This window comes from Agromyces sp. NPDC057679, assembly GCF_042799635.1.
In the GTDB taxonomy this organism is placed as follows: domain Bacteria; phylum Actinomycetota; class Actinomycetes; order Actinomycetales; family Microbacteriaceae; genus Agromyces.
Map to the genome: position 1 here is coordinate 605803 of NZ_JBHVIK010000002.1, position 450056 is coordinate 1055858.

The 450056-nt window shown below is 70.5% G+C and carries 413 protein-coding genes, 4 tRNA genes, 1 riboswitch and 1 other annotated feature (1 of these 419 running past the window's edge); of the genes, 246 read left to right on the forward strand and 171 right to left on the reverse strand.

The features are described 5' to 3' along the window. From ACFVAJ_RS09740 to ACFVAJ_RS09750, 3 genes are all read left to right on the forward strand, one after another. Positions 1–1810: DEAD/DEAH box helicase (locus tag ACFVAJ_RS09740; protein ID WP_376943547.1), on the forward strand; the 1810-nt coding region annotated here is incomplete at its 5' end. Between the two features lie 233 nt (positions 1811–2043). Beyond that, positions 2044–2781 carry a hypothetical protein gene (locus tag ACFVAJ_RS09745; protein WP_376943549.1) on the forward strand — a complete coding sequence of 246 codons (738 nt, stop codon included), beginning with the start codon at positions 2044–2046 and terminating at the stop codon, positions 2779–2781. A gap of 223 nt (positions 2782–3004) precedes the next feature. Further along, the gene (locus ACFVAJ_RS09750) at positions 3005–4324 is read left to right on the forward strand and encodes an MFS transporter (RefSeq protein WP_376943551.1); all 1320 of its coding nucleotides are present in this window, start codon (positions 3005–3007) and stop codon (positions 4322–4324) included. Between the two features lie 123 nt (positions 4325–4447). On the opposite strand, the gene ACFVAJ_RS09755 is transcribed toward ACFVAJ_RS09750, so the two are convergent. From ACFVAJ_RS09755 to ACFVAJ_RS09765, 3 genes are all read right to left on the reverse strand, one after another. Beyond that, positions 4448–5248, reverse strand: a complete 801-nt coding sequence (locus ACFVAJ_RS09755) for an anti-sigma factor domain-containing protein (protein ID WP_376943553.1) — start codon at positions 5246–5248, stop codon at positions 4448–4450. After that, on the reverse strand, positions 5245–5835 hold the full coding sequence (sigK, locus tag ACFVAJ_RS09760; protein WP_376943556.1) for an ECF RNA polymerase sigma factor SigK: 591 nt from the start codon (positions 5833–5835) through the stop codon (positions 5245–5247). The genes ACFVAJ_RS09755 and sigK overlap by 4 nt, the downstream gene beginning before the upstream one ends. Before the next feature lie 65 nt (positions 5836–5900). Next, on the reverse strand, positions 5901–7649 hold the full coding sequence (locus ACFVAJ_RS09765) for a cytochrome c biogenesis protein CcdA (RefSeq protein WP_376943558.1): 1749 nt from the start codon (positions 7647–7649) through the stop codon (positions 5901–5903). Positions 7650–7791: 142 nt separating this feature from the next. Here ACFVAJ_RS09765 and ACFVAJ_RS09770 point away from each other — a divergent pair, with 142 nt between their 5' ends. The 7 genes from ACFVAJ_RS09770 (at position 7792) to paaZ (ending at position 14653) form a co-directional block, all read left to right on the forward strand. Then, positions 7792–8454 (forward strand): fasciclin domain-containing protein, encoded by a 663-nt coding sequence (locus ACFVAJ_RS09770; RefSeq protein WP_376943560.1) that lies wholly within the window; start codon positions 7792–7794, stop codon positions 8452–8454. A 117-nt stretch (positions 8455–8571) separates the two neighbouring features. Then, positions 8572–8985 (forward strand): DUF4383 domain-containing protein, encoded by a 414-nt coding sequence (locus ACFVAJ_RS09775; protein ID WP_376943562.1) that lies wholly within the window; start codon positions 8572–8574, stop codon positions 8983–8985. A gap of 8 nt (positions 8986–8993) precedes the next feature. Further along, complete coding sequence (locus ACFVAJ_RS09780; RefSeq protein ID WP_376943564.1) at positions 8994–9566, forward strand: hypothetical protein; 573 nt, start codon at positions 8994–8996, stop codon at positions 9564–9566. Between the two features lie 155 nt (positions 9567–9721). Then, positions 9722–10918 (forward strand): acetyl-CoA C-acyltransferase, encoded by a 1197-nt coding sequence (locus tag ACFVAJ_RS09785; RefSeq protein WP_376943566.1) that lies wholly within the window; start codon positions 9722–9724, stop codon positions 10916–10918. After that, a complete protein-coding gene (locus tag ACFVAJ_RS09790) occupies positions 10918–11667 on the forward strand; it encodes an enoyl-CoA hydratase/isomerase family protein (RefSeq protein WP_376943568.1) in 750 nt (249 codons plus the stop codon). The genes ACFVAJ_RS09785 and ACFVAJ_RS09790 overlap by 1 nt, the downstream gene beginning before the upstream one ends. Beyond that, positions 11664–12554: a 3-hydroxyacyl-CoA dehydrogenase family protein gene (locus ACFVAJ_RS09795; protein WP_376943570.1), complete on the forward strand. Its 891-nt coding sequence runs from the start codon at positions 11664–11666 to the stop codon at positions 12552–12554. The genes ACFVAJ_RS09790 and ACFVAJ_RS09795 overlap by 4 nt, the downstream gene beginning before the upstream one ends. Positions 12555–12571: 17 nt before the next feature. Then, positions 12572–14653 carry a phenylacetic acid degradation bifunctional protein PaaZ gene (paaZ, locus tag ACFVAJ_RS09800; protein WP_376943572.1) on the forward strand — a complete coding sequence of 694 codons (2082 nt, stop codon included), beginning with the start codon at positions 12572–12574 and terminating at the stop codon, positions 14651–14653. A gap of 33 nt (positions 14654–14686) precedes the next feature. On the opposite strand, the gene ACFVAJ_RS09805 is transcribed toward paaZ, so the two are convergent. Beyond that, positions 14687–15238, reverse strand: coding sequence for a hypothetical protein (locus ACFVAJ_RS09805; protein ID WP_376943574.1), 552 nt, complete (start codon positions 15236–15238; stop codon positions 14687–14689). An 88-nt stretch (positions 15239–15326) separates the two neighbouring features. Then, on the reverse strand, positions 15327–17453 hold the full coding sequence (locus ACFVAJ_RS09810; protein ID WP_376943576.1) for a DEAD/DEAH box helicase: 2127 nt from the start codon (positions 17451–17453) through the stop codon (positions 15327–15329). A gap of 329 nt (positions 17454–17782) precedes the next feature. On the opposite strand from ACFVAJ_RS09810, the gene ACFVAJ_RS09815 reads away from it, so the two are divergent. Together ACFVAJ_RS09815 and ACFVAJ_RS09820 are read left to right on the forward strand one after the other, a co-directional pair. Next, complete coding sequence (locus ACFVAJ_RS09815) at positions 17783–20911, forward strand: DUF5979 domain-containing protein (RefSeq protein ID WP_376943578.1); 3129 nt, start codon at positions 17783–17785, stop codon at positions 20909–20911. Between the two features lie 152 nt (positions 20912–21063). Next, positions 21064–21249 carry a hypothetical protein gene (locus ACFVAJ_RS09820; protein WP_376943580.1) on the forward strand — a complete coding sequence of 62 codons (186 nt, stop codon included), beginning with the start codon at positions 21064–21066 and terminating at the stop codon, positions 21247–21249. 9 nt (positions 21250–21258) lie between these two features. Here the strand turns inward: ACFVAJ_RS09820 and ACFVAJ_RS09825 are convergent, their stop codons facing one another. From ACFVAJ_RS09825 to paaI, 3 genes are all read right to left on the reverse strand, one after another. Continuing rightward, positions 21259–21888, reverse strand: a complete 630-nt coding sequence (locus tag ACFVAJ_RS09825) for a TetR/AcrR family transcriptional regulator (RefSeq protein WP_376943582.1) — start codon at positions 21886–21888, stop codon at positions 21259–21261. 67 nt (positions 21889–21955) lie between these two features. Beyond that, positions 21956–23215, reverse strand: a complete 1260-nt coding sequence (paaK, locus tag ACFVAJ_RS09830) for a phenylacetate--CoA ligase PaaK (protein ID WP_376944629.1) — start codon at positions 23213–23215, stop codon at positions 21956–21958. Positions 23216–23310: 95 nt separating this feature from the next. Continuing rightward, positions 23311–23721: a hydroxyphenylacetyl-CoA thioesterase PaaI gene (gene paaI / locus ACFVAJ_RS09835; protein WP_376943584.1), complete on the reverse strand. Its 411-nt coding sequence runs from the start codon at positions 23719–23721 to the stop codon at positions 23311–23313. Positions 23722–23866: 145 nt separating this feature from the next. Here paaI and paaA point away from each other — a divergent pair, with 145 nt between their 5' ends. The 6 genes from paaA (at position 23867) to ACFVAJ_RS09865 (ending at position 28634) form a co-directional block, all read left to right on the forward strand. After that, complete coding sequence (gene paaA, locus ACFVAJ_RS09840; protein WP_376943586.1) at positions 23867–24853, forward strand: 1,2-phenylacetyl-CoA epoxidase subunit PaaA; 987 nt, start codon at positions 23867–23869, stop codon at positions 24851–24853. Beyond that, positions 24853–25158, forward strand: a complete 306-nt coding sequence (gene paaB, locus ACFVAJ_RS09845; RefSeq protein WP_376944633.1) for a 1,2-phenylacetyl-CoA epoxidase subunit PaaB — start codon at positions 24853–24855, stop codon at positions 25156–25158. Before paaA ends, paaB begins: the two co-directional genes overlap by 1 nt. Beyond that, a complete protein-coding gene (gene paaC / locus ACFVAJ_RS09850; RefSeq protein WP_376943588.1) occupies positions 25155–26009 on the forward strand; it encodes a 1,2-phenylacetyl-CoA epoxidase subunit PaaC in 855 nt (284 codons plus the stop codon). Before paaB ends, paaC begins: the two co-directional genes overlap by 4 nt. Continuing rightward, positions 26006–26503 carry a 1,2-phenylacetyl-CoA epoxidase subunit PaaD gene (gene paaD, locus ACFVAJ_RS09855; protein ID WP_376943590.1) on the forward strand — a complete coding sequence of 166 codons (498 nt, stop codon included), beginning with the start codon at positions 26006–26008 and terminating at the stop codon, positions 26501–26503. The genes paaC and paaD overlap by 4 nt, the downstream gene beginning before the upstream one ends. After that, positions 26503–27708, forward strand: a complete 1206-nt coding sequence (gene paaE / locus ACFVAJ_RS09860; RefSeq protein ID WP_376943592.1) for a 1,2-phenylacetyl-CoA epoxidase subunit PaaE — start codon at positions 26503–26505, stop codon at positions 27706–27708. Before paaD ends, paaE begins: the two co-directional genes overlap by 1 nt. Before the next feature lie 140 nt (positions 27709–27848). After that, the gene (locus tag ACFVAJ_RS09865) at positions 27849–28634 is read left to right on the forward strand and encodes an enoyl-CoA hydratase/isomerase family protein (protein WP_376943594.1); all 786 of its coding nucleotides are present in this window, start codon (positions 27849–27851) and stop codon (positions 28632–28634) included. 97 nt (positions 28635–28731) lie between these two features. On the opposite strand, the gene mnhG is transcribed toward ACFVAJ_RS09865, so the two are convergent. From mnhG to ACFVAJ_RS09905, 8 genes are all read right to left on the reverse strand, one after another. After that, the gene (mnhG, locus tag ACFVAJ_RS09870) at positions 28732–29088 is read right to left on the reverse strand and encodes a monovalent cation/H(+) antiporter subunit G (RefSeq protein ID WP_376943596.1); all 357 of its coding nucleotides are present in this window, start codon (positions 29086–29088) and stop codon (positions 28732–28734) included. 108 nt (positions 29089–29196) lie between these two features. After that, on the reverse strand, positions 29197–29469 hold the full coding sequence (locus tag ACFVAJ_RS09875) for a monovalent cation/H+ antiporter complex subunit F (protein WP_026378455.1): 273 nt from the start codon (positions 29467–29469) through the stop codon (positions 29197–29199). Next, positions 29466–30104, reverse strand: a complete 639-nt coding sequence (locus tag ACFVAJ_RS09880) for a Na+/H+ antiporter subunit E (RefSeq protein WP_376943598.1) — start codon at positions 30102–30104, stop codon at positions 29466–29468. Before ACFVAJ_RS09880 ends, ACFVAJ_RS09875 begins: the two co-directional genes overlap by 4 nt. Then, positions 30101–31687: a Na+/H+ antiporter subunit D gene (locus ACFVAJ_RS09885; protein ID WP_376943600.1), complete on the reverse strand. Its 1587-nt coding sequence runs from the start codon at positions 31685–31687 to the stop codon at positions 30101–30103. The genes ACFVAJ_RS09880 and ACFVAJ_RS09885 overlap by 4 nt, the downstream gene beginning before the upstream one ends. Continuing rightward, entirely contained in the window at positions 31684–32199 is a 516-nt protein-coding gene (locus tag ACFVAJ_RS09890; RefSeq protein ID WP_376943602.1) for an NADH-quinone oxidoreductase subunit K, read from the reverse strand. Before ACFVAJ_RS09890 ends, ACFVAJ_RS09885 begins: the two co-directional genes overlap by 4 nt. Next, positions 32196–35159 carry a Na+/H+ antiporter subunit A gene (locus ACFVAJ_RS09895; RefSeq protein ID WP_376943604.1) on the reverse strand — a complete coding sequence of 988 codons (2964 nt, stop codon included), beginning with the start codon at positions 35157–35159 and terminating at the stop codon, positions 32196–32198. Before ACFVAJ_RS09895 ends, ACFVAJ_RS09890 begins: the two co-directional genes overlap by 4 nt. Before the next feature lie 111 nt (positions 35160–35270). Continuing rightward, on the reverse strand, positions 35271–35897 hold the full coding sequence (locus tag ACFVAJ_RS09900; RefSeq protein ID WP_376943606.1) for a response regulator: 627 nt from the start codon (positions 35895–35897) through the stop codon (positions 35271–35273). Further along, the gene (locus tag ACFVAJ_RS09905) at positions 35894–37132 is read right to left on the reverse strand and encodes a sensor histidine kinase (protein WP_376943608.1); all 1239 of its coding nucleotides are present in this window, start codon (positions 37130–37132) and stop codon (positions 35894–35896) included. Before ACFVAJ_RS09905 ends, ACFVAJ_RS09900 begins: the two co-directional genes overlap by 4 nt. Before the next feature lie 147 nt (positions 37133–37279). Between ACFVAJ_RS09905 and ACFVAJ_RS09910 the strand changes: the two genes are divergently transcribed. From ACFVAJ_RS09910 to ACFVAJ_RS09920, 3 genes are all read left to right on the forward strand, one after another. Then, complete coding sequence (locus tag ACFVAJ_RS09910) at positions 37280–38263, forward strand: SMP-30/gluconolactonase/LRE family protein (RefSeq protein WP_376943610.1); 984 nt, start codon at positions 37280–37282, stop codon at positions 38261–38263. Between the two features lie 149 nt (positions 38264–38412). After that, complete coding sequence (locus ACFVAJ_RS09915; RefSeq protein ID WP_376943612.1) at positions 38413–39021, forward strand: ankyrin repeat domain-containing protein; 609 nt, start codon at positions 38413–38415, stop codon at positions 39019–39021. Between the two features lie 59 nt (positions 39022–39080). Next, positions 39081–39950: a sulfurtransferase gene (locus ACFVAJ_RS09920; protein ID WP_376943614.1), complete on the forward strand. Its 870-nt coding sequence runs from the start codon at positions 39081–39083 to the stop codon at positions 39948–39950. Position 39951: 1 nt separating this feature from the next. Here the strand turns inward: ACFVAJ_RS09920 and ACFVAJ_RS09925 are convergent, their stop codons facing one another. Further along, the gene (locus ACFVAJ_RS09925; RefSeq protein ID WP_376943616.1) at positions 39952–40767 is read right to left on the reverse strand and encodes a class I SAM-dependent methyltransferase; all 816 of its coding nucleotides are present in this window, start codon (positions 40765–40767) and stop codon (positions 39952–39954) included. Positions 40768–40880: 113 nt separating this feature from the next. Between ACFVAJ_RS09925 and ACFVAJ_RS09930 the strand changes: the two genes are divergently transcribed. After that, positions 40881–41843: an FKBP-type peptidyl-prolyl cis-trans isomerase gene (locus tag ACFVAJ_RS09930; RefSeq protein ID WP_376943618.1), complete on the forward strand. Its 963-nt coding sequence runs from the start codon at positions 40881–40883 to the stop codon at positions 41841–41843. Between the two features lie 203 nt (positions 41844–42046). On the opposite strand, the gene ACFVAJ_RS09935 is transcribed toward ACFVAJ_RS09930, so the two are convergent. Both ACFVAJ_RS09935 and ACFVAJ_RS09940 read right to left on the reverse strand, forming a co-directional pair. Then, positions 42047–42895: an energy-coupling factor transporter transmembrane component T family protein gene (locus tag ACFVAJ_RS09935; RefSeq protein WP_376943620.1), complete on the reverse strand. Its 849-nt coding sequence runs from the start codon at positions 42893–42895 to the stop codon at positions 42047–42049. Further along, positions 42892–44667, reverse strand: coding sequence for an ABC transporter ATP-binding protein (locus ACFVAJ_RS09940; RefSeq protein ID WP_376943622.1), 1776 nt, complete (start codon positions 44665–44667; stop codon positions 42892–42894). The genes ACFVAJ_RS09935 and ACFVAJ_RS09940 overlap by 4 nt, the downstream gene beginning before the upstream one ends. 184 nt (positions 44668–44851) lie before the next feature. Between ACFVAJ_RS09940 and ACFVAJ_RS09945 the strand changes: the two genes are divergently transcribed. Beyond that, positions 44852–45268 (forward strand): transferase, encoded by a 417-nt coding sequence (locus tag ACFVAJ_RS09945; protein ID WP_376943624.1) that lies wholly within the window; start codon positions 44852–44854, stop codon positions 45266–45268. Between the two features lie 57 nt (positions 45269–45325). Here the strand turns inward: ACFVAJ_RS09945 and ACFVAJ_RS09950 are convergent, their stop codons facing one another. After that, complete coding sequence (locus ACFVAJ_RS09950) at positions 45326–46375, reverse strand: LLM class flavin-dependent oxidoreductase (RefSeq protein ID WP_376943626.1); 1050 nt, start codon at positions 46373–46375, stop codon at positions 45326–45328. A gap of 225 nt (positions 46376–46600) precedes the next feature. Between ACFVAJ_RS09950 and ACFVAJ_RS09955 the strand changes: the two genes are divergently transcribed. After that, positions 46601–48073 (forward strand): FAD-binding protein, encoded by a 1473-nt coding sequence (locus ACFVAJ_RS09955; RefSeq protein WP_376943628.1) that lies wholly within the window; start codon positions 46601–46603, stop codon positions 48071–48073. 121 nt (positions 48074–48194) lie between these two features. Next, on the forward strand, positions 48195–49394 hold the full coding sequence (locus ACFVAJ_RS09960) for a hypothetical protein (protein WP_376943630.1): 1200 nt from the start codon (positions 48195–48197) through the stop codon (positions 49392–49394). 79 nt (positions 49395–49473) lie between these two features. Here the strand turns inward: ACFVAJ_RS09960 and ACFVAJ_RS09965 are convergent, their stop codons facing one another. Continuing rightward, positions 49474–49818, reverse strand: a complete 345-nt coding sequence (locus tag ACFVAJ_RS09965; RefSeq protein WP_376943632.1) for a hypothetical protein — start codon at positions 49816–49818, stop codon at positions 49474–49476. Positions 49819–49969: 151 nt separating this feature from the next. Between ACFVAJ_RS09965 and ACFVAJ_RS09970 the strand changes: the two genes are divergently transcribed. Further along, on the forward strand, positions 49970–50974 hold the full coding sequence (locus ACFVAJ_RS09970; protein WP_376943634.1) for an LLM class F420-dependent oxidoreductase: 1005 nt from the start codon (positions 49970–49972) through the stop codon (positions 50972–50974). A gap of 46 nt (positions 50975–51020) precedes the next feature. On the opposite strand, the gene ACFVAJ_RS09975 is transcribed toward ACFVAJ_RS09970, so the two are convergent. The 5 genes from ACFVAJ_RS09975 to ACFVAJ_RS09995 all read right to left on the reverse strand — a co-directional run bounded on the left by ACFVAJ_RS09975 (position 51021) and on the right by ACFVAJ_RS09995 (position 55861). Beyond that, positions 51021–51560 (reverse strand): hypothetical protein, encoded by a 540-nt coding sequence (locus ACFVAJ_RS09975; RefSeq protein ID WP_376943636.1) that lies wholly within the window; start codon positions 51558–51560, stop codon positions 51021–51023. Between the two features lie 125 nt (positions 51561–51685). Next, a complete protein-coding gene (locus tag ACFVAJ_RS09980; RefSeq protein ID WP_376943638.1) occupies positions 51686–52108 on the reverse strand; it encodes a PIN domain-containing protein in 423 nt (140 codons plus the stop codon). Positions 52109–52133: 25 nt separating this feature from the next. Further along, on the reverse strand, positions 52134–52454 hold the full coding sequence (locus tag ACFVAJ_RS09985) for a hypothetical protein (RefSeq protein WP_376943640.1): 321 nt from the start codon (positions 52452–52454) through the stop codon (positions 52134–52136). A gap of 119 nt (positions 52455–52573) precedes the next feature. After that, positions 52574–55483 (reverse strand): AAA family ATPase, encoded by a 2910-nt coding sequence (locus ACFVAJ_RS09990; protein WP_376943642.1) that lies wholly within the window; start codon positions 55481–55483, stop codon positions 52574–52576. A gap of 105 nt (positions 55484–55588) precedes the next feature. Then, the gene (locus tag ACFVAJ_RS09995; RefSeq protein ID WP_376943644.1) at positions 55589–55861 is read right to left on the reverse strand and encodes a glutaredoxin family protein; all 273 of its coding nucleotides are present in this window, start codon (positions 55859–55861) and stop codon (positions 55589–55591) included. 127 nt (positions 55862–55988) lie between these two features. Here ACFVAJ_RS09995 and ACFVAJ_RS10000 point away from each other — a divergent pair, with 127 nt between their 5' ends. Further along, positions 55989–56447 (forward strand): PPOX class F420-dependent oxidoreductase, encoded by a 459-nt coding sequence (locus ACFVAJ_RS10000; RefSeq protein WP_376943646.1) that lies wholly within the window; start codon positions 55989–55991, stop codon positions 56445–56447. Positions 56448–56486: 39 nt separating this feature from the next. Here ACFVAJ_RS10000 and ACFVAJ_RS10005 read toward each other — a convergent pair whose 3' ends face one another. Continuing rightward, a complete protein-coding gene (locus ACFVAJ_RS10005) occupies positions 56487–60155 on the reverse strand; it encodes a TM0106 family RecB-like putative nuclease (protein ID WP_376943648.1) in 3669 nt (1222 codons plus the stop codon). 132 nt (positions 60156–60287) lie between these two features. On the opposite strand from ACFVAJ_RS10005, the gene ACFVAJ_RS10010 reads away from it, so the two are divergent. Then, positions 60288–60677 (forward strand): MmcQ/YjbR family DNA-binding protein, encoded by a 390-nt coding sequence (locus tag ACFVAJ_RS10010; RefSeq protein WP_376943650.1) that lies wholly within the window; start codon positions 60288–60290, stop codon positions 60675–60677. 25 nt (positions 60678–60702) lie between these two features. On the opposite strand, the gene ACFVAJ_RS10015 is transcribed toward ACFVAJ_RS10010, so the two are convergent. Next, positions 60703–61341 (reverse strand): TetR/AcrR family transcriptional regulator, encoded by a 639-nt coding sequence (locus ACFVAJ_RS10015; RefSeq protein ID WP_376943652.1) that lies wholly within the window; start codon positions 61339–61341, stop codon positions 60703–60705. Between the two features lie 105 nt (positions 61342–61446). On the opposite strand from ACFVAJ_RS10015, the gene ACFVAJ_RS10020 reads away from it, so the two are divergent. The 3 genes from ACFVAJ_RS10020 to ACFVAJ_RS10030 are packed head-to-tail and all read left to right on the forward strand — an operon-like array spanning position 61447 to position 65716. Beyond that, complete coding sequence (locus ACFVAJ_RS10020) at positions 61447–62955, forward strand: purine-cytosine permease family protein (RefSeq protein WP_376943654.1); 1509 nt, start codon at positions 61447–61449, stop codon at positions 62953–62955. Then, complete coding sequence (locus ACFVAJ_RS10025) at positions 62952–63986, forward strand: agmatine/peptidylarginine deiminase (RefSeq protein ID WP_376943656.1); 1035 nt, start codon at positions 62952–62954, stop codon at positions 63984–63986. Before ACFVAJ_RS10020 ends, ACFVAJ_RS10025 begins: the two co-directional genes overlap by 4 nt. After that, positions 63983–65716, forward strand: coding sequence for an amidase (locus tag ACFVAJ_RS10030; protein ID WP_376943658.1), 1734 nt, complete (start codon positions 63983–63985; stop codon positions 65714–65716). Before ACFVAJ_RS10025 ends, ACFVAJ_RS10030 begins: the two co-directional genes overlap by 4 nt. A 323-nt stretch (positions 65717–66039) precedes the next feature. Here ACFVAJ_RS10030 and ACFVAJ_RS10035 read toward each other — a convergent pair whose 3' ends face one another. The 3 genes from ACFVAJ_RS10035 to ACFVAJ_RS10045 are packed head-to-tail and all read right to left on the reverse strand — an operon-like array spanning position 66040 to position 69509. Further along, complete coding sequence (locus tag ACFVAJ_RS10035) at positions 66040–67704, reverse strand: molybdopterin-dependent oxidoreductase (RefSeq protein ID WP_376943660.1); 1665 nt, start codon at positions 67702–67704, stop codon at positions 66040–66042. 30 nt (positions 67705–67734) lie between these two features. Beyond that, a complete protein-coding gene (locus ACFVAJ_RS10040; RefSeq protein ID WP_376944635.1) occupies positions 67735–68424 on the reverse strand; it encodes an alpha/beta family hydrolase in 690 nt (229 codons plus the stop codon). Positions 68425–68432: 8 nt separating this feature from the next. After that, positions 68433–69509 carry a hypothetical protein gene (locus tag ACFVAJ_RS10045; protein WP_376943662.1) on the reverse strand — a complete coding sequence of 359 codons (1077 nt, stop codon included), beginning with the start codon at positions 69507–69509 and terminating at the stop codon, positions 68433–68435. A gap of 90 nt (positions 69510–69599) precedes the next feature. On the opposite strand from ACFVAJ_RS10045, the gene ACFVAJ_RS10050 reads away from it, so the two are divergent. Then, the gene (locus ACFVAJ_RS10050) at positions 69600–69818 is read left to right on the forward strand and encodes a hypothetical protein (protein ID WP_376943664.1); all 219 of its coding nucleotides are present in this window, start codon (positions 69600–69602) and stop codon (positions 69816–69818) included. A gap of 83 nt (positions 69819–69901) precedes the next feature. Here ACFVAJ_RS10050 and ACFVAJ_RS10055 read toward each other — a convergent pair whose 3' ends face one another. From ACFVAJ_RS10055 to ACFVAJ_RS10070, 4 genes are all read right to left on the reverse strand, one after another. Continuing rightward, positions 69902–72790, reverse strand: a complete 2889-nt coding sequence (locus ACFVAJ_RS10055) for an aminotransferase class III-fold pyridoxal phosphate-dependent enzyme (protein ID WP_376943666.1) — start codon at positions 72788–72790, stop codon at positions 69902–69904. Positions 72791–72859: 69 nt separating this feature from the next. Next, positions 72860–73144 carry a response regulator transcription factor gene (locus ACFVAJ_RS10060; protein ID WP_376943668.1) on the reverse strand — a complete coding sequence of 95 codons (285 nt, stop codon included), beginning with the start codon at positions 73142–73144 and terminating at the stop codon, positions 72860–72862. 150 nt (positions 73145–73294) lie between these two features. Next, positions 73295–74332, reverse strand: coding sequence for an aromatic acid exporter family protein (locus tag ACFVAJ_RS10065; protein WP_376943670.1), 1038 nt, complete (start codon positions 74330–74332; stop codon positions 73295–73297). A gap of 19 nt (positions 74333–74351) precedes the next feature. Beyond that, positions 74352–76220 carry a BCCT family transporter gene (locus tag ACFVAJ_RS10070; RefSeq protein ID WP_376943672.1) on the reverse strand — a complete coding sequence of 623 codons (1869 nt, stop codon included), beginning with the start codon at positions 76218–76220 and terminating at the stop codon, positions 74352–74354. A gap of 63 nt (positions 76221–76283) precedes the next feature. Here ACFVAJ_RS10070 and ACFVAJ_RS10075 point away from each other — a divergent pair, with 63 nt between their 5' ends. Continuing rightward, positions 76284–77198, forward strand: coding sequence for a 5'-3' exonuclease H3TH domain-containing protein (locus ACFVAJ_RS10075; protein WP_376944637.1), 915 nt, complete (start codon positions 76284–76286; stop codon positions 77196–77198). Between the two features lie 124 nt (positions 77199–77322). Here ACFVAJ_RS10075 and ACFVAJ_RS10080 read toward each other — a convergent pair whose 3' ends face one another. Further along, entirely contained in the window at positions 77323–77733 is a 411-nt protein-coding gene (locus ACFVAJ_RS10080; protein WP_376943674.1) for a hypothetical protein, read from the reverse strand. Positions 77734–77804: 71 nt separating this feature from the next. Here ACFVAJ_RS10080 and ACFVAJ_RS10085 point away from each other — a divergent pair, with 71 nt between their 5' ends. Further along, a complete protein-coding gene (locus ACFVAJ_RS10085) occupies positions 77805–78992 on the forward strand; it encodes a fumarylacetoacetate hydrolase family protein (protein ID WP_376943676.1) in 1188 nt (395 codons plus the stop codon). A gap of 16 nt (positions 78993–79008) precedes the next feature. Here ACFVAJ_RS10085 and ACFVAJ_RS10090 read toward each other — a convergent pair whose 3' ends face one another. Continuing rightward, the gene (locus tag ACFVAJ_RS10090) at positions 79009–80001 is read right to left on the reverse strand and encodes a hypothetical protein (protein ID WP_376943678.1); all 993 of its coding nucleotides are present in this window, start codon (positions 79999–80001) and stop codon (positions 79009–79011) included. 126 nt (positions 80002–80127) lie between these two features. Between ACFVAJ_RS10090 and ACFVAJ_RS10095 the strand changes: the two genes are divergently transcribed. Continuing rightward, positions 80128–81081 (forward strand): GlxA family transcriptional regulator, encoded by a 954-nt coding sequence (locus tag ACFVAJ_RS10095; RefSeq protein WP_376943680.1) that lies wholly within the window; start codon positions 80128–80130, stop codon positions 81079–81081. A 7-nt stretch (positions 81082–81088) separates the two neighbouring features. Here ACFVAJ_RS10095 and ACFVAJ_RS10100 read toward each other — a convergent pair whose 3' ends face one another. Further along, positions 81089–81634 carry a GNAT family N-acetyltransferase gene (locus ACFVAJ_RS10100; protein ID WP_376943682.1) on the reverse strand — a complete coding sequence of 182 codons (546 nt, stop codon included), beginning with the start codon at positions 81632–81634 and terminating at the stop codon, positions 81089–81091. Between the two features lie 131 nt (positions 81635–81765). On the opposite strand from ACFVAJ_RS10100, the gene gap reads away from it, so the two are divergent. Together gap and ACFVAJ_RS10110 are read left to right on the forward strand one after the other, a co-directional pair. Further along, positions 81766–82764, forward strand: a complete 999-nt coding sequence (gap, locus tag ACFVAJ_RS10105; protein WP_376943684.1) for a type I glyceraldehyde-3-phosphate dehydrogenase — start codon at positions 81766–81768, stop codon at positions 82762–82764. Between the two features lie 192 nt (positions 82765–82956). Beyond that, complete coding sequence (locus ACFVAJ_RS10110; protein ID WP_376943686.1) at positions 82957–83163, forward strand: hypothetical protein; 207 nt, start codon at positions 82957–82959, stop codon at positions 83161–83163. A gap of 4 nt (positions 83164–83167) precedes the next feature. Here ACFVAJ_RS10110 and ACFVAJ_RS10115 read toward each other — a convergent pair whose 3' ends face one another. From ACFVAJ_RS10115 to ACFVAJ_RS10125, 3 genes are all read right to left on the reverse strand, one after another. Continuing rightward, complete coding sequence (locus ACFVAJ_RS10115; protein ID WP_376943688.1) at positions 83168–84214, reverse strand: DUF389 domain-containing protein; 1047 nt, start codon at positions 84212–84214, stop codon at positions 83168–83170. Between the two features lie 146 nt (positions 84215–84360). Beyond that, positions 84361–85215, reverse strand: a complete 855-nt coding sequence (locus ACFVAJ_RS10120; RefSeq protein ID WP_376943690.1) for an SDR family oxidoreductase — start codon at positions 85213–85215, stop codon at positions 84361–84363. Between the two features lie 141 nt (positions 85216–85356). Further along, positions 85357–86436 carry a LacI family DNA-binding transcriptional regulator gene (locus tag ACFVAJ_RS10125; protein ID WP_376943692.1) on the reverse strand — a complete coding sequence of 360 codons (1080 nt, stop codon included), beginning with the start codon at positions 86434–86436 and terminating at the stop codon, positions 85357–85359. Positions 86437–86712: 276 nt separating this feature from the next. On the opposite strand from ACFVAJ_RS10125, the gene ACFVAJ_RS10130 reads away from it, so the two are divergent. The 7 genes from ACFVAJ_RS10130 to ACFVAJ_RS10160 all read left to right on the forward strand — a co-directional run bounded on the left by ACFVAJ_RS10130 (position 86713) and on the right by ACFVAJ_RS10160 (position 92875). After that, complete coding sequence (locus tag ACFVAJ_RS10130; RefSeq protein WP_376943694.1) at positions 86713–88014, forward strand: extracellular solute-binding protein; 1302 nt, start codon at positions 86713–86715, stop codon at positions 88012–88014. A 4-nt stretch (positions 88015–88018) separates the two neighbouring features. After that, on the forward strand, positions 88019–88939 hold the full coding sequence (locus tag ACFVAJ_RS10135; protein WP_376943696.1) for a carbohydrate ABC transporter permease: 921 nt from the start codon (positions 88019–88021) through the stop codon (positions 88937–88939). Further along, the gene (locus ACFVAJ_RS10140) at positions 88936–89841 is read left to right on the forward strand and encodes a carbohydrate ABC transporter permease (protein ID WP_376943698.1); all 906 of its coding nucleotides are present in this window, start codon (positions 88936–88938) and stop codon (positions 89839–89841) included. Before ACFVAJ_RS10135 ends, ACFVAJ_RS10140 begins: the two co-directional genes overlap by 4 nt. 66 nt (positions 89842–89907) lie before the next feature. Beyond that, positions 89908–90942 (forward strand): DUF2804 domain-containing protein, encoded by a 1035-nt coding sequence (locus tag ACFVAJ_RS10145; protein WP_376943700.1) that lies wholly within the window; start codon positions 89908–89910, stop codon positions 90940–90942. A gap of 185 nt (positions 90943–91127) precedes the next feature. Further along, on the forward strand, positions 91128–91496 hold the full coding sequence (locus ACFVAJ_RS10150; protein WP_376943702.1) for a hypothetical protein: 369 nt from the start codon (positions 91128–91130) through the stop codon (positions 91494–91496). A gap of 25 nt (positions 91497–91521) precedes the next feature. After that, positions 91522–91893 carry a winged helix-turn-helix transcriptional regulator gene (locus tag ACFVAJ_RS10155; protein WP_376943704.1) on the forward strand — a complete coding sequence of 124 codons (372 nt, stop codon included), beginning with the start codon at positions 91522–91524 and terminating at the stop codon, positions 91891–91893. A 469-nt stretch (positions 91894–92362) separates the two neighbouring features. Next, positions 92363–92875 carry a hypothetical protein gene (locus ACFVAJ_RS10160; protein ID WP_376943706.1) on the forward strand — a complete coding sequence of 171 codons (513 nt, stop codon included), beginning with the start codon at positions 92363–92365 and terminating at the stop codon, positions 92873–92875. A gap of 76 nt (positions 92876–92951) precedes the next feature. On the opposite strand, the gene ACFVAJ_RS10165 is transcribed toward ACFVAJ_RS10160, so the two are convergent. From ACFVAJ_RS10165 to thiM, 4 genes are all read right to left on the reverse strand, one after another. Next, positions 92952–94280: an MFS transporter gene (locus tag ACFVAJ_RS10165; RefSeq protein WP_376943708.1), complete on the reverse strand. Its 1329-nt coding sequence runs from the start codon at positions 94278–94280 to the stop codon at positions 92952–92954. Further along, entirely contained in the window at positions 94277–95863 is a 1587-nt protein-coding gene (locus ACFVAJ_RS10170; protein ID WP_376943710.1) for a bifunctional hydroxymethylpyrimidine kinase/phosphomethylpyrimidine kinase, read from the reverse strand. The genes ACFVAJ_RS10165 and ACFVAJ_RS10170 overlap by 4 nt, the downstream gene beginning before the upstream one ends. Continuing rightward, positions 95860–96537 carry a thiamine phosphate synthase gene (gene thiE, locus ACFVAJ_RS10175; protein WP_376943712.1) on the reverse strand — a complete coding sequence of 226 codons (678 nt, stop codon included), beginning with the start codon at positions 96535–96537 and terminating at the stop codon, positions 95860–95862. The genes ACFVAJ_RS10170 and thiE overlap by 4 nt, the downstream gene beginning before the upstream one ends. Further along, entirely contained in the window at positions 96534–97394 is an 861-nt protein-coding gene (thiM, locus tag ACFVAJ_RS10180; protein WP_376943714.1) for a hydroxyethylthiazole kinase, read from the reverse strand. Before thiM ends, thiE begins: the two co-directional genes overlap by 4 nt. Beyond that, positions 97385–97480: riboswitch (TPP riboswitch) on the reverse strand. It overlaps the preceding gene by 10 nt. Positions 97481–97590: 110 nt before the next feature. Here thiM and ACFVAJ_RS10185 point away from each other — a divergent pair. Continuing rightward, complete coding sequence (locus ACFVAJ_RS10185; protein WP_376943716.1) at positions 97591–98172, forward strand: dihydrofolate reductase family protein; 582 nt, start codon at positions 97591–97593, stop codon at positions 98170–98172. A gap of 307 nt (positions 98173–98479) precedes the next feature. After that, on the forward strand, positions 98480–100180 hold the full coding sequence (locus ACFVAJ_RS10190; protein WP_376943718.1) for an LVIVD repeat-containing protein: 1701 nt from the start codon (positions 98480–98482) through the stop codon (positions 100178–100180). 88 nt (positions 100181–100268) lie between these two features. Here the strand turns inward: ACFVAJ_RS10190 and ACFVAJ_RS10195 are convergent, their stop codons facing one another. Beyond that, entirely contained in the window at positions 100269–100934 is a 666-nt protein-coding gene (locus tag ACFVAJ_RS10195) for a DUF305 domain-containing protein (RefSeq protein WP_376943720.1), read from the reverse strand. Between the two features lie 90 nt (positions 100935–101024). Next, positions 101025–101501: a PaaI family thioesterase gene (locus tag ACFVAJ_RS10200; protein WP_376943722.1), complete on the reverse strand. Its 477-nt coding sequence runs from the start codon at positions 101499–101501 to the stop codon at positions 101025–101027. Positions 101502–101597: 96 nt separating this feature from the next. On the opposite strand from ACFVAJ_RS10200, the gene ACFVAJ_RS10205 reads away from it, so the two are divergent. Further along, positions 101598–102038: a VOC family protein gene (locus ACFVAJ_RS10205; protein WP_376943724.1), complete on the forward strand. Its 441-nt coding sequence runs from the start codon at positions 101598–101600 to the stop codon at positions 102036–102038. 150 nt (positions 102039–102188) lie between these two features. Beyond that, a complete protein-coding gene (locus ACFVAJ_RS10210) occupies positions 102189–104225 on the forward strand; it encodes a hypothetical protein (RefSeq protein ID WP_376943726.1) in 2037 nt (678 codons plus the stop codon). Positions 104226–104648: 423 nt separating this feature from the next. On the opposite strand, the gene ACFVAJ_RS10215 is transcribed toward ACFVAJ_RS10210, so the two are convergent. The 4 genes from ACFVAJ_RS10215 to ACFVAJ_RS10230 all read right to left on the reverse strand — a co-directional run bounded on the left by ACFVAJ_RS10215 (position 104649) and on the right by ACFVAJ_RS10230 (position 110238). After that, positions 104649–105125, reverse strand: a complete 477-nt coding sequence (locus ACFVAJ_RS10215) for a GNAT family N-acetyltransferase (RefSeq protein ID WP_376943728.1) — start codon at positions 105123–105125, stop codon at positions 104649–104651. 109 nt (positions 105126–105234) lie between these two features. Beyond that, entirely contained in the window at positions 105235–107709 is a 2475-nt protein-coding gene (locus ACFVAJ_RS10220) for a glycoside hydrolase family 5 protein (protein WP_376943730.1), read from the reverse strand. 217 nt (positions 107710–107926) lie between these two features. Beyond that, positions 107927–109321, reverse strand: coding sequence for an APC family permease (locus ACFVAJ_RS10225; RefSeq protein ID WP_376943732.1), 1395 nt, complete (start codon positions 109319–109321; stop codon positions 107927–107929). After that, positions 109321–110238 (reverse strand): carbon-nitrogen hydrolase family protein, encoded by a 918-nt coding sequence (locus ACFVAJ_RS10230; RefSeq protein ID WP_376943734.1) that lies wholly within the window; start codon positions 110236–110238, stop codon positions 109321–109323. The genes ACFVAJ_RS10225 and ACFVAJ_RS10230 overlap by 1 nt, the downstream gene beginning before the upstream one ends. Positions 110239–110268: 30 nt before the next feature. On the opposite strand from ACFVAJ_RS10230, the gene ACFVAJ_RS10235 reads away from it, so the two are divergent. After that, positions 110269–110892, forward strand: a complete 624-nt coding sequence (locus ACFVAJ_RS10235; protein ID WP_376943736.1) for a TetR/AcrR family transcriptional regulator — start codon at positions 110269–110271, stop codon at positions 110890–110892. Between the two features lie 318 nt (positions 110893–111210). Continuing rightward, positions 111211–112377: an RtcB family protein gene (locus ACFVAJ_RS10240; protein WP_376943738.1), complete on the forward strand. Its 1167-nt coding sequence runs from the start codon at positions 111211–111213 to the stop codon at positions 112375–112377. A 211-nt stretch (positions 112378–112588) separates the two neighbouring features. Here the strand turns inward: ACFVAJ_RS10240 and ACFVAJ_RS10245 are convergent, their stop codons facing one another. Continuing rightward, positions 112589–112921 carry a hypothetical protein gene (locus tag ACFVAJ_RS10245; RefSeq protein WP_376943740.1) on the reverse strand — a complete coding sequence of 111 codons (333 nt, stop codon included), beginning with the start codon at positions 112919–112921 and terminating at the stop codon, positions 112589–112591. 359 nt (positions 112922–113280) lie between these two features. Between ACFVAJ_RS10245 and ACFVAJ_RS10250 the strand changes: the two genes are divergently transcribed. From ACFVAJ_RS10250 to ACFVAJ_RS10265, 4 genes are all read left to right on the forward strand, one after another. Next, positions 113281–115119, forward strand: a complete 1839-nt coding sequence (locus ACFVAJ_RS10250) for a cell wall-binding repeat-containing protein (protein WP_376943742.1) — start codon at positions 113281–113283, stop codon at positions 115117–115119. A 95-nt stretch (positions 115120–115214) separates the two neighbouring features. After that, on the forward strand, positions 115215–116579 hold the full coding sequence (locus tag ACFVAJ_RS10255) for an MFS transporter (protein WP_376943744.1): 1365 nt from the start codon (positions 115215–115217) through the stop codon (positions 116577–116579). Between the two features lie 93 nt (positions 116580–116672). Next, positions 116673–117143, forward strand: a complete 471-nt coding sequence (locus tag ACFVAJ_RS10260) for a pyridoxamine 5'-phosphate oxidase family protein (RefSeq protein WP_376943746.1) — start codon at positions 116673–116675, stop codon at positions 117141–117143. A gap of 265 nt (positions 117144–117408) precedes the next feature. Beyond that, positions 117409–118761 (forward strand): hypothetical protein, encoded by a 1353-nt coding sequence (locus tag ACFVAJ_RS10265; protein ID WP_376943747.1) that lies wholly within the window; start codon positions 117409–117411, stop codon positions 118759–118761. Between the two features lie 55 nt (positions 118762–118816). Here the strand turns inward: ACFVAJ_RS10265 and ACFVAJ_RS10270 are convergent, their stop codons facing one another. After that, on the reverse strand, positions 118817–119143 hold the full coding sequence (locus ACFVAJ_RS10270) for a hypothetical protein (protein ID WP_376943749.1): 327 nt from the start codon (positions 119141–119143) through the stop codon (positions 118817–118819). A 144-nt stretch (positions 119144–119287) separates the two neighbouring features. On the opposite strand from ACFVAJ_RS10270, the gene ACFVAJ_RS10275 reads away from it, so the two are divergent. Continuing rightward, entirely contained in the window at positions 119288–120544 is a 1257-nt protein-coding gene (locus tag ACFVAJ_RS10275) for a hypothetical protein (RefSeq protein ID WP_376943751.1), read from the forward strand. A 6-nt stretch (positions 120545–120550) separates the two neighbouring features. Here the strand turns inward: ACFVAJ_RS10275 and ACFVAJ_RS10280 are convergent, their stop codons facing one another. Further along, positions 120551–121669: a DUF2510 domain-containing protein gene (locus tag ACFVAJ_RS10280; RefSeq protein WP_376943753.1), complete on the reverse strand. Its 1119-nt coding sequence runs from the start codon at positions 121667–121669 to the stop codon at positions 120551–120553. 79 nt (positions 121670–121748) lie between these two features. Further along, positions 121749–122561: a nuclease-related domain-containing protein gene (locus ACFVAJ_RS10285; protein WP_376943755.1), complete on the reverse strand. Its 813-nt coding sequence runs from the start codon at positions 122559–122561 to the stop codon at positions 121749–121751. A gap of 205 nt (positions 122562–122766) precedes the next feature. Here ACFVAJ_RS10285 and ACFVAJ_RS10290 point away from each other — a divergent pair, with 205 nt between their 5' ends. From ACFVAJ_RS10290 to ACFVAJ_RS10315, 6 genes are all read left to right on the forward strand, one after another. After that, entirely contained in the window at positions 122767–123690 is a 924-nt protein-coding gene (locus tag ACFVAJ_RS10290; RefSeq protein WP_376943757.1) for a DMT family transporter, read from the forward strand. A gap of 113 nt (positions 123691–123803) precedes the next feature. Continuing rightward, a complete protein-coding gene (locus ACFVAJ_RS10295; RefSeq protein ID WP_376943759.1) occupies positions 123804–124016 on the forward strand; it encodes a PLD nuclease N-terminal domain-containing protein in 213 nt (70 codons plus the stop codon). A 26-nt stretch (positions 124017–124042) separates the two neighbouring features. Continuing rightward, a complete protein-coding gene (locus tag ACFVAJ_RS10300; RefSeq protein ID WP_376943761.1) occupies positions 124043–124702 on the forward strand; it encodes a hypothetical protein in 660 nt (219 codons plus the stop codon). A gap of 41 nt (positions 124703–124743) precedes the next feature. Further along, positions 124744–125064: a nucleotide pyrophosphohydrolase gene (locus ACFVAJ_RS10305; RefSeq protein ID WP_376943763.1), complete on the forward strand. Its 321-nt coding sequence runs from the start codon at positions 124744–124746 to the stop codon at positions 125062–125064. Beyond that, the gene (locus tag ACFVAJ_RS10310) at positions 125051–126772 is read left to right on the forward strand and encodes a DNA/RNA helicase domain-containing protein (protein ID WP_376943765.1); all 1722 of its coding nucleotides are present in this window, start codon (positions 125051–125053) and stop codon (positions 126770–126772) included. Before ACFVAJ_RS10305 ends, ACFVAJ_RS10310 begins: the two co-directional genes overlap by 14 nt. Positions 126773–127145: 373 nt before the next feature. Continuing rightward, a complete protein-coding gene (locus tag ACFVAJ_RS10315) occupies positions 127146–128447 on the forward strand; it encodes an FAD-binding oxidoreductase (protein WP_376943767.1) in 1302 nt (433 codons plus the stop codon). Positions 128448–128615: 168 nt separating this feature from the next. On the opposite strand, the gene ACFVAJ_RS10320 is transcribed toward ACFVAJ_RS10315, so the two are convergent. Then, entirely contained in the window at positions 128616–129083 is a 468-nt protein-coding gene (locus ACFVAJ_RS10320; RefSeq protein ID WP_376943769.1) for a very short patch repair endonuclease, read from the reverse strand. 85 nt (positions 129084–129168) lie between these two features. Here ACFVAJ_RS10320 and ACFVAJ_RS10325 point away from each other — a divergent pair, with 85 nt between their 5' ends. The 4 genes from ACFVAJ_RS10325 to ACFVAJ_RS10340 all read left to right on the forward strand — a co-directional run bounded on the left by ACFVAJ_RS10325 (position 129169) and on the right by ACFVAJ_RS10340 (position 139996). Continuing rightward, on the forward strand, positions 129169–130614 hold the full coding sequence (locus tag ACFVAJ_RS10325) for a DNA cytosine methyltransferase (protein WP_376943771.1): 1446 nt from the start codon (positions 129169–129171) through the stop codon (positions 130612–130614). A 21-nt stretch (positions 130615–130635) separates the two neighbouring features. Further along, positions 130636–133089 carry a hypothetical protein gene (locus tag ACFVAJ_RS10330; protein WP_376943773.1) on the forward strand — a complete coding sequence of 818 codons (2454 nt, stop codon included), beginning with the start codon at positions 130636–130638 and terminating at the stop codon, positions 133087–133089. A gap of 83 nt (positions 133090–133172) precedes the next feature. Beyond that, positions 133173–134516, forward strand: a complete 1344-nt coding sequence (locus ACFVAJ_RS10335; RefSeq protein ID WP_376943775.1) for a hypothetical protein — start codon at positions 133173–133175, stop codon at positions 134514–134516. A gap of 86 nt (positions 134517–134602) precedes the next feature. Beyond that, entirely contained in the window at positions 134603–139996 is a 5394-nt protein-coding gene (locus ACFVAJ_RS10340) for a hypothetical protein (protein WP_376943777.1), read from the forward strand. A 102-nt stretch (positions 139997–140098) separates the two neighbouring features. Here the strand turns inward: ACFVAJ_RS10340 and ACFVAJ_RS10345 are convergent, their stop codons facing one another. Continuing rightward, positions 140099–140632 carry a hypothetical protein gene (locus ACFVAJ_RS10345; protein ID WP_376943779.1) on the reverse strand — a complete coding sequence of 178 codons (534 nt, stop codon included), beginning with the start codon at positions 140630–140632 and terminating at the stop codon, positions 140099–140101. A gap of 173 nt (positions 140633–140805) precedes the next feature. On the opposite strand from ACFVAJ_RS10345, the gene ACFVAJ_RS10350 reads away from it, so the two are divergent. Both ACFVAJ_RS10350 and ACFVAJ_RS10355 read left to right on the forward strand, forming a co-directional pair. Then, a complete protein-coding gene (locus tag ACFVAJ_RS10350; protein ID WP_376943781.1) occupies positions 140806–142065 on the forward strand; it encodes a sensor histidine kinase in 1260 nt (419 codons plus the stop codon). A 53-nt stretch (positions 142066–142118) separates the two neighbouring features. Next, the gene (locus tag ACFVAJ_RS10355; protein ID WP_376943783.1) at positions 142119–142709 is read left to right on the forward strand and encodes a DNA-binding response regulator; all 591 of its coding nucleotides are present in this window, start codon (positions 142119–142121) and stop codon (positions 142707–142709) included. Between the two features lie 22 nt (positions 142710–142731). Here ACFVAJ_RS10355 and ACFVAJ_RS10360 read toward each other — a convergent pair whose 3' ends face one another. Next, complete coding sequence (locus ACFVAJ_RS10360; RefSeq protein ID WP_376943785.1) at positions 142732–143493, reverse strand: DUF4328 domain-containing protein; 762 nt, start codon at positions 143491–143493, stop codon at positions 142732–142734. A gap of 265 nt (positions 143494–143758) precedes the next feature. Here ACFVAJ_RS10360 and ACFVAJ_RS10365 point away from each other — a divergent pair, with 265 nt between their 5' ends. Then, positions 143759–144244 (forward strand): peptidoglycan-binding protein, encoded by a 486-nt coding sequence (locus ACFVAJ_RS10365; RefSeq protein ID WP_376943787.1) that lies wholly within the window; start codon positions 143759–143761, stop codon positions 144242–144244. Between the two features lie 288 nt (positions 144245–144532). Here ACFVAJ_RS10365 and ACFVAJ_RS10370 read toward each other — a convergent pair whose 3' ends face one another. Beyond that, complete coding sequence (locus ACFVAJ_RS10370; protein ID WP_376943789.1) at positions 144533–145330, reverse strand: hypothetical protein; 798 nt, start codon at positions 145328–145330, stop codon at positions 144533–144535. A gap of 83 nt (positions 145331–145413) precedes the next feature. Beyond that, complete coding sequence (locus ACFVAJ_RS10375; RefSeq protein ID WP_376943790.1) at positions 145414–145683, reverse strand: DUF1876 domain-containing protein; 270 nt, start codon at positions 145681–145683, stop codon at positions 145414–145416. Between the two features lie 254 nt (positions 145684–145937). On the opposite strand from ACFVAJ_RS10375, the gene ACFVAJ_RS10380 reads away from it, so the two are divergent. The 3 genes from ACFVAJ_RS10380 to ACFVAJ_RS10390 all read left to right on the forward strand — a co-directional run bounded on the left by ACFVAJ_RS10380 (position 145938) and on the right by ACFVAJ_RS10390 (position 147539). Then, on the forward strand, positions 145938–146123 hold the full coding sequence (locus ACFVAJ_RS10380) for a hypothetical protein (RefSeq protein ID WP_376943792.1): 186 nt from the start codon (positions 145938–145940) through the stop codon (positions 146121–146123). Positions 146124–146274: 151 nt separating this feature from the next. Beyond that, complete coding sequence (locus ACFVAJ_RS10385) at positions 146275–147048, forward strand: hypothetical protein (protein WP_376943794.1); 774 nt, start codon at positions 146275–146277, stop codon at positions 147046–147048. Beyond that, positions 147045–147539 (forward strand): DUF5684 domain-containing protein, encoded by a 495-nt coding sequence (locus tag ACFVAJ_RS10390; RefSeq protein ID WP_376943795.1) that lies wholly within the window; start codon positions 147045–147047, stop codon positions 147537–147539. The genes ACFVAJ_RS10385 and ACFVAJ_RS10390 overlap by 4 nt, the downstream gene beginning before the upstream one ends. Before the next feature lie 21 nt (positions 147540–147560). On the opposite strand, the gene ACFVAJ_RS10395 is transcribed toward ACFVAJ_RS10390, so the two are convergent. Beyond that, on the reverse strand, positions 147561–147977 hold the full coding sequence (locus ACFVAJ_RS10395) for a nitroreductase/quinone reductase family protein (protein ID WP_376943796.1): 417 nt from the start codon (positions 147975–147977) through the stop codon (positions 147561–147563). A gap of 127 nt (positions 147978–148104) precedes the next feature. Here ACFVAJ_RS10395 and ACFVAJ_RS10400 point away from each other — a divergent pair, with 127 nt between their 5' ends. After that, positions 148105–148512 (forward strand): hypothetical protein, encoded by a 408-nt coding sequence (locus ACFVAJ_RS10400; protein ID WP_376943797.1) that lies wholly within the window; start codon positions 148105–148107, stop codon positions 148510–148512. Between the two features lie 325 nt (positions 148513–148837). Here ACFVAJ_RS10400 and glsA read toward each other — a convergent pair whose 3' ends face one another. Beyond that, positions 148838–150058: a glutaminase A gene (gene glsA, locus ACFVAJ_RS10405; RefSeq protein ID WP_376943798.1), complete on the reverse strand. Its 1221-nt coding sequence runs from the start codon at positions 150056–150058 to the stop codon at positions 148838–148840. A 179-nt stretch (positions 150059–150237) separates the two neighbouring features. Here glsA and ACFVAJ_RS10410 point away from each other — a divergent pair, with 179 nt between their 5' ends. The 3 genes from ACFVAJ_RS10410 to ACFVAJ_RS10420 all read left to right on the forward strand — a co-directional run bounded on the left by ACFVAJ_RS10410 (position 150238) and on the right by ACFVAJ_RS10420 (position 156525). Further along, positions 150238–151932 carry a S8 family peptidase gene (locus ACFVAJ_RS10410; RefSeq protein ID WP_376943799.1) on the forward strand — a complete coding sequence of 565 codons (1695 nt, stop codon included), beginning with the start codon at positions 150238–150240 and terminating at the stop codon, positions 151930–151932. Positions 151933–151984: 52 nt separating this feature from the next. Then, on the forward strand, positions 151985–152635 hold the full coding sequence (locus ACFVAJ_RS10415) for an NADPH-dependent F420 reductase (protein WP_376943801.1): 651 nt from the start codon (positions 151985–151987) through the stop codon (positions 152633–152635). A gap of 242 nt (positions 152636–152877) precedes the next feature. Then, a complete protein-coding gene (locus tag ACFVAJ_RS10420) occupies positions 152878–156525 on the forward strand; it encodes an alpha-L-fucosidase (RefSeq protein WP_376943803.1) in 3648 nt (1215 codons plus the stop codon). 62 nt (positions 156526–156587) lie between these two features. Here the strand turns inward: ACFVAJ_RS10420 and ACFVAJ_RS10425 are convergent, their stop codons facing one another. After that, the gene (locus tag ACFVAJ_RS10425; RefSeq protein ID WP_376943804.1) at positions 156588–157697 is read right to left on the reverse strand and encodes an epoxide hydrolase family protein; all 1110 of its coding nucleotides are present in this window, start codon (positions 157695–157697) and stop codon (positions 156588–156590) included. A 335-nt stretch (positions 157698–158032) separates the two neighbouring features. Between ACFVAJ_RS10425 and ACFVAJ_RS10430 the strand changes: the two genes are divergently transcribed. From ACFVAJ_RS10430 to ACFVAJ_RS10445, 4 genes are all read left to right on the forward strand, one after another. Beyond that, positions 158033–158251, forward strand: a complete 219-nt coding sequence (locus ACFVAJ_RS10430; protein WP_376943806.1) for a hypothetical protein — start codon at positions 158033–158035, stop codon at positions 158249–158251. A gap of 100 nt (positions 158252–158351) precedes the next feature. Continuing rightward, positions 158352–158717 (forward strand): hypothetical protein, encoded by a 366-nt coding sequence (locus ACFVAJ_RS10435; protein WP_376943808.1) that lies wholly within the window; start codon positions 158352–158354, stop codon positions 158715–158717. Positions 158718–158803: 86 nt separating this feature from the next. Next, positions 158804–160057, forward strand: a complete 1254-nt coding sequence (locus ACFVAJ_RS10440; protein ID WP_376943810.1) for an ROK family protein — start codon at positions 158804–158806, stop codon at positions 160055–160057. 424 nt (positions 160058–160481) lie between these two features. Next, entirely contained in the window at positions 160482–163637 is a 3156-nt protein-coding gene (locus tag ACFVAJ_RS10445; protein WP_376943812.1) for an alpha-mannosidase, read from the forward strand. A 283-nt stretch (positions 163638–163920) separates the two neighbouring features. Here ACFVAJ_RS10445 and ACFVAJ_RS10450 read toward each other — a convergent pair whose 3' ends face one another. Further along, entirely contained in the window at positions 163921–165021 is a 1101-nt protein-coding gene (locus ACFVAJ_RS10450) for a hypothetical protein (protein ID WP_376943814.1), read from the reverse strand. 77 nt (positions 165022–165098) lie between these two features. Beyond that, on the reverse strand, positions 165099–165413 hold the full coding sequence (locus tag ACFVAJ_RS10455) for a DUF1905 domain-containing protein (RefSeq protein ID WP_376943816.1): 315 nt from the start codon (positions 165411–165413) through the stop codon (positions 165099–165101). Positions 165414–165537: 124 nt separating this feature from the next. Between ACFVAJ_RS10455 and ACFVAJ_RS10460 the strand changes: the two genes are divergently transcribed. From ACFVAJ_RS10460 to ACFVAJ_RS10475, 4 genes are all read left to right on the forward strand, one after another. Next, the gene (locus ACFVAJ_RS10460) at positions 165538–166050 is read left to right on the forward strand and encodes a methylated-DNA--[protein]-cysteine S-methyltransferase (protein ID WP_376943818.1); all 513 of its coding nucleotides are present in this window, start codon (positions 165538–165540) and stop codon (positions 166048–166050) included. A 69-nt stretch (positions 166051–166119) separates the two neighbouring features. Continuing rightward, positions 166120–166494 carry a VOC family protein gene (locus ACFVAJ_RS10465; protein ID WP_376943820.1) on the forward strand — a complete coding sequence of 125 codons (375 nt, stop codon included), beginning with the start codon at positions 166120–166122 and terminating at the stop codon, positions 166492–166494. 97 nt (positions 166495–166591) lie between these two features. Beyond that, positions 166592–167065, forward strand: a complete 474-nt coding sequence (locus ACFVAJ_RS10470; RefSeq protein WP_376943822.1) for a MarR family winged helix-turn-helix transcriptional regulator — start codon at positions 166592–166594, stop codon at positions 167063–167065. Between the two features lie 69 nt (positions 167066–167134). Beyond that, positions 167135–167995 carry a 3-hydroxyacyl-CoA dehydrogenase gene (locus tag ACFVAJ_RS10475; RefSeq protein WP_376943824.1) on the forward strand — a complete coding sequence of 287 codons (861 nt, stop codon included), beginning with the start codon at positions 167135–167137 and terminating at the stop codon, positions 167993–167995. A gap of 134 nt (positions 167996–168129) precedes the next feature. Here ACFVAJ_RS10475 and ACFVAJ_RS10480 read toward each other — a convergent pair whose 3' ends face one another. The 3 genes from ACFVAJ_RS10480 to ACFVAJ_RS10490 form a co-directional block, all read right to left on the reverse strand. Beyond that, a complete protein-coding gene (locus ACFVAJ_RS10480) occupies positions 168130–171282 on the reverse strand; it encodes a M14 family zinc carboxypeptidase (RefSeq protein WP_376943826.1) in 3153 nt (1050 codons plus the stop codon). 179 nt (positions 171283–171461) lie between these two features. After that, positions 171462–172799: a nitrate/nitrite transporter gene (locus tag ACFVAJ_RS10485; protein WP_376943828.1), complete on the reverse strand. Its 1338-nt coding sequence runs from the start codon at positions 172797–172799 to the stop codon at positions 171462–171464. A 79-nt stretch (positions 172800–172878) separates the two neighbouring features. Then, a complete protein-coding gene (locus tag ACFVAJ_RS10490; protein ID WP_376943830.1) occupies positions 172879–173841 on the reverse strand; it encodes a transcriptional regulator TrmB in 963 nt (320 codons plus the stop codon). A gap of 181 nt (positions 173842–174022) precedes the next feature. On the opposite strand from ACFVAJ_RS10490, the gene ACFVAJ_RS10495 reads away from it, so the two are divergent. Continuing rightward, the gene (locus ACFVAJ_RS10495) at positions 174023–177919 is read left to right on the forward strand and encodes a S8 family serine peptidase (protein WP_376943832.1); all 3897 of its coding nucleotides are present in this window, start codon (positions 174023–174025) and stop codon (positions 177917–177919) included. A 99-nt stretch (positions 177920–178018) separates the two neighbouring features. Here ACFVAJ_RS10495 and ACFVAJ_RS10500 read toward each other — a convergent pair whose 3' ends face one another. Next, positions 178019–180154: an ABC transporter ATP-binding protein gene (locus tag ACFVAJ_RS10500; protein WP_376943834.1), complete on the reverse strand. Its 2136-nt coding sequence runs from the start codon at positions 180152–180154 to the stop codon at positions 178019–178021. Next, the gene (locus ACFVAJ_RS10505; protein WP_376943836.1) at positions 180151–181884 is read right to left on the reverse strand and encodes an ABC transporter ATP-binding protein; all 1734 of its coding nucleotides are present in this window, start codon (positions 181882–181884) and stop codon (positions 180151–180153) included. Before ACFVAJ_RS10505 ends, ACFVAJ_RS10500 begins: the two co-directional genes overlap by 4 nt. Before the next feature lie 396 nt (positions 181885–182280). Between ACFVAJ_RS10505 and ACFVAJ_RS10510 the strand changes: the two genes are divergently transcribed. The 3 genes from ACFVAJ_RS10510 to ACFVAJ_RS10520 all read left to right on the forward strand — a co-directional run bounded on the left by ACFVAJ_RS10510 (position 182281) and on the right by ACFVAJ_RS10520 (position 184057). Next, positions 182281–182847 carry a hypothetical protein gene (locus ACFVAJ_RS10510; protein WP_376943838.1) on the forward strand — a complete coding sequence of 189 codons (567 nt, stop codon included), beginning with the start codon at positions 182281–182283 and terminating at the stop codon, positions 182845–182847. Between the two features lie 221 nt (positions 182848–183068). Next, positions 183069–183692, forward strand: a complete 624-nt coding sequence (locus tag ACFVAJ_RS10515; RefSeq protein ID WP_376943840.1) for a PKD domain-containing protein — start codon at positions 183069–183071, stop codon at positions 183690–183692. Positions 183693–183754: 62 nt separating this feature from the next. Then, positions 183755–184057, forward strand: a complete 303-nt coding sequence (locus ACFVAJ_RS10520; protein ID WP_376943842.1) for a putative quinol monooxygenase — start codon at positions 183755–183757, stop codon at positions 184055–184057. Positions 184058–184100: 43 nt separating this feature from the next. On the opposite strand, the gene ACFVAJ_RS10525 is transcribed toward ACFVAJ_RS10520, so the two are convergent. Next, positions 184101–185051, reverse strand: coding sequence for an N-acetylglucosamine kinase (locus ACFVAJ_RS10525; protein ID WP_376943844.1), 951 nt, complete (start codon positions 185049–185051; stop codon positions 184101–184103). A gap of 152 nt (positions 185052–185203) precedes the next feature. Here ACFVAJ_RS10525 and ACFVAJ_RS10530 point away from each other — a divergent pair, with 152 nt between their 5' ends. The 7 genes from ACFVAJ_RS10530 to ACFVAJ_RS10560 all read left to right on the forward strand — a co-directional run bounded on the left by ACFVAJ_RS10530 (position 185204) and on the right by ACFVAJ_RS10560 (position 193035). Beyond that, a complete protein-coding gene (locus ACFVAJ_RS10530) occupies positions 185204–186496 on the forward strand; it encodes a sugar ABC transporter substrate-binding protein (protein ID WP_376943846.1) in 1293 nt (430 codons plus the stop codon). A gap of 4 nt (positions 186497–186500) precedes the next feature. Continuing rightward, entirely contained in the window at positions 186501–187469 is a 969-nt protein-coding gene (locus ACFVAJ_RS10535) for a carbohydrate ABC transporter permease (RefSeq protein WP_157422955.1), read from the forward strand. Positions 187470–187543: 74 nt separating this feature from the next. After that, a complete protein-coding gene (locus tag ACFVAJ_RS10540; RefSeq protein WP_376944638.1) occupies positions 187544–188389 on the forward strand; it encodes a carbohydrate ABC transporter permease in 846 nt (281 codons plus the stop codon). After that, positions 188386–189852 carry a glycoside hydrolase family 3 protein gene (locus ACFVAJ_RS10545; RefSeq protein ID WP_376943848.1) on the forward strand — a complete coding sequence of 489 codons (1467 nt, stop codon included), beginning with the start codon at positions 188386–188388 and terminating at the stop codon, positions 189850–189852. The genes ACFVAJ_RS10540 and ACFVAJ_RS10545 overlap by 4 nt, the downstream gene beginning before the upstream one ends. Further along, on the forward strand, positions 189849–191153 hold the full coding sequence (locus ACFVAJ_RS10550) for an anhydro-N-acetylmuramic acid kinase (RefSeq protein WP_376943850.1): 1305 nt from the start codon (positions 189849–189851) through the stop codon (positions 191151–191153). Before ACFVAJ_RS10545 ends, ACFVAJ_RS10550 begins: the two co-directional genes overlap by 4 nt. Continuing rightward, entirely contained in the window at positions 191150–192112 is a 963-nt protein-coding gene (gene murQ, locus ACFVAJ_RS10555) for an N-acetylmuramic acid 6-phosphate etherase (protein WP_376943852.1), read from the forward strand. The genes ACFVAJ_RS10550 and murQ overlap by 4 nt, the downstream gene beginning before the upstream one ends. A 38-nt stretch (positions 192113–192150) precedes the next feature. Further along, positions 192151–193035, forward strand: coding sequence for a MurR/RpiR family transcriptional regulator (locus ACFVAJ_RS10560; protein WP_376943854.1), 885 nt, complete (start codon positions 192151–192153; stop codon positions 193033–193035). An 88-nt stretch (positions 193036–193123) separates the two neighbouring features. Here ACFVAJ_RS10560 and ACFVAJ_RS10565 read toward each other — a convergent pair whose 3' ends face one another. The 3 genes from ACFVAJ_RS10565 to ACFVAJ_RS10575 all read right to left on the reverse strand — a co-directional run bounded on the left by ACFVAJ_RS10565 (position 193124) and on the right by ACFVAJ_RS10575 (position 195367). Continuing rightward, entirely contained in the window at positions 193124–194236 is a 1113-nt protein-coding gene (locus tag ACFVAJ_RS10565) for a YbdK family carboxylate-amine ligase (protein WP_376943856.1), read from the reverse strand. Positions 194237–194324: 88 nt separating this feature from the next. After that, positions 194325–194768, reverse strand: coding sequence for a DUF2510 domain-containing protein (locus tag ACFVAJ_RS10570; protein ID WP_376943858.1), 444 nt, complete (start codon positions 194766–194768; stop codon positions 194325–194327). A 50-nt stretch (positions 194769–194818) separates the two neighbouring features. Further along, complete coding sequence (locus ACFVAJ_RS10575) at positions 194819–195367, reverse strand: VanZ family protein (RefSeq protein ID WP_376943860.1); 549 nt, start codon at positions 195365–195367, stop codon at positions 194819–194821. A 340-nt stretch (positions 195368–195707) separates the two neighbouring features. On the opposite strand from ACFVAJ_RS10575, the gene ACFVAJ_RS10580 reads away from it, so the two are divergent. From ACFVAJ_RS10580 to ACFVAJ_RS10590, 3 genes are all read left to right on the forward strand, one after another. After that, positions 195708–195911 (forward strand): cold-shock protein, encoded by a 204-nt coding sequence (locus tag ACFVAJ_RS10580; protein WP_022888560.1) that lies wholly within the window; start codon positions 195708–195710, stop codon positions 195909–195911. A gap of 227 nt (positions 195912–196138) precedes the next feature. Continuing rightward, complete coding sequence (locus tag ACFVAJ_RS10585) at positions 196139–196345, forward strand: cold-shock protein (RefSeq protein WP_159602901.1); 207 nt, start codon at positions 196139–196141, stop codon at positions 196343–196345. Positions 196346–196520: 175 nt separating this feature from the next. Continuing rightward, the gene (locus ACFVAJ_RS10590) at positions 196521–196865 is read left to right on the forward strand and encodes a zf-TFIIB domain-containing protein (protein WP_376943862.1); all 345 of its coding nucleotides are present in this window, start codon (positions 196521–196523) and stop codon (positions 196863–196865) included. A gap of 75 nt (positions 196866–196940) precedes the next feature. On the opposite strand, the gene ACFVAJ_RS10595 is transcribed toward ACFVAJ_RS10590, so the two are convergent. Beyond that, positions 196941–197783 carry an aldo/keto reductase gene (locus ACFVAJ_RS10595; protein WP_376943864.1) on the reverse strand — a complete coding sequence of 281 codons (843 nt, stop codon included), beginning with the start codon at positions 197781–197783 and terminating at the stop codon, positions 196941–196943. Positions 197784–197839: 56 nt separating this feature from the next. Next, positions 197840–199051, reverse strand: a complete 1212-nt coding sequence (locus tag ACFVAJ_RS10600; protein WP_376943866.1) for an MFS transporter — start codon at positions 199049–199051, stop codon at positions 197840–197842. Between the two features lie 117 nt (positions 199052–199168). On the opposite strand from ACFVAJ_RS10600, the gene ACFVAJ_RS10605 reads away from it, so the two are divergent. Further along, positions 199169–199621, forward strand: coding sequence for a MarR family winged helix-turn-helix transcriptional regulator (locus tag ACFVAJ_RS10605; protein ID WP_376943868.1), 453 nt, complete (start codon positions 199169–199171; stop codon positions 199619–199621). 72 nt (positions 199622–199693) lie between these two features. On the opposite strand, the gene ACFVAJ_RS10610 is transcribed toward ACFVAJ_RS10605, so the two are convergent. Further along, complete coding sequence (locus ACFVAJ_RS10610; RefSeq protein WP_376943870.1) at positions 199694–200119, reverse strand: VOC family protein; 426 nt, start codon at positions 200117–200119, stop codon at positions 199694–199696. Between the two features lie 212 nt (positions 200120–200331). Here ACFVAJ_RS10610 and ACFVAJ_RS10615 point away from each other — a divergent pair, with 212 nt between their 5' ends. The 3 genes from ACFVAJ_RS10615 to ACFVAJ_RS10625 are packed head-to-tail and all read left to right on the forward strand — an operon-like array spanning position 200332 to position 201687. Further along, the gene (locus ACFVAJ_RS10615; RefSeq protein WP_376943872.1) at positions 200332–200760 is read left to right on the forward strand and encodes an ArsR/SmtB family transcription factor; all 429 of its coding nucleotides are present in this window, start codon (positions 200332–200334) and stop codon (positions 200758–200760) included. Then, positions 200757–201227, forward strand: coding sequence for an SRPBCC family protein (locus ACFVAJ_RS10620; RefSeq protein ID WP_376943874.1), 471 nt, complete (start codon positions 200757–200759; stop codon positions 201225–201227). Before ACFVAJ_RS10615 ends, ACFVAJ_RS10620 begins: the two co-directional genes overlap by 4 nt. Positions 201228–201246: 19 nt before the next feature. Further along, positions 201247–201687, forward strand: a complete 441-nt coding sequence (locus ACFVAJ_RS10625; RefSeq protein ID WP_376943876.1) for a VOC family protein — start codon at positions 201247–201249, stop codon at positions 201685–201687. A 40-nt stretch (positions 201688–201727) separates the two neighbouring features. Here the strand turns inward: ACFVAJ_RS10625 and ACFVAJ_RS10630 are convergent, their stop codons facing one another. From ACFVAJ_RS10630 to ACFVAJ_RS10640, 3 genes are all read right to left on the reverse strand, one after another. Next, positions 201728–202351: a GyrI-like domain-containing protein gene (locus tag ACFVAJ_RS10630; RefSeq protein ID WP_376943878.1), complete on the reverse strand. Its 624-nt coding sequence runs from the start codon at positions 202349–202351 to the stop codon at positions 201728–201730. 307 nt (positions 202352–202658) lie between these two features. Continuing rightward, complete coding sequence (locus ACFVAJ_RS10635) at positions 202659–203927, reverse strand: MFS transporter (protein ID WP_376943880.1); 1269 nt, start codon at positions 203925–203927, stop codon at positions 202659–202661. Between the two features lie 96 nt (positions 203928–204023). Continuing rightward, complete coding sequence (locus tag ACFVAJ_RS10640) at positions 204024–206489, reverse strand: phosphoketolase (protein WP_376943882.1); 2466 nt, start codon at positions 206487–206489, stop codon at positions 204024–204026. Positions 206490–206601: 112 nt separating this feature from the next. Between ACFVAJ_RS10640 and ACFVAJ_RS10645 the strand changes: the two genes are divergently transcribed. The 4 genes from ACFVAJ_RS10645 to ACFVAJ_RS10660 all read left to right on the forward strand — a co-directional run bounded on the left by ACFVAJ_RS10645 (position 206602) and on the right by ACFVAJ_RS10660 (position 211818). Then, a complete protein-coding gene (locus ACFVAJ_RS10645) occupies positions 206602–207522 on the forward strand; it encodes an AEC family transporter (RefSeq protein ID WP_376943884.1) in 921 nt (306 codons plus the stop codon). 45 nt (positions 207523–207567) lie between these two features. Further along, a complete protein-coding gene (locus ACFVAJ_RS10650; RefSeq protein WP_376943885.1) occupies positions 207568–208320 on the forward strand; it encodes a DUF1353 domain-containing protein in 753 nt (250 codons plus the stop codon). Positions 208321–208524: 204 nt separating this feature from the next. Continuing rightward, complete coding sequence (locus tag ACFVAJ_RS10655) at positions 208525–209217, forward strand: LGFP repeat-containing protein (RefSeq protein ID WP_376943887.1); 693 nt, start codon at positions 208525–208527, stop codon at positions 209215–209217. A gap of 54 nt (positions 209218–209271) precedes the next feature. Beyond that, complete coding sequence (locus ACFVAJ_RS10660; RefSeq protein WP_376943889.1) at positions 209272–211818, forward strand: DEAD/DEAH box helicase; 2547 nt, start codon at positions 209272–209274, stop codon at positions 211816–211818. Positions 211819–211842: 24 nt separating this feature from the next. Here the strand turns inward: ACFVAJ_RS10660 and ACFVAJ_RS10665 are convergent, their stop codons facing one another. Beyond that, positions 211843–212751: an EamA family transporter gene (locus ACFVAJ_RS10665; protein WP_376943891.1), complete on the reverse strand. Its 909-nt coding sequence runs from the start codon at positions 212749–212751 to the stop codon at positions 211843–211845. 247 nt (positions 212752–212998) lie between these two features. Between ACFVAJ_RS10665 and ACFVAJ_RS10670 the strand changes: the two genes are divergently transcribed. Then, complete coding sequence (locus tag ACFVAJ_RS10670; protein ID WP_376943893.1) at positions 212999–217270, forward strand: ExeM/NucH family extracellular endonuclease; 4272 nt, start codon at positions 212999–213001, stop codon at positions 217268–217270. A 61-nt stretch (positions 217271–217331) separates the two neighbouring features. Here ACFVAJ_RS10670 and ACFVAJ_RS10675 read toward each other — a convergent pair whose 3' ends face one another. The 6 genes from ACFVAJ_RS10675 to ACFVAJ_RS10700 are packed head-to-tail and all read right to left on the reverse strand — an operon-like array spanning position 217332 to position 223650. Further along, positions 217332–218231: an ABC transporter ATP-binding protein gene (locus ACFVAJ_RS10675; protein ID WP_376943895.1), complete on the reverse strand. Its 900-nt coding sequence runs from the start codon at positions 218229–218231 to the stop codon at positions 217332–217334. Next, positions 218228–219013 (reverse strand): ABC transporter ATP-binding protein, encoded by a 786-nt coding sequence (locus tag ACFVAJ_RS10680; protein WP_376943897.1) that lies wholly within the window; start codon positions 219011–219013, stop codon positions 218228–218230. The genes ACFVAJ_RS10675 and ACFVAJ_RS10680 overlap by 4 nt, the downstream gene beginning before the upstream one ends. Beyond that, complete coding sequence (locus ACFVAJ_RS10685; protein ID WP_376943899.1) at positions 219010–219867, reverse strand: ABC transporter permease; 858 nt, start codon at positions 219865–219867, stop codon at positions 219010–219012. Before ACFVAJ_RS10685 ends, ACFVAJ_RS10680 begins: the two co-directional genes overlap by 4 nt. Continuing rightward, positions 219864–220814, reverse strand: a complete 951-nt coding sequence (locus ACFVAJ_RS10690) for an ABC transporter permease (protein WP_376943901.1) — start codon at positions 220812–220814, stop codon at positions 219864–219866. The genes ACFVAJ_RS10685 and ACFVAJ_RS10690 overlap by 4 nt, the downstream gene beginning before the upstream one ends. Before the next feature lie 2 nt (positions 220815–220816). After that, positions 220817–222460: an ABC transporter substrate-binding protein gene (locus tag ACFVAJ_RS10695; protein ID WP_376943903.1), complete on the reverse strand. Its 1644-nt coding sequence runs from the start codon at positions 222458–222460 to the stop codon at positions 220817–220819. Then, positions 222457–223650 carry a C45 family autoproteolytic acyltransferase/hydolase gene (locus ACFVAJ_RS10700; protein WP_376943905.1) on the reverse strand — a complete coding sequence of 398 codons (1194 nt, stop codon included), beginning with the start codon at positions 223648–223650 and terminating at the stop codon, positions 222457–222459. The genes ACFVAJ_RS10695 and ACFVAJ_RS10700 overlap by 4 nt, the downstream gene beginning before the upstream one ends. A gap of 88 nt (positions 223651–223738) precedes the next feature. On the opposite strand from ACFVAJ_RS10700, the gene ACFVAJ_RS10705 reads away from it, so the two are divergent. The 7 genes from ACFVAJ_RS10705 (at position 223739) to ACFVAJ_RS10735 (ending at position 233319) form a co-directional block, all read left to right on the forward strand. Then, a complete protein-coding gene (locus ACFVAJ_RS10705; protein ID WP_376943907.1) occupies positions 223739–224641 on the forward strand; it encodes a MurR/RpiR family transcriptional regulator in 903 nt (300 codons plus the stop codon). Positions 224642–224732: 91 nt separating this feature from the next. Next, positions 224733–226784: a DNA helicase RecQ gene (recQ, locus tag ACFVAJ_RS10710; protein ID WP_376943909.1), complete on the forward strand. Its 2052-nt coding sequence runs from the start codon at positions 224733–224735 to the stop codon at positions 226782–226784. A gap of 143 nt (positions 226785–226927) precedes the next feature. Continuing rightward, positions 226928–228766 carry a glycoside hydrolase family 3 protein gene (locus ACFVAJ_RS10715; protein WP_376943911.1) on the forward strand — a complete coding sequence of 613 codons (1839 nt, stop codon included), beginning with the start codon at positions 226928–226930 and terminating at the stop codon, positions 228764–228766. 104 nt (positions 228767–228870) lie between these two features. Beyond that, entirely contained in the window at positions 228871–229266 is a 396-nt protein-coding gene (locus tag ACFVAJ_RS10720) for a hypothetical protein (protein ID WP_376943913.1), read from the forward strand. A 247-nt stretch (positions 229267–229513) separates the two neighbouring features. After that, the gene (locus tag ACFVAJ_RS10725; RefSeq protein WP_376943915.1) at positions 229514–231631 is read left to right on the forward strand and encodes an acyl-CoA dehydrogenase; all 2118 of its coding nucleotides are present in this window, start codon (positions 229514–229516) and stop codon (positions 231629–231631) included. Positions 231632–231746: 115 nt separating this feature from the next. Further along, complete coding sequence (locus ACFVAJ_RS10730; protein WP_376943917.1) at positions 231747–232490, forward strand: alpha/beta hydrolase; 744 nt, start codon at positions 231747–231749, stop codon at positions 232488–232490. 58 nt (positions 232491–232548) lie between these two features. Then, positions 232549–233319, forward strand: a complete 771-nt coding sequence (locus ACFVAJ_RS10735; RefSeq protein WP_376943919.1) for a TetR/AcrR family transcriptional regulator — start codon at positions 232549–232551, stop codon at positions 233317–233319. An 8-nt stretch (positions 233320–233327) separates the two neighbouring features. On the opposite strand, the gene ACFVAJ_RS10740 is transcribed toward ACFVAJ_RS10735, so the two are convergent. The 3 genes from ACFVAJ_RS10740 to ACFVAJ_RS10750 all read right to left on the reverse strand — a co-directional run bounded on the left by ACFVAJ_RS10740 (position 233328) and on the right by ACFVAJ_RS10750 (position 234967). Continuing rightward, entirely contained in the window at positions 233328–233501 is a 174-nt protein-coding gene (locus ACFVAJ_RS10740) for an HPP family protein (RefSeq protein WP_376943921.1), read from the reverse strand. A 38-nt stretch (positions 233502–233539) separates the two neighbouring features. Continuing rightward, entirely contained in the window at positions 233540–233881 is a 342-nt protein-coding gene (locus ACFVAJ_RS10745) for an SHOCT domain-containing protein (protein WP_376943923.1), read from the reverse strand. A 75-nt stretch (positions 233882–233956) separates the two neighbouring features. Next, on the reverse strand, positions 233957–234967 hold the full coding sequence (locus tag ACFVAJ_RS10750; protein WP_376943925.1) for a malate dehydrogenase: 1011 nt from the start codon (positions 234965–234967) through the stop codon (positions 233957–233959). A gap of 81 nt (positions 234968–235048) precedes the next feature. On the opposite strand from ACFVAJ_RS10750, the gene pip reads away from it, so the two are divergent. Then, positions 235049–236143 (forward strand): prolyl aminopeptidase, encoded by a 1095-nt coding sequence (gene pip / locus ACFVAJ_RS10755; RefSeq protein WP_376943927.1) that lies wholly within the window; start codon positions 235049–235051, stop codon positions 236141–236143. Between the two features lie 9 nt (positions 236144–236152). Then, on the forward strand, positions 236153–237034 hold the full coding sequence (locus ACFVAJ_RS10760) for a neutral zinc metallopeptidase (protein ID WP_376943929.1): 882 nt from the start codon (positions 236153–236155) through the stop codon (positions 237032–237034). Between the two features lie 315 nt (positions 237035–237349). Here ACFVAJ_RS10760 and ACFVAJ_RS10765 read toward each other — a convergent pair whose 3' ends face one another. Continuing rightward, entirely contained in the window at positions 237350–238048 is a 699-nt protein-coding gene (locus ACFVAJ_RS10765; protein WP_376943931.1) for an alpha/beta fold hydrolase, read from the reverse strand. Between the two features lie 134 nt (positions 238049–238182). Here ACFVAJ_RS10765 and ACFVAJ_RS10770 point away from each other — a divergent pair, with 134 nt between their 5' ends. Both ACFVAJ_RS10770 and ACFVAJ_RS10775 read left to right on the forward strand, forming a co-directional pair. Then, on the forward strand, positions 238183–239175 hold the full coding sequence (locus ACFVAJ_RS10770) for an NAD-dependent epimerase/dehydratase family protein (RefSeq protein ID WP_376943933.1): 993 nt from the start codon (positions 238183–238185) through the stop codon (positions 239173–239175). Continuing rightward, positions 239172–240296, forward strand: coding sequence for a DegT/DnrJ/EryC1/StrS family aminotransferase (locus ACFVAJ_RS10775; protein ID WP_376943935.1), 1125 nt, complete (start codon positions 239172–239174; stop codon positions 240294–240296). The genes ACFVAJ_RS10770 and ACFVAJ_RS10775 overlap by 4 nt, the downstream gene beginning before the upstream one ends. Before the next feature lie 45 nt (positions 240297–240341). Here the strand turns inward: ACFVAJ_RS10775 and ACFVAJ_RS10780 are convergent, their stop codons facing one another. Then, complete coding sequence (locus ACFVAJ_RS10780) at positions 240342–241511, reverse strand: DegT/DnrJ/EryC1/StrS family aminotransferase (RefSeq protein WP_376943937.1); 1170 nt, start codon at positions 241509–241511, stop codon at positions 240342–240344. Positions 241512–241620: 109 nt separating this feature from the next. Here ACFVAJ_RS10780 and ACFVAJ_RS10785 point away from each other — a divergent pair, with 109 nt between their 5' ends. From ACFVAJ_RS10785 to ACFVAJ_RS10835, 11 genes are all read left to right on the forward strand, one after another. Further along, on the forward strand, positions 241621–242121 hold the full coding sequence (locus ACFVAJ_RS10785; RefSeq protein WP_376943939.1) for a VanZ family protein: 501 nt from the start codon (positions 241621–241623) through the stop codon (positions 242119–242121). 91 nt (positions 242122–242212) lie between these two features. Continuing rightward, positions 242213–243052, forward strand: a complete 840-nt coding sequence (locus ACFVAJ_RS10790; protein ID WP_376943941.1) for a glucose-1-phosphate cytidylyltransferase — start codon at positions 242213–242215, stop codon at positions 243050–243052. Further along, positions 243049–244140: an NAD-dependent epimerase/dehydratase family protein gene (locus ACFVAJ_RS10795; protein ID WP_376943943.1), complete on the forward strand. Its 1092-nt coding sequence runs from the start codon at positions 243049–243051 to the stop codon at positions 244138–244140. Before ACFVAJ_RS10790 ends, ACFVAJ_RS10795 begins: the two co-directional genes overlap by 4 nt. Continuing rightward, positions 244137–245474, forward strand: coding sequence for a UDP-glucose dehydrogenase family protein (locus ACFVAJ_RS10800; protein WP_376943945.1), 1338 nt, complete (start codon positions 244137–244139; stop codon positions 245472–245474). The genes ACFVAJ_RS10795 and ACFVAJ_RS10800 overlap by 4 nt, the downstream gene beginning before the upstream one ends. Beyond that, positions 245471–246022 (forward strand): dTDP-4-dehydrorhamnose 3,5-epimerase family protein, encoded by a 552-nt coding sequence (locus ACFVAJ_RS10805; RefSeq protein WP_376943947.1) that lies wholly within the window; start codon positions 245471–245473, stop codon positions 246020–246022. Before ACFVAJ_RS10800 ends, ACFVAJ_RS10805 begins: the two co-directional genes overlap by 4 nt. Beyond that, entirely contained in the window at positions 246022–246966 is a 945-nt protein-coding gene (locus ACFVAJ_RS10810; RefSeq protein WP_376943949.1) for an NAD-dependent epimerase/dehydratase family protein, read from the forward strand. Before ACFVAJ_RS10805 ends, ACFVAJ_RS10810 begins: the two co-directional genes overlap by 1 nt. A gap of 92 nt (positions 246967–247058) precedes the next feature. Next, the gene (locus ACFVAJ_RS10815; RefSeq protein ID WP_376943951.1) at positions 247059–248111 is read left to right on the forward strand and encodes a Gfo/Idh/MocA family protein; all 1053 of its coding nucleotides are present in this window, start codon (positions 247059–247061) and stop codon (positions 248109–248111) included. Beyond that, positions 248108–248761, forward strand: a complete 654-nt coding sequence (locus ACFVAJ_RS10820) for a NeuD/PglB/VioB family sugar acetyltransferase (RefSeq protein ID WP_376943953.1) — start codon at positions 248108–248110, stop codon at positions 248759–248761. The genes ACFVAJ_RS10815 and ACFVAJ_RS10820 overlap by 4 nt, the downstream gene beginning before the upstream one ends. Continuing rightward, positions 248758–253305, forward strand: coding sequence for a DUF4082 domain-containing protein (locus ACFVAJ_RS10825; protein WP_376943955.1), 4548 nt, complete (start codon positions 248758–248760; stop codon positions 253303–253305). The genes ACFVAJ_RS10820 and ACFVAJ_RS10825 overlap by 4 nt, the downstream gene beginning before the upstream one ends. Beyond that, positions 253305–254540: a glycosyltransferase family 4 protein gene (locus ACFVAJ_RS10830; RefSeq protein ID WP_376943957.1), complete on the forward strand. Its 1236-nt coding sequence runs from the start codon at positions 253305–253307 to the stop codon at positions 254538–254540. Before ACFVAJ_RS10825 ends, ACFVAJ_RS10830 begins: the two co-directional genes overlap by 1 nt. After that, on the forward strand, positions 254537–256027 hold the full coding sequence (locus ACFVAJ_RS10835; RefSeq protein WP_376943959.1) for an oligosaccharide flippase family protein: 1491 nt from the start codon (positions 254537–254539) through the stop codon (positions 256025–256027). Before ACFVAJ_RS10830 ends, ACFVAJ_RS10835 begins: the two co-directional genes overlap by 4 nt. Here the strand turns inward: ACFVAJ_RS10835 and ACFVAJ_RS10840 are convergent. Both ACFVAJ_RS10840 and ACFVAJ_RS10845 read right to left on the reverse strand, forming a co-directional pair. Further along, positions 255939–257234 (reverse strand): O-antigen ligase family protein, encoded by a 1296-nt coding sequence (locus ACFVAJ_RS10840; protein WP_376943961.1) that lies wholly within the window; start codon positions 257232–257234, stop codon positions 255939–255941. The two genes, ACFVAJ_RS10835 and ACFVAJ_RS10840, sit on opposite strands and share 89 nt — an antisense overlap. 128 nt (positions 257235–257362) lie before the next feature. Continuing rightward, positions 257363–258460 (reverse strand): hypothetical protein, encoded by a 1098-nt coding sequence (locus tag ACFVAJ_RS10845; protein WP_376943963.1) that lies wholly within the window; start codon positions 258458–258460, stop codon positions 257363–257365. Positions 258461–258544: 84 nt separating this feature from the next. Between ACFVAJ_RS10845 and ACFVAJ_RS10850 the strand changes: the two genes are divergently transcribed. Then, positions 258545–259237 carry a hypothetical protein gene (locus ACFVAJ_RS10850; protein ID WP_376943965.1) on the forward strand — a complete coding sequence of 231 codons (693 nt, stop codon included), beginning with the start codon at positions 258545–258547 and terminating at the stop codon, positions 259235–259237. Here the strand turns inward: ACFVAJ_RS10850 and ACFVAJ_RS10855 are convergent. The 3 genes from ACFVAJ_RS10855 to ACFVAJ_RS10865 form a co-directional block, all read right to left on the reverse strand. Next, on the reverse strand, positions 259178–260368 hold the full coding sequence (locus tag ACFVAJ_RS10855) for a glycosyltransferase (RefSeq protein ID WP_376943967.1): 1191 nt from the start codon (positions 260366–260368) through the stop codon (positions 259178–259180). The two genes, ACFVAJ_RS10850 and ACFVAJ_RS10855, sit on opposite strands and share 60 nt — an antisense overlap. Further along, positions 260365–261219 carry a glycosyltransferase gene (locus ACFVAJ_RS10860; RefSeq protein ID WP_376943969.1) on the reverse strand — a complete coding sequence of 285 codons (855 nt, stop codon included), beginning with the start codon at positions 261217–261219 and terminating at the stop codon, positions 260365–260367. Before ACFVAJ_RS10860 ends, ACFVAJ_RS10855 begins: the two co-directional genes overlap by 4 nt. Positions 261220–261306: 87 nt before the next feature. After that, positions 261307–262509 carry a GNAT family N-acetyltransferase gene (locus ACFVAJ_RS10865; protein WP_376943971.1) on the reverse strand — a complete coding sequence of 401 codons (1203 nt, stop codon included), beginning with the start codon at positions 262507–262509 and terminating at the stop codon, positions 261307–261309. 80 nt (positions 262510–262589) lie between these two features. Here ACFVAJ_RS10865 and ACFVAJ_RS10870 point away from each other — a divergent pair, with 80 nt between their 5' ends. Continuing rightward, positions 262590–263600 carry a glycosyltransferase gene (locus ACFVAJ_RS10870; protein ID WP_376943973.1) on the forward strand — a complete coding sequence of 337 codons (1011 nt, stop codon included), beginning with the start codon at positions 262590–262592 and terminating at the stop codon, positions 263598–263600. On the opposite strand, the gene ACFVAJ_RS10875 is transcribed toward ACFVAJ_RS10870, so the two are convergent. From ACFVAJ_RS10875 to ACFVAJ_RS10920, 10 genes are all read right to left on the reverse strand, one after another. Next, entirely contained in the window at positions 263555–264916 is a 1362-nt protein-coding gene (locus ACFVAJ_RS10875; protein ID WP_376943975.1) for a DUF4082 domain-containing protein, read from the reverse strand. The two genes, ACFVAJ_RS10870 and ACFVAJ_RS10875, sit on opposite strands and share 46 nt — an antisense overlap. Positions 264917–265043: 127 nt before the next feature. Next, positions 265044–266354, reverse strand: a complete 1311-nt coding sequence (wecB, locus tag ACFVAJ_RS10880) for a non-hydrolyzing UDP-N-acetylglucosamine 2-epimerase (protein ID WP_376943977.1) — start codon at positions 266352–266354, stop codon at positions 265044–265046. Between the two features lie 14 nt (positions 266355–266368). Continuing rightward, positions 266369–267625, reverse strand: coding sequence for a UDP-N-acetyl-D-mannosamine dehydrogenase (gene wecC / locus ACFVAJ_RS10885; RefSeq protein WP_376943979.1), 1257 nt, complete (start codon positions 267623–267625; stop codon positions 266369–266371). Beyond that, a complete protein-coding gene (locus tag ACFVAJ_RS10890; RefSeq protein WP_376943981.1) occupies positions 267618–268445 on the reverse strand; it encodes a WecB/TagA/CpsF family glycosyltransferase in 828 nt (275 codons plus the stop codon). Before ACFVAJ_RS10890 ends, wecC begins: the two co-directional genes overlap by 8 nt. Continuing rightward, positions 268442–269599: a hypothetical protein gene (locus ACFVAJ_RS10895; RefSeq protein WP_376943983.1), complete on the reverse strand. Its 1158-nt coding sequence runs from the start codon at positions 269597–269599 to the stop codon at positions 268442–268444. Before ACFVAJ_RS10895 ends, ACFVAJ_RS10890 begins: the two co-directional genes overlap by 4 nt. Before the next feature lie 233 nt (positions 269600–269832). Next, on the reverse strand, positions 269833–270840 hold the full coding sequence (locus ACFVAJ_RS10900; RefSeq protein WP_376943985.1) for a TolB family protein: 1008 nt from the start codon (positions 270838–270840) through the stop codon (positions 269833–269835). After that, positions 270837–272087: an MFS transporter gene (locus tag ACFVAJ_RS10905; protein WP_376943987.1), complete on the reverse strand. Its 1251-nt coding sequence runs from the start codon at positions 272085–272087 to the stop codon at positions 270837–270839. Before ACFVAJ_RS10905 ends, ACFVAJ_RS10900 begins: the two co-directional genes overlap by 4 nt. 9 nt (positions 272088–272096) lie before the next feature. Beyond that, on the reverse strand, positions 272097–272756 hold the full coding sequence (locus tag ACFVAJ_RS10910) for a hypothetical protein (RefSeq protein ID WP_376943989.1): 660 nt from the start codon (positions 272754–272756) through the stop codon (positions 272097–272099). 21 nt (positions 272757–272777) lie between these two features. Beyond that, entirely contained in the window at positions 272778–274334 is a 1557-nt protein-coding gene (locus ACFVAJ_RS10915) for a sugar transferase (protein ID WP_376943991.1), read from the reverse strand. A gap of 342 nt (positions 274335–274676) precedes the next feature. After that, positions 274677–275702 carry an EamA family transporter gene (locus tag ACFVAJ_RS10920; RefSeq protein ID WP_376943993.1) on the reverse strand — a complete coding sequence of 342 codons (1026 nt, stop codon included), beginning with the start codon at positions 275700–275702 and terminating at the stop codon, positions 274677–274679. Positions 275703–275789: 87 nt separating this feature from the next. Between ACFVAJ_RS10920 and ACFVAJ_RS10925 the strand changes: the two genes are divergently transcribed. The 3 genes from ACFVAJ_RS10925 (at position 275790) to ACFVAJ_RS10935 (ending at position 277506) form a co-directional block, all read left to right on the forward strand. Next, positions 275790–276026, forward strand: coding sequence for a hypothetical protein (locus tag ACFVAJ_RS10925; protein WP_376943995.1), 237 nt, complete (start codon positions 275790–275792; stop codon positions 276024–276026). A 152-nt stretch (positions 276027–276178) separates the two neighbouring features. After that, positions 276179–277222, forward strand: a complete 1044-nt coding sequence (locus ACFVAJ_RS10930; RefSeq protein WP_376943997.1) for a zinc-dependent alcohol dehydrogenase family protein — start codon at positions 276179–276181, stop codon at positions 277220–277222. A 77-nt stretch (positions 277223–277299) separates the two neighbouring features. After that, on the forward strand, positions 277300–277506 hold the full coding sequence (locus tag ACFVAJ_RS10935; RefSeq protein ID WP_376943999.1) for a hypothetical protein: 207 nt from the start codon (positions 277300–277302) through the stop codon (positions 277504–277506). Between the two features lie 60 nt (positions 277507–277566). On the opposite strand, the gene ACFVAJ_RS10940 is transcribed toward ACFVAJ_RS10935, so the two are convergent. Then, positions 277567–279006: an MFS transporter gene (locus tag ACFVAJ_RS10940; RefSeq protein ID WP_376944001.1), complete on the reverse strand. Its 1440-nt coding sequence runs from the start codon at positions 279004–279006 to the stop codon at positions 277567–277569. Between the two features lie 143 nt (positions 279007–279149). Between ACFVAJ_RS10940 and ACFVAJ_RS10945 the strand changes: the two genes are divergently transcribed. Continuing rightward, positions 279150–280169, forward strand: a complete 1020-nt coding sequence (locus ACFVAJ_RS10945; protein ID WP_376944003.1) for a PHP domain-containing protein — start codon at positions 279150–279152, stop codon at positions 280167–280169. 71 nt (positions 280170–280240) lie between these two features. Further along, the gene (locus tag ACFVAJ_RS10950; protein ID WP_376944004.1) at positions 280241–281158 is read left to right on the forward strand and encodes a hypothetical protein; all 918 of its coding nucleotides are present in this window, start codon (positions 280241–280243) and stop codon (positions 281156–281158) included. 55 nt (positions 281159–281213) lie between these two features. Here the strand turns inward: ACFVAJ_RS10950 and ACFVAJ_RS10955 are convergent, their stop codons facing one another. Then, positions 281214–282842, reverse strand: a complete 1629-nt coding sequence (locus tag ACFVAJ_RS10955) for an FAD-dependent oxidoreductase (RefSeq protein ID WP_376944006.1) — start codon at positions 282840–282842, stop codon at positions 281214–281216. A 221-nt stretch (positions 282843–283063) separates the two neighbouring features. Between ACFVAJ_RS10955 and ACFVAJ_RS10960 the strand changes: the two genes are divergently transcribed. Beyond that, complete coding sequence (locus tag ACFVAJ_RS10960) at positions 283064–284989, forward strand: glycoside hydrolase family 5 protein (RefSeq protein WP_376944008.1); 1926 nt, start codon at positions 283064–283066, stop codon at positions 284987–284989. A 59-nt stretch (positions 284990–285048) separates the two neighbouring features. Here ACFVAJ_RS10960 and ACFVAJ_RS10965 read toward each other — a convergent pair whose 3' ends face one another. The 3 genes from ACFVAJ_RS10965 to ACFVAJ_RS10975 are packed head-to-tail and all read right to left on the reverse strand — an operon-like array spanning position 285049 to position 289948. Further along, positions 285049–286167 carry a metallophosphoesterase family protein gene (locus ACFVAJ_RS10965; protein ID WP_376944010.1) on the reverse strand — a complete coding sequence of 373 codons (1119 nt, stop codon included), beginning with the start codon at positions 286165–286167 and terminating at the stop codon, positions 285049–285051. After that, positions 286164–288245 (reverse strand): DUF5054 domain-containing protein, encoded by a 2082-nt coding sequence (locus ACFVAJ_RS10970; RefSeq protein WP_376944012.1) that lies wholly within the window; start codon positions 288243–288245, stop codon positions 286164–286166. Before ACFVAJ_RS10970 ends, ACFVAJ_RS10965 begins: the two co-directional genes overlap by 4 nt. Next, positions 288242–289948, reverse strand: a complete 1707-nt coding sequence (locus tag ACFVAJ_RS10975; protein WP_376944014.1) for an alpha-amylase family glycosyl hydrolase — start codon at positions 289946–289948, stop codon at positions 288242–288244. Before ACFVAJ_RS10975 ends, ACFVAJ_RS10970 begins: the two co-directional genes overlap by 4 nt. A gap of 141 nt (positions 289949–290089) precedes the next feature. Here ACFVAJ_RS10975 and ACFVAJ_RS10980 point away from each other — a divergent pair, with 141 nt between their 5' ends. From ACFVAJ_RS10980 to ACFVAJ_RS10995, 4 genes are all read left to right on the forward strand, one after another. Next, positions 290090–291067, forward strand: a complete 978-nt coding sequence (locus ACFVAJ_RS10980; RefSeq protein WP_376944016.1) for a carbohydrate ABC transporter permease — start codon at positions 290090–290092, stop codon at positions 291065–291067. Then, positions 291064–292011 carry a carbohydrate ABC transporter permease gene (locus ACFVAJ_RS10985; RefSeq protein WP_376944018.1) on the forward strand — a complete coding sequence of 316 codons (948 nt, stop codon included), beginning with the start codon at positions 291064–291066 and terminating at the stop codon, positions 292009–292011. The genes ACFVAJ_RS10980 and ACFVAJ_RS10985 overlap by 4 nt, the downstream gene beginning before the upstream one ends. Positions 292012–292103: 92 nt before the next feature. Then, positions 292104–293432, forward strand: coding sequence for an ABC transporter substrate-binding protein (locus ACFVAJ_RS10990; RefSeq protein WP_376944020.1), 1329 nt, complete (start codon positions 292104–292106; stop codon positions 293430–293432). A 79-nt stretch (positions 293433–293511) separates the two neighbouring features. Next, complete coding sequence (locus ACFVAJ_RS10995) at positions 293512–295299, forward strand: beta-galactosidase family protein (RefSeq protein WP_376944021.1); 1788 nt, start codon at positions 293512–293514, stop codon at positions 295297–295299. A 35-nt stretch (positions 295300–295334) separates the two neighbouring features. Here the strand turns inward: ACFVAJ_RS10995 and ACFVAJ_RS11000 are convergent, their stop codons facing one another. Continuing rightward, entirely contained in the window at positions 295335–296381 is a 1047-nt protein-coding gene (locus ACFVAJ_RS11000; RefSeq protein ID WP_376944023.1) for a LacI family DNA-binding transcriptional regulator, read from the reverse strand. 47 nt (positions 296382–296428) lie between these two features. On the opposite strand from ACFVAJ_RS11000, the gene ACFVAJ_RS11005 reads away from it, so the two are divergent. The 3 genes from ACFVAJ_RS11005 to ACFVAJ_RS11015 all read left to right on the forward strand — a co-directional run bounded on the left by ACFVAJ_RS11005 (position 296429) and on the right by ACFVAJ_RS11015 (position 300217). Continuing rightward, positions 296429–298633, forward strand: a complete 2205-nt coding sequence (locus ACFVAJ_RS11005) for an alpha-galactosidase (protein WP_376944025.1) — start codon at positions 296429–296431, stop codon at positions 298631–298633. Further along, on the forward strand, positions 298630–299478 hold the full coding sequence (locus tag ACFVAJ_RS11010; protein WP_376944027.1) for an EamA family transporter: 849 nt from the start codon (positions 298630–298632) through the stop codon (positions 299476–299478). The genes ACFVAJ_RS11005 and ACFVAJ_RS11010 overlap by 4 nt, the downstream gene beginning before the upstream one ends. A gap of 106 nt (positions 299479–299584) precedes the next feature. Continuing rightward, complete coding sequence (locus ACFVAJ_RS11015; protein WP_376944029.1) at positions 299585–300217, forward strand: glyoxalase; 633 nt, start codon at positions 299585–299587, stop codon at positions 300215–300217. A gap of 88 nt (positions 300218–300305) precedes the next feature. Here ACFVAJ_RS11015 and ACFVAJ_RS11020 read toward each other — a convergent pair whose 3' ends face one another. Next, positions 300306–300626 carry a DUF3467 domain-containing protein gene (locus ACFVAJ_RS11020; protein WP_376944031.1) on the reverse strand — a complete coding sequence of 107 codons (321 nt, stop codon included), beginning with the start codon at positions 300624–300626 and terminating at the stop codon, positions 300306–300308. Between the two features lie 234 nt (positions 300627–300860). Here ACFVAJ_RS11020 and cls (ACFVAJ_RS11025) point away from each other — a divergent pair, with 234 nt between their 5' ends. After that, on the forward strand, positions 300861–302333 hold the full coding sequence (cls, locus tag ACFVAJ_RS11025) for a cardiolipin synthase (protein ID WP_376944033.1): 1473 nt from the start codon (positions 300861–300863) through the stop codon (positions 302331–302333). A 46-nt stretch (positions 302334–302379) separates the two neighbouring features. On the opposite strand, the gene ACFVAJ_RS11030 is transcribed toward cls (ACFVAJ_RS11025), so the two are convergent. Genes ACFVAJ_RS11030 through ACFVAJ_RS11040 form a run of 3 tightly spaced genes read right to left on the reverse strand, consistent with a single transcriptional unit; the run spans position 302380 to position 304228 of the window. Beyond that, on the reverse strand, positions 302380–303120 hold the full coding sequence (locus ACFVAJ_RS11030; RefSeq protein ID WP_376944035.1) for a hypothetical protein: 741 nt from the start codon (positions 303118–303120) through the stop codon (positions 302380–302382). Next, entirely contained in the window at positions 303117–303878 is a 762-nt protein-coding gene (locus ACFVAJ_RS11035) for a hypothetical protein (protein WP_376944037.1), read from the reverse strand. Before ACFVAJ_RS11035 ends, ACFVAJ_RS11030 begins: the two co-directional genes overlap by 4 nt. Next, a complete protein-coding gene (locus tag ACFVAJ_RS11040; RefSeq protein WP_376944039.1) occupies positions 303875–304228 on the reverse strand; it encodes a PadR family transcriptional regulator in 354 nt (117 codons plus the stop codon). Before ACFVAJ_RS11040 ends, ACFVAJ_RS11035 begins: the two co-directional genes overlap by 4 nt. A gap of 149 nt (positions 304229–304377) precedes the next feature. On the opposite strand from ACFVAJ_RS11040, the gene ACFVAJ_RS11045 reads away from it, so the two are divergent. After that, entirely contained in the window at positions 304378–305532 is a 1155-nt protein-coding gene (locus ACFVAJ_RS11045; protein WP_376944041.1) for a DUF4232 domain-containing protein, read from the forward strand. Positions 305533–305700: 168 nt separating this feature from the next. Then, on the forward strand, positions 305701–308859 hold the full coding sequence (locus ACFVAJ_RS11050) for a hypothetical protein (RefSeq protein ID WP_376944043.1): 3159 nt from the start codon (positions 305701–305703) through the stop codon (positions 308857–308859). A 40-nt stretch (positions 308860–308899) separates the two neighbouring features. On the opposite strand, the gene ACFVAJ_RS11055 is transcribed toward ACFVAJ_RS11050, so the two are convergent. Further along, positions 308900–309439, reverse strand: a complete 540-nt coding sequence (locus ACFVAJ_RS11055) for a hypothetical protein (protein WP_376944045.1) — start codon at positions 309437–309439, stop codon at positions 308900–308902. A 427-nt stretch (positions 309440–309866) separates the two neighbouring features. Here ACFVAJ_RS11055 and ACFVAJ_RS11060 point away from each other — a divergent pair, with 427 nt between their 5' ends. Together ACFVAJ_RS11060 and ACFVAJ_RS11065 are read left to right on the forward strand one after the other, a co-directional pair. Then, positions 309867–310325, forward strand: a complete 459-nt coding sequence (locus tag ACFVAJ_RS11060) for a hypothetical protein (protein WP_376944047.1) — start codon at positions 309867–309869, stop codon at positions 310323–310325. Between the two features lie 26 nt (positions 310326–310351). Then, on the forward strand, positions 310352–310846 hold the full coding sequence (locus ACFVAJ_RS11065; RefSeq protein ID WP_376944049.1) for a barstar family protein: 495 nt from the start codon (positions 310352–310354) through the stop codon (positions 310844–310846). A gap of 302 nt (positions 310847–311148) precedes the next feature. Here ACFVAJ_RS11065 and ACFVAJ_RS11070 read toward each other — a convergent pair whose 3' ends face one another. The 3 genes from ACFVAJ_RS11070 to ACFVAJ_RS11080 all read right to left on the reverse strand — a co-directional run bounded on the left by ACFVAJ_RS11070 (position 311149) and on the right by ACFVAJ_RS11080 (position 312817). Further along, positions 311149–311628: a hypothetical protein gene (locus ACFVAJ_RS11070; RefSeq protein ID WP_376944051.1), complete on the reverse strand. Its 480-nt coding sequence runs from the start codon at positions 311626–311628 to the stop codon at positions 311149–311151. Between the two features lie 38 nt (positions 311629–311666). Further along, positions 311667–312305: a hypothetical protein gene (locus ACFVAJ_RS11075; RefSeq protein WP_376944053.1), complete on the reverse strand. Its 639-nt coding sequence runs from the start codon at positions 312303–312305 to the stop codon at positions 311667–311669. Positions 312306–312379: 74 nt separating this feature from the next. Next, a complete protein-coding gene (locus ACFVAJ_RS11080) occupies positions 312380–312817 on the reverse strand; it encodes a hypothetical protein (RefSeq protein ID WP_376944055.1) in 438 nt (145 codons plus the stop codon). A gap of 614 nt (positions 312818–313431) precedes the next feature. On the opposite strand from ACFVAJ_RS11080, the gene ACFVAJ_RS11085 reads away from it, so the two are divergent. From ACFVAJ_RS11085 to ACFVAJ_RS11095, 3 genes are all read left to right on the forward strand, one after another. Next, complete coding sequence (locus ACFVAJ_RS11085; RefSeq protein WP_376944057.1) at positions 313432–313845, forward strand: hypothetical protein; 414 nt, start codon at positions 313432–313434, stop codon at positions 313843–313845. A 913-nt stretch (positions 313846–314758) separates the two neighbouring features. Beyond that, positions 314759–315598: a hypothetical protein gene (locus ACFVAJ_RS11090; protein WP_376944059.1), complete on the forward strand. Its 840-nt coding sequence runs from the start codon at positions 314759–314761 to the stop codon at positions 315596–315598. Beyond that, positions 315595–316284 carry a DUF3800 domain-containing protein gene (locus ACFVAJ_RS11095; protein ID WP_376944061.1) on the forward strand — a complete coding sequence of 230 codons (690 nt, stop codon included), beginning with the start codon at positions 315595–315597 and terminating at the stop codon, positions 316282–316284. The genes ACFVAJ_RS11090 and ACFVAJ_RS11095 overlap by 4 nt, the downstream gene beginning before the upstream one ends. A gap of 202 nt (positions 316285–316486) precedes the next feature. On the opposite strand, the gene ACFVAJ_RS11100 is transcribed toward ACFVAJ_RS11095, so the two are convergent. Both ACFVAJ_RS11100 and mobF read right to left on the reverse strand, forming a co-directional pair. Further along, positions 316487–318070: a DUF262 domain-containing protein gene (locus tag ACFVAJ_RS11100; RefSeq protein ID WP_376944063.1), complete on the reverse strand. Its 1584-nt coding sequence runs from the start codon at positions 318068–318070 to the stop codon at positions 316487–316489. A gap of 211 nt (positions 318071–318281) precedes the next feature. Continuing rightward, a complete protein-coding gene (gene mobF / locus ACFVAJ_RS11105; protein WP_376944065.1) occupies positions 318282–320912 on the reverse strand; it encodes a MobF family relaxase in 2631 nt (876 codons plus the stop codon). Positions 320913–321132: 220 nt separating this feature from the next. Here mobF and ACFVAJ_RS11110 point away from each other — a divergent pair, with 220 nt between their 5' ends. From ACFVAJ_RS11110 to ACFVAJ_RS11120, 3 genes are read left to right on the forward strand one after another with little or no spacing between them, the layout of a single operon-like run. Further along, entirely contained in the window at positions 321133–322065 is a 933-nt protein-coding gene (locus ACFVAJ_RS11110; protein ID WP_376944066.1) for a hypothetical protein, read from the forward strand. After that, on the forward strand, positions 322058–322573 hold the full coding sequence (locus ACFVAJ_RS11115) for a hypothetical protein (protein WP_376944068.1): 516 nt from the start codon (positions 322058–322060) through the stop codon (positions 322571–322573). Before ACFVAJ_RS11110 ends, ACFVAJ_RS11115 begins: the two co-directional genes overlap by 8 nt. Beyond that, positions 322570–324603, forward strand: coding sequence for a hypothetical protein (locus tag ACFVAJ_RS11120; protein WP_376944070.1), 2034 nt, complete (start codon positions 322570–322572; stop codon positions 324601–324603). The genes ACFVAJ_RS11115 and ACFVAJ_RS11120 overlap by 4 nt, the downstream gene beginning before the upstream one ends. 223 nt (positions 324604–324826) lie before the next feature. Next, positions 324827–324942 (reverse strand) — a sequence feature (AL1L pseudoknot). Here the strand turns inward: ACFVAJ_RS11120 and ACFVAJ_RS11125 are convergent. The 3 genes from ACFVAJ_RS11125 to ACFVAJ_RS11135 form a co-directional block, all read right to left on the reverse strand. Beyond that, entirely contained in the window at positions 324900–325214 is a 315-nt protein-coding gene (locus tag ACFVAJ_RS11125; protein ID WP_376944072.1) for a transposase, read from the reverse strand. It overlaps the preceding feature by 43 nt. A gap of 123 nt (positions 325215–325337) precedes the next feature. Beyond that, positions 325338–325688: a hypothetical protein gene (locus ACFVAJ_RS11130; protein ID WP_376944074.1), complete on the reverse strand. Its 351-nt coding sequence runs from the start codon at positions 325686–325688 to the stop codon at positions 325338–325340. A gap of 245 nt (positions 325689–325933) precedes the next feature. Beyond that, complete coding sequence (locus tag ACFVAJ_RS11135) at positions 325934–326647, reverse strand: hypothetical protein (protein ID WP_376944076.1); 714 nt, start codon at positions 326645–326647, stop codon at positions 325934–325936. 137 nt (positions 326648–326784) lie between these two features. Here ACFVAJ_RS11135 and ACFVAJ_RS11140 point away from each other — a divergent pair, with 137 nt between their 5' ends. Together ACFVAJ_RS11140 and ACFVAJ_RS11145 are read left to right on the forward strand one after the other, a co-directional pair. Continuing rightward, positions 326785–326982: a hypothetical protein gene (locus tag ACFVAJ_RS11140; RefSeq protein WP_376944078.1), complete on the forward strand. Its 198-nt coding sequence runs from the start codon at positions 326785–326787 to the stop codon at positions 326980–326982. After that, on the forward strand, positions 326982–328232 hold the full coding sequence (locus tag ACFVAJ_RS11145; RefSeq protein ID WP_376944080.1) for a tyrosine-type recombinase/integrase: 1251 nt from the start codon (positions 326982–326984) through the stop codon (positions 328230–328232). Before ACFVAJ_RS11140 ends, ACFVAJ_RS11145 begins: the two co-directional genes overlap by 1 nt. A gap of 214 nt (positions 328233–328446) precedes the next feature. Here the strand turns inward: ACFVAJ_RS11145 and ACFVAJ_RS11150 are convergent, their stop codons facing one another. Together ACFVAJ_RS11150 and ACFVAJ_RS11155 are read right to left on the reverse strand one after the other, a co-directional pair. Beyond that, positions 328447–328662 (reverse strand): helix-turn-helix domain-containing protein, encoded by a 216-nt coding sequence (locus tag ACFVAJ_RS11150; RefSeq protein ID WP_376944082.1) that lies wholly within the window; start codon positions 328660–328662, stop codon positions 328447–328449. Positions 328663–328686: 24 nt separating this feature from the next. Continuing rightward, a complete protein-coding gene (locus ACFVAJ_RS11155; RefSeq protein WP_376944084.1) occupies positions 328687–328995 on the reverse strand; it encodes a helix-turn-helix domain-containing protein in 309 nt (102 codons plus the stop codon). A gap of 227 nt (positions 328996–329222) precedes the next feature. On the opposite strand from ACFVAJ_RS11155, the gene ACFVAJ_RS11160 reads away from it, so the two are divergent. Both ACFVAJ_RS11160 and ACFVAJ_RS11165 read left to right on the forward strand, forming a co-directional pair. Continuing rightward, positions 329223–329441 carry a helix-turn-helix domain-containing protein gene (locus ACFVAJ_RS11160; RefSeq protein ID WP_376944086.1) on the forward strand — a complete coding sequence of 73 codons (219 nt, stop codon included), beginning with the start codon at positions 329223–329225 and terminating at the stop codon, positions 329439–329441. Continuing rightward, entirely contained in the window at positions 329438–329614 is a 177-nt protein-coding gene (locus ACFVAJ_RS11165) for a hypothetical protein (RefSeq protein ID WP_376944088.1), read from the forward strand. Before ACFVAJ_RS11160 ends, ACFVAJ_RS11165 begins: the two co-directional genes overlap by 4 nt. 134 nt (positions 329615–329748) lie before the next feature. On the opposite strand, the gene ACFVAJ_RS11170 is transcribed toward ACFVAJ_RS11165, so the two are convergent. Then, positions 329749–330615, reverse strand: coding sequence for a M23 family metallopeptidase (locus ACFVAJ_RS11170; protein WP_376944090.1), 867 nt, complete (start codon positions 330613–330615; stop codon positions 329749–329751). 226 nt (positions 330616–330841) lie between these two features. Between ACFVAJ_RS11170 and ACFVAJ_RS11175 the strand changes: the two genes are divergently transcribed. Further along, entirely contained in the window at positions 330842–331117 is a 276-nt protein-coding gene (locus tag ACFVAJ_RS11175; protein ID WP_376944092.1) for a hypothetical protein, read from the forward strand. Continuing rightward, the gene (locus tag ACFVAJ_RS11180; RefSeq protein ID WP_376944094.1) at positions 331104–331394 is read left to right on the forward strand and encodes a hypothetical protein; all 291 of its coding nucleotides are present in this window, start codon (positions 331104–331106) and stop codon (positions 331392–331394) included. The genes ACFVAJ_RS11175 and ACFVAJ_RS11180 overlap by 14 nt, the downstream gene beginning before the upstream one ends. Positions 331395–331680: 286 nt before the next feature. Here the strand turns inward: ACFVAJ_RS11180 and ACFVAJ_RS11185 are convergent, their stop codons facing one another. Further along, entirely contained in the window at positions 331681–333417 is a 1737-nt protein-coding gene (locus ACFVAJ_RS11185) for an AAA family ATPase (protein ID WP_376944096.1), read from the reverse strand. A gap of 157 nt (positions 333418–333574) precedes the next feature. Here ACFVAJ_RS11185 and ACFVAJ_RS11190 point away from each other — a divergent pair, with 157 nt between their 5' ends. Together ACFVAJ_RS11190 and ACFVAJ_RS11195 are read left to right on the forward strand one after the other, a co-directional pair. Then, positions 333575–333946 (forward strand): hypothetical protein, encoded by a 372-nt coding sequence (locus tag ACFVAJ_RS11190; protein WP_376944098.1) that lies wholly within the window; start codon positions 333575–333577, stop codon positions 333944–333946. Between the two features lie 79 nt (positions 333947–334025). After that, positions 334026–334229: a hypothetical protein gene (locus tag ACFVAJ_RS11195; RefSeq protein ID WP_376944100.1), complete on the forward strand. Its 204-nt coding sequence runs from the start codon at positions 334026–334028 to the stop codon at positions 334227–334229. A gap of 177 nt (positions 334230–334406) precedes the next feature. Here the strand turns inward: ACFVAJ_RS11195 and ACFVAJ_RS11200 are convergent, their stop codons facing one another. From ACFVAJ_RS11200 to ACFVAJ_RS11255, 12 genes are all read right to left on the reverse strand, one after another. Next, positions 334407–334574 carry a hypothetical protein gene (locus tag ACFVAJ_RS11200; protein ID WP_376944102.1) on the reverse strand — a complete coding sequence of 56 codons (168 nt, stop codon included), beginning with the start codon at positions 334572–334574 and terminating at the stop codon, positions 334407–334409. A 95-nt stretch (positions 334575–334669) separates the two neighbouring features. Further along, entirely contained in the window at positions 334670–334996 is a 327-nt protein-coding gene (locus ACFVAJ_RS11205) for a hypothetical protein (protein ID WP_376944104.1), read from the reverse strand. Positions 334997–335192: 196 nt separating this feature from the next. Continuing rightward, positions 335193–335483, reverse strand: coding sequence for a hypothetical protein (locus ACFVAJ_RS11210; protein ID WP_376944106.1), 291 nt, complete (start codon positions 335481–335483; stop codon positions 335193–335195). Between the two features lie 52 nt (positions 335484–335535). Continuing rightward, entirely contained in the window at positions 335536–337332 is a 1797-nt protein-coding gene (locus tag ACFVAJ_RS11215) for a hypothetical protein (RefSeq protein WP_376944108.1), read from the reverse strand. A 420-nt stretch (positions 337333–337752) separates the two neighbouring features. Next, the gene (locus tag ACFVAJ_RS11220; RefSeq protein WP_376944110.1) at positions 337753–338382 is read right to left on the reverse strand and encodes a hypothetical protein; all 630 of its coding nucleotides are present in this window, start codon (positions 338380–338382) and stop codon (positions 337753–337755) included. Next, positions 338379–338615, reverse strand: coding sequence for a hypothetical protein (locus ACFVAJ_RS11225; RefSeq protein ID WP_376944112.1), 237 nt, complete (start codon positions 338613–338615; stop codon positions 338379–338381). The genes ACFVAJ_RS11220 and ACFVAJ_RS11225 overlap by 4 nt, the downstream gene beginning before the upstream one ends. Then, the gene (locus tag ACFVAJ_RS11230) at positions 338612–338902 is read right to left on the reverse strand and encodes a hypothetical protein (protein WP_376944114.1); all 291 of its coding nucleotides are present in this window, start codon (positions 338900–338902) and stop codon (positions 338612–338614) included. Before ACFVAJ_RS11230 ends, ACFVAJ_RS11225 begins: the two co-directional genes overlap by 4 nt. A 360-nt stretch (positions 338903–339262) precedes the next feature. Continuing rightward, positions 339263–340528: a DUF3631 domain-containing protein gene (locus tag ACFVAJ_RS11235; RefSeq protein ID WP_376944116.1), complete on the reverse strand. Its 1266-nt coding sequence runs from the start codon at positions 340526–340528 to the stop codon at positions 339263–339265. Next, positions 340525–340767 (reverse strand): hypothetical protein, encoded by a 243-nt coding sequence (locus ACFVAJ_RS11240; protein ID WP_376944118.1) that lies wholly within the window; start codon positions 340765–340767, stop codon positions 340525–340527. The genes ACFVAJ_RS11235 and ACFVAJ_RS11240 overlap by 4 nt, the downstream gene beginning before the upstream one ends. A gap of 22 nt (positions 340768–340789) precedes the next feature. Then, positions 340790–341026, reverse strand: a complete 237-nt coding sequence (locus tag ACFVAJ_RS11245; RefSeq protein WP_376944120.1) for a hypothetical protein — start codon at positions 341024–341026, stop codon at positions 340790–340792. Continuing rightward, positions 341019–341444, reverse strand: coding sequence for a hypothetical protein (locus ACFVAJ_RS11250; RefSeq protein WP_376944122.1), 426 nt, complete (start codon positions 341442–341444; stop codon positions 341019–341021). The genes ACFVAJ_RS11245 and ACFVAJ_RS11250 overlap by 8 nt, the downstream gene beginning before the upstream one ends. Positions 341445–341897: 453 nt before the next feature. Further along, positions 341898–342098, reverse strand: a complete 201-nt coding sequence (locus tag ACFVAJ_RS11255; protein ID WP_376944124.1) for a helix-turn-helix transcriptional regulator — start codon at positions 342096–342098, stop codon at positions 341898–341900. A 108-nt stretch (positions 342099–342206) separates the two neighbouring features. Between ACFVAJ_RS11255 and ACFVAJ_RS11260 the strand changes: the two genes are divergently transcribed. Both ACFVAJ_RS11260 and ACFVAJ_RS11265 read left to right on the forward strand, forming a co-directional pair. Next, positions 342207–342839 (forward strand): hypothetical protein, encoded by a 633-nt coding sequence (locus ACFVAJ_RS11260; protein ID WP_376944126.1) that lies wholly within the window; start codon positions 342207–342209, stop codon positions 342837–342839. Then, the gene (locus ACFVAJ_RS11265; RefSeq protein WP_376944128.1) at positions 342826–343917 is read left to right on the forward strand and encodes a tyrosine-type recombinase/integrase; all 1092 of its coding nucleotides are present in this window, start codon (positions 342826–342828) and stop codon (positions 343915–343917) included. Before ACFVAJ_RS11260 ends, ACFVAJ_RS11265 begins: the two co-directional genes overlap by 14 nt. 75 nt (positions 343918–343992) lie before the next feature. Here ACFVAJ_RS11265 and ACFVAJ_RS11270 read toward each other — a convergent pair. The 3 genes from ACFVAJ_RS11270 to ACFVAJ_RS11280 all read right to left on the reverse strand — a co-directional run bounded on the left by ACFVAJ_RS11270 (position 343993) and on the right by ACFVAJ_RS11280 (position 344322). Then, positions 343993–344065: transfer RNA gene (locus ACFVAJ_RS11270), tRNA-Phe, on the reverse strand. Positions 344066–344137: 72 nt separating this feature from the next. After that, positions 344138–344211, reverse strand: a tRNA-Asp gene (locus ACFVAJ_RS11275). Positions 344212–344249: 38 nt separating this feature from the next. Further along, positions 344250–344322, reverse strand: a tRNA-Glu gene (locus ACFVAJ_RS11280). Positions 344323–344569: 247 nt separating this feature from the next. On the opposite strand from ACFVAJ_RS11280, the gene ACFVAJ_RS11285 reads away from it, so the two are divergent. Together ACFVAJ_RS11285 and ACFVAJ_RS11290 are read left to right on the forward strand one after the other, a co-directional pair. Next, positions 344570–345886, forward strand: a complete 1317-nt coding sequence (locus ACFVAJ_RS11285) for a M23 family metallopeptidase (protein ID WP_376944130.1) — start codon at positions 344570–344572, stop codon at positions 345884–345886. Beyond that, complete coding sequence (locus ACFVAJ_RS11290; protein WP_376944132.1) at positions 345879–347198, forward strand: NlpC/P60 family protein; 1320 nt, start codon at positions 345879–345881, stop codon at positions 347196–347198. The genes ACFVAJ_RS11285 and ACFVAJ_RS11290 overlap by 8 nt, the downstream gene beginning before the upstream one ends. Positions 347199–347283: 85 nt before the next feature. Here the strand turns inward: ACFVAJ_RS11290 and ppa are convergent, their stop codons facing one another. Continuing rightward, positions 347284–347769: an inorganic diphosphatase gene (gene ppa, locus ACFVAJ_RS11295; protein ID WP_231429998.1), complete on the reverse strand. Its 486-nt coding sequence runs from the start codon at positions 347767–347769 to the stop codon at positions 347284–347286. Positions 347770–347836: 67 nt separating this feature from the next. Here ppa and tilS point away from each other — a divergent pair, with 67 nt between their 5' ends. The 16 genes from tilS to ACFVAJ_RS11375 all read left to right on the forward strand — a co-directional run bounded on the left by tilS (position 347837) and on the right by ACFVAJ_RS11375 (position 362755). Then, positions 347837–348874 (forward strand): tRNA lysidine(34) synthetase TilS, encoded by a 1038-nt coding sequence (gene tilS, locus ACFVAJ_RS11300; protein WP_376944134.1) that lies wholly within the window; start codon positions 347837–347839, stop codon positions 348872–348874. Between the two features lie 30 nt (positions 348875–348904). Next, the gene (hpt, locus tag ACFVAJ_RS11305; RefSeq protein ID WP_376944136.1) at positions 348905–349456 is read left to right on the forward strand and encodes a hypoxanthine phosphoribosyltransferase; all 552 of its coding nucleotides are present in this window, start codon (positions 348905–348907) and stop codon (positions 349454–349456) included. Between the two features lie 79 nt (positions 349457–349535). Further along, the gene (locus ACFVAJ_RS11310; RefSeq protein ID WP_376944138.1) at positions 349536–351239 is read left to right on the forward strand and encodes an MFS transporter; all 1704 of its coding nucleotides are present in this window, start codon (positions 349536–349538) and stop codon (positions 351237–351239) included. A gap of 31 nt (positions 351240–351270) precedes the next feature. Continuing rightward, positions 351271–351984 (forward strand): DUF2652 domain-containing protein, encoded by a 714-nt coding sequence (locus tag ACFVAJ_RS11315; RefSeq protein WP_376944140.1) that lies wholly within the window; start codon positions 351271–351273, stop codon positions 351982–351984. Positions 351985–352160: 176 nt separating this feature from the next. Further along, the gene (gene ftsH / locus ACFVAJ_RS11320) at positions 352161–354176 is read left to right on the forward strand and encodes an ATP-dependent zinc metalloprotease FtsH (protein WP_376944142.1); all 2016 of its coding nucleotides are present in this window, start codon (positions 352161–352163) and stop codon (positions 354174–354176) included. A 24-nt stretch (positions 354177–354200) separates the two neighbouring features. After that, positions 354201–354794, forward strand: coding sequence for a GTP cyclohydrolase I (folE, locus tag ACFVAJ_RS11325; protein WP_376944144.1), 594 nt, complete (start codon positions 354201–354203; stop codon positions 354792–354794). Continuing rightward, positions 354787–355605 carry a dihydropteroate synthase gene (folP, locus tag ACFVAJ_RS11330; protein ID WP_376944146.1) on the forward strand — a complete coding sequence of 273 codons (819 nt, stop codon included), beginning with the start codon at positions 354787–354789 and terminating at the stop codon, positions 355603–355605. The genes folE and folP overlap by 8 nt, the downstream gene beginning before the upstream one ends. Further along, positions 355598–355984, forward strand: coding sequence for a dihydroneopterin aldolase (gene folB, locus ACFVAJ_RS11335; RefSeq protein ID WP_376944148.1), 387 nt, complete (start codon positions 355598–355600; stop codon positions 355982–355984). Before folP ends, folB begins: the two co-directional genes overlap by 8 nt. Continuing rightward, positions 355981–356466: a 2-amino-4-hydroxy-6-hydroxymethyldihydropteridine diphosphokinase gene (folK, locus tag ACFVAJ_RS11340; RefSeq protein WP_376944150.1), complete on the forward strand. Its 486-nt coding sequence runs from the start codon at positions 355981–355983 to the stop codon at positions 356464–356466. The genes folB and folK overlap by 4 nt, the downstream gene beginning before the upstream one ends. Next, the gene (locus ACFVAJ_RS11345; protein WP_376944152.1) at positions 356463–356936 is read left to right on the forward strand and encodes a DUF3180 domain-containing protein; all 474 of its coding nucleotides are present in this window, start codon (positions 356463–356465) and stop codon (positions 356934–356936) included. The genes folK and ACFVAJ_RS11345 overlap by 4 nt, the downstream gene beginning before the upstream one ends. After that, positions 356929–357471, forward strand: coding sequence for a PH domain-containing protein (locus ACFVAJ_RS11350; protein ID WP_376944154.1), 543 nt, complete (start codon positions 356929–356931; stop codon positions 357469–357471). Before ACFVAJ_RS11345 ends, ACFVAJ_RS11350 begins: the two co-directional genes overlap by 8 nt. Then, positions 357468–359273, forward strand: a complete 1806-nt coding sequence (locus tag ACFVAJ_RS11355; RefSeq protein ID WP_376944156.1) for a PH domain-containing protein — start codon at positions 357468–357470, stop codon at positions 359271–359273. The genes ACFVAJ_RS11350 and ACFVAJ_RS11355 overlap by 4 nt, the downstream gene beginning before the upstream one ends. Further along, a complete protein-coding gene (locus ACFVAJ_RS11360; protein WP_376944158.1) occupies positions 359260–360021 on the forward strand; it encodes a Rossmann-like and DUF2520 domain-containing protein in 762 nt (253 codons plus the stop codon). Before ACFVAJ_RS11355 ends, ACFVAJ_RS11360 begins: the two co-directional genes overlap by 14 nt. Next, entirely contained in the window at positions 360018–360896 is an 879-nt protein-coding gene (panC, locus tag ACFVAJ_RS11365; protein ID WP_376944160.1) for a pantoate--beta-alanine ligase, read from the forward strand. Before ACFVAJ_RS11360 ends, panC begins: the two co-directional genes overlap by 4 nt. 170 nt (positions 360897–361066) lie before the next feature. Next, positions 361067–362584, forward strand: coding sequence for a lysine--tRNA ligase (gene lysS, locus ACFVAJ_RS11370; protein WP_376944162.1), 1518 nt, complete (start codon positions 361067–361069; stop codon positions 362582–362584). Between the two features lie 24 nt (positions 362585–362608). Then, a complete protein-coding gene (locus ACFVAJ_RS11375; RefSeq protein ID WP_376944164.1) occupies positions 362609–362755 on the forward strand; it encodes a hypothetical protein in 147 nt (48 codons plus the stop codon). Positions 362756–362816: 61 nt separating this feature from the next. Here ACFVAJ_RS11375 and ACFVAJ_RS11380 read toward each other — a convergent pair whose 3' ends face one another. Genes ACFVAJ_RS11380 through ACFVAJ_RS11400 form a run of 5 tightly spaced genes read right to left on the reverse strand, consistent with a single transcriptional unit; the run spans position 362817 to position 370042 of the window. Beyond that, a complete protein-coding gene (locus ACFVAJ_RS11380; protein WP_376944166.1) occupies positions 362817–363920 on the reverse strand; it encodes a peptidase C39 family protein in 1104 nt (367 codons plus the stop codon). Beyond that, the gene (locus tag ACFVAJ_RS11385) at positions 363917–365545 is read right to left on the reverse strand and encodes a dipeptide ABC transporter ATP-binding protein (RefSeq protein WP_376944168.1); all 1629 of its coding nucleotides are present in this window, start codon (positions 365543–365545) and stop codon (positions 363917–363919) included. Before ACFVAJ_RS11385 ends, ACFVAJ_RS11380 begins: the two co-directional genes overlap by 4 nt. Continuing rightward, a complete protein-coding gene (locus tag ACFVAJ_RS11390; protein ID WP_376944170.1) occupies positions 365542–366399 on the reverse strand; it encodes an ABC transporter permease in 858 nt (285 codons plus the stop codon). Before ACFVAJ_RS11390 ends, ACFVAJ_RS11385 begins: the two co-directional genes overlap by 4 nt. Beyond that, complete coding sequence (locus tag ACFVAJ_RS11395; RefSeq protein WP_376944172.1) at positions 366396–367388, reverse strand: ABC transporter permease; 993 nt, start codon at positions 367386–367388, stop codon at positions 366396–366398. Before ACFVAJ_RS11395 ends, ACFVAJ_RS11390 begins: the two co-directional genes overlap by 4 nt. Further along, positions 367385–370042 (reverse strand): ABC transporter substrate-binding protein, encoded by a 2658-nt coding sequence (locus ACFVAJ_RS11400; protein WP_376944174.1) that lies wholly within the window; start codon positions 370040–370042, stop codon positions 367385–367387. The genes ACFVAJ_RS11395 and ACFVAJ_RS11400 overlap by 4 nt, the downstream gene beginning before the upstream one ends. 93 nt (positions 370043–370135) lie before the next feature. Between ACFVAJ_RS11400 and ACFVAJ_RS11405 the strand changes: the two genes are divergently transcribed. The 3 genes from ACFVAJ_RS11405 to cls (ACFVAJ_RS11415) all read left to right on the forward strand — a co-directional run bounded on the left by ACFVAJ_RS11405 (position 370136) and on the right by cls (ACFVAJ_RS11415) (position 372555). After that, entirely contained in the window at positions 370136–370831 is a 696-nt protein-coding gene (locus ACFVAJ_RS11405; RefSeq protein WP_376944176.1) for a DUF1684 domain-containing protein, read from the forward strand. Between the two features lie 68 nt (positions 370832–370899). After that, positions 370900–371076: a hypothetical protein gene (locus ACFVAJ_RS11410; RefSeq protein WP_170296129.1), complete on the forward strand. Its 177-nt coding sequence runs from the start codon at positions 370900–370902 to the stop codon at positions 371074–371076. 6 nt (positions 371077–371082) lie between these two features. Then, positions 371083–372555 carry a cardiolipin synthase gene (gene cls, locus ACFVAJ_RS11415; RefSeq protein ID WP_376944178.1) on the forward strand — a complete coding sequence of 491 codons (1473 nt, stop codon included), beginning with the start codon at positions 371083–371085 and terminating at the stop codon, positions 372553–372555. 28 nt (positions 372556–372583) lie between these two features. On the opposite strand, the gene ACFVAJ_RS11420 is transcribed toward cls (ACFVAJ_RS11415), so the two are convergent. Beyond that, positions 372584–373633, reverse strand: coding sequence for a pirin family protein (locus tag ACFVAJ_RS11420; protein ID WP_376944180.1), 1050 nt, complete (start codon positions 373631–373633; stop codon positions 372584–372586). Positions 373634–373719: 86 nt separating this feature from the next. On the opposite strand from ACFVAJ_RS11420, the gene ACFVAJ_RS11425 reads away from it, so the two are divergent. After that, the gene (locus tag ACFVAJ_RS11425) at positions 373720–374169 is read left to right on the forward strand and encodes a hypothetical protein (protein WP_376944182.1); all 450 of its coding nucleotides are present in this window, start codon (positions 373720–373722) and stop codon (positions 374167–374169) included. Between the two features lie 101 nt (positions 374170–374270). On the opposite strand, the gene ACFVAJ_RS11430 is transcribed toward ACFVAJ_RS11425, so the two are convergent. Then, positions 374271–374504, reverse strand: coding sequence for a helix-turn-helix domain-containing protein (locus ACFVAJ_RS11430; protein ID WP_376944184.1), 234 nt, complete (start codon positions 374502–374504; stop codon positions 374271–374273). Then, the gene (locus ACFVAJ_RS11435; protein WP_376944186.1) at positions 374504–375049 is read right to left on the reverse strand and encodes a hypothetical protein; all 546 of its coding nucleotides are present in this window, start codon (positions 375047–375049) and stop codon (positions 374504–374506) included. Before ACFVAJ_RS11435 ends, ACFVAJ_RS11430 begins: the two co-directional genes overlap by 1 nt. A gap of 247 nt (positions 375050–375296) precedes the next feature. Between ACFVAJ_RS11435 and ACFVAJ_RS11440 the strand changes: the two genes are divergently transcribed. The 6 genes from ACFVAJ_RS11440 to ACFVAJ_RS11465 all read left to right on the forward strand — a co-directional run bounded on the left by ACFVAJ_RS11440 (position 375297) and on the right by ACFVAJ_RS11465 (position 380575). Continuing rightward, the gene (locus tag ACFVAJ_RS11440; protein ID WP_376944188.1) at positions 375297–377825 is read left to right on the forward strand and encodes an ATP-dependent Clp protease ATP-binding subunit; all 2529 of its coding nucleotides are present in this window, start codon (positions 375297–375299) and stop codon (positions 377823–377825) included. A gap of 100 nt (positions 377826–377925) precedes the next feature. Continuing rightward, on the forward strand, positions 377926–378444 hold the full coding sequence (locus ACFVAJ_RS11445; protein WP_376944190.1) for a hypothetical protein: 519 nt from the start codon (positions 377926–377928) through the stop codon (positions 378442–378444). Continuing rightward, positions 378396–378821: a MerR family transcriptional regulator gene (locus tag ACFVAJ_RS11450; RefSeq protein WP_376944192.1), complete on the forward strand. Its 426-nt coding sequence runs from the start codon at positions 378396–378398 to the stop codon at positions 378819–378821. The genes ACFVAJ_RS11445 and ACFVAJ_RS11450 overlap by 49 nt, the downstream gene beginning before the upstream one ends. A gap of 57 nt (positions 378822–378878) precedes the next feature. Then, positions 378879–379385, forward strand: a complete 507-nt coding sequence (locus ACFVAJ_RS11455) for an amino-acid N-acetyltransferase (RefSeq protein WP_376944194.1) — start codon at positions 378879–378881, stop codon at positions 379383–379385. 63 nt (positions 379386–379448) lie between these two features. Continuing rightward, positions 379449–380078, forward strand: coding sequence for a hypothetical protein (locus ACFVAJ_RS11460; protein WP_376944196.1), 630 nt, complete (start codon positions 379449–379451; stop codon positions 380076–380078). Between the two features lie 86 nt (positions 380079–380164). Then, on the forward strand, positions 380165–380575 hold the full coding sequence (locus ACFVAJ_RS11465; RefSeq protein ID WP_376944198.1) for a dehydrogenase: 411 nt from the start codon (positions 380165–380167) through the stop codon (positions 380573–380575). Between the two features lie 55 nt (positions 380576–380630). Here ACFVAJ_RS11465 and radA read toward each other — a convergent pair whose 3' ends face one another. Both radA and ACFVAJ_RS11475 read right to left on the reverse strand, forming a co-directional pair. Further along, a complete protein-coding gene (gene radA / locus ACFVAJ_RS11470; RefSeq protein WP_376944200.1) occupies positions 380631–381995 on the reverse strand; it encodes a DNA repair protein RadA in 1365 nt (454 codons plus the stop codon). A 9-nt stretch (positions 381996–382004) separates the two neighbouring features. Beyond that, on the reverse strand, positions 382005–382838 hold the full coding sequence (locus tag ACFVAJ_RS11475) for an SGNH/GDSL hydrolase family protein (protein WP_376944202.1): 834 nt from the start codon (positions 382836–382838) through the stop codon (positions 382005–382007). 238 nt (positions 382839–383076) lie between these two features. Between ACFVAJ_RS11475 and ACFVAJ_RS11480 the strand changes: the two genes are divergently transcribed. The 5 genes from ACFVAJ_RS11480 (at position 383077) to ACFVAJ_RS11500 (ending at position 385461) form a co-directional block, all read left to right on the forward strand. Next, positions 383077–383166, forward strand: a tRNA-Ser gene (locus ACFVAJ_RS11480). A 53-nt stretch (positions 383167–383219) separates the two neighbouring features. Then, positions 383220–383759, forward strand: a complete 540-nt coding sequence (locus ACFVAJ_RS11485; protein ID WP_376944203.1) for a GNAT family N-acetyltransferase — start codon at positions 383220–383222, stop codon at positions 383757–383759. A 78-nt stretch (positions 383760–383837) separates the two neighbouring features. Beyond that, the gene (locus tag ACFVAJ_RS11490; RefSeq protein ID WP_376944205.1) at positions 383838–384131 is read left to right on the forward strand and encodes a DUF6412 domain-containing protein; all 294 of its coding nucleotides are present in this window, start codon (positions 383838–383840) and stop codon (positions 384129–384131) included. Between the two features lie 136 nt (positions 384132–384267). Then, positions 384268–385083 (forward strand): YidC/Oxa1 family membrane protein insertase, encoded by an 816-nt coding sequence (locus tag ACFVAJ_RS11495; protein WP_376944207.1) that lies wholly within the window; start codon positions 384268–384270, stop codon positions 385081–385083. Between the two features lie 105 nt (positions 385084–385188). After that, positions 385189–385461: a GlsB/YeaQ/YmgE family stress response membrane protein gene (locus ACFVAJ_RS11500; protein WP_376944209.1), complete on the forward strand. Its 273-nt coding sequence runs from the start codon at positions 385189–385191 to the stop codon at positions 385459–385461. A gap of 57 nt (positions 385462–385518) precedes the next feature. On the opposite strand, the gene ACFVAJ_RS11505 is transcribed toward ACFVAJ_RS11500, so the two are convergent. Continuing rightward, the gene (locus tag ACFVAJ_RS11505) at positions 385519–386268 is read right to left on the reverse strand and encodes a glutamine amidotransferase (protein ID WP_376944211.1); all 750 of its coding nucleotides are present in this window, start codon (positions 386266–386268) and stop codon (positions 385519–385521) included. Beyond that, on the reverse strand, positions 386265–386996 hold the full coding sequence (locus ACFVAJ_RS11510) for a LysR family transcriptional regulator substrate-binding protein (RefSeq protein WP_376944213.1): 732 nt from the start codon (positions 386994–386996) through the stop codon (positions 386265–386267). The genes ACFVAJ_RS11505 and ACFVAJ_RS11510 overlap by 4 nt, the downstream gene beginning before the upstream one ends. 87 nt (positions 386997–387083) lie before the next feature. Here ACFVAJ_RS11510 and ACFVAJ_RS11515 point away from each other — a divergent pair, with 87 nt between their 5' ends. Then, positions 387084–387491 carry a DUF5997 family protein gene (locus ACFVAJ_RS11515; RefSeq protein ID WP_376944639.1) on the forward strand — a complete coding sequence of 136 codons (408 nt, stop codon included), beginning with the start codon at positions 387084–387086 and terminating at the stop codon, positions 387489–387491. 17 nt (positions 387492–387508) lie between these two features. On the opposite strand, the gene ACFVAJ_RS11520 is transcribed toward ACFVAJ_RS11515, so the two are convergent. Next, on the reverse strand, positions 387509–388159 hold the full coding sequence (locus tag ACFVAJ_RS11520) for an alpha/beta hydrolase (protein ID WP_376944215.1): 651 nt from the start codon (positions 388157–388159) through the stop codon (positions 387509–387511). A gap of 36 nt (positions 388160–388195) precedes the next feature. On the opposite strand from ACFVAJ_RS11520, the gene ACFVAJ_RS11525 reads away from it, so the two are divergent. Continuing rightward, on the forward strand, positions 388196–388777 hold the full coding sequence (locus tag ACFVAJ_RS11525; RefSeq protein ID WP_376944217.1) for an NUDIX hydrolase family protein: 582 nt from the start codon (positions 388196–388198) through the stop codon (positions 388775–388777). A 22-nt stretch (positions 388778–388799) separates the two neighbouring features. On the opposite strand, the gene ACFVAJ_RS11530 is transcribed toward ACFVAJ_RS11525, so the two are convergent. Next, positions 388800–389303 (reverse strand): GNAT family N-acetyltransferase, encoded by a 504-nt coding sequence (locus ACFVAJ_RS11530; protein WP_157423176.1) that lies wholly within the window; start codon positions 389301–389303, stop codon positions 388800–388802. 149 nt (positions 389304–389452) lie between these two features. Here ACFVAJ_RS11530 and ACFVAJ_RS11535 point away from each other — a divergent pair, with 149 nt between their 5' ends. Together ACFVAJ_RS11535 and ACFVAJ_RS11540 are read left to right on the forward strand one after the other, a co-directional pair. Continuing rightward, positions 389453–390088: an RNA polymerase sigma factor gene (locus ACFVAJ_RS11535; RefSeq protein ID WP_376944219.1), complete on the forward strand. Its 636-nt coding sequence runs from the start codon at positions 389453–389455 to the stop codon at positions 390086–390088. Then, the gene (locus ACFVAJ_RS11540; protein ID WP_376944221.1) at positions 390085–390582 is read left to right on the forward strand and encodes a hypothetical protein; all 498 of its coding nucleotides are present in this window, start codon (positions 390085–390087) and stop codon (positions 390580–390582) included. The genes ACFVAJ_RS11535 and ACFVAJ_RS11540 overlap by 4 nt, the downstream gene beginning before the upstream one ends. Before the next feature lie 12 nt (positions 390583–390594). Here the strand turns inward: ACFVAJ_RS11540 and ACFVAJ_RS11545 are convergent, their stop codons facing one another. From ACFVAJ_RS11545 to ACFVAJ_RS11560, 4 genes are all read right to left on the reverse strand, one after another. Continuing rightward, positions 390595–391194, reverse strand: coding sequence for a hypothetical protein (locus ACFVAJ_RS11545; protein WP_376944223.1), 600 nt, complete (start codon positions 391192–391194; stop codon positions 390595–390597). 406 nt (positions 391195–391600) lie between these two features. Continuing rightward, positions 391601–393160, reverse strand: a complete 1560-nt coding sequence (locus tag ACFVAJ_RS11550; RefSeq protein WP_376944225.1) for a DEAD/DEAH box helicase — start codon at positions 393158–393160, stop codon at positions 391601–391603. 222 nt (positions 393161–393382) lie between these two features. Next, positions 393383–394012 carry a DUF1684 domain-containing protein gene (locus ACFVAJ_RS11555; protein WP_376944227.1) on the reverse strand — a complete coding sequence of 210 codons (630 nt, stop codon included), beginning with the start codon at positions 394010–394012 and terminating at the stop codon, positions 393383–393385. Further along, positions 394009–394533: a hypothetical protein gene (locus ACFVAJ_RS11560; RefSeq protein WP_376944229.1), complete on the reverse strand. Its 525-nt coding sequence runs from the start codon at positions 394531–394533 to the stop codon at positions 394009–394011. The genes ACFVAJ_RS11555 and ACFVAJ_RS11560 overlap by 4 nt, the downstream gene beginning before the upstream one ends. Positions 394534–394623: 90 nt before the next feature. Between ACFVAJ_RS11560 and ACFVAJ_RS11565 the strand changes: the two genes are divergently transcribed. The 3 genes from ACFVAJ_RS11565 to ACFVAJ_RS11575 are packed head-to-tail and all read left to right on the forward strand — an operon-like array spanning position 394624 to position 399780. Then, positions 394624–395901: a hypothetical protein gene (locus ACFVAJ_RS11565; protein WP_376944231.1), complete on the forward strand. Its 1278-nt coding sequence runs from the start codon at positions 394624–394626 to the stop codon at positions 395899–395901. A gap of 9 nt (positions 395902–395910) precedes the next feature. Then, on the forward strand, positions 395911–396720 hold the full coding sequence (locus ACFVAJ_RS11570; protein ID WP_376944233.1) for a 2-phosphosulfolactate phosphatase: 810 nt from the start codon (positions 395911–395913) through the stop codon (positions 396718–396720). A gap of 9 nt (positions 396721–396729) precedes the next feature. Next, positions 396730–399780, forward strand: coding sequence for a hypothetical protein (locus ACFVAJ_RS11575; protein WP_376944235.1), 3051 nt, complete (start codon positions 396730–396732; stop codon positions 399778–399780). 48 nt (positions 399781–399828) lie between these two features. Here the strand turns inward: ACFVAJ_RS11575 and ACFVAJ_RS11580 are convergent, their stop codons facing one another. The 3 genes from ACFVAJ_RS11580 to ACFVAJ_RS11590 all read right to left on the reverse strand — a co-directional run bounded on the left by ACFVAJ_RS11580 (position 399829) and on the right by ACFVAJ_RS11590 (position 402445). Then, positions 399829–400590 (reverse strand): CGNR zinc finger domain-containing protein, encoded by a 762-nt coding sequence (locus ACFVAJ_RS11580; protein WP_376944237.1) that lies wholly within the window; start codon positions 400588–400590, stop codon positions 399829–399831. A 26-nt stretch (positions 400591–400616) separates the two neighbouring features. Next, positions 400617–401114 (reverse strand): SprT-like domain-containing protein, encoded by a 498-nt coding sequence (locus ACFVAJ_RS11585; protein ID WP_376944239.1) that lies wholly within the window; start codon positions 401112–401114, stop codon positions 400617–400619. A gap of 92 nt (positions 401115–401206) precedes the next feature. Beyond that, entirely contained in the window at positions 401207–402445 is a 1239-nt protein-coding gene (locus tag ACFVAJ_RS11590) for a PQQ-dependent sugar dehydrogenase (RefSeq protein WP_376944241.1), read from the reverse strand. Between the two features lie 47 nt (positions 402446–402492). Between ACFVAJ_RS11590 and ACFVAJ_RS11595 the strand changes: the two genes are divergently transcribed. The 4 genes from ACFVAJ_RS11595 to ACFVAJ_RS11610 all read left to right on the forward strand — a co-directional run bounded on the left by ACFVAJ_RS11595 (position 402493) and on the right by ACFVAJ_RS11610 (position 406493). Continuing rightward, a complete protein-coding gene (locus ACFVAJ_RS11595; RefSeq protein WP_376944243.1) occupies positions 402493–403254 on the forward strand; it encodes a LamB/YcsF family protein in 762 nt (253 codons plus the stop codon). Beyond that, complete coding sequence (locus ACFVAJ_RS11600) at positions 403251–403877, forward strand: allophanate hydrolase subunit 1 (RefSeq protein ID WP_376944245.1); 627 nt, start codon at positions 403251–403253, stop codon at positions 403875–403877. Before ACFVAJ_RS11595 ends, ACFVAJ_RS11600 begins: the two co-directional genes overlap by 4 nt. Further along, entirely contained in the window at positions 403874–404740 is an 867-nt protein-coding gene (locus tag ACFVAJ_RS11605; RefSeq protein WP_376944247.1) for a biotin-dependent carboxyltransferase family protein, read from the forward strand. The genes ACFVAJ_RS11600 and ACFVAJ_RS11605 overlap by 4 nt, the downstream gene beginning before the upstream one ends. A 76-nt stretch (positions 404741–404816) precedes the next feature. Continuing rightward, the gene (locus ACFVAJ_RS11610) at positions 404817–406493 is read left to right on the forward strand and encodes a glycoside hydrolase family 10 protein (RefSeq protein WP_376944249.1); all 1677 of its coding nucleotides are present in this window, start codon (positions 404817–404819) and stop codon (positions 406491–406493) included. Between the two features lie 31 nt (positions 406494–406524). On the opposite strand, the gene ACFVAJ_RS11615 is transcribed toward ACFVAJ_RS11610, so the two are convergent. Together ACFVAJ_RS11615 and ACFVAJ_RS11620 are read right to left on the reverse strand one after the other, a co-directional pair. Next, positions 406525–407397 (reverse strand): spermidine synthase, encoded by an 873-nt coding sequence (locus tag ACFVAJ_RS11615; RefSeq protein WP_376944251.1) that lies wholly within the window; start codon positions 407395–407397, stop codon positions 406525–406527. Between the two features lie 77 nt (positions 407398–407474). Further along, the gene (locus tag ACFVAJ_RS11620) at positions 407475–408242 is read right to left on the reverse strand and encodes a spermidine synthase (protein ID WP_376944253.1); all 768 of its coding nucleotides are present in this window, start codon (positions 408240–408242) and stop codon (positions 407475–407477) included. Between the two features lie 120 nt (positions 408243–408362). Here ACFVAJ_RS11620 and ACFVAJ_RS11625 point away from each other — a divergent pair, with 120 nt between their 5' ends. Next, complete coding sequence (locus ACFVAJ_RS11625; protein WP_376944255.1) at positions 408363–408719, forward strand: group 1 truncated hemoglobin; 357 nt, start codon at positions 408363–408365, stop codon at positions 408717–408719. Between the two features lie 29 nt (positions 408720–408748). On the opposite strand, the gene ACFVAJ_RS11630 is transcribed toward ACFVAJ_RS11625, so the two are convergent. Continuing rightward, the gene (locus tag ACFVAJ_RS11630) at positions 408749–411421 is read right to left on the reverse strand and encodes a LuxR C-terminal-related transcriptional regulator (RefSeq protein WP_376944257.1); all 2673 of its coding nucleotides are present in this window, start codon (positions 411419–411421) and stop codon (positions 408749–408751) included. Positions 411422–411677: 256 nt separating this feature from the next. Between ACFVAJ_RS11630 and ACFVAJ_RS11635 the strand changes: the two genes are divergently transcribed. The 21 genes from ACFVAJ_RS11635 to ACFVAJ_RS11735 all read left to right on the forward strand — a co-directional run bounded on the left by ACFVAJ_RS11635 (position 411678) and on the right by ACFVAJ_RS11735 (position 441744). After that, positions 411678–412055 carry a hypothetical protein gene (locus ACFVAJ_RS11635; protein ID WP_376944259.1) on the forward strand — a complete coding sequence of 126 codons (378 nt, stop codon included), beginning with the start codon at positions 411678–411680 and terminating at the stop codon, positions 412053–412055. 1 nt (position 412056) lies between these two features. Continuing rightward, positions 412057–412458 carry a hypothetical protein gene (locus ACFVAJ_RS11640; RefSeq protein WP_376944261.1) on the forward strand — a complete coding sequence of 134 codons (402 nt, stop codon included), beginning with the start codon at positions 412057–412059 and terminating at the stop codon, positions 412456–412458. A 55-nt stretch (positions 412459–412513) separates the two neighbouring features. Continuing rightward, on the forward strand, positions 412514–415078 hold the full coding sequence (locus tag ACFVAJ_RS11645; RefSeq protein WP_376944263.1) for an Ig-like domain-containing protein: 2565 nt from the start codon (positions 412514–412516) through the stop codon (positions 415076–415078). A gap of 300 nt (positions 415079–415378) precedes the next feature. Then, positions 415379–418870: a DNA-directed RNA polymerase subunit beta gene (gene rpoB / locus ACFVAJ_RS11650; RefSeq protein ID WP_376944265.1), complete on the forward strand. Its 3492-nt coding sequence runs from the start codon at positions 415379–415381 to the stop codon at positions 418868–418870. Positions 418871–418913: 43 nt separating this feature from the next. Continuing rightward, the gene (gene rpoC / locus ACFVAJ_RS11655; RefSeq protein WP_376944267.1) at positions 418914–422810 is read left to right on the forward strand and encodes a DNA-directed RNA polymerase subunit beta'; all 3897 of its coding nucleotides are present in this window, start codon (positions 418914–418916) and stop codon (positions 422808–422810) included. Positions 422811–422998: 188 nt separating this feature from the next. Then, a complete protein-coding gene (locus ACFVAJ_RS11660; RefSeq protein ID WP_376944269.1) occupies positions 422999–424096 on the forward strand; it encodes a hypothetical protein in 1098 nt (365 codons plus the stop codon). A gap of 163 nt (positions 424097–424259) precedes the next feature. Next, positions 424260–425543 carry an RDD family protein gene (locus ACFVAJ_RS11665; protein WP_376944271.1) on the forward strand — a complete coding sequence of 428 codons (1284 nt, stop codon included), beginning with the start codon at positions 424260–424262 and terminating at the stop codon, positions 425541–425543. 3 nt (positions 425544–425546) lie between these two features. After that, positions 425547–430037 (forward strand): FtsK/SpoIIIE domain-containing protein, encoded by a 4491-nt coding sequence (locus ACFVAJ_RS11670; protein ID WP_376944273.1) that lies wholly within the window; start codon positions 425547–425549, stop codon positions 430035–430037. 229 nt (positions 430038–430266) lie between these two features. Then, positions 430267–430557, forward strand: a complete 291-nt coding sequence (locus ACFVAJ_RS11675) for a WXG100 family type VII secretion target (RefSeq protein ID WP_246192102.1) — start codon at positions 430267–430269, stop codon at positions 430555–430557. Between the two features lie 91 nt (positions 430558–430648). Continuing rightward, entirely contained in the window at positions 430649–430924 is a 276-nt protein-coding gene (locus ACFVAJ_RS11680) for a hypothetical protein (protein ID WP_376944275.1), read from the forward strand. Next, positions 430924–432750 carry a hypothetical protein gene (locus ACFVAJ_RS11685; protein WP_376944278.1) on the forward strand — a complete coding sequence of 609 codons (1827 nt, stop codon included), beginning with the start codon at positions 430924–430926 and terminating at the stop codon, positions 432748–432750. The genes ACFVAJ_RS11680 and ACFVAJ_RS11685 overlap by 1 nt, the downstream gene beginning before the upstream one ends. Further along, on the forward strand, positions 432751–433212 hold the full coding sequence (locus ACFVAJ_RS11690) for a hypothetical protein (protein ID WP_376944281.1): 462 nt from the start codon (positions 432751–432753) through the stop codon (positions 433210–433212). Next, the gene (locus tag ACFVAJ_RS11695; protein WP_376944283.1) at positions 433209–433877 is read left to right on the forward strand and encodes a hypothetical protein; all 669 of its coding nucleotides are present in this window, start codon (positions 433209–433211) and stop codon (positions 433875–433877) included. Before ACFVAJ_RS11690 ends, ACFVAJ_RS11695 begins: the two co-directional genes overlap by 4 nt. A 34-nt stretch (positions 433878–433911) precedes the next feature. Then, the gene (locus ACFVAJ_RS11700; RefSeq protein ID WP_376944285.1) at positions 433912–434460 is read left to right on the forward strand and encodes a hypothetical protein; all 549 of its coding nucleotides are present in this window, start codon (positions 433912–433914) and stop codon (positions 434458–434460) included. Positions 434461–434495: 35 nt separating this feature from the next. Continuing rightward, on the forward strand, positions 434496–434999 hold the full coding sequence (locus tag ACFVAJ_RS11705) for a DUF6121 family protein (RefSeq protein WP_376944287.1): 504 nt from the start codon (positions 434496–434498) through the stop codon (positions 434997–434999). Between the two features lie 105 nt (positions 435000–435104). Further along, positions 435105–435752, forward strand: a complete 648-nt coding sequence (locus tag ACFVAJ_RS11710) for a spermidine/putrescine ABC transporter substrate-binding protein (RefSeq protein WP_376944289.1) — start codon at positions 435105–435107, stop codon at positions 435750–435752. Positions 435753–435975: 223 nt separating this feature from the next. After that, entirely contained in the window at positions 435976–436350 is a 375-nt protein-coding gene (rpsL, locus tag ACFVAJ_RS11715; RefSeq protein WP_022889720.1) for a 30S ribosomal protein S12, read from the forward strand. Then, a complete protein-coding gene (gene rpsG, locus ACFVAJ_RS11720; RefSeq protein WP_022889721.1) occupies positions 436350–436820 on the forward strand; it encodes a 30S ribosomal protein S7 in 471 nt (156 codons plus the stop codon). The genes rpsL and rpsG overlap by 1 nt, the downstream gene beginning before the upstream one ends. 84 nt (positions 436821–436904) lie before the next feature. Continuing rightward, positions 436905–439019: an elongation factor G gene (gene fusA, locus ACFVAJ_RS11725; protein WP_376944291.1), complete on the forward strand. Its 2115-nt coding sequence runs from the start codon at positions 436905–436907 to the stop codon at positions 439017–439019. A gap of 112 nt (positions 439020–439131) precedes the next feature. Next, positions 439132–440325, forward strand: coding sequence for an elongation factor Tu (gene tuf, locus ACFVAJ_RS11730; protein WP_376944293.1), 1194 nt, complete (start codon positions 439132–439134; stop codon positions 440323–440325). Between the two features lie 204 nt (positions 440326–440529). After that, positions 440530–441744: an acyltransferase family protein gene (locus ACFVAJ_RS11735; protein ID WP_376944296.1), complete on the forward strand. Its 1215-nt coding sequence runs from the start codon at positions 440530–440532 to the stop codon at positions 441742–441744. Positions 441745–441760: 16 nt separating this feature from the next. Here the strand turns inward: ACFVAJ_RS11735 and ACFVAJ_RS11740 are convergent, their stop codons facing one another. After that, positions 441761–442216: an OsmC family protein gene (locus tag ACFVAJ_RS11740; RefSeq protein WP_376944298.1), complete on the reverse strand. Its 456-nt coding sequence runs from the start codon at positions 442214–442216 to the stop codon at positions 441761–441763. Positions 442217–442702: 486 nt separating this feature from the next. Between ACFVAJ_RS11740 and rpsJ the strand changes: the two genes are divergently transcribed. From rpsJ to rplF, 16 genes are all read left to right on the forward strand, one after another. Beyond that, positions 442703–443011, forward strand: a complete 309-nt coding sequence (gene rpsJ / locus ACFVAJ_RS11745) for a 30S ribosomal protein S10 (RefSeq protein ID WP_017201594.1) — start codon at positions 442703–442705, stop codon at positions 443009–443011. 8 nt (positions 443012–443019) lie between these two features. Next, entirely contained in the window at positions 443020–443676 is a 657-nt protein-coding gene (rplC, locus tag ACFVAJ_RS11750; protein ID WP_376944300.1) for a 50S ribosomal protein L3, read from the forward strand. Positions 443677–443679: 3 nt separating this feature from the next. Next, positions 443680–444339, forward strand: coding sequence for a 50S ribosomal protein L4 (gene rplD / locus ACFVAJ_RS11755; RefSeq protein WP_376944302.1), 660 nt, complete (start codon positions 443680–443682; stop codon positions 444337–444339). Continuing rightward, complete coding sequence (rplW, locus tag ACFVAJ_RS11760) at positions 444336–444638, forward strand: 50S ribosomal protein L23 (protein ID WP_022889726.1); 303 nt, start codon at positions 444336–444338, stop codon at positions 444636–444638. The genes rplD and rplW overlap by 4 nt, the downstream gene beginning before the upstream one ends. Positions 444639–444654: 16 nt before the next feature. After that, complete coding sequence (rplB, locus tag ACFVAJ_RS11765; RefSeq protein WP_157423218.1) at positions 444655–445494, forward strand: 50S ribosomal protein L2; 840 nt, start codon at positions 444655–444657, stop codon at positions 445492–445494. 12 nt (positions 445495–445506) lie between these two features. Then, positions 445507–445788 carry a 30S ribosomal protein S19 gene (gene rpsS / locus ACFVAJ_RS11770; protein ID WP_022889728.1) on the forward strand — a complete coding sequence of 94 codons (282 nt, stop codon included), beginning with the start codon at positions 445507–445509 and terminating at the stop codon, positions 445786–445788. A 25-nt stretch (positions 445789–445813) separates the two neighbouring features. After that, a complete protein-coding gene (rplV, locus tag ACFVAJ_RS11775) occupies positions 445814–446179 on the forward strand; it encodes a 50S ribosomal protein L22 (protein WP_026378675.1) in 366 nt (121 codons plus the stop codon). Beyond that, the gene (gene rpsC / locus ACFVAJ_RS11780; protein WP_157423219.1) at positions 446179–446931 is read left to right on the forward strand and encodes a 30S ribosomal protein S3; all 753 of its coding nucleotides are present in this window, start codon (positions 446179–446181) and stop codon (positions 446929–446931) included. The genes rplV and rpsC overlap by 1 nt, the downstream gene beginning before the upstream one ends. Positions 446932–446933: 2 nt before the next feature. Beyond that, a complete protein-coding gene (gene rplP / locus ACFVAJ_RS11785) occupies positions 446934–447353 on the forward strand; it encodes a 50S ribosomal protein L16 (RefSeq protein WP_022889731.1) in 420 nt (139 codons plus the stop codon). Next, a complete protein-coding gene (gene rpmC, locus ACFVAJ_RS11790) occupies positions 447353–447679 on the forward strand; it encodes a 50S ribosomal protein L29 (protein WP_376944304.1) in 327 nt (108 codons plus the stop codon). The genes rplP and rpmC overlap by 1 nt, the downstream gene beginning before the upstream one ends. Positions 447680–447681: 2 nt before the next feature. Continuing rightward, entirely contained in the window at positions 447682–448002 is a 321-nt protein-coding gene (gene rpsQ, locus ACFVAJ_RS11795) for a 30S ribosomal protein S17 (RefSeq protein ID WP_376944306.1), read from the forward strand. Positions 448003–448034: 32 nt separating this feature from the next. Next, positions 448035–448403, forward strand: coding sequence for a 50S ribosomal protein L14 (gene rplN, locus ACFVAJ_RS11800; RefSeq protein ID WP_157423221.1), 369 nt, complete (start codon positions 448035–448037; stop codon positions 448401–448403). 4 nt (positions 448404–448407) lie between these two features. After that, positions 448408–448767 (forward strand): 50S ribosomal protein L24, encoded by a 360-nt coding sequence (rplX, locus tag ACFVAJ_RS11805; RefSeq protein ID WP_376944308.1) that lies wholly within the window; start codon positions 448408–448410, stop codon positions 448765–448767. Then, positions 448767–449351, forward strand: coding sequence for a 50S ribosomal protein L5 (gene rplE / locus ACFVAJ_RS11810; protein WP_376944310.1), 585 nt, complete (start codon positions 448767–448769; stop codon positions 449349–449351). The genes rplX and rplE overlap by 1 nt, the downstream gene beginning before the upstream one ends. A 157-nt stretch (positions 449352–449508) precedes the next feature. Next, positions 449509–449907, forward strand: a complete 399-nt coding sequence (rpsH, locus tag ACFVAJ_RS11815) for a 30S ribosomal protein S8 (protein ID WP_022889737.1) — start codon at positions 449509–449511, stop codon at positions 449905–449907. Positions 449908–449911: 4 nt separating this feature from the next. Then, on the forward strand, positions 449912–450056 hold the beginning of the coding sequence (gene rplF / locus ACFVAJ_RS11820; RefSeq protein WP_376944312.1) for a 50S ribosomal protein L6. Its footprint extends 392 nt past the window's final position; 145 of the gene's 537 nt are visible here — the first part of the coding sequence; the start codon lies at positions 449912–449914; its stop codon lies beyond the right edge, outside the window.

Here is a 450056-nt window from a genome sequence, read left to right on the forward strand (position 1 = left end):
GTACGACCGCCCGGCGCGTTCCTTCGACCGGAACGACCGCAACGACCGTCCGGCCCGTTCCTACGACCGTGACGACCGTGCGCCGCGTCGCTTCGACCGCGATGACCGTCCTGCGCGTTCGTTCGACCGCAACGACCGCCCGGCGCGTTCCTTCGACCGGAACGACCGCAACGACCGTCCGGCCCGTTCCTACGACCGTGACGACCGTGCGCCGCGTCGCTTCGACCGTGACGACCGTCCTGCGCGTTCGTTCGACCGCAACGACCGCCCGGCGCGCTCCTTCGACCGGAACGACCGCAACGACCGTCCGGCCCGTTCCTACGACCGTGACGACCGTGCGCCGCGTCGCTTCGACCGCGACGAGCGCCCCGCGCGTTCCTTCGACCGCAACGACCGCGGCCCCCGCCGCGAGTTCGACCGTCCCGGCTTCCAGGACTCGGGCCGTCGCCCGTCGAACTTCTACCCGGCTCGCGACGAGGCCCCCCGCTTCTCGGCGAACGACGACGTCGTGCTCGAGCGCCTCGAGGCCGAGGCCATCCAGGCCGGCGACGTCGACGGCGTGAGCTTCGCCGACCTCGGCCTCGGCGGCAACGTCGTCGCCGCCCTCGGCCAGCTCGGCGCCGTGTCGCCGTTCCCGATCCAGGCCGCGACGATCCCCGTCGTGCTCGAGGGTCGCGACGTGCTCGGCCGCGGCAAGACCGGCTCGGGCAAGACGATCGCGTTCGGCGCGCCCGCCGTCGAGCGCCTCATGCAGCTCTGGGCCGCCTCAGGCAAGGCCGGCGGCCGCCGCCAGATGGGCCGCAAGCCCCGCGCCCTCATCCTCGCGCCGACCCGCGAGCTCGCGCTGCAGATCGACCGCACGGTGCAGCCCATCGCGCAGAGCGTCGGCCTCTTCACCACGCAGATCTACGGCGGCGTGCCCCAGGGCCGTCAGGTCGGCGCGCTGCAGCGCGGCGTCGACATCGTGATCGGCACCCCCGGCCGCATCGAGGACCTCATCGAGCAGGGCCGTCTCGACCTCTCCGAGGTCGTCATCACGGTGCTCGACGAGGCCGACCACATGTGCGACCTCGGCTTCCTCGAGCCGGTGCAGCGCATCATCCGCCGCACCGCCGAGGGTGGCCAGAAGCTGCTCTTCTCGGCGACCCTCGACAAGGGCGTCGCGACGCTCGTCGACGAGTTCCTCGTCGAGCCGGCCGTGCACGAGGTCGCCGGCGAAGACCAGGCCTCCTCGACGATCGACCACCGCGTCTTCGTCATCGAGAACCGCGACAAGCGCGACATCGTCGCCGAGCTCGCGAACCGCGAAGGCAAGACGCTCGTCTTCAGCCGCACCCGCGCCTTCGCCGAGGACCTCACCGATCACCTCGAGGACCGCGGCATCCGCGCCGTCGCCCTGCACGGCGACCTCAACCAGTCGCGTCGTACCCGCAACCTGCAGCAGCTCACGAGCGGCCGGGTCGACGTGCTCGTCGCGACCGACGTCGCCGCACGAGGCATCCACGTCGACGACATCGACCTCGTCATCCAGGCCGACGCGCCCGACGAGTACAAGACGTACCTGCACCGCGCCGGCCGCACCGGCCGCGCCGGCAAGCAGGGTCGCGTCGTGACGCTCATCCCGCGCAACCGCCAGCGCCGCCTGAGCGAGCTGCTCGACCGCGCCGAGATCGACGTCGACTTCGTCGACGTGCGCCTCGGCGACGACCTGCACGGCGAGCTCGCCCGCGAAGCGGTCGTCGAGAACCTCGAGGTCGAGGTCGCCGAGGCCGCCGAGCTCGACGAGGTCGCGGAGGCGACCGCCGGCTGAGCCGCGACCGACTGAGGCGAGGGCCCGCATCCGATGGATGCGGGCCCTCGTCGTTCGCGGACGGGTGCTCACCTCATCGCGAGCTTCACCGGCTGAGAGCCGGCGGGTCCAGCGCGCACCGAGGCGCGCCGCATCCCCTCCGTCGCGCGGCGGGCCGCGTCGATACGATGAGCGCGACGCGCGGGGTCGTCGGGTCGGCGACCGGGTTCCGGCGTGAGACCTGGAGGTCGAGCATGAGTGATCCCGGCACCGCGCAGGCTCCGGAACCGGCGCCCGAGCCCGCACCCGCCCCGACCGCCGCCCCGCCGGCGACGGTCAGCCGCACCATGCTCATCTGGTTCGGCATCGGGATCGTCGTGCTCTCGTTCGTCGCGGCGTTCCTCGGGTCGGCGCTCGCCCGTTCGGCCGACAACGTGGATGCGGCCGCCACGCCGACCCCGACGGTCGACGAGGCCGCCTACGAGGAGGCCCTCGAGGAGATCCTCCCGGCGGGCTCGGCCGTGCGGGCGGGCAGCGGGGTTCCCGAGGCGGGCAAGGGGTACGACGGCGACGTCTACATCGACATCACCACCTCCGACGTCTATCTCTTCGAGGGCGGCGAATGGACGCAGGTCGGCAACATCCGCGAGTCCGCCGCCGAGAACCTCACGGGCGAACAGGGGGCGACGGGCGCGACCGGTGCGCAGGGCGACCAAGGCCAGCAGGGCGAGCAGGGTGAGCAGGGCGAGGCCGGGACGCCGGGCACCCAGGTGCTCCTCGGCGTCGGTGCACCCGCCGCTGACACGTGCACCGCGAACGGCGACGTCTACATCGACACCTCGACGGTGCAGTTCTACGAATGCGCCGCCGGCTCGTGGCGGCTCTTCGGCCCGCCGAGCGAGTCGACGCCCGCGCCGTCCGAGCCTCCTGCCGCGAGCGATGCGCCGACCGACGAGGTGCCGTCCGACACGGAGGAGCCCGCCGCGGGCTGACGGCGGCCGACGGCGGCCGACGACGGCGCCGATCGTCCAGGGGACGACGGCGTCGAGTACGCGCATTCCTGCCGGGCTCTCGACCGCCTTCCGCGCGAGCCGCAGGATGCGCTACGCTCTGAAATCCCTACCGAACAATCGGTCAGGAAATACGCGTCCCGCGCGACGAGTCCCGGTCGCGCGGCCGTATCCCCGTCCGCCCCCACAGAACAACGGAGTTCGCATGTCGACCGCTGTCACCGACCCCGCCCCGCCTCGCAGCATCACGGCCGAAGAACGCAAGGTGCTCGCCGGCACCCTCGTCGGCACCTCGATCGAGTGGTACGACTTCTTCATCTACGCGCAGGCCGCCGGCCTCGTACTCGCACCGCTCTTCCTCGCGCCCGTCGCCGAGTCGAACCCGGGCCTCGCCCAGGTGCTCTCGTTCGCGACCATCGGCATCTCGTTCCTCTTCCGCCCGCTCGGCGCCATCGTCGCCGGGCGCCTCGGCGACAAGCTCGGCCGCAAGAAGATGCTCGTCTTCACGCTCGTCATGATGGGCATCTCGACCGCGCTCATCGGCGTGCTGCCGACGTATGCGGCGATCGGCATCGCCGCGCCGATCCTGCTCATCCTGCTTCGCATCCTGCAGGGCTTCTCGGCCGGCGGCGAATGGGGCGGTGCGGCCCTCATGGCGGTCGAGCACGCGCCGAACGCGAAGCGCGGGTTCTTCGGGGCCTTCCCGCAGATCGGCGTGCCGGTCGGCATGATCCTCGCGACCTTCACGCTCTGGGTGCTCACGAGCTCGATGTCGCCCGAGGCGTTCATGGAGTGGGGCTGGCGCATCCCGTTCCTGCTCTCGATCGTGCTGATCGCCGTCGGCTACGTCATCCGCAAGGCCGTCGAGGAGAGCCCCGTCTTCGAGGAGCTGCTGCGCCGCCGCAAGGAGGCCTCGGCCCCGCTCGGCCAGCTCTTCCGCAAGAACACCAAGCAGGTCATCCTCACCGCGGTCATCTTCATCGCGAACAACGCGGCCGGCTACCTGCTCATCGCGTACTTCGCGACCTACGCGACGACGGCGCTCGGCATGGAGCGCCCGGCGGTGCTGCTCGCCACGACGCTCGCCTCGTTCGGCTGGCTCGGCTTCACCCTCTGGGGCGGTCGCATCTCCGACCGGCTCGGCCGCGTGCGCACGTTCCAGATCGGCTACGTGTTCCTCGCCCTCTGGGCGGTGCCGATGTGGTTCCTCATCGACACCGGCGAGATCCTCTGGTACTTCGTCGCGCTGTTCGTGATGACCTTCGGGCTGGGCCTCTCGTACGGCCCGCAGGCCGCGCTCTACGCCGAGATGTTCCCGGCCAACGTGCGCTATTCGGGCGTCTCGATCGGGTACGCGCTCGGCGCGATCCTCGGTGGCGCGTTCGCGCCGATGATCGCCGAGGCGCTCATGAACCAGTTCCACGCCTCGTGGACGATCGGCGTCTACATCGCGATCGCCGCCGTCATCTCGCTCATCGGCGTCTCGCTCGTGAAGGAGACGAAGGACGTCGACCTGCTCGACTGAGACGAGTGCCCGTTCGCGGATGCCTCGGAGCGACCTCGCTCCGGGGCATCCGTCGTTCTGCGGGCTCGCGAGAGACGGGGGCGACGACCCGCTCGCCGACCGCCCGGTGCCGGACCGCCCGGCTCAGGTCTCGATGACCGCGACCGGATCGGTGGTCGGCTGCTCCGAACCGCCGGCGGGTTCGACGGTGAGGCCGACCGCCACCCCCGGCGCGAACTCGCCCTCGAGCAGTCGCCAGGCCTCCTCGCCGTCGACGTCGAAGGTGCCCGCCGACACCGGGCCCGACTCGTCGATGTACCAGAGCTCGTAGGTGCGGTCGTCGCCGACGTCGGGCAGGCCCTCGGCGACGATCGCGCTGCGGCCCTGCTCGGCCGACGAGACGAGGGTCACCTGCCCGCCGCCGGCCACCTCGCTCGTCTGCTGCTCGGCATCGGGGGCCGCGGCGAGCGAGGCCATCTCGCGTTGGGCGCCCCAGCCGTTCGGCCCCGCCCAGTTCGCACCGATGACGACACCGGCGAGGAGCAGCAGGACCGCCGCGGCCGACGACAGCGCGACGGCGAGTCGCCGTCGGCGGCGACGTCGGACGGCGAGTTCATCGATCGGTGGCACGGGTTCGGCCGGCGCGATCGGAGCGTCGTCGTCCACGGCGGCGCCCGCCGCCTCGGCGGGCCGCTCCTGCGGGGCGTCGTCGAGCCGGGCGAACAGCCCGGCCTTCACGCTCGGCGGCGGCGCGACCGGCGGCAGCGACTCGCCGAGCGAGCTCGCGGCGACGCGGAACGCCTCGACCTCGCCTTGGAGCTCGGGCGAGCGGGCCAGGGCTTCCTCGAACCGGGCGCGTTCGTCGTCGTCGAGCGCGCCGAGGGCGTATGCGGGCGCCAGCTCGCGCAGCTCGTCCTCGGCTCGTCCGTCGTCGTCCGGGCTCATGTCGTCACCCCCAGCAATGCGCGCAATCGGATCATCCCATCCCGCAACCGGGTCTTCACCGTACCGAGCGGCAGGCCGAGGCGCTCGGCGATCTCCGACTGGGTGCATCCGCCGTAGTAGGCCAGGGCGAGGCACTCGCGCTGCGCGGCGCTGAGTTCGGCGAACGCGCCCGAGACGCGCTCGTGCTCGACGGCGATCTCGGCCGCTTCGGCGACCTCGTCGACCGGAACGTCGAGGTCGCGGAGGCCGGCCTTCAGGTCGCGATCGTGGGAGGCCTGGGCCGAGCGCACGCGGTCGACGGCGCGACGGTGGGCGAGGGTGAGGAGCCACGCCGCTGCGGCACCTCTCGCCGGGTCGAACCTGGCCGCGGTCTGCCATGCCTCGAGGAACACGTCCTGCGTCACCTCCTCGGCCTGAGCGGCGTCGATGAGCACGCGTCGGACGAGCCCGAACACGCGCGCGGCGGTCTCGTCGTAGAACCGGCCGAAGGCCTCGCGGTCGCCGGACGCGGTCGCGACGAGCAGCTCGTCGAGCGTCGCCGGGTGCGACGCTGGATGCTCCCCGGAGTCGGCCACGCGATCCAGCATGCCAGAACGGCGGTGTGCGAGCCCGTCCCGACGGGACGATGCGTCGTGGGATGCGATGGCATGGATCATCCGAACGTGAAGGAGAAGGCCTCGACCCCGGCGGGGATCTCGACGGTGAGCGAGCCGGTGCCCGAGGCATCCGATTCGTGCAGTGCATACGACCGCGGCACGCCCGTGACCTCGATCCGCTCCTCGCGATCTCCATCCCGGACCAGGACGGCACCCTCGCCGGCGAGCACCATCCGCACCTCGCGGGCGGTGTACTCCAGGCGTACGGATGCCTCGTCGGCACCGGAGGCGGGCGTGATCGACTGGGTGCCGAGCGCCCAGTCGCCCGCGAGGGCGAAGCTGTCGCGGGGCTGGTCCGCCGGCAGCGCGAAGCTCGTCGTCGCGCGGCGGTAGGCCTCGTCGCCCGCGAAGTTCACCTGCTTGGTCGTGCCGAGGTAGGTCTCGGGGGTGGTCGCCCCCGCCGCGGGGGTCTCGTCGGCGAGATCCGTCGGGGCCGGAAGTGCGACGTCGGGCTGCGCGTCGGCGAGGAGTTCGCGGATCAGCTGCTCGGTGCGCTCGTAGTGGCCCTCGCCGAACGCGACCTGCCGCACGGTGCCGTTCGCGTCGATCAGGTAGTGGGCGGGCCAGTAGCGGTTGCGGTAGTTCGTCCAGGTCGCGAGCGAGTTGTCGAGCGCGACCGGGTAGTCGATGCCGGACGCCTCGATGCCGGCGGCCACGTTCCGAGGCTCCTTCTCGAAGGCGTACTCGGGCGAATGGATGCCCACGACCGAGAGCCCGGCGTCGCGATAGGCCTCGTCCCACGCGACGACGTGGGGGATCGAGCGCTGGCAGTTGATGCAGGAGTAGGCCCAGAAGTCGATGAGCACGACGCGACCGCGAAGTGCCTCGAGGTCGACGGATGTCCCGTCGTCGGTGTTGAACCACTGCTGGATGCCCCGGATCGACGGTGCCGTGCCGCACGACTCGAGCTCGGCCGCACCGTTCGTGCACTTCGACAGCTCTCGGTTCTCGTCGGTGACGAGGCCGCCCAGGTCGAGCGCCTCGGTCACCTCCTCGGAGTCGGCGAGCTGCTGCTGCAGCTCGGCCGTGTAGTCGGGGACGAGTCGCTGCAGGAGCTGCGGAAGGTTGAAGGCGAGGCCGACTGCGAGGGCGATCATGACGACGCCGCCGGTGATGCGGATGCCCCGCTGGTGGCGGCGGAAGGTCGCGAGCCGCTCGGCCATGCCGCGCCCCGCGAGCGCGAAGAACAGGAGCGGCGCGGCGGCGCCGATGGCGAACGAGAGGGTCAGCACGACGGTCTCGACGCCGACGCGGCCGGTCGAACCGGCGACGGTGATCGCCGCGAGCACGGGCCCGGCGCACGGCACGTACACCGCGCCGAGCGCGAAGCCGAGGCCGAACCCGCCGCGGTCGGTGCCGACCGCCTTGCGCGGGATCCACGAGAACGGGCGCTCGAGCAGCTCCTCGAAGCGCGGCACGATGAGGCCGATGCCGATGAGGGCGAGCACGACGAGGCCGGCCCAGCGGAGCACGTCCTGCGGGAGGCCGAGCAGGCCGAGCAGCAGCGATCCGACGAGGGTGACGAGGCTGAAGCTCACCACGAGGCCGGCGATGACGAGGTAGGGGCGCCAGCGGCTCGGCGAGCGAGGCGCGTCGGCGGACGTGCCCTGCGCGCCGCCGGGCCCCCCGCCGCGTGCGCTCTGGGCGCCGCCGGAGAGGAGGATGACGGGCAGCACCGGCAGGATGCACGGCGAGATGCCGGTGATCAGGCCGCCGGCGAGTCCGATGAGGGCGAGAGCGAGCACGGGTACCTCGTTTCGTGGGTCGAACGTGATTCGGAGCCGTCGGTCGAAGCGATTGGCCGAAGAAGTTCCAATCCGCGTCGCCGCAGCCTCCGAATCCCTCCTGACGGCCCGCTCGGGGCCGCGCATTCGAAGGAGGAGATCCATGCGATCCATCCGCAGCACTCGAACAGCTCTCGCCGTGTTCTCGATCACGGCCGTCGCCGCACTCGGCCTCGCCGGCTGCAGCATGGGCGGCACCGCCGCCGAGTCCGAGGAGCCCGCCATGTCGGAGGAGGCGACGCCGAGCGAGGCGCCCATGGAGGCCGACCCGGCCGCCGACCTCGTCGGACCCGGTTGCGCCGGCTACGCCGAACAGGTGCCCGACGGCCCCGGCTCGGTGGTCGGCATGTCCCAGGACCCGGTCGCCGTCGCCGCCTCGAACAACCCGCTCCTGACGACCCTGGTCGCCGCGGTGTCAGGGCAGCTGAATCCGGAGGTCGACCTCGTCGACACGCTGAACGGCGACGAGTTCACCGTCTTCGCGCCCGTCGACGACGCCTTCGCGAAGATCGACCCCGCCACGATCGACTCGCTGAAGACCGACGCGGCGACGCTGACGTCGATCCTCACGTACCACGTCGTGCCCGGTCAGCTCTCGCCCGATGAGGTGGTCGGAACGCAGACCACCGTGCAGGGCGGGACGGTCGAGGTCACGGGCTCGGGCGACGAGCTCATGGTGAACGACGCGGCCGTGATCTGCGGCGGCGTGCACACCGCGAACGCGACCGTCTACCTCGTCGACTCGGTGCTGATGCCGGCGATGTGAGGTCCCCGGTCGCCGCTCGGCCGTCTGCCGCCCGACCCGACGGGTGGCGATCCGGTGCGGCGACCGGTTCCGGATCCCATCCGACGCGGCATCCGCCGCTAACTCCCAGGAGGAATCATGCGCAACTCACCGAACCGAATCGTCGCCGCCGTCTTCGGCGCGGTCTACCTGCTCGTCGGACTGCTCGGCTTCGCCGTCACCGGCGGGATGGACTTCATCTCGACCCAGGGCGGCCTGCTGCTGGGCGTCTTCGCGGTCAACCCGCTGCACAACGTGGCTCACCTGCTGATCGGCGGCGCTCTGCTCATCGCCGGACTCGTGAGCGCCCGCGCCGCGAAGACCGTCAACACCGTCGTCGGCGCGGCCTACCTGCTGCTCGGCATCGTCGGATTCTTCCTCGCGGGCACCGCGGCGAACATCCTCGCGCTGAACACGTCCGACCACTTCCTGCATCTCGCGAGCGCGCTGGTGCTGCTCGGCGTCGGGCTCGGCACCGAACGCGCGGGGGCGACCCGCGCCGTCACGGCGTAGGGGCCGGGATGTCGTCGCGGTCGCGGCTGCCCGGCCTGGTACGCGGCTGGCCCATGCTCGCCGCGCTCGGGGCCGGACTCGTGCTGACCGCGACGGCCGCGGGGGCCGTCGCGAGCGCGAGCGGCGCCGCCGGTGACGCAGGGGGAACCGGCATCGGCGGTGCCGCGGCGGGGGCCGTCCTGGCCGGGTGCGGTCTCGCCGCACTCGGCTGGGCCGTGCTCGCGCTGCGCGAGGGGCGCGCGACGGCGCCGCATGCGACCCTCGCCACGGCGATGGGGGTGCTCGCGGCCTCGGGCGCGCTGCTCGCCACGGGGTGGGCCGCTCCGCTCGGCGTCGCCGTGCTGCCGCTCCTCGCCGCAGATCTCTTCATCGTGGTGGTCGCGATCGGCGCCGCGAGCGAGGTGCGTCGGGCTCGTCGAGGTGCTCGCAGCAGCGCGCCCGAGCGGAGCACGCTCGTGGGCCTCGTCGTGGGCGCCGCCCTCGTCGCGGCGCTCGCGACGCCCGCACTCGCCGGCACCGCGGCGGGTGAGCTCGCGGTCCCGCACGGCGAGCTGCACGTTCCGGGGCACCGGCACCCGTGAGCATCCCGGCTCCGGCCGCCGAGTGGCGGACGGGGCATCCGTTTGCCATAATTACTACCTGAACGGTCGGTCAGGAATTCCGACCGTGCGGATGCCGCGAACCCCTGCCTACGCTGGGAGCAGCGTTCTCGAAGACAGTGCGGTCAGGAGTGAACATGGCAGAGGCCTTTCTCGTCGGCGGGGTGCGCACCCCGGTCGGCCGTTACGGCGGCGCGCTCGCGGGCGTGCGACCCGACGACCTCGCGGCGCTCGTCGTCGGCGAGGCCGTGCGACGCGCTGGACTCGACGTCGCCGGAGAACTCGGCGCGATCGACGAGGTCATCCTCGGCGCGGCGAACCAGGCCGGCGAGGACAACCGCAACGTCGCGCGCATGGCGGTGCTGCTCGCAGGGCTGCCCGACGAGGTGCCCGGCGTCACGGTGAACCGCCTCTGCGCCTCGGGCATGTCGGCCATCACCATGGCCGCGCAGGCGGTGCGCGCGGGTGACGCCGACCTCGTCCTCGCGGGCGGCGTCGAGTCGATGACCCGTGCGCCCTGGGTGCAGCAGAAGCCCGAGCGAGCCTTCGCCAAGCCCGGTGCGCAGTACGACACCTCGATCGGCTGGCGGTTCCCGAACCCGAAGCTCCTCGCCCGCGACAAGGCCACCTTCTCGATGCCCGAGACGGCCGAGGAGGTCGCCCGCGTCGACGGCATCACCCGCGAGGACGCCGACGCCTTCGCGCTGCGCTCCCAGCAGCGGGCCGTCGCAGCCATCGCGGCCGGACGATTCGAGGCCGAGATCGTCGGCGTGCCGACGCACCGCGGCGAGGTGCTCGTCGACGAGGGCCCGCGCCCCGAGACCACCCTCGAGGTGCTCGCGGGGCTCCGGCCCGTCGTCGCGGGCGGGTCGGTCGTCACCGCCGGCAACTCGAGCGCCCTGAACGACGGCGCGAGCGCGATCTTCGTCGCGAGCGCCGCGGCGGTCGAACGCTACGGGCTCACGCCCCGCGCGCGCATCGTCGTCGGCACCTCGGCCGGGCTCGCCCCCGAGATCATGGGCCTCGGGCCCGTTCCCGCGACCGAGAAGGCGCTCGAGCGGGCGGGGCTCGACCTCGACGAGATCGGCTCGGTCGAGCTCAATGAGGCGTTCGCGACGCAGTCGCTCGCCTCGATGCGGCGCCTCGGGCTCGACCCCGAGCGGGTGAACGCCGACGGCGGCGCGATCGCCCTGGGGCATCCGCTCGGCTCGTCGGGCTCGCGCCTCGTCGTGACGCTGCTCGGCCGCATGGAGCGCGAGGGCTCGCGCTACGGCCTCGCCACCATGTGCGTCGGCGTCGGCCAGGGCAGCGCCCTCATCGTGGAGCGCGTCTGATGGGGGCGGATGCCACGGGGCCGCTCCTCGTCGAACGGCACGACGACCGCGTCGTCGCCACGCTCAACCGACCCGACAAGCGCAACGCGATCGACCAGTCGACGATCGACGCCCTGCACGTGCTCTGCGCCGAGCTCGAGGCGATCCCGCGCACGCTCATCCTCACCGGCGCCGGGGGAGTGTTCGCCTCGGGCGCCGACATCGCCCAGCTGCGCGATCGCCGTGCCGACGACGCCCGCGCCGGCATCAACGCGAACGCCTTCGTGCGCATCGCGCTGCTGCCGATGCCCGTGATCGCCGCGCTCGACGGCTACGCGCTCGGGGGCGGCGCCGAACTCGCGTACGCCGCCGACCTCCGCATCGCGACGCCCTCATTGAAGATCGGCAACCCCGAGACCGGCCTCGGCATCATCGCCGCCGCTGGCGCGAGCTGGCGCCTCAAGGAGATCGTCGGCGACGCCCGGGCGATCGAGCTGCTGCTCACGGGGCGAACGATCGGCGCCGACGAGGCGCAGGAGATCGGGCTCGTGAGCGAGGTGCACCCCGCCGACGAACTGCTGCCCGCAGCGCACGCCATCGCGGACCGCATCGCCCGCAACGACCGGGCCGCGACGATGGCGACCAAGCGCGTGTTCCGCGCGCCGCGCGAGGCGCACCCCGCGGTCGACCTCGAGGAGCAGGCCGTGCTCTTCGAGAGCCCCGAGAAGATGCGCCGCATGACCGAGTTCCTCGAGAGGAAGCAGAAGTGAGCGACGTGCACGAACAGGGTTCCACGACCGCGGCCGGCGCGCCCGCCGCCGTCGGCGTGCTCGGCGGCGGCCGGATGGGCGCGGGGATCGCGCACGCGTTCCTGCTCGCAGGCTCGCGGGTCACGGTCGTCGAGCGCGACGCCGACGCCGCGGCGGCGGCCGCGCAGCGCGTGCTCGACTCGGTCGAGGCCTCGGTCGCGCGCGGCACCGCCGACGAGGATGCCGCGGCCTACGCCGCCCGCTTCGCCACGAGCACCGACGTCACCGACTTCGCGAGCTGCGGACTCGTCGTCGAGGCCGTGCCCGAGGACCTCGAGCTCAAGATCGACGCGCTCACCCGGGTCGAGCGCGTGCTCGCCCCCGAGGCGGCGCTCGCGTCGAACACCTCCTCGATCTCGATCGACCAGCTCGCGGCACTGCTCGACCGGCCGGCGCGCTTCGTCGGCATGCACTTCTTCAACCCGGTGCCGGCGTCGACCCTCGTCGAGATCGTGCGCGGCGAGGCATCCGACCCGGCGCTCGTCGACGAGGCGCGCGGCTGGGTGCGAGCGATCGGCAAGACGCCCATCGTCGTCGCGGATGCCCCGGGCTTCGCCTCGTCGCGCCTCGGCGTGATGCTCGGGCTCGAGGCCATCCGCATGCTCGAGGAGGGCGTCGCGTCCGCCGAGGACATCGACGCCGCGATGACCCTCGGCTACAAGCACCCCGTCGGTCCGCTGAAGCTGACCGACCTCGTCGGCCTCGACGTGCGGCTCGGCATCGCCGAGTACCTCGCGCAGACGCTCGGCGACCGATTCGAACCGCCCGCCCTGCTGCGACGCATGGTCGCCGAGGGCAAGCTCGGCCGCAAGAGCGGCGAGGGCTTCTACCAGTGGGATGCCTCGTGAGGCATGAAGGGAACACGATGACCGAGATCCTGCCGAGCTACGTCACCGGAGAGTGGTGGACGCCCGAGGCGTCCACTGCAGCCACTGCGACCGAGGTGCGCGACGCCTCGACCGGCGAGGTCGTCGCACGCGTCTCGACCGAGGGGCTCGACCTCGGCGCCGCGCTCGAGTACGCCCGCACCGTCGGCCAGGCCTCGCTCGGCGAGCTCACGTTCCACCAGCGCGCTGTGCTGCTCAAGCAGATGGCCCTCGCGCTGACCGAGCGCAAGCCCGAGCTGTACGCGCTGTCGAGCCGCACCGGCGCCACGAAGTCGGACTCGTGGGTCGACATCGACGGCGGCATCGGCGTGCTCTTCACCTTCTCGGGCAAGGGCCGTCGCGAGATGCCGAACGCGAAGGTCTACCTCGACGGTGCGGTCGAGAACCTCTCGAAGGACGGCTCATTCCTCGGCCGGCATATCTACACCCGCCTGCCCGGCGTCGCCGTGCAGATCAACGCCTTCAACTTCCCGGTGTGGGGCTCGCTCGAGAAGTTCGCACCTGCCTTCCTCGCCGGCATGCCCACGGTCGTGAAGCCCGCGACCCCGACCGGCTACCTCGCCGAGCACATGGTGCGCATCCTCGTCGAGTCGGGCCTGCTGCCCGAGGGCTCGCTGCAGCTCGTCTCCGGCAGCGTGCCGACGCTCTTCGACCACCTGCGGCTCGGCGACCTCGTCGCGTTCACGGGTTCGGCGTCGACGGCCGAGCGCCTGCGCGCCCACGACGCGGTGCAGACCGGCGGGGTGCGCTTCACGAGCGAGACCGACTCGATCAACGCGTCGATCCTCGGCACCGACGCCGTCGCCGGCACCCCCGAGTTCGACGCGTACGTCAAGCAGCTCGTCGTCGAGATGACGACGAAGGCGGGGCAGAAGTGCACGGCGATCCGCCGGGCGATCGTGCCCGAGGCCTCCGTCGACGCCGTCATCGACGCGGTGCGCGCCCGCATCGCCGAACGCGTCGTCGTCGGCGACCCGCGCGCCGAGGGCGTCACCATGGGCCCGCTCGCCTCGACCGCCCAGCGCGACGAGGTGCTGCGCCAGGTCGGCCGGCTCACCGCCGCGGGCGGCGAGCTCGTCATCGGGTCGACGGATGCCCCGGCGGTCGCCCTCGCCGACGGCTCGACCGGCACGGCGCCCGACGGCGCGTTCGTCGCGCCGATGCTGCTGCGCTTCGCCGATGCGCAGAGCGCCGCGCTGCACGAGGTCGAGGCCTTCGGCCCGGTGTCGTCGATCGTCGGCTACGGCTCGCTCGCCGAAGCCTCGGCGCTCGTCGCCCGCGGCGGCGGTTCGCTCGTCACGAGCGTCGCGACCTACGACCCCGCGGTCGCCGTGGAGCTGGCGTCGGGGATCGCCGCGTACAACGGCCGGGTGCTCTTCCTCGACCGCGACGACGCCCGCACCTCGACCGGTCACGGGTCGCCGCTGCCGAACCTCGTGCACGGCGGCCCCGGCCGAGCCGGCGGCGGCGAGGAGCTCGGCGGCATCCGTGCGGTGCTGCACCACATGCAGCGCACCGCCGTGCAGGGTTCGCCCGAGATGCTCACCGCGCTCACCGGCGTCTGGCACCGGGGCGCGTCGTCGCAGGCCGACGGCGTCCACCCCTTCCGCAAGTCGCTCGCCGAGCTGCGGCTCGGCGACCAGGTCGTGAGCGGCTCGCGCACGGTCACGCTCGAGGACATCGAGACCTTCGCGAACTTCACGGGCGACACCTTCTACGCCCACATGGACGAGGAGGCCGCGGCGGCCAACCCGTTCTTCCCGGGCCGGGTGGCGCACGGGTACCTGCTCGTCTCGTGGGCGGCGGGTCTCTTCGTCGACGCCGCGCCCGGGCCGGTGCTCGCGAACTACGGCCTCGAGAACCTGCGCTTCGTGACGCCGGTCTCGCCGGGCGATGCGATCCGCGTCGAGCTCACGGCCAAGCAGATCACGCCCCGCGAGACCGACGAGTACGGCGAGGTGCGGTGGGACGCGGTGCTTCGCAACCAGAACGACGAGCTCGTCGCGTCGTACGACGTGCTGACGCTGGTCGCGAAGGAGCAGGCGCCCACGGCGAGCTGACCCCGCCTGCCGGCGGTCGGCTCGCCGGCCCGGTCACATGCCGGGGTGCCCGCTGCAGTCGACGGTGGCTTCGTCGGTGGAGCCCTCGGCGTAGTAGTCGTCGGACGCGACCCGCTTGCTGCCGAAGGTCATCGTGCACGACAGCGAGTCCGAAGCGCTCGCCGTGAAGGTCCACGGCTCGCTGGCGGTCTGCGTGCCGCAGTCCGACTGCATCAGCACGACGACGGGGCCGACCGCCTGCGTCGTGCGGACGACGGGGTCGGCACCGGGGCGGAAGGCGGTGTACTCGATCTCGATCGGCGTGGTGTCGTCGTTGGTCGTGACGACGAGGGTGACGACGCCGAACTCGCTCGGATCGGCGGGGCAATCGCCGTCGACGGTCGGCACGACGGTGAGCCCCGGCGCGGCGAGCGTTCCGCCGTCGGAGGAGTCGGGCGTCGGCGTGGGCGTCGGGGAGGCGGTCACGGCGGGCGGCGTCGTCTCCGCGGTGACGGGACCGGCCGAGGTGCAGCCGGTCAGGAGCGCGGCGGCGGCGAGGAGCGACGAGACCGCGAGCAGGGTTCGGGTCGGACGGAGTTCGGGCACGTCGCCATCGTAGGGGCGCCCCGTCGTCGAAGGCGAGGGCGGATTCGGCCTGCGCGCAGCGGGCGGGCCCGAGCGCGGCCGCCCGGCCTCAGCCGCGCAGGGCGAGCGAGAACGGCAGCACCCCGGTGGCGCCGGCGAGGCGCAGTTCGCGGGCGGCGATCGTGAGAGTCCACCGGCTGTCGGCGAGGTCGTCGACGAGCAGGACCGGCCCGGCAGGTACCTCGAGTCCGGCGGCCGAGAACCGGCCCCAGACGCCGGCGAGCCGGAACGCGCTGTTGCCGCCGGGCTGCCCGCTCGGCCCGCCGTCGACGGGTTCGAGCGCGCCGAGGTAGGGGAGCCGGCCGATCTCGGCGAGGCCGCGGGCGAGCGAGTCGACGAGCAGGGGCTTCGACCGCGACGGCATCGCGACGACCGCGACCGGCCGCTCGCTCCAGCCCCAGTCGGCGAGCACCCGCACGCAGGCGGCGAGCAGCTGCGGCGACAGCGGCGCATCGGGAGCGCCCGCGGCGAAGACCTCGCGGAGGGCGCCGCCCCAGCCGAGGTCGGTGAGCCGGGCGAGGGCTCGCCCTTCGCCGGCCTGCTCGGCGGGGGAGATGCGGCCCTTCACGGGCACCCCGAGCCGGTCGGCGCCGGTGGGCCAGGCGCGCCGCGGCTCGATCGGAACACCGACCCGGTCGAGGGCCTTCGCCGCGGTCGCCGAGGCCTCGGCGCCGATCGTGGTCGGAAACCAGACGCCCGCGCAGTTGTCGCAGCGCCCGCAGGGCGCCGCCGTCGCGTCGTCGAGCGAGCGCTGCAGGAACTCCATGCGGCAGCCGTCGGTGGTCTCGTACTCGATCATGTGCTGCTGCTCGGCGAGGCGTTCGGCGGCGATGCGGCGATAGCGCTCCTCGTCGTAGACCCAGGGCTCGCCGGTCGCGACCCAGCCGCCCTGCACCCGCCGCACCGCTCCGTCGACGTCGAGCACCTTCAGCAGCAGCTCGAGCGGGGTGCGTCGGATGTCGACCATCGCCTCGAGCGCGGGCGTCGAGACCGGCGCGTCGGAGAGGGCTGCGATCACCCGTTCAGCCCGCTCGCGGTCGGGCATCGAGGCGGTCGCGAAGTAGTGCCAGATCTCGCGGTCCTCGACGCCGGGCAGCAGCAGCACGTCGGCCGACTCGGTCGCGCGGCCCGCGCGGCCCACCTGCTGGTAGTACGCGACCGGCGACGACGGCGCCCCGAGGTGCAGCACGAAGCCGAGGTCGGGCTTGTCGAAGCCCATGCCGAGGGCGCTCGTCGCGACGAGCGCCTTGACCTCGTTGCGCTTCAGCATGCCCTCGGACTCGGCCCGCTCGTCGGGGTCGGTCTGCCCGGTGTACGCGCGCACCTCGTGCCCGCGCTCGCGCAGCAGGCGTGCGGTGTCGTTCGCCGCCGCCACCGTCAGCGTGTAGATGATGCCCGAGCCCGGCAGCTCGTCGAGGTGCCCGACGAGCCACGCGAGCCGGCTCGCCGAGTCGGGCAGCCGCAGCACGCCGAGCCGCAGCGAGGTGCGCGCGAGGGGCCCGCGAATGGTGACGACGTCGCCGACGGCGCCGTCGGGCGAGCCGGATGCCTCGCCGCCGAGCTGTTCGGCGACGTCGGCCACCACGCGGCTGTTCGCCGTCGCGGTGGTGGCGAGCACGGGCACCTCGGCCGGCATCTGCGCGATGAGCTCGCGGAGGCGCCGGTAGTCGGGGCGGAAGTCGTGGCCCCAGTCGCTGATGCAGTGCGCCTCGTCGACGACGAGCATGCCGATGCGCCGTACGAGGGCGGGCAGCTGCTCGTCGCGGAACGCGGGGTTGTTGAGCCGCTCGGGCGAGACGAGCAGCACGTCGACCTCGTCGCGGTCGAGCCGGGCGAGCACCTCGCCCCATTCGTGCGGGTTGGTCGAGTTGATGGCCACGGCCCGCACCCCGGCCCGTTCGGCCGCGGCGATCTGGTCGCGCATGAGCGCGAGCAGCGGCGACACGAGCACCGTGGGCCCGCCGCCCCGGCGGCGCAGCAGCAGGGTCGCGACGAAGTACACGGCCGACTTGCCCCAGCCGGTGCGCTGCACGACGAGGGCACGGCGCCGGCCCTCGACGAGCGCCTCGATCGCCTCGAACTGCCCGTCGTGGAACTCGGCGTCGTCGCGCCCGACGAGCTCGCGCAGCGCCTCGAGTGCAGCGGTTCGGGTGTCGGTCTCGGCCGGCGACGTCATGCCCTCCAGCCTGCCCGATGCCGCCGACAGCGCGGGTGCCGATCCGGCCGGGCGGCACTGGCCGGCGCCTGCTCACAGGGGATTCTCAGGGGCATCCGTCGTGGAAGCGCGTCATGAAGCGGCCGCCCCGCCGTCTCCTCCATGACGGCGACGACCGCCGTCCGTCCTCACCCGAGGGGACCGTCTGCGGCCGCGCACCCGAAGCACGGCCGCCGCCGCACGCGCGCGCGTTCCGCGCGCGTGCCGTCCGTCGCGCCTTCCCGGGTCGCGGGATCGTCGCCCGTCGACGCATCCCGTTTCCGGACGCCCGTAACGGAAGGAATGGCCTGTTGACGACCGTCAAGAGTGGAACACCCCCGAACCGCCTCGGCCGCGCGCGGAGGGCGGTCGCGATGCTCGTCGCGATCCTGCTCGGCGTCGCGGCGAACGTGCTCGCCGTCGGCGTCGCCGCGAACGCGGCCGAGGGCTCGCCGATCTCGATCGACGACGTCGCCTTCGTGCACAGCGAGTTCGACGACGGCAGCAGCCAGGAGCTCACGGTGAAGTGGAGCGTGCCCGGTGACGCCGTGAACCCGGTGACCGTGACCGTCGATCTGCCCGAGGGGCTCCGCGGCCACGAGGACCGGTTCGCGATGCAGGGCCCCGACGGCGAGCCCGCCGGCGAGTGCCTCGTCACGGCGTCGAAGATCACCTGCACGGTCGACCCCGACTACGTCGAGGGCCACGAGCTCGAGATGAACGGCGAGTTCACCTTCCGCGTGCAGGTGTGGCTCGAGAACCTCGAGACCGAGGAGCACGTCTTCGAGTTCGGCGACGTCGGGGCGCCCGCCACGGTGCATCCCAACCCCTCGCGCTGCGTCGAGAACTGCGAGTTCGGCGGATGGGGCGCCTGGAAGAGCGGCAGCTACCACAACCTCTCCGACACGATCACCTGGTGGGTCACCCTGCCGACCCCGGCCGACGGCATCCCCGCGGGTCGCCACATCAGCGTCACCGACGCGATCGACGAGACCGCCTTCGAGATCGTCGGCGAGCCGCAGGTGTACGAGGCGCGTTCGCTCGCCGACGACTCGCTCGGCCGGCAGAACCCCGTCTTCCGGGGCAAGCCCGCCGGTGAGGTGACCGTCTCGGGCGACCGCCGGCGCGTCGACTTCACCTCCGTCGCCGGCCTCGGCGCGGCCGCCCCCGCGGGCGAGCAGGGCATCTCGGGCTCCGTCTACCAGGTCGTCTGGAACGTGCGCGTGCTCGACGAGGGCAAGGCGAAGACCTACACGAACACCGCGAGCTACGAGATCGAGGGCACCACGCCCGGCACCACGACCGGCACCACCACCCGCTACTCGGGCTCGGGCACCGTCGTCGGCCGCAACTTCGCCAAGTTCGAGCTGACCAAGGAGCTCGCGGGCGACACGACGCTGACGCCGCGGTTCACGGTGGACTACACGGCCACGCTCGACGGAGAGGTCACCGAGCAGGGCACCATCGAACTGCGCGCCGGCGAGTCGTTCACGAGCGACGAGCTCTTCAAGGGCACCACGATCACCCTCGACGAGATCATGCCCCTCGAGCCGGCGAACGTCACCTGGGCCGACCCCGTGTTCGTGCTCCCCGACGGCACCGAGTCCGAGCGGCTCGAGCTGACGTTCTCGTCGGCGAACGGCAACCTCGGCAAGGTCACCGAGATCCGCCTCCAGAACCGGGCGACCCTCGACACGGCGTCGCTCGGCGCCCGTAAGGCCGTCGTCAACGACGACGGCATGCGGATCCCCGAGGACACGACCTTCGCGCTGGGCTACCGCTGGGCCGCCGACCCCGCGAAGGGCATCCCGGCCGGCGGCGGCTGGGTGCAGCTGCCGCTCGACGGCGCGCGCGTCGAGATCCCGCGGCTCCCGATCGGCGCGGTCGTGGTCTTCGACGAACCGGCCCCCGCGGCGATCCCCGGGGCGAGCTGGCAGACGCCGGTGATCGAGCCGGCCCAGGTCACGATCGGTGAGGCGAGCGACGGCGTCGAGGTGTCGGTGACAAACACGCTCACCCGCGACCTCGGATCGTTCGAGATCGTCAAGCGCCTCGACGGCGACGGCGCGGGCCTCGTCGACGACGCGACCTTCACCGTGAAGTGGTCGTACCCGGCCGATGTCGGGCGCGGCGTGTACGAGGGCGAGGAGGGCACCGTCGAGGTGACCGCGGGCGGCGAGGCCGCCCGCGTCGACGGACTGCCCGCGGGCGCCACCGTGACGCTCGAAGAGGTGCTCGAGGAGGTCGAGGGCGGCACCTGGCAGGAGCCGGTGTTCAGCGAGAAGACCTTCACGATCGTGAAGGACAACCGCATCACGATCGACCTCGACAACGAGCTCACGCTCGACTCGGGGTACTTCTCGGCCGCCAAGGTGCTCGACGGCACCGGCGCCTCGCTCGTGCCCGTGACCGACACCTTCACCGTCCGCTACGAGTACGACGCGGGCATCGGCTTCGAGGCGGGCGAGGGCGAGCTCGCCGTCTCGGCCGACGGCTCGGTGGCGACGAGCGGGCCGCTGCCGTACGGCGCCGTGCTGCGCCTGAGCGAGGCCGAGCCGTCGCCCGTCGTCGGCGGCACCTGGAACGGGCTCGGTGCGTTCTCGCCCAAGACCGTCACGATCGGCGACGGCACCACCGTGGCGGTCACGGTGACGAACACGATCACGCGCGACGTCGGCGCCTTCGGCCTGCAGAAGCGCGTGGAGGGCAGCGGCGCGCACCTCGCGGCGCCCGGTGACGAGTACACCTTCACGTACGAGTACCCCGCAGGCCCGGGTTTCGACGCGCTCGAGCCGACCGAGATCGTCGTGCCGGGCGACGGCAGCACGGTGACGGTCGACGACGTGCCCGCGGGCGCCGTCGTGACGCTCCGCGAGCTCGACCCCGAGGCGGTCACCGGCGGCACCTGGACGACGCCCCGCTTCGAGGCGTCGAACACCTTCGTCGTCGCGAAGGACGAGCGGACCGACGTCGTGGCCGTGAACACGCTCGAGCTGAACTCGGGCGCGTTCTCGGTGCGCAAGGACGTCGTCGGCTCGGGCGCCGGCGCGCTGCCGGCCGACGCGCAGTTCACCGTGCACTACGAGTACCCCGCCGGCCCCGGCTTCGAGGGCGGCTCGGGCGTGCTCGTCGTGCGCGCCGACGGTGAGGCCGTGACGAGCGAGCCGATCCCGTTCGGCGCCGTCGTCACGCTGACCGAGGCCGCCCCCGACGAGGTCGAGGGTGCGAGCTGGACCGGCGTCGAGTTCAGCGAGGACACGGTCGTGATCGACGACGGCACCGTCGTCGAGGTCGCCCTCACGAACACGCTCGAGCTGCCGGCCGCGAAGCGGATCGCCTCGACGGGCGTCGAGGGCCTCGTGCCCGCGCTCGCCGGCGCCGCACTGGCGATGCTCGCCGGCGCCGCGCTGTTCGTCGTGGCGCGTCGCCGCCGCGCTTGACGCCAGCCGACGGCCGGGCCGCGCATCCTCGGGGTGCGCGGCCCGCTCCGTCTCGGTCTCACGGGAGCGTTCGGGAAGTTAAGGCGATCGCCGGATGCCTCGCCCCCACCTCAGAGCGCAGGCTCGAAGTCGACCGAGCAGGAGGAGTCGACATGTTGATCTCGGAGAGCACCTTCCCCCACCTCCGCGCCGCCGAGGAGGCGCGGCTCGCGCACGAGCTCGAGCGCCGTCGGGTCGCGGCGGAACGGCAGACCGAACCGGCCCGCACCGAGCCGCGGCGGCACCGCCTCCGTCGTGCGCGTCGCACCGCCGCCGAGGGCGGGTGGGCGACGGCCTGACGCCGAGCCTCAGCCGAGCAGTTCCTGCACCCGGTTCGAGGCGGGCATGCGCAGCCCGTCGAGCGCGATCGCGATGACGTCGTCGGCGAGCTTGTCGGCGTCTTCGCGGCCGCCGGGCCGGTACCACTCGACGATCGAGTTGATCATGCCGAAGACGAGCCGCGCGACGACGCTCGCGTCGAGGTCGCTGCGCAGCGTGCCCTCGGCCTGCGCCTCTTCGACGAGGGCCGTGATCGACCGGTCGAAGGCGCGTCGGCGGGCGAGGGCGCGGCGCTCGACCTCGGTGTTGCCGCGCACGCGCAGCAGCAGCGTCACGGTCGGCAGCTTCGCGACGAGCACGTGCACCGCACCTCGGAGCGCGAGGTCGAGGCGATCGGCCGGGCGGCCGCCCGAGGCATCCGCGTCGTGGAGCACCCCCTCGAGCGCGCTCAGCGCGTCGTCGAGGGCGCGCTCGAGGATCTCGTCCTTCGAGGCGAAGTGGTGGTAGATGGCCGACTTCGAGAGGCCGAGCCGGTCGGCGAGCACGCCCATCGAGGTGGCGTCGTAGCCGTACTGGTTGAAGGCGGCGACGGCGACGTCGAGGATGCCCTGCTGGTCGTAGCCCGGGCGGCCCCGTCGGAGTGATCCGTTCTCGCTCATCGCCCCAAGTCTCTCACCAGCAGACCGCTGCACCCCGCTGCGCCGCTTCGGCGCGCGGCGACCGCCGTCACTGACCCCGCAGGTCGTAGACCCGCTTGTACTTGCCCTCGCTGCGCGGCAGCGCGCCGGGCTCTTCCAGCCGCACCTCGACGGTCGAGCCGATGAGCACCTTGATGCGCTTCGCGAGCACCTCGGTCGCGGCCTCGCACACCTCACGGGAGAGGTCGGGGTGACGCTCGATGCGCACGGTCATGGCGTCCATGCGGCCCTCGCGGGTGAGCTCGAGGATGAAGTGCGGGGTGAGCTGCTCGATGCCGAGCACGATCTCCTCGATCTGCGTCGGGAAGAGGTTCACCCCGCGCAGGATGATCATGTCGTCGTTGCGGCCCGTGATCTTCTCGATGCGGCGCATCGCGGGGCGGGCGGTGCCGGGCAGCAGGCGCGTGAGGTCGCGCGTGCGGTAGCGGATGACCGGGAACGCCTCCTTCGTGAGCGAGGTGAAGACGAGTTCGCCCATCTCGCCGTCGCCGAGCACCGCACCCGAGTCGCCGTCGATGATCTCGGGCAGGAAGTGGTCCTCCCAGATGTGGGGGCCGTCCTTCGTCTCGATGCATTCGTTGCCGACGCCCGGCCCCATGACCTCGCTGAGCCCGTAGATGTCGAGCGCGTCGATGCCGAGCCGCTGCTCGAGCTCGTGGCGCATCTCGTTCGTCCACGGCTCGGCGCCGAGCACCGCCGTCTTGAGCGAGGTCGAACGCGGGTCGATGCCCGCCGCGACCATGGCGTCGGCGATCGTGAGCAGGTAGCTCGGCGTGCAGAGGATCGCGTCGGGCTCGAAGTCGACGATGAGCTGCACCTGGCGGGCCGTCTGGCCGCCCGACATCGGGATGACGGTGGCGCCGAGCTTCTCGATGCCGGCGTGCGCCCCGAGGCCGCCGGTGAAGAGCCCGTAGCCGTAGGCGTTGTGCACCTTCATGCCGGGGCGCACGCCGCTCGCGCGGAGCGAGCGCGCGACGAGCGTCGCCCAGCGGTCGAGGTCGCCCTTCGTGTAGCCGACGACGGTTGGTCGCCCGGTGGTGCCGCTCGAGGCGTGGATGCGCGCGACCTCGGCCATCGGCACGGCGAACATGCCGAAGGGGTAGGTCTGTCGCAGGTCCTCCTTGGTGGTGAACGGCAGCTTCGCGACGTCGGCGAGGGTCTGGATGTCACGGGGGTGCACCCCCGCCGCGTCGAACTTCGCCGTGTAGAGGGGCACGTTCGCGTAGGCGTGCGCGACGGTCTGCTGCAGCCGCTCGAGCTGCAGCGCCTCGAGCTCGGCGCGGGTCATCCGCTCTTCGGGGTCGAGCTCGTCGGGGCGAGGGGGCACGAGGCCCGAGACGGTGGGGGAGGTGGTCGTCGTCGACACGTGGGACTCCGTGCTGGTCAGAGGGTGCGGTTGGTGGAGATGGAACGGCCGCGGAACTCGGCGACCGCGTCGCCGTGCTCGTCGACGACCGAGACGTCGTAGAGTCCGGTGCGGCCCGACCGGGTGCGGCGGACGGCGGTCGCGGTGAGGGTCTGCCCCGCGACGGTGGACTTCAGGAAGGTGATGTCGGCGCCCGCGGCGACGGTGACGTTCTCGTCCTCGTTGCAGGCGATCGCGAAGGCGGTGTCGGCGAGGGTGAAGACGAGGCCGCCGTGCGTGATGCCGAAGCCGTTGGTCATGTCGTCGCGCACGCGCATCGAGACGACGGCGTGGCCGGGATCGTCGTGTTCGACGACCATGCCGAGCGCCGCGGAGGCGAGGTCGCGCTGCATCATCGCGCGGTTCGGGGCGGTCGCGGCATCCGTCATGTTCGACTCCTCTTCGAGTTCGCGCGCCGTTGCTGCGACGCTGACGATGACTATATACTAACTGAACGATCGGTTAGTAATGCCGGATGCCACGTGGCGCCGTCGTTCGCGAAACACCCCGATCCCCACGTAGACACAGGAGTCGATGATGACCGCAGCTGCCGAGCTCAGCCTCGCCGGCGCCGAGCCCCAGGACGAGGCGGGCCAGGCCCTCTTCGACGAGCTCATCGCGAAGGACTCGCGCATCGAGCCCCGCGACTGGATGCCCGAGGCGTACCGCAAGACCCTCATCCGCCAGATCTCGCAGCACGCGCACTCCGAGATCATCGGCATGCAGCCCGAGTCGAACTGGATCACGCGCGCGCCGAGCCTCAAGCGCAAGGCCATCCTCATGGCCAAGGTGCAGGACGAGGCGGGCCACGGGCTCTACCTCTACTCGGCCGCGCAGACGCTCGGCATCACCCGCGACGAGATGATGGACCAGCTCATCGAGGGCCGCGCGCGCTACTCGTCGATCTTCAACTACACGACCCCGACCTGGGCCGACATGGGCGCGATCGGCTGGCTCGTCGACGGCGCCGCGATCTGCAACCAGGTGCCGCTCTGCCGTGCCTCGTACGGCCCCTACGGGCGCGCCATGGTGCGCATCTGCAAGGAGGAGTCGTTCCACCAGCGGCAGGGCTTCGAGATCCTGCTCGAGCTCATGCAGGGCACCCCCGAGCAGCGGCAGATGGCGCAGGACGCCGTGAACCGCTGGTACTGGCCGAGCCTGCAGATGTTCGGCCCGCCCGACGACCAGTCGCCGAACTCGGCGCAGTCGATGGCGTGGAACATCAAGCGCTTCTCGAACGACGAGCTGCGCCAGCGCTTCGTCGGCATGCTCGTGCCGCAGGCCGAGGTGCTCGGGGTGACCCTGCCCGACCCTGCGCTGCGCTTCAACGAGGAGACCGGCGAATACGACATGAGCGAGATCGACTGGACCGAGTTCAACGAGGTGCTCGCCGGACGCGGACCCGCCAACGCCGAGCGACTGCGCCGCCGTCGCGAGGCCCACGAAGAAGGAGCCTGGGTGCGCGACGCCGCCGCCGAATACGCCCGCAAGCAGTCGCTGAAGCAGAAGGCGGTGGCATGATGTCGACCCCCGGAGAGATGGGAACCGAGCCCTGGCCCCTGTGGGAGGTCTTCGTGCGCGCCAACCGCGGCCTCAGCCACGTGCACGTCGGCTCGCTGCACGCGCCCGACGCCGACATGGCCGTGCGCAACGCCCGCGACCTCTACATGCGCCGCAACGAGGGCGTCTCGATCTGGGTCGTGCCGGCCGACGCCGTCACGACGAGCGACCCCGACGCGAAGGGCGCGTTCTTCGAGAGCCCGGCCGGCAAGAACTACCGGCACGCGGTGTACTACACGAAGAGCGAAGGGGTGAAGCACCTGTGAGCGACGCCGACCTCGACCCGCACGGCGACGTCTCGGTCGACCGCCTCGCCCTCGCCGACGAGCTCGCCGGCGCGAGCGCCGGCGAGGGGGTGGTCGCCTCCGAGGATGCCGCGGAGTACGCACTGCGGCTCGGCGACGACGCGCTCGTGCTCGCCCAGCAGCTCGGCATGTGGATCACCCGCGCGCCCGAGCTCGAGGAGGACATCGCCCTCGGCAACATCGGGCTCGACCTCATCGGGCACGCCCGCTCGCTGCTGCACTACGCCGGCACCGCCACGGGTCGCAGTGAAGACGAGCTCGCCTACTGGCGCGACGAGCCCGAGTGGCGCAACGCGTGGCTCTTCGAGCAGCCGAACGGCGACTTCGCGTGCACGATCGCGCGTCAGCTCGTGGCATCCCTCTACCTCTTCGAGCTCTACGGCGCGCTCGCCGACTCGACCGACCCGACCCTCGCGGCGATCGCCGCGAAGTCGGTGAAGGAGGTCGACTACCACCGCGACCACGCCACCCAGTGGGTGCTGCGGCTCGCAGGCGGCACCGAGGAGTCGCGCCGCCGCATGATCCGCGCCGTCGACGTCACCTGGCCGTACGTCGACGAGCTGTTCGCCGACGACGAGCTGACCGAGCGGCTCGCGGCCGAGGGCGTCGCCGTGCTGCCCTCGACGCTGCGACCCGCGTTCGAGTCGGCCGTCGACGAGATCTTCGCCGAGGCCGCGCTCGAGCGGCCCTCCGGCCGCACCGCGTACACCGCCTCCGGCGGCGGCCGCCGGGGCTCGCACACCGAGCACCTCGGACCGCTGCTCGCCGAGATGCAGGTGCTCGCCCGCCAGCACCCGGGGGCGTCGTGGTGACCGCGACCGTCGAGCGCACCGCGTGGCAGGTCGCGGCGACCGTGACCGACCCCGAGATCCCCGTGCTGACCATCGAAGACCTGGGCGTGCTGCGCACGGTCGAGGTCGCCGACGACGGCGCGGTGCATGTCGAGCTCACCCCCACCTACAGCGGATGCCCCGCGATGGACGCCATGCGCGACGACGTCGTGCTCGCGCTCACCCACGCGGGCTACGACGAGGTGCGGGTCGACCTCGTGCTCGCCCCCGCGTGGACCACCGACTGGATGACCGACGCCGGCAAGGAGAAGCTGCGCCGCTACGGCATCCAGGCGCCCACCGGGCTCGCCGCCGCGCGCGGCGCGGGGCCGGTGCGCGTGCAGCTCGCGGTGAAGTGCCCCCGCTGCGACTCGCTCGACACCCGCGAGATCGCCCGCTTCGGCTCGACCTCGTGCAAGGCGCTCTACGAGTGCCGCGCCTGCCTCGAGCCCTTCGACTACTTCAAGGTGATCTGATGGCGGCGAGAAACCTGGGCTCGACGACGACGCCCGCGGCGAGCGTCGAGACGGCGGCCGAGGCCTTCCTCAACGCGACCGTCGGCGGCGAGCACGTGACGAAGCGCCGGCGCGCGAGGTTCCACTCGCTCGAGGTCGCCGAGGTGCGCCCGCTCACGAGCGACGCCGTCGAGGTGACCTTCACCGTGCCGATCGAGCTCGCCGAGGAGTACAGCTACCTGCCCGGGCAGTACGTCGCCCTCCGCAAGGAGCTCGACGGGCACGAGCGCCGCCGCAGCTACTCGATCTGCCGCCCGCCCCGGGTCGCCGACGACGGCACCGGCCTCATCTCGGTCGGCATCAAACGAGACCTCGGCGGCATCTTCTCGAGCTGGGCGAACAGCGAGCTGCAGGCGGGCGACACGCTCGACGTGATGAGCCCGCAGGGCACCTTCACCTCGACGCTCGACGCCCTCGACGGCAAGCACGTCGTCGCGATCGCGGCGGGCTCGGGCATCACCCCGCTCATGGCGCTCGCGCAGACGGTGCTGGCACGCTCCGAGACCTCGGAGTTCGAGCTCGTCTACACGAACCGCTCGACGCTCGACGTGATGTTCCTCGAGGAGCTCGCAGAGCTGAAGGACCGCTACCCCTCGCGGCTCGCGCTGCACCACGTGCTCTCCCGCGAGCAGCGCACCGCACCGATCCTGTCGGGCCGCATCGACGCCGAGAAGCTCGAGACGATGCTCGACGTGCTCATCCGGCCCGAGACGGTCGACGAGTGGTTCCTGTGCGGGCCGTTCGAGCTCGTGCAGCTCGCCCGCGACACCCTCGAGGCGCGCGGCGTGCCCGCGGCGCACGTGCGCTACGAGCTGTTCACGACCGACGCCGACCGGGTCGAACCGCGCCACGGGCGGCCGGTCGAGGTGAAGCAGGGCGAGGACACGGTCGCGATCGAGTTCACCCTCGACGGGCAGTCGTCGACGGTCGAGAGCCCCGTTTCGGCGAACGAGTCGATCCTGAACGCGGCGCTGCGGGTGCGCCCCGACGTGCCGTTCGCGTGCGCCGGCGGAGTGTGCGGCACTTGCCGTGCGAGGGTCGTCGAGGGCAGTGTGAACATGACCGAGAACTACGCGCTCGAACCCGACGAGCTCGAGCGCGGCTACGTGCTCACCTGCCAGTCGCACCCGAAGTCCGAGCGCGTCGTCGTCGACTACGACGTCTAGCCGCCCCCGGATGTTTCTCAGGAGCGGCCGGTCGAGCGGCAGTGCTTCTCAGGACGACACGCCGCTCGAAACGCCTGATCCGCCCCGGATGACCTGAGAAACAGAACCAGGGTCCTGAGAAACCGAATGAGGAGTAGAGGATGATCGAACTCACCGTGGCCGACGGCGTCGCCGAGGTCGTGCTGAACGCGCCCGAGAAGCTCAACTCGCTCGACGAGGCGGCACTCGCCGAACTCTCGTCGGTGTACGCCGAGGTCGAGCGGCTCGCCGGCAGCGGCGAGGTGCGGGCGCTCGTGCTGCGCGGCGAGGGTCGCGCGTTCTGCGCGGGCCGCGACATCTCGGGCGTCGACCCTCGTGAGGACGACGTGCAGGGCTACCTCGGCGGCATCGTCGAGCCGCTCCTGCAGCGCATGGCCGAACTCCCCGTGCCGACGTTCGCCGTCGCGCACGGTGCGTGCCTCGGTGTCGGACTCGGCCTCCTCATCGCGAGCGACATCGTCTACGTCGCCGACACCGCGAAGATCGGCTCGCCGTTCGCGAACCTCGGCGCGACGCTCGACTCGGGCGGCCACGCCCTCTTCGTCGAGCGGCTCGGCGCGCATCGCACGATGGACCTCATCGTCAGCGGCCGGCTCATGACGGGTGCCGAGGCGGTCGCCTCGGGGCTGTTCTCACAGGTGTTCCCCGCCGATGAGGTGCTGGATGCCACCCGCTCCGCGGCGGCCCGGGCGGCGCAGGGCGCGACCCAGGCGTTCGTCGCCTCGAAGCGGCTCGTGGCCTCGCTCCGCGACGAGCGGCTCGGCCTCTGGGCCTCGATGGCGGAGGAGAACCGGGCGCAGGCCGCGCTCTGCGACACCGCCGACTACCGCGAGGGCTTCGCCGCCTTCCAGGAGAAGCGCAAGCCCGAGTTCACCGGTCGGGGCTGAGCAGGCTGTCGCGACCGAACCTCGTTTCCGCGGCTGAAGCCCGAACGATCGGGGTTCGATCGCGGGAACGAGGTTCAATGCAGTCCGCGCGCGCTTCTCACCCGGCCGGGTGCTCGTCGTGCTCGGCGATGTCGCGCCCGAGGTCGTCCTCGATGAGCAGGTCGCGACGCACGTGGTCGGTGCGGTAGGCCGAGCGACCGAGCATGTGGGCGGTCATCGGCTGCGTGAGCAGCTGGAACGTCATGATCACGATGACGGTCGAGATGACGCCCCACGTCGGCGCGCGCAGCGCGATCGCGAGCAGCACGGTCGCGAGGCCCAGCACCTGCGGCTTCGTCGCGGCGTGCAGGCGGGTCAGCACGTCGGGGAACCGCACGATGCCGATGCCCGCCGCCATCGACAGGAACGCGCTCACGAGGATGAGCAGTCCGACGACGATCTCGGTGGCGTTCATCGGCGCCCCTCGATTCGCGTACCCGGCTCCACAGGGACGATCTCGGTGGCGTTCATCGGCGCCCCTCGATTCGCGTACCCGGCTCCACAGGGACGATCTCGGTGGCGCTCACGAGGCATCCTGCTTCGCCATGAAGCGTGCGATCGAGATCGAGCCGACGACCGCGAACATCGCGAGCACGAGCAGCACGACGAGCGTGTCGGTGTGCCGGTTGATCGCCATCTCGGCGCCGAGGGCGCACATCGCGATCGCGAGCAGCACGTCGGTCGCGAGGGCTCGGTCGAGGATCGACGGCCCCTTGATGATGCGTACGACCGCGGCGATCGCGCCGATGCCGAACATGAGGCCGGCGAGGATCGAGACGAGGGTGAGGAAGGTCACGGGGTGCCTCCGTTCTGGTCGGATGGCCCGTCGTGCATGTCGGAGTGGCTCGCCGTGCGCTCGCCCGCACGACGTGCCCGCCGCTCGGCGCGCACCACCTCGGCCTGCTCGTGCGTGCCGATTGCGAGCACGATGCGCTCCTCGGTGCCGAGCACCTGGCGGTGGGTGCGGTCGATGTCGGCCTGCGTGCGCGTGCCGAGCGCGTGCAGGTAGAGCAGCCCGCGCTCGCGGTCGATGTCGACGACGACGGTGCCCGGCACGACCGAGATCGCCTCGGCCGTGAGGGTCGTCACGAGGTCGGAGCGGGTGTGCAGCTGAACCACGATGATCGAGTTCATCGGCTTCCACCACGGCCAGATCGAGAACGCCGCCACCTGGAGCGACGCGAAGACCACGTCGACCATCATGCGCAGCCCGAGCAGCAGGCCGCGCCACGGGTTGAAGCGGCCGCTCAGCAGCACGGGCGGCAGGTACAGGGCGCGGGTCACCGCGATCGCGAGCACCAGTCCGGTGACGATGCTGAGCGCGTCGATGTGGTCCCAGAGCAGCAGCCAGAGCACGAGCAGAGCGACGAGCAGCGGCAGCTGCCGCCAGACCGAGCGCCACCGCGAGACCGGTTCGTTCGTGTGGGTCATCGCACCCCCTCGGGGAAGACGATCGAGACGTACACCGACGGGTCGCTGAGCCCCTCGGCCGCGCGCCCCGCGAGGTCGAACAGGGGGCCCGCGAACACCGTCAGGCACACGGTCACCGCGACGAGCGAGGCGGTCGCGACGACCATGAGCACCGGGGTCGTGCGGGTGGCCGTCACGGTCGCGCCCTCGGGGGCCTCGAGCACCGAGCCGAGCAGCACCGACTCGTAGCCCTCGAGCTCGTCGCGCCCGCGCCAGAACGCCATGTTCCAGAAGCGGGTGAGCGCGTAGAGGGTGATGAGCGAGGTCGCGGCGCCGGCCGCGATGACGACCCAGATGAGCCAGGCGGGGCCCGACGAGGCATCCGCCCCGGTGCCCTGGGCGCCCGCGAGGAAGAGGCCCGCCTTGCCGAGGAACCCCGAGAACGGCGGGATGCCGCCGAGGTTCATCGCCGGGATGAAGAAGAGCACCGCGAGCAGCGGCGAGGCCTTGAGCAGGCCCGCGAGGCGGGTGATCGACGTCGCCCCGCCGAAGCGCTCGATGAGTCCGGTGGTGAGGAACAGTGCGGTCTGCACCGTGATGTGGTGCACGACGTAGTAGATCGTGGCGGTCAGGCCGATCACGCTCGAGAGCCCGATGCCGAAGATCATGTAGCCGATGTGGCTCACGAGGGTGAACGAGAGCAGTCGCTTGATGTCGGCCTGGGTGAGCGCGCCGAGGATGCCGATGAGCATCGTCAGCCCGCCGATCACGAGCAGCAGCGTCGAGACGTCGCTCTCGACGAAGAGCACCGTCTCGGTGCGGATGATCGCGTAGACGCCGACCTTCGTGAGCAGGCCCGCGAACACCGCCGTCACGGGGGCGGGCGCCGTCGGGTACGAGTCGGGCAGCCAGAACGACAGCGGGAACACGGCGGCCTTGATGCCGAACGCCATGAGCAGCAGCAGGTGCAGGATGAGCTGCACGTCCTGGGGGAGCTCGGCGAGCCGCACCGAGAGCTGGGCGATGTTCGCCGTGCCCGTCGCGCCGTAGATGAGCGCGATCGCCGAGAGGAAGAACAGCGAGGAGACGAGGCTCGTGATGATGTAGGTGACGCCCGAGCGGATGCGCTCGCCCGTGCCGCCCAGGGTGAGCAGCACGTAGCTCGCGGCCAGAAGGATCTCGAAGCCGACGTAGAGGTTGAACAGGTCGCCCGCGATGAAGGCGTTGAACACGCCCGCCGACAGGATCAGGTAGCTCGGGTGGAAGATCGAGACCGGCGTCTCGCGATGCTGGTCGGCGATGCCCTGGCCGACCGAGTACACGAGCACGACGAGCAGCATGATGGCCGAGATCACGAGCATGATCGCCGACAGCCGGTCGACGACGAGCGTGATGCCCCACGGGGCGTCCCACGCGCCGAGGTAGACGACGGCGGGCCCGGTCGTGTCGACCGCGACGAGCAGCACCGCCGCGATGACGGTGACGGCGGCGAGCACGGTGACGCCCACGGCCATCTGCGCGCGCCGGTGGCGACCGAGGATGAGCGCGGTCGCGGCGCCGAGGAGCGGCAGGAGCACGACGAGGGGGACGAGCACGGCGGTCATCGGCGGGCCTCCTCGTCGTCGGCGTCACGGGTGGATGCCTCGCGCTCGAGTTCGTCGTCGAGTTCGTCGAACTCCTCGTCGCTCGCGTCGATGAGCGACTGGATCGCCTCGTCGTCGGCGGCGGAGGAGCGGATGAGGTCGGCCGTCTCCTCGGCGTCCTCGGCGAGCTCCTCCTCGTCGTCGACGAGGTCGCCCTTCGCCCCGAGCTTCGCGAGCCACCAGGAGCGGTAGATCAGCGCGAGCATGAACGCCGTGATGCCGAGGTTGATGACGATCGCGGTGAGCACGAACGCCTGGGGGAGCGGGTCGGAGATCTCGCCCTCGTCGACGCCCTCGCCGAGGATCGGCGCGAGTCCGGGGGTGCCGCTCATCAGGTACATGAGGATGTTCACCGCGTTGCCGACGAGCAGGAACCCGATGAGCACGCGGGTGAGGCTGCGCTCGAGCATCACCGAGATGCCGGCGCCGAAGAGCACGGCCATGAGGATGACGAGGGTGAGCGATGCGGTCATGCCGGGGCCCCCTCGCGGTCGGCGGCGGTGGGGTCGGCGGCCTCGGGGTCGCCCTCCGTCTCCTCCTGGTGGCGGTCGACCTCGGCGCCGAGCGAGCGGAGGATGTCGAGCACGAGGCCCACGACGACGAGGTACACGCCGATGTCGAAGAGCGTCGAGGTGCCGATCGAGAGGTGCCCGAGCACGGGCACGTCGGTCTCGAACCAGGTCGACTCGAAGGCGGTGAGGCCGAACAGCAGCGACGACGCTGCGGTGCCCGCGGCGAGCAGGAGCCCCGTGCCGAGCAGGCGCCCGGCGTCGATCGGTGCGGCCTCGCCGAGCTCGTACCGACCGCCGGCGAGGTAACGGGCCACCAAGGCGAGTCCTGCGAGCAGGCCGCCGGCGAAGCCGCCGCCTGGGGCGTTGTGCCCGACGAACAGCAGGTACACCGACACGATGATCGCCGGGTGGAAGAGGAGGCGCACGAGCACCTCGATGAGGATCGAGCGGTTGCGGGGCGAGAGCGTGCGACCGGCCAGCAGCCAGGTCTGGCGATGCTCGTGCGCCTCGGCGGCGGCATCGGTCTCGTCGTCGACCTCGGCCAGGCGCGGCTTCGCCGCGCGGATCGACGAGGCCGGCTCGAGCACGGGCTGCAGCCGGTTGCGGCGGTCGGGCTGCTCGTCGAGGCGCGGGGCGCCGCCCGTGCGGCCGGAGACGAAGATGAGGCTCGCCACACCCGTCGCGACCGCGACGAGCACCGAGATCTCGCCGAGCGTGTCCCACGCGCGGATGTCGACGAGCATGACGTTCACGATGTTCTTGCCGTGCGCCTCGATGCTGAGCGCCGGAAGGCCCTCGGCGATCGTGGGTTCGATCCGGGCGCCGAGCGCGACGAGGCCGATGACGCCCATCACGAGGCCGGCGAGCACGCCGATCACGGCGCGGGTAACACGGCCGAGCGCGGTCGGGTGCACGGCGCTCTGCTTCGGCAGCCGGCGCAGCACGAGCACGAACACGACGATCGTGATCGTCTCGACGAGCGCCTGGGTGAGCGCGAGGTCGGGCGCGCCCGACATGCCGAAGAGCAGCACGAGGCCGTAGCCCGTGACGCCGACGAGGAGCACCGAGGTCACGCGGCGGCGCACGATCGCGGCGGCGACGGCGGCGATCGCCATGATGAGGGCGATGAACGGCTGGGCCGGGTAGTCCCAGATCCGCACGCCGTCGGGCCAGGAGGCGTTGAGGATCGCCGCGGTGCCGAGCCCGCCGATGAAGACCACCATGATGATCGCGAGGTAGCCCGCGAGCCCCCGCACCTGGAACGCGGTCGTCACCCGGGCGGCGAGGCGGTCGACGAACGACACGATGCCGAGGTAGCCGCGCGCCGAGTCGAGCGCGGGCGGCACCGCCGCCTGCATGCGGGCGACCCGCTGCCGGCCCCAGACGAGCAGCGCGGCGAGGGCGAACACGGCGGCAGACAGGGCGAGCGCCGGCTCGAGGCCGTGCCAGAGCGCCAGGTGGTACTCGTGCCCGCCCGGCAGCTCGTCGGCGTAGGCCGCGAGGAGCGGTTCGATGAGCGGCACGGCGAAGGCGAACACGAAGGATGCCCCGGCCAGGAGCGCAGGCGCGATGCCGATCGCCGCACCTTCGCGGTGCAGCGGGGTGGGCGCGACCTCCGCCTTGGTGAAGAACGCACCCCAGACGAACCGCACCGTGTAGGCGACCGTGAGCACCGAGCCGACGAAGGCGGCGACGAGGGCGATCCAGCCCCAGGTGTCGCCGGCGAGCGCCGCCTCGAGCTCGGCCGTGAAGACGGCCTCCTTCGCGACGAAGCCGAGGAGGGGCGGCAGGCCCGCCATCGAGGCGGCCGCGACGAACGCGATCGTGGCGATCACCGGCATCCGGCGGCCGAGACCCGAGAGCTTGCGCCAGTCGCGGGTGCCGGCCGCGTGGTCGACGATGCCGACGACGAGGAACAGGGTGGCCTTGAACAGGGCGTGCGCGAGCAGCAGCGCGACGCCGGCGAGTGCCGCGTCACGGGTGCCGAAGCCCGTCACCATCACGAGGAAGCCGAGCTGGCTGACCGTGCCGTAGGCGAGCAGGAGCTTGAGGTCGTACTGGCGCAGCGCACGCCAGCCGCCGACGAGCATCGTGAGCCCGCCGAGGCCGATGACGATGGGATGCCACACCTCGAGCTCGGCGTAGCCGGGGGCGAGACGCGCGACGAGGTACACGCCGGCCTTCACCATCGCGGCGGCGTGCAGGTAGGCGCTCACCGGGGTCGGTGCGGCCATCGCGGCCGGCAGCCAGAAGTGGAAGGGCACGAGGGCGCTCTTCGAGACCGCGCCGAGGAGGACGAGGGCGATCGCCCACTCGCCGGCCGCACCCGTCACCGGGTTCGCGACGAGTTCGGCGAGGCTCGTCGTGCCGCCCTCGACGGCGAGGATGACGAGGCCGACGAGCATCGCGAGCCCGCCGAAGGTCGTCACCGTGAGCGCCTGCAGCGCCGCACCACGGCTCTCCTTCCGGCCGGTGTAGTGGCCGATCAGGAGGTACGAGAGCACGCTCGTCGCCTCCCAGAAGGTGAACATGACGAAGACGTCGTCGGCGGTGACGAGGCCGAACATCACCCCGGCGAAGGCGAGCAGCAGCGCGGCGAAGCGGCCGAGCGCGGGCTCGTCGTCGGCGAAGTAGTTCATGCAGTAGAGCAGCACGAGCGCGCCGATGCCGGTCACGATCAGTGCGAGCAGCAGTGCGAGGGCGTCGAGGCGGAAGCTCAGTGAGATGTCGAGCGCGGGGATCCACTCGACGGTCTCGACGACCGGAGTGCCGGCGAGGACCCCGGGGAGCCAGGTGAGCAGCAGGACGAACACCGCGGCGGGGAGGAGGGCGATGACGGCGAAGACGCGTCGGCCGAGGACGCGTGTGAGCAGGGGGGTGACGATGGCGAGGGCGCCGAAGAGGGCGAGGCAGAAGATCATTCACCCTCCTCGCGCTCGCACCGTCCGTCCGCTCAGTTTACTTGGCGTCGCGTTTGCGACGACGGCGCGTCATATGCCGAGAGCGGAATCGGATCGGGCGGCGCCGCCGGCTCAGCGCCGGATGATGCGGCGCTCGATCGCCGCGGCGACGGCGCCCGCGCGGGTGTCGACGCCGAGCTTCGTGTAGATGTGCGAGAGGTGCGACTTCACCGTCGCCTCCGAGACGAGCAGCTCCTTCGCCATCTCGCGGTTGCCGAGGCCCTGCGCGAGCAGCTCGAGCACGGCGACCTCGCGCTCGGTGACCACCGGGCCCGGCGAGGCGGCACGACGCACGAGCGTGGCGGCGACCGACGGGGCGAGCACCGTCTCGCCGCGCGCGGTCGCGCGGATGCCGGCGAACAGCTCGGCCGCCGGGGCATCCTTCAGCAGGTAGCCGCTCGCGCCGGCGTCGAGGGCGCGCAGGATGTCGGCCTCGGTCGCGTAGGTGGTGAGCACCAGCACGCGGGGCGGCTCGGCGGCGGCCCGCAGCTCGGCCGTGACCGCGGCGCCGCCCGGGCCGTCGCCCAGGTCGAGGTCCATCAGCACGACGTCGGGGCGCGTGGCCGTGACGACCGATCGCGCGCTCACGAGGTCGCGGGCCTCGCCGACGACCTCGAGGTCGTCGGTGCCCGAGATGAGGGCGGCGAGCCCGGCGCGCACGACGGGATGGTCGTCGACGAGGACGATGCGCACGCTCATGGCGCCTCCAACGGGAGCTCGACCGAGACCGTCGTGCCGTCGCCCGGGGCGCTCTCGACCGAGGCCCGGCCGCCGAGACCGGCCGCGCGGTCGCGGATGCCCTGCAGGCCCCGACCGCGGCCGCCGCTCCCGCGATCCGCATCCCCGCCGGGCTTGTGCGTCTCGTCGCCGAGCCTCTCCGCGTCGAACCCGAGCCCGTCGTCGCGGACGTCGAGGCGGACCTCGTCGGGCAGGTACGTGAGGCTCACCGCCACGTGGCGGGCCGCGGCGTGCTCGACCGCGTTCGCGAGGGCGCCGCGGGCCGAGCGCAGGAGCGCGCCCGCCACATCGGCCGGCAGCGGGACGGCGTCGCCGTGCACGTGCAGCCGCACCTCGGGGCCGCCGGCTGGCCCGTTCGTCTCATCGACGAGGCGGCGGAGCGCAGCGGGCAGCGCCTGCCCGGTGCCGTCGTCGGCGAGCTCGACCGGCGGCAGGTCGTGCACGACCCGGCGCACCTCGGCGAGTCCGTCGCGCGCCGTCGCGGCCGCCATCTCGACGTGGTCGCGCGCGAGGTCGGGTCGGCGCTGCCAGTCCTGCTCGGTCGCCGCGAGCAGCAGTGTGATGCTCGCGAGCCGCTGTCCGACCGAGTCGTGGATCTCGCGTGAAAGCCGCTCGCGCTCGGCGAGCGCGCCGGCGCGGTGCTGCGCGGCGAGCAGTTCGTCCTGCGCATCGGTGAGCTCGTCGAGCAGACGTTGCCGTGCGGCCGACTCGCGCTGGAGGGCCCGGTAGACGAGGACCGTGACGACCGCGATGCCGACGGGGCCCACGATGACCGTCGGGTCGACGCCGTCGGCGATGCGGAGCTCCGCCACGGTGACGAGCGCCGTCATGAGCACGACGACCACCACGGCGCCGCGGAAGGGCAGCACCTGCAGCACGGCGAACCCGAGCGGCACGGCGCACCAGGCGAACGAGGGCGCCGCGAGGGTGAGCAGCGCCCACAGCACGGTGACCGTCACCACCCAGGCGGTCGGCCACCACGAGCGCGTCGGCAGCAGGGGGCGTACCGAGTACGCGATCGCGAGCAGCGCGGCGCCCGCGAGCACGAGCACCCCGTCGGGTCCGAGCCCGTGACGCTCGAGATACCGCACGGCCGAGGTCGCGAGCAGGGCGAGGAACACGATCTGCAACCAGCGGTCGAGGCTGGCGACGGGCGCGAGGATGCCCCGGATGCCGGTGCGGTCGGAGACGGACATGATCGCCAAGCCTAGGCACGGCCACTGCGCGCGGGCATCATCCGATCGGCTATCCAAGTGCAGCCGATCGCCCGACGCCCGCGCCTGGTCGCTCGCCGAGGCTGGAAGCACACGTCGAGAACCGGCGTGCCAGAGACGAGGGAAACCATGAAGCGCACCATCGCCATCGCACTCGCCGCTGCGGGCCTCACCGCCGGCATCACCACGGCGGGCCTCACCACTGCACCCGAGGAGGCCTCGGCCCGCGACCACGGCCGCCCCGACCGCTACACGGTGCCGGGCGACGCCGCGGGCTCGCGGTTCGAGGGCATCGGCGTCGACGAGCGTCGCGGCCTGTTCTACGTGAGCGAGGTGACGGGCGGCGAGATCCACCGCGGCGACGCGAAGCGCCCGCAGGCCGAGGAGTGGCTCACGGGCGACGGCACCGACGGCCGCTACACCGCGCGCGGCGTCACCGTCGACCGCGCCGGCAACGTGTACATCGCCGGCGGCCCGAACGGCATCGGCAACCCCGACCGCCCCGACCTGTGGGTCTACGACGAGGACGGCGAGCTGCTCGCCGCGCTCCGCGTGCCCGGCACACCCGATGCGTTCCTCAACGACGTCGCCATCGGCGCCGACGGCGCCGCGTACTTCACCAACTCGAACGACCCGCAGATCTTCCGCGTCGCCCAGCAGGGCGGCACCTGGCAGGCCGAGCTGTGGGCCGACGCCACCGGCACCGTCGAGCGCGCGGCCGGGTTCAACCTCGGCGGCATCGTGCTCTCGGCCGACCGCAGCGCGTTCGTCGTGGCGCAGGGCAACACCGGTCAGCTGTGGCGCTTCGCGACCGCCGACGGATCGGTCTCGGAGATCGACACCCGCGGTGCCGACCTCGTGAACGCCGACGGCCTCGTGCGCCAGGGCAACCGGCTCACCGTCATCCGCAACTTCTCGAAGATGGTCGCGACCATGCGGGTCTCGGCCGACGGCGACGCGGTGCACCGCGTCGAGCAGCGGGCGAGCGACCCCGACCGCGTCTACACGACCGCCAAGATGCTGAACGGCCGCCTCCTCGCCGTCGACAGCAAGTTCGACGAGCAGCCCGCGGCCTCGGGCCCGTACGACATCGTCGGTTCGCCGTGGGGATGACCCGGGGTGGCCGCCGCAGCGCCGTCGCGATCATCGCGGCGGCGCTGCTGCTCACCGGCTGCGCGAGCACGGCCGCCGAACCGGGCGCCGCCGACCCGCCGAGGCCCGGCTCCGCGTCACCGTCCGCCCCGCCACGAGAGGATGTCCCCATGACCGAGACCCCCGCCCCCGTGCTCCCCGACCCCGACGGCACCCTGCTCAGCGCTGCGGCCGCCGGCGACGCCGTGACCGTCTCCCTCGCCATCCGAGCGGGCGCCGCGCTCGAGGCGCGCGACGGTCGCGAGCGCACGGCCCTGCTGCTGGCTTCCGCCGCCGACCACGTCGAGGCCGCGAGCGTGCTCGTCGCCGCGGGCGCCGACCCCGATGCGCTCGACGACCAGCGCGACACCCCGTGGCTCGTCACCGGGGTCACCGGAAGCGTCGCGATGGCCGAGGTGCTGCTCGCCGCCGACCCCGACTTCACGATCGTGAACCGCTACGGCGGCATCTCGATCATCCCCGCAGGCGAGCGCGGCCACGTCGAGTACCTCGAGCGGGTGCTGCAGACCGACATCGACGTCGACCACGTCAACGACCTCGGCTGGACGGCGCTGCTCGAGGCCGTAATCCTCGGCGACGGCGGCCCGCGCCACCAGAAGACCGTGCGGGTGCTGCTCGAGAGCGGGGCCGACCGGTCGATCGCCGATCGCAACGGCGTCACCGCACTCGAGCACGCCCGCGCGAGCGGCTACGACGAGATCGTCGCCCTGCTCGACTGAGACGTGAACGGGGCAACAGAGAGGGATGCTGCGCGGTCGGCGTCATGCAGGATGGAGTGATGCCGATCCTCATCCAGCACGACGAACTCTTCGACCGCCTCACGGCCGAACGCTTCGCCGCGGATCGCGGGACCACCGCCTCGACCCGCACGGTCGTCCTCGACGTGCGCTGGTCGCTCGCCGAGCCCGACGGCACCGCCGCCTACTGGGACGGCCACATCCCCGGCGCGGTCTACGTCGACCTCGACCGGCAGCTCGCCGACCACGACGTCGTCGGCGAGGGCCGCCACCCGCTGCCGAGCGAGGCCGCGTTCACCGAGGCGATGCGGAGCTGGGGCATCCGCGAGGGCGACACCGTCGTCGTCACCGACGACCTCGGCAACCAGTCGGCCGCGCGGGCCTGGTGGCTGCTGCGTCACGCCGGCGTCGCCGACGTGCGGATGCTCGACGGGGCGCTCGCCGCATGGCGGGCGGCGGGGCATCCGCTCGACACCGGCTGGGTCTCGCCCGAACCGGGCGACGCGACCGCGCACTTCGGCGGCATGCCGGTGATCGACGCCGACGCGGCGGCCGCGCTGCCCGGCGGGGGAGTGCTGTTCGATGCCCGGGCAGCCGAGCGCTATCGCGGCGAGGTCGAGCCGATCGACCCGCGCGCCGGCCACATTCCCGGCGCCCGCTCCGCGCCGAGCGCGGGCAGCCTCGACGCGAGCGGCCGATTCCTGCCCGCGGAGGCGCTCAGGGAGCGCTTCGCGGCGCTTGGCGCCGAGCCCGGCATCGCCGTCGGCGCCTACTGCGGATCGGGGGTCACCGCCGCGCACGCGGTCGCGGCGCTCGCGATCGCCGGCATCGACGCCGCGCTCTACCCCGGCTCCTGGAGCCAGTGGTCGCGCGAGGAGGGTCGCCCCGCGGCGACCGGAGCGGACGCCTGACTCAGCCCGCCCTGAAGCCGACCGCGACCAGCGTCGTCAGCTCGACCGTGCGCACCTCGCGCGCCTCGAGACCCGCGAGATAGCGACCGCGCACCGCGTCGAGCTCGTCGTCGTCGAGTCCGACGAGGAACGCCCGCAGCCCCGTGCCAGTCACGAGCGACCACGCGAGCCCGTCGTCGAGGTCGAGATGCCGCCGCACGATCTCGGCGCGCACCCGCACGAGGCCGAGCCCCGTGAGCCACTGCGCGAGGGCGCCCGGCGTGTCGACGTCGCTGATCGTCGGCGACGCGGCGCCGCCCTGCAGCCGCAGCGCCATATCGGCGGGCAGCGCCGTCGCGAGCACCTCGGGCACCGGCTCGAGCGCGCCGCGCGCCCACACCGTGACGGCCAGGCGCCCACCCGGCTTCGCCCGCTCGACGAGGTGCCGGGCACCGGCGTCGAGGTCGTCGAAGAAGTGCACGCCGAGCACGCACTGCACGAGGTCGTAGCCCGTCGGCTCCCACTCCGTGGCGTCGGCGACGTGCAGCCGCAGCTGCGGCAGATGATCGCCGGCACGTGCCCGCGCGATCTCGACGAGGCCGGCCGTCAGGTCGACCGCGTCGACGACCCCGCCGGGGCCGACGAGCTCGGCCGTCGGCAGCGCCGAGGCGCCGTCGCCCGAGCACGCGTCGAGCACCAGCTCGTCGAAGCGCGGCCTCGACCGGGCCACCGTCGCCGTCGAGATCGGATCCCAGACCGCCTCGTCGAGTTCGGCGTAGGATTCGGCGGCAGCCGTGAACCCCCCGACGAAATCAGGCTCGCTCGTCGTCTCCCCCATGGGCCCATTCTGGCCCCTGATCGGCCGGAATCGTGGGATTCAGGTAATCGAAAGCCGAACGGTGCAGACTGGGTGCACTGCATCACGTCCTCCGATCGAATCGAGTCACCCCCATGAATCGTGCCCTGCGCCGTGGCGCGCCCCTCGCGCTCGCCACCGCGGCCGCCCTGCTCCTCGCCGGTTGCGCGAGCGGCGGCAGCCCCGAGGCATCCGAGACCCCCGCTGCCGCCGACTGCATGGACGTCGAGTCCGGTGCCCTCAGCGACGGCGTGAAGGTCGAGGGCGAGTTCCCGGGTTCGCCGACGGCGACCTTCACCACGCCGCTCGAGACCGACGAGCTCCAGCGCTCGATCGCCATCGAGGGCGACGGCGACACGACCGAGGCCGGCCAGAAGATCAACGCCGTCGTGACGCTCTACTCGGGCGCCTCGGGCGACCAGCTCCTCTCCCAGCCGGCCCAGATCACCGCGGGCGACGAGACCGTGTTCGACGCGTTCCGCGTGGGCATCGACTGCGTGCCGCTCGGCTCGCGCACCGTCACGGTCGCGCCCGCCGCGGCCCTCTACGACGGCCAGGGCAACGAGCAGATCGGCCTCGCGGCCGACGAGGACGTCGTCATCGTCGTCGACGTCGTCGAGGTGCAGGAACCGCTGAAGCCCGCCGAGTGGACCGAGAACGTGCCCGAGGTGAAGTTCGGCGCCGAGGGCGAGGCCCCCACCGTCACCCTGCCGAAGGTCGACGCTCCGACCGAGCTCCAGATGAAGGTGCTCGAAGAGGGCGACGGCGCCACCGTCGGCGAGGGCGACAGCGTCACGGTGCAGTACCAGGGCATCAGCTGGGACAGCGGCGAGATCTTCGACCAGAGCTACACCCGCGGCGAGCCCTCGACGTTCACGACCGACGGCGTCATCCAGGGCTTCGGCGCCGCGCTCGTCGGCCAGAAGGTCGGCACGAAGCTCATCGTCGTGATCCCGCCGGAGTACGCCTACGGCACCGACCCCGCCGCGCACGACCTCGGCGGACAGACGCTCGTGTTCCTCGTCGAGATCGAGGACACCGCGCCCGCAGGGCAGTAGTCGAGTACGGGAAGGGCCGGATGCCGAGCGGCATCCGGCCCTTCGTCGTACTCGCCCGAGCCCGTCATCGTTTCAGGAGATCGCACGCTGCTCAGGCCGGCTCAGCGCAGATCATCCTGAGCAGCGTGCGTCTTCCTGAGACGGTGAAGGGGCGGATGCCGCGGGGCGGGTGCCGACCGCGCGGGCCGCGCGGCACGGGAGGCTCAGCGACCCCAGGTCGCCCAGACGATGATGGCGCTCACCGCGACGAAGCCCGCGACGAACAGCGTGTCGCGCACGCGCCACGGGCTCTGGAAACGCTCGGTGCGGGTGGCGTGGGCGCCGAAGGCGCGGGCATCCATCGCGAGGGCGACCCGTTCGGCATGGCGGATCGCCGAGGCCAGCAGCGGCACCGCCGTGCCGAACGCCCGGCGGGTGGCCGCGATCGGGCCGCGGCCGCGCACGGTGCCGCGCACGCGGTGCGCCGCCCGGATGATCTCGAGCTCGTGCCCGAACCGCGGCACGAAGCGCAGCGCCGCGAGGGCCGTGTAGCCGATGCGGTACGGCACGCGGAGGTTCTGCACCATCGCGCGTACGAACTCGGGACCGGTCGAGGTCAGGCCCGCCATGAGCGAGAGCATCAGGATGGCGAGGATGCGCAGGCCCGTCGTGAACCCGACGAGGTAGGCGGCGAGCGTGAAGCTCCAGTCGCCGACCGAGAACAGCACGGTGGAGGTCGCGGGGCCCGAGAGGCTCGCGGGGTCGACCCACACGCCGAAGCTGAATCCGAGCACGATCGCCGCGAGCGGGGTGCCGATGAGGAGCGCCGCGACGACCCGGCCGGGGAGCCTGGCGCCGAGGAGCAGCACGAGGAGTGCGAGCACGATGAACGCGAACGGCAGCAGGAGGTCGCGGCTGAACACGACCACGAGCATCGCGGGCAGCGGGGCGGCGAGCTTCGCGAGCGGGTTCACCGTCGCGAGCGGGCCGCGCCGGGCCGCGCTCGCGTCGGCCGGTGAGGCGTCGGTGTTCTTGTTCGTCTTCGGCGCCGTCGCGCCGGTCGTGCCGCTCACCGCGGCCCTCCCGAGGCGACCGGCAGCTGCGACATGCGGGTCACCGCATGCCATTCGGGGTGATGCTCGAGGCCGCGCGTCGCGCGCGCGAGGGGCGGATGGCGCAGCCCGGCCTGTTCGATGAGGGGGCCGGCGAGCACCTCCGCGGTCGGACCGACGCCGAGGAGGCGCCCGCCCTGCATGACCGCGAGCCGCGTCGCGTAGTCGGCCACGAGCTGCAGGTCGTGGGTCACGACGAGCACCGTGGTGCCCTCGTCGTTGAGCGCGCGCAGCATGTCGAGCAACTCGGCCGCGCGGGCGCGATCCTGCCCGAAGGTGGGCTCGTCGAGGGCGAGCACCGGGGCGCCCGCCACGAGCGCGGTGCCCACCGAGAGTCGGCGCTTCTGCCCGCCCGAGAGCAGGAACGGGTGCTGCTCGGCGAGCTCCTCGAGGCCGAACCGGCGAAGCATCCGGTCGCACGACTCGGTCACCTCGGCGTCGTCGAGTCCCTGGAGCCTGAGTCCCTGCTCGAGCTCCTCGCGCACCGAGCCCGCGATGAACTGGTGCTCGGGGTTCTGGAAGACGAAACCGACCCGGCGCGCTCGCTCGCGCGCATCGGCTCGGGCCGGGTCGATCCCGAGCGTCTCGATCGTGCCGCGGGGCGCCTCGATGACGCCGGCGAGCGCCTGCAGCAGCGAGGTCTTGCCGGCGCCGTTCGTGCCGACGATCGCGAGGAACTCGCCCGCCTGGACCTCGAGGTCGACGTCGCGGACGACGACCGGGCCGCGGCGGCCCCCGCGCCGCACCGAGAGCCCCCGCGACCGGATCACGGGAGCGCCCTGGGCAGGGACGGCGCCCGTGGTGGCCGTGAGCGACGGGGTCGGCGCGAGCGCGGTGGATCGCACGGGGGAGGAGGCGCTGAGCGGCGGCGGCAGGCTCGGCAGGGCGTCGAGCGCCGCCGCGAGCTCGGCCGGGGTGAGCGGCAGCCGGCCGATCGGCACGCCCGCATCGCGCAGGCGCATCGCCGCGAGCGTCGAGACCGGCAGCCAGACGCCGAGGGCGGCGAGCTCGTCGGCGCGCTCGCGCAGCGTCTCGCGTGCGGGGCCGTCGATCACGAGACGGCCGTCGGCGTCGAGCACGATCACCCGGTCGACGAGGTCGACGGCCGCATCGAGGTTGTGCTCGACGAGCACGATCGCGTGATCGTCGTCGTCGGCGAGCTCGCGGAGCACGGCGTAGACCTCATCGATGCCCGCGGGGTCGAGGTTCGCGGTCGGTTCGTCGAGCACGAGCACGGGCGCGGCCATGGCGAGGGCGCACGCGATGGCGAGCCGCTGCCGCCCGCCGCCCGAGAGCGTGTCGGGGTTCTCGGCGCGGCGATCCCAGAGGCCGACGAGCTTCAGCGCGCGTTCGGCGCGTGCGAGCACCTCGGATGCCTCGACGAGCTGGTTCTCGGGCGCGAAGCACACCTCGTCGAGCACGCTGCCGGTGACGATCTGCGCATCCGGGTCCTGGAAGACCATGGCCACGTGCTCGCTCAGCACGCCGACCGGGTGCTCGCGGCTGTCGAGGCCCGCGACCCGCACCGTGCCCTCGAGTTCGGCCGGCACCGCGTGCGGCACGAGGCCGTCGAGCGCGAGCGCCAGCGTCGACTTGCCGCACCCGCTCGGACCCAGGACGAGCAGCACCTCGCCGGGTGCGATGTCGAACGACACCTCGGCGGGCGTCGGCCGGGCTGCGCCCTCGTGGCGGATGCTCACGCGGTCGAGCTCGATGACGGGCGGAGTGGTCATGGCAGGCCTGGGTCGTGGTCGGGCGGACGGCTCGCGACGCGGCATCCGTGGGGCTTAGGAAAGCCTAACCTCGCGAACGGTCGGTTCCCGGCGCCCACGACGGCGAGGAACGGGAATACCCCGGTCAGCCCTGATGTTGTGTCTATGTTCGGGCGTGGAGCCTCCACGCCGGAAGGAGGAGAACGTGGGCATCAGCTATGTCGAGTTCGAGGACGAAGCCGGGATCCTGCGTCGCTACCGCAAGCACGCGAACGGTCGTGGCCTCGTCGCCACCACCGCCAAGGTCGACCCGAGCGCGTTCGTCGACCCGACGGCCTACGTCGATCCCGGCGCCGAAGTGCAACGCGGCGCCCAGATCGGCCCGGGCGGCTGGATCGAGGGCGACGCGATCGTCGCCGAACGCGCCGTGATCGGCGTGAACGCCCACGTCGGGCGACGCGCCGTCGTCGGCCGCAACGCCGTCATCGGGCCGTACGCGACCGTCGGCACCGGCGCGAAGGTGCAGAACGGGGCCCGCGTGCCCCGCGAGACGACCATCGCGGACGGCGACGTCTACGAGGCCTCGACGGAGGACCTGCGCCGGCTCGGCCTCGCGGCCTGAGCCGTTCGCACCCGGAAGCCCGACCGCGCTGCGGCCGGGCTTCTTCGTTCTCCGGGACTACTCGGCGAGTGCGCCCGCGAGCAGCTCGAGCGTCTGCTCGCGACCGGGCGTGCGGTCGAGCGGCTCGGATGCGTACGAGCCGGCGATCGGCGCCACCATGACCTCGTCGATGCCGTGACGGGCGGCGAGCTTCCGCAGCTCCGAGGCCGCACCCGCGGCATCCGCGATCACCCAGCGGCGCTCCATCGCGGTGATGAGCTCCGCCGCCTGCGAATCGGCGGGCGCCGTCTGCGCCTCGTCGATCGTCTCGAGCGGCCGCATCGGCCGGCCGAGCTGCAGTCTCGCCATCGAACGCAACTGCGGCAGCGCCCGCGCACGCGCCTCGTCGAGCGTCGGCGCGACCGAGGCGTTCACCGTGAGGAACGTCTCGGGCTCGGGGTGCGCCTCGCTCGGGCGGTAGCCCGTGCGGTAGAGCTCGAGCGCACGCTCGAGCCCCTGGCCCGAGAAGTGGTTCGCGAAGACGTACGGCAGGCCGAGTTCGGCGGCGAGCTTCGCCGAGTAGTCGCTCGAGCCGAGCAGCCACAGCGGCGGCACGGCCGAGGCGGCCGGCGTCGCGGTGATCGGGTACTCGCGCCCGCTCGTCAGGCGCAGCGTCGCGCCGTCGGGCGAGAGCAGCGAGAGGATGTCGGCGAGGTGGTCGGGGAATCGGTCGACCTCGGCGGTGGGCCCGGAGATGCGCAGCAGCTGCGTGATCACGGGGTCGCTGCCCGGCGCACGCCCGATGCCGAGGTCGATGCGGCCCGGGGCCAGCGCCTCGAGGGCCGCGAACTGCTCGGCGACGACGAGCGGCGCGTGGTTCGGCAGCATCACGCCGCCCGACCCCACGCGGATCCGTTCGGTCTGCGCGGCGATCGCAGCGATCAGCACCGGCGGCGTCGTCGAGGCGACGGCCGGCATGTTGTGGTGCTCGGCGAACCAGTAGCGGGTGAAGCCCAGCCGGTCGGCGAGCTGCGCCAGGCGAACGGATGCCGCGACGGCACCTCGACTCGACTGATCACTGCGAACCGGAACGAGGTCGAGCACGGACAGGCGCGGCGAGATGTTCATCCTTTCCGGCAACCGCCGCGCGGCATCCGGTATTCCGGGGCTCGCTCCGCGGCAGGGATACCCCTGAGCGCATCGGAGGGGGTTCACTGACGCGGCGATCCGCCCGCCGCCATTGGATGGGGTCTCGTTGCGAGCGCCGTGCAGATCTGCACGGCCGTCGGAAGGCTGATCCGCCTCAGTGCCGAAGCCGGCCGGCCCGCACCGGAATCCTGAAAGGAATCACCCGTGAACACCCCTGTGCCCTCCGCACCGCCCGTGGCCGCCGCCACGCTCGAGGCGCCCGCTCCCGATATCGCCACGCTCTCGCTCCGCGAAGCCCTCGCCCTGCTCGACGAGCAGCTGGCCGGGCGCGTGCACCTCTCGGGCGACCCCGACTGGGACGACGCCCGCGCCGCCTGGAACCTCGACGTCGACCAGCGCCCAGCCGTCGTCGTCACCGCCCGCTCGACCGAGGACCTGGTGCGCACCGTCGGATTCGGCGCCCGCTACGGCCTCGCCGTCGCCCCGCAGGGCACCGGACACAACGCCGGGCCCCTCGCCGCCGACAACGGCCTCGCCGATGCGATCCTGCTCCGCACCCACGAACTGCGCGGCGTCGAGATCGACGTCGAGCGTCGCATCGCCCGCGTCGAGGCCGGCGCACTCTGGGGCGATGTCGTCGCCGCGGCCGCACCGCACGGGCTCGCCGCGCTCGCCGGATCGTCGCACGACGTCGGCGTGGTCGGCTACACCCTCGGCGGCGGCGTCAGCTGGCTCGCCCGCACGCACGGACTCGCAGCGAACCAGGTGCTCGCCGTCGAGATCGTGACCGCCGACGGACGGCTCCGCCGCGTCGACGAGGAGCACGACTCGGAGCTGTTCTGGGCGGTGCGCGGCGGGGGTGGCGACTTCGGCGTCGTGACGGCGCTCGAGTTCCGCCTGTTCCCGATCACCGAGGTCGTCGCGGGCATGCTGCTCTGGCCGGCCGAGCGTGCCGACGAGGTCGCCGCGGCCTGGGCCGACTGGACCAACACGGTGCCCGACGCCGTGCAGAGCGTGGTGCGCATCATGCACCTGCCGCCGCTGCCCGAGCTGCCGCCGTTCCTCTCGGGTCGCTCGGTCGTGATCGTCGAGGCCGTCGTGCTCGACTCGCCGGCCCGTGCCGACGCACTGCTCGCCCCGCTGCGGGCGCTCGCCCCCGAGCTCGACACCGTGCACCCGCAGTCGCCCGCCGAACTGCTCGCGCTGCACATGGACCCGCCCGGGCCCGTGCCGGGGCGCGGCGACGGCATGATGCTCCGCGAGCTGCCGCCGGCAGCGGTGCGCGCGTTCGTCGGGGCGGTCGGGGCCGACTCGGGCACCGCCCTCCTCTCGACCGAGATCCGTCACCTCGGCGGTGCGGTCGAGCCCGACGCGGCCGTGCAGCGCGCGGCGGACCTCGGACTGCCCGTGCCCGGGGCCACCGCCGGCTTCGAGGCGAACTACCTCGTGTTCGCCGGGGCCATGGCGATGCCGGGCGCCGACGAGGCGATCGCCCGCTCGCTCGGCCGCCTGTTCTCGCAGATCGAGCCGTGGCGCGCGCCGGAGGAGTACCTGAACTTCGCCGAGCAGCGTCGCGACGCCGCGCGGTTCTTCGGCGGCCGGCTGGCCCGCCTGCGGGCGCTGAAGCGGGCGGTCGACCCGACCCGCGTCATCCGCTCGAACCACCCCGTGGGGTGACGGCCCCGGTATTCGGGTCCCGACCCGCGGATCTCGCAGATGGGGGTGTCGCTCGCGCCCCGGCCTTCATAGGCTGGGAGCGAGCGACATCGTCGTCGCGCGATCTCGGGGGAGGATACGAATGACCATCCACTACGAACTGCCCACCACAGCCGATTTCGCGGCCCTTGCGGGCGTGCATCATCCCGCGATCACCGTCTACCTCTCGACCTCGCCGGTCGTCAGCGAGCGCGAGCGCTCCGAGGTCGCCGCGCGCAGTGCCTTCGACGAGGCCATCGAGCAGGTGCGCTCCAACGGGGCCTCTTCCGCCGAGGTCGCGGCCCTTCGCGCCGAGCGCGATGCGGTGATCGGCGACCAGCGCCTCTGGGGCGGCCTCGCACGCTCGATGGCGATCTTCGTCGCCCCCGGCTTCAACGAGGTGTTCGTGCTGCCGAACCGGCTCGACGACGCCTGGCACGTGGGCTCGCACTTCACGCTCGGGCAGCTGCTCCGGGCACCCAGCCAAGACCAGGAGGCCTTCGCACTGACGCTCTCGGCGCACGAGTGGTCGCTCTGGCATGCGACGCCGACCGACCGGGCCGCGAAGCTCGAGATCGACCAGTCGGGTGCCGCGAACCTCGACGAGGCCACCAACCGCGAGCCGAACGAAGACAAGCCGCGCGGCGCGAACCGCGGCACCTCGAGCCAGGGCGGCGCGAGCCGCCTGATGGGCGACGAGGGCCGCAAGACCTTGCTCGACCAGTACTCGAAGCGGGTCATCGAGATCGCCCGCCGCGAACTCCTCGCCCGCGACCCCGACGAGCGCGTGCCCGTGTTCGTGTTCGCCGCCGAGCCGCTGCTCAGCCTCTTCCTCGCGAACACCCGCAACTCGCGCCGCGTCATCGCGGTGCCGGGCTCGCCCGACCGGCTGGGGCCGGCCGAGGTCGACGAGGCCCTGCGGCTGCAGCTCTCGAAGCTCAATGTGCACGAGGCCGAGCAGACCCTGCGCGTCCTCACCGAGGGCACGGCGGGCCGGGTCGAGCGCGACCTGGCGGCGATCGGCCGTGAGGCGGCCGACGGTGCGGTCGAGACCCTCTGGTTCGACTTCACCACCTCGGTGAACGGCACGCTCGACCAGGAGTCGGGCGCGATCGAGTTCGCGAGCGACCACGGCTCGGGCGAGACCCTCGTCGACGGCACGCACGCCGGCGACCTGCTGCCCCAGTTGGCGCTGCTCGTCATCTCGAAGGGCGGCAAGGTCGTCACGGTGCGCAGCGACGACCTCGACGGAACGGTGTGGGCGGGGCCGGCGATGGCCGAGCTCCGCTTCGCGCTCGCGTAGCGCTCGCGCACGCGACGCACGGGTCGCATGACGGATGCCACGGGGCGGACCCCGTGGCATCCGTCATGCCGGCCGGATGTCAGCGGAAGGAGGGCACGCGTTCACGGAGCGGCAGGCGGAAGCCCTCGCGCCAGCGGAAGCGGACGACGATCTCCTGGGCCTGCGAGTCCTCGATGATGGCCTCGACGGGCACCTCGGAGAGCACGCGCGGGCGGGGCTCTTCGGGCGGAGTCTCGCGGATCTCGAGCCAGAGGCTCTCGGGGTGCGGCACGACGCCGGGGTTGGCGGCGACGAGCTCGAGTCGCCAGCCGGCCGACGGGGCGAGCCCGTGACCGGTGACGCGGATGAGGCGTGCGTCGCAGGTCTCGACGACGGTCGCGTCGAAATCGGCGACGGCGAAATCGCAGTGGAGCTGACCGTTCATTCGGCTGAAGCTACGCCGCGACCCGGAGCCCGGCCTCAGTGCTGACGCTGAAACGCGGTGCGCCGTACGGAGTGGCTCCGCGCACGGTCGCGCATTCCGGGGCGGGTGTACGCGGCAGCCCGGGGCTCCTCGCTCTCCTAGGCTGTTCCCCATGCGTTTCGGAATGTTCGTTCCCCAGGGCTGGCGATACGACCTCGTCGGCATCGATCCCGCCGAGCAGTGGGCCGCCATGCGCGGCCTCGCCGAGTTCGCCGATGCGGCGGACTCGCCGTTCGAGTCGATCTGGGTCTACGACCACTTCCACACGACCCCCGTGCCGTCGCCGACCGAGGCGACCCACGAGGCCTGGACCCTCATGGCCGCGTTCGCCGCCTCGACCTCCCGGGTGCGCCTCGGGCAGATGTGCACGTGCATGGGCTACCGCAACCCCGCGTACCTCGCGAAGGTCGCGGCGACCGCCGACGTCATCTCGGGCGGGCGCATCGAGATGGGCATCGGCGGCGGGTGGTACGAGCACGAGTGGGAGGCGTACGGCTACGGGTTCCCGACGATCCCCGAGCGGCTCGGCATGCTGCGCGAGGGCGTCGAGATCATGCGCCAGGCGTGGACCACCGGACAGGCGACCCTCGACGGTCGCTACTACCAGGTCGACGGGGCGATCGTGCAGCCGCAACCGCTGCAGGACGGCGGCATCCCGTTCTGGATCGCGGGCGGCGGCGAGCAGGTGACGCTCAAGATCGCGGCGAAGTACGCCGGGTACACGAACTTCACCGGCACGCCGGAGGAGTTCGCGCACAAGGGCGAGGTGCTGCGCGGGCACTGCGAGGCCATCGGCCGGGATGCCTCGGAGATCACGCGCTCGATGAACTTCAACACCGTGGTCGGCACCTCCGCCGCCGACGTCGAGGCGCGGCTCGCACGCATCGAGGCGCGGGTCGCCCCGCACCTCGGTGCCGAGGGCGCGGCGAAGTATGTCGAGAACTACTTCATCACGCCGCCCGGCGCGCTCGTCGGCACGCCCGACCAGATCGTCGCGAAGCTCGAGGAGCGGCGCTCCGTCGGCCTGGACTACGCGATCCTGTACGCGCCGGAGGCGGCGTACGACCGATCGGGGATCGAGCTGTTCGCCGCGGAGGTCGCCCCGGCGCTGCGCTGACGCGGGAGCCGGGCGCGCGCGGGCGGCGCTCGCCCGCGCCGGCGGGTCAGCCGTGCAGGGCGGGCTCGGCGAGCCGAGCGGGGCCGAGGGGCCCGGCGACGCTGATCGTGACGCGATCCGCCTCGACCGGCACGGCGATGAGGTCGCCCGCCGTGAGATCGGCGGGCAGCTCGAGCTGCGCGAGCGCGTGGCATCCGCCGGCTGCGAACCGGACCGACACCGTCACGACCTTCGCGACCGAGACGCGACCGATGAGGCGGGCCTCCGCCCAGTCGGGCCGAAGCGGGCTGTTCTCGCCGTCGATCGAGACCAGCGGCACGCCCGCCGCGACCGCGACCTCGCGCACCGTCGCCACCGCGACCCCGCGGTGGCGCACCGGCCCATCGAGCCCGCCCGTGCGCGTCCGGGCAGGCGTCGGAGCGAGGTGCGCGAGCGGGGTGCCGTCGCGCTCCGCGAGTCGCGTCATCGAGAATCCGCCCACGATGACGTCGGTCGTCGTGACCCGGGTGCCCGCCGGCCAGCGCTCGGGCGCGATCGGATCGGGGATCGAGCGCCGCAGCGTCGGCAGCAGACGGGTGAGCGTCATGAGGGGCGCCGCGCGATCGAAGGCATGCTTCCGTTCTACGCCGACTCACGGCCACGCGCGCGATTGTTACGCGATCCGAACGGCGCGCCGACGGTTCCTCACGGATTCCGCACGCGGAGATGCGCCTAGACGAACTCGACCTCGGCGCCGAGCGCCGTGGAGGTGAGGAGCGTACGACGATCGCACGTGACGAGCGGCAGGCCGGCGTCGATCGCCGCGAGCGCGACGAGGCCGTCGATCACCGCGCCGCCCGTGATGCCGGCTGCGGCGAAGCGGGCGACGGCCGCCGCCGCCGACATCGCCTCGAGCCGGCGGCTCGCCGGGAAGTCGTCGGCGATGCGCCGCGCGGCCGCGGCGGCCGAGAGGCGATCCTGCGCGGGCAACCGCGTCAGCGTCGAGTAGGTCTCGATCGCCGCGTGGCCGGCGAGTCCGAGCTGCGACCGGCCGACTCGCGCCGCGATCGCGGCGTGCGCGGCGTGGGACGGCAGGATGAGCGCCACCGCCGCACTCGAGTCGAGCAGGAGTTCGGCTCCGACCTGGTTCGGCACGGCGCGCCTCGCCCGACTCGTCGCCTCAGTCCGCGATGCCGCGATGCTCGGCCCACGACGCGCCGCCCGAGCCGGTGAGGGTCTCGGCGTACTCGGCCAGGCGCGCGCCCTGCATCTCCGCGGCGTTCGTGCCCGCCGCGGCGGACCCGGCGGCCTGGGCCGCCGCCTGCGCGGCGAGGCGCTCGCCCTGCAGATCGGCCGAGCCGCGAGCTGCCGCGGACTGCTTCGTGGTGCGCTCCTGGTGGAGCTCGGCCTCGCTCGAGGCGGGGGTTCCGGCGCAACCGGCGAGGGCGACGAGGAGCATCGCACTTGCGGCGACGGCTGCGGCTCTGGTGACGGACGACATGATGGTGCTCCCTTCGGGGCGATGCCGACGGCATCCGAATGCTGCGTACGGCGCTCACGCTAGGCAGCGGCCGGTGGCGCGACATCCGAGGCGACCCCTCAGATGTGCGTGCGAACCCCTCAGATCTCGCGCGCCTCGGACGACTCGCGCGCCTCGGACGACTCGCGCGCCTCGGACGACTCGCGCGCCTCGGACGACTCGCGCGCCATGCGGGCGAGGTCGACCCGGTTGGTCGCACCGGTCTTGCGCAGCAGGTTCGAGACGTGCGAGCTCACGGTCTTCTCGCTGATCGTCAGCAGCTCGGCGATCTCGGCGTAGGTCCGTCCGTCGACGAGGTAGGGGAGCAGCTCGCGCTCCCGGCCGGTGAGCGCGGCACCGGCCAGGCGATCGGGAGCGGCAGCGCGCGCCTGGCCGTCGCCGTGCAGCCGGATCCGCGCCCACCTGGCGAGGGTCTCGAGCTCCTCGGCGAGCCCGTCGGCCTCGGTCCGCGCGGCGACCGCGGCGCCGCGCCGGAGGAGGGCGATCGCGACCCGTCGCCGTGGGCCGCCGTCGATGAGCCCCTGCTCAGCCCCGCGACGGCAGGCGTAGCCCTCCTCCCAGGCCAGCTCGCCGGCAGCGGCCAGGTCGGCCGCCTCGACCCAGCGGTCGAAGGCCTCAGGCAGTCCGCGCGCCCGCGCGCGCTCGGCGATGTAGAGCGCGTCGAGCGCCTCGAGATCGCTCTCGTACGAGATGCCCATCGTCTGGCGGGGCACCCGCGGATGCGTCGCCTCGAGCGCGTCGAGCTCGGCGAGCGCCGCCCCCGGGTCGGAGCCGTCGTCGCGCGCGATCGCGGCGCGGTCGGCGAGGGCGCGCGCGGCGAGGGGCACGAGCCACTCGGAGCTCCGTCCGCCGGGACCGCGCTCGATCATCGGACGGACCGCGTCGAGCGCCCCGCCGGGATCCCCGGCCACGAGGCTCGCGAGGCCCCCGGCGACCGCGAGCTCGAGCGCCGCGTAGGCAGGCGGCGCCGGGAACCGCTCCCGAGCCCGTTGCAGGTGGGCTGCGGCCTCGTCGACTCGTCCGAGTTGCGCAGCGAACCGGGCGGAGACCGAGCGCATGGCGAGCTCGATGTACTCGGGGGCTCCATCGGCGCGCACGATCCTCAGCGATTCCCGCACCTGGGGGCTGGCGCCGATCGTCACCCACGCGGCCGCTTCGATGCAGGCGAGTGCCGCGATCATGAGCCGCGGCGCCCCGGCGGAGGCGAGTCGCTCGCGCCAGTCGCGGAGGCGCTCTGCGGCCTGCCGATGCCGGGGCATCGAGTACGCCTCCCAGAGGATCGCGCTCGTCACGGGTTCGAACCGCCGCACCGGCAGCGCCACCGCGAAGGTCTCGTCGGCGAGCCGCGAGGCCGCCGCGACATCGCGCCTCGCCGCGGCGAGTTGCGCGGTGACCGCCAGCGCGTACGCTCTCGCCTCGGGGTCGTCGAGACGCGTGGCGAGGTCGAGGGCTTCGGCCGCGTGTTCGATACTGCGCGGATCGTGCGCGATGATCTCGGCGTGCGCAAGCTCGCTGAGCGCGAGCGCGTACTCCCGGCTGTCCGGTGCACCGGAGGTCAGCTCGACCACCTCGTGCAGGGCGGCCGAGGTGCTCAGTTCGCCGCCGAGGCGGAATTCGAGCTGCTGCCGCCGCAGGAGCAGCCCGGCCCGAGCGAGCGGTTCCTCGGCGCCGACCGACTCGAGGAGGGCGAGCACGGCCGCGTGCTCGTCGGCGTCGGCGTCGGCGTCGGCGGCTGCGGCGGCCCACTCGCTGAGCAGCGCCCGACGGTCGCCGACGACGGCCGGTTCGTCGCGCTCCGACTCGACGCAGCGACGCACCAGACGCAACGTCGTCGCGGTCTGCTCGAGCCCGTGCAACGCCTGCACCGCCCGTCGGCTCGATGCGAAGGAGCCGACCGTGTCGCCCGCCGCCGCGAGGTGATCGGCGAGATCCACGAGCCGGTCGGGGGTCGGGCCGTCGACCTCGATGAGGCGCTCGACCCCGCGCGCGAGGGTCGCGTGCTGCCGCCGCAGTTCGTCGTCGGGCACCGAGGCGACGAGGAGCTCGGCGATCAGGGGGTGGTGGAACCACATGCGGCCGCGCTCATCCTGATCGAGCACGTGCGTTGCGAGCGCGGGGTGGAGTTCGTCGACGGCTTCGCGCCAGGCGGGGTCGAGCCCGGCGAGGATGCTCGCCCGGATCGGCTTGCCGTGGATCGCGAGCAGGACGGTGAGCTCGCGAGTGCGGGCGGGCAGTGTCGCCCACGTCTGCAGCAGGGCGGTGCCGAGGTCGCCCGAGGTCGACGGTGCCGTGGCGGGCGGCGCCGCGAGCGCGTCGGGGTCGACGCCGTCGATGAGGAGCCTGGCGTGATACGGGTTGCCGCCGGTTCGGTCGAGCACGTCGCGCACGAGCGCGTCGTGCGGCGGCGCGCCGAGCTGCGCCGCGATCAGGTCGTGCATGCCGAGGCGATCGAGGGGACGCACCTGGAGCGACCGCACGCCGGGGAGTCGCAGGAGGTCGGCCCGCCACCGGTCGACGTCGCGGCCGCTTCCCGAGCGGACGGTCGTGAGGATCGCGAGCGGTCGATCCTCAGCGCCGCCCACGAGGAACATCAGGGCATCGAGCGTGTCGGCGTCGGCCCACTGCAAGTCGTCGACTGTGATGACGACGGGGCCGATCGCGGTGAGCCGCGCGATCGCCGCATCGAGCCGAAGGGGGAGGGGCGGGCGGGTGCCGTCGTGCTGCGGGCCGATGTCCTCCGCCTGCGCGAGCAGGGAGCGGACCGCGAGGTTGGGCATTCGCGTGGTCAGCGGGAGGTTGCGGACCGACAGCACGCGAGCGCGACCCGTCGCCGAGTGCGCGGCCGCCTCCATGAGCGCGGTCTTGCCGATGCCGGCTTCGCCGTGCAGCACGACGATGCGCGTCGAGCCGTCGAACGCCGCCTCGAGCTCGCGTGAGATCGAGGCGACTTCGCGCTCGCGCCCCTGCAGCCGACGTGCCTCGCGTGGCATGCCGCCAGTGTTCCATGCACCCCGCGGGGCGTCGAGCGAACCGCGGAGGACGGGTACCCCCAAGTCGAGGGATGCCTCGGACGGGCCCGTCGGCGTGGAGCCGGGTTACGCGGCGAGCGTCTCGTCGAGCTTCGCGCCCAGTTCGTCGTCGCTGGGCTCGGTGAAGTGGGTGCCGTCGGGGAAGACGACGACCGGGATGTTCGTGCGCCCCGAGATCGACTTGGCGATGTCGGCGGCCTCGACGTTCACCTCGAGGCCGACGTAGTCGTAGTCGATGCCGCGGCCGTCGAGCAGTCGCTTCGAGCGACGGCAGTCGCCGCACCAGGCGGCGCCGTACATGGTGATGCGTTCGGGGGTCGATGCAGAGGAGGAAGTCACACCGATACTGTACGCACTACCGGTCTGGGGTATTCCCGAGTGCGTGTTCGGCGGAGGCCGGAGCGCGGCTTTCCGACATCCTGCGACTCCGCGGAATGCGACGGCGTCGACGCCGGTTCGCCCTGACATGACGAAGAACGCCGGGCCTGTGCCGCTCACCGAGACCGAAGCCTCCGACCTGCTCGCAGCGCAGAGCTTCGGCGTGCTCGCCACGCTGAAGCGCGACGGGCAGCCCCACCTCACCACCATGCTCTACGGCTGGAACGCGGCGGAGCGCATCGCCCGGTTCTCGACGACGAGCACGCGTCTGAAGGCGAGGCACCTGCAGCGCGACCCGCGGGCGACGCTGCACGTCTCGGCCGACGACCACTGGTCGTTCGCCGCGGTCGAGGGGCTCGCGGAGGTCTCTGCGCCGACCGTCGAGCCGGGCGACGCGGTCGGGGTCGAGCTGCTGTCGCTGGTGCCCGAGGCCGCGCGTCCCGCCGACCCGAGTGCGTTCTTCGCCGACGCGGTGGCCGAGGGCCGGGTGGTCATCCGTCTGCGTCCGGAGCGGCTCGGCGGAACCCGTCTCGACTTCGGCGACTGACCCCGCGGGCGGCGTCGACCGGGGTTCGCCCGCAGCTGCTCAGCTCGCCGGGCTCGGCGCGGCGAGGTGCGGCTCGTCGAACTCAGCGACGGCCGACTCGCGCGGGCCGGCGGGACGCGGCGCCGCCGCTCCGACGAGGCGCATGAACGAACTGAGCTGCGCGACGCCCTCCGCACGGTGGGGGAGCCCTTCGAGCAACCCGGGCGAGTAGACGAGGTACGCCGCCCACTTCGCCCGTGAGATCGCGACGTTGAGCCGGTTCTTCAGCAGCAGGAACTCGAGGCCCCGCGGCGCGGAGTCGGCGGAGGACGCCGCGAGCGAGACGATCGAGACGACCGCCTCCTGGCCCTGGAACTTGTCGACCGTGCCGACGGGGACGTCGGTGAACCCGGCCGCGTCGAGCGCGTCCCGGACGGTGGCGAGCTGCGCGTTGTACGGGGTCACGACGATGAGGTCGCGCTGCTCGAGGGGCCGTGGCGCCGCGGCGACCGGCCCGGCCGACGAGTCGGCGGCGTCGGTCCACTCGCGGCCGATGAGCGAACGCACGAGGTGCACGACCGACTCGGCCTCTTCGGGCGAGAAGGTCGAATTGCCCTCGTGCGCAACGGGCACCGGGGTGACGCCGGGCGCGACGCCCTCGAGCGCACGGCGCTCGGCGACGGGGTGCGAGCGCAGTTCACCCTCGTACGAGAGCCGTGAGACCGGGCCGGCGACGGCCGGGTGCATGCGCCGGCTCTCGGCGAGGAAGTAGCCGAACTCGGCCGGCAGCACATCGTGGCCGTCGGCCACCCAGCCGAGCGCCGAGGCGTCGACGGGCTCGGGGTGCAGGGCCTGGCTCACCTGCGGCAGCTGCTGCGGGTCGCCGAGCAGCAGCAGCCGCGTGGCCGACACCGAGACGGCGATCGTCGAGGCCGCTGAGAACTGGCCGGCCTCGTCGATGACGAGCAGGTCGAGCGAGCCGCGGGGCACCCGGCGGACGTTGCAGAAGTCCCAGGCCGTGCCGCCGACGACGTAGCCGCCCGGGCGGTCGCCGGCGAAGGCGGCGATGTCGTCCTTCCGAGCGAGGGCGGTGAAACCGTGGCGGCCCGCATCGCCCGCGTCCTTCAGGTGCTTCGCGACGAGACCGCGGTCGAGCCCGGCGTCGACGACCGCATCGAGCACGTTCTCGACGACCGAGTGCGACTGGGCGACGACGCCGATGCGCCAGCCGTGGTCGCGCACGAGCGCGGTGATCACGTGCGCGGCGAGGTAGGTCTTGCCGGTGCCGGGAGGGCCCTGCACCGCGAGGTAGGAACGATCGAGTCGTCGCACCGACTCGACGACCGCCGGGATGTAGTCGTGGTCGGCGCCGAGGGGCACGAGCCCACCGACCGCCCTCGGCGGCCTGCGGCGCAGCACGTCCATCGCGGGACCCGCCGGCAGCTCGGGGACGCGCGCGGGAACCGGCGCCGCCCACTCGGCGATCGCGTCGCGCAGGGCGTCGGCACGGGGCGGTGCGCCCGGCGCGATCGCGACGGGGAGCTCGGTCCAGGTGATGCCGGGCTGGCCCCGCTCCTCGACGCGGACGCCCTCGTCGGTGACCTCGACGACGGTCGCGTTCGACCACGCCCGCTGTCCCGGTCGGGTCGACTGCGAGGGGAACGGCGCCGGCCAGTCGTAGAGCAGGAACACGTCGCCGCCGACGCTGAACCTCGAGCCGGGGGCGACGCGGCCGTCGAGCTGCAGTTCGCGCCGTGCGCTCTGCCAGCGGGGCTCCTCGTACCACCGGCCCACCGCTCGCGAGCGTGCGGGATCGACGACGAGCACGTCGCGATGCTCCTCCCAGGTCTCGAGCGGCTGGTCGCAGCGGAGGTAGTGCGACCACCAGAAGCTCTTCGCCTCTCGGGCGTGGTAGTCGATCGCCGCGGAGGCGAGGGCGAGCGCCTCGGTGTCGGCGTCGCGCGGCGAGGCGCCGACCGTGTGCCCAGGGGTCGCGGCCGCTTGCTCGTCGCGCTCCCGCACGATCGCCCTGAGCTGCAGCGCGAGCGGCGAGGCCTCGTAGACCTTGCCCTCGGCGCGGTCGGCGAGCATCGACGCGGCCACCGGCCGGATGCCTTCGCGTGCGCCGACGGCGAGCAGCCAGTCACGCAGCCGCAGGGTCGAGACGCAGTCGTAGCGGTTGTAGTCGGCGAGGTCTGCGAGGATGCGGGCGGCCTCCTCGGCGGCCGCCTCGTCGCCTGTCGCGGCCGCGGTCGAACGCAGCTCGCTCGCGCGCACGTACTCGGTGATCGAGTCGGCGCCCGACTTCACGTCGGCCTCGCGCAGCTCGGACCCCATGTAGAGCGGTTCGAGCTTCTTGATGGAGTACGAACGGCTGCCGACCCGCACCGCGCGCTTCACGATCGGGTAGAGGTCGACGAGCACGCCGTCGGCGAGCAGTTGGTCGACCTCGGCCTCGCCGACGCCGTGGCGCGCGGCGATGGCCGTGAGGTGGGTGCGTTCGTAGCTCGCGTAGTGGAAGATGTGCAGCCCGGGGTGCACCTGCCGACGCAGTTTCACGAGTTCGAGGAACTGCAGCAGGGCCTCGCGCTCCTCCGCGAAGGAGTGCGCCCAGAACGCGGTGAAGGTCTCGTCGGTGTCGACCATGCCCCACAGGTAGTCGAGGTTCCAGCTGGTGCCCTCGCCCTCGGTGTAGAGCGGATCGCCCTCGAAGTCGAAGAACAGGTCGCCCGGGCTCGGCTCGGGGATCGCCGCGATGGCGCGGGCATCGCGCACACCGACGGGCGGCGGCAGCGGCGGGTCGCCCTCGCGCCAGGCACCCGAGGCGACGGCGGCGCTCGCCTCGGCCTCGGCCTGCAGCTGCAGCCGCGCCTGGGCGCGCAGGTTGTCGAGCGTCGCCTCCATCACGTGGGGCACCGGCCCGGTCGAGGCCGCGAGCTCGTCGATCGTCGTGATGCCGCCCGCGGCCAGCGGTTCGCGCTGGGTGACCCGCATGCCCCCGACCATGAGCACGTCTCGATGCGCCTGCACCTCGAGCTCGCACGTCGGGCACCGGCCGTCGTGGCCGTAGCGCGGGTCGCCCCAGGCGACCGGGCCGTGGTCGGCGACGCGATCGGCCACGATGCGCTGCAGGCGGGCGGCGCGCTCGCGGTACACGGGCAGGATGTCGTCGAGCCGGTGCGCGCTCACCGAGCCGTCGCCGAGCAGCAGCTCGACGGTGTCGTCGAGCGGTACCTCGAGGCGGCGAAGCTGCTCGGCGTACGCGGCGAGCTGGAGGAGCGCCGTCACCCGTGCCCGGCGCGCGAGCTTCGCATCCTGCACGCGGTATCGCCCGTCGGGCCGTCGCACGATGAAGTCGGCGAAGCCGATGAACCCCTGCCCCGGCACCGGCTCGTCGCTGAAGGTCGCCTGGAAGACGACGGGCGCCCCCGCGCGGAAGGCGGCGATCGTCGCCTCGACCGCGGCGGCCACCGCTTCGTCGTCGCGCACGTCGGGGCGTTCGATCTCGACGACGCCGTCGCCGAACTCGGCGCGGTAGCGCTCGAGGAGGTGGAGCTCGTGCACGTCGCCGAGCTCGCCGGCACGGCGCAGCATCGGGTCGTCGAGGGGAGCGAACAGCGTGTCGCGCCCGAGCTTCACGTCGAGCTCGCGCAGGAACGCGAACTCGCAGTCGCTCGCCTTCTTGAGGTCGCTCGCGCTCGTCACGACGGAGCCGTTCAGCCGGTACATCGAGCTCCTCTCGCCGGGCGTGCTCCCACGGTATCGGGAGCGTGCGACATCCATCGGCTGGCGGAGCGACCGAGCGGCGGAGCTCGGGGGCGGGGGATGCCGCGGCCGAGCGCGCGGCGTAGCGTGGCGCCCATGGCCGACTGGGATCTGCTGCGCAGCCTCGCGCTCGCGCTGCCCGACACGAGTGAAGCGGTGAGCTGGGGCGCGGCGCACTGGCGGGTGCACGGCAAGGGCTTCGTCTGGGAGCGACCGCTGCGGAAGGCCGACCTCGCCCACCTCGGCATCGCCGAGCAGCCGGGGCCGATCTTGGGCGCCCGCGTCGAGGACGAGCACGAGAAGCTCGCGCTCATCGACGAGGATCCCGAGGTGTTCTTCACGATCCCGCACTTCGACGGGTGGCCGGCGATCCTCGCACGGCTCGACCGCATCGGCGACGAACGGCTGGCCGAGCTCGTCGAGGAGGCCTGGCTCGTGATGGCGCCGCCGAAGCTCGCGCAGGCCAGGCTCGCCGAGCGGGGGTAGGAGGTCTCCCTCGGGCGCGGTGCGCCTAGTCGACCGACGTCGGGGCGTCGAGCGCGCCGCGGGGGAGGCCGAGCATGCCCTCGACGGCGTGCTGGGTGAGCGAGCTGCGGTGGGCGGTGTCGCCCCAGCGCACGAGCGCCTGGGCGTTGAGCCCGTCGACCATGCCGAGGAGCTGCCAGGCGACGCCCGCTGCATCCGTGGTCTCGAAGTCGCCCGAGCGCACGCCGGCCTCGACGACCTCCTGCAGGATCGCCTGCCAGGCGTCCATCTGCTCGCGCACCGCGTGTGCGAGGGTCTCGTTGCGGCGGCCGAGCGCCCAGGCCTCGACCCACACGACGGTGACGTCGTCGCGGGTGCCGTCGAGCACGGTGCGGATGAGTTCGCCGAGCTGCGCGCGCGGCCCGTCGACGGTCGCGAGCATCGCCTCGAACTCGGTGATCTCGGCCGAGACGACGGTCGAGAAGGTGCGGGCGATGAGCGCCTCCATGCTCGGCACGTAGTGGGCGACGAGCGCGGGTGCGACACCGGCTGCGGCGGCCACGGCGCGCAGCGTCACAGCCGACAGGCCCTGCTCGAGGGCGAGGTCGCGGGCGGCGCGGGCGATGTCGTCGGCGCGCTCGGCGGGCGACTTGCGGGCGGCGCGGACACGGGTCGGCGTTGACATGATTCCCCATTGTATGTAGTCTCGCCACATTATTGATCGCATGGTCAATAAATGAGTCCCAGACCCAGCTCTCCTCCCGAGCCCCCACCGAGACGAGCCTCAACGATGAGCAACGACGCCATCCCCGCCCCGATGACCCACCCCGCGGCATCCGATCGTGCGGGTCGTATCGAGACCCGCGGCATCGACGTGGTGCCGGCAGCCGAACGGCACGGCCGCCCCTCCTCGCTCTTCTGGGTGTGGGCGAGCGCGAACGTCAACTACCTCTACTTCGCCTTCGGCGGCATCCTGATCCTCCTCGGCCTCTCGGTGTGGGAGGCCCTCGCGATCACCGTCATCGGCAACCTCTGGTGGATCGCCGTCGGCTGGCTCGCGATCAGCGGCCCTGCCTCGGGCACGCCGAGCGTCACGATCATGCGGGCGATGTTCGGCATCCGCGGCAACCGCATCTTCGGCGGCGGCCTCGGCGTCGCGATCGGACTCTTCTACGAGATCATCAACATCGCCGTCGCGACCTTCGCCTCGCTCGCACTGCTCGACCTGCTCGGCGTCGCGCTGCCGGTCGGCACCGAGTGGGCGGTGCTCGGCGTCGTCGCCGTCGCGAGCTTCATCTTCGGCGTCTACGGCCACGCGACGATCATGAAGCTCGCGCCGTACTTCTCGGCCGCGCTCGCCGTGGCCTTCGTCGTGCTCGCCGTGTTCGTGCTGCAGGCCGCCGACTTCGCCTACACGCCGGTCGAGCTGCCGGTGGGCGAGCACTGGGCGATGGCGCTGCTCGGCTACGCGATCGTGTCGTCGGGCCCGCTGTCGTGGGGCACCGGCGCCGACTACGCCCGCTACCTGCCGAAGACCGCGTCGAAGCCGGGCATCATCTGGTGGACCGCGCTCGGCGGGTTCATCCCCGCCGTGCTCATCGGCTCGCTCGGCGTGATCGCCGGCACCGCGATCGACATGACCGACCCGCAGCTCACGATCGGCGAGATCGTGCCCGCGTGGTTCACCCCGGTCTTCCTCGGCATCGTCATCCTCGGCTCGATCTCGAACAACGTGCTCGTCGCGTACTCGACCGGCCTCTACGCGCAGGGGCTCGGCTTCAAGGTCCACCGCGCCACCACGGTCGTCGTCACCGGCGCGCTCGCGACCGCGGCCGCAGCATGGCTCGTGTTCCTCTCGCCCGGCTTCCTCGAGACGATGGAGTACGCGCTCGAGCTCAGCGTCACGGTGCTCGGCCCGCTCGTCGCGATCTACGCGGTCGACATCATCGTGCGTCGCAACCAGTACGACGGCATCGCGCTGAACGACGAGCGCCCCGGCAGCCCGTTCTGGTACTCGGGCGGCTTCTTCTGGCCGGGCGTCATCGCCCAGCTCCTCGGCACCGTGGTCGCCGTCCTGATGGCGAATACCACGCTGTACACCGGCCCCATCGCGACCGCACTCGGCGGCGCCGACCTCTCGGCGCTGCTCGCCCCCGTCATCGGCGGCGGCGTGTACGCGCTGCTCTGGACCACGACGACCCCGTTCAAACACCCGCTGCTGCGCCCCGGAGCAGCACGTGATATCCAGTACTCGGATGCCCGGGCATCCGCACCCATCGAAATGGAGACCCTCGCATGAGCTGGCGCATGCCCTCTGAGACCGCACCCCACGAGCGCACCTGGATGGCGTTCCCGGTGGCCGACAACGTCGCCGACTCGTCCCCCGAGGAGACGGCGCTGACCTTCGCCGCGTGGGCGGCCGTGGCGAACGCGGTGGTCGAGTTCGAGCCGGTGACGATCCTCGTCGACGCGAGCGCGCTCGAGGCCGCCCGCGAACTCCTCGACCCGCGGGTCGAGGTCGTCGAGTGCCCCGTCGACGAGTTCTGGATGCGCGACCACGGCCCCACCTTCGTCGTCGACGACGAGCGCCCCGGCGTGCTCGGCGCCGTCGACTGGACCTTCAACGGCTGGGGCGACCGCGGGTGGGCGACCTTCGAGAAGTCGGCCGAGCACGCCCGCTTCGTCGCCGAGCGAGTGGGCGCCGAGCTCGTCTCGAGCGCGCTCGTGAACGAGGGCGGCGGCATCCACGTCGACGGCGAGGGCACGGTGCTGCTCACCGAGACCGTCCAGCTCGACCCGCGCCGCAACCCGTACGCCGACAAGCGCCGCGTCGAGGCCGAGATGGCGCGCACGATCGGCGCGACCAAGGCGATCTGGCTGCCTCGCGGACTCACCCGCGATTACGACGACTTCGGCACGAACGGGCACGTCGACATCGTCGCGACGCTGACCTCGCCCGGCACGGTGCTCGTGCACTCGCAGCGCAACCCCGAGCACCCCGACTTCGAGGTCAGCCGCGAGATCATCGCGCTGCTCTCGTCGGCGACGGATGCCGCGGGGCGCACCCTCGAGGTCGTCGAGATCCCCGCGCCGTCGACGATCCGCGACGAGGAGGGCTTCGTCGACTACAGCTACGTGAACCACCTGGTCGTGAACGGCGGCATCATCGCCTGCGGCTTCGGCGACGACGAGGCGGATGCCACGGCGCGCGAGATCCTCGAGGCGGTCTACCCGGGCCGGCGTGCCGTGACGGTCGACGCCCGCCAGATCTTCGCCGGCGGCGGCGGCATCCACTGCATCACCCAGCAGCAGCCGGCGGTCGCCCGATGAGCGTCGGGTCGTTCGACGTCGTCGAGGCGTCGATCGCCGAGCTGCGCGGCGCGCTCGAGCGCGGCGAGACCACCTCGGTGGAGCTGCTCGACGCGTACCTCGCCCGCATCGCGGCGTACGACGCGCCCGGCACGGCGACGGCGCTCAACGCGCTCGTCGTCATGAACCCCGAGGCGCGCGCCGATGCGGAGGCCTCCGATGCCCGCCGCGCCCGCGGCGAGGTGCTCGGGCCGCTCGACGGGATCCCGTACACCGCGAAGGACAGCTACCTCGCTCGCGGGCTGACCGCGGCGTCGGGTTCGCCCGCGTTCAAGGACCTCGTCGCGCAGCGCGACGCGTTCACGATCGAGCGCCTGCGCGCGGCGGGCGCGGTGCTCATCGGGCTGACGAACATGCCGCCGATGGCGAACGGCGGCATGCAGCGGGGCGTCTACGGCCGCGCAGAGAGCCCGTACAACGCCGAGTTCCTGACCGCGGCGTTCGGCTCGGGATCGTCGAACGGCTCGGGCACCGCCACGGCGGCGTCGTTCGCGGCGTTCGGGCTCGGCGAGGAGACCTGGTCGAGCGGGCGGGCGCCGGCGTCGAACAACGCGCTGTGCGCGTACACGCCGTCGCGCGGGGTCATCTCGACCCGCGGCAACTGGCCGCTCGTGCCCACGATGGACGTCGTCGTGCCGCACACGCGCAGCATGGCCGACCTGCTCGAGGTGCTCGACGTCATCGTCGCCGACGACGTCGAGACGCGCGGCGACTTCTGGCGCGCGCAGCCGTGGGTGGCGCTGCCGGCGGCGTCGGAGGTGCGGCCCGCGTCGTACCCGGCGCTGAAGGCGGTGGATGCCTCGGCCGCGCGCGGCGCGCTCGCGGGCAAGCGGTTCGGCGTTCCCGCGATGTACGTCAACGCCGACCCGCTCGCCGGCACCGGCGAGCACGTCGGCATCGGCGGCCCGACGGGGCGGCGCATCGAGACCCGCGCCTCGGTCATCGCCCTGTGGGGGGCGGCGCGTCGCGACCTCGAGGCGGCCGGCGCCGAGGTGGTCGAGGTCGACTTCCCCGTGGTGTCGAACTACGAGGGCGACCGGCCGGGCGCCCCGACGATCGAGACCCGGGGCCTCGTCTCGCCCGAGTACCTGCACCGCGAGATCATCGACCTCTCCGCGTGGGCGTGGGACGACTTCCTCGCGGCGAACGGCGACCCGAACCTCTCGACGCTCGCCGGCGTCGACGGGGCGTCGATCTTCCCGCACCCCGAGGGCGCCCTGCCCGACCGCTACACGGGCTTCGACGACGACATCGTGACGTATCCCGCGCAGGTGCGCGAGCACCCGTACGCCTCCATCGCAGAGATCCCCGAGCTCGAGGCGGGGCTGCGCGGGCTCGAGGAGACCCGCCGCGTCGACCTCGAAGAGTGGATGGACGGGCTCGGCCTCGACGCGGTCGTGTTCCCGGCCGCGGCCGACGTCGGCCCCGCCGACATGGACGTGAACGAGGCTTCGGCCGACCTCGGCTGGCGCAACGGCGTGTGGGTGTCGAACGGCAACCTGGTGCCGCGCCACCTCGGCATCCCGACGGTGACGGTGCCGATGGGCACGATGGCCGACATCGGCATGCCCGTCGGGCTCACCTTCGCGGGGCGTGCGTATGACGACACCGCGCTGCTGACGCTCGCCGCCGCCTTCGAGGCGACCGGCGCCCGCCGCACCGAGCCGCCGCGCACGCCGCGTCTGTCGTAGCCGTCGGACGCTCCTCGAAACCGGGTAAGGGGTGCCGTGGGTTGAGGAGCGCCCGACGGAGTCGGACGCGTCTCGAAACCGGGTAGGTCGATCTCGAGACCTGATTTGCCCCGGTTTCGAGACGCGTTGTCGCTTCGCGCCGGGCCTCCTCAACCACCGGGGGCACACCTCAATCACTGGGGTGGAGCAACCCGCCTTCGCGTCGGCGTCGCCTCGCCGAGAGCCCCGGCAGCTCGCCGAGGCGACCCTCGATGAGCGCCCGACGCTTCGCCCGACTCCAACCCTGCACGCGCCGGCGCTCCTCAACCACCGGGGCGGAGTGCTCAGGCGACGTCGAACGTGATCTCGTGGAGACCGGTGGCGCCGTCGGGCACGACGCCCTGCTCCTTCGACGTCTGCACCTCGCCGTCGGCCCCGGTCGCGCGCACGCGGGCGGTGTGGGTGCCCGGCGTGGCATCCGGCCATTCGTAGTGCCACTGCACCCACGTGTCGTCCGAGATCGCCGTCGCGAGCGTCGCCGGGCGCCAATCGGCGTCGTCGAGCTGCACCTCGACCGCGTCGATGCCGACGTGCTGGTGCCAGGCGACGCCGGCGAGCACGGCCGTGCCGGCCTCCACAGGCTGCCCGCCGCGCGGCACGTCGATGCGCGACGACAGCTTGATCGGGCCGCGGGCGCTCCAGCCGCGGTCGGTCCAGTAGGCGTTGACGGCGTCGAAGCGGGTCACCTCGAGCTCGACCACCCACTTCGTCGCCGAGACGTAGCCGTAGAGGCCCGGCACGACCATGCGCACCGGGAACCCGTGCTCGATCGGCAGCGGCTCGCCGTTCATGCCGACCGCGAGGATCGCGGCCCGGTCGTCCTGCAGCACCTCGAGCGGCGTCGACGCGGTGAACCCGTCGGCGCTGCGCGAGAGCACCATGTCGGCGTCGGCGAGCGGGCGGGCGCGCGCGAGCAGTTCGCGAATCGGATGCCCCAGCCACACCGCGTTGCCGATGAGGCTGCCGCCCACCTCGTTCGAGACGCACGCGAGCGTCGTGATGCTCTCGTCGAGGGGGAGGGCGAGCAGCTCGTCCCAGGTGAGCTCGAGCTCGCGCTCGACCATGCCGTGGATGCGCAGGCGCCACTCGGACGGGTCGACGAGCGGCACCGCGAGCGCCGTGTCGATCCGGTAGAAGTCGGCGTTCGGGGTGATGACCGGGGCGAGTCCGTCGATGCCGAGCTCCGCCCCCGCGGGCACCGACGCCGTCGTCGCCGCCGCCGGAAGCCTGATCGCGTCGCGTACGGCGGTCAGCGCCCGTCCGCCCGCGCGCAGCGCCGACCCCGCGACCGCCGCGAGCACGCCGATCGCCGCAGCTCCGCCCGCCCACACGAGGAACCCGCGCCGCGTCGCACCGCTCGCGCGCTCGGCCGCGGTGTCAGCCCGAGCCAGAGCCCGAGCCCCGGCTCCGGCTCCGGCCTCGGCCCCGGCGCCTGAGTCGTCTCGCTCGGCCGCATCGCCGTCCGCCGGGGGACGAGCACCGGCCGGCGCGTCCGCACCCCGTCCACGCCACCGCACGATCAGCAGCCGCAGCGCCGCGACGGCCGCGACCCCGGCGACGAGCGACGGCGCCATGGCGAGCATCGCCGCATTCGCCCGGGTCACCGCCGCCAGTGCGCCGGCCACCCCGAACAGTCCGAGCACGACCTGACCCCACGGCGGTCGCCGCGATTCGAGCACTCCGGCGGCGGCCGAGGCGATGAGCAGCACGACGCCGATGCCGATGAGCAGCACCGGCTTGTCGCCGGTGCCGAAGAGCGCGATCGCCGTGTCCTTCGCCCACGGCGGTGCGAGGTCGATGAGCGCGGCGCCGATCACGACGAACGGGCTCGACTCGGGCGCGATGATCGCGGCGGTCAACTCGCCGAGCCCCGCTCCGAAGACGGCCGCGCCGACGCCGGCGGCGGCCGGGAGCATCCACTGGCCGTTTCGGGAGCGTGCCTCGCTCATGGGTTCAGCGTACGCGCGGGGTGGGCGAGATCAGTGCGAGCGCACGAACTCCGCCGTCGGTGCCGCGAGCCCCGCCCCGATCTCGGCCGCGGGGCGCTTCGCGCCCTTCACCTCGAACGAGTGGTTGCCGCCCTCGATCCAGTCGACGACGGCGTTCGGGCCGACCCGGGCGGCCACCTCGTCGAGCTGCTCGTTCGGAATCGCGAACGGGTCGTTGCGCCCCTGCAGGAACAGCATCGGCACGGTGATGCCGGGCAGGTGCTCGTCGCGCGGCTTCTCGGGCTTGCCCGGCGCGTGCAGCGGGTACCCGAGGAAGACGAGGCCCGCGACCTCCATGCCCTCGGCGACCGCCATCGACGCCATGCGCCCGCCGAACGACTTGCCCGCCGCCCAGATCGGCGCGTCGGCGAGACCGGCTTCCGCCGCCCGCGCTGCCGTGACCGCGATGACCGCGCGCCACGCGGCGATCGCGGCCGGCGGCCGGTCGGGGAACTTCCGTCCGGCCTCCCGGTAGGCGAAGTTGAATCGCAGGGTCGCGAACCCGGCATCGTTCAGGGCGCGCGTGTAGCCCGACATGAAGGGATGCTCCATGCCGGCCCCGGCGCCATGCGCGACGACGATCGTGGCGGCGGCCGGCGATGCGCCCGCTGCGCGCCCGGCGATCGCCGAGACGGGCCCGCCGTCGAGTTCGACGGTGAGACGCTCCTCGAGCTCGGTCAGCACGTCGCTCACGATCCGAACGTCTCGAAGATGCCGCCCACGCCCTCGACGACCGAGCCGGCGCCGTCGACGAGGTCGCCGACCGCCGCGGTCAGCTCGACCACGCTCCCGACGGCGTCGATCGCGATCGCGATGTCGGCGGTCACCTCGACGAGGTCGCCGAGCGTGTCGAGGTTCGTGTGCGAGAGCGTCTCGGCCTCGAGCTTCAGCTTCGCGATCCACTCGCGTTCGAGTCCGAACAGCACCGCGTACGGCAGCAGGCGTTCGTTGAGGTGGAACCGCGCGAGCGGTGCGGATGCCTCGCCGGCGTCGGCGTACGGCGGCGGCGCGGCATCCGATCGCAGCTCGGCGCCGTTCGGGGACTGCAGCGCCCGCAGCCGATCGGCCTCGGCGACCTCGAGGTAGCGGCGCAGTCCGGCGAGGTGCTCGCGGATCGGCGTCGCCGCGGGCAGGAACCTCCGCCACCAGGCGGGGGTGATGAAGATCGTCGCGATCGTCGCGGCGAGGGCGATGAGCGTCGCGATGAGGGCGGACAGGTCGCCGCCGATCAGCGCGAAGACGAGGAACAGCCCCTCGACGAGCATGCCGAGGTAGGCGAGCACGGTCAGGGTCGTGCCCGGCCAGGTCACCCGCCGCTCGGCGATGAGCCCGTCGCGGGCGAGCGCGTGCTCGGTGTTCAGGAGCAGCGTCTTCAGTCGCCCGGCCAGCGCCCGCCGGTCGGCGGAGAAGCGCCGCAGCCGGGTGCCGGTGTGCTCGGGGCCGAACAGCGTCTCGAGCAGCGCCGTCTCGTCGACGGTGAGCACGGCGCCGTCGATGAGCTCGACGCCGATCGGCTCGCGGGTGCCCGGCGCCCCGGCGATGAGACGCACCTTGCGCTTCACCGCGAGGTCGATGAGGGCCGCCGACGGCGCGCGGCGGTCGGCGTCGACGAGCAGGGCGTCGCGGAAGACCGTCGACCCGCGCGGGGGCGTGTACTGCACGATCGGGGCGTTCACCCGCTGCGCCGCGACCACGCGCGCGACGAGCCCCAGCACCAGGATGATGCCGGCGGGCACGACGGCGAGGAGGACGGCGGCGGTGAGCACGCGCCCATTCTAGGGATCCCGGGGCGGGCGGTCACGGACTCGCCCGCGCGAAGACGAACGATGTCGGAGGGGCGGCGTACCTTGGCTGCCATGACGAACCAGGTGCAGTCCGAAGCCCCCATCGAGGTGCTCGACGAGCCCTGTCCGCGGTGCGGCTCGGGGTCGGTGCGAGCGATCGTATACGGCCCGCTCGACCTCGCGGTCGAGGCCGAGTCGGTCGATCCCTTCCTCTCCGACGACGCCCCGATCTTCGACTGCCGCGAGTGCGGGTTCGAATGGGGGCTCGCGGTCCGCGACCTGCTCGCCTGAGCCGGTCGCCCACGCCCGTCCCGCCGGTCGAGGAGCGGGCGACGAAGGTGCCCGCCTATCGAGACCACCCGACGGGCGGCGCCTCACCACCCCTCGGTGAGCACCCGGTCGAGCATCTCGACGAAGAAGTCGGCGGAATCGGCCTCGATGCACAGCGGCGGCTTCGTCTTCAGCACGTTCTGGTGATCGCCGGTCGGCTGCATGATCACCCCGAGCTCGAGCAGCCGGTCGCAGATCGCGCGGGTCTCCTCGGTCGCGGGTTCGAGCGTCTCGCGGTCGCGCACGAACTCGACGCCGAGATAGAGGCCCAGCCCGTGCACTGCGCCGATGAGCGGGTGGCGGCTCGCGAGCTCCTCGAGGTTCTGCTTCAACTGCCGCCCGATGTCGGCGGCGTGCGCCTGCACCCCGTCGGCCGCATAGGCGTCGAGCACCGCGAGCCCCGCGACCGACGAGGCGGGGCTGCCGCCCGTCGACGAGAAGAAATACCCCTGGCTGCGGAACCGCGCCGCGATCTCCCTGGTCGTGATGACCGCGCCGAGCGGGTGCCCGTTGCCCATCGCCTTCGCGACGGCGATGACGTCGGGCACCACGCCCTGCTGCTCGAAGCCCCAGAACCAGTCGCCGAGCCGGCCGTACCCGGCCTGCACCTCGTCGGCGATCGCGAGCCCGCCGACCCCGCGCACCGCGGCGTACACCTCGGCGAGGTAGCCGTCGGGCAGCGGGATGCCTCCGGCGTTGCCGTAGAACGTCTCGGCGATGAACGCGGCCGGGGGCCGGCCCGACTCCGCGAGGTCGCGGATCCGCGCGGCGGCCTCGGGCGCGTAGCGCGTGGCATCCGCCCCCCGATACCGGCCGCGGAACGAGTTCGGCGCCTCGACCGCGTGCACCCAGTCGGGGCGGGTCTCGAGCGCATTGGGGTTGTCGGCGGTCGCCGTCGAGACCGCATCGGACGCGTACGTCCACCCGTGGTAGGCCTCGAGCACGCTCACCACGTCACGCCGTCCGGTCGCCGCGAGCGCGACGCGGATCGCGAGGTCGGCGGCCTCCGAACCCGAGTTCACGAGGAACACCGTGTCGAGCGGTTCGGGCACCAGGGCGACGAGGCGCTCGCTGAACTCGACGACGGCCTCGTAGTTGAACCGCGAGTTCGTGTTGAGCCGGCGCAACTGCCGGTCGACCGCGGCGGCGACGCCGAGATGGCCGTGCCCGAGCGGCGTGACGTTGTTCACCATGTCGAGGTAGACGCGGGCGTCGGTGTCGGCGAGGTGCTCGCGCCAGCCGCGCTCGATCTGCGGCGGAGCGTCGTAGTAGTGCTCCTGCACCTCGGCGAAGGCGGCGTCGCGGCGCTCGAGGAGCGACGGCGCCGCGCGGGGCGCGGCTGCGGGCCTGCCGTCGACCACGCCGAGCTCCAACATCGGCGCGGGGTCGAGGGTGACCGCGAGCCATCCGGCCGCGTACTCGGGGCGCACGAGGTGGGGCGCGTCGGCACGGCCGAGGCGCGCCCTGATGCGCGTGCGCGCGGGCACGATCCAGACGCCGTCGGCGTCCTGCGCGGCGCCGTCGATGCCGAGATGCTCGGATGCCTCGAGCCGCTGCGGCTCGGCGTACCAGACGTCGACGCCGAGCGGCACCGTCGCGGGCGAGACGGGGGAGAGCGTGCGGCTCGCCGTGAGGCGGGGCGTGCCGCGCGGAAGCCAGGCCGCGGGGGCGCCGGCGTCGAGCGCCTGCAGCGCCAGCCGCTCCTCGAGCGCCTCGCCGTCGAGCCACTCGCCGCCGTCGACGTCGTCGGCGAACACCGAGACATCGAGGCGCAACGCCTCGCTGCTCGGCGCGCCCGGCGAAGCCGACCGCTGCGCCTCGCGTGACCCGGTCTCCGGCGCCGCGAGCCCGAGCTCGTCGGCGATCAGGGCGGTCATCACCTCGGCCGGCACCGAGCACGCCTGCTCGAAGATGCGCCACTCGCGGTCGAGCCCGGCCTCGGCGTAGGCGTTCGCCCCGCCGTCGAGCTGCACCTGGTGCTCGCCGCTGACGACGAGCACGGCGCCGCGCAGCACGACGAGCGGCCACAGCGCGGCGAGCTCGGCGGGTGCGAGCGGCCGGAGCTCGTGGAAGGCCCGCACGGCGGGCAGCACCGAGACGGGCTCGGCGCCCGCGTGGTGCAGCACCGACGAGATCGTGATGGCGAGCTCGGAGACCGCCCAGCTGCGGGTCACGTCGCCGAAATCGATCATGCCGTCGGGCAGGCGCCGGCCACCCTCGGTGCGGCACACGACGTTGTCGTCGGTGAGGTCGAGGTGCACGGCCTGCTGGGGGAGTTCGTCGGCGAGCGAGGCGACGATCGCCCATGCTGACTCGGCCGCCTCGACGACCCCGTCGCGCCGGGTGGGATCGGGATGGTGCGGCGCGAGCAGCGCGACGACACGGTCGGCGAAGCGGGGATCCCACTGCAGCACCCGGTCGAGCCCCGGGTGCTCGAGCCCCGCGAGCGCGAGGCTCGACTTCGCCGCGAGCTCGCCCAGGCGGGCGACGGCCTGCGGGGCGAGGTGGCCGTCGCCGGTGAGCGTGCCCCCGTCGAGGAAGCTCAGCAGGCGCATCGCGAGCCGCCCTTCGCTCGTCTCGGCGACGATCGATCGAGGGCGGCCGCCCGCGGCGTCGCCCGGCCCGGTCGTCGTCGTGGCGATGCGCAGCTCGGGCCAGGCGGCGGCGATGCGCTCGGCCGCGGCGTCCTGCGCGGCCAGCTCGGTCGCGCTGAACGCCGGATTCGTGATCTTCACGACCCCGATCGGCAGGCCGTCGGCATCCGCGGCGGAGCGCGCGAGGAAGTTCTGATCCTGCTGACTGCCCAGCGGTTCGAGCTCGACCTCGAGACCCCACGCTGCGGCGGCGATCGCGGCGACCTCGGCGGCGGGCAGATTCGGTGCGGGCAGCTCGCCGACGGCGAAGAAATCGAACCCGGGCGCGACGGTGCTCATGCTCGGAAGCGTACGCGAGGTGCCCGGCCGGCGCGGCCCGTGGGCGGCGTCGGCCGGGCGGGGTGCGGCCTAGGCCGCCGACCGGGTCCAGACGACGGCGGCGATGACGCGACGGTTCTCGTCGGCGCACTGCAGGAGTCCGAGCTTCACGAAGATCGATCGGACGTGCGACTCGACGGTGCGCTCAGACACGCACAGGGCCGAGGCGATCGCCGTGTTCGACGCGCCCGTTGCGAGGGCGCGCAGGACGGTCGTCTCGCCGGCGCTGAGTGCGGCGAGGTCTGGGACCCTGGCGTCGATCCAGTCGAACTCGGTCCGCTCGGGTTGGGGTTGGGGTTGGAGAAGCAGCCGCACTTTCGCCTCCTCGTGTGGACGCGGCGTTCCGGGACAAGGCACGACCGTCGGGGCGACGGGGGTACGGGGAGCCGGCCTGTCACGGTGCTCGGGGTCATTCTGCACCCGCTCGGGCGCGGCGGTGAGCCCCAATCCGGGGGGAGCGCCGAGCTACTCGTCGTCGAGCAGCTCGCCGCGGATGCGACGGAGATCCTCCATGAGCGAGCCGACGAGGATCCAGTGGCCCGAGGCGGGCGGGGCGATGACGAGCGGGGCGGTGAGCGCCGGGATCACCGAGGTCATCGGCTCGGGCTCGGGCTCGATGTCGGCCAGGTGCACCGCGAGGCGCACGTCGTGGGCGGCGCGCCGCAGCTGCTCGGCGATGGCCTGCACGGTCGGCTCGGCCGCGAGGGCGTCGTCGTAGTGGTCGAAGAAGGCGCGGGTCATGCCGATGACCTGGGTGACGATCGGGCTCAGCCGTTCGACGAGCGTGCGCATCTCGGCGAGGTCGGTGCGGTGCGCCGAGCGCCTTGGGTTCAGGGTGAGCGACTCCTCGCCGTCCGAGATCGCCGCGTCCGCGGCATCCCGCATCGGTCGCATGAGGCGCGCCTCGAGCATGAGCTGCTGCAGTTGGGCGGGCGATTGCGGCGTCTCGAGGGCGCTCGCGAGCCGGTCGAGGGATGCCGCGAGCTCGCCGCCGAGCAGGGCGAGGTCGCGCCGTGCGGGGGCGACTGCGACGGGCGGCACGATGAGGGTGTTCACGACGATGCCGATCAGCGCGCCGATGAGGGTCTCGAGCACCCGGTCGATGGCGTACTCGGGCGACGAGGCGCCGAGCGCGAGCACGAGCATCGCGCTGATCGCGACCTGGTTCGAGGTGCCGGGCGTCATCTTCAGCGCCCAGGCGACGAGCATCGCCACGACGATCGCGACGAGGATGATGGCGCTGTTCTGCCCGAACGCGAGCGAGATGCCCGTCGCGATGAGCACGCCGAGGATGACGCCGATCGAGCGCTCGATCGCCTTGCCGAACGACTGGTTGACGCTCGGCTGCACGACGAGCAGGGCGGCGATGGCCGCGAACACGGGCAGCTGCCCGGGGATCAGCCAGCCCGCGACGAGCCATGCGGAGATCGTCGCGACCGCCGCCTTCGCGACCTGCAGGATCGGCACCCGCTTCGTCGCCCGGAAGGTCGAGGTGATCCCCATGCGCTCCATTGTGGCCCGGCTACCGGGGGAGCGTGCGCGGGTCGTCCTCGCCGTGCTCGGGGATCTCGGGATCGTCGCCGCTCGAGAGCGGGTCGTGGTCGACGACCGCGTCGACGTCGTCGGTCGGCACGTTGTCGGGCAGCGCGTTCTCGGCCGCCAGCGCGCGCGTCGAGGCGCGCCGCGTCGAGCCCGTGGCATCCTCGTGGAGGCCGAGCCGTCGTCGCAGCCCGCGCACCCACGCGGGCGGCGCGGCGACGAGGCCGCGCTCGAGCGGCTCCTCGACCTCGAGTCCGTAGTACTCGCCGATGTGGTCGACGAACTGCGCCCGCTCGGCCTTCGCGTAGGCGCGGCGCTCGCGCGTGAACGCGATGATCGTCGACCAGCAGATGAGCAGCATGACGACGCTGAACGGCAGCGCGATGATGATCGCCGCGGTCTGCAGCGCCTTCAACCCGCCCGAGAGCAGCAGCGCGATGGCCAGTGCGGCGGTGATCGCGGTGAAGAAGGTGCGGATCCAGCGCTTCGGGTTGAGCTGGCCGCCGGTCGCGATCATGCCCATCACGAGGGCGCCCGAGTCTGCCGAGGTGACGAAGAAGATGCCGATGAGGATGATGACCCCCACGGTGAGCGCCTGGGCGCCGGGGAAGTACTGGACGAGTTCGAACAGCGCGCCCTCGACGTCGACCGAGCCGTCGGGCTGGGTGAGGGCGCCCGGATCGGCCATCTCGATCGCGAGCGCCGAGCCGCCGAGCACCGAGAACCACAGGATCCCGAGCAGGGTCGGCACGAGGATCACACCGGTCACGAACTGGCGCACGGTGCGGCCCTTCGAGACGCGCGCGATGAAGATGCCGACGAAGGGCGCCCAGGAGATCCACCAGCCCCAGTAGAAGGAGGTCCAGCTCGCCTGCCACTCCTCGCCGGCCTCGCCCTGGAACGCGCTCACGTTGAACGACATGCCGATGAAGCCCTGCAGGTAGTTGCCGATCGACTGCACGAACTCGCGAAGCAGGAACTCGGTCGAGCCGAACACGAGCAGGTACAGCACGAGCAGGCCGGCGAGCACGAGGTTCGCGGTGGAGAGCCACTTCATGCCCTTGGTCACGCCCGAGAGCACCGACATCAGCACGAACACCGAGATGATGAGGATCAGCACGACCTCGGTGGTCTCGTTCGGCTCGACGATGCCGGCCGCGTCGAGGCCCGCGCTGATCTGCAGCACGCCGAGGCCGAGCGAGGTCGCGACGCCGAAGAGGGTGCCGACGAGGGCGATGACGTCGATCGCGTGGCCCCAGCCGCCCTCGACGCGCTTGCCGAGGATGGGCTCGAGGGTCCACCGGATCGAGATCGGCCGCCGGCGGCGGTGGATCGCGTAGGCGAGCGCGAGCCCGATGACGACGTAGATCGACCAGGCGTGCACGCCCCAGTGCAGGTAGGTCTGGCTGAGCGCCGCCTGCGCGAGCTGCGGGGGAGTGCCCTCGACCCCGGGGCGCGGCGACACGAAGTGGCTGAGCGGCTCGCTCACGCCGTAGAAGACGAGGCCGATGCCCATGCCTGCGGCGAAGAGCAGCGAGAACCAGGCGAGCAGTGAGAACTCGGGCTCGTCGTCGTCGCGGCCGAGGCGGATGTCGCCGAAGCGGCTGAAGCCGACGAACAGGCTGAACGCCACGAAGAACGCGGCGATGAGCACGTAGTACCAGTTGAAGGCGTTGACGATGCCCGCCTGGATCGCGCCGAACATCGTCTCGGCGGCCTTGGGGGCGATGAGGGCGAAGGCGACGAACGCGGCGATGACGATCGCGGCGGGCCAGAACACCCACCGCTGCACAGGAGGGAGGGTCTTCGGCTCCGCTGGGCTGATCGGACGGTCGTTCGGTTCGCCGCTCATGCGCCCCACGCTATCGAGGATGCCGCAGGTCCGTGCCAAGATCGCGGTGTGGCCGACCGACTGATGCTCCTCGACACCGCCTCGCTCTACTTCCGCGCCTTCTACGGCGTGCCCGACTCGCTGAAACGCGCCGACGGCACGCCCGTCAACGCGGTGCGGGGCCTGCTCGACATGATCGCGAAGCTCGTCGCCGAGTTCGAGCCCACCGAGCTCATCGCCTGCTGGGACGACGACTGGCGGCCGGCCTGGCGGGTCGCGCTCATCCCGAGCTACAAGGGGCACCGGGTCGAGCGGGCGGTGCCCGGCGGGGTCGACGTCGAGGAGACGCCGCCGGGGCTGGTGCGCCAGATCCCGCTCATCCGCGAGGCGCTCGGGCTCCTGGGCATCCCCATCGTCGGGGCCGCCGAGCACGAGGCCGACGACGTCATCGGCACCCTCGCGACCGGTGCCGGCCGGCCCGTCGACGTCGTCACGGGCGACCGCGACCTCTTCCAGCTCGTCGACGACGAGGCATCCGTTCGCGTCATCTACACGGCCCGGGGCATGTCGAAGCTCGAGCTCGTGACCGACGCCGTCGTCGTCGGCAAGTACGGCGTGCTGCCGCAGCAGTACGCCGACTTCGCGGCGCTGCGCGGCGACTCCTCCGACGGGCTGCCGGGCGTCGCCGGCGTGGGCGAGAAGACGGCGGCGGGGCTGATCCAGCAGTTCGTCGATCTCGACGGCATCGTCGAGGCGGCATCGGATGCCTCGGCGAAGCTGTCGGCGGGCGTGCGGGCCAAGCTCGCAGCGGCCGCCGACTACCTCGCGGTGGCGCCCACGGTCGTCGAAGTCGTGCGCGACCTCGAGCTGCCCGAGGTCGATGCGCACCTGCACCCGGTCACTGGCGAGCGCCGCGCCGCGCTCGAGGCGCTCGTCGACGAGTGGAACCTCGGCGGCTCGGTCGGGCGGGTGCTCGCGGCGCTCGACGCGGTCGAGTAGCGCGAAGCGCGTCTCGAGACCACCGCCGCACCGCCGCGGGGGAACGCGCCCAGCACCGGTGTGGTCGTGTGGTCATGTGGTCACGACCACAGCCCGTGAGAACGGCATCTCCCCTCGGGTGCCCCTACCCCGCAGCGGCGAGCGCCGTCACCCCGATCGGCGCCTGCTCGGGCGGCAGCCAGTACGACGGCGCCGGCAGTTCGACACCGGCCGAGGCGAGCCAGATGACGAGGAACGCGTAGGCCGCCACGAGCACCGCCAGTCCGCCGAGCACGAACGCGATGCGCACGGCCCACGAGCTGCGAACGCCCGACCGGCGGTATCGCGGTATCGCCATCGCGGCGACCCAGATCGCGGCGCAGCCGAATCCGGCGATCCAGACCGTGCGCAGCGCCTGGCCCTCGAGCGGTGCGAAGAGGGCGATGACGAGCGCGCCGGCGCCGAGCACGAGGCCGGTCCACGCGAAGAAGCGGGCGAAGCCGAGGCCGCCGATGTCGTCCTCGCCGGTCCACCAGGGGCGCGTGGGGTCGCTCATGCTCCGATCGTAGGGGCATCGCGCGCCCGCCAGGCGTGCATCGGGCCCGTGATGCTGCGAAGCTCGATCCCGTGACGAATGACCTCGACTCCACCGCCGATGCCGCCGCGATGCTGCCGGCCGACGGCACCGCCGGAACCCTCGCCGGCCGCGTCTTCGATCCCGTCGCGGGCGGGCCGACCGTCGTCGCGATCCGCGAGGAGGGCGTCGTCGACGTCAGCGCCCGATTCGCCACGATGCGCGCCCTCACCGAATCGCCCGAACCGGCCGTCGCGCTCGCCGCGGCCGACGGACCCGTGCTCGGCAGCCTCGCCGAGATCGTCGCGAACACCCCCGATGACGTGCGCGATCCCGCCCGCCCGTGGCTGCTGTCGCCGATCGACCTGCACGTGGTGAGAGCCGCCGGCGTCACCTTCCCGGTCTCGATGATCGAGCGCATCATCGAGGAGCGCGCCCGCGGCGCCGCGGACTCCGCCGCCGACGTGCGCGACGAGGTGCTCGCCGTCATCGGCGGCTCGCTCGACGACCTCGTGCCGGGATCGGCCGAGGCGGCGGCGCTCAAGGAGCTGCTCATCGAGCAGGGCCTGTGGAGCCAGTACCTCGAGGTCGGCATCGGCCCCGACGCCGAGGTGTTCACCAAGGCGCCGGTGCTCTCGACCGTCGGATCGGGCTCCGACGTCGGCGTGCTGTCGACGTCGGTGTGGAACAACCCCGAGCCCGAGCTCGTGCTCGTCGTTGCCTCCGATGGGCGCATCGTCGGCGCGACGCTCGGCAACGACGTGAACCTGCGCGACATCGAGGGCCGCTCGGCGCTGCTGCTCGGCAAGGCCAAGGACAACAACGCCTCGGCCGCGGTCGGCCCGTTCATCCGGTTCTTCGACGACGGCTACGGGCTCGACGACGTGCGGCGGGCGGTCGTCACGCTCGAGGTCGACGGCGTCGACGGGTTCCACCTCGAGGCGACGAGCCCGCTCGAGCGCATCAGCCGCGACCCCGCCGACCTCGTGGCGCAGACCATCGGCGCCCATCACCGCTACCCCGACGGGTTCGTGCTCTACCTCGGCACGCTGTTCGCGCCGATCCAGGATCGCGACGCGGCCGGGCACGGGTTCACGCATCATCTCGACGACATCGTCACGATCCGCGAGCCCCGGCTCGGCGCCCTCGTCAACCGGGTGCGCCACAGCGAGACGGTCGCGCCGTGGACCCTCGGCATCGACGAGCTCTACCGCGGCCTCGCCCGGCGCGGCCTGCTCTGATCGGCCGGCGGCCGCCTCACGCCTCGGATGCCTCGCCGCGCACCTGTGCGGAGCGACCGATGAGCGCACGGCCGATCAGCCCGACGCCGGCGACGCAGACGGCGACGACGAGCGGCGGCACGACGAGGGCGGGTTCGGTCAGGGCCATCCCGAAGACGCTTCGGCCGTAGTCGAGCATCTCGGCGGGCTCGCGGGCGAGCACCCGCGTGCCCGCTGCCGCCGACACGGCGGTGATCAACGCCGGCCCCACCCAGAGGATCACGAGGCTCGCGAGCGCGCCGATCACCCGGCCGACCGTGTCGACCCCGCCCCAGGCGATCGCGGCTCCGACGAGCACGGCCGGCACCCAGCGCACCGCCGTCCAGAGCCAGGCAGGCTCGCCCGCGAACACCGGGTCGGGCGCGAGCAGTAGGTGCAGCCACCCCGAGACGAGCACGGCGGCGATCGCGAGCCCGATCACGGCGCCCGCACGCGGTGCCCTCGCGATGAGCCAGAGCACGAGCGCGGCGAGGAGGAGCGCGAGGATCGCGACGGCGAGCACCGCGGCGAGGTAGAAGGTCGACCAGTCGTCGTTGCGCAGCCCGGCGCCCACGACCGTCGCGGTCTGGACGATCGCGACCACGTCGACGAGGAGCACCCCGAAGACGAGCAGGGCGAAACCGCCGCGAGGGGTCCGGCTGCGCAATGCACGGGCCGCGATGCCGGCTGCGGCCGCGCCGACGACGAGGAGCGAGGCGATGGTCGACAGCTGGTACTGGCTGAACGGCAGCAGCACGAGCGGCATGTCGTCGGGCATGGTGTCGGCCGCCCAGAGGTTCTGCAGCGGCAGCCGCATGCCGGTGACGAGCCACGGCAGCAGGCCGATGACGGCGGCGGCGACGCCGATGAGGATGAACGGCCATCGGGGGAGCGGCGCCGACGGCGCGGGCGCCTCGCCGAGGGCGGAGTCGCCGGGCGCGAAGTCGCGCGCGGGGTCGGATGCAGCGGGGGTGGTCGCGGACGGTTGCATGGCACCTCGTCATCGATCGGGCCGACCCTGGGCGGCCGACCCGCCCCACCCTACGCCCGGCACGGGTCGGTGCTCCGGCGCGTCGTCCATTGGCCGAATGCTTGCGTTGCATGGCATTCTGGCCGGATGACTCGTCGCCATCATCGCGTCGCCGTGCTCGTGCTGCCGGGGGCGAAACCACTCGACGTCGGCATCCCCGCGCAGGTGTTCTCGACCCGCGCGAGCATGCCCTACGAGGTGCGCGTGTGCGGCGCGGCGCCCGGGCTCGTGGCGGGCGGCGACGGCCTCTCGTACCACGTGGCCGACGGGCTCGACGCGCTCGCGTGGGCCGAGACGATCTTCATCCCCGGCTACCGCCGCCCCGACCTCGACGACCCGCCCGCCGCGGTGGTCGAGGCGCTTCGCGCCGCGCACGCGCGCGGTGCACGACTCGCCGCGATCTCGACGGGGGCGTTCGCGCTCGCCGCGACGGGGCTGCTCGACGGCCGCCGCGCCACGACCCACTGGCACTACACGCGGGCGCTCGCCACGAGGCATCCGCTCGTGAACGTCGACTCGAACGTGCTCTTCGTCGACGAGGGCTCCGTGCTCACCAGCGCCGGCGCCGCCTCCGGCATCGACCTCTGCCTGCACCTCGTGCGTCGCGACCACGGCGTCGCCGTCGCGAACCACGCGGCCCGGCGCCTCGTCGCCGCGCCGTACCGTTCGGGCGGCCAGGCGCAGTTCGTGCCGAGGAGCCTGCCGCCCGAGCTCGGCGCGGTGTTCGCCGACACCCGCGAGTGGGCGCTGCGCCGGCTCGACGAACCGCTCACCCTCGACGTGCTCGCCCGGCACGCGAACGTGTCGGCCCGCACCTTCTCGCGCCGCTTCGTCGACGACACCGGGTACACGCCGATGCAGTGGGTGCTGCGCGCCCGGGTCGACATGGCGCGCGAGCTGCTCGAGCGCAGCGAGCTCGGCATCGACCAGATCGCGGCGCGCGCGGGCCTCGGCACCGGGGCGAACCTGCGGCTGCACTTCAAGCGCATCCTCGGCACCTCGCCGAGCGACTACCGCGAGACCTTCGCGCGCGGCGAGTAGCGCCCGGTCACGCCAGGTCGAGCACCGTCCAGACGATCTCGCCGGCCTGCTCCTCGATCGCCGTGCGATCGCGCCGGAACCCGAGCTTGTCGAGCACCCGGAACGACGGCGCGTTCCAGCTGCCGACCGTCGCCCAGAGGCGCTGCCGGCCGGTCGCCCGCGCCGCCTCGACGACGGCCGCCGCCGCCTCGGTCGCGTAGCCGTGCCCGTGCGCGCTGCGCAGCAGCTCGTACGCGAGCTCGGGCTCGTCGATCGTCGACCGCCCGACGACGAGTCCGCAGTACCCGAGGAACTCGTCGCTGCCGCGGGGGTGCAGCGTGAGCAGGTGGATGCCGCGCGCCGGCGCGCTCTCGCGCGCGCCGCGAATGTCGGCGAGCGCCTCGTCGAGGCTCATCGGCTCGTCGACGTGCTGGTCGAGCTCACCCGCTCGCTCGGCGTGATCGTGCTTGCGCTCGACGACGAGTCGCCGGTAGCCCTCGGCGTCGGACTCCTGCCAGAGCTGCAGGGTGAGGCGTTCGGTCTCGAGGGCGAAGGGCAGCGGTCCGTAGGGCATGCGATCACGGTATCGGCAGCCCGAACTGACCTTGGCGGGATCCTTTCGAGTACTGGCTTGCGTGCCACTCGCGCGCGAGGCATCCCGCAGCGATGGTGGAACCATCGCGGAATGAAAGGACCCACCCCGCCATGACCACCCGCATCGCCATCAACGGCTTCGGACGCATCGGACGCAACGTCGTGCGCGCACTCGTCGAGCGCGGCGCCGACCTCGAACTGGTCGCCGTCAACGACCTGACGTCCCCGGCCGAGCTCGCCCGTCTGCTCAAGTACGACACCGCGGGTGGCCGCTTCCGCGGCACCGTCGAGGTCGACGGCGACGTCCTCGTCATCGACGGCCGCCGCGTCAAGGTCCTTGCAGAGCGCGAGCCCGCGAAGCTGCCCTGGGGCGAGCTCGGCGTCGACGTCGTGCTCGAGTCGACCGGCCGCTTCACCGACGCCGAGGCGGCGAAGGCGCACATCGCTGCCGGCGCCAAGAAGGTGCTCGTCTCGGCTCCCGCCAAGGGCGCCGACGCGACCCTCGTCTACGGCGTGAACACCGAGGCCTACAACGCCGAGACCGACGTCATCGTCTCGAACGCCTCGTGCACCACGAACGCGCTCGCCCCGCTCGCGAAGGTCCTCGACGACCTCGCCGGCATCGAGCACGGCTTCATGACCACGATCCACGCGTACACGCAGGACCAGAACCTGCAGGACGCCCCCCACTCCGACCCGCGCCGCGCCCGCGCCGCCGCCGAGAACATCGTCCCGTCGTCGACCGGCGCCGCGAAGGCCATCGGCCTCGTGCTCCCGAACCTCGACGGAAAGCTCAACGGCGACGCCATGCGCGTGCCGATCCCCGTCGGCTCGATCGTCGAGCTCAACGCGACCGTCTCGAAGGACGTCACGCGCGACGAGGTGCTCGCCGCCTACCAGGCCGCGGCCGAGGGCCCCCTCGCGGGCGTGCTCGAGTACTCCGACGAGGCGCTCGTCTCGAGCGACATCGTGGGCAACCCGCACTCGTCGATCTTCGATTCGGAGCTCACCCGCGTCGACGGCAAGCACATCAAGGTCGTCGCCTGGTACGACAACGAGTGGGGCTTCTCGAACCGCGTCATCGACTCGCTGACGCTGCTCGGCGGCTAGAACCCACGCAGTACCCCGCGGCCGCTCGGTGCGCGGAACTGCGGCGCACCTCCTGCCCCGCGTCGCAGCAGAACGGGCCCGCCTCCTTCGGAGGCGGGCCCGTTCGCGCATCCGGTCGTCCCGCGATGCTTGCGAGGCCGCGGAACCGGGGCGTATTTTCGGCTTCGACCCGACCGCCGAGCGGAGGTCGCCGTGGATGTGTTGATCTGGGCCTTCATCGGAGTCGTCGTACTCCTGTTGATCATCGTGATGGTGCGCGCGCTCCGCGTGCGACGGGAGCCTCCGGCCGAGGACACTCAGGCCGCGCGGGCCGAACGCGAGCGCTTCAGTCGCGAGCGCCGGCTCGAGCGCGAAGCCGAGGACCCCGGTCCTCCGATCAGCGGCGCCGGCATGGGGTGAACGCTCAACCGGCGACGTTGACGCGCGTCGTCGGCACCCACTCGACGGCGACCGTCGACGGGTCGACGTCGTCCTCCTCGAGGGCCTTCCGCAGCGAGGCGACGTCGGGCATCGCGTCGCCGCCCGTCACGCGCACGACGTAGCCGGGCGACTCGTTCGCGATGTCGATGACCTCGAGGTCGTGCTCGTCGGCCCACGACCTCGCGGCGGCATCGACGTCGGACGACGCCATCGTCACCGTGACCGTCCGGTACGTCGAGATGGTCAGCGGAATCGCGATGAGCACGAGCAGCACGGCGATCGTGATGTGCGAGCGGCGCCGGTTGACCGTCGCGAGCGGTGGGGTCGTTCCGGTGGCCGCCTTCGCGGGAGTCGCCCCGCCGACGGTGAACGACCCCCATCGCTGCACCCGGTAGAAGGCCATCACGACGACCCCGGTTCCGAGGATCGCCGCGACGTTCGCGACGAAGAGCAGCAGCGAGCCGATCGACGCGGCGTAGTCGCCCGATTCCGCGGCGACGCCGACGACGACGAGCGGCGGCACGAGCGAGATCGCGATCGCGACGCCCGGCAGGGTGTCGGAGATGTCCTTCCGGACGAGCGCGATCGAGGCGACGGCGCCGGTCGCGAGCGCCCCGAACAGGCTCATGAGGTCGGGCGTCGCCCGCTCCCCGATCTGCGGGTTCGTGGCCGCAGTCTGGGGAACGACGACGAGCAGTCCGACGAGGTAGCCGATCGCGATCGCCGCAACCGCACCCGCGACCATCGTGAAGAACGAGCGCCCGAAGTTGACCCGCTCGCCGAGCACCGTCGCGAGCATCGTGCCCTGGATCGGCAGCATCATCGGGGCGACGATCATGGCGCCGATGACGGTCGCGGTCGAGTCGCCGATCACGCCGCTCGCGGCGATGGCCGAGGAGAGCACGAGCAGGATCCAGAACCGTCGCACGCGCTGCACGCGACCCGGCTCGTCGAAGAACACCGCATCGCGCATGTGCTCGATCGTGTTGAGTGCGTCGGACGGCGGCGGCGGGTACACGGGCTCGGCCATCTGCGGCTCCTTCGCGTCGGTCAGGGAGAGCGTAGGACCGCGCCGGCTCGATCCCCGGCACCGACGCGGCGGGCCGGAGCGACCGGGCGCCGTCACCCCGCTGAGCAGGTGACGGCGCCCGGTTCGCGCATCGGGTGAACCGCGGCTCAGACCGCCGCGCGGAGTCCCTCGACGAGCGAGGTCGTCGGCCGGCCGATGAGGCGCGCGAGGGTGTCGTCGGCGTTCGCGAGCACGCCGCGGCGGATGCCGTCGTCGATGCCGGCGACGAAGCCCGCAGTGCCGGCGTCGAGGCCGGCCGACTCGAGTGCCGCGACGTGCGCCTCGGGGGTGAGCGCCGTGTAGACGACCTCGCGCCCGGTGATCTCGGATGCCGCGGCCGCGAGGTCCTCGAACGACCACGCCGTGTCGCCGGTGAAGTCGTAGGTCTCGCCGAGGTGGCCGTCGTCGGTGAGCAGGGCGGCGAGGCCCGCGGCGAGGTCGGCGCGGGTGGCGCTCGCGACGAGGCCGGCGCCGGCGCTCGCGGCGATCACACCGGTCTCGGCGGCGCGCGCCACGTCGGGCGTGTAGTTCTCGGTGTACCAGTTGTGTCGCGCGATGACCGCCGGGACGCCGGAGGCGGCGATGGCCTCCTCGGTGGCCTTGTGGTCGGGCGCGAGCACGAACTCGGCGGTGGTCGCCTGGGGCACGCTCGTGTAGACGAGCTTCGCGACGCCCGCCGTGGACGCGGCGTCGATGACGTTGCGGTGGCCCTGCACGCGCGAGCCGGGGGCGTTCCCCGAGATGAGCAGCACCGTGTCGACGCCGTCGAGCGCCGCGGCGATGGTGTCGGGCCGGTCGTAGTCGAGCTCGGCGGTGCGCACACCTCGCGCCGAGGCATCCGTCAGCTTCGACGTGTCGCGCGCGCTCGCGACGATCTCGGCGGGGGCGACGCCGCGGTCGAGCAGTGCGTCGACGACGAGGCGGCCGAGCTGGCCCGAGGCGGCGGTGACGAGGATGGTCATGGTGTTCCTTCCGGTGGGGTTCACCGAGGGGGAACGACGAGCCGCCGCCTCCCCTTCCCAAAGATACGTACCCACTTTGAAGTGCGGTACATACCTCAAGGGAAGAAATGCTCGAATCCAGTATTCGAGGACCGATATGGATCAGATGATGGCAGTCGATTCGCGTCGAACGAGGGAGTACGGCGCGGCGTGGGTCTTCGGCGGTGCATCGGGATCGTCGAGCCGTTGCAGCAGTGCGAGCACGGCCAGGCGGGCGATCTCTTTGAGATCCGGCGCGATGGTGGTGAGCGACGGCGCCGCGTAGGCGGCCTCGGCGGTGTTGTCCCAGCCGACCACCGCGATCTGCGCGGGCACGGCGATGCCGGCCTCGCGAAAGGCACGCAGGGCGCCGATCGCGAGGAGGTCGTTGGCACACACGAGGCCGTCGATCTCGGCGAGGTGGGGGATGAGCTCCTTCGTGCGCTCGTAGCCTTCCTCGCGGGAGTAGTCGCCGTCGGGGTGGACCTGGTCCCACCTCGAGACCTCGATGATGTAGGCAGGGTCGACGGTGAGCCCGTGCGCCTCGAGGGCCTGCGTGAACCCGCGGATGCGGAGGTCGGCCGGGGCGGCGCCGATGGTGCCGGCCGGCACCTTCCCGAGGAAGGCGAGTCGTCGTCGACCCGCCTCGATGAGGCAGCTGGTGGCGTCGTTGCTTGAGCGCACGTTGTCGACCACCACACTGTCGATCTCCGCGCTGCGGAATCTTTCGCCGAGGAGCACAAGCGGTGTGTCGCCCCGTTCGGCCTCGAACCGAGCGAGGTCCATCGAGAGCGGACTGAAGAGGATCCCGTCGGTGAGGATCGTGCGGAAGCCGGCGGCGACGCGCAGCTCGCGCTCGAGCAGGCCGCGCGTCTCGTCGATGACGACGTCATACTCGAACTTCTCCGCCTCGGTGACGACAGCATGCGCCAGCTGGGCGAAGTAGGGGTGCGAGATGAAGGGCACCGAGAAGGTGAGCAGCTTGCTGCGTCCACTGCGGAGCTGCCGGCCCGCGAGCTGAGGGCGGTAGCCGAGTTCGCGGATCGCCGCCTCCACCTTCGTCCTCGTCGAGTCGCTGATGTACTTGTGGCCGTTGACCACGTTGGACACAGTGCGGTACGAGACCCCTGCGACGGCCGCAACGTCCTTCAACGTCGGCGGCGCGGACTTCTTCGACGGGTTGGGCTCAGGGCGCGGTTCCACGCTCACATCGTAGTGAAGAGTGTTGCAACGTTGACACAAACTGATGTTTCCACGTTGCAATATCGCGAAACATCTGCTTGAGTGTCCCTGCGGCAAGCCCGGTCAACTCGGCGCCGGCACCGTCGAGGAGCACCGCTCGACGCACCGCCCGGATCGACCCACTTTGGGGCACCGCCGCGCATCCATTCAACGACGAGGAGGAACAGCATGCTTCAGACAGGCCGGAGGCGCCCACGCGATCGCGCGGCGCTCCTCGCAGGAGCGACGCTCGCATCGATGCTCGCGCTCACCGCGTGCAGCGGCTCGACCGAGGCGCCCACCGTGGACGGCGGCGGCCTCGGCACCGCCGACGAGCACGTCGAGATCACGATGATGTCGAACGACGCCTTCGCCCAGCAGTGGCAGGAACAGCTCGTTCCCGAGTTCAACAAGGCATTCCCGTACATCGACGTCACCATCGACTCGATCCCGTACACCGAGCTGCTCGCCAAGGGCATGCTCAACGGCACGGACCTCGATCCCGAGTACGACCTGATCACGCTCGACGACCCGTGGACGCCACAGCTGGCGGAGGCGGGGGTGCTCCACGAGCTGAAGTCCGACGCCGACCAGTGGACCGAGTCCGACTACGACTGGGACGACTTCAACTCGGCGCCGCTCGCCGCGAGCGAGTGGGACGGCGGGCAGTACGGCGTGCCGCTGCGCTCCAACATGCTGCTGATGTTCACGAACAAGGACCTCTACGCGAAGGCCGGCCTCGAGGTGCCGACCCCCGAGATCACGTGGGACCAGTACCTCGACGAGGCGCCCGAACTCGTGCAGGACACCGACGGCGACGGCAAGGTCGACTCGTGGGCCGTCGGCCTCACCTGGGTCCGCGGAGTGCTCTCCCCGCCGTTCTGGCAGGCGGTGCTCAACTCGAACGGGGGCGCCCTGTTCGACGACGAGCTCGAGCCCGCGTTCGACACGAAGCAGGGCGAGGCCGCCCTGCAGACGCAGGTCGACCTGCTCGAGTACGCGCCCCCCGGAGCGAACACCTACAACTACACGGAGCCGCTCGACGCGTTCCGCCAGGGCAAGGTCGCCTCGATCTTCACCTGGGGCAGCGCGTACAAGAGTGCCGCGGTCGACGAGGCGGTCACCACGTTGACCCCCGAGCAGGTCGGTATCCAGACGATGCCGGTGGGCGACGTCAGCGCGAGCACGCACCGCGGAATCTGGAGCGGCGCGATGTTCAAGAACTCGCAGAACCCCGAGGCCGCGTGGGCATTCCTCCAGTGGATGAGCTCCAAGGAGGGCGAGGTCTGGACCACCAACACGCTCGGTTCCTTCCCCGCGCGCAAGTCGACCCTCGCAACCGTGCCGAGCGAGGAGTGGCTCGTTCCCGTGTTCAGCACGCTCCAGGAGGCCTACGACATCGCGGCGGAAGGTGAGATGTGGCGCCCGCGGACCCCGGAGTCGAACGCGATCCAGGAGATCCTCGCCGACCAGACCAGCGCTGCGGTCGAAGGGCAGCGCACCTCGGCGGAGGCGCTCGAGAAGGCCCGGGCCCAGGTCGACGAACTGTTGAAGAAGTAGGCGCATGAGCATCGAACTCTCGAGAAGCAGAAGCAGGGCGAGACTGCGTTCGCGGTGGAAGGACGTCACCGGCCGGTGGATGTTTATGCTGCCCGCGACGGTCCTGCTGGTCGCCGTGCTGGCGTACCCGCTGATGTACACGCTCCAGATCAGCTTCTCGGAGTTCGATCTCGCAACATTCGGCCCGTCGGGATCGGCAGGACTCGACAACTACACCGAGGCGCTCGCGAACGAGAGCTTCCAGAACTCGCTCGTCGTCACAGGGATCTATCTCGTGATGGCGCTGCCGCTCCAGATCGTGCTCGGCTTCGCCATCGCGTACCTGCTCAACGCCGAGTGGCGCGGCCGAGGGGTGATCCGAGCGCTCTTCCTCATCCCGATGGTCGTGGCCCCCGTCGTCTCCGGCGGAATCTGGAAGATGATCCTCGACCCCCTCTGGGGCGGCATCAGCTGGTTCCTGGGACTGTTCGGGATCCCGCCGATCGACTGGTTCGGGGACGCCACGATGTCGATGGTCAGCATCGTGCTGATCGACACGTGGCGCTCCGTCCCGTTCGTCGCACTGATCGCTTCGGCTGCGCTCCTCGCGCTGCCGAAGGACATCTTCGAGGCCGCCAGGGTCGACGGCGCGAACTGGTGGCAGACCCTGAGGTCGGTCACGCTGCCGCTACTCGCACCGATCATCGCGGCGACCTTCATCGTGCGATGGCTCGGCGCGGTCAAGATGTTCGACGTCGTGCTGGCGACGACGAACGGCGGGCCCGGGGAGGCGACGAACGTCGTGAACCTCTACATCTACCAACAGGCGTTCCGCCTGCTGAAGTTCAGCGAATCGTCGGCGATGGCGGTCATCGTGCTCGTCATCACGATGGTGCTGACCTTCGTCTTCCTGTACGGCAGCAAGAAGCTGGAGGACCGACTGTGAGCACGCTCGCGACCCGACCGCACACCTCGCCCGAGGAGCCCGTCGCCCGCGGCGACGCCCGGGGGCCCGTCATCTCCGTCCGCAGCCGCGGGGAGCGCACCCGCATCTGGGCGGGTGTCATCATCTGCATCCTCTTCCTGCTCCCGTTGCTATGGATGCTGCTGACGTCGTTCAAGGAGCAGCGCGACATCTTCACGGTGCCGCCGACGATCTTCTTCGAACCCACGCTCGACCAGTACTTCTGGGCCTTCGAGCGCGGCGACCTGGGTCCAAAGCTCATCAACACGATCATCGTCGCGCTCGGTGCGGGCATCGTTTCGCTCGTGGTCGGGGCGATGGCCGGCTACGCGCTCTCGCGCCTCCGGATCCGTGGCGCGGGAACCATCGGCGTGCTGATCCTCGTCTCCCGCGGAGTGCCGCCCATCGCGCTCGCCGTGCCGATGTTCCTGGTGGCCCGCACGCTCGGCATCACCGACACCCACATCACGCTGATCCTCGCGTACTGCTCATTTGTGATCCCGTACGTCATGTGGCTCATGCGCGGCTTCTTCCTGGCGCTGCCCAAGGAGCTCGAGGAGTCGGCGATGCTCGACGGCTGCTCGAGGATGGGCGCCTTCTTCCGGATCATCGTGCCGATCTCGGCGCCCGGGCTCATCTCGACCTTCATCTTCAGCATCATCCTCGCGTGGGAAGAACTCCTTTTCGCGCTCGTGCTGACGAACCGCAATGCCACCACCATCCCCGTCGCGATCGCCGGCATGGCTGGCGACACCGAGACCGGGGCGAACTGGGGCGCCCTCGCGGCCGCGGGAATGGTCGCGGTCGTGCCCGTCGTCATCCTCGCGCTCGTCGTGCAGAAGTGGCTCATCCGCGGCCTCGCCGACGGTGCGACGAAGGGATGACCCGCCCGTGACCGGAGCACCGTCCTCGACGCCGAACCCCACCCACCGATCGATTGGATTCCAGAGTTGAGACTGCCCCTCAAGGACGTCACCCCAGGAGGCGAACGCATCGCCGAGCGCGAGATCACGGAACCGGTGAATCTCAGCCTCGAGAGCGGCCGCCTGAACCCCGCCGCAGTGGGTTGGACGCGCACCCCCCTGCATCACACACAGCTGCGCGGGTGGGGCCGGAACAAGCGATTCGAGTACTGGTCGATCGTGACCCCCACCCTCATCTTCACGATGAACATCTCGCATCACGACTATCGAGCGAACGTCTCGGTCACCCACATCGACCGAACCACGTACGAGGAGATCCGACAGGGCGGCAATACCTGGTTCCCTCGGCGAGGCGGACTGAAGGACCGAGAGGCCGGTGAGCCGATGGAGGCCTCGCGCAAGGGGGTCGTCGTGAGGATGACCCCGGCAGGAGCCGACACCGTGCTGCATGCGCGCTCGCCTCGCATCCGCGTTGACGTCCGCGTGCTCGCCGAGGAGGGGCACGAGTCGATGGGCGTGGTCGTGCCGTGGAGCGATCGCCACTTCCAGTACACGCGCAAGGACAACTGCCTCCGCGCCGAGGGCATCATCGTGGTCGACGGTGTCCGGCATCGGATCGACCCGTCGACCGCGTATGCGGTGCACGATCGCGGCCGGGGCCGCTGGCCCTACTTCACCTTCTGGAACTGGGGAGCCGGCAACGGCCGGACGGCCGACGGTGAAGAGCTCGGGCTGCAGTTCGGCGGCAAGTGGACCGACGGCACGCCGTCGACCGAGAACTGGGCCCGTATCGACGGGCGGCTCACAAAGATCAGCTCGCACCTCGACTGGCGCTACGACCCCGACGACTGGCTGGCTCCGTGGACGCTGCGGGGGCCCGGCGTCGCCGTCGAGTTCACCCCACAGCGGCACCTGCGGCACCGATTCGACCGGTGGGTCGTGCTGAGCCGCAGCGATACCTGCTTCGGAACCTTCGCTGGCGTGATCCAACTCGACGGCGGCGATGTCGTCGAGTTCCGCGACGTCTTCGGACACGTCGAGGAGGTCGAGCGAAGGTGGTGAGCGCGCACCCCGGCAGCGACGGCGGCGCCACCGCTGCCGTACTCGTGGTGATCGCGGAGGCGTCCTGCCGCTGAGCACAGAAGCCGCCCCGGGGTTGCGCGATCGAGTCCACGATCGCGCCCGGGGCCGAGCGGGGTGTCGCTCCGAGATTCGGCACCCCGCTCACCTACCCCGATTGGAGACACATGCACGCCTCACCCGATCCCCGTTCGTCGATCTCAGTGCTCCGGCTCGAGTCCTCCGAGCTCGACGAGATCGAGGCCGATGCAGCCAACGCAGGGGATGATTCCGCCGCCGGGCGCTACGTCGCGCTGCTCGCCGCCCCGTCGGGGATCGCCGCGTGCCGCCGCGCCCGCCTCGCTGGAGGCGCCTTCCCGCCCGACGTCGTCGTCGTGCAGTATCGCGACGGTGCCGAGGCCTACACGCGCGCTTGGGTCAGGCACGGGCAGGTGGGCGACGCCGTCGCGTACAGCTTCTTCACCGAGACCCCGGCACCGTTCCCGTCGCGTTCATATCCGATCGCAGCCATTCAGCCATGGGAGTCAGGGAGCTGAAGCGATCGTTCAGTAAGGTACCCACATGACGGTAAGTCTTGCGGAGATCCGGGAGCAGTCCGGTGAGGTCTTCACCGATGGTTGCCCGACGCGCGTCGTGCTCGACCACATCATGAGCAAGTGGGGCGTGCTCGTGCTGCTCGCCCTGACCGACGGCACGCACCGGTGGGGCGAGCTGCGCCGCGAGGTCGAGGGCATCAGCGAGAAGATGCTCGCCTCGACGTTGCGCACCCTCGAGTCCGACGGGCTGGTGGTGCGCACCGCACATCCCGAGGTGCCGCCGCGCGTCGACTACGCGCTGACCCCGCTCGGCCGCGACCTCATGGAGCACATGCTGCCGCTCGTCGAGTGGGTCGCCCGCGAGTCCGACGGGATCGTCGGCCGCAGCGCGGGCTGAGCGGCCCGCGCAGCCCGATCGCCCGATCGCGCCCGCGCAGCCCGATTGCGGCACGTCACCGGAAAACCCGACTCCCAGCGATTCGCGCACGAGTCGGGGCCTCGTCGCGCCACGATGGTCGCAAGCATGCAAGACCCATGAGGTCTTCGGGGGCAGCGCGATCGGGGGGACTGATCGCCTGAGCGGATGAGGGGTGGGTGTGTTCTCCTCTGCGAGGAACGGGTCTCGGGGCACCCCTCAGGCCGATCCGGCCGCCATGCGCACGCCCGCGCACTCGGGTCGCGATCCGACCTGAGCCCGAGAGCCCCGTGCGACGACCCCGGTCGTCGACCCAGACGGTCCGTCACAACACCCGCGAGCCGCGCAACCCGATCTCATCGCCGGCTCGTCGCGACGGATCCCGTACCAGCCCCCACGACCCCGACACCGCATGACAGCACGATCATCCTTAGAACGATTGGACCGTCAGATGAGATCACTCGCAATCATCGCCGCGCTCGCACTCGGCGCGGCGCTCATGCCGACCGCGAACTCGCTCGCCGCCGACGCGCCGGGCCCCGCCACAGCCGCGGCGGCGTCCTCGGTCTCGCCGAGCGCGAACCCCGAGCACGACACCGTCGCCTTCCTGGCGGCGGCCGCCGCGGACCGTGACGCGCGCGAGGCCGCGGCGGCTGCAGAGGCCGCGCGGATCGCCGCCGAGGCCGAGGCGGCGCGCCTGGCCGCCGAGCAGGCGGCGGCCGACGCCGCAGCAGCAGCCGAGGCCGAGACCGTCGACGTCGAGGAGTGGGTCGAGGAGGAGTTCGACGCCGAGCCTGCTCCCGCCGCATCCGCCCCGGTCGCCGAGGCCCCTGCGGAAAGCGCCCCCGTGCCGCAGCCGACCGAGGGCCCGCGCGACGACGACGGCTGCGGCCCCTGCCCCGACGAGACGCTCGTCTGGTACGTCTACGAGGGCGAAGGGTACTGGGCGTGCCCGAAGTCGTGATCGCGCTCGCCTCGCGGTGAGACGACGAAGCCCCCGGCCCGCAGCGGCCGGGGGCTTCGTCGTCGGGCCGGCGGCCCTACTCGCGCGGCGCGATCGCCGTGCCGACGAGGCCGACCACGGCGGCGACGGCCATCATGACGGCGATCGGCCACCAGTGCCCCGACCAGGCCAGCAGCGCGGTCGCCGCGAGCGGCGCGAGCCCGCCGCCGACGATCGCGCCCGCCTCACGCCCGATCGAGATGCCCGAGTAGCGCACGCGGGTGTCGAACATCGCGGTGAAGTACGCGGGCTGCACGCCGTCGGCCGCCGAGTTCACGATGCCGATCGCGGCGACCACGACCCCGACGACGAGGGCCGCCGATCCGGTGTCGAGCACCAGGAAGAGCGGTGCCGCGAGCACGGCGAACGCCACGAGGCTCCAGATGATCAGCCGGCGCGGGCCGAGGCGGTCGCCGAGCGCGCCCCAGAACGGGCACAGCACCGCGGCGACCGCGGCCCCGGCGAGCAGTGCGGTGAGGGTGACCTCGCGAGGCATCCCGACGACCGTCGACGCGTAGCTCAGGCAGAACACCGAGACGACGTAGAAGGTCGTGTTCACCCCGACGCGCACGAGGAACACGGCGAGGACGCCCCGCGGCCGGCGCAGCACCTCGGCGGTGGGCCGCCGGGCCTCCCGGCGCGCCGCGAGCATCGCGGCGAACTCGGGCGACTCGTCGACCCCGCGCCGCAGCCACCAGCCGATCGCGACGAGCACGAGGCTCGCGACGAACGGCACCCGCCAGCCCCAGTCGAGCAGGGCCTGCTCGTCGAGCACGGCGACGAGTACCACGGAGGCGAGGTTGCCGAGGATGAGCCCGACGTAGACCGCGCTCGAGATGAACGCCCCGCGGAATCCGCGCCGCAACGGCGACTGCTCGAGGGCGAGCAGCACGGCGCCGCTCCACTCGCCGCCGGTCGCGAGGCCCTGCACGAGGCGCAGCGCGACGAGCAGCACCGGGGCCGCCGCCCCGATCTGCGCGTGCGTCGGCAGCAGCCCGATGAGGGCGGTGGCGAGACCCATCGTGAGCAGGGTCGCGACGAGCACCCGGCGCCGTCCGAAGCGATCGCCGAGGTATCCCGAGACGATTCCGCCGAGCGGGCGGGCGACGAACCCGGTCGCGAACACGGCGAACGAGAGCAGCAGGCTCGTGAGCGGGTCGTCGGCGGGGAAGAACAGCGTCGGGAAGACGAGCGCCGCCGCCGTGCCGTAGAGGAAGAAGTCGTACCACTCGAGCACGGTGCCGAAGGCGGCCGCGGTGAGTGCACGGCGGCCGCGGGCCGGGTCGGCGGGCGGCGGTGCGTGCTCGCCCGACAGCTGGGTGCCGGGCACGAGGGTCGGGGCCGCGACCGGCGCGCCCCCGCTCATGCGGTCACCGCCACGGCCTGCGACGCGAGCGGCGCCGCGAAGAACGCGAGCTCATGCCGCGCCGAGGCGACGAAGGCCCGGTGCATGCGCGCGCGGTGCTCGGGCGTCGCGCTCGCCGCAGCCCGGGTCACGAAGCCGATCGCCTCCCGCGTCGCGACGGCGAAGCCGAGGTCGCTGTACGTCGCGAGCCATGAGGCGTACGGGTGCGCGGGGTCGAGGGCCGCCTCGCCGAACTCACCCGCGGCGAGGCGTTCGCCGAGGTCGGTGTAGATCCAGAAGCACGGCAGCAGCGCCGCGATGAGCACGGCGTGATCGCCGCGCTGCGCGGTGGCGAGCAGGTGGTCGAGGTACGCCGTCGTCGTGGCGTCGGGCGGTGCGGATGCCGCGGTGCCGGCCTCGCGGCCGAGCCAGCCCGTGTGCAGCTCGAGCTCGCCGATGATCGAGCCGTGGGCCGAGTGCGCCCAGAAGGCCTGCCCCGCGGCATCCGGTGCGAGGCGCGAGGCCTCGGCGAGCACCCGGGCGTAGTCGCGCAGGTAGTGCGCGTCCTGCGCGAGGTATCCGAGGAACGGCTCTCGGTCGAGCGTGCCGTCGGCCAGGCCGCGGATGAAGGGCAGGGCGTCGATGTCGTCGCGGATGCCTCGGATCGACGCCCACCACTCGGCCTCGACCTCGGCCGGGGTCGGTGCGGTGCGCGTGCCGCCGCGCGACCAGAGCCCGGCGAAGTGGCTGATCGGGCCGTGCCCGCCGCCGACGGCGAGAGCCTCGCCGTGCCGCAGCGACTCGCGCAGCCAGCGGCGGGCCTCGGCGACGGCCGCGGGCCACGGGTCGGCCTCGGTCGGGGTTTCGCCGCTCCTGCGCCCGCCGCCGCTCGCGGCGAGCGTCGCGATCGCGGAGGAGAGGGAGCATCCGGTGCCGTGCGTCGCCGTCGTCGCGATGCGCGAGCCTGCGAACTCGACGATCGTCGCGCTTGCCGCGTCGACGAGGGCGTCGGGCGCGGAGTCGCCGCCGAGGTGCCCGCCCTTCGCGAGCACGCGCACGCCGAACCTCGCCGAGACGGTCTCGGCCTGGGCGATCGCCTCGGCCCAGGTGGTCGCGACCGGGGGAGCGGCCGCGGCGGCTCCGCCCGGCTCGCCCGGCCCGCCGAGCCCCGCGAGCACCGCGAGTTCGGCGAGGTTCGGGGTGACGAGGTCGGCGAGCGGGAGCAACTCGCGCATCGCGCGCTCCGCCTCGGGCGCCAAGAGCCGGTCGCCGCTCGTCGCGACCATGACGGGGTCGAGCACCACGACGGGCGGCCGCACCCGGCCGAGCCACTCGGCGACCACGCCGATCACCTCGGCGTTCGCGAGCATGCCGAGCTTCACCGCGTCGATCGCGATGTCGTCGGCGAGCGCATCGAGCTGCTCGGCGAGGAAGGACGCGGGCGGCACGTGCACCGCCCGCACCCCGCGGGTGTTCTGCGCGGTGAGCGCCGTGATCGCGGCCATGCCGTAGCCCCCGACGGCGGCGATCGACTTGAGGTCGGCCTGGATCCCGGCGCCGCCGGAGGGATCGCTGCCGGCGATGCTGAGCACGCGCGCGGTCATCGGGCGGGCTCCGTCTCGCGGGTCGCCCATTCGGTGGCGAACGCCTCCGCCGCGGCGCGCGGGTCGTCGGCCGCGCAGAGCGCCGACACGACGGCGACGCCCGCGGCGCCCGCCGCTCGGAGCGGGGCGAGGTCGGCGAGCCCGATGCCGCCGATCGCGACGCACGGCAGCTCGGTCTCGGCGGCGACCCTGGCGAAGCCGTCGACGCCGAGGGCCGGCGGGTGGTCGGGCTTCGTCGCGGTCGGGCGGATCACCCCGACACCGAGGTAGTCGACCGTGCCGCGCGGCAGCCTGGCCACGGCGTCGAGATGGGCGCGGCTGTTGGCGGTGAGCCCGACGATCGCGTCGGCGCCGAGCCGCTCGCGGGCGGCCACGACAGTCGCGTCGCCTTGGCCGAGGTGCACCCCGTCGACGCGCACGCCGGCGGCGCGCGCGGCGAGCGCGACGTCGAGACGGTCGTTCACGAGCAGCGTCGCCCGCCCGTCGATCGCCTCGGCGAGCGCCGTGAGCTGCGCGAGCAGCTCGGATGCCTCGGCGTGCTTGTCGCGCAGCTGCACCACGCGCACGCCCCCGTCGACGGCGCGGGCGACGACGTCGACGACGCCGCGCTCGCCGCAGAGCACCGGGTCGGTGACGAGGTAGAGGGAGAGGTCGAGGGCGGTGCGGGCGGTCATGCGACGGCTCCCGCGGCGGCCGTGGCATCCTCGAGCAGTTCGACCGAGCCGGCGACGCGCGCCCGCTCGGCGAGCGTCGCACCATCGACCGCCGCGAGCGCGTCGATGAAGCGCGGGGCGAAGCTGCCGGGGCCGCTCGCGCCCTCGGCGGCGAGCTCGGCGGCGACGGTGTAGACGAGGTTCGCCGCGACCGTCGCCTCGAAGGGGTCGTCGCTCGTCGCGAGGAACGCCGCGGTCACCGCGCCGAGCGCGCAGCCGCCGCCCGTGACGCGGGTGAGCAGGGCGTCGCCGTTCGCGATGCGGGCCGTGCGCGTGCCGTCGGTGATGAGGTCGACCGGGCCCGAGACGGCGACGACCGCGCCGAAGCGGGCCGCGAGCTGCGCCGCGGCGCCGGCCGCGGCCTCCGTCGTGTCGGCGGCGTCGACGCCGCGACCGCCGGCTCCGCCCCCCGCGAGCGCGAGGATCTCGCTCGCGTTGCCGCGGATCGCCGTCGGCCCGAACTCGACGAGCTCGTGCGCGAGGGCGGTGCGGATCGGCAGTGCGCCGATCGCGACGGGGTCGAGCACCCACGGCGTGCCCGCCTCGCGTGCGGCGGCGACCGCTTCGCGGGAGGCATCCCGCTGCTGCGGATTCGGCGTGCCGAGGTTCACGAGCAGGGCGCTCGCGATGCGCGCGAACGGGCCCGCCTCGCCGACGATGTCGACCATCGCGGGGGCGGCGCCGACGGCGAGCAGCACATTCGCCGTGAAGTTCGTCACCACCGTGTTCGTGATGCACTGCACGAGCGGCGGGCTCGTGCGCAGTCGATCGAGCAGCAGTGCGCTCGAGTGGGCAGGGTCGTGCAGGCGCGCGCTCATGGCGACATCCCTTCGCTAGTCCGAACTAGATCAGGTTCGACGGGTGTGATCTCAGCCGCGCGAGCGCGGCACCCCGTGTCACTGCGAGCGAGCCTAGTGCAGCACGAGGAAGTTTTTCGGAGTCGATGTCGATCGCAGCCGTTCCCGTTCGACGCCACAATGAGACGGAAGTTCCGTCGCCACGAAAGGACACGTCATGCGCACCCTCATCGTCAGCGAGTTCATCAGCCTCGACGGCGTCGTCGACTCTCCCGGAGGCGGCTCGCACCCGCGCGCCGGCTGGACCTTCAAGGAGGTGCCGTTCGTCGAAGAGGCGTACGCGATCAAGGGCTCCGAGCAGCTCGAGGCCACGGCGATGCTGCTCGGCCGGGTCAGCTACGACGAGTTCGCCCCGGTCTGGCCCACGATGGTCGACGAGTTCGCCGAGTACAACGCGATGCCGAAGTACGTGGTCTCCTCGACCCTCACCGATGAGGCGCTCCTGCCCGAGTGGCAGAACTGCCACGTGCTGCGAACGCTCGACGACGTCGCCGAGCTCAAGGCCGGCGACGGCGGCCCGATCATCGTGCACGGCAGCGCGACGCTCGCGCAGGGGCTCGCCGCGGCCGGGCTCGTCGACCGCTACCACCTGCTCGTCTTCCCCGTGCTGCTCGGCAGCGGCAAGCGGCTCTTCGGCGACGACCCGGGGCTCACCACCAAGCTCGACCTCGTCGAACACGAGGCCTACTCGAACGGCATCGTGAAGGCCGTCTACGACGTGGCGCGGCCGGTCGCCTAGCGAGGTCGGAGCGTCCCGAGACGCGAGGGCCGGGCGGTGCATCCCGCCCGGCCCTCGCGTCGGTTTCGAGATTTCTGCTGCGCCGACCACCCTCTTCTCGCTACGTTGGGGGAATTGGTCGGCCTTCCGGGGCCGCGCGCGAGCACGGGGTTTCAGCTGCGCGTCCATCGGAGGGCTCGATCGTTCTGTTGCAACGACGTAGTTCCAGACGAGATGAGGGCCAGCGATGAGATTCCACCACCGACCCCCGCGAGCGCGAACACGCGCGCTCGCCGCCGCCGGAGCGCTGTTGCTCGGCGCATCCCTGATGACCGCCACCGCGGCAGTCGCAGACGACGACCCCCGCGTCGACCTGCCCGCGGGCCTCTTCGACGCCGGGCTCGCGACGAGCGGCATCGACCTGCTGTCGAGCACGCCGGGAGCCGGCCCGTTCGCCTCCGGCTCCATCAACTCCGACCTCGCATTCTCCGGCGACCACGCGATCGTCGGCAGCTACCAGGGGTTCCAGGTGTACGACGTCTCCGACCCGGCGGCGCCCGTGCTGCAGAAGTCGTTCCTCTGCCCGGGCGGCCAGGGCGACGTGTCGGTCTACGGCGACCTGCTGTTCATGTCGGTGGAGCAGACCCTCGGCCGCATCGACTGCGGGACGCAGGGCACGGGCAACACCCCGGTGAGCGCCGAGCGGTTCCGCGGCGTGCGCATCTTCGACATCAGCGACGTCGACAACCCGGTGCAGCTGCCGGGCGTGCAGACCTGCCGCGGTTCGCACACGCACACCGTGGTGGCCGATCCCGACGATGCCGAGAACGTCTACATCTACAACTCGGGCACGGCCGGCGTCCGCTCGGCGATGGAGCTCCCCGGCTGCCAGAACGCGACGCTGACGGCCGACCCGGTGACCACGGGCGACCCGACGCAGTGGCGCATCGACGTCATCAAGGTGCCGCTCGACGCCCCCGAGACGGCCGCGGTCGTGAGCCAGCCGCGCATCTTCACGAACCCCGACACGGGCGCGTACAACGGTCTGCAGAACACCCTCGGCGGGCAGATGCACCCGAGCGGCACGGTCTACAGCCCGACGCCGAACACCAACACGTGCCACGACATCACCGCGTACCCCGAGATCGGGCTCGCGGCGGGCGCGTGCCAGGGCAACGGCATCCTGCTCGACATCAGCGACCCGGTGAACCCGGTTCGCATCGACGCGGTCGCCGACCCGAACTTCTCGTACTGGCACTCGGCGACGTTCAACAACGACGGCACGAAGGTCATCTTCACCGATGAGTGGGGCGGCGGATCCGGCGCTCGCTGCCGTGCGACCGACCAGCCCCAGTGGGGCGCGAACGCGCTGTTCGACATCGTCGACGGCAAGCTCGAGTTCGCGAGCTACTACAAGCTGCCGGTGCCGCAGACGGCGCAGGAGAACTGCGTCGCGCACAACGGCTCGCTCATCCCGGTGCCGGGTCGCGACATCATGGTGCAGGCGTGGTACCAGGGCGGTCTGTCGATCATCGACTTCACCGACACGGCCAACCCGACCGAGATCGCGTACCTCGACCGCGGCCCGATCAACGCCACCGCGCTCTCGCTCGGCGGCTACTGGTCGACGTACTGGTACAACGGCAACGTGCTCGGCAGCGAGATCGCGCGCGGCTTCGACACGATGGGGCTCACCGCGAGCGACCTGATGACCGAGAACGAGATCGCGGCCGCCGGCGAGGTGCAGCTCGGTGAGTTCAACGCGCAGGCGCAGACCGCGATCGTGCACGAGCCGAGCTTCGCGGTGGCGCGGTCGTACGTCGACCAGGCCGAGCGCGCCGGCACGCTGAGCGGCAAGGCCCTCGTCGAGGTGCGCAAGCACATCGACAAGGCCGAGAAGCTCGCCGGCGGCCCGGCAGCAGGCAGTGCGGTCGCGGCCCAGCTCGACAACGCGGCCCGCAAGTCGGGTGCTCCGGCCGACTCGAACGTCGTGCAGGGGCTGACCGCACTGGCGGCGACCTTCGGATGAACCGGTGAGGGGGCCGGGTGACGGCCCCCTCGCCCCGAACGAGGCCCGGCGGTCGACGACCGCCGGGCCTCGTCGCGTCAGGGTCGCGTCAGCCCGCTCGCTCGGCGAGCATCTGCTGCATGCGGGCGATCTCGATGCCCTGGTCGGATTCGACGTGGCGGGCGAACTGGTCGGTCGCCGACTCCTGCCCGCCGCCCGCGGCGTAGAGCTCGTCGACCATCTGCACCGCGCCCTCGTGGTGCTGGATCATGAACACGAGGAACAGCTGGTCGAACGCGTCGCCGTCGGCACCCCCGAGTTCGGCCATCTGCTCGTCGCTGAGCATGCCCGGCATCGCCGCCCCGCCGCTCGCGTGGGCGTCGTGCCCCTGGTCGTTGACCGGCACCCCGCGATCCTGCAGCCAACTCACCATCAGCGTGCGTTCGTCCTGCTGGCTCGCCGACATGCGTTCGGCGAGCAGGCGGATGTCCCGGTCGTCGGTGCGCTCCTCGACGAGGGCGGTCATCTCGATCGCCTGGTCGTGGTGGTGGATCATGTCGCGCATGAAGTCCGCGTCGAGCTCGGTGTGCTCCGGCGCGTCGATCGAGCCGGCGGCCTCGTCGGGCGAGAGGGTGTGGTTCGGCTCACCCGGCGCACCGAGCTGCACGACGGGGCTCGTCGGTGCGGGCGAGTCGGGCGTCGTCGTGCACGCGGCCAGTCCGAGCGCGAGCGCGAGCGCCGTTCCGACTGCGAGGGGTCGCCGTATCGCCGTCATGCATCGACCTCGTCTTCGTTGAAGGGCACGTGGCATCCATCTAAGCAGGTGCCTCGCCGATGTCGACGGTCGAGATTCAGCGAGCTGCGGCTACTCGGCGGCCGCCGCCCGCGTCACGCGCGGCTTCTCGCGCACGTACACCTCGCGGCGCACGCGGGCGACGACGTCGCCGTCGCGGTCGGTGATCTCGGTCTCGAACCACTCGAGCACCTTCGCCCCGCCGCGGGCTCGCTCGCGCAGTTCGTCGGCCTTCGCCTTCGGTACTTCGAAGTGCGCGGTGAGCACCCCGCGGCCGGGCTTCACGAGCTCGATCTCGCCGCGGGTGTCCCACACGACGTAGTCGCGTCCGAGCTGGTGCATGATCAGCATGAAGTAGTAGGGATCGGTCATCGCCGACATCGAGCCGCCGAAGGCCGTGCCCACGTAGTTGCGGGTGATCGGGTTCACGTGCAGCTCGACAGTCGCGCTCGTCCAGTCGTCGGCGAAGCGCTTGACGCGGATGCCGCTCCACAGGTTCGGAGCCCACAGGCTCATGCCGATGGCGAGTCGTCGGGGAGTCATGCGCATGCCTCCGATTGTGCGAGAACCGGATGCCACGGGCGAATCCTTTGTCGGATGTCGCCAGTCTGCTCGCCGGCGCTTCGTGGGGCGTAGGGTGCCGACATGAGCAGTGCAGCAGGGGGCGCCTCCCGCCGGGTCCGTCAGCTCCGTCTCGTCGTCGAGGCCGAGGACTGGGAGGCGGCGGTCGCGTTCTACCGCGATGTGCTCGGCCTCACCGAGGAGGAGGCGTACGACGGCGACGACGGCGCCCGCGTGATGATCCTCGACGCGGGGCGCGCGACGCTCGAGCTCTCGAATCCGGCGCAGGTGCGGCTCATCGACCGGGTCGAGACCGACGGGGTGCGGAGCCCGCACCTGCGGGTCGCGTTCGAGGTCGACGACACTGCAGGGGTCACCGATGAGCTCGTCGAGGCCGGCGCCGAGCTGCTCGCCACGCCGCGCGAGACGCCGTGGCGCTCGATCAATTCGAGGCTCGCGGGGCCGGCCGGACTGCAGCTCACGGTCTTCCAGGAGCCCGATGACGGGGTGACCGCGCCGAGCTGATTCGCACATCCTTCGCCGGGTTCCTCGTTTCCCGGCGACGAACCGCTTAGCATCGAGGGACGTGCCGCACCCGAGCGGTCACCGTTCCCCCGCCCGCCCCGGCGCCCACCCCCAGGAGCCAGATTGACGATCCCCGCCGACGATCAGTCCATGCCCGGGAGTCCTGTGCCGGCGGCCGAACCCGAGTCGCGAGCGGCCCGCCGCAGCGCCGAAGCCGGCGGAACCCTGCGCCCGCGTCGCATGCCCGATCGTGCGAGCGCGTGGGCCCCGCCCCCGGTCGCGCCGGGTGGAGCTGCATCGCCCGCCGCCGCGACGCCCGCACCGATGCCCGTGCCGCCCGCGCCTGTGGCGCCCGCCGTTGCCGCGGAGGTCGAGCGCTACTACCTGTGCTGCGAGGTGCCGAGCGGCGACTTCGTCGAGGTCATCCTCGCGGTGAGCGACGGCGGCCGCCGCCGCTACTTCACGACCAGCGACGGCGACCGCCTCGCCGAGGTCGACGAGTACTACTTCGTGCGCCGCAGCCTCGGCGACGCCCGATCGATGCTCGAGCTCGACGCCCGAGAGATGGCCGAGCTCGAGGCCGAGCTGAACTTCGTGCGGCCGCTTCGCGGGCGCGACCCGCTGGCCGAGCTCGCCGCCGAGGCGGCGGGCGCGGCGCTCGAAATCGAGGCCCCGGCGACGGATGCCACGGAGCCGGCCACGCCCGAGGCGTCGGTCGAGCCCGCGGTCGTTCACGAGACGCCCGTCGCGGCTGTCGAAGCGGTCTCGGTCGCCGAGCCGACCGCGGCCGCCGCGCCGGCCGCTGCGGTCGAGTCCACCGCCGTCGCTGGGCCGTCGTCGGAGGTCGAGCCGGCCCCGACCGCGGCTGCTCAGGACGCGCAGCCGCCGTCGGCCGCCGCCGCGGTCGTGGAGCCCTCGGCGGCGGTCGAACCCGCTGTCGCCGAGCCGACCTCGCCCACCGAAGTACCGCCCGTCGCCGCGCCCGCGCCGCTCGAAGCCGCCTCCGAGGCGACTGCCGCACCCGAGACCGATGCCGAGGCGTGGGTCGAACTGCTGCGTCGCGCCGGGTTCGAGCCGCCTGAGCTGAACCTCGATCAGCTCGATTCCGAGCCGGTCGCCGATGCCGCCTCGAGCCCGCACCCCGAGTCGCTGATGGTCGAGCCGGTGCTCATGCAGTGGGCGGAGACGATCGACCGGCAGCCCGAGGGCGGGTCCGAATCGGCGGAGGCCCACTCGGAGCCGAGCCCTGCGGTCGAGCCGGAGCCATCACCGACTTCGGTGTCGGAGCCCGGCCCTACCGCCGCCCCGGACGCGGGGCCCGCTCCCGTGACCGGGTCGGAGCCCGCGCCCGCCGCCGCGGCAGAGGCGCTGTCGCAGCCGGGCGCCGACCGCGAGACGCTCCCCGAACCCGTGCCGTCGGCACCGCTCACGCCGCCGAAGCTCACGCTCGTACCCGAGCCGCCCGTCGTGACGCCGCTCGCCCCGACGCCGAGGCTGACGCTCGTACCCGGACCCCCGCCCGAACCGACCACCCCTACTCCCGCGCCGACGTTCCCGTCGGGCGCGGAGGTCATCCCCGAGGCCGTCCCCGCTGCGCATGCGGCGCCGGCCTCCGACCCCGACTCGAACGAGGAGACGAACCCTGTGGCGATGATGACGAACCAGACGGACGCGCTCGCGCCCGCGGCATCCGTGACCCCGATTGCGGCGCCCGCCGCTCTGCACTCCGCGCCGGCGCCCGTGGTCGATGCCGACGCGGCGGCGCAGATCGCGCTCGCCAAGGGCATCGCCTTCGTGGCGCACCGCGGCCAGGTCGACCAGGTGGGTGCCGACTACATCGACCACCCGGGTCGCGTGGCGGAGCACTTCGATGCGGCGACCGAGCCGGTCGCGACCGCGGCCGCGTGGCTGCACGACGTGGTCGAGCGCAGCGCCGTCTCCGAGCAGGAGCTGCTCGAGGCGGGCGTGCGCCCCGACATCGTCGAGATCGTGGTGCTGCTCACCCGCACCCCCGAGATGAGCGACGACGAGTACTTCGCGCGGATCCGCAGCAACCCGCTCGCACGCCGCGTGAAGCTCGCCGACGTCGCCGACAACTCGTCGCCGTGGCGCGTGCGCAAGCTCGACTACGACGCCCAGCAGCGCCTGGCCGCCAAGTACCGCCACGCTCGCGAGGCTCTCGGGTAGTCGCCCTCGGCGGTGCCCACCGGCACCCCTCGGATGCTCCCAGCCAGGGCAGCACCGAAGTAGTGTGCTCCCGTCGCGCCGCGCTCCCGTCGTTGCTCTTGGCGGCTTCAGCCGGCACCCGGCGGGAGTTCTCCCGTGCAGCTTCGGTACCGAAGTACCGAAGTACCGGACCTTCGCCGGTGGGATGCCCGCTCGATCCTGCTCAGCGGTGCTGCGTGCGCCGTCGTCGGGATGATGTCGCCGCGCGAGCGGACCCGGGACGCCGGGGGAGCACTCCGTCACTGATGCGCGCTTGGTATCGCCGATACCGGAGGCGGATCAGTGACGTAGTCGTCGGATACGGAAGGGCCGAGGTATCGCGGTACCGAAGTATCGGGCCCTCGACGGGCCGATGCTTGCCGAGCGATTCGCTCGCTCGCGCGATCAGTGCGTCGTCAGATCCTTCGAGAACCAGTGCTCGGCGTAGGGACTTTCGTTGAACGGGGCGACCTCGGCGTAGCCGAGCTTCGCGTAGAGCGCGCGGGCCTCGACGAGGTCGTTGCGGGTGTCGAGACGGATCGTCGTGCGGCCGCTGCGGTTCGCCGCGTCCTCGACCGCTCCGACCAGCGCCGCGCCGAGGCCCAGGCCGCGCGCCTCGGGCGCGACGAACACCCGCGTGAGCTCGGCCGTGTCGGCGTCGAGGTAGCGGGCGCCGGCGCATCCGAGCGGCTGCCCCGCCTCTGACGCGACGAAGAAGGTGCCCAGGTCGCCCCGCAGCCCGTCGTCGTCGCCCTGGGCGAGCTCCTCGTCGATTTCGGCGTCGGTCGCGGCTCGCCCGTAGTAGCGGGTGATGATGTCGTCGAGGTAGCGGCGGAGGATGACGACGGCCTCCGTGTCTGCGGGGTCGAGTCGGGCGATCACGGGCACCGCCTCACCATACGCGAGGGATCCCGCAGAGCCGTCGGATCCGCCTTGATGAGCGCTTCGGGGTCGCTGCGCGCAGCACCGCGACCCCGAGGCATCCGGCTCGCTACTCGGTCGCGAGCGCGTACTCGCCCTCGGCGCAGCCCGTGATGAGCCAGCCGCCAGCGACCTGCTCGAGCTCGAGGCGGCTGAGGCCGCGCTCCTCGGAGAACTGCGGCTGCGTCTCGCCGGGGATCCATACCTGGAGCCCGCAGAGCGGTTCGTCGACGGCGCCGGTGAGCGCGAGCTCGCCGCCGTCGTTGCCCACGACCCCGGCCTGAAGGCTCGTGATCACGCCCGGCGCCTCCTGCGGGTAGGCCCGCGACAAGATGTCGAGCAGGTGCTCCTTGCGGGGCGCGTCGTCGCCGGTCGCGCAGTCCTCGGAGAGCAGGGCGTTGCCGAGCTCCTGGATGCCGTTCTGCGGGTCGCCGCAGGCCTGCTTCCACACCCAGTAGGCGCTGCCGAGGACGCGCGCATCCTCTTCGGCGGCGTACCGCGAGAGGTGCGCCGCGGTCGACTCCTCGTCGCCCCAGTACCCGTACTCGCCCGACCACATTGGCATGCCGAGCTCGTCGGCCACGCGCTGGCCGAGTTCGAACTGCCGTTCGGTGCTGACGATCGTCGGGAGGCCGAGCGAGGCATCCATGGTGATCGACTCGGCGTAGAGGTGCGGCGAGAACGCGACGTTCAGGTCGTCGGTGAAGCCGATCGACGGGCCGCTGTCGAAGCCGAGGCCCGACCAGAGGATGCTCGGCTCGACGAACACGATCTGCGGTGCGCCGGCCTCGCGGATCGCGGCGATCGCCTTCGCCGAGAACTCGCCGTTCTTCTTCGAGGTCGTGAGGGGCGCGGTCTCGCCGAAGCCGGGTTCGTTGAGCAGGTCGAAGCCCGCGACCGCCTTCTCGTCGGCGAACTCGCCCGCGAGTTCGCCCCACGTGCGGGCGAGGGCCGTCTGGATGCCGTCGGTGTCGAACCAGAAGTGCTCGAACGCCCGGTCGCCCGCGGGCGAGATGTCGCGGCCCGTGAACGAGCAGCGCGGTGCGCCGTCCCAGTGCGTCGCCCACTCGGGTGCTCCGTCGTAGCCCCACATCGGGTCGGTGCCCGGCCGGCACTCGGTGCCCTCGGCGGTGGGCAGGTTCGACCACCCGTCCTGGTGCATGTCGAGCACGGTGCGGATGCCGTGCTTCTCGCCCCATGCCACGGCCTGCTTCACCTGCGCGAGGTAGTCGGGGTCGAGTTCGCCCTGCGTCGGCTCGAGCGCCGACCACGACATGCCGAGACGCACGACGTTGAAGCCGTACGTCGCCATGTCGGCGAAGTCCTGCTCGGTGAGCTCGCGGGTCACGGGCAGGTCGGGGGTCGCCTGGTAGAAGTCGACGAGCTGGTTCACGTTGACGCCGCGCAGCAACACCTGGTGGCCCTCGCCGTCGGTGAACCGTCCGTCTTCGACGCGCAGGAATCCCGCGGGCACGGAGGCCTCGTTCGCGACGGTCGCGACCGCCGGCGCCGCCGGGGCGAGGAGCGAGGCGGTGATCGCGGTCACCGCGACGACGGCCACGCCGACGCCGACGGCTGCGGCGACGCGTGCCGGCGAGGCATCCCGCTCGTTCGCGGTCTCGCTCGTCGCCTCGCTGCTCGACGAGGCGTCGGCGTCGCGCGCCGCCCGCCGCGCGACCACGCGGTCGGCGATGAGGGCGACGACGGCCGCGATCCAGCCGGTGCAGGCGCCGAAGGCGAGCCCGTCGGCGACGTGGATGTACGTGGCCATGAGCGGCCAGAGGTCGCCGCGGAACCCGTCGTCGACGACGAGACCGATGAGGCCCTGGACGAGGCCGAAGAGGCCGCCCGCGACGAGCGCGCCGAGCCAGGTGCCGAGGAACCCGGGCACGCGCCGGCGCATCCACCGGATGCCGAGCCAGGCGGCGCCGATGAGCAGCGCGATCGCGATGAGCATGCCGACGATGCCGAGCGCATCGGTGCCCGGCCGCGGGGTCGGGATGCCGGGGGCGTAGGTGGCGCCGGTCCACCACGAGCCGGCGAGCAGCGGCGCGATCGCACCGAACGCGACCGCCGCCGGCCAGACGGATTCCCCGTCGGTCGAGTAGGCACGCAGCGCCGTATCGAGACCCGCGCGCGCCGCGCGCCGCGCCACGATCCGCTCGACGAGACGAACCACCCCCGCCACGATCAGTGCCGACGGCACCGCCTTGGCTGCGATGTAGCCGGCAGCCCACGCCGACAGCGGGACATCCCCGGTCATCGCGAGGCACGCCGCGAACTGCGCGAGCAGCGCGGCGAGCACGACGCCGGCCGTCAGCGTCCAGAAGCGGTCGCCCGCACGCACGGCGGCCCACCACACGACGGCGAGCATCACCGGCACGAACACGACGTAGCGGGCGACGGGCCACCACAGGTCGAACCGCGGCGTTCCGCCGGGCCAGCCGACGAGGGCGAGGAGGCCGGTCGGGTCGATGATCGCCTGGATCAGCAGGAGGACGGTGGTCGCGGCGACGGCGACGATCGGGCGGCGGACCTGGGGCATGGCACTCCATCGTGACGAGGTTCGGGTCAGCCAAGCATCCGTACTGAGTACGGCCCCGTCAAGAGAAAAGTGGGACAAGTGACCCAGTTGTGACCTTCGGCGGCTCTCGTCGGTCGAGCAGGCGCGCCAGTGCCATATTGACCACGCCGCTCCGGGTGACGTGAGCCAGATCGCATCACGACGGCCGTGGAGAGCGCTCCACGGCCGTCGTGCGGTTTCACGGTGTGACCGTGACCTCCTCGTCGGCCGCATTCACCTCGGAGTCGAGCTCCTCATCGAGCTTCGGCACCGGCCGGCGGAAGCCTCGAGTGGCGACCGCGAGCACGATGATGCCGAGCACCAGCCATGCGCCGCCCAGCACGAAGGCGGTGTCGTGCAACTGCGAGAAGAGGAACAGGTCGACGGCGACGCCGAGGATCGGCACGACACTGAGCAGCGTCGTCGCGGTCGTGCTGCGCCGGTCGCGGGTGCGGCGGATCCAGACGAAGCACGACACGTTGACGAGAGCGAATGCGAGGAAGGCGCCGAAGTTGATGAGCGCGGTCGCCTGGGCGATGTCGAGCAGCATGCCGATGAGACCGATCGCGGCGATGATCAGGATGTTCACCCACGGCACGCGGAACGCGTTGAGGCGCCCGAAGACCGTGCGCGGCAGCACGCCGTCGCGGCCGATCACGTAGAGCAGGCGGCTCGAGGTCGCCTGGATCGCGAGGCCCGAGCCGAATGCGGCGATCAGCGCGATGACGTTGTTGACGTTCGCGAAGGTCTGGCCGCCCGCCGTCACCTGCAGCGTGTAGCCGGCGATGTCGGGGTTCTCGAAGCTGCCGCCCGGGTGCATGAGCTGCATGAGGAATGAGACGCTCACGAAGATCGTGCCGCCGATGAGCACGACGAGGATGATGCCGCGGGGGATGTTGCGACGGGGGTTTCGGGTCTCCTCGCTCAGCGTGCTGACGGCGTCGAAGCCGAGGAACGAGTACGCCGCGACCGCGGCGGCACCGCCGATCGTGAGGATCGACGTGTTGTCGTTCCAGAACGCCTCGGAGGGGCTCGACGCGGGTGCCGAACCGCTTGTCAGGTAGGCGACGATGACCGCGGCGGTGACGACAAGGGACGCCATGGCGACGATCGTGAACCACGTGTTGACCCGGTCGGCCAGCTTGATGCCGAGCAGGTTGATGATCGTCGTGGGAACGATGTTGATGAGCACCCAGACCCAGAGCGGAATCCCGGGGAACTGCGCGTTGAGGTAGATCGACTGGATGAGCCAGGCGACCATCGGCAGGAAGAGGTAGTCGAGCAGGATCACCCAGCCGGCGAGGAATCCCATGTGTCGACCGAGCATCTTGCCGACGTACGTGTACGACGAACCCGAGTTCGGGTAGGCGCGGGCGAGGATCGCGTACGACACCGCGGTGAGTCCCATCGCGATGGTCGCGACGAGGTAGGCGGTCGGTGCGACGCCGCCGCTCTCGGACGACACGACTCCGAACGTCGACGTCACGATGCCGGGTGCCATGTACGCGAGGCCGAAGAAGATCACGCCGGCGAGGCCGAGCCTCGGCAGCAGCCTGCGGGCCAGGGGGGAGTCGGGAGCGGTGGGGGTGGACATCAGCTGTTCTCCTTCGAACGGGGCTGCCAGGTCGCCGGGTCGATGCGACCGTCGTAGAGGGGGAGCGGGATCGCCACATCGTCGTCGCGGAACTGCGACCAGGGCCTCGAGACGCCGGCGGTGCCGAGGGTGCGCGTCTGCGCCGTGGCCGCGAGGTCGACGACCGCCGTCAGCACTTCCTCCGAGGCATCCGGCGAACTCGCACGGATCGCCCCCGCGGGGTCGACGATGAGCGAACGGCCGCGGCCGGTCGGTGCTGCAGCGTTGACCGAGGCGATCCAGAGCTGGTTCATGATGGCGTTGCCGCGCACGATCGCGAGCTCCTGCTCGCGGTCGGCGGTCGCGGTCTGCACGAGGTTCAGCACGAGGTCGGCGCCGAGCCACGCGAGGTGGCGAGTGTGCTCGGGGAACCAGATGTCATAGCAGATCGAGATGCCGACGCGGCCGCGGCCCGCCAGGTCGAAGACCTCGAACCGGTTGCCCGGCTTGGTCTGCTCGAGCGGACGCCAGGGAAAGACCTTGCGGTAGCTCGCGACCCGTTCGCCGGTCGGCGAGAACACGAGTGCGGTGTTGTGGATCGCGCCGTCGTCGCCGCGCTCGTAGATCGAGCCCGGTACGAGCCAGATCTCGAGTTCGCGTGCGAGGTCGCCGAGCGCGGTCACCTTCGCGTCGTCGAGGCTGCGCGCGGCCGATTCGGGGTGGAGGTGCGCACTCCGCGGTTCGAGGTGGAACTCGGGCAGCACCCACAGCTCGGCGGTGGGCACGCCCTTCACCAGGTTTCGTAGCCGGGCTCCGAACCGCTCGACATCGAATTCCGGTTCGGCGGCCGCCTGCACGAGGGCGACGACGAGGCTCTGCATCATCACAGTCCATTCATTAATAAAAGTTTGAGAAAATAATGCACCTCCGATCTTCATTCGTCAAACGAACATGGAAGAATGGTCGCCATGGCGCGACCCCGGAACCAGGCACAGCGTCGCAGCGAGCTCGTCGCGACCACCGCGAGGCTGCTCATCGAGAAGGGTGCGAACGGCGCTCGGCTCACCGATATCGCGGATGCCGCGGGGCTGACGCCCGCCTCCGTCTCGTACTACTACCCGAGCCTCGTCGACCTGTACGCCGAGACGTACGAAACGGCGGCCGTCGAGTACGTGACCGGTCGGCGCGAGCGCGTCGAGGCGTGCGACGGGCCGGTCGCGAAGCTCCGCGAGTGCCTGCGTCTCGGCATCCCGGTCGCGGGCGAGCCGTCGTTCGACGCGACCGTGCTGCTCATCGAGCTCGGCGCGCTGAGCACCCGCAACCACGACTTCGACGCGGCGGCCGATGAGTGCGAGCGGTCGCAGGTCGAGCTCTTCGAGCAGATCATCGTCGAAGGCCTCGACGTGGGGGTGTTCGCGCCCGAGTCGGACCCTCACCACATCGCCCGCGTGCTGCTCGCGATCGAGGACGGACTGGCCCTCTCGATCGTGCGAGGTGCGCTCGCGCCGAGCGACGCGCTCGACACCATCTCGCAGGCGGCCGGCGTGCTGCTCGGTAACTCGCTCTTGACCCCCGCCCCGAACCCTCGCTAGTGTTCCAAGGCTGCGCGAACCGCGCAGCATCCCCGGAATCTGGAATGGAGGCGGCCGTGGACGTGTATCTGCAGCGCACGAACAAGCCGACCTTCGTCGAGCCCATGAACGAGCCCGCCCAGCGCGGGTTCATCCGTGAACTCGACCAGCTTCTCGACCAGGCACCCTGACGCCCGCGACCATTCGCGAAACCGTCACCCCGTGCCGCTCGAGGCCCGGGGTGTTTCTCTGTCTGCGCGCGACGAGACCCTCGGGCCCGAGGACTCGCAACAGCGACGCCCGCACCCGCGGGCACGCGCAACCAGACAGGAAAGGATCATGGAGACTCTCTCCAAGCGGCTCGTCTCGTGGGCGAGCCTGCTCGACGAGCTGACCATCGAGCAGGCCCGCGTCTCGTCGACGATGCCGTTCATCTACCCGCACCTCGCGCTCATGCCCGACGCGCACCTCGGTCTCGGGGCCACGGTCGGCTCGGTCATCCCGACGCTCGGCGCGATCATCCCCGCGGCCGTGGGCGTCGACATCGGCTGCGGCATGATCGCGGTGCAGACGCAGTTCGAGGCATCCGAGCTGCCCGCCGACCGGCGGGAGGTGCGGGAGCAGATCGAGCGCGCCATCCCGCTCTCGGCGGGCAAGTACAACCGCAAGGTCGTCGCGACCGCTGAGCCGCGCATCGCCGAGCTCGAGGCCCTCGCCGAGGCGAAGGGCTTCGACCCGGCGAGGTACGCGGGCAACTGGCGCGAGCAGCTCGGCACGCTCGGCAGCGGCAACCACTTCATCGAGGTGTCGTTCGACGAGGCCGACCGGGTGTGGCTGTTCCTGCACTCGGGCAGCCGGGGTGTGGGCAACAGGATCGCGCAGCACCACATGAAGGTCGCCCAGCGGCTCGCGAAGCAGTGGTGGATCGAGCTGCCGAACCCCGACCTGGCGTACCTCGTCGAGGGCACGCCCGAGTTCACGCGGTACATCGCCGAGCTCAGGTGGGCGCAGCACTTCGCGCTACTCAACCGCGAGGAGATGATGGACCGGGTCATTCGGCAGGTCTCCGAGTGGGTGGGCACTCCGGTGGAGGAGCGGCAGCGCATCAACTGCCACCACAACTTCACCGAGAGCGAGGAGCACTTCGGCAAGCGGGTGTGGGTGTCGCGGAAAGGCGCGATCCAGGCCGACGTCGGTCGGCCGGGACTCATCCCGGGTTCGATGGGCACCGCGTCGTACGTGGTCGAGGGGCTCGGCGACAAGATGTCGCTGAACTCGTCGCCGCACGGCGCCGGCCGGGAGTACTCGCGGTCGAAGGCCAGGAAGACCTTCACGCACGAGCAGCTGCGTGAGGCGATGGTGGGCATCGAGTTCCGCGACACCGACGCGTTCATCGACGAGATCCCGCAGGCGTACAAGCCGATCGACCGGGTGATGGCCGACGCGGCCCCGCTCGTGAAGGTGCGGCACACGCTTCGGCAGATCGTGAACGTCAAGGGCGACTGAGGGGAGCGGGTCGAGGCGGCGCGCAGCGCCGTCTCGAGACCGTGGATGCCTCGGGCTGCGGCCCGCGCACAGGGGGAACTTGCGCGGGCCGCGGCCGAGGTATTCCTCTCGCACGCGTGTGGCGGAGTGGCCATGTGGTCGCGTCGGGTGTTGGCCATGTGGCGGTGTGGCCCACATTCGAGGGCGTGATACCCGCCGCGCTGCTGCGGCGCTACGAGTCTCGCGGCACCGGAACGAGTTTCGGCGTCTTGCGGATGACCCGCACGAGGTACGCCGCGTTCTCGAAGGCGATCTGCCCGGCGCAGGCGCCGCCGAGGGCGAAGCCGATCCAGGCGAACCACGCCGGAGTCGGTCGCGCGCGACCCACGGTCTCGAAGGGCCCGATCTGCTGAACCACCGCGTCGACGAGCAGCCAACCGCAGGCGATCGCGACGCCGAGGCAGACGAGCATCAGGATCGTGCTCACGACGACGACAGCGGGGCGCGTGCTCTCGGGGCGGAGTCGCCTGCGCAACCGACGGTTGCGGTCGCGACGGGTGCTCATGGAGGGAGTCTAGGTGCGCGGTGGGTCGACCCGGTGGCTCGGCTCGCGTACGTGATCGAGGGGCTCGGCGACACCGCTTCGCCCCGCGCGTGGGGATCTTGCGCGGCCGCGGCCGCGGCCGGGTGTTCCCCGCGGGCGCGTGTGGTCGTGTGGTCATGTGGTCGCGCGAGGTGTGGTCGTGTGGTCATGTGGTCTGCTGCTCACGAGCGAATGGCCCAACTCGGCGTCGGGCTGAGACTCCGCCCCAGTCCGGGGGTGAAAGACTGCCGACCGCGCCCCCAATCCGGGGGCTTCGCGGGGTTTCGGGCTGCGGCCGTGGCTACCGTTGAGGGTTCTGCCTCGTCGTGCCTGGAGTGGAATTGAACCGTCTCGTCATCGCCCTCATCGCCGCGCCTGCAGTCGCCCTCGCGGGCGCGCTCGCACCCATCTCGGCAGTGGCTGCGGCCCCCGGCGACACCGTGCTGCCGGCAACGCTGCTCGAAGAACTGACCGTGCTCGCACCGGCGACCGTGCAGTACAACCGCGACCTCTTCGCCGAGGGACTTGATGCCGATGGCGACGGCTGCCGAACCCGTCAGGAAGTGCTCATCGCCGAGAGCCGAGTGCCTGCGACCGTGTCGGGAGTCTGCACGGTCGAGAGCGGTGAATGGCTTTCGTCCTACGACAACTCGATCGTGACCGATCCGACGCTCCTCGAGATGGATCATGTGGTCGCCCTGAAGGAGGCGTGGGTCTCGGGCGCGCACGCGTGGACGAACGAACAGCGCGCGGACTTTGCCAACGATCTCGTCATCGACTCGGCGCTTCGGATGGTGACCTCCGCGACGAACCAGGCCAAGTCCGACAGCGACCCCGCCAAGTGGGTGCCGGCCAACACCGTCGTTCGGTGCGACTACGCGATCGCGTGGATCGAGGTCAAATACCGCTGGAATCTCTCGATCGACTCAGCCGAGAAGACCGCGACGCAGGGGCTCCTCGATTCGTACTGCGGCGGGATGACGATGATCGTGCCCCCAGTTCGCTCGGACGTCCCGACGCCCACGCCGCCGGTCACGCCGACGCCGACGCCCACGCCGACCCCGACGCCCACTCCTTCGGGCGGTGTGAACCCGCTGCCCGCCGGTGTGCACCGGCTCGCCGGCGCCGACCGATACGCGACGTCCGCTGCAATCGCGACGCGGTTCAAGCCCGGCGTCCCGGCCGTCTACGTGGCCTCGGGAGCGAACTATCCCGACGCCCTCTCGGCATCGGGCCTCGCTGGGTATCAGGACAGTCCGCTCCTGCTCGTCGCGAAGTCCGAGATCTCGTCGTCGGTGTGGAATCAACTCACCCGGCTGAAGCCGAAGCGCATCATCATCGCGGGCGGCACGGGGGTCGTGAGCAACGCTGTCGCGAAGAAGCTCGCGACGATCGCGCCGGTCGATCGGATCGCCGGTGCCGACCGCTACCAGACCAGCCGCGCGCTCGCGAAGGCCTCGCCCGCCCGGAGCGGGACGTCGTTCGTCGCGACCGGACGGGACTTCCCGGATGCCCTGTCAGCATCCGCCGCCGCAGCGAAGCAGGGTGGACCGGTGGTGCTTCTCGACGGCACGCGCGGTGCAGTCGACTCCGCGACGCGGGATGCGCTCAAGGCTGTCGGCACCAGCCGAGTGCGGATCGCCGGCGGCACGGGAGCGGTCAGCTCCGGCAGCCAGTCGTCGTTGCAGGGTCTCTTCACGGTGAACCGGCACGCCGGACCCGACCGCTACTCGACTGCGGTCGCGATCAACAAGGCGGTCTTCCCCAGCGCAAGCACCGTCTATCTCGCGGTCGGCACAGGGTATGCCGACGCCCTCTCGGGTGGGGCGCTCGCCGGCGCGACGGACGCGCCGCTGTTCCTCGTCCAGCGCACGTGCGTTCCGAAGGTCGTGCGTGATCAGATCCTCGCCCTCGATCCGTCGACAATCGTGCTGCTCGGCGGCACCGGCGTCATCTCGAACGCTGTCGGGTCGCTCACCGTCTGCTCCACGCCGACCGCACCGACGCCGCAGCCTCCCTCGAAGCCGCCGGTACCCGCTGACGTCGACTGCGGGGACTTCCTCACGTGGCGTGCAGCGCAGGACTGGTTCAACCGGTACTACCCGCACTACGGAGACATCGCCCGCCTCGACGCCGACAACGATCTCCTCGCCTGTGAGAGCCTCCCGGGAGCGCCGTAGCGAAAGCCCGTCTCACCGGTCATGAGCGGGGTCGACCACGTCGATTCCTGCTGACGGCGGCCGCCGTGTCGATCGCGCCGATCCCCGTTCGACGCATGAGTAGAAGCACCTGCTTCACGAAGCATCCGAACTCGGCAAGGAGCACGATCATGACCGCACCTCGGGCCCTCCGCCCCCTGCGCAACCCCGCCTACCGGTGGCTCGCCGCCGCACTCGTCGCGTCGATGGTCGGCGCGGGCATCTGGATGGTCGCCCTCGTCTGGCAGATCGTCGCGATCGGCGGGGGAGCGGCCGAGCTGTCGCTCGTCGCCGGGGCGTCAGCGATCGGGATGCTGCTGACCACGCTCCTCGGCGGCGCACTCGCCGATCGCATTCCGCAGCGACGCATCCTCATCACGGTCGAGGTCGTGCGTGCCGCGAGCGTCGGGGCGGTCGCCCTGCTCGCGCTCGCCGGAGCCCTCGACGTCTGGCACCTGGCCGTCGTCGCCTTCGTCGGCGGTGTGATGGCCGGCCTCTACTACCCGGCCTACTCGGCGCTGCTGCCGAGCGTCGTGCCCGAGGACGAGCTGCTCGCCGCCAACGGCTTCGAGGGCATGGCCCGCCCGGTGCTCATGCAGGCCGGCGGCCCGGCGCTTGCGAGCGCGCTCATCGCGATCTCGTCGCCCGGTGCGGCGCTCGCGGTGGCCGCGCTCACGGGAGTGGTCGCGGCGGTGTGCCTGCGGCGGGTTCCAGAGCAGCCCCTGCGCCGCGAGCCGGCGAGCGGAACGGGGCATCCGGCGGTGGCCCTGCTCGTCGACGTGCGCGACGGATTCGCCTACATGGTCCGCACGCCGTGGCTGCTCGGCACCCTGTCGTTCGCGTCGCTGCTGATCCTGCTCATCATGGGGCCGTTCGAGGTGCTGGTTCCGTTCGTCATCAAGGATGTCGCGGGCGCCGGCCCCGAGGGTCACGCGCTCGTGCTCGCCGCGTTCGGCGTCGGCGGCGCGGTCGGGTCGATGGTCGTGGCGTCCATGAGGCTGCCGCGCCGGTACCTGACCGCGATCGTGGTGCTGTGGGGCCTCGGTTGCCTCCCGCTCGCCGTCTTCGGACTGACCGACCAGCTGTGGGTGATGGCGCTCGCCGCGTTCGCCGTCGGCGCCGCGTTCAACGGCGGCGTCGTGATCTGGGGCACGCTGCTGCAGCGCCGGGTTCCGCCGGAGATGCTCGGACGCGTCTCGAGCCTCGACTTCTTCGTCTCGCTCGCGTTCATGCCGGTGTCGATGGCGATCGCCGGGCCCGCGGGCGAGCTCGTCGGACTGCCCGTCGTCTTCCTCATCGCCGGCATCGCTCCGCTCGTGATCGGCGTCGTCGCGATCGTCGCGGCTCGTATGCGCCGCGACGAGCTCGAGCACCCGCTGGATGTCGCGGAGTCGACTGAGGTCGAAGACGTGGATGCCTCGGCGGAGCCGCAGTTCGCGTGAGCGAGTTCTTCGCCGCGTCGGTCGAGTAGGCGCGCGGCGCCGTATCGAGACCACGAGCGCACCCCTTACGGCAGGCCCGAGGAGCTGATACCCATGAACATGCCCACCGACGCCGTGAACGCCGCACCGCTCGAAGCCGCCCGCCGCGTCATCGACGCGAACACCTACCTGACCCTCGCCACCGCCGACGCTGACGGACGCCCGTGGGCGACGCCGGTGTGGTTCGCCGAAGACGAGCTGCGCGTGTACTTCTGGGTCTCGCGCCTCGAGACCCGCCACTCGCAGAACATCGCCGCCCGCCCGGAGGTCGCGCTGGCCGTCTTCGACTCGACGGTCGCCGTCGGCAGCGCGATCGCCGTCTACGTCGAGGGCGTCGCCGACATCGTGCCCGACGCCGAGCTCGATGCCGCGCTCGCCGTGTACGACGGGCGATCGGTCGCGCAGGGTCTGCGCAGCTGGACTCGGGCCGACGTGACCGGGTCGGCGCCGTTCCGTCTCTTCCGCGCGACGGCGTCGCAGGTCTCCGTGCTCGACGAGCACGAGCGGCGGGTGCCGGTGCTCTAGGAGGCCTCCGCCACCTGGACACGACACCGTGTGGCTCGCATCGCTGGGGCGGAGGCATCCCTTCGACGGGGGTGTGGTCAAGTGGTCGTGTGGTCGGGCGAGGTGTGGTCATGTGGTCGCCCCCGCCAAGGAGACATGCCGCTGAGCGCTGACGGCTCGTGCAGCGTTCCCGCATGACACGACGCGGCACAGCGTTGGGCGGGTCAGCTGGCGCGAAGACCCACGCCCCCAGCACCCTTCACGCAGCGCCCGTAAGATCAACGGCATGGCTGGATTCTGGGGCAAGCGCAAGCGCGAAAATCTGGAACTGCAGGCTCAGGACGCAGATCTGGCGAAGCGGGCTGGCAGCGCGCTGGTCGCCGCAGACGAGCGGGTGCGCGTCACCACCGATGAGCTCGCCTTCGCCGATGCCGAACTCGGGCACGAGGCGACCGCCGAGCTGAGCGAGGGGCTCGCCGCGGTGCGCGAGCATCTCGGCGAGGCGTTCCGGCTGAACCAGCTGAACTACGACGAGATCCCCGACACCGCCGACGAGCTGCGCACGCGCAACGCACGCATTGTGCAGCTCTGCGAGTGGGCCGAAGACGTGCTCGACGAGCGCACCGCAGCGCTCGCCGACAAGATCGCGCGTGCGCGCCGGGCTCCCGAGATCATCGCGGGCGTGCGTGCCGATGCCGAACGTCTGCGCGCGCGCATCCCGCACGCGCGCGAGACCATCGCGCGGCTCGCCGCCCGCTACTCGCGCGAGGCGCTCGCGCAGGTCGAGGCCAACCCGGCCGAGGCCGAGCAGCTGCTCGGCTTCGCCGAACACGGTTCCTCCGTGGCCGAGCGGCGCCGTGAGGCGGGCCAGCGCGAGCAGGCCAACCTCGCACTCGAGGCGGCGACCGAATCGGTTCGTCGCGCGGCCGCACTGCTCGACGCCGTGGAGACGTTCGAGATCGAGGCGCTGCGCGCCGAGGCGACCCTCGCCGCGATCGTCGACGACTCGCGCGCCGACATCGTGGTCGCCATGAAGGAGCCCGCGACGCCCGGCGTCACGACCGCGATCGCGACCCTGCAGGGGGCGCTCGCCGCGCTTCCCGCGGCGGGCGTCAACACCGACCCGTTCAGCCAACTGAATCGCCTGCGTGAGGCGAACGCCGGTCTGGATGCCGCGATCGCAGCAGCTCGCGAACGCGCGGCCCGCCCGATTCCTCCACTCGAGCACGTGCACAACGCGATCGACGACGCCGACCGGCAGCTCGCGATCGCCCGCGACGTCATCGCCGGCCACCGCGGCTGGATCGGCGCCGACGCCCGCACCCGCCTGGCCGAGTCCGAGCGCATCCGGGCCGACCTCGACCACTTCCTCGGCGCGCCCGCAGCCGCCGTCACCGTCATCGACGAGGACCACCGCGAGCAGGCGATGGCCATGGCCCGCCGCGTCGCACAGCTCGCCGCCGCGGCGCTGCAGCTCGCCCAGCGCGACATCGACTCGTCCCGCCCGCAGGGCGGCCCCGGCCAGTGGGGCGACCCCGGCTGGGGCGGCGGTCGGCGCGGCAGCGGGAGCTCCGATGTCATGGGAGGCATCCTCGGCGGCCTCGTCATCGGCAGCATCCTCGACGGCTTCTTCGACTGACCTCGGCCGGTCGAGTAGCGAAGCGTATCGAGACCCGCGCGCCGCGCGGCCCCGCCTACGGCTCCCGCTTGACGGCCCGCCGCGCCGCCCGGTTGCGCGCGAGAACCGCGTACCCCCGGAACATCGCCGGCATGACCCAGTACGAGGCGATCGGAACGACGATGAGGGTGATCACGAGTGCCCGCAGCACCGGGTGCCAGCCCGTCAGCAGTGGTTCGGACAGCACGCCGATGATGGCGACGAGCGGGAAGATCGTGAGCCACACGATGAGCGCCGTGATGTGGATGCCGGGCCGAGGCGGCGGGGCGGGCGGCTCGTGCGGCTCGGGGCCCGGCTCAGGGTCCGGCGCGGTCGGGCCGTGCTCGGGTGGTGTGGTCGTCATCTCGACCTCCGCGATCGGGGCACGGCCGGAGCGGGTGGGAGGACGCGCGCGGCCGACTCCCGCATTCTCCTCCCGCGTCGCGGCCGCCGCCACGAACCCGACATTCCCGTAGCGGGTTCCGCGCGCCGATCGTAAAATCGCAGCATGACCGGGTTCCGGGTCAGGCGCCGACTCGGCGCGCACCAACTCGAGGCACACGACGCCGATCTGGCGAAGCGGGCCGGGGCGGCCCTGTTCGCCGCTGATGAGCGCATCCGCGTCGCCGCCGACGAGCTCGGCTTCGCCGAGGCCGAGCTGGGGGCCGGTGCGATCCAGCGGCTGAGCGAGACGCTCGCCGACGCGCGCGGACACCTGAGCACCGCGTTCCTCCTGAACCGGCTCAATCACGATGCGATGCCCGGCACGGCCGACGAGGTGCGTGCCCGATACGAGCGCATCGTGCAGCTGTGCGAATCGGCGGAGGACCTGCTCGATGAGCAGCTCGCCGCGATCACCGAGCGGATCGCTCACGCCCGGCGCGAACCCGAGTTCATCGCCGGTCTGCGAGCCGAGATCGAGCGTCAGCGCGCTCGCGTCCCGCTCGTCGAAGAAGCGATCGGATGCCTCGCCGCCCGCTATGCGCGGGAGGCGCTCATCACGGTCGAGGCCGATGCCGCCGAGGCCGAGCAACTCCTCGACTTCGCGGAGCACAGCCTGCGGGTGGCCGAGCGACGTCGCGCGGCGGGGGCGCGTGATCAGGCGCAGGCCGCGCTCGAGGCATCCGCTCAAGCTGTGCGTCGCGTCGCCGCGATCCTCGACGCCGTGGAGATCTTCGAGGTCGAAGCGCTGCGCGCCGAATCCGCCCTGGCTGCGATCGTCGAGGAGTCTCGTCGGCACCTCGCCGTGGCGCTCGAGGCGCCGCCCTCACGCGGCGTCGCGACCGCGATCGGCGAACTGCGGGCAGCCCTCGCGGGCCTCCCGCCCGGCGTCAACACCGACCCGTTCGCCCACCTGAGCCGGATGCGCACGGCGCACGCGGCGTTGGAGTCGGCGATGGCGGCGGCCCGCGAGCGCGCGATGATGCCGAGCCCGCCCGTCGACCAGGTGAGCCCGGCAATCGAGGCCGCCGACCGGAAGCTCGACGTCGCCCGCGACGCGATCGCCCGCAATCCGGGCCGCATCGGCGCCGAGGCCATGAAGGCGCTGGCCGAGTCCGAGCGCATCCGCATCGACCTCGGCCACTACCTCAGCAGCCCCGCGGTGACTGTCTCCGTGACCGACCAGGATCACCAGGCGCAGGTGGTGGCCATGGCCCGGCGTGCCGCGTTCCTCGCGAGCGAGGCCCTGTTCTTGGCGCGGCGCGACATCGAGGCATCCCGACACCACGGACTCGGCCGCGGGGCGATGTCGGCGGTCTCGTGACTCCGGTTACGGCGTGTTCGTGAAGACCACGGCTGGGTAGAGGAAGCTCGGCGCCGCTTCGAGCGTGAGCGAAGTCGGGTCGTCGATCGACCAGGCGGCCCGCCAACTGACCGATGCGCCCGGCTCGAGCGTCTCGGCCGGAGGAAAGCCGACGTCATCGCCCGTTGCGAAGACGTCGCTGCCGACGTCGAAGATCTGGCTCACCTCCTGATCGCCCGCAGTGACGGTCGGCAGGGGCAGGAGCGCCACGTCCTGCGTCGAGCCATTGGTGATCGTGAGGGTGAACACGACGCTGTTCGCCCGCGTCGCACCGACCGCGAGATCGCTCGGCGCGTACGGCTCGGGTGCCGAGACGGTGAGCGCGACACCGTCGTCCCAGGTCATCGTCTCGCCGAAGGCGAGGTCGACCTGCCCGGGGATCTCGAGCTGCTCGGGTGCGGGCTCCGTGCCTGGGTCGTCGGGCGCGGGTTGTGGAAGCGAGGGCGCATCGGGAAGCGGATCCTCGATTCCGCCGAACACGGTGCCGAGCGACCCGATCAGCGCCGTAACGAGCATCACGAGCCCGACGATCGCGGCGATGATGGACACGACGAGCCCGATGACCGCCGGCCACTTCGCGGCGCGCAGAAACAGGCCGATCAGGGAGAGCACGAACGCGGCGGACACGACGACCCACATGAGCCCGCTCACGGCGGGGGTGAATGCGAGCGCGAGCCCCACGACCGCAGCGACGAGGGCGATGATGCCCACGAAGTTCTGGCCGGGCTTCGAGGGTTCGGTGAACGGATGCCCCGGCAGGGGTGTCAGGGGAACGGCACCGTATTCCTGAGTCGCTGCATCGGGGTTCGTGGCGGTCGCCGCGACGGGCACAGTGGGCGTGGAACCCCAACCCGCGGCATCTTGCCCCTGCGAACCCCAGACGAACGGAATCGTCGGGCTGTCGTCGCCGGTCGGCAGCACCGCGGTCACGGCCGTCACGGTCGCTGGCTCGGCGTCGAGTTGCGCCGTCGGCGCGGTCTCCGAACCCGCCGCGACGTACTGCGTCCAGGCGGCGCCGTCCCAGTACCGCCGTGCGCCGGACCCGTCTTCGTACCACCCGGCGGGCACCCGCATCGGGTCGCTCATACCTCGATGGTACGAGCGCGGGTGCGCGAAGGCACGTCGCGCACCAAGGACAGCGTGCGGCTGCGCGCGAGCCTGAGGTTCAGGTCAGGGCCGACATCACCGACGCCCACGCCGCGAGTGCCGCGAACGGCAGGGCGGCGAGGACCGCGAGCAGAGCGGCGATCGCCCACCCTCGGCGACGCGTGCGGGCACCGTCGACCTCGCGACGCAGCCTGTCGAACGCCGCGACGTCGGCGGGTTCCAGCGCCGGCGCATCGTGCCAGGTCGATGGTCTCGACGCGGCATCCGCAAGTCGCTCGATCGCATCGGGCGGCACCACCGCCGGGAGTGTGCACAACCATCTGACCAGATCGCGCTCGCGCAGCACGAAGATCGTCGCTGGGCGCTCGCGCACCGTGATGCGGCGGGCGCCGACGATCACGATGACCGGCGCGACGTCGATAAGCGCGTGCGCCGCGACCGACAGGCGTTGCGACGCCCGCTTCGCCTCGAAGCTCGCGCTGCGCAGGTGGTCGGTGCGCTGTCCGTTGACGAGCAGGCGCTTCGAGCCGATCCAGATGTCGCGGCCCTCGTGGTGCTTCGTGTTGATCGTGAAGACACCGGGCGGGCCGATGACGACGTGGTCGATGTCGCTCGATCCGCGACCGACGGGCACCGAGTGGAACACCCGCCACGCGGGCCCGAGCGCCTCGAGTCGCCGGGCGACGTCGAGTTCGCCGAGCGCGCCGAGGTACCAGGGTTCAGATTCGGCGCTCAGCGGCGTGCGCCCGAAGAGTCGTGCCGCCGCGGAACGGGGCGGAGCGACCATCTGCGCACGCAGGCATTCGGTGATCACAGATGCCGCGGCTGCGCGATCGGCGAGCGTCGACGTTTCGGGCTGGGTCGAGGTCACGGTGGGTTCGCACTCCTGACGTTGCGTCGTTGCACGGTCGGCGGGCCGCTCGGGCAGCGGCTTGATCTCCGACCGTATTGGTCGGCGGTGCCGTCGCGTGAGCCCCCGTTCGCGTGTGAAATGCCGAACGAGGTTGGCGCGATCTCGCGCTGATTCGACGGTCTGGCGGGGGTCGCCGACCCCCGCCCGGCGCCAGAATGATCAGGTGACTCGCCGCGGACTGCTCCTCTTCATCGCGCTCGGAATCGCCTGGGGCATCCCATATCTCTTCATCAAGGTCGCCGTGTCGGAGCTCGACCCGGGCATGGTCGTGCTCGCGCGCTCGGGCCTCGCGGCGATCCTGCTGCTGCCGCTCGCGATCTTCCGCCACGAGGTCGGCCCGGTGCTGCGCCGCTGGAAGCCGATGCTCGCGTACACCCTCGTCGAGATCGTGCTGCCCTGGTACTTCCTGAGCTCGGCCGAGCAGACACTGCCGAGCTCGACCGCCGGACTGCTGCTCGCCGCCGTGCCGCTCGCGGGCGTCGCCATTGCCTTCCTCATGGGGCGCCCCGAGCGCCTCTCGGGCACGAACTGGATCGGCATCGCCCTCGGCATGCTCGGCGTCGCCGCGCTCGTCGGCTTGGATGTCGCGGGCTCCGACCTGTTCGCGGTTGCCCAGATGGCCGTGGTCGTCGTCGGCTACGCGCTCGGCCCGGCGATCCTCGCACGCTGGATGCCCGACCTGCCCGGCATCGGCATCGTCGCCGTCTCGCTCGCAGGTGCCGCCGTCGCCTATGTGCCGTTCGTGCTGTTGACCGGCGGCGTGCCGATGGCGTGGCCGTCACCGCCCGTCATCGTCTCTGTGATCGTGCTCGCGGTGATCTGCAGCGCGCTCGCCTTCTTGCTCATGGTCGGCCTCATCGCCGAGATCGGCCCGGTCAAAGCGACCACGATCACGTACGTGAACCCGGCCGTCGCGATCATCGCGGGCGTCGTCGTGCTGGGGGAGCGGGTCACCGTGTGGACGATCGTCGGGTTCGTGCTCGTTCTGGCCGGGTCGTACCTTGTGACGAAGCACGCCGCTGAGCGAGTTGACGGTGTTGAGCGGGTTGAGGAGCGACGTCGGAGCGTCTCGAAATCCCCATCCTGAGCCGGTCGAGCAGACGCGAAGCGCCATGTCGAACTAACCCCTGACGGGAAGCCCCCCGAACGTGGGCCTCTGGCCAGCTCCCCGATACATCGCGGTCACAATATGGTCGTGCCATGAGTGGAACGCTTCTCATCGTTGGCATCGCTTGGCTGCTGTTGTTTTTCATCGTGGCTGCGCAGGTCGCCCGTGCTCGGATCGACGATACGGCGAAGGCCGTGTGGATGCTCGCCGTCATGCTCGTGCCGCTCTTCGGCGCCCTTGGCTGGTGGATGGTCGGGAAGCCAGTCAAGAATCAACGCCCGACCTTCACAGGTTCGATGAAGTGACGCGGGCGATCGGAACCTGAACACACATGGATGCAACGAACTGGACCGACGCTTTGATCGCGATCGGGGGCATTGCGACTCCGATTGTGGTGGCAATATTCGGTTTCGTCATCGCGCACAGGCAATCGAGAAGCAAGCTTCTGCAGGAAGCAAGGTTCGAGTACTACAAACAGCTTGCGCCCGATCTGAATCGGCTCATGTGCTACATCACATTCATTGGTCGCTGGCGTGATGAGTCGCCGATCGACATCGTTGAACTGAAGCGGCGGCTCGACTCCAACTTCCATGTCGCGGTGCCTCTGTTCAGCAAGGAGGTCTCTGACGCGTACCGCAAGCTGCTGGACCTCAGCTTTGCCACGTTCGGTTACTGGGGGCGCGACGCTCGAATCCGGAGTAGCGCGTATCGCCGTCGGCAGAGCTGGATTCGCCAAGATGTCGCGTGGAAGCCGACGTGGGACGAGCTTTTCGCGATTCAGGATGCCGAAGTCATCACCGGCGAGTCGCTGACCGCATACCGACATGCCTACGACGACTTGATCTCCAAGCTCGTAGCCGACCTCAGCATCACCCGTGCTCGCCAGGAGTACACGACGGCCAATGTCTCCTACAACGCGGGTGCGCCTGCCTTTGCTGACATCGTCGGGAAGTCGGGCGCACGGTCGGATGGTGATTCCGAGCCAAGGTGAGTGTCGCCATGTTCCTTCGGCCCGCGGTGTACGCTCCGACCGTGGCCGATCAACGGGTAGTGCGCGAGCTGAGGGCGTTCGTCGACGAGCGAGATTGGGCGCAGTTCCACTCGCCCGAGAACCTCGCGAAGAGCATCAGCATCGAGGCGGCTGAGCTCCTCGAGTGCTTCCAATGGGGGTCGGATGCCTCGGCCGAACGTGTCACCGAAGAACTCGCCGACGTGCTGACGTACTGCCTGTTGCTCGCCGACAAGCTCGGCGTCGATGCCGACCAGATTGTGCTCGACAAGCTCGAGCAGACACGGCGCAAGTACCCGGCCGACCGGTCCCGCGGGCGGAGCACGAAGTATGACCAGCTTTAGGATCGAGCACTTCCCGTTCACCAGGCCCGCGATTAAGTCGTGGGCCGAACCCGACGGTCGTCACGCGAACTGGCCGGTCGTGTACACGCTAAGCAGCAACCGCGAGATTTACGTCGGCGAGACCCTGAACGCGATCGGCCGGCTTCGCCAGCACATTGATTCCGACGCGAAGCATCATCTCCAGGCCGCGCGCATCGTCATCGACGAGACGTTCAACAAGTCGGTGTGCCTCGACCTTGAGTCATACCTGATCCGGCTGTTCGCGGGCGACGGCAAGTACACGGTCGTGAACCGCAACGAGGGCATCACGAACGCCGACTACTTCGACCGGGTGCGGTACCGCGCGACGTTCGACGAGATCTTCGAGCAGCTTCGCGCCGCGGGAATGTTCACTCGCGATATCCCCGACATCGAAAACGACGACCTATTCAAGCTGTCTCCGTTCAAGGCCCTGAACCCCGAGCAGGCGGTCGTCATGGAGGGGATTCTCGAGGGCCTGTTCGACGACCTCGACACGGGGCGCCGTGGGACGATCGTCGTGCAGGGCGACCCCGGCACGGGCAAGACGATCGTGGGCATCTTTCTCATGAAGTTGCTCCGCGACATCGAGCACGCCGATCTCGACGACCGCACCGAGAACGACTCGCTCTTCTCCGACTTCTTCACGCCCGGCTACGTCGAGAAGCTGAAGGACTTCAAGATCGGCATCGTCATTCCGCAGCAGGCGCTGCGCAAGTCGGTGCAGAAGGTCTTCGCGAAGACGCCGCAGCTCGAGCGCGCGATGGTGCTGACGCCGTTCGAGGTCGGTGAGCGCGATGGGGAGTTCGACCTTCTCGTGGTCGACGAGGCGCACCGGCTCAATCAGCGTGCGAACCAGGCGTCAGGCGGGCTCAACAAGAAGTTCCCCGCGATCAACGAGAAGCTGTTCGGAGCCGACGACCTTACGAAGACGCAGCTCGACTGGATCCGTGCGAAGAGCCGCCATCAGGTGCTACTGCTCGACGAGGCGCAGAGCGTGCGTCCGGCCGACCTGCCCAGCCGGGTCGTCGGCCCCCTCGTGAGGGAGGTCAAGGAACAGGGCCGCTTCTACCCGCTCGCTTCGCAGATGCGCGTCGCGGGCGGCGCCGACTACATCGACTTCATTCGCCGGATGCTTCGGGCCGAAGTCACCGAACCACACGAGTTCACCGGCTACGACCTGAGATTGTTTGAGGACCTCCGCCAGATGCACGAGGCGGTCCGCTCGCGCGACGAAGAGCATGGGCTGGCGCGCCTGGCGGCCGGCTACGCGTGGGAGTGGAAGAGCAAGAGGGATGCCTCGGCGGCAGACATCTCGATCGATGGCGTCGAACTGCAGTGGAACAGCACCCTGACCGACTGGGTCAACTCGCCGGGAGCGCTCGAAGAGGTCGGGTCGATCCACACCCTGCAGGGCTACGACCTGAACTATGCCGGCGTGATCATCGGCTCAGACTTGCGCCTTGACCCGGCGACCGGCCGCGTCGTCGCCGACCTCGACTCCTACTTCGACAAGAAGGGCAAGGAGGCGAACCCTAAGCTCGGCCTCACCTACGGTGTAGACGACATGCTGCAGTTCATCGTCAACATCTACTCGGTGCTGCTCACGAGGGGTATGCGCGGAACATACGTTTATGTCTGCGATCCGGCGCTCAGGGAGTATGTCCGCGGAGTGCTCGGCCGAGGGTGAGGCCAACTTTGTCTCGGTTGTTGTTGTGTCGACGGAGGCGGCCGCAGGTAGCGGACGAGCAACCACGGATTCGCAGGTGTTCGTCGATTCAACGTCGTTCGGTCGGCCTGTGCCACGGGACGCACGCAGAGAGCTAGTCTCCGTCGCCCGCCCCGTCGAGATCGCTCGCCTCAGCCGCCGACCGCTCCCAATCTTCGACCACCGACGCGGTCGTGCCGCCGGGTGATTCCGCGGCGCGCAGGCTCGTCGCCTTGAGCGCCCGCTGAACGCGAAGTCGATCGGCGTCTTTACCAGCCCTTCCTCGCAGAGCTCGCCCTTGACACCGGCGCCCGTCCGCGGCATCCTCGGGCGCGGAGCGAACGGGGGAGATCGCATGAAGACGCTCGAACCAGGTGACGACGGCTACGACGACGCGCGGCGCGTCTGGAACGCGATGATCGACCGCAGACCCAGGTACATCTTCGCCTGCTCGAGCGCCGAGGAGGTCGCCGAGGCGATCCGCTTCGCGCGGGCGAACGACCTCGAGATCGGTGTGCGCTGCGGCGGGCACAGCATCGTCGGTCACGCAGTGCCCGACGGCGGGCTGATGATCGACCTGCGCCCGATGGGTTCCGTCGAGGTGGATGCCTCGACTCGCCGAGCTCGCGTGCAGGGCGGTGCGCTGCTCGGCGCACTCGACCGGGCGGCGCAGGCGCACGGCCTCGCGACGACCGCAGGCAACGTGTCGCACACCGGAGTCGGTGGCCTCGCGCTCGGCGGCGGCATGGGCTGGCTCGCCCGGCAGCACGGCCTCACCTGTGACAACGTCGTCTCGTTCGAGGTTGTGACCGCCGACGGCGAGATCCTGCGCGTCGACCGCGACAACCATCCCGACCTCTTCTGGGCGCTCCGCGGTGGCGGCGGCAACTTCGGCGTCGTGACCGAGTTCGAGTTGGTGCTGCACCCCGAGGCCGGCGACGTGCTCTCGGTCGAGTACCTCTACCCCGTGGCATCCGGCGCTGCAGCGATGCGTCGCTGGCGCGACGAGAGCAACCGAGCCGACCGGCGCGCGACCTACAACGCGACCATCTCGGACGGCACACTGTCGCTCGGCTTCGTCTGGGTCGGCGACCCGGTCGACGGCGAGGCCGCGGCGGCCGCGCTCGCGACGAGTCTCGCCGAGGTCGACGCCGGTTTCGAGCGCGTGATCGTGCCGATGACGTACCTCGAGCTGCAGACCCGCGAAGACGACCTCGAGGCGCACGAGTGGCGCCGCTACTGGAAGGGTCACTACTTCAGCGATCTGAGCGACGACATAATCGACGCGTTGCTCGCCCGCGACGGCGACGACCTGCCGAATGCGAGCCTGCAGGCGTATGGGGGAGCGATCGCCGATGTGGCGGCCGGGGAGACTGCGTTCTCGCGGAGGGATACGGCGTTCGAGTTCGTGTGTGCGTCGAAGTGGATTGACCCGGCGAGCGACGAGTCCTGGATCGCGGGCGCACGCCGGTACGCCGCTGCGATGGAGTCGTTCGCGAGTGGCGCGTATGTCAACGCGCTCTCGGATGAAGGCTCAGCTGGCGTGCACCGTGCGTACGCGCCCGAGTACCTCGAGCTGCTGGCCCAGGTGAAGGTCACGTACGATCCCGCGAACGTGTTCCACCTGAACCAGAACATCCATCCTTCGGTGGAATAGGTGTGCGTGTGTGTGGTCCTTTGAAGTAGCCGCACTGACCCGGAAATGAACCCGCAGCGGTTTCGGCCCGGGAGAGGAACAGGCGTCCTTGATACCGCGATCCGCTTGCTCAGTGTCCAGACCCGCGCACGGTTGAGACTGCAGGGCGCTGCGTTGTGATCGGGAGCCTCAGTCAGTTTCGTGCGGGGTCTGTGCGTCGGAGCTCTTAGGTCTCAACCGCGCGCATAGGAAGGCTTCAATTTCATCAAGGACCTCGTCACGCGTCGACTTGCGTCGGATGTCGCTTTCCCAAACGCGTAGGACACTCCAACCAAGTCCCACTAGCGTGGCATCCACTTCCCGGTCGCGTGCCATGTTGCGTAGAAGTTTGCGCGACCAACCGCTCTCCTTTCCGTACCGCGCGATTACCCGCTCTATCTCTCTGCCGTGCCAGAAATCCCCGTCAATGAAGACCGCGAGTTTTTTCCTCGGACGCGCTAGATCGGGCGAGCCAACAACCCGCGAGTAATGCCGCTGGAAGTAGATCCCGCGCCTTCGCATCTCGCGAAACACGATTGTCTCCGGGGCCGTGTTCGTCGAGCGAATACGGCGCATGAGATCGGATCTGGCGCCGGGATCCATCAGAAGGTTCGGCATGCTCCGACCCTACGACTGAATGGGGGTGGTCTAGGCAATACTTTGATTACCGAACTACTTGCTACTAAATGATCGTTGAGGACGCTTGTACACGTATGTAGACCTATTCGCGGGGTGCGGCGGCCTTTCACTTGGCATCGAGCGCTCAGGTGGCGAGTTGGCCCTCGCAGTTGAGAAGTCGGACATGGCTTCGCTCACATTCTTTGCGAACTTCATTGACCCGACGGTAACGGGCGAAGGTTGGCGAGCCCACCTCGAATCCGAGGTTAACTCGCAAGTTGCTCGTCGGCTCGCAGTCCGGCCGCTGCGTGAAGTTCTTGATGATGTTCGATCAATGGAACTGATCGGGCAGAAGAATGTCGACGTCGTCGTTGGTGGACCACCGTGCCAGGGATTTTCGCTTGCAGGACGCAGGAATCCGGCCGATGTGCGCAACAAGCTCCCGTGGGAGTACCTGGAGTTTGTCGACCGTGTAAGTCCAAAGGTCGTTGTCATCGAGAACGTGGTCGGTATGAACCACAGGTTTTCGCCCGACGAAGATACCCCATTCGCTCAGCTCCAGCAGGCGCTTGCGGAGACTGGGTTGGGATACGAGGTTCAAGGCGTATCTGTCAATGCGATTCACTATGGAGCACCCCAAAATCGCCCTCGTCTGTTGATCATCGGTGTGCGGCGAGACGTTGCCGAAAGTCGTTCACTCCATGGCACGGGTGCTCTGTGGACATCAGCATTTCTCGACGAACTTGTCGGTGCGGTGCCGCCGATGGCGCCCTACCCGACTGTGACGAGAAGCGAATCTCCGACCGTCGCCGATGCCATCGGTGATCTCCAAATGACTGCTCCTCGGAGCGACTCGAAGCGCGCTCACGCGTTCAGGGCCGAGGTTCGATCGCGTTCGGCTTGGGGGTTGCCTGCATCCACTCACCCAGCCGGCGCACCGCTGGAAAATCAGACACATCGTAAGCACTCCGACGTGACACAGTCACGTTTCCGTCTCTACCAGTGGCTTCGAGCAAACGGGCTGTCGCCACGGGTGGTGAACTCCCTGACATCGAACAAAGTAACTGCGCAACTCAACCTCCCGAAGAGTGCCCTCCCAGCCATTGCGCCCGATGGAACCGTGCTCGCGAAGGACGAGGATGATCTGCTTCGCCTGATTGAGCGTCTTCAAACGAGAAAGCACAGCCAGAAGGCGCTCGCATGGGATGAGCCGGCGCGGACGGTCGTGACTCTGCCGGATGATTACGTGCACCCGAGCGAGGCCCGTATCCTGACCGTCCGTGAAATGGCGCGTCTTCAGGGATTTCCCGATGATTTTGTCTTTCTTGGAAAAGAGACGACTGGCTCTCTTCGCAGGAGGTTCGAGGTCCCGCAGTACTCGCAGGTTGGCAACGCGGTCTCGCCTTTTCTGGCCAAAGCTGTGGGGGAGATGATTCGCGGGCTTCTCCCGCCAATTGGCGAATCGGAGAGCGCGTTGGATCCGGCGATCGATGTGGCTCTTCCCAGTTCGCAGGTGGCCGCAGTTGCGTGATACCCAACGAAGGGGGTTGCTATGCGATTCAGTGACGAAGAACGAGCCAACATCGACTTCTTGGTCGGAAGCGGGCTCGACTACTCAGTAATTGAGCTGACGCAAACAGGGCTAACGAAAGCAACCCTAGACGCGACTGCCAATGTTCGTGACTTTCTGCTGAGGGCCTCGATTCATGATTATCGGGCGCAATCCCAGGGCCCCGACCACAAGCGCACCCTTAGCGCAACATTGGTTCACCCCGACGGGAGGCGCACGCGTTCGAGGGTGACGCTGTTTCGGCCGCAGAGCGGTAATGGCGACCCTCGAATTTGGCTCTCTGGTCTCCGTGAGCTGTGCAGCGCGGGTGAGAAGTGCGTCCTGCTCGAGGACGAAGGTGGCCTACTTGTGTTGAACCTCACGAGCGACGACTTCCGCAGCAACGGCAATCGAATCAACGCCAAGTCGATGACACATGGTGAACGCGTCGACGATTACTGGGGGGCTTATGAACGACTTTGGGAGCGCGCAACCGGGGGCAAGGATGTTGCCGCGCGACCCGAATCTCAATCATCAGAATGGCCGAGCGTAGCCCGCGCACCCGGCGTTGATGCCGCGTGGCAATGGCTCGCAGCTGGCGTCAAAGGCGATGCGCCGCCTCGAATGGTGTTTCTTGTCGGAGGCCCCGGGGCTGGAAAATCTCACGCTGCTGCCGCGATAGTTGCGGAATTGCACGTACAACACCGTGCGGAGGCTCGGCTCGCGGAGAGATCGTATGACTACGAGTTGGGGCCTGCGCGGCTCACCGTAGTTAATGACGCGACGATTCGCAGCGATTCGCACGAGTCCTTGGCCCTTTCAGGCGACATCGACACCGCCGTTGAGCGCGGCTCCAACTTGCTTGCGTGTGTAAATCGAGGGGTCCTAGTTGAAGAAGTCTCGCAGGGGCGTGGATCAACCCAGATCGCCGGGGCTGGGCAGATCGTTGTGGACTGGCTCCACCGCGATGGCGCGCAGGGAGAGGTGAGTTCCTTCGCATCTGGCGACTGGGAGATCCAAAGTAGCGCCGGAGAGGCATACATCCAGTGCGGCCGCCTCCTTCGATCCTCAGAGCCGGTCGCAGATATGGTGATGGTCTTTGTGGACGTTTGTTCGTTGTTCGAGTCCACGCCGACCGTTGTGATTCAGGATCGACCCGCTGATCACGTAACAGTCCAGGCAGATCCGTATAACATCGGCGATTTCGGGAATCCCGTCGCACGGCTGGATTCATCAGCAGGCGAACTGCTGGGCTCGATGCTCGATGCACTAGGCGCGAATGGTCTTGTCCGTGAGGATCCCCAATTCTTGAATCCGTTCTTGGCGAACAAGCTCTCCCTCTCCAATGCGTCGGTTCGCGCGGGCGCGCTCAACGTCCTGCGCGCGGCCGAGATTGTCTCCGGGCAGCGGTTCACATTCCGTGAAGTGTGGGGTGCAGCAGCACGACTTGTTGTTGCTGACGCCCCTGAGCGCGTTCCGAGCCATGAAGCTCAGAACTACCTAGCCTCGCTTCAGCCGCGTTCTCGTCAGCCACTGGATCGATTCGGCGAGGTCCGCGAACTGGCGGAAATACGATTCTCACAGGCACTCTTCGGCGCCGCCGGAATTTGGAAAGGCGGTGCAAGAGACGCTATCCGCAATCCCGTGACGAGGCTCACATCGCTGGCCGATCCGGTGCGAGATCCTGACCCTGGCGAATTCACCCCCCACGAACCGAAATCAGGCTGGGCCACGCCAGTCGCCGAAGCTTTCAGCGGCCTCGCCGCTTCCGGTTCTCCCCTAGAGATTCTGCTGAGTGCTGTCAGCTCAGATGATGCCGTGCGGGACGCAATCACCGCGTTCGATTGGTCCGTCGATAGCGCGTTCGTTGACGCCATCCGATCGGACTCTATTTCGGACCCGGAGAGGTTCGAGTGCATTGGGTGGTACGGCGCGTATTTGACGCGACTCTACGCGGTCGCGAATGGCATTCCAGCCTTCCGGCGAGAAATTTCGGCATGGACGGAAACCTGGCATCTCTCACCCGCTGTGCCTTCGCACGTTGCGAGTCACCTGCGAACGCTTCTTCGGCCAAAGAAGTCCGGGGGGCTCGACGCAACGTCGCTGATTCCCGTGTTCGAGAGCCGGACCTATCCAATTGTCGGCGACGTAGAGACACCTCGTCTGGCGCTTAGGTCTGGAGACTTTGAGATCGAAACAGCGCGGTCGGGCGAACGTTTGGTGCTTAGCATCCTTGAACGAGGAAACGTGGTTTCGAGTATTGCGCTCGATTTTCCGTTGGTTCGCGAGGCAATGTCGTGCATCGGGAACACCGTGGGAATCACGGATGTGTCGGATGACGTTTCTCCACGTCTGGAGCGCTTCCGATCGAAGCGGCTCGTGCCGTCTCAGGTGCAATCGGGCCAAGACTACGTCGTGCTTTCGGGAGCGCGGCTCGCTACTTTGCAGGTCGGATGATCATGGGATCGTCGTACCGTCCGGTCCTGTTGGACCTGCCGCGGCCCCAGTATCTTCCCTCACCGGAGGCGCTCATTACTTCGATGGCTTGGAGGCTCTTCGAGGCAGAGACGCCGGATCCGGCACCACCGAAAGCGGTTGGCCTTCGCTATCGTTCAACGGATCGAGCGACAGGAACGCTCGTATACGTCGGGACCGAACCTCGGACAGACGCAGCTAGAGCAGAATTCGGGCAGGCCCTCTTGAGGGCCGGTGTGCGCGCCGAGCGGAGCGTTGAGCCCACACTCGCCGAGGCAGTTGCTAATAGCGTTGCGGGTGTTCGTGCAGAGAAGGGCGGCTCTCAGTCAGCAAGCCCGCTAACACCTGCGCTCGCGCTTCTTCAGAACCTAAGAGGTCTGCAGGGTGCGAAGAATCCGCCCGATTTCGCCGAGATCATTGAGCGCATGTACATCCTCGGGGGAGGTCGCGCTGAGGATCGGAGCGCCGCAGAAATGTGGCTGCAGGCGTCCGAACTGAGGATGCATCTCGATCCCCTGCTCGCATCAATCGATCGAGCAATCGACGAGCAGCTGGTTGTCGGTAGGCGGGTGCGACGCCCGATACCCGAGATCGCCCGGAAACAAGATGACCATCTGTTCCTGGCCGGAACGCCATTCTCATGGTTTCGGCGTTCGTGGGATCTTCTGTGCGATCGAGTGTGGGTCGAGGCGCTGCCCGCACGCGTTTGGGTCGACTGGGCGACAACTCTTCTCCGCCTCGCTGTTGGGCTTGGATTTCTCTGGGAGTCATCTTGGAACGAGTCGCTCGCTCGAAGAGTGGTCAGTCCAGGTGGCGAGCGCATCACGCAGGTCGACGTCCTGAGGGGAATGGACACTGTATTGCCGTGGCGGTCGTCGCGCTTGGGCGTGCAAGGACGGGACATCGCGGGTCTACTAAACCGACGAATAGCGCGGTCCGAGCTCGTGAGACGAGCGGTCATGGCATGGCATGACGACCTATCGGTTGTGGATGGGCAGGTCTTCGATTCCATTGCTCCGCAGATGCGAGAGGACTCGAATCTCCGGCAGCAACTGGGCGAAGCTCTTATTGGACGTGACTCGAACAGCGCCAGCAACGTTCGGGAGGCTGTTCGGTACGCTCTTCGAGTTCGAGAAGCAGCGGGCCCTTTCGCCGACTACTACGGCGTGCTTCGTCAGAACGGCCGCTACCTGACCGTCGATCCCGGCACCGAGTGGATCGCAGTCGTGGCAAGTCTTGCGTGCGGTGTACCTGGCGCGACTACCGACGTGGCTGCGATCGCACGAGATCTGGATGAGATGGGCCTTCGGCCCGAACTAAACGATCTGGTTGCGCTGCTTGAGAGAGCGGGGCTGGCCCGCGGTAGTGCGGACGCTGATCAGGGTGTCGTCGTGGAAAGCGCGTTCTAGTGGGGGGCGTTGTGGTGGGTCGTGGTGACGTTGGAGCCGATGTGCTGGGTCGAGCGCTAGGGCGGTGTCTGGCCGAGGTAGGAAGCTTGTCCGCCGCGTATCTCCCGGAGGGAGTTTCTCTCGAAGTCGCGGAGGCCGTCGTTGGGGAAGCAAATCGCGTCCGACCGAACGACATTCCTTTCTCGATTCTCGTAAGCGACGCCAACGTCGACCTGACGAACCCACTCGTCCCACGTCTGCAGCCACGCGATTTGATTCGCTACAGGCAGGACGACCGTCTGGCAGTTGTTCATGGGCGAGTTCCCGAGATCGCGTCCTTCGTCGGTGCATTCAGGGAGTCCCTGAATCAGTCTTTTCCGGATTCTTCAACGGCCGAAGTATCGCTTGAGTCGCTCGCACAAGCAGTCGTGGTCGTGATGCTGGACGACTTTGACATCGCTCACGATGGGCGAGCGGCTGCGAAGTACCTCTACGAAGCGCTGACCGCACTGAAGTGCGCGTATCAGGAGGCACCGCAAGGGGCACGAAGCTGGAACGCAGGGTGGTTCCTGCACGCGAGTCGATCACTCGCTGCTCTCGAGGAGCTACTCGCGAATGCGGTAACGACTAGTGCGGCCATGAGCGTAGACGACTTCTTCGCGGAGTTCAGCTTTGCGGCGTTCGGCCTTCCCCGGCCAGATGCCGGGTATGCCTATCGGGTTGATCGCCGTCGATTGGGACGGCGATTTGCCGATGCGTTCACGAACTGGTGGTCCGGTTCGGCGGCGATCGCCCAGTCGTTGCGGTTGATCAGTCACAGCTCAGATGCGCCGCATCCGCTCGAATCGACCGAATGGGATCCTTTTGACAGCCATCTCGTTGTTGAGGACTCCCACATCGCGGCCTGGAACTTGACTGCGTGCGGCGCTCCTGTCGGGATCCGAGCAATGGCATCACTAACCGAGGCGGAGTTTTTCAACCCCCTCCGCCAAACTGAAGTTGTTGAGCCGATCGTGATGCGCGGACTTGAGTCCAACGTCGGTCTTGGAGTCGGTGAAGGACCTGATATCGGGCCGTTCGCTCTCAGAACAACGATCGAAGCCGATCGAATCAGGACCGAACAGGTGAGAATACCCGTTGCCGTTCTCGGACCGCTCGCTATAGATGCCATCGCCAACTCTCACGTCAAGCCGACGGCGACAGCAGGACTGCGGTGGGTGGGCAGACTGGAGGGTAGTGAAGATGGGCGGCTCGAGGCCGTCGGCCACTTCGAACGCAGCCTTGCGGGTGCAGCTTCGACTGCTCCCGTATCGATCAGTATCGAAGTGAGCAGCGACGACGCCCTTTTCGGGCGCGTTGTACCGCCTGCGGCGCCGGCAACGGCACTCTTGATTCCGAGCGGATCTCAGGGTCTCGTGTGTATGAAGCTGAGCGCACGCGGGAGCATAATGGGGCGGCCGTCCATAGTCGCAAGAGATGTCGCCGATGAACCTGCGTCGGGCGAGATCGCGGGTCAGTATTTTGACGGCACGTCGCTCCATCGGATCCTGATCTGGAGCGGTGACGGTGAGAAGGTTGCGCACGAGTCTCACGCGATTCCTCTGCTACATGGGCGTGCAGGCCTGCATATGGTCGACGTTTACCCTCAGCCTGTCGACGTGTTCAGAGTTGGCAACGACGAGATCAAGATGCGATCTCCAGAACCGACGCGCTCGTTTGTCTCCCCGCTCGTCGCGGCGGCACACAAGCAGCAACCGTCCGAAGGTCCGCTCGCCGTGGAGTCTATTGACTCATTCCGAGGCCGGTATGAGGCGGCCTCGTTGAGCGGGGTGCGGTCGACGGAATGGCTACGACTCGGCGGACATGTTATTCAATCCTCGTCAGGCGACACTCTTGTTGAAGAGGCGATTGCGACAGACTACGGAGTCTTGATGCCTGCGGCGGCGGTCGCGAGTTGGCGAGAAGCCGTGGACGCTCGAGTCTCCGAGGCGCTCCTGAAATCTGATGAGGCTGAGAGGTTTCGGTCCGCCTTCCGCGTGGTCGAGACGCTCGCGGAAGATTCCGCAGGATCGGGGGCTTGGCCTTCACGAACATCCCGGGCCTCGCTCTGGACTGGCCGACGAGAGGCGCTGGAAGAGTACCTCGCTTCGTACGTCGCTCTGATCGAAAAGGCCGCCTCGAGCGGGAACGATCCGTTTGGTATCTTCTGGGCGACCTATCCGTTCTCGGTGAGTGTATGGGACTTGCAAACTGGCGAGTGCGGTGCTGTATATCTCAGCCCGCTCCATCCCATTCGACTTGCCTGGCTGTCGGGCGCCGAGCATACGTTGCGCGAGGCACGGCGCGCGATTGATTTGATGGGGGCAATTGAGGGATGGAACTTCCCCGCGGTCGGCCCGAGCGAGACTCGTTCTGGAAGAATGGTGGCGATCCCATCGGACAACGGAGCTGAGCAGCTGTTCCTGGGCTGGTCGGTCCTCGTCCGGGCATCGACCGATCGATTCCAGCCGCTGCAGTCGCCCTCACGAGTTGGCGCGCTCGCCGCCCCCGGTACCACCGCGAGTGGGTTGAATGCCTCGACCGTGTCGACCGCTCTGCGCAACTATCGACGAATGAACCCGCATGTGGCCGGGATTACGGTCGACCTTGCTGCGTCGCGTGAGACCGCTCGTCTGCGCGAAGTCGACGATGCTGTCGTCTCTGCGCTGCGTGAATGGGGCAACGAGGACAATCATCTGATCGGTGGCGCCAGAATCCTTGACGCTACGAATCGGGTTGGCCCAGCGCCACTCGAGGGAATGACGCGGCTGATTCGTGAGACGCCCAATTTGCCGCTCGTCTGGTCCCGATACGAACATGTCGATGGCGCGCAGCGGGCTAGTAATATCCGAATACTTCAAGACTCTGGTGCCAGAGTTTGCGTCTACCCGTCCGACGGGGCCGATCTGGGCGTCGTTGGTGATGTGCCGCTCCGCCGATTCGAGGCCGTCGATCCATCTTTTGATGAGCCCCGAACCGTCAGCCGAATGCCTGGCCTCCGATCACTGGGGTGGAGACCGTTCACTGAGGCGGTTCGGCAGGTCGAATCACGGACAGGCTTTCCACGAATCGCGGCGCGTCTAAACAGCACGATGCTTACAGATGCAAACTCTGACTGGACCGTGTCGGGGGAGGCCATGCTGAGCCCGAGCGCAATGGCAGCGATCCTCGCCGATTCTGGTGATGCGAGGAGAATGCTCTGGGAGTGGCGTCCACCAGTCTTCGACAAGTCCAGCGGAAATGCACTGCTCGAACGTCGACCTTATGTAACGGTCGCTCGAGTTCCCCAGAGCTTCCGATACCAGCTGCGGGAGCTGCTCACGCGTGCTCAGGGGTTCGATGCGTCGGAGTCTGACCTTGACGAGCTTCTTAGCCGATTGGGTGCTCGGGGCGTAGGTCTCTCTTCGCTTCTATCGATGGGTGGGACCCATGCCTCAGGCGCGCTCGGGTTCTCTCTTGGTTTCGCACTCATGGACAGCGGCGACGAGGACGGGCACGATCGCTTTGTCCTGTCGATTGATGCTTGCTATTCGTTCCTCAAATCCCTCGCCGGTGATGTGCGGCAGGCAGGTGCGCTGCAACGGGCCGATCTCCTGATCATTGATATGACAGACGATGCCATCACTTTGGTGCCAATTGAGATCAAGTTCTACGGTTTGGGGTCCGACAGCCCTCCCTCGCTGCTGCCTGACATGACCAGCGGCGTACTTGACGAGCCATTCAGCCAACTCTCCTCAACGATGACACTGTTGAGAACGATGGAACAAAACGCCGCCGAGCTGCGAGGGTCTCCCAGCAGTGCGGATTCGCGCATGTGGCTCAACGCGCTGGCATCCTTGATCGACGCAGGCGCCCGCCTACGGTCTCCGTCATCATCGCGGCCAGATGGGTATGTTGCCCGCCTCCAACGGCTTCTGGACGGCGAAGTCCGACTACGTACGGGCCGCCCGCTGCTCGCCTTCTTTAGCCACGATGCACACGCGGTCGACGGATCGCCCTTCCGAACTTCAGCCGCGGTTCGCCCCTCTGAAGATGAGCCTTCGGGATATGGGGTACTGGCCTCCAACTCGGCGACTGCCTTCGCCGCATCCTCGGATGCGGAGAGCTCCCTGGCCCGTGAATGGCGCAATTTGGTGACGTGGGCATTGGCCGAAGCCGATGATGAGGAGCAGCGGTCGCCCGGCTCATCCGTCGGATCGGGTACCGCGAACGAGCACAGTAAACCTCCAGAGTCGATACCCGCGAAGGCAGGCCAGCCGGATCGCTCAAGGGCGGAATCGAATGCCCCATCGACGTCGGCGACGGCTCCTACAGAGATCGGTGTGTCTGGTGCCGTCGCCGGCAACGGAATTTGCTTCGACGTCGGGGCCGTGCGCGGGTCCATAGGGCAAGGGGTTGCGAACTTCTGGCCAAGTAACACCGATCTCAATCAGATGAACATCGGAGTCGTCGGGGACCTCGGTGTTGGCAAGACCCAGCTGCTTAAGGCGCTGGTGTTCAACTTGCGCAATGCGGCGAAAATTACGCAGCGAGCACCCCTTTCCTTCCTGATTTTTGATTACAAGCGGGACTTCCAGGACGAGGAGTTTGTCGAGGCTGTTGGAGCTTCAGTCCTTCGGCCGAACCGGATTCCGCTCAACGTGTTTGCGCTCCGCAACGGGTATTCGAAGCTTGCGGCAAACCAACGAGCAAATATGTTCTGTGACGTTCTGGACAAGATCTACGGCGGTGTCGGACCGGTGCAGCGCAACAATCTTGTTGAAGTGATTTCTCGGCTCTACGAGGACGCCTCGGGGACCCCGCCTACGCTCGCCGCTGTACTCGACGCGTACAAGGCTACGATTCCGCGCGCGGATGCAGTCGTGAGCGTCTTGAACACATTCGTGCTTGGGGAAATTTTCAGTGACGATCCTGCCGAGCTCGTCCCCTTCGAACAATTGATTCACGATCGCGTTCTGGTGATCGCACTTAATGACCTGGGGGCTGATCAAAACGGTAAGAATGCTCTCGTCGCATTGTTCCTCAACGTCTACTTTGATTACATGCAATCGGCCACAAAATGGCCATTCGAGGGAACCGCGCCGAAACTCAGGACTCTGAACTCGTTCCTACTTGTCGATGAAGCTGTCAATATCATGCGGTACAACTTCCCAGTACTGATGGACATAATGCTTCAAGGTCGAGAGTTTGGCGTGGGGACCATTTTGGCGTCTCAGTACTTGGGCCATTTTCGCAACTCCCAGCACAACTACGGCGAGCCGCTGCTGACCTGGTTTATCCACAAGGTCCCCAATGTGAGCGATCGTGAACTTGCGCAGCTTGGCATCAACGGCATGCCTGCTGGCACTGGTGAACGAATCGCTCAGCTGGGAGTACACGAGGCGCTGTACCGCTCGCTCGGTTTCCCGGGTTCGTTCATCCGAGGAACCCCCTTCTACGAAGCGATCGCTATGGGATCCTGATTGCAAACGCCCGCGGCACCGTTTCGTTGCGCACGAGTGCAGCAACGTCGCGGGGGCCAGTGAAGAATCGACAATTCTCAATGCGCCGATGGTAATGAGGCGTCACCTCGCCAGCGCCACCCCCAACGACGCCGCGACGCCTGCCACCACGCCCCAGATCACGATCGACACGATCTGCCACGCGATCACGGCGTTGCGGTTCGCCCCGAATGACACCATCGCCGCCGAGGTGAACTGGCTGGGCAGGATGAACGGGCCGAGCAGGCTCACGCCGGCGACGCCGTACTTGTCGAAGGCGCGGCGCACCTTCTCGTTGCGGGACGACGACGAAGCATCCACAGCGCCAATCGCAGCATACGACACAGAACCAGCGGAACCGCCAGCACCAGCCGCAGCGGCCCTTCCCGCCACCACCTTCGACCGCACCCCACTCGCCGCGAACACGAACCCGAGCATCGAGATCACGTTGCCGATCACGGCGACGCCGATCGCGACCGCCGGCGGCAGCCCGATCAGTACGCCGACGACCGAACCGAAGTACGAGTCGACGAACGGGATGGCCGAGATAAGCATCACCCCGAGCCACTGCATGACGCCGGGGAGTGAGCTGGCGAAGTCCTGGAGTGCGTCGATCATGACGTGTCCTTTCAGAGGTGAAGCGAGAAGCCGGAGCCGCAATAGGAGCGGCGAGCTGATGCTTCAAGCCTCTGAGAACCGCGCGATCCGCGGCAGTGCCGTCGCGTCACGCGTTGACGTGCGAAAGCGCACGCGCCCGGCGTGACAAATGTCACTGGCATAGGCTCGGCCCCATGCCTGCCGAACCAGCCGCCCGTAGTGTGCACACCACGTGGCTGTACACGCTCGCGTCGATCGTGTTCTTCTTCGGGTTCTTCGATCTCATCGTGATGTTGGCGATCGGGGAGACGGTCATGGGGGCGGGTGGTCTCGATACGGTCGCTGGCGCTCCCTACTCGACCGACCTGATGCTCGCACTCGCGATGTTGGGGCTCACGCTCGTCGCCACGGCGACGCAGCTGCGGTACTGCTGGTTCCTCCGCGTCGGTCGCGGTGGCGGACTGCCCCACCCCGGCTGGACGGCGGCGCTCATCGCCCCCGCCGCACTCGTCTGGCTGCTCGGCCTCGCGGCCCCGGGCGAGGCGCTCACCGCGGCCGTGCCGCTGTGGGCCGCGGCATCCCTCGTCGCCGCCCTGCTGCCGACGACGCCGCGGCGACTCGTGCTGCTCGCCGCCCTCATCCTGACGGTGGCGCACGTCGCGATCTTCACCGCGCTGCACGGCGCACCCGCCGGGCCGCAGAGCTCGAACACCTTCATGATCGGCCTCTTCGCGGTGATGCTGCCGATCATGCTGCTCACGAGCCTCTGGTGGTGGGAGGTCGTCGTGCAGCTCGACCGCAACCGGCGCACGGCCGCCGAGCTCGCCGTCACGCAGGAGCGGCTGCGCTTCGCCTCCGACCTGCACGACATCCAGGGGCACCACCTGCAGGTCATCTCGCTGAAGTCCGAGCTCGCCGAGCGCCTGCTCGAGCGCGACCCGGCCGCCGCGCGCGAGCTCGTGCACGAGACCCGCATGATCGCGAAGGAGGCTCTCGAGGAGACCCGCTCGCTCGTCGCCGGGTACCGCAAGGTCGCCTTCGACGACGAGCTCGAGAACGCCCGCGAGGTGCTCACGGCCTCGGGCGCCGCGTGCGAGCTGCGGCTCGGCCCACTTCCGGCGGATGCCGCCGCGCAGAGCGCGCTCGCCTCGGTCGTGCGCGAGGCGACGACGAACATCCTGCGCCACAGCGAGGCTGCGACCGTCACCATCGCGCTTGCGACGACGGATGGCCGCTGCGAGCTGCGCATCGCGAACGACGGCATCACGACCACGGATGCCTCGGCGCCGGCCACCTCCCGCGCCGCTGCCTCGCGCACGCCCGGCTCGGGACTCGCGGGCCTGCGCGATCGGCTCGCGGCCGTCGGCGGCACGCTCGAGCACGACGAGGATGCCTCGGCCGGCACCTTCGAGCTCCGAGCCACCGTGCCCGTGCGAGCGGGGGTCGCAGCGTGAGCGGCTCAGCGCCCGGCGCGGTCGAGAATGATGCGGCACGTGGCATCCGCCTCATGATCGCCGATGACGAGCACCTGATTCGCGGGGCGCTCGTCGCGCTGCTGAACCTCGAGCCCGACATCGAGGTCGTCGCGAGCGCCGACAACGGCGTCGCCGCCGTCGAGCAGGCGATCGCGGCGCGGCCCGACGTGTGCCTCCTCGACCTCGAGATGCCCGAGGCCGACGGGCTCGAGGCGGCCGCGCGCATCTTCGCCCAGGTGTCAACGCGGGTCGTGATCGTCACCCGGCATGCCCGCCCGGGCGTGCTGCGGCGGGCGCTCGCGACGAAGGTGTCGGGCTTCGTGCCGAAGTCGACGCCGGCTGAGGAGCTCGCGCACGTCATCCGCGACGTCGCCGGCGGCCGCCGCTACATCGACCCCGAGATCGCCGCGGCTGCCCTCACCGCCGAACGCTGCCCGCTCACCGACCGCGAGCTCGACGCGCTGCGCTTCAGCCGCGGGGTGATGAGCGTGCAGCAGATCGCCGAGCGTCTGCATCTCGCGCAGGGCACCGTGCGCAACTACCTCTCGTCGGCGATGACGAAGCTCGACGCCACCTCGCGCCACGAGGCGGCCGAGAAGGCGTGGCAGCAGGGGTGGATCTGAGGGCTGCGCGTCGGCGTGGCCGTCAGTCCGCGGCCGACGCCGGCGCGGGGATCGACGACCGCTGCACGATGCCCTGAGTGATCCCGCGGACGACGAGCCACGCCATCGGTGCGGATGCCAGCAGGAGCACCTCGCCGACGATGCTCAGCCACATCGCGACCCGGAACGATTCGAGGTCCTCGGCGGCCAGGACGACACGGGTCGAGATCTGGATGACGAAGCCGCTGACGACCCAGAGCAACCACCACACGATCAGCCACGAGGGTCGAGTGCGTCCGACCGCTCGCCAGAGGTCGGAGATGTTCTGGTACGGGAACCAGAAGCTGATGATGGGAATGAACCACGATCCGGCGTGCCATCCCGGTGAGCGGCGCGTCTGCCCGGTGACCTGCTTGGCGACTCGGAACTGCCAGATGACCCAGATCACGCCGGTGGCGACGAGGATGATCGACGACAGGATGCCGACTACGAACGTGCTCTGGTCGTACTGATCGAGCCGGTCGACGGTCGCGTCGGAGCCGCTGAGGTAGTCCTGGACGGCGGAGAGCCCGAACGTCTCGACGCCGATGGTGGCGATGCAGGTGGCGATGCAGACGAGCAGCAGCGCCTGGGTGGCCGTCGCGAGCCTGGCGATGGCGTTGATCGCTGCCGGTGAAGGTTCGGGCTGGTACTGCGCTTGCGTCGGCGGCTGCGTCCAGCCGGCGCCATCCCACCACCACGTCTGCGACGATCCGTCCGGCGCCGGGTACCAGCCGGGAGCAGGGGACGTGGGGGCGTTGGTCATGCGGGCTCCTCGGATGGTCGTCTTCGACACGGTGCGATCCGGACGGTTCTCTCCGCAGGATCGCGTGCAACTCTAGCGATCGCGCGAGGCGCTGAGAAGACGTGGCGTCAGGGAGATCTGAGCGCGTGTCCGTCGGCCGCGCGGGTGGGGAGTCCTGCCCATTCCCGGGGCTTCCCGCCGCTGGATACGCTGACCGCGCTCGGCAGCTGCGCTGAGCGACCGGCTCGCCGCGGCGTGCCGACCGAACACCGAAAGGGAGCGTGCGTTGAAGACACTCAAGAGCCGACTTGCCGGGGGAGCGCTCGCGCTCGCGATCGCCGTGGGCTGCGCCGTCGCGCCGGCCACCGCGGCCAGCGCCAACACCGGGTCGACCGGCAAGGGCTGCACCGCCTACCAGTACTCCTCGGGCGGCTACGCGACCTGCGTCGGGTACATCCAGCGCATGCTGAACGGCATCGCCTACTCGCGCGGCTCGGTCTACGGCGGCTACCAGCTCGCCGTCGACAACAGCTTCGGCGGCAACACCAACACGAACGTGCGCCGCTTCCAGAGCTACGTCGGCCTGACCTCCGACGGCGTCGTCGGCCGCAACACCTGGTACCAGCTCTGCCGCTACGCGGGCACCCGCTCGTTCGCCCTGTCCAACGCGCACGCGCTGCAGAAGTCGGCGTGGAACGCCGCCTACGAGGCCGGATGCTACGTCGACGTGCCCGTGGGCCCGGCCGGCATCAAGGTGATCTCCAAGTACTAGTCGTCCGCGACGCTCGTCGCCTCCGCCGGCCAGACCCGAAGGCCGGCGCCGGGCGACGACCGCGCGAGGCCCCGGCTGCAGGCGCACGTCCCTGCGGCCGGGGCCTCGTGCGTCTTCGGGCCCGTGGAATCAGCCACGCGATCGATCGGCCGAACCCGGTTGCGTCACCGGTGGCCGGCATCGGTCTGGAGAGGCCGACCACATGACCACATGACCACACGCGCTGCGAAGGGACGTCCCGGCCTGAGCGTCCTGCGGAGTTGACGACGCCGACGGAGACAGTTCGCCTCACGCCGCGGTCGCCTCCGCGATCCACTCGGCCGCGATGCGGTCGTAGGTCTTCGCGCCCTCGGTGCGCTCGGCCGTCGGGTCCTCGGGCCACGCCGCGAGCGGGTGGGCGACGCCGTCGACGAACCGCACCTCGCCGACGCGGAGGCGCTCGAGCTCGCGCACCGCCGCGATGAAGTGCAGTTCGTCGTCGGAGCCCTCGACGATGAGCAGCCGGTCGTGCGAGAGCTCGGGAGCGCGGGCGACGAAGTCCATGCGTGCGGCGACCGCCTCCGCCGCCGGGCTCCACGCGTACGGCGACGGCAGGAACTCCGCCATCGCGTCGATCATCGGCCGCAGCTGCAGCATCGGGTTGAGCAGCACGCACGCGACGATGCGGTGCGAGGCGGCGTGGGTCGCGAACACCTCAGCCGCCACGGATGCCCCGGCCGAGCCGCCGAGCACGGCCAGCGCCGAGGCATCCGATGCGCCGAGCGTGCCGCGCAACTCGTCGAGCGCTGCGGGGAACTCGTCGAGCGCCTGCTCGTGCATCGGGCCGAAGAACTCGGTGACCATGTCGATGCCGCTCGTCAGCAGCGCCTCGAAGTCGGGATGGGGCGCGCGCTCACCGCTGAGCGGCAGGCCGAGGTAGATCACGTGCGCGTCGAGTCCGTCGAGCGGCAGCGCCGCGGCCATGCCGGCGGGTGTCGTCGGCGGGTCGAGCAGGTGCCAGCCGACGACGATCGGGGCCTCGGGGCGGGTCGCGGCGCGGGCGCTGTAGGGCACGCCGGCGGAGGTGGTGCCGTGGATCCAGGTCATGGGCGCGAGGCTAGCGCGTGCGGGGGAGCGCGGCCAGTGGTTGCAGCCGAGAGCAGCAGCGCCGTCGCGCGCGGCCGCTGTCCCTAGCGGTGCACGTGCGACGGCTGCCCGGTGATGCCCGAGATGTCCTTCTCCGTCGTGTGCCGCAGCCGCTCCGAGAGATCGTGCAGCGCGCGGGCGACCGCGAGCTCGTCGCCGATCGCGGGCACGTTCGGATCGAGTGGATTTCGGTCGGCCTTGCCGACGCCGGTCACCTCCCGACCGGCGGGCGTGCGCACCGTGGCCTCAGCCCTCGTGGTGTTCTCTTCTTCGTCGATGTCGACGGTGACGCTCCACTGCTTCGTCGCATCCATGGAACTCACCACCTTCCGGTCCGGTTCCACCTCTCAGGGTACCGACCTGCCGCCCGCGCGGCGAGGGAATCCTTCACCCATCCTGCGAGGTCTGAGGCACCTCACTCCCGACCTGAGGTACCTCAGACCGGGTCGCTCTGCCACGCCCCGAGAAGATAGGGCAGCCGCCCGATACGGGCCCGGTACCTCAGCGACGAGTCTGATCTCAGGCGGCCGGAACGTCGGCCGCGAAGCATCCGAAAGGGATCGGAACCATGGACCTCGCAGCCGGCTTCATCGCCACCACCCTCAACCGCAACGACGCCGAGTTCGCCGCCGCGGCGAACGAGCGCCGCCGCACCGAGCACGAGCGCCGCGCCGTCGAGCGCGCCGACCGCTCGGCGCGCGTCGGCCGCGCGCACCGCCTCGCCGACCGCCTGCACCTGCACGCGGCGCACTGACCGAGGCATCCGGTTCACGATCACGAACCGGATGCCTCGGCCCACCGGGTCACGACGGGCGAGTGCCGCAGCGGGGAGCGTGGCGGCCCACCGGATCGGCACTACGATCGATCCGCAGCGCGACGACGCGCACCCACCCGACGGAGACCCTGTGACCCTCGACCCGAATCACGCGCCGCAGCCTGCCCTGCAGCAGCCGGCGCCACCGGCGCCCGCCCCGCAGCATCCCGCTCGCCCGAAGGGGCTCGCAGCGGCGCTCACCGCGGCGATCCTCGTCTCGGCGCTTCCGCTCCTCGGGCTGCCGGTGTTCTTCGTCTGGATCTTCGCGGTGACGTTCGACCAGATGATGGTCTACTCCGCCGAGGCGGCGGAGCCCGAGCATTCGACGAGCACCCTCAGCGCCGACATCCCGATCGATCTGCCCTGGGACGTGCGACTCGGAGGCGACGCGTACACCTGGCTGATCGACTCGTTCTCGTACGACGACGCCTGGGTGCCGGGAGACGGGGCGGGCGAGCGCGACGGCAACTTCACGAATGCCACGTACGAGAACGTCGAGAACGGATGCTCCGTCTGGTTCTCGAACGCCCCGTTGGAATCGATCGAGGGCGTCACCGACGGCGATCGGGCCGCGAGCATCGCCTTCCTCGAGTTCACGCTCGGCGTCGCCACCGCAGACGACGACGTGATCGACGTCGCCATCTCGACGGTCGACGCCGAGGAGGGAACCGAGTGGGGATTCACCGACGCGGTCGCGGTCGATGTCAGCGACGGCGGGCGGCAGCGGATCGCCGTCGCCCGCGCCTTCCCGGCCATCGGCGAGGGTGTCATCTACACGGTCGACTGTGCTGACCGAGCGAGCCTCGAAGCCTCGCTGGAGAACGTCGAGTTGCTGCTCACCCTCACGCTCACCTCGGTGATATGACGAACGGACTGAACGACATGCTCCGACTCGCCGCGGAGGCTCCGACGGTGGACCTCTTCGCCCTGTGGCTGCCGTACCTCGCCTTGTGGGGCTTCCTCCTGCTCTGCAGCCTGCTCGTCTACGTGCTCAACGGCATCTTCGTCTCGAAGATCTTCGTGAAGACCGGTGCCGAAGGCTGGCCCGCGTGGTTGCCGATCTACAACTCGTGGCGCTTGCTCGAGATCGGCGGCCAAGCGGGCTGGCTCGCGCTGCTCGCGCTCGTGCCGGGGGCCGGCATCGTCACGGTCGTGTTCCTCGTCATCGCCGTCAACAACATCAACCGGGGCTTCGGCAAGACCGGCGGGTGGACGGTGCTGTACATCTTCCTTCCGCTGGTCTGGGGCGCATACCTGGCCTACGGCCGTACCGAGCCGTGGCGTGCGCCGGCACCGGCCGACAGCTGGGCACCGCCCTCGCCGCCGTACCCGCCGCAGCCGACGCAGTCGATCTGAGCGGCGGGCCCCGGCGGTCGGTCAGGATGCCTCGCCCTCCGGGCCGTGCGGCGCCTCGCGCAGCAGACGAAACTCGCGCCGCCGCAGCAGTTTCAGCACCCACGATGCGGGCGGGCCGAAGGCGCGCAGGCCCGCGGCCGTCTCGATCGGCTCGACGCCGGCGACCGTGAACTCGCGGCCTCGCCAGACGACCGTCGCCTGGTTCGCCACGACGTTGCGGTACCAGTTCACCTCGGGCCCGTAGGTGAGTTCGGCGACGAACCCCTCGGGCACCCGCGCGAGGATGAGCGGCGTCTCGAAGGTGCGCCCGCTCTTACGCCCCGTGTGCCGAATGAGTGCGAACGGCCCGAGGCCACGCCGGGCCATCCCGAGCGTGAGCGGGTTGAGGGTGTGCTTGATCAGCGTCAGCCAGCCGCGCTTGAACCACCCCATCACCATGCTCCGATTCTCGCGAGATCGACGGGTCGTGTGAAGCCCGGGCCGCCTTCGTCGATGATCGGATGTCGGAGGGCCGGTCTAGCGTCGTGATCTTCGGCTCAGTCCGGAGTCACTTCAGGAGACGACCATGGGGTTCGACTCTTCCCGCACCGTTTCGACGGCGCCGACCACTCGCACGACCACTTCCGCGATCGAGCTCGCCGTCACTTCTGCGCGGCTCGCGACCGCGGCCCGCGAACGCCTCGAACACTCGAGGTTCTTCGCCGACGTCAACGAGCTCGAGCTGCGCCTCGCGATCATCGACGATCGCTTCGAGCGGCTCGCCGCCCGCCCCGACGAGCCTTACCAGGCCTGGCGCCGCGACCTCGTCGGACGCATCCGCTCGCTCGCCCAGAAGGCGGGCGATCTCGAGGCCGCGCTCGTGCTCGAATCGCACCATCGCGACCGGGTCGCCGCGCTGCTCCTCACCCTGCGCCACCGTCTCGGGGTGCTCGACGCCCGGCACGCTGCGCTGCTCGATCGTCGCCGGCGCTGAGCTGCTCGATCGTCGCAGCCGTTGAACTGAGATCGAGCGAGCCGCGGGACGAGGTGTTCCTCTCGGTCGACCGACCACATGGCCACACGACCACAGGTGTGGCGACCACTTGGCTACATGGCCACAGGTCGGTCGTCCACTTGGCTACATGGCCACAGGTGTGGCGATCACATGGCCACACGACCACAGGTGTGGCGAGCACAAGGCCGCATGGCCACACCTGGGTCCGCCACATGGCCACATCGCCACAGGGTCCGCGAAGGAGAACCTCCCCTCGGAGACCGGCAATGCGACCGATAGGAGGGTCGGCGCGGCCGGGCCCCCGTCAGTCGCCCAGCACCCCCTCCGGGTCCCGCACCGCGACCCGTGCACGGCCGTCGGGCGCCTGCCCGACGAGCTCGGGTGCGGCGACGAACACCCGCTTCGCGCCGTCGCCGACCCGCGTCACGCCCGAGAAGTCGAGCACGAGGCATCCGTGGTCGCCGACCAGGGGCGCGAGGCGCGTGAGCACCTCCTCGGCCTCCGAGAACAGGATCTCGCCGCGCAGCACCGCGATCGTGTCGCCGGAATCCTCGCGCGTGAGCGACGCGATCGGCGAGAGCGGGGGACCGTGGTGCTGCAACATGTGCAGGCCGTGCCGCTGCGACAGCAGCTCGAGGGTCGCGACGCCGCGCACGCTGTTGCCCCGACGGTCGAGGCGCGGACTGAAGGTGCCGATACCGAACTGGCCGGGCTGCACCGCGGCGATGCCGCCGCCGACACCGCTCTTCGCGGGCAGGCCGACCCGCACCATCCAGTCGCCCGACTCGTCGTACATGCCGCAGCTCGTCATGACCGCGGTGGTCCAGCGCGCGGCATCCTCGCTGATGACGCGTTCGTCGGTGACGGGGTTCACGCCGCCGGTCGCGAGCGTCACCGCCATGATCGCGAGGTCGCGCGCGTTCACGACGAGCGAGCACTGGCGGAAGTACGCCGTCGTCGCGACCTCGGCGGTCGACCCGAGGGTGCCCGCCGAGCGGGCCAGGTAGGCGAGCGCGCGGTTGCGATCCCCGGTGGACGCCTCCGAGCCGAACACCTCCTCGTCGACGACGAGATCGTGGCCGACGAACCGCTCGAGCCCGTCGCGCACGACGGCGAACTTCTCGTCGGCCGTGTCGCCCTTCATGAGCGAGCTCATCACGATGGCGCCCGCGTTGATCATGGGGTTGCGAGGGCGACCGGATGCCTCGTCGAGGCTGATGGCGTTGAACGGCTCGCCGCTCGGCTCGAGGTCGACGTGCCGGCGCACCACGTCGAGCCCGAGCGCGTCGACCGCGAGCGCGAAGACGAACGGCTTCGACACCGACTGGATCGTGAACTCCGCCTCGACGTCGCCCGCCTCGTGCACGACCCCGTGCGTGCTCGCGAGCGCGACGCCGAGCTGCTCGGGGTCGACCTTCGCGAGCTCGGGGATGTACGACGCGACCGCACCGTCGGTGCGATCTCGAACGGCCCCGAGCACCGACTCGAGTGCGTGACGGACCGGATCCCCCAGAGCGGCAGCCATGCGGTCAGCCTACGACTCCTGGCGCTCGCTCGCCGGTTTCGGCTCGGTGCCCGCCCTGATGCGACGGTGCGCCGTTCGGCGCAGCATCGTGGTGATCCCGTCCACGATGGCCGGCCGCCGTGTGCGGCACTCGTCGCAGTCGCCCGACCGACCTCCCGGCACCGAGAGCGAGCACGATCATGGGCCTCATCGACGGCGAGGAGCCGAAGGCGGCACGAACGCCGCGCGTCGAACAACGCGTCATCGTCAAGGTGCGCGACGACGCGCGTCGCGACTTCACCGAGCGACGACGAACGGATGCCGCGCCGCCGCGCCGCGGTAAAGGCAAGGCGGCTCCCGAACCCGAGCCGGGCGACGTCGAGCTGCTGGACGCGGCCGCCTACCTCGCCGACGTGCTCGCCGAGCAACAGGATGCGCTCGCCCGTGAGGCGCGCCTCGAACCGCTCGCCGGCGAGCTCTCGCTGGGCCGCGCCCGCCGCGAGCGTTTCGCCGGCTACGCCGCGATCGTCGTGCCCGACCAGGTCTCGGCCCGACGGCTCGCGAAAGAGCTCGCGGCGCGCGACGACATCGCGAGCGCCTACGTCGAAGGCGGGCCCACCCCGCCGCCCGTCGACGCGAGCGACGACCCGCGCAGCGACGACCAGGGCTACCTCGACGCCGCCCCCGCCGGCATCGACGCGCGCTGGGCCTGGGGCGAGGCCGACGGCAGCGGCATCGGCTTCGTCGACCTCGAACAGGGCTGGACCCGCAACCACGAAGACCTCGTCGCGGCGAACATCACGATCATCTCGGGTGTGAGTCAGGCTTACCACGGGCACGGCACCGCCGTGCTCGGCGAGGTCGTCGGCGTCGACAACGCGATCGGCGTCGTCGGCATCGCGCCGGGGGCATCCGCCCGGGTGGTGTCGCAGTACCGCACCTCGACCTCGTACCGCACCGCCGAGGCGATCATCTCGGCGACCGACGCCATGTCGCCGGGCGACGTGCTGCTGCTCGAGGCGCAGACCACCGTCGGCGACTCGGGCTACCTGCCGGTCGAGGTCGAGGACGCCGTGTTCGACGCGATCCGCGACGCCACCGACGCCGGCATCATCGTCGTCGAGGCGGCCGGCAACGGGAGCAACGACCTCGATGACTTCACCGACGCCGACGGCAAGCACGTGCTGCAGCGCGGGCACGCCGACTTCCGCGACTCGGGCGCAATCATGGTCGGGGCCGCGTCGTCGGCCGCACCGCACACCCGGCTCGGGTTCTCGAACTTCGGCAGCCGCATCGACTGCTACGGCTGGGGGCAGGGCATCACGACCACCGGCGACGGTTGGACGGGCACCTCGACCACCCAGTACACGAGTTCGTTCGGCGGCACCTCGGGTGCGAGCCCGATCGTGACGGGCGCCGCACTGCTGCTGAACAGCTGGCACCGCGCCCGCGAGGGCTGGCCGCTCGGGCCGTCGGCGGTGCGGTCGTGGCTGTCATCGTCGATCAACACCCCGAGCGCGACCCCGACGACCGACCGCATCGGCGTCATGCCGAACCTGCGCGCCATCATCGAGGCCATCATCGAGGACGACAAGTTCCGGGTGAACTTCGACAAGTACGTGCTGTGGGCCTACATCCTCTTCGGCGTGCTGAACGACGCGCCCGGAGTGATCTGGGTTCCCGGCAAGGGACCGGTGCCGATCGACCCCGAATGGAGACGCCTCGGCACCGCCCAACGGCGCGAACTAGTGAAGCGCCTCGCGCGACAGGTGCGCGCCCTCGATCGCTCCGGGCTCAGGCTCACCGCGAAAGAGGCCGACCGCATCGCCGAGGTCGCGATCGACGGCACCCTCGAGGCGTTCGCGAAGGAGATCTCGGCGGGCGGGATCGGGTGAGACAGGGCAGTGGCGCCGGGAACAACACCCGCCCGCCCACGTTGCACTCCTCATGACCACTCTCGGAATCATCGGTGCAGGACACATCGGCAGCCAGGTCGCGCGCGCGGCCGTCAAGAGCGGATACGAGGTGGTGATCGCCAACTCGCGCGGCCCCGAGACCCTCGAAGGTCTCATCGCCGAGCTCGGCCCCTCGGCCCGCGCGGCGACCGCTGCTGAAGCCGCCACCGCCGCCGACATCGCCGTCGTGACCGTGCCGTTCAAGGCGTACGCCTCGGTTCCGGTCGAGCCGCTCGCCGGCAAGATCGTGATCGACACCGACAACTACTACTGGGAGCGCGACGGCCACGTGCCCGCCCTCGACGAGGGCCGCGACACCGTCACCGGCATGCTGCAGAAGCACCTGCCGACGAGCCACGTCGCCAAGGGCTTCAACCACATCGTGGCCGCCGACATCACGACCGACGGCCGCGCGGCGGGCGATCCGGCCCGCCGTGCGCTCGCGACGGCGAGTGACCACGAGGATGCCGCGGCCTTCGTCACCGCGCTCTACGACGAGTTCGGCTTCGACACCGTGAACGTCGGCCCGCTCGACGACAGCTGGCGCGTCGAGCGCGACCAGCCCGCCTACTCGGCCGGCGCGCAGACCCGCGACGAGCTCGTCGCGAACCTCGCGAAGGCGGAGCGCTCCGCGGCGGCGTAGTCCGGCTTCACATCGGCCCGGAACCGGTGGGTTCCGGGCCGCTGTCGTCTGCTGCGGCATCCCGAAAGACGGTAAAGATCGGATCTCAGTAACCCACCATTCCGTCGAATGCTGTCGGAATAAAGGCTGCTAGGCGAAGCAGACGTCGCATCGTTGCTTAAACATCGGATAACTACTACGCTCCCCGGCAGGGCGGCAGTGTCGCTGCCCGCGAGTGATCAGCTACTGGAGTGACGTTGACGATGACCGAGCCGAGTACCACGACCGCACCACGAACACCACGGACCTCACGATCCCGTCGCCGGATCTTCGCCCTCGTCGCCGCGCTCGGCGTGACCCTCACGGGGCTCGCCCCCGCGGGCATCGCCAGCGCGGCCGAGGGCGATGACCTCGACATCCGCTTCGGCGGCTCGCTCGTCGGAACGACCGCGTACACGACGACCGAGGGCGAGTCGATGCGCGGCGTCGTGCGCCGTCTCGCGAGCGGCGAAGAGCAGCTGGCGGCCGGGGGAGTGCGCCTGCACGGCGGCACCGAGGGCATCCGCTTCGAGGCGGCCGACTTCTCGTTCGGCGGCGCGACGCCGACGCCGGGCTTCCTCGCCGAGGTCGAGTTCACCCCGACCGGCGCGCAGGCCGACATGTCGACCATCCTCTCGGCCGCGGGCAACCTCTACGTGCGCACCCAGGGCGGCAAGCTCGTCTACGGCTTCGACTCGTACGACGGCTCAGACTGGTCGACGCATCGCGCCGAGGCGCCCGCCCCGGCCGCGGGCGTCGCGCACCGGCTCTCGGTGCAGTACGTCACGACCGACGACGGCGCCGAGCTGCACACCTGGCTCGACGGCGTCGAACTGCAGACCCTCGCCGCCGATGCGGGCGTCGGCGTGCAGTCGGCCTCGACGAACGCGTTCGGCTTCGGCAACGAGGTGCACCCCGCGGGCGCCGGCCGCGGCATCGTCGGCGAGCTCGGCCACGTCCGTGTCGTCGGCGACGTCGGCGCATACGACCCCGAGCTCTTCGAGTTCCAGCCGGCGCCGATCACGACGACGCTGCTCGACGTGCAGTTCGACGGCGGCACGGATGCCTCGGCGTACACGCCGGCCGCCGGCGAGCGCCTCGACGGTGCCCTCGCCCTGCGCAGCACCGCGAGCGTCTCGGGCGGCGACCTGCAGCTCGGCGGAGCGAACCAGGCCGCCGATTTCACGGCGAGCGAAGAGCTCTTCACCGGGGCATCCCTCGACCGTGCCTTCGTGATCGAGACCGAGTTCACCGCCTCGGGCGCGCAGGCCGACCTCGCGACGGTCGCCGCTGTCGGCGGCAACCTGAGCGCGCGCTACCGCAGCGACGGGCTGCAGTACGGCTTCAGCGCGAACGTCGGTGGCACCTGGCGCGACTACATGGGCAAGGTCGCCCTGCCCGCAGTGGGCCAGGCCCACGTGCTCTCGCTCGCCTACGTGCCCGGCTCCGCCGAGACGAAGGTCATCGCCTGGCTCGACGGCAAGGAGCTGCCCGAGGTCACCGCCCCCGCGCCCTCGACCCGCAATGCGAAGGCGACCCAGACCCTCGCGATCGGCAACGAGGTGGCGGCGATCGGCAACCGCGGCTTCAAGGGCAGTGTCGAGCGCACCCGGTTCGCGCTGCTGAACGGCGCCTTCGACGATGGGGCGTTCCGCTACCAGGAGCTCGACGAGCCGATGCCGTGCCTGCCGCTCGGCGAGATCTCGCCGGCGAACTACATCCAGGTGACGAGCGCCGACTGCCCGGCGAACGTGCTCGCGAAGGCCGCGCTCGTGCGCCCGACCGACGCGCAGCTCGACTGGCAGGAGCTCGGCCTCACCGCCTTCGTGCACTTCGGCATCAACACCTTCTACAACCAGGAGTGGGGCCACGGCACCGAGGACCTCGGCCGGTTCCAGCCGACCGGCGAGCTCGACGTCGACGCGTGGGTGAAGTCGCTGCGCGACAGCGGTCACCGCATGGCGATCCTGACGCTGAAGCACCACGACGGGTTCCTCCTCTACCCCTCTCGCTACAGCGACTTCGACGTCGCCTCGACGCCGTGGAAGGACGGGAAGGGCGACATCGTGCGCGACTTCACGACCGCCGCGCACAAGTACGGCATGAAGGTCGGCCTCTACATGTCGCCCGCCGACTCGCACGAGGAGCAGTTCGGGGTGTTCGGCAACGGCAGCGCGAAGACGCCCCGGACGATCCCGACCCTCGTCGACGGCGACGACCGCGCCGGTGAGGACCTGCCTACGTTCGAGTACCCGGCGACCGACTACGGCGCCTTCTTCCTCAACACCCTCTACGAGGTGCTCACGCAGTACGGCGAGGTCGACGAGGTCTGGTTCGACGGCGCCCAGGGCAACACGGGCAAGCAGGAGTTCTACGACTACCCCGCCTTCTACGACCTCATCTCGAAGCTGCAGCCGAACGCGGTCGTCGCGGTCGGGGGTCGCGACGTGCGCTGGGTCGGCAACGAGAGCGGCACCGCACGTCAGGACGAGTGGGCGCCCGTGCCGATCAGCGACGCCGGCGACGGCGGCAAGATCGGCGTCGTCGGAGGCGGCACTTTCGAGCAGGTCGGCTCGGCCGCGATGCTGCAGTCGGCCGTCGCGAGCGGGGCGAACGCGCTGCACTGGTGGCCGACCGAGTCGGACATGAAGCTCACCCAGGGCTGGTTCGCGCACCCGACCGACACCCCGAAGACCCCGTCGGCGCTGCTCGGTCACTACCTCGGCACGACCGGACGCAACTCGGTCATGCTGCTCAACACACCGCCGACCACGACGGGCACCTTCGCGCCCGCCTCGGTCAGCGCGCTCGACGGCTTCGCCGCCGAGCGGCGCAAGGCACTCACCCTCGACCACGCGCTCGGCGTGCCGGTCACGATCGGGGCCGAGGGCGAGGCATCCAGCGCCCTCACCGACGGCGACAGCCGCTCGTCGTGGCTCAGCGCGAGCGCCGAGCCCGGCGACGTGACGATCGACCTCGGCTCGCCGAAGTCGGTGCGGCGCATCGCGCTCGCCGAGGGCGTGCTCGAGCACGGGCAGGTCGTCGAGAAGTTCTCGATCGACGCCGAGGTCGACGGTGCGTGGGTCGAGGTCGCGAAGGCCGGCACGATCGGCGTGAGCCGCATCGTCACGCTGCCGCAGGCCGTCACGGCGCAGAAGTTCCGCGTCTCGGTCGACCAGGCGCGGGCACCGTACTCGCTCGCGACGCTCGCCCTCTACGAGCAGCTGGCCGACGACCCGGGCAAGCCCACCGAGGTCTTCCTCGACTGCGCGGCACCCGCGGCGGGCGACGGCAGCGCCGAGCACCCGTTCACCTCGCTCGAGCAGTTCCGCACCGCGGAGCTCGCCGTCGGCGCGGACGTTCGGGTGAAGTCGGGCAGCGAGTGCGCCGACTCGTCGACGCCGTTCTGGGGCTACGGCACCGCCGACGACCCGATCACCGTGTCGGTGTACGACGGTGACGTCGAGCCGAGCTTCGGGGAGCGAACCCTGGAGGAGGTCTTCGGCGGCCTCGCCGCCCAGGGCTGGGTCGTCGAACTGCCGAACCCGGTCGAGCCCGGCTCGGAGGCGGTCACGCTCTCGGTGTGCAAGGCCGCGATCGGCGAGAAGCTCCAGGTCGAGATCGCCGGATTCGCGCGCGGCGCGACCGTCGAGCTCGCCCTCGCCTCGAAGACGCCGAAACACGGCCTCGCCGTCGAGCTCGGCACCGTCACCGCCGGCGCCGACGGCTCGGGCACGGCGACCGTCACCCTGCCCGCGACGAAACCCGGCATGCGCACGCTGACGGCGACCGCAGAGGATGCCTCGGCGAGCGCCCGCCTCGTCGTGACGCCCGCTGCGGCGGCCGGGTCGGGAGGCGGCTGCGGCGACTGACCGCGACGCGACATGGGGATGCCCCGGGCTCCGGCCCGGGGCATCCCCATGTCTTTTCGGTCTCAGCCGAGCTCGTGCACGAACGCCCGCACGCGGGCCGCGAGGTCGTCGGGCACCTCGGCCGCCGCGAAGTGGCCGCCCGCCTCGAGTCGGTCGAAGACGCGCAGGTCGAGGTAGTGCCGCCGCGCCAGCGATTCGGGGTAGGCGGCCTCGTGCCGCTGGATGAACACCGCCGCAGGCACGCTCGTCGGTGGGATGGGTCCGTCGTCCTGGCCCTCGAAGTACGGCCGGAACGAGGTCGCGATCGACTGGGTGATCCAGTAGATCATCGCCTCGGTGAGGATGCGGTCACGGGAGATGCGGCGCTCGACGAGGCGCGGGTCGCCCGGCGGAGTGTCGCTCCAGCCGACGAGCTTCTCGGCGATCCACGCGAGCAGGCCCGCGGGGGAGTCGTTGAGCGCAGCGGCCAGAACGTCAGGCCGGGTGGCCTGCACGTGACCGTACGCACCGTCGGGCCACTCACGGTCGGCGAGCGAGGCGAAGAACGTCAACTCGGCCGGGTGCGTGAGGGCGGCGCGTTCGGCGGAGGTCGGGAAGTGCGCGTGGGTCGCCACGATACCCGCGACCTGCTCGGGGTGGGTGGCGGCGATGAGGTCGCTGACGTTGGCCGAGACATCCTCGCCGTAGGTGACGTAGCGCTCGTAGCCGAGCACCTCGGTCATGAGCGTGTGCATCGTGGCCGCCAGGCGCGCCTCGGAGAGCGGGCCGTCGGCGTACGGCGACGAGAACGCGAAACCGGGCAGGCTCGCGACGACCACGTCGAACTCGGTGAGCCGGTCGGCGAAGTCGAGCTGCAGCGCGAAGGTGTGCGGCCAGCCGTGCATCACGAGCAGCGCCGGCGCGTCGGGCACCGATGAACGCAGGTGGGCGAAGTGCACTTGGGCGCCGTCGATCGGGGCGATGAACTGCGGGTGCGTGTTGAGCCAGGCCTCGCGGGCGCGCCAGTCCCACGTGATCCAGGAGTCGACGAGTTCGCGGAGGTATGCCGCGGTCATTCCCGACGGCGGGAGCCGCGGTGAGTCGTCGAGGAGCCGCGTGCGCCTGAGGCGATCACGAAGCTCGTCGAGGACGGCGTCGGAGACGTGGAGTTCGAACCGCTCGAGCGCGCTCATGCGCCGACCGTACCGGGTGCCGGTGACGTCGAGAAGGGGTGCGATGCGCGGGGCATGCTGTGGGCTTCCGTCGCGGAGGTGTCGCAGTGGATGCGCGGTACTTCGGTACTTCGGTACCGCTCGTGCGGGAGGGGACGTCGCCGAGCGGCGATCTGAGGTGTCACGACCGGCGATCTGAGGTGCCCTGGGCCCGGCGATCTGAGGTGCCCTGGGCCCGGGATCTGAGGTGCCCGGTCCTGCGAAATAGGGCACTCGCCCGATCCGGCCGCCCCACCTCAGCGAGGAATCTGAGGGTCAGGCAGCCACCACGGCGCCGCACCGAAGGGAATCGGGACATGAACCTCGCAGTCGGCTACATCGCACAGACGCTCCAGACCGCCGACGAGCGCGAAGCCGCCGTCGTGAACGAGCGCCGCCGTCGCGCCCACGAGCGCCGCCTCGACGAGGGCGAGCGCGCCGAGCGCGCGGGGCGTCGAGGCATCCTGCACCGCATCGGCGGGGGAGCGCAGTCGCGTCGCCACCGCGGCACGACCGCGGCCCGCCCGGCCGCCTGAACGGCGACTCCGGGGAGGGGCGGGGTCGCGGTAGGGTCGTCTCGCCGATTCCGGCGCGACCCTCCCGCGACCCAACGACCCGAACAGGACCCTTCCTCCCATGACCCAGATCATCCTCGCCGGCGACGACCAGCTGACCGTGCCCGTCGTCATCTCCATCGCCGAGAGCCTCGGCTACACGGCGACGACCCCGGCCCAGGGCAGCATCAAGGTCGAGCGCGGCAGCCTGCAGAAGACGCTGTGGCTCGGGGCGATGGCCGGCAAGGGCTTCCACGTTTCGTTCACCTTCGCGATCGGCATCGACCAGTACGGCAACACCTGGCTGCGCTTTGACGAGAAGGGCGGCCTCGGCGCGGTCAAGGGCGGCGCGATCGGCTACGCGAAGAGCAAGGCCGCGTTCGAGGAGTTCATCGCGGCGGTCCGGGCGCAGACCAGCGAGCGGGGCATCCTCATCGGCGAGCAGTAGGCCGACCATCCCGATTTCTCCATCGATGTGACAAACTCGAGGGAGGAGCGCAGCTGCGCGACGACGGCGGCGGGAGGGGTCGGCGCATGATCGATTCGGCACCCCCTGCCCCGCGGCGCGGCACCAACCTCCCGCGCATGGGCGACTTCAACCGCTCGGTCATCTTCGACGCCATCCGGCGGGCCCCAGAGGGGCGCAGCCGGGTCGAGCTCGTCGAGCTCACCGGCCTCTCGACGCAGACCGTGTCGAACATCGCCCGGCGCCTGCTCGATGACGACTACATCGTCGAGGCCGGCAAGACGAGCGCCGCAGGCCTCGGCAAGCCGCGCACCATCCTGCGCCTGAACCCGGTGGGGCTCTATGCCGCGGGCGTGCACATCGATCCCGCCGTGATGACCTTCGTGCTGCTCGGTCTCACCGGGCACGTCGTCGCGCACGCGCGCCATCGCACGCCCGAGGCGAGCGACCCCGAGCACGTGATGGACCGCATCCGCGACCACGTCGAACAGCTCGTCGCCGACTCGGGCATCGCACGCCAGAAGCTCGTCGGCCTCGGGCTCGCCGCCCCCGGCCCCATCGACCAGGAGCGCGGCACCATCGTCGACCCGCCGAACCTGCACGGCTGGCACCGCGTGCCGCTGCGCGAGGCGCTCGAGGAGGCGACGGGCCTCCCGGTGCTCGTCGACAAGGACGTCGTCGCCGCCGCCGTCGCGGAGACCTGGGTCGGCGGAGAGGGCGGCACCGGATCGTTCGTCTTCCTCTACCTCGGCACCGGCATCGGCGCGGGACTCGTGCTCGGTGACGATCTGATGCGCGGGGTCTCCGGCAATGCGGGCGAGATCGGCCACATCGTCGCCGACCCCGACGGCCCGCCCTGCGCCTGCGGGCAGCGCGGCTGCATCGCGGTCACCATCACCCCGCAGGCGATGGTCGAGGAGGCCGAGCGCCTCGGCGTGCTGCGGGCCGAGGCTCCGCACGAGTCGCCGCCCGAGATCGACGCGCAGTTCGACCGGTTGTGCGCGGCCGCCGACGCGGGTGACGCAGTGGCCGGAGGCATCCTCGACCTCGCGGCCGACCGCACCGCGCGCGCCGTCGCCGTGATCACGAACCTGCTCGACGTCGATCGCGTCGTGTTCGGCGGGCCGTTCTGGGCGCGCCTCCAGGCGCGGTACCTCGAACGGATTCCGCCGCGGCTCGCGGAGTACAGCGCGACGATCGCGCTGCGCGAGCTCGAGGTCGTCGGCACCGGCGTCGGCGAGGATGTCGCGGCGATCGGCGCCGCCAGTCTCGTGCTCGAGCGCACCTTCGCGCCGACCGCGAACCGCCTGCTGCTGCTCTGAGTCCCGCCCGCCCCCTCGCCGCGGAGAAATTTGGGTCTTGCCGAGTAATTCCATTCGATTTACTATGTGCGAGTGGGGATTGCGATCGCCCCGTGGAGCACGGTTCGGGGGAGCCGGCTTGCTCCCCGGGGCGAATCGCTTTCTGCCCCGCCGAACCGGAGCATCCGCACTGCAGTACTCGAGCAAGGGAGCACGAGCACCATGCGACGAACCCGCGCACTGCCGGCGATGATCTCGAGGATTCTGCCGACGAACACCGGCGACGTGAGCGCGACCGGTCGGGCGCGATCGTCGATCAGCCGCAGGCAGCTGTAGACCGCCGGCCGACGCGGGACGACCCGAACCTCCGCGCCGGCCGGCTATCCCTCGGTTCGGGCGATGTTTCCCCGCCGCAGTCCGGCCACGGGAGAGGAGCCTTCCTCCGATGCACGACGATTCCGCCCTGGTCGAGACCCGCATCGCACGGTTCGTGCGCGAACGGCTGGAGCCGGCCCGCTACCGCGATCTGGTGCCCGCGACGCTCGAACGATGGGAGGCGCCGGGCGAACCCGTGCCGTTCGCCGAGGCGGTGGCGCAACGCTTCGAGCCCGTGTCGGCGGGCACTCCGTGGGGGCGCGCGTGGGGCACGACCTGGTTCAGGGTGTCGGTGCCGCCGGTCGCGGATCTGCTCGGCCGCGCGTCGACCGAGGTCGTCGCGACGCGGGGCGGGGGCGTGGTCTCGATCGACGGAGGCCGCCCAGAACTCGTCGTCGATCTCGGCTTCTCGTCGGTGACGCCGGGATTCCAGGCCGAGGCCCTCGTGTGGCGGCCCGACGGCACGATCGTGAAAGCGGTCGAGCCGCGCAACCGGGCGGTGCCGCTGGAGCTGATCGGCGCCGACGGCGGGCAGGACGTCGTGTACCTCGAGGCCGCGTCGAATCCCGACGTCATGCAGGACTGGATCTTCGCTCCGACCCTTCGCGGCGAGTGGGAGACCGCGGGCGACGAACCCCTCTACGTGCTCGGCCCTGTCGAGCTCGCCCTTCGCGATGTGACCGTCGACGAGCTCCTGCACGATGTGCGGGTGCTCCGTCAGCTCGCCGCCGAGCTGCCCGCCGACTCCACGCGCCGAGCGCAGATCGTGCGGGCGCTCGAGCGTATGGTCGACGCGATGGATCCCGACGACGTCGCCGGCACCGCCGCGGAGGGGCGGAGCATCCTCGCTCCCGTGCTCGCCGCGCCCGCCTGGGCGAGCTCGCACCGCGTGCACGCCGTCGGCCACGCGCACATCGACAGCGCCTGGCTGTGGCCCGTGCGCGAGACGGTGCGCAAGGTCGCCCGCACCTTCTCGAACGTCGACGCGCTCATCGCGGAGCATCCCGACTTCGTGTTCGCCGCCTCGTCGGCGCAGCAGTACGCGTGGCTCAAGCGCGACTACCCCGAGCTGTTCGAGCGGGTGCGCGCGCGGGTGCGCGAGGGCTCGTTCGTGCCGGTCGGCGGCATGTGGGTCGAGTCCGACACGAATCTGCCGGGCGGCGAGGCGCTCGCGCGCCAGTTCGTCGCCGGCAAGCGCTTCTTCATGGAGGAGCTCGGCGTCGAGCCGCTCGAGGTGTGGCTGCCCGACTCGTTCGGCTACTCGGCGGCGCTGCCGCAGATCGTGCGCGCGGCGGGGTCGCGGTGGTTCCTCACGCAGAAGATCTCGTGGAACGAGACGAACCGATTCCCCCACCACACCTTCCGCTGGCAGGGGCTCGACGGCACCGAGGTGTTCACGCACTTCCCGCCGGTCGACACGTACAACGCCGAACTCACGGGTGAGGAGCTCGCCCGCGCCGAGCGCCAGTACGCCGAGAAGGGCGCGGCGAACACCTCGCTCGTGCCGTTCGGCTACGGCGACGGCGGCGGCGGGCCGACCCGCGAGATGCTCGCGTCGGCGCATCGCACCGCCTCGCTCGAGGGATCGCCCCGAGTGCGGCTGTCGTCGCCGCGCGAGTTCTTCGAGGCGGCGGAGGCCGAGTATCCGGCGCCGCCGGTCTGGGCGGGCGAGCTCTACCTCGAGTTCCACCGCGGCACGTACACCTCGCAGGCGCGCACGAAGCGCGGCAACCGTCGCTGCGAGCACCTGCTGCGCGAGGCCGAGCTGTGGGCGACGACGGCCGCGGTGCGCGGCGCGGCGGAGTACCCGCGCGCGGAGCTCGACGAGGCCTGGCGGACGGTGCTGCTGCAGCAGTTCCACGACATCCTGCCGGGGTCGTCGATCGCGTGGGTGCATCGCGAGGCCGAGCGCCGCTACGCGGAGGTCGCCGAGGTGCTCGAGTCGGTCATCGAGCGCTCGGTGCGCGCGCTCGCCGGCCAAGGCGATCGGATGCTGCGCCTGAACGCCGGGCCGTACGCGGTCTCGGGGGTGCCGGCGATGGGCGGTACTTCGGGCGAAACCTGCTCGACCGCCGGCGCAGTGCTCACTCGTGACGGCGACCACATCACCCTCGCGAACGCCCACCTCGACGCCGTGCTCGACGCCGACGGACTGCTCGTCTCCCTGCGGCATCGCGAGCCCGACGGGCGCCTCGGCCGTGAGGCGATCGCGCCGAGCCGGGCCGGCAATCTGCTCCAGCTCTTCCGCGACACCCCCAACCAGTGGGACGCCTGGGACGTCGACGCCCACTACGCCCGCAATGTCGTCGAGCTGCGCGAGGCCGAATCGGTCGAGGTCGTACCGACCGCGGCCGACGGGGCCGACGCCGAGCGGGTCGCCGTGCGCATCACGCGCCGCTTCGGGGCATCCGTCATCGTCGAGACCGTGTCGCTGGGGGCAGACGCGCTCGCCCTCGAGCTCGAGTTCGAGATCGACTGGCACGAGCGTCAGAAGCTGTTGAAGCTCGCGTTCCCGCTCGATGTGCACGCCGAGCGGGCGACGAGCGAGATCCAGTTCGGGCACATCCACCGGCCGACGCATGCGAACACCTCGTGGGACGCCGCCCGCTTCGAGACTCCCGCCCACCGCTGGGTGCACGTCGGCGAGCCCGGCTACGGCGTCGCGATCGCGAACGACTCCACCTACGGGCACGACCTCCGCCGCGACGCCGACCCCGCGCGCCCGGGCGCGACCGTCACGACCGCTCGGCTCTCGCTGCTGCGCGCCCCGCGCTACCCCGACCCCGAGGCCGACCAGGGCGAGCACCGGCTGCGCGTCTCGATCATGCCGGGCGCCGGAATCCCCGACGCGATCGCCGAGGGCTACCGCATGAACCTGCCGCTCCGCGAGATCGGCGGCGTGGATGCCTCGTCGATCGAGCCGCTCGTGAGCGTGACCGGGGCGGTCGTCGAAGCGGTCAAGCTCGCCGAGGATGCCTCGGGCGACGTCATCGTGCGCCTCTACGAGCCGCACGGCGCTCGGGCACACGCGCGCCTCGAGGCATCCTTCGCGGCCGACGCGGTGGCGACCGACCTCCTCGAGCGCCCGTTCGACGCGGCCGACCCCACCGGCGGGGGAATCGGCGTCGCGCTCGCCGGTGCCGGCTCGAATGCGTGGGAGTTCGAGCTCCGCCCGTTCCAGATCGTGACGCTGCGGCTCAGCCCCTCGAGCGCGGAGGGCGAGTAGGCGCACGCAGCAGCCCTCCGCGGTGATCGGGCGGCACTGCCGGTCGGCCCCTCCGACACTGACCCGCCCACCGGGTCAGTGTCGGAGCGAGCGGCAGGAGCAACCTCCGGGTGCGGCCTCAGCCCGATCGAACTCGGAATCGCGCGAGGGCAGCCGCTGTTCGCGCGACTACGTCACTGATACGCCAGTGGTATCAGTGGCGGAGTGCCGCGGTGATACCGCAGCCATATCAGTGACGTAATGCTTCAGGGGCCGTGGGTGCCGCGAGCGGTCGGTCGCGGCGCTACGGGCGAGCCGCGGCCGCGATCACCTCGTGGTGCAGGGCGAGCAGTCCCGCGGTTCGCTCGGCCGGGCCGCGGCCGAAGCCGCACTCGGTGCCGACGCCGAATGAGGCGACGCCCGCCCGGGCGAAGGCCTCGCGGGCCGGGGCGATGCGGGCCAGGGCGCCGTCGACCCCGTCCTCGTGGTGCACGAGCCCGAGGTAGGGGGTCGTCGCGGCGGGCAGGGTCCACCCGGCGAGCGGCGCGAAGTAGTCGGCGTCGGTGCGCTCGATCGGCACCGGGAGGTGCACCCAGTCGATCGGGCGATCGACCTGCGCGGCCAGCGCATTCGCGACGGCGACGAGCCGGCCGGCGTCGGCTGGTTCGACGAAGTGCTTCTCGGCGACGTCGCCGTAGCAGAGGTGGAATCCGAGCTGCGCCCCGTCGGGCACGCGGTCGGCGAGCTCCGCGGCGAGTGAGGCGATCGCCGCGACGAGTGCCGGGGCATCCGCGCCGCCGTCGGCGAAGAACGCCTCGAGCGGTCCGCCGCCGAGGCTCACGCCCTCGAGGTAGGCGAACTCGGTCGCGAGGTCGATCTGCACGGCGAGATCGCCGGCGGGCACGAGTTCGGCGATGCGGTCGAGCTCGGCGGCGAGGGCCGCGGCGTAGGCCGGGTAGACGGCGGCGCGGTCGGCCGGGGCGACGAACGTCGTGACGGGGGCGAGGGGCGACGGCAGACACACCTGGAAGCGGGTGCCGTCGGCGATGAGTCCCTCTTCGCGCAGGCGCGTGAAGTCGGCGTAGCTCGCGGCCGCGGCGTCGGCGTAGCCGAGCGGGCCGAACGCGAGAGCTCCGGCGTCGACCGTGCCGTCGATCACGGTGGGGCGCAGGTCGAACCCGGCGACGATGATCGGGTCGATCGGCACCCGGGTGAGCCCGTCGACCGCGTCGAAGGCCGCGCCCTGGAAGAGGATCCAGTGGAACCGCTCGCCGACCTCGCCGTCGGGGATGCGGGCGAGGTCGTCGCCGAGCTCCGCAGTGACGACGCGGAAGGTCGCCTCCGCGCTCGGCTGGTTGATCGATCCGACGAGGTGCGCGCCGGCGACGCGGGGGAGTTCAGACATCCCGCAATGCTAGATCGACCCGGCTGTGCGGATCGGTCGTGTTACCCGGTCTGACGGGACATCCGTGCGCTCGCCGTTCAGCCGTCGTGCACGACGAGCGCGACCGCGATCTCGTCGCCCTCGCCGATCTGCTCGGCCCGCAGGACCGCACGCTTCAACGGGAGCGCGTAGGTGCCGCCGCCGGGGAAGATCGAGGTGTCCCAGGTCGTGCCGCCGACGGTGGCGGTGACCCGCACCGAGTCGAAGCCCCGAGGCATCCGCGGGCGATCTGAGATGTCGGCGCTCGGCTCGGGCGGCACGTCGACGAAGAACCAGTTGCGCCGGGCCGACCACTCGTAGATCACGGCGGTGAAGTCGACCCGCATGCCGCCGGTCGGGCGAGGATCACGCATGGGGCAATCCTAGGTCGAGCCGCCGTCACGGCTCCGGGGCTCGAGCGGGCGACCTCCGCGACGACGTCCGATTCCCGCTGCCGAATCGCGCCCTGCGCCGGCACTTCGGGGGCAGGATGGAGCCATGTCCCGCCGCCACGCCACCCTGTCGACGTCGCTCGGCGAGCTGCTCGTCGTCGCAGAGGGCGCGGCGCTCGTCGGCATCTACTTCCCGGGCCACTGGCACCCGCCGGCCGCCGGCACGATCGGCGTCGAGGTCTCCGCTCGCGACGACGCCCTCATCACACGGCTCGGCGTCGAGCTCGACGAGTACCTCGCCGGCACGCGGTCGGCGTTCGACCTGCCGACCGCGCCCGACGGCGACGAGTTCCAGCACCTCGTGTGGGGCATGCTGCGTGAAATCCCGCTCGGCGCGACCGTGACGTACGGCGAGCTCGCGACGCGGCTCGGCGATCGCAACCTGGCGCGCCGCGTGGGCAACGCCGTCGGCCGCAACCCGCTCAGCATCATCGTGCCGTGCCACCGCGTCGTCGGCGCCGACGGCTCGCTCACCGGCTACGCGGGCGGCCTCGAGCGCAAGCGGTTCCTGCTCGAACTCGAGGGCGCCGCGGTCGTGGCGCAGGCCCGGCTGTTCTGATCGGCCCCGGCCCGACCCGGCCCGGCCCGGCCCGGCCCGCATGTCGGCGGGTGGTGGCAGCGTGACGTCATGGCGACTCATGACCACCGCATCCCGCTCAGCATCGACTACGTCGAGATCTCCGTCACCGATCTCGCGGCCGCGCAGGGCTTCTACGGCACCGCGTTCGGCTGGACCTTCACCTCGTACGGCGACGAGTACGCCGGCATTCGCACGTCGGCAGAGGCCGACGGCGAGGAGGCAGGCGGCCTCACGCTCGTCGAGGAGGTCGTGGCCGGCGGCCCGTTCGTGCTGCTCTACAGCGACGACCTCGACGGCACCCTCGCCGCGATCGTCGCGGCGGGCGGCGCGGTGACGAACGGACCGTACGAGTTCCCCGGCGGCCGACGGTTCCACTTCACCGACCCGAGCGGCAACGAGCTCGGCGTCTGGTCCGAGCAGTAGCTCCGGCCCGGAGGCCGCCCGATTCCTCCCGACTCTTTCTGTTGTGGAATGCAACGCCGAGGCGTAGCGTTGCATATGACAACAGAAGGAGTCGATCATGGTGAAGCGCACCACGCGTGACGATCACGCCGCCGCGATCCTGCGCGAGCTCATCGTCATCTCCCGGCGCGGCGTCGCCGACGCGCGCACCGCGCCGCTCAGCCTGAGCATGACCGACCAGTCGATCCTCGGGTACATCGTCGACCACCCCGGATGCCGTTCGGTCGACATCGCCGAGGCGTTCCGTCTCAACCGCTCGACCGTGTCGCGCCAGCTCGCGGGCCTCACCCGGCTCGGCGTCGTGCGAGAGATCGCGGATGCCTCGGGCCGCGGCCGCCCGCTCGAGCTCACCGACGCGGGCTGGGCCGCTTACCGCGAGGCGATCGACCTCCTGCAGGCGGTCGTCGACCGGCACCTCGGAGGCTGGAACGACGACGAGGTCGCACGCTTCGCGACCGACCTCACCCGGTTCAACGGCGCCGCGACCGACGGCGACCGGCCGGGGCATCCCCGAGACGAACGCGCCGGCTGAGGCGCGCGCGGCCCCACGAGGGCGCACCGATCCCGCCCCACGAGGGCAGAACAGGAAGAAGGAAACACCATGTCCGCAGTGCAGCACGTGACCGTGCTCGGAACCGGAGTGCTCGGTTCGCAGATCGCCTACCAGACCGCGTTCAGCGGGCTCGAGGTCGTCGCCTACGACCTCGACGACGCCGCGCTCGCCGCAGCGAAGCAGCGCTTCCAGAAGCTCGCCGCGACCTATGTCGCTGAGGGCGTCGCCGGCGCCGCCGACGGCGGTGCGGAGGCGGCCCTCGCACGCGTGAGCTACTCGGCCGACCTCGCAGAGGCCGTCGCGAACGCCGACCTCGTCATCGAGGCCGTGCCCGAGGCGATCGACATCAAGCGCGCCACCTACGAGAAGCTCGCCGCCGTCGCGCCCGAGCGCACGATCTTCGCCACCAACTCGTCGACGCTGCTGCCGAGCGCGATCGCCGACGCGACGGGCCGCCCCGACCGGTTCCTCGCGCTGCACTTCGCGAACCGCATCTGGGCGCACAACACCGCAGAGATCATGGGCACGCCCGCGACCGACCCCGCCGTCTACGCGACGGTCGTCGCGTTCGCCGAGTCGATCGGCATGGTGCCGATCGAGATCAAGAAGGAGCAGCCCGGCTACGTGCTGAACTCGCTGCTCGTGCCGTTCCTCTCGGCGGCCGGCCAGCTGCTCGTCGACGGCGTCGCCGAGCCCGAGGCGATCGACGCGACCTGGCGCATCGGCACCGGAGCGCCGATGGGTCCGTTCCAGATCTACGACATCGTCGGGCTGACGACGGCGTACAACATCTCGATGATGGGCGGGCCGAAGCAGCAGGAGTTCGCCGCGCTCATCAAGGAGCGCTACATCGACCAGGGCAAGCTCGGCGTCGCCACCGGCGAGGGCTTCTACCGCTACGGCGGCTGATCGCAGGGCCGGTCGAGTAGCGAGCGCCGCGAAACCTCACCCCGGCCGGTCGAGTAGCGAGCGCAGCGAAGCGTATCGAGACCCCTCGCGAGGTCTCGATACGCTTCGCTGCTCGACCGGCCGAAGCGTGGCCGCTACCCGGCGAAGTGCGCCAGGATGCGCCCGACCACGTCGGCACGAGCCGCGTCGGAGTCGAGCTGCTCGAGCCCGAAGCCGAAGAGCAGCGAGTCGGGCGTCGCGGCGACCGCGACGACATCGCCGAGACCGTCGGCGATCTCGAAGTCGCTCAGGTTCGGAGCGTTTCCTTCGGGCGCACCGAGCACCGACCACGCGCCGAAGCCCGCCTCGAAGCCCTCAGCCTGCGAGGGGTTCCCGGCAACGACGAGCCGCGTGTCATCGACGATGAGGCCGTCGTCACCGAAGGCCGGGTCGGTGACGTAGCTCACGACGACCTCGACCTGCGCGCCCGCGTAGGCGCTGAGGTCGAAGGCCACCGGGATCCAGCCGCCCGAGGAAGCCGTGAACGAGTTCCACTCACCGGTCGACCCCGTCGGCAGGCACGGGTCGGCCTGCGTCAGGTAGTGCTCGAGTTGCGGATGGCCTCCGATGTAGAAGCCCTGCTCGCAGTCTGGCGGGACGGCCGTTGACGTGCGACCGTTGAGATCGGGAAGCGTGGTCCAATCATCTGTGCCGACGGGCCGCGCTTCGACGATGACGTTGTCGTAGCCCGGCTCGGTCTCGAACGCGATCTGCGCTTCGAAGGTCGGCGCATCAGCAGCGGTCGCCCCGCTCAGGTCGAAGGTTCGACCCAGGCGCTGGTACCCGTCGTCGACGTGCGTCGCTGCGGCGGCGAAGTCGCCCTCGACCGCGACGATCCTGCCCGTCACCCCGGTGTAGTCGGCCGATCGCCAACTCTCGAACTGCGGGAACTGGTCGAGCGGCAACCGCTCGCTCGTCACGGTGAATGAGCCGACCTCGTCGATCGGGTTGTCGACCGTGGCCGGGCCTCCGAAGAGTGCGTCGAAGCCGTCGAACGGCTCCGCCGTGCCGTTCAGGCCCTCGGCGGTGACCGCTCCGCGGGCGTACCCGCCGAGCCAGTACTGCGTGAAGTCGTCGGCGAGCAGCAGGCAGTCGGCGAAGAAATCACCGGTCACCACGCAGTCCTCCTCGGGCGCGCCGTCGAGGCCGTAGTAAATGCCGCCGATCTGGTCGCCGAGCAGTCCGAAGTACCCCGTCGTCTCACCGGCGTGCGCCAGCTTGCCGCCCTCGTTGAGGTAGTCGCGCACCGACATCGTCAGGTACTGCTGTCGCTCTGCGACCGCCAGATCGGGCAGCGGGCCGAACTGGAACGTGTCGGTCAGCTCGTCCTCGGGATCCTGCGTCAGGCGGTTGTCGCCCAGGTACCAGACCACGCCGTCGAAGTGCGACAGCACCCCGAGGTCGTGCGGCACGCCCTGCGCATCGACATCCCACGTCGCCGGGGTCACGCCGTTCGCCTCGAGTGCCGCGACGTGCTCGTCGAGGTACTTCGGCGCGGTGGTGCCGGCAGGGTAGGTCGGGTTCACGCCCGTGTAGTCCTCGTTCGCGATCACGAGCACCGGGCTGCCCGAGTCCTGCGCGAGTTCGTACGTGAAGGGCTCGCTCTCGGTCTTGCCCGGCTTCTCGCCCGGCCCGACGTCGGCCGCGGTCTCCTGCGCGTCGAACCATACCTCGACGGTGTCTCCCGGGCTCGCGCCCGTCACGACGCCACGGTACTCGGCGTAGTAGTCGGTGTTCTCGAAGCCGTAGCGTTCACCACCGGCCCACTCGCCGAGCTTGGCCTTCACGGTCTTGCCGCCGTTGATCGAGTAGTACATCGACTTCGCCTTGAGGCTTCGCTTGGCGGTCACCGCGACGGGCTGCGGGTCGCCGTACGACACCTCGAAGCTGTCCACGCGGAAGTCCTCGGCCTCGCGGTCGACGACCGACACCGGGTCATCCGGATCGAGCGCCGACTCGGCCACGGCGAGGGCGAACGGGATGTTCTTCTCGAACTCGGCTTGGATCAGCTCCTCGTCGTCCGGGAAGTTGAAGCCGCTCTGGCAGTCCTCGGCGAGCCATTCGTCGTCGGGGATCGAATTGGAGACGGTCTCGCACGTGGTCATCTCGGGGGTGAAGCCGAGGGTGCCGTACTCCTCTTGCGCGTGCGTGTCGGTGTCGCCGTTGGTCGTGTACAGCTCGGCCGAGATGTCGGGGTCGTACCCGGCGATCGCGGGGTTCGCGTCGTCGCCGACCATCGCCTCGTAGATCACGTCGTCGGGCGACGGGGTCGAGACCTGCCAGCCGATGCCGTGCAGCAGCAGTTCGGCCGCCGAGTGGTAGTTCACGAGGAACTGCGGTGTCGTCGATGCGAACAGCGAGTCCAGCGCCTGCGTCTCGGCCTCGGAGCCCGGCGCGGTGCCGCGGTAGGTCTCGCTCGCCGGGTTGGGCGACGAGCCCTCGTTGTCGTAACCCCAGCGGGTCTCGAAGTTGCGGTTCAGGTCGACGCCGTCACCCGTGGTGATCACGCCGTCGCCGTTGTTGTCGTGCAGGTTCTTGCGCCACAGCCGCTGGCCCGGTTCGAACGTGAAGTCGTAGCCGTCGGGGTTGGCGACCGGCACGAACCAGAGCTCGGTCGAGTCGACGATGTCGGTGATCCGCTCATCGGATCCGTACGAGTTCAGGTACAGGTCGAGGAGGCGCCGGATCATCTCTGGTGTGATCCACTCGCGCGCGTGCTGCGCGCCGACGTACAGGGTGGTCGGCCGCGTGCCGTCCTTCTTCTGCTTGGCGATGTCGCCGGTCACACGGACGGCGCCGATGTCGTTGCCGTTCTCCGTCTGCCCGATCACGCGGAACTCCGCGATGCCGGGATGTGCAGCGGCCTGGCTCATGATCTCGTCGAGCAGTCCGCCGTCGGGGTAGTACTGCCGGTACACCCCGTCGGCCTGCAGCGAGCGCCGTTGCGCCGCCGGCTGCTTGGCCTCGAGTTCGGCGCCCCTCGCGTTGAGTTCGGCGGCCTGGTCGCCGCTCAGGATTACCTGTACCTCGAGACGATCGGATGCCCCCTCGACCGGAGCTGCGACGAGCTCGTGCCGGTCGACGCCGAGTTCGACGATCGCGGCGAGGCCGTCCTGGTCGACGGTGCCGGTGTACACCTCGAGGCTGTCGGAACCGCCCGGTGGCGGTGGGCTCGCGACGCTCGGCGCGGCCACGAGGCCGGTGAGGACGAGCGCTGCGGCTGATGCGACGGCGAGCTGACGGAGCATGGCAGTACCCCCTTCGTGCCGATCGGCACGTTCGGTGACGGTGTCCGACGATCGTCCGGGCGAGGCGGGTGTCCCTACCTGAACTTTCCTCATGATGACGGGCCTGCCGGAGGGCGTCAACCCACTACTTCGGGGGCGACCGCAGGAGTATCATGCGGACGAGCGCGTACTCGCCGCGATCAGCCCAGCCCGCGGTCGCGGCGGCGTTGGCGCGGCGCATCGAGCCCCATCTTCACCCGCGTGCGCCGACGCTCGACCACGATGAACGCCGCACCCACGACCCAGAGCGGCACCTGCGTGAGGAACGCGAGGCGGAACGCCTCGAGCGAGTACGTGTCGGGGGTGCCGGCGCCCTGCAGGTCCATCGCGAGGCCGATCAGGAAGATCGCGATGAGGCCCGCGATGAACCCGCCGCCGTTGACGATGCCGGTCGCGGTGCTGAGCCGGTGGCTCGGGTTGTGGGTGCGCGCATGGTCGAACGCGATCATCGACGCCGGGCCGCCCGTCGCGAGCGCGAGGGCGAGGGCGAACAGCAGCCACAGCGGCGCGGGGCCCGGCCAGGCGATGACCACGAGCCACACGACCGCCTGGATCGCGATGGTCGGCAGCACGAGCATGCGCGAGCGGCGCAGGGGGTGCCGACTCGAGAGTGCGCCCATCACGGGCCCGACGAGCATGCCGAACACGACGAACGCGCTGAGCACGAGCGACGCCATCGCGGGCGTGAGTCCCTCGCCGGCGGTCAGGAACGGGAAGCCCCAGAGCATCACGAAGGCGGTGCCCGCGAACGGCGTCGTGAAGTGCGACCAGAACGCGAGCCGGGTGCCCGGGTGGCCCCACGACTCGCGGAACCCCTGACGCAGGTCGGCGGAGGAGCGGACGACGGCGATCGCCCCGGTCTCGGTGTTCACCGAGACATCCGCATCGCTCGTCGGCGGGTGGTTGCGCACGATCGCGAACGTCAGGATCGTGAAGAGCACGCCGAGGCCGGCGAGGCTGCCGAACGCGACCGTCCAGCTCGTCGCGTGCAGGAGCGCCGCCATCGGCAGCAGCGCGAGCAGCTGGCCCGTCTGGCCGATGATGCCGGTGAGCTGCACCATGAGCGGCGCGCGCTGCTGCGGGAACCAGGTGGCGACGACGCGCAGCACGCTCGGGAAGATCGCGGCGTCGCCCGCACCGAGCAGCACGCGCGCGATGATCGCCGTGCCGACGTCGGTCGACAGCGCCATCACGAGCTGGCCCGACGCCATGAGCGCCATGCCCGCGGTCACGATGGGGCGGGCGCCGAATCGGTCGAGCAGGAGACCCACGGGGATCTGCATGCCGCCGTAGACGGCCAGCTGGATCACCGCGAACATCGACAGCGTCGAGGCATCCGCGTCGAACCTGACGGCCGCGTCGGCGCCGACCGCCGACAGCGAGGTGCGGTTCGTCACCGACACGATGTACGCGGCGACGCTGACGCCCCAGACCAGCCACAGCCGCCAGGTCGGTGCGAGCTGCGGGGTGCCGGTCACGAGCGGGGAGCCTCCTCGGGGGTCTCGGGCCGATGGCCCGTCGCGTTCCAGCGTAGTCGCGTCATCGCGACCGGATGCCTCAGACCCAGCTGCGGCGGACCGCCTCCGCACCGAGTTGGATGCGCGTGGACACGTTCGCGGTCTCCATGAGCTCGGCGATCCGGCGCTGCACGGTGCGCACCGAGATGCCGAGCTGCGCGCCCGCGGCGGCGTCCGTGAGGCCGAGGAGCAGGAGCTTCAGCAGATCGCGGTCGATCGCATCGTGCGCGCCGGGGATCTCCCCGGAGGTGAGGAACTCGGTCGACGTCGCCCAGAACTCCTCGAAGATCGCGAGGACGAGGTCGAGCAGCCCGCTCGGGTGGATGAGCAGCGCCCCCGAGGCGCGGGCATCGCCGTGCGAGCGCATCGGCAGCAGCGCCATCTGGTCGTCGGCGATGGCGAGCCGTGTCGGGAGCGTCGGCAGCACCCGCACCTCCTCGCCGTACGGGGCGGCCTCACGGGCCGATTCGATGAAGCCCGGCCGCTCGAGCACGCCCTTCTCGACGATCACGCGATAGCGCACGCCGCGGTTGAGCGCCCGATCCTCCTCCTCGTTCTCCTCGGCGCCGAGGAACGCGATCTCGCTCAGCATGAACACGCTCACCTGCTCGGTCGCCGACGCCTGCAGCTGCGCGAATCGCTGCCGGACCGCGTCGGCGCCGACGATGACGTCGACGACGTCGGGCGCGACCCGCTGCGCGGCACCCTCGCGGTAGATCTCGCTGAGCTGCAGCAGGGTCTCGTGCGCCTGGGCGAGTCCGCGTTCGCGCTCGAGCAGCATCGGGCGGAGGGCGATCGAGGGCGGGGATGCCACGACGCGATCGGGTGCGGAGGCCTGACGGGCGAGCAGGCCGAGCCGCTCGAGCTCCGCGAGGATGCGCCGCACCCGACCGGTGGTCGACCCGGCGGCGACGGCGAGCTCGTCGAGGCTCGCAGAGGGCCGCTGCAGGATCAGCCGGTAGATCGACGTGTGCTCGTCGTCCAGTCCGATCGCCTCGAGCACCCGAGCCTTCCGTTCTCCGCGGCACCGCTCCGCACGACGATCGACCTCGTGTCGACCCGGGCCGACTGCGACCCCGTCGTGGCGGATCGAGGCCATGGCATCTCTCCGCCACCACACTAACCGGCGGCGTGTGGAAGCGTGCTCAGCAAGTCAGATCCGACATGCGAGAGGTATCCCTTACATGCCACGAAGCAACAGAACACCAGCGTCGCGTCGTTCCCGTTCGATCGCGGCCGCCATCGGCGGCATCGCGATCGGCGTGGCCGGCATCGGCGCCGCCGCCCTGCCGGCGGCGGCCGATCCCGGCGATCCGGGCGGCGGTGGCGGCGCCCCGAACGCGTCCGCCGCCGCTCCCACCGGTGAGCACGCGGTCACCCTCATCACCGGCGACCGCGTGCGCGTCACCGACCTGTCCGACGGCACGCACGCCGTCGAGGTCGAGACCGCCCAGCCGGGCGCCGGGGTGCAGACCATCGAGGTCGACGGAGACCTCCACGTGCTGCCGGCCGCCGCGATGCCCTACCTCACGGCGGGCGTGCTCGATCGCGACCTCTTCAACGTGACCCAGCTCATCGAGTTCGGCTACGACGACGCCTCGGTCGATGCGACCCCGATCATCGTCGAGCTCGAGGATGCCGCGGCCGGACGTCGTTCGGCACCGGCTCAGGTTCCCGGCGTCGAGCTGGGCGCGCCGCTCGCGAGCATCGGCGGCGCCGCGGCGACCGCCGACCACGCGAGCGCCGCCGACACCTGGGCCGCGTTGACGGAGGCGCCCGCCGCGGGCGCTCGCACCTTCAGCGCCGATCCGGCCGAGGCGAAGCTCGGCGGCGGGGTGGAGGCGATCCACCTCGACGGCAAGGTCGAGGCGACCCTCGACTCGAGCGTGCCCTACATCGGCGCCCCCGAGGCGTGGGCGGCCGGCTACACCGGCGACGGCGTGACCGTCGCCGTGCTCGACACCGGGTACGACGACACCCACCCCGACCTCGCGGGCCGCGTGCTGGCCGAGTCGACGAGCTTCGTGCCCGGCGAGGACGTGGCCTGGGACCCGAACGGCCACGGCACCCACGTCGCCTCGACGATCGCCGGCAACGGGGCCGCGAGCGATGGCACGCACCGCGGCGTCGCCGACGGTGCCGACCTGCTCGTGGGCAAGGTGCTCGACGCCGGCGGCTCGGGCCAGGACTCGTGGATCATCTCCGCGATGGAGTGGGCCGCCGAGCGCGCCGACATCGTGTCGATGAGCCTCGGCACCCGGCAGGGCTCCGACGGCCTCGACGTGATGTCCGAGGCGCTCAACACCATCTCGGCAGAGACCGACGCCCTCTTCGTCGTCGCCGCCGGCAACTCGACGTCGCCGGAGACGATCGGCTCGCCCGGCGCCGCCGCGAGCGCGCTCACGATCGGCTCGGTCGACGACCCGAGCGGCGAGCTCTCGTGGTTCTCGAGCCAGGGGCCGCTCGTCCGCTCCGGTGCGCTGAAGCCCGACCTCGCGGGCCCGGGCAACGACGTGACCGCCGCCCGCTCGGCCGACAGCCCCGGCTCCGGCGCGTACATCGGCATGAGCGGCACCTCGATGGCGACGCCGCACGTCGCCGGTGCCGCCGCGATCGTCAAGCAGCAGCATCCCGAGTACACCGCCGCCCAGCTGCGCGCGGCGCTCGTGAGCACCGCGACCGACGTCGGGCTGACGCCGTACCAGGTGGGTGCCGGCGTGGTCGACGTCGCGGACGCCGTCGAGTCGACGGTCGTCGCCTCGGGCTCCGGCGACTTCGGCATGCTCTCGTGGGGCGAGGCCGCCGAGCCCGTCGCACGCACCGTCGAGTACACCAACCGCGGCGACGCCGAGGTCGTGCTCACGATCGAGGCCTCCCTCGTCGACACCACGCCCGGATCGGGCGGCGGCGGCCTCGAGCCGATGTCGGCACGCGAGGCATCCGATGTGCTAACGATCGACGCCGACGAGCTGACCATCCCGGCCGGCGAGACCCGTTCGGTGACGATGACCGCCGACCCGGCGAAGGTGCCCGCGGGCGCGCAGCTGTCGGGTGCGCTCACCGCCTCGGTCGACGGCGAGGCCGTCACGCGCACCGCCCTCGGCGTGATCGCCGAGGCCGAGCGGTACGACCTCACGGTCACGGCCACCGACTTCGACGGCGAGCCGCTCGACACCTCCGGATGGATCTGGAACGCGGCGACGGGCTGGTACGCCTCGTTCGGCGTCGCGGGGGAGACCACCCTGCGCCTGCCGGCCGGTCTCTACTCGGTCATGTCGTTCATGGATGTCGCGCGGAACGCCGACACCCAGGCGATCGCGCTCGTCGGCGACCCCGACGTCGTGCTCGACGGGGCGAAGACCGTCGCGTTCGACGCCCGCGCCACCAAGCCGGTCACGGTCGATGTGGGCGACGACGACGTCGAGGCGGTCGTGCGCCGGATGGACTACAAGGTGGACGGCTTCACCGGCAGCGCGCTCGCGCCCGTCTGGATCGACGAGCTCTACGCGCAGCCGATGGATGCCCCCGAGGCGGAGACCTTCGACTTCACCACCCGGTGGCGTCTGCAGAACCCGCTGCTCGAGCTGAAGGCGGGCAAGGAGGAGCTCGACCTCATCGCGCAGGCGGGGTCGACGCTGCTCGACGGCGAGGTCCGTGCCCGCGCGGTCGCCGCCGGACTCGGCAGCGCCGAGGAGCTCGCGGCCGCCGACGTGAAGGGCAAGGTCGCGGTCGTCACGCGATCCGACACCGTGTCGGCCTCGGCCCGTGCCGCGAACGCGGCGGCGGCCGGAGCGAAGCTGCTCATCGTGGTCAACGACGGTGACGGCGAGCTCAGCGAGTGGGTCGGATCCGAGGACTACACGACCGACGTCGCCATCCCGGTCGCCGCGATCAGCGGCGTGCAGGGGCGGAAGGTGCTCGACGCCATCGCGAAGCGGCCCGTCACCGTCACCGGTGAGGGCATGCCGATCGCCGACGAGGTCTTCGACATCGCCCGTTACAGCGACGGCTCGGTTCCCGAGAAGCTCGCCTACCGCCCGAAGAAGCTCGCGCGCATCGACACCACGTACTACGGCGAGAAGGGGTCGACCGTCGGCGAGTACCGGTACGACTTCGTGCCGAGCACCGAGTACGGCACCGGATACGCGATGCGGACCTCGCGCGGCATCGAGCGCACCGAGTGGGTGAACACCGACCAGGTCGAGTGGTACCAGAACGTCAACTCGGTCGACTGGGGCTGGGACATCCGCGACGTCGTCCGGGCGTACGAGCCGGGCGAACAGACCGAGGCGAGCTACTTCGGTTCCGTCGTGCGCCCCTATGTCGGTCCGGGCTACTGGGCGCCGCTGCGCTCCGGCGACGGGATCCAGCTGAACCTGCCCTCGTGGGCCGACGGCGACTCGGCGCAGCGCACCGGCGGCATCGACATGTACGCCGGCACCCCCGGCATCACGCAGTCGATCGAGCTGCACCTCGATGGGGAGCTCGTGAAGACGTCGGAGTACCAGAGCCTGAACGGCTGGGGCATCCCCGACGGCGAGCACGACGTCCGCGTGGTGAACACGACGACCCAGGATGGCGGCGCCCTGCCGTCGTCGACGATGACGCGCACCGAGTGGGCGTTCTCGTCGACCTGGGATTCGAGCGACTACACCCGGCAGATCCTGCCGATGATGCAGGCGTACTACGACGTCGACCTCGACGAGCGGGGACGCGTGGGGGCCGACCGCAAGAAGGGCAAGCCCGTCGAGCTCGGGCTCGAGATCGGCCACATCAGCGGGGCCGTCGGTTCGGCGGCCGTGTCGGGCGCGACCCTCGAGGTGCGCACCGCCGGCGGCGAGTGGCAGCCGGTCGACCTCGAGGTGATCTCCACGGATGACTCGGGCCCGGGTGAGGTGCCCGATGGCGGGTTCCCGGCCGGGCGCTCGTACCTCGTGAGCTACGGCGCCGACTTCACGGTGCCGGACGCCGGTGGCTGGGTCGACCTGCGGGTGACGTCGACCGACGAGGCCGGCGGCAGCTTCAGCCAGGAGATCGAGCGGGCATTCGAGGTCGCCCCGGTGAAGAAGGGCGGTCGCTGAGTCCCGACGCCGCTGAGGCGTTCTGAGGCATCCTGAGACGGACTGAGGCCCGGACGACGAAGGTCGTCCGGGCCTCAGCTCTGCGTGCCGCGTGTTCGGCTACTCGATCTCTTCGGCCATCTCCGCTTCGATGCCCTTGAGGAGACCGGCCTGCGGCTCGGCGTCGGAGGCCGTGACGACCGTGGCGTCGCCGAGCGCCTGCTCGGCGTCGAGGTCGGTCGCGGCCTGCTCGAACTGCGAGTTGTAGAGGCGGTAGTACGCGCCCTTCGCAGCGATGAGCTCGTCGTGGTTGCCCTGCTCGACGATGTCGCCGTGCTCCATCACGAGGATGAGGTCGGCGTCGCGGATCGTCGAGAGACGGTGCGCGATCACGAAGGACGTGCGCCCCTCGCGGAGCGCGGCCATCGCGTGCTGCAGCAGCAGCTCGGTGCGAGTGTCGACCGAGCTCGTCGCCTCGTCGAGGATGAGCACGCTCGGCTGGGCCACGAACGCACGGGCGATCGTGATGAGCTGCTTCTCACCGGCCGAGACGTTCGACGCGTCCTCGTCGAGCTTCGTGTCGTAGCCGTCGGGCAGCGAGTGCACGAAACGGTCGACGTAGGTCGCCTTCGCGGCCGCAAGCACTTCGTCGTCGGTCGCCGTCTGGCGGCCGTACCTGATGTTCTCGCGGATCGTGCCGGCGAACAGCCACGGGTCCTGCAGGACCATGCCGGTCTTCGCCCGCACATCGCGGCGGGTGAGGTCGGCGATGTTCTGGCCGTTGAGCAGGATGCGCCCGCCGTCGAGCTCGTAGAACCGCATGATGAGGTTCACGAGCGTCGTCTTGCCGGCGCCGGTCGGGCCGACGATCGCGACCGTCTGCCCCGGCTCGACCCGGAACGACAGATCGGTGATCAGCGGGTGCTCGGGCGAGTACGAGAACGCGACGTGGTCGAACACGATGGTGCCGTCACCGTCGACCGGTGCCGGAGCGTCCTTCGCGTCGGGCTCCTGCTCTTCGGCGTCGAGCAGCTCGAAGACGCGCTCGGCCGAGGCGGTGCCCGACTGCACGACCGCCGCCATGCCGCCCAGCTCCGAGAGGGGCTGGGTGAACTGCTGCGAGTACTGGATAAACGCCTGCACGTCACCCAGTCGGAGCTGGCCGCTCGCGACCATCAGGCCGCCGAGCACCGCGATGCCCACGTACGTCAGGTTTCCGATGAACATCATGCCGGGCATGATGATGCCCGAGAGGAACTGCGCCTTGAAGCTGGCTTCGTAGAGCTCCTGGTTCTCGGCCTTGAACGCCGCCCGCGAGCTCCGCTCGCGGCCGTAGACCTTGACGAGCGCGTGGCCCGAGAAGGACTCCTCGACGCGGGCGTTGAGGCGCCCGACCTTGCGCCACTGGATGCCGAAGGCCTTCTGCGACTTCGGCCCGATGACGCCGAAGATCACGCCCATGAGCGGCAGCGACACGAGGGCGACGAGCGAGAGCTGCCACGAGATCGAGAACATCATGATGAGCACGCCGACGACGGTGAGCACCGAGGTGATCACGGTCGAGAGCGACTGCTGCATCGTCTGGGTGATGTTGTCGATGTCGTTCGTCACGCGCGAGATGAGCTCGCCGCGCTGCACCTTGTCGAAGTAGCTGAGCGGCAGGCGGTTGATCTTCGCCTCGACCGACTCGCGCAGGCGGTACATCGTCTTCACCATGATGACGTTGATGACGTAGCCCTGCAGCCAGGTGAGCACCGAGGCGAGGAAGTACAGCCCCAGCACGATGATGACGACCTGGCTGAGGCGCACGAAGTCGACGCCGGCGCCGACCTGGAAGTTCTCCATCGCGGCGACCATGTTCGCGAAGTCGGTCTGGCCGGCGGCGCGCAGCGCCTCGACGACCTGCTCCTGCGAGGTGCCGGCGGGGAACTGCTGGCCGAGCGCGGTGGACGCGACGCCTTCGAACAGGATGTTCGTCGCCTCGCCGAGCACCTTCGGTGCGAGCACTGTGAGCACGACGCCGAGTGCACCGAGGATGGAGACGAAGACGAACGCGAAGGCGTGCGGCTTCAGGAGGCCGACGAGGCGCCCGAAGCTCTGGCCGAAGTTCTTGGCCTTGCCCGGCGCGACCGCGCCCGACCAGTCGTCGGCGTTGATGCGCGCCTGCTCGCCGAGCTCGATCTCGAGGCGCTCCTCTTCGGTGAGCTCGGGCTCGGGCTTGGCGTTCTTGCCTGCTTCTGCTGTGCGGGAGCTCATGCGCCGGCCTCCACTCCGAGCTGGGATTCGACGATCTCGCGGTACGTCTCGCTCGTGGCGAGCAGTTCGTCGTGCGTGCCGAGGCCGACGATGCCGCCGTCGTCGAGTACGACGATGCGGTCGGCGTCGGTGATGGTCGAGACGCGCTGCGCGACGACGATCTTCGTCACGTTGGGCAACTCCCTCCAGAGTGCTTGCCTGAGTCTGGCGTCGGTCGTGAGGTCGAGCGCCGAGAACGAGTCGTCGAAGACGAGGATCCCGGGGTTGTGCACGATCGCGCGGGCGATCGCGAGGCGCTGCCGCTGTCCGCCCGACACGTTGGTGCCGCCCTGCGAGATCTTCGCGTTGAGCTGGCCGTCCATCTCCTCGACGAAGTCGCGGCCCTGCGCGATCTCGAGGGCGTGCCACAGTTCGTCGTCGGTGGCCTCCTCGCGACCGAATCGCAGGTTGGATGCCACGGTGCCGGTGAACAGGAACGGTCGCTGCGGCACGAGGCCGATGGTCGCCCACAGGTGCTCGAGGTCGATCTCGCGCACGTCGACGCCGCCGACCTTGACGCTGCCGCCGGTCACGTCGAACAGGCGGGGGAGGAGTGAGACCAGGGTGGTCTTGCCCGCACCGGTCGAGCCGACGATCGCGACCGTCTCACCGGGGGCGGCCCCGAAGGTGATGCCCGAGAGCACCGGGTGCTCGGCACCCGGGTACGTGAACTCGGCGTCGGCGAACTCGATCGTGCCGGGCGTCGTGAACTCGGTGATCGGGTTCGCCGGGCGCTCGAGGGAGGTGTTCGCGTCGAGCACCTCGGAGATGCGCTCGGCGGAGACCGCGGCGCGCGGGATCATGATCGTCATGAAGCTTGCCATGAGCACACCCGTGAGGATGAGCATCACGTACTGCATGAAGGCGAACAGCGTGCCGATCTGCACGGTGCCCGCGTCGACCTCGATCGCGCCGAACCAGACGACGCCGACGACGGTGACGTTGAGCACGAGCATGAACAACGGGAACAGCAGCACGAACAGCGAACCGACCTTGCGGCCGATCACCATGATGTCGGTGTTCGCCTCGCTGAAGCGCTCCTCCTCGATCGGCTCGCGCACGAAAGCGCGCACCACGCGGATGCCGGTGAGCTGCTCGCGCATGATGCGGTTCACGTTGTCGAGCTTGTGCTGGTAGCTGCGGAACAGCGGCACCATGCGGCTGATGATGACGATCGCGATCACGAGCAGCACCGGCACGGCGACGGCGATGAGCCACGAGAGCTCGACGTTCTGCCTGAGCGCCATGATGATGCCGCCGACCGCGAGGATCGGGGCGGTCACGAGGAACGTGGCGCCCATCATGGCGAGCATCTGCACCTGCTGCACGTCGTTCGTGTTGCGGGTGATGAGCGAGCCGGGGCCGAACTTCGACACCTCGCGCTCGGAGAAGCTCGAGACGCGTTCGAACACGTCGTCGCGGATGTCGCGACCGGCCTGCATCGCCGCCTTCGCCGCGAAGTACGTGGCGATGATCGACGCGGTGATCTGACCGAGCGAGATGGCGAGCATGAGCAGGCCGGTCGACCAGATGTAGTCGGTGTCGCCCTTCGAGACGCCGTTGTCGATGATGTCGGCGTTCAGGCTGGGCAGGTTGAAGGTCGCGATGGCCGAGGCGAACTGGAAGACCAGAACGCCGACGAGGAGCAACCAGTAGGGCTTGAGGTACTTGAGCAGGAGTCTTCCGAGCATGTGATCTCCAGGAATCGGCGAAATGGCGGATGCCTCGACCCCGACGCATTCGTGCGCGCGCGACCGTTGCGGAGCTGTTGGCTCTTCCGCCCGAACTGCATCGTCGCACCCCCGTCCGACATTGCAGCGTTACAGCCAAACACGCTGCTGATCAGGAATCAAGCGCACCGGGTCATCCGACCCATTGCGTTCACCGAGGGCGAAATCGGCGGCCCTGCGGGTGCCGATTCGCGCTCGAAACGGGATGCCGCGGGCCGCTCCCCGGACGCCGGGCGGAGGTGTTGCCGTGCCCGGGGCCGGTACTTCGGTACTTCGGTACCGTTCGCCGTCGAACCACTGACGCGCCCTGTGGATAACCGCCTCGACCGTGCGCGCGGCTCTCCTATCGTGGACGCCATGTCGATCCCGAGCATGCGCGTCGCCGCACTCGCCGCCGCAGGCGCGCTGGCCCTCGTGCTGAGTGCGTGCGCGCCCGAAGCGGAACCGTCGCCCGAGCCGACGCCGACCGCCGGCGCGGCACCGATCTTCGCCTCCGACGAGGAGGCGCTCGCCGCCGCGGTCGAGGCGTACGAGAAGTACGCCGCGGTTTCCCGAGCGATCATGGAAGACGGTGGTGCAGAGGCTGGGCGCATCGAAGCGGTTGTGTCTGAGCGGTACGCCCCAACGCTCGTCGCGGAGTTTGAGGCGTTCAAGCTCGCAGGCGTTCGCTCAACCGGTGGCTCGAGTTTCGATGGTGCGTCGCTAGTAGACAGAACGGAGTCCGCCGGGGAAGCGGAAGTGTCCATTTATCTCTGCCGGGACGTGGCCAACGTCCGATTGGTCGATGCTGCGGGCCTCGATCGCACTCCTCAAGATCGGAAGGACCGGGTTCCATCCCAGGCGTTTCTCGTCTCAAGTCCCGAAGCACCCGACGCGCTGGTTGTCGACGGAGTTGAGCAGTGGCTTGGCGACGACTTCTGCTGACGGCTGTTGCGGTGGCGGTCGCAACGATGCCGACGGTGGTTCCTTCAACGGGTAGCTCGTCGTCTTGCTCGGAAGCGATGCTAGCGCTCGGTTGTGGTTCGGTGAACTCCGAGTCGAACGGCGATCACGTCGACATCATTGGTGAGCTCAGCAACGGTGGTCGACCCAGCGGAAACGGAATCGACGTCGGCGGGGACGGGGACAGCGGTGGTGGCGTCGATGTGCCGGTCGCCAAACCCCCGCCGGGCGAAGCCGACGTCTGGTCGGGCGAGGACTGGGCGCGGCTGTGCGACGCCAACTTCCAGGAGGCGTGTGCGCGGCCAGAGACGACCCCGCCCCCGCCCGCACCCGGAGCACCCGCGACGGTCACGCTCCGCGACATCGCCTCGTTCCGGCCGGCGAAGCCGGGGAACGAGATGCAGCCCGGCGGATGGGCGGTCGCGGGGCTTCCGGCGAATTTCGTCGCGTCGTCCTCCGTGGAGGTCGTGGCGGGAACGCTGCTCGGCCGGCCCGCGGAGGTGCGGTTCACCCCGGTCGGGTACCGCTGGGTGCACAGCGACGGGGCGACCGTGACGAGCCCGACGGCGGGTGCGAGCTGGGAGTCGCTCGGGCTCCGCGAGTTCAGCCAGACCGGCACGAGCCACGTCTACGCCGAGCCCGGCGAGTACACGGTGACGCTCGAGGTCGCGCTCGCGGCGGAGTACCGCTTCGGCGGGTCGGGCTGGCAGGGCATCGCAGGGACCCTCGCGGTCGCGGGCGATCCGCAGCCGGTGCTCGTGGGCGAGATCGACACCGTGCTCACGAAGGATGATTGCGACGCGGACCCCGACGGTCCCGGCTGCTGAGTGCAGCAGGCGCACGCTCGCCGCTCGCCGGCGGTGTCGGTGGGGCCGGTGAGAATCACGGCATGACCTTCGCGAATGTCGGGCGGCTCGGCGTGCAGCCGGGTGCCCGCGACCAGGTGATCGAGATCCTCACCCGACCGGGCGCCGAGCTCGGGCAGCACGGCTGCCTCCTCTACGAGGTCGGCTGCAACGACGAGCAGCCCGATTTCGTCTACGTCAGCGAACTCTGGGAGTCGGCCGAGGCGCATCAGGCCTCGCTCCAGCTCCCCGAGGTGCGCGCCTCGATCGCCGAGGTCATGCCGCTCCTCAGCGGCGACCACGACGGGTACCGCTTCGAGGTCGTCGGCTCGCCGCTCCGCGCCTGACGCGGGCGGGTCAGCGCGAGAAGCGGGTCAGCGCCAGAACGGGTCAGCGCCAGAGGTACGGCGGATGCCCCGCCGGCACCTCGCCGGCGGCGACGAGTCGCGCGAGCCGCACCGCGCCGTCGAGCGGCGTCGATCGTGCGACGACGAGCGAGGCATCGGGGGCGAGCCGGGCGAACTCCGCCGTGAACGCCGCGGTGAACTCGCCGCCGGCGGCGAAGACGCCGCCCAGGCCCGCCGCTCGGCGGGGGAGTGCGGGGTCGAGCGCGGCGACGAGGGTGCGGGCGACGAGCGTGCCCGCCTCCGCCATGATCCGTGCGGCGACGACGTCGCCGACCGCGGCGAGCCCAGCGACATCCGCCGCGAACCCGGCGAGCACCGATCCGCGGTCGTCGCGCGTGTAGAGCTGGCCGGGCCAGGTCGGCGCGGCGCCGAAGCGCGACTCCGCCGCCGAGAGCAGCGCCGAGGCATCCGTGGTGACGCCGTCGTGCGTCTGGATCGCGGCCTTCAGGCCCTCGATCCCGATCCACGCGCCCGAACCGCGGTCGTCGTAGAGGTGGCCCCAGCCGCCGACGCGACGCCACACCTCGTGCAGGTCGGTGCCGAGCGCGATCGTGCCGGTGCCGACGGCGACGACCGCGCCGGCCTCGCCCGCGAGCGCGCCGAGATGCGCGGTCACCGCATCGATCGCGAGTGCGACCGGGGCGCCGCCGGCCGCCTCCGACAGGGCGGCGAGCGAAGCGGCAGGATTCGTGACGAGCGAGGCGATGCCGGTCGCGCCGATCGCGACGGCGGCGATCCGCGCATCGGGCCACCGCAGCTGCAGCGCCGCGCGCGCCTCCTCGATGAGCGCCCCCGTCACGGCGAGCGCCGAGCTCCCGCCCGAGGTGATCGCGACGGGCGGTCCGCTGATGAGCACGCGCTCGTCGCCGAACGCGCCCGCGAGCGGTTCGAGCGCGGCCCGGCCGCCGGTGCCGCCCACGTCGATGCCCAGCACGACTTCCGACCGTTCGGAAGTTTCTTGCAATCTTGGCGCCATTCCCGAATACTACTTCCAGAGAGTCGATCTGTTCGCGGATCACGTCTGTCCAGAGAATCACAGCCAGGGCCCTTGCGCCCACGACCAGTTTCAACGAGGAGACCATCCTGATGAACAAGCGCTTCCTCCCGATCGCCGCGCTCGGCGTCGCCGCCGCGCTCGGCCTGACCGCCTGCTCGGGCGGTTCCGGCGACAACGGCGACGGCGGTACGAACGCCGAAGGCCAGACGCTGACCGTCTGGATCATGGAAGGCACCAACCCCGACTCGGACGCCTACTTCGACGAGGTCGCCGACGCCTTCACCGAGAAGACCGGCGCCGAGCTCGACGTCGAGTTCGTGCAGTGGGCCGACGCCCACGACCGCTTCGTCACGTCGATCGCGGGCGGCACCACGCCCGACGTCGCCGAGACCGGCACGACCTGGACCGCGGAGTTCGCCGACGCCGGCGCACTGGCCTCGATCGACGAGTACGTCGCCGCCGACGACCTGGGCGACGACCTCGTCGAGGGCCTCGTCGCCGCGGGCACCTACGACGACGAGCTCTACGGCATGCCGTGGTACGCCGGCGTCCGTTCGCTCGTCTACCGCTCCGACATCTTCGACGAGCTGGGCCTCGCGGCTCCGACCACGTGGGACGAGATCGTCGCCGCGGGCGACAAGATCAAGGCCGCCCACCCCGAGATGATGCCCTTCGCCGTTCCGGGCGACGCCGAGTTCGGCGTGTACCCCTGGGTCTGGGGTGCGGGCGGCGAGGTCTCGACGCTCGAGGGCGACGAGTGGGTCTCCGGCATGGCGAGCCCCGAGTCGCAGGAGGGCGTCGGCTTCTACACCGGCCTCGCGACCGAGCACGGCTTCTCGTCGGCCGGCGCCACCACGTGGAAGGAGACCGACGTGCTCGACAACTTCGCGCAGGGCAACGTCGCCATGGCCCTCATGGGCTCGTGGACCCCTGCCGCGATCGTCGAGAAGAACCCCGAGCTCGAGGGCAAGTTCGCCGCCACCCCGATCCCCGGCAAGGACGGCGGCATCGCCCCGTCGGTGCTCGGCGGCTCGCACCTCTCGATGTTCGAGACGGCTGAGAACAAGGACCTCGCGTGGGAGTTCATCAAGCTGATGACCACGGGTGACTTCGCCAAGCAGTGGGGCGACGAGACCGGGTACTTCCCTGGCCAGACCTCGCTCCTCGACGAGGCGATCGCCTCCGACGACCCGCTGGTGCGCCCCTTCGCGCAGCAGATGGTCGAGGGCGGCGGCACCCCGCCGGTGACCCCGAAGTTCGGCGCCGTCCAGGCGAAGAAGACCACCAACACCGCCATCCAGGCGATCCTCTCCGGGCAGAAGACGGTCGAGCAGGCGCTCACCGACGCCGCCGCGGAGATGGACGAGATCATGAACGGCTGACCTCGTGTCGAACACCCTTCAGGTTCCGACGGCCGCGCCGGGAGCTTCGGCTCCCCGCGCGGCCGGCGGGGCCGCCCGCAAGAGCCTCCTGACCCGGAGCCGCCCCTGGCTCCTCCTCGCCCCCGCGCTCGCGGTGCTCGCCGTGCTGCTGCTGTGGCCGCTCGTGCGGGTGCTCCTCTTCTCCCTCCAGGACTACGGCCTGCGCGAGATCGTCTCGGGCGAGCCCAACTGGATCGGCCTCGCCAACTACGGCGAGATCTTCACGAGCCCCGAGCTCTACACCGTCGTGCTGCCGAACACGGTCGGCTTCGCGGTGCTCGCCGTCGCCGGCACCGTCGCCCTCGGCACCGCGGTCGCGGTGCTCATGGCGAGCCTCGGCGGCTTCTGGCGCACCGTCGTCGGCAGCGCCATCATGATCGCCTGGGCCATGCCCGCGGTCACCGGCACCTACGTCTGGATCTGGATCTTCGACGCCGACCGCGGCATCGTCAACGAGACCCTCCAGGCCCTCGGCCTCCAGGACGAGCCCGTCAACTGGTTCACCAACCGGTACACCTTCTACGGCATCGTCCTCCTCAACGTCATCCACCACGGGTTCCCGTTCGTCGCCATCACGATCCTCGCCGGCCTCCTCGGGGTGCCGAAGGAGATGCTCGAGGCCGCCGAGATGGACGGCGCGGGCCCCTGGCGCCGCTTCTGGCGCATCATCGTGCCGAACCTCAAGCAGGTCTTCGCGGTCGTCATCATCCTGTCGACCATCTGGGACTTCAAGGTCTTCGCGCAGGTCTACCTCATGCCCGGCGGCGCCGGCTCGAATCGCGAGGCGCTGAACCTCGGCGTCTGGTCGTACGTCGAGTCCTTCGGCCAGAACCGCTACGGCTTCGGCTCGGCGATCGCCGTGCTGCTCACCCTCGTACTGCTCGGCATCACCGTCGTGTACGTGCGCACCATGCTGAAGGAGGAGGAGCTGTGAGCACCGCCACCACGAACACGCGGTCGGATGCCTCGCGCAGCACCCGGCCCGAGGCATCCACCGATGTGGCGCAGCTGCGCAAGAGCCGCAAGTCGGCGCGCAAGGCGCGCATCGCGGGCGGCAAGGCGGTGCTCGTCGTGCTGCTGCTCGGCTTCACCCTGTTCCCCGCGTTCTGGATGCTCTCGAGCGCCTTCGACGCGCAGGCCGGCGCGGGCGGGCAGCAGCTGCTGCCCCGCGAGTGGTCGCTCGAGAACTTCGAGTACGTGCTCACCGAGGGCGGGTTCGACGTGTTCCTGCGCAACTCGGCGATCGTCGCGGTCGTGACGGTGCTCGCGAGCGCGCTGCTCGCGCTGCTCGCCTCGGTCGCGGTGGCGCGATTCCGTTTCAAGTTCCGCACCGCGATGCTCCTCATGATCCTGATCGTGCAGATGGTGCCGCTCGAGGCGCTCGTGATCCCGCTGTTCGTGCAGGTGCGCGACCTGCAGCTGCTGAACACGCTGCTCGGCATCATGGTCGTCTACGTCGCGCTCTCGCTGCCGTTCGGCATTTGGATGCTGCGCGGCTTCGTCGCCGCGGTGCCCGTCGAGCTCGAGGAGGCCGCGTACATCGACGGCGCCAGCTGGGGCCGGATGTTCCGCTCGGTGCTGCTGCCCCTCGTCATGCCCGGACTCGTCGCGACGAGCGTGTTCTCGTTCATCACCGCCTGGAACGAGTTCATCTTCGCCATGACCCTGCTCGGCGGGGCGACCGAGAACTACACGGTCGCGATCGGCCTCAAGCAGTTCTTCGGCGAGCACTCGAACGAGTGGGGCTACATCATGGCCGCCTCCACGATCATCACGATCCCGGTCATGATCTTCTTCGTCATCGTCCAGCGTCGCTTGTCGAGCGGCCTCGTGGCCGGCGCGGTGAAGGGGTGACCGCCGCGGACGACCCCACCATCAGGGGGTTGGTGGGCGGAGTGCTCTGGCCGGGCTTCCTCGGCCGGAGCATTCCGGACTGGCTTCGCCGCGAGCTCGACGCGGGCCTCGCGGGTGCGGTGCTCTTCGCGCACAACCTGCACGACCCGGCCGGTCGAGGAGCTCCGACCCTTGCCGCCGAGTTCGCCGCGTACTCCGCAGCGACCCGACCGCTGCTCGTCGGCATCGACGAGGAGGGCGGCAACGTCACGCGCGTCGACGCGGCGCTCGGCTCGACGCTGCCGGGTGCGGCGCAGCTCGGCTTCGTCGACGACCTCGCGGCGACCGAGGCGGTGGGCGAGCAGCTCGCCGACCGGTCGCGCGCCGTCGGGGCGAACGTGGTGCTCGGGCCGGTGGCCGACGTGAACACCGACCCGCGCAACCCGGTCATCGGCGTGCGCTCGTTCGGGGCCGACCCCGAGCTCGTCTCTCGGCACGCCGTGGCGCAGCTCCGCGGCATCCAGCGGGCCGGTGCGGCCGCGTGCGTGAAGCACTTCCCCGGGCACGGCGACACGCACCTCGACTCGCACCACGCGATGCCCGAGCTCACGATCTCGCTCGACGAGCTCGAGCGCATGCACCTGCCGCCGTTCCGCGCGGCGATCGCCGCGGGGGTCGCCGCCGTCATGACCGCGCACATCATCGTGCCCGAGTGGGGTGCCGCGCCGGCGACCCTGAACCCGATCGCGCTCGGTCGGCTTCGCGAGCTCGGCTTCGAGGGCGTCATCATCACCGACGCGCTCGACATGGCCGCGGTGCGCGAATCGGTCGGGGCCGGCCCCGGAGCCGTGCAGGCGCTCCGCGCTGGCGCCGACCTGCTCTGCATCTCGAACCCGACGAACCTCGGCGCGGCGGCCGTCGCCGACCAGGACGTGCGCGACTTCCGCGAGGTGCAGCAGGCGATCTTCGCCGCGATCGACGACGGGACGCTCGACGTCGCGACCGTCGAGCGCGCCGCCGATCGGGTGCGACGGCTCGCGGTCTCGCTCGACGAGGCTCCGTCGAACACGCGGATGCCGCTCGACACACGCCGGGTCGCCCGCGAGGCGATCACCGTGGACGCCGAGATCCCGGCGCTCCCGGGATCCCGTGCGGTGCTCGACGTGCGCGGCCGCTCGACGCTCGCCGTCGACAGCGACGCCGACTACGTCGAGCGGGCGCTCGCGGCCGGCGGCCGGGTGCTGCGCGGGAACGCCGCGGTGCCGGGCGACGGCCAGCTGGTCGTGATCGTCGACGCCGTCGGCGCACCGGGCCCGCAGCGCGAGCGCGTCGCGAACATCGCGGCGATCCGTCCCGATGCCGTCGTGGTCGACACCGGCATGCCCGGCGAGCCGCTGCCGCTGCCGACGCTGCACACGCGCGCCGCGAGCCGGCTCGCCGCCGAGGTCGCGAGCGAGCTGCTCGAGTCGGGAGCCGGCGCGTGATCGTGCTCTCGCTCCAGTCGGGCACCTCGGCGGACGGCATCGACGTCGCCGTCGTCGAGATCGAGCCCGCGCGCCCCGCCGAGGGAGCGAATGCGACGCCGCTGCGGCTGACGCCGCTGCACACGAGCACCGTCGACTGGGACCCCGCGCTCCGCGCGAGGATCCTGTCGGTCGCGGCCGGCGAGGCGCTCGACGCGGGCGGGTGGACCCGGCTCACCACCGAGCTCGGCCAGGCCTTCGCCGACGCGGCGGCCGGGGGCATCCGTGCCTCGGGCGCGACGCCCGAGCTCATCGTCTCGCACGGCCAGACCGTGCATCACTGGGTCGAGGGCGGGCATGCCCGCGGCACCCTGCAGCTCGGGGAGCCCGCGTGGATCGCCGAGCGCGCGGGCGTGCCCGTCCTCTCCGACGTGCGTATGGCCGACATCGCCGCGGGCGGCGAGGGAGCGCCGCTCATGGCGTTCTTCGACCGGCTCTGGCTGGGTGAGGAGGCCCGCACCGCCGGACGCACGATCGCGACCGTGAACCTCGGCGGCATCGCGAACGTGCAGCTCGTCGGTGCCGACGGTTCCGTCGTCGCCTTCGACACCGGCCCCGGCAACTGCCTCATCGACGCCGTGGTCGACCGCCAGACGGCCGGTGCGCAGGGCTACGACGAGGGCGGACGGCTCGCCGTCGCCGGGCGGGTGCACGAGGCGCTCCTCGCCGCACTGCTCGCGCACCCGTACTTCGCGGCCCGCGCGCCGAAGTCGACGGGACGCGAGACCTTCGACCTCGGGGTCGTCGACGCCGCGGTCGCCGCGGTCGCCGCGACGACGGGCGGCGAGGACGGGGCCGATGCGCGAGACGCGCTCCCCTTCGCCGACCTGGTCGCGACGCTCACCGAGCTCACCGCGCGCGCGGTCGTCGACGCTCTCGCCGACGACGCGCCCGTCGTCCTCGTCTGCTCGGGCGGCGGGGCGCTCAACCCGGTGCTGCTCGCGCGCATCGCCGAACACGCGACCGCCCGCGGCATCTCCGTCGAGTCGAGCGCCGCCCGCGGCCTCGACCCGGCGTTCAAGGAGTCGCTCATGTTCGCGCTCCTCGGGTACTGCAGCCGGCACGGCGTGCCGATCGAACTCGGCCCCGACCCTGCGGGCGCGCGCGTGCTCGGGCGGTTCTCGCCCGGGCCGCAGCCGCTCGATCTGCCCGCGCCGCTCGCAGGCGTGGCATCCATCGTCATCGAACACCGCGCCATCGAACGCCGCACCATCGAACACCGCACCGACGAACACCGCACCAACGGGGGAGCAACACCATGAGCGGTCACCCACCGCAGCAGTCGGCCGAGCATCACGCACTGCGCGAGCTGCTCGGCGAACTCTCGACCGAACAGGTCAACGACGCCCACGCCGGATTCGACCTGCTCTCGACCGAGGCGCAGCTCGCCGCCATGCAGGCAGAGAGCGCGCAGGCCGTCGCGGCCGTCACCGAGGCGACGCCGCAGATCGCCGCGGCCGTCGACGCCATCGTCGCCCGGCTGCGCGGCGGCGGTCGCCTCGTCTACGCCGGGGCCGGCACCGCCGGGCGCATGGGCGTGCTCGACGCGAGCGAGATCCCGCCGACCTTCGGCACCGATCCCGCGCTCGTCGTCGGGCTCATCGCCGGCGGCGACGGCGCGCTGCGCTCGGCCGTCGAGAACGCGGAGGACGACACGGCGCTCGGCGCCGCCGACCTCGAGGCGATCGGGCTCGGCACCGCCGACGCGTTCATCGGCATCTCGGCATCGGGCCGCACCCCGTACGTGCTCGGCGCCATCGAGTACGCGAAGCGCGTCGGGGCGCTCACCATCGGCTTCGCCTGCAACGAGGACTCGGCGATCGGCGCGGCCGCCGACCTCGCGATCGAGACCGTCGTCGGCCCCGAGATCGTGGCCGGCTCCACCCGGCTGAAGGGCGGCACCGCGCAGAAGCTCGTGCTCAATGCGATCTCGACGATCGCGATGGTGCGCCTCGGCAAGGTGCACGGCAACCTCATGGTCGACGTGCAGGCCACCAACGCGAAGCTGCGTGCGCGCGCCGAGCGCATCGTCATGCAGGCGACCGGGGTGGATGCCGTCACCGCCTCCGCCGCGCTCGCCTCGGTCGACGGGCACGTGAAGGCCGCGATCCTCGTCACCATGACTGGGGTGGATCCGAAACTCGCGCTGGCGCGCCTCGCCGCCGAAGATGGAGTGCTGCGCGATGCTCTCTCCAGCGTGCGCGACACGACCGTCGAATAGGGCGCGCGATCACAAGGAGAAGGAACGGAAGGCTGGAGATGTCGGCGAACGTGCTCTCGACCGTGCGCGAGGCGGTGCCGCGCCTGAGTTCGTCCGAGGCGCGCGTCGCCGAGGCGATCATCGCCGACCCCACGCTCGTCGTCGACCTCACCATCACCGACCTCGCACGCGTGTGCGGCACCTCGCTGTCGACGGTCGCCCGGTTCTGCCAGACGCTCGGGTACTCGGGCTACCGCGAGTTCCGCATGGAGGTCGCGAGCGCCGTGAGCCGCGAGGCCGCGGAGCGCGACCGCTTCGGCCTCGCGAACGCCGACATCGACCCCGACGACACCGCATCCGACGTGGTGGCGAAGATCGCCTTCCACGAGGTGCTCGCCATCGAGCAGACGGTGGGCGGCCTCGACACGACGGTGCTCGACCAGGTCGTCGACGCGATCGTGGCGGGGGCGCACGTCGACCTCTACGGGTTCGGCTCGAGCGGGCTCACCGCACAGGACCTGCAGCAGAAGCTCTCGCGCATCGGCATCTCGGCGTTCTGCTCGGTCGACGTGCACCTCGCGCTCGTCTCGGCGGCGCTGCGGAAGCCCGGGGACGTCGCGATTGGGATCTCGCACTCGGGGCTCACGGCCGAGACGAACCACGCGCTCGAGGTCGCCCGCGAGGGCGGGGCGACGACGGTCGCCGTGACGAACTCGCCCGAGTCGCCCATCGCCGAGCTCGCCGAGTTCGTGCTGATGACGCACGCACGCGAGTCGAGCTACCGGGTGGGGGCGATGTCGAGCCGGATCGCGCAGCTCGCCGTCGTCGACTTCCTGTTCGTGCGGGTCGCGCAGCGCCTGGGCGACTCGGTCTCGACCCCGCTGCAGCGCACCTTCGAGGTCACCGCGAGCCATCGGGTCCCGTCGCGGCGGCGGCCGGCCTGAGGCCAGGCCCCGCACGAGGCCCCCGCCGAGTCGCTCGCCGAGCCGTTCGCACGAAACCGGCGCGCGTGCCGTGCCGTGCCGTGCCGGCTCAGCGCTCGGCCGTGAAGGTCGACGTGTAGAGCTCCCGCAGCGCGGGCATCCCGCCGGACGCGAAGGCCGCGCGCTGCCGTGCCCCGCCCGTGCCCTCCTCGCGCAGGCGCGCGAAGCCGGTCGCGACGAGTCCGGCATCGCCGCTCGCGTCGAGTGCGGGGGCGAGCAGCGACTGCGCGCGATCGAGCACCTCGTCGGCGGGGCGGAGCTCGCCGAGCACGGGGTCGAGCACGAGGGCGTCGAGCCCGCTGTGGGCCGCGTGCAGCAGCGCGGCGTTGAGGAGTTCGGGGCCGGGGGCGGCCTCGGCGCTCGGCACGACCGCGTCGGCGGCGCCGAGCGAGACGTCGATCACGCTGTCGACGAGCGCCCGGTACACGGCGGCGTGCAGCACGGCCGACCAGGCCTCGAGTTGGGCGTCGGCGACCCTGACCTCGACGGTGGGCACGTGGTCCGACAGTCGCGCCGCCCACATGATGATCGCGTGGTCCTTCATGCCGCCGATGCCCACGAGCCGTTCGAGGCGCCGGTCGTAGTCGGCCGCGTCGCGGAACTCGGGCGGGCACCCCGTCGTCGTCCAACGGCGCTGCCCGACGTTGCGCCAGCTCTCGTAGCCGGTGTCGTGGCCGCGCCAGACGGGGGAGTTGCCGGTGAGCGCAGACAGCAGGGGCAACCAGTTGCGGATGGCGTTGAGTGCACGCACGCCGTCGTCGCGATCGTCGATCCCGACGTGCACGTGCAGCCCCTGGATCTGGTGGTCGGCGATCACGCCCGCCATGTCGTCGGCGATGCGCTGGTAGCGGGGGGTGTCGGTGATCGTCGGGAACGGCAGCGCATCGGGCGGGCAGCCGACGCTAGCGGCGACGACGCCGTATCCGTCCGCCTCGGCGGCGACCTCGCGGCGGAACCCGACGAGCGCCTCCTGGGCCTCCGTCATGTCGGTGAAGACGGCCGAGGCGTGCTCGACCTGCGCGGCGAGGAACTCGCGGTGGGCGAGGGGCTTCCAGCGGGGGTCGGCGGCCAGGTGCGCGAACGCGCCGTCGGCCACGTCGGCCGGGCGCAGCGTCTCCCGGTCGAGGAAGACGAACTCCTCCTCGAGCCCGAAGGTGGTCATCGCAGCTTCCTCTCGATGCTCACACTCTCGCCAGCGGGTCGGCGCGCGTCAAGGGCTTGCCGGCATCGTGCGTCGGGTCGACGCGACGTCAGAAGAGCAGCAGCACCGCGACGCTCGACGCGAGGGTGACGACGAGCGACCCGGCCACGAGGGCGGCCACGACGATCAGCGCCACGCGCCCGCGCGAGAGGCGGTCGCCCGAGTGCACCGGTCTCGTCGTGAACGGCGACGGGGATGCCACGGCGCCGCCGTGCGGCGTCGGCACGGTCGTGTGCTCGGGCACGAGGCGCATGGTCTGCATGAGGGGCTGGGCCAGCTCGTCGGCGCCGTCGGGGGTCGCGGCGAGTGCGCCGAGGTGCGCGGGCGCGAACGCGGCGACGAGGGCAGGCTCGGGGGCCGGCGCGCCCGGCGCTGAAGGTGGCGACGCGACCGCCTTGTGCGCCGTGTGCGGAGTCCAGCCGCGGCCGTCCCAGTAGCGCAGCCACGTGGCATCCGCCTCGTCGTCGTACCAGCCCGCCGAGCGCTCAGCCATACGCGGCCGCGGCGTCGGGAGAGGTCATCCGCCCACTGTAGAGCCGCGCGTCAGGCTGCGCGATCGGCAGAACTCCCCATGGCGGCGAGCAGGTCTTCGGGGTCGCGCGGGCTCGCCGCGGCACCGAGGTCGAGCAGCGCCTCGGCGTCGAGGGCCGCGGTGGGCGGGACGACCTCTGCGGCGGCCACGGCACCGGCCCGGCGCACCATGCGGGCGGCCTGGACGAGCACCACGCCGAGCACCGCCCCGGCCGTGTTCATGACGAGGTCGCGCGGGTCGGAGATGCGATCGGGCTCGGGCAGCTGGATGAGCTCGATGACGGTGGTGAACGCGAGGCCGGCGAGCAATGCGAGCGGCCAGGCCCGTCGGGGGAGGAGGAGGGCCGCGAGCACGCCCACCGGCACGAACAGTGCGACGTTGAACGCGATCTCGGCGAGATAGCCGGTGGTCCACGTCACCTGGGCCGTCCAGGCGTCGGGGTTCAGGATGCCGCCGTCGACCTGGTTGCCGGTCGTGCTCCAGGGCGCCGGACCGACCGTCACCCACAGCACGAGCGCCGCGTACGCGGCAGCGACGAGACCGAGGGGGCGGCGATCCATGGCCCGATTCTCCTCCTCCGAGCCTTCGAACGGGCTGGATTCCTCCCGGGAGTCGGATCCGAACGTCACAATCCGGTCGCGACCGGTGTGCTACAGCGAAGAAGCCGATAGTGTATTTTCACTGATTCCTCCATCAAGCGGGCGCTTGCCCGCGCCTCCATTCGATTGCCCGGAGGCGGACCGATCCGCGTGGCATGACCCGATACGAGACGGCGGATGCCTGCATGGCATACCGTCCCTCGCCCCCGCTCCGTCTGGCAACCTGCCGTGCGGGGCAGCGATCGACCGTCGATCGCATCGGGCCCGCGACAGCGGCCCATAAGGACAGAAGGACAGCAGTATGGCAACTGGAACCGTCAAGTGGTTCAACGCCGAAAAGGGCTTCGGCTTCATCGCTCCCGACGACGGCTCGGCCGACGTCTTCGCGCACTTCAGCGCGATCTCGGGCAACGGCTACCGCTCGCTCGAAGAGGGCCAGAAGGTCGAATTCGACGTCGCGCAGGGCCCGAAGGGCCTGCAGGCGGAGAACATCCGCGGCCTCTGAGCCCAACGGCAAGTCGAACGCCGTCGCAGCCTCGTGCTGCGGCGGCGTTCGGCGTATCCGGGCGGTATCACAGCTTCACCGTCTAGTGTTGGGCCCGCGAGCCGTCGTCATCCGCACGAACGGCACGCGAGCTCCCGGCGACGGACATCGTCGCTGGGAACCCGCACGACTTCGGTCGTGCACGTCGCAGCCGCTCCGGCGGCTCGGCTCTACAGAAGGAAATGAATATGGCAACCGGAACCGTCAAGTGGTTCAACGCCGACAAGGGCTTCGGCTTCATCGCCCCCGACGACGGCTCGGCCGATGTCTTCGCGCACTTCAGCGCGATCGCGTCGGGCGGCTACCGCTCGCTCGAGGAGAACCAGAAGGTCGAGTTCGAGACCGCCCGCGGCCCCAAGGGCCTGCAGGCAGAGAACATCACCGTCATCGGTTAAGTTCTCCCAGCGCGTTTCAGACGACGGATGCCTCGGCGCCCTCCCGTTCCCGGGAGATGCGCCGGGGCATCCGTCGTTCGTGCGTTCGGCGCCGTCGGGCGTCTTCAAAGCTTCGATGCCTACGATCGGAACACATCGACCCCGGCCCGCGGTCGGCCCCGAAGGAGGAGCCCCCATGCAATGCCCCAGTGACGGAACCGTGCTCGTGATGAGCGAGCGCAGCGGCATCGAGATCGACTACTGCCCGACCTGCCGCGGCGTCTGGCTCGACCGCGGCGAGCTCGACAAGATCGTCGAGCGGGCCGGCCGGGAGTTCGGCGGTGCGCAGGCCGCACCCGCCGCCGCCCCGCAGGCGCCGCCCGCCCCGCCGCAGCAGCCGGCCTACGGTCAGCAGGCGTACCAGCAGCCCTACGACAACCGTGGGTACGACAACCGCGGGTACGACAACCGCGGCTACGGCGACCAGGGGTACGGCCGCAAGAAGAAGAAGGAGAGCTGGCTCTCCGAGCTCTTCGACTGAACCCCGAAACACGCGAATGCCGCGTCGGTCGCCATTCGGGCGGCCGGCGCGGCATTCGTCGTCGGCGCGGCCGGATCAGGCCGCGTTGAACTCGGCCGGGTGGGGTCCGGTGCGTCCGTCGCGCTCGAGCGCGTCGATCGCGGCGAGGTCGTCGCCCGTCAGCTCGAAGCCGAAGACGTCGAGGTTCGCGGCGATCCGCGCAGGGGTCACCGACTTCGGGATCACGACGCGGCCCTGCTGCAGGTGCCAGCGGAGCACGACCTGCGCAGGGGTCACGCCGAGGCGCGCGGCGATCGAGGTGACGGATGCCTCGCCGAGCACGGCGCCCTGCGCGAGCGGGCTCCAGGCCTCGGTGACGACGCCGTGGCGGTCGTTCGCCGCGACGGTCGCGCGGTTCTGCAGTGCGGGGTGCAGCTCGATCTGGTTCACGGCCGGCACGGTGCCGGTCTCGGTGATGAGCCGCTCGAGGTGGGCGGGCTCGAAGTTCGAGACGCCGACGGCGCGCACCCGCCCCTCGTCGAGCAGTCGCTCGAGCGCCCGCCAGGTGTCGACGAAGCGGTCGCGCTCGGGCGTCGGCCAGTGGATCAGGTAGAGGTCGAGGCGGTCGAGCCCGAGCTTGCCGAGGCTCGCGTCGAAGGCGCGGAGGGTGGCGTCGAAGCCCTGGTCCGAGTTCCAGACCTTCGTCGTGACGAACAGCTCGTCGCGCTCGATGCCCGACTCGGCGAGGGCGCGGCCGACGCCGGCCTCGTTGCCGTAGATCGCGGCGGTGTCGATGCTCCGGTAGCCCGCTTCCAGGGCGGCGGCGACCGCCGCGGCCGTCTCGGGCTCGGGGACCTGGAAGACGCCGAAGCCGAGCTGCGGCATCTGCACGCCGTTGTTGAGGGTGACGGTGGGCACGGTGGTGGTGGTGGTGGTCATGGAGTCGCTTTCCTGGTCGATCAAACGGGGTGTGGAGGCGCCGCGCCGCGCCGAGGTCATGCGGCGGGGACGGTGGTCGGGGAGGTCGCGGGGAAGGCCGTCGCGGCGGCATCCTCCCTGGACGAGCGACGCGCCGTCGCGGCGGCGATCGCCATCACGAGGAGGGCGGCGAGCGTGATGCCGGCGCCCACCCAGATGGGCGAGGTGAAGCCGAGGCCGGCGGCGATGGTGAGGCCGCCGGCCCAGGCGCCGAGCGCGTTGCCGAGGTTGAACGCCGCGATGTTCGCGCCCGAGGCGAGCGTCGGCGCTCCGGCCGCGAAGCGCATCACGCGGCTCTGCAGGCCCGGCACCGTGCCGAAGCCGAAGGCGCCCATGAGCACGAGCAGCACGACGGTCGCGATCGGGCCGCTGGCGAGCCATCCGAAGAGGGCGAGCACGACGACGAGCGCGGCGATGAAGGCGAGCAGGGTGCCGTCGATCGAGCGATCGGCGAGGCGTCCGCCGGCCCAGTTGCCGACGACGAGACCGGCGCCGAACAGCACGAGCAGCCACGGCACGGCGGAGGCGGCGAAGCCGCTGACCTCGGTGAGGGTGAAGGCGATGTACGTGAAGGCGCCGAACATGCCGCCGAAGCCGAGCACGGTGACGGCGAGCGAGAGCCAGACCTGACCCGAGCGGAAGGCGCCGAGCTCGCGGCGCAGGCTCGGCGCGGGGCCGGCGGTCCTCAGGCTCGGCACGAGGGCGGCGATGCCGGCCAGGGCCACGACGCCGATCGCGGTGATCGCCCAGAAGGTCGCGCGCCAGCCGAACTGCTGGCCGATGAAGGTGCCGAAGGGCACGCCGAGCACGTTCGCGGCGGTCAGCCCGGTGAACATGATCGCGATGGCGGCCGCGGCCTTGTCGGGGGCGACGAGGTTCGCCGCGACCACCGAGCCGATGCCGAAGAAGGCGCCGTGGCAGAGTGCGGCGATCACGCGGCCGGTCATCATGAGTTCGTAGCTCGGCGCGAGCGCCGAGACGGCGTTACCGGCGATGAACAGCACGAGCAGGCCCATGAGCACGGGCTTGCGGGGGAGTCGGATGGTGGCGGCCGTGAGCCCGAGTGCGCCGACCACCACCGCGAGGGCGTAGCCCGAGATCAGCCAGCCGGCGGTGGCCTCGCCCACGCCGAAGTCGGTCGCGACCTCGGGAAGCAGGCCCATGATGACGAACTCGGTGAGTCCGATGCCGAATCCGCCGATGGCGAGTGCGATGAGTCCGAGTGGCATGGCGAAGCTCCTGCTAGAGTGGAGGGAATTAGTTGCAAGCGCGTGCTATTGCGCAAGCGACGTTAATACTTGCACACGCAAATACAAAGCGCAAGCAACTAAATTCGAGGAGGCAGCATGGGGATCGCCGACGACGCCGTCGAAGTGCGCGCGCAGGGGTGGCGCACGCTCGCCGCACTGCACGGCCTGATCGAGTCCGAGCTCGAGCGCGCGCTCGGGGCCTCCGTCGATCTCTCGGTCGTCGAGTACACCGTGCTCGACGCGCTGAACCGGCAGGACGGCTGGCACATGCGCATGCAGCAGCTCGCCCGGGCGACGGCGCTCAGCCCGAGCGCGACGACCCGACTCGTCAACCGGCTCGAAGATCGGGCGCTGCTCACGCGCATCCTGTGCGCCGACGATCGACGCGGCATCTACACCGAGCTCACGCCGGCCGGGCTGGCCCTCTACGAGCAGGCGCGCCCGATCCACGACGAGACGCTCGAGCGCGTGCTCGCCGAGGCGGCCGCGCAGCCCGAGCTCGCGCCCGTCGTCGACGCGCTGCACGTCGCGGCGCCCGTCGCCGGCTGAACCGGAGACACAACGTCGAGCGCGCACGGACGGGATGCCCGGGTGTGCGTCATGCTCGCAGCGTCGCGGCGATCAGCCCTGCTGCGCGCCGCCGATGTTGACGAGCCAGGTGACGCCGAAGCCGTCGGTGCACATGCCGAACGCATCGCCCCAGGGCGCGACCTCGAGCGGCACGATCTCGGACCCCGAGGCCAGCAGCTTCTCCCAGTAGCCGCGCAGCGTCGCGTCGTCGTCGGGACCGCCCGAGAGCGACACCGAGATGTTGCTGGTCTCGGGCGCCGGCGGCATGTGGCTCGGAGTGTCGGCGACCATGATCCACATGCCGCCGTCGCCCTCGACCTGGCCGTGCATGACCTTGTCGGCGTCGGCGGGGTCGTCGGCCTGCCCGAACTCCCCGAAGGTGTTGACGGTGAGCTGGCCGCCGAACACCGAATGGTAGAACTCGAGCGCCGCGCGGGCGTTGTCCTTGAGGTTGATGTAGGGGTTGAGCCGTGCCATGGTGCATTCCCTTCGCTGGGTGAGCGGACAGTGCCGATGATTCTCGCCCGCCCGCCGTGCCGCAAGCCCCGGTTCGAGCCGCTCGAGCGGCGTGAGGCGGCGGGATGCCTCGCGGCGGAGCGGGTTTCGAAGCGGGTCTTGACCGCGGCATCCGGCCGTCGTATTCTTTAATCAATCAGATGGTTGATCAATGAACTGGTTGAGGAGGAGCGATGATCGTGGACCCGAAGTCGGACGACCGGCTCGATCGCGCGTTCATGGCCCTCGCCGATCCGGTCCGCCGCCGCATCATCGCCCGACTCAGTCGGGGGCCGGCGACCGTCAACGAGCTCGCCGACCCGTTCGAGATCAGCAAGCAGGCCGTCTCCAAGCACATCCAGGTGCTCGAGCACGCCGGGCTCGTCACGCGAACGCGCGACGCCCAGCGGCGCCCCGTGCACCTCGACCCGGCGGCCCTCGAAGCCCTCACCGAGTGGATCGACCGCTACCGGTTGATCCACGAGCAGCAGTTCCGCTCGCTGGACGCGCTGCTCGCCGATGACCGCGGCGCGAACGCCGCGGCATCCACTGCCGACCAGGTCGGCGACCTCTCCGAGCGCGGCCGGCCGGCCGCGCCGCACAGGAAAGAGACAGGACAATGACGAACCCCGTCACCATCACCGCCCCCGAGGGGCTGCCCTTCATCGACACCGCGCGCGAGTTCGACGCGCCCGTCGCCGCCGTCTTCGAGGCGCACCGCGACCCCGCCCTCGTCAAGCAGTGGCTCGGGCCGAACGGCTACGAGATGGCCGTCGAGCGGTGGGACTTCGTGCCGCAGGGCGGCTACCGCTACGTGCACACCGACGCCGACGGTGCGAAGTGGGCCTTCAACGGCACCTTCCACTCGGTGCGCGAGAACGAGATCGCGATCCAGACCTTCGAGTTCGAGGGCTACCCCGATGTCGTCGCGATCGAGACCCTGCGCTTCGAGGACCTCGGCGACGGCCGCACCCGCCTCAGCATCCACTCGGTCTACCCCGATGTCGAGAGCCGCGACGGCATGGTCGCGAGCGGAATGGAGACCGGGCTCACCGAGGGCTACGCGCGCCTCGACGCGCTCGTCGCCTGACCTTCGGAAGGAGCACATCATGGACTGGACGCTCGAAGTGGTCATCGTGCCCGTCAGCGACATCGAACGATCGATCGAGTTCTACCGCGACCGCGTCGGGTTCGAGCTCGACCACCACACGGTCACCGAGCACCTGGAGATCGCGCAGCTCACGCCGCGCGGTTCGGGCTGCTCGATCGTGATCGGCTCGCTGCCCTCGCAGCAGGAGATGGTGCCGGGCTCGCTGAAGGGCGTGCAGCTCGTCGTCGCCGATGCCGAGGCGGCTCGTGCCGAACTCGTCGAACGCGGTGTCGACGCGAGCCCGATCCAGGTGATCGACCCGCGCGACGGCGGCACCTTCTTCGGCTTCGCCGACCCCGACGGCAACACCTGGTCGGTGCAGCAGATCAAGGCCAGGGGCGAGCGCCCGCTCATCCCGGTCGAGGCGCGGCAGCGCTTCGGCGCCGAGCAGGACGCCTGAGCGAGCGAGCGGGCCCGGCGGAGTGCCGGGCCCGCTCGCGCTAGCGAGCCGAGACGCGGGCGACCGGCTGACGCAGGATCGTCCGGAGCTTCTCAGGTGCCGAGCGCCGCGGGTCGCCGAAGTACACCTCATGGTGCCGCCCGTTGAAGCGCAGGCCTTCGGCGGGCATGAACTCGTCGTGCAGGCGTGCGAGCGTCGGGCCCTCGTCGTCGTAGGCGCCGCGGTGCAGGGTCTGCACGCAGAGCCCCTCGTCGAGGGTCTCGAATCGCAGCCGCGCGACGGCCGGGGCCTTCGCGAGCGCCTTGGCGATCGCGGCCTCCTGCACCTCGGGCGTCAGCCAGTCGGGCTGCCAGATCATCATCGTCCAGCTCCAGGCCGACTTCTCGCGGGTCACGAAGGTCGACGGGTCGTCTGCGCTCCACAGCCCCTCGAGGGGACCCACCACGTAGTCGCGGTCGAGGTCGCGCTTGCTCTGAAACTTCACCGCGTACGAGACCGCGTAGAGCGCCTCGACCGCCGCGGCGTACTCGGGCACCGTGTTGGGATCGCCCTCGCCGTCGACCATCGCGTAGCGCAGCGGCGGCACCTCGACGAGGTCGAAGCGGCCGTGCCGGGCGGTGTAGCTCGGGATCTCGCGTTTCGGATCGAACTTCGTCGTCGCCATCTGCCTATCGTCACCCGCACCGCCGACAGTCGGTCGGTCGGTCGGTCGGTCGAGAGGAGGCGCTCGTGGCGACGACGTCGCTGATCCGCCTCAGGTATCGGGCGGTCGGGCCAGTTGGTGGGTGGCGACTACGTCACTGATCCGCCTCCGGTATCGGGTGGTCGGGCCTGTTGGTGCGTGGCGACGACGTCGCTGATACCTGAGGCGGATCAGTGACGTCGTCACGGGCGGGAGGGATGGAGGCGGGGTCCACGCCGACGACCACGGCGACGGCGGCTGAATGGAGTTCCGCCGGACGGTGGTGGCGTCAGGCGTCGATCGATGCGGTCGGCGCGGTCGGAGTAGTGGAGGTGGTCGGCTTCCCCTCGGCCGGAGCCGGCCGGCGCCGCGCCTGCCCGGCGACGGCGAGGCTCAGGATGATGACGGCGCCGACCACGAGCAGTGCCGAGCGCGCTCCGACCTCGTCGGCGAGGAGTCCGAAGAGCGGCGGCGCGGCGAGCGACGAGATCGTCGAGAACGAGGTCACGACCGAGACGCGCTGGCCGGCGCGCTCGGGGTCGTCGGATGCCGCGGAGATCGCGATCGGGTTGCCCAGCGCGGTGCCGCAGCCCCAGAGCACGAGGCCGATCCAGGCCACCGCGAGGTCGGGGCCGAAGACGAAGAGCAGGAGGCCGGCGAGCGATGAGAGTCCCGAGGCGCGCAGCACCGCGACCCGGCCGAACCGGTCGATGAGCCCGGTGCCGACGAAGCGGAACACCGTCATCGCGCCCACGAAGGTGCCGTACGCCATCGCACCCGTCGCCTCCGCGGCGGCGAAGCCGTCGACGACCGCGAGCGAGATCCACGTGGTCGCGGCCCCTTCGGCGAGGGAGGCGGCGAGCAGCACGACCCCGAGGAGCAGCGTGCGGGGTTCGAGCCACGCGCCGAGCGCCGAGCGCACGGCGCTCCGGTTGCGCTCGCGCGTCGAGACCGCATCGACCGACCCCGTGGCCGTGGTGACCGGCGACTGCGGGGTGAGCGTGGTCGCCGGGGCGACGAGCAGTGCGCGCAGCACGGTGACGACGGCGGTGACGACCACGATCTGCAACGCGACGTGGGCACCGGCGAACGCGAATCCCGCCGCGACGAGCGCGCCGAGCGCGGCGCCGATCGAGAACGCCGCGTGGAACTGCGGCAGCACGGCCTTGCCGAGGCGCTGCTCGACGGCGGCCGCGTTGATGTTGATCGGCACGTTCACGAGCGCGCCGCACACGCCGTTGACCGCCATCCCCGCGATGAAGAACCCGAGTCCGAAGCCGAGCAGCCCCGTGGCATCCAGGCCGAAGCCGACGACGTTGCCGACGATGCCCGCGATGAGCACGTTGCGGCTGCCGAAGCGCGCGATGACCGCCCCGACCGTGAGCGCGCCGATGAGCGAGCCGAGACCGCCGATGATGAGCAGCGAGCCGAGCTGCAGCGAGGTGAGCTCGAGGGCGTCGCGGATCGACGGCATCCGGCTCATCCACGAGACCTGGATGAGGCCGAACAGGGCGAACTGGGCCATGAGCGCCCAGCGGGCGGAGGAGACGGTCGGCATCCGTCGAACGTAGCAGTAAGGAATCCTTACCGATGGCGGAATCCGGCCATCGAGGCGGGACATCCTGCCGCAGCGCCCGCCTGCCGGCGGCACCCGTCACCCGCCGCGGCGCACCTCGAACCGCCAGTCGGTGATCCACGCGGGATCCTCGCCGTGCTCGTAGGCGTGCGCGCGCGCCGAGACGCGGGCGGCACGCCACTCCTCCGCGAGCGCGTCCACCCCGGGGCGCTCCGCCAGACCGGGCACCCGGTGCAGGACGTCGAGCGCGAGCCGGTATCGGTCGAGGTCGTTGAGGAGCAGCATGTCGAACGGCGTCGTCGTCGTGCCGCGCTCCGCGAAGCCGCGCACGTGCAGGTTCGCGTGGTTCGTTCGGCGGTATGTGAGCTGGTGGATGAGCGACGGGTAGCCGTGGAAGGCGAAGATCACCGGGGCCGACGTCGTGAAGATCGCGTCGAACGCGTCGTCGGTCAGCCCGTGCGGGTGCCGCGACCGGTCCTGCAGGCGCATCAGGTCGACGACGTTCACGAGCCGCACGCGCAGTTCGGGCAGCCGCTCGCGCAGCAGCTGCGCCGCGGCGATCGCCTCGACGGTGGGCACGTCGCCCGCGCAGGCGAGCACGACATCGGGCACGGATGCCGCGGGGTCGCCGGCGTCGAACCCCGGTTCGCTGCCCGCCCAGGCCCACACCCCGAGCCCCGCGGCGACATGCGCGTCGGCCTCGTCGGGGGAGAGCCACTGCTGCTGCGGCTGCTTGCCCGCGACGACGACGTTGATGCGGTTGCGCGTGCCGAAGGCGTGCCGCATCGTCGCGAGGAGGGTGTTCGCGTCGGGCGGCAGCGACACCCGCACGATCTCGGCCTGCTTGTTGACGACGACGTTGAGGAAGCCCGGGTCCTGGTGGGAGAAACCGTTGTGGTCCTGGCGCCACACGTGCGACGAGAGCAGGTAGGTGAGGCTCGCGACGTCTTCGCGCCACGGGACCTCGCGGGCCGATTCGAGCCACTTCGCGTGCTGGTTGAACATCGAGTCGACGATGTGGACGAACGCCTCGTAACTCGTGATCAACCCGTGGCGCCCGGTGAGCAGGTACCCCTCGAGCATGCCCTGCATGAGGTGTTCGCTGAGCGCCTCGACGACCCGGCCGCGCCGCGCGAGGTGCTCGTCGAGCGGATGCAGCGCCTCGGCCCAGACGCGATCGGTCATCTCGAACACCGCGCCGAGCCGGTTGGACAGCACCTCGTCGGGCCCGAACAGCCGGAAGGTGTCGGGGTTCTCGCGCATGACGTCGGCGAGCCACGCCCCGAACACCCGCGTCGCCTCGCCGGTGAGCCCGCGCTCGTCGGCCGCCACGTCGAGCGCGTGCGGCCGGGTCGGCGGCAGCTCGATCGGGCGTGCGATGCCGCCGTTCGCGTGCGGGCTCGCGCTCATCCGCAGCTCGCCCGACGGTCGCAGCGCGTCGAGCTCCGCGACCGGGCGTCCGCCATCGTCGAAGAGCTCCTCGGCGCGGTACGAGCGCAGCCAGTCGTCGAGCATCGCGAGGTGCTCGGGGTTCTCGCGGACCCCCGCGAGCGGCACCTGATGCGCGTGGAACGTGCCCTCGACCTGCACGCCGTCGACCACGCGCGGCCCCGTCCAGCCCTTCGGGGTGCGCAGTACGATCGCGGGCCACCGGGCCGCGCGCGCAGCGAAGGCCCCCGCCGCGGCATCCGCCCTGATCGCGGCGATGCGGTCGTACGCGACGTCGATCGCGTCGGCCATGCGCGCGTGCACCGCCATCGGATCCTCGCCGTCGAAGCCGCCCGTGACGAGCAGCGGCTCGTAGCCGTTGCCGCGCAGGAAGTCGACGAGCTCCGACTCGGGGATGCGGGCGAGCAGCGTCGGGTTCGCGATCTTGTACCCGTTGAGGTGCAGGATCGGGAGCACGGCCCCGTCGGTCTCGGGATCGAGGAAGGCGTGGCCGCGCCAGCTCGCGGCGAGCGGGCCGGTCTCGGCCTCGCCGTCGCCGATGACGCACGCGACGACGAGCCCCGGGTTGTCGAGCGCGGCGCCGTAGGCGTGCATGAGCGAGTAGCCGAGCTCGCCGCCCTCGTTGATCGAGCCGGGCGTCTCGGGCGCGGCATGCGACGGGATGCCTCCCGGGAACGAGAACTGCCGGAACAGCCGCGCCATGCCCTCGCGGTCGCTCGCGACCTCCGGGAAGAGCTCGGAGTAGGTGCCGTCGAGCCAGGTGTTCGCGACCATCGCGGGCCCGCCGTGGCCGGGCCCGCACACGTAGAGCGTCGGCGTGCCCCGCTCGACGATCGCCCGGTTGAGGTGCGCGTAGACGAGGTTGAGCCCGGGCGAGGTGCCCCAGTGCCCGAGCAGGCGCGGCTTGATGTCGTCGCGGGCGAGGGGCTCGTCGAGCAGCGGGTTGCGCATCAGGTAGATCTGTCCGACGCTCAGGTAGTTCGCGGCCCGCCACCACCGGTCCACGAGTTCGATCGGCACCGTACGAGCCCCGCGGGCGGATGCCTCGTGCTCGTCGCCTGCCGCTCGCACCGCTCGTCCGTCAGCTCCGGCCATCGTCCCCACCCCGTTCGATCGTCCGCCACCCCGAGCCTAGGTCGGGCCCACGGGCTCTGGCCAGCCTCGGGCCCATGGGCGCGCCGTCACGGCACGGCTAGGCTCGAGGGCGATGGGATCGGTGCTCACGGGGTTCGCGGTGATCGCGCTCGCCGTGTTCGCGGGCTGGCTGGCCGGGCGCACCGGGGTCCTCGGGCCCGAGGCGCGCCCCATCCTCGCGCGGCTGACCTTCAACGTGCTCGCGCCGTTCCTGCTCTTCTCGGTGCTCGCGACCGCCGACGTCGGAGCCCTCTTCTCCGTGCTGCTGCCGGTGTCCGCCCTCGCCGCCATCACGATGATGCTCGTGTTCGGACTGGTCGCGATGCTCGTCTGGCGGCGAGACCTCGCCCGCACCGTGGTCGGTTCGCTCGCCTCGGGTTACGTGAACGGCAACAACTTCGGCATCCCGATCGCGGTGTACATGCTCGGCGACGCGGCCTACTCGGCGCCGATCGTGCTGCTGCAGCTGCTGCTCTTCGCGCCGGTCGCGCTCGCGATCCTGGGCGCCCGGGTCGAGGGGAGGACCTCGGCCTGGCAGATCGTCCGCGGCACCTTCACCAACCCGATCATCATCGGGTCGCTCGCCGGGGTCGCGGTCGCGGTGTCGGGCGTCGAGCTGCCGCCGATCGTGCTCGAACCGGTCGAGCTGCTCGGCCACGCCGCCGTGCCCCTGATGCTCATCTCGTTCGGCCTCTCGCTGCACGGCCAGCGGATGCTCGCCGCCGGCAGCGGTCGCCGCGAGGTGCTGTTGGCCTCGACGCTGAAGCTCATCGTGATGCCCGCGGTCGCGTGGCTGCTCGGCCGCTTCGTGTTCGGGCTCGACGACACCGCGCTGTACGCGGTCACCGTGCTCGCGGCGCTGCCGACGGCGCAGAACGTCTTCAACTTCGCGCAGCGCTACGACACCGCCGAGATCGTGGCGCGCGACACCGTGTTCGTCACGACCGTCGGCTGCCTGCCGGTTCTGCTCGGGCTGGCGTTGCTGCTCGGCTGAGGTCGGCCGTGCGCGGCATGATGGGTCGCGAGCCGAGGAGGCCGCATGCCCTTCCATACCGACGACGGCGATCGCCTCGCCGAGCTCGGCCTCGCGCAGCGACCGGCGGATGCCCCGAGCTTCGAGCTCACCGAGGCGTTCGTCTACCTCGACCCCGAGACGGGCCGCCGCTACCGGGTGCCCGCCCGCGGCGAGGCATCCGCCGCCCCGACCGATCTCGCCTCGGTGCCGACGCCGCTCTGGGGGCTCATCGCGAGCTATGGCCGGCAGTCGGCACCCGCCGTGCTGCACGATGCGAGATCCCGCGAGGCGGCCGCGCTCGGCGATCGCCGGGCGGCGCTCGTGCAGCGGCGCGAGGACGACCGAGTGTTCCGCACGGCGCTGCGTGAGCAGGGCGTGCCGCGCCTGCGTGCGCGGCTGATGTGGGCGTGGGTGTCGGCCGATCGCGAGCGCGAGTTCGGCGGCGTTGCGGGATGGCTCGTGATCGTCCAGTCGGCGATCGGGGCGCTCGTGCTCGTGGGCGCCCTGATCGCAGCCTTCGCGAACCCGATGTGGCTCGTCTCCTGGCCCCTCGTAGGGCTGGCCTCGCTCGTGCGCGGGCGGCTCGCGCCGCTCGTCGCGACCCTCACCTTCTCGCTCGCGCTCCTCGGGCCGCTGGTGCTCGTGCAGCTCGCCGCCCTCGTGCCGTTCCGGCTCGTCGAGGCGGCGGTCGAACTCGTGACCGGCGGCCGGCCGGGCGAGGTGTGGCGGCCGACGGTGGGCGTCGACCGACGCCGTCACGGCGAAGATCAGGGTTAACCCTGATCCTCGGGCGGTCGGCCGCCAATACCGTTGTGAGCGATCGCCGCCCGTGCACCGCAGGGGGAACTGTCAGCACGGAACCTCGGTGATCCCAGGCCGGCCAGCATCTCGTACCCGAACACGAGGTGCGGCCGGCTTCCCTGTTCCACCGGGCACGATCCCGGTTCGCGCACGATGCCCGAGCGAACGAGAGGATCGGCGATGGCCGAATGGATGACGGCGCCCGTCCGGACCGAGCGGGCCACGAGCGACGACGAGCCTCGCCCGGCCGACCTCTTCCTCGTCGCGGTCGCCGCGATCGGTGCGAAGCGCGCCGAGCACGAGTGGCTCGGTGAATCGCGGGGACGGCACGAACGACTCGGCGAAGGCCAGCAGTACCTGCGCCGCTTCGACGGCGGAGCCGTGTGCTGGTCGAGTCGCACCGGTGCGCACGAGGTGCACGGGCCCGTCGCCGAGTGCTGGGAGGCCCACGGCGCGGAGACGTCGATCCTGGGGTTCCCGATCACCGACTCGACACCGGTCGCGTGGCCCGACGGAACGACCCGGCCCGGCGGGCACGCCCACTTCGAGGGCGGCTCGATCTACTGGAGCCCCGAGCACGGCGCCCGCGTGGTGCGGGGCATGGTGCGCGACATCTGGGCGCTGCTCGGGTGGGAGCGCGGGGCGCTCGGCCTGCCCGTCGGCGACACGGAGCTCGGCGACGAGGGGCTGCTCTCGGCCCGCTTCGAGCACGGCCGCATCGCCTGGTCGTCGGCCGACGGGCCGCTCGTCGAGATCGCGGGCGCCGAGGCATCCGCGAACCGGGCCGGTGCGAGCGACGCGACGAGCGCCCTCGATCCCGCGAGCGAGCGACTGCTCGGCCGGCTGACGCCGGGCTTCGCCCCGCGGGACTGACGGCCGCGCGAGCCGGGCACCGGGAGGCGTCCGCGCGCGTGACAGACTCGACGGATGACCCAGCCCCTCCTCGACCGTGCCCCGCGCCCGTACGACGCCGATGCGATGTACGACGCCTTCGTCGAGTGGGCCGACGACCGGGGCTTCGCTCTCTACCCCGCGCAGGACGAGGCGGTCATGGAGATCGTCGCCGGGGCGAACGTCATCCTCTCGACGCCGACGGGCACCGGCAAGTCGCTCGTCGCGGTCGCCGCGCACGCGACGTGCGTCGCGCGGGGCGGCCGCTCGTACTACACGGCGCCGATCAAGGCGCTCGTGAGCGAGAAGTTCTTCCAGCTCGTCGAGGTCTTCGGAGCGGCGAACGTCGGCATGGTGACGGGCGACAGCTCGGTGAACTCCGACGCGCCGATCATCTGCTGCACGGCCGAGATCCTCGCGAACCTCGCGCTGCGGCACGGCGCCGACGCCGAGGTCGACCAGGTCGTGATGGACGAGTTCCATTTCTACGGCGACTCCGACCGCGGCTGGGCCTGGCAGGTGCCGCTCATCACCCTGCCGCGGGTGCAGTTCATCCTGATGTCGGCGACCCTCGGCGACGTCGACGCGATCGCCGACGACCTCGCCCGGCGCACGGGCCGGCCGACGGCCCAGGTCACGGGCGTCGAGCGGCCGGTGCCGCTGCACTTCTCGTACGCGAAGACGCCGGTGCAGGAGACCGTGGAGGAGCTGCTCGAGACCCGGCAGGCGCCCGTCTACATCGTGCACTTCTCGCAGGCGGCGGCGATGGAGCGGGCGCAGGCGCTCTCCTCGATCCGCGTCGTCACGCGCGAGCAGCGCGACGAGATCGCCGAGGCGATCGGCGGGTTCCGCTTCACCACGGCGTTCGGCAAGACCCTGTCGCGCCTGGTCCGGGCGGGCATCGGCGTGCACCACGCCGGGATGCTCCCGCGTTACCGCCGGCTCGTCGAGACCCTCGCGCAGCGCGGGCTGCTCAGGGTCATCTGCGGCACCGACACCCTGGGCGTCGGCATCAACGTGCCCATCCGCTCGGTGCTCATCACGGCGCTCTCGAAGTTCGACGGGCAGCGGATGCGGCAGCTCAGCGCCCGCGAGTTCCACCAGATCGCCGGGCGGGCCGGCCGCGCCGGGTACGACACCGCCGGCACCGTGGTCGTGCTCGCCCCCGAACACGAGATCGAGAACGAGACGGCCGTGCGCAAGGCCGGCGACGACCCGAAGAAGCTCAAGAAGGTCGTGCGCAAGAAGGCGCCCGCCGGATTCGTCACCTGGAGCGAGGTCTCCTTCGACCGGCTCATCGCCGCCCAGCCCGAGGCGCTTACGCCGCACCTGCAGCTCACCGCGGCGATGCTCATCAACGTGATCGCGCGGGGCGGCGACGTCGTCGGCGACATCCGCGCCCTCGTCTTCGACAACCACGAATCGCGGGCGCGACGGTTCGAGCTCGCCCGGCGGGCGCTCGAGATCCTGCGCACCCTCCGCGACGCGGAGGTCGTGGTGATCGCGCCGACCGCGGATGCCGCGGCGCAGCCCCTGGGCGTCGAGCTGCACCTCACCGTCGACCTCCAGCCGAACTTCGCGCTCAACCAGCCGCTCTCGCCGTTCGCGCTCGCGGCGATCGAACTGCTCGACCCCGAGGCGGCGCCCGGCACCGGCATCGCGACCGGCCACTACGCGCTCGACGTCGTCTCGGTCATCGAGTCGACCCTCGACGACCCGCGGCCGATCCTCTCGCAGCAGCAGTACAAGGCCCGCGGCGAGGCCGTCGCCGCGATGAAGCAGGACGGGGTGGAGTACGAGCAGCGCATGGAGGCCCTCGAGGACGTCACCTGGCCGAAGCCGCTCGACGAGCTGCTGCACCAGGCGTTCGAGACCTTCGCGTCGAGCCAGCCGTGGGTGCGCGACTTCGCGCTCTCGCCGAAGTCGGTCGTGCGCGACATGTTCGAGCGCAGCATGTCGTTCGGAGAGTACGTCTCGCATTACCAGCTCGCCCGCAGCGAGGGGCTCGTGCTGCGCTACCTCTCCGACGCGTTCCGTGCGATCCGCCAGACGGTGCCCGACGACGCGAAGGACGAAGAGCTGCTCGACGTCATCGAGTGGCTCGGCGAGCTCGTGCGCCAGGTCGACTCGAGCCTCGTCGACGAGTGGGCCGAGCTGATCGACCCCGCCGCCCATCTGCCCGAGGACGAGCAGGCCGTCGTGCCGCCCGCGCCGCCGTCGGTCGTCACGAACCGCCGCGCCTTCACGGTGCTGGTGCGCAACGAGCTGTTCCGCCGGGTGCAGCTCGCCGCGCTCGAACGCGACGAGGAGCTCGCCGAACTCGACCCCGAGGTCGACTGGCCGGGCGCGCTCGACCGCTACTACGACGAGCACGACGAGATCGGCACCGGGCCCGCGGCGCGCTCGCCGCGGATGGTCGCGATCGACGAGGCGGATGCCTCGAGCGGGATCTGGCGCGTCGAGCAGACGATCGACGACCCGGCGGGCGACCACGACTGGCGCATCCGCGCGGAGGTCGACCTCGAGGCCTCGGCCGAGGAGGGGATCGCCGTCGTGCGGGTGACCGAGGTCGTCCGGCTCTGAGCCGGGCGGTCGACCGAGGTTCCGTCAGGCGAGCGCGAGCATGGCCGCGGAGGCCAGCGCGAGCACGAGGCCGGCCCACTGCACCGGCGCGATGCGCTCCTTCAGCACGATCGCCGCGAGCAGGATCGTGCCTGCCGGGTACATCGCGCCGAGCACGGCGGCGACGGCCAGTTCACCCGCGCGGATTCCGAAGAGGAGCAGGGCATTCGCGGCCGCGTTGACGAGACCGCCGACGGCGGCGAGACGGATGCCCCGCGCCCGGCCCCGAGCGGAGGGATCGGCGTCCTTCGGCGCGTCGGCGCTCGGCATCCCCGCCTGCTTCGTCCGCTGCGTCGCCCGGCTGCGGAGCGCGAGCGCGCCGACGACGGCGAACATGACGACCGCGGTGACCGCGCAGTTGACGGCGAGGGGCGCGAGGCCGCTGTCGTCGGAGGTGCGGTCGATGAGGATGAAGAAGGCGCCGATGGCCGTTCCCGAGCCGACGCCCATGACGATGCCGGTGAGGCTCGGCCGCACGGCGCCCCGCTCGGGCACGAAGCCGACCAGCACGACCGCGACGAGTGCGAGGCCGAGCGCCCAGGGCGCCAGTGGGCCGAGCCGCGCCCCGGCGGCGAAGTCCCAGAGCATCGGCACGATCGCTGAGACGACCGCGGTGAGCGGCGAGAGGATCGACATCGGGCCGATCGCGAGGCAGGCGTAGAGCAGCCCGATCGCGACGGCGCCCGCGAGCCCGGCCGCGGCGCCCCACCAGAGGTCGGCCGCGGTCCACTCGCCGCCCGAGAGCGGCGTCGCGAGGGCCAGGCCGACGAAGCCCGCGAGTGAGGCGACCGCGGTGGCGAGCACCGCGCCGATGCGCTTGGCGGCGAGCCCGCCGAGGAAGTCCGCCGCCCCGAACACGAGCGCTCCGGTGAGCGAGAGGACGGCGGTGAGCATGGTGGTGCTCAGCGTATCGGGCCCCGCACCGCGGGCTGGAACTGCTCATCCGTGCGGTTCTCGACAGGTCATCTGCTCATCTGAGCAGGAGGCGTGAACTCCGCGTGAAATCACGGCGAGCGGGCGATGGAAAGCCCTTGGCAGCGGCACAGGGCAGTCATATGCTACGGAGCAATCGTCCCGCCGCCGGCGTGCTCGCTGCAGCGTCGAATCCGAGGTGGGGTGCGGTCGTTCGATGAGGAGTGTCATGCAACGTCTCACCAGAAACTGCTTGTCCGCGGTGGCCCTCGCCGCCGCGGGCACGCTCGTCGCCGGGTTCCTCGGCGCCGCGCCCGCGGTCGCCGCGGTCGACGGCTCGGGCGTCGTGATCAACGAGGTCTATGCGCGCGGAGGCAGCGCGAACCAGCCGTTCCAGAACAAGTTCGTCGAGCTCTACAACCCGACCAACGCCGACGTCTCCCTCGCGGGCTGGTCGATCCAGTACCGCTCGGCCACGAGCACCGGCGCCTCGAGCGGCGTCGGCGCGCTGAGCGGCACGATCAAGTCGGGTGGCTACTACCTCATCGGCCTCAACAGCAACGGCGGAACCGGGGCCGCGCTGCCCACCGCCGACGCGACCTTCTCGATCGCGCCGAGCGGCACGAACGGCTCGCTCTTCCTCGCCAAGGTGCCCGGTGCGATCAACCCGGGCAACGGCTCAGTCGTGGGCAACGCGCAGGTCGCCGACTACGTCGGCTACGGCACCTCCCTGAACTTCGAGACCGCGGCCGCGGCATACCAGGGCGACAACACCGTCCCCGGCAGCATCGTGCGCACCGGATTCAAGGACACCGACGACAACTCGAAGGACTTCAGCTTCGCGTCGACGCCGACCCCGCAGAACTCGGGCAGCCCCGGCGGACCGGTCCTGCCCGTCGCGAAGACGATCGCGCAGATCCAGGGCACGGCAGCCGCATCGAGCCCGCTCGTCGGCCAGGCGGTCGTCACCGAGGGCGTCGTGACCGCCGACCACCGCGTGGGCGGCTACGACGGCATCTACATCCAGACGCCCGGTCCCGACACCACGCCGAACGCCTCCGACGGCGTGTTCGTCTACCTCCACGGCGAGAACCCGGCCGTCGCGATCGGCGACAAGGTGCGGGTCACCGGCGTCGTCGAGGAGTTCAACGGCCAGACGCAGGTCAAGCCCGAGAAGGCGGAGAACGTCGAACTCGTGCAGGCGGGCGCCGGCGTGCCCGCGGTGACCCAGCTGCCGGCGACGGCGGTCGGCAACACGGCCCGTGAGGCCTTCGAGGGCATGCTCGTCGCACCGAGCGGCACCTACAAGGTCATCTCGAGCCACAACCTCAACCGCTTCGGCGAACTGTGGCTCAACGCCGGGGCCAACCTGCCGGTCAAGTCGACCGAGACGCAGCGCCCGGCCACTCCCGCCGCCGACGCCATCGCCGCGGCCAACAAGGCGAGCCGCATCCTGCTCGACGACGGCTACAGCATCGCCGTGCGCAACTCGAACGGCACCGACAACCCCGCCCACCCGGGAGACCAGCCCTACTTCACGAAGGGCACCGTCGTCCGCAACGGCGACGTGGTGAAGTTCCCGACCGGCGGGTACGTCCTGGGCTGGGGCTTCAACGAGTGGCGCCTGCAGCCGACGCAGCCGATCAACGACGCGAGCCCGGCTTCGACGAAGCCGACGTTCACGCCCACCAACCTGCGGCCGACTGCGGCTCCCGCCGTCGGCGGTGACATCACCGTCGCCGCGTTCAACGTGCTGAACTACTTCACGACGCTCACGTCCCAGAACCCCGAGGCGCGCGGTGCCGACACCGCCGAGGAGTTCGCGGTGCAGAAGGCGAAGATCGTGAAGGCGATCAACGGACTCGACGCCGACGTCGTCGCCCTCCAGGAGATCGAGAACTCGGTCGCGCTCGGCGAGAAGCCCGACGAGGCGCTCGCCGACCTCGTCGCGGGCCTCAACGCCGCGGCCGGCGCCGGCACCTGGAAGTACGTGAAGACGCCCGAATCGCTGCACGACCCCGCGATCACCGACGTCATCACGAACGCGATCATCTACAAGCCCGCCTCGGTGAAGCCGAGCGGCGAGGCGCAGACGATCATCGACGAGACCGTGTGGGACATCGCGCGCGAGCCGATCGCCCAGACGTTCAAGCACGGCAAGCAGTTCGTGACCGTGATCGCGAACCACTTCAAGTCGAAGAGCGGCACCGACCCGTCGCCGCAGCCCGGCCAGGACGCCTTCAACGACGAGCGCACGGCGCAGGCCGAGTCGCTGCTCGACTTCGCGAACGAGCTCTCCGAGGGCCGCAAGAACGCGATCTACCTCGTCGGCGACTTCAACTCGTACGCCAAGGAGGACCCGATCAAGGTCTTCACGGACGCGGGCTGGAACGACCTCGTGTTCAGCAAGGCGCGCGGCCAGTACACCTACACCTTCGACGGCGAGCTCGGCTCGCTCGACCACGTGATCGCCTCGCCCGCCGCGAGCGACCGCGTGACGAAGGCCGCGGTCTGGTCGATCAACTCGCCCGAGTGGGCGGGCCGCGAGTACTGGGGCCCCGCCGCCGAGACCGTCGCCGAGGCGACGGAGTTCCGCTCGAGCGACCACGATCCGATCCTCGTCGGCGTGGGTTCCGAGGGCGTTCCCGGCACGGTCGACATCGACCTCGTGACAGTCAACGACTTCCACGGGCGCATCGAGCAGTCGGCGCCGTCGGGCGGCATCGCCGCACTGTCGAGCGCGGTCAAGCAGATCCGCGCCGAGAACCCGAACACGGTCTTCGCGGCCGCGGGCGACATGATCGGCGCGTCGACCTTCACCTCGTTCATCCAGCAGGACACGCCGACGATCGAGGCGCTCAACGCGGCCGGCCTCGACGTCAGCGCGGTCGGCAACCACGAGTTCGACCAGGGCTTCGCCGACCTCACCGACCGGGTGATGCCGCTCGCGCTCTGGGAGTACCTCGGCGCCAACGTGTACGACAAGGAGACGGGCAAGCCGGCCCTTCCCGAGTACTACACCGAGACGTTCGACGGCGTGACGATCGGCTTCATCGGCGCGGTCACCGACGAACTGCCCTCGCTCGTCAGCCCGGCGGGCATCGAGGACATCACGGTGGGCGACCCGACCGAGGCCGCCAACCGCGTGGCCGCCCAGCTCAGCGACGGCAAGAAGCAGAACGGCGAGGCCGACATCGTCGTCCTCCTCGTGCACGAGGGTGCGGCGACGACCGAGAAGGTCTCGGCGCTCGACCCCGAATCGCGCTTCGGCAAGATCGTGCTCGGCGTGAACAAGAACGTCGACGCGATCGTCTCGGGCCACACCCACCTGGCGTACAACCACGTGATCACCAGTGACGACTCGGCGGAGTTCGACCACGCGCCGATGCCGGTGATCTCGAGCGGCCAGTACGGCGAGCGCTTCTCGCGGATGGACATCCAGTACAACCGGGCGAAGAAGTCGTTCACCATGACGAACGAGATCTACAGCCTCATGGACGGGACGACCCCGCTCTACCCGGCCGACCCCGAGGTGCAGCCGATCGTCGACGAGGCCGTCGAGGTCGCGAACGAGCTCGGCAGCGTCGTGCTCGGCACCGCGAGCGCCGACTTCGGTCGTGCGGTGGCGTCGAACCCCGACGGAGCCTCGTCGTTCCCCGAGAACCGCGGCGGCGAGTCGACGCTCGGCAACCTCGTGGCCGACGTGCAGCAGTGGGCGCTCAACGCGGACGGCACGCGCGCGGTCGACATCACCTTCATGAACCCGGGCGGCCTTCGCGCCGACCTGGCTTCGGGTGAGGTCACCTATCGGGAGGCCGCCAACGTGCAGCCCTTCGCGAACACCCTCGTGACGGTGAACCTCACCGGCGCGCAGGTCAAGAAGGTGCTCGAGGAGCAGTGGCAGCCCACGGGCGCGTCGCGACCGTTCCTGAAGCTCGGCGTCAACAAGGAGCTCACGTACACGTACGACCCGACCGCCCCGGCCGGATCGCACATCACCGAGATCCTGCTGAACGGCGAGCCGATCGACCCGGCGGCGACCTACCTCGTGGGTGCGAACTCGTTCCTCGCGGCCGGCGGTGACAACTTCTTCACCCTCGGTCAGGGCACGGGACGCGCCGACACCGGCAAGATCGACCTCGAGTCGATGGTCGACTACTTCGAGGTCAACCCCGTGGCCACGCCCGACAACGCCCAGCGCGCGGTCGGCGTCGACGTGGTCGGCGACGGCGTGTACGCGCCGGGCGAGTCGGTCACCGTGCAGCTGTCGTCGCTCGACTTCAGCCGCAACGAGCCGGCCGCCGGCACCGTGGTCGTCTCGCAGGGCGGCACGCAGCTGACCACGGCCGCGGTGAACCGGGCCTACACCCCGACGGTCGACGAGATCGGCAAGGCGACGGTGACGTTCACCATTCCCGCGGGCGCGAGCGGCCCGACCGTGTTCGACATCGCGGTCGCCGCGACCGGCACGGCGAGTTCGTTCACCCTCAACGTCGGCTGACCCGAATCCGACGGGAAGGGGCCGGGTGCGAATGCACCCGGCCCCTTCCTCATGCCGTCGATCAGTCGGCCGCGCTGCGCGCGTGCTCGAAGGCCGCCCGTCGTTCGATCACCTCGTGCGGGTCCCAGCCCGGACCCGGCACCGACGAGACGAGGAGCCTCGTGTAGGCGTCCTGCGGGGCACGCAGCACCTCGCCGGTCGGGCCCTGCTCGACGACGCGACCGAGGTGGAGCACGAGGGTGCGGTCGGTGACCTCGTCGACGACGGCGAGGTCGTGGCTCACGAAGAGCAGCGCGATGCCCGAGTCGCGCCGGATCTCGCCGAGCAGCTCGAGGATCTGCGCCTGCACCGAGACGTCGAGCGCCGAGACCGCCTCGTCGAGCACGAGCACTTCCGGCTCCACGGCCAGGGCACGGGCGATCGCGACCCGCTGGCGCTGGCCGCCGCTCAGCTGGTGCGGCCTCAACGCCGCCTGCGTGCTCGTGAGACGCACGCGATCGAGCAGCTCGGCCATGCGCGCCGAGGGCTTCCGCCCGCGGTCGCCGAGCCGGTGCAGGCGCATCGCGTGCCGGAGCGTCTGCTCGACCGTGAGCCGACGGTCGAGCGAACCGTACGGGTCCTGGAACACCATCTGCACCTGGCGAGCGTGCGCGAGGCGTGCCGCCCGTCCGCGTCGGCTCGCGAGCCGGTCGGCGCCGCCGATCGTGAGGGTGCCGGAGTCGGCGCGCTCGAGGCCGACGACGATCCTCGCGATGGTCGACTTGCCGGAACCCGACTCGCCGACGAGCCCGAGCGACTCGCCCCTGGCGATCGTGAACGACACGTCGTCGACCGCGACGACGGGCTCGTCGCCGCGCTTGCCGTCGAAGGTGCGTCGAAGCCCGCTCGCCTCCAGCAGGGCGGCGGTGCGCTCGCCTCCGGGGGCCGAGGCCGTGCGCGGGGTGGGGGTCGAGGTGCTCATGCTTCGTGCTCCCGGATGCTCGGAACCGCGTCGAGCAGCGATCGGGTGTACGGCTGCGTCGCCCCGGTGAAGAGGTCGGCGCCGTGCAGCTCTTCGACGATCTCGCCGCGGAGCATCACGTACACGCGGTCGCAGTAGGCCGCCGCGAGGTGCAGGTCGTGGGTGATGAACAGGACGCCGAGGCCGCGCTCGCGCTGCTGGTCGCGCAGGATCGCGAGCACCTCGGCCTGGGTCGTGACATCCAGTGCGCTGGTCGCCTCGTCGGCGAACAGCAGCTCGGGGCGCGTCGTCAGCGCGCCGGCGATCACGACGCGCTGCAGCATGCCGCCCGACAGCTCGTGCGGATACTGGCGGAAGCGCTGCTCGGGTCGACTGATGCCGACCGCGGTGAGCAGCCCGAGGCCGCGCTGCTTCGCCTCGGCGCGGCCGACGCCGTGCACCCGCACGAGCCGCTCGGTGAGCGAGTCGCCGATGCGACGGACCGGATTCAGCGCACCGCGCGGATCCTGCTGGATCAGCCCCACCTCCGAGGCGCGGATGCCGCGAAGCATCCGGGCGTCGGCGGTGAGCACCTCGCGCCCGGCGATGCGCACCTCGCCCTCGACCGTGGCGGTCGGCGGCAGCAGCCGTAGCGCGGCGCGCACCGTGCTCGACTTGCCCGAGCCCGACTCGCCGACGAGGCCGACGGTCTCGCCGCGGTCGACGTGCAGTGAGACCCGATCGAGGATCCGGGCGTCGCCGTAGCTCAGCGACAGGTCGGTGATCTCGAGGAGCCGGCTCATGCGCGGGCCCCCAGCCGTTCCGAGAGTCGCACGCCGACGATGTTGACGGCGACGACGACCGCGGCGATGGCGAGGCCCGGCACGAGGGTCGGCCCGAAGTGCCCGAGCACGATGCCGTCCTGTCCCTCCTGGACCATGAGACCCCATTCCGAGCTCGGCGGCTGGGCGCCGAAGCCGAGGTAGCTGAGCGTGGCGAGCCCCATGAGCCCCTCGCCGAAGAGCACGACGAGGTAGCCGAGCAGGGCCGGCGTCATGTTGGGCACGACGTAGCGTGCGGCGATCGCGGCGCCGCCGACGCCCTGCACCCGGTACGCGTCGACGTAGGGGCGCGCCAGCTCGGACAGTGCGATGCTGCGGGTGAACTTGGCGATCACCGGGGCGTAGGCGAGCGCGAGCGCGATGACCGCGGTCGCGGGGCCTTCGCCGAACACGGCGATCACGAGCACGACGAAGAGCAGCCCGGGGAAGGCGAACATCACGTCGGTGATGCGGGCGAGCAGCACATCGATCCAGCCGCCGTTCCACGCGGCGACGATGCCGATGGTCACGCCGAGCAGCGTCGCACCGACGAGCAGCAGGAGCGGGCCGACGAGGCTCTCGCGGGTGCCCATGATGAGGCGCGACAGCAGGTCGCGGCCCAGCTGGTCGGTGCCGAGCGGATGGGCGGCGCTCGGCGCCGCCCAGATCGCGGCGAAGTCGATCGCCTCGGGGTCGTACGGGGCGATGAGCGGCGCGAACGCGGCGACGAGCACCACGAGGCCGAGGAACCCGAGGGCGATCCAGTACAGCGGATCGCGCCGGCGCGTGCCGAGCCCGCCGTGTGTGAGCAGCGCGTCGGCTGCGGTCGTGGTCATGAGGTCTTCACCCGGCTTCCGATCCGAGGGTCGAGGAGGGGGAGGAGGAGGTCGACGAGCGTCGTGACGACCATGTACGCGACGACCATGTAGAGCAGCACGGCCTGCACGATCGGGAAGTCGTGCGAGTTGATCGCGTCGACGAGCAGCGACCCGATGCCGCTGATGCCGAACACGCTCTCGACGACGACGGTGCCGGCGAGCATGCTCGCGATCACGAGGGCGATCATCGTGATGATCGGGCCCCACGCGTTGCGCAGCACGTGCCGCAGCACCACGAGTCGTTCGGACATGCCGGTGCTGCGCGCGGCCTCGACGTGCTCGGAGTCGAACTGCTCGACCATCGTCTGCCGGGTCACCCGGCTCACGATCGCGAGCGCCCCGATCGAGAGCGCGATCGCGGGCAGCGTGAGGTGGTAGAGGCGATCGACCCCCGCCTCGCCCGCACCGGTCACGGGGAACCAGCCCAGCTGCACGGAGAAGAACGAGACGAGCACGATGCCGACGACGAACGACGGCACCGACGCCCCGAGCGTCGTCGTGCCGACGACCGCGGTGTCGGCCGCCCGCCCGCGCCGCACGGCCGCCCAGACACCGAGGCCGACGCCGACCACGGTGAACAGGACGGCCGCGTACGCGACGAGCGAGAGGGTGGCGGGCAGGCGGCTCGCCATGATCGAGGCGACCGGCTGGTGGTACTGGAACGAGACGCCGAGGTCGCCGGTGAGGGCGCCCGACAACCAGAGCCAGTACTGGACGAACAGCGGTTCGTCGAGGTGGTACTCCGAGCGCACCTCGGCGATGCGCTCGGGCGTGAGGTTCTCCGGGTTGCCGATGAGGAAGGTCACCGGGTCGCCCGGGGCCGCGTACATGGCCGCGAAGATGATGAAGGAGGCCACCACCAACGTCACGGCCATGCCCGCGACCCGCCTGAGCGCGATCAGCATGGTCAGCCTTCGGACGAGCCGAGGTCGGCTGCCCAGGGGTAGTAGAGGTACGCGGCAGACGAGGGCATGCCGGTGACCGCGGACGAGTACGCGACGGTGGCGGGGCTCTGCGACACGGAGATCCACGGGGTCGCCTCGACCCAGCGGCGCTGCAGCTCGATCGCGAGGTCGGCGCGCTCGACGTCGTCGGTCGCGGCGAACGCCTGCTGCACGAGCTCGTCGTACTCGGGGTCGGCGAAGCCGACGAAGTTCACCGTGGCCGTCGAGGCGCCGTTCTTGTAGAAGCCGACCGGGTCGTTCTTCGAGATGTAGTACTCGTCGCTGAACAGGTCGGCCTGGCCGCGCACCGCGTCGTCGGAGTAGAAGTCTCCGTACTGGGCCGACGGGATCGTCGTGATCTCGGCCTCGAGGCCGATGCTCTTCGCCGCGGCGACGAGTGCGTTCGACACGACGTTGCGCACCGAGCCGCCGTCGCTGGCGATCACGATGGGCTCGTCGGGGGCGCCGGCCTCGGCGACGAGCGCCTTCGCCTGCTCGAGGTCGGCCTCGCTCGGGCTCGCGGGCGCGCCCTCGAGCTCGTCGTACGCGGCCTCGAAGGCGTCGCGCTCGTAGCCCCAGGCGCCCGAGCCGATCGGGGTCTTCGAGGGCTGGGCGAGGTCGCCGAACGCCGCCTTCGCGATGCCCGACCGATCGAGGGCGAGCGAGAGCGCCTGCCGGATGCGCTCGTCGGCGAGCGCCCCGCGCTCGGTGGCGAGCAGCACCCACGCGTTCGTCGAGGGCCCCTGCGCGAGCGAGACGCCGTCGACCGACTGCAGCGGGATCGCCGAGGCGGGGGAGTCGAGGTACGAGCCGTCGGCCTCGCCCGCGGTGAGCGCGTTCACGACCGCGGCAGGGTCGGCCCAGCGGAAGACGATCTCGTCCGCGAGCACGTCGCGTGAGGCATCCCAGTAGTTCTCGGCCTTCTCGATCGTGACGCTCGTGCCCGGCTTCCACTCGCCGAGCGTGTAGGGGCCCGAGCATGCGTCGGGGGTGCCCGGTGCGCCGTAGTCGTCGCCCTGCGCCTCGACGACGCGCGGGTTCAGCACCATGCCGCCGTTGCCGGCCATGGCCTGGATGAAGATGGCGTCGCGCTGCTTCAGGGTGACCGTGATCTCGTTCGGTCCGGTCTTCTCCATGGCGGTCACATTGGCGTACTCGTCGGATTCGTCGGCGCCCTCGGCGGCGTGGCGCTGCATGCTCCAGAGCACGTCGTCGGCGGTGACCGCGCTCCCGTCGTGGAAGGTCGCGCCGCTGCGGATCGTGAACACGACGTGCGTGTCGTCGACCCACTCGGCGCTCTCGGCGATGCCGGGCACGGTCGTCAGGTCGGGCTGCACGGCCATGAGTCGCTCGCAGACGTTCGCGAAGACGGTGTTCTCGGCGGCGCCGCTGTCGATGTCGAAGTCGAACGTCGCGGGCTCGGCGGGCAGCATCCAGGTCACCGATTCGACGGGACCGGATGCCGCGGGCGTCGTCGCGCCGAACGGCAGCTCGGCGACCGGGGCGGATGTCGGCGCTGCGCCGTCGGCGGTGCAGCCGGCGAGGGCGATCGCTGCGCCCGCGGCGACCGCGACGAGGGTGAATCGTCGTGGCGAGGTGGTGTTCATCGGTGTGCCTCCATTGGCAGGGTGGGGGTGGTGTAACGCGAGCCCGGACCGTCGAAGGCGTTCCAGGGCAGGATCTCATAGGGGTGGTCGCACGGCGTCCCGTTGGTGACGAAGTAGTCGCCGGTGGTGAGGTCGACGCAGCTCGAGAGCAGCGTCGACCATTGCCGAACGGCTGGCCGGCGCTCGTCGGGGTGCGTGCAGACCGACTCGGGGTAGCCGAGGTGGTCGCTCATGGCGGCACGGATGGCGCCGAGGGCCTCGTCGCGGCTGTGCGCCTCGCGCACGCGCTCGAGACCGGCGCGCGCCTGCGGCACGCGGAACAGCGAGTCGGCCGAGACGGGCCGGTAGCGGCCGGCGAGCTGCGGCGGCACGGATGCCTGGTAGTGGTTGCCGTGCACGAGCAGGCCGCGTACGGGGTAGACCCAGTCGATGCCGCTCGGGGTGATCTCGAGGTCGATCGAGAATCCCGAGCGATCCGTGAGCAGCGCGTTGCTCGCGATGTGGGCATCGGTGCGCACGAGGGTGTTGATCGCGTCGGGCAGTTCGGACTGGTTGAGGGCCATCCGTCGGATGAACGTCTGCGGCAGGCCGCTCGTGCCCGCGAATCGGCCGCCGAGGCCGTTGGCGTTCAGTGCGATGCCCGCGGAGTTGACGCCATGGCGGCCGATCTGGCCGGCTTCGAGCTGCATGATGAGCGTCGGCAGCGGGTCCTGCACGACGCGCACCACGACGACCGTGCCCTGCGTGCCCGCCCGCCAGTCCCAGTTCTGGCCGGCGTAGGTGTGACCGTCGCCCGACGCGCCGTGCGCGAGCGAGAAGCTCGTGCAGCCGTCGCTCGAGTCGCGCTCCTCCTCGGCGGCCTGCTCGGGGTGCGGAGTGGGACGTGTGCCCTGGTCGTAGATGATCTCCCCGCGCACGTTGAGCGCCATGAGGTCGAGGAGGTCGCGGCCGCTGGCCGCGGCGACGCCTTCGAGCTCCGTGACGATGTCGGGTGCGGCGTCACGGCAGCGGGGCAGCCATCCGGCGGCCTGCTCGCGCACCGCCGACCAGGTGAGGCCGGACTGCTGGCCGAACGCCTCCGCGTAGTAGCCGATCGCCGCGTCGATGAGGTCGGTCGCCGCGGCGCCGTACTGCTCGCCGCGTTCGAACGGCGTGCCGCTCACCTCGATGGTGCGGATGGTGGTGCTCATGGACGGCGGCGTCCCTTCCATGCCGGTTAGCATGTGGACCACCGGCGTCTTCGTTGGAATGATCGTTACGAGATAGGATGCTCGTGAAATGAATGATACACACGACTCGCAGTCTGTAACAACCGATACGCGCAACCCTGGCGTCATCGAGTTGCGGAGTCGCGTGCGCGACGCGTGGGACGGGCTCTCGAAGTCCGAGCAGGCGGTGAGCGGGCTGCTCGCGGGCAGCCCCGCCGAGCGGCTGCTGTTCGCGACCGCCGCCGAGCTCGGCGCCGAGACCGGCACGAGCAACGCGACGGTGATCCGTACCCTGCAGAAGCTCGAGTACGCCGGCCTCGCCGATCTCAAGCGCCGGGTCGCCGCGCCGTTCACCGAGGCGGTGTCGCCCGAGGAGCGGGTGCGTCAGCGACTCGACCACGCCGGAGAGGACACCGGTCGGCTCGCGGAGAGCGTCTGGGACGAGGCGCGCGACCAGATCGAGCTCGCCCGGAGGGCCCTGTCGACCGAGGCGGTGACGGCGGCGGCCGCCCTCATCGCGCGCGCCGGGCACGTCTACACCTACGGCGTCGGCGCCTCCGCCGTCGCCGCGACGCACCTCGCACTCCGCCTCGGTCGGGCCGGCCGCTCGGCCCGACACCTCGACGCCGACGGCTTCCGCCTCGCCGACGCGCTGCTGCCGCTGCGCAGCGGCGATGTCGTCGTGCTCTTCGCGCCCGGACGCGTCAACGCCGAACTCGACGCGATCGTCGGTCGCGCCCGCGAGGTCGGCGCGCATTCGGTGCTCGTCACCGATGAGTTGCACGAGCGCCTCGCCTCGCGGGTCGCCGTCACCCTCACCGCTCCGCACACGCCGACGGGCCTCACCGCCGAGGTGCTGACCTCGATCCTCGTCGCCGACGTGCTGGCCCAGTCGGTCTCGGCGCTCGCGCCCGAGCTCGCCGTCGAGACGTCGCACGCGCTCACCGTGCTGCGGTCCCGTCTGGGGTACTGACCTCCCTCCTCAACAGGCGGCGGATGCCTCGGCGTCGCCCCCGATCCGGCCGCCCGGCGGCCGCGTCGGCGGCGCTCACTAGACTCGACGGGTGAGCTGGAACGCCGAACCCGATCGGGCCGAAGAGGCCGCGTGGAGCCTCGACGAACTCGCTCCGCCGCCCGACGACGAGTGGGCGCCGCCGCCTCCGCCCGACGACTACGCGGGCGGACCGGTCGACTGGGGCACCCCGACCGGCCGCGTCGCGGCGAGCTCCTCGACCGAGCCGCCCCGCACCGCGGCATCCGGCCTGCAGCGGGCGACGACCGCCGCACCGGCTCGCTTCGCGAGCGCCCAGGAGGCGCTGCACACGGTCTTCGGCTACGACGCGTTCCGCGGCGAGCAGGCCGAGATCATCGAACAGGTGGCCTCCGGCGGCGACGCGGTCGTGCTCATGCCGACCGGTGGCGGCAAGAGCCTCTGCTACCAGATTCCGGCGCTGCTCCGCGAGGGCACGGGCGTGGTGGTGTCGCCGCTCATCGCCCTCATGCACGACCAGGTCGACGCGCTCGTGCGCAACGGCGTTCGGGCCGCGTACCTGAACTCGAGCCAGCAGGCGGGTGAGCGCGCCGCCGTCGAGCGCGCCTTCCTCGACGGCGAGCTCGACCTGCTCTACATCGCCCCCGAACGCCTGAACACCGAGGGTGCCAAGCAGCTGCTCGCCCGTGGCGCGGTGTCGCTGTTCGCGATCGACGAGGCGCACTGCGTGGCGCAGTGGGGCCACGATTTCCGCCCCGACTACCTCGCGCTCGCCGAACTCGCCGAGCGCTGGCCAGACGTGCCGCGCATCGCCCTCACCGCGACCGCGACCGAGGCGACGCATCGCGAGATCACCGAGCGGCTCTCGCTCGGCGGTGCGAAGCACTTCGTCTCGAGCTTCGACCGGCCGAACATCCAGTACCGCATCGCGCCGAAGCTCGAGGTGCGCCGCCAGCTGCTCGACTTCGTGCGCAGCGAGGGCGTCGACGCCGAGGGCAGGCCGGTGTCGGGCATCGTGTACGCACTGAGCCGCGCGAGCACCGAGAAGATCGCGGCCTTCCTCGCCGCGAACGGCGTCAACGCCCTGCCGTACCACGCCGGGCTCGACCCCGAGCTTCGACGCTCGACTCAAGACCGCTTCCTCCGCGAGGACGGGGTCGTCGTCGTCGCGACGATCGCCTTCGGCATGGGCATCGACAAGCCCGACGTGCGGTTCGTCGCCCACGTCGACCTGCCGAAGTCGGTCGAGGGGTACTACCAGGAGACGGGCCGCGCGGGTCGTGACGGCGCCCCCGCGACGGCCTGGCTCGCCTACGGCCTGCAAGACGTCGTGCAGCAGCGCCGCATGATCGACGACAGCCCGGGCGACCTCGCGCATCGACGTCGGCTGTCGGCGCACCTCGATGCGATGCTCGCGCTCTGCGAGACGGTGCAGTGCCGCAGGCAGAACCTGCTCGCGTACTTCGGCGAGGCGAGCGAGCCGTGCGGCAACTGCGACACCTGCCTCGAGCCGCCCGCCTCGTGGGACGGCACGGTGCCCGCGCAGAAGCTCATGTCGACGATCGTCCGACTGCAGCGCGAGCGGCGCCAGAAGTTCGGGGCCGGACACCTCATCGACATCCTGCGGGGCAAGGAGACGCCGCGCGTGCGCCAGTACGGCCACGACTCGCTCTCGACGTGGGGGCTCGGCGCCGATCTCAGCGACCAGCAGTGGCGCGGCGTCGTGCGCCAGCTGCTCGCCCAGGGGCTGCTCGCGACGCACGGCGAGTACGGCACGCTCACCATCACCGACGCGGCCGGCGAGGTGCTCTCGGGGCGGCGCAGCGTGATGCTGCGCACCGAGGTCGAACGCGCGTCCCGCTCGCGGGGCGCCAAAGCGGCGCCCGCGGCGGCCGACCTCGAGCCCGCCCAGGCCGAGCTCTTCGAGCAGCTTCGCGCGTGGCGTGCGGGCGAGGCTCGCGAGCAGGGGGTGCCCGCCTACATCGTGTTCGGCGACGCCACCCTGCGGGCGGTCGCGGTCGCGAAGCCGGCGAGCCTCGGCGAGCTCGACGGCATCACGGGCATCGGCGCGAAGAAGCTCGAGGCCTACGGCGAGGCGCTGCTCGCGGTGGTCGCCGCGGCCTGAGGCCGCTCACCCGAGCTCCGACCGAGTCGCGTCGAGAGCCGGGAATCGGTCGTGCGACTTCAATCCCGAATGCCGTTCGGTTTATGATCGGAGCATGCCGCCGCGCGGCGGCATCCCAGCCCGAAGCATGAAGGAGTGCCGGCATGACCGATCTGCAGAACAGGGATGCCGCGGCATCCGCCGATGACACCGCCCCCATCGACACGCGCTACCTCGACGCGGGCCTGCCGGTCGCCGAGCGCGTCGAGATCCTGCTCTCGCAGATGACGCTCGAGGAGAAGGCGGGCCTCTTCTTCCAGACGGTCATCGGCATCAACCCCGACGGCACCCTCGCCGAGGAGGGCGGCATCGCCGGCGGCGGTTCGACCGACGAGTTCGTCAACGGGCTCAAGCTGAACCACTTCAACATCCACCAGGCGCCCGCCGACCCGGGCGCCTTCGCCGAGTGGCACAACCGGCTGCAGGAGCTCGCCGCACAGACGCGCCTCGGCATCCCGGTGACGATCTCGAGCGACCCGCGCAACTCGTACAGCGACAACCCGCTCGCCACGCTGTTCGCCGGCGCCTTCTCGGTGTGGCCCGAGCCGATGGGCCTCGCCGCGATCGGCGACGAGGCGACGGTCGAGCGCTTCGCCGACATCGCCCGCCAGGAGTACACCGCCGTCGGCATCCGCGTCGCCCTGCACCCGCAGATCGACCTCGCGACCGAGCCGCGCTGGTCGCGGGCCCTGCAGACCTTCGGCGAGGACGTCGAGCTCGCCTCGCGGCTCGGCGCCGCCTACATCCGCGGCTTCCAGGGCGAGACCCTCGGCCACGAATCGGTCGCGACGATGACGAAGCACTTCCCGGGCGGCGGCCCCCAGCAGGACGGCGAGGACCCCCACTTCGGCCACGGGCGCGAGCAGGTCTACCCCGGCGGCGAGTTCGAGCTGCACCTGAAGCCGTTCGAGGCGGCCTTCGAGGCCGGCACCAGCCAGATCATGCCGTACTACGGCATGCCCGTCGGCACGGAGTTCGAGGAGGTCGGCTTCGGCTTCAACAAGTCGGTCGTGACCGGGCTGCTGCGCGAGCGCTACGGCTTCGACGGCATCGTCTGCACCGACTGGGGTCTCATCACCGACGACGAGATCCTGGGCGAGCCGTTCCCGGCCCGCGCCTGGGGCGTCGAGCACCTGAGCCCGCGCGAGCGCGTGAAGAAGGTCATCGATGCCGGCTGCGACCAGTTCGGCGGCGAGGCATGCCCCGAGCTCCTCATCGAGCTCGTGCGCGACGGCGAGATCACCGAGGAGCGGGTGGATGCCTCGGCCAGGCGCCTGCTCCGCGAGAAGTTCGTGCTGGGGCTCTTCGACCACCGCTTCGTCGACGTCGAGCGCGCGAAGCGCGTCGTCGGCTCCGCGGAGTTCGTCGCGGCGGGCGAGGCGGCGCAGCGCGCCGCGATCACCCTGCTCGTCAATCGCGAGCGCACGGATGCCACGGGCGCTGCCGCGCCCACGCTGCCGCTCGGTCGCGGGCTGAAGCTCTACGTCGAGGGCGTCGCGCCCGAGGTCGCGGGCGAGTACGGCGACATCGTCGCGAGCCCGGCCGAGGCCGATGTCGCGATCCTGCGTGTCGCCGCGCCGTTCGAGGAGCGCCCGACCTTCTTCGAGAACTTCTTCCACTCGGGGTCGCTCGACTTCCCCGAGGAGCACCTCGCGCACGTCCGTGAGATCGCCGCCGCGGTGCCGACCGTCGTCGACGTGTTCCTCGACCGTCCGGCGATCCTCACGCCGATCGTCGACGAGCTCGCGGCGCTCACGGGCAACTGGGGCGCGAGCGACCGGGCGCTGCTCGATGTGCTGACCGGGGCCGCCGCGCCCCAGGGTCGCCTGCCGTTCGACCTCCCGCGCACCATGGCGGCGGTCGAGGCGAGCCGCCCCGACGTGCCCTTCGACACCGTCGACCCGCTCTTCCCGCACGGGTACGGTCTCCGCTACGAGGGTTGAGCCCGGCATCCGAACCGTCGCAATCGGTCGATCTTCATGACCGGATCTCGCCGATTGCGACGGTTCGCGGTGCGCTTCGCCGCACACGGGGCTAGCATCGCGCCATGACCGCGAAACGACCCGCCGGGGTGACGATCGTCGCCGTGCTCACCTGGATCTCGGGCCTGCTGGACATCATCGGCGGCAGCATCCTCCTCTTCCAGACGAGCGTCGCCTCGACCGTCGAGGCGTTCGGCGGGGCGAGCCAGCTCATCACCTCGGCCATCGTGTCGATCCTGATCGGCGCCATCGTCATGATCGTCGGCGTCGGCCTCCTGCGCGGCAGCTCGGGGGCGCGCCTCGTGATCACCGTGTTCCAGGTGCTCTCGATCGGCGCCAGCATCTTCTTCGCGATCACCTACCCGCCGGGGGCGATCGGCGAGTACTTCAGCGCCGCGGTCTCGGTGGTCGTCATCGCGCTGCTCTGGACCGGGCGGGCGAACGAGTTCTTCCGCGACTGAGTCGCGGCAGTCGGCGGTCGCGGCTTTCGCGACCTCCTCGGCTGATGCGACGTCCGTGAGGTCGCTTGTGGATGCTCCAATGCTCGCGCCGCTCGTCTTTGTAGAGGGCGCACAGTCGCTTCCGAGTGCCCTCCGCTCGGGTTTGTAGGGGCCGGACGCACTGTTTCGGGCAAGCGGGGCACCGTCCTACCGTGGAATGAGGCGCGCACCGCACGCGCCGGACCGCAGACGAAGGACGAGACCGACGATGGTTGACACGGCACCCCGCACCGCGAAGCAGACTCCCGCGCCGACGCGCGCCGCCGCCCCGACCCCCCAGACGGCCGCCAAGCCGGCCGGCACCGAGGCATCCTCGCCCCGGATCGACGTCGCCTCGCTGGGCCGCCAGCTCCTGGGAACCTGGCCCGAGGTGCGCCTCGCGGCGCGCGAGCGCGCCGCCCAGCCCGAGCTGCAGCGCATCGACGGGCTCTCGATGGCCGAGCACCGCGAGCGCGTGCTCGGTCAGCTGAAGATCCTCGTCGACCAGGGCGCCATCCAGCGGGCGTACCCGAAGTCGCTCGGCGGCCTCGACGACCACGGCGGCAACATCGCCGCCTTCGAAGAGCTCGTCATCGCCGACCCGAGCCTGCAGATCAAGTCGGGCGTGCAGTGGGGCCTCTTCGGCGCCGCGGTGCTGCACCTCGGCACTGCGCCGCACCACGAGAAGTGGCTGCCCGCGATCATGTCGCTCGAGGTGCCCGGCGCCTTCGCGATGACCGAGATCGGGCATGGCTCCGACGTCGCGGCGATCGCGACGACGGCGACGTACGACGAGGAGACGCAGGAGTTCGTCATCCACACGCCGTTCCGTGCGGCGTGGAAGGAGTTCCTCGGCAACGCCGGGCTCCACGGCAAGCACGCGACCGTCTTCGCGCAGCTCGTCACCAAGGGCGTCAACCACGGCGTGCACTGCTTCTACGTGCCGATCCGCGACGACGAGGGCGAGTTCCTCCCGGGCGTCGGCGGCGAGGACGACGGGCTGAAGGGCGGCCTCAACGGCATCGACAACGGCCGGCTGCACTTCACGAACGTGCGCATCCCACGCGAGAACCTGCTGAACCGCTACGGCGACGTCGCGCCCGACGGCACCTACTCCTCGCCGATCGAGAGCCCCGGCCGCCGCTTCTTCACGATGCTCGGCACGCTCGTGCAGGGCCGCGTCTCGCTCGACGGCGCCTCGACCGTCGCGAGCGCCATGGGCCTCACGATCGCGATCACCTACGGCAACCAGCGCCGCCAGTTCACGGCGTCGAGCGACACCGACGAAGAGGTGCTGCTCGACTACCAGCGTCACCAGCGCCGACTCCTCCCGCGCCTCGCGACGACGTACGCGCAGGTCTTCGCGCACGACGAGTTCCTCGTGAAGTTCGACGCGGTGTTCAGCGGCAAGGCCGACACCGACGACGACCGCCAGGACCTCGAGACCATCGCGGCCGCCCTGAAGCCGCTGTCGACCTGGCACGCCCTCGACACACTCCAGGAGGCGCGCGAGGCCTGCGGCGGCGCCGGCTTCATCGCCGAGAACCGCCTCGTCGGCCTCCGTCAGGACCTCGACGTCTACGTGACGTTCGAGGGCGACAACAACGTGCTGCTGCAGCTCGTCGCCAAGCGCCTGCTCACCGACTTCTCGAAGCAGTTCAAGGACGCCGACGCCGGCGCGATGGCCCGCTACGTGGTCGCGCAGACCGCCGAGCGCGCCTACCACGGCACCGGCCTTCGACGCCTGGCCCAGACCATCGCCGACTTCGGCTCGACCGCCCGCTCGGTGAGCGAGCTCCGCGACGAGAAGTCGCAGCGCGAGCTGCTCACCGACCGCGTCGAGACGATGATCGCCGAGATCGCGGGCCGCCTGCGCGACGCGCGCAAGCTGCCGAAGGCCGACGCCGCGGCCGCGTTCAACCGCAACCAGAACGAGCTCATCGAGGCGGCCCGTGCGCACGGCGAGCTGCTGCAGTGGGAGGCGTTCACGCGCGGCCTCGCGAAGGTCTCCGACCCGGGCACCAAGCAGGTGCTGACCTGGGTTCGCGACCTGTTCGGCCTCGGCCTGATCGAGAAGCACGCGGCCTGGTACCTGATGAACGGCCGCCTCTCGCCCCAGCGGGCGCAGTCGGTGACGGCCTACATCGACCGGCTGATCGAGCGCCTGCGCCCGCACGCGCAGGACCTCGTCGACGCGTTCGGCTTCGCACCCGAGCACCTGCGCGCGACGATCGCGACCGGCATCGAGCAGGAGCGACAGGACGAGGCGCGCGCGTACTTCGACGAGCAGCGCCGCGCGGGCACGCTGCCCGTGCCCGAGAAGGCGAAGTCGAAGAAGAAGAAGTAGCGACGGCCGCAGGGTCGGTAGTGGGGCCGGGGCATTCGAATCGAGGATGCCCCGGCCTCGCGTCGTTCGCGGCCTCGGTCGCCCGGAGCATCCGCCGGACGGCAGACTTGGACGCATGTCGCGTGCCATCCGGATCCTCATCGCCGTCGCCTCGGTGATCGCCCTGCTCATCGTCGTGTTCCTGGCCTACGCCCACACGGTGATGCAGGGTGAACGGCCCGAGGCGCTCGAGGCCTGGCGCGACGACGCCGTCGAGATCACCTCCACCGAGACGGGAATCGTGATCGAGCCCGTCGAGGGCGCCACCGGCGAAGGGCTCGTGTTCATCCCGGGGGCGAAGGTCGACCCGTACGCCTACCTGTACAAGCTCTCGGGGGTCGCCGAGGCATCCGGCTTCACCGTCGTCATCACGAAGCCGACGCTGAACCTCGCCTTCTTCGATCAGCGCCCCCTGTCGACGTTCACGGCGCTCGCGCCGGGCGTCGACGACTGGTACGTCGGCGGGCACTCGCTCGGCGGGGTGCGGGCCTGCCAGCTCGCCGCCGACGGCGCGAGCGGCGCGAGTGACGAGCCGGTGGTCGGGCTTGTGCTGTTCGGCTCGTACTGCGCGGACGACCTCGCGGAATCGGGGCCCGCGGTGCTCAGCGTCGCGGGTTCGAACGACGGGCTCTCGACGCCCGAGAAGGTCGCGGGGGCGGCGCACCTGCTGCCCGCCGACGCCGAGTTCGTGGAGCTCGAGGGCGTGAACCACGCCGACTTCGGCGACTACGGCGTGCAGCCCGGCGACGGCGTCTCGACCCGCGACGACGCCGAGGTGCGGCGCGAGATCGCGGCGGCGGTCGCCGCGTTCATCGGCTGAAGCGATCCCGCGCGGCGATGAACATCGTGACCCGTACGCGGATTGTAGGCTGGCCCGCATGGCCGCTGACACGACCGGGCTCGACGAGCCCGACCTGACGCTCCGACTGCTCTGGCGCGAGCGGCTCGGCCGCCCCGTCGGCAGCCGCGGACCGAAGCAGAGCTCGAGCATCGACGAGGTGCTCGCAGCGGCCATCCGCCTCGCCGACGACGAGGGCATCGAGGCGCTCTCGATGCGCCGCGTCGCCGACCGGCTCGGACTCAAGCCCATGTCGGTCTACACCTACGTGCCCGGCCGCGCCGAGCTCATCGACCTCATGGTCGACCACGTCGCGGGCGAGGTGCCGCTGCCGCGCCCCCGCGGCGGCCTGCGCGAGCGGCTCGCGCTGATCGCCCGACTCCAGTGGGACGAGTACCTGCGGCACCCCTGGCTGCTCGAGATCGACACCAGCCGCCCGCCGCTCGGCCCGCACATCTCCGACCACTGGGAGTGGTGCCTGCGCACGCTCGACGGCTTCGGGCTCGACGACGTCGACCTCGACCGCGTGCTCACGCTGCTGCTCGGCTTCGTCGCCGGACCGGCGCGGTCGCACCTCGACGCCGAGCGGCTGCAGCGGAGCTCGGCCGAGACCGACGACGACTGGTGGGCCCGCAATGCGCCGCTGCTCGATCGCATCATGGACCCCGATCGCTACCCCGTCTCCGGCCGGGTCGGCCAGGCGGCCGGCGCGGTCGTGAGCGCGCCGAACGATGCGTTCGAGTTCGGGCTCGCCCGCCTCATCGACGGCATCGAGGTGTACGTGCGGTCGAGCCTGCGCGAGACGGCGTAGCGGTGAGGCTACTCGGCCGGCGGGCGCATCAACAGGCCGGCGACGACGCCGACGACCGCGCCCGCGGCGAGCCACAGCCAGAACCCGGTCCAGAGGCTGACGCCCACGCCCACCAGCAGGCCGACGACGAGGCCGACGATGATCTGCTTGCGGCGGGCTGCGGGCGAGGGGGATTCGGCCATGTCCCCAGTCTAGGAGGCCGGTCGCCGACCCTCGCGGCTCACCTGCCGGCGAGCAGATCGGCGCGGGCGGCGGCGCGTTCCTCGCCGGTGATGACCCCGCGGTTCGCGAGGTCGTCGAGCTCCGCGAGCCGCTGCTCGAGCGTCTGCTTCGGTGCGAGCAGCTCGCTGTCGAGCGCACGGGTCGCGAGGTCGGTCTGCAGCGTGAAGGGGTCGTGCCCGGCCGAGCGGGCCTTGTTGTAATTACGGATCGCCAGCACGATCGACACGACGATTCCGCCGGCGACGATCAGGCAGGCGAGCACGAACACGGTGCCGAAGGCGCCGGAGGCGGCCATGAACGGGTCGGGTGCGACGGGGGAGGGCAGGAAGGGTTCGTCCACGGGGATCCTGACAGCGGCTCGACGGATGGGTGGGCTCAGCCTAGGGGCCGTCGGCGGACGGAGGGAAGAGCCGGGTCAGATGAGCCCGAGCTCGCGCACCGCCGACCGTTCCTCCTCGAGCTCGGCGACGGATGCGGCGATGCGCCCGCGCGCGAACTCGTCGACGGCGAGGCCGGGCACGATGCGCCACGCGCCGTCGACCGACTCGACCGGGAACGAGGAGATGAGCCCGTCGGGCACGTCGTACGAGCCGTCGGAGACGACGGCTGCGCTCGTCCAGCCGTGCGGGGTGCCAAGCACCCAGTCCCGCATGTGGTCGATGGTCGCCGAGGCGGCCGACGCCACCGACGACGAGCCGCGCACCTCGATGATCTCGGCGCCGCGCTTGGCGACGCGCGGGACGAACTCCTCGACGAGCCACGCCCGGTAGCCGTCGGCGCCCAGGCGCGCCGTGAGCAGCGCCGGCACCGAGTCGCCTGCCGCCGTCGCGTGCGCGAGGTCGGGGAACTGGGTCGCCGAGTGATTGCCCCAGATCGTCACGCCGCGGAGCTCGTGGACCGGCGACTCGACGGTCGCGGCGAGCTGACCGAGCGCCCGGTTGTGGTCGAGGCGCGTGAGCGCGGTGAAGCGCTCGGCCGGGACATCCGGAGCGTGCGACGACGCGATGAGCGCGTTCGTGTTCGCCGGATTGCCGACGACGACGACCCGGATGTCGTCGGCGGCGCCCGCGTTGATCGCCGCACCCTGCGGGCCGAAGATGCCGCCGTTCGCGGCGAGGAGGTCGCCGCGCTCCATGCCGGCCGTGCGCGGTCGCGCCCCCACGAGCAGTGCGACGTTCGTCCCCTCGAACGCGGCCCTCGCGTCGTCGAAGACCTCGACGCTGTGCAGCAGCGGGAACGCGGAGTCCTGCAGTTCGAGGGCGGCGCCCTCGGCCGCCCGCACGCCCTGCGGGATCTCGAGCAGGTGCAGCCGCACCGGGGTGTCGGGGCCGAGCATCGCCCCGGAGGCGATGCGGAACAGGAGTGCGTACCCGATCTGGCCGCCCGCGCCCGTGAGCGTGACGGTGACCGGCTTCTTCGCTGCCATGGTTCGAGCCTAGCCGCGACCGCGGGTGCCCTGCGGCGCGGCGCCGGGGTGCGGCATCCGGTGCTCGCTAGCGTTGCCCGCATGCGAGAGATGTATCCGGAGATCGAGCCGCTGGAGACCGGCATGCTCGACGTGGGGGACGGCCAGCACATCTACTGGGAGGTGTCGGGCAACCGCGAGGGCAAACCCGTCGTGTTCCTGCACGGGGGCCCCGGGGGAGGCACCAGCCCGTCGCACCGACGCCTGTTCGACCCCGAGCGCTACCGGATCGTGCTGTTCGACCAGCGCGGCTGCGGCTTCTCCATCCCGCACGCCTCCGAGCCCGAGGCCGACCTCTCGGCCAACACCACCTGGCATCTCGTCGCCGACATGGAGCGACTTCGCGGGCACCTCGGCATCGACCGCTGGCAGGTGTTCGGCGGCTCGTGGGGGAGCGCGCTCGCCCTCGCCTACGCGCAGACGCACCCCGAGCGGGTGACCGAGATGGTGCTGCGCGGCATCTTCACCCTGCGCAGGCAGGAGCTCGACTGGTTCTACGAGGGCGGGGCCTCGGCGATCTTCCCCGACCTCTGGGAGGAGTTCCTCGCCCCCGTGCCGCCGGCCGATCGCGCGCACCTCATCGAGGCGTACGGCCGGCTCCTCACCGACCCCGACCCGCTCGTCTACGAGCCCGCCGCGATCGCGTGGTCGCGCTGGGAGTCCTCGACGATCACCCTGCTGCCGCAGGCCGAGACCATCGCCCGCTTCACCGCACCCGAGTACGCGGCGGCGTTCGCGCGCATCGAGAACCACTACTTCCGCCACGGCGGCTGGTGGGAGGAGGGGCAGCTCATCCGGGATGCCTCGCGCCTCCGCGACATCCCCGCGGTGATCGTGCAGGGCCGTTACGACATGTGCACGCCCGTGATGACCGCCTGGGACCTGCACCGCGCCTGGCCCGAGGCGGAGTTCACCATCGTCGACGACGCCGGGCACGCCTTCGACGAACCCGGCATCCTCGATGCGCTCATCACGGCCACCGACCGCTTCGCGGAGGAGTCGGCGGTCACCGAGCGCGCCGATCGCGAGAACCCGGCCGAGGGTGAAGCTCCTGCGGATGACCCGGATGACGCGGATGACGCGTCGGACGCGTCGGACGCCGGGCCGGATGACCCCGCCGACGCCGAGTCGGAGTAGCGTCGGGCCATGACCTTCAATCCCGACGCGGACATCAGCGGCGGCAAGGCCTCGAAGCGCGGACGCAACACGGGCATCGCCGTCGGCGGCGGCCTGGGCGTCATCGCGCTCTTCGTGCTCTCCCAGTTCCTCGGCGTCGATCTCACCGGGCTGCTCGGCTCTGGCGGCGGCGGGGCGCCGGCGGCGAGCGACTCGTCACTCGAGCAGTGCCAGACGGGCGCCGATGCGAACGAGGACGTCGAGTGCCGCATGAAGGGCGCCTCGGCGTCGCTCGAGGAGTACTGGGAGCGGGAGTCGGCGGAGCTCGACTTCGCCTACGCCGGTCCGCAGGGGTTCATCCTCTTCGACCAGGCCACGACGACGGGGTGCGGCAACGCCTCCTCGGCGACGGGTCCGTTCTACTGCCCGCCCGACCAGACCATCTACATCGACGTGACGTTCTACGACGAGCTGCGCCAGCGCTTCGGCTCGAACGGCGGTCCGCTGGCCGAGATGTACGTCGTCGCCCACGAGTGGGGCCATCACGTGCAGAACGTGCTCGGCATCCTCGAGCGCGCGCAGGACGGGCAGACCGGGCCGGCCTCGAACGCGGTGCGCGTCGAGCTGCAGGCCGACTGCTTCGCGGGGGCGTGGGCGGCGGACGCCTCGACGGTCCCCGACGACAACGGCGTGCCCTTCCTCCAGCCGATCAGCCAGTCCCAGTACCGCGACGCGCTGAGCGCCGCCGCCGCCGTCGGCGACGACCGGATCCAGCAGGCCGCGCAGGGGCAGGTGAACCCGCACACCTTCACGCACGGCACGAGCGAGCAGCGCGTGCGCTGGTTCGAGACCGGTTTCGAGCAGGGCGCCGCGGCGTGCGACACCTTCTCGGTGTCGGGTTCGCAGCTCTGAGGCGACGATTCCGGCGATCCGCGTCATGATCGGGACGTCGGCCGGTCTCTTCTGGTGAGGGACGCCATGAGCGCGTCCGACGGGAGATCCGAGCCATGCGACGACGACGTGCTGTTCCGGTTCCGCACCGCGAGTTCTTCCGCGCGGTGACGATCGAGGAGACCGTCGCGCTCGCGTGCAGCTGCCCCAGGGGCGTGGACCACTGGTACGCGGAGGCGCGGGCCGGAGCCGGGCGGGGTGCGCCGCGCGAGGCGCCGGCCGACGCTCGGGCGGGAGACCCGCTCGACGCGTCGGCCGCCGCCCTCGTGCCGCGCCCTACGCGCTGATCGCCGCCGTGATCGCCTGGCCGAGCTGCACGGGCTTCGTGAACTGGGGCCAGTGGCCGGTCGGCAGATCGATGTAGTCGACGTGCTTCACCTTCGCGAGCTCGCGGGTGAAGGGCACCTCGCCGGCGATCCACTCGGTCAGCATCGCGCTCGGGAACTCGCAGGCGATCACCGTGACCGGAACATCGTATCGACGCTCGTCGGAGAGCTCGATGCCGTCGGTGGCGACCGCGGCCGGCTCGGGGATCGCCCGCGCGCGGAACTCGGCGCGCAACGTCTCGTCGAGGTCGACGAGGTCTTCGTCGCCGAAGAGCTCCCAGGCGGGGAGCGGGATCTCGCCGTCGACGATCGGCAGCTCGTCGTTGATGGAGTCGCCGTGCGCGAGGGGGCCCGCGTCGACGTAGACGACGCGAGCGATGCGATCGGGGCGGGCGTCGGCGACACCGTGGGCGATCGCGCCCCCGCCGGAATGGCCGACGAGCACGACCGGCCCGGGCAGCGCGTCGACCGCCGCGACGACGGCGTCGATGTGGGTGCGAAGCCCGATGCCCGCGCGCTCGGCGTCGCGCGACTCGAGGCCGGGCAACGTGAGTGCGTGCACCGTGTGGCCCGCGTCTTCGATGAGCGGGCTCACTCGCTGCCAGGAGGAGGCATCGAGCCAGAATCCGGGAATGAGGATGACGTCCATGCTCAGACGTTAGCGGCGCCCGCCGACACCGGAGGGCGGCGCTGCTCGACACCTTAACTGGGGCAGACGCGGGGCATCCCGATGTGAGACCATCGGCCCATCGGGATGGCTCGACCGCTGGAGCGGAGGATGTCATGACAGGACTCGAAGGGGCGAACGTGCTCGTGACCGGCGGAGCCGGCACGGTCGGATCCACCCTGGTCGACCGACTGCTCGACCAGGGGGTCGCCTCGGTCGTCGTGCTCGACAACCTGGTGCGCGGCAGGCTCGCGAACCTCGACGCGGCGAGATCGACCGGCCGGGTCACCCTCGTCGAGGGAGACATCCGGGATCGGGACCTCGTCCACGACGTGACCCGGGGCCGGGACCTCGTGTTCCACGAAGCTGCGATCAGGATCACCCAGTGCGCCGAGGAGCCCCGTCTGGCGCTCGAGGTGCTCGTCGACGGGACCTACAACGTCGTCGAGGCCGCCGCGGACGCGGGCGTCTCGAAGCTCGTGGCGGCCTCGAGCGCCTCGGTCTACGGCATGGCCGAGGAGTTCCCGACCGGCGAGCGCCACCATCACCACAACAACGACACCATGTACGGCGCGGCGAAGTCGTTCAACGAGGGGCTCATCCGCAGCTTCCGTGCGATGCGCGGCCTCGATTTCGTCGTGCTCCGGTACTTCAACGTCTACGGCCCGCGGATGGACGTGCACGGGCTGTACACCGAGGTGCTCGTCCGCTGGATGGAGCGGATCGCGGACGGCCTCCCGCCGCTCGTCTTCGGCGACGGCCGGCAGACGATGGACTTCGTCTTCACGGACGACGTCGCCCGGGCGAACGTCCTCGCCGCCGCGAGCCCCGTCACCGAGGGCGTCTACAACATCGCGAGCGGGACGGAGACGAGCCTGCTCGAGCTCGCGCAGGCGCTGATCCGGGTGATGGGCGCCGACCTCGAGGTCGAGCACGGGCCGGAGCGCGAGGTGAACGGCGTGGTCCGGCGGCTCGCCGACACCGGCGCCGCCCGCCGCGACCTCGGCTTCGAGGCGCAGGTCGGGCTCGAGGACGGCCTGCGGAGCCTCGTCGAGTGGTGGCGGCCGCTGCGCGAGGAGATCGCGCTCGGACGCGGACTCGTCTCATGACCGACCGCGTGAACGTGATGCTCCCGTGGCTCGGCGAGGAGGAGATCGCGGCGGTCGCGGAGGTGATCGCGAGCGGGTGGGTCGCCCAGGGGCCGAGGGTGGCCGAGTTCGAGGCGCGATTCGCCGCGGCGATGCAGGCCGATCACGCGGTCGCGACGACGAGCTGCACGACGGCCCTGCACCTCGCGCTCGTCGTCGCCGGGATCGGCCCCGGCGACGAGGTCGTGATCCCCTCGTTCTCGTTCGTGGCGACGGCCAATGCGGTCAGGTATGTGGGCGCCGTGCCGGTCTTCGCCGACGTCGACGCCGTCACCGGCAACCTCGACGCCGCCACCGTCGCCGCGGCCGTGACCCCGGCCACGCGGGCCGTCATCGTGGTCGACCAGGGCGGAGTGCCGGTCGACGTGGAGGCGATCCGCGCCGTCGTTCCACGCGAGCTCGTGCTCATCGAGGATGCGGCCTGCGGTGCGGGCTCGACGTACCGCGGCGCGCCGGTGGGCCGCGGCGCCGACGTCGCGGCGTGGTCGTTCCATCCCCGCAAGCTCCTGACGACCGGGGAGGGCGGGATGCTCACCACCGACCGGAGGGAGTGGGCCGACCGGGCGCGCCGGCTGCGGGAGCACGCGATGAGCGTGTCGGCGGCAGAGCGTCACCGTTCGGTGCTCCCGGCGCTCGAGGTCTACGAGGAGGTCGGCTTCAACTACCGGATGACCGACCTGCAGGCCGCGGTCGGGATCGTGCAGCTCGGCCGGCTCCCCGAGATCGTGGCGCGTCGTCGCGAGCTCGCCGCACGCTACGCGGACGCGGTGGCCGACCGGCCGGGCCTCCGGCTCGTCGGCGACCCCGAGTGGGGCGAGGCCAACTTCCAGTCGTGCTGGCTCGAGGTCGGCCCCGAATCCGGTCGGACCAGGGAGGGCCTGCTCGAGGCGCTCGCCGCGAGCGACGTCTCGGCGCGGCGGGGCATCATGGCCATTCACCGGCAGCCGCCGTACCGCGACGCGGTCGCCCCTGGTCGACTGCCGGTGACCGAGCGACTGACCGACCGGACGCTGATCCTGCCGCTCTTCCACCAGCTCACCGAGGCGCAGCAGGATCGGGTCATCGCGGTCCTGACCGCGTGAGCCGCGACATCCGTCGACCTGCCGGGCGGCCCGGCCCGGTCGTCGTCACCCGGCGCGCACCGCAGCCACGAGGGCCTCGGCGACGCGCTCCTGCTGCGCCCTGGTGAGGTGGGGCGACATCGGCAGCGAGAGCAGCCGCGGCGCCTCGGTCTCGCTCACGGAGAGCGGCACGGTCCGAGGGTGGTCGCGGAACGCGGGCGTGCGGTGGATCGGCGAGGGGTAGTGGATGCCGGCGCCGATGCCGGCGGCGGCGAGCTCGCCGAGGACGCGGTCGCGCTCGTCGACGCGGACGACGTAGAGGTGCCAGGCGTCCTCGTTGCCCGGCAGGACCGTCGGGAGGACGACCTCGTCGACTCCGCCCAGCAGTTCGCCGTAGTACGCGGCGGCGGCACGACGGCGGGCGTTCCACTCGGCGAGCCGTCGGAGCTTCACCTCGAGCACGACGGCCTGCAGGGCATCGAGCCGGGAGTTGAAGCCGACGAGCTCGTGGACGTACTTCGTGCGGCTGCCGTGCGCGGCGAGGGTGCGCACCGTGTCGGCCAGGATCTCGTCGTCGGTGGTGACGGCACCGCCGTCGCCGGCCGCGCCCAGGTTCTTGCCGGGGTAGAAGCTGGTCGCGGCGATCGCGCCGAGCCCGCCCGCCGCGCGGCCGAACCGCGTCGCGCCCTGCGCCTGCGCGGCATCCTCCACGACGACCGCGCCGCAGGCCTCGGCGATCGGCGAGTAGCGCTCGATCGGCGCCACCTGCCCGAACAGGTGCACGGGGACGATCGCCCGGGTGCGATCCGTGACGGCGGCCGTCGCGCTCGCCGGGTCGAGGAGCAGCGCCTCGGGCAGCACGTCGGCGAAGACCGGCGTCGCCCCGGCACGGACCACCGCCTCGGCGGTGGCGATGAAGGAGTTCGCGGGAAGGACCACCTCGTCGCCGGCGCCGAGGCCGAGCGCCCGGAGGGCGAGCTCGAGCGCATCGGTCCCGTTCGCGACGCCCACGCAGGAGCGGACCCCGACGCTCAGCGCGTACGCCCGCTCGAACGCGGCGACGTTCGGGCCGCCGATGAACGTCGCCGTGCGCAGCACCTCGAGGAGGGCGGGCTCGAGCTCGTCGCGGATCTCCTCGAACTGGGCCGCGAGGTCGAGGAAGGGGACCGAGTCGGCGGCACCCGGCGCGGTCGGGTGCCGGGCGGGCGAGGGTCCGTCACGGGTGCCGGTGGGCATGGCCGCCTCCAAAGGGTCGTGCTGCTGCCATCGTCCTCGCACGCCGCGGCGACGACGACCCCCCGTACGGGTAGGTGCGGCATGCGACCGCGGGGCCTACGCTGCACGGATGGGGGAGGCGACGCCGGCGAGCGGCGCACCGGACGAGCCCGTCGGCGACGGGGGCGCGACCGGATCGTCGCGACTCCGGCGGACCGCCGCGGTCGGGCTGGTGCTGTACGCCGTGGCGGTCGCGGCGTTCCTGCTCGTGCCCGGCGCACCCAGCGCGGCGCTCGACGCGTCGTTGGGTGTCGTCAGGGAAGGACTCGGCTGGTCGAGCGTGCCCCGCGGTGCGATCGAGGTGGCCGCGAACATCGCCGTCTTCATCCCGCTCGGCTTCCTGATCACCCTGCTCACCGGGCGGCGACTGCTCGGCGTCCTCGCTCCGGCCGCGCTCTCGCTCCTCGCCGAGGCGGTGCAGCTGATGCTGCCCGATCGCACGCCGAGTCTCCGGGATGTCGCGGCGAATGCGGCGGGAGCCGTGCTCGGAGCGCTGCTCGCGTGGGCGGTCGTGCCGCGTCGCCGTCGACCGGCGCGTCCTCCCGCCGAGATTTCGCCCTCGAACGGGTGACGTGCGCGCCAGGCGTGCACGGACGATAATCGGCACCAGAGTCATTTCGAGCAATCCTCAGCTCGTTCCCGGAATGACGGGAGGAACCCCCATGAGCATCGAAGACGTCCCGGTCTTCATCCTCGCCGGCGGACTGGGAACGAGGTTCCGGGAGCAGACGCACCTGCTGCCGAAGCCCATGATCGAGGTCGGCGGCAAGCCGATCCTGTGGCACATCATGGACAGCTACGCGAGCTTCGGCTTCCGCCGCTTCGTGATCTGCGCCGGTTACAAGGCCGAGGTGATCAAGGACTACTTCCTCAACTACCAGAAGATCCACTCCGATTTCACGGTCGACATGCGCCGGCGAACCGTGACGTTCCACTCCAACGGAGTGGAGGACTGGTCGGTGACGGTCGCGGACACCGGAGCGACGACCATGACCGGGTACCGCGTGCACGACGCGACCGACCGATTCCTCGCCGACTGCGACACGTTCGCGCTCACCTACGGCGACGGGCTGACCGACGCGAACCTGGGGGCGGAACTCGCGTTCCACCGTTCGCACGGCAGGATCGGCACCGTGCTCGGGATCCACCCGCCCTCCCGCTTCGGCGAGCTGAAGGCGAAGAACGACGCCGTCACCACGTTCGCCGAGAAACGGCCGCTCGCGAACAGCTGGATCTCGGGCGGGTTCTTCTTCCTCGACCGCCGCTTCACCCCCTACCTGTCGTCCGACCCCGACCTCGTCCTCGAGGAGTCGCCGATGCGGTCGCTCGTCGCGGACCACGAGCTCATGATGTACCGGCACGAAGGATTCTGGGCCTGCATGGACACCCAGCGCGACCGCGACCAGCTCGACGCCCTTGCGAACGGGCCGAACCCGCCGTGGCGCCCGGAGCTCCAGATCGAGTCGGACCGGCCCCTGCGCATCACGGTCGGTGCCCGTTGACGCCGGTCGATCCCCGGGCGGAGGACCTCGCCGGGATCCACGAGCGCTTCACCTCCCGCGCCGCCCTCAGGGACAGCACGGTGGTGGTCACCGGAGCGGGCGGATTCCTCGGCTACTACCTCGTGGGCTACCTCGTCGAGTACGCGGCCGAGCTCGGTCTCGCGGGCGTGATCGCGGTCGACAACGGGGTGGCCTCCGAGGAGCACTGGCTCGCCCGACTGGCCGCCCGGAATCCGCGCCTCGAGGTCGTCGTGGGCGATGCCGCCGCGTTCGCCCGTGGGCGGCTCGCCGAGCTCCGGGGCCGCGTGCACCTCGTGCACGCCGCCTCGATCGCGTCGCCGACCACGTATCGACAGTTCCCGCTCGAGACGATCGACGCGAACGTGTGGGGGCTGCGGGCGATGCTCGACGCCGCGCGCGAGGCGGACCTCGGCGGCTTCCTCTTCTACTCGAGCAGCGAGATCTACGGCGATCCCCCGCCGGAGGCGATCCCCACGCCGGAGGACTACCTCGGCAACGTCTCGTGCGTCGGCCCCCGTGCCTGCTATGACGAATCGAAGCGGATCGGGGAGACGCTCTGCTGGGTCTACGCCACGCAGTTCGGCATGCCCGTCACCGTCGTGCGCCCCTTCAACAACTTCGGCCCCGGCATGCGCCCGACGGATCGGCGGCTGCCCGCCGACCTCGCCGCGCGCGTCCTCGCCGGCGAAGACCTCGAGCTGTTCTCGTCGGGGGCCCCGAGCCGGACGTTCTGCTACGTCGCCGACGCCGTCGTCGGCTACCTGCTCGCGCTGACGCACGGCCGCTACGACTGCTTCAACATCGGGGCCGATCGGCCGGAGCTCTCCGTCGAGGCGTTCGCCGAGCGATTCCGCGCCGTCGCCGCCGAGCTGCTCGGCTACCGGGGCTCCGTCGTCCGGCGAATCTCCGACGACCCCGACTACCTGACCGGCAACCCGCAGCGTCGGTGCCCTGACCTCTCGAAGGCGCGCGCGGTGCTCGGCTACGAGCCCCGCGTCGAGGTGGACGCGGGGATCGCCCGCTTCCTCTCGCACCTCGTGCTCGAGCGCGACGGGGCGACGGCATGAACATCACGATCATCGGCACGGGCTACGTCGGGCTCGTCACGGGGCTCGGCCTCGCCGCCGCCGGGCACACGGTGCTCGGCATCGACTCCCGCCCCGAGGTCGTCGAGCGGCTGAACGCCGGACGCCCGCACATCTACGAGGACGGGGTCGCCGAGGCCCTCGAGCGGATGCTCCTGGCCAAGAGCATCCGATTCGCGGAACCCGACGTGGAGCAGATCGCCGCGACCGACATCGTGCTGATCGCCGTCGGCACTCCGTCGACCGCGGACGGCATCGACCTCGCCCAGGTGCGCAGCGCGGTGGAGCTCGCGGCCCTGGCGCTCCGACGGTCCGCGACCCCGATGAGCGTGATCATGAAGAGCACCGTCGTCCCGGGGACCACCCGCGAACTCGTCCCGCGCGTCATCCGGGAGACCACGGGCATGGAACCGGACGAATACGGGCTCGGGATGACGCCGGAGTTCCTCCGCGAGGGCTCCGCGCTCGCCGACTTCTCGACGCCGGACCGCCTCGTGCTCGGGTACGAGAACCAGCGGGGACTCGACGCGCTGCGGGAGCTCTTCGCGCGCTTCGAGGCGCCTCGACTCGAGGTGAACACGTCGACGGCCGAGCTCATCAAGTACGCGAACAACCTCTTCCTCGCGCTGCAGATCTCGGCCTCGAACGAGATCGCCGCCGTGGCATCCTCATTGGGAGACGTCGACCCCCGCGTCGTGATGCAGGGCGTGCTCGCCGATCACCGCTGGAGCGGTGCGCCGCAGCCGGGCAAGGCCGCACCGCCGATCGAGCGCTACCTCGTGCCGGGACCGGGGTTCGGCGGCAGCTGCTTCCCGAAGGACGTGCAGGCGATCCGCGAGTTCGGTCGACAGCTGGGGGTGCCCATGGCCATGGCCACGGCCATCCTCGAGGTGAACCGCCGCCAACCGCGTGCGAGCCTCGACGCCATGCTCGACGGACTCGACGCGATCGCCGGGGCCGAGGCGCTCGTGCTCGGCCTCGCCTTCAAGCCGGGCACCGACGACATCCGCGAGACGCCGGCGGCGGAGATCGTCCGAGGGCTGCTCGACCGCTCCGCCTCGGTGCGGGTGCACGACCCCATGGCGGCGCGCACGTTCACCGAGGCGTTCGGCCCGTCGGTGCGGGTCGCCGAGCGTTGGGAGGAGGCCGCGCGGGCCGCCGACGTCGTCGTGGTCGTGACCCCGTGGCGGGAGTACGTCCGCCTGCCGGAGTTCGTCGGCGGCGGGGCGATCGTGCTCGATCCGCGGCGCGCGTTCGAGCCCGAATGGTTCGCGGTCGGCGTGCGCTACCGATCGATCGGGGTGCGAGCGCCATGACGGAGGTCCAGGAGACGCCGATCCCGGGGTGCGTCGTCGTCGGCTTCCACCGGGCGCACGACGATCGCGGGTCGTTCGAGCGGGCCTACAGCGCCGACGAGCTCGCCGAGGTCGGCCACGGGTTCTGGATCGTGCAGGCGAACGTCGCGACGACCACGCGGGCGGGGACCGTCCGCGGCCTGCACTACCAGCTCGCGCCGTACGGCGAGCAGAAGCTCGTGCGCTGCGTCCGCGGCGCGGTCTTCGACGTCGCCGTCGACCTGCGCGAGGGCAGCCCCGCGCGCGGGCGATGGTTCGGGATCGAGCTCACGCCGGAGAACGGCCTGGCGATCCTGATCCCGCGCGGGTGCGCGCACGGGTACCTCAGCCTGCTGCCGGACAGCCAGATGGTCTACTTCAGCGACGCAGCGTACTGGCCGGCGGCTGAGCGGGTGCTCGCCGCCGAGCACGAGGAGACCGGGATCGCCTGGCCGATCCCGGTCGTCGAGTCGAGTGCGAAGGATGCCGCGGCGTCGCGCACCGACCGGCCGGAGTGGTCGGGTTACTGATGTCCCGCCCCGTTCGGCTGCTGATGACCGGGGCGACCTCGTTCAGCGGTGCCTGGATGGCCCGCGCCTGCGCCGAGGCGGGCATCGAGGTGCATGCGGCGATCCGGTCGGACCGGGCGGCGTACGACGGGGTGCGCTCGCATCGGCTCGCCATGCTCGGCGGCTCGGTGACCCTGCACCCCGGCGCGGTGCACCGGGCCGGGGCGCTCGCGGCGCTCATCGCCGAGGTCGGGGCGGACGTCGTCGGGTACCACGGGTACCCGATGGAGGGCTTCCGCTCGCCGGACTACGACGCCCTCGGGGCCGCGGCGGCGCTGACCGCCGATCTCGACGCCGAGCTCGCCGCGGCCGCCGACGCCGGGTCCGCGATCGTGTACACGGGGACCGTGTACGAGCCCGGGCCGGTCGCCGGGGCGGAGGCCCGTGCCGCGGTGTCGGCCTACGGGCTCTCGAAGCGCGTCGCGTACGAGCGGCTCCGTCTGGCCGGAAGCCGCGCGGGGGTGCCGGTGCACCGATTCGTCATCCCCAACCCGTTCGGACCGCTCGAGGAGGGCCGTTTCGGCAACCACCTCGCGACGGCCTGGGGGCGCGGCGAGACGCCGGTGGTGCGCACTCCGCGCCTCGTCCGCGACAACATCCCGGTGCGGGAGCTCGCCGTGCGGTACGCCGCCTTCGTCCTCGCAGGGGACGGGCGGGCCGCCTCGCTCGAGCCCTCCGGGTACATCGAGAGCCAGTTCGGCTTCGCCGGGCGCCTGGCCGAGGCCGTCGGCGTCCGCCTCGGCCGCGTCCTCCCGCTCGAGGCGCTGTGGGATGCCCCGGTCGAAGAGCCGCTCGTCGTGGTGAACGACGGCCGCACCTCGGCCTCGTTCGCCGCGAACGAGTCCGCCTACTGGGACGAGTACGCCGAGCACCTCCGTCAGCTGATGGCGGTGAGCGGTTCGTGAGCCGGCGCCGCTTCACCCGTTCGGGGGGACGCGAAGACGCGGGAATCGTGCCATGTTCGAACTGAGCAATTCTCACTGAAGGGTTGGGGCCCGTGACCGACTCGCTGGGCATCGCCGTCATCGGCGCAGGGTACTGGGGACCGAACCTCGCGCGGAACCTCCACGCGAGCGCCGACTGGCGTCTCGACGTGATCTGCGACCTGGATCCCGATCGGGCGGCGGCGCTCGCCGCCCGATTCGGCGGAGCGCGACCGGAGACGGACGTCGCGGCGGTGCTGGCCGACCCGCGCATCGACGCCGTCGCGATCGCGACTCCAGCACGCACGCACGCGCCCCTCGCGTGCGCTGCGCTCGACGCGGGCAAGCACGTGCTCGTCGAGAAGCCGCTGGCGGACAGCGGAGCCCACGCGGAATCCATGATCGAGGCGGCGACCGCCAACCGCCTGGTGCTCATGGCCGACCACACGTACTGCTACACCCCGGCCGTGCTCAAGATCCGCGAGCTCATCGCCGAGGGGGCGCTCGGCGACATCCTGTTCCTCGACTCCGTCCGCATCAACCTCGGTCTCATCCAGCCCGACGTCGACGTCTTCTGGGATCTCGCCCCCCACGACCTCTCGGTCCTCGACTTCGTCCTGCCCGACGGGCTCCGGCCCGAGTCGGTCTCCGCGATCGGCGCCGACCCGCTGGGAGCGGGTCGGGCCTGCCTCGGATACCTCACGCTCCCGCTCGGCGGCGGTGCGGTCGCGCACGTCCACGTCAACTGGCTGAGCCCCACGAAGGTCCGGCAGATGATCATCGGCGGAACGCGTCGCACACTCGTCTGGGACGACCTCAACCCGCAGCAGCGGCTCAGCGTCTACGACCGCGGCGTGGACCTGGAGCTCCAGACGCTCGACGGGGCGGAGCGGGCCGCGGCGACCGTGTCGTACCGGCTCGGCGACACCTGGTCTCCCGCACTTCCGGAGCGCGAGGCGATCGCCGTCATGGTCGGCGAGTTCGCCGCGAGCATCCGCGAGGGCCGCGCCGCCCGCACCGACGGCGCTGCCGGCGTGCGGGTGCTGCGCGTGCTCGAGGCCGCGACCGCGAGCGCCGCCGGCGGGGGAGCGCCCGTCGCCGTCCGCATCCCGGAGCCGGTGTCATGAACGAGGTCGTGCTCATCGGGGCGAGCGGGCTCGCACGCGAGGTCGTCGCCTCCGTGCAGGGCGCGAACCGCTACATCGGCATCCTCGACGACGACCCGGCGACCCACGGCCGGACGATCGCGGGGCTCCCCGTGCTCGGCGGCGTCGAACTCGCCGCCGACCGCGCCGAGCGGCTCCTCGTGTGCGTCGGCGCAGGCACGTTCCGGCGCACGATCGTGCGCCGGCTCGCCCTGCTCGGCATCGGCGCGGATCGCTACGCAGCCCACGTCGCCGACCACGCCGTGATCGGCGCGGGCAGTCGGATCGGGGTGGGCGCCGTCCTCCTCGCCGGCGTCGTCGTCACCGCCGACGCGGTCGTCGGCGATCACGTCGTCGCGATGCCGAACGCGGTGGTGACCCACGACAACGTCGTCGGCGACTTCGCGACGCTCGCCGCCGGCGTGGCCCTCGGGGGCGGCGTGCGGCTCGGCGAGGCCGCCTTCCTCGGCATGAACGCCGCCATCGCCCCCGGCGTCGTCATCGGACGGGACGCCGTCATCGGCATGGGCGCGGTCGTGCTCGCGGACGTGCCCCCCGCGCAGACCTGGGCCGGAGTCCCGGCCCGTCCACTCACCCGCAATGACCCGAAGATCGCGAGGTCGGGATCGTGAGCAGTCCCCATTCCCCCAGGAGCCTGACGGCGGCGCTCGCCGCCGGAGTCCTCATCGCGGCATCCCTCGTCGTCGCCCCCACCGCCGCGAACGCGGCGGCCGGCTGCGGCACGGCGCCGAACCCGATCGTCTGCGAGAACGCGCTGCCCGGAACCGACCCGTCGGTCTGGGACATCGACGGCGCCGGCGACAGCGGCATCCAGGGATTCCCCACGGACATCAGCGTCAACGTCGGCGGCACGATCGGGTTCAAGATCGACACCTCGGCGAGCAGCTACACGATCCAGATCTTCCGGATCGGGTACTACCAGGGCGACGGCGCCAGAAAGATCGCGGATGTCACGCCGTCGGCGACACTGCCGCAGCGCCAGCCCGCGTGCGTGACCGACCCGGCCACCGAGCTCTACGACTGCGGCAACTGGGGCCTCTCGGCTTCATGGGCGGTGCCGGCGGATGCGGTCTCGGGCGTGTACATCGCGCTGCTCGAGCGGCCCGACAACCAGGACTCCAGCCACATCACCTTCATCGTCCGCAAGGACGGGAGCCGCGCCCCCGTGCTCTTCCAGACCTCCGATCCGACGTGGCAGGCCTACAACACCTACGGCGGCTCGGACTTCTACCAGGGCGCCGCGAACGGGCGCGCGTACAAGATCAGCTACAACCGTCCGATCGTCACCCGGGACGCCCAACGCGGCCGGGACTTCTTCTTCGCGAACGAGTACCCGATGGTGCGGTTCCTCGAGCAGAACGGCTACGACACCGCCTACATCAGCGGGATCGACACGGACCGGCGAGGCGGCGAGCTGCTGAACCACAAGGTGTTCCTCTCGGTCGGACACGACGAGTACTGGTCGGGCGCCCAGCGCGCGAACATCACGGCCGCGAGGGACGCGGGCGTCAACCTGCAGTTCCTCTCGGGGAACGAGGGGTACTGGCGCACCCGCTACGAGCCGTCCACCGTCGGAGGTTCGACGCCCTACCGGACGCTCGTCTCCTACAAGGAGACCTGGTCGAACGAGAAGATCGATCCCGCTCCGGAATGGACCGGAACCTGGCGCGACCCGAGGTTCGCCGGGAACGCCGCCGGCGGCGGCCTTCCGGAGAACGCCCTGACGGGGACCGCGTACCAGTCGAACTTCACCGACCTGCCGATCAAGGTCTCCGCGGCCGAGGGGAAGGCGCGACTGTGGCGCAGCACGAGCCTGGCGTCGCTGGCGACCGGGACGACGGCGACCCTCGCCGCCCACACCATCGGCTACGAGTCCGATGAGGACGTCGACAACGGGTTCCGCCCGCCGGGCCTCATCCGGCTCTCGACCACGGTCGGCCCGACCCCGCAGTACCTGCAGGACTTCGGCAACGACGTCGCCGAGGGCACCACGACGCACAACGTGACCCTCTACCGGGCGGCGAGCGGCGCGCTCGTGTTCGGCGCGGGCACGGTGCAGTGGACCTGGGGTCTCGACGCCACCCACGACGGCGAGGGCGCGGCGGCCGATCCGCGGATGCGGCAGGCGCAGGTGAACCTGCTCGCCGACATGGGCGCGAGTCCGGGGTCGCTGGCGAGCGGGCTGGTCGCGACCGCGGCCAGCACCGACCAGACCGCCCCGACCGCGACGATCACCGCTCCGGCGTCGGGCGCGATCGCGCACGGCACCGCGGTGACGGTCTCCGGCACCGCGTCCGACGCCGGCGGCGGCATCGTCGCGGGCGTCGAGGTCTCGACCGACGGCGGCGCGTCCTGGCGGGCGGCGAACGGCACCACCTCGTGGTCGTACTCCTACGTCCAGAAGGGCGCGGGGGCGCAGTCGATCCTCGCGCGAGCGATCGACGACAGCGCCAACCCCTCGGCTCCGGCGTCGCGCTCGATCACCGTGGGCGGGCCGTACTCGGTGTTCGGCGCCACCGTGCCGCCCGTGCCGGACTCGGGCGACACCTCTGGCGTCGAGCTCGGACTCCGGTTCACGCCCTCGCAGGACGGGTACGTCTCCGGTGTCCGCTTCTACAAGAGCACGGCGAACACGGGCACCCACGTCGGGTCGCTCTGGAGCAGCAGCGGCACCCGTCTCGCGACCGTGACCTTCTCCTCGGAGAGCGCCTCGGGCTGGCAGACGGCGACGTTCTCGACCTCCGTCGAGGTGCTGTCGGGGCAGAGCTACGTCGTCTCCTACACAGCGCCGAGAGGGCGCTACGCGGTGACCCAGTACGCGTTTGCGTATCGCGGCGAGAACGCCGGGCCGCTCCTGGTCGCCGGCGGCTTCGGCGCCGCATCGGCCGGCGTGTACGGCAATGCCGGCGCCTTCCCGTCGTCGAGCTACCGCGGCGGCAACTACTTCGTCGACGCCGTCTACACGACGACCGACGGCTCGCCGCTCACTGCTCGATCCCATTCGCCGCTGCCCTCGTCGTCGAGCGTGCCGACGGACACGGCGATCTCCGCCATGTTCTCCAAGCCGGTGCAGCCCGCCTCGATCGACCTCCGGGTCGTCGACCAGAACGGCACGGCGATCGCCGGCACCACGGGCTACGCGGCCACCACCCGCACGGTCACCTTCACGCCCGCGGCACCGCTCAACGGCAACACGACGTACACGGCGACCCTCAGCGCGACCGATACGACCGGGAGCACGCTGAGCTCCGGCGGCTCGTGGAGCTTCGTCACCGTGAAACCGGCACCTCCCGTCGGCACCTGCCCGTGCGGGGTCTTCACCGACGCCACGACGCCGGCCGTGCTCGAGGTGAACGACGCGGTGGCGCTCTCGCTCGGCATGCGGTTCACGAGCGCGGTCGACGGCACCGTGACCGGGATGCGCTTCTACAAGAGCGTGAACAACACCGGCGTGCACGTCGGCACGCTGTGGTCGGGCACCGGCACCCAGCTCGCGACGGTCACCTTCGGGCCGGAGTCGTCGGCCGGCTGGCAGAGCGCGAGCTTCTCGTCGCCGATCGAGATCACCGCGGGCACCGAGTACCTGGTGTCGTACCGCAACACGGTGGGGATCTATCCGGTCACGTCCGGCGTCTTCACCGGCGCGGGGGTGACCCGGACCCCGCTCACCGCGGGGAACAACGCGGGCGCATACACCTACGGCAGCGGCTTCCCGGCGTCGACCTCCACGTCGAGCTATCTCGTCGACGTGATCTTCGAACGCGGACCGGAGCCCATCTCGCTGGTCTCGACCAGTCCGGTCAACGGCGCGATGAGCGTCGCGGTCGACACCACGGTCTCGGCGACGGTGACCACCGCGATCGTCGCCGGCTACGCGCTCACGGTGCGGCGAGCCGGCACCGCCGTGCCGGGGGCCACCACGCTCTCGGCCGACGGCAAGACGGTCATCTTCACGCCGGCGGCCCCGCTCGCCGGCGGCGCCACCTTCGAGGCGTCGCTCACGAATGCGACGACGTCGCAGGGCGTCAAGCTGCCGACGCAGACCTGGACGTTCTCGACCGGCGGCCCCGGCGCCACGAGCACGACACTGCTCGGCGACCGGACACCCGCGGTGACCGCGTCGGACGACTCCGCGGCGGTCTCGCTCGGGATGGCCTTCCGGCCGAGCGTCGACGGTGCGGTCACCGCGATCCGGTTCTTCAAGGGCACCGGCAACACCGGCACGCACACGGGCACGTTGTGGTCGGCCGCGGGCACGGCGCTCGGCCAGGTGACGTTCGAGAACGAGTCGGCATCCGGCTGGCAGACCGCGACACTGGCGACGCCGGTGCTGCTCAGCGCCGGTCAGGACTACCTGGTCTCGTACCACGCGCCGAACGGCCACTACGCGTACACGAGCGGGGCCTTCACCGATCCGCTGACGGTCGGGCCGCTGACTGCGCTCGGGGGTGACAACGGACGCTACCTGTACGGTGCGACGCCGGGACTCCCGGTGAACTCGTGGCGTTCGACGAACTACTTCGTCGATGTCGTCTTCTCGCCGACGGCCGGGCCCGGGCCGACGCCACCCCCGACGCCGACACCGACGCCGACTCCCACGCCGACGCCGACGCCGACTCCCACACCGACGCCGACGCCCACTCCGACGCCGACGCCGACGCCGACTCCCACGCCGACGCCGACGCCCCTCCCGACGGTCACGCTCTTCGCGACCTCCGCCGTGCCGGCGCAGGCGAGCCGGCTCGACCTCCGGGCCGCGACCCGGGCCGTGCGCTTCCGCACGAGCGCCGCGGGCGTCGTGACCGGCCTGCGGTACTACCGCGGCCCCACCGACACCGCGCAGCACGTCGGCCGGCTGTGGAGCGCGACGGGCGCCTCGCTCGCCACCGCGACGTTCCCGGCCTCGTCGACAACCGGGTGGCAGGAGGTCTCGTTCGCGACCCCGGTGAGGCTGACCGTCGGTGCCGAGTACCGCGCGAGCTACGTCTCGGGCACGAGATACGCCTACACCGGCAGCGCGCTCTCCGCCGCCGTGCAGAACGGAGTGCTCTCGACGATCGCCAACGGCGGCGCGTACATCTACAGCAGCACCGTGTTCCCGAACAACCTCACCGCGCACAAGTACTGGATCGACGTGAGGTTCAGGCCCGATTGATGCGCATCGTGATCTGCCCGCATTCGCTCGAGCTCGGGGGAAGCCAGCGGAACGCGATCGACCTCGCGACCGCGTTCGCGCGACGCGGTCACGACGTGACGGTGTTCGGCCCGGACGGTGAACTCGTCGAGGTACTCGAGGCCCGGGGCATCCCGTTCGTCGAAGCGCCGCGGCCGCGGATGCGACCGTCGTACGCCGTCATGGACGCCCTGTGCGAGCTCGTCGACCATTCGTTCGCCGACCTCGTGCACGCCTTCGAATGGCCGCCGATCACCGAGGCCGTGTACGGGCCGTACGCACGCCGGCGCATCCCGGTCGTCGGGACCGTCATGTCGATGTCGGTCGCCCCGTTCATTCCCGATCGCCTGCCGCTCACGGTCGGGACGCGGCACCTCCTCGAGACCGAGTCGGGTGCGCGCCGCAGACTGCACCTGCTCGAGCCGCCCATCGACACCGCACACGACCGTCCCCGCGATGTCCGTGAGGCTCGCGCGAGCCTGTCGATCCCCGACGGCGAGCTGGTCCTCGTCATCGTGGCCCGCCTCGTCAGGGAACTGAAGCTGGAGGGCATCCTGAGCGCGATCGCCGCGGTCGGCGTGCTCGGCCGCGAGCGACCCGTCCGGCTCGTCGTCGCCGGCGACGGGCCCGAATCGGAGGAGGTGGCCGCCGCGGCCGCCGCGCAGAACGACCGCCTCGGCCGGCGCGCCGTCGTCCTGCTCGGCAGCGTGCCCGACCCTCGCCAGGTCTATGCCGCCGCGGACGTCGTGCTCGGGATGGGGGGCTCCGCGCTGCGCGGGATGGCCTTCGCCAAGCCGGTGGTCGTCCAGGGCGAGCTCGGATTCTGGCGCACGCTGACGCCGGAGAGCGTCGACGGATTCCTGGTCGACGGATGGTACGGCCGGGGCGAGGGCGACGACGGGGTCGCCGCGCTGCTCGGGGAACTGGACCCGCTGCTCGCCTCGGCCGCCACCCGCCGGGAGCTCGGCGAGTTCTCGCGGTCGGTGGTGGAGCGCCACTACAGCCTCGATGCGGCCGCGGATCGCGTCGAGGAGCTCTATGTCGACGCCATCGTCAGAGGCCCGGAGATCGCACGCTGGAGGCTGCTCCGGCCGTATCTCGCCGTCACGGCGTACGACCTCGATCGCAAGGTCCGTCGCCGGTTCGGCGCCGGCGTCGCCCGCGACGACTTCAACGCGCGCCCTGCGATCCGCACGGCGCGCGAGGTGGCGCCATGACCGACCCGGCGGAAGGCGAACTGGAATCGGCGATCGGCCGCGGTCTCGCCTGGAGCCTCGTCAACACCGCGACCGCCCGCCTCGGTTCGTTCCTGACCGGCATCGTGCTGGCCCGGATCATCGCGCCCGACGCGTTCGGCGTGTACGCCGTCGCACTGGTGGCGCTCAACGTGCTGCTGAGCGCGAACGAGCTCGGGGTCAGCGTCGCGCTGGTGCGCCACCCGGGCAACGTCGACCGGATCGCCCCCACGGTGGCGACCCTCGCCATGGCCTCCAGCCTCGTCCTGTTCGTCGGGGCGCTCCTCGCGGCGGGCCCGTTCGCCGAGGCGCTCGGTGCGCCCGAGGCGACCGGCGTCGTCCAGCTGATGAGCGTCGCCGTGCTCCTCGACGGCATCGCGGCCGTCCCGAACGCGATGCTCACCCGGGCGTTCGCGCAGCGAGCGAGGCTCAGGATCGACCTCATCGCCTTCGCCGTGAGCACGCCGGTGACGATCGGGCTCGCGCTCGCCGGCTTCGGCGTCTGGAGCCTCGCGTGGGGGGCGGTCGTCGGCAACGCGACCGCCTCGATGCTCGCCCTGCTCTGGACCCCGGAGCGGCACGGGCTCGGATTCGACCGGGCGGTCGCGGCCGAGGTGCTGCGGTTCGGGCTCCCGCTCGCGGGATCCAGCCTGCTGCTGCTCGTGCTCGTGAACGTCGATTTCGCGGTCGTCGGCCGGGTGCTCGGCACCGAGCAGCTCGGCTTCTACTTCATGGCGTTCAACCTCGCCGCCTGGCCGCTGATGCTGGTCTCCTCGATCGTGCGACGGATCACGACGGCGAGCTACGCCCGCATGAGCGACCGCGGCGACGGCGGCGCGACCTTCCGCACCTCGCTGCGCCTGGTCATGGGGGTCGCCGTGCTCCTGTGCACGCTGCTCGCAGCGTATGCGCCGGCGATCGTCGTCTTCCTCTACGGCGAGCGGTGGCGGCCCGCGGCCGCGGCGATCCCTGCGCTCGTGGTGCTCAGCCTCGGGCGGATGCTCGTCGAACTGGCCTACGACTACCTGTCGGCCGTCGGTCGGACGGTCGGAACGGTGTGGCTCCACGCGGTCTGGCTCGTCGCGCTCGTGCCGGCCCTGTGGCTCGGCGCCGAAGTCCTCGGGATCCGCGGCGTCGCCGTCGCTCATGCCCTCGTCGTGGTCGCGGTCGTCGTGCCCGGGGTCGGCATCGCCCTGCGCCGAGCCGGTGTGCCGATCATGCCGCTCGTGCGCGACCTGCTGCTGCCGGCGGCCGGTGCCGTCGCGGTACTGCTCAGCGGCCTGCTGCTGACCTCGCTGCTGGAGGACGGGTTCGTGCTGCTCGCCGTCGGCGGGGTGGTCGGCGTGCTCCTCTACGCGGCGATCGTCGGCCCCTGGCTGCTCAGGACCGCTCGGGCCTTCGCGGGCCGGCCGCCGCTCGAGGCGCGGCGTCGGCCACCGCGCTCCCGGAGGGCGCGATCGGCGCGCTGAGCAGTCGCTCCCGTCGCATCGTGTTCGACAGGGCGCCGATCACGCCGAGGGCGAGGAAGAGCACCGAGGTGACCTGCGAGAACGCGAAGGCGTCGAACGTCGCGTAGCCGCATGCGGCGGCGGCGGCGAGCGCGAGGAGGGATTGCGCCAGGCTGCGCGTGCGCGGGTCGACGCTCGCGCGTCGGCAGCTGACGGCACTCCACATCGCCACGACGAGCAGGCCGATGAACGCGACCGTGCCGATGACGCCGATCTCGATCAGCAGGCCGAGGTACTGGTTGTCGAGGATCCGGTAGCGGGGCAGGAATGTGCCGAAGCCGCGACCGAAGAGCGGTGACCGCTCGATGAACTCCCACGCCAGGACGTAGCTGTCGGTGCGGGAACGCGCGCTGCCGTCGGCGGCGATCCCGGTGAAGAGCCGGGTCAGGGTGCCGAGCATCCCCGGGATCGCGACGTAGACGAAGCCGAGCAGGGAGACGATGACCGCGTAGGCGATCCTCCGGCGACCGCGCGGCCAGGTGGGCAGGACCACGGCGAGGGCGATCACGACGGCGAGCACGGCGGAACGGGAGACCGTGATCGGGATGGCGAGGGCGATCGCGGCCACCGGGAACCATCGCAGCACCCGGCTGCGATGCGTGTCGAGGATCGCGAAGTGCAGCGCGAGGGGGAGGATCATGGCGAGGAGCACGCCGAACTCGAGGGGATGGATCGAGGTTCCCGCCGCGCGATTGAATCCGTCGCGGTCGTAGATACTCGTGAGGTCGGTGTTGGGGGTCAGCCCCGGGATCTGGATCAAGTCGACGATGGGCGCCCCGGTCGCGAACTGCAGGATGCCGACGACGGCGACGACCCCGCCGAGGAAGACGAGCAGCCGGAGGGGCGACTCCATCCTCCGCACGCCGATGAGCCCGTCGCTCGCGAGCAGCATGATGCCGAACAACGAGGCGATGAGGATCAGCCCACGATCCGCCGCGCTCAACTCGATCGCCTCGATCGGACGGGTCGTCGCAGCGACGAAGCTCACGAGCACCGCGACCGCGAAGTACAGCATCGCCCGTCGGACGGGTTGCGCAGGCGCGAGCGTCGCCGAGGTGCGATTGAGCTGGGCGACGAGCCACCACACCAGGCCGATCAGTCCGAGGACGGTGGCGGGCGGCCCGACCGCGCCGAGGGCGGGGATCGTGAGGTTGGAGGGGATCAGCATCACGGCGAGGATGTAGGCGCCGATGAACCATCCGCTGTCGATCGCGCCGGACGGCTCCGACTCCGAACGGAAGCGGGGGGAAGCACGCCGACGATCCCGTCGCGCCGCGGCCCTGGCGCGCACCGCGATCACCGACCGCGGGTCGAAGCGGGTTCGGCGGCATCGTCCTGGACGGCGTCGTCCTCCTCGGCAGAGCTCTCGTCGGGCGGGTCGGCGTCCGCCGACGCGGTCGGAGCCGGAACGCGGGGCGCTTCGGGTTCGGGTTCGGGTTCGGGTTCTTCGGTCGGTTCTGCGGGTTCGGGTTCTTCGGTCGGTTCTGCGGGTTCGGGTTCTTCCGTGGGTCCTTCCGGGGGTTCTTCGGTGTCGGGTTCTGCGTCGGGTTCCGGAGTCTCGGGCTCCTCGGCCGGTTCGGTGGTCTCAGGTTCTTCAGCCGGTTCGCTGGTCTCGGGTTCTTCGGCCGGTTCGCTGGTCTCGGGTGCTTCGATCGGCTCCGTCGAGGGGGGCGTCTCGTCGTCGTCCGACGACTCGTCGGGGAAGGCCGGCTCCGCATCGGCCGGGGGCGCTGCGTCGTCGGCGACGGCTGCCGCAGCCCGTTGGGCGACCTTCGCCTTGCGGCGCCGTCGCAGGGCGTCGAACGACACGGCGAACAGCAGCGTGAGCACGATCCCGGCGGCGCCGACCACGATCATCGCGCGCACCATGTTGCCGAAGTTCGGCTCGGCGACGGTGTTGTCGGTGACGGTCATCAGCCTGAGCTGGAACGCCGGAGCCGCGGCGACCTCGTCCTGGAGCTGCAGCAGGCGTGCCTCGCCGAGCTCCAGCAGTTGGGCGAGTGCGGCCCTCGCCTCCGCCTCGGTGCGGGCGTTCACGGCGAACTCGAGCACCGAGCCCGAGACGCTCGCGTCCTCTTCGACGGTGTACTCGATCCCCGAGCCCTCGGGCGCGATCTGGTCGACGGTGCGCGTGTCGGTCAGCGAGTTCGCGAGCACCCCGGCGGCGATGTCGAGCCCGCCCAAGTCGAGGAAGGGATTCAGGACGGGCTTCGTCTCGCCCGTCGGGGCCACGGCGTTCGCCGGCGGCAGCAGCAGCACCGACGCCGTCAGGTCGTAGGTGACCGGCACGTAGCGGGGGACGAGCGTGAGGAGCCCGGCCGTGGCGATGAGGCCGGCGAGCAGGATGTACCAACGTCGGCCGGCCGTCCGCAGAACGTTCCCCGCTCCCAACATCACCTCCACGATTTGTCGACGATGTTAGGTTGAGTCTATGCTACGCACCCGCTCGTGGTGGAGTGTCCCGTTCGGGGGGTTCCGGTGACCGTCTGGGACCTCCTCGCGCGGCTCGGCCGCCGGTGGTACCTCCTGCTCGCGGTGGCGCTGCTGACGGCTGTCGCCGTGTGGTGGGCGGTGTCCGTGCCCCCGACGTACTTCGCGAACGTGCGCGTCGTCTTCGTCCCGCCGGCGTCCACCGAGGAGAACGTGCTGGTGCACCCGCCGGGGTCGCTCATCGACTTCGCCGGCGTCGTCGGGCGGTCGATCGAATCGTCGGGAGCGGCGGAGCCGGTCTCCGCGGAGGTCACCCTGCTCGGAGAAGGACGCACCGAGGGCTTCCTCGTGCGCCAGGCGAACAGCGGCGGACAGTGGCAGTACGCCTTCGACGACCCGGTGCTCGAGGTGCAGGCCGTCGGCTCGACACCGGAGGAGGCGATGGCGAGCCTCGAGGAGGGGGTCGACGCGGTCCGCACCACGACGACCGAACTGCAGGACGACCTGGGTGTCCCCTCCGGGGCGCGGATCGTCACGACGCTCAATCCGTCGACGCCGCGGCTCGAACGCGAGTCGGGGAGCAAGATCCGGGCCGTCGCCGCGATCGCCCTGGTCGGTGGCATCGCCATGCTCGTGGTCGCCGGCGTCCGGCCGCGCGGCGGCGGCGGGGCATCCCCGCGATCACCGCGCGGAACCGCCGGACCGGCCCTCGATGAGCGCGGCGAAGTCCGCCGCACGTGAGGCCCAGCTCTGCCGCTGCGCGTACGCCGCCCGACGGGCGGCGGCGGCGGGATCCGGCGCGGCACGAAGCGCCCGGAGCGTCAGCTCGGCGAACTGCGCCGGGCTCGACGCGATGTCCACCAGCCCGGGCGGGATCTTCCGCGTCGAGGGAAGGTCGCTCACGACGGCCGGGCGCCCGGCAGCGAGGTACTCGAGCGTCTTGAGCGGATGACTCGCACGGTTGAACTCGCTGTCGGTGTACGGGGTCAGCCCGACCGAGATCAGTCGCAGGTACGAGGGCAGCGATTCGAACGGCTGTGCGCCGACCCACTGCACATTCGGGCGTTCGAGCAGGGCCCCGACCCGGTCGAGGTCGAAGGTGAGCTGTCGTGGGCCGACGAGCAGCAGCGATGCGCCCGTGTCGGCGACGGCTTCGAGCATCGTGAGATCGATCCGCTCGGAGAGGTGCCCGACGAATCCGGCGATCGGCGGGGGCAGCGTCACGTCGGCGGCGGGGATCGCCGTGTCCACTGCGGCGAAGCGCTCGGTGTCGCAGCCGTTCGGGATGATCTCGATCGCCCGCCCGGGAGCCGCCCAGCGATCGGCGATGACGTCGGAGACCGCGACCGCGAGGTCGGCCTTGCCGAGCTGCCGGGCCTCCCGCCGACGGAGCGAGGCCGCCGACAGGCCGAGGATGTCGGCGCCCGCCGACCAGTCGTCGGTGCCGTACAGGATCTTGACCGCGCTGGGGCAGGCGTCGAACACATCGTCGAGCGAGCCCACGATCAGTGCGCGCGGTTCGCCGCCGAGCCGCCGGACGGCCCGGGCGATCGCGCGCCGCGTCACCCACTCGCCGATCTCGCGGAGGACCGGCCGGGTGATGCCCGGCACCGTGACCGGCGTGAGCCGGACGAGCCCCGGGGCGATCCGGCGCAGGCGCGGCGCGCGGCCGCGGCGGAGGGCGGGCTTGCGCAGCGGGGTGAGCATCGACATGGCGGGGTCGACGAACAGCACGGGCATCGTCGTCGACAGGTGCACGGCGAGGTGCTTGTCCGAGAGCCAGGTGTCGTCCCACGAGTTGCCCGATGCGAGGACGACCAGCCCCTCCCGGTCTTCGAGCTCGAGCCCGTCGTCGGTTCCGACGTGCGTCATGCGACCCGGCTCGTCTCGTCTCGGAGCCATCCGCTCCGACCGGTTCGCCGCACGCGGCGCTCCGCGGAGCGGGCCGCGACGGTCATGAGCAGGAAGACCGGCATGCGCAGGAGCATCCGCGGTTCGCGCACGACGATCGCGGCGAGGTCGCGCGGATGCGTCGCCGAGGACGCCGGCGAGCGGCCCGCCGCTCGCAGCTCCCGCATCCCCCCGACGGCGCGGATGCGGCGCTTCAGCAGCGACGTCCACGTCCGCGCGGGCCAGACGCGGGACTCCGCGCCGAGAGTGATCGTGCGTTCCTCGGGGCGGAACGCATCCGAGAACGCGGCGTCGTCGGACGTGTACCGCGGCAGGGCGGACACCCGCGTCCAGCCCGGTTCCGAGAGCGCGATGACACCGCGGCCGAACAACCCCGTCCGGACCTGCGGCAGCCGCTCCCAGACGTCGTAGTACCACTTGGCGGGCATGGAGACCCCGGCGCGTTCGAGGCGCCGCCGGGGAGCCGTCGCGAGGATGCCGTCGTCGTCGCGGAGCGTCGCGACGAGCGCGCGGAGCCCCGCGGTGTCGAGCGCGACGTCGGCGTCCACGAACACGATCGGGAAGGCGTCGGTCGCCGCGCCTCCCTCCTCGATGGCGGCGTACTTCGATGCGGTCGGGATGCTCAGCACCTCGACCCCGGCGAACGTCGCGGCGACCTCGGCGGTGCCGTCGGTGCATCCGTTGCAGACCACGAGCACCCGGAACTCGCCCGGGTGCGCGTCCTCGAGGAGCGGGCGGAGCAGCCTGGGGAGGGCGACCTCCTCGTCGTGGGCAGGGATCACCACCGTGCACGCGGTTCCCTGCCGGACCATCTGGGGTGCTCCTCCCCGCAACGGTGGGAATCAGACTACTCTCGCGCTCCTGCGCGGGGCAGTGCCGGAGACGCCCCAGCACGAGGGTCATCCGCCCGATGCGGAGCCCTTCTTCCGGGCCGCGTCCCGCAACCGGCTCGCCCAGGAGGTGCTCCCGAACAGTGCGTAGGCGAGCGTCCTCGCGCCCTGCAGCAGGCTGAGCAGGGCGCCGACGGCGAGGGCCTTCGGACGGGCCGCGAGCAGGACGACATCGCGCTGGTCGACGCTGCTCGTGGCGTAATCGCGCTTGTACTCCGCATCGCCGTGGCCGAAGTCGATCGTCCGTGCGGACGGATCCCTGCAGAGCTCGTCGAACATCGCGTACATCACCGACGTGCCCACCCGATCCTTCGCGTAGGCGCGATCGAACGCGGTGACGTCGACCGACAGCGTCCCGCGGTAGAGGGTGCCCCACCAGAATGCGACGGGGGCGTCGCCGAGGTAGAGCATCCAGATGCGCGCCCAGCCGCGTTCCACCGCGAGGGTCGCGAGCGCGTCGCTGAGCGGCGTGCGCTCCGCCCCGACGCCGATCGTCCGCTGGTACGACGCGGCCGCGACGGTCTCCACATCCGACCAGATGCGTTCGATGCCGGCGTCGTCGATCCGCTCGAGTCGAACCGCGTCGGGATACCGCCGACGGAGCCGGCGATCCTTGAAGCGCGCCTCCTTCGGTGCGCCGGCCGACCGCCGCAGCAGCATCTCGTCGAGCGTGTCCGGGAGTTCCGCGAACCGATGCGTCGTCCGCACCATGCCGTGGATGCGGGTGAACGGAGTGGCTGCGGCCAGCGCCGCCTGCTCGATCGGGCCGTCGCAGTCGACCTTCTGCAGCAGCACGGCGTCGGCCGTGCGGTCGTCGAGGGCGCGCCGGAGCGCCCGGATGGCGAGGCGGCGGTCGGCGTCGGAACGTGCACCGAGCACGCCGTCGAACGAGACGACGACGGTGCGCAGGCCGAGGTCGGCGACCGTCCGGTAGCCGGCGCGGACGACGAAGCGGTGGTCCTCGAGGCGGGCCATGACCATGAGCGGCGAGGCCCCGTCGCGCTCGACGAGGACGATGTGCGGCGCGATCGCCTGGGGCAGCCCGGCGGCGACGGCGAGCACGTGGTCGAGGTCGGCGTCGAGGGCGTCGCCGCGCAGCGACTCCCAGACGGGGCGCAGCGCCTCGGCCTCGGCCGGCGTCGACGCGACCCGCACCCTGATGCCGCTGTCGGCGGGCGACAGCAGCGGACGGGAGGCTGTCGGCCGCGCCATGGTGATGACTATACTGACCGTGCTCTTCCGCGGCGAGCGTCGTGCGCGCGGTCCGCGGCCACCCGGCGAAGGGAGGGCCGATGGCCCGCGATGCGCGGATCGGCGTGGTCGTCGTCACGTGGAATTGCGTCGACGACATCCCGGGGCTCGTCGAGTCGCTCTCCGCATCGCGCGTCGAGGGCGCCACGATCGAGGTCGTCGTCGTCGACAACGACTCGCGCGACGCGACGCTCGAGCTCGTGCGGGAGGCGGCTCCGGCCTTCGGCGTCGTCCAGCTGGGGCGCGACGGGGGCTATGCCGCCGGCGCGAACGCAGGCATCGCGCACCTGGTGGAGTGCGACGCCTACCTCGTCCTGAACCCCGACATCCGGTTCCGGCCCGACACGATCGAGGCGCTCTGGGCCGCGATGCGCTCGTCGCAGGCGGGCATCACCGTCCCCGTCCTCACCGATGAGCACGGGACCGTGCGCCATTCGCTGCGTCGGGAGCCGACGATCCGGCGCGCCTGGGGGGAGGCCCTGCTCGGCGGGGGACGGGCCGGGCGCTTCCCGTCGCTCGGCGAGGTCGTCACGGATGCCTCCGCGTACTCGGCGCCGACGGTCGCGGACTGGGCGACCGGGGCCGCGATGCTCGTCTCGGCCGAGTGCTCGGCGAACGTCGGGGAGTGGGACGAGTCGTACTTCTTCTACTCGGAGGAGACGGATTTCGCGCTCCGCGCCCGTGACCTCGGCTATCGACTGGAGCTGGCGCCTCGCGCGTTCGCCATGCACGAGGAAGGCGAGTCGCATCAGTCGCCGGCCTTGTATGCCAGGTTGAGCATCAATCGCGTGAAGCTGTACCGATCCCGGCATGGAATGCTCGCCTCGGCGCTCTTCTTCTCGGGGGTCGCGGCCGGGCTCGCGCTGCGCGTCCACCGGCCGACGCATCGTGCCGCGCTGCGCGCGCTCTTCGGCGTCCAGGGCATCGCCGAGGAGCCGACCCCGCCGTCGCATCCGGCCCATTCGCCAGACGGTCCCGAGGGCGACGGCGGCCCACCGCGGGGCGGTCAGTACGCGAGCGGGGCGCCCGACGTGACGCCGTCATCCGAGTAGGCGTTGCCCGACCACTCCACGTCCTCGCCGACGTAGGCATGCGTGCCGAAGTACCCGACGTCCGGCGAGAACTTCGTCCAGAAGAGGTTGCCGGCGATGCGCGTCCCGTATCCGCCGCCGTAGAGGGCGTAGTTGCCGCCCGCGAGGGCGTTGTGCTCGGCGACGAGCTCCGGCGAGTAGGCGGGCAGGCCGAGCGCCGCGGTCATGCCGCTCGTGCCGGCCTCGAGCACCCACATCTCGACGGTGTTGTCGGCGACGCGCGCGGCGCGCTCGAGCCGATCGCCGGGGTAGTGGAGCCCGTCGTAGTGCACGCCGTCACCGCGCGCGACGAAGTCGTGGACCCAGTTGCCGATGACCTGGGCGCCCTCCCCGTAGATGCTCACGCCGTCGCCTGCGATCAGGTGGAGATCGTTGCGGCTGAACTCGGGGTCGGCGCCGACGAGCTTCACCCCGCTGACGGGTGTGAGCCGCCAGTCCGTCGCGGACTCGCCGCGGATCTCGTTGTCGACGATCCGAACCCGCTCGCCCGTCACGTGGATCGCGGCCTGATCCCATTCGACCTCGGTCGGGCCGGTGATGAGGTTGCCCTGCACGGTGACGTCGTCGGCTTCGATCCGGAGCCCGGCCGGGATGACCGAGTTCGTGATCACGGTGCCGTCCTCGGTGACGGTCATGGGGCCTGTGTACGGCGCCGTCGGTGCGAACCCGGCCGCCGCGGGGCCGGTGTTCGACGCGCCGGCGAACGGCCCCGAGATCGTCGGAGCGCCGGGCGAGGGGCTCTCGGCGGGCTCCTCGGACGGCGGTGCGGTGGCCGGGTCCTGCGGCGCCGGACCCGGCTCCGGACGGAACTCGACATCGACCCAGTAGCTGCTCGACTGCCAGCTCTGCGTCGGGAACGTGCCCTGCTCGCCGTACGAGTAGACGCCGCCGGCGCCGGGGCCCACGGTGGAGAGGGATGCTGAGCTCGCCGGCTCGTCGACGTCCGTGGTGCTCGCGTAGGCGCCGTTCGGCGCGTGGTACGACGCCACGTAGGTCTGCCCCGCCGCGATCGCGACGGCCCGCTCGAACCTCACGGTCTGCCAGCCCTCCGCGCTCTCCTCCGCGAACGTCGCGCTCGCCAGCCGCTCGCCGAGGGAGCTCCAGAGACTGCCGACATGCTCGCCCCGGTTCGCCGGGGTCTTCCAGAAGCGCACGCCGAGCACACGGCCGTCGCGGGACGCGCGGAAGGCGGTGCCGAGCTCGACGGGCTGGAGGTCGTCGGCGACGGTGGTGCCCGTCGGATCGCGGTCCCCGTACAGGGACTCCGTGGTGGCCATGGTGCACGAGCCGAGCGATCCTGCCATGCCGAGCGCGACCACGAGCGCGAGGGCCGCAGCGGCACCGGGGAAGCGGGCGGGGCGGCGTCGGCGAACGCAGGGCGTGCATTCCGATCGCATGGCGACCTCAGCGCGCCCCCCAGTTCAGGCTCCGCTCGGTCTCGCGCTCGGGCTTCCGCATGGCGGCCCGCGCGGGCTGCACCGCCTCCCGCAGCGGGACGACGAGTCGGCTCAGCACGGGATGCACCCTCGGCCGGCGGGTCGTCGGTCGGGTACCGGCCGAGGCGGCACCGGCGGCCTCGCCGGCGAACTCCTCCAGCGGCTCGTTCAGGCCGAAGTACGCGCCGAGCGCGCCGAGGACGCGCTCCGAAGCCCGCCCGTCGCCGTAGGGATTGACCGCGCGGGCCATCTCGAGATAGCGCGCGGGCTCGTCGAGGAGCTCGCTCGCGGTGTCCACGATCCGATCCTCGTCGGTGCCGACGAGCGCGACCGTGCCGGCTTCGACCGCCTCGGGGCGCTCGGTGGTCTCGCGGAGCACGAGCACCGGCTTGCCGAGGCTCGGCGCCTCCTCCTGGACGCCGCCGCTGTCGGTGAGCACGATCGTCGACGCGGCGACCGCGTGCGCCATGTCGACGTAGTCGAGCGGGGCGGTCACGACCACGTTGTCGAGCCCATCGAGCGGCGGGAGCAGCGACTCCCGGACGATCGGGTTGAGATGGGCGGGCAGGAGCACCCTCGCCTGCGGGTACCGCCGTGCGAGCCGGGCGACGGCGCGCCCGATCCGCTCCATCGGGGCACCCCAGTTCTCCCTGCGGTGACTCGTGACGAGGATGAGTCGTTCCGCGTCCCCGATCCGGTCGAGCGCCGGCTCGGTCGTCGGCAGGTGCATCCCGTGCACCTGGAGCAGTGCGTCGATGACGGTGTTGCCCGTCACGTGGATGCTCGCCGGATCCACGCCCTCGTGCTCGAGATTGCGGCGGGCGTTCGAGGTCGGCGCGAGGTGCAGGGAGGCGAGCACCGTCGCGAGCCGCCGGTTGATCTCCTCGGGGTAGGGGTCGTAGCGGTGCGAGGTGCGGAGTCCCGCCTCGAGATGCGCGACGGGCACCTGCGCGTAGAAGGCGGCGAGCGCGGCCGCGAACACCGTCGTGGTGTCGCCCTGGACGAGCATCATGTCGGGCTTGTACTTGGCCAGCAGGGGCTCGATCCCCTCGATCGTCCCGGCGGTGATCCCGGTGAGGTTCGGCCGCTCGCGCAGCAGGTCGAGATCGTGATCGGGTCTGATGCCGAAGATCCCGTTCACCTGGTCGAGCATGAGCCGATGCTGGGCGGTGACCGCCACCACGGTCTCGAAGCAGTGCGTCCGTCGGAGGGCGGTCACGACCGGAGCGAGCTTGATCGCCTCGGGGCGTGTGCCGTAGACGACGAGGATGCGGGGCATGGGTCCTCCGTTCGTCACCGCCACGCGCCCCGGGTGTCGAACACCACCCGGCCTTCCAGACGCGATCGCGGAATGGATGTGAATTGGGAATGGTCGACGAGGAGCACCACGATGTCGGCCTCGTCGATGGCCTCGCCGACGGGCTGCATGCGCACGTTCGGCCGCCCCGAGAGGGTGGCGGGCAGCTCTCGGGCGAACGGCTCGGAGACGCGGATGTCGAGTTCGGGGGCGAGGTCGGCGAGCGTCTCCACGACGTCGACCGCGGGGGACTCGCGGAGGTCGTCGATGTCGGCCTTGAACGCGAGGCCCAGGCAGGCGACGGTCGGCTGTCGGAAGCGCGCGGCGCGCTCGAGCACCATCTCCGCGACGTGCCGCGGCTTGGAGTCGTTCACCTCGCGTGCCGTGCGGATGAGGCGGGAGAGCTCCGGTGCCATGCCCACGATGAACCAGGGGTCCACCGCGATGCAGTGGCCGCCGACGCCGGGGCCGGGGTTCAGGATCTGCACGCGCGGGTGGCGGTTCGCCAGGCGGATGACCTCCCAGACGTCGAGCTTGGCCTGCTCGCAGATGAGCGAGAGCTCATTGGCGAAGGCGATGTTCACGTCGCGGCTGGCGTTCTCGACGAGCTTCGCCATCTCGGCGCTCGCGGCGTCGGTGGTGAGGATCTCGCCCTGGGTGAAGACGCGGTAGAGCGCGGCCGCCCGCGCCGCGCAGCGCGGCGTCACGCCGCCGATCACGCGGTCGTTCGTGATCATCTCGATCATGATCCGTCCCGGCAGCACCCGCTCGGGACAGTGCGCGACGTGCACGTCGGGCACGCCCTCGTCCTCGTGGGGCATGGCGAGGTCGGGGCGGAGCCCCTTGATCCAGCGGCTGACCTGCTCGGTCGTCCCGGGCGGCGACGTGGACTCGAGCACGACGAGCTCGCCGCCGCGGAGCTTCGGCGCGATCGAGGCCGCCGCCGCCCGCACGAAGGAGAGATCGGCGGTCCGGTCGCCGTTGAACGGCGTGGGCACGGCGATCACGTAGGCGTCGGCCTCGGGCACCGTCGTCGTCGCGGTGAGCCGGCCCATGCCGACTGCGCCGCTCACGCCGATGGCGAGATCGGGTTCGACGAACGGGATGCGTCCGGCCGCGACGGCTTCGACGGTCGCGTCGTCGACGTCCACGCCAATGACGTCGACCCCCCTGGTCGCGAGGGCGACCGCGGTCGGGAGCCCGATGTACCCGAGACCGAGGATGGCGACGGTGCCGCTGAAGGGTTCATCCATCGGAGCCTCCGGAGTCTCGTGCGGCCGGGTCGGCGGTGTGGGCCGCCGGGCGGTAGGGCGGGGTCGCGTGCAGCCGTTCCCGCACGGTGAGCACGATGAAGGCCGTGTTCGTCGACAGGTACCGTCCGGAGAGCCGCCGGGGCTCCTGCAGCAGGCGGTAGAGCCACTCGAAGCCGAGCCGCTGCCACCGGTCGGGCGCGCGCCGGGTCACCCCGGCCAGCACGTCGAACGAGCCGCCGACGCCGTGCAGGATCGGCACGTCGAGCTCGTCGCCGAAGTGCGCGAGGAACTTCTCCTTCTTCGGGGAGGTGATCCCGAGGAACAGCATGTCGGCGCCGCTCTCGGCGATCTCGTGCGCGAGGTCGCCCGCCGAGGCATCCGGGAAGTAGCCGTCGTGCGCGCCCGCGATGCGGACGCCGGGGAACCGGGCGCGCACCTCCTCGAGCATCCGATCGAGCACCTCCGCCCGGGCGCCGAGGAAGTAGACCGCCCGGTGGTCCGCATCGGCCACCGCGAGCAGCCGTTCGAACAGGTCGCAGCCCGCCACCCGCTCCGGAAGCGGGTGGCCGAGGAAGCGGCTCGCCCAGACGACCGACTGGCCGTCGGCGAGCAGCACGTCGGGCTCGAGCAGGGAGTCGCGCAGCTCGTCGTCGGCGCGCATGTGCACGATCTTGGCGGCGTTGACCACGCCGACGAGCAGCCGGCGATGCGCGCTGATCGCCTCGCGCGCCCTCGCCAGCACGTCGTCCATCGTCAACGGGTCGAACTCGAGGCCGAAGAGGGGCTGGCGGCGGGGGGAGCCGAGGTTCGTCGTCGTCATCGGATCCGCCCTTCCTCGAGAATCGGATGCCACGCGTAGAGCGCCCAGCCGAGCTCGTACGGCCGGCACTCGTGATCGATGCGCTCAGGGGGGAAGGCCGCGTCGAGGCCGGGCAGGTGCCAGCCGGGCCGGAGCGCGGTCGTCGCCGCCGAGATCGTGCGCACGGCCTTCCGCGGCTCCCGCCGGCCGAGCTTGCGCCAGACGAGCGAATACGGCTCGGCGACGAGCTCTCCTGCGCCGGGCCGGTCGAGCCAGCCCATTCCGCGCTCGATCGGGGCGAGGTGCTCGACGCCGCCCGCGCGCGCGAGGTCGAAGAGCGCCATGGGCGCCATCGCGTGCTGGTGGACGCTGTACACGGGGTAGCGCTCGACCACCTCGCCGGTCCGCGCGTCGTAGTGCCACCACCACTCGCCCGACCCGCCCTGCAGCTCGGTGATCCTGCGCGCGGTGCGCTCGGCCCGCTCGAGGGCGCCGGTGTCGCCGGTCAGCGAGGCGAGACGCGCGAACGCCTGCAGGGGGTAGACCTGATCCGCGAAGCTGCCGACGTGCGCGCGGAGCCGCCCGCCGCGTCCCGCGGGGACGGTGTGCGGGTAGCATCCGTGATCGCCCTGCGCCTCGCCGAGGCGTCGGGCGGACGTCTCGGCGAGGCGGGCGGCGTCGGCGTCGGCCGGGTCGATGCGGAGGGCGGCGACGGCGGCGGTGAGCATCCACGCGAGGTCCACCGTCGGGGTCGCATCGTCGTCGGCGGCGCGGGCGAGGCGCGCGAACGGCGCGGACTCGATCCGGCCGAGCGCTTCCGCGGTCGCCCACACCGAGAGGGCGACCGCGCCGAGGTCTCCTCCGGCCATGACCGGACCGCGCAGCCGCAGCAGCAGCGCTTCGAGCGAGCCGCCGTCGAGCGCGGCCGCTCGGGCGGCCGCCGGGGCGACGGAGAGCCCGAGCACCGCGATCGCCGTGTAGCGCAGGCTCGTCCCCTCCGCGCGGAGCGCCGATCCGGCGCGATCCGGTACGAGGCGGACGGTGCGGGCGAAGGTCTCGGAGCGGGGGTCGTAGGCGAGGCGCAGGCCGGCCGGGGCGAGGCGGAGGATCCGCTCGGCGGTGCGGCGGGTCGTCGGCGAGAGTCGGGACTCAGTGCTCTGCTGCGACTCGCTCATGGGAGATCCGACCGGCGGGGGTGCCGCGGCCGCGGCACGCGTTTCGGGGACGCTGGGTATCGATCGAAGTCGGGCTCACGGGTGCTGCCTCTCCGTACGCGATGGAGTCGGGTTGGGGGCGTGGGTTCGGGTCGCTCACCGGTGGGGCACCGAGGGTGAAGAAAACTCACGTATTCCCTGTCGTCACGGTAGCCCCTCGTACCCCCGGTCTTCGCGCCCCAAGTCGGGGGGCACTAGCGGACGACCGAGGGGGAGGAGGCGTGCCTGAGGTACTCCGACGGATCGGAGCGGCCGTCGGCGGCGATACGCCAGACGTCGCCGTCGCCGGCCTCCGCGCCGGGCATGCCGTAGAGCAGCGTCTCGTCGTCGAGCCACTCGACCTGGTCGTCGACGCTCCGCGGTTCGGGCAGGACCGTCACCTCGCCGCCGTCGAGGTCGAGCACCGCGATCCGCCAGTCGGGCATCGTCGATTCGGAGACGTCCCGCTTGAAGGCGATGCGGGTGCCGTCGGGCGACAGGGACGGGCACTCGGCGTCCGCCTCGATCGACGTGAGCGTCCGCGCCGGCACGTCGCCCTTCACGAGCCACGTCCGGCCCCCCGAGGCTGCCGTGGCGTAGAAGGTCGCCCCGTCTTCGGCGAAGGTGACGCCCCAGAGGTTCCGGTCGACCGCGTCGAGACGGCCGCCGTCGACGGTGAGTGCGAAGTCTTCGAGGTTCTCGCGGGCGTCGCCGTCGACGGGGCCGATCACGGTCTGGGTCGAGAACCCGGTCGTGGCGTAGGAGTGCCCGGTCACGAAGGCCGTCGTCGCCACGAGCTCGCCGTCGGGGGAGAGGCGGGCGCGGCTCGGGATGCCGGCGAGTGGCCAGCTCCGCACGGCCTGCCAGTCGGCGGTGTAGAGCGTGGCGCCGAACGTCGTGACGACGCCGCGATCGGTGTGGAGGCAGATCGCGGCCGCGGCGCTCGCGTCGATGCGGTCGCAGGCGATCGGCAGGATCGTGCGCGCCCCTGCGGGGTCGTCGAGCGCCACGACGGCGGCGTTGCCGTATCCCTGGCCGGCCGCGGTGTTGCGGAACACCAGGCGCGGCTCGTCCGCGGCCGGCGCGTCGGTGGTCGTCACCGCCTCGCTGGGAGACGAGGCTCGGGCGAGCGCCGCGAAGTAGGCCGTGAGTCCGTAGGCGAGGACGCCGGCGAACAGGGCGATCGCGACCAGCGCGATGGCGAGTCGTCGTCGGCCGGTCACGACGTCGTCCCGGCCTTCCGGCGCAGCAGCACCGCGATGACGGGGATGGCCACGGCCAGGCCGCACGCCATCACGAGCACGGCGGTGGTCGGGCCGAGCAGGTACCAGAGCACGCCGAATCCGGTCGAGGCGATGAGGCGGGCGAGCGCGACGACGGTCTGGGCGGCCGCGATCCCGGTCGCGCGCGCCTCGGGCGGGGTGACCATGGCGGCGATTGCCGCGAGGATGCCGTCGGTCGAGGCGTAGAAGACCCCCAGGAGGATGAGGCAGAGCAACGTCGACGCGAGGCCGAACGAGGGGGCCGCGGCGGCCAGGTACGCCGCGAGCAGCGCGACGTAGCCGAGCACGAACACCCGCGTTCGACCGAATCGGTCGGCGAGCCGGCCGATCGGCACGGCGAGCGCCAGGAAGACCACGTTGGTTCCGACGTAGAGCAGCGGGAAGAACTCGGCGGCGAAGCCGTCGCGCGCCTGCAGCAGCAGGTACAGGAAGCCGTCGCCGATGGTGAGCAGGCCGAGCACGCCGGTGACCACGAGGAGCCGCCGCAGTTCGGGTGCCAGGAGCGACCGCCAGCGGAACGGGGTCCGCGGCGCGTGCACCCGCGCCGCGCGGTCGGCGCGGGGGCGCAGGTTCGGCACGGCGAGTCCGAGCAGCACGACGCCCATGACGGCGAACGCGAGGGACACGACGAAGACCGTGCTGAACCCGTCGGGGATGAGGAAGAGGATGACGAAGGCGATCAGCGGACCGGCGGCGGCGCCGACGGTGTCGAGCATGCGATGGACGCCGAAGGCCCGGCCGAGGTCCGCCGGGTCGGACGCGGCCGAGATGAGGGCGTCGCGAGGGCCGGTGCGGATGCCCTTGCCGATCCGGTCGGCCGTGATCACCGCGAGCAGCGCGCCGAACCCGGTCGCGAAGACGAGGGCGATGCGAGCGAGCGCCGAGCACCCGTAGCCGATGAAGGCGATCCACTTCGGCTGGTCGATCCGGTCGGCCGCCCAGCCGCCCATGATCCGCACGAGCGCGCTCACGCCCTGGTAGAGCCCGTCGAGGAACCCGAAGGCGATCGTGCCGAGTCCGAGCACGCTCGTCACGTACAGCGGCAGCACGGCCGCGGTCGACTCCGAGGAGACGTCGGTGAGGAGGCTGACCACGCCGAGCACCACCACGGTGGCGGAGACCCGGGCGCCCGAACCGCCGCGGGTCCCGTCCCCGGTGGCCGGGGTGTTCGAGAACGAGATGTACATGGGCGCCGCTCACCCGTCGCCGGAGGTCAGCGTGCCGAAGAGCTCGTAGCTCGAGCCGCTCCCGTCCGGGGTGATGACCAGCGTGACCCGGTCGTCGCCGCGGGTGAAGGCGACGGCGGTGGTGCCGGAGGCGGCCTCCGCGGGCAGCTCTGCCATCCCGTAGGCGGCGAGGGCCGTGCGGTAGTGGACGAGCAGCTCGTCGACTCCGCTCGTGGAGCTCGCCGTGAGCGAGGCCTGCACCCGGCCGTCGTCGGTGCTGAGCGAGCTGTGCTCCACCGTCGACGCCGGTGGGGGCTCGAGTCCGTCGGGGAACCCGTCGACCATCTCGCCGTCCGCCGCGGCGTCGCGTGGGGCGGGCCCCGGGATGAGCGTCGGTGCGGCGGTCGGGGGCGGCAGCGTGTACTCGGCGGGCGCTCCGGATCCGTCGTGCTCGCCGGCCGACGCGTCGTCCTCGGGGTCGGCTTCCTCCGCAGCGGAGTCACCGGCGGGCGTCTCGCCGTCGACCGCCGCTCCGTCCTGGGGCTCCGCAGCGGGGTCCGCCGTCCCGGATGCGGCGGTCCCTCCGGTGTCGGACGCGGTGCCCGCCTGCCACACCGCGAGGCCGACGCCGCCCGCGGCGAAGAGCACGGCGACGAGCACGGCGACGATGATCGCGGTCGAACGTTTCATGAGCGGCAGCCTTCCGGTCTCTCAGTACGCGCCCTTCGGACGGATGAATACCTTGACCGTCCTCCACACGATCACCAGGTCGCCCATCAGCGACCAGTTCTCGACGTAGTAGAGGTCGAGTCGCACGCTCTCCTCCCAGCAGAGGTCGGAGCGGCCGCTGATCTGCCAGAGCCCGGTGAGTCCGGGCTTGATCAGGAGTCTCCGCGAGACCGGGCCCTCGTACCCCGCAGCCTCGGTCTCGAGCGGCGGGCGCGGGCCGACGACGCTCATGTCGCCGACGAGCACGTTCCAGAACTGCGGCAGCTCGTCGAGCGAGTACTTGCGCAGGACCGCCCCGGCTCTCGTGACCCGGGGGTCGTCCCGGATCTTGAACAGGGCGCCGGCGCCCTCGTCGAGTGCACGGAGCTCCGCCAGTCGCTGCTCGGCGTCCGGCACCATGGTCCGGAACTTCAGCATCCGGAACGTCCGTCCGTCGCGGCCGCACCTCGTCTGCCGGAAGAGGATCGGCCCGGGGCCGTCGAGGCGGATCACGAGGGCGACCGCGAGGAAGACCGGGACGAGCAGCACGAGCGCGAGCGACGCGAACGCGACGTCGAAGCTGCGCTTCAGGGAGTGCCGCCACCCGTCGAACCGCGGAATCTCGACATGGAGGAGCGGGAGGCCCTCGACGGGGCGGAAGTGGAGCCGCGGGCCTGCGACGTCGGCGAGTCGCGAGGAGAGCACGAGTTCGGCGCCGGTCCCCTCGAGATCCCAGCCGAGCTGCCGCAGCCGCGCGCCGTCCTCACTCAGGCGTCCGCTCACGATCACCGCGTCGGCCCGGAGGGCGGAGACCGCCTCGGCCACGCCGTCGAGGCTCGCGAGCCGGGGGATCGCCGCGAGTTCGGGGGAGTCGGCGGAGCGATCGACCTCGGAAGGCGCCGGGCGCTGCTCGACCGCGCTGTCGTCGACGGCCACCCCGACGACGCGGAATCCCGCGGCGGGGCTCCGCCCGATCTGCGCGACGGCCCAGGAGACGTCGGCGGGCCCGCCGACGACGACCGCGCGGGAGAGGTAGCGACCGGCCAGGCGCTCGGCCATGAGCCATTTGCGCCAGAGCCATCGGGAGAGGATGAGCAGGGCGCCGCCGAGCGGCACGGCGACGATGAGATACCAGCGGGCGTCGCGGGCGTCGGCGAGCTGGAGTGCGATGGCGATGAGGGCGAACGCGGTGACGGTCGCGTTGAGGGTGCGACGGTACTCGCTCGCACCCACCCCGATCACGTGGCTCGCCCTGGTGTGGAAGTTCGCCAGGGCGAGCAACCAGGTCGCGGCGATCAGCACGGGGACGACGGCGGCGGACGTCGACGGCTGCGTCGCGACCGCGGTATCGCCGAGCATCGCCATGCGGACGCCCGCGGCGGCGAGCGTCGCGCCGGCGACGATGAGCGTGTCGGTGATGCGAAGCCGGGCGCGGTAGTGCCGGTGCCAGTCGGTGGCGAATTCTGCCGTGTCGGTCTGCTCGGCCGGATGCCGGCGCCGCTCCGCATGGGGGCGGACGAGCCCGCCGATGCGGCGGGCCGAACCGGGCATCGTGCTCATGGCCGTGGCTGAGGCGGACGGGTGAGCGGGCTGCTGGGCTGGTGGGGGCGGGGGGTCGCGTCGGCCATCGGGAGTCCATCGCTTTCGGGCATGGGGGCGTCGCCCTCTCGGGCGGGGTGGCGTCGCCGCATCCGGGCGGCGCCGTTCGCGCCCCAAGGCGTCGGGTGTGCCGGTGGGACGGCCGAGCGTGCGTCGCCCTGCGACCGTTGCCGGCCGGGCGAATGCGGTGTCGAGGTTGGCGAGTACTCGAATATGAAGATAGCTCAGAATAGGGGTTTTCGGCTCACCCAAAACGGGGGTGCCCGGGCCGGTGTCCGGGCGCTCGGGCCGTCGCTTCGCGGATCACGCCCGGGCGGAGCTCGTGCTCACTGCCGCGGGTGGTCCTGGGGGCTGATCCGCGCGCTTGCTGCGCCCAGCGGTGCCCGTCGCGAGCACGACGATCCCCGTCGCCAGTACGGCGAGGCCGAGCACGGCGCCGGCGGGGAGGTGCTCGCCGAGCACGAGCACGCCGAGCAGCCCTGCGGTCAGCGGCTCGGCGAGGGTCAGCGTCGAGACGGTCGCGGGGGCGAGGCCCGTGAGGCCGAACCCGAAGAGGAGGTAGGCGATGGTCACCGTCACGAGTCCGAGCCAGAGCGCCATCGCGAGGCCTGCGGGCTGCGCGAGCCACGAGGCATCCGTGGCGACGAGCAGGGGGAGTGCGAAGATCGCGCCGGTGCCGAAGAGCGCGCCCATGCTGCCGGTGGCGCTCCAGCCGCGGTCGATGAGCGCCTTCGCGGCGAGCGTGTAGACCGCGTACGAGGCGCCGGCGCCGAGTGAGGCGAGCAGTCCCAGCGGATCGGCGGGGGCGCCGCCGCCTGACGGGGCGCTCGCCGCGGCGATGACGGCGACGCCGGCGGTCGCGATCGCGGTGGCGGCCGCCCACCGGTGGCCGGGGTAGCGGCGCCGGAGCACCCAGTCGAGTGCGCCCGTGAGCACGGGTGCCGAGCCGAGCGCGACGACCGTGCCGATGGCGACGCCGTTCGCCTCGGTGCCGGCGAAGAACGTCGGCTGATAGGCGAGGACGCCGGCCGCGCCGGCTCCCACGAGCAGCAGTTCGACGAGGGGATGCCTCGGGGCCCGAGCGGCCCGAGCGGTCCGAGCGGCCCGATCGGCGGGCGTGGTACCGGTCGGCGACGCGACGGGTGTCCCGTCCGCGTCGCGTCGCCGACCGAGTCGGAGTGCGAGCGCGAGCGCACCGAGCGCCCCGCCGCCGATGACGAGCCGCGCCGCGCCGAGCGAGGCCGGGTCGACCTCGGGGCCGAGCGCCTGCGCCGTGCCGGTAGTGCCGAAGCACACCGAGGCGAGGAGGACGGCCATCACGAAGCGCATGCGGAATTGTTACACAATCACGGCGATTCCACGAGGACTGAAGGACGAATATTGATTAGGGCACTAATCGTCAGTACACTGAAGATCATGAGCAGCACGATGAACCCGTACAAGGGCCGCCCCGGTTTCTGGAATCGGTTGAGTGCTGCGATCTACCCGATCACGGGCCCGGCCGAGGTCGGCATCGGCGTCGGAGTCACCGAGGCGCCGTACGTCCCGCCGGAGAACCCGTTGTGCCCGATCTGCTCGGCGCCGATGGCCGGCCACGACATCAAGCGCGGCGACGCCTCGACGCCCACCTACTTCACCTGTCCGCGTCCCTGACTCTCGGCGGAGCCTCGGGCGCGCGCGTGCCGCATTCCGTCGCAGGGCCGGTAGGCTCACGGATGTCGCGAACGCGGTGCGGTGAGGGGGCCGCCCGGCCACGCGGCATCCCGGCCCGACCCGACGGGCCCGCCTGACCCGAGAGGACCCCCGTGCGCGCCGTGCTCTTCACCGAATTCGGCGCCCGGCCCGAACTCGCCGACGTCGCCGAGCCCGTCTGCCCGCCGCGCGGCGCCGTCATCCGCGTTCGCGCCACCGGCGTCTGCCGCAGCGACTGGCACGCCTGGATGGGACACGACGAGGGTGTGAGCCTGCCGCACGTGCCCGGCCACGAGTTCGCGGGCGAGATCGCCGCACTCGGCTCCGAGGTCCAGGCGGAGAGCGGCTGGAAGGTCGGCGATCGCGTCACCGCCCCCTTCATCTGCGCCTGCGGGCGGTGCGCCGAGTGCCTCTCGGGCAATGAACAGGTCTGCGACCACCAGTCGCAGCCGGGCTTCACCCATTGGGGATCGTTCGCCGAGCTCGTCGCGATCGACGAGGCCGAGCTCAACCTGATCCGGCTGCCCGACTCGCTCGGCTTCGTCGAGGCCGCGTCGCTCGGCTGCCGCTTCGCGACCGCCTATCGTGCGATCGTCTCGCGCAGCCGGCTCGCCCCCGGCGAGCGCATCGCCGTGCACGGCTGCGGCGGCGTCGGCCTCTCGGCGATCATGATCGCCGTCGCGGCAGGGGTCGAGGTCTACGGCGTGGATGTCTCGGACGCCGCGCTCGCCGCGGCCGCCAAGCTCGGCGCGGTGCCGGTGCAGGGCGGCGACGGCGCCGCCGAGCGCATCATCGAAGCCTCCGGCGGCGGGGTGGATGTCTCGGTCGACGCCTTCGGCTCGAGCCAGACCTCGTTCGCCTCGGTGCGCAGCCTGAAGAAGCGCGGCCGGCACGTGCAGATCGGCCTCATGGTCGGCGACTCGGCGCTCTCGGCGATGCCGATGGACGCGGTCATCGCCGGCGAACTCGAGATTCTCGGCAGCCACGGCATGTCGGCGCACGAGTACCCGTCGATGCTCGGCGCCGTCGCCTCGGGCGACTTCCGGCCGATCGAGCTCGTCGGCCGGCGCATCACCCTCGACGAGGTGCCCGAGGCGCTCATCGCGATGGGGACCGCCGGAGCGTCGGGCTCGGGCATGACGGTCGTCGAGCTGTAGTCGTCGCCCGGCCGTCGCCGATGTGCGACGCTGCGGGCTGCGGTACTGTGACGTCACAGTCCACAGGAGGGCGGCTCATGGATCTCGGCATCTTCGTGCTCATCGGCATCGTGGTCATGTTCGCGATCGTGGCTGCGACCGTCTGGCTCGCCGTCCGCGGGCGGCGGACGCGGTCGCTTCCCGGCGACCCGGACACGGCGTACCACGGTGATCGGGCGAACGCCGATGCGGCCGCCCGGGCGTACGGCGTCGATTCGGCGCGCGACGGCGGCGGCGCGTTCTGAGCTGAGGCGCGTCGCGGCGCCCGCACCGGTCGAGCCGGAGCGGGCGCCGCACCATGCCGGTCAGGCGTCGACCGTCGCTCGGGCCGCCGTGTCGTCGGCGCCCGAGGCCGTCGAACGCGCCCCGCGCAGCAGCGCGGCCGCGGCGACGAGCCCGATGAGGGCGACGACGCCCGCCCCGAGGAACGCCGCCGAGAACCCGCTCGTCAGCGCCGTGGCATCCGTGCCGCCCGCCGTGACCGCGGCGCCGACCGCGGTGAGCACCGCGAGGCCGACGGCCGAGCCGATCTGGTAGCTCGTGTTCACGAGCCCCGACGCGACGCCCGTCTCCTCGGGACGCGCGGCGCCGATCGCGGTGCCGAGCGACGGCACGAAGGCGAGCGCCATGCCGAGCGCCGCGACGAGGGTCGCCGGCAGGACGTCGGCGACGTAGTCGCCGTCGGGGCGCGCGAGGGCGAGCCAGCCGAGCCCGGCAGCGAGCAGGGCGAATCCGGCCACGATGAGCGGCTTCGCGCCGAAGCGGGCCTGGAGCCGCGGGGCCAGCGCGACCATGCCGATCACGATGAGCGCCGTCATCGGCAGGAGTGCGGCGCCCGAGGCGAAGGCGCCCGCGCCGAGCACCTGCTGCAGGTAGAGGTTCAGGAAGAACCACATCGGCACCCACGCGGCGCCGAGCAGCAGCTGCGCGAGGTTCGCCGCGCCGAGCTGCGGGGCGCGGAAGATGCCGAGCCGAAGGAGCGGCTGGCGGCTGCGGGCCTGGATGACGAAGAACGCGACGAGCAGGGCGGCGCCGGCGACGAGCGCGACGACGGTCTCGAGTGACGCCCACCCGGCCTCGGGGGCGCGCACCACGCCGTAGACGAGGGCGGCGAGGCCGGCGGTCGCGGTGATCGCGCCGGCCAGGTCGACCGATCCTCGCCCGCCGCGCACGACGGGGAGTGCGAACGGCGTGAGGACGAGCACGAGGGCCGCGATCGGCACGGTCACGTAGAACACCCACGGCCAGCTCGCGTACTCGGTGAGCACGCCGCCGAGGAACACGCCCGCGGTGCCGCCGATCGGTGCGGCGGCGCCGTAGACGGCGAAGGCTCGGGGGAGTTCGGGGGTGCCGCCGAAGAGCACCATGAGCAGGGTGAGGGCGGCGGGCGCGATGAGGGCGGCGCCGGCGCCCTGCACGGCGCGTCCGGCGATCTCGAGGCCGACGTTCGTCGCGGCTCCGGCGAGCACCGAGCCGAGCGCCAGGGTCACCCAGCCGGCGATGAACACCCGGCGGGCGCCGAACACGTCGGAGAGACGGCCGCCGAGCAGCAGCAGTCCGCCGAAGGCGACGACGTAGGCGTTGAACACCCACGAGAGCGATTCGGGGGTGAAGCCGAGCTCGGCTTGGATGTCGGGCAGGGCGACGCCGATGATCGACGTGTCCATGATGACGACGAACTGGGCCGCCGCGATGAGTGCGAGGCCGAGCCACCGGCGAGGCGCCGGGGCGGTGGAGGTGGACATGGTCTGCTTCCTTCTCTCGATCTGAATACCCCTAGGGGGTATAGATATACCGAGGTTCGGACGGCGGTGTCAAGCCCCGGGCGCTCCGGTGCCCGGCGGCGCGAGCACTCGCGGCGTGCGGTGCCGCGCGTCACAATGAGGGCATGGACCCCGTCGCGGCGCTCGAGGAGATCGCCTTCCTGCTCGAGCGCGACCGCGCGTCGGCGTACAAGTCGAAGGCGTTCCGCAAAGCAGCCGATGCGATTCGGGGACTCGAACGCGACGAGCTCGCCGCGCGCGCCGCCGACGGTCGGCTGCGGCGAACCGCCGGCGTCGGCGACTCGACCTTCGCGGTGATCGAACAAGCGCTCGCCGGCGGGGTGCCCGAGCGCCTCGCCGCGCTCCGTGCCGAGGCGGGGCTCTCACCCGAGGGCTCGGTCGCCGGGTTGCGCGCCGAGCTGCGCGGCGACCTGCACAGCCACACCGAGTGGTCCGACGGTACGACGAGCCTGGCCGTGATGGCGAAGGCGGCTGAAGCGCAGGGGCTCGAGTACCTCGCGATCACCGACCACTCGCCGAGCCTGAGGGTCGCGAACGGCCTCAGCGCCGAACGGCTGGCCGAACAGCAGGAGCTCATCGAGGTCGTGCAGGCCGGCCTGCCCAAGCTGCGGCTGCTCGCCGGCATCGAGGTCGACATCCTGCTCGACGGTGCCCTCGACCAGACTCCCGAGATGCTCGGCCGGCTCGATGTCGTCGTCGGCAGTGTCCACTCGAAGCTGCGCATGGAGCGCGCCGAGATGACCGGCCGGATGCTCCGCGCCATCGCCGATCCGCAGCTGAACGTGCTGGGCCACTGCACCGGTCGCCTCGTCGAGGGAGCGCGCGGTACCCGTCCGCAGTCGGAGTTCGACGCGGAGGCGGTGTTCGCCGCCTGCGCCGAGCACCACGTCGCGGTCGAGATCAACTCGCGCCCCGAGCGGCAGGACCCGCCCGACGAGCTCATCGCGATCGCGCTCGACGCCGGCTGCCTCTTCTCGATCGACAGCGATGCGCACGCGCCCGGCCACCTCTCGTTCCTCGAGCTCGGCGCAGCTCGAGCCGAGGCGAACGGAGTGCCGGCCGACCGGATCATCACGACCTGGCCGGTCGAACGCCTGCTCGACTGGGCGAGCGGGCGGGGTTGAGCGCGGCCCGCGTCGCGCGGAGTTCGCCTCGTGCTCTTGTCGGTGCCGTCGCGGGCCTGCAGGATCGGGGCATGGGACGCAGAGAGGACGGGGCGGGGCGAACGTCGCCGAGTGAGACGCGCGCCGCGCAGCTGTCGCTCGTGCGCGATCAGGCGGGGCGTCGGCGGCTCGTCGACGTCGCGCGGCAGTACGACACCGATGTCTTCGTCACGCCGGCGCCGATCGGGCTGCGCCTCGCGAACACGCTCGATCGGCTCGCGCTCGACGCCGCGGCCGATTTCGAGTCGCTGCTGCTCTCGCCGTTGGCGCCGCTCGGGGCGAGTTCGGTCATGGCACCGGGTTCGCAGGACCGCGTCGTCTCGACGACTCGCGCGACCGAGGTCGTCTCCGACCCCACGAACGTCCTCGCGCTCGAGTGCGCGCGGCGGCTCGGAACCGGGGCGGCGGTCGGTCCCGCCGTCGATGTGCGGCTCGCGACCGTGCAGCAGACCGTGCGTGCGCAGCCGCTTCCCGCAGGCGGGCGGACGAGCCACTCACGCCACTTCCGGATGTTCGCGCTCGCCGAGTCCGGGCGAGGCCGGCCCGATGACGGGTTCGAGGCCGACGCGGTCGCGCGGCAGCTCGCCGCGCACGATCGGTTGCTCGACGCCTGCGCGAACGAACTGCCGGTGGAGGTCGGACGGCGACGGGCGATCGTCCGGGCGGCGCCCGGCGCCGAGACCCTCGGTGCACGGGTGCGCGATCGCATCATCGAGACCATGCCGCACGTCGAGGTCGTCTCCGAGGCGCTGGATTCGGCTTACTACGACGGTCTCCGAGTGGGCTTCGGTGCGTTCGACGCGAGCGGCGGCTTCGTCGAGATCGCCGATCTCGGGCGGTTCGACTGGGTCGCCAGACTCCGCAGCGATCACCGGCTGCGGTTCGTCGCGAGCGGGTTCGGGCTCCAGCTCGTCCCGCTCCTGTTCGGGGCCCCCGGCGCCTCGTCGTGACCCGGTCCGTCTCACCGCGCGAGGCATCCGTCGTGTGCTCGCGCATGACGGCAGCTCAGGCGGTCTCGGGCTGCAGCGCCAGGTAGCGGTGCGCGTAGGCGATCGCCATGCCGCCCTCGCCGACGCCGGCGGCGACGCGCTTCACCGATCCTGATCGCACGTCGCCGATCGCGAAGACGCCGGGCGCGCTCGTCTCGAGCGCGAACGGTCGGCGTTCGAGGGGCCAGGTGCCGGCCTCCGCGGCGTCGGCGCCGGTGAGCACGAAGCCGTGCTCGTCTCGGGCGACCTCGGCGGGCAGCCAGCCCGTCGAGGCATCCGCGCCGATCATGACGAACGCCACCTGGCACTCGCGACGATCGGTCGTGCCGTGCTCCCGATCGGCGACCTCGACGCCCTCGAGCGAGCCGTCGCCGAACAGTGCGGTGATCTCGCTGCGGAGCTCGACCCGGATCGCCTCGTGCTGCGCGAGTTGGTCGATGAGGTAGCGCGACATGCTCGCTTCGAGCGAGGGGCCGCGCACGAGCATGGTGACCGAACGCGCGTGGCGGGCGAAGAACAGCGCGGCCTGCCCTGCCGAGTTGCCCGCGCCGACGATGCAGACGTCGGCGCCCTGCGCGACCGCCGAGTCGCTGCGGGCGGCGCCGTAGTAGACGCCGTTGCCGAGGTAGCGGCCGACGCCCTCGACGGGCAGCGTGCGCCAGTCGACGCCCGTCGCGATGAGCACGATCGCGGCGCGCAGCGTCGTGCCGCCGTCGAGGCGGACCTCGTGACGCATCGGGTCGATCGCCTCGACGGTGCGCGTGACGACGATCTCGGCGCCGAGCCGGCGCGCCTGCTTGAGCGCCCGGCTCGCGAGGTCGTCGCCCGAGATCCCGAACGGGAACCCGGTGTAGTTCTCGATGCGCGTCGAGGTGCCCGCCTGGCCGCCCGGCGCGAGCGCCTCGATCACGACCGTGCGCAGGCCCTCCGCGGCTCCGTTCACCGCCGCGGTGAGCCCGGCCGGGCCCGCACCGAGGATGACGACGTCGTACTCGCTCGCCGCGGGCTCGACGTCGAGGCCGACGGCGGTGGCGACCTCGCGCATCGTCGGGTCGACGAGCCGGTCGCGGCCCGTCAGCTCGACGACCGGGTACCGGCCGCCCGCCTCGCCCGGCTCGATCACGATGCGCTCGAACGCGACCTGATTGCGGGTGAGGAACGTCGCCACGGCGTGCACCCCCGGGTCCTGTCGGGGCCCGGTCACGCGCACCTCGGTCGCGCGCTGCTCGGCGGCGATCTCCTGCAGCGAGTCGAGATAGCGACGCGCGAGGCCCGCGACGAGCGCCGGCACGTTCGGCGCCATCGCCGCGAGCGTGTAGTACGCCGTGACCTCGAGCTTCACGATCCGGGATGCCTCGGCGGCGCGGCCGCTCGCGGGGAACGGCGTGCTCAGGGTCATCGGGACTTCGCCGAAGAACCGGCCGGGCGTGCGGGTGCCGATCACCCGCTCCTCGCCGTTCACGATCTTCGTGATCTCGGCCCGGCCCTCGATGACGACGAAGAGCGCGCGCTCCTCGCCCTCGTGGGCGAAGTACTCGCCGGGCGCGAGCCGGATGTCCTCGACGGCTCCGGCGAGGTACTCGAGCGTCGGCCCGGGCAGCGACGCGAAGGCCGGAACACCGCGGAGCATCTCGGCCGTGATCATGCTCGGACGCTAGCGAGCGCCGAATCGCGCCGTCAAGGAATCGGGCGTCCCCACTTGTCGGGGCAGCGTGCGGATGAACGGATGTTTACGTTCCCTTTATCGGCCATGTTTACGTTGACATTCGCGCGCTCCGGCCCATAGCCTGACGATTCAGGAGCCGGGTCGGCGCCCCCGCACGACGGCGACGGCGCTGCCCACGGCAGAACAGAGAGGTTCGCAGAATGCATCGTCGTCTCCTCAGGGCAGCGGTCGGTCTCACGACCGCCGTGGTCGCGATATCGATCGCGAGTCCCGTGTACGCCGCAACTCCCGAGAGCCCGATCCCGCAGCTCACGGGCCCCGAGCTCGCGGCATCGTGGACGGCGCCGCTCAGCACCGTCGGCCGCTACATCGTCGACGCCGACGGCGACCGGTTCAAGCTCGAGTCCGCCAACTGGGACGGCGCGCAGGGCCATTGGAGCGGCAGCGGCGACAAGAACGACCCGGCCAACCACAACAGCGGCATGAGCTACGACATCCCCATGGGGCTCGACCGGGTGCCCATGGCGACGCTGATGAGCGACTTCCACGGGCTCGGCCTCAACAGCATCCGGCTGTCGTACTCGAACGAGATGCTCGGCATGACGGCGCCGGTGCCCGACGTCGCCGTGGCGGCGAACCCCTCGCTGCAGGGCAAGACCCCGCTGCAGGTCTTCGACGCCGTCGTCGAGGCCCTCACCGCCGACGGCTTCGCGGTGATCCTCAATGACCACACCACGACGTCGCGCTGGTGCTGCGGCACGAACGACGGCAACGAACGGTGGAACAGCAGCCAGACCACCGAGGAGTGGATCAGCGACTGGGTGATGCTCACCGAGCGCTACGAGGACAACCCGCGCGTCGTCGGCATGGACCTCCGCAATGAGGTTCGCCGCGACATCCTGAACGATGCGAACTGGGGTTGGGGCGACGCCCACGACCTCTACCAGGCGTACCAGCGGGCCGGCGTCGCCATCCAGCAGGCGAACCCCGACGTGCTCGTCATCATGGAGGGCATCAACTGGCAGGGCATCCCGCTCGACGGCCTCTTCCACGACCGACCGCACCTGAAGCCCGTCGCGAACCTCTCGAACGCCCTCCCGTATCCTGACAAGCTCGTCTACGCGGCGCACATCTACGCCTACACCGGGCCGAAGCACACGGGCGCCACCGGGCTCGGCGAGACCCACGACCCCCGCTACCGCGATCTCAGCCAGAGCGAGCTCGTGGCCGAGGTGAACCGGGCGGCGGCGTATGTCAACACGGCCGGCCAGCACTACACGGCGCCCGTGTGGTTCAGCGAGTTCGGCATCGGCCACGCCGCCGACACCGGCGCCCTCGACAAGGCGTGGTGGGTGAACTTCACCGACATCCTCGCCGCCAACGACAGCGACTTCGCCGCGTGGCCGCTCGTGGCGCAGGCCGATGCCGCCGGCAACTTCGCCGACGGCTACGCGCTGCTCGCCTACAAGCCCGACGGCACCAAGCTCAGCATCACCGACGACTGGCGCTACCCCCAGTGGGTGAAGCTCGTGAACGCGAACGGCAAGACCGGCCCCGTGGCCGACGTGCCGCGTTGGAACATGATCGGCAGCGGCAGCTTCGTCGACAGCCAGTCGTCGCTGCGGATGCTGCAGGCCGGCGACTGGTCGCCGGGTCAGTGGAAGGGCACGTGCCCCGACAGCCAGCGCCTCCAGGGCATCGCGCGGAGCACCAACCGGGGCCTCTGCACCGACATCGGCGGCATCGCCACCTCGAACCCGCGCGTGCAGAGCGGGCAGGGCAACATCACGAACGACTGGGCCTCGGGCTACGACAAGCTGCAGTGCAACCCCGGCGAGGTCGCGGTCGGCTACAGCCTCGGAACCGGGACCGGCACCAAGGCCGCGATGTGGAAGCTCGTCTGTGCGACGAGCACCACGGCGCTGCCGGCCAGCCAGGGCCGCCTGATCTGGTTCGACCAGGGTGACAACCGCCCCGCGGGCGGCGGATCGACCGCGAGCGACTGGGCCCCCGGCAACTACAAGGGCCAGTGCAAGGACACCGAGTACATCGCCGGTGTTGCGTACACCTACCGCTGGAACCACGGCGGCGTGCCCGACGCGCTGCTCTGCAAGCCGCTCCGCTGATCGGCGGATGACGAAGGGGCCGGGTCGCGACTGCGACCCGGCCCCTGCTCGTTCAGCCGTCAGGCGAGCGGCGCGAGCCGCACCTCCTGCAGCACCGTACCGGCGAGGTCGCGCATCGTGAGCACGAGCTCGTCCGCGGTCGCCTCGCCGTCGATCCAGGATGCCGCCTCGTCGCTGGTCACCTCGAAGTCGGGTCCGCCGCCGATGAGCTGCGCGTACGGGAACTCCTCGGTCGCCGGCATCCAGGTCTGGTAGTGAGTGTGACCCGAGACGACGATCTGGGCGCCCCAGCCGACGAGCGCGTCGTGCCAGGCATCCCGGCTCATCCGGCTGAACCAGTCGTAGCCCTCGTCGTCGTAATCGACCTCGGTCTCGTCGATCCAGCGCAGCGGGATGTGGCAGAAGACGACCCGGTACGGGGCATCCCGGAACTCGGGGCGCGCGGTCACCTCGCGCAGCCACTCCGCCTGCTCGGCGCGCAGCGGCTCGAAGGCGACGCGCCCCTCGAACGTCGGGTGGGCGTCGGGCTTGTCCTCGCCGGTGTGCAGCACGATGCAGGCCACCGGTCCGATGCGGAACGCGGTGAACGGCCGCCCCTCAGGCGTCGCCACGAAGTCCTCGAGCTGGTACGCCCAGGTGCCGCGCACGTCGTGGTTGCCGACGACGATCGAGAGCGGGCGCCCGGCGCTGACGTCGAGACCGGCCGGGTTCAGCACCGTCGAGGTGAACCACGACGGATCCTTCCAGTCGTTGCAGAGGTCGCCGTTCCAGACGAGCACGTCGACCTCGGGGGTCGCCTCGTGGAGTGCGCGCAGGGTGTCGTCACGCTGGTGGGTGTCGTTCCACACGGCGAAGCGCCCACGATCGGATGCCGCGTCGAGGGTGCGCACGGGCTTCCATTCGCTCTCGTGCCGCTCCGCCGGCGCCTCGACCGCCTCGGTGACCGAGCGCACGCGGAGGGCGGTGCCCGCGGGCCATCCGGCGGTGCGCACCCGCAGCACCCGGTCGCCCTGCGGCACCATGCCGAAGGCGTCGGCGGTCGCGGTGCCGCTCGTTCCGTCGGCGGCCTCCCACTCGAGCCATCCGCGACTGAGACGGCTCACGCCCCAGACGACCTCGAACCCGTCGGCGCGCGGCGCCATCACGACGGGCGGGCTCGTCACGAGCGGCTGGGTCATCGAGTGCTCCCGAGGTCGAGGGTGAAGCGGAATCGCAGGTCGTCGTCGAACCACATCGTGAAGTTCGTGCCCCAGACATTGTTGTGCAGGTTGACGTGGACGCCGTCGTTCGGGTCGGGCACCGTGTTGTCGAAGCGATAGAGCGCCGGACGGCCGACCGCGACGAGCGCCGAGTCGAGCGGGCGCAGCGAGAACGACCGCTCGGCGGTGTGCGTCACCTCGGCGACCGCGTGCAGGCTGCGGTTGCCGTTCCGCACGACCTGCTGCGGGTCGACGGGCGAGGCGATCTTCGTGAGACGCCAGTCGCCGGGCTCGGTACGCGGGCGGAAGCCGAGCCAGCCGGCCTCGGGCAGGCGCGAGGCGTCCTTGTCGCGCAGGTCGAGCGTGATCGAGATCGGCCCGGCCGCGGCCGGGAACCGGTAGGCGAGCCGGATGTCACGGGCTCCGCCCCACGCCTCGCACGCCGCCTCGGGCAGGGCGAGCCACAGCGAGATGACGGTCGCGTCGTCGTCGTCGAACCGCTCGGCCGAGACGACCCGCGGCGCGAACGTCGTCGCCGGCAGGGTCTCGGCGATCGCGAGGCCGGGCTTCGCCTGGTCGGGGATCGCCCACATCGCGTGCTGGTCGAGGTCGCGGCAGTACTCCTGCACCCAGCGGGCCTCGTCGCGCTCGTCGAACGTCTCGTAGCGGTAGGCGGCGAGCGGATGCTCCGGGCCCGCCCACTCGGTGCCGTCGGGATCGATCAGGGAGACGAGGGCGCCGTCGGTTCCGAAGCGCACCCGATATGCGCCCGCGACGTGCTCGGCACCGGCATCGATCGGCTCGAACGTCCCCGTGCCCGCGCCGTCGGCGGGACGGGTCTCGGCGATCGCCGCCTCCGCCTCGGCCCGGCGCTCCGGCGCGAGCGCGGCCAGCGCGCGGTCGAGGTGGGCGCGCTGCTCGGCCCACGACGCTTCGAACGCCGAGTAGTGCAGGCCCTGCGGGTTCGGGTGCTCGGTGTACGCCCACGCGTACTGGTCGAACTCGGCGGGGTTTGCCGTCGGGTCGATCACGTCGGCGGCGCGGGCGCGCTGGAAGTCGGCCTTCTCGTAGTTCACGTAGTCGGGCAGGTGGGTCTTCAGGTCCTCGCCCCACGTGTGCTCGGGCACGAGCAGCAGGCCGTCGCTGAACGCATCGCACTCCTCGGTGCCGGGCACGAGGGTGCCGGCGGCCACCCACTCGGCACGGAGCCGCAGCAGGGCGCGCAGCCGCGCCGTCTGCACCGGGTCGCTCGCGACGCCGTGGATCCAGGAGTCGCCGATCTCCTGCTCGAGCACCGGCAGGCTCTCGCGCACCGCGACGACTCCGGCGCTGAACGCCTCGAGCGTCGAGGCGACCACTCGTGCGTCCGGGTACTCCGCCTGGAGCTGGGCGAAGAGCTCCTCGACCTCCTCGACCGGGGGCGGGCCGAAGTTGTCGCCCGTGTGCGCGAGGTGCAGCGCGTCGGTGCCGCCCGGCACCACCGCCACGTCGAGCTCGGTCGCGCCGTAGCTGCGCGCGTAGTTGACGACGACCTCGCTGCCGTCGGGCGCGCGCCAGACGAAGAACTCGGGAACCTCGGGCACCGCCGAGGCCCCGTTGACGCCGAGGTGCAGGTACTCGATGCCGCCGCGGGCGAGGAAGGGCACGAGGCCGATCGTGTGACCGGGGACGTCCGTCATCTTCGCGGCGGTCGTGCGGTGGCCGAAGCGGGCGTCGAGCTTCCTGCCGATCGCGATGGCGTGCTCGACGAGTCCGGCGTCCATGAGCTCGGTGTGCGTGGTCAGGGGCAGGGCGTGCCAGGTGACGTGGCCCGCGCGGATCGCACGTTCGAGCGCCTCGCGCTCGTCGGGGCTGCCGAGGCGGAGCGCCTCGTGGATCAGCCAGGATCCGGTCGTCCAGACGAATCGGGCCGGGCCGCCGCGGCGCTCGAGCTCCTCGGCCAAGGCGATCGCGCGGGGGAGGTACTCGTGCACGTAGCGGTCGGTGACGTTCGCGGCGGTGTCGGTGAAGCCGAGGTCGAGGTGGGTCTTGAAGACGACGTGGACGGTCGAGATCATGCGTGAATCCAAACTGCGGTGTCAGGGGCGAGGGTGGTGAGCGCGGTGAGCGCGGTGAAATCGTGCGGCGTGCTCGTGAGCAGCACCTCGCCTGCGGGCAGCGGCACGGGCTCTGCTCCCGTGTTGATGAGCACGGTCACGTCGGCGTTCGTGAAGGCGAGGACGTCGGCAGCGTATCCCGGCAACCATTCGAGCTCCCCGGCGTCGAGCCCGCGCTCGCGGCGGAGCGCGATCGCGGCCCGGTAGAGGTTGAGCGTCGAGTCGGGATCGGCCTGCTGCCGGTCGCGAGCGAGGCGACCCCAGATCTCGGGCTGCGGCAGCCACGAGGCATCCGTCGTGCCGAAGCCGTACGAGGGCGCCTCGGATTCCCACGGGATGGGCACGCGGCAGCCGTCTCGCCCGTACTGCTCGCCTTCGGTGCGGAAGAAGGTCGGATCCTGCCGTGCGGCATCGGGGATGTCCGTGGCCTCGGGCAGCCCGAGTTCTTCGCCCTGATAGAGGTAGGCCGAACCCGGCAGTGCGAGCATCAGCATCGCCATCGCGCGGGCCCGCGGGATGGACTGGTCGTAGGAGGGGATGCCGGTCGTGCGCGGACCGACGCCGCCGGCGCGCTCGGCGGGGGTGAACATGAGCGTGGTGACCGTTCGGATGCCGTCGTGGTTCGAGGCCACCCAGGCCGTCGGTGCGCCGACCGAACCGAACGCCGTGAGTGCGCCGTCGATGGATGCGCGCAGTGCGGAGGCGTCCCAGAAGTTGAGGACGTCGTTGAAGGCCTGATGCATCTCGTCGTGACGCACCCAGTCGGCGCGCCGTGCGAGCGGCTTGATCCAGGCCTCGGCGGCGAGGATGCGCTCGCCCGGGTACTCGTCGAGGAGTCGTCGCCAGTCGCGGAAGATGTCGTGCACGGCCGCTCGGCCTTCGTACGGCGGCATCTCGTCATCGTCGCCGGGGTGGTAGTCGGGCAGGCCCTCGGCCTTCACGAGGCTGCTCGCGACGTCGACCCGGAACCCGTCGACGCCACGGTCGAGCCAGAAGCGCAGGATGCGGCGGAACTCGTCGTGGACCTCCTCGTTGGTCCAGTCGAAGTCGGGCTGCGACGAGTCGAAGAGGTGCAGGTACCACTGGCCGGGCGTGCCGTCGGGCTCGACGATGCGGGTCCATGCCGGCCCGCCGAAGAAGGACGCCCAGTTGTTGGGCGGCAGTTCGCCGGCCGTGCCGCGGCCGTCACGGAACAGGTACCGGCCGCGCTCGGCGCTGCCGGGCGCGGCGGTGAGCGCCGCCTGGAACCACGGGTGGGCGTCGGACGAGTGGTTGGGCACGATGTCGACGATGACCCGGATGCCTCGGGCGTGAGCCGCTTCGACCATGGCGTCGAAGTCGGTCAGGGTGCCGAAGAGCGGGTCGACGTCGCAGTAGTCGGCGACGTCGTAGCCGGCGTCCTTCTGAGGAGACGTGTAGAACGGCGAGAGCCAGATGGCGTCGATTCCGAGCTCCTGCAGGGCGCCGAGGCGCGCGGTGACGCCGGCGAGGTCACCCATGCCGTCGCCGTTCGCGTCGGCGAAGGAGCGGGGGTAGATCTGGTAGATGACGGCGGTTCGCCACCATTCCGGGTCTGCCAGCACCGTCGATGCGTCGGGCCGCGATACCGGAAGATCACCGGATTCATGGGCAGGAGCGGGGGCTGTCCGTGTGCGTGACGTCATTGTGACCTTCGGATCGAGGGGATTCTGTTTGCGTAAACATCATTCTCGCCTATACTGCGATGGGAACGCAAACATTCACGAAGGAGTGCGTACGCGCATGACGAAGAAGTCGCCCACCCGAGGCGCGGAAGCAGGCCGCAGATGAGCGTGGCCCACGTGCACGCAGAACCACCGGTCGGTGTCTCGACCGAGACGTACGCGTTCTCGACGGCGAAGGCCGCCGAGACGCCCGGCCGCCGCCGGAAGAAGGCCCGCCGCAACTGGTCGGGCTGGTGGTTCGTCGGGCCGTTCATGCTCGTCTTCGCCCTCGTCTTCATCGCGCCGCTCGTCTACGCGATCTACCTGAGCCTCTTCCGCGAGACCCTCATCGGCGGCAACTCCTTCGTCGGGCTCGAGAACTACGCGAAGGCCCTCGTCGACCCGAAGTTCTGGGACGCCATGCTGCGCGTCGCGATCTTCCTCCTGGTGCAGGTGCCGATCATGCTCTGCCTCGCGCTCTTCGCCGCACTCGCCCTCGACAGCGCGCGCCTGCGTTGGGTGCCGTTCTACCGCCTCTCGATCTTCCTGCCGTACGCCGTCCCCGGTGTCGTCGCGGTGATGATCTGGGGCTACATGTACGGCTCGCAGTTCGGTCTCGTCGCCGACATCAACCGGTTCTTCGGCGTCGAGCTGCCCTCCCCGCTGGCCGAGAACCTGATCATGATGTCGATCGGCAACATCGTGACGTGGGAGTTCGTGGGCTACAACATGCTCATCTTCTTCTCCGCGCTGAAGGCCGTGCCGCACGAGCTCTACGAGGCCGCCGAGATCGACGGCGCCGGAGCCTTCCGCACCATCTTCTCGATCAAGCTCCCGTCGATCCGCGGCGCCATCATCATCGCGACGATCTTCTCGGTCATCGGCAGCTTCCAGCTCTTCAACGAGCCCTCCATCCTGCAGACCATCGCGCCGAACTCGATCACCTCGTACTTCACGCCGAACCTCTACGCCTTCAACCTGTCGTTCACGGGCTCGCAGTTCAACTACGCCGCGGCGATCGCCATCGTCTCGGGGATCATCACCATGGTCGTCGCCTACCTCGTGCAGCTCGGCGGCGAGAAGAAGGAGAAGAACGCATGAGCGCCGTCGAATCGGGCGTCCGCTCCGGCCGCGCACCCAGCAGGCTCGCGAGCGGCGCCCTGCCGCCCCGCGCGGTCGTGAAGCGGTCCGCCCGCAACCCCCGGCACAAGCGTGCGTCCATCACGCTCGGCATCCTCATGACGGCGATGCTGCTCTACTGCCTCGTGCCGCTGTGGTGGCTCGTCGTGAACTCGACCAAGACGATGGATTCGCTCTACGACTCCTTCGCCTTCTGGTTCAGCGGCGAGTTCGCCCTCTTCCAGAACATCGCCGAGACGTTCACCTACGCCGACGGAATCTTCCTGCGCTGGCTCGGGAACACCGTGCTGTACGTGGTACTCGGGGCCGGCGGTGCGACCCTGCTCGCGACCCTGGCCGGCTACGGGCTCGCGAAGTACAACTTCCCCGGTCGCAAGTGGGTGTTCGCCGTCATCCTGGGCGCCATGGCCATCCCGGGTTCGGTGCTCGCCGTGCCGCAGTTCCTCCTGTTCAGCAACCTCGGTCTCACCAACACGCCGTGGTCGGTGGTCATCCCCTCGATGGTGAGCGCCTTCGGCCTCTACCTGGTGTGGGTGTACGCCCGCGAGGCGATCCCCGACGAGCTCATGGAGGCCGCCCGCCTCGACGGTGCGGGCGAGATCCGGATCTTCTTCCAGATCTCGCTGCGCCAGCTGGCCCCCGCGCTCATCACGGTGCTGATGTTCGCGGTCGTCGCGACCTGGAACAACTACTTCCTGCCCCTGATCATGCTGAGCGACGAACGCTGGTACCCGCTGCCGGTCGGTCTCGCCCAGTGGTCGGCGCAGGCGAGCGGCGTCGGCACCGACCCCATCCCGAACCTCGTCATCACGGGCTCGCTGCTCACGGTCATCCCGATCTCCGCAGCCTTCCTCTACCTGCAGCGCTACTGGCAGTCGGGCCTGACCGCCGGAAGCGTCAAGTAGCCCGGCCTCGCCGCCTCGGAACCCGCACCACACCCCCGACCTGCACCACAACCCGTACCGAAGACCCACACCAAGAAAGGGAAATCACACTCATGGAACGAATCACCCCTCGCCGATGGGCGCGACTCGGAGCCGTCGTCGGCACCGGTGCGCTGCTCGTCGGAGTGCTCGCTGGCTGCAGTGGCGCAGCGCCGGGCGCCGACAGCGGTTCGACCGACACCGATGCAGCGCTGAAGGAAGACGTCACGCTCACCTGGTGGACCTGGAGCGACAGCACCCAGGAGCAGGCCGACGCCATCTCCAAGGTGTACCCGAACGTCACGTTCGACGTCGTCAAGCTCGAGAACCCCGACGCCGCGGTCACCAAGCTGCAGAACGCCATCAAGGCCGGCAAGGGCGCCCCCGACCTCGTGCCGGTGGAGTACCAGACGCTGCCGCAGCTCGCCCTCGGCGACGCGCTCGCCGACCTGACCCCCTACGGCCTCGGCGACTACGCCGACTCGTTCACCGCATCGACGTGGAACGCCGTCAACGTGCAGGACCAGCTCGTCGGCCTGCCGCTCGACTCCGGCCCCATGGTCATGATCTACAACAAGGATCTCTACGACAAGGCCGGCATCACCGAGGCACCCGCCACGTGGGACGAGTTCGCGGCGGCCTCCGCCGCGATCCACGCCTACGACCCCGAGGCCTACATCGCGAACAGCGGCGACGCGGGCTTCTTCACAAGCATGATCTGGGCATCGGGCGGTCAGCCCTTCAAGACCGAAGGTGAGAACATCACCATCGACCTGCAGGACGAGGGCACCAAGAAGTTCGCGGACTTCTGGAACGAGCGCCTTCACGCCGGCGAGCTCTCCGGCGTTCCGACCTGGTCGGACGAGTGGTCGAAGGCCCTCACGCAGGACAAGCTGGGCACCCTCATGATGGGCTCCTGGATGATCAGCGGCATGAACGACTACGGCACGCTCGGCAAGTGGCGCGTCGCGCAGATCCCCTCGTGGGACGGCCAGCCCGCCTCGGCGGAGAACGGCGGCAGCGCGCTCGCCGTCAGCTCGCAGAGCGAGAACAAGGCCGCGGCAGCCGGCATCCTCAAGTACCTCGCCGAGGGCGAAGGACGCGAGATGGTCAACGCGAACGGCTTCCCGTCGACGGTCGCCGACCTCGAGAACCCCGAGTTCTTGGACTTCCCGTTCGATTCCTACGCCGGCCAGCCCGCCAACCAGCAGGGCGCGCTCTCGTCGGAGTCGGTCATCGAGGGATGGCAGTACCTGCCCTACCAGGGCTACGCCAACAACGTCTTCACCGACTCGGTCGGCAAGGCGCTCGGCTCGGACGGCGACCTGAACGCCGCGCTCGTCGAGTGGCAGGACACCCTCGTCGAGTTCGGCAACGAGCAGGGCTTCAGCGTCAACAAGTAGCAGCACACGCAACACTCCGCGGGGCAGTCGCCGTCACGGCGGCTGCCCCGCGGTCCGTTTCTCGACACAGGATCAGCGAATGCCCACTTTCTCCATCGGTGACACCGACTTCCTCCTCGACGGCTCGCCGTTCCGCGTGCTCTCCGGCGCGCTGCACTACTTCCGGGTGCACCCCGACCAGTGGAGCGATCGCATCCGCAAGGCCCGGCTCATGGGCCTGAACACCATCGAGACGTACGTGCCCTGGAACGAGCACTCCCCGACGCGCGGCGAGTTCCGAACCTCGGGCGACCTCGACCTGGCGCGATTCCTCGACCTGGTCCACGCCGAGGGCATGCACGCGATCGTGCGCCCCGGCCCCTACATCTGCGCCGAATGGCACGACGGCGGGCTGCCCTCGTGGCTCGTCTCCGACCAGTCGATCGTGCTCCGATCGCACGACGCCGCGTACCTCGAAGCCGTCGGCGAATACCTCGACGCGGTCTACGAGATCGTGCGGCCTCGTCAGATCCAGCACGGCGGACCGGTGATCCTCGTGCAGATCGAGAACGAGTACGGCGCGTACGGCGCCGACAAGGACTACCTCCGCCGGCTCACCGAGCTGACGCGCGAGCACGGCATCGACGTGCCGCTGACCACCGTCGACCAGCCGATCGACGAGATGCTCGAGCACGGCAGCCTCGACGAGCTGCACCGCACCGGCTCGTTCGGTTCACGCGCCGCCGAGCGACTCGCGACGCTGCGCCGCGTCCAGCCGACCGGCCCCCTCATGTGCTCCGAGTTCTGGTGCGGCTGGTTCGACAGCTGGGGCGAGATCCACCACGTCACCTCGGCCGAGGACTCCGCACGCGAGCTCGACGAGATGCTCGCGGCGGGGGCATCCGTCAACATCTACATGTTCCACGGCGGCACGAACTTCGGATTCACGTCCGGTGCGAACGACAAGGGCACCTACCGGTCGATCGCGACGTCGTACGACTACGACGCCCCGCTCGCCGAGGACGGCACGCCGACCGAGAAGTTCTGGCGGTTCCGCGAGGTCATCGCGAAGTACGCTCCGGTGCCCGCCGAGGTGCCGGCCGAGCGAACGGATGCCCCGGTGCTCGAGGTCGACCTCGACCGGAACGCGTCGCTCTGGCAGATGCCGATCATCGCCGCGCAGCGGTTCGACCACCTGCCGGTCGGGGCCGAGTTCGGCTCGACCCGCGGTTTCATGTGCTACTCGACGCGCATCGAGCACGGCGGACTGCTCAGCTTCGGCGAGGTGCGCGACCGGGCCCAGGTGTTCCTCGACGGTGCGCTCGTCGGCGTGCTCGATCGTGAGCTCCACGAACGGGTGCTGCCGCTGCCCGACGGCGACGGCGGCGAGCTCACGGTGCTCGTCGAGAACCTCGGGGGAGTGAACTACGGCTCGCGCCTCGGCGAGGCGAAGGGGCTCATCGCCCCCGCGACGCTCGACGGGGTGCCGCTCACCGAGTGGACGGCGGGTGCGGTCATGCTCGACGACCTCGATCCCATCCGCGAGGTGCTCGCGGCCGGGCCGCGCATCGAGACGGGCGAGAGCGGCGAGGCCGGCTCGGCCGGGGCCGTGCCGCTGTCGGGACCGATCTTCGCCATCGGGGTCTTCACGCTCGACGAGCCGACCGACCTCCACATCGAGCTGCCGGGCTGGAACACCGGGATCGTCCGGGTCAACGGCGTCAACCTCGGCCGCTACCGCAGCCGCGGCCCGCAGCGCACGCACTACGTGCCCGCGCCGGTCGTGCGTGCCGGCGAGAACGAGATCCTCGTGTTCGAGACCGTCGGTGCGACCGCCGCCGCCGTGCGCTTCGCCGCCCGGCCCGACCTCGGTCCCACCGAGGCGTGACGGCCCCCACGCAGCGCCGCCCGGCGCGATCGGCGCTACGCGCCGCGCGCCGGCCCGGTGCTGTCCCGCTCCACGAGGTGGGTCGGGATCAGCTTGTTCGCCGGGGCGGGCTCACCGTCGATCATCGAGATGAGCACGGTCGTCGCCCGCTGGCCGACCTCGTCGAAGTTCTGGTGGACGGTCGTCAGCGAGGGCCAGTACGCGGCGGCGTCGTCGGTGTCGTCGAAGCCGACGACGCTGATGAAGTCGGGCACCGACCAGCCCTGCTCGTGGAAGGCGTGCAGGAGGCCGAGCGCCATCTGGTCGTTGGCCGCGAACACGGCGGTCGGCGGATGCTCGGACGCGGTGATCTCGCGGCCGAGCGCGAGACCTGCGGCCGCGGTCCAGTTGCCGATGAGCACCGGACGGGGCGTGAGGCCCGCCGCCTCCATCGTTCGGCGGTAGGTGTCGGCGCGTCGGCGGGCCGAGAAGGAGCTCGCCGGCCCCGAGACGTGCAGGATGTCGCGGTGGCCGAGCCCGAGCAGGTGCTCGGTGGCGAGGCGCGCGCCCTGCTCCTGGTCGGTGTCGACGATCGTGTACGGCTGGGTCGCGTCGGAGTCGACGATCACGAGCGGCAGGCCCGCGGTCAGCTTGAGCTCGTCGGGCGAGCCGATCTCGGCCGACATGATGAGGATGATGCCGTCGACGGCCTGCTCCTCGAGCCGGCCGAACGCGCCGGCGACCTCGAGCTGCGTCGGGTCGGCGACCGGGATCAGCGTGGTCGTGTACCCGGCGGCCGCGGCCGACTCGGCGACCGCGTCGAGCGTGCGCTCGTTGCCGAGCGTCTCGAGGTTGAAGGTCACGACGCCGATGCTGCGGAAACGGCCCGACTTCAGGTTGCGGGCCGCGCTGTTCGGGCGGTAGCCGAGCTCCTGCATGGAGGCGAGCACGCGGTCGCGCGTGGCCGGTCGCACGTTGCTCTGCCCGTTCGCGACCCGCGAGACCGTCTGGGCCGAGACGCCGGCGTGCACGGCGACGTCGTTGATCGAAGCGCGTGCCCGCGGCGCCGCGCTTCCGGACAGAATGTTCGATTCAACCGTCATGGTGACGTAAACACTACTCTGAAGCCACCCCTGAGAGGAATCCGATGATGACCCCGATCTCCAACTCCGGCGTCGTGATGCGCGCCGGCGACGTCGCACTCGTGCTCGACCTCGGCGGTGGCCTCCCCGCCGTCGTGCACTGGGGCGCCGACTGCGGCGAGCTCGACGGTGCGGGCTACTCCGCGCTCCTCGCGAGCAGCGTCCTGCCGGTCGCACCGAGCGAGGTCGACGAGCCCGTCCGCATCGCGATCCTCCCCGAGCACGCCCGCGGCTGGATGGGGCGCCCCGGGCTGAGCGGTTCGCGCGAGGGGACGGCCTGGTCGCCGATCTGGCGCGTGACCTCGGCGAGCCTCGACGGCACGGTGTTCGACGTGGCATCCGACGCCGGGGTCCTGAACCGCGGTGCGGGTTCGCTCGTCGTCACGGCGGTCGACGACGCGGCACAGCTCGCCCTCACGCTCACCGTCGAGCTCAGCGAGGCCGGCGTCGTGCGCACCCGCGCCGAGGTCGAGAACCTCGGCGAGCTGCCGTACCAGCTCGATGACCTCCTGCTCTGCCTGCCCACCCCCGCCATCGCGAGCGAGGTGCTCGACTTCGCCGGCCGCTGGGCGGGGGAGCGCGCACCCCAGCGGCGGGCGATGACCGTCGGCGCCCACCGGCGCGAGGGCCGGCGCGGCCGCACCGGGCTCGACTCGGCGATGATCCTCTCCGTGGGAACGCCGGGATTCGGCTTCGACCACGGCGAGGTCTGGGGTGTGCACACGGCATGGTCGGGCAACCACGTGCACCAGGTGGAGCTGGTGCTGACCGGCGAGCAACTGCTCGGCGGCGGTGAGCTGCTGCTGCCGGGCGAGGTCCGCCTGGCGCGCGGCGAACGGTACGAGAGCCCCTGGGTCTACGGCATCTACGGCACCGGCCTCGACGACTCGGCGAGGCGGATGCACCGTCACCTCCGTGCGCGCCCGCAGCACCCGCGCTCGCCCCGGCCGGTGACGCTGAACGTCTGGGAGGCGGTCTACTTCGACCACGACGTCGACACGCTCGTCGAGCTCGCCGACCGTGCGGCCGAGCTCGGCATCGAACGGTTCGTGCTCGATGACGGATGGTTCGGCGGCCGCCGCAACGACCGCGCCGGCCTCGGCGACTGGACCGTCTCGAGCGAGGTCTGGCCCGACGGGCTGCACCCGCTCGTCGACCGCGTGCGCGGCCACGGCATGCAGTTCGGCCTCTGGTTCGAGCCCGAGATGGTGAACCTCGACTCCGAGCTCGCGCGGGCGCACCCCGAGTGGATCATGGCGACCGGTGGCCGGATGCCGGTCGAGTCGCGGCACCAGCAGGTGCTGAACCTCGGCATCCCCGAGGCGTACGCCCACGTCAGGGACGCCATGTGCGCGATCCTCGACGAGTACGACATCGCGTACATCAAGTGGGATCACAACCGCGACCTCGTCGACGCGGGCACGCAGTCGACCGGGCGGCCGAGCGTGCACGAGCAGACCCTGGCCTACTACCGGCTCGTCGACGAGCTGAAGGAGCGCTACCCGGGGCTCGAGATCGAGTCGTGCTCGTCGGGCGGCGGCCGGGTCGATCTCGGCGCCGTCGACCGCACCGACCGCATCTGGGTCTCCGACAACAACGACCCGATCGACCGGCAGCAGGCGAACCGCTGGACGACCCAGCTCGTGCCGCCGGAGCTGATGGGCGCCCACATCGCCTCGGGGGCCTCGCACATCACCAATCGGCTCCACGCCCTCTCGTTCCGCGCGATCACCGCGCTGTTCGGGCACCTCGGGGTGGAGTGGGACCTACGTACCGCCGACGCCGCCGAGCTCGCGGAGCTCGGCGAGTGGATCAGTCTGCACAAGGCGAACCGCGAGCTGCTGCACGGCGGGGAGCTCGTGCGGCTCGATCACCCCGACACGACGATCTCGGTCAACGGCGTCGTCGCGGCGGATGCCTCAGCCGCCCTGTTCGCGTACGTGTCGCTCGCTCGGGCATCGGTGGCGAGCCCCGGCCGCATCCGTCTGCCCGGTCTCGCGCCGAACGCCGTCTACCGGGTGGAGCCGGCGCTCGTCGGCGGCCTCCCGCACGGCGCCGACCCGGCGCCGTGGTGGGAGGAGGGGCCGATCGAGCTGAACGGTGCCGCGCTCGGCGCGATCGGCGTCGTGATGCCGAGGCTGCGTCCCGAGCAGGCGGTGCTGCTGCGCGTCGACCGCGTCGACGGGCAGGACTCGCCCGGTTCCGCCGCGTGAGCGGCGGCATCGTCCTTGCCGTCCTCGGGGCGGCGCTGTTGCACGGCAGCTGGAACGCCATCGCCAAGGCGATTCCGGCCCGGCTGGTCTCCTCGGCGCTGATCGGCTCGGTCTACCTGGTGGTGGGGGCGATCGGATGCCTCATCTTCCCGCTCCCGCCGCAGGAGGTCTGGCCGTACCTCTTGCTCTCGGCCGCCGTGCAGACCGCGTACCTCGTGCTGCTGACGGCGGCCTACGCGAAGACCGAGTTCGGCCGCACCTACCCGCTCACCCGCGGCATCGCCGTGCTCGGCATCACGCTCATCTCGACGATCTTCCTCGGCGAGCGGATGACGCCGGCCCAGATGGCGGGCGTCGCGGTCGTCGCCGTCGCGCTGTTCGCGCTGTCGTGGTCGCCCATGGGCAAGCGCGGCGGACCGGCCGGAACGCTCATGGCCGTCGCGGTGGGCGTCACGATCACGGCGTACTCGGTGATCGACGGCATGGGCGTGCGACTCTCGGGGGAGCCGTTCGGCTATGCGTCGTGGCTGTTCCTCTTGCAGGGCATCACGATCCCGCTCGTCTGCTTCGTGCTCTCGCGCGACACGACCGAGATGCTCCGCGGGATGCGGCGCCACGCGCCGATGGGCGCGCTCGGCGGCATCCTCTCACTGGCCGCCTACACGATCGTCGTGTGGGCTCAGTCGCTCGCCCCGCTCGCGGTCGTCTCGGCGCTCCGCGAGACCGGGGTGCTCGCGGCCGGCGCGATCGGCTACCTCGTCTTCCGCGAGCCGCTCAGCCGGTGGCGTATGACGGCGACGGCGTGCGCGGTCGCCGGCATCGTCGCGATCCGGCTCGGGGGGTGACCGGGCGGGGCGGCCCCGGTCTCGTCCGGCGTCGCCTCCAGCCCGCGCGGCGATCGGTCAGGAATCGAGAAGCGGCCAGCGAGGGCCCGGAAATAGCGTGAACGACATGAACACGATCACCGCATCCACCGCCATCGACTCCATCATCATCGAGGCCGCCGACCCGGCCGCCGCCGAGCGCTTCTACGCCGAGGCCTTCGGTCTCGGTCGCCGCATCCGCGTGCGTGCGACCGACTCGCCGTCCACCGGGTTCCGCGGATACATGGCCTCGCTCGTGGTCTCGCAGCCCGCCGCCGTGCGTCGCCTCGTCGACGCGGCGGTCGCCGCCGGCGCCACCGTCGTGAAGCCCGTCGCGAAGTCGATGTGGGGCATCGGTGGCGTCGTGCAGGCGCCCGACGGCAGCGTCTGGAAGATCGCGACCTCCGCGAAGAAGGACACCGCGCCCGACACCGGCGAGATCGAGCGGATCGTGCTGCTGCTCGGCGGCGACGACATCCTCGCGAGCAAGCGCTTCTACGTCGAGCAGGGCTTCCGCGTCGGCAAGAGCTTCGGCCGCAGCTACGTCGAGTTCGAGAACCAGGCGGGCGCGATCCAGCTCGGCCTCTACCGGCGTGGCCCGCTCGCGAAGGACGCCGGCGTGCCCGAGGAGGGTTCGGGCTCGCACCGCCTCGTCCTCGTCGGCGGCGGCTCGACCGTGACAGACCCCGACGGATTCGAGTGGGAGCCCGCCGAGCGCTGAGCCCCCGACTGCTGCGACGCGCGGTGCCGGAGTGCGGCACCGCGCGTCGTCGCGTGCATCCCGCCGCGCCGGGAGTTCGTCGATCGGTTCAGCCGTCGAACAGCGGCCGCTCGGGAGGCTTGCGCCCGGTCTCCTGCTCCCACGCCTCCAGTTGCTGCGTGAGCGCCTTGGCCAGTTCGAACACCTGCTCGGGTGGGAGGCGGATCCGGCTCACGATCTGACCGGGCACGGCGACGGCGCGCGTCCCGTCGGGGTCTTCGACGGTGGTCGGCGGTTGCGTCAGTGCGACGTAGTCCATGACGAAGACGTTCGGCGTGTGCCAGACACGAGCGAAGTCGGCGAACACGCCCTCGGCGCGGTCGGCCGGCAGATCGATCTGGAATCGGCGCGGGAGATGCTCGTCAGTCATGGTGCTCCTTCGCGATCGCTCGGCGACGTGACTCGTCGTCGTCGCATTCTCGTCGACCACCGAGGGTGCGACAAGCGAGGCCGCGTCCGGAGGCCGCGCGTCGCCGCGCGAATCCCGAGCAGGGCGCGTGATCGTCGCTATCGTTGAGCCGATCCGACCTGACGGCGAGTCGGCCGCCGGGCGGCACCGTTCGAGGAGGACCATGCCCCGCGACACCGTCGAGAGCGCGCGCTCATGAACATCGATCCCGCCGTCGTCACCACCATCGCGCTCGTCGTCGCCGACTGGACGATCCGCATCATCGCGCTCATCGTCATCCCGCGCGACCGCAAGCCGACCGCCGCGATGGCGTGGCTGCTCGCCGTCTTCCTCATCCCGTTCGTGGGTGTGGCGCTCTACCTCCTCATCGGCAACGTGCGCCTGCCGAAGCAGCGCATCGAGCGCCAGCGCGAGATCGACGCCGAGATCGCGGCCCGCACCGCCGGCCTCCCCGCGGTCGACGGCCAGTCGGAGTGGCCCGCCGCCTTCAGTTCGATCGCCGAGCAGAGCCGGGTGCTCACCGCCCTGCCCGCCGTGGGCGGCAACCGTGCTGAGCTCATCGGCGACTACCGGGCCTCGATCGACCGCATGGCCGCCGAGATCGACACGGCCCGGCACTTCGTCAACATCGAGTTCTACATCGTCGCCTTCGACGACACCACGCGCGAGTTCTTCGCCGCCATCGAGCGCGCGGTGGCGCGCGGCGTGACGGTGCGGCTGCTCGCCGACCACGTGGCATCCCGTCGGGTGACCGTGAGCGACGCGACCGCCGCCGAGCTCGACCGCATCGGGCTCGAGTGGCACTACATGCTGCCGGTCCGTCCGTTCAAGGGCGAGTTCCAGCGGCCGGATCTGCGCAACCACCGCAAGCTCGTCGTCGTCGACGGGCGCGTCGCGTTCACCGGATCGCAGAACCTCATCTCGCGCGACTACGACTCGCCGAAGAACCAGAAGCGCGGACTCATGTGGCAGGAGCTCGTCACCCGCGTCACCGGTCCCGTCGTGGCATCCGTGAACGCCGTCTTCTGCTCGGACTGGTACATGGAGACGGGGGAGTCGCTCGTCGAGACCGCCCACGTGCCGGCTGCCGAGGTCGAAGCCGAGGGCGGCCCCGGGGCGCTGGTCTGCCAGATCGTGCCGAGCGGCCCGTCGTTCGCACAGGAGAACAACCTGCGGCTCTTCCTCTCGCTCGTGAACGCGGCGCAGGAGAAGGTCATCATCACGAGCCCCTACTTCGTGCCCGACGAGGCGATGATGTACGCGATCACCTCCGCCCGCTACCGCGGCCTCGAGGTGCAGCTGTTCGTCTCGGAGATCGGCGACCAGGGCTCGGTGTGGCACGCCCAGCGCTCGTACTACACGCCGCTCCTCGAGGCGGGCGTCCGCATCTTCCAGTACCCCGGCCCGTACATCCTGCACTCGAAGCACCTCTCGATCGACGACGACGTCGCGGTCATCGGGTCGAGCAACATGGACATCCGCTCGTTCAACCTGAACTTCGAGATCTCGATGCTCGTGCGGGGCGCCTCGTTCGTGCGCGACATGCGCGCGGTCGAGGAGGGATACCGCTCGATCAGCCGTGAGCTCACGCTCGACGAGTGGAAGCAGGAGCCGGCGACGGCGACGTTCCTGGATGGGGTGGCGCGGCTGACGTCAGCGCTGCAGTAGCGACCCGCGCTCGCGTGGCTCGCCCCTCGACGAGCCCAGTCGCCACTCAGTGCATGTTGTCGTTGCCGGTGACGTGCGTGGCGTAGCCCGCGCAGCCCGCGTCCTCCCACCGGTAGGCGGCCCCTGCGCCGGTGTCGCCCCACATCGCGAGCTCCCACGCGGCGGTGCCGTCGTCATTGACGCCGAAGCCGTGTTCGATCATGCAGGCGTCGACCTCCGCCTGGTAGACGGCGGCCGCCTCCTCCCAGGTGAGTGCCTCGGGGTCGGGCTCGGGCAGCGGCGCCGAGAGCGGGGTGCCGGCGGCTCGAGCGACGGCGACCGCGTGATCGCCGACCCCGATGCATCCGCGTCGCTCCCAGTCGGAAGCGGGCACCGACCAGCTCTCGCGCGACTCGCCGAACAGCGCATTCAGGAAGATCACCGACTGCTCGAAGCTGAGCCCTCTGGGCTGCCTGTTCTGATTCAGCCAGGGCGCGGCGGGCAGGTACTCGACCCCCTGCTGGCCCATGCACTCCGCGATGACCTGCTCGCGGCCCATGTACTCCGAGCGCTCTTCGGTCGACTCGAGCTCAGCGGTGAACGGCTCGACGACAACGACGCCGTCGTCGGTCGTCGCGCTCGCCGCGGCGGCGTCGAGCCCGCCGGACACCCCCGCCGACTCGACCTCGCCGAAGGGAAGTGCGAACGGCGTGACCCCGTACGCACCGGCGACGGTGAGCCCGGCGGCCGCGGCGCACACGACGAGGCCCCCGATCGCGATGGGGGCCATGAGCTGCCTGAGGTTCATCGCGGCACCTCGTCGGACTCGGTGGCGGTGCGTCTCGGCGCCGCCCACCACGCGCTCATCGAGAGGAAGAAGAGCACCGCGGACCCGGTCGCCAACCGGTTCAGGAGCACCATCTGCGCGGTCGACGACGAGGTGAACTCGGCGAACGTCAGGCTCGTGTCCACGAGCGCGTACGTGCCGAAGCGGATCAGCAGGTAGGCCGCGACCGCGAGCACGAGCCCTGCGAAGCCGCGGCGTCGCGCGACCATGAGCAGCCATGACCCGACGAGTGCGAGCGCGAGGCCCACGACCGTGAGCTCGGCCGCGTCGGCCGCGCCGTGCCAGTCGCCGACGAGTACGCTGCGCGCGACCCGCCAGACGACGAACACGCCCCACGCGACGAGCGCGATGGCGGCGAGGTGCGCGAGCGCCGGCATCGCGAGCGGGAAGGTGCCGCGCGGCGCGTCGAGCGTCGCCCCGCGAAGACGAGCGCCGCGCCAGGCGAGGTCGGCGGGGATGCCGCGAACGGCCCGGCCGAGGATCGATGCCCCCGCCCCCGCCCCGGAGTTCGCTCGCTCTTCGAAGAGGTCGGAGGCGAGCTCGGCCCGTCGCTCGGCGGCGACCTCGTCGGGCAGATCGGCGGTGTACCAGCGGCACCAGCCGATCACGGCGGCGTCGATGCGCCCGGCTGCGGGGTGTCGGGTGCGAGCGGATGCCGCGAGCTCGAGTGCTCCCTCGGCCTCGAGCGCGCCGTCGGGCTCGAGCCTGATGTCGCTCATGCGAACGCCGACCGGGGGCTGAGCGCGGGCGCGGTGCGCTGCTCGATCTCGGCACGGCAGGCGGCCGCGCCGGCGCCGGTCACCCGGTAGAGCCGCCGACGGGGGCGGCCTTCGGCCGCGGCGATCCCGGGATCCTCCCACGCGGATTCGACCAGGCCGCGCTCGGCGAGGCGGCCGAGCGCCTTGTAGAGCGTGCCGTGGGCGGTGAGCGCCGAGGCCTCGGAACGGTCGGCGATGCGCTTCGCGAGGGCGAAGCCGTAGAAGTCGCCGTCCTCGGCCTGGAGTTCGATACCCGCGCCGAGGATGTCGACCTCGAGGTCGACCAGTCGGCCTTCTCGTCTGCGTGGCATGCAGTCAGTATAGGAAGATATCGGGTGCCTGTATAGGAAGATATCGACCCGAGCAATAGGAAGATATCGGACAAGCTATAGGAAGATATCTGCCCATATGCTAGCGTCCCCCTCGAGCCGCCTGATCTGGCGGCGCAGAAGGGAACGACATGAACACCAAGAGGGTGATGTTCCAAGCAGCCGTCGGAGTGGCGCTGACAGTGATGCTCACCGGGGGATCGGCGCTCGTCGCGGGCGCGCTCGACGCCGGCGGCGCGACGGCCCCGACAGTAGCGGCATCCGCACCCGCGCCGGCCGCCGATGTCGTGACGGCCGACGCCCGCGCAACCTCGGCCGCCGTGAGGGCGGCGAACGCGGATCGTGGGCAGGCGACCGCGCAGGCGCACAAGAAGGACCGCCCCGCGCAGGGAGGCCCCGTCCGCTGCGAAGACGTTCAGCTCACCATGGACTACGTCGAGCGTCCCGACCGCTCGACGTCCGCGACGAACGCCTTCGACCTCGTCTTCACGAACACCGCGTCGCAGCCGTGCTCGTTCGACGGGTGGCCCGGCCTCGTCGCGGAGGACGTCGACGGCGCGACCCTGACCTGGGCGCTCGCCTCGGGGAACACGAGCAAGATGGCGGTGCTTCCTCCGAACGGCGGCCGTGCGGTCGCCGAGGGAACCGCCGAGGTGCCTGCCGCGATCGGGTGCGCCGAGGCGACCTCCGACCATCTGCGCGCGTACATCTCGTCGGACGGCGCCGGCGGCGGCATCGTCGACGACGTGCAGATCCCGGTCTGCATCGACGGAACCTGGACGCTGTCGCTCGGACCGCTCACCGCGCTCCACGGAGCGCCCGGTGAAGTGACCACGCCGACCGAGCCCGAGCCCGAGCCCGAGCCCGAGCTGCCCGCCAAGTGCCAGGACGAGCAGTTGAGCCTCGAGTTCGTCCCGCGGCCCGATCGCTCGGCCGACGGTGCGGACGCATTCGAGTTCGTCTTCACGAACCTGAGCGACACGTCGTGCGCGATGTGGGGATGGCCCGGACTGGTCGTGGAGTCGGCCGACGGAACCCAGGTCGGCTCCTCGTGGGCGGTCGGAGCGGACGGCGAGCCGTTCGTGCTCGCGAACGGCGACGTCGCCACCGTGTTCGGCACGGCACTCACCCCGAAGTCGTTGAGCTGCGAGGCGATCACCGCCGACCACGTGCGGGCGTACATCACCTCAGACGGTGCCGGCCCCGGCGCCGTCGCCGCTGCTCCGTTCGAGGTCTGCGCCGACGGCTCGAGCGTGCTCGAGATCGGGGCGCTCACCCCGGCCTGAAGCTGAGTCGCTCTGCGGGAACGGCGTCGCGAGTCCGCTCGTGGCGCCGTTCCCGTCGCGGATGGGCGACGGCGTGCGGGAACCCTCGAACTGGGGCTATCTGGATCTGAGTCATTCTCATCATGATCGGCAGTAGCAGCAGTATCGGTCCGAGCGGGGGCGACGACGATGACTGACACAATGGCGAGCGGCGTCGGCACGACAGCCGGCATCGACGACATCGCGAAGTGGGTCGTGAAGTGGCGTGCGCACACGGTCGACCTCCTCCGCCTCCTGGCGCTCACCCTCGTCTCGCTGATCGCCCTCGCGGAGATCGACCGGCTCATCGCGGGCAGCCTCGGCATCGGTGAAGACCTGCGCGGAAGCAGCGCACCGCTCGCGGGCGTCATCGGTCCGCTGTCGTTCACGGATCGGGACGCTTGGGAGATCTGGTTCGACAACGCCGCGACGCGCGGCTCGGTCGGTGGTTGGATCATCGCCTCTGCGCTGATCGACGTCGTCTTCATCTACGCCTACGCCCGGTTCTTCCTGATGCTGATCGACTCGAACCGCGTCACGGGCGACCGTCGGAGGGCGCAGTTGGGGCTCCTCATCCTGCTGCTCATCGCGGACGGCGCGGAGAACGTGATGCTCCTCGTCGGCGGAGGATCGCTCGTCCTCGGCATCGGACTCGACGCGAACGGGCTCGTGCCGGTGCTCGTCGCGACGGCAGCGCTCGCGAAGTGGCTGGCCCTCGCGCTCCTCGTCATCGCGCTCGCGCGTGATCCGAAGGTGCGGCACCTGACGTGGGCGGTGCTGCGCCGGCTCGCGCAGGCATTCTGGCTGCACCGCCTCTCGGCGGTGCTGGTGGCGACGCTGTTCCTCGTCTCCTGCCTCCCCTACGACGGCGTGCTCGACCAACTGCCCGACATCCAGCGGCAGTGGGTCACCACGGGGGCCTGGGGTCACGGCCTGCTCGCCGCGCTCAGCGTCGCGATCGCCTCCTTCGCGGCCTTCGGGCTGGGGCGGGCACGCACTCGCGGCTTCATCGACGTCAACGTGCGGGAACTCGGGCGGTTCCGCTCACCGGTCGGAACGTCGGCCGCGTGGTGGGCCATCCCCGTGGCGGTCTGGGCCGTCCTCGTGCTCTACTCCGTCATCACCACCGGAGGGCCGGCGACCCATTGGCCCGGTGCTGTGGTGTTCCTCGCGATCCCGATTGCCGTCTTCCTCCTCGCACTGCTGCCAGATCGGGGTCCAAAGCCGGAGGCGCGCTCCGACGCGTCGGTTCGAGCGCAGTACGCCTGGCTCACCGGCGATGTGATCGCCGTGCTCCTCTGGACGATCGCCGGCCTCGGGCTCGTGCGCTCGTTCACGGGCCCGGTGTTCCTCGGTCCGGTCGCGGTAGCCGAGAGCTCGCCGGACTGGGGAATCTGGTGGTGGGCGGTCGGAGCCCTCGTGGCCGGCGTCGTGGTCGCGCTCGCCTCGCCCTGGCTCGTTCGCCTCCTCGAGTGGGCCCCCGAGTGGGCCGACCCGACGAAGCCGTTGCAGGTGCCTGCGACGGACGTCTCGCTCCGAGCGCGCCGGACCGAGCAGGTCTGGCGCACGTGGCGCTGGCACCGTCGCCGCCTCTGGGGGATCATGGCGGTTGGGGTGGCCCTGCTCTTCGCGCTCCTGATCTGGCCGATCCAGATCGCGACCTCCATCGGCGCCGTCGCCGTCACGGTCATCGCCTTCACCGCGTGGGGCGCCGTGCTGGGCGCGTTCACCCTCGCCCTCCAGGACTACCTGCCGCCCGAGATCTTCCTGCGGATGCGCCTGCGTGCCACGCCGGTGCTCACCCTCGCGATCACCGTTCCGTTGGTCGCCTCGGCCGTCTTCGCCGAAGTCGAATGGGACGACCCGTCGCTGCACGCGGTGCGGCACGCGGGCAGCAGCGTCACCTCGACAGCGGATGCCGGTGGCGGGAGTCCGGGCTCCGGCGCCGTGGACGACGCCGCGAGCACGAGCGTCGCGGACGGCACCGAAGCATTCGATGACCTCGAGCGCGCCCTGACGGCGCAGGTGCAGCGGCTCGGTCTGCAGAACTGCACGCTCGCCGAGTCCTCGGCGATCCCCGTCGTGATCTTCGTCGCCGAAGGCGGTGGCATCCGCGCCGCCTACTGGACGACTCGTGTGCTCGACGAGCTGCAGCGATCGGGCGGATGCTTCGCGAAGTCGACCCTGCTCTCGAGCGGAGTCAGCGGCGGTTCGGTCGGGCTGGCTCTCACGCACACGGCGGTGAGCGGCACCGATGCCAAGACCGCGCTCCTCGATGTCGCGTCGCCCGACACGGTCGCAACCGGCGTGACTGGACTCCTGATCAGCGACCTGGTCGCCTCGGCGACGGGGGTGCGGGCGCCCTCCTTCGTGGACGGCGACTTCGGATGGCGCGACCGGGCCGCACTCATCGAGCTCACTTGGCAGCACGACATCGAGGCGTTGAAGAAGCCGGCGATGCTCGCTGCGGATCCCGTGGTCGGGCTCCCCATCCTCAATTCCACGGATGCCGCGTCGAAGTGCCGGGTGCCCGTCACCCGCCTGCCGATCGTCGGCGATGACGACGGGTGCGCCCAGCCGGCCGGGGCGCCTGCGGCGACCATCCCCATGCTCGACGCGTGCGTGCGCTCGCTCGACTGGGCCTCGGCGGCGATGCTGTCGGCGCGATTCCCCGTCATCACGCCCGCCGGCCGTCTCGGCGACCCCGACGGCGACGACGACGCCGCCTGCGGCTCGACGACCAGGCAGCTCATCGACGGCGGCTACGCCGAGGGCTCAGGACTCGGAACGGCGGCCGACCTCGCCCCGGTCATCGCCGCGACGGTGCGGGCGCGGAACGCCGCAGTGCAGCGCGAAGCGTTCCTGGTGCCGATCCTCGTCTTCGCCCAGAACTCGGCCGGCTACGACCTCGCCAGCGATCTGCGCGGCGTCTCGGCCGAACCGCTCGTGCCCCTGGTCGGCACGGCGGCCGAGTCCAACCTGGTCGCGAAGAGCAGCTGGGTGCAGCGCATCTCGACGGCCTTCTCGCAGGTGTGCCCGTCGCGCGCCGAGGTGGGGGCACCCCAGGCGAAGGCCTGCGCCGAGGCGGTCGCCTCGGTGCAGAAGGCGCTTCCGGCCCAGTTCGTCGCGGTCGCGCCGTCGACGAAGCCGACGGTGGTTCCGCCGCTCGGCTGGGCCCTCTCGTCGTTCAGCATCGACAGCCTCGAGCGCTCGCTGCAGGATCAGCTCGACGGGCGCGTGGAGGGGCGAGCCGACCTGAAGGGGTTGCTCGAGCTGAGCCCGCCGCCGGTCGATGGTGATGACGGGTGACGACCGAGGATGGGACGGTGATCGGTTCGCATCGTCGTGGTCATCGCGCAGGCGGCCGGTCGGAGGCTTCGAGCAGCGCGAGGCCGAGGCGCGAGCAGATCGAGGGCTCCCGTGACGGGACGACGGCCGTGCTCTGATCCACCATTCGGCACAGCACGAAGGCCTCTGGCACGACGCCCGGGGCGTTCGTGAGCGAAGTCGGGTCGAAGCCCGCCTCGAGCGCTCCCTGCTCCCACATCAGGGTGCACACCTCGATCGCGCGTTCCACGCGCCCGGCGTCGTCGTCGAACGAGATGTACGCCATCGCGTCGGGAGCGCTGTCGTCGGCGAGCGCCTCGGACCTCAGGCAGTGGATGACGTGATCGTTGGGCAGGACCTGCGACTGCAGCCACATCACGGTGGTCGCCGCGCCGAGCCCGACGGCGAGCACAGCGATGCCGCCCCAGACGAGCCGGCGTCGCCGGCGCCGTCGCGCGTTCCGCTCCCGCGAGTCTTCGATGTGCTCGAGCACGAGTCCGCGAACCGCGGCCTCGCGCCCCGGTCGCAGCTCGGTGCGGGCGTCGTTCACCGTGTCGACCATGCCTCGACCGCATCAGGGTCGTGGGCGACTCGCTCGCGCTCCACCGGTGGCTTCCTCCGCGCTCGGACAGTTTCGCGTTCACCGTACCGACCGTGAGGTCGCGGGCGCCAGCGATTCGTGAGTGCGTCCATCGGGGTCCGAGGGCGGTTCAGTTCGCGTGGTCTGAACTGCGCAGAGGCCGGAATCGTCGCGATGATCCGCTCGACCCGCGAGAGCCGGGACCAGAACGGCATCGAGCGGCGGCCGTCTGCTCCCTCGGGAGCAGGGATGCCGCCATCGTCTACGATCGTCCACACAGGCCCGGTGCTCCCGACTTCGCGGAAGAAGGCGCTCGCCTGCGCAGCACTTGTTGTCACGGACTGAAGCTAGCGGAGGCCTGCAACCCTCTTGCCACTCGCAGGGGCCCAGCAGGTGGTTGACTCGCACCATGGCCGAAGTGGACGCGATTCGACTCCGCGAGGCGTTCGGTGCGGATGCCGGATGCCTTCCCGACGGCCGCGTCGTTGACTCCGGTGCACGCGACTGGCTGGAGATACTCCGTGTGATCGATGAAGCGGGTTGGCCTGCGACCTGGAACAGCGACCATACCGTTGCCGAGCTCGGCCACTTCGGCCTACCGGCACGCGAGCACGACTCTTTCGCGGTTCGCCCGGGAACGGGACTTCAGATCAACTTCTTCTTCTCCACGACGACCGAGGTGCTGTTCGACATCAACCTCCGCGAACTCAATGACCAGGCATCAGTGGATCTGATGTGCGATGTAGTTCGGCGAATCGGGCAGGCACTCGACAAAGACGTAGTGGTCTCACAAGAGGGAAGCTGGGAGCAGATCGTTCTTCGTTATGAGCACGCTCTCGACAGGTTCACTCTCGGCGCATCGACCTGAGCGGCGGAGGTCGATAGGGTCTTCGAATGGCCGTATGGCAGGTAATCGAGGAAGGACTCGACTGGCAGCTTGTGCAGGACGGGTTCGTCGCAGGACTCAGCACGCAGAACCTTGAATCCACGGTCGAGTGGCTTTCGAACCGTGGCTACCACGTTGTACGGTTTGACGCTTCAAGGTGGTATGAACGTGAATCCATGCATCGTGCATTCGCCTCGGCGCTCGACTTCCCCGCGTACTACGGGGCAAATATGGACGCACTCGCGGACTGCTTGGGCGATGTCGCAGAGATGGCGTACGGGTGGCCTTCTGAAGCAATCGGCCTGGTACTGGTTCTCGATGGCGTCGATGTCGACGCCGACGGGCTGGAGTTGGGCACGATTCGAGCTGTCCTGAAGTTGATCAGTGACGCCGCGAGGCATGGATCGCTGATGGGGAACCGGATCCTCTGCATCGTTCATTCGGAGAAGGACTCCACGCAGAACGCACTTGCAGCCGGTGGGCTGGTCTCATGGAAGTTCTAGCTCACCGCGCGCAGTCCGCAACCTGCTTCATGTCATTCGCCGCGCCGTCGGTCGAGAGCGCCGATCGAGCGAGACGTATTACTCGTAGAGCCTGGCGCGGCACTGATCGACGCGCTCAAGCGAGCCGACTTGCGGAAACAAACCCCCGCTCTCGCGGGGGTTTTGATGGTGGCTCCGACCGGCATCGATCCTATGACCTCTCGATTTCCTGTTCACCGAGTTCCATTCTTACTTCAAGGACGGAACGAAGGTCAGGCCGATTCAACTCGGGTTAGGTTGACCCGAGCAGGCGACAGGCCGTGTCAACGCGATTTGGGCTGATGCCAAGGCGTCGAGTAGGAGCCCTTCATCCCCTTGGCCGACCAGTCCTCGAGGAAGCCCTTGATGACGACCAGGTACCTAATCCGGTTTGCACGGTTGGCGACAACGAGCTCTTCAACGATCGGCTTCAGGGCCGAAATCTGCTTCGCTTGTGCCCCACGTGCCAGCATCTGAACGACGCCAAAGTCTACGAACAGCTCGGCGTCATGAACTCTCGTCCAGTGTGTCGGGTCATATTCTTCGTCGGTAGTCGTATCGAGCGCCCGGATCGACATGCTTATGCCGCGGTACAGCTGTGCAATTGCAGCCGCAAGATCGGCCCGATATCTCGCGTGAGCCTCAATGCGCCAGAGTGCGTAGGTACCGACGAGGGCGATGAACGCACCGATGATCGTCGCCACGAAAGTTCCGACCACGCTAAACCAGTCCGGGCTTTGCATCTCGTCGAGAATCTGCCCCAACTCGCAAGCTGTATCGCAAGCACGCGTCATTGGCACTATCAACGCTTGATCGCCTCGCGGATCGCGTCGTCCAGCTGGAAGACGCCCTCCCGGACTTCCTCATGAAGTGTGTAGAGCCTGTCGGTGTCCTTCGAACTCACCCAGCTGTTGCGTCTGGGAAGCTGGTCGGGCTCAAGGTCCGTGATGTTCGCGACAGCGATGATGCCCCTATCCTTATCGATCCGCCCGTACTCGTTCGCGAACCACGCCTTGACTGCCACGGCCGAAGCCTCATCGTCGGGTACAACGAGGTAGACGAGTTCGGGCGAGCGGCGCGCCAGCGACCTGCGGCGGGGCACCGCGTTCTTCCGTGTAGCTGCGTTCGGGTAGCAGCGACCGCAGCGCTTCAAGCCCTTCTCAGCAGGCGCCGTGTCGCGAACGTCCGCCAGCACAGTCTCAAGGTTGCAGTTCGCGACCGCACCGTCCTTGTAACTCGAGAAGAATGCCTTGTGCAGCATGCCCGTGGTCGAGAAGCCCACTTGCTCGGCAGCCGGGGCTGCCGCGGCCGGTGTCGCCCCAGTGGTGGCAACCGGGCCTGCCGACGACGGCTGAGGCGGCGGCGTTGCATATTCGGGCAGCGGCACCCGAGCGGGCTCGGGAGCAAAGGTCGACTTCAGCCGGTTGAAGAACGAAGGCACGATTCTCACTATCGGTCGGTGGTGCGATGACAGGTCGTGTCACAGTATGGCGAGAACGAGGGACACGGAACTCACTAGATCAAACCGAGGCTTGACAGAAGGATCCAGCCCATGATTCCGACAGCGCCTATGCCCACGAGAATCCCAACGATCCAGGCGCCGGGCTCGGGGTCTTCTGGAACTTCGTAGGTCTCCGCCGCAAGGGTGCGGACGGCATCATCAAACGAGGACTCGGTGCCGGACGGGGACTTGCTGTGAGTCTTCTCGCTCGCACACCACCCCCACACATCATCCTCGAGCCGATCGACGAAGCCGATCCTGACCATGTCACCTTGGTAAGTAGGTCTATTCCCGCGATAGATCGTCCAGCGCTGGCCGGGGCGTTCGGTGTCGAACCAGGTGATCATGCGTAGGTACGGCACAGGGGAACTGTTGCTCCAACGCTTGACGGGATCCATCATCGAGGCATCGTTCCACATCGCCTCGGGTCTGTTCGCGACCTGCTGCGCCACCCTTGTGCCGCCGCGGGCAAAGAGGCACGGGCGGGTATGCTCGCCCGACCGGATACACCTGAGCGGACCCGACGAGAACCTCGAAGGGGCCCCACCGGCGGCCTCGCGGAATGACCCGCTGACACGAAAAAACCCCCGGTAAACCGGGGGTTTTGACTGTGGCTCCGACCGGCATCGATCCGGTGACCTTTCGATTTTCAGTGAGCCTGGGCGGTTTTCGCTCAATTCTTGTGGTCGCGATATCGCGCTGATCAGGGATTCTTTGAAACGGTCACAGTTGGTTTCAGATGGTTTTCGCGCATTTAATGGCACATTAATGGCACAAGATCGGGCTGGCGGAGTGGCCGATCCGGTCTTGCAAGCCGCATCCTCAAAGCGGTACTCGCTGGCAGGATGCTCATATGGTTGCAACGGGCGCGCGGTCGCGTGAGCTACGGTCTTTGCTCGTGAAGGCAGAGTTCACGGAATCGCCCAGGCCGCCCTCGCCGCGGCTGCAAACACTACCGCCGGAACTGGCTGCTGCGATCCTAGGGGTGTATCGCTCGTTCGGAGGAACCTTGTCTGAGCCTCGGCTCGCGCCGGGTCCGTGGGATATCGCGTACTCAGATGGACTCATGGTCGAGCTCGACGAGTCGTTCCATTTCAATCGGTACCGAGGCGAGACGATGCATGCGTCGTGGGCGTCTGAACTTCCGTGGCGTCAGGCGTACACCGACTACTGTGCGGCGTGGGAGGGCAAAGCAGGTACAGGCGGGAAGCGCTGGTCGAATGACTCCGCGAAGCGCATGTTCGGCGGGGCAGATCCCGACGGCGTCTTTGGTGCGTTCGGCGCCCCTCGTTGGAAGCAGCGCGCGCTATACGACGCGATGAAGGACGCTGCTGCAGTTGCCGGCGCCGTTCAACTCTCGCGAATCTCGATCTATGACGTGATCGACGGAATTCAGCTCGACGATGCGCTGTATCGACGTGCGGTCATCTCGCCGGGGGCGCTCGCTGCACATGTCGTCAGTCGGGCGTCGGCTGGCTGACGAAAGTTGGCGCTTCGGTTCAATTAGGTCGGCGTACTGAGAACGCTACGGTGGGGGCGTGCAGGAACCAGACGTCTGGCTCGCCGTGGCCTCGACCTTGGCGTTAGTTGGAGTTGCGTGGCAGTTGGTCTTGGCGCTGAGGGACGGCATTGAATCGATGGATTCGTTCCTTGCGACCAAGAATGCCCTCATGGCAGAGGAACGCGAGCGGATTCGTAGTTCCGTTCCACGCTGGCGGGTCGGGAAACGGCGACGTGAACTTGCGGCTGTCGAGGGCCTTGCACGGGAAGCACTTACAGAGTCAGAGCTGCGGACTGAGCGACGCTTTGACCGTCAAGGGTACGCATGGGCAGTCGTGCTCACTGGGGCGCTGATCGCGACCATTGCCAGCTGGTTCGCCCTTCTCAGTGGAAACTAGTGGGTTCTGGCGCGCGGCCCGAATTCCGCGCCATCGACCAATTCGACTACCAGCAAACTCCTGGCTGGGCGCGGCCTGCGCGCAGCGATGACCTTGTGCTCAGGTGGTTGCGTACGACGGTCGCCTTTGGAGTACGCAGCCATCCAGATCTGCCGCATCGGAATACTGCCATTCATCATTGATGCCGAGCGACCGGCTTTGGGATTGCGATCAGGGAGGCCCCGCCTGCTGCGTCCTACGCAGCGCGGGATTCAGGGCCAGCGACACGCCCAGTTTGGCGTGGTGAGAATTTGGGCGTGACTCGAGCATGGTGGAGTCCCGGCGGGTCCACGGAGCCGCAACTGTGTGCAATCCGGCATTGGCGTATCGCATGGCCTCGCAACGTGCATCGCATCGGCGCATCGAATGGCGCATCGCACTATCTGGTGCGGCGCTGCAAATGATGTTGGCGCGTTTCTGGGACTCACTGTGCATGCCTGTGGTTTGATTGTGCTCATGAACGCACAACCCGCAGCCGCAACGCCGGCAGAGACGAGGGCGGAGCTGACCCGGCTGTCGGCGCGGGGGTACACCCAACTGCGCCACGTCCTCGTTCAGCTTCCTGATCGTGACAAGCCTCGAGCTTCTACTCTCGCCGTGATGCTGCACGAGCGCAAGCATCGGCCGTTGCTGCTCTACATCATGCTGCTCACCTGCTGGCCGTGGCTGAAGGATCGACGAGAGCCGCTCGAAGGCGCGGTTTGGATCCGCGCGCTCACCGCCAAGGGTGGGCCGACTTGGTCGTCGTCCACCCTGTCCCGGGCCTGGGCTGAGCTCGAGCAGCTCGGTCTGGTGACCAAGGGCAAGCGTGAGAAGCGCCTGATCCGTCCTGTGCCTCGACGTGAGGACGGCGGTGCGGACTACGAGATGCCCGGTGGCCGCCAGGACCGATGGAACGCATACTTCTCCCTCCCTGACGAGTTCTGGAACGAGGAACTGTTTGCGAAGCTCTCGCTCCCAGCGCTGGTGATGCTGCTCGTCGTCGCCAAGGAGACGAACAAGAAGGACGAGGTCTGGCTCACCTACGACAACGTGGACGAGTGGTATGGCATCAAGCCGAAGTCAGCCCAGAAAGGTCTGACGGAACTCCAGGCCCTCGGAATCCTGTCTCGTCGAGCAGAGGTCGTGAAGGCACCCCTCGCGTCCCACGGTAGGACCGTACGGATGTGGTACTCCCTCGTCGGACCGTACGGACACCAGGCGCGAGCAGCGAAACAGACCCTGGCGAAGAACGAACGACGCAAACGACTCAAATTCGAATCCAAGACCGCAACCAACCCGAAGGACCAGGCATGACCATCTCCCGAATGCTCTACGTCGACGACTCGGGCTCCGTCGATCGTGGCCTGATCGTCTACGGCTGGATCGAGGTGGCACCCGATCGGTGGCGTTACGGGCTGAGAAGCATCCTCGAACTGCGTAAGCGGCTCTACCGCGACCATCTCGTCCCGCCTGCGACGGAGCTGCACGCGACGAAGTTCGTCAACGGGCGCACCCGCATCTCCACACGGCCCTCGACAGATCCCGAAGACTGGAAGACCCTCGGACGAGCTGTCGCCGTGGACAGTCTGACCACCCTGTCCACCACCCCCGACATCAAGTTCGGTGCCGTCTACCGCAGCACCACAGCGACCGGGCGCGCCTATTTCGACGAACGCGGTGAGGTCTACCAGAGCCTCATCGAGCGCTGGAACGACGCCCACCGTGCCGAAGATACCTACGCTTTCGTCAGTATGGACGGCAACGGCGATGATCACACCTACTTCAACGCCCACCGCGCACTTCCTCTGGACAGCAGGCATCTCATCGAAGACCCGATGATGCATGACTCGCGGCGGTCGCAGTGGGTTCAGATGGCGGACCTCGTCGCCTACAGCGCCTTCACCCACCTGAATCGCCATCCAGGCAACCAGTTCGGGTGGACCTGGTACGAGGACTTCCTGCAGAGCAAAGACGTCAACGGGGGTCCTACACCGATCTGAACGTTAAACAGCTAGACCCGCCATTCCACGTGTGTGGGGCGGGTCCGCTCAACCATTATCGATTACTTGTACGACAACCGCAACCTGGACCTTGCCTGCCGCGGCGAGTCCGCTGGAGCGGTTGGCGACATTCAGGGCCAGCGGTCCGCCATCCGACCGACCGATGGGTGACCCTGAACCGAGTCAGAATGGTGCCGGGACGTCACGGTTGCGCCATCAACTTGCGGGCAAGTTCAGTGAGCAATGAGGCGCGCGCGGTTAAGAATCCCGACCAATCGTCGGCGAAGAGTTCGTCTGGGAGGAGTGCCGGTGCAGTGATTTGCGAGATATCGCCGGCTGGCATCAGATCGCGATACACCGATGGTGCCTTGTCGAGGATGGTGCGGTTATCAGCTCGTGTGATGAAGGCGATGTTCGCCAACGCGTTGATACGGGAACGGTCTCCTTCGATTCCGCCGTTGAGGAGATACGCCTGCGGGAAGCAGTGATGAAACTCGCGACGGTTGGGCTCGGACAGGACGACATTCAGATCGACTGGAGTTGCGCTGATGAAGCTTCGCGGATGCTGCCCCACAAGCATCAGGATGAGGCACTTTGATGCAACGTTCGCCTGCCGGAAGGAGTTTGCCAAGAAGAAGGAATCATCGATGTCAAAAACCGTCTGGTCGAGCGTGGATGGCTTGCCCAGTCGAAGGTTCCGCGCTTGCTCGGAATCTGTCCGGATGTTCCGCATCGGGTTCCCGCTGTAGCGGTGTGACAACGATGTCCGCCAGAACCAACGAAGGAGAACCTTACGGTCAGCGTCTGTGAGCGGCTGATTCTGCCTTTCCGCGAAGTACGAGGCAAGCGGCACGAGCAGCGAAGGATATGGAAGGAAGCGCAGGTGATGGATATGCAGGTTGCTTCTAAGGAAATCGACTGACAGGCGCAAGGCGTTGTGAACGATGTCGAACCTGGCTCGGACGTCCGCCCCGTTCGCGTCGATGAGCGCTGTCGGTGCTGGATCGTTTACAAGGACGGCAGCGGTGCAGCGGAGCATCAGATCGTTGTCTGCTCCGATGTCAGCAAAGCCGAACTCCGAGAATTCTTCGGAGAGCGCCTCGAACTTGTCTTGTAGGTCGAAGTCTTCGCTCCATGTCCATGCCGTAAGTAGCTGGAACATGTTCAACTCGACTCCGAGCCGATTGACCCGCTCGAACACGATCGCCACGCTCGTTCGGTCTTCGCTCTCGAATGTCTGGACGGGGATATCTGCCGCCACAAACTTCTGCTGCACCGTGACGATCTCCTCGTAGCGGTCTTCCGGGAGACTCTGCGCCGACCGAGAAAAGTTGACGGGGTGGAAAAACGTCTTCAGTGGGAAATGACGGCCGTCGAGGACTTTATCGTGGGGCAGAGCCACGAACTGCGGATCCTGCGCATCTTCTTTCGCGTCGAAGTCGTAGTAGATCGGGAGCCACACCTCTGGATCTTCGTCGTCGCCAGCAATCCCGTTTTGGAACGTTGCGAACAAAGAAGTGATCCGCTGCTGCCCGTCGAGAACGTAGTCGATCGGGTAGTCCTTCTCCGGATCGGGAAGCGAGAACCCACCAAGGTTCTTCTCTGAGTTGAGGACCGTTCCGGTTCGCCACAGCAAGATCGATCCGAATGGATATCCCTTGTAGATGCTGTCCATCAGGAGGGCGGCTTGCTGTGGTTCCCACACGTAACTGCGTTGAAAGCCGGGAATCCGAATCTCTCCGGATTTAATGCGCGACATGATCTTGTCGATGTTCAGGTCTGCCATGCTCTCACTTCGCAGGAGGTGTCTGGTTCTGGGCTCGGATCAACGTATCGCGAAGTCACGCGGCAAGTCACTTGCTGTACGAAGAGTCGCTAAGGTTGGCTTTCGTCTTCGCATCGTTGCCGTTCAAGATCGCGGCACGCGGTAAGAGCGAGCGTTCAGACCGCACTCGGCCCGGCAACGCGCGATTCATTCGGCCGTCGCATGAGTCCCCTCAGCGGCTCAGACCGCCTTCAGGCGTCATCCGGGGTGCAGTGATTTCAGCGAGCCCGCGCACTGACTCGCGCGCAGCCGCCGCAGCTTTCGTGAGCCCGCGATCAGCGCGGTCGCGTTCTGTCGCAAGCACAAACTGTTCGCACGCCTCCTCGGCATCCGCCGCCACGAGATGCACCCGGTTCACGTTCCGCCCGCGCGTCATCCCCACGTAGACACCCGCCGCACCCATCGCATCTCCGACCATCGTGTTCGACTCGTCCACCGTCATGCCCTGCACCCCGTGGGCGGTCGCGGCGTACGCGAGATGTGTGTGCTCGGCGACGTACACGGCTGGCAACCGCACGGATCGCGGCCGACGGTCGGCGGCACGCTCCGTCGCCCACACCGCGCCATTCCCGCCCACGCTCCGAACGACCCACATCTGCCGATTCGCCACCTGCAAACCAGAGTCGTTCCGCCGGGTCTGAATCACGTCCCCGCGCCCGATGCTCAGTCCATCGCTCCCGATGACCGTGTGGCTGTCATCAACATCGCCAGCACGCACCCGCTCCTCGCGAATCCGCGCATTCAGCTCGCCCGCCTCGTCGTTCGTCGCAACGGTCATCGCGCAACCCTCGCGCCACTCGCGTGCGAGCGCCTCAAGCTGCGCATCCGGGCTCTCATGAATCGCAACAAGGCCGAGCGCGCACAGTCGATCGAAGACCGCCTCCGGATGATCCCCGCGCCGCATCTGCACGGTGAGTGCGGCGTACTCGGGGTCGACGAATCGGTGAACGGCCGTCATGCGATGCACGCGGGGGAGCAGTTGCGCGGCCATGTCGAGCACGCCACCGCGGCCGACGGCGGCGAGCTGCGCACGGTCGCCGACTAGGGCAACGCTGGCACCTACCTCGTCGGCGACGGCGAGCAGTGCGAGCGCGGTGTCTTGGTCTAGCATGCCCGCCTCATCGACGACGATTCGCTCCCCGCGGCGCAGCCGAGCGGATGCCGCGGGGCCGGCGTACGCGGCATCCGTGTCAAGATCGTGGTCGCCGACGGCGAGCCGCGTCCACACGCCATCGCGATTCCACCGCCACCCGTACTCGTGCACGAGCTTGGCGACGCTGTCGGCTGCAACCCCGAGTTCCTGGTGCGCAACGTCTGCCGCCTTCTTCGTCGGCGTGAGCACCCGCGTTTTGCGGCCCTGCATTGCCGCCGCCTTGATCGCGGCGGCGAGCATCGTCGTCTTGCCCGCGCCGGCCGCGCCCTCCACGACGACGAGCGATTGAGTGGATGCCACGGCCGCAGCCGCGCGAGCCTGTGCCGGGTCCAGTCGGCGTCGCTGTGCGATGCGCGACAGGTCCGGTGTGCGCACCTGTGGCCGCTCGGCCCGGATCGTGAGAAGATCGCGCAGCCGAGTCTCGACGGCGATGACGTGCACGCTCGTGAGGTGCGCGACGTGCTCAGGATGCGGTCCATCGGGCGGCAGCACCGACAGGCAGTTCTCCTCCGCGAGTCGCGTGGCGAGCGTGACGAACTCGCGCAGCGGCGTCGGCTCGGCACCCACGCCGGCCTCGGTGACGAGATGCGACACGTGCTCCTGGATGTCATGCACCGTCCACGTCGACGCGGCGGCCGCGCATCGATCGAGCGCGCGGGACGCGACATCCTGCACGCTCAGCTCCTCGAGCGCGACCGCCAGTTGCGCCCGCACGCGTTCGAGATCAGGTCGATAGCCGGATGCCTCGAGCTCGCGTCGCCACGCTTCCTCGCCGCCGAGCTGGGTCGGTTTCTTGTGCGGCCGCTCGTGATCCCACGCCATCGCGGTTAGTCGAGACATCGCGGCCGGTCCGGGTTCCTGGTCTGGATGCGCCGCACGCCAGTCCTTCTCGAAGTGCGCCAGGTTGCGCGCAACCTGCTCGGCACGCTTGCTCATCGCCGCGTTGAACGGCTGCAGTTCGGTGACCTCGGCCGTCACCGGGTTGAGCGTGAGTCCATGCGTATCGAGCGCGGCTGCGAGCCGCGGATGCGCCGCGATCACGGCTGTGCCGAGCGCGCGGATCGCGCACTGCTGCCGGAACAGCGCCGCCGTGTCGAGACCTCGCCACGCGGCATCCGCCCACACGCGCGTACCTATCTGGAAGTGGATGTGCCGGTGCGGGTCGCCGGCCCGCGAGGTCTTGTGCGACACCGCGACGGTCTGGAGTTGCTCGACCGGCACCACTCGTTGCGCTCCGCGCGGACCGACCCGGGTGACCGAGTGCTGGCCGAGCCAGACGCGGATCTCGGCGACCGCGTCGCGCTGCGCCGCATCGAGGGCATCGGATACCTCGGGGTGCAGCGCCGCGGCGATCGACAGCGACTTCGGCGCGTTCACGACCATCTCGGCGAACCGCGGAGATCCGTGGCGGGCGTCGCCGGCGTGGCGGGGCGTGCCCATCGACTCGCCGGTGAGCGGGTTGATCCAGTCGACCCACTGCGCGTAATGGTCGGGGGTGAGTGCGCCCCTGCCGACCAGGTCGCCGTTGTCGTCGACGACGGAGAACTCGGCCAGCGCCGGGCCGCCCTCGAGGTAGTAGTCGTCGGCGCGGGAGCGATCGGACTCGAGGTACCGGCGCGCATCTGCGCCAGAACCCCTGTACAGGATCACTCCACCCTTCATCGCCTTCCTCCGAGCTAGCTCAGGTTCTTGCAACTACCTATGGTAGCATACGTCCATTCGGGAATAGCTGGATACGGAAGGTGGGGGTGGCTGGACGCAATCGAGGCTGCAAGGCACTGCCCCTGGTGGCGCAAGGGGGAAAGAGTCACGGAGACTCGCCTTCAGTACCTTCGCGTTGTGAGTGCCCGCGCTCGCTAGGCTCGGCGTCGTGGGCGAACGCGACTGGGACCCGAATGAGTGGCAGGCGCATTGCACCGAATTGCTGACGATTCACTACGGCGTCCGTGTCCAGATCTTTCCAGATCGCGTCAATGGTGACGGCGGCCTCGAAGCATATGTCGCAGACGAGGGGATCGCCTTTCAGTGTTATGCGCCTGAGTCACCGTTTGGCGTTGCCGATCAAACCGCGAAACAGCGAGAGAAGATCCGTTCCGACACAAAGAAGTTGGTTGATAAACCAAAGCAGACGCAGGAACTCATCGGCGAGGCGAATCAGATACGTGAGTGGGTACTCCTTACTCCCGTGTTCGAAGACAAAGCGCTCGTGGCGTACGCCGGTACAAGGTCCGTGAAAGTGAGGCTTGAGGCTGCGGAGCACAGCTGGTGTTCACCCGATTTTCGAATATCGATTCACGACGAGACTCTCTTTGCCGTGGCGCGGGCGAAGTTGCTTGGTGCGCAATCGAATCTCGTACTGCCTGTTAGCTCACCGGTCGATGTTTCGGTCATGCGCGCATCTGGCGAGATCGAACGAACGCTTGACGACACACTCCGAATGAAGTTCGGCGCTGATCAGAGTGTCGCTGTGAGGCCCCAGCTGCTTGCCCAATACACCGACGAGACGTTGGGCGATTACTTCCGAGGCAAGATCGAGATGGCCCGTCTCTTGCGGGAGGCTGGATCGGTGCACCAGTCGGTCGTCGAGTGCGCTGAGTTCGTATTTTCAGGTCTCGCTTCTTCTATCGCCGAATCGGATGACCGTCCGCTCATCGTGGTGAAGGCGATCCGAGAGCAGCTGACCGCACTCATTGCATCGCGCCTACCTCACCTTGGCAGTGATCTCTGTGCGCGATTGGCTCGGTTCTACGTCGCGTCCTGGTGGATCGAATGCCCGCTTCAGTTCGAGGTCGCCAATGTCTGACTGGACGCCGAAGGAAGTTGCCAACGCCGAGGAAGTTAGCGCCTTGGAGGCGTTGGAAGCGCCCACATCACCAGTCAGGCTCAGGCGGGTCCCGCTTCCGCTGGAAGGCGCGGAAAGATTCCAATGGCGACTTGCCGCAGTCTTGATTGCCCTTCACGCATGTCGCGGTAAGAGCGCCACAGTTGACCAGTTGCACACGCTGGTTTGGGTAATCAACGACCCGGCGAACGCCGACGTCGTTCGGCTGGCATGGGAGGGGCGGAAGCCATCCAGGCGTGCACGAGGCTATGTCAGTGGCCTGATGCAAACTTTGCGGGTCGCGCATGCCGAGGGTCTGGTGGAGCAAATGGCCAACGGGAGGCAGAAGCTCAGTGCCGCGGGCATTGCACTCGTGCGGAAGATGCGCCAAGAAGAGATATCACTAGGTGCTGGTGATGAGTTGCTCACTCAATTGAGCCCGATTTCGTCGGCGGACATGTCTCGCAGACTCGGAGGACCGGTGGAATGACTTTTCGATATCGCGGCATCGAACTCACCGTGACGACGGCGACTCGTTTCGCATCCTATTCTGTCGATTTTGCCGACGGTTTGAATGTTGTTCAGGCCCCCAACTCTTGGGGAAAATCAACGTTGGTGCAGAGCCTCGTTTATGGATTAGGGCTCGAGGGAGCATTCTCGGCGTCTCACCTTTCGCCGCTTGGCGAGGCGATGACTAGCGTTATTGACCTCGATGGGCAGCGAGAAGCGATCACCCAGTCCTCCGTTACGGTGACCCTGGAGAACGACCACGGCGAATTGCTTCGTGTACGCCGCTTCCCGCGCAGCCTGGAATACGACTCCGAGCTCGTCCAGACTTGGTTCGCTGATCAAGCGAACAAACTTGATGGCGCGCCACGGCGTGACATGTATGTACGCCAAGGGGGTAGTGCGACGCATACGCTGGGCTTCCATCGATACCTCGAAGAATTCGCAGGGCTCTCGCTACCCAGAGTTCCTGGCTTTAACTCGGATGAAGTGAAGCTGTACTTGGAGGTGCTTTTCCCGCTGTTCTACGTCGAGCAGAAGTACGGCTGGTCTGGACTCGCGCCGAGGGTTCCAACGCAGTTTCGAATTCGCTCACCGTACCGTCGGGCTGCGGAGTTCGCGTTGGGTCTTGGGACACTCGAACGGTTGAAGGAACGAGAAAGCCTTAGCACCCGGTTGGTAGAGACGAAGAAGTCTTGGGAAGAGAGCAGCGCCGAACTCAAGCGACTGGTGCTCGGCCAAGGGTGGGAATATGTAGCAGCCTTGTCTGACGGTGGACTCATTGAGGAGAACTCGCCGTTTGGTCGGCGCCGAAACGACGAGTGGGTTACTGCGGAGGATGAGGTCGAGGAACTTCAGCGCCACCTGGCGGGACTCGACGGAGCGAAGCTTCGCACCGTCGGCGAGGATCTGTCGTCCTCACAGGCCAAGCTGCGACATGAAGAAGGGGAGGTCGCGCGTCTTTCCGGCAGATACCGAGCGCTTAGTGAGCAAATGACAACGGCAGATGCTGAATTGAACGCTCTTCAGGTACGTCAAGAGGAGCTGGAGCATTCACGAGAGACGCTCATCGACGTTAGGAAGCTTGAGAAGCTTGGCAGTGAAATCGACTCGCGCTCGATTGCCAGCGCTCATTGTCCGACCTGCGCGCAGGCCCTGGACTCCGCCTCGGTCGCGACTGGGATCGTCTTGGATGTCGCAGCAAATCTTGCGCTTCTCGATGCTGAACGAGCGACACTGCGGCGGATGTTGGCGGAGGCCGGTGCTGATGTTGATGTCGCCGCCGCGCGGCTCGGCGCAGCGCGCGTTGCGCTCAACGAAGCACGTGCTCGGGTGCGTACCCTCAAGGATGAATTGACGAGTCCGACGGACTCACCCAGCGTTGCGCAGATCGAGGAACGTTTGGCCGCGCGCGCGCAGCTTCGGACGGCCGAGTCGGTTCTGGCCACCGCGTACGCAATACTCGACGACGTAAATCGCGACGCGAGAGCAATCGTCAGTCTTCAACAGCAGCTCAGGGCGCTGCGCGGTGACGAGGACGCGCAGGACCGAGCGATTGTCAGAAGGTTTTCTACGCGGTTCACAGAAGCACTCGGCCGTTTCGGGCTTCGAAGCCTTCCCGTGGGGGAGGTCACCATTGGTGAGGACAGCCTTCTTCCCGAACACGATGGATTCGAACTGTCATTTGATATCCGACATGGTCTTTCCGCATCCGACACCATCAGGACAAAGTGGGCCCACTACGTCGCCATGGCAGCGACGGCCGAGTCCGAACCAACTGGATCCTCGCTGGGAGTACTTATCTTGGATGAGCCTCGACAGCAGGAGGCCGAGTTCAGCAGTGTGCGCGCTCTTTATGCCGAGCTCGCGCAGGTCTCCCACGGAACACAAGTCATTGTTGCAAGTAGTGCAGATAGCCAGGAGATGAATCAATTGCTCGCTGGCCTGAACGTAAATCTCGTGGCGAATGTCGGCGAGCATATGTTCAGCGAGGGTGTTCCGCTCACTCCCTAGGGCTTCGTGCGAGACCTGCCCTGGCGACGGAGCGGGGCCGGCAGGCATTCCGGCCTGGCTCAAAACGGTCGAGAAAACCAAGGAATCGTCAGGATGGCGCCACTCGGGGATCGGAGTGCCGTTCCGCGGAGATGACGCCCGCCTGCTTCAGCTTGAGGGTTCCAACCCTCCAACGATCCAGCGTCGGCTGTTGATGGCGAGTTGAGTACTGAAGGGAACCTGCCATGGTCACGGGCGCAGCACCCGGCAGATGAGCTCGACCCTGAAACGATCCCGGTGCTCGTCGATGAACCGGATCATCTCGTCGAGGGTCGGTCGAGCTCCTTCGCGAAAAACACGTTCGCGGCCGTGAGGACCTCGTTCGCCTTGCGCAGCTCGGCGTTCTCACGCTTGAGCCGCCGGTTCTCCTCGAGCATGTCCGTGCTGACGCCTGGCGCACGCCCCTCGTCAACCTCAATCCGACGCGCCCAGGTGCGCAGAGTCTCCGGGCTCATCCCGAGCAGCCCGGCGACATGGCGCACCGCAGCGGACTTGTTCCTGTGGTCCGGCATCGCTTCCGCGAGCATCCGCAACGCACGTTCACGCATCTCGGGTTCAAACTTCTTCGGCATCGTCATCCATCCTGAATCAAAGGACGGCACGAGACCCAGGCCGAATCTCAGTCACCTCAGGCGGGTACGTACGCCGGTCGATGATTGGCCGCTGAATCAGTCGACGATCCGATCCCCGTCGCGTCAGACAGGCCAGTCCTTGTGCAACTCCGCACCGATGCCGATTGAATCCAGGTCATTGACCACTTGGCTCCACAGGTCGCTGAAGATCTGGTCGGCGTCGCCCGTCCACTGGTTCGGTATCGGGGTGGGGGAATCGACCGCGTAAGACACGACGTATCCCGGAGCCGACGAGTCGTCCCAATCGACCGAAACGTTGAGTGTGGCGTGCCGCAGCACGACGTCGTCATCGCCCTCGCCGAATCTGTCGGCGACGTACTCGTATTCGTAGGCGAATGCGTACGAGTCGTCTTGCTTCATCGAACGCAAGTACTCGTCTTCGTCTTCGAACTCTTCGCCAGTCCAGTCATTCACGAATGACACTCGAACCACCTCTCAGTTGGCTCAGCCATCAATACGACCCTGCCGACACTACTGAATGTTCGTCCGCAGGCCGGTCATCGAGTCACCCGTATTTCGGGTCGAGCCCCACGCACACCGGTACGCGAAACGTGATGGCCGTATACCCCGCCTGGTGGAGAAGCCCGGACCGGCACGCCAATCGCTATAAGCCTGGCTACACGATCAACCGGGGTCTCAGCTCGCATCTCGTCGTGATGTTATCCCGCTCGCCCGCGCCTTCCAGGCGGCAGCAAGCCACGCTCGCGAGCCTTCGTGATCCAGCCCTGAGCAGTCGAGAGCGCAACCCCGTTGATCTCCGCCATCGTCGCGCTCGGGTTCTTGTCGCCCTTCCGGGAGAGGTGGCCGTGCTGCAGGGCGACCAGCTCGTAGAAGTCGGGCGTCTTCTTCGGATCGCCGAGTGGGTTGAGCAAGTCGCGCTCGCTGACCTTGTGGCCTGAGGGCAGAACGATCCTGCCGCCGGATCTCGTCTCGGTGCGCTTCATCGCGAAGAGGCGCTTGTTGATCGCGGCCTCGATGCGGGCCGTGGGTAGCTCGCGGAGGAGCTGGCTCGTGATCGGTTGGCCGCCCCGCCAAGGGAGGTAGATGACGCCGGTGATGCGCACTTCCTCCGGTACGGCGAACGTCTGGCGTTGCAGGCGGATCATGACGCGTGTGTGCGTCGCAATGTGTTCGATGTAACGCCAGCGGCCGTCGATCGTCTCGTTCTGGTCGGACACGGCAACGCGGAACTGCTCGGGCTCCGCGGTGAGCCATCGGTCGTAGCCGAGCAGCTCGTCGATCTCGAGCGACGGGTCGTCACCGCGGTCGCCCGGGAAGTTGAGATGCAGGTACCACCCTTCGGGGAGGTCGTCGGCAACAAGGAGTCCGTCTCGCGACTGGTCCGGCCACTGGGGAGACTCGGGTGGGTGCATGGCACGAGTCTAGCCACACAACTCAGATACTTGCCGAAACCCGCGCGAAGTGATAATCTCAGGTACTTGCAAATAGCCGCGCGTGGGTCGGCATGCACGAGATGCCAGCCGGCGGCCGATGAATCGAGGGGAGCGTCATGGCTGACACCGCGTGGAGGGTGGAGTACCTAAGCCGAGTCGAGGCGGCCGAGCGGTGCCGCATCCCGGTCTCGAGCTTCGACAAGCTGCGCCACGACGGGCTCATCCCCGAGCCCGACGCACGCATGGGCAAGCACCTGCTCTGGAGCGCCGACACGGTCGACGAATTGCTCGCGCGGGGTGGAACGGAACACTGATGGCCGGGCGGCCGACGAAGGACACCCCGTCGCGGGTCGATCCGCGCACGGGCCGGCCGCTGCCCGAAGGCATCCGTTGGCGCGCCGACCGCCAGCGCTATCAGATCCGCGTCGTCGGCCCGAGCGTCGAGGGCGGCGCCGCCGAGCGATCGCGCACCTTCTTGACTCTCGCTGAGGCGAAGCGCGAGCTCGCGAAGATGGTCGCCGGCCGCAACCCGAACGGCTCGATGACGCTCGACCAGTGGTACGACAAGTACTGGCCGGCGATCGAGTCGTCCATTCGCCCGGCGACAGCTCGCAGCTACGGCGTGGCCTGGCGGCTTCGCGTGAAGCCGAGCCTCGGCCGGCACCGGCTCGACGAGATCACCTCTCCCATGATCGAGTCGGCGATGGTCGCGTGGTCGGGTGGGGCATCCGCCAAGAACGACGCGCTCGCGGTGCTCTCGCGGTTGCTCGACGGCGCTCGTCGCTCGCGGTTCATCGACTACAACCCGGCCCGCGAGGTGAAGCGGCCGAGCATGCGCGAGTCGATCTCGCCGGTGTCGCGCGCGCTCACGCTCGAGCAGATCTCGACGCTGCTCGATCTCATTCCCGATGGCGTGTACCGCCGCTACTTCGCCGCGCTCGTCTACACAGGCATGCGCGCGGGCGAGGCGACTGCACTGCGCGTCGGCGACGTCGACTTCGGGCGCGGCGTCATCCGCGTCAGCCGGTCGCTGAGCCCGGGCATGCGCGGCGAGCTCATCGAGCAGTCGCCCAAGAGTCACAAGTCGCGGGATGTCCCGCTGATCGACGCGTTGCGTCCGTACGCCGAAGCTGCCGCGCATGGCAAGCGGGGGAGCGACCTGCTCTTCGACGGACCCGACGGCGGGCGCCTCACGAATCACAACGCCCGTCGCGCGGTGAACTGGGAAGAGTTGCGAGAGGCGATCGGCCGGCCCGACCTGCGCATCCACGACCTGCGGCACACGTTCGCGACGATCCTGTTCGACGCCGGCGCCACCGCACCCGACGTGCAGGCGACCCTCGGCCACTCGAGCCTGCAGGTCACCGAGCGCTACTCGCGCGCTCGTGAAGGCGTCGCGATCCGGGCCGGCGCCGCACTGAACGATGCGCTCAAGCGGGCCGACGAGAGCAATGCCAAGACGCCCGACCACGAACCAGAAATGGCACAACGCCGAACCAGGCGAACACTTAATGGCACATTAATGGCACAACCTCACCGGCGGCCCCGCGGAATGTCCCGCTGACACGAAAAAACCCCCGGTAAACCGGGGGTTTTGACTGTGGCTCCGACCGGCATCGATCCGGTGACCTTTCGATTTTCAGTCATCCTGGGCATGGTTGGCAGTGCTAGGCAGGACGACAAGAACGCTGAATTTACAGGCGTTTTGGATGACTCACCATGACGCGAAGTTATGTTGAGTATCGGTCGTGTGTGCCCAAAAGTGTGTCCAAATGCACTCACGGCTTTCGTTTGCGTCCGCGCGACTGCGCAGACTGAATCTCAGTGGAGGGCTTCCGTAGGTGCGCTTCCACCTCGGAGCGGTAGAACCGCCACGCCCGCCCAACACGGAAGCCAGGAATCTCGCCCGACCTTGCGTGGAGGTAGACCGTCTGCGGGTGCAGCCCGAGAATGGATGCAACTTCCGCAACGTTGAGTGCTTTCTCATCAGTCATGGTGCCAGTGTGCGACTTGCGGTCCTACCGGAACCGGCGGGGTCTCCCTGACGGCAGCGCCCACGGGTCGTGCTGCTTGACCCCAGCGTCGCGTACCTCGGACAGGTAGAAGCGCCACGCGCGGCCCACCCGGAAACCCGGAATGCACCCCTCGGGCGTCGGTCGCAACTCAGACGCCTTCGCGTACACCGTCTGCGGATGTACCCCGAGGATGGACGCCAGCTCCGCAACTTTGAGTACTTTTTCGTCGGTCATGAGTGCCAGTGTGCCCGTGGAGTCCTTCCTTTTACCAGCGCTTCCCCGTATGGAGATTGGGCATCCGAATCGAGTCATCTAGTCTGCTCTGATGGTTGACGAGATTGCTTCCACGGAGCCGAACTGCCCGAACTGTGGAACTCGCGCTGTACCGGCGAATGGTCTCTACGTTTGCCGCACCTGCAAGGTGCCGGTTCTCCCCAACCTCGACCTCTGAACCTGACTGTCGTCACCGCGCGACATCAACCTTGTACCCGCACGAAGAACGCCCCGGTGTTCCGCAGACAACGCCTAGCGTCAGCAGCATGCCGCCACTCCACGACATCCTCACCCCAGCCATCAAGTCGCTCCTCGCAGACAGACAACGCTCGATGGCTTGGCTCGCGAGAACATCGGGGACCCCATACGCGCGGCTCTACGACAAACTCCGATACCGACCCGGAAGCATCTCGGTGAGCGAACTGCTCCTCATATGCGAGGCACTCGAGATCGGCATCCTCGACCTCTGGGAAGTGGAACCATGACGCGGCTCGCCTACACGATCGAAGCCCTCGCAGCCGAATGCGGGAAGTCCGAGAGCTACATTCGACAGCTCATCCGCGACAACTACCTCCCGGCGAAACGTCTCGGGAAGTCGATGCTCGTGCTGACCGAAGATTGGGCGGCGTTCCTGGACTCGTTGCCTGACGTGGACTAGGGCTGTCAGTGGCCCGATCGTAGAATCGAGGGCATACCCGCGCGCTCCATCGGCGGCATCGACGCGTTCAAGCGTACGAGCACAGTGCCCCCTCTCGCCGGGCGGCGAGGCGGAGGCACTGTGGCGGGTGAGGGCTAGAGTGTGCGGGAAGTCTGGCCGGAGGCCGGGACGAATCCCGACGAGACTGCCGCGCGGAATGCCCGATCCCATTCGGCCCAGGTCACCGTGGCTTGGTAGCCGGCCTGAAGCGAAAGCACGTCGGCAACATCCTTGGTTGCAACCACAAACCAGAACCCGGGGCCGACTACCGCCCAACGCTCCTTCGGAGTGGCGGTGGCGTCGTTGGCGTACAACAGGAACATCTGATCATCCTTCTTTCTTCGCTCTGGTTCTGGTTCGGACGGTTCGGGTTCCGCAGCGAGACGATTCGCGATGTAGGGAATCGGGTCGAAGCGCGTGTCGCCGCCACGGGTGCCGCCGATGTCCCAGCCCATCGTGAGGTGAAGGTGTGGATCGTAGGACTCGCTGTGGGTGCGTGTGCCGCCAACTTCGCCGATGATCTGGCCACGGCTGACGGTCGAACCCCAGGCCATGGGCGACTGGACTCGCTGGTGACAGTACCCCGAGAATGCTCCATCACGATGCCGAAGTGAGAGCACCCACCCGAGACCGTCCCACCAATCGTTGTAGACAACGGTTCCACTTGCCACAGCAGGAATTCCCGTACCGGCGGTGCCAGAGCTGCCGCCGTTGAAGTCTGCGCCACGATGTGGGCGTTTCGGGGAACGCCAAGGAGGATCGGTGTTTCCGAACGGGTCACTGGCGTCGTACCAGGCAATCGGGAATGGATACTGATACTGAACGTACGGCACCGCGGACGCTGCTTGGGCGAACCATGCTTCGCCCGCCACTGCTGCTATGAAGGCTGTCGCCGACACTCCAACAAAGCCGCGACGCGAGAGTCCTTGTCGTGGTTTCGCTTCTGGAAGCGCTTGCTCCACTCATCCTCCTCTTCGAGAGTGATGCTCGAAATTCGAGTATGGAGGTTTGATCTACGTAGAGAAATACGCCCCAGTCATGGTGTTTAGGGGGGCATTGTCTGCTATGCCAAGCACCATTCGTTGGGCACCTCGCCTCGTAGTGTCGGCGGGACGCGCGTAAAATCGTGATCATTCCCGCGCGGGCCGGCGCGCTCCACATTCGTCCCCACGAAGGAGCCCCGGCCCGTTGCGCTACTGGTCACCGAACCTCAGATCCGTCACCCGAGGCGAATGGGTGCAGTTCGACGGCGAACGCCGCATCGCGATCATCCGCGAGATCTCCGCCGGCACCCCGCCGCAGCCACTTCTCCGGGACGACACATGGGCGCCGGTAGAGGCCGACCGCGACTTCCTCGGCTACTTCCCGATCGACGCGCTGCGCCTCGCAGCGGAGATGGTCTGGGAGGTGTACCAGGCTGCTCTCGCAGCTCGGAAAAGAGGAGCCTGCCGTGGCGTCGCGTGACGAACCGAACTGGCATCCGATCCTCGCAGCCGTAGAAGGCCCGGTTGGGATGTGGCGGATGATCGACACTCTCGGCGAGGAGTACGGCCGCATACGCCTCGTGAGGCGCGGGGGAGAGGTCGGGTACCGTGCCGAATGCAAGGGCCAGCTCGTCGGCTACTACCTGACTTTGCGAACATCCTGCCGGCAGGTACACATGACCTTCGTTCGCGAGAACAGTCGCTCCGGGCGTGAGTTCGTCGGCGGCTACCCAAGACGCACCTCAGCAGGGGACTGAATGGCTTTCGGAGATCGACCGAAAGTAGGCGTGAGGCCCGAGACCAGCGGGGTCACCGAACGATCGGAAGATCAACATGTTTTCACCAACGGGACCACTGTTCGACTGGCAGATGGACTGCACACATGACAAGCGACGATGGGAGAAGACCTGGCACGGCTTCGTGCTCTACGAGGTCTGTCTGCAGTGCGCCGCGCAAGACCGTCGACCCATCAGTGGGAGGCGTGACCTATGGGGCAGCTCTTTGCTTGCGAGCTAGGTGGTGGGACCGCGTAACTGCACGGGCTCAGTCGTTTGCGGACCTGATCAGTTCAACCAATTGGACCGCGCGGGCACGCAGATCGTATGGCCACTCTCCATCTGGCCAGCTTTCGACTGCATTGCGTGCAATCTTGATCTTGTCGACGGACATCTTGAGCCTGGTCTTTGAGAGCGGGTTCTCATACTGTCGTGCTGACTTCCCCCTGGTAATTAGAGCGGAAGGATGCACCTCTCGAATCGCTTTCTGAAGAACCGCCTCGGGCACGTAGTTCTCGATCGTGTAGCACTTCGTGACCCACGCGAAACCCGGCCCGGACTCTTCGAACTCTTCGCGGATGCGCTTCTTGGTGGCGTTGATGTGCTTCTGCGCGGAGGTCTTATCGCTGTCAATTACGATCGCCATGAAGCGGTTCAGCCGGCGGAGCGAGATGAAATCCTCGACCTCTGGGTCATGGCTAGTGAGGTGACTGAGAAGGCGCCCACCGTAGAACATGATCGAGTAGTGGGTACCCTCCACGAGACTCGAATCGATAATTCGAATCCACTTGTTCACATAGATTCGGTCAGATGGGCCTTCTACCCAAATGACGGCGTTCGCTTGAACAATGTCAGATGACTTGTAGCCGAGATCAGCGCAGATCGCCGCGCGATCACGCGGGTGCCCTGCGTACGATACTTCGGTTCCGTCGCCAGCATTGCGCGCGTGGAACACAGAGGCTGTCTCACTGTCGAGCATGTGCGCGGAGTGCGTAGCGATGAAGTACTGATTAGAGGTTTGAGTCCGCAGATAGTTGATGAGCTTTCGCTGCAACGTGGGATGCAGATGGATTTCGGGCTCTTCCAGGCAAAGAATCGAGTCCTCCACGACAGTGGCCGCTGTTGCAAGGATCACTACCTCGTGGATGCCCGTGCCGAGGTTCTCGAGAGGGAGAGTCCGACCCGATTTCGTCACATGGATCGTGCCGAGGTCATGCGGTACCTCGATATCGACGTCTTGATCGTCAAGGACGGCTCTCACGAAATGGCGGATCTTGTCGAACTTGAGCTTGTCCGCCCGTCGATCCATTCTCGGGTTCTGTAGCTCACGGAGACGGCGGATCAGGTTGGTGCCGCTGAGATCGGTTTCACCTTCATTGGGTGCTTGAATTTGACGAAACGCGACGACCGTCCGTGCCGTAGGCAATTCTCCGGAGGTGAGCGTCGGTGCCAACCGCATTCGCATCTTCGCGATGACGTCGGGGATAGTACGTGCGTGTTGAATCCCGAGGGAATCCAACAGTTCGGCCAGGCCGTTAGCGATCCCGTCCCGCCCCGCAGGATCGACCACATTTTGCCAGTTCTGATCGTCGAAACTCCAGCGGCCCGTCGTCAATGACTGCAGGCGTGGACTCTCGTAGTCGAACCACGTCAGGTCTGCATCAGAGATCGCCGGCAGGTGAAGTAGCTGCTCGAGCGCGCTTCGTGTCCGGCCATTTGTAGCCGCTTCGACGCTGTCCATAAGCACATTCGGCGAGAAGCCGATGGAGAACCTAAGGGCGGTCGTTCCCGCACCGATTGGAGCGTCCCATTGCCCTGAGAACGCAGTATCGGACTGGCCCTCTTCCGACGCGAAGAGTGCATGAATATAGCGAAGGATGTTCGATTTGCCAGTGTTGTTCTGTCCCGCCACAAAATTGACACGCGACAGGGGCGCGAGTTGCACCGGCGAATCGGCCAAGAGGCTTCGATAGCCGCCGAGACGGATGCCTTCGATCAGGTCCATCAGGTCATGCTGCCAGAACGTCCGGCGAGGAATGGGGACCGTCTTGCCCCCCGAACGTGGGTCAGTGTCGCAGTTCGCGAGGCGAGCCGGGCCACCCCTGAATGTGGGCAGGCAGGGGGGATGGTCTCCCGCTAGTCTGCTGGAAACGGAAGGCACCATGTCATATCAGCAGCCGTCGTATCAGCCGCAGCAAGTGATCTACCAGCAGATCATCAAGCCTCCAACCAACGGCGTCGCGACCACCTCGATGGTGTTCGGCATCGTCGGTATCGTCATCGGCGTATGGGCTTGGATTCCAATCCTCGGCCTCGGTTCGGCGATCATCGGGTTCCCGCTCGGCCTTACTGCCGTCATCACCGGACACATCGGTGTCGGCCACGCAAACCGGATGGGCGGCGTTGGAAAGTCCGCGGCAATGACCGGCCTCGGCCTTGGCTATGCCACCGTCGGGATCATCACCCTGGTCACCCTGTTCTGGATCATCATGGCTGCAGCAAGCGCTGCGAACAACGCCGTCAACGGAGGCTGAGGTTTCGCACTGGGGGCTAGGTGGCGGCCCTCGTGGAAACACCCGTGCAAGATTCGGATCGGCCCACTACGCTCTGGCCATGGCCGAATCCATCGAAGACCGCCTTGACTACGTCGAAGCGCAGGTGATCTCCCTCAGCGATGTCGAAACGAAACTCAAGGACATCAAGGAAGTGCTAGGGCGAGTGAGTGGCATCCTCCACGACCTAACGAAGGATCGGGACGACGCGGACGAGTATGCCGAGGACATCGACCGCATTGATGCTCTCGTGGGACTGCTCTAGGGCTTCCGTCGATGCTCTAAGCGCGCGGCACTCCAGACAGATCGAGTGTGCTCGAGCTTCGCGGCCAACTCGACAGTCGAACCGCCGTTCAACACCCGCGACAAATGCAGTCGATACAGTCGCCGGTACTCCTCCCAGGCGGCCTCGTAGTCACCCATAGGTGGGACCTCTCGTCGCCTAGCCACGACGCACCCCGTTCACCGAGTTCTGGTGATAGATGGGCGAGAACCGCCGGCGCAGCCGCCCCAGAGCTTCATCGAACGCGAACAGTTCCAACGCGTCCGCTGCGGCCACCTCGATCTGTTCCGAGTTCTTTCCCCAGAGCACCCGCCCGTCGAGATCCATCTCATTCACCAAATGGTCGACGTCCCGTCGGCGACGTCTGCTCGCTAGATCGACGAGGTTGGCCGGCTCCGGGTCACGACGCTTTAACCGTGGCATCAGGCAGCCCCCCAACGACGAGCAGCAGCACGCTGATGACGCGGGGACTTCTTCTCCTCCGGGGACTCACCAGGCAGGCGGATACCCTCAACGGTTCGGGACAGGGCGGCGTACTGCAACCGCAGCTCGGCAACCAACGGATTGAGCCTGTTCTGACCCGTGGACCCCTTCACCGAAAGCCCCTGCGCCTCTAGAAGTGCCTCGAGCTGTTCGATATGGGCCGACTGCCGCTCAGCAATCGCGAGCAGAGTCGCCTCCCGCTCATCCCACTCGTACTCATCGGGCAACGCCGCATCAAACCGAGCTCGTACATCCAATTCCGTCATCTGTAACGCCTCCTTCCTCATGCGCCTCCACAGCGCGTTGAAGTCGCCGAACCCGACATGGGCCCAGCACCCCGCTGAAAGCCCCCGTACGGGACGCACAACGGCAAAACAAAAACGAACTCAATCGCTATGCAGACAGGGAAATCCACAGCACCTCCCCGCGGGCGATAGGGGAGGGGAGGGGGTTACCCACCCCCTATTTGCGTGGTCTGTCGGCTCGCTCGTATCGGTAGTACTGACGCATGCCGCAGTTGAGGCACACGTCGTAGCCGATTGGTTGTCCGAACGTGTCGACCTCGGTTCGCACGTTCCCGTGGTTGCAGTTGGGGTCGTACTCGTCCGGGTTCGGAGAGTTGGGGGTGAACGTCATGGTCATCGTGCTTTGGTCGGCCACCGGGCGGCGGCATTCCCCTTCTACTATCGGTCGCTCGGTGCCGGCTTCCTTGGGTGGGTACGTGTTTGCCCCGGGGGTGTTGCTCCAGGCCATGGGGGTTCCTTTCGTGGTGGGGGGCGGGACTCTCGGCCCGCCCCCTGTCTTCTCAGCGCCGATAGCCGTTGACGAGGGCGACCCGCGAATCTCTGTCGGCCTGCTTTACGACGCCGCCCGCGACATCACCGACGTAGGCGGTGAACTCACGATCACCGACGCGAAGCGTGATGGTGTTCGGCAATCGCGCGGCAGAAACACCCATCGAAGCCCTCGGGATCGAACTACTTGCAGCAGCCACCGCGAGCCTCTCGGCTGACGCCACACGCGGGCCGATGCTCGGTGCGATGGCCTTGTCCATGACCCCATCCGCGAACTGCGCCATAAGCGCCTGACCGCCCGAGTACACGTCACGCCAACCCGAACCCGAGAACGGGCCACGCTCGGCAGGCGAGTGCGGGAAGAAGCCGGCAACGAAGTCCATGATGCCGCCGACCGCATTACCGACCGGGCGAAGCATCGATGAGATTCCGTCGATGAATCCCTGAATCAGTGATTGACCGGACCCGATGAGAAGTCCGCCGAGGTCACCGACTGCGGACAGAACACGTGAGGGAAGCGACCGTACGAAGCCCACCGCATTATTGATGGAGGAGCTCACGTTTCCGGCCAGGTTCCGGAAGTAGCTGCTGATCGTCACGACCGCCGAGGCGATTCTGGAGCTCAGTTCGCCCACCGATCCGGATGCGCTCATGATCGACTTCATGAAGGCCGGGACCGTGGTGTCGCCTCCGAGGAGGTCGAACACGGACCTTGCGTTGCGGAAGATGTTTGCGAGCAGGTGGGCGCCCTCGAGGAGGATCGGTGCCAGTGCGAGGAACGATGCTGTGGTTGCTGGGAGCGTCTCGACGGCGAGCTCGGCGAGGTCGGGCAGGGATGCTGCGACCGTCTGGGCGATCTCTCCCAGGGCGGGCGCGATCGTTTCGAACGTGTCTGCCAGCATCGGCCCGCTCTTGGTGACGATCTCGTCGAAGACGGGGACCAGCTTGTCGTTTGCGAATGTTGCGAGTGAGGTCATCACGGGCAGCAGTTGAGCGCCGAGCTTCGCTTTCACGTTCTCGAAGTTCGCGGCGAGGATCTTCTGTTGGTTCGCCAACGAACCCGACGTGCGCTCGAAGTCGCCCTGCGCGTCAGCCGACTGCGCAAAGATCTCCGCCTGCGCCGCCAACACCCGCTGCTGCTGAGACAGCGACCCCGTCCCGTCATAGATACCCATCGACAGGGCGCGAGCCTTGATCGTGGCTTCGTCAAGAAGGACACCGTACTGTCGGATCGGTTCGGATTCGCCCCGCAGCGCAGCACCAATTGCGGTGATCGCCTGCTCCGGTGAGGTGTTGTAGAACGACGCGAAGTCGGTGCCGAGGTCAGCCAGATCGGTAGAAAACGTTGCGAGGTCATTGCCGGCGAGGCCGGCCGCTTTCCCGAACACTCCGAAGGTCTGCGCGGCTTGCAACGCTTGGAGCTGGGTCTGCCCAAGCACGTCGGCGCCGCGGTTCGACCATTTGTCGATTGAGGCGGTCGCTTCGTCGCCGAAGACTTGAGCAACTGCTGATTTGGTTTCGGCAATGTCGCCGGCAATGTTGATGCCGTCCATCGCGAAGTCGATTCCCGTGCGGACCGTGTCGGCGATGATGTTGCCGAGCCCGAGGGCAGCGAAGGCCGCAGTGACCGGCAGGGCGAGCTTGCCGATGCCGGCGAGAATGCCGCCTTTCATGCCGCGGCCGGCATCGTCTCCGATACCAGCCCAAACCCCGCTCAGAGTTCCTGACTGCTGGCGGACTGCGGCAGCAGTGCCGTCCATCGACGGCAGCAGTGAGTAGTACGCGGTTGCGAGTTCTGTACCTGCCACGTTCACTCCTTTCGGTTGGAAAGAGCCACACCGCTCAAGAGAGCGCTCAGAGGTGAGCCGGAAACAATGGCCCCGATGGGTAGAAATGCGAAGGGGAGCCACCCAAGTCGGGTGACTCCCCAATTGCGAGAACAGCCTGTGCCGATGTCGGCGAGGGCTGTCATACTGGTTCGAAAATTCACAGTTGTGCGCTCAGGTGTGGGGTGACCCACGGGTCCGCCCACAGCAGTTCGATCCTGCTGGCAGCAGCCACCATCTCATTCGCGTCCGTTCCGATTGCATCTGTCCGTCGATTCACGAAGGCCATCCGCAAGTTCGTTAAGACCGCATGGAAGGAGGTCGCCATGGTAGCTACGCTCACGAGTGCGGCTGCCGCGTCTGGAGACTGGGCCGGCACCTGAGCGCACAACTTGGATAGACCTACTTCGACTTGTTCGGGCGTGCGCCGAGTTCCGTTCGAATCGCGTGCTCAAGATTCTCGACCCGCTGTGCGGCGAGTGGCTCGCGGAACATCGCTTCGAGGTAGTACTTCGCTTGGATCGTGCCGATCGTCGTATCGTCGATCCGAACCCGATAGAAGCCCGTGTAGTTGTGGCCGTAGGGTGCGATGCCGAACTGATCGTCGGGCGGGAACTCCCAGGTCGTGCCCATCGTCGGGACGTCAAGGGCAAGCAGCCGGGTTTGCCAGTCGTACACACGTGCCGTTCGTTCTTCGGCAGCAGTGGTGAAAGCGATGATGGCCTTCTCCACATCGTGCAGAAGACCGATGAAGTGCTCCGGGTCAGTGATCTCAACCGTCTCGATCTCGGTTCGGATCGCCTTGATCGCCTCTTGTCGGGCGGTGACGCGAGCGCTCTCGATCTCTCGCTCGATCTTCTTGACCTTCAGGTCGGCGTATCGGGCCTTCGATTCCTCGGCTTCGACCAGTGCCATGCTGACCTTCTGGTCGCCGTTGATGATCTTCTGCTCGAGAGCGATCGCCTCTGCGCGCGCTGCCTCCGCTTCACCCGCTGCGGTCTCGAGCTGCTGTTCAAGTGCTTCGATGTTCATTCGTTCTCTCCAATCGTCCTGCCCTCGAGCAGGTGGTTCAAGCGGCCCTCACGGAGGGCCTGGTTGATTTCTTCTGGGGTCATTCGAGCGAGGTCCGCTTCGGTCGGAAACGTCGGGATGGGCTCGCGTCGAGGGCGCCCAAGAAGCTCATCGAGGCTCCCCGCATCCAGCGCCGCAGCGATCTGCATCGGAGTCATGCTCTTCAGGTCTTCATGCGTCACCTGTTCAGTCATTTCGATTCCTTCAGGCTTCTTTCGATCTCGCCGAGCACTGCTTGCAGTCGGCACCCGTCGATGCCCGCTTCGACCTCGGGGAAGTTCTTCCGGATCGCGTCGACCATCGATGAGAAATGGGCCAGCGCACCCGCGTAGATTTCTGCGTTCAGGAACGGGTGTTGGGCGTCGATTCGTTCGAGGATCGTCACGCGCTCGGTGTGCGGTATCGGTGCGGCCAATGCTGCGAACGTTTCCGCGGCTACCGCTCTCACGTCGGTGTTGATATCGCTCTTCCGTTCATTCATAAGTTCCTCCTTCGACCGGCCCACCAGCCGGCGTTGACTCGGCCCTCACGGGCGTACAGGTCACACGCGCTGCGGAGTGGGCACAGATTGCAGGTTTCGGTGAGTTCGATCTCGTCGCCGGGCGGGAGCTCGTCAGCTACGAATCGTTCGTCATTGAGGCAGAGCGGGGGAGTGCGTTGCATTGCCTCTTGCAGGGCATCCCAAGCAGCCGCCCCCCTCATCGGTTCCGGCGATTCAGGAATGGGCACGTGGGTTCGTGCATCACTTGGAGCACATAGACGCCGTTGCCGGTATCGACGAGATGGTTCTCACTGGGGCAATCCGGGCACCGGTACGCCGCCGCGAACTCCGTGACGGCGCTCATCGGTTCACCTCCAACCGCACAAGCTCAAATCCGGTGTGCTCCTTGTGACACGGCGCGACGCCACCGCACCCGACGCAATAGCCCGGATCCGCAGTCGACAGTTCGACGGATTCAGACGGTTTCGACGGTTCGATTGGAGTGGTTATTCCCAACTGTCGCCACGCCTTCGCAAACCGCTCACGGAAGTAGCCGCGGTCGTCCGAACCGTTCTTCTCGGAGTGGATCTTGTAGGCCTGCACGAGCATCCGACCGAACCGTTGAGGCGTAAGCCTGCGCCCGTAGGGTGAGTACTCGCCCCAGTAATCCGGGTTGTGATCCACGAGTCGATCAATCAGGGTTGCCGATTGGGCGAAGTCACCCACATGGGGCTTCCACACCTGGAACAAATCAGCCAAAAGGATCAAAGCTGGTGGCCGGTTCAGCAGGCCCTCCTCGCGTTCGATCTCCTGCTCACGGATACCGCGGTGGATCAACTCCCAAACAGTCCCGGGCCAGTCACCTCCAGCGACAGCGGCTACGCGCGCGAGCGGTGCCCACTTCTCCTTGATGCGGCCCGTGCATGCTTCCGGAAGCTCGGGACGGATTGTCCTGACCGAATCTCGAGCGGCATCCATCTGAGCGGAAAGAGCCTCCGCAAGTTCCAGCGCCTCCGGTTCAATTTCCTCCCAGTCGGTCGCTTCAACCTGCCCGAACAGGTCCGGCATTAGCAGAATGCGAATCGAACGCGAACGGGTGTCGTCCGGCAACTGAGGTGCGTTCCCGGCCATCAGGACCGGTGAGAACGTTGGCATCTCAGCGACGTCCCACTCGTCACCCTTGACCTTCACCAACACCGGACGTGTTGCCCCACGCTTGTAGCCCGAATTGATGATGGCGATGAGGTCTTCCACACCCGGCTTCTTGGGGTCTAGGGACCGGTCGACCTCATCGATCAAGATTGTGCGGATCTCCTTGTCGAGCATCCGTGGCAGAAGAGCAGGCGACGAGATGGACGCCGCCTGAATCGGCTTGTGTGCCAACCGTGCACAATGCTCAATCACAGTCGTCTTGCCGGCGCCATACGTAGTCGAGTCGACGACAATCCGTGGAGTGGTGTACGTCTCTCGAGCAACGTAGGTGTGCGCGATCCAGAGGGTCAGGATGTCGGCGTCGGATTCTTCGGTGAAGAGGATGTAAGTGCTCAGCCACCGCCGAACGTCATCCAGAACACCCCGCAGAATCGAACCGTCGAAACCGTCTGCAACCGTCGAACCGTCGATCATCGCGCTTCCACCTCCTCGAAGAATGCCTCCTCAATCGCCTGACCAATACGCGCATCGACGACGTGTTTCGGCTCAGGAAATGCGAGCCGATAGAGGCGGTCGGCGTCGGCGTTCGCGCGCACGTACATAGGCCACAGCCAGTCCAAACAGGCGGACCAGCCGCTAGCCCAGGTCTGCACGTTCCCCTCGTGCTCATCGTCGGCCGGGTACCCCAGCGGGGGGAGTTCGACTGCAGTCATACGCAGCCTCCAAATCAGGTTGCTAGGCGGTCAGCTCCCTCGCGAGGGCGACCAGTGCGTTGTGGACCTCACGCCAGCTCTCGAGTGAGAAATCAGCCGGCCATGCGGTGAGTGCGAGAACGTACCCATCGGGGTAGTTGAGAAACGGTGCAGGAGAGTCCGGGAGCGGCCCCCAGACGTCGTAGGCGCGGAAGATGCGAAGTGCTCTCCATGTCCACGACGTGCTGGGGTCGTCCCAGTCGTCGGTGTCGTCAAGCACCGGACGCTTCCTCGATTGTGCGAAGCTCGGCAGCGGCCGAACCGATGACGTACGCGATCTGCTCGGCTTCTTGGCGAGATTGGTCGGGGTCGAGCTCAGGGACGAGTACCCCTGCACCGTTCGTGTAGTAGACGTCGACTTCGCCCTTGGCGCGTTCGCTCACGCTGTAGAACACGTAGATCTCTTCGATGCGGGCGGTGAATTCTCCGGCGGTCCAGTCGCGTCCGCGGAATGTCACCATGCAGTCGTCCCACGGTTCGCACTCACAGATGTCGACTGCAACTGCCCACGCAGGAAGCTCAAGCGGCCAACGGGGCTTCTCGCCGCGCTCTCTTGCATCCCGCCACTCAGTGAGAATCGTCTCGATCTCAGGGTGTGCACTGGCCCGCTCTATTGCGGGCTGGTCTACGATGTACATATCGGTTCCTTCGTGTTGGTTGGTTCCGTTGATTGCCCGGCCCGGGTTGCAGCCCATTGGCCGGGCATTCCTCTTGTTCAGCAGTCCGCGCACCCCGCGACCGCGTGCAAAACGCATGTTCCAGACGTCTCGCCTGATGCAAGCCCGGGCGCCACGCCTGAGATGACCAAGGCGGGTTCTGGCACGCGCCGAAGACGGGGATTTTGGACGGCGTTAGCGACGGCGACTTCTCCAGTCGGGTCCGCGTAGCTCAGCACGTAGGCGAGCGTCGTAGCCGCAGCTTCAACACTCCCTGCCGTGCGGACATGGCCGCGCACGATCCTGGAGATCTTCGACACTGACAGGTCCAAGCGGTGTTCTTCCACGTAGCTGACGGCTGCGCGGAAGAGCGCTTCGACTGTCTCGGTCGGGCCGTCCTGTTTGTGGTGCCAGGTAGCCGGTGCGCGCATCGGGCTATGCGCTGACGGGCTGGTCCGTGCGGGAGTACAGATTTGCGGCGAGGTACTCTTCGACATCCTCGCGCCGGTACATCACCTTCTTCTTCCCGAACCGGACGAAACGCGGGCCGCCGCCGCGGTATCGCAGCTGAGCGAGAGAAGCCGGCGTCGAATGGACCAGTTCAGCGAGTTCTTCTGGAGTCATCAGGTCAGGCATTTCCACCTCCTTCATAGATGTGACATCACTATGAAAGCATAACTGCAGATCAATGTCAAGTAACTGCAATCACCCGCGTGTCACAGATATGCAGTACCCTCACTTAACGTGACCGAAAAGCGAGATGGCAACCGCCCGAATCTGGATGAGGTTGATCCGAATCTCCTGGACCCCAACGAGGTGCCGGTGCTGGAAATCGGCGGAGGTCTGGGGGTTATCGGTCAAGGCATGCGGGATAACTGGACGGCCGCGCAGATCAACGTGGGCAGCAGGATTGACGTCATCGACGAGCCTGATCTGGAAATCGACCTTGAACTACTCATCGTTTTCGATGGACAAGAGGGCCGCTTCGTCTGCCAAGAAATGACCGGCAGGCGGAGGAATGGTGGGCCAGAGGTTACACAGGCGCGCATTCGTCCGGCTCGAATCGCTGAGTACATCCGCGCTGTCGTTCCCGGTCTTCTGGTGTACATGGACGAACGCGGTCAGTGGCAGCGGTTCGAGTCGTTCGAAAACCTCGTGCCCGCCTTCGTTCGGAGCGAAGCCGCGAAGCACGGCCCGACGCCAGAGACTCTGAAGTGGGCTGCTCGGCTGTATCGGGCCGCGGAGGTCATCAACGCCCACCCGATCAAAGCCGTGACCGAGCAACTCGGGCTCTCGACTCGCACGGCACACAATTGGATCGCCAAAGCGCGCGCGGATGGGTTGCTCGAGATGCGGAGTTCTGGTGGCGACGATTGAGCCGTACCAGAACACTGCCGGCCGGACGCTCTATTCGGTGCGTTACCGATCAGCCGACAGGCGTCAGCGGCGAAAGCGTGGGTTCAAGACCAAGCGCGACGCAGAACGCTACCTGATCTCAGTCGAGTCCGCGAAGGACCGCGGCGAGTGGGTCGACCCTGGGAAGTCGCGTGTGAACGTGGGGGAGTGGGCGGAGCACTGGTACGACGCGCAGATCCAGCTCAAGCCGACGACGCGATCCGGCTACCGGCACGCCCTCGACAAGCACGTGCTGCCGCGCTGGTCGACGACGAAGCTGCAAGACGTGGGTCACGCGGACGTTCAGAAGTGGGTGAATGAGCTCTCGACGAGGCTGGGGCCGAGCGCGACGCGGCAGACGCATCTCGTTCTGGCAGGCATCCTGAAGTTCGCTGTTCGGGATGGGCGTCTGGTGAGGAACCCGTGCGACGACATCCGGCTTCCGCGAATCACACAGAAGGAACGCGGTTATCTCACGCATGAGCAGGTGGCGTCGCTCGCCGCGGCCTCGGAGCCGTACGCCGACGTCATTCAGTTGCTCGCGTACACGGGACTGCGCTGGGGTGAGATGGCCGGCCTCAAGGTGGCTCGTGTCGACCTGCAACGACGTCGCCTGGACATCGCCGAAGCGGTGACAGAGCCGCGTGGCGCCGTCACATGGGGCACACCGAAGACGCACGAGCGCAGATCCGTGCCGTTCCCCGAATTCCTCTCGACGGCACTCGAGGAACGCGTGCGTGGGAAGCGTCCCGACGACCTTGTGTTCGTCGGGACAGACGGAGGAGTTCTCCGGAACAGCAACTTCCGATCCCGCTACTTCGCTAAGGCTCTGAAAACAGCGATGGCCGAAGATGCCGACTTTCCGAAGGTCACCCCGCACGACCTGAGGCACACCGCCGCGAGCCTCGCGGTCAGTGCAGGGGCGAACGTGAAGGCCGTTCAGCGGATGCTTGGGCACAAGTCCGCAGCCATGACCTTGGACGTGTATGCCGACCTGTTTGACGACGATCTGGACGCCGTCGCCGACGCGCTCAACAAGGGTGCTGTGTCCAAAATGTGACCAGCTCGCGGGAGATGTTGCGCAGTTCGTTTCCGGGGCAACAAAAAACCCCCGGATGACCGGGGGTTTTGACTGTGGCTCCGACCGGCATCGATCCGGTGACCTTTCGATTTTCAGTCGAACGCTCTACCAACTGAGCTACAGAGCCTCGAGGTGGAGAAGACCGCCTCGAAAGGAGAAAAGCCCCTTCTCTCGTAAGGGAAAGGGCTTGTCGCCTGAGCGACCCTGACGGGACTTGAACCCGCGACCTCCGCCGTGACAGGGCGGCACGCTAACCAACTGCGCTACAGGGCCTCGAAGTGAAGCTGTTCAATTATATACGCCTTGCAAAGTGACCCCAACGGGATTCGAACCCGTGCTGCCGCCGTGAAAGGGCGGTGTCCTAGGCCACTAAACGATGGGGCCGGAGGTCTCGCTCTTCAGCGCGACCGCCGAGAAGCAAGCATACGTGCTGATTCGCTTCTGCGCAAAACGAGCGCCGCGACGGTGTGAAACACGCGCGCGGGATGCCTCGCGGCGGGCGCCGCGCATCCGCGGACATGCCCGCCAAATCCCCGGAAACGATTGTCGTCATGCCTATCGTGAAGGCTGCCAGTGCCCGGAAACGAGAGCGAGGAGCGCGGGGTCCCGAAGCCCGCGTGGACGGGGAACCATGGACCGCACCACACGACGATCGCAGACCGCCCGAGCTCGAACGAGCCCGCAGGGCCCACCGAGCCTGGCGCGCCGTGCCCTCGCCGGCGCCGCGCTCGTCGCCCTGGCGCTCGTCGGTTCGGTCGCGGTGCCGCAGAGCGCCGTCGCCGCCGACTACCCCAGTTGGGACGAGGTCGAGCAGGCGAAGGCCGACACCGCCGCGGGCGCTGCGGCGGTCGACCAGATCGTCGGGCTCATCGGCGAGCTCGAGGCGAACGTCGAGCAGACACGGCTCGAGGCGCAGCGACGCACCGACGAACTGCTCGTCGCGCAGCAGAAGTACGACGACGCGGTGCGCAAGGCCGATCAGATCCAGGCCGAGGCCGACGCCTCCGCCGCGGAGGCGGCCGAGGCCGAGCAGAACGCCGGGCAGGTGGCCGCACAGCTCTACCGCACGGGCACCGGCGACCTCAGCGTGAACCTCTTCCTCGAGGCGGGCAACGCCACGTCGACCGATGCGCTGCTCTCGAAGCTCGGCAACATGAGCCAGATGGTCGAGCGCAGCTCCGAGGTGTACCGCACCGCGCAGGAGAAGGCGAACTCCGCGCAGTCGCTCGGCGACCAGGCCGAGGTCGCGCAGGGCGAGCGCGAGAAGCTGCGGGTCGCCGCGGAGGCGGCACTGCAGGCGGCGCAGGAGGCGCAGGCGGCCGCGGAGGCGGCGCTCGCCGAGTCGCAGGCGAAGAAGGTCGAGCTGGAGGCGCAGCTGGCCTTCCTGAAGGACGCCGAGGCGAAGACCACGGCGGCCTACGAGGAGGGCGAGCGCAAGCGCAAGGAGGAAGAGGAGCGCAAGCGCAAGGAGGAGGAGCGCCGTCGCAAGGAGGCGATGGAGAACGGCTCGCCCGGCGGGGTCGCGACCTCGGGCTGGGCGCTGCCGGCTTCGGGCTGGATCTCGGGCGACTACGGTCCTCGCGAGGTCATCTGCGGCGGCGGCTACTGCTCGAACCCCTTCCACTACGCGACCGACATCGCGACCGGCTGCTGGTCGCCGATCTACGCCGCCAACAGCGGCACGGTCACCTACTCGGGCTGGTCGGGCAGCTACGGCAACTTCGTCAAGATCAACCACGGCGGAGGCATCTCGACGGGCTACGCCCACATCGTCGACGGCGGGCTGCTCGTCGGCTCGGGGCAATGGGTCTCGGCCGGGCAGCAGATCGCCTGGTCCGGAACGACCGGCGCCTCGACCGGCTGCCACCTGCACTTCGAGGTCTACGACGGCTGGCAGCGCATCGATCCCGTGCCGTTCATGGCGAACCGGGGCGTCTACCTTGGCTGAGCACCGCACCCGGCCCATCTCGCGGGTGAAGCCCGCGACCGTCTTCTCGGCCGTGGCCGTCGGCGCGGTGACCGCTTCGGTCGGCCTCGTCGGCCCGCCGGCGGCGGCCGAGCCCGACTACCCGTCCTGGGGCGAGATCGAGCAGGCCAAGCAGAACGAGGCGACGAAGCAGGCCGAGATCGGCCGGCTGGGCGAACTGCTCGCGGGCCTGCAGCAGACGGCGGATGCCGCGGTGCAGGTCTCGATGGTCGCGGACGAGGCGTATCGCGTGGCCGTCGACGAGCGCGACCGCGCGGCCGAGCGTGTGAAGACCCTCGGCAAGCAGGCCGACGAGGCCGAGGCGGTCGCCGAGATCTCGAGGATGCGCGCGGGCCTGCTCGCGGCACACCTCGCCCGGACCGCCGGCAAGGATCTCTCAGCCGAACTCGTCTTCAGCGGCGACGACGTCGACGGGCTGCTGAAGCAGCTCGGCCTCGCGTCCAAGCTCGGCGAGCAGTCGCAGGGCGTCTACGAGCAGGCCGAGAGCGACCGCAACGCCGCCGAGTCGCTGCGGGCGCAGGCGGTCGAGGCCGAGGCCGAGCACGAACGGCTCACCGCGCTCGCGGAGACCCGTGCCGACGAGGCCCGAGCCGCGGCCGATGCGGCGCTCGCCGCGGTGGCCGCGGCCGAGCAGCGTTCGGCGGAGCTGTACGCGCAGCTCGCCTCGCTGAAGGACACGACGGCGGCACTCGAGCGCGAGCGGGTCGAGGGGCAGGCCCGCGAGGCCGCGGAGGCGGCGCTCGAAGAAGCCGAGGAGGCGGAATCCGGCGGCGGCTCGAACGGCGGGGGATCCGGCAGCGGTTCCAACAACGGCGGCGGTTCCAACGGCGGCGGCTCGAACGGCGGCGGCGGTTCGAACGGCGGCGGCTCGGCCCCGAACCCGAACCCGAAGCCGCCGAACCAGAACGCCGTCGAGTCGGCGATCGCCTTCGCGCGGCAGCAGCTCGGCGAGCGCTACGTGCTCGGCGGCGCCGGCCCCGACGTGTGGGACTGCTCGGGCCTCACCCGCGAGGCATACGGCTACGCGGGCATCGGCATCGGCACCCACTCGGCGACGAACCAGTACTCCACGCTCGCCGGGCGCGGCAAGGCCGTTTCGCTCGGCAGCATCCAGCGCGGCGACCTGCTCTTCTGGGGATCCGGCGGCGACTACTACCACGTCGCCATCTACCTCGGCGGCGGGCGCATCCTCGAGGCCCCGCGCGAGGGCGTGCCGGTGCGCGAGTACTTCATCTGGGGCAGCCCCTCGGCCGCGGCGCGGCCGGCCGGCTGACCCGGGAACGACGAAGGGGGCGAGCCGTACGGCTCGCCCCCTTCGCTGCGTCGGATGCCACGTGGCATCCGCGGAGCTCGATCGCTCAGTGACCGGGGAAGGCCTCGATCGCCTTCTGGATGAGCGCCTCGGCCTCGGCGGCGTTCGCCCAGCCCTCGGTCTTGACCCACTTGCCGGGCTCGAGGTCCTTGTAGTGCTCGAAGAAGTGCTCGATCTCCTTGCGCGTGAACTCGGGGATCGAGTCGACGTCCTGGATGTGGTTCCAGCGCGGGTCGCCCGCGGGCACCGCGATGACCTTGGCGTCGCCGCCGCCGTCGTCGGTCATGTGGAAGACGCCGACCGGGCGCACCTTCACGCCGACGCCCGGGAAGAGCGGGTACTCGAGGAGGACGAGCACGTCCAGCGGGTCGCCGTCGTCACCGAGGGTGTTCTCGAAGAAGCCGTAGTCGGTCGGGTAGACGAAGCCGGTGTAGAGCACGCGGTCGAGGAACACCCGGCCGGTCTCGTGGTCGACCTCGTACTTGTTGCGGCTCCCCTTGGGGATCTCGATGACGGCGTTGTACTCGCCCATGCGTTGGGTTCTCCTGTTCTGGAAGTCTCGCCGGGCGCTCGGCACGCGGCGGAATAAGGTTACCCCGATGCCTTCTGACCAGCACATGGATGCCGCGGGCCCCCGCCGCCCGCGATTGACCCCGCCGATCGCCGACGTCCGTCGCGCGGTGCGCGCGATGCTGCCCGACGTCGGAACGGTGCTGGTGGCGCTCTCGGGCGGTGCCGACTCGCTCGCGCTCGCCGCGGCCGCCGCCTTCGAGGCGCCGCGTGCGGGCGTCGCGGCGGGCGCGGTGGTCGTCGACCACGGCCTGCAGCCCGGCTCGGCCGAGGTCGCGGAGCGCGCCGCGCGCGCCGCCCGCGAGCTCGGGCTCGACCCGGTGCTCGTGCGGCACGTCGAGGTGGGCGACGAGGGCGGGCCCGAGGCATCCGCCCGCATCGCTCGGTACGCCGCGCTCGACGCGGCCGCCCGCGAGACGGGCGCCGCGCTCGTGCTGCTCGGGCACACGCTCGACGACCAGGCCGAGTCCGTGCTGCTCGGCCTCGCCCGCGGCTCGGGCGCCGCGAGCCTGTCCGGCATGGCCCCGGTCTCGGGGCGCTACGCGCGGCCGCTCCTCGGCATCCGGCGCGCGACGACCCGGCAGGCCTGCCTCGATGCGGGGCTCGAGCCGTGGGACGACCCGCACAACCTCGACCCGGCCTACGCGCGGGTGCGGGTGCGCGAGCGGGTGCTGCCCGTGCTCGAGGCCGAGCTCGGCCCGGGCATCGCCGAGGCGCTCGCACGCACCGCCGAGCAGTTGCGCGAGGACGACGCGGCGTTCGCCGAGCAGATCGAGGAGTTCATCGAGGAGATCTGCGAACCCGCCGAGGCCGGCATCGCCGTCTCGGTGGCCGCGCTCGCCGCGAACCCGGCCGCGCTCAGGCAGCGCATCATCCGGCACGTCGTCGCGAGCGAGTTCGGGGTCTCGCTGAGCCGCACGCAGACGCTCGAGGTGGCGAGGCTCGTCACCGAGTGGCACGGGCAGGGGCCGATCGACCTGCCCGGCGGCGCGCTCGTCACGCGCGCGGGCGCGCACCTCGTGTTCTCGACGACCGGGTCGACCGAGGTCCTCGAGCACGACCACTGATCGCGACGGTGTCTCGTTTAGGATTTACGCATGGATGCGCGCGAGATTCAGGCCGACCTCACCGAGACCCTCGTCACCGAGGCCGAGATCCACGCGAAGCTCGCCGAACTCGCCAGGCGGATCGAAGCCGACTACGACGGCAAGGACCTGCTGCTCGTCGGCGTCCTCAAGGGCGCCGTCATGGTCATGGCCGACCTCGCCCGCGAGCTCAGGAGCCACGTCAACATGGACTGGATGGCCGTCTCCTCGTACGGCGCGGGCACGCAGTCGAGCGGTGTCGTCCGCATCCTGAAGGACCTCGACGCCGACCTCACCGGCCGCCACGTGCTCATCGTCGAGGACATCATCGACTCGGGGCTCACCCTCAGCTGGCTGCTCGGCAACCTCGAGTCGCGCGGTGCGGAGTCGGTCGAGATCTGCGCCCTGTTCCGCAAGCCCGACGCCGCCAAGGTCGAGGTCGGCGTGAAGTACCTCGGCTTCGACATCCCCAACCAGTTCGTCGTCGGCTACGGCCTCGACTACGCCGAGCGCTACCGCAACCTGCGCGACGTCGCGATCCTCGCGCCGCACGTCTACAGCTGAGCCCGTCGGCTCCGAGCCACCCGGACTGGGGTGGACCCGGGCCACTGCGGCACGGCGACCGACGCCCTAGAGTCGTGCCATGGGCGAGGGCGGACGCCGGAGCAGACTGCGTGACGCTGCCGCCGCCTTCGCCAGCAACGCGCAGAACCCGAACCTCCGACGCGCCCAGCTGAGCTTCCTCGGCGCGTGGACCGCCGAATGGGCGTTCACCGTGGCGCTCGGCATCGTCGCCTACCGCGACGGCGGCGCCGCCGCGCTCGGGCTCGTCGGGCTCCTCAGGATGGTGCCCTCGGCGATCTTCGCCCCGCTCCTCTCGCCCATCGCCGACCGCGGGCGACGGGAGCGCGTGCTCATCCTCGTCTCGGTCGTGCGCGGCGTCGCGACCGCCGCCGCCGCGGTCGTCGTCGCCGTGGCCGGGCCGCCGGCGGTCGTCTACGCGCTCGCCGTGCTCTCGACGATCGCGGCGACGCTGTACCGGCCGGCGCACTCGGCGCTCCTGCCCTCGCTCTGCCGCACCGGCTACGAACTCGCGAGCGCCAACATGGTGCGCGGGCTCCTCGACTCCGCCGCGACCCTCGTCGGGCCCCTGCTCGCCGCGGTGCTGCTGCAGTTCGCCGGCGTCGACGTCGTGTTCGCGGTCGCGGCGGCCGCCTCGTTCTGGGCGGCGGCGCTGCTCGTCCGGCTCCGCTACGAGGCGCCGCCGCGGCCGGCCGCACCGGCACGCCGCAACCTCGCCGCCGAAGCGCTCGACGGCCTCCGGGCGGTCGCCCGGAGCCGCGGGCTGCTGCTCATCCTCGGGCTCGCCTCGGCGCAGGCGCTCACGCGCGGCGCGCTGACCGTGCTCTCCGTCGTGGTGGCGATCGAGCTGCTGGGCACCGGCGAACCCGGGGTCGGCGCCCTCATGACCGCGGTCGGCGTCGGCGCGGTGCTCGGCTCGCTCGCGGCCTCCCTGCTCGTCGGCACGGGACGCCTGGGCGCCTGGTTCGCGGTCGGCGTCGGCCTCTGGGGCCTTCCGCTGACGCTCGTCGGCCTCGCGCCGCAGGGCTCGACCGCGCTGGGGTTGCTCGCATTCATCGGCGTCGGCAACGCGCTGATCGACCTCGCCGGGTTCACGCTGATCGGCCGGCTGGCCCCCGACGACGTGCTCGCGCGGGTCTTCGGCGTGCTCGAGAGCCTCGTCGCGGTCTTCATCGGCATCGGTGCCGTCGTCGCATCGACGATGGTCGACCTGCTCGGCGTGCAGACCGCGCTCATCGTCATCGGGCTCCTGTGCCCGGTGCTCGCGGTACTGACGTGGCATCCGCTGCGCCGTCTCGACCGTTCGGTGGGCGAGCTCGACGACGAGGTGCGACTGCTGCGGGAGGTGGCGATGTTCCGCACCCTGCCGCTTCCCTCCGTCGAGCAGCTCGCGCGCGGCCTCGAGCCCGTCACGATCGCGCGCGGCGACCCCGTGTTCAGGCAGGGCGATCTCGGCGACCGCTACTACCTCATCGAGTCGGGCCGCGCCGAGGTGGTGGGCGACGGGCGGGTGGTGGCGACGCTCGGGCCGGGGGAGGGCTTCGGCGAGATCGCGCTGCTGCGTCGCACCCGGCGCACGGCGACCGTCACCGCCGCCACCGAGCTCCGGCTGCGTGCGCTCGCCCCCGACCGCTTCCTGCCCGTCGTGCTCGGCTACACGCCCAGCGCGCAGCAGGCCGCCGCCGAGGTCGACGGCCGCCTCGAACGCTACGAGCCGAGCGAACGCTCCGACGAGCCGCCGGGCACCCCCGATTCGCGGGGTTGAGGCGGCGGGGGAACGGTGACACGCTGTGCGAATGGAGTCCGGCCGGGCGGTACTGCTGATCGCCGACATCGGTGGCTACACCGACTACATGAGCTCCCATCGGTTCAGCCTCGCGCACGCCGAGGTCAACACGGCGCGCATGCTCGACAAGATGATCGACGCCGCACCCGGCTACGACCTCATCGAGATCGAGGGCGATGCGGCCTTCCTCTCGCGACAGGCCGACGGCGATTCGGATGCCGCGGTCGCCGAGATCCTCCGGACCGCCGTCGCGATGCACCGGGCCTTCCACCTCGAGCGGCAGAACGTCGCCGCGAACCTCTGCCCCTGCGCGGGGTGCAAGGAGGCCGCCGAGCTCAAGCTCAAGTTCGTCGCGCACGTCGGCGACGTGGCCACGCAGACGATCCGCGAGCGAATCAAGCTCGTCGGCATCGACGTCATCCACGTGCACCGCATGCTGAAGAACCCCGTCGCGATCCCCGAGTACGTGCTGCTCTCCGACGAGCTCCACCGGACCGGTGCGGGCGCACTGCCCGCCGAGGTGCACGAGATCTCGCAGGACCTCGAGGGCATCGGCACGGTCCGGGCGTACTTCGTCGACGTCGGCGACCTCGACGGCGAGCTCCCGGCGCTGCCGGGGCCATCCGTTCGCGGGCGACTCGGGCGCACCTTCGCGGCGGCCGGACTCGGCATGCCGTACCTGCTGGGCCTGCGCAAGAGCCGACGCGAGACGGCGACGGGCTGAACGCGGCGCGGTGCGCTGCTCGCTGCGCTGCGCGCTTTTCAGCGGTTGCGCTCGTCGGTTCGCTTCACGCGCTGCGCGCGTTCAGCGACTGTGCTCGTCGGTCAGCTTCACGCGCTGCGCGCTTTCAGCGAACAGGCAGCCGCCGTCCAGTACCGCCGTTGTAGCCTTGCAGGATCATGAACATGAAGAAGGTCTTCCGCGGGCCGATCATCTACATCCTGCTCGCGATCGTCGCCGTGTGGATCGGCTCGAGCCTCATCACCGCGTCCGGCTTCAAAGAGGTGTCGACGCAGCAGGGCCTCGAGCTGCTGAGCGACGGCAAGGTCGCCGCCGTGAAGATCGTCGACGGCGAGAACCGCGTCGACCTCACCCTCGCCAAGGAGGACGAGGAGCTCGGCAAGCAGGTGCAGTTCTACTACGTCACGCCCCGCGGCGCCGACGTGGTCGCGGCCGTCGACCAGGCCGACCCGAAGGACGGCTACAACGACGAGGTGCCGCAGCCGAACTGGTTCATGTCGATGCTCGGCATCCTCCTGCCGCTGCTGCTCATCGGCGTCTTCTTCTGGATCATGCTGTCGGGCATGCAGGGCGGCGGCAACCGCGTCATGCAGTTCGGCAAGTCGAAGGCGAAGCTCGTCTCGAAGGAGAGCCCGAAGGTCACCTTCGACGACGTCGCCGGTGCGAGCGAGGCGATCGAGGAGCTCCACGAGATCAAGGAGTTCCTGAAGGAGCCAGCGAAGTTCCAGGCCGTCGGCGCCCGCATCCCGAAGGGCGTGCTGCTGTACGGCCCTCCCGGCACCGGCAAGACCCTGCTGGCCCGCGCCGTCGCCGGCGAGGCGGGCGTGCCCTTCTACTCGATCTCGGGTTCCGACTTCGTCGAGATGTTCGTCGGCGTCGGTGCGAGCCGCGTGCGCGACCTCTTCGACCAGGCCAAGCAGAACGCGCCGGCCATCATCTTCGTCGACGAGATCGACGCGGTCGGCCGTCACCGCGGCGCCGGCCTCGGCGGCGGGCACGACGAGCGCGAGCAGACCCTGAACCAGCTGCTCGTCGAGATGGACGGCTTCGACCCGAAGACCAACGTCATCCTCATCGCGGCGACGAACCGCCCCGACATCCTCGACCCGGCGCTGCTGCGCCCCGGCCGCTTCGACCGCCAGATCGGCGTCGACGCCCCCGACCTCAAGGGCCGCCAGAAGATCCTCGAGGTGCACTCGAAGGGCAAGCCGCTCGCGCACGGCGTCGACCTCGAGGTGCTCGCACGCAAGACGCCCGGCTTCACGGGCGCCGACCTCGCGAACGTGCTCAACGAGGCCGCGCTGCTCACCGCCCGTTCGAACGCGCAGCTCATCGACAACCGGGCGCTCGACGAGGCCGTCGACCGCGTCATCGCCGGCCCGCAGCGCCGCTCCCGCGTCATGAAGGACAAGGAGAAGCTCATCACCGCGTACCACGAGGGCGGCCACGCCCTCGCCGCGGCGGCGATGAACTACACCGACCCCGTGACGAAGATCACGATCCTCCCGCGTGGCCGGGCCCTCGGGTACACGATGGTCATGCCGCTCGAAGACAAGTACTCCGTCACCCGCAACGAGCTGCTCGACCAGCTCACCTACGCCATGGGCGGCCGCGTCGCCGAGGAGATCGTGTTCCACGACCCCTCGACCGGTGCCTCGAACGACATCGAGAAGGCCACCTCGACGGCCCGCAAGATGGTCACCGAGTACGGCATGTCGGCGAACGTCGGCGCGGTCAAGCTCGGCCAGTCGCAGGGCGAGGTGTTCCTCGGTCGCGACATGGGCCACCAGCGCGACTACTCGGAGGAGATCGCGGAGAAGGTCGACATCGAGGTGCGCACCCTCATCGAGCAGGCGCACGACGAGGCGTGGCAGGTGCTCAACGACAACCGCGACATCCTCGACAAGCTCGCGGCCGAGCTGCTCGAGCACGAGACGCTCGACCACAACCAGATCGCCGAGATCTTCAAGGACGTCCGCAAGCTGCCCGAGCGCCCGCTGTGGCTCTCGAGCGACAAGCGCCCGGTCTCCGACATCCCGCCGATCACGTTCCCCGAAGACAAGCTGCCCATCGACCAGGGCGCCGTCGACGGCGGCGTCGACTCGAGCGAGCTGCCCGAGGAGACGCCCGCGGCTCGCTCGCCGCGGTCGAACCCCCGACCGGCGACGGCCTGACCGCCGCCCGGCTGAAGGGCTGACATGGCCGGAGTGGATGCAGAACGCATCGAGCGGGCCGTGCTCGAGATCCTCCTCGCGATCGGGGAGGATCCCGCGCGTCCCGGCCTCGAGCGCACCCCGCAGCGGGTCGCCGAGGCGTACGCCGACTTCTTCGGCGGACTCGACGTCGACCCGCTGACGCACCTCGCCGACAGTGTGCCGCTCGGCGCGACCGACGCGGGAGTGCCGGCGACCTCCGACGCGGTGATCCTGCGCGACCTCGCGTTCCGTTCGGTGTGCGAGCACCACCTGCTGCCGTTCGTGGGCACGGCCCACGTGGCGTACCTGCCCGGCGACCGCGTCGTCGGGCTCGGCCGCATCCCCGCCGTCGTCGACACGCTGGCCCGACGGCCCCAGCTGCAGGAGCGCCTCGCCGAGGAGATCGCCGACACGCTCGTCGCAGGCCTCGATCCGAAGGGCGTGCTCGTCGTGCTCGACGCCCAGCACCGCTGCGTCACGACGCGCGGCTCCCGGCAGGAGCGCAGCTCGACCGTGACCATCGCGAGCCGCGGCGCACTCGCCGAACCGGCCGGCCGCGCCGAGATCATCGCCCTCATCGGGGTGCGCGATGCCTGAGGCGCCGTCGATGCTCGTCATGGGCGTCGTCAACGTCACCCCCGACTCGTTCAGCGACGGCGGTCGCTGGTTCGACGCCGAGGCGGCGATCGCGCACGGAGTCGAACTCGTCGCGCACGGTGCCGACCTCGTCGACGTCGGTGGGGAGTCGACCCGGCCCGGCGCCGCCCGCGTCGAACCCGAGGAGGAGCTGCGCCGCGTGGTTCCGGTCATCCGCGCCCTCGCCGACCAGGGCATCCGGGTGAGCGTCGACACGATGCGCGCGGCGACCGCGCGCGCCGCGGTCGCCGCGGGCGCCGAGATCATCAACGACGTCTCGGCCGGACTCGCCGACGCCGAGATGGCCCGGGTCGCCGCCGAGACGGGCGCGCACTACGTCGCGATGCACTGGCGCGGGCACTCCGACCGCATGGATCAGCTCGCCGAGTACGGCGACGTGGCGGCCGAGGTGCGCGACGAGCTCGCCGCGCGCGTCGAGGCGCTGCTCGAGGCGGGCATCGCCGCCGACCGGCTCATCCTCGACCCCGGACTCGGGTTCTCCAAGCGCGGCGAGCAGAACTGGCAACTGCTGGGCCGGCTCGACGTGCTCGCCGGGCTCGGCCTTCCGATCCTCGTGGGGGCGTCGCGCAAGCGCTTCCTCGGCGCACTGCTTCCCGACGGGGCATCCGTCGCCGAACGCGACCTGCCGACCGCCGTCGTGAGCGTGCTCTCGGCGCAGGCCGGCGCGTGGGGCGTGCGCGTGCACGACGTGGTGGGCACGCGGCGCGCCCTCGACGTCCTCGGGGCGTGGCAGAGTGGACGTCGTGGCTGAACAGCGCGGACTCCGGCGGGGCGACCGCATCACGTTGACCGGGCTGCGCGTGCGCGCCCATCACGGCGTGTTCGACTTCGAACGGGCCGAGGGGCAGGAGTTCGTGATCGACGTCGTCGTCGCCGTCGACCTCGCCGCCGCGGCGTCGGGCGACGACCTCGCCCGCACGGTGCACTACGGCGAGCTCGCCGAACAGGTGGTGGCCGCCGTCGAGCGCGACCCCGTCGACCTCATCGAGACCGTCGCCGAGCGGGTCGCCGCCGTCGCGCTCTCGTTCGAGGCGGCCGACGAGGTCGAGGTGACGGTGCACAAGCCGCAGGCGCCCATCACGGTGCCCTTCGCGGATGTCGCGGTCACGATCGTCAGGCGCCGGGCATGAGCCGCGCCGTCGTCGCCTTCGGGGCGAACCTCGGAGACCGCGAGCAGACGATCGCCGCCGCCGCACGCGCCCTGGCCGACGCCGACGGCGTCGAGCTCGTCGCCGTCTCGCCGCTCTACGAGACGCCGGCGCTGAAGACGACGGGCGTCGACCACGACGCCCCCGGGTACCTCAACGGGGTGCTCATCGTCGAGACCTCGCTCGAGCCGCACGCGCTCCTCGACGTGCTGCAGGGCATCGAGACGGCGCAGGGCCGGGTTCGCGCCGAGCGCTGGGGCGATCGTACCCTCGACCTCGACCTCATCGACGTCGACGGGCGGCAGTTCGCCGACGAACGACTCGAGCTGCCCCACCCGCGGGCCTGGCAGCGCGCGTTCGTGCTCGCACCCTGGCTCGACCTCGAGCCCGATGCCGTGCTGCCCGGTCGGGGCCCCGTAGCGGCGCTCCGTGCCGAGGCATCCGACGAGGTGGTCAGGCGATGAAGCGCACGCACTTCTCGACCCTGCTCGCCTTCGTGCTCGGCGGGCTCGTCATCGGCTACCTCGGCGACCTCGCGATCGTCAACACCGGATCGAAGGCGCTGGTGCCGCCGCTCTCGCTGCCGATCACGCTCGTCGGCGTCGCGGCGATCGTCGTCCTGCTGGCCTGGCCCATCCGCCGCGCGGTGAAGGGCAAGGCGACGAAGCACCTCGATCCGTTCCGGGCGATGCGCGTCGCGGTGCTCGCGAAGGCGTGCAGCCTGAGCGGCGCGCTCGTGCTCGGCGTCGGGCTCGGCATCGGGCTGTTCCTCCTGACCCGCAGCGTCGTGCCGCCCGCCGGCACGGTGTGGCTGGCGTTCGCCACCGCGATCGGCGCGGCGCTGCTGCTCGCCGGCGGACTCGTCGCCGAGTGGTTCTGCACGCTGCCCCCCGACGACCCCGAGAACGAGAAGGAAGAGCACGCACATGCCTGAGCACGACCCGGCCGAGCACGACGCCGCGACCGAGCACGGCGGCGACCTCGCCGGCCCGGCCGCGACGCGTCTCGACGACGAGTGGCGACGCGTCTCGCCGAAGTACGTCGTGGTCGAGGTGGTCGGCTCGCTCGTCGGCATGGTGATCTTCGTCGGTGCGGCGCTCGTCGTGCACTTCCTCTGGCATCAGCAGTGGGCGCTGTGGGTGGCCGTCGCGATCGGCGTGGTCTCGCTCATCGGCATCGCGTTCGAACCGCGTCGCGTGCGCTCGATCCAGTACCGGCTGCGCGCCGACGACCTCGTGTTCCGCCGGGGCATCATGTTCCAGCGACAGGTCGCCGTGCCGTACGGGCGCATGCAGCTCGTCGACATCACGCGCGGCCCCGTCGCGCGGGCGCTCGGCCTCGCCGACCTCAAGTTCGTCACGGCGGCGGCCGCCACCGCGGTCACCGTGCCCGGGCTGCCGATGGAGGAGGCCGACCGGCTCCGCGACGAGCTCGTCGCCCTCGCCGAGACCCGTCGGGCGGGGCTGTGAGCGCTCCGGTCCGTCCGGCACCGGTCCAGTCGCTCGCCGACGGGGAGTGGCATCGACTGCACCCGGCGAGCCCGCTGCTGCGGGGCGGGCTCGTGTTCATCGCCGTGCTCGGCTTCGTGATCGCGAACCTGCGCGAGCGGGTGGTCGACTTCTTCCTCACGGTGTTCTCGCCCGAGACGCGCGACGCGTTCGGCGACCGGTACGGCTCCGGCGAGGACGACTGGGCGAACGACCCGATCGGCGGCATCGTGAACCACGGCCTCGTTGGGTGGGCGCTGCTCGGCCTCGTCGTGGTGCTCGTCGTGGTCATCGCGGCGTTCTGGCTGTCCTGGCGCATGCACACCTTCCGGGTGACGACCGAGGCGGTCGAGGTGCACAGCGGCATCCTCTTCCGGTCGCACCGCAGCGCCCGCCTCGACCGCATCCAGGGCATCAACGTCACCCGGCCGCTCTTCGCCCGCCTCTTCGGCACCGCGAAGCTCGAGGTCTCGGTGGCCGGGCAGTCGGCGAACGTGCAGCTGGCGTACCTCGGTTCGGCGCTCGCCGACCGGCTCCGCGCCGACGTGCTCCGGCTCGCCTCCGGCGCGCGCGCCGAGCGGGCGGCGGCGCGCGGTGAGACGGCTCCGACGGGCGGCGGGCCGGTCATCGCGGCTGCCGCGACGTCGGGCGTCGTCGGTGCGGTGCACCCCGGAGAGGTCGACGCGGGAGGCGCCGCGGTCGTCTCGCCGGCGGGCGAGACCGCGCCGGGACGCGTCCCGGCGGCGGCGTCGCGCGCCGGCGCCCTCGTGGGCCAGCGGGTCGACGAGTTCCTCGCTCCCGAGCTCGACCCCGATCTCGCCCCGCCCGAGTCGGTCGTGCACCTGCCGCTCGGCCGGGTGATCGGTTCGACCCTGCTCGGCGGTTCGACGATCTGGGCGATCATCCTCGTCGCGATCATCGTGATCGGCGTCACCACTGGTCAGGCCTGGGTGCTGTTCAGCTTCGTGCCCGCGGCGATCGGTCTCGTGAGCTACATGTGGTCGCGCATCACGAAGTCGCTGCGCTACTCGATCGCGGGCACGCCAGACGGCGTCCGCATCGGCCACGGGCTGCTCTCGACCGGCAACCAGACCATTCCGCCGGGGCGCATCCACGCGGTCGAGGCGACCCAGTGGATCTTCTGGCGGCCGTTCGGGTGGTGGTCGATCCGCATCAACGTCGCCGGTCAGTCGGTGTCCGCCTCGAACGAGGCGGCGCAGCGCACCACAGTGCTCCCCGTCGGCACCGCGGTCGACGTGCAGCGAGTGCTCGCCCTCCTGGTCCCCGACGCCGCCTCCGACGTCGCGCCGCTCGTCGCGGACGGGCTCACCGGCCGCGGGGGCGACGGCGGCTTCTCGGTCACCCCGCGCCGTGGCGCGTGGCTTCGCCCGTTCTCGTGGCGCCGCATCGGCTGGGCCGCCGCCTCCGGCGTCGCGCTCATCCGGCGGGGTTCGCTCGTGCGCAGCCTGACGCTCGTGCCGCTCGCGCGCATGCAGTCGGTCGCCCTCTCGGTCGGCCCGATCGACCGATGGCTTCGGCTCGCCGGCGTCCGGCTGCACACGGTGACCGGACCGGTCAGCGCGATGCTGCCGATCGTCGATCGCGACGAGGCCGAGCGGTTGTTCGAGCGTCTCGCCGAGGAGGCCGTCGACCGCGCCGCGAGCGACACCACCCACCACTGGGGCGCCGTCGCCGCGGCATCGACCCCCGAGGAGACGCCGGCGCCCGAACCGCCGCGCACCGCGCCGGCACTCGACGAGATGGGCGGCGATGATGCCCGCTGAGCGCGCAGGCCGACTCGGGGTCGGCACGATCGGCGCGGGCCGGGTCGGCGCGGTGCTCGCCGCCGCCCTCGGCGGCGCGGGCCACGCCCTCACCGGCGTCGCCGCCGTCTCCGAGTCGAGCCGCGAGCGCGCCTCGGTGATGCTGCCCGGCGTGCCGGTGCTCGCGGTGCCCGAGATCGTCGAGCGCAGCGAACTCGTGCTGCTGGCCGTGCCCGACGCCGAGCTCGAGCAGCTCGTCGCGGGGCTCGCCGACGCCGGGGTCTGGCAGCCGGGGCAGCTCGTGCTGCACACCTCGGCGAAGTTCGGCACCGGGGTGCTCGACCCTGCGCGGCGGTCGGGCGCGATCCCGCTCGCGGTGCACCCGGCGATGACCTTCACCGGTACGAGCCTCGACCTCGCACGCCTCCCAGGCACCTGGTTCGCCGTCACCGCGCCCGCGCCCGTCCTCCCGATCGGCCAAGCGCTCGTCGTCGAGATGGGCGGTGAGCCGTTCATCGTGGCCGAGGGCGACCGGGCCGCCTACGGCGAGGCCGTCGACACCGTCGTCTCGTTCTCCAGCGCGATCGTCGACCAGGCGAGCGCCCAGCTCGACGGCATCGGCGTTCCGCGCCCCGGCGCGGTGCTCGCGTCGCTCGCGCGCAGTGCCGTCGAGAACGCCCTCGCCCGGCACGACACCGGGCCGATGCCCGACGGGGCCGGTACGATCGACGAGGCCGGATTCGATCGGCCGCTGGGAGGAGGCGCGTGAGCGGGATCCACGTCGAGCCGACCGCCGGCATCCGGGTCGTGACGACGATCGCCGAGCTCCGCGGGCTGCTCGCGGGGCGGCGGGCGACCGGGGCCTCGATCGCGCTCGTGCCGACCATGGGCGCGCTGCACGACGGCCATTTTGCGCTCGTGCGCCGGGCGCGCGAACTCGCCGACGTCGTCGTCGTGTCGATCTTCGTGAACCCGCTGCAGTTCGGTCCGACCGAAGACCTCGACCGCTACCCGCGCACGCTCGACGCCGATGTCGCCGCCCTCGCCGAACTGGGCGTCGAGTTCGTCTTCGCGCCGTCGGCCGCCGAGATGTACCCCGACGGCCCGAGCTCGACGCGCGTCGTCGCCGGGTCGGTCGGCAGGCTCTACGAGGGCGCTTCGCGCCCGGGCCACTTCGACGGCATGCTCACCGTCGTGGCGAAGCTCTTCAACATCGTCGCTCCCGAGTTCGCGGTGTTCGGCCAGAAGGACGCGCAGCAGGTCTTCCTCGTGCGCCGCATGGTGCGCGATCTCGACCTGCCGCTCACGATCGACGTGGTGCCGACGGTGCGCGAGCACGACGGGCTCGCGCTCTCGAGCCGCAACCGGTTCCTCGGCGACGCCGAACGGGAGACCGCGCTCGTGCTCTCGGAGGCGCTCACCGCCGCAGCCGAGTCGGCCGACGAGGGCCCCGCGGAGGCGCTCGCCGAGGCGGCGGCGGCCTTCGGCGACCACGACGGCGCCGACCTCGACTACTTCGTGATCGTCGACCCCGAGACGTTGCTGCCGGTCGCAGGCGATGCGACGGGGCCGGCGCTCGCGCTCGTCGCGGCGCGCATCGGTGCCACCCGGCTCATCGACAACCGGGTGATCCGGCTCGGCTAGCGGGCAGCTCCCGTCGTCGCCGGGTGCTGCCCGCCAGGACTTCGGAGATCGGGGGGAGTTCGGCGCGTTCGGCGGCACCGGTTCCGAGGTCGTGGCGATCGCCGAAGTTCTGGCGCACCGGTCGCGCAAGTAGGCTTGTCTCGCACGTTTCCGCGCGACGAGAGAGAACCATGGCCGACGAGACGCCGAACCAGCCCGCCGAACCCACTGCCGAAGAGATCAGTGAGCAGAAGGCCGTGCGGCTCGCCAAGCGCGCGCGGCTCATCGACGAGGCATCCGACCTCGGACTCGGCGCCTACCCGGTTCGCCTGCCGATCACGGCGACGATTCCCGAGGTGCGCGACCGCTTCGTCGGCCTCGGCGTCGACGAGGCCTCGGGCGAGACGGTAGGGCTCGCCGGCCGCGTCGTGTTCTCCCGCAACACCGGCAAGCTCTGCTTCGCGACCCTGCAGTCGGGCGACGGCAACCGCATCCAGGCGATGGTCTCGCTCGCAGAGGTCGGCGAGGAGTCGCTCGCTGCGTGGAAGGAGCTCGTCGACCTCGGCGACCACGTCTTCGTCGCCGGCGAGGTGATCACGAGCCGCCGCGGCGAGCTCTCGATCATGGTGCGCGAGTGGCGGATCGCGTCGAAGGCGATCCTGCCGCTGCCGAACCTGCACAACGAGCTGAGCGAAGAGAACCGGGTGCGTTCGCGCTACCTCGACCTCATCGCCCGCGACCAGGCGCGCCGCAACGTGATCGACCGTGCGAAGGTGAACGCGAGCCTGCGCGCGACCTTCACGAGCCTCGGCTTCATCGAGGTCGAGACCCCGATGCTGCAGGTCATGCACGGCGGCGCCTCGGCCCGCCCGTTCGTCACGCACTCGAACGCCTTCGACACCGAGCTGTACCTGCGCATCGCACCCGAGCTGTACCTCAAGCGCGCCGTCGTCGGCGGCATCGAGCGCGTCTACGAGATCAACCGCAACTTCCGCAACGAGGGTGCCGACTCGACGCACTCGCCCGAGTTCGCGATGCTCGAGGCCTACGAGGCGTACGGCGACTACAACACGATCGCCGACCTCACCCAGCAGCTCATCCAGGACGCCGCGAAGTCGGTGTCGGGCTCGCATGTCGTGACCTGGGCCGACGGCACCGAGTACGACCTCGGCGGCGAGTGGGACCGCATCTCGATGTACGGCTCGCTCTCCGAGGCTGTGGGCGAGCAGATCACGCCCGAGACTCCGATGTCGCGCCTGAAGGAGCTCGCCGACGAGGCCGGCATCGAGATCGACCACCCGATCCCCGGCAAGTTCGTCGAAGAGCTGTGGGAGCACCACATCAAGGGCGGCCTCGTGCGGCCCACCTTCGTCATGGACTTCCCCGAGGACACCTCGCCGCTCGTGCGCGGGCACCGCGAGATCGCCGGCGTCGTCGAGAAGTGGGACCTCTACATCCGCGGGTTCGAGCTCGCCACCGGCTACTCCGAGCTCGTCGACCCGGTGATCCAGCGCGAGCGCTTCGTCGAGCAGGCGAAGCTCGCCGCGGGCGGCGACCCCGAGGCCATGCGCCTCGACGAGGAGTTCCTCCGGGCGCTCGAGTTCGGCATGCCGCCGTCGGGCGGCATGGGCATGGGCATCGACCGCCTGCTCATGGCGATCACGGGTCTCGGCATCCGTGAGACGATCCTCTTCCCGCTCGTCAAGTAGCGACCAGAGACGGATGTCACGGCGATGAACGACTACCTCCCGAAGGACCAGCTCGAACCCGAGCAGGATCCGAAGCGTCCCTCGAACACGCGGCTCGCGATCTGGATCGTGGTCGGCGCGATCGGGCTCTACCTCGTCGGTTCGGGCGTGTGGGGGCTGCTGACCCGGTGATGACCCGCCGTCGTGCGGCGGTGCCGGGGGCCCGGCCCCCGCACCGCCGCGCGGCCCGTCGTCAGCGGCGCCCGACGAACACGACGCCGCGGTAGCCGGCTTCGCCCCAGGCCACCATGCGGTCGAGGTCGGCGTGAGCGATCGGCAGCTCATGCGAGTCGACCCAGGTCTCGCCCTCGTCCGAGCTGATCCAGGGGTCCTCGATGACGATGACGCCCTCGCCGGCGGCATGCGCGAGCACCCAGTGCGGACCGGTCTCGCCGTGCATCGGCGCCTCGTCGATGAGCAGCAGCGCGAGATCGCCACCTGCGACGCGACGCGCGATCTCCTCGATCGCGATGCGCGTACGGTGCACCGGCACTCCGGTGGCCTCGCCCTGGCGCAGCGACTCGGCCTGCAGCTCCACCCGGAAGTCCCGTTCGAACCCGCTGTACGACTCGATCAGCACCGGTCCGTCGTGGTCGAGGAACACCTCGACCGGGACGTCGGCCGGCAGCGTCTCGCGCATGACCACACCGAGACCGACCGGTTCGATGGCCGGATAGTTGCTCGCCCGCCGCCAGAACGCGAGTTCGAGGTCGCGGTCGGCCAGCGAGGGAGCAGGGCGGCCGTCGACCGGTACGTCGCGCGACGCATCCGCCGCCCCGAAGCCGGCCTCTCCGGCCGCCTCGGCCGCGAGCAGCCCGCTCACCGCGCCGCAGGTGTAGAGCGTGGTCTGCGCATAGTAAGGCGCCTCGTCATGGGGGACGTCGAGCAGCCAGCGCACGTAGCCGCGCGATCCGAGCGTGCCGGGTGCCGAGGGGTGCGGTGCGGCGAACGGCGCGAAGCCCCGCTCCACCGCGAACGACGGCAGTTCCTGGCCGAACGGCACCTCCCACTTCACGGCCGCGTCGCCGGCCGCCTCGGCGCGGGCGACGATCTCGTCGACGAGGGCGGCGGCCGCCGCGGTATCCGCCTCGTCGCGCCACCAGACGTCGACGATCTTGACTGCGGCGGTCGCGCCGCGCCGCGAGGTGAGCGCCGCCGCCACGGGCCCGCCGTCGCGGTGCGCGACGTCGATCCTCGGCGAGTACGGCGCCCGCGGCGAGGCCCAGCGGGCCGCCCGCGTCTCGCCGAGGGTCGCCCGTAGTTCGTCGTCGAGCCGGGCGTCGGTGATGGTCGTCATGCGACGGTCGTCCTTCCTGTGCTGTCGCGGTGCGCCGCCGCGACCAAGAGCTTCGTGTAGTCCTCCGACGGGTCGTCGAGAACCTGTGCGCATGACCCCTGCTCGACGACGCGCCCCTGCCAGACGACCGTCACGGTGTCGGCGATCCGGCGCACGACGGCGAGGTCGTGCGAGATGAAGAGGATCGCGATGTCGAGCTCGTCGCGCAGACTCCCGAGGAGGTCGAGGATCTGCGCCTGCACCTGCACGTCGAGCGCCGAGACCGACTCGTCGCAGATCAACAGCCGCGGCCGTGGTGCGAGTGCGCGGGCGATCGCGACACGCTGGCGCTGGCCGCCCGACAGCTGAGCCGGCCGCTTCGACGACGTCTCCGCGGGCAGGCCGACGAGTTCGAGCAGCGCGGGGACCTCCTCGGGCCGGCGACCGCCGACCGCGAGCGCTTCGCGCAGGATCGCACCGATCGTCATCATCGGATTGAGCGAGGAGTACGGGTCCTGGAACACGATCTGCATCTGCTCGGGCGTGCGCGAGCGACGGCCCGGAGCGAGCGGCTGCCCGTCGAAGGCGATCGACCCGCCGTCCTCGCGCTCGAGTCCCGCGATGCAGCGGGCGAGCGTCGACTTGCCGGACCCGGATTCGCCGACGATTCCGACGACCCGTCCGGGGGCGATCGTGAGGTCGACCCCGTCGAGCACCGTGCGCAGGCCGAAGCGCTTCACAATGCCCGTGGCGGCGACGAGCGGAGTTCGGGCCGGGCGCGCGAGGTCGCCGGCGCCGATGCCCGGGTCGTCGGGTCGGTCCGGTCGGTCGGGGTCGTCGAGCTGGGCGGAGCCGTCGGAGCGGCCGGCCTCGAGGGCGAGCGCCGGGTCGGCCGCGATGAGCGCGCGGGTGTACGCGTGCTCGGGGGTCGAGAGCACCGTCGCGGTGGATCCCCGCTCGACGACCTCGCCGTGCCGCATGACGAGCACCTCGTCCGTGCGACCGCGGACGAGTCCGAGGTCGTGCGAGATCAGGAGCATCGCCATCCCGCGCTCGCGCTGCAACTCGCGGAGGAGGTCGAGGATCTCCGCCTGGTTCGACGCATCGAGTGCCGTCGTCGGCTCGTCGGCGATGAGGAGGCGAGGGTCGCTCGCGAGGGCAGCGGCGATCGCGACTCGCTGCCGCATGCCACCCGAGAGCTCGTGCGGGTAGGCGCGCGCGACGCGAGCAGGCAGGTTGACCTCGTCGAGGCGCTTCGCGACGGCATCGTCGAGCTCTCGCGTCGCGAGTCGCCGACCCGCCTTCGCCTCCAGCGTCCACCCGATCTGGGGTCCGCACCGGTGCACCGGCGAGAGGCTCGTGAACGGGTCCTGCAGCAGGAGCGAGACCTCGCGGCCGCGCACGCGTCGCCACGAGGCATCCGTCGCGTCGAGCGGGTGCGCTCGGCCGTCGACCCGCAGGACGCCCGTGGCGCCGAAGCCGCTCGGAAGCAGCCCCACGAGGCTCTTGGCCGTCAGCGTCTTGCCCGAGCCGGACTCGCCGATGAGTGCGAGCGACGAACCAGGCTCGATGCGGAATGCCACGGCCGCGACCATCGGCCCCGCGGGGCCGGCGATGCCGTCGATCGCCACTTCGACACCGGTCATGCGACACCTCCCGAGCGGGTCAGGCGCTGGCCGAGCCAGTCGCCGACGAGGTTGACGGCGCAGGCCACCGCGATGATGAGCAGCGCAGGAACGATCACCGCCGCGGGGTTGTCGAACATGATGGCCCGGTTGTCGGTGAGCTGGCGGCCCCAGTCGGCGGTACCGGGCGGCACGCCCACGCCGAGGAACGACAGCGACGAGAAGGCGACGAGTGCGAACGCGACGTTGAGCATCGCATTCGTGATGACGAGCGAGGAGACGTTCGGCAGGATGTGCCGGAACATCACCCGCCAGCGGGAGAGCGAGAGCATCTGCGCCGCCTCGATGTACGGGCGCGCCGCCTGCTCGAGCACTCCGGCGCGCACGATGCGGATGTCGGAGGGCGAGAAGAGCAGGACGAGCAACGCGACCGTGGTCCAGTAGCCGCCGCCGAAGACGCCGGAGACGACGATGGCGGCGAGCAGCACGGGCAGCGCGAGCAGCAAGTCGGTCCACCGGCTGATCGCGAAGTCGAGCGGTCCGCGCTCGTAGCCGGCGAGGGTTCCGAGCAGGATGCCGAGGAGCATCGAACCCACGGCGACGCAGACGGGGCCGACGAGCGCCGATGCGGCGCCCGCGACGGTGAGGGCGAGGATGTCACGACCGAGCTCGTCGGTTCCGAGCGGATGCCCGGGGGAGCCCGCGGGCATCAGACTCGACAGGATGTCCTGCTTGGTCGCGTCGGGGAAGAGGAGCGGGCCGAGGAGCACGGCGAGCAGCGCGACGGCGAGCACCGCGAGACAGGCGACGACCGTCGCCGGGATGCGTCGGCGGGAGCGGAAACCCACGCCGACGGCGCCGAGCGAGACGGTCATGCGGTACCTCCCTGGTCGCGGACGCGTGGATCGAGCATCAGGTAGGCGAGGTCGGCGAGCAGCGCGATCACGGCGATCACGAGCGCGACGAGCAGCGTGAGGGCCTGCACGACGGCGAGGTCCTTGAACAGCACCGAGTCCTGCAGCAGTGTGCCGAGGCCGGGGAGCGCATACGTCGTCTCGGCGAGCACGGTGCCGCCGACGAGGAAGGTGAGCAGCAGGCTCGCGCCGGTGACGATCGGGATCGCGGCGTTGCGCAGGGCGATCCGGCGAGTGCGCGACTCGGGGATGCCGCGGGCGCGCGCCGAGGTGACGTAGTCGGCGTCGAGCTCGCGCAGCATCGCCGTGCGGGTGAGCTTCAGCACGATCGCGCCCAGGCCGGCTGCGAGCGTGACGGCCGGCAGGACGAGGTGGTAGAGCGTGTCGAGCGGACCACGTCCGCCGCCGTACACGGGGAAGATCGGCAGGTAGTACGCGAAGACGTAGAGCAGCAGCAGCCCGACCGCGAAAGTGGGGGCGCTGAGCCCGATGACGCCGAGCGTCGTGCCCGCACGGTCCAGCACGCCGCCGGCGCGCACGGCGCTCTGCACCCCGAGCGGGATGCCGACGGCCAGCGCGATCGCGAAGGCGAGCCCGCAGAGGGCGAGTGTCAGCCCGAGTCTCGAGGCGATGGCGTCGGAGACGGAGGTCTGCAGCCGGATCGACTCGCCGAGGTCGCCGCTCAGCACACCGCCGAGCCAGCGCAGGTACTGCACGGGCAACGGATCGTCGAGGTGGTACTGCTCGCGGATGGCGGCGACGGCCTCGGGCGAGGCGGGACGCGTGCCGAGGAGCGTCTTGACGAGGTCGCCGGGGGCGAGGTGCAGCATCGAGAACACGACGATCGAGAGCACGAACAGGATCGCCGCGGTGCCCAGCACGCGCACCGCGAGCATCCGGCCGATCGGCCGGAGTCGCGGTGCGCGTGCGGTGGGGACGGGCTCGGTCACGGCGCGGTGCGGTAGATCTGGGTCGGCCATGACGAGATGAAGGCGAACGAGCTGTAGTCATCGAAGCCGAGGTCGTTCGCGAACGCGGTGGCCGACTGGCCCCACCAGAGCGGCACGTTCACGACGTCCTCGGCCTGCAGCGTCTCGGCCTGGACGAGCAGGTCGACGCGTGCGGCCGGGTCGGACTCGGTGCCGGCTTGCGCGAGCAGCTCATCGATCTCGGGGTTCGAGTACGCCGAGGGGTTGCCGGCGCCGAGCAGGTAGCTCGGCACCTCCGCCGGGTCGCCGAGGGTGGAGAAGTACCACATCATGCCGACGCCGTAGCTCGAGGATGCGTCGAGGCTCGCGAGCCATTCCTCGATGGGCACCTCGCGCACGTTCAGCGTGATCCCGATCGTCGAGAGGTTCTCGGCGAGCGACTGCGCGGCCGTGCCGAGCTGCGGGCCGGTGGAGGGCGTGAGGAGTTCGGCCTCGAAGCCATCGGGGTGATCCGAGTCGGCGAGCGCCTGCTTCGCGGCGTCCAGGTCGAAGTCGTACTGGGGGATGCCGGAGAGGACTTCGCGGGCTTCGTCGCCGTCGTACGCCTTGCCGAGCGACTCGGGCGTCATGATCGCGGTCGCGGCCTCGCCGTGGCCGCGCAGGAGCTTCTCGACGACGGCGTCGCGGTCGACGGCGTGCGCGAACGCCTCGCGCACCTTGGGGTCGTCGAACGGGGCGAGCGAGGTGTTGAAGTAGAGACCGACGTACGAGAGGTCGTTGACGTACTCGACGCGCATGGTCTGGAGTTGCTCCCACTGCGTCGACTGGGCGAGCGGCACGTTGAAGGCGACGTCGACGTCGCCCGACTGCGCCGCGAGCAGGCGCGTCGACTCGTCGGGGATGAACTCCACGGTGATCGACTTCACCTTCGGCAGCTCGCCCCACCAGGTGTCGACCCGTTCGAACTGCACGTGCGAATCGGGCACGAACTCGGTCACCTGATACGGGCCGGTGCCGAGCAGCAGCGCGTCGGCCGTGCCGACCTTGCCGCCGTGCTCCTCCCAGAAGGCCTGCGAGGTGATGAAGGCGGCGCCGCCCGAGCTCATGTTGGCGGCGAAGGCGGCGTCGGGGGCGGCGAGGGTGATCGTCACCTCGTGCTCCTCGGTCTTCTCGATCGTGTCGACGCCGGCGAGGTAGTAGGCGAGGCCCGGTGAGGCCGTCTCGTCGCGAGCCTGCTCGAGGCTGAACACGACGTCGTCGGCGGTGACGGGCGTGCCGTCCTGGAACACGGCGTCGTCGCGGAGCTCGTAGACGTAGGTCACGTCGTCGGTCTGCTCCCACGATTCGGCGAGCCCCGGCTGCACCCGGCCCTGGGCGTCGACCGAGACGAGGCCCTCCTGGGCGATCGAGGCGATGTAGTAGTTCAGGATGCCGGCCTCCTGGCCGACGTAGAGGTTCGAGAGCGACCCCGGCAGGGCGACACTGATGTGGTCGATCTCCTCACCGGTGTCGGTGCCGGTACTCGACTCTGCGGCGCCGCTCGTGCAGGCGGCCAGCAGCAGCACACCGGCTGCTGCGGCGCCCGCGCGCGCGATGCGGGAACGTGATGTTGCGGACATGAGGGGGTCCTCCTCTTGCAATCGGGGGAGTGTTGCGAGGGCGATCGGACGCGCGAAGCGCGCGCGGTGACTGTTCGAACGGCGACGGGCCTCGGCGAGGGCCTCCACCTCGTAGCCGCTCGGACGGCGCGCGGCGAGCATGCGCAGGCTCGCCGCGACGGCGGGGATCTCGCTCGCCTCGGCGAGCGTGATGGCGACGGTGCGCAGACTCGAGGCCGGGCTCAGCCCGAGGGCCCGCACTCCGGGCGGCGGCGCCGTCGCGAACGCGCTCTCGGGGAGGAAGGCGGCGCCGAAGCCTCCCGCGACGAGTGCGAGCGCGGCGTCGGGACGGCTGACCTCGAGGTCGGCGGGGCCGCTCGCTCGGCCCAGGGCCTCGGCGACGACGCCCGACCGGGTGCCGTCTCCGAAGATCCACGGCAGGTGGGCGAGCGCGGATGCCTCGACGCGCAGGCCCGGCTCGGGCGTCTCGTCGGACGGGAACACGGCGATGACCTCCTCGCCGTAGAGGAAGGTCGACCGCAGGCCGTCGCGCCGCAGGCGCTGTCCGCGCTCGCCGGCGGCGCCGGTGGTCACGGCGATGTCGACGCGCCCCGAGCGCACCAGTTCGAGGGCCTCGTCGTGCTCTGCCTCGACGAAGCGCACCTCGACCCCGGGGATGTCGGCGGCGATGCGGGCGAGGGCCGGGGCGATCGTGCCGACGACGGCGTCGGCGGGCGCCGCGATCCGGACGGTGCCGACGCGATGCCCGAGGGCCCTCGCGAGCTCGGTGGCGGCCGCGGTCAGACTCGCGTCGATGCGGGGCGCGTGGGCCGCGAGCAGTTGCCCGATCGCGGTGAGGCTGGCCGAGCGCGCGGTGCGGGCGACAAGCGGGGTGCCGAGGCGGGACTCCAGGCGCTGAACATGCTGCGTGATGGTCGGCTGGCTGAAGCCGAGCGAGCGCGCGGCCGCGCTGATCGAGCCGGTCCGGTCGATCGCGACGAGGATCCGCAGCGAGTGGACGTCGAGCACACGAGTGAGGGCATCGATCTCGATGGGTCCTGCGTTCTCCAGCTCCATAGGCACAGGCTATATATCTCGAGGTTTCGATGGTGTAACAATATGTACTCGAACGTCACACGGCGTTGCGGAGGCGACAGGACGGGAGTCCGCATGGAGCTGCGAGCGGAGCACGAGCGCTGGATCGACGAGCGGGAGACGCGCGTGTGGGGCGAGTGGGGCGTCGCGACGCTCGCCGCGACGCACTGGCTCACGACTGAGCCCACCGCCGTCGACGGGCTGCCGGGTCTCTGGAGCGTGAGCGGCGGCGAGGTGCACGGCGACGGCGTCCGGCTCGCGCCGGGTCAGCAGTTCGAGGCAGCCGGCCTTCTCCTGCGCGGCTTCTCCCGCGACGGTTCGATCGCCCTTCGAGTGCTCGACCCGGGAGCGCCCGCAGCACGGGGCATCTCGTCGATCGAGCGATTCGAGTTCTCCGAGGCCGCCCGCCTGCGCGGCCGCGTCCGCAGCACGGCCACCACCGCCGAGACGCGGTCGGTCGACGACCACGCCGCCACGCAATCGTTCGACGCGATCGTCGAACTCGAGTGGGAGGGCGAGCCGTTCTCCTTGACGGTGCAGGAGGACGACGGCTGGTACTTCGCCGCCTTCGCCGACGGGACGGCGGGGGTCGAGAGCCACGCGTTCCGGTTCATCCGATTCCCGGTGCCCGCCGACGGCGAGGCCGTGGTGGACTTCAACCGCGCCTACCTCCCCCCGTGCGCCTTCTCGGACCACTACGTCTGCGTGATGCCGGTGCCCGGCAACCGGTGGCCGGTGCCGATCCGGGCGGGCGAGCGCCTCGTGCGATGACGGGCGCCTGAGGGGCGCCCGGCGCAGTCGGTGGAGTTCGCAGGGAAGCCATATATCCTGAGGGGACTATGGACGACTACTGGGCCAACGCGATCTGGTCGCTTGCGCCGACCGTGCTCATCGGCCTCATCTTCTGGTTCGTGATGCGCTCGATCATCCGCGCCGACCGCACCGAGCGCAAGGCGTATTCGCGGATCGAGGCCGAGGAGCGCGCGAAGCTCGGTCGCGAACGGCCGACGGCCTAGCCCGGCATGGAGGCGGGGCTCTCGCAGACGACGCTCGTCGTCGGCGCACTCCTCCTCGTCCTCGACCTCATCGTCCGCGTCATCGCGGTGATCGTGGTGCCGCGCAACCGCCGCCCGACGGCGGGCATGGCGTGGCTCCTCGCGATCTTCTTCATCCCGATCCTCGGGGTGCTGTTCTTCGTGCTCATCGGCAACCCGAAGCTGCCGAAGCACCGCCGTCAGAAGCAGGCCGAGGTCGACCGGTACATCCGCGACTCCACGCACGGCGTCGAGCGGGTGAGCGATCCGAACTCGTGGCCGAGCTGGTTCGAGGGGGTGGTGCGCCTGAACCGCAACCTCGGTTCGATGCCGCTGATCGGCCAGAACAGCGCGAGCCTCATCGGCGACTACGCGGGCTCGCTCGCGTCGATGACCGACGCGATCCGCGACGCGAAGCGCTTCGTGCACGTCGAGTTCTACATCTTCGCGCTCGACGCCACCACCGAGCCGTTCTTCGAGGCGCTGGGCGACGCCGTCGCCCGCGGGGTCGAGGTCCGGGTGCTGCTCGACCACATCGCCTCGCGCCGGGTCAGCGGCTATCGCAAGACGCTGGCGCGACTCGACGCGATGGGGGTGCGCTGGCAGCTCATGCTCCCGGTGCAGCCGCTCAAGGGCAAGTACCAGCGGCCCGACCTGCGCAACCACCGCAAGATCCTCGTCGTCGACGGCGAGGTGGGGTTCATGGGCTCGCAGAACGTCATCGACCGCAGTTACAACAAGCGCAGCAACCAGCGGCGCGGGCTGAAGTGGAAGGAGCTCGTCGCGCGTGTCGAGGGGCCGATCGTCGCCGGCCTCGAGGCCATCTTCGCCACCGACTGGTTCCTCGAGACGGGCGAGGAGCCGACGCGCGACCTCTCCGAGTCGCTCACGCAGCCCGGCGAGGCGCAGGACCTCGACTGCCAGGTGGTGCCGAGCGGGCCGGGGTTCCGCAGCGAGAACAACCTCAAACTCTTCCTCGCGCTGCTCTACGCCGCGCGGGAGAAGATCATCATCACGAGCCCGTACTTCGTGCCCGACGAGGCGATGCTCTACGCGATCAGCGGGGCGACCCAGCGTGGCATCCACGTCGAGCTCTTCGTCTCGGAGATCGGCGACCAGGCGCTGGTCTACCACGCGCAGCGCTCGTACTACGAGGCGCTGCTGCGGGCGGGCGTCAAGATCTACATGTACAAGGCGCCGTACATCCTGCACGCGAAGCACTTCACGATCGACGACGACGTCGCCGTAATCGGGTCGAGCAACATGGACATCCGCTCGTTCGAGCTCAACATGGAGGTGTCGCTCCTCGTGCGCGGGCGCTCGTTCGTTCGCGAGATGCGCGCCGTCGAGGACGGCTACCGGCGTGACAGCCGCGAACTCACCCTCGACGAGTGGCTGAAGCAGCCGCTCGGTGCGACGGTGCTCGACAACCTCGCGCGGCTGACCTCCGCACTGCAGTAGGCGGTCGCCGGATGCCTCGGGGCGGCCCTCAGCCGCGGGGCTTCAGCCGCACGGTGGGCAGTTCGGGAGCGGGCAGCGGCTCGCCGTCGTAGTCGACGCGGCCGAAGCGGCCGTCGGGGTTGTCGCGGCCGATGACCTCTGACTGCCACTGCCGGCGGGACTCGACGATCTCGTCGTGGTCGCGGCCGATGAAGTTCCACCACATGACGAGCTCCTCGCCGAACGGCACGCCGCCGAGCAGGACCACCCGCACCGGGCCGTCGTCCGCAGTCAGGCGCACGCCGTCGTGGCCGGTCGGCAGGTACCCGAGCTCGCTCCACTCGAGAGTGGCCGAATGGCCCGCGACGGTGAGCCCGTCGGCGTCGACGGGGGAGTCGTCGACCTCGTCGTCGGTGGCCGCGATCGTGACCCTCACGGGCCCGGCGTCGACGAGCACGCCGTGCTCGAAGGCGGGGTCGAGCTCGATCCAGGCCTCGCCGCCCGCGGGCAGGTCGATCTGGGCGCCGACGAGCGGGCTGAAGAGCGTGACGGATGCCTCGTCGCCGACGCCGGGCAGCGAGCCGGCGAACACCCGGACGACCGCGTCGTCGACCGTCGCCGGGCCGATCTCGTCGTGCTCGAAGAACGGGACGACGTTGCGGGAGGCGTCGGGGAGGGCGACCCAGAGCTGGACGCCGTGCAGGCGGGTCGTGGCGGGGGTGGAGACCTCGGAGTGCGAGATGCCGCGGCCGGCGGTCATGAGGTTCACCTGGCCGGGCCGCACGAACTCGCGGCTGCCGGTGGAGTCGCGGTGCTCGATCTCGCCCTCGAAGAGCCAGCTGACCGTCTGCAGCCCCGTGTGGGGGTGCGGCGGCACCACCATGCCGCCCGAGTCGGCGATGTCGTCGGGCCCGTAGTGGTCGGCGAAGCACCAGGCGCCGATCGTGGTGCGGCCGCGCTGCGGGAGCGTGCGCCGCACGTTCATCGCGCGCGGGCCGCCGAGCGGCACGTCGCGCGGCGCGAGCACCTGCACGGCCGGGCCCTGCCGCCCTTCGGGCGGGCAGAGCAGCTCGAGCGGGTCCTTCTCGAGATTGCTCATGACGCCAGCCTATTCCGGTCTTCCGGCCCCCTGCTCGGGCAGCGCGGAGGCGGTGCGCGGGGGTGCCGAACCGATAACATTGCGGCATGGCTACCTCCGTGCGTCTCCGTCGTGCCGGCCTCGCTGCCGCGGCCCTCGCTTCCGTGTTCCTCCTCGCCGCGTGCGCACCGCCCACGCGGGCGGCCGAGAACTACCCGGGTGAGCCCGTCGTCGAGCACGCCGAGGAGAACGGTCACGAGGAGGAGAACGCCGAGGGCGGGCCGCAGGCCGCCTGGCTCGGCCAGGGCGGTCAGCTCGCGGTGACCATCTGGGGCAGCTCGACCTGCCCCGTCGTCGGCGAGAGCATCAGCGTCGTCGAGCCCGCGGGCGAGGGCAACCGGGTCGCGATCGACCTCGTCGAGCGCCCTGCCGACGAGATGTGCACGATGGACCTCGTGCCGCACACCACCGTCTTCTGGACGCCGATGAACGTCACGACGACCGAGCCGCTCGTCGTCGAGGTGCAGGACACCGAGGTCACCGTTCCGGTGAAGTAGGGCGCGAAGCATCCGCCTCGCGCGCGATCGCATCGCACCGCGCAGAGGCCGACGGCGGGCCGCCGGGGGAGAGACCCCGGCGGCCCGCCGTCGTCATCTCGTCAGCCGCGGCGGAGCACGAGGAGCTCGCCGATCTCGCAGTCGAGCGCCTCGCAGACCGCCTGCAGCGTCGAGAAGCGGATGGCTCGCGCACGGTCGTTCTTCAGCACGCTGAGGTTCACCACGCTCACGCCCACGAGTTCTGCGAGACGGGTCAGGGTCATCCCGCGCGACTCGAGCAGCTCATCGAGCCGGCAGTGCACGTCGGTCGCTTCGTCGGGCTCGGCGGGCGACATCAGACGAGGCCCTCGGTCTCGCGGCGCAGCCGATCGCCGACGGTGAAGACGGTGGCGGCCATTGCAGCGAGGAAGGCGAGGAAGAACAGGGGCATCACGTCGACCGTCATCACGACGTTGTCGAAGTCGCCGTCGCTGAGACGGACGAATGCGCCGTTGGCCGCCATGTTGCCGAAGAACGGCACCGCGGCGAAGCCGATGGTGCCGGTGATGCCGGCCACCGCCACCAACGCGGTATTGCGGCGGCTGAAGACCTGATTGCGCAGGACCGACCAGCAGAGGAGCAGGAGGCAGGCGACGACGACCCCGATCGTCGCCGCGGCGATCACCTGCTGCAGGATGAGCGACGCCCACGACGCCCCGGGGAGCGAAGGGACGGTCACGATCGCCCGGTCGAGCTCGACCGCGACCAGAGCGCCATCGGGTCCGATCGGTGCGTCTGCGGAGGTTCCGACGAATTCGGCGGCCACGGCGACGTGGCGATTCGGCGCGACCTCGAGGATGCGCAGCACGGCAGCTGTGATGCCCCATGCCGCGATGGCCACGCCCGCGACTATGAAGAGCAGGAGTGCGACCGTATCGGATCGGCTGATGGGGGGTGCGGCGGTTGCGCTCATCGCATTCCTAACGTTTATCGATAATAACGATAATCGTTAAGTTAGTGTCGCCTGCGGATCGGGTCAACCCCGAAGCGTGATGCGCCCACGGCGAACAGTCGCCCACGGGGCATCCGGAGTGTTTACGCTCGTTGTAACGACGTCCCCTGCCCAGTGGGGCCGTGAGGAGTAGAGCATGTTCGAGAGATTCACCGACCGAGCCCGTCGTGTCGTCGTCCTGGCCCAAGAAGAGGCCAAGATGCTCAACCACAACTACATCGGCACCGAGCACATCCTGCTCGGGCTCATCCACGAGGGTGAGGGCGTCGCCGCCAAGGCGCTCGAGTCGCTCGGAATCTCGCTCGACGCCGTGCGCGAGCAGGTCCAGGACATCATCGGCCAGGGGCAGCAGCAGCCGACGGGGCACATCCCGTTCACGCCGCGCGCCAAGAAGGTGCTCGAGCTCTCGCTCCGCGAGGCGCTGCAGCTGGGCCACAACTACATCGGCACCGAGCACATCCTCCTCGGCCTCATCCGCGAGGGCGAGGGCGTCGCAGCCCAGGTGCTCGTCAAGCTCGGCGCCGACCTCAACCGCGTGCGCCAGCAGGTCATCCAGCTGCTCTCGGGCTACCAGGGCAAGGAGCAGGTGCAGGTCGGCGCGAACGAGCAGCAGACCCCGCAGGGCGGCTCGCAGATCCTCGACCAGTTCGGCCGCAACCTCACGCAGGCGGCCCGCGAGTCGAAGCTCGACCCGGTGATCGGCCGCGAGAAGGAGATCGAGCGGGTCATGCAGATCCTCTCGCGCCGCTCCAAGAACAACCCCGTGCTGATCGGCGAGCCCGGCGTCGGCAAGACCGCCGTCGTCGAGGGCCTCGCGCAGGCCATCGTCAAGGGCGAGGTGCCCGAGACGCTGAAGGACAAGCAGCTCTACTCGCTCGACCTCGGCTCGCTCATCGCCGGCTCCCGCTACCGCGGTGACTTCGAGGAGCGTCTGAAGAAGGTCACGAAGGAGATCCGCACCCGCGGCGACATCATCGTCTTCATCGACGAGATCCACACCCTCGTGGGCGCTGGTGCGGCCGAGGGGGCAATAGACGCCGCCTCGATCCTGAAGCCGCTGCTCGCCCGCGGCGAGCTGCAGACCATCGGCGCGACGACGCTCGACGAGTACCGCAAGCACTTCGAGAAGGACGCCGCGCTCGAGCGCCGCTTCCAGCCGATCCAGGTCGCCGAGCCCTCGCTGCCCCACGCGATCAACATCCTCAAGGGCCTCCGCGACCGCTACGAGGCGCATCACAAGGTGTCCATCACCGACGGTGCCATCGTCGCCGCGGCGAACCTCGCCGACCGCTACATCTCCGACCGCTTCCTGCCCGACAAGGCGATCGACCTGATCGACGAGGCCGGCGCGCGCCTGCGCCTCTCGATCCTCTCGTCGCCGCCCGAGCTGCGCGAGTTCGACGAGAAGATCGCCGTGGTCCGCGCCGCGAAGGAGACCGCGATCGAGGAGCAGGACTTCGAGAAGGCCGCGTCGCTGCGCGACGAGGAGAAGAACCTCCTCGGCGAGCGTCTGCGTCTCGAGAAGCAGTGGAAGTCGGGCGACGTCAAGACCACTGCGGTCGTCGACGAGGGCCTGATCGCCGAGGTGCTCGCGCAGGCCACCGGCATCCCCGTCTTCAAGCTCACCGAAGAGGAGTCGTCGCGACTCGTCTTCATGGAGAAGGCGCTGCACGAGCGCGTCATCGGCCAGGAGGAGGCGATCTCCGCCCTGTCGAAGACGATCCGCCGCACCCGCGCCGGCCTCAAGGACCCGAAGCGCCCCTCGGGGTCGTTCATCTTCGCCGGCCCCACGGGTGTCGGCAAGACCGAGCTCGCCAAGGCGCTCGCCGAGTTCCTCTTCGACGACGAGGCCGCCATGATCTCGCTCGACATGTCGGAGTACGGCGAGAAGCACACCGTCTCGCGGCTGTTCGGCGCCCCTCCCGGGTTCGTCGGCTTCGAAGAGGGGGGCCAGCTCACCGAGAAGGTGCGTCGCAAGCCGTTCAGCGTGGTGCTCTTCGACGAGATCGAGAAGGCCCACCCCGACATCTTCAACTCGCTCCTGCAGATCCTCGAAGAGGGCCGTCTGACCGACGGCCAGGGCCGCGTCGTCGACTTCAAGAACACCGTCATCATCATGACGACGAACCTCGGCACGAAGGACATCTCGAGCGGCCCCGTGGGCTTCGCGCTCGAGGGTGACACCCGCACCGGGTACGACCTCATGCGCGGCAAGGTGAACGAAGAGCTGAAGAAGCATTTCAAGCCCGAGTTCCTGAACCGCGTCGACGAGATCATCGTGTTCCCGCAGCTCTCGAAGCCCGAGCTGCTGCAGATCGTCGACCTCTTCCTGAAGCGCCTCAGCGAGCGCATGCTCGACCGCGACATGACCGTCGAGCTCACGGTTCCCGCGAAGGAGCGCCTCATCGAGGTCGGCTTCGACCCGGCGCTCGGTGCACGACCGCTGCGCCGCGCGGTGCAGCATGAGGTCGAGGACCGCCTGTCCGAGAAGATCCTGCACGGCGAGCTCAACTCGGGCGACCACGTGCACGTCGACTTCAAGGACGGCGAGTTCGTCTTCACGACCACGCAGCGCGAGCTGCCCGTGAGCGTCGGAGTGAACACGAACGCTGCCATCGGCACCGGGCCGGCCACGCCCGATCTGGCGGCCGCCTCGGGCGACTAGACGCGAACGACACGACGGGGCGGATGCTTGGGCATCCGCCCCGTCGTCGTACCCGGGCCGACTTGACCCTGCACCATGGTGCAGGGTCGACGATGGCGGTATGACCACTTCCACGGCCCCGAGCGGCCCCGCTCGCCCCGAGACTCCCACCCTCCGGACTCCCGCCCCGACTGCCGCTCCCGGCCCCGCCTCCAGCCGTGACCGGACACCGGGCCCGGGCTTCGTGCAGCCCCGGTGGGGCCGAGCCGGGGCGATCTACGACCTCGTCGTGACCGTCGGCTTCGCGACGCCGTTCACCGCCGCGGCGCTGCTCGAACTCACCAGGTGGGTCCACGACGCGCTCGGCCTCCCGGGCGCGCAACTGCCCGAGTTCGGGGCGACCGCCTTGATGTTCACGAGCATGTTCGGCACGGCGGTGACCATGTGGGCGATCGCGCGGATCCTGCGCCCCGAACCTCGCTTCATCGCGATCGACACGGGCGGGCGCCTGCTCTTCTCGCTCTGGATGACGTGGGCGCTGTTGAATGGGCAGAGCGCGACGATCGTCGTGTTCCTGATCGGGGAGGTCGTGTGGCTGATCCTGCAGCTCAGCGGGCTGATGCACCTGCGCCGACGCTGACGATCGGGGCGCTCGCCGCGGCCGCCGGCGTCGCGATCAGCACGGTCCGGTTCTACGAGCGCGAGGGGCTCGTGGAGCCGGCCGAGCGCTCCTCGTCGGGGTATCGGCACTTCTCCGCCGACACGGTGCGCCGCGTCCGGTTCATCCGTCGGGCGCAGGAGCTCGGGTTCACGCTGCGCGAGGTGCGCGACGTGCTGCGGCTCTCCGACGAACCCGAGCTCATCACCTTCTCGGACGTCGCCCGGCAGGTGGGCGACAAGCTCGCCGAGCTCGAGCAGCGGATCATCGACCTGGGGCGCGTCCGCGACGCGCTCGCGCTCCTCGTCGAGACCGGCCCGACCCACCCGCGATGCCCGGTGGTCGACGCCGTCGTCTGAGGTCGGCGCAGCCCGCATGCGACCGGGGCGGGCCGGAACCGGGAATACGATGGGCGGATGACGACCGAGTTCCACGTGCGCCGGGCGCGCACGAGCGATGTGCCGAAGATCATCGACGTCGTGGAGCCGCTCGTCAGCCGACGAATCCTGCTCGGCAAGGAACGGGTCGACCTGTACGGCGCGATCCAGGAGTTCCGGGTCGCCGAGGATGCCGACGGCCGCGTGATCGGCGCCGGGGCCCTGCACGTCATGTGGGAGGACCTCGGCGAGGTGCGCACCCTGGCCGTCGACGATGCCTGGCTCGGCAAGGGCGTCGGCCACGCGCTGCTCAGCGCGCTCGAGCAGGAGGCCCGCGAGCTCGGGCTGAGCCGGCTGTTCTGCCTGACCTTCGAGATCGGCTTCTTCGGACGCCACGGCTTCGAGGACATGGGCGCCGAAACCGTCGACCCCGAGGTCTACGCCGAACTCGTGCGCTCCCACGACGAAGGCGTCGCCGAGTTCCTCGACCTCGCGCGGGTCAAGCAGAACACCCTCGGCAACACTCGCATGCTGAAGCGGCTCTGACGCTCCGCTCGGCGCGCCGGGCGGATGCCTCGGGGCGGGGCCGCGCGGCCGTACCCTGTGACCATGTCGACGAATTCCGCACCCTCAGGGCGTCAGACGCCCCAGGTGTACCGCCGGCGCCGGTTGCTGGTGCTGCTCGGCATCGTGGCCGTGATCGTCGCGATCGTGCTCATCATCGTGCGGCCGGGTGCGAGCGAGGGCGGCGAGGTCTCGCCGAAGTCGACGCCCGGCACCGAGACGCCTTCACCTGAGACGGCCATCCCGACCGAGCCGACCGCGACTGACGGCGACCCGTGCGGTCCCGAGCAGATCACCGTCGAGGCGATCACCGACAAGAGCTCGTACGCGGCCGGCGAGCAGCCGCAGCTCTCGGTCGAGATCACGAACACCGGCAAGAACGTCTGCGTGCTCAACGCGGGCACGAAGGCGCAGGTCTTCACCATCACGAGCGGCGACGAGGTGTACTGGACCTCGACGGACTGCCAGACCGACGCGATCGACGCCGAGGTCTCGCTCACCCCGGGCACGCCGATCAGCTCGAGCGCCCCCATCGTCTGGGACCGTACCCGGTCGACGCCCGAGACCTGCGACGGCCCCCGTGAGGCGGTGCCGGCCGGCGGCGCGTCGTACCACCTCGCCGTCTCGGTGGACGGCTTCGAGTCGGCCGAGCAGAAGCAGTTCCTGCTGTACTGAGCCGGCGAACGCGCAGGAGCTGGGGAGGAGCGGCGGCGGGCGCGGGTGCCGCCGAGCGGCGGCGGATGCTCCGTTAGCCTTGAGGCATGGCAGGCAAGGCACGCAAGAAGCCCGCGGGCGAACAGCTCGAGTTCCGCTCCCAGGCGCTCGCCGAGGCGCTCGAGCGCCAGGACATGGCGGCGGTCGCGCTCGCGCTGCGCAACGGCAACACGGTCGTTCCGCTCATCAAGCCCGGCCCGCGCGACAAGCCGCTCGACGGCGGCGAGGTGTGGACGTTCCGCGACCCCAAGACGGGCGAGGTCGCGCTGCTGCTCTTCAGCGACGCGGCGAACAAGCCCGAGAACCTGCCGCCGGCCGTGGGCCTGCAGAGCCCGGCGTGGCTGCGCTCGTTCCTGAAGCGGTACGAGTCGACGATCACCACGGTGTTCCTCGACATCGCCGGCCCCCACCCGATGCAGGCCCCGCCCGGCGAACTGCTGCGGGCGCTCGAGGCCTGAACCGCGTACGGGGCGCCTCGGCGCGGGAACGAGTGCGTCGCGCGCGCCTGGGGGCCTAGAACGCGGCGTCGAGCTCTCGCGTGCGGGCGTCGTTCGCGACGAGCATCGCCTGCGTGACGGCCGCCCGTACGCTGCCCGCCTCGACGTCGAGGATGGTCGTGTAGCCGAGCCGTCGCGCCTCTGCGGCGCGCTGCTTGGCGGCGGTGACGGGGCGCACCTCACCGGCGAGGCTGATCTCACCGAAGGCGGCGAGCTCGTGCGGCACGGCCGAGTCGCGCATGGCCGAGGCGATGGCGACGGCGATCGCGAGGTCGGCGCCCGGCTCGGACAGCTTCACCCCGCCGACGGTCGAGACGTAGACGTCGTGCTCGCCGAGGGCCTTGAGTCCGGCACGGCGCTCGAGCACGGCGATGATCATCGCGACGCGGGCCGGGTCGACCCCGTTGACGACGCGGCGCGGCTGCGGGGCCTTCGTCGACACGACGAGCGCCTGCACCTCGACCGGGAGCGCACGGCGGCCCTCGAGCGCGACGGTGACGCAGGTGCCGCTCACGACGCTTCGGCCGCTCGAGAGGAAGAGCCCCGAGGGATCGGGCACCTCGGCGATGCCGTCGCCCGTCATCTCGAAGCAGCCGACCTCGTCGGTCGGGCCGAAGCGGTTCTTGAGCGCCCGCACGAAGCGCAGCGCGGTCTGGCGGTCGCCCTCGAACTGGCAGACGACGTCGACGAGGTGCTCGAGCAGTCGAGGGCCGGCGATCGAGCCGTCTTTCGTGACGTGGCCGACGAGCAGCACCGGCAGCTGCCGCTCTTTCGCGACGCGGATCAGGGTCGACGCGACCTCGCGCACCTGGCTCGGCTGGCCGGGGAGCCCGTCGGAGAGCGAGGACGACACCGTCTGCACGGAGTCGACGATCAGCAGATCGGGGCGGGTGGCGTCGACCTGCCCGAGGATCGTCGCGAGGTCGGTCTCGGCGGCGAGGTAGAGCTCGTCGTGCAGGGCGCCCGTGCGGCCGGCCCGCAGCCGCACCTGGGCCACCGACTCCTCAGCGGTGACGTACAGCACGCGGCGGCCGGTCGCGGCGACGCGCGCGGCGACCTCGAGCAGCAGGGTCGACTTGCCGACCCCGGGCTCGCCCGAGAGCAGGATCGCGGCGCCCGCGACGATGCCGCCGCCGAGCACCCGGTCGAACTCGCCGATGCCGCTCGGCCGGTGGGCGGCGTCGGCCGTCTCGACGTCGACGATCGGCCGCGCGGTGCGCGCCTCGCCGAGCTGCACGGCCTGCACCGCGCGCACGATGCCGGTCTTCTCGGCGGCCTCGACCACGGTGCCCCACTGCTGGCATTCGACGCAGCGGCCGACCCACTTGACGGTCGACCAACCGCACTCGGTGCAACGGAACGCGGAGGTGGGTCGGGCCATGCCCCGAGACTAGCCGCGGCCTCCGACATCGACGGAATCGTGCAGCTCGAGTCCCTCTGCCGTCTCGAGTGAGGCGAGTCGCTCGGCCACGAGCGGCCGGAACGCCTCGGCCCACACCGCGTAGCCACCGTCGTTCGGGTGGAACATGTCGCGCGCGAACTGCGTCAGGATGCCCGGCAGACCCTGCCGACGCGTCGCGGAGTGGAGGGGCGCCACGGCGAGCCCGCGCGAGCGGGCGGCGGCGCGCAGCATCCCGTTCGCCTCGGCGACCTTGCGCTCGTTGCGCGGGAAGTGGAAGCACGGCAGCTCGCCGACGATCGCGTGCTCGGGCAGTTCGTCGAGGATCGCCCGCAGGTTGCGGTCGAAGACCGAGGCATCCCAGTCGGCGATGTCGTTGGCGCCGATCGCGACCGTGACGACGTCGGGCGCGAGGGTGCGCAGGCGCGGCAGCTGGTCGCGGACCGCGAGGGTCGTCGTCGCGCCCGAGACGCTGAGGTTCACGGTGCGGATGCTCCGTTCGGAGGCCGCGCGCATCCCCTCCGCGAGCACGCCGACGTAGCTGCGGTCGGGCCGCGACGCGCCGATGCCCTGCGCGGCCGAGTCGCCGAGGGCGACGTAGAGCAGCTCGCCATCGGCCCTGCCGTGATCGCGCCACCACTTCGAGTGCACCGGCAGGGTGTCGTTCAGCGTCCCGCGGCGGAGCTCCATCCGCTCGCGGAAGGGGCGCACGCCCGCCGTGCCGAGCACCGTCGACATCGCGAGCGAGGTGCCCGCGGCGAGCGCGCGCGGGGAGGTGCGCGGCCGGGGCGGCGCGAAGGCCGAGTCGAGCATTGCAGTGGTCATGCGGCGACGGTATCGAGGCCCGCTTCGAGGTGACTGGGCGCCGGCTGGGCGCCCGCTGGGCTTTCGATGACGAAACGATCACGGCGAGGATGCCACGTGGCCGGCGCGCGCCCAATCCCACCGAACCGGCCCCTGATCAGGGCAGAAGTGTGCGACGTCGTCGCGCCCGAGTCGAACGCCTACCCGGTGGCATCCGCTCGTTTTGGCAGTCTTGGCGTCGTCGCCTACTATTGATCCCGGTACCGTGTCCGAGCGGCCGAAGGTGCAACTCTCGAAAAGTTGTGTGCGTGAAAGCGCACCGTGGGTTCAAATCCCACCGGTACCGCCACAGAACCCCGCGATCGTTATGATCGCGGGGTTCGTTGTTTCTCGGGAGGCGCCTTGTTCGACGCGGTGGAACTCGACGACGACGTCGTGATGCGGCTCGTCGCCGCGGGTGACGGCCCGGCGCTCGCCGCGGCCTACACGCGCAATCGCGAGCACCTCGCGCCCTGGGAGCCGCTGCGCACGCCCGAGTTCTTCACCGCGGCCTGGCACCACCGCGACGTCGCCGGAGCGATCGCGCGGCTTCAGGCCGGGACCTCGGTGCCGTTCGTGCTCGCGCAGGGCGAGGAGATCGTCGGGCGCGTGAACCTCTCGGATCTCGTGCGCGGCGTGTTCGAGAACGCCCACCTCGGCTACTGGGTCGACGAGCGCTTCGTCGGGCGGGGCCTCGCCACGACGGCGGTCGGCGTCGCCCTGCACCACGCCCGCGCCGCCGGACTGCATCGGGTGCAGGCGGGCACGCTCGTGCACAACACGGGATCGCAACGGGTGCTCGAACGCAACGGCTTCGAGCGGTTCGGGCTCGCCCGCCGGTACCTGCGCATCGCGGGGGAGTGGCAGGACCACGTGATGTACGAGCGGCTGCTCGACGAGTGAGCGAGCGGGGTCTTCGGCGAGCTCGCCGGCGCGATCGCGGTCGCCGGTGGTAGCGTGACTGCGTCGGGAGGAGGCACCGTGATCGAGTTCATCGGTCCGATCCTGCGCGCACTGCAGGCCTCCCTCGAGCTCTCGCTCGCCTCGAACAGCCTGCTCGCGGTGCTCCTCGTGGGCGTCGCCGGCGCCGCGGCCGTCGCCGTCGTGCTCGTCGCGTGCCGCGCACTGCCCGTGCTCGTGGCGGCCGACGCGAGCGGCGCAGCACGGCGGCTCCGGCAGACCGCCGACCCCGGGCGCCTGCTCTCCCAGAGCGACCCCGATGCGCCGGGACGTGCCCGGCCGAGGGCACCGGGTCGCGGCCTCGCGGCCGCGTAGCGCCCGAACCCCGCCACCACCCGGCAGCACCTGCGACCCTCTCGTCGCGAACGGTGCGGCACCGGAATCTCGGCGATGATCGGCGACCCTTCGCGGCCAGACGGAACCCCGTTTCGCCGACCGCAAAGGACTCACCATGGATCTCTACGCCTTCCCGCCGATCGCCGCCCTCCTCGACGGAGCGCACGCCCTCCTCATGGGCCTCGCCGACCTCCTCGCCCCGCTCACCGGCGGCGCGAGCGCCGCCGCGGCGATCGTGCTCGTCACGCTGCTCGTCCGCGCCGCGCTCATCCCCGTCGGCATCTCGCAGGCGAAGGCCGAGCAGGGGCGCGCCCGGCTCGCGCCGAGGCTCGCCGAGCTGCAGCGCAAGCACGCCAAGAACCCCGAGCGCCTGCAGCGCGAAATGATGGCGCTCTACCGCGACGAGGGCACGAGCCCGTTCGCGGGGTGCCTGCCGATGCTCGCCCAGGCGCCGGTCGTGGGCATCATCTACGCCCTGTTCATCCTGCCGACGATCGCGGGGCACGAGAACGCGCTGCTGCAGGAGACGCTCGCGGGCGTCCCGCTCGGTTCGAGCCTCGCCGGCTCGATCGTCGACGGCACGCTCACGCCCGCCGGTTTCGCCGTGTTCGCCACGATCATCCTCTCGATCGCGCTCGTCGGCGAGGTGACGCGGCGGGTGTTCCGGGCGCAGGCGCCGGTGGTGCCCGCGACCGCCGCCACGACCGCACGGGGGGCGACGGGCGGCGCGCGCGCCGCGTCATCCCCCTCGCCGCTCTCGACCGCCGGCGCACAGCGGATGCTCGGCCTCCTGCAGTTCGTCACCGCGGTCATCGCGGTGTTCGTCCCGCTCGCCGCGGGCCTCTACCTGCTCGTCACGGTCGCGTGGACGCTCGCGCAGCGCGTGCTGCTGCGTCGGGTGTATCCGCTGCCGCAGCCGAATCCGGCCTGATCGGCGGGTATCGCACGGCCATCTCACGCGGACGACACGCGCGGCAAGGGCTTGCCCCGCAGGCGCCTCGGTGCCAAGTTTGGAGCATCGAACGAAGGAGCAACCATGAGTTTCCTCGCGTTTCTGATCCTCGGCCTGATCGCCGGGGCTATCGCCAAGCTGATCCTGCCCGGCAAGCAGGCGGGCGGCTGGTTCATCACCCTGCTGCTCGGCGTTGTCGGGGCCCTCCTCGGCGGCTGGCTGGGCAGCCTCATCCTCAATCGCCCCCTGACGGAGTTCTGGGACCTCGGGACCTGGCTCCTCGCGATCGGCGGCTCGATCATCGTGCTGCTCATCTGGGGACTGGTCACGCGCGGAAGCCGCAACAGCGCGGCCTGATCGCCGTCGGCGAAGCGGATGGCCGGTCGGTCATCCGCTTCGCTTCGGCGCGCCGGCTCAGCCCCAGTCGGTGTCGGCGAGCTCGACGAAGCGGGCGAGCAGCCGCTGCGGTTCGGTGACGCTCGCCGAGTCGAGCCGGGCGCTCACCTCGCGCAGCTCGCTCGCCGGGAAGTAGCCGTGGTGGCGGTAGACCTGCGCCCGGGCGATGAAGTCGGCCGTCGTCACCTCGGGGTGGAACTGGGTCGCGTAGAGACGGGCGCCGGCCCGGTAGATCTGCACGGGGCATCCGGCCGAGCTCGCGAGGAGCACGGCACCGCCGGGCAGCTCCTCGACCGACTCCTTGTGGCCGACGAGCGCGTCGAACCGCCGCGGCAGCGCCCCGACGAGCGCATCTGCGGCGCCGTCGTCGGTGAGGGTGATCTCGACGGCCGCGGCGTTCTCGCCGTGCAGGGTGCCCACCGCGCCGCCGAGCACCTGCGTGAGCACGCCGATGCCGTAGCAGGTGAAGAGCAGCGGGAACTCCGAGTCGAGCGCCCACTCGGCCAGCTCGGCGAGTTCGGCCTCGACTCTCCGCTGGACCGCGTGCTTGTTCGCCTCGGGAGTCGTCACGTTGTACGGGCTGCCGCCGACGATGATGCCCGCGTACGCGGCGAGCGGCACCTGCCGGAGCGACTCGACGTCGAGGCGGTGGTGCTCGAGCCGGCCGGCATCGAGCCCGGTCGCGCGCCGCACCGACTCGTACTCGGGGCCGACCGCCTCGATCTCGGGGCGCGCCGACAGGAACAGGAACGGCTTCGGCCCCGTCATCGGCCCTTCCTCCGCCCACGCTGCGAAGCGGTCCGGGCGGATGCCCCGCGACCCGCGCCGGAGCGGCCGGACGTGCCCTTGCCGCCCTTGCCGGTCTTCGCGCCGCCCTTGCCGCCGCCGCGAGCCGCCTCGGCCGCACGGCGTTCGGCGGCCGCCTTCTTCGCCGCCTTCGCGGGCGAGAGCTCGGGCGTCTCGTCGGCCCGGGAGCTGCGTGCGGTGCGGCCCCGCACCACGCCGACGAACTCCTGGATGTCGTCGTCGTCGCGCTCGGTGCGCCAGACGAGGGCGATCCGGGTGGGCGGGGCGTCGACGAGCGGGATCGCGACCACGTCGCGCCGCTGGTGGAGCCGGGCGATCGAGTGGGGCACGATCGCGTAGCCGGTGCCGGCCGCGACGAGCTCGAGGGTCATCGCCGGGTCGGGCTGCACGGGCGCGATCGGCTCGCCGTCGAGATCGGCGACGGCGAGCTCGGCCTGGTCGGCGAAGGGATGCTCCTTCGGCAGCACGACGACGGCGAGCTCCTCCCAGAGCCGGATCTGGTGCAGCCCCTCGGTCTCGACCGGCAGCCGCACGAAGGCGAGGTCGACCTCGCTCGCCCGCAGTCGCTCGAGCTGTTCGCGCTCGTCGACCCTGACGGCCTCGAGGGGCAGGTCGGGGCGACGCTCGCCCCAGGCGCGCAGCCACTTCGCCGGTGAGACGCCGGCGACGTAATCGAGCCGCAATGCCATTCGGCGCCCCCTTGTTCCCTGCGTGCGGATGCCTCTCAGGCTACCGTCGGCTACGGTTGCAGGGTGAGCGAGAAGCAGCCGAAGGCCATGAAGCCGCAGTCCATGAAAGCGGAGACCGCGGCGAAGAAGCTCGGCATCCTGCTCGACGCCGCGCCCGAGGAGTTCCGGACCGCGTCGATCACGCGCGACGAGCTCGCCGCGCTGCAGGCCGAACCGCCCGAGTGGCTCGAGACCCTGCGCCGCGACGGGCCGCACCCCCGTCCGGTCGTGGCGGCCAAGCTCGGCGTCTCGAACTCCGGTCTCGCCCGCGGCGGCGTCACCGAACCGCTCACGACGGCCGAGATCAAGGCGCTCCTCGCCGCGCCGCCCGCGTGGCTCGTGCAGGAGCGCGCCACGCAGGCCGCCGTGCGCGCCGAGAAGATCCGCGTCGCCGATCGCGACAAGGAGCGCGCTGCGCGCCGTGCCGCCGGCGGCGGGGGCGGCTCAGGGGTCTGACGCCGCTTTCGGCGGGACTACTCGCCCGAAGCGGCGTAGCGCTCGCGGAGGAATCCGGCGACGTCGGCGAGCTCGCGGTCGGACACCGAGTGCCCGAGCCCCTCGTAGACGCGGGCGTCGAGCGTCGAGTGCTCGGGCAGCCAGGCGAGCGTCCGTGCGACGGATGCCTCGGGGATCACCTCGTCGGCAGTGCCGCGACCCCAGAACACGTGCGGCGCGAGCCGTGACATCCGTTCGTCGCCCTCGCGGTCGCCCGGCAGGGCGAAGCCCGCGAGGCTGACCGCGAACGAGAAGCGCTCGGGTGCGCGCCGCAGGAGCTCGAGGGCCATCGCGCCGCCCTGCGAGAATCCGAGGAGGCCCACCGGCCCGGCGTCGGGTGCCGCACGATCGAGCCAGGCGAGGAGGGCATCGACCGCCGCGTCGGCGACCTCGACCGAGCGCTCGGCGCCCTCGGCGAGCAGGGGGAACCACGCGTAGCCGTAGCCCGCGAACAGCGGCGCCCGCAGCGAGGCGACGGCGGGCTCGAGCGGCAGGTACGGCGTGAGCCCGAACAGGTCGCCCTCGTTCGAGTTGTAGCCGTGCAGCAGCACGAGCAGCGGACGCCCCTCGCGGTCGGCCGCGGAGGCCGACCAGAGCACCGCTTCGTCGTCGATCAGCACACTCGTCATGCGACAACGCTATCGGCGTGGGGCAGAATCGAGGGCATGAGCGTACGCACCCCCGATCCCGACTGGAATCCCGGCGACGAGCCCGTCGTGCGTCCACCGGCGAACCCGGGCTGGCTGAGCGATCTCGAGCTCGCCGAGGTGCGCGGTCGCCTGCCGCTGCTCTACGTCGAGGCCGTTCCCGTGCGCGTCGACGGCCTCGGGCAGGTCACCGAGGTGGGCGTGCTGCTGCGCGCGAACGCCGTCGGCGAGATGACCCGCACGCTCGTGTCGGGGCGCGTGATGTACGGCGAGACCGTCAGGGACGCCCTGTTCCGCCATCTCGAGAAGGACCTCGGGCCGATGGCGTTCCCGCTGCTGCCCGCGAGCCCGGTGCCGTTCACGGTCGCCGAGTACTTCCCGCTGCCGGGCATCACGCCGTTCACCGACGAGCGGCAGCACGCCGTGTCGCTCGCCTTCGTCGTGCCCGTGACCGGCACGTGCGAGCCGCGCCAGGACGCACTCGAGGTGACCTGGATGACGCCGGCCGAGGCGGTCGGCGACACGGTCGTGAGCGAGATGGAGGGCGGGCGGGGCCTGCTCGTCAAGCAGGGCCTCGCCTCGGTGGGCGCGCTGCGCTGAGCGCAGCGGCCGGGCCGTGGCCTCAACGGACCAGTCGCACCTCGTGGATCTCCTCGCCGAGGAACGGCACGTGCTGGTCGGCGCCGTCGGCGGTGAAGCCGTTGCGGGTGTAGAAGCGGTGCGCGCGGGGGTTGTCGGAGGCGACCCAGAGGTAGACCGGGTCGGTGCCGACGGCCGCATCGAAGAGCTTCTGGCCGATGCCCGTGCCGTGGTAGGCGTCGAGCAGGTAGATGAAGTAGAGCTCGCGCTCGCGCGGGGCGTTCTCGTCGCGGGCGGGGCCCGAACCGACGAATCCGACGATCTCGCCGTCGACGAGCGCGGCGAACTGCGCGTACTCCTCGCCGCGTTCGGCGTAGTGGTTCCAGAGCTCGGCCATGCGTCGCGGCGAGAGCTTCTCGAACGCGGCCGAGCTGATCAGGTGGTCGTACGTCTCGTGCCAGCAGGTCGCGTGAACCCGGCCCAGCGCTTCGACGTCGGAATCGCGGATGGGACGGACGACGACTTCGGCAACGACTTCGGTGCTCATGCCCCCGAGACTAAGCCAGTCCGTCGCCGCCGCGAAATCGAGGCGGGCTCGACGGATCGGGAACCTCGGCGGGGCATCCGGACATATCAGTGCATGGCCACTCTCACGAATCCGCGATCGGTGCGCCGCCCGGTTAGGCTTGGCCGACCATGGGCGAAGACGGGCGGACCGACGCGGCGCTCTGGCTCGAGGCCACCTCGGGCACAGAGGCGTCGTTCGGCGTGGTCTACGACCGTTACCGCGCCCGCGTCTTCCGGCGCGCCTTCGCGCAGGTCCAGAACGTCTCCGATGCGGAGGACATCGTGGCGGTGGTCTTCCTCGAGGCCTGGCGGCGTCGCAAGGACGTGCGCTTCGTCGACGGCTCGCTGCTGCCGTGGCTGCTCGTCGTGACCACCAACGTGACCCTCAACACCCAGCGCGCGGCGCGGCGCCACAAGCGGCTGCTCGCGGCGATCCCCGCCGCCGAGCACGCCGTCGATCCCGGGCACGAGATCGAGGAGCGCCTCGACGGGCAACTGCTCAACGGGCGACTGCAGGCGGCGCTGCGCCGGCTGAACCCCGCAGAGCGTCGGGTGGTCGAACTGTGCTTCATCGAGGAGCTCCCGCTCGCCGACGCCGCCGCCGCGCTCGATGTGCCGCTCGGTTCGGTCAAGTCGCGGCTGTCGCGCGCCCGCCGCAAGCTGCAGGCCGAGCTCGGCGATGCGGTGTGGCCGGGCGACGCGGCGGCGAGCGAAGCGTCGGCACCCCTTCCGCGCGCGGCCGACGGACTGGAGGTGACCGGATGACCGGCCCCGAGATGCGTCCCGAGCGCGCCGAAGCGATCCGCGCGATGCTCGTCGAGCACGCCCGCACCGAACCGGCCGTGCGTGCGCGGCGACGTCGCAACCGCGTCGTCGGCTGGGGCGGCCTCGGCGTGCTCGCCGTCGGCGTCGCAGCCACGGCCGGGACGATGCTGCTCGCTCCGGAACCGGTGACGGAGAGCGCGTACGTCCTCTGCATGAGCGAGGCGAGCCGCAACTCCGACGGCTCCTATCCCGGTTCGGGGGCGATGGTCGCGGAGGGGAGCGGCCTGCCGACCGATCCGATCGAACTCTGCACGCTCATGTGGGAGTCGGGGGCCCTCGAGCCCGGTTACGACCCGGTCGCTCCGGAGAATCCACCCGGCAGGGTGCCGCGCGACCTGCAGGTCTGCGTCATGAGCGACGGCGCCGCCGCCGTCGTGCCGTCGTCGAACGAGTCGATCTGCGCGGCGCTCGGCCTGGCCGAGCCGAAGGACTGAGCCGCCGCCGGCCTAGCCGAGGGTGCCGGTCGGCCGGAAGACGAGCGACTTGACCCGGTCGTTGAAGGCGCCGAGGCTGCTGCAGTACGGCGTGCAGTTCAGGCGGCTGCCGCCGTACGACGTGGCCGTGTAGGCCGTCGCCCAGCACCCGTTGAGACCCGTGAGCGAACTGACCGAGGTGTTCCAGCCCGACGACAGGGAGGAGAACCCGTACGTCGCTCCGAGGCAGCCGTTCGCTCCCCAGAAGGTGAGGCTCGAACCTCCCTTGGAGGCGTCCTTGTAGATACGGCCGACCCCGACCGATGCGGTCGCGGCGGCGAGGCGCGAGTCGGCTGCGGCGATGGAGCGCCGCTCGAGGAACCGCTCGACCTCCTCGATCGACGAGAAGCAGACCGGCTCGGGTGCGTCGAGGCCGAGCTCCTCGGCCGCGGCCGCGACGCCGATGTCGAGCGCGCAGTGCTCCCCGGCGGCCGTCGCCACGAGCGCCGTCTGCTCGATCGAGGCGGAGCCGGCCAGGAACGGCTCGGCGCTCGCCGGCAGGGCCGGAGCGAGCGCGCCGATCGTGAAGGCGAGCGCGGTGGCGGTGGTCAGGACGGCGCGGCGGATCGGCATGGAAGGCTCCCTCGGGTCGGGTGGGCTCAGTCTCGGAGTACGGGCTGAACTGGTATGTCCGGATGCCAGAAGAAAGTTCCACGAATCGGGAACCTTTTCCGCGCACCCGGACATACCTGTGATGAGGGAAGGGGTTGCGATGCGACGCACGAAGACGATGGCCACCACGCTGCTGGTGTTCTCCGCCGCAGTGATGGTCGCCCTGGCGATGGTCGTCGGCGGAGAGATCGGCCGAGCCGTCATGCCGGGGGTCTAGGCGCGCATCGCCACCGACCGGGCCGAGGGGACGCGGCCCGATCCCGTCGGGGGACGGGAGCGCGGGCCGGTGATTCGGGGGAACACCGGCCCGCAGCAACGAGGCCCGTGGAGTCGAACTCCACGGGCCTCGTTGCATTCACGGAAGGGCTCAGCCCTGCGCGCGCCGATTGGTGCGCGAGTTGCGCGACGGCGAAACGAGGCTGCCGACGCGGATCGGCTGCTTGGCCGCGCCGCGCGAGCTGCTGCCGCGCTGGGCGCCGCTCGTCTGCGCGCCGCGGCTCTGGCCCGAGCCCTGCTTGGGCGCGTTCGACTTGGTCTCGGCGGGACGGCCCGAGCGGTCGCGGCGCGGGGCGCCGGCCGAGACATCCGACTGACCTGAACGGCCGCGGCCGCGGCCGCGCCCGCCCTGCGACTGGCCCTGGCGTTCGCCGCCCTGGCCCTCGCGGGCCGCGCGCTTGCGCTGCGCGTTCGCACCCTGCGAGCGCCCGCCGCCCTGCTGCGGCGCAGCCGCGCGGGGCGCGGGCTTCACGTACGGCGCGACGTCGCCGACGAGCTTCACGACCTCGGGGGTGGTGGGCACGGCGGGCGACGGGGTCACCGTGATCGCCGCCTTGCGGAGCAGCTGCTTGAGGTCCTGGAGCTGGCCCGGCATCGCGATCGTCACGACGTCGCCCTCGCTGCCGGCGCGCGCCGTGCGGCCCGAGCGGTGCAGGTAGGCCTTGTGCTCCATGGGCGGGTCGACGTGCACCACGAGCTCGATGTCGTCGACGTGCACGCCGCGCGCCGCGACATCCGTCGCGACCATGACCTTCGCCGAGCCGTCGGAGAACGCCGCGAGGTTGCGGTCGCGCTGCGGCTGCGACAGGTTGCCGTGCAGGTCGACGGCGGGGATGCCGGCCTCGGTGAGCTTCTTCGCGAGCTTCTTCGCGTGGTGCTTCGTGCGCATGAAGAGGATGCGGCGGCCCATGCCGCTCGCGAGCGTCTTCACGAGCTCGAACTTCGTGTCGGCGTCCTCGGTGAGGAAGACGTGGTGGGTCATCGCCGCGACGGGCGAGTTCGCCTCGTCGACCGAGTGCAGCACCTCGTTCTCGAGGTAGCGCTTGACCAGCTTGTCGACCCCGTTGTCGAGGGTCGCCGAGAAGAGCAGGCGCTGCCCGCCGCGCGGGGTCTTGTCGAGGATGCGGGTGACCACGGGGAGGAAGCCGAGGTCGGCCATGTGGTCGGCCTCGTCGAGCACCGTGATCTCGACGGCGTCGAGGTGCACGAAGCCCTGCTTCATGAGGTCCTCGAGGCGGCCGGGGGCGGCTACGACGATGTCGACGCCGGCGCGCAGCGCCTCGACCTGTCGCTTCTGGTTGATGCCGCCGAAGATCGTGGTGACCTTGAGGCCGTAGGCGTCGGCGAGGGGCTCGATCGTGCGGGCGATCTGGGTGACGAGCTCGCGGGTCGGGGCGAGGACGAGGCCGAGCGGCCGGCCGGCGCGGCGCTGGCCGCCGGCGAGGGTGGTGCCGAGGCGCGCGACCATGGGCAGCGCGAAGGCGATCGTCTTGCCGGAGCCGGTCTTGCCGCGGCCGAGCACGTCGCGGCCGGCGAGCGTGTCGGGCAGCGAGTCGGCCTGGATGGGGGTGGGGACGGTCTTGCCGTCGGCCGCGAGGACCGCCACGAGAGGGGCGGGCACGCCGAGCGTTGCGAAGGTGATGTCGGTCACTGGTGCCTTTCAGGGCATGGTTCACCGCGCGCCGACACGGAAGTGCGTCGGACCCGGCGGTGGGAGTGTGGCGAAGGCGCCGGTCGGCGCATCCGTTCGCCGTATGAGAGTCATCGGGCGGCTCGATGAGGAGCCGGGCCCGGAAGCGTTTCTACGACGCAGGCGGCGCGATCGTCGCGCGCACCGCCAGCCAGCATAGCGGATGCCCCTGTGCGGACGCCGTCAGCGGGGCATCCGCTCACCGACGGGCACCTCGGCGCGCAACGTGCTGCCCTCCTGCGCGAGCGGGCAGGACCACGACGGGTCGTAGGCGCACGAGGGGTTGTACGCGAAGTTGAAGTCGACGACGAGGGTGTCGGCGTCGGAGCCCGGCCCGAGGTCGGCGCCCTTGATCGTGTCGAGCAGGTACCGCCCGCCCCCGTAGGTGCCGCCGGGCGCCCCGGCGAGCGCGTCCTTCACGGGGAGGAACAGGCCGCCGCCGTACCCGGTGAGCCGCCAGACGTCGAGCGTGCCGAGGTAGGGCAGCCGCACCGTGCCGACGAGCGTGAACGGGATGACGCCGTCGGTCGCGCTGTCGACCTTCATCCGCTGCGGCTCCTCGGTGCGCCGCACCTCGAGCTCGAAGCGCCAGTCGGGGTCGTAGCGGGCGACGGTGAGGCCGGTGAAGCGCGCGCGGTCGTCGGGCAGCAGCGGCGACTGCGGATGCCCCGCGAAGAGCTCGTCGCGACCCGAGATCCAGAGGGCGTGGCCGGCCGCGGGGTCGTGCACGCTGAGCTGGCGCACGCCCGCGTAGAGGCCGAACACGCGTCGGCGCCAGTCGGCGAGCTGGAGGGCGCCGATCGAGTCGGTCATCGTCGGGTCTCCGATCCGCGGGCGTCGGCATCGGCGGTGCCGGGCGGATCGTAGGACCAGCCCGGTGCGAGTTCGCGAAGCCGTCGCCCGCGCCACTGCCAGAACAGCCAGGTCGGGTACCAGGCGGCCGCATCCCACGGGCCTGCGCTCGCGAGCAGCCGGTCGCGGTAGAGCGTGCGGCCGTCGGGAAGCGCGGACACCGCCATCCGGTGATCCCATCGGCGGAACACCGCGAGCGGACCGGTGATCGCGCCGCCGCCGTCGCGGAGCATCCGCACGCCCTCGGGCAGCCCGCCCGGGAAGCTCACGTCGACGAACTCCTCGCCCGCGGGGAAGCGACGGAAGGCGAGCGCGCGCACCCGGTGCCGGCCCTCGGGCCAGACCGTCGGCAGACCGCCGGGTTCGAGCGAGGAGAAGTCGAGCCACGGCGCCACCACCTCGCGCAGCACCGCGGGGCTCCGGATCGCGCGCCACGCCGCATCCGGCGTGCAGTCGAGCGTGAGTTTCAGGAGCACCCGCATGTGCCGAGAGTAGGCCGGAGCCCTCGTCGCTGCCAAGGGATCCGTGGTGATTCCCGGCTCGCGACCGGGGCCACCGCCTAGACTCGCGCCATGCCCGATGCCCTCTCGTGGTTGCCGTCGCTCGTCGTCTTCGGGGCGGCCGCGGTCGCCCTCGTCGGCGCCGTGGTGGGCCTGCGCCGAGCCGGCGCCCGACGCGAGCGGGCCGAGCTCGCCGCCGGCCGTGACGCCGAGGTGCGGGCGAAGCAGCTCATCGTGCGGGCCGACGAGGCCGTGCGCGACGCCGAGCGCGAGATCGCCTTCGCCGGCGCGCAGTTCGGCGACGCGGCCGCGCGTGACACGCGAGCGGCCGTCGAGGTCGCCCGCGGCCGCCTCCGCGAAGCCCTGCTCCTGCAGCAGCGGCTCGACGACGCCGAGCCCGACACCGCGGCCGCGCGCCGGAGCTGGAGCGCGCGCATCGACGACCTCTGCCGCTCCGCGCTCGCCGCGATCGACGACGTCACCGCCGAGCTCGGCCGCCGCCGCAGGCTGGAGCGCGGCGCGGGCGACGAGCTGCCCGCGCTGCGCGACGACGCCGCGGCGCTCGCACGACGACTCGGGGCCGCCGAGCCGCGCCTCGCCGACCTCGCCTCGCGCTTCGCGCCGACCGCGCTCGCCGGGGCGCAGGCCGCCCGCTCCCGTGCGGCGGCGGGCCTCGACCGCGCCGGTGCGGCGCTCGGCGAGGCCGAGGCGCTCGTCGCGCGAGCGCAGCCGGCTGCGCCGGTGCTCGCCGACGCCGCCGACGCGATCGAGCGGGCCGGGCGCGATCTCGACGAGGTCGACGGACTGGAGGCTGCGCTCGACGCCGCGCGCGTCGAGGCGGAGCAGGAGGCGGCTCGGCTCGGCGAGGAGCTCGCCGCCGCGCGCGCCGAACGCGACGGTCACGCCGACCCCGACTCGGCGTCGGCGCTCGCGGCGGCGGTGGGCGAGGCATCCGCCGTGCTCGCCGCGCGCGCCGAGCATCGGGGCGACCCGTTCCTCGATCGCGACCGGCTGCGCGCCGCCCGCGACCGGCTCGAGGTGGCCCGAGCGGCGGCCCGCACCGCGCAGAGCCGCATCGACGGTGCCCTGGGTGCGCTCGGCGGGGCGATCTCGATCGCCGAGAGCCAGCTGCGCGTGGCCGAGGCGGCGATCGCGCGCGGTCGCGGCGGCGTCGGGGCCGCCGCGCGCACGCGGCTCGCCGAGGCCGAACGGCAGCTCCGGATCGCACGGCAGGAGTCGGACCCCGTCCTCGCGCTCGACGCGGCCCGCCGGGCGAACGCCCGGGCGAGCGACGCCGAGGCGCTCGCACTCTACGACGCGCTCGGCCGGGATGGTGCGCGCGGCGGGTAACCTGTCGCGGTGAGCACGACGACGGATCCCTTCGGACAGGCCAAGTACCAGGTGCGGTTCGACTGGGGCGCGGCCGGTGCCGATCGCATCGTTCCCGGCGTGCACGCCGTCGTGCTCGTCGACGCCCTCTCGTTCACGACGGCGGTCGTCGTCGCCGCGGAGCACGGCACGGCCGTGGCACCGTGGCCGAGCGGCGACCCCGAGGAGGCGGCCGCCTTCGCCGCCGAGCGCGACGGCGTCGTGGCCGTTCGCCGGGGCGAGGCCGGCCCCAGCCTGTCGCCCTCGAGCTTCATCGACGCACGCGGCGCCGCTCCGCTCGTCGTGCTGCCCTCACCGAACGGCGGCGCGCTCGCGCACCGGCTCGGCGTGCTCGGCGTCCCGGTCATCGCGGCCTCGATGCGCAACCGCACCGCGGTCGCCGAGCGACTGCTCGCGCTGCAGGCCGAGCACGGCGACCGGTTCATGATCGCGGTCGTCGCCGCCGGCGAGCGGTCGGGGATCGGGCAGGCGGGCGGCTCGGCGGAGCCGGGGTCGCCGCTCGCCGACGGCACTCGCTTCGCCATCGAGGACCTGCTCGTCGCGGGTGCCGTCATCGACGCCCTCGTCGCGCGCGGCGTCGACCACACCTCGCCCGAGGCGGCGGTCGCGTGCGCGGCGTACGAGGGGCTGCACCGGGCCACGCGTCACCTCATCAGCGCGTCGGGCAGCGGCGTCGAGCTGCGCGAGCACGGCTCCGGCGCCGACACGGTGCTCGCCGCCGAGCGCGACGTCACCGACGTCGTGCCGGTGCTGCGCGACGGGGTCTTCAACGCCGAATAGGATCTCTGCATGACGACGGCGACCAAGCGAGGCATCCTCGCCCTCGTCACCGCCCTCGTGCTCGTCGCCCTCGGTCTCGGCGTCGCGTTCGCGGTGGGCGACGCGCTCGGCATCCGCACCGAGCCGAGCGAGCAGATGCAGCCGGCCGCCGCCGCCGTGCCCGACGTCGCGCCGCCCGTGGCGCCGCCCGAGTTCACGACGCTCGACGTGCCCGACACCGTGCGGTTCGAGGTCGCGGTCGACGAACTGCGCGACGCCGTCGCCGACGCGCCGGCACGCGAGGGCGAGGCCTCCGTCGCGGTCGAGCTGATCCCCGGTCAGGAGGCGGATTCGGGCCCGGGCGACGACGGGTACGAGCTGCGCGGAGACGCCTCGGCGCTGCGCATCGTCGCGTTCACCGAGGTCGGCGCGGTGCGCGCGATCTACGACCTCGCGGCCCAGGTGCGGGCGGCCGCACCGATCGCCGAACTCGTCGGCGTGCACGAGCCCTCCCGGCTGCCGCTGCGCATGACGGACCTCGGCGCCGTGGGCGTCGAGCCCGACCCGGCCGAGTGGGAGACGGGCGACGACTACTCGCACGCGTCGAAGGCGTTCGCCGCGGTCGTGCAGCCCGAGGCGCCGTACATCGACGAGTCTGCGCTCGCCGAGGCCTACGACGACTTCGACGAGTTCCTCCGGCACTCGCTCGCGAACGGGTCCAACGCCGTCGCGTTCCCCGGGTTCGTCGAGTTCGTGACCTTCGACGAGGCGCCGGGCGGCCCAGTGTACGCCGAGGGCGACGAGCACCGCGACCGGGCGCTCGCGCTGCGCTCGGCCTTCGCGCCGTTCTGGGCGCGCGCCGACGAGCTCGGCGTGCAGGTGTTCCTGCGCACCGACATGCTCGCCCTCACCGGCCCGCTCGAGCGCGCCCTCACCGACCGCTTCGGCTCGCTCGACACCGAGGACCCCGAGTTCTGGAGCGTCTACACCGCGGGGCTCGACGAGCTGTACGAGGCGGTGCCCGCGCTCGACGGCGTGCTCATCCGCATCGGCGAGGCCGGCGCGATCTACGACGTCGGCGGCTGGGACTACTACTCGGCGTTGAAGGTGACGACCGTCGACGCCGTGCGCACGATGCTCGGGGCGTTCACCGGGCAGGCCGAGGCGTCGGGCCGCGAGGTGATCTTCCGCACCTGGAGCGTCGGCGTCGGTGCCGTCGGCGACATGCACACGAACGACGCGTCCTACGAGGCCGTGCTGGGCGGCATCGACTCGCCCGCGCTCATCGTGTCGACCAAGTACACGCTCGGCGACTTCTACAGCTGGCTCCCGCTCAACCACACGCTCGAGCAGGGGGCCCAGCGCCGCATCGTGGAGTTCCAGAGCCGGCGCGAGTTCGAGAACTTCGGCGCGTTCCCGAACGACCTCGGACCGCAGTACCAGTGGGCCCTCCAGCAGCTGCTCGCGGCCAACGATCGCATCGAGGGCGTCTGGGTGTGGACCCAGGACGGCGGCCCGTGGCGGGCCGGCCCGATGTCGCTCACCCTGAAGGCCGGGTTCTGGCAGCTGTACGAGCTCAACACGCAGCTCGCGGCCGAGCTCGCCCGCGATCCCGACGCCGACGTCGCCGCGATCACCGCGGCGTGGGCGCGGGAGTGGTTCTCCGACGACCCCGCCACGGTCGAGGCGATCGTCGGGGCCATGAGCCGGTCGCGCGAGGCGATCGAGCAGGGCATGTACATCGAGCAGTTCGCCGAGCAGCGCGTCTTCGCGATCGGCCTCGAACCGCCGCCCATGATGTGGATCTTCGAGTGGGACATCCTCACCGGCGACTCGGCCGTGCTCGACGTCATGTACTCGATCGTGCGCGACTCGGCGGGCGGCAGCGGAGCCGACGGTGTCGACGCCGCGATCGCGAGCGGGGCGGAGGCGGTGGCCGCGGTCGAGGAGATGCGCGAGACCGTGACGGCGACGGATGCCTCGAGCTGGCGCTCGCCCGAGCTGCGGGAGGCGTTCGTCTCGACGCTCGACTACGAGCTCGACACCCTCCGTCTGCTCGAGGCGTATCGCGCGCTGATCCTGCACCAGGGGCAGTGGCACGACACCCGCTCGCCCGACGCCCGCGAGGCGTGGGAGGCCGACCGCGACCGCTTCGACGAGCTGGCCGCCGAGCATCTCGCGCGGTACGACGGCGACCTCGACCACCCCGCCTTCAACCTCACGGCCGCGCAGCTCGGCATCGATCGCACCGAACGCGACCCCGCGATGGCGTGGGCCGCCCGCGTCCTCCTGGTGCTCGCGCTCGCCTGGCTGGTGATCGGCGTGCTCTCCTCGCGCACCCGGCTCGTCGCACGACCCGGTGCCGCCGCCGCGAGCGCGACCTGGGTCGCGTCCATCCGGCCGTGGCGGGCCCGCGAGACGACGCTCGGCCTGTACGACCTCGACCGCTGGCTGCTCATGCTCGTCCCGGTGGCACTGCTCGTCGGCACCCGCGCCGTGCAGACGTCGTTCCTGTCGTGGACCCACCTCGCGGTCGTGCTCGGCGCGTGGACCGTGTTCGCGCTCGTGCTGCGGTTCTGCGTCGGGCGGCGTTCGCCCTGGCCGGTGATCGCGGCGGTCGGCGGCGTCGTGGTGCTCCGCTGCATCGTGACGCTCGTCGCGCTGTCGTTCACCGGACCGGGCGGCTACTGGTTCGCGTTCTGGACCGACCCGGTGCTGCGCACCGCGTACGTCGCGCTCGCCTTCGCGCTGTTCGTCTGGGTGTTCGTCGCCGCCGGGTGGGCGCTCGCGGGGCAGGTCGGGGCGCGCCGTGCCGTCGGCTTCGTGCTCGCGGCCGTCGGCGCCGGCCTGCTCGTGCCGTCGGCCGTCGTCGGCGCGATCGGGCTCGAACAGGCGCTGACCCTCTGGAACGACGAGCTGGGCCTGCTGCCGTGGGGTCTCGCGAGGATCCTCGGCATCACGACCTACCTCGACATCCCGGGCGAGACGGCCTGGTACGCGGCCGGGTTCGCGGCCGTGCTGCTCGTCGCCGGGGTGCTGCTGGCGCTGCCGAAGCGACGGGGCGCGGGCTCGCGCGGCTGACGGGCGCCGGGTCGGGCAGACCCGCTCGACTCGGGACCCGCGAGACCGTCAGGCCGCGCGTTCGGGTTCTGCCGACTCGGTCGCGACGGCCGCGGCGGGCGCGGCGGGCGCGGATGCCAGGGGTTCGGGCGCCGCGGGTGCGGGCTCAGCGAGCAGGGGCTCGTCGAAGAGGGGCTCGGCGAGCTCGTTCGACGCCCGCGACCGGCTGCTCTTGCGGGCGCGGTGCGCCCGCACCTTGGCGCGGTTGCCGCAGCGCTGCATGGAGCACCAACGGCGGGTCGCCGCGCGCGAGGTGTCGAGGTACACGATGTCGCAGTCGTCGCCCGAGCACTCGCGGATGCGCTCGAGGTTCGCGGGGGCGAACAGGTCGACCGCGTCGCGTGCGATCGTCGACAGCGCCTGCGGCACGGTGTGCACCGAGCGGCCGGCCTGGCGGGAGCCTCCGGCGAGCGACGGCGGCACGTCGGGCGTCGCCGCGTAGAGGTTCACGAGGTCGACGTCGCCGGAACGCGGCGCCTCGCGGCGGCTGGCGGCGAGGGCCATGCGCGCGATCGCGTCGCGGAGCGCGACGGCGTCGAACAGGTCGCGGGACCGTGCGACGCCGACGGGGACGGGGAATCGCTCGCGCAGCCAGGCGGTGAGGTCGTCCGGGGAGTGGAGGCGTTCGACGCCGGCTCCGGCCGCGGTGCCCCCGATCGACCCGGTCGTCGCGAAATCGAGCGCGAACGAGCCTGAGTCGAACCACCAGCGGACGCCCTCGGCGGGAATGAGCCACTGCCCGATGGGGATCGAGACGGTGGAGACGGGCATCCGTCCAGCGTAGTGGTACCGGAGGGTCAGCCGACGGCCGCGCTCGCCGCCCTGCGTCGCACCGCGGGCGTGATCTCGCGATGGTGCCAGACGATGAGATTGGCCCGGTCGAAGCCCCGCCGGCAGAGACCGCAGCTCAGCGGGCGGGTGGGCTGCCGGTAGCGGAAGTGCTCGTGTCCGGCCGGGCAGCGGCCGACCCACGGCGCGAGTTCGTGGGCGACCTCGCCGTCGTGCGTGCGTCGTCCGACGTAGCCGAGCTCCGCGCCGACGGCCGCCCACTTCGGCCCGTGGGCCGCACGAGGGCCGGCGATCGCGTGCGCGACCTCGTGCAGCAGGATCTGGTGGATCTCGTCGTCGTCGTAGCGGGCCGCGAGGTAGCGCGACACCGAGATGCGCTTGGCCGTGTAGTTGCAGAGACCCGCGCGCTTCTTGGCGTTGTCGAACTCGAAGCTCCACACGGCCGGGTCGAGATGCAGCACGATGAGCGCCTCCGCCCAGCGCCGCACTCGATCGAGATCCGCCATGGGATGAGAATAGCCCCGCCCGCCCCCTCCGGGGAGGGCTTCGGCACCCCCGAACGGGGCGTCGCGGGGGACGAGCGGTCCCGGCGGCGGGCTCAACCGGCCGGTGCGAGCCCGACGGCGAACATCCGGTCGTCGCCGTCGCGCGGCGAACCCCGCCCGTCGGTGTTGTTGCCGATGAACCAGAGCCCGCCGTCGGGGGCCGCGGCGACATCGCGGATCCGGCCGAACTCGCCCGTGAACCAGGGCGTCGCCGCGAGAGCGGTCCCCGCACCCGAGCCGATCGCGGGCGCGACCGCCCAGACCCGTTCGCCGCGGAGCGCCGCGAGGAAGAGCGTGTCGCCGATCACGGCGAGCCCGCTCGGGCTCGCCTCGCCGGTCGCCCACTGCTGCACGGGGTCGGTGAAGCGAGGGTCGCCCGCGGCGCCCTCCACGACGGGCCAGCCGTAGTTCGCGCCGCGGTCGATGCGGTTGAGCTCGTCCCACGTGTTCTGGCCGAACTCCGCGGCCCACATGCCGCCCGAGGCATCCCACGCGAGACCCTGGGGATTGCGGTGCCCGAACGACCAGGTGTAGTTGCCGAAGGGGTTGCCGGGCGCGGGGTCGCCGTCGGGCGTCATCCGCAGGATCTTGCCCGAGAGCGAGTCGAGGTCCTGCGCCGCGTCCCCGTCGCCGGCGTCGCCGGCGGTCGCGTAGAGCATGCCGTCGGGTCCGAATGCGAGTCGCCCGCCGTTGTGGTTGCCCGCCTTGGGGATGCCGGTGAGCACCTCCTCGGGCGCGCCGAGCGAGAGCGATCCCCGCGCACCGCCCAGGGGCATCCGCACGATCCGGTTGTCATTCGCGGCGGTGAAGCACGCGTAGACGTACGGCGGACGGTCGGCGTCGCCCGGCAGGAGCGCGAGCCCCATCAGCCCGCCCTCGCCGCCGGCGGCGACACCGGGAACGGCGGTGACGACGCGGAGGCCGCCGCCCGGCAGCACCTCGACGATGTCGCCGCGGTCGCGCTGCGAGACGAGGGTGCCGCCGCCCGGCAGCACGAGGATCGACCACGGTGCGTCGAGCCCCTCGGCGACGACCGACACCCGGCCCGACGGCTGCAGCACCTCGGGCGGGGGCGCGGGGGTCGTGCTCGGGGTCGGCGTCGCGCTCGCCGAAGGCGCGGGCGTCGGCGTGCGGGAGGGCGTCGGCACCGGCGGCTCGGCCGTGCAGCCGAGGAGCGCGGCGACGACGAGAGCCGAGCAGGCGGCGCCGAGCGCGCCCCCGATCGGGCGCCGGGCGGGCGCGCGGGGCGTGCGCGAGCCATCCACCGCCCCGTCGCCGCCCGAGCGTCGCATGCCGCCTCCCCTCCCCAGTCTGCGCGACGCGGCGGCAGAATGGGAGGATGCGGCCCGCGATCGACCTCAACAGCGACCTCGGCGAGTCGTTCGGCGCCTGGCGCGTCGGCGACGACGAGGCGATGTTCGGCCTGGTGTCGAGCGCGAACGTCGCCTGCGGGTTCCACGCGGGCGACCCCGTCACGATGCTCGAGAGCGCCCGCCGCGCGGTGCGCCACGGCGTCGCGCTCGGCGCGCACCCCGGCTATCGCGACCTCGTCGGCTTCGGTCGGCGGGCGCTCGACGTCGCCCCGGGCGAGATCGCCGCCGAGGTCGTGGCGCAGCTCGGCTCGCTCGACGCGCTCGCCCGCCTCGCGGGCACGCGGGTGCGCTACGTCAAGGCCCACGGGGCGCTCTACCACCGTCTTGCGGGCGACCGTGCCGCGGCGCACGCCGTCGTCGAGGCGATCGCGGCGGCCGACCCGACGCTCGCCGTGCTCGGCCCCCGCGCGAGTGAGATCGAGTCCGCCGCCGAGGCCGCGGGCCTCGTCTTCGCCCGCGAGGCGTTCGTCGATCGCGGCTACACCGCCGACGGCTCGCTGAGCCCGCGCGGCGAGCCGGGCGCGATCGTCGACGACCCGGCCGCGGCCGCCGACCGGGCGCTCGAGCTCGTCGAGACGGGCGGCATCACCGCCGACGACGGCAGCCGGCTCGAACTGGCCCCCGACTCGCTCTGCCTGCACGGCGACACCCCGGGCGCGGTGGCGATCGCCCGCGCCGTGCGCGCCGCGCTCGAGGGAGCGGGGCATCGCATCGAGGCGTTCGCGTGACCCGGCGCCTGCTGCCGAGCGGCGAGTCCGCGCTCCTCGTCGAGTGCGACGACCTCGACGAGGTGCTGGCGCTGCACGACGCGCTCGCGGCCGAACGCCGGCCCGGCGTGGTCGAACTCGTGCCGGCCGCGCGCACGGTCCTCGTCGCCGTCGATCCGGCGGTGCTCCCGCTCGAGTCGCTCGAGACGTGGCTGCGTCGCATCCGGGTCGGCGGGGCGGCGACGACCGCCGCCGTGGTCGGCGAGGCGGTGATTCCGGTGGTCTACGACGGCGACGACCTCGACGAGACCGCGGCGCTGCTGAGCGTCTCGCCCGAGGCGCTCGTCGCCCGTCATCTCGCCGCGTCGTGGCGGGTCGCGTTCGGCGGCTTCGCGCCCGGCTTCGGCTACCTCGTGAGCGACGACTGGCCATTCGAGGTACCGCGCCTCGGCGCACCGCGGGCCCGGGTGCCCGCAGGATCCGTCGCGCTCGCCGGAGCCTTCGCCGGCGTCTACCCGCGGCAGAGCCCCGGCGGCTGGCGCCTCATCGGCCGCACCGACGCCGTGCTCTGGGACGCAGGCCGGGTCGAGCCCGCCCTGCTCGCGCCCGGTCGGCGGGTGCGCTTCGAACGGGCGAGCGGATGACCCGCGCGCTCGTCGTCGAGTCGCCCGGCCCGCTCGCGCTCGTCGAAGACCTCGGCCGGCCGGGGTTCGCGCATCTCGGGGTGACGGGCTCGGGCGCCCTCGACCGCGGCGCCGCGCGGCTCGCGAACCGGCTCGTGGGCAACCCCGACACCGCCGCCCTCGTGGAGGTGCTCGTCGGCGGGTTCCGGGCGCGGTTCGCCGGCGGCGCCTGCTGGTTCGCGGTCACAGGCGCGTGGGGCCCGGTCGCCCTCGACGGGCGTCCCGTGGCGCCGTACACGGCCGTCCGCGCTCCCGACGGCGGGGTGCTCGAGCTCGGGCCCGCCGCTCGCGGGCTCCGCTACACGCTCGCGGTGCGCGGCGGGGTCGACGAGGCGCCGGTGCTCGGCTCCCGCTCGCGCGACACGCTCTCGGGCCTCGGCCCCGAGCCGCTCGGGCCGGGCAGAGTGCTCGCGATCGGCGCCGAGCCCGGGACATCCGTGCCGCTCATCGACCAGGAGGCCGCCTTCGCACCGCCCGAGGGCGCGGTGACGGTGGCCCTGCGCCCGGGCCCGCGCGCCGACTGGTTCACCGAGGAGGCCCGGGCGACGCTCTTCGACGCGCCGTGGCGGCTCTCGGAGCAGGCGGATCGCATCGGCGCGCGGCTCCTCGGCCCGGCACTCGAGCGTCGGGGCTCGGGCGAGCTCGCGAGCGAGGCGACGGTGCCCGGCTCGGTGCAGGTGGCGGGCGACGGGCGGCCGACGATCCTGCTCGCGGATCGACCGGTGACCGGCGGATACCCGGTGGTCGCGATCGTCGCGGCCTCGTCGCTCGACTCGGTGGCGCAACTGTGGCCGGGCCAGGAGGTCCGGTTCCGGCACGCCTGATCCGTCTGGAAATTACTCTTCACAACTTCGAGCGGGTATGGAAGTATCTTCCAAAACCCTACGACTCGGAGGTCCGATGATGCCCCTCGACGACACGCGCGACGATCACGCGACGCACCCCGGAGGCGCCGAGCCTCCCGCCGTCTCCCCGGCGGGCCTCCACCGGCGCGGCTTCCTCACCCTCGCCGTCGCGGGGGTCGCCGCGTCCGCCCTCACCGTGATGGTGGGCAGCCTCGCCCCGACCCCGGCGTTCGCCGCGGGCACGGCAGCCGGCACCGCCGGCGCCGCGATCACGGGCCCGCGCAAGCGCGAACTCCGCGCCATGTGGATCTCCTCGGTCGTCAACATCGACTGGCCCAGCCGCACCGGCCTCACCGCCGACGAGCAGCGCGCCGAGTTCCTGCACTGGCTCGACGTCGCCGAGCAGTTCAACCTCAACGCCGTCTTCGTGCAGGTGCGCCCCACCGCCGACGCGTTCTGGCCGAGCCCGCTCGAGCCGTGGTCGCAGTACCTCACGGGCGTGCAGGGCCAGGACCCGGGCTACGACCCGCTCGCCTTCATCGTCGAGGAGGCGCACGCCCGCAACCTCGAGCTCCACGCGTGGGTCAACCCCTATCGCGTCTCGATGCAGGCCGACCCGGCGAAGCTCGTGCCAGAGCACCCGGCGCGCGTGCACCCCGAGTGGGTGTGGGCGTACGGCGGCAAGCTCTACTTCGACCCGGGGCTGCCCGAGGCGCAGGAGCACATCCAGCGGGCGATCCTGCACTCGGTCGAGCACTACGACCTCGACGGCGTGCACTTCGACGACTACTTCTACCCCTACCCGGTGGCGGGGCAGACCATCCCCGACGCCGCGACCTTCGCCGCGCACGGCGCCGGCTTCGACGACGTCGCCGACTGGCGTCGTCACAACGTCGACTCCTTCGTGAGCTCGATCTCAGCGCGCATCAAGGCGCTGAAGCCCTGGGTGAAGTTCGGCATCAGCCCGTTCGGCATCTGGCGCAACCGCACGACCGACCCGCTCGGCTCGGAGACCGGCGGCTCGCAGTCGTACGACCTGCAGTTCGCCGACACGCGCAAGTGGGTGCTCGAGGGCTGGCTCGACTACATCAACCCGCAGATCTACTGGCAGATCGGACTCGCCGTCGCCGACTACGCGAAGCTCGCACCCTGGTGGGCCGACGTCGCCGCGACCTCGGGCACGCACCTCTACATCGGCGAGGCGCTCTACAAGGTGACCTCGGGCGCCTTCACCGACCCGGCCGAGCTCTCGAACCACCTGACGATGGACCGCGGGATCGACGCCTCGGGAACGCCCGTGCACGGCAACGTGTACTTCTCCGCGAAGCACGTGCCGGCCGACCCGCAGGGCTCGATGTCGCGGGTGCTCGCCGACCACTACGCGCACCCGGCGATCGTGCCGGCGATGGAGTGGCTGCCCGCGACGGCGGTGCGGGCGCCGGTGCTCACGCCGCCGGAGCGCGGCGACGCGGGCGTCGTGCTGCAGTGGCAGGATGCGGCTCCGCCGACGAGGCGGGCCACCTCCTTCGCCGTGTACCGCGTCGAGGGCGACGGGGCGATCGACGTCGAGGATGCCACGGCGCTCATCGCCACCGTCCGTGCGGGTGCGGGCGTGGTGCAGCGCTTCACCGACGACTCGGCGGAGGCGGGCCGCTCCTATTCGTACGCGGTGACGGCGCTCGACCGGGTCTGGAACGAGAGCGCGCCGAGCCGGGTGCGCACGATCGGCTGAGCCGGGCCGCGCGCTCGAGTGCGCGCCGGGGTCACCGCCCCGGCTTCGCGAGGAAGATCGAGCGCGCGGGCGGCGGCGACGGCACCGCCGTGGCGTCGGTCACGATCGGGGCACCGGCGATGAACCGGCGGAGCTCGTCGCCGTCGACGAGCTTCGCCGGCGCCGGGTCGCTCGCGAGCCGGCGGGGCATCTCGTCGAACGGCAGCGGCGCGTTCGAGGCGTACATGACGACGTTGCCGAAGCGGCGGCCCTTCAGCATGCTCGCGTCGGCGGCGATCGCCACGTGCGCGAAGACGTGGGCGAGGGTCGCCGCCTGCGAGCGGGCGAAGGCGAGGCCCGCACCGTCGGCCACGTTCACGGCGACGATGCCCCCGGGAGCCAGCCGCGGGGCGATGAGCCCGTAGAACTCGACGCTCGTGACGTGCGCGGGCGTGCGGGCCCCCGAGAAGATGTCGACGATCGCGAGGTCGACGGCGCCGTCGAGCCCTCCGGGAAGCTTCGCGAGGACCTCTCGGGCATCGCCGTGCCGGACACGGAGTTGTGCGCCGCGGGGGAGCGGCAGGTGCTCGCGCACCAGGTCGACGAGCTCGGACTCGAGTTCGACGACCTGCTGGCGCGAGCCGGGCCGGGTCGCGATGACGTAGCGCGGCAGGGTCAGCGCCCCGCCGCCGAGGTGCACCGCGGTGATCGCCTCGCCCTCGGGTCGCACGAGGTCGGCCGCATGCCCGATGCGGCGCACGTACTCGAAGCCGAGCCAGTCGGGCCGCTCGAGCTCGACGTGCGACTGGGGGGTGCCGTCGACGTAGAGGGTCCACGAGCCCGGCGTCTGCCGCGACTCCTCGAGGTGGGCGAGGTGCCCGCTCACGGCGAGGCGGCGTTCGAGCGACTGGTCGGGGGAGGGCACGAGCCCACGCTACCGCCCGACGTGCAGCGCCGGCTGGGAGTGCGGTGCCCGCCGGGGGCCGACGCATCGGGCGCGGCTCAGCAAGCGCCCCACAGCACGAAGTCGAGCCGTTCACCCGTGAGCACCGCGGCCGGGTGCGGCCCGTGCGCGGCCAGTCGCTCGACGAGTCCGTCGGGGAGGCCCGTGGGAGCGGCGACGAGCACGGTGTTGCCCTCCTCCGTGCCCGCCAGCACCGCGGCGTCGCCGGTGACGAGCAGCTCGGCCGACGGCGCCGCTCGCGCGACCGCCCGCGCCTGCGCCCGCAACCGGGCGAGCCCCGCTGCGTCGGCCACGTTCACGACGAGGAGCCCCCGAGGGGAGAGCAGCCCGAGGCATCCGCCCATGAACTCGCGCGTCTCGACGAAGTCGGGCGCCTGCAGGTGGTCGTAGAGGTCGACGACGACGAGATCGAAGGCCGGCGCGGAGCTGAGTTCGGCGATGACGGATGCCGCGTCGCCGATCTGCACGACGATGTCGGCGCCGGCCGGCAGCGGCAGCCGCGCGAGCACCCGGTCGATGAGTTCGCCGTCGAGGTCGACCACGTGCTGCACCGAGTCGGGGCGGGTCGCGGCGAGGTAGCGGGGCAACGTCATGGCGCCGCCGCCGAGGTGCAGCGCACGGAGCGGCTCGCCCGGCAGGCCCACCGCGTCGATCACATGCCCGATGCGTCGCACGTACTCGAAGAAGAGGTGCGTCGGGTCGGCCGCGTCGACGTGGGACTGGGCGGTGCCGTCGACGAGCAGCGTGAGACCCGTCGACGAGAAGATGTCGGTCTCGAACTCGATGCGCGGGGGTGTCGGCGCCACGGAAGCATCGTCCCACGCGAGCGGCCGAGTCGGAGCCGGTGGAGCGGAATGAGCAACGATTGCTCAGGCGCGGCCGCCGCCCGATGCTCCATGCTGGGGTTCGACGCCGAAGGAGGCCGGATGCACGCGATCTACGACGAGCTCGGGGGCGGCGACGGAGTGCGCACCGCGGTGACGGTCATGTACCACCGCATCGTCGCCGATCCCGAGCTCGCGCCCTGGTTCGAGGGCATCGACACCGATCGGCTGAAGGCCCATCAGCGTGCGTTCCTCGCCGCCGCCTTCGGCGGGCCGCAGGTCTTCACCGGGCGACCGATCCCCGAGGCGCACCGCGGCATGGAGATCACCGACGACGCCTTCGACCGGGTGGTCTCCGCATTGATGACCGCGCTCGCCGACCTCGGCGTCGCCAAGGAGGCCGTGAACACCGTCGGCGAACGCCTCGAGGGGATGCGCGGCGACATCGTCGGCGCGTAGCTCGCCGGGGCCGCTCGCAGGGGCGCTCGTCAGGGCTGCAGCTCGTGCCGCCCGCGGATGCCGAGCTTCGTGTACGTCGACTGCAGGTGGTTGTTCACCGTGCGCGGCGACAGGAACAGCCGCTGCGCGATCTCGTTCGAGCTCAGCCCCTGCGCGGCGAGCGAGGCGATCTCGCGCTCGCGCGGGGTGAGCGGTTCGGTGCCGTCGGTGAAGCAGAGCAGCGGCGTCCGTGCGCCCTCGCAGGCGGCCGCGAGCGCCGCGGCCCGTTGCAGATCGGCGGATGCCTCGCGCCCGCGCCCGCCGGCGCGGGCGGCCTGGCCGGCCGAGGCGAACGACTCGGCGGCGAACAGCAGTCCGCCGAGGCGCTCCCACTCCTCGCCGACGCCGCGCAGCATCGCCGCGTCGGCCGAGGCCTCGGCACGCGCGTGCCGGCTTCGGAGGGCGATCTCGGGCGCGCCCGTCCGCTGCGCGAGGGCGGCGAGCCGCTCGGCCGCCTCGGCGACGCGCGCCCGCGGGCCGATGCGGGCGAGCGTGTGCAGGAACGACGCGGCCACGTGGAACGCGCCGAGCGGCAGCACCTGGTCGACCCGGGTGAGCAGGATCCTCGCCGCCGATTCGGCGTCGCCCTCGGTGCGGGCGAGCCACGCGTCGGAGAGCGCCGTGAGCGTGTCCTCGCGGTCGTAGCCGGCCTCGAAGCGTCCGCGCAGCTCCCTGGCCCGTTCGAGGTCGCCCTGCATGCACGCGATCACGGTGAGGAACCCGAGGGAGGGGCCGCGCAGCGACGCCGGCCCGCGCAGCTCGGCACCGCTCAGGCTGTCGCGGAACCAGCGCGCGGCCGTGTCGAGCCGGCCCGACGCCCAGAACTGGCGACCCATGAGGAACTCGGCGTGCCGGGCCGTCAGCTCGTCGTCGTTGCGGATCGCGTCGTGCAGCATCTCGATCGTCGTGCGGCGGGCGTCGTCGTAGCGGTCGCTCTCGATGAGGGCGTAGGCGTAGGGCACCTGCGCGCGACGCTTCGGAATGTGGGCGTCCTCGTCGGAGGCGTAGGCCACGGCGGCCTCGGCCTCGGCGAGCGCCTCGGCCGAGCGCTGCATCTGCGAGAGCGGCATCGCGCGGGCGAGTGCGACGATCGCACGCTCGACCGGGCTGTCGCCGAGGCGGCCGTCGGCCTCGTCGACGAGCGCGAGCGCCTCCTCGGCCCGCAGCAGGTGCAGCACGAGCGTCGCCTTGCCGATGAGCAGCATGGGCAGCTGCTCGGGCAGGGCCCGCCCGATCTCCTCGAGCAGGCGGATGCCCCGTTCGCTGCCGAGCGGGTCGCCGCCGTAGATCTCGGCCCGCTTCGTCGCGATCGTCGCGAGCGCCGCCCCGGGATGCTCGGTCGCACGGGCCGCCGTCTCGGCGTTCGCGAGCGCGGCGAGCGCCTCGTCGCCGCGGCCGAGCGACCACAGCAGCTCTCCGTGCATGAGATGCGCCGAGGCATCCGTCGCGCCCGCGCCGATCGCGGCGGACGCGAGCCGTTCGGCGGTGCGGTGGTCGTGCGCCCGTCGCGCGAGGTCGGCCGAGCGGATCAGCAGCTCGGGGTCGGAGGGGCGGCCGGCGTCGAGCCGCCACATCGCGATGCGGAGCTCGTCGACGACCGTCATCGGGCCGTTCGCGACGACATCGGCCTGCTCGGCGAGCAGCGAGATCGCCCGGATGCGGGGGAGCGACTCGCGCACGGCGCCGGCGTACTGCGGATGCGCGAGGGTGATCGCGATGCCGTGGCCGGACTCGTCGACCCGCACCATGCCGCGCAGCTCGAGCTCGGCGAGCGCCTCGGGCGCGCCGGGCCGCACGAACTCGTCGATGCCGAGCGGTTCGCAGAGCGCCAGGCGCTCGACGGCGTCCCGCTCCTCGACGCCGAGGTTGCGCAGGCGTGCGCGGATCAGGTCGCGGAGCGCCGGGGTGCCGACCGGGTCGCCGTGGAGCTGCCAGAGTCCGCCCGTGTGGGCGAGGGTGCCCGCCTCGACCGCGCCGATCGCCAGTTCGCGGAGGAAGAGCGGGTTGCCGTGGGAGGCGCCGTGCAGCTCGACGGCGTCGCGATGCGCGATCGGGGCATCGAGCGCGAGCGCGAGCAGTTCGCTCACCTCGTCGAGGTCGAGGGGGGCCACATCGATGCGCAGCGAATCGGGCGAGGCCGCCACCGGGAGGGTGCCCTCCGGCATCGGCTCGCCCTCGGGCAGGGTCGCGATGAGGGAGATCGCCCCGGCGGCGACGAGCTGGGCGATGAGCGCGACCGAGACGGTGTCGGCCGCCGAGAGGTCGTCGACGGCCAGGATCGCCGGCCGACCGGCGGCGAGCTCGGCGATCGTCGCGTTCGTCGCGCTGAACAGCGCCAGCGGGTCGGTCGTCGCGGGCAGCGTCGGGTGCTCGACGCCGCGCGCGAGCGCCGGTGCGACCGTCGCGAAGGGCACCGACGACAGTGCGGGGTTGCCGCTCGCGGTGAGCACGAGCCATCCGGCCTCGGACAGGCGGTCGCCCACCTCCGACTGGATGCGGCTCTTGCCGATGCCCGACGGACCGTAGAGGAAGACCGAGCGCGCCTCGCCCGAGGCGAGCGCGCCCGTCGCGCGAGCGACCTGGGGTTCCCGACCGACGAGCGGCCATGGCCGGTCGAGCGTCGGTTCGGCTTCGGGCGCGGAAGCGGGATCGGTCGGGGCCATCGCCGCCTCTCGCGTCATCGGTGGGTCGGTCGATTCACTGTACGGCTCGCACGCGTACCCGCGCAGTACCCCGCATCGGGGGGTGCCGCTGAGCAATCCGGAGGTGGTGCTGAGCAATCCGGGCAGGTCGTGAGTAATGCCCGGAGGCCGGTTGAGCAGGCGCTGCCCATCCGGCGCGGACCCCCGCCGCGGGAACCTCTGTCATCGGGCCGCACGGCCCTCGGACACCGAGCATCACCACGACAAGGACACGATCATGAACCTCTTCAAGCAGTTCGGCGACATGGCGAAGATGGTCGAGGCGGCCCCCGGCCTCATCGACCAGGCGAACGCCCTGCAGGCGCAGTCCGCGCAGTACCAGCAGCAGATGAACGCGCAGGCCGCGTACGCGATGACCGCCGAGGCCGCGCCCGGCGCCCTCGAGCCGATCGCCGGCGTCGACCTCGAGCGCTACGCCCGCATCTCCAAGGGCATCGCCGCCTACGGCTACGACGCGGCCATGCTGCCGACCGTCGCGGCCATGTTCGGCGTCGACGGCCCCTCGTGGGAGGCGGCCGCCGCCGGGTGGGGCGCCCGCATCCAGGCCGACCGCGGGGTCGGGCGTCGGTTCAACGAGATCTACTCGGCGGTGTGACGTGGGATTCCTCAAGGACCTCACGACGCTGACCCGCCAGGGGTACGAGGCGCAGCAGCGCATGGATGTCGGCGCCACGATGGCGCAGGCCAGTGCCTCGATGGAGCAGGCGAGCCGCATCATGGCCGCGACGACGCCCGCCCCCGCCGAACCCCACCTCGAGGCGCAGCGGCTGCGCACGACCGCGACGGTGCTCGGCGCCCGGCAGCTGCCGGTCATGTTCGGCATGAACGCGGTCGTCGAGCTCGAACTGCACGTGCGGATGCCGGGCGGCGTGCCGATGCCCGTCGCGCGGACCGAACAGCTCGCGCCGCTGCACCTCGCCCGAGCGGTGCCCGGCGCGACGCTCGACGTCAGCCTCGTTCCCGGCCGCGCCGACACCCTGCGGATCGAGTGGGCCTGACCCGCCTCCGCCGCCACGAATCCCGACCGACCCAGCAGAGAAGCGAGAGAACACCGTGCACACCACCGAATCCGAAGAACCGCAGTTCCGCCGCAGACCGGCCGCACGTCTCGCGGGCCTCGCGCTCGCCGCCGTCATCGGCGGTGCGGCGATCGCCGCACCGCTCGGCGCGGCCGCCGAGGAACTGCCCATCGTGCCGGCCCCGGCCGCCGAATCGTCGGAGCCCGCCGCGGAGGCACGCGAGACACCGGCTGAGGCCGCGGCGCCGACGCCCGACGCCGAGGCCGACGGGAGTGCCGAAGGCCCCGCCGAGCAGGCCGGCGTCCCGGTCGAGGACGCCGACGAGGCATCCGCGCCCACGCCCTCCGACGAGGCATCCACCGCCGAGACCCTCGACGCACCGCCCGCCCCCGAGGCGAAGGCGGGCCTGCGCGAGGCGAAGTCGGGCGTCGCCGGGCCGGCGCAGTTCGGGCCCGTGAACACCGCCCCGGTGCCGGTCGACGACCACTGGCAGATGCTCGAGGGCACGACGCTGCGCATCGCCGACCCGGCCATGCTCATCAACGACGCCGACCCCGACGGCGACTGGTTCACGCTCAACGACTCGACCGAGCCGTCGGTCGGAACGCGATCGGGCTGGGGCACCTACCCGGGCTTCGCCTACACCCCGCCCGCGGGCTTCACCGGCACGGTCACGTGGGAGTACAAGATCCGCGACGACCACGGCGCCGACGACCTCACGAGCGACTGGGCGTCGATCACGGTCGACGTGCTGCCCGCCGGCAGCGACGTCGACGCGCCGCCCGTCGCCGCCGACGACACCTACCTCTACACCCCCGGCGCCTCCCTCTACATCGGCGACGTCCAGGGGCTCCTGCAGAACGACGCGCTCGACGGGCAGCCGGTGACCTCGCTCGTGTTCCCCTACGGCAAGCAGGTCGGCAACGGCGACGCACGGATGCTCGGCACGGGCGGCGCCTTCTTCGCCGAGCTCGCCGATTCGCCTGCCACGCCGTACACGCTGACGTATCGCGTCTGCACCGCGGTCGCCTGCAGCGAGGCGTTCCTCTGGCTCTACCCCGCGGCCGACGGCGTCGAGCCCTCGGGCCCCGACGTCATTCCCGAGGCGCCCGTCGCCGCGCCCGACGTGTACGGCGTCGTGCAGGACACCCCGCTCACGGTCGGCGCCGCGCAGGGGCTGCTCGCCAACGACAGCGACGCCGAACTCGGCGAGCCCGGCGAGCTGCTCGAGGCGATCGTCGACGACGACGGCCTGAAGGGATCGCTCACGTGGTCGACCGACGGCAGCTTCACCTACACGCCGCCGGCCGGATTCACCGGGATCGACGCCTTCGAGTACTTCGTCAACGACCAGCACGCGTACACGAGCAAGACCGTGCAGGTCGAACTGCAGGTCGGCGACGGCTCGATCAACCACGCACCCGTCGCGCACGACGACCACTTCGTCGTGAAGGCGGGGCAGACGAACCTGCTGCCGGCGCCGCTCGGGCTCGCCAACGACAGCGACCCCGACGGCGACGCGATCTCGGTCGGCTCGTTCGACTCGGTCGGCGATGGCCAGCTCAACTGGTACTCGGGCGACTGGGGGCGCTACACGCCGCCGGTCGGGTTCGTCGGCATCGACGAGTTCACCTACACGGTGAAGGACGAGCACGGCAAGCACGGCAACGAGGCGAAGCTCGTGTTCGAGGTCGTCGCCGACGACGGGACGAACACTCCGCCCGACCCGCACGAGGACCAGGCGGTCGCGACCGCGGGGGAGACGCTCGTCGTCGCGGCGCCCGGCGTGCTCGCGAACGACTTCGACGCCGACGGCGACGTGCTCGCCGTGCTCCAGCAGCCCGGCGCGCAGCACGGAATCTTCGAGATCGACGCCGACGGCGGCTACCGCTACACGCCGGTGCCGGGCTTCGTCGGCACCGACAACGTCGACGTCACGATCACCGACGGGCTCGAGCACCGCACCGCCCGGCTCTGGATCGAGGTCGTCGAGCCCGGGCAGGAGCCCGTGATCGGTGCCGAGGACTTCTACGTCGCGGTCGCCGGGCAGACCCTCGAGGTCGACGCCCCCGGCGTGCTCGCCAACGACATCGCGCCGGCCTCCGCGGCGAAGGAGCTCGCCGGCATCGGCGTCGAGCCGCAGCACGGCACCGTGACCTGGAAGGCCGACGGCTCGTTCGCCTACACCCCCGACGAGGGATACCTCGGCCCCGACGAGTTCAGCTACACCCTCCACGCCGACGACGAATGGCAGTACCCGGTCGTCCGACTGCAGGTCGTCGCCGAGACCGAGACGCCCGGCGAGGGCACGCCGGCCGAGCCGGGCACGCCGACCGAGCCGGGCACTCCGGCCGAGCCGGGCGCGCCGACCGAGCCGGGCGACCCCGCCGACCCGGGCGACCAGGAGTCGGAGCCCGCGCGGCCCGAGGAGGCGACCCCGGCCGGCGTCGCGGCCACCGCCGAGGAGCCCGTCGGCACGGGCCTCGCCGAGACCGGCGCCGACCCGCGGGGCGCGGCCGAGGCATCCGCCCTCGCCCTGCTGCTGGGTCTCGCGGCGCTCGCCGCCGCCCGGGTCCGTCGCCGCGGCAGCACCCGCTGAACCACGTCACGAGGGGCCGATCTCCGCGGAGTTCGGCCCCTCGTGGCATCCCGGAAACGGACCGGACGCGTGGTTATACCGGACATCCGCAAACAAATCAAGAATCCGGCTGGACTTGGCGCGTCGGATCGCATATAGTTGACGTTTGCGCTCCCAGACCCTGCATGCCTTCATATTGCGGTCGGCTTCGTGCGTGTCGAGATCCTGTGATCTCCGACATACGCACCATGTCTGAGGGGTACTGAACTCTCTCCGCTACCGACAGTGAACCGGCCCGACGGGGCCATGGAGGTTATTCACTTGGCTGCTGCGCGCAACGCAACCACGCCCACCCCCAAGAACGGACGCGGTGCAAGCCGCCTCTCGTTCGCGAAGATCGCCGATACCCTCACGGTACCCGACCTCCTCGCACTCCAGACCGAGAGCTTCGACTGGCTCGTCGGCAACGACGCGTGGAAGGCACGCGTCGCCGAGGCCCAGTCGGCCGGACGCAAGGACCTGCCCGAGACCACCGGTCTCGAGGAGATCTTCGAGGAGATCTCTCCCATCGAGGACCTCGGCGAGACCATGCAGCTCTCGTTCACGAACCCCGAGCTCGAGCCTCCGAAGTACACGATCGACGAGTGCAAGGAGAAGTCGAAGACCTACTCCGCCCCGCTCTACGTGAACGCGGAGTTCATGAACCACCTCACGGGTGAGATCAAGACCCAGACGGTCTTCATGGGCGACTTCCCGCTCATGACCCCCAAGGGCACCTTCGTCATCAACGGCACCGAGCGCGTCGTCGTCTCGCAGCTCGTCCGTTCGCCCGGCGTCTACTTCGAGCGCACCCCCGAGAAGACCTCCGACAAGGACATCTACTCGGCCCGCGTCATCCCGAGCCGCGGTGCCTGGCTCGAGTTCGAGATCGACAAGCGCGACCAGGTCGGCGTCCGCATCGACCGCAAGCGCAAGCAGTCGGTCACGGTCTTCCTGAAGGCCCTCGGCCTCACCTCCGAGGAGATCCTCGAGGAGTTCGCCGGCTACGAGTCGATCGCCCTCACCCTCGAGAAGGACAACATCCTCACGAAGGAAGAGGCGCTCAAGGACATCTACCGCAAGCTCCGTCCGGGCGAGCAGGTCGCCGCCGAGGCCGCGCGTGCGCTCCTCGACAACTTCTACTTCAACCCGAAGCGCTACGACCTCGCGAAGGTCGGCCGGTACAAGATCAACCAGAAGCTCGGTCTCGAGGCCCCTCTCACCGACTCGGTGCTGACGGTCCAGGACATCGTCGCCACGATCAAGTACCTCGTCGCCCTCCACGACGAGCGCGAGACGCTGCCCGGCCGCCGCGGCGGCAAGGCCGTCGACCTCCGCCTCGACGTCGACGACATCGACAACTTCGGCAACCGTCGCATCCGCGCGGTCGGCGAGCTCATCCAGAACCAGGTGCGCACCGGCCTCAGCCGCATGGAGCGCGTCGTCCGCGAGCGCATGACGACGCAGGACATCGAGGCGATCACCCCGCAGACCCTGATCAACGTGCGACCCGTCGTCGCCGCGATCAAGGAGTTCTTCGGCACCTCGCAGCTGTCGCAGTTCATGGACCAGAACAACCCGCTCGCGGGTCTGACCCACAAGCGCCGTCTCTCGGCGCTCGGCCCCGGCGGTCTCTCGCGAGACCGCGCCGGCGTCGAGGTCCGAGACGTCCACCCCTCGCACTACGGCCGCATGTGCCCGATCGAGACGCCGGAAGGCCCGAACATCGGCCTCATCGGCTCGCTCGCGTCGTTCGCGCGCATCAACTCCTTCGGCTTCATCGAGACGCCGTACCGCAAGGTCGTCGCCGGCAAGGTCACCGACCAGATCGACTACCTCACCGCGATGGAGGAGAACGACTTCATCGTCGCTCAGGCCAACGCACCGCTCAAGGCCGACGGCCACTTCTCGGAGGAGCGCGTGCTCGCCCGTCAGAAGGGCGGCGAGGTCGACCTGATCCCCGCCGACGAGATCGGCTACATGGATGTCTCGCCGCGCCAGATGGTGTCGGTCGGCACCTCGCTCATCCCGTTCCTCGAGCACGACGACGCGAACCGCGCCCTCATGGGTGCGAACATGCAGCGTCAGGCGGTGCCGCTGCTCCGCAGCGACTCGCCGTACGTCGGCACCGGCATGGAGGGCTACGCCGCGATCGACGCCGGTGACGTCATCACCGCCGACAAGGCAGGTGTCGTCGCCGAGGTCTCGGCCGACTCCGTCACGGTGCAGCTCGACGAGGGCGGCACGCAGACCTACTTCCTGCGCAAGTTCGACCGCTCGAACCAGGGCACCTCGTACAACAACCGCGTCATCGTGAACACGGGCGACCGTATCGAGGCCGGCGAGGTCATCGCCGACGGTCCCGCGACCGACAACGGCGAGCTCGCGCTCGGCAAGAACCTGCTCGTCGCGTTCATGCCGTGGGAGGGTCACAACTTCGAGGACGCGATCATCCTCAGCCAGAACCTGGTGAAGGACGACGTCCTCTCCTCGATCCACATCGAGGAGTACGAGGTCGACGCCCGCGACACCAAGCTCGGCAAGGAGGAGATCACCCGCGACCTCCCGAACGTGAGCCCCGACCTGCTGGCCGACCTCGACGAGCGCGGCATCATCCGCATCGGCGCCGAGGTCCGCCCCGGCGACATCCTCGTCGGCAAGGTCACGCCGAAGGGCGAGACCGAGCTGTCGGCGGAGGAGCGCCTGCTCCGCGCGATCTTCAACGAGAAGAGCCGCGAAGTGCGCGACACCTCGCTCAAGGTGCCTCACGGCGAGCAGGGCACGATCATCGCCGTCAAGGTGTTCGACTCGCAGGACGGCGACGACGAGCTCGGCTCGGGCGTCAACCAGCGCGTGGTCGTCTACATCGCCCAGAAGCGCAAGATCACCGAGGGCGACAAGCTCGCCGGCCGTCACGGCAACAAGGGCGTCATCTCGAAGATCCTCCCCGTCGAGGACATGCCGTTCCTCGCGGACGGCACGCCGGTCGACGTCGTGCTCAACCCGCTCGGCATCCCCGGTCGAATGAACTTCGGCCAGGTCCTCGAGACCCACCTCGGCTGGGTCGCGAAGCAGGGCTGGAAGGTCGAGGGCAAGCCGGCGTGGGCAAAGCGCCTGCCCGAGGCCGCCCACGAGGCCGCCCCCGGCACCAAGGTCGCCACCCCGGTGTTCGACGGCGCGTTCGAGGAGGAGATCGCGGGTCTGCTCGACTCGACCCTCCCCAACCGCGACGGCGAGCGACTCATCGACTCGAGCGGCAAGACGCAGCTCTTCGACGGCCGCTCGGGCGAGCCCTTCCCGTACCCGGTCTCGGTCGGCTACATGTACATCCTGAAGCTGCACCACCTCGTCGACGACAAGATCCACGCGCGTTCGACGGGCCCGTACTCGATGATCACCCAGCAGCCGCTCGGTGGTAAGGCGCAGTTCGGTGGCCAGCGATTCGGCGAGATGGAGGTCTGGGCGCTCCAGGCCTACGGCGCCGCGTACGCGCTGCAGGAGCTCCTCACGATCAAGTCCGACGACATCCTCGGCCGCGTCAAGGTGTACGAGGCGATCGTCAAGGGCGAGAACATCCAGGAGCCCGGCATCCCCGAGTCCTTCAAGGTGCTCATGAAGGAGATGCAGTCGCTCTGCCTGAACGTCGAGGTCCTCTCGGCCGACGGCACGGCGGTCTCCCTCCGCGACACCGACGACGAGGCCTTCCGCGCTGCGGAAGAACTCGGCATCAACATCTCCGCGCGCTTCGAGTCGTCGAACATCGACGAGATCTAAGCCGGGCCAGTAGACGACTACAGAGACTTTCCAAGGAGAGAAATTGCTCGACGCAACGACTTTTGACGAGCTTCGGATCGGCCTGGCCACCGCAGAGGACATCCGCAAGTGGTCCTACGGCGAAGTGAAGAAGCCCGAGACCATCAACTACCGCACCCTCAAGCCCGAGAAGGACGGTCTGTTCGGTGAGCAGATCTTCGGCCCGAGCCGCGACTGGGAGTGCGCCTGCGGCAAGTACAAGCGCGTGCGCTTCAAGGGCATCGTGTGCGAGCGCTGCGGCGTGGAGGTCACCAAGTCCTCCGTCCGCCGCGAGCGCATGGGCCACATCGAGCTCGCCGCCCCGGTCACGCACATCTGGTACTTCAAGGGTGTGCCCAGCCGCCTCGGCTACCTGCTCGACATGGCGCCGAAGGACCTCGAGAAGGTCATCTACTTCGCCGCCTACATGGTGATCGACGTCGATGACGAGGGCCGTCACGCCGACATGCCCGGCCTCGAGAACGAGCTCCGCCTCGAGATCAAGACCATCGGCGACCAGCGCGACGCCCGCATCGCGACCCTCATGGCCCGCAAGGAGGAGGAGCTCGCGACCCTCGAGGCCGAGGGCGCCAAGAGCGACCAGCGCAAGCGCGCCGAGGCCGCCGCCGACAAGGAGATGACGCAGGTCCGCAAGTCGGGCGACGAGCAGATCGCGCACCTCGAGCGCGTGTGGGAGGCCTTCCGCACCCTCAAGGTCGGCGACCTCAAGCCCGAGGACGCGGACTTCCACGAGCTCCAGGACCGCTTCGGAATGTACTTCGACGCCTACATGGGCGCCGAGGCCATCAAGAAGCGCCTCGAGGCGTTCGACCTGGCCGCCGAGGCGGAGGACCTGCACCTGCAGATCGCCGAGGGCAAGGGCCAGAAGAAGATCCGCGCGATCAAGCGCCTGCGCGTCGTCAACTCGTTCCTCGCGACGGGCAACTCGCCCGCGGCGATGGTGCTCGACGTCGTGCCGGTGATCCCGCCCGAGCTCCGCCCGATGGTGCAGCTCGACGGCGGCCGCTTCGCGACCAGCGACCTGAACGACCTCTACCGTCGTGTGATCAACCGCAACAACCGTCTTCGTCGTCTGCTCGACCTCGGCGCCCCCGAGATCATCGTCAACAACGAGAAGCGGATGCTGCAGGAGGCCGTCGACGCGCTGTTCGACAACGGCCGCCGCGGTCGCCCCGTCACCGGTACCGGCAACCGCGCCCTCAAGTCCCTGAGCGACATGCTCAAGGGCAAGCAGGGTCGCTTCCGCCAGAACCTGCTCGGCAAGCGCGTCGACTACTCGGGCCGTTCGGTCATCGTGGTCGGCCCGCAGCTGAAGCTGCACCAGTGCGGTCTGCCCAAGCAGATGGCGCTCGAGCTCTTCAAGCCGTTCGTGATCAAGCGCCTGATCGACCTGAGCCACGCTCAGAACATCAAGGCCGCCAAGCGCATGGTCGAGCGTTCGCGCCCGCAGGTGTGGGACGTCCTCGAGGAGATCATCCGCGAGCGCCCCGTGCTGCTGAACCGTGCGCCCACGCTGCACCGTCTCGGCATCCAGGCGTTCGAGCCGCAGCTCGTCGAGGGCAAGGCCATCCAGCTCCACCCGCTCGTCTGCGCCGCCTTCAACGCGGACTTCGACGGCGACCAGATGGCCGTGCACCTTCCGCTCTCGGTCGAGGCCCAGGCCGAGGCGCGCATCCTCATGCTCGCCTCGAACAACATCCTGAAGCCGTCGGACGGCCGCCCGGTGACCCTGCCCTCGCAGGACATGATCATCGGTCTGCACCACCTGACGACCGAGAAGCCCGGCGCAGCCGGCGAGGGCCGCGCGTTCTCGTCGATCGCCGAGGCCATCCTCGCGTTCGACCAGAACCGTCCGGGCGACCTCGAGCTCGACCTCGGCGCCAAGGTGAAGATCCGTCTCGACGGTCTCTACTTCGGCGAGGGCGACGAGCCCGAGGGCTTCGTGCAGGGCAAGCCGTTCCTCATGGAGACGACCCTCGGCCGCGCGCTCTTCAACGAGGCGCTCCCGGTCGACTACCCGTACTTCAACCGCCAGGCCGGCAAGGGCCAGATCTCGGAGATCGTCAACGACCTCGCCGAGCGCTACCCGAAGACCGAGGTGGCCGCGACCCTCGACCGGATCAAGGACGCCGGCTTCCGCTGGGCGACCCGTTCGGGCGTCACCGTCGCGCTCTCCGACATCATCACGCCCCCCTCGAAGGGCGAGATCGTGTCGAAGTACGAGAAGCAGGCCGCCAAGGTGCAGTCGCAGTTCGAGAAGGGTCTCACGACCGACCTCGAGCGTCGTCAGGAGCTCATCCAGATCTGGACCAAGGCCACCGACGAGGTCGCCAAGGCCATGCAGGAGAACTTCCCGACCGACAACACCATCAACCGCATGGTGACCTCGGGCGCTCGTGGTAACTGGCTGCAGGTGCGCAACATCGCCGGTATGCGAGGCCTCGTGAACAACCCGAAGGGTGAGATCATCCCTCGCCCGATCATCTCGAGCTACCGCGAGGGCCTCTCGGTCGCCGAGTACTTCATCGCGACGCACGGTGCCCGTAAGGGTCTGGCCGACACGGCCCTCCGTACGGCCGACTCGGGTTACCTCACGCGTCGTCTGGTGGATGTCTCGCAGGACGTCATCATCCGCGAGGAGGACTGCGGCACGTCGAAGGGCCTCGAGCTCCCGATCGCCACGGTCGACTCCTCGGGCGAGCTCGTCCGCGACCCGAACGTCGAGAACTCGGTGTTCGCCCGTTCGCTCGCCGCCGACGCGGTGAACGCCAAGGGCGAGGTCGTCGCCGAGGCCGGCAGCGACGTCGGCGACGTGCTCATCAACGAGCTCATCGCCGCGGGCGTCGAGTCGATCCGGGTCCGCTCGGTCCTCACCTGCGAGTCGGCGGTCGGCGTCTGCGCGAAGTGCTACGGCCGTTCGCTCGCGACCGGCAAGCTCGTCGACATCGGCGAGGCCGTCGGCATCATCGCGGCCCAGTCGATCGGTGAGCCCGGCACGCAGCTCACGATGCGTACCTTCCACACCGGTGGTTCGGCCTCGGCCGACGACATCACGCAGGGTCTTCCCCGCGTGCAGGAGCTCTTCGAGGCCCGTACCCCCAAGGGTGCGTCGCCGATCGTCGAGGCCCCCGGCCGCATCACGATCGACGAGACCGACAAGCAGCGCAAGGTCATCCTCACGCCCGACAACGGCGACGAGCCGATCGCGTACAACGTGCTCAAGCGTTCGACGCTGCTCGTCGAGGACGGCCAGCACGTCGAGCTCGGCCAGCAGCTGATCGTCGGCACCGTCGACCCGAAGGAGGTCCTCCGGGTCAAGGGCGTCCGCGAGGTGCAGAAGCACCTCGTGAACGGCGTGCAGGACGTCTACCGCTCGCAGGGTGTGCCGATCCACGACAAGCACATCGAGGTCATCGTGCGCCAGATGCTGCGCAAGGTCACCGTCGTCGACCACGGCGACACCGACCTGCTGCCCGGTGAGCTCGTCGACCGCCTGAAGTACAACGAGATCAACCGCGCGTCGCTCACCGAGGGCAAGAAGACGGCGTCGGCCCGCCAGGAGGTCATGGGTATCACCAAGGCCTCGCTCGCGACCGAGTCGTGGCTGTCGGCCGCGTCCTTCCAGGAGACGACCCGCGTGCTCACGCAGGCCGCCATGGAGGGCAAGAGCGACCCGCTGGTCGGCCTCAAGGAGAACGTGATCATCGGAAAGCTGATCCCGGCGGGTACGGGCCTCGGCAAGTACCGGAACGTCGCGGTCGAGGCCACGGAGGAGGCGAAGGCGGAGCGTTACCCGAACCGCATCTTCACCGACGACGCGGCCTTCAGCGAGGGCGACCTCAGCTTCGTCGACTTCGACGCGTTCTCGAGCGACGACTTCACGCCCGGCAACTACAGCTGAACCCGGTGATCGCGGCGGCGCGCAGCGCCGTCGAGTGATCCAGACGAAGGGCCCCGGAGAGATCCGGGGCCCTTCGCCGTCCCATGGGCGAAACACCGCCGGATCCGCGCGGCGCGGGGCCGCGGCGGCCTCGCGGCGTTACAGTTGGCCCACCGCGGGTACGAGGCGTACCCGAAAGGAGCGCGATCATGAGCAGCACGACTCCCGGACCCGAGTCGGACGACGAGGTGCGGCGCGACGAGACGAGCGAGCCCGCCGAGACCGATGCGGCGTCGGCCGAGCCCGTGGGAGCCGCCGACTCCGGTACCGCCGACGGGGACGAGCCCATCGCACCTGATGACACCGCCGAGGCAGCCGGCACCGCTGCGCCCGTCGCTGCGGACGACACCGACGCGACTGCGGCGATGCCCGCCGACCCCGCGGTCCCGGATGCCGCGGAGCCCGACCCGTTCGACGAGCCCGCGCAGTCCGACACTGCCGAGACGAGCGCGCTCGACGCCGCAGTGCTGCGCGCGAACGCGGGTGCCGAGACCTCCGCCTCCGACGACGACGAGGGCAACGGCATCGACGACGCCGATGCCGCACCGCAGCCGGTGCCCGCGGGTTCCGTGCGTCGCGAGACCTACGTCCCGGCCTCGACGGCCGCCGCCGCGGCGGCATCGGGTGCCGCCACCCTCGCCCCCGAGCCCGCCCCCGAGGTCGCGCCCCCGTTCGGCGCCCAGACCGTCTACGTCCAGGCGCCCGAGCCGCCGCGTGCGAAGGGCAACCGGGCGTTCGGTGCCCTCGTCGCGCTCATCGGCGCCGCCCTGTTCGCCGCGCTCTACGCGGGCATCGCCTACCTGCTGCTGCTGAGCCAGGGCGACGCGGCCGAGGTGAACACCGTCTTCGTCGAGCGGTTCCTGGCGAAGCCCGTCTACTGGGTGCCGATCATCGCCTTCTTCGTCGGCTTCGCACTGCTTGCCGCGATCGTGAATCGCGGCCGCTGGTGGGCGTACGTCGTGTTCGGACTGCTCGTCGGGGTGCTCGTGTACTTCTCGTACCTCGGCGGCGCGCTGCTCACGATCGAGGCGTGGACCCTCACCTTCGAGGACGCGCAGTCGTTCATCGCACAGCGCTGGCTCGACCCGTTCGCGATCGTCGCGGCGCTGATCGCACGCGAGATCCCGATCTGGCTCGGCGGGTGGATCGCCGCCCGCGGGCGCACCGTGAACGAGCGCAACCGTCTCGCGCTCGAGGCGTACGACCGCGAGCTGGCCGCGGGGCCGCAGCCGCAGCCGCTGCGCTGATCGAGGCCGCCGCGGGCGGCTGTGCACAACGCGCAACGGAGCCCGAGGCTGCGGGTACGCTCGTCAGACGGGGATGGTGACTCCTCCCCATCGACAGCGTGCCCACGATCGGGTTGGGTAGCAGCTTGGACCACCCTGCCGACCTGCCGACTCGAGGAGCGACGTGAGCGTCACCATGGACATCGACGACGAGCCGACGCCCGGCCTCCGACCCGATGGTCGTCCCGACCCCGAGTACGCGCGGGCGCTCGGCCTCGTACCCGCGCCGAGCGGTCGGCGCTCCGGGGCCTTCGCGCTCGACGCCGCCATCTGGGCGGTGCTCGCGACGCCGACCCTGATCGGGGTGCTGCTGCTCGTCGACCCGGTGGTCGCGGCGGGCGGCGACCCGACCCGTCTCGGCTCGGCCGCCGCCGGCCCGCTCATCGCGATCCTGGTCGGCGAGGCGCTCACCGTCGTCTTCGGCTTCGTGCAACTGGTGCTGCACGGCCGGCTCGGCGTCACCGTCGGCAAGGCCGCGGCGGGGCTCCGTTCCGTGAGCGTGCGCGACTTCGGACCGGCCGGGTTCTGGCGCATCGTGCTGCGCGCGCTCGTGCTCGGCGCCGCGCAACTCGTGCTGCCGTTCATCGGCCCGGCGATCCTGTTCGCCTCGGGCTCATGGGATCCCGAGCAGCGCGGCCGTTCCTGGCTCGATCGGGTGGGCGGATGCTACGTCGTCGACGCCCGTCGCGCGCTCGACCCCTTCGATGCCAAGGCGATGCGACGGGCCCGACGCGTCGCGGCCGCCCCGCCCGAGGCCGAGGCGGTCCGGCTCCCGTCGCTCGCGAGCGATCGCCCGCTCGGCGAGGTGTTCCAGATCCCGGCCGAGCGCTCGAGCTCGGGCGTCGTGTCGCCCGGCGCGACCGGCATCGACTCGTGGACCCCGCCGCCGATCGGCGGTGACGCGCCGCCGCCCGCGCCGCCTTCGTCGCTGGGCTTCGCTCCGCCGCCTCCGCCCCAGGCCGCACCGGCTCCGCCCGCACCGCCGCCGGTCGTCCCGACGCAGCTCCCGGCGGCCGTGCCTGCGGCACCCGCGGCGCCCGAGGTCGCCCCGCGTCCGGGCTCGTCGACGCCGACCCGGATCGTGCTCCGCTTCGACGACGGCACCGCCGTCGAGGCATCCGCATTCGGCCTGCTCGGCCGCGCCCCCGATGCCGGGCCCGGAGCGACGGCCCAGCTGCTGCCCGTCGACGATCCCTCGAAGCGGATCTCGAAGGTGCACGCGGAGTTCGGCGCCGTCGACGGCGGCTTCTGGATCGCCGATCGCGGCTCGACCAACGGCACCGAGGTGCGACTGCCCGACGGGCGCGTCGTCGAACTCGTGCCCGGTGTCCGCACCCCGCTCGCACCGGGTGCGCTCGTGGTCGTCGGCGGTCGCAGCTTCACCATCACGAGCGAGCCCGGAAGGTAAGGCATGAAGCTCAAACTCGGACTCCGTCGTCAGCAGGGCGCACCGGTCGACCTCGTCATCACCGCCGACGCGACGGCGACCGTCGGCGACGTCGCGCGGGCGATCGCCACGAACGATCCGAGCACTCCGGTGCTCGGCAGCACCTCGGGGGTGACCCTCGCGGTCGCGCCGCCGACCTCGAGCGAGCCCGTCGTGCTCGACCCGCAGGTGCTCATCGGCGATGCACCGATCGGCTCGGGCTTCAACGCCGCGGTCGTGGCGCACGCGCCCCGGCCGAACGGCGCGACCACTGAGGCGGTCGCCGTGATGCGGGTGCACTCGGGCGCCGACGCCGGCCGAGAGTTCGGGCTGCCGCGCGGGGCGAGCGTCATCGGGCGCGGCGCCGACGCCGATCTCCTGCTCGCCGATTCGCTCGTCTCGAAGCGGCACGCCCGCATCGAGGTCGACCACTCGATCGAGCTCGTCGACCTCAACTCGGCGAACGGCCTGCTCGTCGACGGCGGGCTCGTGCAGCGCGTCCGGGTCATCCCCGGACAGGTCATCACGATCGGCTCCACCGAGGTCTCCTTCGATCTCGCCGCGAGCGCCGCCGGCGCGCCCGACGCTTCGGTGCTCGAGCGCGGCGGTGCGCTCATGTTCAACCGATCGCCGCGGGTCGAGGTGCGGTACCCGGGCACCGAGCACCGCCACCCGGTGATCCCCTCCGAGGCCGAGCCTCGTATGTTCCCGTGGCCGATGATCATGGCGCCCGTCCTGCTCGGCCTCGCCATGTTCGCGATGACCCAGCGCCCGACGTCCCTCCTCATCGTGGTGATGGCGCCGCTCATGATGCTCGGCAACTTCGTCGGCCAGCGCACCCAGCAGGGCAAGAAGCTGCGCCTCGAGATCGAGACCTTCGAGACGCAGATCGAAGACCTCGAGGAGTCGCTCCGCGCCGAGACGATCGTCGAGCGCGAGCGCCGGCACGAGGAGGCCCCGGCGGTCGCGCACGTCTACGAGCAGGCGATGCGCCTCGGGCCGCTCCTCTGGACCAGGCGCCCCGAGCACTGGAACTTCCTCGGCCTGCGGCTCGGCGTCGGCCGGGCGCGCAGCCGCAACACCGTCGCCGAGTCGAGCGACCAGCGCGGCATCGCCCGCTACGCGAAGCAGGTCGACGTGCTCCGCAATCGGCACGAGCGCATCGACGACGTGCCGCTGATCGAACTGCTGCCGGTGTCGGGCGCGATCGGCATCGCCGGGCCCCGGCACCTCGCGGCCGACGTGCTCCGCGGGCTCGGCGTGCAGCTGTTCGGCCTGCACGCGCCGAACGAGCTCATCACCACCGCGATCGTCGACCCCGCCTGGGCGAAGGAGCTCGAGTGGATGAAGTGGCTCCCGCACACCACGAGTCCCCGCTCGCCGTTCGCCGAGATGGCGCTCGCCGACAGCCAGTCCGCGGGCACGGCGCTCCTCAACGGGCTCGAGGAGTCGATCATGTCGCGGCTGTCGGGCTCGCCGGGCCGGCGCGGGCCGCTGCGGCTGCCCGACACGAGCATGGAGCGCGGCGCGAAGGTCGGCGAGGAGATCGGCGCGAGCCGGGAGGCCGCATCCGACCTCGCCCTCGTGCTCGTCGCCTCGAACGACGCGCCGGTCGATCGCCCCCGCCTCACCCAGCTGATCGAGCGCGGCGCCGACGTCGGCGTCTACACGATCTTCCTCGCCCCGACCGTCGAGTCGCTGCCCGCCGCCTGCCGCACCTACATCGATGCGAGCGACGGGCTCGACAACGCCAAGGTCGGCTACGTCCGCGCCGGCGAGCACTACGAGCGGGTCGCGATCGAGGGCGTGTCGAACCAGTACGCCGAGGTCTTCGCGAAGCGACTGGCTCCCGTGGCCGACTCGAGCTCCGTCACCGCCGACTCCTCCGACCTCCCGCGGAGCGTCTCGTTCCTGAAGCTCATCGGCACCGAGATGGCCGCGCAGCCGCTCTCGGTCGCCGAGCGCTGGCGGCAGAACAACTCGATCCTCGACCGCTCGCGCGGCCAGCGGCCGCGGCTCAAGCGCGCCGGAACGCTGAAGGCGTACATCGGCCAGGGCAGCCCCGACGCGATGTCGCTCGACCTGCGCACGCAGGGCCCGCACGCCCTCGTGGGCGGGACGACGGGTTCGGGCAAGTCCGAGTTCCTGCAGGCCTGGGTGCTCGGCATGGCGGCCGAGTACAGTCCCGACCGCGTCACCTTCCTCTTCGTCGACTACAAGGGCGGTTCGGCGTTCGCCGACTGCGTCGAGCTGCCGCACTGCGTCGGGCTCGTCACCGACCTCAGCCCGCACCTCGTGCGTCGCGCGCTCACCAGCCTCCGGGCCGAGCTGCACCATCGCGAGCACCTCTTCAACCGCAAGAAGGCGAAGGACCTCCTCGAGCTCGAGAAGCGCCAGGACCCCGAGACCCCGCCGGCCCTCGTGCTCGTGATCGACGAGTTCGCCGCGCTCGCGGGCGAGGTGCCCGAGTTCGTCGACGGCGTCGTCGACATCGCCCAGAGAGGTCGTTCGCTCGGCATCCACCTGATCATGGCGACGCAGCGCCCCGCCGGCGTCATCAAGGACAACCTGCGTGCGAACACCAACCTCCGCGTCGCGCTGCGCATGGCCGACGAGTCCGACTCGAACGACGTGGTCGGCGACCCCGTCGCGGGCACCTTCGACCCGTCGATCCCGGGTCGCGGCATCGCGAAGACCGGTCCGGGGCGTCTCGTGCCCTTCCAGTCGGGCTACGCGGGCGGGTGGACGTCGGACACCCCCGAGCAGGCACAGGTGAAGGTCGCCGAGCTGCGCTTCGGCTCGATCACGCTCTGGGAGTCGGACAACGACCAGGAGTCGGACTCCCACGACGAGGATCTCGGCCCGAACGACCAGAAGCGTCTCGTCGCGTCGCTCGTGTCGGCAGCCGCCGACAGCCGCATCCCGGCTCCGCGGCGCCCGTGGCTCGACGAACTGGCGACGACCGTCGATCTCGCCGAGCTCGCCCTCGACGGTGACGCCCGCATCCCGCTCGGACGCGCCGACATCCCCGAGCGGCAGCTGCAGGAGGCGGTCTACTTCGAGCCCGACACCGACGGGCACCTGCTCGTCTACGGCACGAGCGGCGCCGGCAAGACGACCGTGCTGCGCACGATCGCGGTGGCGGCCGGGGCCCGGCCCGAGCTCGGCCGCGTGCACGTCTACGGCCTCGACTTCGGCACCGGGTCGCTGCGCTCGCTCGAGTCGCTCCCGCAGGTCGGCTCGATCGTCCCGGGCGACGACGCCGAGCGCGTGCAGCGCCTGCTGAAGACCCTGCGCGGCATGCTCGACGACCGCGCGAAGCGCTTCTCCGCCGTGAACGCCGCGAGCCTCACGGAGTATCGGGCGATCACGGGCCGCGACGAACCCCGCATCCTGGTGCTCATCGACGGCTTCGGCACGTTCAAGCAGGAGTGGGAGGGCACCTCCGCGCGTGCGCCGTTCTACAACGTGTTCATGCGCATGCTCGGCGAGGGTCGCCCGCTCGGCATCCACGCGGTCGCCACGGCCGACCGCTACGGCGCCGTGCCCACGGCGGTGAGCGCCAACGTCAACCGGCGAGTGGTCCTCCGGCTCGCCGACGAGAGCTCGTACGCGATCCTCGGCGCCCCGAAGGACGTGCTCAACGAGCGCAGTGCACCCGGTCGTGCGATCGTCGACGGGCTCGAGACGCAGATCGCCGTGCTCGGGGGCACCACGAACGTCGCCGAGCAGACCCAGGCGATGGAGGCGTTCGCCGCCTCGCTGCGCGAGCGCGGGGCATCCGAAGCGCCCGAGATCGGCTCGCTCCCGACCGAGCTCCGCGCCGACGAGCTGCCCGACTCGATCGACGGGGCGCCGGTCGTCGGCGTCGCCGACGACGTGCTCGGCCCCAAGGGCTTCGAGCCGATCGGCACCTTCGTGGTCGCGGGCCCGCCGCAGAGCGGCAAGACGAACGCGCTCCGCGCGCTCATCGCGGCGGTCGCCCGCTTCGACCCCGAGACGGAGTTCTTCCACTTCGGCGGTCGCCGTGCCGCACTGCGCGACGCACGGGCCTGGCGGCGCTCGGCCTCGTCGATCGAGGACGCGCGGTCGCTCGCGAAGGAGCTCAAGGAGCTCGTCGCCGACGAGGGCATCACGAAGCGCATGATGATCGTGGTCGAGAACATCACCGAGTTCGGCGACACCGATGCCGAGCGCCCCATGAAGGAGCTGTTCCAGGCGGTCAACCGCAGCGAGCACTTCCTCATCGGCGACGGGGATGTCTCGCAGCTCTCGAGCGGCTACGGGCTCGTCGGCGAGCTCAAGGCCGGACGTCGCGGCATCGCGCTGCGGCCCGAGACCTACGACGGCGACTCGCTCTTCAAGGTGCCGTTCCCGAAGGTCGCGCGTCACGAGTTCCCGGCCGGTCGAGGCATCTTCGTCGAGAACGGCCGCTTCGTCACGGTGCAGCTGCCGCTCGTCGAGACCGCTGGGTGACTCGCGGCGACCTCGATCGCGTCGACGCCGGAGCGCGGCTGCCACGTGGATCGGGGTCGTCGAGCGGGCCGAACCGGCCGGGCGCGCCGTCGCGGCGATCGCGCTCGGGCTCCGAGGCGATCGGGAACCGCGCATGGGGAGTGCTGCCCATTCTCGTGGCTCGCGGGCTGCGGTTAGTCTCATGGAGGTCGCCCGATCGGGTGGCGGAGGATTCTGATGGATGGGGTTGATGATGGCTGATTTCAAGGCGTCGTACGGTGAGATGGAGTCGATGGCCGGTCGTCTCGACTCGGGTCGTGAGGAGATCGGCGACGTGCTGCGTCGTCTGAAGGACGATGTCGACCGTCTCCTCGGTGACGACTTCAAGACGCAGCACGCGTCGGGCAAGTTCGGTGAGGGCTACACGGAGCTGACGACCGGTCTGGAGAAGGCGATCGAGGGCATCTCCGACATGGGCGAGTCGCTGCGCAAGATGATGCAGGCGATCAAGGACACCGACCAGGCACTCGCCGGCAACTAGTCCCCACGGCTCGGCGGGTGCGGCATCGGCCGCACCCGCCGAGAACCGTTCGGCCAGCCGAACGCCGCGCCCGCATCGAGAGGAACTGCTGATGGGCATGATCAGACTCGACCTCGCCGTGATCGGCGATGGGGCGCGCAACGCGAGTTCGCTCGCGAATGCCTTCGACGGCACCGACGGCGTCGCCGGGGCGGCCGCCGACGCGTGCGGTCACGGAGGCCTGGCGGGGTCGATCCGCGACTTCGAATCGACCTGGTCGCATCGCCGCGACGAGTTCGCCGAGCAGCTCGACACGGTCGCCTCGGCACTCGTCGCGGTGCACGACGCGTTCACCACGCTCGACCGCGATCTGGCATCGGAGGGGTGATGGACCCGATCCACGGAGAACCCGCGATCGTGCGCCGCAGCGGCGCACGTCTCGTCGACACCGCGGAGGCGATCCGCAGCGCGGTCGCCGAGCTCGAGGCGATCGCGAGCCCCGACGACATGCGCAGCCTCGCCCTCGACCGGATCCGGCGAGAAGCCGGCACCCTCGCCGGGGAGATCAGGCGAGCCGAATCCCGGTACTCCGAGACGGGCCGCGCGCTGCTCGACTTCGCGGCGGTCCACGAGCGCACGCAAGCCGACGCCGCGGCGGCGATCGACGACGCCGAGGCGGCCGAGGCCGCCGCCGATCGGGCTGCCGACGCGCGTCGTGCGGCGGCCCTCGAACTGCAGGCGCTCCCGCCCGCCGCGGAGGCCGACGAACGCCGGGCCGCCGAACGCCGGGTGGGCCGCGCCCGCGCCGCCGCCGACGAGCACGGCGCCGACGCGGCAGCCGCGCAGCGACGTCACGCCCAGGCCGTCGAGGAGTTCGAGCAGGCTGCCCGCCGGGCGATGGAACGCATCGAGAACGTCGTCGAGGGCAGCGACCTCAACGACTCGCTCTGGGACCGCTTCACCGGCGCCCTCGACGGGCTCTTCGACTTCGTGCGCGACGCGGTCAAGGCCGTCTTCGAGGCGATCACGGCGGTCGTCAAGGCCATCGTCGAGCTCATCACCGCGGTGCTCATCGTCCTCGCCGCGCTCGTCCTGCTCGGGGTGCTCGCACTGCTGGCGCTCGCGGTGCTCGCACTCGCGGTCGTCGCCCTGCTCGCGGCGATCGCGCTGATCGCGTTCGCCGCGATCGTGCTGCTGGCGATCGGCATGGCCCTCGTCGCGGTGGTGCTCCTGCTCGTCGCCCTCGTGACGGCGGCGTTGATCGGTCTGCTCCTCACCGTGGTCATGTTCACCGCGGTGAACCTCATGACCGGGATGGACCCGGTCGAAGCGCTCACCCAGGCCCTCATCGTGGCGTTGTTCACGCTCGCGCCCGCGCTCTGGCTCGTCGTGAAGCTCGCTTCGGGCGCCGAGACCGGAGACCCCGTCTTCGTCGATCGCACCGACGGGTGGAAGCCGCAACAGGACCAGGGCCTCGCCGACCTGTTCGAGGATCTTCAGGACATCGACGAGGCGGGCCACCTCGATCCGAACGACCCCGACACCAATCACGAGTCCGTCGTCCGCATCGTGCCGTGCCTGGCGGCGGACGGCACCATCGTCTACCGGATCCACATCCCGAGCACCCAGCAGTGGACACCGGGCGGCGAGAGCGGCAACGACGTCACGAGCGACATCGTGGCGAAGATGGATCAGGCCCAGCAGACGCAGCTCGAGAAGATGGTGATCGCGGCGATGCGGGAGCACGGCATCCCCCCGGGATCGCATGTGATGCTCGCCGGATGGAGCCTCGGCGGCATCACCGCGGGCAATCTCGCCTCGGACCCCGACTTCACGTCGACGTACAAGGTCGACGCGATCGCGGTCGCCGGGTCGTCGGTCGACGACCTCCCGATCCCGCCGAGCGTGCGTGTGCTCGACGTCTCGCACACGACCGATCCGGTGCCCCGCACCGAGAATCCCTGGGCGCCCGACTACTCGAATCAGCCGAACCGCTACAAGATCGACGTCCCGCCGCCGGGCGGCGCCGATGCGCTCGGTCACGACTCCGAGAAGTACAAGACGACCATGCAGAACCAGGTCGACGAGGGCGGGTCGTCGCAGGGCACGGCGTTCCTGGCCGACGACCCCGCCGCCGACGACGGCATCCAGGTCTCCGACTACTTCAGGAATCCGACGAGCAGCGTGGACTACGCGTACACGAGGGGCGACTAGATGCGGGCCCGAGGATTCCGACTGCTGCTCGGCGGTGCCGTCGTGCTCGCCGCGCTGACCGGGTGCACGTCGCCCACGACGGAGGGAACCGAGATGAAGATCGATGCGACGGCGATCGAGCGCGAGCTCGAGTCGATCGACGGGGTCGCCTCGGCGACGATCGGCACCGCGAGCGCCGGCACGCCGGGCTCGTACCGGCTCAGCGCGAAGATCGAGCTCGACGAGCAGGGCGACGCCGCTCTCGGAGAGGTGCTCATCGGCGCGGTGCGGGCGGTCGACGCGGGCGCCGACGGCTTCACGACGTACGCCTTCCACGTGGCCGCCCCCGATCCGGCCGGCGGGGATGCGCCCGCCGAGCTGCGGCTGTCGGAGCGGCGGTCCGAGATCCCGATCGAGGTCGGGGCCTACCGCGGCAGCGGGCTCGTCTTCACCGACGAGGAACTCGCCGAGGCCGCGGGGTGACGGCGGCACGGGCGGCGCTGGAGTTCCGGCTTCCGGGGGAGTGGTGGGAGGTGCCCCTCGGTTCGCCGGCGGAGGCCGCCGAGTCGATCCGCGAGCTCGTCCGGCGCCAGTACGGCCGACGCGATGACGACGCGGCGATCCGGGCGGCGCACCGGCGACGCCTGACGGATGCCGCGGGGCGGGCGATCTCCGCCGGCGCCACCCAGCAGCACATCGCGCTGCGCCTGGCGTCGCGGGCGACGCTCGCGACGACGCTCATCGAATACCGGCCGGCGCTTCCCCTCGGCGATCGCCCCGAACCGGCGCTCGTCGCGGAGCACCTCGTCGCCGGCCTCCTCGGGGGCACCGTGGGCCCCGACTCCGACCGTCTGTGGTCCGAGTTCGCCGAGGACGGGGGAGTGGCGTTCGAGAAGGGCGACTCGATCGTGCTGCGCCGCTCCCGTCTCGTGACCTCGGGTTCGGGCGACGATGAGGCCGAGGCGCTGCAGGTCGACTACTGGCTCACGGAGCCCGGCCGGCCGGCCGCGGTGCTCGTGGGGTTCTCGACGATCCTCGTCGACGCCGGGCCGTTGATGCTCGAGCTCTTCGACGCGATCGTCGCGGCGGCCGAGTGGCGCCCTGCGGAGCGCACGGGCGATCTGCGGGCCGAGCTCGCCTCCGGATGACGCGGCCGTCGGGCAGGCGTGCGATGCTGTCCGGATGAGACTCGAACTCGACGCCCCGAGCAGCGCCTGGGTGCGCGTGCCCACCGACCCGAGCGAGCGCGGCGAGGCCTGGGTCGACGAGGCGCTCGACGGCGTCCGTCGCCGGCACGCCGAGGCGACGGACGAGCAGCTCGATGCCGTTCGCCGGTGGCTGCCGCAGGCCCGCGAGCGCCTGCTGCCGGGCGCCTCGGTCGGACTCGTCCACCTGCCCGAGCCGGCGCCGTTCGGCCTCGTCGTGAGCATCGGCGTCTCCGAACCGCAGACCATCGAGGGCTCGCTCGTCCGGGCGCTGCTCGGCGACGCCGAGCTCGTCGGCCGTCCGGTCGTCGACCCCGTGGAGGTGCCCGGCATCGGCAGCGGCATCTCGGTCCGCTGCCTGTTCGCACCCGCCCCCGAGCGGAGGCCGGCCGCGGGCCTGGCGTACCTCCTCCAGGGGGAGCGGGCGACCGTGCGCGTCATGGCGAGCCCGGCCCCGCAGGAGCTCGTCGCGAGCGCCGCGCCGTCGCTCGCCAAGATCGTCGCGTCGCTGCGCCTCGTCGACTGAGCACTCGGGTGACCGAACCGGCGTAGCCTCGGGTCATGGCCGACGAATCGCGCGGGAGCGAACCGCAGCGCACGCGCGACGCATGGGTCGTCGCGAGCTTCGCCGCGGCGCTCGACCTCGCGCTCGTCGTCTGCGGATTCGGCTTCGTGAGCCTGCTGCTCGACCTCGAGGTCGTCGGGGACCCGTCGGTCGGCCTCCTCGTCGGGCCCGCGGCGGTCGGGGCATCCGTCGTGACGGTCTTCATCGCGCTGGGCGTGCTGCTGCGCCGCCCCGAACGCATGGCGGGCACCGTGATCGTCGCCGCGATCGCGAGCTGGCTCGCCTTCGTCGCGGTCGCCGCGATCGGGCACCTGCTCGGCTCCTCGTCGGCGGTGTTCGCGAGCCTGCGTTTCGCGTTGGTGCTGGGCTCCGGCTGGTTCGGCCTGCTCGTGCCCGCGTGCGCCGCGCTCACGGCGTCGCTCGCCGTCCTCGTCGCCCGTGGCCGGCGCGGCGGCATGGAGCGTCCGCGCTGGCCGTGGGAGCGCGACGAGGAGGAGTAGGGCCGCCGCCGGGGCGCTCTCCGAACGGCGCCGTGCTGCGGCGCGGCGCGCCACTCGTTCGCCGACTGGGCGCGCGGCGGCATCCGGCGCAGTATCGTGAACCCGATGGAGGGTTCGGTCGAGGCGCGCGTGAGCCACGAGGTCGACCGCTGGCTGCAGTGGCTGCCGCGGTGGCGACCCGGCACGCATCGTGCCCGCGTCCGACTCTGCCAGCGCTGCTTCGGTTCGCCGATCCTCACCGCGGCGGGCCTCGACGTCGACATCCCGCATCCGGTGCAGCACGCCTTCTCGATGCGCATGAAGGGCGTCATCGACGTCTCCGTCGACGACTACACCGCGCGCAACCTGCCGATGCTGCACCGCGAGATCCGACTCGCAGAAGAGCGCAAGGCGCGGCGCCCGTACCGCGCGGGGGAGGGCCTCGACCCCGAGTACCTCGGCCTCGAGGTCGACCCCGAGCCGGTGCCCGACCAGCCGTTCCTCTTCACGCTCGGCGGCCTCGAGGCCGTCACGGCGGCCGAGGCGAACGAGCCGGCGCCGCGCCCCTTCACCCTCGAGGAGAAGGAGGCGCTGCGCGAGGAGGTGCGACTCGCCGACGAGTTCGCCAAGCAGCTCGGTCGACGCATCTGCATCGAGCTCGCCCAGCATCGCTACCGCATCGGCAACGCGATCGAACGGCTCGTCGAGCCGCAGGTCGCCGAGATGCTCGCCGACCTCGACCGCGAGCTCGACGCCCCGGGGTGGCCGAGCTGACGCGCGGACCCGCGGCATCCACCGTCATTTGACCGCATCGTTACGTGGCATTACCATAGATCGGGTGTGTGCGCTCAGGCGCGCGCATTCGGGTGCCTGCGCTGTTCAGCGGGTCACCCCCACGGCATACCCACCATTGAAGGCTCCGCTGCTCTGCGGTGCCGGTGGGTCTGATGTGAAATCCATCACCGCTGTCACCGTGCAGCACCAACAAGGAGAAGCAGTGCCAACCATTCAGCAGTTGGTCCGCAAGGGTCGCTCGCCGAAGGTCACCAAGACCAAGGCTCCCGCCCTGAAGGCCAACCCCCAGCAGCGCGGCGTGTGCACGCGTGTGTACACCACCACCCCGAAGAAGCCGAACTCCGCGCTCCGCAAGGTCGCACGTGTGAAGCTCTCGAACGGCACCGAGGTCACCGCCTACATCCCCGGTGAGGGCCACAACCTGCAGGAGCACTCGATGGTGCTCGTTCGCGGCGGTCGTGTGAAGGACCTCCCGGGTGTCCGTTACAAGATCATCCGCGGCGCCCTCGACACGCAGGCCGTGAAGAACCGCAAGCAGGCTCGCAGCCGCTACGGCGCGAAGATGGAGAAGAAGTAATGCCTCGCAAGGGACCCGCTCCGAAGCGCCCCGTCGTCGCAGACCCCGTCTACGGCTCGCCGGTCGTCAGCCAGCTCGTCAACAAGATCCTCGTCGACGGCAAGAAGGACCTCGCGCAGCGCATCGTCTACGAAGCGCTCGAGAACGTCGCCGCCAAGTCCGGCCAGGACGCGGTCGCCACCCTCAAGAAGGCGCTCGACAACGTGCGCCCCACCCTCGAGGTGCGCTCGCGCCGCGTCGGCGGCTCGACCTACCAGGTCCCCGTCGAGGTCAAGCCCCACCGCGCGAACACCCTGGCGCTCCGCTGGCTCACCAGCTACGCCAAGGCCCGTCGCGAGAAGACCATGACCGAGCGTCTCACCAACGAGATCCTCGACGCGTCGAACAGCCTGGGTGCTGCGGTCAAGCGCCGCGAAGACACTCACAAGATGGCTGAGTCGAACCGCGCCTTCGCCCACTACCGCTGGTAGTCGGGCCGAGCGGATGCCTCGGCGCACGCCCGGGCATCCGCTCTCCCTCTCACTTCCGTTCCTGAACCTTCCGGAGGAACCCCCGTGGCACAAGACGTGCTCACCGACCTGAGCAAGGTCCGCAACATCGGCATCATGGCCCACATCGATGCCGGCAAGACCACCACCACCGAGCGCATCCTGTTCTACACGGGCGTCAACCACAAGCTCGGCGAGACGCACGACGGCGCCTCGACGACCGACTGGATGGAGCAGGAGAAGGAGCGCGGCATCACGATCACGTCTGCCGCCGTGACCTGCTTCTGGAACAAGAACCAGATCAACATCATCGACACCCCCGGCCACGTCGACTTCACCGTCGAGGTCGAGCGCTCGCTCCGCGTGCTCGACGGCGCCGTCGCCGTCTTCGACGGCAAGGAGGGCGTCGAGCCCCAGTCCGAGACGGTGTGGCGTCAGGCCGACAAGTACAACGTGCCGCGCATCTGCTTCGTCAACAAGATGGACAAGCTCGGTGCCGACTTCTACTTCACGGTCGACACGATCATCTCGCGCCTGGGCGCCAAGCCGCTCGTGCTGCAGCTCCCCATCGGTGCCGAGAACGACTTCATCGGTGTCATCGACCTCGTCGAGATGCGTGCCCTCGTGTGGCCGGGCGACGCCAAGGGCGACGTGACCATGGGCGCCAAGTACGAGGTCCAGGAGATCCCCGCCGACCTCAAGGAGAAGGCGGACGAGTACCGTCAGGCCCTCCTCGAGACCGTCGCCGAGACCGACGACGCGCTCCTCGAGAAGTTCTTCGGCGGCGAAGAGCTCACCGTCGCCGAGATCAAGGGCGCCATCCGCAAGATGGTCGTCAACTCGGAGATCTACCCCGTGCTCTGCGGCTCGGCGTTCAAGAACCGCGGTGTGCAGCCGATGCTCGACGCGGTCATCGACTACCTCCCGTCGCCGCTCGACGTCCCGGCCATCCAGGGCCGCAACCCGCGCAACGAGGACGAGGTCATCGAGCGTCACCCCGACGCCACCGACCCCTTCGCGGCGCTCGCGTTCAAGGTCGCGGTGCACCCCTTCTTCGGTCGTCTCACCTACGTGCGCGTCTACTCGGGTCAGCTCGACTCGGGTGCCCAGGTCGTCAACTCGACCAAGGGCAAGAAGGAGCGCATCGGCAAGATCTTCCAGATGCACGCCAACAAGGAGAACCCTGTCGACTCGGTCACCGCGGGCAACATCTACGCGGTCATCGGCCTGAAGGACACCACCACCGGTGACACCCTCTCCGACCCCGACAACCAGGTCGTCCTCGAGTCGATGACCTTCCCCGAGCCCGTCATCGAGGTCGCGATCGAGCCGAAGACGAAGGCAGACCAGGAGAAGCTCGGCACGGCGATCCAGAAGCTCGCCGAAGAGGACCCGACCTTCCGCACCGAGCTCAACCAGGAGACCGGCCAGACGGTCATCAAGGGCATGGGCGAGCTGCACCTCGACATCCTCGTCGACCGCATGAAGCGGGAGTTCAAGGTCGAGGCGAACGTCGGCAAGCCGCAGGTCGCCTACCGCGAGACGATCCGTCGCGCGGTCGAGCGCCACGACTACACCCACAAGAAGCAGACCGGTGGTTCGGGCCAGTTCGCGAAGATCCAGTTCGCGCTCGAGCCGCTCGAGGTCGAGGGCGACAAGATCTACGAGTTCTCGAACGAGGTCACGGGTGGTCGCATCCCCCGCGAGTACATCCCCTCGGTCGACGCGGGCTTCCAGGACGCCATGCAGTACGGCATCCTCGCCGGCTTCCCGATGGTGGGCGTCAAGGCGCGCCTCCTCGACGGTGCCGCCCACGACGTCGACTCCTCGGAGATGGCGTTCAAGATCGCCGGCTCGATGGGCTTCAAGGAAGCCGCTCGCAAGGCGAACCCCGTTCTGCTCGAACCGCTGATGAGCGTCGAGGTCCGTACTCCCGAGGAGTACATGGGCGACGTCATCGGCGACCTGAACTCGCGCCGCGGCCAGATCCAGTCCATGGAGGACGCCGCCGGTGTGAAGGTCGTGCGTGCGCACGTCCCGCTCTCGGAGATGTTCGGCTACATCGGTGACCTGCGGTCGAAGACCTCGGGCCGCGCGGTGTACTCGATGGAGTTCGAGAGCTACGCGGAGGTCCCGAAGGCTGTCGCCGACGAGATCGTCCAGAAGAACAAGGGCGAATAGCCCTGCCCGCACGAACCTTCCGGTTCGCGTAACATATCAACACAACCCCCGTAGGCCACCGGTCGCAATCCAGCGCCCGGCGGCTCTACACGAGTCCTGAGGAGGACCCACAGTGGCTAAGGCCAAGTTCGAGCGGACCAAGCCGCACGTCAACATCGGAACGATCGGTCACGTCGACCACGGCAAGACCACGCTCACCGCTGCGATCTCGAAGGTGCTTGCTGACAAGTACCCCTCGGCGACCAACGTTCAGCGCGACTTCGCGTCGATCGACTCGGCTCCCGAAGAGCGTCAGCGCGGCATCACGATCAACATCTCGCACGTCGAGTACGAGACGCCGAAGCGCCACTACGCGCACGTCGACGCCCCTGGTCACGCCGACTACATCAAGAACATGATCACCGGTGCGGCTCAGATGGACGGCGCGATCCTCGTGGTCGCCGCCACCGACGGCCCGATGGCTCAGACGCGTGAGCACGTGCTGCTCGCCAAGCAGGTCGGCGTGCCCTACCTGCTCGTCGCGCTCAACAAGAGCGACATGGTCGACGACGAGGAGATCCTGGAGCTCGTCGAGCTCGAGGTCCGCGAGCTGCTCTCGTCGCAGGGCTTCCCCGGCGACGACGCTCCGGTCGTTCGCGTCTCGGGCCTCAAGGCGCTCGAGGGCGACGAGAAGTGGGTCAACTCGGTTCTCGAGCTCATGGAGGCCGTCGACTCGTCCGTGCCCGACCCGGTGCGCGACCGCGACAAGCCGTTCCTCATGCCCGTCGAGGACGTCTTCACGATCACCGGCCGTGGCACGGTCGTCACGGGCCGCGCCGAGCGTGGCACGCTGAAGATCAACTCCGAGGTCGAGATCGTCGGCATCCGCCCGACGCAGAAGACCACCGTCACCGGTATCGAGATGTTCCACAAGCAGCTCGACGAGGCATGGGCCGGCGAGAACTGCGGTCTCCTGCTCCGCGGCACCAAGCGCGAGGACGTCGAGCGCGGCCAGGTCGTCGTGGCACCGGGTTCGGTCACCCCCCACACCAACTTCGAGGGCACTGCCTACATCCTCTCGAAGGACGAGGGCGGCCGTCACAACCCGTTCTACGCGAACTACCGTCCGCAGTTCTACTTCCGCACCACCGACGTCACCGGCGTCATCACGCTGCCCGAGGGCACCGAGATGGTCATGCCCGGCGACACCACTGACATGGTCGTCGAGCTGATCCAGCCGATCGCCATGGAGGAGGGCCTCGGCTTCGCCATCCGCGAGGGTGGCCGCACCGTCGGCGCCGGTACCGTCACGAAGATCATCAAGTAATCTTCGCGATACGCGACCTGTGAGGGGGTCGGGCTTCGGCCCGGCCCCCTTCGTCGTTCCCTCCGAGGGGTCGGGCCGGTCCCCGCGAGGGGTCCGGCCGGTATCGATCTCTTGGGCTCCGGCCCCTTCGTCGTCCCCTCCGAGGGGTGACCTCGCGAAACTCACCCTTGGGCGAACGATCGCCTTCACCGTAGGGTTGAGCCGATGGCTGCTTCACCCCCGCCATTCGCTCGATCCACGGTACGTCCCGAGATCCAGGCTCTCCGGGCCGTCGCCGTGGGGGCGGTTGTGCTCCATCACGGTTGGCCGGCCGTGGCGCCCGCCGGTTACATGGGCGTCGACGTCTTCTTCGTCGTCTCCGGGTTCCTCATCACCGGGCTCCTCATGCGGGAGATCGAGCGATCGGGCCGCCTCTCACTGCGCGACTTCTACCTGCGCAGGGCCCGCCGCATCCTGCCCGCGGCGATCGCGACCCTCGCGGCCGTCTCGGCGCTCACCCTGCTGCTGGTCCCGCAGCGCGAGTGGCGTTCGTGGTTCCGCGAGATCGTCGCGGCCACCCTCTACTACGAGAACTGGCAGCTGGCCGTCGACTCCCAGATCCCTCAGCGAGCCGATCTCGAATCGACGCCCGTCCAGCACTTCTGGTCGCTGTCGGTCGAGGAGCAGTTCTACCTCTTCTGGCCGCTGCTCATCATCGTCGCGCTCTGGATCGCGGCCCGGCGGGGCACGGCATCCACCGTCGTGGTGCTCGTGATGCTGTCGGTCGTCACTGTCGCCTCGTTCGTGCACTCGGTGCTCCTCACCGCGCAGGATCCGAATCTCGCCTACTTCTCGACCTTCGCCCGCACCTGGGAGTTCGGCGTCGGCGGGATCCTCGCGATCGTGAGCCGCGCGCCGCTCACCCGCATGGCGGGGGTGCGCTCCGTCGTCTCATGGGCGGGGCTCGTGCTCATCGTGGTGCCGATCGTCGCCTTCCGTTCGCCCGAGGTGTTCCCGGGCCTCGTGGTGCTGATCCCGGTGGTGGGCACGCTCGGGGTCATCTGGGCTGGCATGCCGGAGCGCGCCTGGTCGCCCGCGCGCGTCGCCCGGCTGCGTCCGGTGCAGTGGACGGGCGACGTCTCGTACTCGCTGTACCTCTGGCACTGGCCGATCTTCATGTTCACCCCGTACCTGACCGGGATGCCGAGCCCGCCGTGGCTGATGGTGATCCTCGTCGCGGTGTCGGTGCTCGTCGCGGGGCTGTCGAAGCGCTGGATCGAGGATCCGTTCCGCCAGGGCCGCCGCGGGCTCGGGCTTCGCCCCGTGTTCCTGCTGAGCGGGCTCGCCGGACTCATCGCCGTCATCGTGGGGGCCGGCGTCGTCGCTCCGAGCATGGCGGGCGAGCGCGCGGCGGCGTGCGAGACCTCCGTCGAGGAGTGAGCTGCGGCCGGCGCGGCTACGCCGGGGAACCGTCGATGGTGGTGTCGAGCTCGATGCTGTCCTCGACGCTGCGCGCCACGGTGCATCCCCGCTCGATCGCCCGCGCCATGATCTCGATGAGCTTGGTGCGATCGGATGCCTCGAGCCCGCCGAGATCGACGAGCAGCTCCTCCTCGACGCGGGTGTACCGGTTCGTGTCGGGGTCGCTCATGCCGTGCGCCCAGATCGTGATCGCGTAGTCGTCGCCGAGCCGCCGGGCCGCGACCCGGTCGGTGCTGAGTCCCGCGCAGCCGATGAGGGCGAGCTTCAGCAGCTCGCCCGGCGAGAAGTGCTCGCCCTCGAGCTCGTCGCCGCCGATGCGCACCGTGGCGCCGCGCTCGTTCAGCCCCTCGTAGCTGCGGGGGCCGGTGCGGGTGACCGAGACGCTGCCCGGTCCGATCCGATCGCTGACCTGATGTGCGTGCTCGCTCATTGCGCCTCCAGACGGGGTCGTGGCCCCTCCACCCATCATGCGGCATCCCGCGGATCGGGGCCGCTTCCTGCGACGTCCCTGTGAGGAGAGGCGGGCGCGACACGCCCGGGTTGCACGGACGTCCCGACTGTGGCAAACTCGTTGAGTTCAACATTTCGAACGCGTGCCCTCGTGCGCGCGTTCGAATCACTGTCAGGCAGTGCATAACCACCCGAAGCGCAGCTCCGGGGTCAGGTTAGGCGGCAGGCAGCAGAACACACAACCGACAACCACCTGGCACGGGCCTTCCCGTGCTGCGTGCGCGCCGGTTGGGGCTCGAAGGTCGAGCGTGTCGAGGGCACCGCCCCGGGTCATCCGGGCGGGTGGCTTCGACAGGCTCGATCACCGGCCTTTGACAGAAGAACAGTGGTGCTTCACACGGAGTAGCTACGCGGCGTCCGATGCCCTCGGAAGGGGTAAGACGCCTTGACAGAGAGAGAGTCAGCAATGGCGGGACAGAAGATCCGCATTCGACTGAAGTCGTATGACCACGAGGTCATCGACACCTCGGCGCGCAAGATCGTCGACACGGTGACCCGCGCGGGCGCCACGGTCGTCGGCCCCGTGCCGCTTCCGACGGAGAAGAACGTGGTGTGCGTCATCCGCTCGCCCCACAAGTACAAGGACAGCCGCGAGCACTTCGAGATGCGCACCCACAAGCGCCTCATCGACATCGTGGACCCGACGCCCAAGGCCGTCGACTCGCTGATGCGTCTCGACCTGCCGGCCGACGTCAACATCGAGATCAAGCTCTGAGGTAACAGATGTCTTCCGCTACCAAGAACGTGAAGGGTCTGCTCGGCACCAAGCTCGGCATGACCCAGGTCTGGGATGAGAACAACAAGCTCGTTCCCGTCACCGTCATCGAGATCGCCCCGAACGTGGTCACCCAGCTCCGCACCGTCGAGAAGGACGGCTACGAGGCCGTGCAGATCGCCGCAGGCGCCATCGACCCGCGCAAGGTCAACCAGCCCGCCGCCGGCCACTTCCAGGCCGCAGGCGTGACTCCCCGCCGTCACGTGACCGAGGTCCGCACCGCGGACGCCGCGTCGTACGAGCTCGGCCAGGAGCTCGCGGTCGAGGGCGCCTTCGAGGCCGGCCAGCTCGTCGACGTCGTCGGCACGAGCAAGGGCAAGGGCTTCGCCGGTGTCATGAAGCGCCACAACTTCAAGGGCGTCTCGGCTTCGCACGGTTCGCACCGCAACCACCGCAAGCCCGGTTCGATCGGTGCTTCGTCGACCCCCAGCCGTGTCTTCAAGGGCATGCGCATGGCCGGTCGCATGGGTGGCGAGCGCGTGACCGTGCTGAACCTCCGCGTCCACGCCGTCGACGCCGAGAAGGGCCTGCTGCTCGTCAAGGGCGCGGTTCCCGGTGCTCGCGGCCGTCTCGTTTTCGTCCGCAACGCAGTGAAGGGGGCGTAGTCCATGGCTACCGCCAACACCATCGACGTGCTCGACGCGACCGGCAAGAAGTCCGGCTCGTTCGAGCTGCCCGCCGAGCTCTTCGACGTGCAGACCAACGTCCCGCTCATCCACCAGGTCGTCGTCGCGCAGCTCGCTGCGGCACGCCAGGGTACGCACAAGACCAAGACCCGCGGCGAGGTCTCGGGCGCCGGTCGCAAGCCGTTCAAGCAGAAGGGCACCGGCCGCGCTCGTCAGGGCTCGATCCGCGCTCCGCACATGACCGGCGGTGGCGTCGTGCACGGCCCGCAGCCGCGCGACTACTCGCAGCGGACCCCCAAGAAGATGATCGCCGCGGCTCTCCTCGGCGCCCTCTCCGACCGCGCCCGCGGCGGCCGCATCCACGCGGTCTCCGGGTTCGTCCCCGGTGAGGCCCCCCGCACGAAGGACGCGATCGCGCTCCTCGGCGGCATCGCCCCGGCCAAGCACTTCCTGATCGTGCTCACGCGCGACGAGGAGCTCGCCGAGCGCGCCGTCCGCAACATCCCGACCGTGCACGTGCTGCCGGTCGACCAGCTCAACGCCTACGACGTGCTCGTCGCCGACGACATCGTCTTCAGCGCCGCCGCGCTCGAGGCCTTCGTGGCCGCGAAGTCGGCGAAGAAGGAAGAGGTCTCCGCATGAGCGCCGCACACAACAAGGACCCGCGCGACATCATCATCGCGCCGGTCGTCTCGGAGAAGAGCTACGGCCTGATCGACGAGGGCAAGTACACGTTCACCGTGGACCCCCGCTCGAACAAGACCGAGATCAAGCTCGCCATCGAGAAGATCTTCAACGTCCAGGTGGCGTCGATCAACACCCTGAACCGCCAGGGCAAGACCCGCCGCACCCGGTTCGGCATGGGCAAGCGCAAGGACACGAAGCGCGCGATCGTCACCCTCAAGTCCGGCTCGATCGACATCTTCACGGCTGTCGGCTAAGGAGCAGAGGTAGAAAATGGCTATTCGTAAGTACAAGCCCACGACCCCGGGTCGTCGCGGTTCGTCGGTCGCCGACTTCGCGGAGATCACGCGTTCGACTCCTGAGAAGTCGCTGCTCCGCCCCCTGTCGAAGACCGGTGGTCGCAACAACCAGGGTCGCATCACGACCCGTCACATCGGTGGTGGCCACAAGCGCCAGTACCGCGTGATCGACTTCCGTCGCAACGACAAGGACGGCGTCAACGCCAAGGTCGCGCACATCGAGTACGACCCCAACCGCACCGCGCGCATCGCGCTGCTGCACTTCGTCGACGGCACGAAGCGTTACATCCTGGCTCCGAACAAGCTCTCGCAGGGCGACATCGTCGAGTCGGGCCCGAACGCCGACATCAAGCCGGGCAACAACCTGCCGCTGAAGAACATCCCCACCGGTACCGTCGTGCACGCCATCGAGCTGCGCCCCGGTGGCGGTGCCAAGATGGCTCGCTCGGCCGGCGCCTCGGTGCGTCTCGTCGCCAAGGACGGCCCCTACGCGCAGCTCCGTCTGCCCTCGGGCGAGATCCGCAACGTCGACGCGCGCTGCCGCGCGACCGTCGGCGAGGTCGGCAACGCCGAGCAGTCGAACATCAACTGGGGCAAGGCCGGCCGCAAGCGCTGGAAGGGCGTCCGCCCGACCGTGCGTGGTGTCGCGATGAACCCGATCGACCACCCGCACGGTGGTGGTGAGGGCAAGACCTCCGGTGGTCGTCACCCGGTCAGCCCCTGGGGCAAGTCCGAGGGCCGCACTCGTCGCCCCAACAAGGAAAGCGACAAGCTCATCGTCCGTCGTCGCACCGTCGGCAAGAAGCGCAAGTAGGAGTAAGAGAAGATGCCTCGCAGTCTCAAGAAGGGCCCCTTCGTCGACGAGCACCTGCTTCGCAAGGTCGTCGTCCAGAACGAAGCCGGTTCGAAGAACGTCATCAAGACGTGGTCGCGCCGCTCGATGATCATCCCGGCCATGCTCGGGCACACGATCGCCGTGCACGACGGCCGCAAGCACATCCCGGTGTTCGTCACCGAGACCATGGTGGGTCACAAGCTCGGCGAGTTCGCCCCCACCCGCACCTTCCGTGGTCACGTGAAGGACGACAAGAAGGGCCGCCGCCGCTGACGCGGTGGCGTGAAGGAGGAAAGAAATGGTGGAGTCGATCGCACGCGTGCGTCACATCCGCGTGACCCCCATGAAGGCCCGTCGTGTCGTCAACATGATCCGCGGCAAGCAGGCTCAGGAGGCCCTGGCCATCCTGAAGTTCGCCCCCCAGGGTGCGAGCGAGCCCGTGTACAAGCTCGTCGCCTCGGCCATCGCGAACGCTCGCGTCAAGGCCGATGCAACGAACACCTATCTGGACGAGCAGGACCTCTACATCAGCCGCGCATTCGTCGATGAGGGCACCACCCTCAAGCGATTCCAGCCGCGTGCGCAGGGTCGTGCCTTCCGCATCAACAAGCGAACGAGCCACATCACCGTCGTGCTCGCCACGCCCGAGGAGGGTACGAAGTAATGGGTCAGAAGGTCAACCCGTACGGCTTCCGTCTCGGCATCACCACCGACCACGTGTCGCGGTGGTTCTCCGACTCGACGAAGCCCGGACAGCGCTACGCCGACTACCTCGCCGAGGATGTCAAGATCCGTCGTCTGCTCCAGACGTCGCTCGACCGCGCGGGTGTCTCGCGCATCGAGATCGAGCGCACCCGCGACCGCGTCCGCGTGGACATCCACACGGCGCGTCCCGGCATCGTGATCGGCCGCCGCGGCGCCGAGGCCGAGCGCATCCGCGCCGACCTCGAGAAGCTCACCGGCAAGCAGATCCAGCTCAACATCCTCGAGGTCAAGAACCCCGAGGCCGACGCCCAGCTCGTCGCGCAGGGCATCGCCGAGCAGCTCTCCGCTCGCGTGGCGTTCCGCCGCGCGATGCGCAAGGGCCTGCAGGGCGCGCAGCGCGCCGGCGCCAAGGGTGTCCGCATCCAGGTGTCGGGCCGTCTCGGCGGCGCCGAGATGAGCCGCTCGGAGTTCTACCGCGAAGGCCGTGTGCCCCTGCACACGCTCCGCGCGAACATCGACTACGGCTTCTACGAGGCCAAGACCACCTTCGGCCGCATCGGCGTGAAGGTCTGGATCTACAAGGGCGACATCACCAACAAGGAACTCGCGCGCGAGCAGGCGGCCCAGAAGCCGTCCCGCGACCGCAACGACCGTCCCCGTCGCGACCGCGCCCCCAAGGCCGAGCCGGCGACCGCAGGAGTTGAGGCATAACCATGTTGATTCCCCGTCGAGTCAAGTACCGCAAGCAGCACCACCCCGGCCGCTCGGGCCAGGCCACCGGTGGCACCAAGGTGTCGTTCGGTGAGTACGGCATCCAGGCGCTGACGCCCGCTTACGTGACCAACCGTCAGATCGAGTCCGCTCGTATCGCGATGACGCGTCACATCAAGCGTGGCGGCAAGGTGTGGATCAACATCTACCCCGACCGTCCGCTCACGAAGAAGCCGGCCGAAACCCGCATGGGTTCCGGTAAGGGTTCGCCCGAGTGGTGGGTCGCCAACGTCAAGCCGGGTCGCGTCCTCTTCGAGGTCTCGGGCGTCTCCGAGGAGCTCGCCCGCGAAGCCATGACCCGTGCCATCCACAAGCTGCCCCTCAAGGCACGCATCATCAAGCGCGAGGAGGGCGACGCATAATGGCCGTCGGCACCAAGGAGCTCAGCCCCGCAGAGCTCGACACCTTTGAAGACGAGCGACTCGTCGACGAGCTGAAGAAGGCCAAGGAAGAGCTGTTCAACCTGCGCTTCCAGTCGGCCACCGGTCAGCTCGAGAGCCACGGCCGCCTCCGTGCGGTCAAGCGCGACATCGCCCGCATCTACACGGTCATCCGTGAGCGCGAGCTCGGCATCCGTGCCACGCCCGCGCCGGTCGAGGCGGCCCCCGCCAAGGCCGAGAAGAAGACGAAGAAGGCCAAGGCCGAGGCGGATGCCCCGGCTGACGCCGCAGAGACGAAGGAGGCCTGATCATGGCTGAGACCAAGAAGGCTGCGAAGCCCGCGGTCGAAACTGCGACCGACCTCGCGGAGTCCACCGAGGTGCGCGGCTACCGCAAGGTTCGCCGCGGCTACGTCGTCAGCGACAAGATGGAGAAGACCATCGTCGTCGAGGTCGAGGACCGCGTGAAGCACCCGCTGTACGGCAAGGTCATCCGCCGTACCTCGAAGGTCAAGGCGCACGACGAGCAGAACACCGCCGGCATCGGCGACCTCGTCGTGATCAGCGAGACCCGCCCCCTTTCCGCCACGAAGCGCTGGCGTCTCGTCGAGATCGTCGAGAAGGCCAAGTAAGCCTCGGGCTTGCTTGAAAGAAGGAGTTCGAAGTGCTTCAGCAGGAATCACGAGTCAAGGTCGCCGACAACACCGGCGCCAAGGAGCTGCTCACGATCCGCGTTCTCGGCGGTTCGAAGCGTCGTTACGCCGGTGTCGGTGACGTCATCGTCGCGACCGTCAAGGACGCTATCCCCGGCGGCAACGTCAAGAAGGGCGATGTGGTCAAGGCCGTCATCGTCCGCACCGTCAAGGAGACCCGTCGTCCCGACGGCTCGTACATCAAGTTCGACGAGAACGCCGCGGTCATCCTGAAGAACGACGGTGACCCCCGCGGCACCCGTATCTTCGGGCCGGTCGGTCGCGAGCTTCGCGACAAGAAGTTCATGAAGATCATCTCGCTGGCACCGGAGGTGCTGTAAAAACATGGCCAACATCAAGAAGGGCGACCTCGTCCAGGTCATCTCGGGCCGCAGCCAGGCTCGCGGCGGAGACCGCGGCAAGCAGGGCAAGGTCCTCGAGGTGCTCGTCGCCGAGAACCGCGTCGTCGTCGAAGGCGTGAACTTCGTCACGAAGCACGTGCGCGTCGGTCAGACGCAGCGCGGCTCGAAGACCGGCGGCATCGAGACCCACGAGGCGCCGATCCACGTTTCGAACGTCGCGATCGTCGACCCCGAGACGAAGAAGCCGACCCGCGTCGGCTTCCGCACCGAGCAGGTGACGAAGGACGGCGTCACGAAGACCGTCCGCGTCCGCTACGCCAAGAAGTCAGGTAAGGACCTGTAATGACCGACACGGCTACGCAGGCTGGCAAAATCCAGCCGCGACTGAAGACCAAGTACCGCGGCGAGATCGCCAAGGGCCTCACCGAGCAGTTCGAGTACACGAACCCGCACCAGGTGCCCGGCCTCGTGAAGATCGTCGTGAACATGGGTGTCGGCGAGGCCGCCCGCGATGGCAAGGTCATCGACGGCGCGATCGCCGACCTCATCAAGATCACCGGCCAGAAGCCGCAGGTGACCAAGGCCCGCAAGTCGATCGCGCAGTTCAAGCTGCGCGAGGGTCAGCCGATCGGTGCGCACGTCACGCTCCGCGGCGACCGCATGTGGGAGTTCCTCGACCGCCTGCTCTCGCTCGCCCTGCCCCGCATCCGCGACTTCCGCGGACTCAGCGACCAGCAGTTCGACGGCAACGGCAACTACACCTTCGGCCTCACGGAGCAGTCGATGTTCCACGAGATCGACCAGGACAAGATCGACCGCGTTCGCGGCATGGACATCACCGTGGTGACCACCGCCAAGAACGACGACGAGGGTCGCGCGCTGCTCAAGGCGCTCGGCTTCCCGTTCAAGTCGGCCGACAACGCGTAGTAGACTCTACGAGTTTGTGCTCGCATTCGCCGGTCTCCGTTCACTCGGAGGCCGGCGGGTGCGGGACTTCGGTCTCATGCAATCGCTGAGGCCACACCACAGGTCAGTCCCCGTGTAACGGGTCCTGAAACCTGGTGAACGTAAGGAACGAATCGTCATGACGATGACCGACCCGGTCGCTGACATGCTGACCCGCCTGCGGAATGCGAACTCCGCGCACCACGACTCCGTGTCGATGCCCAACTCGAAGCTCAAGGCGCACATCGCCGAGATCCTGAAGCTCGAGGGCTACATCGCCGACTTCGAGGTCACCGACGCTCGCGTGGGCAAGACCCTCACGCTGAAGCTCAAGTTCGGCCCGAACCGCGAGCGCTCGATCGCCGGTATCAAGCGCGTCTCGAAGCCCGGCCTCCGCGTGTACGCGAAGTCGACCGAGCTGCCCAAGGTCCTCGGCGGCCTCGGCGTCGCGATCCTGTCCACTTCCAGCGGTCTGCTGACCGACCGCCAGGCCGAGAAGAAGGGCGTGGGTGGGGAAGTCCTCGCCTACGTGTGGTAAATCCATGTCACGAATCGGACGACTCCCCATCGACATCCCCGCGGGTGTCGACGTCAAGATCGACGGCTCGGCCGTCACCGTCAAGGGCCCGAAGGGCGAGCTCTCGCTCAACGTCGCGTCCCCCATCGAGGTCAAGCTCGAGGAGAACC

Bases quoted from the DNA above. Each gene is read 5' to 3' on its own strand.
- ACFVAJ_RS09745 (WP_376943549.1), top strand. From the start codon at position 2,044: ATGAGTGATCCCGGCACCGCGCAGGCTCCGGAACCGGCGCCCGAGCCC.
- ACFVAJ_RS09750 (WP_376943551.1), top strand. From the start codon at position 3,005: ATGTCGACCGCTGTCACCGACCCCGCCCCGCCTCGCAGCATCACGGCC.
- ACFVAJ_RS09755 (WP_376943553.1), bottom strand. From the start codon at position 5,248: ATGAGCCCGGACGACGACGGACGAGCCGAGGACGAGCTGCGCGAGCTG.
- sigK (WP_376943556.1), bottom strand. From the start codon at position 5,835: ATGCTGGATCGCGTGGCCGACTCCGGGGAGCATCCAGCGTCGCACCCG.
- ACFVAJ_RS09770 (WP_376943560.1), top strand. From the start codon at position 7,792: ATGCGATCCATCCGCAGCACTCGAACAGCTCTCGCCGTGTTCTCGATC.
- ACFVAJ_RS09775 (WP_376943562.1), top strand. From the start codon at position 8,572: ATGCGCAACTCACCGAACCGAATCGTCGCCGCCGTCTTCGGCGCGGTC.
- ACFVAJ_RS09780 (WP_376943564.1), top strand. From the start codon at position 8,994: ATGTCGTCGCGGTCGCGGCTGCCCGGCCTGGTACGCGGCTGGCCCATG.
- ACFVAJ_RS09785 (WP_376943566.1), top strand. From the start codon at position 9,722: ATGGCAGAGGCCTTTCTCGTCGGCGGGGTGCGCACCCCGGTCGGCCGT.
- ACFVAJ_RS09790 (WP_376943568.1), top strand. From the start codon at position 10,918: ATGGGGGCGGATGCCACGGGGCCGCTCCTCGTCGAACGGCACGACGAC.
- paaZ (WP_376943572.1), top strand. From the start codon at position 12,572: ATGACCGAGATCCTGCCGAGCTACGTCACCGGAGAGTGGTGGACGCCC.
- ACFVAJ_RS09810 (WP_376943576.1), bottom strand. From the start codon at position 17,453: ATGACGTCGCCGGCCGAGACCGACACCCGAACCGCTGCACTCGAGGCG.
- ACFVAJ_RS09820 (WP_376943580.1), top strand. From the start codon at position 21,064: ATGTTGATCTCGGAGAGCACCTTCCCCCACCTCCGCGCCGCCGAGGAG.
- ACFVAJ_RS09825 (WP_376943582.1), bottom strand. From the start codon at position 21,888: ATGAGCGAGAACGGATCACTCCGACGGGGCCGCCCGGGCTACGACCAG.
- paaK (WP_376944629.1), bottom strand. From the start codon at position 23,215: ATGACCCGCGCCGAGCTCGAGGCGCTGCAGCTCGAGCGGCTGCAGCAG.
- paaI (WP_376943584.1), bottom strand. From the start codon at position 23,721: ATGACGGATGCCGCGACCGCCCCGAACCGCGCGATGATGCAGCGCGAC.
- paaA (WP_376943586.1), top strand. From the start codon at position 23,867: ATGATGACCGCAGCTGCCGAGCTCAGCCTCGCCGGCGCCGAGCCCCAG.
- paaB (WP_376944633.1), top strand. From the start codon at position 24,853: ATGTCGACCCCCGGAGAGATGGGAACCGAGCCCTGGCCCCTGTGGGAG.
- paaE (WP_376943592.1), top strand. From the start codon at position 26,503: ATGGCGGCGAGAAACCTGGGCTCGACGACGACGCCCGCGGCGAGCGTC.
- ACFVAJ_RS09865 (WP_376943594.1), top strand. From the start codon at position 27,849: ATGATCGAACTCACCGTGGCCGACGGCGTCGCCGAGGTCGTGCTGAAC.
- mnhG (WP_376943596.1), bottom strand. From the start codon at position 29,088: ATGAACGCCACCGAGATCGTCGTCGGACTGCTCATCCTCGTGAGCGCG.
- ACFVAJ_RS09880 (WP_376943598.1), bottom strand. From the start codon at position 30,104: ATGACCCACACGAACGAACCGGTCTCGCGGTGGCGCTCGGTCTGGCGG.
- ACFVAJ_RS09885 (WP_376943600.1), bottom strand. From the start codon at position 31,687: ATGACCGCCGTGCTCGTCCCCCTCGTCGTGCTCCTGCCGCTCCTCGGC.
- ACFVAJ_RS09890 (WP_376943602.1), bottom strand. From the start codon at position 32,199: ATGACCGCATCGCTCACCCTCGTCATCCTCATGGCCGTGCTCTTCGGC.
- ACFVAJ_RS09895 (WP_376943604.1), bottom strand. From the start codon at position 35,159: ATGATCTTCTGCCTCGCCCTCTTCGGCGCCCTCGCCATCGTCACCCCC.
- ACFVAJ_RS09900 (WP_376943606.1), bottom strand. From the start codon at position 35,897: ATGAGCGTGCGCATCGTCCTCGTCGACGACCATCCCGTCGTGCGCGCC.
- ACFVAJ_RS09905 (WP_376943608.1), bottom strand. From the start codon at position 37,132: ATGTCCGTCTCCGACCGCACCGGCATCCGGGGCATCCTCGCGCCCGTC.
- ACFVAJ_RS09910 (WP_376943610.1), top strand. From the start codon at position 37,280: ATGAAGCGCACCATCGCCATCGCACTCGCCGCTGCGGGCCTCACCGCC.
- ACFVAJ_RS09915 (WP_376943612.1), top strand. From the start codon at position 38,413: ATGACCGAGACCCCCGCCCCCGTGCTCCCCGACCCCGACGGCACCCTG.
- ACFVAJ_RS09920 (WP_376943614.1), top strand. From the start codon at position 39,081: ATGCCGATCCTCATCCAGCACGACGAACTCTTCGACCGCCTCACGGCC.
- ACFVAJ_RS09925 (WP_376943616.1), bottom strand. From the start codon at position 40,767: ATGGGGGAGACGACGAGCGAGCCTGATTTCGTCGGGGGGTTCACGGCT.
- ACFVAJ_RS09930 (WP_376943618.1), top strand. From the start codon at position 40,881: ATGAATCGTGCCCTGCGCCGTGGCGCGCCCCTCGCGCTCGCCACCGCG.
- ACFVAJ_RS09940 (WP_376943622.1), bottom strand. From the start codon at position 44,667: ATGACCACTCCGCCCGTCATCGAGCTCGACCGCGTGAGCATCCGCCAC.
- ACFVAJ_RS09950 (WP_376943626.1), bottom strand. From the start codon at position 46,375: ATGAACATCTCGCCGCGCCTGTCCGTGCTCGACCTCGTTCCGGTTCGC.
- ACFVAJ_RS09960 (WP_376943630.1), top strand. From the start codon at position 48,195: ATGACCATCCACTACGAACTGCCCACCACAGCCGATTTCGCGGCCCTT.
- ACFVAJ_RS09965 (WP_376943632.1), bottom strand. From the start codon at position 49,818: ATGAACGGTCAGCTCCACTGCGATTTCGCCGTCGCCGATTTCGACGCG.
- ACFVAJ_RS09970 (WP_376943634.1), top strand. From the start codon at position 49,970: ATGCGTTTCGGAATGTTCGTTCCCCAGGGCTGGCGATACGACCTCGTC.
- ACFVAJ_RS09975 (WP_376943636.1), bottom strand. From the start codon at position 51,560: ATGACGCTCACCCGTCTGCTGCCGACGCTGCGGCGCTCGATCCCCGAT.
- ACFVAJ_RS09985 (WP_376943640.1), bottom strand. From the start codon at position 52,454: ATGTCGTCCGTCACCAGAGCCGCAGCCGTCGCCGCAAGTGCGATGCTC.
- ACFVAJ_RS09990 (WP_376943642.1), bottom strand. From the start codon at position 55,483: ATGCCACGCGAGGCACGTCGGCTGCAGGGGCGCGAGCGCGAAGTCGCC.
- ACFVAJ_RS10000 (WP_376943646.1), top strand. From the start codon at position 55,989: ATGACGAAGAACGCCGGGCCTGTGCCGCTCACCGAGACCGAAGCCTCC.
- ACFVAJ_RS10005 (WP_376943648.1), bottom strand. From the start codon at position 60,155: ATGTACCGGCTGAACGGCTCCGTCGTGACGAGCGCGAGCGACCTCAAG.
- ACFVAJ_RS10010 (WP_376943650.1), top strand. From the start codon at position 60,288: ATGGCCGACTGGGATCTGCTGCGCAGCCTCGCGCTCGCGCTGCCCGAC.
- ACFVAJ_RS10015 (WP_376943652.1), bottom strand. From the start codon at position 61,341: ATGTCAACGCCGACCCGTGTCCGCGCCGCCCGCAAGTCGCCCGCCGAG.
- ACFVAJ_RS10020 (WP_376943654.1), top strand. From the start codon at position 61,447: ATGAGCAACGACGCCATCCCCGCCCCGATGACCCACCCCGCGGCATCC.
- ACFVAJ_RS10025 (WP_376943656.1), top strand. From the start codon at position 62,952: ATGAGCTGGCGCATGCCCTCTGAGACCGCACCCCACGAGCGCACCTGG.
- ACFVAJ_RS10030 (WP_376943658.1), top strand. From the start codon at position 63,983: ATGAGCGTCGGGTCGTTCGACGTCGTCGAGGCGTCGATCGCCGAGCTG.
- ACFVAJ_RS10035 (WP_376943660.1), bottom strand. From the start codon at position 67,704: ATGAGCGAGGCACGCTCCCGAAACGGCCAGTGGATGCTCCCGGCCGCC.
- ACFVAJ_RS10050 (WP_376943664.1), top strand. From the start codon at position 69,600: ATGACGAACCAGGTGCAGTCCGAAGCCCCCATCGAGGTGCTCGACGAG.
- ACFVAJ_RS10055 (WP_376943666.1), bottom strand. From the start codon at position 72,790: ATGAGCACCGTCGCGCCCGGGTTCGATTTCTTCGCCGTCGGCGAGCTG.
- ACFVAJ_RS10065 (WP_376943670.1), bottom strand. From the start codon at position 74,332: ATGGGGATCACCTCGACCTTCCGGGCGACGAAGCGGGTGCCGATCCTG.
- ACFVAJ_RS10070 (WP_376943672.1), bottom strand. From the start codon at position 76,220: ATGAGCGGCGAACCGAACGACCGTCCGATCAGCCCAGCGGAGCCGAAG.
- ACFVAJ_RS10075 (WP_376944637.1), top strand. From the start codon at position 76,284: ATGCTCCTCGACACCGCCTCGCTCTACTTCCGCGCCTTCTACGGCGTG.
- ACFVAJ_RS10080 (WP_376943674.1), bottom strand. From the start codon at position 77,733: ATGAGCGACCCCACGCGCCCCTGGTGGACCGGCGAGGACGACATCGGC.
- ACFVAJ_RS10090 (WP_376943678.1), bottom strand. From the start codon at position 80,001: ATGCAACCGTCCGCGACCACCCCCGCTGCATCCGACCCCGCGCGCGAC.
- ACFVAJ_RS10095 (WP_376943680.1), top strand. From the start codon at position 80,128: ATGACTCGTCGCCATCATCGCGTCGCCGTGCTCGTGCTGCCGGGGGCG.
- ACFVAJ_RS10100 (WP_376943682.1), bottom strand. From the start codon at position 81,634: ATGCCCTACGGACCGCTGCCCTTCGCCCTCGAGACCGAACGCCTCACC.
- gap (WP_376943684.1), top strand. From the start codon at position 81,766: ATGACCACCCGCATCGCCATCAACGGCTTCGGACGCATCGGACGCAAC.
- ACFVAJ_RS10115 (WP_376943688.1), bottom strand. From the start codon at position 84,214: ATGGCCGAGCCCGTGTACCCGCCGCCGCCGTCCGACGCACTCAACACG.
- ACFVAJ_RS10120 (WP_376943690.1), bottom strand. From the start codon at position 85,215: ATGACCATCCTCGTCACCGCCGCCTCGGGCCAGCTCGGCCGCCTCGTC.
- ACFVAJ_RS10130 (WP_376943694.1), top strand. From the start codon at position 86,713: ATGCTCGCGCTCACCGCGTGCAGCGGCTCGACCGAGGCGCCCACCGTG.
- ACFVAJ_RS10135 (WP_376943696.1), top strand. From the start codon at position 88,019: ATGAGCATCGAACTCTCGAGAAGCAGAAGCAGGGCGAGACTGCGTTCG.
- ACFVAJ_RS10150 (WP_376943702.1), top strand. From the start codon at position 91,128: ATGCACGCCTCACCCGATCCCCGTTCGTCGATCTCAGTGCTCCGGCTC.
- ACFVAJ_RS10155 (WP_376943704.1), top strand. From the start codon at position 91,522: ATGACGGTAAGTCTTGCGGAGATCCGGGAGCAGTCCGGTGAGGTCTTC.
- ACFVAJ_RS10160 (WP_376943706.1), top strand. From the start codon at position 92,363: ATGAGATCACTCGCAATCATCGCCGCGCTCGCACTCGGCGCGGCGCTC.
- ACFVAJ_RS10165 (WP_376943708.1), bottom strand. From the start codon at position 94,280: ATGAGCGGGGGCGCGCCGGTCGCGGCCCCGACCCTCGTGCCCGGCACC.
- ACFVAJ_RS10170 (WP_376943710.1), bottom strand. From the start codon at position 95,863: ATGACCGCGCGCGTGCTCAGCATCGCCGGCAGCGATCCCTCCGGCGGC.
- thiE (WP_376943712.1), bottom strand. From the start codon at position 96,537: ATGACCGCCCGCACCGCCCTCGACCTCTCCCTCTACCTCGTCACCGAC.
- thiM (WP_376943714.1), bottom strand. From the start codon at position 97,394: ATGAGCGCGCGCCTGCACGACCCTGCCCACTCGAGCGCACTGCTGCTC.
- ACFVAJ_RS10185 (WP_376943716.1), top strand. From the start codon at position 97,591: ATGCGCACCCTCATCGTCAGCGAGTTCATCAGCCTCGACGGCGTCGTC.
- ACFVAJ_RS10190 (WP_376943718.1), top strand. From the start codon at position 98,480: ATGACCGCCACCGCGGCAGTCGCAGACGACGACCCCCGCGTCGACCTG.
- ACFVAJ_RS10195 (WP_376943720.1), bottom strand. From the start codon at position 100,934: ATGACGGCGATACGGCGACCCCTCGCAGTCGGAACGGCGCTCGCGCTC.
- ACFVAJ_RS10200 (WP_376943722.1), bottom strand. From the start codon at position 101,501: ATGCGCATGACTCCCCGACGACTCGCCATCGGCATGAGCCTGTGGGCT.
- ACFVAJ_RS10205 (WP_376943724.1), top strand. From the start codon at position 101,598: ATGAGCAGTGCAGCAGGGGGCGCCTCCCGCCGGGTCCGTCAGCTCCGT.
- ACFVAJ_RS10210 (WP_376943726.1), top strand. From the start codon at position 102,189: ATGCCCGGGAGTCCTGTGCCGGCGGCCGAACCCGAGTCGCGAGCGGCC.
- ACFVAJ_RS10220 (WP_376943730.1), bottom strand. From the start codon at position 107,709: ATGCCCCAGGTCCGCCGCCCGATCGTCGCCGTCGCCGCGACCACCGTC.
- ACFVAJ_RS10225 (WP_376943732.1), bottom strand. From the start codon at position 109,321: ATGTCCACCCCCACCGCTCCCGACTCCCCCCTGGCCCGCAGGCTGCTG.
- ACFVAJ_RS10230 (WP_376943734.1), bottom strand. From the start codon at position 110,238: ATGAAGATCGGAGGTGCATTATTTTCTCAAACTTTTATTAATGAATGG.
- ACFVAJ_RS10235 (WP_376943736.1), top strand. From the start codon at position 110,269: ATGGCGCGACCCCGGAACCAGGCACAGCGTCGCAGCGAGCTCGTCGCG.
- ACFVAJ_RS10240 (WP_376943738.1), top strand. From the start codon at position 111,211: ATGGAGACTCTCTCCAAGCGGCTCGTCTCGTGGGCGAGCCTGCTCGAC.
- ACFVAJ_RS10245 (WP_376943740.1), bottom strand. From the start codon at position 112,921: ATGAGCACCCGTCGCGACCGCAACCGTCGGTTGCGCAGGCGACTCCGC.
- ACFVAJ_RS10255 (WP_376943744.1), top strand. From the start codon at position 115,215: ATGAGTAGAAGCACCTGCTTCACGAAGCATCCGAACTCGGCAAGGAGC.
- ACFVAJ_RS10260 (WP_376943746.1), top strand. From the start codon at position 116,673: ATGAACATGCCCACCGACGCCGTGAACGCCGCACCGCTCGAAGCCGCC.
- ACFVAJ_RS10265 (WP_376943747.1), top strand. From the start codon at position 117,409: ATGGCTGGATTCTGGGGCAAGCGCAAGCGCGAAAATCTGGAACTGCAG.
- ACFVAJ_RS10270 (WP_376943749.1), bottom strand. From the start codon at position 119,143: ATGACGACCACACCACCCGAGCACGGCCCGACCGCGCCGGACCCTGAG.
- ACFVAJ_RS10275 (WP_376943751.1), top strand. From the start codon at position 119,288: ATGACCGGGTTCCGGGTCAGGCGCCGACTCGGCGCGCACCAACTCGAG.
- ACFVAJ_RS10280 (WP_376943753.1), bottom strand. From the start codon at position 121,669: ATGAGCGACCCGATGCGGGTGCCCGCCGGGTGGTACGAAGACGGGTCC.
- ACFVAJ_RS10295 (WP_376943759.1), top strand. From the start codon at position 123,804: ATGAGTGGAACGCTTCTCATCGTTGGCATCGCTTGGCTGCTGTTGTTT.
- ACFVAJ_RS10300 (WP_376943761.1), top strand. From the start codon at position 124,043: ATGGATGCAACGAACTGGACCGACGCTTTGATCGCGATCGGGGGCATT.
- ACFVAJ_RS10310 (WP_376943765.1), top strand. From the start codon at position 125,051: ATGACCAGCTTTAGGATCGAGCACTTCCCGTTCACCAGGCCCGCGATT.
- ACFVAJ_RS10315 (WP_376943767.1), top strand. From the start codon at position 127,146: ATGAAGACGCTCGAACCAGGTGACGACGGCTACGACGACGCGCGGCGC.
- ACFVAJ_RS10320 (WP_376943769.1), bottom strand. From the start codon at position 129,083: ATGCCGAACCTTCTGATGGATCCCGGCGCCAGATCCGATCTCATGCGC.
- ACFVAJ_RS10330 (WP_376943773.1), top strand. From the start codon at position 130,636: ATGCGATTCAGTGACGAAGAACGAGCCAACATCGACTTCTTGGTCGGA.
- ACFVAJ_RS10335 (WP_376943775.1), top strand. From the start codon at position 133,173: ATGGCTTGGAGGCTCTTCGAGGCAGAGACGCCGGATCCGGCACCACCG.
- ACFVAJ_RS10345 (WP_376943779.1), bottom strand. From the start codon at position 140,632: ATGATCGACGCACTCCAGGACTTCGCCAGCTCACTCCCCGGCGTCATG.
- ACFVAJ_RS10350 (WP_376943781.1), top strand. From the start codon at position 140,806: ATGCCTGCCGAACCAGCCGCCCGTAGTGTGCACACCACGTGGCTGTAC.
- ACFVAJ_RS10355 (WP_376943783.1), top strand. From the start codon at position 142,119: ATGATCGCCGATGACGAGCACCTGATTCGCGGGGCGCTCGTCGCGCTG.
- ACFVAJ_RS10360 (WP_376943785.1), bottom strand. From the start codon at position 143,493: ATGACCAACGCCCCCACGTCCCCTGCTCCCGGCTGGTACCCGGCGCCG.
- ACFVAJ_RS10370 (WP_376943789.1), bottom strand. From the start codon at position 145,330: ATGACCTGGATCCACGGCACCACCTCCGCCGGCGTGCCCTACAGCGCC.
- ACFVAJ_RS10375 (WP_376943790.1), bottom strand. From the start codon at position 145,683: ATGGATGCGACGAAGCAGTGGAGCGTCACCGTCGACATCGACGAAGAA.
- ACFVAJ_RS10380 (WP_376943792.1), top strand. From the start codon at position 145,938: ATGGACCTCGCAGCCGGCTTCATCGCCACCACCCTCAACCGCAACGAC.
- ACFVAJ_RS10390 (WP_376943795.1), top strand. From the start codon at position 147,045: ATGACGAACGGACTGAACGACATGCTCCGACTCGCCGCGGAGGCTCCG.
- ACFVAJ_RS10395 (WP_376943796.1), bottom strand. From the start codon at position 147,977: ATGGTGATGGGGTGGTTCAAGCGCGGCTGGCTGACGCTGATCAAGCAC.
- ACFVAJ_RS10400 (WP_376943797.1), top strand. From the start codon at position 148,105: ATGGGGTTCGACTCTTCCCGCACCGTTTCGACGGCGCCGACCACTCGC.
- glsA (WP_376943798.1), bottom strand. From the start codon at position 150,058: ATGGCTGCCGCTCTGGGGGATCCGGTCCGTCACGCACTCGAGTCGGTG.
- ACFVAJ_RS10410 (WP_376943799.1), top strand. From the start codon at position 150,238: ATGGGCCTCATCGACGGCGAGGAGCCGAAGGCGGCACGAACGCCGCGC.
- ACFVAJ_RS10415 (WP_376943801.1), top strand. From the start codon at position 151,985: ATGACCACTCTCGGAATCATCGGTGCAGGACACATCGGCAGCCAGGTC.
- ACFVAJ_RS10420 (WP_376943803.1), top strand. From the start codon at position 152,878: ATGACCGAGCCGAGTACCACGACCGCACCACGAACACCACGGACCTCA.
- ACFVAJ_RS10425 (WP_376943804.1), bottom strand. From the start codon at position 157,697: ATGAGCGCGCTCGAGCGGTTCGAACTCCACGTCTCCGACGCCGTCCTC.
- ACFVAJ_RS10430 (WP_376943806.1), top strand. From the start codon at position 158,033: ATGAACCTCGCAGTCGGCTACATCGCACAGACGCTCCAGACCGCCGAC.
- ACFVAJ_RS10435 (WP_376943808.1), top strand. From the start codon at position 158,352: ATGACCCAGATCATCCTCGCCGGCGACGACCAGCTGACCGTGCCCGTC.
- ACFVAJ_RS10440 (WP_376943810.1), top strand. From the start codon at position 158,804: ATGATCGATTCGGCACCCCCTGCCCCGCGGCGCGGCACCAACCTCCCG.
- ACFVAJ_RS10445 (WP_376943812.1), top strand. From the start codon at position 160,482: ATGCACGACGATTCCGCCCTGGTCGAGACCCGCATCGCACGGTTCGTG.
- ACFVAJ_RS10450 (WP_376943814.1), bottom strand. From the start codon at position 165,021: ATGTCTGAACTCCCCCGCGTCGCCGGCGCGCACCTCGTCGGATCGATC.
- ACFVAJ_RS10455 (WP_376943816.1), bottom strand. From the start codon at position 165,413: ATGCGTGATCCTCGCCCGACCGGCGGCATGCGGGTCGACTTCACCGCC.
- ACFVAJ_RS10460 (WP_376943818.1), top strand. From the start codon at position 165,538: ATGTCCCGCCGCCACGCCACCCTGTCGACGTCGCTCGGCGAGCTGCTC.
- ACFVAJ_RS10465 (WP_376943820.1), top strand. From the start codon at position 166,120: ATGGCGACTCATGACCACCGCATCCCGCTCAGCATCGACTACGTCGAG.
- ACFVAJ_RS10470 (WP_376943822.1), top strand. From the start codon at position 166,592: ATGGTGAAGCGCACCACGCGTGACGATCACGCCGCCGCGATCCTGCGC.
- ACFVAJ_RS10475 (WP_376943824.1), top strand. From the start codon at position 167,135: ATGTCCGCAGTGCAGCACGTGACCGTGCTCGGAACCGGAGTGCTCGGT.
- ACFVAJ_RS10480 (WP_376943826.1), bottom strand. From the start codon at position 171,282: ATGCTCCGTCAGCTCGCCGTCGCATCAGCCGCAGCGCTCGTCCTCACC.
- ACFVAJ_RS10495 (WP_376943832.1), top strand. From the start codon at position 174,023: ATGCCACGAAGCAACAGAACACCAGCGTCGCGTCGTTCCCGTTCGATC.
- ACFVAJ_RS10500 (WP_376943834.1), bottom strand. From the start codon at position 180,154: ATGAGCTCCCGCACAGCAGAAGCAGGCAAGAACGCCAAGCCCGAGCCC.
- ACFVAJ_RS10505 (WP_376943836.1), bottom strand. From the start codon at position 181,884: ATGCTCGGAAGACTCCTGCTCAAGTACCTCAAGCCCTACTGGTTGCTC.
- ACFVAJ_RS10510 (WP_376943838.1), top strand. From the start codon at position 182,281: ATGTCGATCCCGAGCATGCGCGTCGCCGCACTCGCCGCCGCAGGCGCG.
- ACFVAJ_RS10520 (WP_376943842.1), top strand. From the start codon at position 183,755: ATGACCTTCGCGAATGTCGGGCGGCTCGGCGTGCAGCCGGGTGCCCGC.
- ACFVAJ_RS10530 (WP_376943846.1), top strand. From the start codon at position 185,204: ATGAACAAGCGCTTCCTCCCGATCGCCGCGCTCGGCGTCGCCGCCGCG.
- murQ (WP_376943852.1), top strand. From the start codon at position 191,150: ATGAGCGGTCACCCACCGCAGCAGTCGGCCGAGCATCACGCACTGCGC.
- ACFVAJ_RS10560 (WP_376943854.1), top strand. From the start codon at position 192,151: ATGTCGGCGAACGTGCTCTCGACCGTGCGCGAGGCGGTGCCGCGCCTG.
- ACFVAJ_RS10565 (WP_376943856.1), bottom strand. From the start codon at position 194,236: ATGACCACCTTCGGGCTCGAGGAGGAGTTCGTCTTCCTCGACCGGGAG.
- ACFVAJ_RS10570 (WP_376943858.1), bottom strand. From the start codon at position 194,768: ATGGCTGAGCGCTCGGCGGGCTGGTACGACGACGAGGCGGATGCCACG.
- ACFVAJ_RS10575 (WP_376943860.1), bottom strand. From the start codon at position 195,367: ATGGATCGCCGCCCCCTCGGTCTCGTCGCTGCCGCGTACGCGGCGCTC.
- ACFVAJ_RS10580 (WP_022888560.1), top strand. From the start codon at position 195,708: ATGGCAACTGGAACCGTCAAGTGGTTCAACGCCGAAAAGGGCTTCGGC.
- ACFVAJ_RS10585 (WP_159602901.1), top strand. From the start codon at position 196,139: ATGGCAACCGGAACCGTCAAGTGGTTCAACGCCGACAAGGGCTTCGGC.
- ACFVAJ_RS10590 (WP_376943862.1), top strand. From the start codon at position 196,521: ATGCAATGCCCCAGTGACGGAACCGTGCTCGTGATGAGCGAGCGCAGC.
- ACFVAJ_RS10595 (WP_376943864.1), bottom strand. From the start codon at position 197,783: ATGACCACCACCACCACCACCGTGCCCACCGTCACCCTCAACAACGGC.
- ACFVAJ_RS10600 (WP_376943866.1), bottom strand. From the start codon at position 199,051: ATGCCACTCGGACTCATCGCACTCGCCATCGGCGGATTCGGCATCGGA.
- ACFVAJ_RS10605 (WP_376943868.1), top strand. From the start codon at position 199,169: ATGGGGATCGCCGACGACGCCGTCGAAGTGCGCGCGCAGGGGTGGCGC.
- ACFVAJ_RS10610 (WP_376943870.1), bottom strand. From the start codon at position 200,119: ATGGCACGGCTCAACCCCTACATCAACCTCAAGGACAACGCCCGCGCG.
- ACFVAJ_RS10615 (WP_376943872.1), top strand. From the start codon at position 200,332: ATGATCGTGGACCCGAAGTCGGACGACCGGCTCGATCGCGCGTTCATG.
- ACFVAJ_RS10620 (WP_376943874.1), top strand. From the start codon at position 200,757: ATGACGAACCCCGTCACCATCACCGCCCCCGAGGGGCTGCCCTTCATC.
- ACFVAJ_RS10625 (WP_376943876.1), top strand. From the start codon at position 201,247: ATGGACTGGACGCTCGAAGTGGTCATCGTGCCCGTCAGCGACATCGAA.
- ACFVAJ_RS10630 (WP_376943878.1), bottom strand. From the start codon at position 202,351: ATGGCGACGACGAAGTTCGATCCGAAACGCGAGATCCCGAGCTACACC.
- ACFVAJ_RS10635 (WP_376943880.1), bottom strand. From the start codon at position 203,927: ATGCCGACCGTCTCCTCCGCCCGCTGGGCGCTCATGGCCCAGTTCGCC.
- ACFVAJ_RS10640 (WP_376943882.1), bottom strand. From the start codon at position 206,489: ATGGCCGGAGCTGACGGACGAGCGGTGCGAGCGGCAGGCGACGAGCAC.
- ACFVAJ_RS10645 (WP_376943884.1), top strand. From the start codon at position 206,602: ATGGGATCGGTGCTCACGGGGTTCGCGGTGATCGCGCTCGCCGTGTTC.
- ACFVAJ_RS10650 (WP_376943885.1), top strand. From the start codon at position 207,568: ATGCCCTTCCATACCGACGACGGCGATCGCCTCGCCGAGCTCGGCCTC.
- ACFVAJ_RS10655 (WP_376943887.1), top strand. From the start codon at position 208,525: ATGGCCGAATGGATGACGGCGCCCGTCCGGACCGAGCGGGCCACGAGC.
- ACFVAJ_RS10660 (WP_376943889.1), top strand. From the start codon at position 209,272: ATGACCCAGCCCCTCCTCGACCGTGCCCCGCGCCCGTACGACGCCGAT.
- ACFVAJ_RS10665 (WP_376943891.1), bottom strand. From the start codon at position 212,751: ATGCTCACCGCCGTCCTCTCGCTCACCGGAGCGCTCGTGTTCGGGGCG.
- ACFVAJ_RS10670 (WP_376943893.1), top strand. From the start codon at position 212,999: ATGCAACGTCTCACCAGAAACTGCTTGTCCGCGGTGGCCCTCGCCGCC.
- ACFVAJ_RS10675 (WP_376943895.1), bottom strand. From the start codon at position 218,231: ATGAGCACCTCGACCCCCACCCCGCGCACGGCCTCGGCCCCCGGAGGC.
- ACFVAJ_RS10680 (WP_376943897.1), bottom strand. From the start codon at position 219,013: ATGAGCCGGCTCCTCGAGATCACCGACCTGTCGCTGAGCTACGGCGAC.
- ACFVAJ_RS10685 (WP_376943899.1), bottom strand. From the start codon at position 219,867: ATGACCACGACCGCAGCCGACGCGCTGCTCACACACGGCGGGCTCGGC.
- ACFVAJ_RS10690 (WP_376943901.1), bottom strand. From the start codon at position 220,814: ATGCTGATCGCGCTCAGGCGGGTCGCGGGCATGGCCGTGACGTTGGTG.
- ACFVAJ_RS10695 (WP_376943903.1), bottom strand. From the start codon at position 222,460: ATGAACACCACCTCGCCACGACGATTCACCCTCGTCGCGGTCGCCGCG.
- ACFVAJ_RS10700 (WP_376943905.1), bottom strand. From the start codon at position 223,650: ATGAGCACCACCATCCGCACCATCGAGGTGAGCGGCACGCCGTTCGAA.
- ACFVAJ_RS10705 (WP_376943907.1), top strand. From the start codon at position 223,739: ATGAATGATACACACGACTCGCAGTCTGTAACAACCGATACGCGCAAC.
- ACFVAJ_RS10715 (WP_376943911.1), top strand. From the start codon at position 226,928: ATGACCGATCTGCAGAACAGGGATGCCGCGGCATCCGCCGATGACACC.
- ACFVAJ_RS10720 (WP_376943913.1), top strand. From the start codon at position 228,871: ATGACCGCGAAACGACCCGCCGGGGTGACGATCGTCGCCGTGCTCACC.
- ACFVAJ_RS10725 (WP_376943915.1), top strand. From the start codon at position 229,514: ATGGTTGACACGGCACCCCGCACCGCGAAGCAGACTCCCGCGCCGACG.
- ACFVAJ_RS10730 (WP_376943917.1), top strand. From the start codon at position 231,747: ATGTCGCGTGCCATCCGGATCCTCATCGCCGTCGCCTCGGTGATCGCC.
- ACFVAJ_RS10735 (WP_376943919.1), top strand. From the start codon at position 232,549: ATGGCCGCTGACACGACCGGGCTCGACGAGCCCGACCTGACGCTCCGA.
- ACFVAJ_RS10740 (WP_376943921.1), bottom strand. From the start codon at position 233,501: ATGGCCGAATCCCCCTCGCCCGCAGCCCGCCGCAAGCAGATCATCGTC.
- ACFVAJ_RS10750 (WP_376943925.1), bottom strand. From the start codon at position 234,967: ATGGCAGCGAAGAAGCCGGTCACCGTCACGCTCACGGGCGCGGGCGGC.
- pip (WP_376943927.1), top strand. From the start codon at position 235,049: ATGCGAGAGATGTATCCGGAGATCGAGCCGCTGGAGACCGGCATGCTC.
- ACFVAJ_RS10760 (WP_376943929.1), top strand. From the start codon at position 236,153: ATGACCTTCAATCCCGACGCGGACATCAGCGGCGGCAAGGCCTCGAAG.
- ACFVAJ_RS10765 (WP_376943931.1), bottom strand. From the start codon at position 238,048: ATGGACGTCATCCTCATTCCCGGATTCTGGCTCGATGCCTCCTCCTGG.
- ACFVAJ_RS10770 (WP_376943933.1), top strand. From the start codon at position 238,183: ATGACAGGACTCGAAGGGGCGAACGTGCTCGTGACCGGCGGAGCCGGC.
- ACFVAJ_RS10775 (WP_376943935.1), top strand. From the start codon at position 239,172: ATGACCGACCGCGTGAACGTGATGCTCCCGTGGCTCGGCGAGGAGGAG.
- ACFVAJ_RS10780 (WP_376943937.1), bottom strand. From the start codon at position 241,511: ATGCCCACCGGCACCCGTGACGGACCCTCGCCCGCCCGGCACCCGACC.
- ACFVAJ_RS10785 (WP_376943939.1), top strand. From the start codon at position 241,621: ATGGGGGAGGCGACGCCGGCGAGCGGCGCACCGGACGAGCCCGTCGGC.
- ACFVAJ_RS10790 (WP_376943941.1), top strand. From the start codon at position 242,213: ATGAGCATCGAAGACGTCCCGGTCTTCATCCTCGCCGGCGGACTGGGA.
- ACFVAJ_RS10800 (WP_376943945.1), top strand. From the start codon at position 244,137: ATGAACATCACGATCATCGGCACGGGCTACGTCGGGCTCGTCACGGGG.
- ACFVAJ_RS10805 (WP_376943947.1), top strand. From the start codon at position 245,471: ATGACGGAGGTCCAGGAGACGCCGATCCCGGGGTGCGTCGTCGTCGGC.
- ACFVAJ_RS10810 (WP_376943949.1), top strand. From the start codon at position 246,022: ATGTCCCGCCCCGTTCGGCTGCTGATGACCGGGGCGACCTCGTTCAGC.
- ACFVAJ_RS10820 (WP_376943953.1), top strand. From the start codon at position 248,108: ATGAACGAGGTCGTGCTCATCGGGGCGAGCGGGCTCGCACGCGAGGTC.
- ACFVAJ_RS10830 (WP_376943957.1), top strand. From the start codon at position 253,305: ATGCGCATCGTGATCTGCCCGCATTCGCTCGAGCTCGGGGGAAGCCAG.
- ACFVAJ_RS10835 (WP_376943959.1), top strand. From the start codon at position 254,537: ATGACCGACCCGGCGGAAGGCGAACTGGAATCGGCGATCGGCCGCGGT.
- ACFVAJ_RS10840 (WP_376943961.1), bottom strand. From the start codon at position 257,234: ATGCTGATCCCCTCCAACCTCACGATCCCCGCCCTCGGCGCGGTCGGG.
- ACFVAJ_RS10845 (WP_376943963.1), bottom strand. From the start codon at position 258,460: ATGTTGGGAGCGGGGAACGTTCTGCGGACGGCCGGCCGACGTTGGTAC.
- ACFVAJ_RS10855 (WP_376943967.1), bottom strand. From the start codon at position 260,368: ATGACGCACGTCGGAACCGACGACGGGCTCGAGCTCGAAGACCGGGAG.
- ACFVAJ_RS10860 (WP_376943969.1), bottom strand. From the start codon at position 261,219: ATGGTCCGGCAGGGAACCGCGTGCACGGTGGTGATCCCTGCCCACGAC.
- ACFVAJ_RS10865 (WP_376943971.1), bottom strand. From the start codon at position 262,509: ATGGCGCGGCCGACAGCCTCCCGTCCGCTGCTGTCGCCCGCCGACAGC.
- ACFVAJ_RS10870 (WP_376943973.1), top strand. From the start codon at position 262,590: ATGGCCCGCGATGCGCGGATCGGCGTGGTCGTCGTCACGTGGAATTGC.
- ACFVAJ_RS10875 (WP_376943975.1), bottom strand. From the start codon at position 264,916: ATGGCCACCACGGAGTCCCTGTACGGGGACCGCGATCCGACGGGCACC.
- wecB (WP_376943977.1), bottom strand. From the start codon at position 266,354: ATGCCCCGCATCCTCGTCGTCTACGGCACACGCCCCGAGGCGATCAAG.
- wecC (WP_376943979.1), bottom strand. From the start codon at position 267,625: ATGGATGAACCCTTCAGCGGCACCGTCGCCATCCTCGGTCTCGGGTAC.
- ACFVAJ_RS10890 (WP_376943981.1), bottom strand. From the start codon at position 268,445: ATGACGACGACGAACCTCGGCTCCCCCCGCCGCCAGCCCCTCTTCGGC.
- ACFVAJ_RS10895 (WP_376943983.1), bottom strand. From the start codon at position 269,599: ATGAGCGAGTCGCAGCAGAGCACTGAGTCCCGACTCTCGCCGACGACC.
- ACFVAJ_RS10905 (WP_376943987.1), bottom strand. From the start codon at position 272,087: ATGTACATCTCGTTCTCGAACACCCCGGCCACCGGGGACGGGACCCGC.
- ACFVAJ_RS10910 (WP_376943989.1), bottom strand. From the start codon at position 272,756: ATGAAACGTTCGACCGCGATCATCGTCGCCGTGCTCGTCGCCGTGCTC.
- ACFVAJ_RS10915 (WP_376943991.1), bottom strand. From the start codon at position 274,334: ATGAGCACGATGCCCGGTTCGGCCCGCCGCATCGGCGGGCTCGTCCGC.
- ACFVAJ_RS10920 (WP_376943993.1), bottom strand. From the start codon at position 275,702: ATGCGCTTCGTGATGGCCGTCCTCCTCGCCTCGGTGTGCTTCGGCACT.
- ACFVAJ_RS10925 (WP_376943995.1), top strand. From the start codon at position 275,790: ATGAGCAGCACGATGAACCCGTACAAGGGCCGCCCCGGTTTCTGGAAT.
- ACFVAJ_RS10935 (WP_376943999.1), top strand. From the start codon at position 277,300: ATGGATCTCGGCATCTTCGTGCTCATCGGCATCGTGGTCATGTTCGCG.
- ACFVAJ_RS10940 (WP_376944001.1), bottom strand. From the start codon at position 279,006: ATGTCCACCTCCACCGCCCCGGCGCCTCGCCGGTGGCTCGGCCTCGCA.
- ACFVAJ_RS10945 (WP_376944003.1), top strand. From the start codon at position 279,150: ATGGACCCCGTCGCGGCGCTCGAGGAGATCGCCTTCCTGCTCGAGCGC.
- ACFVAJ_RS10950 (WP_376944004.1), top strand. From the start codon at position 280,241: ATGGGACGCAGAGAGGACGGGGCGGGGCGAACGTCGCCGAGTGAGACG.
- ACFVAJ_RS10955 (WP_376944006.1), bottom strand. From the start codon at position 282,842: ATGATCACGGCCGAGATGCTCCGCGGTGTTCCGGCCTTCGCGTCGCTG.
- ACFVAJ_RS10960 (WP_376944008.1), top strand. From the start codon at position 283,064: ATGCATCGTCGTCTCCTCAGGGCAGCGGTCGGTCTCACGACCGCCGTG.
- ACFVAJ_RS10965 (WP_376944010.1), bottom strand. From the start codon at position 286,167: ATGACCCAGCCGCTCGTGACGAGCCCGCCCGTCGTGATGGCGCCGCGC.
- ACFVAJ_RS10970 (WP_376944012.1), bottom strand. From the start codon at position 288,245: ATGATCTCGACCGTCCACGTCGTCTTCAAGACCCACCTCGACCTCGGC.
- ACFVAJ_RS10975 (WP_376944014.1), bottom strand. From the start codon at position 289,948: ATGACGTCACGCACACGGACAGCCCCCGCTCCTGCCCATGAATCCGGT.
- ACFVAJ_RS10980 (WP_376944016.1), top strand. From the start codon at position 290,090: ATGAGCGTGGCCCACGTGCACGCAGAACCACCGGTCGGTGTCTCGACC.
- ACFVAJ_RS10985 (WP_376944018.1), top strand. From the start codon at position 291,064: ATGAGCGCCGTCGAATCGGGCGTCCGCTCCGGCCGCGCACCCAGCAGG.
- ACFVAJ_RS10990 (WP_376944020.1), top strand. From the start codon at position 292,104: ATGGAACGAATCACCCCTCGCCGATGGGCGCGACTCGGAGCCGTCGTC.
- ACFVAJ_RS10995 (WP_376944021.1), top strand. From the start codon at position 293,512: ATGCCCACTTTCTCCATCGGTGACACCGACTTCCTCCTCGACGGCTCG.
- ACFVAJ_RS11000 (WP_376944023.1), bottom strand. From the start codon at position 296,381: ATGACGGTTGAATCGAACATTCTGTCCGGAAGCGCGGCGCCGCGGGCA.
- ACFVAJ_RS11005 (WP_376944025.1), top strand. From the start codon at position 296,429: ATGACCCCGATCTCCAACTCCGGCGTCGTGATGCGCGCCGGCGACGTC.
- ACFVAJ_RS11015 (WP_376944029.1), top strand. From the start codon at position 299,585: ATGAACACGATCACCGCATCCACCGCCATCGACTCCATCATCATCGAG.
- ACFVAJ_RS11020 (WP_376944031.1), bottom strand. From the start codon at position 300,626: ATGACTGACGAGCATCTCCCGCGCCGATTCCAGATCGATCTGCCGGCC.
- cls (WP_376944033.1), top strand. From the start codon at position 300,861: ATGAACATCGATCCCGCCGTCGTCACCACCATCGCGCTCGTCGTCGCC.
- ACFVAJ_RS11030 (WP_376944035.1), bottom strand. From the start codon at position 303,120: ATGAACCTCAGGCAGCTCATGGCCCCCATCGCGATCGGGGGCCTCGTC.
- ACFVAJ_RS11035 (WP_376944037.1), bottom strand. From the start codon at position 303,878: ATGAGCGACATCAGGCTCGAGCCCGACGGCGCGCTCGAGGCCGAGGGA.
- ACFVAJ_RS11040 (WP_376944039.1), bottom strand. From the start codon at position 304,228: ATGCCACGCAGACGAGAAGGCCGACTGGTCGACCTCGAGGTCGACATC.
- ACFVAJ_RS11045 (WP_376944041.1), top strand. From the start codon at position 304,378: ATGAACACCAAGAGGGTGATGTTCCAAGCAGCCGTCGGAGTGGCGCTG.
- ACFVAJ_RS11050 (WP_376944043.1), top strand. From the start codon at position 305,701: ATGACTGACACAATGGCGAGCGGCGTCGGCACGACAGCCGGCATCGAC.
- ACFVAJ_RS11055 (WP_376944045.1), bottom strand. From the start codon at position 309,439: ATGGTCGACACGGTGAACGACGCCCGCACCGAGCTGCGACCGGGGCGC.
- ACFVAJ_RS11060 (WP_376944047.1), top strand. From the start codon at position 309,867: ATGGCCGAAGTGGACGCGATTCGACTCCGCGAGGCGTTCGGTGCGGAT.
- ACFVAJ_RS11065 (WP_376944049.1), top strand. From the start codon at position 310,352: ATGGCCGTATGGCAGGTAATCGAGGAAGGACTCGACTGGCAGCTTGTG.
- ACFVAJ_RS11085 (WP_376944057.1), top strand. From the start codon at position 313,432: ATGGTCGAGCTCGACGAGTCGTTCCATTTCAATCGGTACCGAGGCGAG.
- ACFVAJ_RS11090 (WP_376944059.1), top strand. From the start codon at position 314,759: ATGAACGCACAACCCGCAGCCGCAACGCCGGCAGAGACGAGGGCGGAG.
- ACFVAJ_RS11095 (WP_376944061.1), top strand. From the start codon at position 315,595: ATGACCATCTCCCGAATGCTCTACGTCGACGACTCGGGCTCCGTCGAT.
- ACFVAJ_RS11100 (WP_376944063.1), bottom strand. From the start codon at position 318,070: ATGGCAGACCTGAACATCGACAAGATCATGTCGCGCATTAAATCCGGA.
- ACFVAJ_RS11115 (WP_376944068.1), top strand. From the start codon at position 322,058: ATGTCTGACTGGACGCCGAAGGAAGTTGCCAACGCCGAGGAAGTTAGC.
- ACFVAJ_RS11120 (WP_376944070.1), top strand. From the start codon at position 322,570: ATGACTTTTCGATATCGCGGCATCGAACTCACCGTGACGACGGCGACT.
- ACFVAJ_RS11125 (WP_376944072.1), bottom strand. From the start codon at position 325,214: ATGCCGAAGAAGTTTGAACCCGAGATGCGTGAACGTGCGTTGCGGATG.
- ACFVAJ_RS11135 (WP_376944076.1), bottom strand. From the start codon at position 326,647: ATGCACCCACCCGAGTCTCCCCAGTGGCCGGACCAGTCGCGAGACGGA.
- ACFVAJ_RS11140 (WP_376944078.1), top strand. From the start codon at position 326,785: ATGGCTGACACCGCGTGGAGGGTGGAGTACCTAAGCCGAGTCGAGGCG.
- ACFVAJ_RS11145 (WP_376944080.1), top strand. From the start codon at position 326,982: ATGGCCGGGCGGCCGACGAAGGACACCCCGTCGCGGGTCGATCCGCGC.
- ACFVAJ_RS11150 (WP_376944082.1), bottom strand. From the start codon at position 328,662: ATGACTGATGAGAAAGCACTCAACGTTGCGGAAGTTGCATCCATTCTC.
- ACFVAJ_RS11155 (WP_376944084.1), bottom strand. From the start codon at position 328,995: ATGACTCGATTCGGATGCCCAATCTCCATACGGGGAAGCGCTGGTAAA.
- ACFVAJ_RS11160 (WP_376944086.1), top strand. From the start codon at position 329,223: ATGCCGCCACTCCACGACATCCTCACCCCAGCCATCAAGTCGCTCCTC.
- ACFVAJ_RS11165 (WP_376944088.1), top strand. From the start codon at position 329,438: ATGACGCGGCTCGCCTACACGATCGAAGCCCTCGCAGCCGAATGCGGG.
- ACFVAJ_RS11185 (WP_376944096.1), bottom strand. From the start codon at position 333,417: ATGGACCTGATCGAAGGCATCCGTCTCGGCGGCTATCGAAGCCTCTTG.
- ACFVAJ_RS11190 (WP_376944098.1), top strand. From the start codon at position 333,575: ATGTCATATCAGCAGCCGTCGTATCAGCCGCAGCAAGTGATCTACCAG.
- ACFVAJ_RS11195 (WP_376944100.1), top strand. From the start codon at position 334,026: ATGGCCGAATCCATCGAAGACCGCCTTGACTACGTCGAAGCGCAGGTG.
- ACFVAJ_RS11200 (WP_376944102.1), bottom strand. From the start codon at position 334,574: ATGGATCTCGACGGGCGGGTGCTCTGGGGAAAGAACTCGGAACAGATC.
- ACFVAJ_RS11205 (WP_376944104.1), bottom strand. From the start codon at position 334,996: ATGACGGAATTGGATGTACGAGCTCGGTTTGATGCGGCGTTGCCCGAT.
- ACFVAJ_RS11210 (WP_376944106.1), bottom strand. From the start codon at position 335,483: ATGGCCTGGAGCAACACCCCCGGGGCAAACACGTACCCACCCAAGGAA.
- ACFVAJ_RS11220 (WP_376944110.1), bottom strand. From the start codon at position 338,382: ATGAACATCGAAGCACTTGAACAGCAGCTCGAGACCGCAGCGGGTGAA.
- ACFVAJ_RS11225 (WP_376944112.1), bottom strand. From the start codon at position 338,615: ATGACTGAACAGGTGACGCATGAAGACCTGAAGAGCATGACTCCGATG.
- ACFVAJ_RS11230 (WP_376944114.1), bottom strand. From the start codon at position 338,902: ATGAATGAACGGAAGAGCGATATCAACACCGACGTGAGAGCGGTAGCC.
- ACFVAJ_RS11235 (WP_376944116.1), bottom strand. From the start codon at position 340,528: ATGATCGACGGTTCGACGGTTGCAGACGGTTTCGACGGTTCGATTCTG.
- ACFVAJ_RS11240 (WP_376944118.1), bottom strand. From the start codon at position 340,767: ATGACTGCAGTCGAACTCCCCCCGCTGGGGTACCCGGCCGACGATGAG.
- ACFVAJ_RS11250 (WP_376944122.1), bottom strand. From the start codon at position 341,444: ATGTACATCGTAGACCAGCCCGCAATAGAGCGGGCCAGTGCACACCCT.
- ACFVAJ_RS11255 (WP_376944124.1), bottom strand. From the start codon at position 342,098: ATGCCTGACCTGATGACTCCAGAAGAACTCGCTGAACTGGTCCATTCG.
- ACFVAJ_RS11285 (WP_376944130.1), top strand. From the start codon at position 344,570: ATGGACCGCACCACACGACGATCGCAGACCGCCCGAGCTCGAACGAGC.
- ppa (WP_231429998.1), bottom strand. From the start codon at position 347,769: ATGGGCGAGTACAACGCCGTCATCGAGATCCCCAAGGGGAGCCGCAAC.
- tilS (WP_376944134.1), top strand. From the start codon at position 347,837: ATGCCTTCTGACCAGCACATGGATGCCGCGGGCCCCCGCCGCCCGCGA.
- hpt (WP_376944136.1), top strand. From the start codon at position 348,905: ATGGATGCGCGCGAGATTCAGGCCGACCTCACCGAGACCCTCGTCACC.
- ACFVAJ_RS11310 (WP_376944138.1), top strand. From the start codon at position 349,536: ATGGGCGAGGGCGGACGCCGGAGCAGACTGCGTGACGCTGCCGCCGCC.
- ACFVAJ_RS11315 (WP_376944140.1), top strand. From the start codon at position 351,271: ATGGAGTCCGGCCGGGCGGTACTGCTGATCGCCGACATCGGTGGCTAC.
- ftsH (WP_376944142.1), top strand. From the start codon at position 352,161: ATGAACATGAAGAAGGTCTTCCGCGGGCCGATCATCTACATCCTGCTC.
- folE (WP_376944144.1), top strand. From the start codon at position 354,201: ATGGCCGGAGTGGATGCAGAACGCATCGAGCGGGCCGTGCTCGAGATC.
- folP (WP_376944146.1), top strand. From the start codon at position 354,787: ATGCCTGAGGCGCCGTCGATGCTCGTCATGGGCGTCGTCAACGTCACC.
- folK (WP_376944150.1), top strand. From the start codon at position 355,981: ATGAGCCGCGCCGTCGTCGCCTTCGGGGCGAACCTCGGAGACCGCGAG.
- ACFVAJ_RS11345 (WP_376944152.1), top strand. From the start codon at position 356,463: ATGAAGCGCACGCACTTCTCGACCCTGCTCGCCTTCGTGCTCGGCGGG.
- ACFVAJ_RS11350 (WP_376944154.1), top strand. From the start codon at position 356,929: ATGCCTGAGCACGACCCGGCCGAGCACGACGCCGCGACCGAGCACGGC.
- ACFVAJ_RS11360 (WP_376944158.1), top strand. From the start codon at position 359,260: ATGATGCCCGCTGAGCGCGCAGGCCGACTCGGGGTCGGCACGATCGGC.
- lysS (WP_376944162.1), top strand. From the start codon at position 361,067: ATGGCCGACGAGACGCCGAACCAGCCCGCCGAACCCACTGCCGAAGAG.
- ACFVAJ_RS11375 (WP_376944164.1), top strand. From the start codon at position 362,609: ATGAACGACTACCTCCCGAAGGACCAGCTCGAACCCGAGCAGGATCCG.
- ACFVAJ_RS11380 (WP_376944166.1), bottom strand. From the start codon at position 363,920: ATGACGACCATCACCGACGCCCGGCTCGACGACGAACTACGGGCGACC.
- ACFVAJ_RS11385 (WP_376944168.1), bottom strand. From the start codon at position 365,545: ATGACCGGTGTCGAAGTGGCGATCGACGGCATCGCCGGCCCCGCGGGG.
- ACFVAJ_RS11390 (WP_376944170.1), bottom strand. From the start codon at position 366,399: ATGACCGTCTCGCTCGGCGCCGTCGGCGTGGGTTTCCGCTCCCGCCGA.
- ACFVAJ_RS11400 (WP_376944174.1), bottom strand. From the start codon at position 370,042: ATGGAGCTGGAGAACGCAGGACCCATCGAGATCGATGCCCTCACTCGT.
- ACFVAJ_RS11405 (WP_376944176.1), top strand. From the start codon at position 370,136: ATGGAGCTGCGAGCGGAGCACGAGCGCTGGATCGACGAGCGGGAGACG.
- ACFVAJ_RS11410 (WP_170296129.1), top strand. From the start codon at position 370,900: ATGGACGACTACTGGGCCAACGCGATCTGGTCGCTTGCGCCGACCGTG.
- cls (WP_376944178.1), top strand. From the start codon at position 371,083: ATGGAGGCGGGGCTCTCGCAGACGACGCTCGTCGTCGGCGCACTCCTC.
- ACFVAJ_RS11420 (WP_376944180.1), bottom strand. From the start codon at position 373,633: ATGAGCAATCTCGAGAAGGACCCGCTCGAGCTGCTCTGCCCGCCCGAA.
- ACFVAJ_RS11425 (WP_376944182.1), top strand. From the start codon at position 373,720: ATGGCTACCTCCGTGCGTCTCCGTCGTGCCGGCCTCGCTGCCGCGGCC.
- ACFVAJ_RS11430 (WP_376944184.1), bottom strand. From the start codon at position 374,504: ATGTCGCCCGCCGAGCCCGACGAAGCGACCGACGTGCACTGCCGGCTC.
- ACFVAJ_RS11440 (WP_376944188.1), top strand. From the start codon at position 375,297: ATGTTCGAGAGATTCACCGACCGAGCCCGTCGTGTCGTCGTCCTGGCC.
- ACFVAJ_RS11445 (WP_376944190.1), top strand. From the start codon at position 377,926: ATGACCACTTCCACGGCCCCGAGCGGCCCCGCTCGCCCCGAGACTCCC.
- ACFVAJ_RS11455 (WP_376944194.1), top strand. From the start codon at position 378,879: ATGACGACCGAGTTCCACGTGCGCCGGGCGCGCACGAGCGATGTGCCG.
- ACFVAJ_RS11460 (WP_376944196.1), top strand. From the start codon at position 379,449: ATGTCGACGAATTCCGCACCCTCAGGGCGTCAGACGCCCCAGGTGTAC.
- ACFVAJ_RS11465 (WP_376944198.1), top strand. From the start codon at position 380,165: ATGGCAGGCAAGGCACGCAAGAAGCCCGCGGGCGAACAGCTCGAGTTC.
- radA (WP_376944200.1), bottom strand. From the start codon at position 381,995: ATGGCCCGACCCACCTCCGCGTTCCGTTGCACCGAGTGCGGTTGGTCG.
- ACFVAJ_RS11475 (WP_376944202.1), bottom strand. From the start codon at position 382,838: ATGACCACTGCAATGCTCGACTCGGCCTTCGCGCCGCCCCGGCCGCGC.
- ACFVAJ_RS11495 (WP_376944207.1), top strand. From the start codon at position 384,268: ATGGATCTCTACGCCTTCCCGCCGATCGCCGCCCTCCTCGACGGAGCG.
- ACFVAJ_RS11500 (WP_376944209.1), top strand. From the start codon at position 385,189: ATGAGTTTCCTCGCGTTTCTGATCCTCGGCCTGATCGCCGGGGCTATC.
- ACFVAJ_RS11505 (WP_376944211.1), bottom strand. From the start codon at position 386,268: ATGACGGGGCCGAAGCCGTTCCTGTTCCTGTCGGCGCGCCCCGAGATC.
- ACFVAJ_RS11510 (WP_376944213.1), bottom strand. From the start codon at position 386,996: ATGGCATTGCGGCTCGATTACGTCGCCGGCGTCTCACCGGCGAAGTGG.
- ACFVAJ_RS11515 (WP_376944639.1), top strand. From the start codon at position 387,084: ATGAAGCCGCAGTCCATGAAAGCGGAGACCGCGGCGAAGAAGCTCGGC.
- ACFVAJ_RS11520 (WP_376944215.1), bottom strand. From the start codon at position 388,159: ATGACGAGTGTGCTGATCGACGACGAAGCGGTGCTCTGGTCGGCCTCC.
- ACFVAJ_RS11525 (WP_376944217.1), top strand. From the start codon at position 388,196: ATGAGCGTACGCACCCCCGATCCCGACTGGAATCCCGGCGACGAGCCC.
- ACFVAJ_RS11530 (WP_157423176.1), bottom strand. From the start codon at position 389,303: ATGAGCACCGAAGTCGTTGCCGAAGTCGTCGTCCGTCCCATCCGCGAT.
- ACFVAJ_RS11535 (WP_376944219.1), top strand. From the start codon at position 389,453: ATGGGCGAAGACGGGCGGACCGACGCGGCGCTCTGGCTCGAGGCCACC.
- ACFVAJ_RS11540 (WP_376944221.1), top strand. From the start codon at position 390,085: ATGACCGGCCCCGAGATGCGTCCCGAGCGCGCCGAAGCGATCCGCGCG.
- ACFVAJ_RS11545 (WP_376944223.1), bottom strand. From the start codon at position 391,194: ATGCCGATCCGCCGCGCCGTCCTGACCACCGCCACCGCGCTCGCCTTC.
- ACFVAJ_RS11555 (WP_376944227.1), bottom strand. From the start codon at position 394,012: ATGACCGACTCGATCGGCGCCCTCCAGCTCGCCGACTGGCGCCGACGC.
- ACFVAJ_RS11560 (WP_376944229.1), bottom strand. From the start codon at position 394,533: ATGCGGGTGCTCCTGAAACTCACGCTCGACTGCACGCCGGATGCGGCG.
- ACFVAJ_RS11565 (WP_376944231.1), top strand. From the start codon at position 394,624: ATGCCCGATGCCCTCTCGTGGTTGCCGTCGCTCGTCGTCTTCGGGGCG.
- ACFVAJ_RS11575 (WP_376944235.1), top strand. From the start codon at position 396,730: ATGACGACGGCGACCAAGCGAGGCATCCTCGCCCTCGTCACCGCCCTC.
- ACFVAJ_RS11580 (WP_376944237.1), bottom strand. From the start codon at position 400,590: ATGCCCGTCTCCACCGTCTCGATCCCCATCGGGCAGTGGCTCATTCCC.
- ACFVAJ_RS11585 (WP_376944239.1), bottom strand. From the start codon at position 401,114: ATGGCGGATCTCGATCGAGTGCGGCGCTGGGCGGAGGCGCTCATCGTG.
- ACFVAJ_RS11590 (WP_376944241.1), bottom strand. From the start codon at position 402,445: ATGCGACGCTCGGGCGGCGACGGGGCGGTGGATGGCTCGCGCACGCCC.
- ACFVAJ_RS11595 (WP_376944243.1), top strand. From the start codon at position 402,493: ATGCGGCCCGCGATCGACCTCAACAGCGACCTCGGCGAGTCGTTCGGC.
- ACFVAJ_RS11605 (WP_376944247.1), top strand. From the start codon at position 403,874: ATGACCCGCGCGCTCGTCGTCGAGTCGCCCGGCCCGCTCGCGCTCGTC.
- ACFVAJ_RS11610 (WP_376944249.1), top strand. From the start codon at position 404,817: ATGATGCCCCTCGACGACACGCGCGACGATCACGCGACGCACCCCGGA.
- ACFVAJ_RS11625 (WP_376944255.1), top strand. From the start codon at position 408,363: ATGCACGCGATCTACGACGAGCTCGGGGGCGGCGACGGAGTGCGCACC.
- ACFVAJ_RS11630 (WP_376944257.1), bottom strand. From the start codon at position 411,421: ATGGCCCCGACCGATCCCGCTTCCGCGCCCGAAGCCGAACCGACGCTC.
- ACFVAJ_RS11635 (WP_376944259.1), top strand. From the start codon at position 411,678: ATGAACCTCTTCAAGCAGTTCGGCGACATGGCGAAGATGGTCGAGGCG.
- ACFVAJ_RS11660 (WP_376944269.1), top strand. From the start codon at position 422,999: ATGAGCAGCACGACTCCCGGACCCGAGTCGGACGACGAGGTGCGGCGC.
- ACFVAJ_RS11670 (WP_376944273.1), top strand. From the start codon at position 425,547: ATGAAGCTCAAACTCGGACTCCGTCGTCAGCAGGGCGCACCGGTCGAC.
- ACFVAJ_RS11675 (WP_246192102.1), top strand. From the start codon at position 430,267: ATGATGGCTGATTTCAAGGCGTCGTACGGTGAGATGGAGTCGATGGCC.
- ACFVAJ_RS11680 (WP_376944275.1), top strand. From the start codon at position 430,649: ATGGGCATGATCAGACTCGACCTCGCCGTGATCGGCGATGGGGCGCGC.
- ACFVAJ_RS11685 (WP_376944278.1), top strand. From the start codon at position 430,924: ATGGACCCGATCCACGGAGAACCCGCGATCGTGCGCCGCAGCGGCGCA.
- ACFVAJ_RS11690 (WP_376944281.1), top strand. From the start codon at position 432,751: ATGCGGGCCCGAGGATTCCGACTGCTGCTCGGCGGTGCCGTCGTGCTC.
- ACFVAJ_RS11700 (WP_376944285.1), top strand. From the start codon at position 433,912: ATGAGACTCGAACTCGACGCCCCGAGCAGCGCCTGGGTGCGCGTGCCC.
- ACFVAJ_RS11705 (WP_376944287.1), top strand. From the start codon at position 434,496: ATGGCCGACGAATCGCGCGGGAGCGAACCGCAGCGCACGCGCGACGCA.
- ACFVAJ_RS11710 (WP_376944289.1), top strand. From the start codon at position 435,105: ATGGAGGGTTCGGTCGAGGCGCGCGTGAGCCACGAGGTCGACCGCTGG.
- rpsG (WP_022889721.1), top strand. From the start codon at position 436,350: ATGCCTCGCAAGGGACCCGCTCCGAAGCGCCCCGTCGTCGCAGACCCC.
- ACFVAJ_RS11735 (WP_376944296.1), top strand. From the start codon at position 440,530: ATGGCTGCTTCACCCCCGCCATTCGCTCGATCCACGGTACGTCCCGAG.
- ACFVAJ_RS11740 (WP_376944298.1), bottom strand. From the start codon at position 442,216: ATGAGCGAGCACGCACATCAGGTCAGCGATCGGATCGGACCGGGCAGC.
- rpsJ (WP_017201594.1), top strand. From the start codon at position 442,703: ATGGCGGGACAGAAGATCCGCATTCGACTGAAGTCGTATGACCACGAG.
- rplC (WP_376944300.1), top strand. From the start codon at position 443,020: ATGTCTTCCGCTACCAAGAACGTGAAGGGTCTGCTCGGCACCAAGCTC.
- rplD (WP_376944302.1), top strand. From the start codon at position 443,680: ATGGCTACCGCCAACACCATCGACGTGCTCGACGCGACCGGCAAGAAG.
- rplW (WP_022889726.1), top strand. From the start codon at position 444,336: ATGAGCGCCGCACACAACAAGGACCCGCGCGACATCATCATCGCGCCG.
- rplB (WP_157423218.1), top strand. From the start codon at position 444,655: ATGGCTATTCGTAAGTACAAGCCCACGACCCCGGGTCGTCGCGGTTCG.
- rpsS (WP_022889728.1), top strand. From the start codon at position 445,507: ATGCCTCGCAGTCTCAAGAAGGGCCCCTTCGTCGACGAGCACCTGCTT.
- rplV (WP_026378675.1), top strand. From the start codon at position 445,814: ATGGTGGAGTCGATCGCACGCGTGCGTCACATCCGCGTGACCCCCATG.
- rpsC (WP_157423219.1), top strand. From the start codon at position 446,179: ATGGGTCAGAAGGTCAACCCGTACGGCTTCCGTCTCGGCATCACCACC.
- rplP (WP_022889731.1), top strand. From the start codon at position 446,934: ATGTTGATTCCCCGTCGAGTCAAGTACCGCAAGCAGCACCACCCCGGC.
- rpmC (WP_376944304.1), top strand. From the start codon at position 447,353: ATGGCCGTCGGCACCAAGGAGCTCAGCCCCGCAGAGCTCGACACCTTT.
- rpsQ (WP_376944306.1), top strand. From the start codon at position 447,682: ATGGCTGAGACCAAGAAGGCTGCGAAGCCCGCGGTCGAAACTGCGACC.
- rplX (WP_376944308.1), top strand. From the start codon at position 448,408: ATGGCCAACATCAAGAAGGGCGACCTCGTCCAGGTCATCTCGGGCCGC.
- rplE (WP_376944310.1), top strand. From the start codon at position 448,767: ATGACCGACACGGCTACGCAGGCTGGCAAAATCCAGCCGCGACTGAAG.
- rpsH (WP_022889737.1), top strand. From the start codon at position 449,509: ATGACGATGACCGACCCGGTCGCTGACATGCTGACCCGCCTGCGGAAT.